The sequence below is a fragment of the Variovorax sp. VRV01 genome (assembly GCF_014852545.1).
Lineage (GTDB): Bacteria > Pseudomonadota > Gammaproteobacteria > Burkholderiales > Burkholderiaceae_C > Variovorax > Variovorax beijingensis_A.
On record NZ_JACVBS010000005.1, the window covers coordinates 55,375 to 404,371 of the forward strand.

At 68.7% G+C, this 348,997-nt stretch carries 314 protein-coding genes, 3 tRNA genes and 2 pseudogenes (1 of these 319 cut by a window edge); 174 read left to right on the forward strand and 145 right to left on the reverse strand.

Features of this window, described 5'->3' with window-relative positions; all coding sequences use genetic code 11:
• The 4 genes in view from IB278_RS10605 to IB278_RS10620 are tightly spaced (at most 35 nt apart) and all read right to left on the reverse strand, a layout consistent with a single transcriptional unit that may run on beyond the window.
• On the reverse strand, positions 1-526 hold the 5' end (the start) of the coding sequence (locus IB278_RS10605) for a DUF4034 domain-containing protein (protein ID WP_192323396.1). Its footprint begins 1,460 nt before the window's first position; the window shows 526 of its 1,986 coding nt (coding positions 1-526); it begins with the start codon at positions 524-526; the stop codon falls past the left edge of the window.
• A gap of 35 nt (positions 527-561) precedes the next feature.
• Positions 562-1,347: a DUF1266 domain-containing protein gene (locus IB278_RS10610; RefSeq protein WP_145742874.1), complete on the reverse strand. Its 786-nt coding sequence runs from the start codon at positions 1,345-1,347 to the stop codon at positions 562-564.
• Positions 1,341-2,585, reverse strand: coding sequence for a hypothetical protein (locus IB278_RS10615; RefSeq protein WP_192323397.1), 1,245 nt, complete (start codon positions 2,583-2,585; stop codon positions 1,341-1,343). Before IB278_RS10615 ends, IB278_RS10610 begins: the two co-directional genes overlap by 7 nt.
• A gap of 12 nt (positions 2,586-2,597) precedes the next feature.
• Complete coding sequence (locus IB278_RS10620) at positions 2,598-3,401, reverse strand: exodeoxyribonuclease III (protein WP_192323398.1); 804 nt, start codon at positions 3,399-3,401, stop codon at positions 2,598-2,600.
• A 12-nt stretch (positions 3,402-3,413) separates the two neighbouring features.
• Here IB278_RS10620 and pyrE point away from each other — a divergent pair, with 12 nt between their 5' ends.
• Positions 3,414-4,097 carry an orotate phosphoribosyltransferase gene (gene pyrE, locus IB278_RS10625; protein ID WP_124958378.1) on the forward strand — a complete coding sequence of 228 codons (684 nt, stop codon included), beginning with the start codon at positions 3,414-3,416 and terminating at the stop codon, positions 4,095-4,097.
• A gap of 16 nt (positions 4,098-4,113) precedes the next feature.
• Positions 4,114-4,791, forward strand: coding sequence for a DUF4124 domain-containing protein (locus IB278_RS10630; protein WP_225612855.1), 678 nt, complete (start codon positions 4,114-4,116; stop codon positions 4,789-4,791).
• Between the two features lie 9 nt (positions 4,792-4,800).
• On the opposite strand, the gene gatB is transcribed toward IB278_RS10630, so the two are convergent.
• From gatB to gatC, 3 genes are read right to left on the reverse strand one after another with little or no spacing between them, the layout of a single operon-like run.
• Positions 4,801-6,291, reverse strand: coding sequence for an Asp-tRNA(Asn)/Glu-tRNA(Gln) amidotransferase subunit GatB (gatB, locus tag IB278_RS10635; RefSeq protein WP_192323399.1), 1,491 nt, complete (start codon positions 6,289-6,291; stop codon positions 4,801-4,803).
• Position 6,292: 1 nt separating this feature from the next.
• Entirely contained in the window at positions 6,293-7,783 is a 1,491-nt protein-coding gene (gatA, locus tag IB278_RS10640; RefSeq protein WP_145742865.1) for an Asp-tRNA(Asn)/Glu-tRNA(Gln) amidotransferase subunit GatA, read from the reverse strand.
• The gene (gatC, locus tag IB278_RS10645; protein WP_145742864.1) at positions 7,780-8,079 is read right to left on the reverse strand and encodes an Asp-tRNA(Asn)/Glu-tRNA(Gln) amidotransferase subunit GatC; all 300 of its coding nucleotides are present in this window, start codon (positions 8,077-8,079) and stop codon (positions 7,780-7,782) included. Before gatC ends, gatA begins: the two co-directional genes overlap by 4 nt.
• Before the next feature lie 215 nt (positions 8,080-8,294).
• On the opposite strand from gatC, the gene IB278_RS10650 reads away from it, so the two are divergent.
• From IB278_RS10650 to mrdA, 4 genes are all read left to right on the forward strand, one after another.
• Positions 8,295-9,338 carry a rod shape-determining protein gene (locus IB278_RS10650; RefSeq protein WP_007833435.1) on the forward strand — a complete coding sequence of 348 codons (1,044 nt, stop codon included), beginning with the start codon at positions 8,295-8,297 and terminating at the stop codon, positions 9,336-9,338.
• An 85-nt stretch (positions 9,339-9,423) separates the two neighbouring features.
• Positions 9,424-10,395 carry a rod shape-determining protein MreC gene (gene mreC / locus IB278_RS10655; protein ID WP_145742862.1) on the forward strand — a complete coding sequence of 324 codons (972 nt, stop codon included), beginning with the start codon at positions 9,424-9,426 and terminating at the stop codon, positions 10,393-10,395.
• Positions 10,392-10,913 (forward strand): rod shape-determining protein MreD, encoded by a 522-nt coding sequence (mreD, locus tag IB278_RS10660; protein WP_145742860.1) that lies wholly within the window; start codon positions 10,392-10,394, stop codon positions 10,911-10,913. Before mreC ends, mreD begins: the two co-directional genes overlap by 4 nt.
• Before the next feature lie 77 nt (positions 10,914-10,990).
• Complete coding sequence (gene mrdA, locus IB278_RS10665) at positions 10,991-12,958, forward strand: penicillin-binding protein 2 (RefSeq protein WP_145742858.1); 1,968 nt, start codon at positions 10,991-10,993, stop codon at positions 12,956-12,958.
• Between the two features lie 8 nt (positions 12,959-12,966).
• On the opposite strand, the gene fahA is transcribed toward mrdA, so the two are convergent.
• The 6 genes from fahA to IB278_RS10695 form a co-directional block, all read right to left on the reverse strand.
• On the reverse strand, positions 12,967-14,241 hold the full coding sequence (gene fahA, locus IB278_RS10670) for a fumarylacetoacetase (protein ID WP_145742856.1): 1,275 nt from the start codon (positions 14,239-14,241) through the stop codon (positions 12,967-12,969).
• A 25-nt stretch (positions 14,242-14,266) separates the two neighbouring features.
• Complete coding sequence (locus tag IB278_RS10675) at positions 14,267-15,244, reverse strand: Bug family tripartite tricarboxylate transporter substrate binding protein (protein ID WP_192323400.1); 978 nt, start codon at positions 15,242-15,244, stop codon at positions 14,267-14,269.
• Positions 15,241-16,554, reverse strand: coding sequence for a homogentisate 1,2-dioxygenase (gene hmgA, locus IB278_RS10680; RefSeq protein ID WP_192323401.1), 1,314 nt, complete (start codon positions 16,552-16,554; stop codon positions 15,241-15,243). Before hmgA ends, IB278_RS10675 begins: the two co-directional genes overlap by 4 nt.
• Before the next feature lie 48 nt (positions 16,555-16,602).
• Complete coding sequence (locus IB278_RS10685; protein ID WP_192323402.1) at positions 16,603-16,803, reverse strand: DUF2783 domain-containing protein; 201 nt, start codon at positions 16,801-16,803, stop codon at positions 16,603-16,605.
• A gap of 8 nt (positions 16,804-16,811) precedes the next feature.
• Complete coding sequence (locus tag IB278_RS10690; RefSeq protein WP_192323403.1) at positions 16,812-18,449, reverse strand: FAD-dependent oxidoreductase; 1,638 nt, start codon at positions 18,447-18,449, stop codon at positions 16,812-16,814.
• A gap of 135 nt (positions 18,450-18,584) precedes the next feature.
• Positions 18,585-19,544, reverse strand: coding sequence for an MBL fold metallo-hydrolase (locus IB278_RS10695; protein WP_192323404.1), 960 nt, complete (start codon positions 19,542-19,544; stop codon positions 18,585-18,587).
• A 145-nt stretch (positions 19,545-19,689) separates the two neighbouring features.
• On the opposite strand from IB278_RS10695, the gene IB278_RS10700 reads away from it, so the two are divergent.
• Both IB278_RS10700 and IB278_RS10705 read left to right on the forward strand, forming a co-directional pair.
• A complete protein-coding gene (locus IB278_RS10700; protein WP_145742846.1) occupies positions 19,690-20,553 on the forward strand; it encodes an IclR family transcriptional regulator in 864 nt (287 codons plus the stop codon).
• Positions 20,550-21,296 (forward strand): SIR2 family NAD-dependent protein deacylase, encoded by a 747-nt coding sequence (locus IB278_RS10705; protein WP_145742844.1) that lies wholly within the window; start codon positions 20,550-20,552, stop codon positions 21,294-21,296. Before IB278_RS10700 ends, IB278_RS10705 begins: the two co-directional genes overlap by 4 nt.
• Here IB278_RS10705 and IB278_RS10710 read toward each other — a convergent pair.
• The 7 genes from IB278_RS10710 to IB278_RS10740 form a co-directional block, all read right to left on the reverse strand.
• Positions 21,293-21,805 (reverse strand): GFA family protein, encoded by a 513-nt coding sequence (locus IB278_RS10710; protein ID WP_145742842.1) that lies wholly within the window; start codon positions 21,803-21,805, stop codon positions 21,293-21,295. The genes IB278_RS10705 and IB278_RS10710 overlap by 4 nt on opposite strands.
• 20 nt (positions 21,806-21,825) lie before the next feature.
• On the reverse strand, positions 21,826-22,047 hold the full coding sequence (locus IB278_RS10715) for a hypothetical protein (RefSeq protein WP_012745458.1): 222 nt from the start codon (positions 22,045-22,047) through the stop codon (positions 21,826-21,828).
• A 51-nt stretch (positions 22,048-22,098) separates the two neighbouring features.
• On the reverse strand, positions 22,099-22,770 hold the full coding sequence (locus IB278_RS10720) for an ABC-type transport auxiliary lipoprotein family protein (protein WP_192323405.1): 672 nt from the start codon (positions 22,768-22,770) through the stop codon (positions 22,099-22,101).
• Between the two features lie 10 nt (positions 22,771-22,780).
• On the reverse strand, positions 22,781-23,752 hold the full coding sequence (locus tag IB278_RS10725; protein WP_145742838.1) for an MlaD family protein: 972 nt from the start codon (positions 23,750-23,752) through the stop codon (positions 22,781-22,783).
• Positions 23,753-23,766: 14 nt separating this feature from the next.
• Positions 23,767-24,585, reverse strand: coding sequence for an ABC transporter ATP-binding protein (locus IB278_RS10730; RefSeq protein ID WP_145742836.1), 819 nt, complete (start codon positions 24,583-24,585; stop codon positions 23,767-23,769).
• A gap of 55 nt (positions 24,586-24,640) precedes the next feature.
• Positions 24,641-25,807 carry an MlaE family ABC transporter permease gene (locus IB278_RS10735; RefSeq protein ID WP_192323406.1) on the reverse strand — a complete coding sequence of 389 codons (1,167 nt, stop codon included), beginning with the start codon at positions 25,805-25,807 and terminating at the stop codon, positions 24,641-24,643.
• 147 nt (positions 25,808-25,954) lie between these two features.
• Positions 25,955-26,860, reverse strand: coding sequence for a LysR family transcriptional regulator (locus tag IB278_RS10740; RefSeq protein WP_145742833.1), 906 nt, complete (start codon positions 26,858-26,860; stop codon positions 25,955-25,957).
• 138 nt (positions 26,861-26,998) lie between these two features.
• Between IB278_RS10740 and IB278_RS10745 the strand changes: the two genes are divergently transcribed.
• Complete coding sequence (locus IB278_RS10745; protein WP_192323407.1) at positions 26,999-28,627, forward strand: GMC family oxidoreductase; 1,629 nt, start codon at positions 26,999-27,001, stop codon at positions 28,625-28,627.
• 298 nt (positions 28,628-28,925) lie between these two features.
• Here the strand turns inward: IB278_RS10745 and IB278_RS10750 are convergent, their stop codons facing one another.
• The 7 genes from IB278_RS10750 to IB278_RS10780 are packed head-to-tail and all read right to left on the reverse strand — an operon-like array spanning position 28,926 to position 35,577.
• Positions 28,926-29,999: an ABC transporter substrate-binding protein gene (locus IB278_RS10750; protein ID WP_192323408.1), complete on the reverse strand. Its 1,074-nt coding sequence runs from the start codon at positions 29,997-29,999 to the stop codon at positions 28,926-28,928.
• Positions 30,000-30,011: 12 nt separating this feature from the next.
• Entirely contained in the window at positions 30,012-31,142 is a 1,131-nt protein-coding gene (locus tag IB278_RS10755; RefSeq protein ID WP_145742827.1) for an NAD(P)/FAD-dependent oxidoreductase, read from the reverse strand.
• Positions 31,139-32,554: an NAD(P)/FAD-dependent oxidoreductase gene (locus tag IB278_RS10760; protein WP_192323409.1), complete on the reverse strand. Its 1,416-nt coding sequence runs from the start codon at positions 32,552-32,554 to the stop codon at positions 31,139-31,141. The genes IB278_RS10755 and IB278_RS10760 overlap by 4 nt, the downstream gene beginning before the upstream one ends.
• Positions 32,551-32,859 (reverse strand): (2Fe-2S)-binding protein, encoded by a 309-nt coding sequence (locus tag IB278_RS10765; protein ID WP_145742825.1) that lies wholly within the window; start codon positions 32,857-32,859, stop codon positions 32,551-32,553. Before IB278_RS10765 ends, IB278_RS10760 begins: the two co-directional genes overlap by 4 nt.
• Positions 32,860-33,654 carry an ABC transporter permease gene (locus IB278_RS10770; protein WP_145742824.1) on the reverse strand — a complete coding sequence of 265 codons (795 nt, stop codon included), beginning with the start codon at positions 33,652-33,654 and terminating at the stop codon, positions 32,860-32,862.
• A gap of 4 nt (positions 33,655-33,658) precedes the next feature.
• The gene (locus IB278_RS10775; protein ID WP_192323410.1) at positions 33,659-34,510 is read right to left on the reverse strand and encodes an ABC transporter permease; all 852 of its coding nucleotides are present in this window, start codon (positions 34,508-34,510) and stop codon (positions 33,659-33,661) included.
• The gene (locus IB278_RS10780; protein ID WP_145742821.1) at positions 34,507-35,577 is read right to left on the reverse strand and encodes an ABC transporter ATP-binding protein; all 1,071 of its coding nucleotides are present in this window, start codon (positions 35,575-35,577) and stop codon (positions 34,507-34,509) included. The genes IB278_RS10775 and IB278_RS10780 overlap by 4 nt, the downstream gene beginning before the upstream one ends.
• A gap of 204 nt (positions 35,578-35,781) precedes the next feature.
• On the opposite strand from IB278_RS10780, the gene IB278_RS10785 reads away from it, so the two are divergent.
• The 5 genes from IB278_RS10785 to IB278_RS10805 all read left to right on the forward strand — a co-directional run bounded on the left by IB278_RS10785 (position 35,782) and on the right by IB278_RS10805 (position 42,406).
• Positions 35,782-36,642: an IclR family transcriptional regulator gene (locus IB278_RS10785; protein ID WP_018903905.1), complete on the forward strand. Its 861-nt coding sequence runs from the start codon at positions 35,782-35,784 to the stop codon at positions 36,640-36,642.
• A 169-nt stretch (positions 36,643-36,811) separates the two neighbouring features.
• Positions 36,812-38,350 (forward strand): aldehyde dehydrogenase family protein, encoded by a 1,539-nt coding sequence (locus IB278_RS10790; protein WP_192323411.1) that lies wholly within the window; start codon positions 36,812-36,814, stop codon positions 38,348-38,350.
• Between the two features lie 93 nt (positions 38,351-38,443).
• Entirely contained in the window at positions 38,444-39,349 is a 906-nt protein-coding gene (locus tag IB278_RS10795) for an amino acid ABC transporter substrate-binding protein (protein ID WP_192323412.1), read from the forward strand.
• Positions 39,346-40,575 carry a pyridoxal phosphate-dependent aminotransferase gene (locus IB278_RS10800; protein WP_192323413.1) on the forward strand — a complete coding sequence of 410 codons (1,230 nt, stop codon included), beginning with the start codon at positions 39,346-39,348 and terminating at the stop codon, positions 40,573-40,575. The genes IB278_RS10795 and IB278_RS10800 overlap by 4 nt, the downstream gene beginning before the upstream one ends.
• 157 nt (positions 40,576-40,732) lie before the next feature.
• Positions 40,733-42,406, forward strand: a complete 1,674-nt coding sequence (locus IB278_RS10805; protein WP_192323414.1) for a thiamine pyrophosphate-binding protein — start codon at positions 40,733-40,735, stop codon at positions 42,404-42,406.
• 5 nt (positions 42,407-42,411) lie between these two features.
• Here the strand turns inward: IB278_RS10805 and IB278_RS10810 are convergent, their stop codons facing one another.
• On the reverse strand, positions 42,412-42,711 hold the full coding sequence (locus IB278_RS10810) for a hypothetical protein (RefSeq protein ID WP_370878894.1): 300 nt from the start codon (positions 42,709-42,711) through the stop codon (positions 42,412-42,414).
• Between the two features lie 409 nt (positions 42,712-43,120).
• Here IB278_RS10810 and IB278_RS10815 point away from each other — a divergent pair, with 409 nt between their 5' ends.
• Together IB278_RS10815 and chrA are read left to right on the forward strand one after the other, a co-directional pair.
• Positions 43,121-43,879, forward strand: a complete 759-nt coding sequence (locus tag IB278_RS10815; RefSeq protein WP_145742810.1) for a TSUP family transporter — start codon at positions 43,121-43,123, stop codon at positions 43,877-43,879.
• A gap of 20 nt (positions 43,880-43,899) precedes the next feature.
• On the forward strand, positions 43,900-45,246 hold the full coding sequence (chrA, locus tag IB278_RS10820; protein ID WP_192323415.1) for a chromate efflux transporter: 1,347 nt from the start codon (positions 43,900-43,902) through the stop codon (positions 45,244-45,246).
• Between the two features lie 209 nt (positions 45,247-45,455).
• On the opposite strand, the gene IB278_RS10825 is transcribed toward chrA, so the two are convergent.
• From IB278_RS10825 to IB278_RS10845, 5 genes are all read right to left on the reverse strand, one after another.
• The gene (locus IB278_RS10825) at positions 45,456-46,967 is read right to left on the reverse strand and encodes a tripartite tricarboxylate transporter permease (protein WP_192323416.1); all 1,512 of its coding nucleotides are present in this window, start codon (positions 46,965-46,967) and stop codon (positions 45,456-45,458) included.
• A gap of 13 nt (positions 46,968-46,980) precedes the next feature.
• On the reverse strand, positions 46,981-47,469 hold the full coding sequence (locus IB278_RS10830; protein ID WP_145742804.1) for a tripartite tricarboxylate transporter TctB family protein: 489 nt from the start codon (positions 47,467-47,469) through the stop codon (positions 46,981-46,983).
• Between the two features lie 194 nt (positions 47,470-47,663).
• The gene (locus tag IB278_RS10835) at positions 47,664-48,074 is read right to left on the reverse strand and encodes an RNA recognition motif domain-containing protein (RefSeq protein ID WP_192323417.1); all 411 of its coding nucleotides are present in this window, start codon (positions 48,072-48,074) and stop codon (positions 47,664-47,666) included.
• A 180-nt stretch (positions 48,075-48,254) separates the two neighbouring features.
• Positions 48,255-48,488, reverse strand: coding sequence for a DUF3820 family protein (locus tag IB278_RS10840; protein ID WP_021005079.1), 234 nt, complete (start codon positions 48,486-48,488; stop codon positions 48,255-48,257).
• A gap of 6 nt (positions 48,489-48,494) precedes the next feature.
• Positions 48,495-48,869, reverse strand: a complete 375-nt coding sequence (locus IB278_RS10845; RefSeq protein WP_192323418.1) for a translation initiation factor Sui1 — start codon at positions 48,867-48,869, stop codon at positions 48,495-48,497.
• Positions 48,870-48,932: 63 nt separating this feature from the next.
• Between IB278_RS10845 and IB278_RS10850 the strand changes: the two genes are divergently transcribed.
• Positions 48,933-50,204, forward strand: a complete 1,272-nt coding sequence (locus IB278_RS10850; protein WP_145742798.1) for a DEAD/DEAH box helicase — start codon at positions 48,933-48,935, stop codon at positions 50,202-50,204.
• Between the two features lie 41 nt (positions 50,205-50,245).
• Here the strand turns inward: IB278_RS10850 and IB278_RS10855 are convergent, their stop codons facing one another.
• From IB278_RS10855 to argE, 6 genes are all read right to left on the reverse strand, one after another.
• The gene (locus IB278_RS10855; protein WP_412556325.1) at positions 50,246-50,971 is read right to left on the reverse strand and encodes a slipin family protein; all 726 of its coding nucleotides are present in this window, start codon (positions 50,969-50,971) and stop codon (positions 50,246-50,248) included.
• Between the two features lie 179 nt (positions 50,972-51,150).
• Positions 51,151-52,311: an acyl-CoA dehydrogenase family protein gene (locus IB278_RS10860; protein WP_192323420.1), complete on the reverse strand. Its 1,161-nt coding sequence runs from the start codon at positions 52,309-52,311 to the stop codon at positions 51,151-51,153.
• 158 nt (positions 52,312-52,469) lie between these two features.
• The gene (locus tag IB278_RS10865) at positions 52,470-53,243 is read right to left on the reverse strand and encodes an MHYT domain-containing protein (RefSeq protein ID WP_145742792.1); all 774 of its coding nucleotides are present in this window, start codon (positions 53,241-53,243) and stop codon (positions 52,470-52,472) included.
• Positions 53,244-53,349: 106 nt separating this feature from the next.
• The gene (locus IB278_RS10870) at positions 53,350-55,014 is read right to left on the reverse strand and encodes a hypothetical protein (RefSeq protein ID WP_192323421.1); all 1,665 of its coding nucleotides are present in this window, start codon (positions 55,012-55,014) and stop codon (positions 53,350-53,352) included.
• Between the two features lie 99 nt (positions 55,015-55,113).
• Complete coding sequence (locus tag IB278_RS10875) at positions 55,114-56,376, reverse strand: DUF445 domain-containing protein (RefSeq protein WP_225612846.1); 1,263 nt, start codon at positions 56,374-56,376, stop codon at positions 55,114-55,116.
• Entirely contained in the window at positions 56,369-57,535 is a 1,167-nt protein-coding gene (argE, locus tag IB278_RS10880) for an acetylornithine deacetylase (RefSeq protein ID WP_145742788.1), read from the reverse strand. Before argE ends, IB278_RS10875 begins: the two co-directional genes overlap by 8 nt.
• A gap of 100 nt (positions 57,536-57,635) precedes the next feature.
• Here argE and IB278_RS10885 point away from each other — a divergent pair, with 100 nt between their 5' ends.
• The 3 genes from IB278_RS10885 to IB278_RS10895 all read left to right on the forward strand — a co-directional run bounded on the left by IB278_RS10885 (position 57,636) and on the right by IB278_RS10895 (position 61,227).
• Complete coding sequence (locus tag IB278_RS10885; protein ID WP_192323422.1) at positions 57,636-58,823, forward strand: glycerophosphodiester phosphodiesterase; 1,188 nt, start codon at positions 57,636-57,638, stop codon at positions 58,821-58,823.
• Between the two features lie 110 nt (positions 58,824-58,933).
• Positions 58,934-60,136, forward strand: coding sequence for a M20 aminoacylase family protein (locus IB278_RS10890; RefSeq protein WP_192323423.1), 1,203 nt, complete (start codon positions 58,934-58,936; stop codon positions 60,134-60,136).
• Positions 60,133-61,227: a M14 family metallopeptidase gene (locus IB278_RS10895; RefSeq protein WP_145742782.1), complete on the forward strand. Its 1,095-nt coding sequence runs from the start codon at positions 60,133-60,135 to the stop codon at positions 61,225-61,227. Before IB278_RS10890 ends, IB278_RS10895 begins: the two co-directional genes overlap by 4 nt.
• Here the strand turns inward: IB278_RS10895 and IB278_RS10900 are convergent.
• Entirely contained in the window at positions 61,224-62,348 is a 1,125-nt protein-coding gene (locus tag IB278_RS10900; protein ID WP_192323424.1) for an ABC transporter substrate-binding protein, read from the reverse strand. The genes IB278_RS10895 and IB278_RS10900 overlap by 4 nt on opposite strands.
• A gap of 56 nt (positions 62,349-62,404) precedes the next feature.
• On the opposite strand from IB278_RS10900, the gene IB278_RS10905 reads away from it, so the two are divergent.
• The 3 genes from IB278_RS10905 to IB278_RS10915 are packed head-to-tail and all read left to right on the forward strand — an operon-like array spanning position 62,405 to position 65,917.
• Entirely contained in the window at positions 62,405-64,486 is a 2,082-nt protein-coding gene (locus IB278_RS10905; protein WP_192323425.1) for a molybdopterin-dependent oxidoreductase, read from the forward strand.
• A complete protein-coding gene (locus IB278_RS10910) occupies positions 64,483-65,613 on the forward strand; it encodes an aminopeptidase (protein ID WP_192323426.1) in 1,131 nt (376 codons plus the stop codon). The genes IB278_RS10905 and IB278_RS10910 overlap by 4 nt, the downstream gene beginning before the upstream one ends.
• Positions 65,606-65,917 carry a polyhydroxyalkanoic acid system family protein gene (locus IB278_RS10915; protein WP_145742775.1) on the forward strand — a complete coding sequence of 104 codons (312 nt, stop codon included), beginning with the start codon at positions 65,606-65,608 and terminating at the stop codon, positions 65,915-65,917. The genes IB278_RS10910 and IB278_RS10915 overlap by 8 nt, the downstream gene beginning before the upstream one ends.
• Before the next feature lie 11 nt (positions 65,918-65,928).
• Here the strand turns inward: IB278_RS10915 and IB278_RS10920 are convergent, their stop codons facing one another.
• From IB278_RS10920 to IB278_RS10950, 7 genes are all read right to left on the reverse strand, one after another.
• Positions 65,929-66,666: an SDR family oxidoreductase gene (locus tag IB278_RS10920; protein ID WP_192323427.1), complete on the reverse strand. Its 738-nt coding sequence runs from the start codon at positions 66,664-66,666 to the stop codon at positions 65,929-65,931.
• Between the two features lie 109 nt (positions 66,667-66,775).
• Entirely contained in the window at positions 66,776-68,302 is a 1,527-nt protein-coding gene (locus tag IB278_RS10925; RefSeq protein ID WP_192323428.1) for an FGGY-family carbohydrate kinase, read from the reverse strand.
• Entirely contained in the window at positions 68,299-69,435 is a 1,137-nt protein-coding gene (locus IB278_RS10930) for an alcohol dehydrogenase catalytic domain-containing protein (protein WP_192323429.1), read from the reverse strand. Before IB278_RS10930 ends, IB278_RS10925 begins: the two co-directional genes overlap by 4 nt.
• Before the next feature lie 70 nt (positions 69,436-69,505).
• A complete protein-coding gene (locus tag IB278_RS10935; protein ID WP_225612847.1) occupies positions 69,506-70,486 on the reverse strand; it encodes an ABC transporter permease in 981 nt (326 codons plus the stop codon).
• Positions 70,487-70,834: 348 nt separating this feature from the next.
• On the reverse strand, positions 70,835-72,355 hold the full coding sequence (locus IB278_RS10940; RefSeq protein ID WP_192323431.1) for a sugar ABC transporter ATP-binding protein: 1,521 nt from the start codon (positions 72,353-72,355) through the stop codon (positions 70,835-70,837).
• Between the two features lie 12 nt (positions 72,356-72,367).
• Complete coding sequence (locus tag IB278_RS10945) at positions 72,368-73,288, reverse strand: ABC transporter substrate-binding protein (RefSeq protein WP_192323432.1); 921 nt, start codon at positions 73,286-73,288, stop codon at positions 72,368-72,370.
• 110 nt (positions 73,289-73,398) lie between these two features.
• Positions 73,399-74,289, reverse strand: coding sequence for a helix-turn-helix domain-containing protein (locus IB278_RS10950; RefSeq protein ID WP_145742762.1), 891 nt, complete (start codon positions 74,287-74,289; stop codon positions 73,399-73,401).
• 275 nt (positions 74,290-74,564) lie between these two features.
• Here IB278_RS10950 and IB278_RS10955 point away from each other — a divergent pair, with 275 nt between their 5' ends.
• Positions 74,565-75,803 carry a CaiB/BaiF CoA transferase family protein gene (locus IB278_RS10955; protein ID WP_145742760.1) on the forward strand — a complete coding sequence of 413 codons (1,239 nt, stop codon included), beginning with the start codon at positions 74,565-74,567 and terminating at the stop codon, positions 75,801-75,803.
• Between the two features lie 10 nt (positions 75,804-75,813).
• Here IB278_RS10955 and IB278_RS10960 read toward each other — a convergent pair whose 3' ends face one another.
• From IB278_RS10960 to IB278_RS10985, 6 genes are all read right to left on the reverse strand, one after another.
• Positions 75,814-76,071, reverse strand: coding sequence for an acyl-CoA-binding protein (locus IB278_RS10960; RefSeq protein ID WP_145742758.1), 258 nt, complete (start codon positions 76,069-76,071; stop codon positions 75,814-75,816).
• Between the two features lie 71 nt (positions 76,072-76,142).
• A complete protein-coding gene (locus tag IB278_RS10965; RefSeq protein ID WP_186454152.1) occupies positions 76,143-76,982 on the reverse strand; it encodes a hypothetical protein in 840 nt (279 codons plus the stop codon).
• A 4-nt stretch (positions 76,983-76,986) separates the two neighbouring features.
• A complete protein-coding gene (locus IB278_RS10970) occupies positions 76,987-77,700 on the reverse strand; it encodes a TetR/AcrR family transcriptional regulator (RefSeq protein ID WP_192323433.1) in 714 nt (237 codons plus the stop codon).
• A 130-nt stretch (positions 77,701-77,830) separates the two neighbouring features.
• On the reverse strand, positions 77,831-78,337 hold the full coding sequence (locus IB278_RS10975) for a phasin family protein (protein WP_192323434.1): 507 nt from the start codon (positions 78,335-78,337) through the stop codon (positions 77,831-77,833).
• An 84-nt stretch (positions 78,338-78,421) separates the two neighbouring features.
• Positions 78,422-78,871 carry an acyl-CoA thioesterase gene (locus IB278_RS10980; protein WP_145742753.1) on the reverse strand — a complete coding sequence of 150 codons (450 nt, stop codon included), beginning with the start codon at positions 78,869-78,871 and terminating at the stop codon, positions 78,422-78,424.
• A 94-nt stretch (positions 78,872-78,965) separates the two neighbouring features.
• Positions 78,966-79,862, reverse strand: coding sequence for a LysR family transcriptional regulator (locus tag IB278_RS10985; RefSeq protein ID WP_192323435.1), 897 nt, complete (start codon positions 79,860-79,862; stop codon positions 78,966-78,968).
• A gap of 143 nt (positions 79,863-80,005) precedes the next feature.
• On the opposite strand from IB278_RS10985, the gene gtdA reads away from it, so the two are divergent.
• The 7 genes from gtdA (at position 80,006) to IB278_RS11020 (ending at position 87,588) form a co-directional block, all read left to right on the forward strand.
• Positions 80,006-81,091: a gentisate 1,2-dioxygenase gene (gene gtdA, locus IB278_RS10990; RefSeq protein WP_192323436.1), complete on the forward strand. Its 1,086-nt coding sequence runs from the start codon at positions 80,006-80,008 to the stop codon at positions 81,089-81,091.
• A gap of 69 nt (positions 81,092-81,160) precedes the next feature.
• On the forward strand, positions 81,161-81,865 hold the full coding sequence (locus tag IB278_RS10995) for a fumarylacetoacetate hydrolase family protein (protein WP_192323437.1): 705 nt from the start codon (positions 81,161-81,163) through the stop codon (positions 81,863-81,865).
• Between the two features lie 28 nt (positions 81,866-81,893).
• Positions 81,894-83,177, forward strand: a complete 1,284-nt coding sequence (locus IB278_RS11000; protein WP_192323438.1) for a 3-hydroxybenzoate 6-monooxygenase — start codon at positions 81,894-81,896, stop codon at positions 83,175-83,177.
• A 59-nt stretch (positions 83,178-83,236) separates the two neighbouring features.
• The gene (locus IB278_RS11005; RefSeq protein WP_192323439.1) at positions 83,237-84,226 is read left to right on the forward strand and encodes a Bug family tripartite tricarboxylate transporter substrate binding protein; all 990 of its coding nucleotides are present in this window, start codon (positions 83,237-83,239) and stop codon (positions 84,224-84,226) included.
• A gap of 47 nt (positions 84,227-84,273) precedes the next feature.
• The gene (locus IB278_RS11010) at positions 84,274-85,248 is read left to right on the forward strand and encodes a Bug family tripartite tricarboxylate transporter substrate binding protein (protein WP_192323440.1); all 975 of its coding nucleotides are present in this window, start codon (positions 84,274-84,276) and stop codon (positions 85,246-85,248) included.
• The gene (locus IB278_RS11015) at positions 85,248-86,612 is read left to right on the forward strand and encodes an FAD-dependent oxidoreductase (protein WP_192323441.1); all 1,365 of its coding nucleotides are present in this window, start codon (positions 85,248-85,250) and stop codon (positions 86,610-86,612) included. Before IB278_RS11010 ends, IB278_RS11015 begins: the two co-directional genes overlap by 1 nt.
• Before the next feature lie 97 nt (positions 86,613-86,709).
• Positions 86,710-87,588: an acyl-CoA thioesterase gene (locus tag IB278_RS11020; RefSeq protein ID WP_145742738.1), complete on the forward strand. Its 879-nt coding sequence runs from the start codon at positions 86,710-86,712 to the stop codon at positions 87,586-87,588.
• A gap of 14 nt (positions 87,589-87,602) precedes the next feature.
• On the opposite strand, the gene IB278_RS11025 is transcribed toward IB278_RS11020, so the two are convergent.
• Positions 87,603-88,319 carry a GntR family transcriptional regulator gene (locus IB278_RS11025; RefSeq protein ID WP_145742737.1) on the reverse strand — a complete coding sequence of 239 codons (717 nt, stop codon included), beginning with the start codon at positions 88,317-88,319 and terminating at the stop codon, positions 87,603-87,605.
• Positions 88,320-88,464: 145 nt separating this feature from the next.
• On the opposite strand from IB278_RS11025, the gene IB278_RS11030 reads away from it, so the two are divergent.
• The 12 genes and pseudogenes from IB278_RS11030 to IB278_RS34290 form a co-directional block, all read left to right on the forward strand.
• Positions 88,465-89,244, forward strand: coding sequence for an SDR family NAD(P)-dependent oxidoreductase (locus IB278_RS11030; protein WP_145742735.1), 780 nt, complete (start codon positions 88,465-88,467; stop codon positions 89,242-89,244).
• A 43-nt stretch (positions 89,245-89,287) separates the two neighbouring features.
• Positions 89,288-90,502 carry an ABC transporter substrate-binding protein gene (locus IB278_RS11035; protein WP_145742734.1) on the forward strand — a complete coding sequence of 405 codons (1,215 nt, stop codon included), beginning with the start codon at positions 89,288-89,290 and terminating at the stop codon, positions 90,500-90,502.
• A 16-nt stretch (positions 90,503-90,518) separates the two neighbouring features.
• Positions 90,519-91,421: a branched-chain amino acid ABC transporter permease gene (locus IB278_RS11040; RefSeq protein WP_192323442.1), complete on the forward strand. Its 903-nt coding sequence runs from the start codon at positions 90,519-90,521 to the stop codon at positions 91,419-91,421.
• Positions 91,418-92,401, forward strand: coding sequence for a branched-chain amino acid ABC transporter permease (locus IB278_RS11045; protein ID WP_192323443.1), 984 nt, complete (start codon positions 91,418-91,420; stop codon positions 92,399-92,401). The genes IB278_RS11040 and IB278_RS11045 overlap by 4 nt, the downstream gene beginning before the upstream one ends.
• Entirely contained in the window at positions 92,398-93,174 is a 777-nt protein-coding gene (locus IB278_RS11050) for an ABC transporter ATP-binding protein (RefSeq protein ID WP_192323444.1), read from the forward strand. The genes IB278_RS11045 and IB278_RS11050 overlap by 4 nt, the downstream gene beginning before the upstream one ends.
• Positions 93,167-93,886 (forward strand): ABC transporter ATP-binding protein, encoded by a 720-nt coding sequence (locus IB278_RS11055; RefSeq protein ID WP_192323445.1) that lies wholly within the window; start codon positions 93,167-93,169, stop codon positions 93,884-93,886. Before IB278_RS11050 ends, IB278_RS11055 begins: the two co-directional genes overlap by 8 nt.
• A gap of 26 nt (positions 93,887-93,912) precedes the next feature.
• Positions 93,913-94,662 carry an SDR family NAD(P)-dependent oxidoreductase gene (locus IB278_RS11060; RefSeq protein WP_192323446.1) on the forward strand — a complete coding sequence of 250 codons (750 nt, stop codon included), beginning with the start codon at positions 93,913-93,915 and terminating at the stop codon, positions 94,660-94,662.
• A gap of 24 nt (positions 94,663-94,686) precedes the next feature.
• Positions 94,687-95,430 carry an SDR family NAD(P)-dependent oxidoreductase gene (locus tag IB278_RS11065; protein ID WP_145742723.1) on the forward strand — a complete coding sequence of 248 codons (744 nt, stop codon included), beginning with the start codon at positions 94,687-94,689 and terminating at the stop codon, positions 95,428-95,430.
• The gene (locus IB278_RS11070) at positions 95,430-97,148 is read left to right on the forward strand and encodes an FAD-dependent oxidoreductase (protein WP_192323447.1); all 1,719 of its coding nucleotides are present in this window, start codon (positions 95,430-95,432) and stop codon (positions 97,146-97,148) included. Before IB278_RS11065 ends, IB278_RS11070 begins: the two co-directional genes overlap by 1 nt.
• A 27-nt stretch (positions 97,149-97,175) precedes the next feature.
• On the forward strand, positions 97,176-97,784 hold the full coding sequence (locus tag IB278_RS11075; RefSeq protein ID WP_192323448.1) for a glutathione S-transferase: 609 nt from the start codon (positions 97,176-97,178) through the stop codon (positions 97,782-97,784).
• A 147-nt stretch (positions 97,785-97,931) separates the two neighbouring features.
• The gene (locus IB278_RS11080) at positions 97,932-98,645 is read left to right on the forward strand and encodes an SDR family oxidoreductase (RefSeq protein WP_192323449.1); all 714 of its coding nucleotides are present in this window, start codon (positions 97,932-97,934) and stop codon (positions 98,643-98,645) included.
• A gap of 168 nt (positions 98,646-98,813) precedes the next feature.
• Positions 98,814-98,975 (forward strand): annotated as a pseudogene (locus IB278_RS34290) (SulP family inorganic anion transporter); the annotation flags it as partial.
• Positions 98,976-99,327: 352 nt separating this feature from the next.
• On the opposite strand, the gene IB278_RS11090 reads toward IB278_RS34290, so the two are convergent.
• On the reverse strand, positions 99,328-100,281 hold the full coding sequence (locus IB278_RS11090; RefSeq protein ID WP_145742717.1) for an AraC family transcriptional regulator: 954 nt from the start codon (positions 100,279-100,281) through the stop codon (positions 99,328-99,330).
• Between the two features lie 76 nt (positions 100,282-100,357).
• On the opposite strand from IB278_RS11090, the gene IB278_RS11095 reads away from it, so the two are divergent.
• The gene (locus IB278_RS11095) at positions 100,358-101,569 is read left to right on the forward strand and encodes a multidrug effflux MFS transporter (protein WP_192323450.1); all 1,212 of its coding nucleotides are present in this window, start codon (positions 100,358-100,360) and stop codon (positions 101,567-101,569) included.
• Here the strand turns inward: IB278_RS11095 and IB278_RS11100 are convergent.
• The 12 genes from IB278_RS11100 to IB278_RS11155 all read right to left on the reverse strand — a co-directional run bounded on the left by IB278_RS11100 (position 101,566) and on the right by IB278_RS11155 (position 117,164).
• Positions 101,566-102,285 (reverse strand): ABC transporter ATP-binding protein, encoded by a 720-nt coding sequence (locus IB278_RS11100; protein WP_145742713.1) that lies wholly within the window; start codon positions 102,283-102,285, stop codon positions 101,566-101,568. The genes IB278_RS11095 and IB278_RS11100 overlap by 4 nt on opposite strands.
• On the reverse strand, positions 102,282-103,037 hold the full coding sequence (locus tag IB278_RS11105) for an ABC transporter ATP-binding protein (RefSeq protein WP_145742711.1): 756 nt from the start codon (positions 103,035-103,037) through the stop codon (positions 102,282-102,284). The genes IB278_RS11100 and IB278_RS11105 overlap by 4 nt, the downstream gene beginning before the upstream one ends.
• Positions 103,034-104,014 carry a branched-chain amino acid ABC transporter permease gene (locus IB278_RS11110; protein WP_192323451.1) on the reverse strand — a complete coding sequence of 327 codons (981 nt, stop codon included), beginning with the start codon at positions 104,012-104,014 and terminating at the stop codon, positions 103,034-103,036. The genes IB278_RS11105 and IB278_RS11110 overlap by 4 nt, the downstream gene beginning before the upstream one ends.
• Positions 104,011-104,931, reverse strand: a complete 921-nt coding sequence (locus IB278_RS11115; RefSeq protein ID WP_145742707.1) for a branched-chain amino acid ABC transporter permease — start codon at positions 104,929-104,931, stop codon at positions 104,011-104,013. Before IB278_RS11115 ends, IB278_RS11110 begins: the two co-directional genes overlap by 4 nt.
• Before the next feature lie 127 nt (positions 104,932-105,058).
• Entirely contained in the window at positions 105,059-106,267 is a 1,209-nt protein-coding gene (locus IB278_RS11120) for an ABC transporter substrate-binding protein (protein ID WP_192323452.1), read from the reverse strand.
• 193 nt (positions 106,268-106,460) lie between these two features.
• Positions 106,461-106,700, reverse strand: coding sequence for a F0F1 ATP synthase subunit C (gene atpE, locus IB278_RS11125; RefSeq protein WP_012745530.1), 240 nt, complete (start codon positions 106,698-106,700; stop codon positions 106,461-106,463).
• Between the two features lie 139 nt (positions 106,701-106,839).
• Positions 106,840-111,549, reverse strand: coding sequence for an RICIN domain-containing protein (locus IB278_RS11130; protein ID WP_192323453.1), 4,710 nt, complete (start codon positions 111,547-111,549; stop codon positions 106,840-106,842).
• Between the two features lie 150 nt (positions 111,550-111,699).
• Positions 111,700-112,551 (reverse strand): class I fructose-bisphosphate aldolase, encoded by an 852-nt coding sequence (locus IB278_RS11135; protein WP_145742701.1) that lies wholly within the window; start codon positions 112,549-112,551, stop codon positions 111,700-111,702.
• 44 nt (positions 112,552-112,595) lie between these two features.
• Positions 112,596-113,582, reverse strand: a complete 987-nt coding sequence (locus IB278_RS11140; RefSeq protein ID WP_192323545.1) for an aldo/keto reductase — start codon at positions 113,580-113,582, stop codon at positions 112,596-112,598.
• Positions 113,583-113,587: 5 nt separating this feature from the next.
• Positions 113,588-114,604, reverse strand: a complete 1,017-nt coding sequence (locus IB278_RS11145) for an ABC transporter permease (RefSeq protein ID WP_192323454.1) — start codon at positions 114,602-114,604, stop codon at positions 113,588-113,590.
• A complete protein-coding gene (locus IB278_RS11150) occupies positions 114,601-116,127 on the reverse strand; it encodes a sugar ABC transporter ATP-binding protein (protein WP_261380270.1) in 1,527 nt (508 codons plus the stop codon). Before IB278_RS11150 ends, IB278_RS11145 begins: the two co-directional genes overlap by 4 nt.
• Positions 116,124-117,164, reverse strand: a complete 1,041-nt coding sequence (locus IB278_RS11155) for a substrate-binding domain-containing protein (protein WP_192323455.1) — start codon at positions 117,162-117,164, stop codon at positions 116,124-116,126. Before IB278_RS11155 ends, IB278_RS11150 begins: the two co-directional genes overlap by 4 nt.
• A 178-nt stretch (positions 117,165-117,342) precedes the next feature.
• Between IB278_RS11155 and IB278_RS11160 the strand changes: the two genes are divergently transcribed.
• The 3 genes from IB278_RS11160 to IB278_RS11170 are packed head-to-tail and all read left to right on the forward strand — an operon-like array spanning position 117,343 to position 121,348.
• Positions 117,343-118,830, forward strand: coding sequence for an FGGY family carbohydrate kinase (locus IB278_RS11160; RefSeq protein ID WP_192323456.1), 1,488 nt, complete (start codon positions 117,343-117,345; stop codon positions 118,828-118,830).
• Entirely contained in the window at positions 118,827-120,590 is a 1,764-nt protein-coding gene (locus IB278_RS11165; RefSeq protein ID WP_145742693.1) for a glycerol-3-phosphate dehydrogenase/oxidase, read from the forward strand. Before IB278_RS11160 ends, IB278_RS11165 begins: the two co-directional genes overlap by 4 nt.
• Positions 120,591-120,610: 20 nt before the next feature.
• Complete coding sequence (locus tag IB278_RS11170; RefSeq protein WP_225612860.1) at positions 120,611-121,348, forward strand: GntR family transcriptional regulator; 738 nt, start codon at positions 120,611-120,613, stop codon at positions 121,346-121,348.
• A 7-nt stretch (positions 121,349-121,355) separates the two neighbouring features.
• Here the strand turns inward: IB278_RS11170 and IB278_RS11175 are convergent.
• The 3 genes and pseudogenes from IB278_RS11175 to IB278_RS11185 form a co-directional block, all read right to left on the reverse strand.
• Positions 121,356-122,246 (reverse strand): annotated as a pseudogene (locus IB278_RS11175) (DMT family transporter).
• 50 nt (positions 122,247-122,296) lie between these two features.
• Complete coding sequence (gene uvrA / locus IB278_RS11180) at positions 122,297-125,413, reverse strand: excinuclease ABC subunit UvrA (protein WP_145742689.1); 3,117 nt, start codon at positions 125,411-125,413, stop codon at positions 122,297-122,299.
• Positions 125,414-125,431: 18 nt separating this feature from the next.
• The gene (locus IB278_RS11185) at positions 125,432-126,823 is read right to left on the reverse strand and encodes a chloride channel protein (RefSeq protein WP_192323457.1); all 1,392 of its coding nucleotides are present in this window, start codon (positions 126,821-126,823) and stop codon (positions 125,432-125,434) included.
• A gap of 108 nt (positions 126,824-126,931) precedes the next feature.
• Here IB278_RS11185 and ssb point away from each other — a divergent pair, with 108 nt between their 5' ends.
• On the forward strand, positions 126,932-127,474 hold the full coding sequence (gene ssb / locus IB278_RS11190) for a single-stranded DNA-binding protein (protein WP_145742684.1): 543 nt from the start codon (positions 126,932-126,934) through the stop codon (positions 127,472-127,474).
• 119 nt (positions 127,475-127,593) lie between these two features.
• Positions 127,594-129,570 carry a sensor histidine kinase gene (locus IB278_RS11195; protein WP_225612848.1) on the forward strand — a complete coding sequence of 659 codons (1,977 nt, stop codon included), beginning with the start codon at positions 127,594-127,596 and terminating at the stop codon, positions 129,568-129,570.
• A gap of 12 nt (positions 129,571-129,582) precedes the next feature.
• On the opposite strand, the gene IB278_RS11200 is transcribed toward IB278_RS11195, so the two are convergent.
• Positions 129,583-130,023, reverse strand: coding sequence for a GFA family protein (locus IB278_RS11200; protein WP_192323458.1), 441 nt, complete (start codon positions 130,021-130,023; stop codon positions 129,583-129,585).
• An 18-nt stretch (positions 130,024-130,041) separates the two neighbouring features.
• Positions 130,042-130,755 (reverse strand): YebC/PmpR family DNA-binding transcriptional regulator, encoded by a 714-nt coding sequence (locus tag IB278_RS11205; protein WP_145742681.1) that lies wholly within the window; start codon positions 130,753-130,755, stop codon positions 130,042-130,044.
• A 356-nt stretch (positions 130,756-131,111) separates the two neighbouring features.
• Between IB278_RS11205 and IB278_RS11210 the strand changes: the two genes are divergently transcribed.
• From IB278_RS11210 to mnmA, 4 genes are all read left to right on the forward strand, one after another.
• A complete protein-coding gene (locus IB278_RS11210) occupies positions 131,112-131,492 on the forward strand; it encodes a helicase SNF2 (RefSeq protein WP_145742679.1) in 381 nt (126 codons plus the stop codon).
• Positions 131,493-131,853: 361 nt separating this feature from the next.
• Positions 131,854-132,453, forward strand: a complete 600-nt coding sequence (locus IB278_RS11215) for a DUF6891 domain-containing protein (protein WP_145742677.1) — start codon at positions 131,854-131,856, stop codon at positions 132,451-132,453.
• Between the two features lie 79 nt (positions 132,454-132,532).
• Positions 132,533-133,519: an LLM class flavin-dependent oxidoreductase gene (locus IB278_RS11220; protein WP_145742675.1), complete on the forward strand. Its 987-nt coding sequence runs from the start codon at positions 132,533-132,535 to the stop codon at positions 133,517-133,519.
• A 50-nt stretch (positions 133,520-133,569) separates the two neighbouring features.
• On the forward strand, positions 133,570-134,679 hold the full coding sequence (gene mnmA / locus IB278_RS11225; RefSeq protein ID WP_145742674.1) for a tRNA 2-thiouridine(34) synthase MnmA: 1,110 nt from the start codon (positions 133,570-133,572) through the stop codon (positions 134,677-134,679).
• Between the two features lie 27 nt (positions 134,680-134,706).
• Here mnmA and IB278_RS11230 read toward each other — a convergent pair whose 3' ends face one another.
• From IB278_RS11230 to IB278_RS11240, 3 genes are all read right to left on the reverse strand, one after another.
• Positions 134,707-135,186: an NUDIX hydrolase gene (locus IB278_RS11230; RefSeq protein ID WP_145742672.1), complete on the reverse strand. Its 480-nt coding sequence runs from the start codon at positions 135,184-135,186 to the stop codon at positions 134,707-134,709.
• 17 nt (positions 135,187-135,203) lie between these two features.
• Positions 135,204-135,638 carry a DUF4019 domain-containing protein gene (locus IB278_RS11235; RefSeq protein WP_145742670.1) on the reverse strand — a complete coding sequence of 145 codons (435 nt, stop codon included), beginning with the start codon at positions 135,636-135,638 and terminating at the stop codon, positions 135,204-135,206.
• Positions 135,639-135,721: 83 nt separating this feature from the next.
• Complete coding sequence (locus IB278_RS11240) at positions 135,722-136,435, reverse strand: response regulator transcription factor (protein WP_192323459.1); 714 nt, start codon at positions 136,433-136,435, stop codon at positions 135,722-135,724.
• 418 nt (positions 136,436-136,853) lie between these two features.
• Here IB278_RS11240 and IB278_RS11245 point away from each other — a divergent pair, with 418 nt between their 5' ends.
• From IB278_RS11245 to IB278_RS11290, 10 genes are all read left to right on the forward strand, one after another.
• Complete coding sequence (locus IB278_RS11245; protein WP_192323460.1) at positions 136,854-137,984, forward strand: Re/Si-specific NAD(P)(+) transhydrogenase subunit alpha; 1,131 nt, start codon at positions 136,854-136,856, stop codon at positions 137,982-137,984.
• A gap of 24 nt (positions 137,985-138,008) precedes the next feature.
• On the forward strand, positions 138,009-138,338 hold the full coding sequence (locus tag IB278_RS11250; RefSeq protein WP_145742664.1) for an NAD(P) transhydrogenase subunit alpha: 330 nt from the start codon (positions 138,009-138,011) through the stop codon (positions 138,336-138,338).
• Positions 138,335-139,762, forward strand: coding sequence for an NAD(P)(+) transhydrogenase (Re/Si-specific) subunit beta (locus tag IB278_RS11255; RefSeq protein ID WP_145742662.1), 1,428 nt, complete (start codon positions 138,335-138,337; stop codon positions 139,760-139,762). The genes IB278_RS11250 and IB278_RS11255 overlap by 4 nt, the downstream gene beginning before the upstream one ends.
• Before the next feature lie 100 nt (positions 139,763-139,862).
• On the forward strand, positions 139,863-141,542 hold the full coding sequence (locus IB278_RS11260) for a long-chain-fatty-acid--CoA ligase (protein WP_145742660.1): 1,680 nt from the start codon (positions 139,863-139,865) through the stop codon (positions 141,540-141,542).
• 50 nt (positions 141,543-141,592) lie between these two features.
• Complete coding sequence (locus tag IB278_RS11265) at positions 141,593-142,597, forward strand: ABC transporter permease subunit (RefSeq protein ID WP_192323461.1); 1,005 nt, start codon at positions 141,593-141,595, stop codon at positions 142,595-142,597.
• A gap of 8 nt (positions 142,598-142,605) precedes the next feature.
• Positions 142,606-143,508: an ABC transporter permease subunit gene (locus tag IB278_RS11270; protein ID WP_145742656.1), complete on the forward strand. Its 903-nt coding sequence runs from the start codon at positions 142,606-142,608 to the stop codon at positions 143,506-143,508.
• A 118-nt stretch (positions 143,509-143,626) separates the two neighbouring features.
• Positions 143,627-144,661, forward strand: coding sequence for an ABC transporter ATP-binding protein (locus tag IB278_RS11275; RefSeq protein WP_192323462.1), 1,035 nt, complete (start codon positions 143,627-143,629; stop codon positions 144,659-144,661).
• Positions 144,658-145,704 (forward strand): peptide ABC transporter ATP-binding protein, encoded by a 1,047-nt coding sequence (locus IB278_RS11280; protein WP_192323463.1) that lies wholly within the window; start codon positions 144,658-144,660, stop codon positions 145,702-145,704. The genes IB278_RS11275 and IB278_RS11280 overlap by 4 nt, the downstream gene beginning before the upstream one ends.
• 29 nt (positions 145,705-145,733) lie before the next feature.
• On the forward strand, positions 145,734-147,374 hold the full coding sequence (locus tag IB278_RS11285; protein ID WP_192323464.1) for an ABC transporter substrate-binding protein: 1,641 nt from the start codon (positions 145,734-145,736) through the stop codon (positions 147,372-147,374).
• Positions 147,375-147,476: 102 nt separating this feature from the next.
• A complete protein-coding gene (locus IB278_RS11290; RefSeq protein WP_374710107.1) occupies positions 147,477-148,277 on the forward strand; it encodes a 5'-methylthioadenosine/adenosylhomocysteine nucleosidase in 801 nt (266 codons plus the stop codon).
• On the opposite strand, the gene corA is transcribed toward IB278_RS11290, so the two are convergent.
• Positions 148,270-149,256 (reverse strand): magnesium/cobalt transporter CorA, encoded by a 987-nt coding sequence (gene corA, locus IB278_RS11295; RefSeq protein ID WP_012745564.1) that lies wholly within the window; start codon positions 149,254-149,256, stop codon positions 148,270-148,272. The two genes, IB278_RS11290 and corA, sit on opposite strands and share 8 nt — an antisense overlap.
• A 229-nt stretch (positions 149,257-149,485) precedes the next feature.
• On the opposite strand from corA, the gene IB278_RS11300 reads away from it, so the two are divergent.
• From IB278_RS11300 to hprK, 4 genes are all read left to right on the forward strand, one after another.
• Positions 149,486-151,603 (forward strand): ATP-dependent helicase, encoded by a 2,118-nt coding sequence (locus IB278_RS11300; RefSeq protein WP_192323465.1) that lies wholly within the window; start codon positions 149,486-149,488, stop codon positions 151,601-151,603.
• 313 nt (positions 151,604-151,916) lie between these two features.
• The gene (hpf, locus tag IB278_RS11305) at positions 151,917-152,246 is read left to right on the forward strand and encodes a ribosome hibernation-promoting factor, HPF/YfiA family (protein ID WP_012745566.1); all 330 of its coding nucleotides are present in this window, start codon (positions 151,917-151,919) and stop codon (positions 152,244-152,246) included.
• Positions 152,247-152,430: 184 nt separating this feature from the next.
• A complete protein-coding gene (locus IB278_RS11310; RefSeq protein ID WP_012745567.1) occupies positions 152,431-152,898 on the forward strand; it encodes a PTS sugar transporter subunit IIA in 468 nt (155 codons plus the stop codon).
• A gap of 94 nt (positions 152,899-152,992) precedes the next feature.
• Positions 152,993-153,952 carry an HPr(Ser) kinase/phosphatase gene (gene hprK, locus IB278_RS11315; protein ID WP_012745568.1) on the forward strand — a complete coding sequence of 320 codons (960 nt, stop codon included), beginning with the start codon at positions 152,993-152,995 and terminating at the stop codon, positions 153,950-153,952.
• A gap of 119 nt (positions 153,953-154,071) precedes the next feature.
• On the opposite strand, the gene fur is transcribed toward hprK, so the two are convergent.
• Positions 154,072-154,491, reverse strand: coding sequence for a ferric iron uptake transcriptional regulator (gene fur, locus IB278_RS11320; protein ID WP_055800769.1), 420 nt, complete (start codon positions 154,489-154,491; stop codon positions 154,072-154,074).
• Positions 154,492-154,583: 92 nt separating this feature from the next.
• Between fur and IB278_RS11325 the strand changes: the two genes are divergently transcribed.
• From IB278_RS11325 to IB278_RS11340, 4 genes are all read left to right on the forward strand, one after another.
• Positions 154,584-155,144, forward strand: coding sequence for an outer membrane protein assembly factor BamE (locus tag IB278_RS11325; protein ID WP_145742647.1), 561 nt, complete (start codon positions 154,584-154,586; stop codon positions 155,142-155,144).
• 145 nt (positions 155,145-155,289) lie between these two features.
• Positions 155,290-156,090 (forward strand): 4-hydroxy-tetrahydrodipicolinate reductase, encoded by an 801-nt coding sequence (gene dapB / locus IB278_RS11330; protein WP_225612861.1) that lies wholly within the window; start codon positions 155,290-155,292, stop codon positions 156,088-156,090.
• Between the two features lie 7 nt (positions 156,091-156,097).
• Complete coding sequence (locus tag IB278_RS11335) at positions 156,098-156,805, forward strand: MotA/TolQ/ExbB proton channel family protein (RefSeq protein WP_192323467.1); 708 nt, start codon at positions 156,098-156,100, stop codon at positions 156,803-156,805.
• A 20-nt stretch (positions 156,806-156,825) separates the two neighbouring features.
• The gene (locus IB278_RS11340; RefSeq protein ID WP_192323468.1) at positions 156,826-157,305 is read left to right on the forward strand and encodes an ExbD/TolR family protein; all 480 of its coding nucleotides are present in this window, start codon (positions 156,826-156,828) and stop codon (positions 157,303-157,305) included.
• Positions 157,306-157,339: 34 nt separating this feature from the next.
• Here IB278_RS11340 and IB278_RS11345 read toward each other — a convergent pair whose 3' ends face one another.
• Positions 157,340-158,242, reverse strand: coding sequence for a DMT family transporter (locus IB278_RS11345; protein WP_145742640.1), 903 nt, complete (start codon positions 158,240-158,242; stop codon positions 157,340-157,342).
• Positions 158,243-158,373: 131 nt separating this feature from the next.
• Between IB278_RS11345 and IB278_RS11350 the strand changes: the two genes are divergently transcribed.
• Positions 158,374-158,817: an Lrp/AsnC family transcriptional regulator gene (locus IB278_RS11350; RefSeq protein WP_145742638.1), complete on the forward strand. Its 444-nt coding sequence runs from the start codon at positions 158,374-158,376 to the stop codon at positions 158,815-158,817.
• An 18-nt stretch (positions 158,818-158,835) separates the two neighbouring features.
• Here IB278_RS11350 and IB278_RS11355 read toward each other — a convergent pair whose 3' ends face one another.
• From IB278_RS11355 to IB278_RS11380, 6 genes are all read right to left on the reverse strand, one after another.
• Positions 158,836-161,319, reverse strand: coding sequence for a glycogen/starch/alpha-glucan phosphorylase (locus tag IB278_RS11355; RefSeq protein WP_192323469.1), 2,484 nt, complete (start codon positions 161,317-161,319; stop codon positions 158,836-158,838).
• 45 nt (positions 161,320-161,364) lie between these two features.
• Positions 161,365-162,852: a glycogen synthase GlgA gene (gene glgA / locus IB278_RS11360; RefSeq protein WP_192323470.1), complete on the reverse strand. Its 1,488-nt coding sequence runs from the start codon at positions 162,850-162,852 to the stop codon at positions 161,365-161,367.
• A gap of 18 nt (positions 162,853-162,870) precedes the next feature.
• The gene (glgC, locus tag IB278_RS11365) at positions 162,871-164,184 is read right to left on the reverse strand and encodes a glucose-1-phosphate adenylyltransferase (protein WP_145742632.1); all 1,314 of its coding nucleotides are present in this window, start codon (positions 164,182-164,184) and stop codon (positions 162,871-162,873) included.
• Positions 164,185-164,272: 88 nt separating this feature from the next.
• Complete coding sequence (glgX, locus tag IB278_RS11370; protein WP_192323471.1) at positions 164,273-166,354, reverse strand: glycogen debranching protein GlgX; 2,082 nt, start codon at positions 166,352-166,354, stop codon at positions 164,273-164,275.
• A 622-nt stretch (positions 166,355-166,976) separates the two neighbouring features.
• Positions 166,977-169,148, reverse strand: coding sequence for a 1,4-alpha-glucan branching protein GlgB (glgB, locus tag IB278_RS11375; protein WP_192323472.1), 2,172 nt, complete (start codon positions 169,146-169,148; stop codon positions 166,977-166,979).
• A gap of 8 nt (positions 169,149-169,156) precedes the next feature.
• Positions 169,157-170,830 carry an alpha-amylase family glycosyl hydrolase gene (locus IB278_RS11380; protein ID WP_192323473.1) on the reverse strand — a complete coding sequence of 558 codons (1,674 nt, stop codon included), beginning with the start codon at positions 170,828-170,830 and terminating at the stop codon, positions 169,157-169,159.
• 141 nt (positions 170,831-170,971) lie between these two features.
• On the opposite strand from IB278_RS11380, the gene IB278_RS11385 reads away from it, so the two are divergent.
• Genes IB278_RS11385 through IB278_RS11395 form a run of 3 tightly spaced genes read left to right on the forward strand, consistent with a single transcriptional unit; the run spans position 170,972 to position 173,599 of the window.
• Positions 170,972-172,447, forward strand: coding sequence for a flavin-containing monooxygenase (locus IB278_RS11385; protein WP_192323474.1), 1,476 nt, complete (start codon positions 170,972-170,974; stop codon positions 172,445-172,447).
• A 25-nt stretch (positions 172,448-172,472) separates the two neighbouring features.
• A complete protein-coding gene (locus tag IB278_RS11390; protein ID WP_192323475.1) occupies positions 172,473-172,994 on the forward strand; it encodes a CMD domain-containing protein in 522 nt (173 codons plus the stop codon).
• The gene (locus IB278_RS11395; RefSeq protein WP_145742620.1) at positions 172,991-173,599 is read left to right on the forward strand and encodes a peroxidase-related enzyme; all 609 of its coding nucleotides are present in this window, start codon (positions 172,991-172,993) and stop codon (positions 173,597-173,599) included. Before IB278_RS11390 ends, IB278_RS11395 begins: the two co-directional genes overlap by 4 nt.
• Here the strand turns inward: IB278_RS11395 and IB278_RS11400 are convergent.
• The gene (locus IB278_RS11400) at positions 173,594-174,670 is read right to left on the reverse strand and encodes an NAD/NADP octopine/nopaline dehydrogenase family protein (RefSeq protein ID WP_192323476.1); all 1,077 of its coding nucleotides are present in this window, start codon (positions 174,668-174,670) and stop codon (positions 173,594-173,596) included. The two genes, IB278_RS11395 and IB278_RS11400, sit on opposite strands and share 6 nt — an antisense overlap.
• A 117-nt stretch (positions 174,671-174,787) precedes the next feature.
• Positions 174,788-175,765: a Bug family tripartite tricarboxylate transporter substrate binding protein gene (locus tag IB278_RS11405; protein WP_192323477.1), complete on the reverse strand. Its 978-nt coding sequence runs from the start codon at positions 175,763-175,765 to the stop codon at positions 174,788-174,790.
• 160 nt (positions 175,766-175,925) lie between these two features.
• Here IB278_RS11405 and leuS point away from each other — a divergent pair, with 160 nt between their 5' ends.
• The 6 genes from leuS (at position 175,926) to IB278_RS11435 (ending at position 185,019) form a co-directional block, all read left to right on the forward strand.
• The gene (gene leuS / locus IB278_RS11410; protein WP_192323478.1) at positions 175,926-178,556 is read left to right on the forward strand and encodes a leucine--tRNA ligase; all 2,631 of its coding nucleotides are present in this window, start codon (positions 175,926-175,928) and stop codon (positions 178,554-178,556) included.
• A 20-nt stretch (positions 178,557-178,576) separates the two neighbouring features.
• Complete coding sequence (gene lptE / locus IB278_RS11415; RefSeq protein WP_145742613.1) at positions 178,577-179,098, forward strand: LPS assembly lipoprotein LptE; 522 nt, start codon at positions 178,577-178,579, stop codon at positions 179,096-179,098.
• 6 nt (positions 179,099-179,104) lie between these two features.
• Positions 179,105-180,178 (forward strand): DNA polymerase III subunit delta, encoded by a 1,074-nt coding sequence (gene holA, locus IB278_RS11420; RefSeq protein WP_192323479.1) that lies wholly within the window; start codon positions 179,105-179,107, stop codon positions 180,176-180,178.
• Positions 180,179-180,245: 67 nt separating this feature from the next.
• Entirely contained in the window at positions 180,246-181,541 is a 1,296-nt protein-coding gene (locus tag IB278_RS11425; RefSeq protein WP_145742609.1) for a glutamate-5-semialdehyde dehydrogenase, read from the forward strand.
• A gap of 121 nt (positions 181,542-181,662) precedes the next feature.
• The gene (gene gshA / locus IB278_RS11430; protein ID WP_145742607.1) at positions 181,663-182,973 is read left to right on the forward strand and encodes a glutamate--cysteine ligase; all 1,311 of its coding nucleotides are present in this window, start codon (positions 181,663-181,665) and stop codon (positions 182,971-182,973) included.
• 174 nt (positions 182,974-183,147) lie between these two features.
• Entirely contained in the window at positions 183,148-185,019 is a 1,872-nt protein-coding gene (locus IB278_RS11435) for a potassium transporter Kup (protein ID WP_145742605.1), read from the forward strand.
• Positions 185,020-185,058: 39 nt separating this feature from the next.
• Here the strand turns inward: IB278_RS11435 and IB278_RS11440 are convergent, their stop codons facing one another.
• The 3 genes from IB278_RS11440 to IB278_RS11450 form a co-directional block, all read right to left on the reverse strand.
• Positions 185,059-185,826, reverse strand: coding sequence for a GntR family transcriptional regulator (locus IB278_RS11440; RefSeq protein ID WP_192323480.1), 768 nt, complete (start codon positions 185,824-185,826; stop codon positions 185,059-185,061).
• A gap of 62 nt (positions 185,827-185,888) precedes the next feature.
• A complete protein-coding gene (locus tag IB278_RS11445; protein ID WP_145742601.1) occupies positions 185,889-186,812 on the reverse strand; it encodes a polysaccharide deacetylase family protein in 924 nt (307 codons plus the stop codon).
• A gap of 10 nt (positions 186,813-186,822) precedes the next feature.
• A complete protein-coding gene (locus IB278_RS11450; protein ID WP_192323481.1) occupies positions 186,823-187,263 on the reverse strand; it encodes a nuclear transport factor 2 family protein in 441 nt (146 codons plus the stop codon).
• A 172-nt stretch (positions 187,264-187,435) separates the two neighbouring features.
• Here IB278_RS11450 and IB278_RS11455 point away from each other — a divergent pair, with 172 nt between their 5' ends.
• On the forward strand, positions 187,436-188,701 hold the full coding sequence (locus IB278_RS11455; protein WP_192323482.1) for a benzoate/H(+) symporter BenE family transporter: 1,266 nt from the start codon (positions 187,436-187,438) through the stop codon (positions 188,699-188,701).
• Positions 188,698-189,654, forward strand: a complete 957-nt coding sequence (gene gshB / locus IB278_RS11460) for a glutathione synthase (protein ID WP_192323483.1) — start codon at positions 188,698-188,700, stop codon at positions 189,652-189,654. The genes IB278_RS11455 and gshB overlap by 4 nt, the downstream gene beginning before the upstream one ends.
• Here gshB and IB278_RS11465 read toward each other — a convergent pair.
• The 5 genes from IB278_RS11465 to IB278_RS11485 all read right to left on the reverse strand — a co-directional run bounded on the left by IB278_RS11465 (position 189,614) and on the right by IB278_RS11485 (position 196,831).
• The gene (locus IB278_RS11465; protein ID WP_145742593.1) at positions 189,614-190,912 is read right to left on the reverse strand and encodes a PepSY-associated TM helix domain-containing protein; all 1,299 of its coding nucleotides are present in this window, start codon (positions 190,910-190,912) and stop codon (positions 189,614-189,616) included. The two genes, gshB and IB278_RS11465, sit on opposite strands and share 41 nt — an antisense overlap.
• Entirely contained in the window at positions 190,912-193,179 is a 2,268-nt protein-coding gene (locus tag IB278_RS11470) for a TonB-dependent receptor (protein WP_192323484.1), read from the reverse strand. The genes IB278_RS11465 and IB278_RS11470 overlap by 1 nt, the downstream gene beginning before the upstream one ends.
• A gap of 137 nt (positions 193,180-193,316) precedes the next feature.
• The gene (locus IB278_RS11475) at positions 193,317-194,084 is read right to left on the reverse strand and encodes a class II glutamine amidotransferase (RefSeq protein WP_145742589.1); all 768 of its coding nucleotides are present in this window, start codon (positions 194,082-194,084) and stop codon (positions 193,317-193,319) included.
• Between the two features lie 50 nt (positions 194,085-194,134).
• Positions 194,135-195,274 (reverse strand): ABC transporter substrate-binding protein, encoded by a 1,140-nt coding sequence (locus IB278_RS11480; RefSeq protein ID WP_145742587.1) that lies wholly within the window; start codon positions 195,272-195,274, stop codon positions 194,135-194,137.
• A 72-nt stretch (positions 195,275-195,346) separates the two neighbouring features.
• A complete protein-coding gene (locus tag IB278_RS11485; RefSeq protein ID WP_145742585.1) occupies positions 195,347-196,831 on the reverse strand; it encodes a DHA2 family efflux MFS transporter permease subunit in 1,485 nt (494 codons plus the stop codon).
• Positions 196,832-196,962: 131 nt separating this feature from the next.
• Here IB278_RS11485 and IB278_RS11490 point away from each other — a divergent pair, with 131 nt between their 5' ends.
• Positions 196,963-198,270, forward strand: coding sequence for a putative zinc-binding metallopeptidase (locus IB278_RS11490; protein WP_192323485.1), 1,308 nt, complete (start codon positions 196,963-196,965; stop codon positions 198,268-198,270).
• Here the strand turns inward: IB278_RS11490 and IB278_RS11495 are convergent.
• The gene (locus IB278_RS11495; RefSeq protein ID WP_145742581.1) at positions 198,261-198,491 is read right to left on the reverse strand and encodes a cysteine-rich CWC family protein; all 231 of its coding nucleotides are present in this window, start codon (positions 198,489-198,491) and stop codon (positions 198,261-198,263) included. The genes IB278_RS11490 and IB278_RS11495 overlap by 10 nt on opposite strands.
• A 4-nt stretch (positions 198,492-198,495) precedes the next feature.
• Positions 198,496-199,761, reverse strand: coding sequence for a 6-phosphofructokinase (locus IB278_RS11500; RefSeq protein ID WP_192323486.1), 1,266 nt, complete (start codon positions 199,759-199,761; stop codon positions 198,496-198,498).
• A gap of 351 nt (positions 199,762-200,112) precedes the next feature.
• Between IB278_RS11500 and IB278_RS11505 the strand changes: the two genes are divergently transcribed.
• Together IB278_RS11505 and IB278_RS11510 are read left to right on the forward strand one after the other, a co-directional pair.
• Positions 200,113-200,616, forward strand: a complete 504-nt coding sequence (locus tag IB278_RS11505) for a pilin (protein WP_192323487.1) — start codon at positions 200,113-200,115, stop codon at positions 200,614-200,616.
• A 121-nt stretch (positions 200,617-200,737) separates the two neighbouring features.
• The gene (locus tag IB278_RS11510) at positions 200,738-201,226 is read left to right on the forward strand and encodes a tetratricopeptide repeat protein (RefSeq protein WP_225612849.1); all 489 of its coding nucleotides are present in this window, start codon (positions 200,738-200,740) and stop codon (positions 201,224-201,226) included.
• A 35-nt stretch (positions 201,227-201,261) separates the two neighbouring features.
• Here the strand turns inward: IB278_RS11510 and IB278_RS11515 are convergent, their stop codons facing one another.
• The 4 genes from IB278_RS11515 to IB278_RS11530 form a co-directional block, all read right to left on the reverse strand.
• Positions 201,262-202,419, reverse strand: coding sequence for an acyl-CoA dehydrogenase family protein (locus tag IB278_RS11515; RefSeq protein ID WP_192323488.1), 1,158 nt, complete (start codon positions 202,417-202,419; stop codon positions 201,262-201,264).
• Positions 202,420-202,423: 4 nt separating this feature from the next.
• Positions 202,424-203,230 (reverse strand): enoyl-CoA hydratase-related protein, encoded by an 807-nt coding sequence (locus tag IB278_RS11520; RefSeq protein WP_192323489.1) that lies wholly within the window; start codon positions 203,228-203,230, stop codon positions 202,424-202,426.
• On the reverse strand, positions 203,230-204,408 hold the full coding sequence (locus IB278_RS11525; protein WP_192323490.1) for an acetyl-CoA C-acetyltransferase: 1,179 nt from the start codon (positions 204,406-204,408) through the stop codon (positions 203,230-203,232). Before IB278_RS11525 ends, IB278_RS11520 begins: the two co-directional genes overlap by 1 nt.
• Positions 204,409-204,541: 133 nt before the next feature.
• Positions 204,542-204,862, reverse strand: a complete 321-nt coding sequence (locus tag IB278_RS11530) for a DUF2917 domain-containing protein (protein ID WP_145742571.1) — start codon at positions 204,860-204,862, stop codon at positions 204,542-204,544.
• Between the two features lie 82 nt (positions 204,863-204,944).
• On the opposite strand from IB278_RS11530, the gene IB278_RS11535 reads away from it, so the two are divergent.
• Positions 204,945-205,871, forward strand: a complete 927-nt coding sequence (locus IB278_RS11535) for a LysR substrate-binding domain-containing protein (RefSeq protein ID WP_145742569.1) — start codon at positions 204,945-204,947, stop codon at positions 205,869-205,871.
• A 296-nt stretch (positions 205,872-206,167) separates the two neighbouring features.
• Positions 206,168-206,386: a hypothetical protein gene (locus tag IB278_RS11540; RefSeq protein WP_145742567.1), complete on the forward strand. Its 219-nt coding sequence runs from the start codon at positions 206,168-206,170 to the stop codon at positions 206,384-206,386.
• 18 nt (positions 206,387-206,404) lie between these two features.
• Here the strand turns inward: IB278_RS11540 and IB278_RS11545 are convergent, their stop codons facing one another.
• From IB278_RS11545 to IB278_RS11560, 4 genes are all read right to left on the reverse strand, one after another.
• Positions 206,405-207,643: an MFS transporter gene (locus IB278_RS11545; RefSeq protein ID WP_192323491.1), complete on the reverse strand. Its 1,239-nt coding sequence runs from the start codon at positions 207,641-207,643 to the stop codon at positions 206,405-206,407.
• A gap of 110 nt (positions 207,644-207,753) precedes the next feature.
• Complete coding sequence (locus IB278_RS11550; RefSeq protein WP_192323492.1) at positions 207,754-209,928, reverse strand: malate synthase G; 2,175 nt, start codon at positions 209,926-209,928, stop codon at positions 207,754-207,756.
• A gap of 55 nt (positions 209,929-209,983) precedes the next feature.
• Entirely contained in the window at positions 209,984-210,661 is a 678-nt protein-coding gene (locus IB278_RS11555; protein WP_192323493.1) for a haloacid dehalogenase type II, read from the reverse strand.
• 110 nt (positions 210,662-210,771) lie between these two features.
• Positions 210,772-211,512 carry an IclR family transcriptional regulator gene (locus tag IB278_RS11560; RefSeq protein ID WP_192323494.1) on the reverse strand — a complete coding sequence of 247 codons (741 nt, stop codon included), beginning with the start codon at positions 211,510-211,512 and terminating at the stop codon, positions 210,772-210,774.
• Positions 211,513-211,629: 117 nt separating this feature from the next.
• Here IB278_RS11560 and IB278_RS11565 point away from each other — a divergent pair, with 117 nt between their 5' ends.
• The 5 genes from IB278_RS11565 to IB278_RS11585 all read left to right on the forward strand — a co-directional run bounded on the left by IB278_RS11565 (position 211,630) and on the right by IB278_RS11585 (position 217,323).
• Positions 211,630-212,568 carry a hydroxymethylglutaryl-CoA lyase gene (locus IB278_RS11565; protein WP_145742559.1) on the forward strand — a complete coding sequence of 313 codons (939 nt, stop codon included), beginning with the start codon at positions 211,630-211,632 and terminating at the stop codon, positions 212,566-212,568.
• Positions 212,561-213,751, forward strand: coding sequence for a CaiB/BaiF CoA transferase family protein (locus IB278_RS11570; RefSeq protein WP_192323495.1), 1,191 nt, complete (start codon positions 212,561-212,563; stop codon positions 213,749-213,751). Before IB278_RS11565 ends, IB278_RS11570 begins: the two co-directional genes overlap by 8 nt.
• Before the next feature lie 36 nt (positions 213,752-213,787).
• The gene (locus IB278_RS11575) at positions 213,788-214,759 is read left to right on the forward strand and encodes a LysR family transcriptional regulator (RefSeq protein ID WP_192323496.1); all 972 of its coding nucleotides are present in this window, start codon (positions 213,788-213,790) and stop codon (positions 214,757-214,759) included.
• A gap of 61 nt (positions 214,760-214,820) precedes the next feature.
• Complete coding sequence (locus tag IB278_RS11580; protein WP_145742554.1) at positions 214,821-215,273, forward strand: DUF2214 family protein; 453 nt, start codon at positions 214,821-214,823, stop codon at positions 215,271-215,273.
• Between the two features lie 4 nt (positions 215,274-215,277).
• Positions 215,278-217,323 (forward strand): spermidine synthase, encoded by a 2,046-nt coding sequence (locus tag IB278_RS11585; protein WP_192323497.1) that lies wholly within the window; start codon positions 215,278-215,280, stop codon positions 217,321-217,323.
• Positions 217,324-217,395: 72 nt separating this feature from the next.
• On the opposite strand, the gene IB278_RS11590 is transcribed toward IB278_RS11585, so the two are convergent.
• Complete coding sequence (locus IB278_RS11590; RefSeq protein ID WP_145742551.1) at positions 217,396-217,803, reverse strand: hypothetical protein; 408 nt, start codon at positions 217,801-217,803, stop codon at positions 217,396-217,398.
• A 130-nt stretch (positions 217,804-217,933) separates the two neighbouring features.
• On the opposite strand from IB278_RS11590, the gene argS reads away from it, so the two are divergent.
• From argS to IB278_RS11625, 7 genes are all read left to right on the forward strand, one after another.
• Positions 217,934-219,619: an arginine--tRNA ligase gene (gene argS / locus IB278_RS11595; RefSeq protein ID WP_192323498.1), complete on the forward strand. Its 1,686-nt coding sequence runs from the start codon at positions 217,934-217,936 to the stop codon at positions 219,617-219,619.
• An 8-nt stretch (positions 219,620-219,627) separates the two neighbouring features.
• Entirely contained in the window at positions 219,628-220,368 is a 741-nt protein-coding gene (locus tag IB278_RS11600) for an SPOR domain-containing protein (RefSeq protein ID WP_145742548.1), read from the forward strand.
• Between the two features lie 144 nt (positions 220,369-220,512).
• Positions 220,513-221,160 (forward strand): thiol:disulfide interchange protein DsbA/DsbL, encoded by a 648-nt coding sequence (locus IB278_RS11605; protein ID WP_145742546.1) that lies wholly within the window; start codon positions 220,513-220,515, stop codon positions 221,158-221,160.
• A 195-nt stretch (positions 221,161-221,355) separates the two neighbouring features.
• Entirely contained in the window at positions 221,356-222,087 is a 732-nt protein-coding gene (gene lptA, locus IB278_RS11610; protein WP_192323499.1) for a lipopolysaccharide transport periplasmic protein LptA, read from the forward strand.
• Complete coding sequence (gene lptB / locus IB278_RS11615) at positions 222,084-222,878, forward strand: LPS export ABC transporter ATP-binding protein (RefSeq protein ID WP_145742542.1); 795 nt, start codon at positions 222,084-222,086, stop codon at positions 222,876-222,878. The genes lptA and lptB overlap by 4 nt, the downstream gene beginning before the upstream one ends.
• 17 nt (positions 222,879-222,895) lie before the next feature.
• Complete coding sequence (locus IB278_RS11620; protein WP_145742540.1) at positions 222,896-224,488, forward strand: RNA polymerase factor sigma-54; 1,593 nt, start codon at positions 222,896-222,898, stop codon at positions 224,486-224,488.
• 10 nt (positions 224,489-224,498) lie between these two features.
• Positions 224,499-226,106, forward strand: a complete 1,608-nt coding sequence (locus IB278_RS11625) for a phospholipase D family protein (RefSeq protein WP_145742538.1) — start codon at positions 224,499-224,501, stop codon at positions 226,104-226,106.
• 10 nt (positions 226,107-226,116) lie between these two features.
• Here the strand turns inward: IB278_RS11625 and IB278_RS11630 are convergent, their stop codons facing one another.
• From IB278_RS11630 to IB278_RS11645, 4 genes are read right to left on the reverse strand one after another with little or no spacing between them, the layout of a single operon-like run.
• Positions 226,117-226,761, reverse strand: a complete 645-nt coding sequence (locus IB278_RS11630; protein ID WP_145742537.1) for a LysE family translocator — start codon at positions 226,759-226,761, stop codon at positions 226,117-226,119.
• A gap of 14 nt (positions 226,762-226,775) precedes the next feature.
• Positions 226,776-227,411: a YceI family protein gene (locus IB278_RS11635; protein WP_145742535.1), complete on the reverse strand. Its 636-nt coding sequence runs from the start codon at positions 227,409-227,411 to the stop codon at positions 226,776-226,778.
• Positions 227,412-227,452: 41 nt separating this feature from the next.
• The gene (locus tag IB278_RS11640; protein ID WP_145742534.1) at positions 227,453-228,031 is read right to left on the reverse strand and encodes a YceI family protein; all 579 of its coding nucleotides are present in this window, start codon (positions 228,029-228,031) and stop codon (positions 227,453-227,455) included.
• Positions 228,028-228,654, reverse strand: a complete 627-nt coding sequence (locus IB278_RS11645; protein ID WP_145742532.1) for a cytochrome b — start codon at positions 228,652-228,654, stop codon at positions 228,028-228,030. The genes IB278_RS11640 and IB278_RS11645 overlap by 4 nt, the downstream gene beginning before the upstream one ends.
• 184 nt (positions 228,655-228,838) lie before the next feature.
• Between IB278_RS11645 and IB278_RS11650 the strand changes: the two genes are divergently transcribed.
• From IB278_RS11650 to IB278_RS11670, 5 genes are all read left to right on the forward strand, one after another.
• The gene (locus IB278_RS11650) at positions 228,839-230,077 is read left to right on the forward strand and encodes a THUMP domain-containing class I SAM-dependent RNA methyltransferase (protein ID WP_145742530.1); all 1,239 of its coding nucleotides are present in this window, start codon (positions 228,839-228,841) and stop codon (positions 230,075-230,077) included.
• A 28-nt stretch (positions 230,078-230,105) separates the two neighbouring features.
• On the forward strand, positions 230,106-230,534 hold the full coding sequence (locus IB278_RS11655; RefSeq protein WP_192323500.1) for a putative toxin-antitoxin system toxin component, PIN family: 429 nt from the start codon (positions 230,106-230,108) through the stop codon (positions 230,532-230,534).
• 249 nt (positions 230,535-230,783) lie between these two features.
• Positions 230,784-231,029: a hypothetical protein gene (locus IB278_RS11660; RefSeq protein ID WP_192323501.1), complete on the forward strand. Its 246-nt coding sequence runs from the start codon at positions 230,784-230,786 to the stop codon at positions 231,027-231,029.
• Positions 231,030-231,064: 35 nt separating this feature from the next.
• Positions 231,065-231,331 (forward strand): hypothetical protein, encoded by a 267-nt coding sequence (locus IB278_RS11665; protein ID WP_192323502.1) that lies wholly within the window; start codon positions 231,065-231,067, stop codon positions 231,329-231,331.
• A 32-nt stretch (positions 231,332-231,363) separates the two neighbouring features.
• Entirely contained in the window at positions 231,364-231,618 is a 255-nt protein-coding gene (locus IB278_RS11670) for a hypothetical protein (RefSeq protein WP_192323503.1), read from the forward strand.
• A 9-nt stretch (positions 231,619-231,627) separates the two neighbouring features.
• Here the strand turns inward: IB278_RS11670 and IB278_RS11675 are convergent, their stop codons facing one another.
• Both IB278_RS11675 and IB278_RS11680 read right to left on the reverse strand, forming a co-directional pair.
• Entirely contained in the window at positions 231,628-232,548 is a 921-nt protein-coding gene (locus IB278_RS11675) for a hypothetical protein (protein WP_192323504.1), read from the reverse strand.
• Positions 232,545-234,272, reverse strand: a complete 1,728-nt coding sequence (locus tag IB278_RS11680) for an FMN-binding glutamate synthase family protein (RefSeq protein ID WP_192323505.1) — start codon at positions 234,270-234,272, stop codon at positions 232,545-232,547. The genes IB278_RS11675 and IB278_RS11680 overlap by 4 nt, the downstream gene beginning before the upstream one ends.
• 57 nt (positions 234,273-234,329) lie before the next feature.
• Between IB278_RS11680 and IB278_RS11685 the strand changes: the two genes are divergently transcribed.
• On the forward strand, positions 234,330-235,112 hold the full coding sequence (locus IB278_RS11685; RefSeq protein WP_145742519.1) for a UPF0149 family protein: 783 nt from the start codon (positions 234,330-234,332) through the stop codon (positions 235,110-235,112).
• 46 nt (positions 235,113-235,158) lie between these two features.
• Entirely contained in the window at positions 235,159-236,346 is a 1,188-nt protein-coding gene (locus IB278_RS11690; RefSeq protein ID WP_145742993.1) for an MFS transporter, read from the forward strand.
• Here the strand turns inward: IB278_RS11690 and IB278_RS11695 are convergent.
• The 4 genes from IB278_RS11695 to IB278_RS11710 are packed head-to-tail and all read right to left on the reverse strand — an operon-like array spanning position 236,336 to position 238,218.
• Positions 236,336-236,650 carry a GNAT family N-acetyltransferase gene (locus IB278_RS11695; RefSeq protein WP_145742518.1) on the reverse strand — a complete coding sequence of 105 codons (315 nt, stop codon included), beginning with the start codon at positions 236,648-236,650 and terminating at the stop codon, positions 236,336-236,338. The genes IB278_RS11690 and IB278_RS11695 overlap by 11 nt on opposite strands.
• The gene (locus IB278_RS11700; RefSeq protein ID WP_145742516.1) at positions 236,647-237,141 is read right to left on the reverse strand and encodes a nuclear transport factor 2 family protein; all 495 of its coding nucleotides are present in this window, start codon (positions 237,139-237,141) and stop codon (positions 236,647-236,649) included. Before IB278_RS11700 ends, IB278_RS11695 begins: the two co-directional genes overlap by 4 nt.
• A 1-nt stretch (position 237,142) precedes the next feature.
• Positions 237,143-237,697 carry a CinA family protein gene (locus IB278_RS11705; protein ID WP_145742514.1) on the reverse strand — a complete coding sequence of 185 codons (555 nt, stop codon included), beginning with the start codon at positions 237,695-237,697 and terminating at the stop codon, positions 237,143-237,145.
• The gene (locus IB278_RS11710; protein WP_192323506.1) at positions 237,691-238,218 is read right to left on the reverse strand and encodes a phosphatidylglycerophosphatase A; all 528 of its coding nucleotides are present in this window, start codon (positions 238,216-238,218) and stop codon (positions 237,691-237,693) included. The genes IB278_RS11705 and IB278_RS11710 overlap by 7 nt, the downstream gene beginning before the upstream one ends.
• Positions 238,219-238,384: 166 nt before the next feature.
• Here IB278_RS11710 and IB278_RS11715 point away from each other — a divergent pair, with 166 nt between their 5' ends.
• Both IB278_RS11715 and IB278_RS11720 read left to right on the forward strand, forming a co-directional pair.
• Positions 238,385-239,869 (forward strand): MFS transporter, encoded by a 1,485-nt coding sequence (locus tag IB278_RS11715; RefSeq protein ID WP_192323507.1) that lies wholly within the window; start codon positions 238,385-238,387, stop codon positions 239,867-239,869.
• 88 nt (positions 239,870-239,957) lie between these two features.
• Positions 239,958-240,668 carry a DUF3053 domain-containing protein gene (locus tag IB278_RS11720; protein WP_192323508.1) on the forward strand — a complete coding sequence of 237 codons (711 nt, stop codon included), beginning with the start codon at positions 239,958-239,960 and terminating at the stop codon, positions 240,666-240,668.
• On the opposite strand, the gene thiL is transcribed toward IB278_RS11720, so the two are convergent.
• Both thiL and IB278_RS11730 read right to left on the reverse strand, forming a co-directional pair.
• The gene (thiL, locus tag IB278_RS11725) at positions 240,669-241,628 is read right to left on the reverse strand and encodes a thiamine-phosphate kinase (protein ID WP_192323509.1); all 960 of its coding nucleotides are present in this window, start codon (positions 241,626-241,628) and stop codon (positions 240,669-240,671) included.
• A gap of 25 nt (positions 241,629-241,653) precedes the next feature.
• Positions 241,654-242,283: an isochorismatase family protein gene (locus tag IB278_RS11730; RefSeq protein WP_145742503.1), complete on the reverse strand. Its 630-nt coding sequence runs from the start codon at positions 242,281-242,283 to the stop codon at positions 241,654-241,656.
• A gap of 102 nt (positions 242,284-242,385) precedes the next feature.
• Here IB278_RS11730 and IB278_RS11735 point away from each other — a divergent pair, with 102 nt between their 5' ends.
• Complete coding sequence (locus IB278_RS11735; RefSeq protein ID WP_192323510.1) at positions 242,386-243,354, forward strand: GlxA family transcriptional regulator; 969 nt, start codon at positions 242,386-242,388, stop codon at positions 243,352-243,354.
• Here the strand turns inward: IB278_RS11735 and IB278_RS11740 are convergent.
• From IB278_RS11740 to apaG, 4 genes are all read right to left on the reverse strand, one after another.
• The gene (locus tag IB278_RS11740; RefSeq protein WP_145742499.1) at positions 243,351-244,550 is read right to left on the reverse strand and encodes a YbdK family carboxylate-amine ligase; all 1,200 of its coding nucleotides are present in this window, start codon (positions 244,548-244,550) and stop codon (positions 243,351-243,353) included. The two genes, IB278_RS11735 and IB278_RS11740, sit on opposite strands and share 4 nt — an antisense overlap.
• Positions 244,547-245,818, reverse strand: coding sequence for a cation:proton antiporter (locus IB278_RS11745; protein ID WP_124958569.1), 1,272 nt, complete (start codon positions 245,816-245,818; stop codon positions 244,547-244,549). Before IB278_RS11745 ends, IB278_RS11740 begins: the two co-directional genes overlap by 4 nt.
• Complete coding sequence (locus tag IB278_RS11750) at positions 245,815-247,788, reverse strand: site-specific recombinase (RefSeq protein ID WP_192323511.1); 1,974 nt, start codon at positions 247,786-247,788, stop codon at positions 245,815-245,817. Before IB278_RS11750 ends, IB278_RS11745 begins: the two co-directional genes overlap by 4 nt.
• A gap of 222 nt (positions 247,789-248,010) precedes the next feature.
• On the reverse strand, positions 248,011-248,406 hold the full coding sequence (gene apaG, locus IB278_RS11755; RefSeq protein ID WP_145742496.1) for a Co2+/Mg2+ efflux protein ApaG: 396 nt from the start codon (positions 248,404-248,406) through the stop codon (positions 248,011-248,013).
• A gap of 71 nt (positions 248,407-248,477) precedes the next feature.
• On the opposite strand from apaG, the gene rpe reads away from it, so the two are divergent.
• Positions 248,478-249,176 carry a ribulose-phosphate 3-epimerase gene (rpe, locus tag IB278_RS11760; RefSeq protein ID WP_145742494.1) on the forward strand — a complete coding sequence of 233 codons (699 nt, stop codon included), beginning with the start codon at positions 248,478-248,480 and terminating at the stop codon, positions 249,174-249,176.
• A 9-nt stretch (positions 249,177-249,185) separates the two neighbouring features.
• On the opposite strand, the gene IB278_RS11765 is transcribed toward rpe, so the two are convergent.
• A complete protein-coding gene (locus IB278_RS11765; protein WP_145742492.1) occupies positions 249,186-249,458 on the reverse strand; it encodes a hypothetical protein in 273 nt (90 codons plus the stop codon).
• Between the two features lie 198 nt (positions 249,459-249,656).
• Here IB278_RS11765 and IB278_RS11770 point away from each other — a divergent pair, with 198 nt between their 5' ends.
• The 3 genes from IB278_RS11770 (at position 249,657) to ligD (ending at position 252,785) form a co-directional block, all read left to right on the forward strand.
• On the forward strand, positions 249,657-250,652 hold the full coding sequence (locus IB278_RS11770; protein WP_145742491.1) for a succinylglutamate desuccinylase/aspartoacylase family protein: 996 nt from the start codon (positions 249,657-249,659) through the stop codon (positions 250,650-250,652).
• Positions 250,653-250,854: 202 nt separating this feature from the next.
• The gene (locus IB278_RS11775) at positions 250,855-251,880 is read left to right on the forward strand and encodes a Ku protein (protein ID WP_145742489.1); all 1,026 of its coding nucleotides are present in this window, start codon (positions 250,855-250,857) and stop codon (positions 251,878-251,880) included.
• 8 nt (positions 251,881-251,888) lie between these two features.
• Complete coding sequence (gene ligD / locus IB278_RS11780; RefSeq protein WP_374710123.1) at positions 251,889-252,785, forward strand: non-homologous end-joining DNA ligase; 897 nt, start codon at positions 251,889-251,891, stop codon at positions 252,783-252,785.
• A 14-nt stretch (positions 252,786-252,799) separates the two neighbouring features.
• Here the strand turns inward: ligD and IB278_RS11785 are convergent, their stop codons facing one another.
• Positions 252,800-253,618: a transglutaminase-like domain-containing protein gene (locus IB278_RS11785; RefSeq protein ID WP_192323512.1), complete on the reverse strand. Its 819-nt coding sequence runs from the start codon at positions 253,616-253,618 to the stop codon at positions 252,800-252,802.
• Positions 253,619-253,952: 334 nt separating this feature from the next.
• Between IB278_RS11785 and IB278_RS11790 the strand changes: the two genes are divergently transcribed.
• From IB278_RS11790 to IB278_RS11820, 7 genes are all read left to right on the forward strand, one after another.
• Positions 253,953-254,120 carry a hypothetical protein gene (locus IB278_RS11790; RefSeq protein ID WP_021005272.1) on the forward strand — a complete coding sequence of 56 codons (168 nt, stop codon included), beginning with the start codon at positions 253,953-253,955 and terminating at the stop codon, positions 254,118-254,120.
• The gene (locus tag IB278_RS11795; protein WP_192323513.1) at positions 254,117-256,303 is read left to right on the forward strand and encodes a catalase; all 2,187 of its coding nucleotides are present in this window, start codon (positions 254,117-254,119) and stop codon (positions 256,301-256,303) included. The genes IB278_RS11790 and IB278_RS11795 overlap by 4 nt, the downstream gene beginning before the upstream one ends.
• A 150-nt stretch (positions 256,304-256,453) precedes the next feature.
• Positions 256,454-258,604, forward strand: a complete 2,151-nt coding sequence (locus IB278_RS11800) for a CHAT domain-containing protein (protein ID WP_145742482.1) — start codon at positions 256,454-256,456, stop codon at positions 258,602-258,604.
• 19 nt (positions 258,605-258,623) lie between these two features.
• The gene (locus IB278_RS11805; RefSeq protein ID WP_145742991.1) at positions 258,624-260,336 is read left to right on the forward strand and encodes a ShlB/FhaC/HecB family hemolysin secretion/activation protein; all 1,713 of its coding nucleotides are present in this window, start codon (positions 258,624-258,626) and stop codon (positions 260,334-260,336) included.
• Between the two features lie 7 nt (positions 260,337-260,343).
• The gene (locus tag IB278_RS11810; RefSeq protein ID WP_192323514.1) at positions 260,344-265,881 is read left to right on the forward strand and encodes a filamentous hemagglutinin N-terminal domain-containing protein; all 5,538 of its coding nucleotides are present in this window, start codon (positions 260,344-260,346) and stop codon (positions 265,879-265,881) included.
• A gap of 14 nt (positions 265,882-265,895) precedes the next feature.
• Positions 265,896-266,993, forward strand: a complete 1,098-nt coding sequence (locus IB278_RS11815) for a radical SAM protein (RefSeq protein WP_192323515.1) — start codon at positions 265,896-265,898, stop codon at positions 266,991-266,993.
• A 1-nt stretch (position 266,994) separates the two neighbouring features.
• A complete protein-coding gene (locus IB278_RS11820; protein ID WP_145742477.1) occupies positions 266,995-267,774 on the forward strand; it encodes a glycosyltransferase family A protein in 780 nt (259 codons plus the stop codon).
• A gap of 18 nt (positions 267,775-267,792) precedes the next feature.
• On the opposite strand, the gene IB278_RS11825 is transcribed toward IB278_RS11820, so the two are convergent.
• The 4 genes from IB278_RS11825 to IB278_RS11840 form a co-directional block, all read right to left on the reverse strand.
• Positions 267,793-268,587, reverse strand: coding sequence for a hypothetical protein (locus tag IB278_RS11825; RefSeq protein WP_145742475.1), 795 nt, complete (start codon positions 268,585-268,587; stop codon positions 267,793-267,795).
• 35 nt (positions 268,588-268,622) lie between these two features.
• Positions 268,623-270,620 (reverse strand): hybrid sensor histidine kinase/response regulator, encoded by a 1,998-nt coding sequence (locus IB278_RS11830; RefSeq protein ID WP_192323516.1) that lies wholly within the window; start codon positions 270,618-270,620, stop codon positions 268,623-268,625.
• The gene (locus IB278_RS11835; RefSeq protein WP_261380268.1) at positions 270,617-271,612 is read right to left on the reverse strand and encodes an ABC transporter substrate binding protein; all 996 of its coding nucleotides are present in this window, start codon (positions 271,610-271,612) and stop codon (positions 270,617-270,619) included. The genes IB278_RS11830 and IB278_RS11835 overlap by 4 nt, the downstream gene beginning before the upstream one ends.
• A 223-nt stretch (positions 271,613-271,835) precedes the next feature.
• Positions 271,836-273,725 carry a hybrid sensor histidine kinase/response regulator gene (locus IB278_RS11840; RefSeq protein WP_192323517.1) on the reverse strand — a complete coding sequence of 630 codons (1,890 nt, stop codon included), beginning with the start codon at positions 273,723-273,725 and terminating at the stop codon, positions 271,836-271,838.
• A gap of 255 nt (positions 273,726-273,980) precedes the next feature.
• Between IB278_RS11840 and phnD the strand changes: the two genes are divergently transcribed.
• From phnD to IB278_RS12010, 34 genes are all read left to right on the forward strand, one after another.
• Positions 273,981-274,991 carry a phosphate/phosphite/phosphonate ABC transporter substrate-binding protein gene (gene phnD, locus IB278_RS11845; RefSeq protein ID WP_192323547.1) on the forward strand — a complete coding sequence of 337 codons (1,011 nt, stop codon included), beginning with the start codon at positions 273,981-273,983 and terminating at the stop codon, positions 274,989-274,991.
• 14 nt (positions 274,992-275,005) lie between these two features.
• On the forward strand, positions 275,006-276,049 hold the full coding sequence (locus IB278_RS11850; RefSeq protein WP_145742469.1) for a phosphate/phosphite/phosphonate ABC transporter substrate-binding protein: 1,044 nt from the start codon (positions 275,006-275,008) through the stop codon (positions 276,047-276,049).
• A gap of 217 nt (positions 276,050-276,266) precedes the next feature.
• A complete protein-coding gene (locus tag IB278_RS11855) occupies positions 276,267-276,575 on the forward strand; it encodes a hypothetical protein (protein WP_145742468.1) in 309 nt (102 codons plus the stop codon).
• Positions 276,576-276,734: 159 nt separating this feature from the next.
• Complete coding sequence (gene tssK, locus IB278_RS11860; RefSeq protein ID WP_145742466.1) at positions 276,735-278,066, forward strand: type VI secretion system baseplate subunit TssK; 1,332 nt, start codon at positions 276,735-276,737, stop codon at positions 278,064-278,066.
• A gap of 32 nt (positions 278,067-278,098) precedes the next feature.
• A complete protein-coding gene (locus IB278_RS11865; RefSeq protein ID WP_145742464.1) occupies positions 278,099-279,433 on the forward strand; it encodes a DotU family type VI secretion system protein in 1,335 nt (444 codons plus the stop codon).
• Positions 279,430-283,029 carry a type VI secretion system membrane subunit TssM gene (gene tssM / locus IB278_RS11870; protein ID WP_192323518.1) on the forward strand — a complete coding sequence of 1,200 codons (3,600 nt, stop codon included), beginning with the start codon at positions 279,430-279,432 and terminating at the stop codon, positions 283,027-283,029. Before IB278_RS11865 ends, tssM begins: the two co-directional genes overlap by 4 nt.
• Positions 283,026-283,637: a type VI secretion system-associated protein TagF gene (gene tagF, locus IB278_RS11875; protein WP_261380267.1), complete on the forward strand. Its 612-nt coding sequence runs from the start codon at positions 283,026-283,028 to the stop codon at positions 283,635-283,637. Before tssM ends, tagF begins: the two co-directional genes overlap by 4 nt.
• A gap of 631 nt (positions 283,638-284,268) precedes the next feature.
• Positions 284,269-286,194 (forward strand): serine/threonine-protein kinase, encoded by a 1,926-nt coding sequence (locus IB278_RS11880; RefSeq protein ID WP_192323519.1) that lies wholly within the window; start codon positions 284,269-284,271, stop codon positions 286,192-286,194.
• A gap of 54 nt (positions 286,195-286,248) precedes the next feature.
• Positions 286,249-287,844: a murein transglycosylase A gene (locus IB278_RS11885; RefSeq protein ID WP_192323520.1), complete on the forward strand. Its 1,596-nt coding sequence runs from the start codon at positions 286,249-286,251 to the stop codon at positions 287,842-287,844.
• Positions 287,845-287,985: 141 nt separating this feature from the next.
• Complete coding sequence (locus IB278_RS11890) at positions 287,986-288,735, forward strand: hypothetical protein (protein WP_145742456.1); 750 nt, start codon at positions 287,986-287,988, stop codon at positions 288,733-288,735.
• Between the two features lie 28 nt (positions 288,736-288,763).
• Positions 288,764-289,945 (forward strand): hypothetical protein, encoded by a 1,182-nt coding sequence (locus IB278_RS11895; protein ID WP_192323521.1) that lies wholly within the window; start codon positions 288,764-288,766, stop codon positions 289,943-289,945.
• A gap of 104 nt (positions 289,946-290,049) precedes the next feature.
• Positions 290,050-292,011 (forward strand): caspase family protein, encoded by a 1,962-nt coding sequence (locus IB278_RS11900; RefSeq protein ID WP_318646681.1) that lies wholly within the window; start codon positions 290,050-290,052, stop codon positions 292,009-292,011.
• Positions 292,012-292,045: 34 nt separating this feature from the next.
• Positions 292,046-292,603 (forward strand): type VI secretion system tube protein Hcp, encoded by a 558-nt coding sequence (locus IB278_RS11905; RefSeq protein WP_145742452.1) that lies wholly within the window; start codon positions 292,046-292,048, stop codon positions 292,601-292,603.
• A gap of 1 nt (position 292,604) precedes the next feature.
• Positions 292,605-293,405, forward strand: a complete 801-nt coding sequence (locus IB278_RS11910) for a type VI secretion system accessory protein TagJ (protein WP_192323522.1) — start codon at positions 292,605-292,607, stop codon at positions 293,403-293,405.
• Between the two features lie 2 nt (positions 293,406-293,407).
• Positions 293,408-293,923, forward strand: a complete 516-nt coding sequence (tssE, locus tag IB278_RS11915; protein WP_145742449.1) for a type VI secretion system baseplate subunit TssE — start codon at positions 293,408-293,410, stop codon at positions 293,921-293,923.
• Between the two features lie 7 nt (positions 293,924-293,930).
• Positions 293,931-295,823 carry a type VI secretion system baseplate subunit TssF gene (tssF, locus tag IB278_RS11920; RefSeq protein ID WP_145742447.1) on the forward strand — a complete coding sequence of 631 codons (1,893 nt, stop codon included), beginning with the start codon at positions 293,931-293,933 and terminating at the stop codon, positions 295,821-295,823.
• Positions 295,799-296,878: a type VI secretion system baseplate subunit TssG gene (gene tssG / locus IB278_RS11925; protein ID WP_261380265.1), complete on the forward strand. Its 1,080-nt coding sequence runs from the start codon at positions 295,799-295,801 to the stop codon at positions 296,876-296,878. Before tssF ends, tssG begins: the two co-directional genes overlap by 25 nt.
• Positions 296,875-298,209, forward strand: coding sequence for a methyltransferase domain-containing protein (locus IB278_RS11930; RefSeq protein ID WP_192323523.1), 1,335 nt, complete (start codon positions 296,875-296,877; stop codon positions 298,207-298,209). Before tssG ends, IB278_RS11930 begins: the two co-directional genes overlap by 4 nt.
• 69 nt (positions 298,210-298,278) lie before the next feature.
• Positions 298,279-301,008: a type VI secretion system ATPase TssH gene (tssH, locus tag IB278_RS11935; RefSeq protein ID WP_192323524.1), complete on the forward strand. Its 2,730-nt coding sequence runs from the start codon at positions 298,279-298,281 to the stop codon at positions 301,006-301,008.
• Between the two features lie 27 nt (positions 301,009-301,035).
• Entirely contained in the window at positions 301,036-303,852 is a 2,817-nt protein-coding gene (locus IB278_RS34210; protein ID WP_307697799.1) for a type VI secretion system Vgr family protein, read from the forward strand.
• 21 nt (positions 303,853-303,873) lie between these two features.
• Positions 303,874-306,471 carry a DUF2169 domain-containing protein gene (locus IB278_RS11945; RefSeq protein WP_145742440.1) on the forward strand — a complete coding sequence of 866 codons (2,598 nt, stop codon included), beginning with the start codon at positions 303,874-303,876 and terminating at the stop codon, positions 306,469-306,471.
• A gap of 82 nt (positions 306,472-306,553) precedes the next feature.
• The gene (locus IB278_RS11950; protein ID WP_145742982.1) at positions 306,554-307,606 is read left to right on the forward strand and encodes a pentapeptide repeat-containing protein; all 1,053 of its coding nucleotides are present in this window, start codon (positions 306,554-306,556) and stop codon (positions 307,604-307,606) included.
• 36 nt (positions 307,607-307,642) lie between these two features.
• On the forward strand, positions 307,643-308,296 hold the full coding sequence (locus IB278_RS11955; RefSeq protein WP_145742437.1) for a DUF3540 domain-containing protein: 654 nt from the start codon (positions 307,643-307,645) through the stop codon (positions 308,294-308,296).
• A 23-nt stretch (positions 308,297-308,319) separates the two neighbouring features.
• On the forward strand, positions 308,320-308,715 hold the full coding sequence (locus IB278_RS11960) for a DUF4150 domain-containing protein (RefSeq protein ID WP_145742435.1): 396 nt from the start codon (positions 308,320-308,322) through the stop codon (positions 308,713-308,715).
• 46 nt (positions 308,716-308,761) lie between these two features.
• Complete coding sequence (locus tag IB278_RS11965) at positions 308,762-311,140, forward strand: type VI secretion system Vgr family protein (protein WP_192323525.1); 2,379 nt, start codon at positions 308,762-308,764, stop codon at positions 311,138-311,140.
• 23 nt (positions 311,141-311,163) lie between these two features.
• Positions 311,164-311,646 (forward strand): DUF6484 domain-containing protein, encoded by a 483-nt coding sequence (locus IB278_RS11970; protein WP_145742431.1) that lies wholly within the window; start codon positions 311,164-311,166, stop codon positions 311,644-311,646.
• Between the two features lie 23 nt (positions 311,647-311,669).
• Complete coding sequence (locus tag IB278_RS11975; RefSeq protein ID WP_192323526.1) at positions 311,670-312,782, forward strand: DUF2169 domain-containing protein; 1,113 nt, start codon at positions 311,670-311,672, stop codon at positions 312,780-312,782.
• Positions 312,779-313,816 carry a hypothetical protein gene (locus IB278_RS11980; protein ID WP_145742427.1) on the forward strand — a complete coding sequence of 346 codons (1,038 nt, stop codon included), beginning with the start codon at positions 312,779-312,781 and terminating at the stop codon, positions 313,814-313,816. Before IB278_RS11975 ends, IB278_RS11980 begins: the two co-directional genes overlap by 4 nt.
• 2 nt (positions 313,817-313,818) lie before the next feature.
• Entirely contained in the window at positions 313,819-314,952 is a 1,134-nt protein-coding gene (locus IB278_RS11985; RefSeq protein ID WP_145742425.1) for a PAAR-like domain-containing protein, read from the forward strand.
• A 15-nt stretch (positions 314,953-314,967) separates the two neighbouring features.
• Positions 314,968-315,852, forward strand: coding sequence for a hypothetical protein (locus tag IB278_RS11990; RefSeq protein ID WP_225612851.1), 885 nt, complete (start codon positions 314,968-314,970; stop codon positions 315,850-315,852).
• Between the two features lie 16 nt (positions 315,853-315,868).
• On the forward strand, positions 315,869-317,158 hold the full coding sequence (locus IB278_RS11995; RefSeq protein WP_225612852.1) for a TIGR02270 family protein: 1,290 nt from the start codon (positions 315,869-315,871) through the stop codon (positions 317,156-317,158).
• 14 nt (positions 317,159-317,172) lie between these two features.
• Entirely contained in the window at positions 317,173-317,340 is a 168-nt protein-coding gene (locus IB278_RS12000; protein WP_186454151.1) for a hypothetical protein, read from the forward strand.
• 113 nt (positions 317,341-317,453) lie between these two features.
• The gene (gene tagH, locus IB278_RS12005; protein WP_192323527.1) at positions 317,454-319,115 is read left to right on the forward strand and encodes a type VI secretion system-associated FHA domain protein TagH; all 1,662 of its coding nucleotides are present in this window, start codon (positions 317,454-317,456) and stop codon (positions 319,113-319,115) included.
• 56 nt (positions 319,116-319,171) lie between these two features.
• On the forward strand, positions 319,172-320,011 hold the full coding sequence (locus IB278_RS12010; protein ID WP_145742421.1) for a PP2C family protein-serine/threonine phosphatase: 840 nt from the start codon (positions 319,172-319,174) through the stop codon (positions 320,009-320,011).
• Between the two features lie 26 nt (positions 320,012-320,037).
• Here IB278_RS12010 and IB278_RS12015 read toward each other — a convergent pair whose 3' ends face one another.
• The 6 genes from IB278_RS12015 to tssA all read right to left on the reverse strand — a co-directional run bounded on the left by IB278_RS12015 (position 320,038) and on the right by tssA (position 325,012).
• A complete protein-coding gene (locus tag IB278_RS12015) occupies positions 320,038-320,574 on the reverse strand; it encodes a peptidoglycan recognition family protein (RefSeq protein ID WP_192323528.1) in 537 nt (178 codons plus the stop codon).
• A gap of 27 nt (positions 320,575-320,601) precedes the next feature.
• Complete coding sequence (locus IB278_RS12020) at positions 320,602-321,162, reverse strand: hypothetical protein (protein WP_145742417.1); 561 nt, start codon at positions 321,160-321,162, stop codon at positions 320,602-320,604.
• Between the two features lie 67 nt (positions 321,163-321,229).
• Complete coding sequence (locus IB278_RS12025) at positions 321,230-321,712, reverse strand: Hcp family type VI secretion system effector (protein ID WP_018904085.1); 483 nt, start codon at positions 321,710-321,712, stop codon at positions 321,230-321,232.
• A 143-nt stretch (positions 321,713-321,855) separates the two neighbouring features.
• Positions 321,856-323,349, reverse strand: coding sequence for a type VI secretion system contractile sheath large subunit (gene tssC, locus IB278_RS12030; RefSeq protein ID WP_018904086.1), 1,494 nt, complete (start codon positions 323,347-323,349; stop codon positions 321,856-321,858).
• A 40-nt stretch (positions 323,350-323,389) separates the two neighbouring features.
• Positions 323,390-323,908, reverse strand: a complete 519-nt coding sequence (gene tssB / locus IB278_RS12035; RefSeq protein ID WP_145742414.1) for a type VI secretion system contractile sheath small subunit — start codon at positions 323,906-323,908, stop codon at positions 323,390-323,392.
• A 72-nt stretch (positions 323,909-323,980) separates the two neighbouring features.
• On the reverse strand, positions 323,981-325,012 hold the full coding sequence (tssA, locus tag IB278_RS12040) for a type VI secretion system protein TssA (RefSeq protein ID WP_145742412.1): 1,032 nt from the start codon (positions 325,010-325,012) through the stop codon (positions 323,981-323,983).
• Between the two features lie 71 nt (positions 325,013-325,083).
• Here tssA and tssJ point away from each other — a divergent pair, with 71 nt between their 5' ends.
• Positions 325,084-325,596 (forward strand): type VI secretion system lipoprotein TssJ, encoded by a 513-nt coding sequence (tssJ, locus tag IB278_RS12045; protein WP_192323529.1) that lies wholly within the window; start codon positions 325,084-325,086, stop codon positions 325,594-325,596.
• Between the two features lie 10 nt (positions 325,597-325,606).
• Here tssJ and IB278_RS12050 read toward each other — a convergent pair whose 3' ends face one another.
• Positions 325,607-326,725: a type VI secretion system protein gene (locus tag IB278_RS12050; protein ID WP_192323530.1), complete on the reverse strand. Its 1,119-nt coding sequence runs from the start codon at positions 326,723-326,725 to the stop codon at positions 325,607-325,609.
• A gap of 10 nt (positions 326,726-326,735) precedes the next feature.
• Complete coding sequence (locus IB278_RS12055) at positions 326,736-328,061, reverse strand: DotU family type IV/VI secretion system protein (RefSeq protein ID WP_192323531.1); 1,326 nt, start codon at positions 328,059-328,061, stop codon at positions 326,736-326,738.
• Positions 328,062-328,310: 249 nt separating this feature from the next.
• Here IB278_RS12055 and IB278_RS12060 point away from each other — a divergent pair, with 249 nt between their 5' ends.
• Entirely contained in the window at positions 328,311-328,994 is a 684-nt protein-coding gene (locus IB278_RS12060) for a response regulator (protein ID WP_145742404.1), read from the forward strand.
• An 8-nt stretch (positions 328,995-329,002) separates the two neighbouring features.
• Here the strand turns inward: IB278_RS12060 and IB278_RS12065 are convergent, their stop codons facing one another.
• The 7 genes from IB278_RS12065 to IB278_RS12095 form a co-directional block, all read right to left on the reverse strand.
• Positions 329,003-330,328, reverse strand: coding sequence for an MSMEG_0569 family flavin-dependent oxidoreductase (locus IB278_RS12065; protein WP_192323532.1), 1,326 nt, complete (start codon positions 330,326-330,328; stop codon positions 329,003-329,005).
• Between the two features lie 40 nt (positions 330,329-330,368).
• Positions 330,369-330,653, reverse strand: a complete 285-nt coding sequence (locus IB278_RS12070) for an MSMEG_0570 family nitrogen starvation response protein (RefSeq protein WP_192323533.1) — start codon at positions 330,651-330,653, stop codon at positions 330,369-330,371.
• Positions 330,644-331,642, reverse strand: coding sequence for a sll0787 family AIR synthase-like protein (locus tag IB278_RS12075; protein ID WP_192323534.1), 999 nt, complete (start codon positions 331,640-331,642; stop codon positions 330,644-330,646). Before IB278_RS12075 ends, IB278_RS12070 begins: the two co-directional genes overlap by 10 nt.
• Complete coding sequence (locus IB278_RS12080) at positions 331,639-332,199, reverse strand: MSMEG_0567/Sll0786 family nitrogen starvation N-acetyltransferase (protein WP_145742397.1); 561 nt, start codon at positions 332,197-332,199, stop codon at positions 331,639-331,641. Before IB278_RS12080 ends, IB278_RS12075 begins: the two co-directional genes overlap by 4 nt.
• 2 nt (positions 332,200-332,201) lie before the next feature.
• Positions 332,202-333,284: an MSMEG_0568 family radical SAM protein gene (locus IB278_RS12085; protein WP_192323550.1), complete on the reverse strand. Its 1,083-nt coding sequence runs from the start codon at positions 333,282-333,284 to the stop codon at positions 332,202-332,204.
• Complete coding sequence (locus IB278_RS12090) at positions 333,247-334,293, reverse strand: Nit6803 family nitrilase (RefSeq protein WP_192323535.1); 1,047 nt, start codon at positions 334,291-334,293, stop codon at positions 333,247-333,249. Before IB278_RS12090 ends, IB278_RS12085 begins: the two co-directional genes overlap by 38 nt.
• Positions 334,294-334,360: 67 nt before the next feature.
• Positions 334,361-334,843, reverse strand: a complete 483-nt coding sequence (locus IB278_RS12095) for an MSMEG_0572/Sll0783 family nitrogen starvation response protein (protein ID WP_018904096.1) — start codon at positions 334,841-334,843, stop codon at positions 334,361-334,363.
• 345 nt (positions 334,844-335,188) lie between these two features.
• On the opposite strand from IB278_RS12095, the gene IB278_RS12100 reads away from it, so the two are divergent.
• Positions 335,189-336,586, forward strand: a complete 1,398-nt coding sequence (locus IB278_RS12100; RefSeq protein ID WP_145742393.1) for a PLP-dependent aminotransferase family protein — start codon at positions 335,189-335,191, stop codon at positions 336,584-336,586.
• Positions 336,587-336,607: 21 nt separating this feature from the next.
• On the opposite strand, the gene IB278_RS12105 is transcribed toward IB278_RS12100, so the two are convergent.
• On the reverse strand, positions 336,608-337,057 hold the full coding sequence (locus IB278_RS12105; protein WP_145742391.1) for a beta/gamma crystallin domain-containing protein: 450 nt from the start codon (positions 337,055-337,057) through the stop codon (positions 336,608-336,610).
• 269 nt (positions 337,058-337,326) lie between these two features.
• Between IB278_RS12105 and IB278_RS12110 the strand changes: the two genes are divergently transcribed.
• Positions 337,327-337,692: a hypothetical protein gene (locus IB278_RS12110; protein WP_145742390.1), complete on the forward strand. Its 366-nt coding sequence runs from the start codon at positions 337,327-337,329 to the stop codon at positions 337,690-337,692.
• Between the two features lie 20 nt (positions 337,693-337,712).
• Positions 337,713-338,165: a hypothetical protein gene (locus tag IB278_RS12115; protein ID WP_192323536.1), complete on the forward strand. Its 453-nt coding sequence runs from the start codon at positions 337,713-337,715 to the stop codon at positions 338,163-338,165.
• A 17-nt stretch (positions 338,166-338,182) separates the two neighbouring features.
• Here IB278_RS12115 and IB278_RS12120 read toward each other — a convergent pair whose 3' ends face one another.
• Positions 338,183-338,410, reverse strand: a complete 228-nt coding sequence (locus IB278_RS12120) for a hypothetical protein (RefSeq protein ID WP_145742388.1) — start codon at positions 338,408-338,410, stop codon at positions 338,183-338,185.
• 291 nt (positions 338,411-338,701) lie between these two features.
• Between IB278_RS12120 and IB278_RS12125 the strand changes: the two genes are divergently transcribed.
• Both IB278_RS12125 and IB278_RS12130 read left to right on the forward strand, forming a co-directional pair.
• On the forward strand, positions 338,702-339,187 hold the full coding sequence (locus tag IB278_RS12125; protein ID WP_192323537.1) for a ferritin-like domain-containing protein: 486 nt from the start codon (positions 338,702-338,704) through the stop codon (positions 339,185-339,187).
• A gap of 137 nt (positions 339,188-339,324) precedes the next feature.
• Positions 339,325-339,969, forward strand: a complete 645-nt coding sequence (locus tag IB278_RS12130) for an HAD family hydrolase (protein WP_370878902.1) — start codon at positions 339,325-339,327, stop codon at positions 339,967-339,969.
• An 11-nt stretch (positions 339,970-339,980) separates the two neighbouring features.
• Here the strand turns inward: IB278_RS12130 and IB278_RS12135 are convergent, their stop codons facing one another.
• Positions 339,981-340,583: a chalcone isomerase family protein gene (locus tag IB278_RS12135; protein ID WP_145742382.1), complete on the reverse strand. Its 603-nt coding sequence runs from the start codon at positions 340,581-340,583 to the stop codon at positions 339,981-339,983.
• A gap of 326 nt (positions 340,584-340,909) precedes the next feature.
• Here IB278_RS12135 and trpE point away from each other — a divergent pair, with 326 nt between their 5' ends.
• The 12 genes from trpE to IB278_RS12195 all read left to right on the forward strand — a co-directional run.
• Positions 340,910-342,412 carry an anthranilate synthase component I gene (gene trpE, locus IB278_RS12140; protein ID WP_192323538.1) on the forward strand — a complete coding sequence of 501 codons (1,503 nt, stop codon included), beginning with the start codon at positions 340,910-340,912 and terminating at the stop codon, positions 342,410-342,412.
• Entirely contained in the window at positions 342,409-342,801 is a 393-nt protein-coding gene (locus IB278_RS12145) for a GxxExxY protein (protein WP_145742378.1), read from the forward strand. The genes trpE and IB278_RS12145 overlap by 4 nt, the downstream gene beginning before the upstream one ends.
• On the forward strand, positions 342,798-343,382 hold the full coding sequence (locus IB278_RS12150; protein WP_192323539.1) for an aminodeoxychorismate/anthranilate synthase component II: 585 nt from the start codon (positions 342,798-342,800) through the stop codon (positions 343,380-343,382). Before IB278_RS12145 ends, IB278_RS12150 begins: the two co-directional genes overlap by 4 nt.
• Positions 343,383-343,388: 6 nt before the next feature.
• The gene (gene ltaE / locus IB278_RS12155; RefSeq protein ID WP_145742375.1) at positions 343,389-344,447 is read left to right on the forward strand and encodes a low-specificity L-threonine aldolase; all 1,059 of its coding nucleotides are present in this window, start codon (positions 343,389-343,391) and stop codon (positions 344,445-344,447) included.
• Between the two features lie 18 nt (positions 344,448-344,465).
• On the forward strand, positions 344,466-345,125 hold the full coding sequence (locus IB278_RS12160; RefSeq protein ID WP_192323540.1) for a LysE family translocator: 660 nt from the start codon (positions 344,466-344,468) through the stop codon (positions 345,123-345,125).
• 20 nt (positions 345,126-345,145) lie between these two features.
• On the forward strand, positions 345,146-346,171 hold the full coding sequence (gene trpD / locus IB278_RS12165) for an anthranilate phosphoribosyltransferase (protein ID WP_192323541.1): 1,026 nt from the start codon (positions 345,146-345,148) through the stop codon (positions 346,169-346,171).
• Positions 346,172-346,200: 29 nt separating this feature from the next.
• Positions 346,201-347,001 carry an indole-3-glycerol phosphate synthase TrpC gene (gene trpC / locus IB278_RS12170; RefSeq protein ID WP_192323542.1) on the forward strand — a complete coding sequence of 267 codons (801 nt, stop codon included), beginning with the start codon at positions 346,201-346,203 and terminating at the stop codon, positions 346,999-347,001.
• Positions 346,998-347,717 carry a uracil-DNA glycosylase gene (locus tag IB278_RS12175; RefSeq protein WP_145742368.1) on the forward strand — a complete coding sequence of 240 codons (720 nt, stop codon included), beginning with the start codon at positions 346,998-347,000 and terminating at the stop codon, positions 347,715-347,717. The genes trpC and IB278_RS12175 overlap by 4 nt, the downstream gene beginning before the upstream one ends.
• A 91-nt stretch (positions 347,718-347,808) precedes the next feature.
• A tRNA-Tyr gene (locus IB278_RS12180) sits at positions 347,809-347,894 on the forward strand.
• 65 nt (positions 347,895-347,959) lie between these two features.
• A tRNA-Gly gene (locus IB278_RS12185) sits at positions 347,960-348,033 on the forward strand.
• 40 nt (positions 348,034-348,073) lie between these two features.
• A tRNA-Thr gene (locus tag IB278_RS12190) sits at positions 348,074-348,148 on the forward strand.
• A 74-nt stretch (positions 348,149-348,222) separates the two neighbouring features.
• Positions 348,223-348,997, forward strand: a 775-nt coding sequence (locus tag IB278_RS12195) for an elongation factor Tu (protein ID WP_192323543.1), incomplete at its 3' end; no start/stop codon positions are given.

Genomic DNA, 348,997 nt, shown 5'->3' on the forward strand with positions numbered 1-348,997 from the left:
CGTGCACGAGCGGGGCTTCGGGGCCGCGTCCGCTGCGCACGAGCTCCGTGAGCCAGTCCGGCTCATTGAAGGCCGACACGCTCTGCATCATCAGTGCGGTGGCGTTCCACAGGGTGGGCTCGCGCTCGAGCGCACGCATCGCCGACACGGCCGCATGCGTGGCGCAGGCGTGGGCGCAGGTCCATCCCAGGTCGGTCACCGAACCGGCCCAGCCCGAGCCGCGGTATTCGTAGGCCCAGTGGAACCAGTAGTGCGCCTCGCACAGCCATGCGTGGGCCGATTGCGGGCGCGCAGCCTGCCAGGCGCGCAGCCGCGCCAGGCCTTCGGCACCGGCCCCGGTGCAGCCCTGGAGGTCGGCGGGCAGCGCGGCGTGGTAGCGCTCTTCGGCGGCGCGGTCGTGAAAGCTCGCGGCCAGCGCTTCGTCGAACAGGCGGTCGAGCGCGGCGTGCTCGCCTGCGCGCAGCAGCGCATCGACGTCGCAGATCTTCCATGGCGAGGGAATGGACAGGATCGGGTTCGTGGTCATGGTGTGCAGCGAAAGATCAAGGGGCACCGGCCGTCTCAGGCTGGCAGCGTTTGCGGATCGAAGATGCGGTAGCGTTTCCAGGGCAGCATGAGCCAGCTGCCCTCGACGTTGTGCAGGTGCTCGCGCACCTCCATGGCGGCGCGCGTAGAGGCGGGGCCGTCCTGGGTGCTGATGCGCAGCCAGTGCTCGCGCGCCCGTGCGTAGGCCAGGCCGAAATCCTCCCAGCCGTCGAAGCTGTCCTGCGCGCGCTGGGCGTTGAGGAACAGCACGGGCCACGCCTGCGCCTCGGGCACCCAGCCGAGCAGTGCGATGCAGCGCACCAGGAAGGCGGTGCGCGCGCAGTCGAAGGCCAGCGCATCGCGCACACGGCCCTGGGCCGCAAGCTGCTCGTAGAAGCCATCGTGCGAACGGCCGAGGCCGCCGACCCAGCCGGTGAGCGCGGCCTGCATGCGCGCGGGAATGGCGGCGGCGGGCAGGTCGGCGGGGAAGTTCATTTCCCTCAGCACCTGGCGCGCGAGTTGCTCACTTTTTTCGGCAGGCAGTTCGAGCGCGAGCGTGTCGCCGTTGCACGGCAGGCCATTGCGAATCAGCAGGATGTCCGCGAGCGCAAGGGCCCAGCGGCGCCTGTTGGGCGCCGCGTTGTCGGCTGCGGCGCGGGCGGCGCGCAGTGCCGGGTCTTCCCTGGCGGGGGCGGCAGCGCCCTGGCTGCCGGGAGCGGTGGTTTCGCGGTCCTCGCGCATCAGGCCGGACAGCACGACGGCCACGCGCCACGCGAAGAACAGCAGGCCCAGCCCCACGAGCCACAGCAGCAGCTTCAGCATGGCAGCGCGCCCGGGACGATGGCCGTGAGCGGAATGCCTTCGATCTCGCAGGCGGCGGTCGGCAGGTCGCGCAGCATGGGTGGCAGGGATTTTTCGGGCAGGGTCAGGCGCGCGGCCGCGGCGACGGCCGGATCGACGTACCGCAGCCGGTCCAGTTCGTGGGGCGCAATGCGCAGCAGCAGCCATTGCAGTGCCGCCGGCGGGCGTTCGAAGTGTTCGATCAGGTGGAAGTTGGCACTCATCACGCTGAGCAGGAAGCCGGCGTCGGCCACGTCGGTCACGAATTTCCACTGGCCGGCCGCGGCGCCTCCGGCCGGCGCGGACGCATCGGGCTCGAACACCAGGCCCATGCCTTCGCAATCGGCATGGCGTTCGCCGCGCGGCGGCAGGGTGCGCAGGAACTGAAGCACGTCGTCGGCGTACTTGCGCATCGGGTGGCGGTTCTGCTTGCCCTTGATCTGGTCCACCCGCAGGCCGTCGGCGGCCACGCCGAAGCTGATCGTCACATGCGGCAGGTTGCCCGCGCTGCGCAAGGTGAAAAGACGCAGCCGGCCGTCCTGCGCGGCCTGCGCGTACTGCTCGCCATAGCCGCCGCTGAGCTTCTTCAGGCTCGCGAACTGTCCGAGGCAGTGCTGCATGTGGTAGGACTCGTAGGCCATCTCTTCGCGCAGCGCTGAATGGCTGCCATCGAACTCGAAGAAGGTGCCGTTGGGCGTGCGCAGCACTTCGCGCAGCGCGAGCCCGCTGCTGGGCACCCAGCCCTTGCTGCGCCGCGCCTGCATGCGCTGGTGCTCCCGCTCCCACATCGCCAGGGCCATGAAGCAGGTGATGCGCTGCAGCTTCTGCTCGAGCCGCGTGCCGCGCCGCGCGCGCAGGAACTCCACCAGCACGCGCTCGCGCTCGATCAGCAGCAGATGGTCGGGGTCGAGGTAGTGGCAGGCCGGGGGCTGCGCATCGGCGCGCGGCTGCAATCGCCTGGCCAGCCAGTCGGGCACCGGCTTTGCGGGGCCTGCGGCCGCGAGGTAATCGGCCATCGAGTGCACCGTCAGCACGTGCTCGAAGCTGCCGATGGCCCAGCGAAAGAAATGATTGCGCAGCCAGGCCGCCATGTCGGCGTCGTCGCCGCGCTCGCTGCTGCGGCGTGCGATGGCCGCCTTGACCTCGGGCGCGTTCACGACGTCGCGCGGCAGGTAGGCTGCCGGTGGCGCGGGATCGGCGACGGGCGTGGTCAGCGGCATCGGCCGGCGCGGCTACAGCGTGAAGTCGTAGTCCACCGTGATCGGCGCATGGTCGCTGAACTTGATGGTCTTGTAGATCTGCTCGCTGCGCGCCAGCGCGCCCAGGGCCGGCGTGGCCAGGTGGTAGTCCAGCCGCCATCCCACGTTGTTCGCGTAGGCCTGGCCGCGGTTGCTCCACCAGGTGTAGGCCTCGCCCGTGGTGTCGGGCTTGAGCAGGCGGTAGACGTCCACCAGGCCCGCGCCGTCGGCGCCGGCGTCCAGCAGCCGGGTCATCCAGGCGCGCTCCTCGGGCAGGAAGCCGCTGTTCTTCTGGTTGCCGCGCCAGTTCTTGAGGTCGATCTCCTTGTGGGCGATGTTGATGTCGCCGCAAAGGATGAATTCGCGCTCCTTCTTGAGCGCGATGAGGTGCGGGAAGAAGCCCTTCAGGAAGCGGAACTTGGCTTCCTGCCGCTCCTCGCCCGAACTGCCGCTCGGGAAGTAGCAGCTGATGATCGAGAGCTTGCGTTTGGGCGTGTCGAAGCGCAGTTCGAGGTAGCGGCCCTCGGCATCGAATTCGGCGTCTCCCCAGCCCACCACCACGGCGCTCGGCGCGTGCCTGGTGTAGATCGCGGTGCCGGCGTAGCCTTTTTTCTCGGCGAAGTGGAAATGGCCCTTGAGGCCGGCCATTTCCTCGAATCGGCCTTCGATGTCGCTCGCCTGCACCCGGATCTCCTGCATGCAAATACAATCCGGCGCAAGTTCGGCCACCCAGTCCGCCACCCCCTTCGTGGCGGCCGAACGCAGGCCATTGAGATTGAGGCTGGTCAGTTTGAACACAAGGAATTCCCGATGGCTGTAGATGGTGTGCAAGGCAGTGCGGTGGCGCAGGATTTCGTCCAGTTCGCGCTCGACGCAGGGGTGCTGCGCTTCGGCGAGTTCAAGACCAAGGCCGGTCGCATGAGTCCTTATTTCTTCAATTCGGGGCTCTTCGACGACGGCGCCAAGATCGCGCGGCTCGCCGGATTCTATGCAGACCGGCTGATCGAGAGCGGCGTCGAGTTCGACATGATCTTCGGCCCCGCCTACAAGGGCATTCCGCTGGGCGCCACGGTGGCGGCCGAACTGGCCCGGCGCGGGCGCAACCATCCCTTTGCCTACAACCGCAAGGAAGCCAAGGCGCACGGCGAGGGTGGCAACCTGGTCGGCGCGCCGCTCAAGGGCCGCGTGCTGATCGTCGACGACGTGATGTCGGCCGGCACCGCGGTGCGCGAATCCATTGCCGCCATCGAAGCCGCGGGCGCCACGCCGCACGCCGTGGCCATTGCGCTCGACCGGCAGGAAAAAGCCACCGAGAACGGCGTCGACGTGGACCACAGCGCCGTCCAGTACGTGCGCAACCAGCTGGGCCTGCAGGTGGTGGCCATTGCCACGCTCGACGACCTGCTGAACTATCTCTCGGGCAGCGCCGCCGCCGACCTCGGCGTGCATCGCGAGCGGGTGCTCGCCTACCGGGCGCGCTACGGCGCCAGCTGAGACCGACGCCGTGCCCATGCGCAAACTCGACCTGGCGGCCCGGCCGTTCGCAGCCCCGTGGGTGCTGCTGCTGATGGCACTGTGGGCCGGCGCGGCCCCGGCGCAGCCCGCACCGGCGCCGGCCGCGGGCATCTATTCGTGCACCGATGCACGCGGCCGCACCCTCACGGCCGACCGCCCGATTGCCGAATGCATCGACCGCGAGCAGCGCGAACTGAGCCCGAGCGGCACCACGCGCCGCCGCATCGAGCCCACGTACACCGCCCGAGAACTGGCCGAGCGCGAAGACCGCGCCCGCGAGGCCGCATTGCAGGCCGCGCGCCTGACCGACGAGCGCCGCCGCGAGCGCGCGCTGCTGGTGCGCTATCCCAACGCCGAGGTGCATGACCGCGAGCGCGCCGAGGCGCTGGTGCAGATCGATGCGGTGATCCAGGCCGCGAAGAAGCGCCTCGTCGAGCTGGCCGAAGACCGGAAGCGAATCGACGAGGAGCTGGAGTTCTACAAGCACGACGTGAGCAAGGCGCCCGGCGCCGTGCGCCGCAAGCTCGAGGACAACGCGCAGAGCGTGGCGGTGCAGAACCGCTTCATCGGCGAGCAGGAAGACGAGAAGAAGCGCGTCAACGCGCGCTTCGACGAGGAGCGCGCGCGCCTCAAGCAGCTCTGGTCTCCCCAGAACGGCGTCAGCAAACGCTGAGGGCCGGCGTCAGCCCAGCTTTGCCTTGAGCAGTTCGGTCACCTGGGCCGGGTTCGCCTTGCCGCCGCTGGCCTTCATCACCTGGCCCACGAGGCCGTTGAGGGCCTTTTCCTTGCCGCCGCGGTACTCCTCGACGTTCTTCGCGTTCTTTGCGATCACCTCGTCCAGGATCCTGTCGAGCGCGCCGGTGTCGCTCATGGGCTTCAGGTCCTTGGCCTCGATGATGGCGTCGACATCGCTGCCTTCGCCGGTCCAGAGCGCGTCGAACACCTGGCGCGCCGCATTGTTGGGCAGCGTGCCGTCGGCAATGCGCCCGACCAGCTGCGCCAGTTGCTGCGCCGTGACCGGCGCGGCGTCGATGCCGATCTCCTGCGCATTCAGGCGGCGCGCCATTTCGCCGGTGATCCAGTTGCTCGCGAGCTTGGGCGTGGCGCCGGCCTTCACCGCGTCGTCGAAATAGCGTGCGAGCGCCGGGCTCTGCGTGAGCTGCGCCGCGTCGTATTCGGACATGCCGTGGTCGCGCACGTAGCGCTCGGCCATGGCGCGCGGCAGCTCGGGCATGGCGGCGCGCACGCGCTCGATCCACTCGGGCTCGATGGCGAGCGGCGGCAGGTCGGGGTCGGGGAAGTAGCGGTAGTCGGCCGCGTCTTCCTTGGTGCGCATGGTGCGCGTCTCGCCGGTGTCGGGGTCGAACAGCACCGTGGCCTGCTCGATCTTGCGGCCGTCTTCCAGCTCGTTGATCTGCGAGTTGATCTCGTAGTCGATCGCCTGCTGCATGAACTTGAAGCTGTTCAGGTTCTTGATCTCGCGCCGCGTGCCGAGCTTCTCACCGGGCTTGCGCACCGACACGTTGGCGTCGCAGCGGAAGCTTCCTTCCTGCATGTTGCCGTCGCAGATGCCGATCCAGGTGACGATCTTGTGCAGCTCGCGCGCATAGGCCACGGCCTCGGCGGTGGAGCGCATGTCGGGCTCGGTCACGATCTCCAGGAGCGGCGTGCCCGCGCGGTTCAGGTCGATGCCGCTCTGGCCGATGAAGTTCTCGTGCAGCGACTTGCCCGCGTCTTCCTCGAGGTGGGCGCGCACCAGGCGCACGGTCTTCTTTTCCTGGCCGAGGAAGAACGAGACGGCGCCGCCCTGCACGACCGGGATCTCGTACTGGCTGATCTGGTAGCCCTTGGGCAGGTCGGGGTAGAAGTAGTTCTTGCGCGCGAACACGCTGCGCGGCGCAATGTGCGAGCCGAGCGCGAGGCCCAGCTTGATGGCGCGCTCGACCGCGCCCTTGTTCATCACGGGCAGCGTGCCGGGCAGCGCCAGGTCGACCGCGCAGGCCTGCGTGTTGGGCTCGGCGCCGAAGGCGGTGGAGGCGCGGCTGAAGATCTTGCTCGCGGTCGAGAGCTGGGCGTGCGTCTCGAAGCCGATGATGACTTCATAGCCGCGCACCAGCGGGCCGGTCGGGCGGCCTTCTTGCTGTGCTTCGAAAGTGTTCACGGGTTCGCTCATTTCAGAATCCCTCCGGCGTGCGCGTGTGCCAGTCGGTGGCCTGCTGGAAGCGGTGCGCCGCGTTCAGCAGCTTCGCTTCGCCGAAGTAGTTGCCGATCATTTGCAGGCCCACGGGCATGCCGTTTTCATCGAAGCCCGCGGGCACGCTCATGCCGGGCAGGCCGGCCAGCGAGGCGGGCAGCGTGAAGATGTCGGCCAGGTAGTCGGCCACCGGGTCGCCGCCGTGCTCGCCGATCTTCCAGGCGGTGGTCGGCGCGGCCGGTCCGGCGATCACGTCGCACTGCCTGAAGGCCTGCTGGAAGTCGTCGGCGATCATGCGGCGCACCTTCTGCGCCTGCAGGTAGTAGGCGTCGTAGTAGCCGTGGCTCAGCACGTAGGTGCCGATCATGATGCGGCGCTTCACCTCGTCGCCGAAGCCTTCGGCGCGCGTGCGCTCGTACATCTCGGCCAGGTCCTTGTACTGTTTCGCGCGGTGGCCGAACTTGACGCCGTCGAAGCGGCTCAGGTTGCTCGAGGCCTCGGCCGCGGCCAGGATGTAGTACACGGGTATCGAGAGCTCCGTGAGCGGCAGCGACACCTCGACGCGCTTCGCGCCGAGCTTCTCGTACTGCGCGAGCGCGGCATCGACGGCCGCGCGCACGCCGGGCGCCACGCCTGCGCCGAAGAATTCCTTGGGCACGCCGATGCGCAGGCCGTCGAGCGAGTCGCCGAGCGAGCGGCCGAAGTCTTCGGCGGGCTTGTCGAGCGAGGTCGAGTCGCGGTCGAGGTCGGGGCCGCAAAAGGCCGACAGCAGCAGCGCGCAGTCCTCGGCCGAACGGGCCATCGGGCCGGCCTGGTCGAGGCTGGACGCGAAGGCCACCATGCCGTAGCGCGAGGCGCGGCCGTAGGTCGGTTTGATGCCGGTGATGCCGCAGAACGAGGCCGGCTGGCGGATCGAGCCGCCGGTATCGGTGCCGGTGGCCGCGGGGGCCAGGCGCGCCGCGACTGCAGCCGCGCTGGCGCCGGACGAGCCGCCCGGAATGCGCTCGCGGTTCCACGGGTTCTGCACGGGCACGGCCCTGTCGTGGCCCACGGCGGGCACGGCGACATTCTCGTTGGCCGAGCCCATCGCGAACTCGTCGCAGCTGAGCTTGCCCAGCGTGACGGCGCCGGCCTCGGCCAGGCGCTTGACCACGGTGGCGTCGAAGGGCGAGCGGTAGCCCGCGAGCATCTTCGAGCCGGCGGTGGTGGCGAAGTCGGTGGTGGTGAAGATGTCCTTGTGCGCGATCGGCACGCCGGCCAGCGCGGGCGCATTGCCGGCCGCGATCAGCGCGTCGGCCGCGCGGGCCTGGGCCAGTGTGACCTCTTCGTTCACGTCGACGAAGGTGCCGAGCGATTCGTGGGCCTTCATGCGGCCAAGGAAGACCTGCGAGGCCTCGACGGCCGAAACCTTGCGCTCGGCCAGGGCCTTGGCAAGGGCGGCCACGCCCATCTGGTGCAGTTCGCCGCTCATTCGATCACCTTCGGCACGAGGAACAGGCCGGCTTCGACGGCCGGGGCGCTCTTCTGGTTGGCTTCGCGGTTGTCGGGTTCGCTCGCCACGTCGTCGCGCAGGCGCAGCGTGATGTCCTCGACGGCGGCCACCGGATGGGCCAGCGGCTCCACCCCGGTGGTGTCGACCGAACGCATGCGTTCGACCAGGTCAAAAAAGCCGTTGATCTGGCTGAGCATGCGCTCGCTTTCGTCGGAGGCAAGCTGCAGCCGCGCCAGGGAGGCGATGCGTGCAATATCTGAAGCGGAAAGTGACATGGGTCGGACCGGTCGAAAAAACCGGAAGTAATCGCACGCCGGAGAGGGTGCTAACACGGGATTCAGAGGGGATTCGGGTATTATCCCGCCTTTGCCGCAACCCCCGCGAACGCGCCGGCTTTTGCGCCAAAAACGATCAATTCACCCCGTCATACGACCCAAAAAACAGAGCGACGACCTGCCGACGCGCAGGCGTGCTCCAGAGGATTCCGCACATGTTTGGAGCTTTCCGTCGGTACTTTTCCACCGACCTGGCGATTGACCTCGGCACCGCCAACACCCTGATCTTCGCTCGCAACAAGGGCATCGTGCTGGACGAACCCTCGGTGGTCGCCATCCGCCACGAAGGCGGCCCCCACGGCAAGAAGGTGATCCAGGCAGTCGGCCGCGAGGCCAAGGCCATGCTGGGCAAGGTGCCAGGCAACATCGAGGCGATCCGCCCGATGAAGGACGGCGTGATTGCCGACTTCGTGATCACCGAGCAGATGATCAAGCAGTTCATCAAGATGGTGCACCCGCGCACGCTGCTCACGCCGAGCCCGCGCATCATCATCTGCGTGCCCTGCGGCTCCACCCAGGTCGAGCGCCGCGCCATCAAGGACGCGGCCGAGGCGGCGGGCGCCACGTCGGTCTACCTGATCGAGGAACCCATGGCCGCGGCCATCGGCGCGGGCCTGCCGGTCAGCGAGGCCTCGGGCTCGATGGTGGTCGACATCGGCGGCGGCACCACCGAAGTGGGCGTCATCAGCCTGGGCGGCATGGTCTACAAGGGCTCGGTCCGCGTGGGCGGCGACCGCTTCGACGAAGCCATCATCAACTACATCCGCCGCAACTACGGCATGCTGATCGGCGAGCCGACGGCCGAAGTCATCAAGAAGAACATCGGCTCGGCCTTCCCGGGCTCCGAGGTCAAGGAGATGGAAGTCAAGGGCCGCAACCTCTCCGAAGGCGTGCCGCGCAGCTTCACCATCAGCAGCAACGAAGTGCTGGAAGCCCTGACCGACCCGCTCAACAACATCGTCTCGGCCGTGAAGAACGCGCTGGAGCAGACGCCCCCCGAGCTGGGCGCCGACATCGCCGAACGCGGCATGATGCTGACCGGCGGCGGCGCGCTGCTGCGCGACCTGGACCGCCTGCTGGCCGAGGAAACCGGCCTGCCGGTGCTGGTGGCCGAAGACCCGCTGACCTGCGTGGTGCGCGGCTGCGGCATTGCGCTGGAACGCATGGACCGCCTGGGCAGCATTTTCACGAGCGAGTAAGAGGCGCAAGCCATCATCGGCCGGCCTCTGCTTGCGCAGGCCGGCTTTTTTGCCATCTGACGTTGCACACAGCCAGGTCCGAACCATGCCCTTGGGCACGCTCGATCGCACAGCCCCACCCCTGTTCAACCAGGGGCAGTCGGCGCTCAGCAAGCTGATCTTCTTCGGCGCGCTCTCGCTGTTCCTGATGGTGGCCGACGCGCGCTTCCACCTGGTGCAGCCGCTGCGCGCGGCCGTGGGCGCGGTGCTCTATCCGGTGCAGTGGCTGGCGCTCAAGCCGGTGCAGCTGGTGGTGGGCGGCGGCCGCTATTTCGAAGACCTGCAGGCGGCCCAGCGCAACGAGGACGAGGCGCGCAAGGCGCTCATGCTGCAGGCCGAGCGCGCGAGCCAGGCCGACACGCTCGCGCAGGACAACGCGCGGCTGCGCGCGCTGCTCGAGCTGCGCCAGACCACCCAGGCCCCGGGCCGCGCGGCCGAGGTGCTGTACGACGCGGCCGACCCCTACACGCGCAAGATCGTCATCGACCAGGGGCTCACCCAGGGCGTGGCCGCCGGCTCGCCCGTGATCGACGCGCACGGCGTGCTGGGACAGGTGACGCAGGTGCAGCCCTTCACGAGCGAGGTCACGCTGGTGATCGACCGCGATCTTTCCATTCCCGTGCAGAACACCCGCACCGGCGTGCGCAGCGTGGCCTTCGGCGACGCGTCGGCGCATGGCGGCGGACTGGAACTGCGCTTCATGGCCGCCAATGCCGACCTGCAGGAGGGCGACCTGCTGTCCACCAGCGGCGTCGACGGCGTCTACCCGCCCGGCCTGCCGGTGGCGAAGATCGAGCGCATCGAGCGCCGCGCCGATTCGGCCTTTGCGCGCATCTACTGCGTGCCGCTGGCCCGCGTGACGGCCGCGCGCTACGTGCTGGTGCTCGCGCCCACGGGGGCGCCGTCGGCGCCGCCGGCCCCGGCGCCCGCCGCCGCGGTGCGCAAGAAGCCCGAGGCCAAGCCGGCCGGCAAGACAACGGACAAGGCCGACAAGAAAGCCGCGGAGCGCGCCCGATGATCAAGCGTCCAGGACAACAGCAGCTCCTGCTGCCCGTGAGCCCGCTGTTCATGTGGGCGAGCCTGGTGGCGGCGCTGCTCATCAACATGATCCCGATCGGCCGCGCCGCCTGGATGCCCGACCTGCTCGCGCTGGCCATCGTGTTCTGGGGCGTGCACCAGCCGATGCGCGTGGGCATTGGCGCGGCCTTCGTCTTCGGGCTGTGCATGGACGTGCACCAGTCGTCGATGCTGGGCCAGCATGCGCTGTCCTACACCACGCTGGGCTTCTTCGCGATCACCATCCACCGGCGCCTGCTCTGGTACCCGGTGGCCTCGCAGGCGCTGCAGGTGCTGCCGCTCTTTGCGCTGTCGCAGCTGATCGAGGTGATCACGCGGATGGTCGGCGGCGGCGTGTTCCCGGGCTGGAGCGTGCTGATCTCGCCGGCGCTGGAGGCTGCGCTGTGGCCGCTGGCCACCGCCTTGCTGCTCGCGCCGCAGCTTCGCACGCCGGACCCCGACGAGAATCGTCCGCTGTAGCCATGGCGCACCCCGGTCTTTCATTCCCGGCATTTGCCATGGCCACGGCCGGCGCCTAAGCTCGCAGCTCCGCCGCCATGACCGAAATCCGCAACGTCGCCGCCGACCTCGCGCGCTTCAAGCGCCGCGTGGTCGTGATCGGCCTGGCCGTGCTGTTCGCCTTCAGCCTGCTGTGCGCGCGCCTGATCTACCTCCAGGTGGTGCGGCACGAAGACCTCGCGGAACAGGCCGAGAGCAACCGCACGGCCATCGTGCCGGTGGTGCCCAACCGCGGCCTGATCCTCGACCGCAACGGCATCGTGCTGGCGTCGAACTATTCGGCCTACACGCTGGAGATCACGCCGTCGAAGGTGGGCGACGTCGAGGAGACCATCGAGAGCCTCACCCAGGTGCTCGAGATCTCGCCGCGCGACCGCCGCCGCTTCAAGCGCCTGCGGGAAGACTCGCGCAGCTTCGACTCCATTCCGATCCGCACTCGCCTGAGCGACGAGGAAGTCGCGCGCTTCGCCGCGCAGCGCTACCGCTTTCCGGGCGTGGAGATCAAGGCCCGGCTGTTCCGCAACTATCCGCACGCCGAGCTGGCCTCGCACGTGCTCGGCTACATCGGCCGCATCAACCAGCGCGAGAAGACCGCGATGGAAGACTGGGCCGAGGAAGACCAGGCCAACTACAAGGGCACCGACTACATCGGCAAGCTCGGCATCGAGCAGAGCTACGAGAAGACGCTGCATGGCCAGACCGGCGTCGAGCAGATGGAAACCTCGGCCGGCGGCCGCGCGGTGCGCCGGCTCGCCAGCCACCCGGCCACGCCCGGCAACACCGTGATGTTGTCGCTCGACATCAAGCTGCAGAAGCTGGTGGAAGACATGTTCGGCGACCGCCGCGGCGCGCTGGTGGCCATCGACCCCAAGACCGGCGAGGTGCTGGCCTTCGTGAGCAAGCCCACCTTCGACCCGAACCTGTTCGTCGAAGGCATCGACACCGAGAGCTGGCAGGCGCTGACCGAATCGCTCGACAAGCCGCTCTTGAACCGCGCGCTGCGCGGCACCTATCCGCCCGGCTCCACCTACAAGCCCTTCATGGCGCTGGCGGCGCTGCAGACCGGCAAGCGCGGCCCCAACGTGGTGGTGAACGATCCCGGCTACTTCAACTTCGGCGGCCACCGCTTCGGCAGTCCCGAAGGCAACATCGGCGGTGTCGACATGCGCCGTTCGATCCAGCTGTCGAGCAACATCTACTACTACTCGCTGGCCAACGAAATGGGCGTGGACCTGATCCACGACTTCATGAAGCCGCTGGGCTTCGGCCAGATCACCGGCATCGACCTCGGCGGCGAGGTGCGCGGCGTGCTGCCGAGCACCGAATGGAAGCGCAACGCCTACAAGCGGCCCGAGCAGAAGAAGTGGTATGCGGGCGAGACCATTTCGCTGGGCATCGGGCAGGGCTACAACGCCTTCACGATGCTGCAGCTCGCGCAGGCCACGGCCATCGTGGCCGACGGTGGCCGCAAGCACAAGCCGCACCTCGTGCTGGCCACGCGCAACACCGTGAGCGGGCAGGTGGTGCCGCTGCCCCAGCCGCCGGCCGAGAACCTGGGCTACACCGCGGCCAACGTCGCGGTGGTCCGCGAGGGCCTGACCAGCGTGGTCACCAGCGGCACCGCGCGCGGCGTGTTCGCCGGTGCGGGCTACCAGGCGGCGGGCAAGACCGGGACCGCGCAGGCCGTGACGCAGGCGCAGAACACCAAGTACAACGCCAAGGCGCTCGAGGAGCACCAGCGCGACCACGCTCTCTTCATGGCCTTCGCGCCGGCCACCGATCCGAAGATCGCCCTGGCGGTGATCGTCGAGAACGCCGGCTGGGGCGCAGGCGCGGCGGCGCCCATTGCCCGCCGCGTGTTCGACTACTGGCTGATGGACCAGTACCCGAGCGAGGCCGACATGGCCGCCATCAAGGTCGGCAAGGCCACCGCGCCGATCGGCAAGCCGCGCGTGGCCAGCGAAGTGGCGTGGCCGGCGGCGGCCTCTGCCGCGACCGCGCCCTGAGTCTTGCCCTAAGCCACCACGGTCCCGCTGACCTCCCCCAGCCCGATGCGCACCGCGCCCGCGCGCTCGCACCAGCCGCGGATCACCAGCGTGTCGCCGTCCTCGAGGAAGGTGCGCTTCTCGCCGTTGGGCAGCGTGATCGGCTGCTTGCCGCCCTGCGTGAGCTCGATCAGCGAGCCGGCCTCGTCGGGCTTGGGGCCCGAGAGCGTGCCCGAGCCCAGCAGGTCGCCGGGTTGCAGGTTGCAGCCGTTCACCGTGTGGTGCGCGACCAGCTGCGCGGCGGTCCAGTAGGCGGCCTCGGTGGTGTTGCCGCGCGTGAGGCGCGCGGGCGCCAGGCCTTCGGCGCGCATCTTCGCGGTCTGCAGCAGCACCTCGAGCGTGATGTCGAGCGCGCCGCCTTCGCGGTTCGAGGGCGCGTCCAGATAGGGCAGCGGCTGCGGATCTCCCGCGGGCCGCTCGAAGCGGGCGCGGAACGGCGCCAGCGCCTCCATCGTCACGATCCACGGCGACAGCGCGCTTGCGAAATTCTTTGAAAGGAAAGGGCCCAGCGGCTGGTACTCCCAGGCCTGGATATCGCGCGCCGACCAGTCGTTGAGCAGCGCCACGCCGAACAGGTGGTCTTCGGCCTCGGCGATGGCAATCGGCTCGCCGAGCGCATTGCCGCGGCCGACGAAGAAACCCAGTTCCAGTTCGTAGTCGAGCCGCTTCGAAGGACCGAAGCCGGGCTCGGCCGCATCCGGCGCCTTGGTCTGCCCATGCGGGCGCTTGAAGATCTGCCCGCTCACGCCGATCGACGAGGCACGGCCGTGATAGCCGATCGGCACCCATTTGTAGTTGGGCATCAGCGGCTGGTCGGGGCGGAACAGCTTGCCGATGGTGGTGGCGTGGTGGATGCCGGTGTAGAAGTCGGTGTAGTCGCCGATGCGGCAGGGCACGGTCATTTCGGCGCTGGCCTGCGGCAGCAGCGCCTTGGACCATGCGGCCTGCTGGCTGCTGCCTTCGGCCAGGCCCGCAGAAATGGCCGTGCGCAGGGCCTGGCGCTCCCTCACGCTCGCGTTCATCAGCACGTTCATGTCGTCGGTATCGACCAGGCCGACAGCCTTCAGGTCGAGCACCTGGTCGCCGATGGCCACGCCGATGCGGAAAGCTTCACTGCTGCCGGCTGTGCGAAAGCGGCCGAAGGGCAGGTTCTGGATCGGGAAGTCGCAGCCGGCTTCGTTGGCGGAGGCGACCCAGCTGCGCAGCTTCGGGTCGTGGGTGGCGTTCAGTACGGTGGTGCTCATGGCATGTCTTTCTTTGAGATTCGGTTCAGTCGGCGGTCATGCCGGCTTTCCTGGCGACGTCGCCGAGGCGCTGGTATTCGGTTTGCGTGAGCGTGGCCAGCTCCTGCGCGGTCGAGCCGCGCGGCGAGAAGCCGGCCTGCTGCAGCCTGGCCTTCACCTCGGGCATCGCGAGCGCCTCGACGAAGGCTTCGTTCAGCGCCTTCACGATGGGCGCCGGCAGGTTCGCGGGACCGTACAAGCCGAACCATGGGTCCAGCGCATAGCCCTTGAGCCCGGCCTCGGCCATCGTCGGCACCTCGGGCAGCGAGGGCGAGCGCGCCGGCCCCGCCACCGCCAGCGCGCGCAGCTTGCCGGCCTGGATGTGCGGCAGCGACGCCGGCAGGTTGTCGAACATCAGGCCGATGTTGTTGCCCAGCATGTCGGTGATGGCCGGGCCGCTGCCCTTGTAGGCCACGTGCACGAGCTCGGTGCCGGTCATCTGCGCGAACATCACGCCCGCCAGGTTCATCGAGGTGCCGGCGCCAGCCGTGGCGTAGGGCAGGCCGGGGTTCTTCTTCGCGGCCGCGATCAGGTCGGACACCGACTTGATCGGCGAGCTCGCGGGGACTTCGAGCACGATGGTCGAGGTGCCCAGCAGGCTGATCGCGGTGAAGTCGCGGCGCGGATCGAAGGCCATGGCCTTGTAGATGTGCGGGTTGAGCGCATTGGTCGAGATGGCGCCGAAGCCGATGGTGTAGCCATCGGGCGCAGCCTTGGCCACGGCATCCATGCCGATGTTGCCGCCCGCACCGCCGCGGTTGTCGATCAGCACCGGCTGGCCCAGCTTCTGCGAGACCTGGTGGCCCACGGTGCGCGCCACCAGGTCGGTGGTGCCGCCGGGCGTGTAGGGCACGATGAAGCGGATGGGCTTCGACGGGAAGTCCGCCGCGTGCGCCGCGAGCAAGGGCACGGCGAGCAGGGCGATGGCGGCCATGCGGCGCGTGATGGCGAATGCGTTCTTCATGGCTTGAACTGGTCCTTGAGACCCGCCCAGCAGTCGGCGTAGTCGGTGTCGAGCGCGGGGCTCTTGAGCGCGAAGTTCGTCGGAACGAAGCGCAAGCGGCTCTCGAACATGAAGGCCAGCGTGTTGTCCAGCTTGTGCGGCCTGAGGTCGGCATGCGTGGCCTTGTCGAAGGCTTCCTCGTCGGGGCCGTGCGGCACCATGCAGTTGTGCAGGCTCGCGCCGCCGGGCTTGAAGCCGCCCGGCTTGGCGTCGTATTCGCCGAGCACCAGGCCCATGAATTCGCTCATGAGGTTGCGATGGAACCATGGCGGACGGAAGGTGTTCTCCATCACCATCCAGCGCGGCGGGAAGATCACGAAATCGCAGTTGGCGGTACCGGGCGTGTCGCTGGGCGAGGTCAGCACGGTGAAGATCGACGGATCGGGATGGTCGAAGCTGATGGAGCCGATCACCATGAAGTTGGCGGTGTCGTACTTCACCGGCGCCAGGTTGCCGTGCCAGGCGACCACGTTGAAAGGCGACTGCTTGGCCGGCGCCTTCCAGAAGCGGCCGCCGAATTTCTTCACCAGCTCGTAGGCGCCGCCGTCTTCCTCGAAGGCCGCCACGGGGGCCTGGAAGTCGCGCGCGTTGGCCAGGCCGTTGGAGCCGATCGGGCCGAGCTCGGGCAGGCGGAATTGCGCGCCGTAGTTCTCGCAGACGTAGCCGCGCGAGAGACCGTCGGGCAAGGCCACCTTGAACGCCATGCCGCGCGGCAGCAGCGCGATTTCGCCGGGCTTCACGTCGAGCACGCCGAGTTCGGTGGTGATGACGAGGCGGCCCTGCTGCGGCACGATGAGCATCTCGCCGTCCGCGTTGACGAAGGCGCGGCGCTCCATCGAGCGGCCCGCGAGGTACATGAGCGAGCCGATGCCGACCTGCGATTCGGCATCGCCGTTGGCGGCGACCGTGTGCATGCCGTCGATGAAGTCCGCCTCGGCCGCGCCGCCGTCGAGCGGCATCGGGTGCCAGCGCAGCGGCTCGGGCGGCAGCGCGATCTCGCGGTCGGCGCCGGTGGTCCAGTGTGCTTGCGCATACGGCTGGTAGCGGCCCGAGACCACCGAGGGTTGCCGGCGGTAGAGCCAGGTGCGGCGGTTCTCGTGGCGCGGCGCGGTGAAGGCGGTGCCCGAGAGCAGCTCGGTGTAGAGGTCGAAGGGCGCGCGCTGCGGGTTGTTGCGGCCCTGCGGCAGGGCACCGGCAACGGCTTCCGAGGCGTACTCGTTGCCGAAGCCGCTCTGGTAGCGCCGTTCGGTATCGTCGATGGGGTTCGTCATGGGGTTCTCTTTCGAAAAGCGCGATGAATGAGGTTGGAGTGCGCGGGTTCAGCTGCCGCGTGCGGCCTCGAAGGCTTCGCGCAGCACGGCCAGCGAGCCGATGTGGTTGGCCAGCACCAGCACGAGCCGCGCATTGAAGGCGTGGCTCTCCTCGGTGGAAAGCCCCTGGTGCGCCTCGATCAGCGCCTCGTAGAAATCGTCCGGGGCTTCGAGGTTCGGTGCGGTGATCAGTTGTCGTTGCTGTTGCATGGTGGTCCTCATGCCTTGGCCAGTGCGCTGCCGATGGCTGCGCGGATGTTTTCTGCCGTGGGTTGCCGCCAGCGCGCGCACACATGCTGGTCGGGCCGCAGCAGGTAGACGGTGCCGGGCTGCGCGTCGTAGCGCTGCACGGCGAGCTCGCCTGCGGGCGTTGCGCCTTGCACGCGCACGACGTGCAGCGGAAGGTCGCAAGCCTTCAGCGCCTGCAGGCTGCGCTCGACCGCCCCGCCGGTGCCGAACAGCAGCGCCGTGAACTGCGCCACGTGGCATTCGCGCAGCAGCCAGCCGCTGCCGCCGTCGGCGCGCACGATGGGCGCATCGGCCGCCGCGGCGCCGGGCACCATCGCACCCGCAAACACATCGGCATCGGGCGTGTTGAGCGGCGAGTCGCGCAGCACCGCAGGCACCGAGAGCCGCCCGCTGTTGACCAGCGTGCGCGCGAAGGCGTGGCGCTTGGTGAGCTCCAGCACCGCGTCGCGGAACAGCCGGCTCACCTCGCTCTTGGGCGTGATGAAGTCGGTGGCGCGCGTGGAGTTGCGGATGTTCTCGTCGGCCGCGTATTCGCGCTCGCTCGCATAGCTGTCGAGCAGCGCGTCGGGCGCCTCGCCCTGGAGCACGGCCGCGAGCTTCCAGCCCAGGTTGTCGGCGTCCTGCACGCCCGAGTTGGCGCCGCGCGCGCCGAAGGGCGACACGCCATGCGCCGAGTCGCCCGCGAACAGCACGCGGCCGTGGCGAAAGCGCTCCATGCGCTGGCACGCAAAGGTGTAGACGCTGGCCCAGCCGATCTGGAACTGCACGCCCTCGAAGCCGATGCTGTCGAGCAGCGCGCGCACGCGCGGCGTGATGTTCTCGGGCTTGCGCTCTTCCACCGGGTCGGCGTCCCAGCCGAGCTGGAAGTCCACGCGCCACATGGCATCGGCCTGCTTGTGCAGCAGCACGCTCTGGCCGGGATGGAACGGCGGGTCGAACCAGAAGCGCCGCTCCGTCGGCAGGTCCGCATCCATCGTGATGTCGGCGATCAGGAAGCGATCGCGGAAGGTGCGGCCCTTGGCTTCGAGGCCCATCAATTGCCGCAGGTTGGAGCGCGAGCCGTCGCAGGCGCCGACGTAATCGGCGGCCAGCCGGTAGCTGCCCTCGGGCGTTTCGATGGTGAGCAGCGCGCTGTCGCCGCGCTGCTCGATGCCCGTGACCTTGTGGTTCCAGCGCAGGTCGATCAGCGGCAGCGTGGCGGCGCGCTCGACGAGGTAGCCCTCGACGTAGTACTGCTGCAGGTTGATGAAGGCCGGGCGCTCGTGGCCGGGCTCGGGCAGCAGGTCGAAGCGGTAGACCTGCTCGTCGTGGAAGAACACCTTGCCCACGTGCCACGACACGCCCTTGTCGACCATGCGGTCGCCGCAGCCGAGGCGGTCGAAGATCTCGAGTGTGCGCTTGGCGAAGCAGATCGCGCGCGAGCCGCTGGAAAGAGTGTTGTCGTTGTCGAGCAGCACCACGGGAATCCCGCGCAGCGCCAGGTCGATGGCCAGCGCGAGGCCGACCGGGCCGGCGCCGACGACCACGACCGGGTGATGGGCGGGCGTGGAAGCGTCCTGATCGGCGTGGCGCCTGTAGTCGAAGCGCAGGCTTTGATAGTCGATCACGTGTTGTCTCCGTGTCTTTGTATTGCTCCTTCCCCCGCTGGGGAAAGGCTGGGATGGGGGCTGGCGGCGCTCGAAATTGGCGCTCTGCGTGCCCCCACCCCAGCCCTCCCCCGGAAGGGGAGGGAGCAGGACAGGTCAGCCTTCGAGCGCCTTCCACATCTCGACGTCCCGCTCGGCCGTCCACACGCGCGGATCGGCATGGCCCGAGGCCTCGTCGTACGCGCGGCTCACGTCGAAGGGCATGCAGTGGTCGAAGATCACCCACTGGCTGTACTTGGGCTTGAGCCTGGCGTAGGTGTCCTTGTAGACCGTGTTCAGGTCGCGCCCGGCCTTCACGCCTTCCTGCACGCTCGCGTACACGTCGGAGATGAAGTTGCGTGTGCCGGTCAGGCCCTCGGCCACTTCGGCCGGCGTGGTGAGCGCGGCGCCGCGGCCCGGCACCAGCGCGGCGGGCTTGAGCGCCGCGATGTTGTCCAGCGTCTGCGGCCAGTCCTTGAAGTAGGCGTCGCCCGCGTACGGCGTCGCGCCGAACTCGACCAGGTCGCCCGACAGCAGCGTGCGCTCCTCGGGCAACCAGACCACCGTGTCGCCCTTGGTGTGGCCGCGGCCCAGCTGGATCAGCTGCACCTCGAGCTTGCCGAGCCACAGCGTCATCTTGCCCGTGAAGGTCATGGTGGGCCAGGTCAGACCGGGCGGCACGGTCTCGACGTTCTGGAACAGGCGCGGGAAGCGGCCGATCTCGCTGGCCTTGTCCTGCTCGCCACGCTCCACGATCAGGTCGCGCGTGTCCTGGCTGGCCAGGATGTGCTCGGCACCGTAGCCGGCCGCGCCCAGCACGCGCACCGCGTGGTAGTGGGTGAGCACCACGTACTTGATGGGCTTGTCGGTCACTTCGCGGATGCGGCGCACCACGTCGGCCGCCATGGCGGGCGTGGCCTGGGTGTCGGCCACCAACACACAGTCGTCGCCGATCACGATGCCGGTGTTGGGATCGCCTTCGGCGGTGTAGGCCCAGGCGTGTTCCGAGATCTGGCTGAAGGTGATCTTCTTCTCTTCCATGTCGGCCTGGCTGGCGAATTTCCTGGCTTGGCTCATCGTGTGTCTCCGTCGGTTGGATCGAAATTTAGATTCGTCTAAAACAAATGAATTTGCGGTTAGCGAATTCCGAGAGTGTAAGCCCGAGATCAGTTCATGTCTAATCCCTTCTTCATGAACGAACAACCAGACGCCGAGGCGGGCCATGGCAGCCAGTGACACCGACCGCGCCGCCCAGCGCGGCATCCAGAGCATCGAAGTGGGTGGACAGCTGCTGCGTGCACTGGTGCACCACGGCCGGCCGATGGCGCTGAAAGACCTGGCGCGCGAAGCCGACATGACGGCCGCCAAGGCCCATCCCTACATGGTGAGCTTCGGGCGGCTGGGCCTGATCGAGCAGGACCGCGCCAGCGGCCACTATCTGCTCGGCCCGCTGGCCTTGCAACTGGGGCTCATCAGCCTGCAGCAGGCCGACCCGGTGCATATTGCGACGCCGCTGATCGCCGAGGTGGCGCAGCGCATCGGCCACACGGTGGCGCTCGCGGTCTGGGGGGCGCGCGGCGCCACCATCGTGCGCACGGCCGAATCGCCTTCGCCGGTGCATGTGAACATGCGGCACGGCACGGTGTTCTCGCTCACCAACACCGCTTCGGGCCGCGTCTTTGCCGCCTACCTGGAGGCCGATGCGGTCCGGCAGCTGCTCGACGCCGAGCGCCAGCGGCACAAGCTGCGCAAGGCCGGCGAAGAGCCGCCCGCGGCCGGCATGCCGCCGCAGCGGCCGCTGCCCTCGTGGAGCGAATTCGAGCGCCAGCTGCAGGAAGTGCGCGCGCACGGCATCAGCCGCTCCGAGGGCGAGGTGATCGAGGGCGTCAGCGCGATGGCGGCGCCGGTGTTCGACCACACCGGCGCCATCGTGCTGTCGGTCACGGCCATCGGCCCGGCCGCCATCTTCGACACCGCCTGGGACGGCGAAATCGCACGCGCGCTCAAGGCCTGCGCGGGCACGGTCTCCGCGCGGCTGGGCGCAACGTCTGCCGGAAGAAAGGCTTCCGCACCACTGGATCCATGAGCCTGGGCACCGCTTCTTCCCCCGCGTCTCCCGTCGAATCCGCCATCGCCCTGCTGGGTGCCGCCCGGCGCATCGCCGTGCTCTCCGGCGCGGGACTGTCCAGGGCTTCGGGCATTCCGACCTACCGCGACGCCGACGGCCTCTGGATGAACCAGAACGCACTGCAGTTCTCCCACGCCGAAGACCTGCAGCGCGATCCCAAGGGCTTCACCCGCTTCTGGGCCCGGCGGCTCGACACGGTCGAGGCCGCCCAGCCGAACCCCGGGCACGCGGCGCTCGCGCTGCTGCAGCGGCTGCGCCCCGCCACGCGCCTGATCACGCAGAACGTCGACGGCCTGCTCTCGATCGCGGGCGGGCTGGACGTGCTCGAACTGCACGGTTCGCTGCGCCGTTGGCGTTGCGACCACTGCGGCAACCGCCGCGGCCCCTGGCCCTTTCACCGCTGCATGCGCTGCGCCTCGCGCGCCCGGCCCGACGTCGTGATGTTCGGCGAGATGCTGAACCACGGCGTGCTGCACGACGCCCAGGTGGCCGCGCAGGAGTCGGACGTGTTCATGGTGGTCGGCAGCACCGCCGTGGTCTATCCGGCGGCCGAGTTGCCGCAGCTCGCGATGTCGCGCGGCGCCCGGCTGATCACGCTCAACATGGAGCCGCTGCCGCATCTGGACGAGGCAGCCTCGGTGGTCCTGCGCGGCGCGGCGGAGCTGCTGCTGCCGCAGCTGGTGGCGGGGATGGGCGGCTAGCTTTCGGAAGCCCTGGCCTCGCGCAGCGCACGCCAACGCGCGAGGCTTGCGGCAGGCCAGTATGCCTCGCGCTCGTAGTATTCGGTCACCGCGGGCGCGCCGGGCGGCAGCACCACCCAGGGCTGCTTCGACATCGTGAAAATGTGCAGGTCCGGCGGCAGCTGGTCGGGCGTATCGAGCGTGCCCACGCGGACGAAGCACACCGCATCGCCCGCACCGGCGTAGTGGCTCCAGAGTGCGACACGGCAATGGGGGCAGCGAACGTACTTCTGGCCGCGTCCGCTGGCCGAAGGCGTCAGCACCACATCGACGGTGCCTTGCAGCAGTTGCATGTGCGCGGGTTCGATCAAGGCGTTGAGCGCGAAGGACGAGCCCGTTTCGCGTTGGCACCAGCGGCAATGGCAGCAGTGCACGAACAGCGGCGCAGCCATCATGCGGTAGCGCACGGCGCCGCAAGTGCAGCCCCCGTCGAGGGGCACGAAGGCATTGCCGTCAACAGCGGCGGCCATGGCGCTTCCTGGAAGGGCGCTCAGCCCTTCTTGCCACCCAGCAGCACCAGCGCCCCGCCCACCACGATGGCGGCCACGCTGGCCCAGGCCGGGAAATTGACCTGCTGCTTCTCCTTCACCGAGAACTCCAGCGGCCCCAGCTTGGCCTGGTGCGTTTCCTTCGTGAAGCTGAAGCCGCCGAGCCCGAGGCCCGCGATGCCTGCGACGATGAGCAGGATGCCGATGATGCGTGTGGCGTTCATGGTGAGGTCTCCTCCGTGGATGAAAAAAGCGGGCCGGGGCCGAAGCCGAGCTTACTGCCGCGGCTGCTGGTCCACCCACTGCACGACCTCGGCCACCGCCGCATCGGTGGCCGCGGCCAGCGCCTTGACGCCGCCGGGCGCATCGGCGCTCGGGGCCGGGCGGCGCACGGTGAAGGTGCGCTGGCCCAGCACGCGGTCGCCGCCGGTGGTGCCGCGGATCAGCGTGGCGCGCAGGCGGACCAGCCCGACGCTGCTGCTGGCCGAATCGAAGTAGTGGCTGAACTCGTCGAGCGAGATGCGCAGCGTGTCGGGCACCTTGCCCTCGGCGCGCGCGATGGTCGCGCTTTCTTCCGGACCGAGCACGGTACGCCGCTCGGAGAGCGCGTCGCGCAGCCGCTGGCGCAGCAGTTGCGCCGGCGGCAGGCTCCAGCGCGACTGGCCGTAGGGGCGCAGCTCGTTGGCATCGGCATAGCCGAGCCGGTAGAGGATCTGCGTGCCGTCGAGCCGCGTGTTGCTCTCGATCTCGGCCAGCGCCAGCGTGGGCAATGCGGCCGCGGGCGGGTTGGCGGCGGCGGCCGAGGCGGCCAGGCCGGGTCCGAAGTCGTACAGCGTGGCGCGCGCGGGCTTGTCGGGCAGCGCGCCGCAGCCGGCGAGCAGCAGCAGCGCGAGGCCGGCACCGGCGCAGGCGGCGAGGCGCGGACGGGAGTGGGTGGTGTTCTTCATGGTCGTCACTTCAGGGGCGTCCGAGGGACGTGGTGGCGGGCGGCGCGGAGAACCCGGGCTCGCCGGGCCCGGCAGCGGTGCCGCCATTGCCGAACAGCAGCGACTGCGGGTTGTCGTTGATGCTGTCGGCCGCGCGGCCGAGCCGGCGCACCGCGCGCGAGGTGTCGTCGGCCACGCGGTTCACGCGCGGCAGCGTGGCGGCGTTGAACGAATCGACCGACTGCGCCAGCGCCTTGGTGCCGTCGCTCAGCCGCTCGATCGGGCCGTCGGGCGCGTTGAGCCGGCCCACGGTGGTGTTGAAGTTGTTGGCCACGCGCGAGACGTCGCCGGCGGCCGTCTTCACCGACGACAGCGTGTTCGGCAGCGCTGCGAGCGCCGGGTTCAGCCCGGTCTTCACCGTGTTGTCGAGCTGCTTGAGCAGCGTGTTGGCGCTGGCCGAGGCCGCCGCGATGTTCTCGAGCGCATCGGCCGCGCGCTTCTGGTTCTCGTCGCCCAGCAACTGGTTGGCGCGCTTGGTGGCCTCGTCGACCTGGTTGACGATGGCTTCGCCGCGGTCCTGCAGCTGCGCCAGCATCGAGGGCTTGAGCGGAATGCGCGGCGGATCGTCGTTGTTGGGCGCGAGCGCCACGTTCGATTCGCCCTTGTCGTCCAGCGCGATGAAGGCCAGGCCGGTCACGCCCTGGTAGCTCAGCGTGGCAAAGCTCGAGGTGGTGAGCGGCACGCGCTGGTCGACCGTGATGCGCACGCGCACGTTGCCCTTCGTCTTGGGGTCGAAGTCGATCGAGGTCACCTTGCCGACCGCGATGCCGCGGTAGCGCACCATGGCCTGCGGCTGCAGGCCGCTGACCGGGTCGCGCGTGGAGAGTTCGTAGATGTTGCGCACGGTGTTGTCGCGCGTGAACCAGACCACCAGCCCTACGAGCACGGCGATGAGGCCGAGCACGAAGGCGCCGGCGGCGATGGCATGGGCTTTGTTTTCCATGGTGTGGCTACCTTTCAGCGGGCCGCGCCGGCAGGGGCCGGCGGGGCTTTGGCGGGTTTGTCATGCAGGGCCTCCAGCGCGCGCTGGCCGCGCCCGCCCAGAAAATATTCGTGGATGAACGGATGCGGATACGCGATCACCTCGCGCGCCGAGCCGCTGACGATGACCTTGTGGTCGGCCAGCACGGCGATGCGGGTGCTCAGGTCGAACAGGGTGTCCAGGTCGTGCGTGACCATCACCACCGTCAGGCCCAGCTCGCGGTGCAGGCCGCGCAGCAGGTCGCAGAAGCTGTCGGAGGCCTCGGGGTCGAGGCCGGCCGTGGGCTCGTCCAGCAGCAGCAGCGGCGGGTCCATGATGAGCGCGCGCGCCAGCGCCACGCGCTTGATCATGCCGCCCGACAGGTCGGCCGGGCTCATGTTGGCATGCCGCGGTTCCAGGCCCACCATCTGCAGCTTGACCAGCGCCGCATTGCGGATCAGCTCGTCGGGCAGCAGCTTGAGCTCGCGCAGCGGAAAGGCAATGTTCTCGAGCACGCTGAAGGCCGAGAACAGCGCGCCGTGCTGGAACAGCATGCCCACGTTGGCCGCGCCCTTGGCGCTGAGCTCGCCCGGCGCCCGGCCCAGCACCTCGACCGTGCCCTTCGTCGGCTTCTCGAGCCCGAGGATCTGGCGCAGCAGCACCGTCTTGCCGGTGCCCGAGCCACCCACCAGCGACAGCACCTCGCCGCGCTCGATGCGCAGCTCGAGGTCGCGGTGCACCACGACCTCGCCGTCGGCGCTCTTGAACACCGTCCAGAGCTTGCGGATGTCGACGACGGTGTTTGAATCGCTCATTCGAATGCCTCCGCGCTACGCGCTGCGGTATTCGCCTTGGGAACGGCCCGGCGGCTCATGCCCGGAACCCCACGCCCTTGAACAGCACCGCGAACAGTGCGTCGACCAGGATCACCGCGGTGATCGAGGTCACCACCGACGAGGTGGTGCCGCGCCCCAGGCTCTCGGTGTTTGGCTTGACCTTCATGCCGAAGTAGCAGCCGATCAGCGCAATCAGGATGCCGAACACCGCCGATTTCGCCAGCGCGAGCCAGAGGTTCGAGATCGGCACCGCGCGCGGCAGCGCCGAGAGAAAGTAGGCCGGCGAAATGTCGAGCGCGGCGTCGGCCGCGAGCATGCCGCCCGCGAGCGCCGCCATCGAGGTCCAGAGGCTGATCAGCGGCATCGCGATGGCCAGCGCCATCACGCGCGGCATCACCAGCCTGAAGCCGTGCGGAATGCCCATCACGCGCATGGCGTCGAGTTCCTCGGTCACGCGCATCACGCCGATCTGCGCCGTGATGGCCGAGCCCGAGCGGCCCGCGATCAGCACCGCGGCCAGCACCGGTCCGAGCTCGCGGATCAGCGACAGCCCGAGGATGTTGACCACGAAGGCCTCGGCCCCGTACTGGCGCAGCTGCTGCGAGATCAGGTAGGCCAGCACCACGCCGATCAACAGGCCCACCAGCGCCGTGATGTGCAGCGCCGTCGCGCCGAACTGGTAGAGATGCCCCGAGAAATCGCGCCACGGCCCGCGGTGCGGCGCGCGCAGCAGCGTGAAGGCGTCGAGCGCGAGCTGGCCGATCAGCCCCACGAAATCGCGCACCACTTCCAGCCCGCGCGCGCCGGTGTGCGAGAAATGATGCAGCCGCTCGGCCAGCGTGGGCGGCGGTTCCTCGGGCGTGCCCACGGTGAACTGCGCGACCTGGTCGAGCACCGCCTTGTGCTGCGGCGACATCTCGAGCGTGGCGGGCCAGTCGTGGCGCCAGTGGTCCCACAGCAGCTGCGCGCCGATGTGGTCGAGCTGCTCGATCGGGCGCAGGTCCCAGGCGCGGCCGTCGGCCGGCGGCGCGCCTGCCAGGTCCCTGGAAAGCGCCTGCCACGCACTGCGCGACGACATGGCCAGCGTGGTCCAGCGGCCGCTGGCCACGGTCCAGCTGCGGCCGTCCTGCTCGCGCTCGTCGATGCGGGGCAACACGCTGTCGGCGGCGGGTGCGTCGGCAGGCGGGGTTGCTAGGGACATGATGCGGCGGTAGGGGGCGAAGTAAGAAGAAAGAGGCGGTCTGGAAGGGCGCATCGTAACCGGATGAGTCGGCTTTTCCGGTGCGCCGCGGCGCCGCTTTGCGTAGGGCGGAACGCCGTTTCGCGGGTCATTCGTGGCCGTTTGCGCTCAGTTCCAGGCCCGCGCGAGCGCGTTCCATGCGCTCGCGATCACCGGCTCGTTGCGCCGCGCCGCCAGCGACACGAAGCGCAGCGCGCAGTCCAGCTGCACGCGGTCGGCCATCACCAGGCCGTGCGACTGGCTCTCGCGGATGGCGATCGAGTCGCGCAAGAGGCTCAGGCCCACGCCCGATTTCAGCAGGTCGAGCATCGAGGCTTCCTGGTCCACCAGCGCCACGCGGCGCGGCGACAGCCCGAGCGGGCCGAACACTTTCTCCAGCAGCCGGTGGTGCGCCGACTCCGGCGGCGTGGCCAGCCAGGGCAGCGCGGCCAGCGCCTTCCAGTCGCGGCCCAGCACCTGCGGGCCCCAGCCCGCGGGCGCGACCACGCGGTAGGTGAAGCGCGTGAGCGTGCGCGCCGCGAGCGGCGCCGGCGCAGCGGCATCGCCCCCGTCCGCATCGAGGTGAAACCCCACGTCGAGTTCGCCGCGCAGCACCTGGGCCAGCACCGTGCCGCTCATGCCGTGGCGCAGTTCGGTCTCGATCTGCGGGGCCGACTCCACCAGCTCGCGCAGGAACACGCCGAGCCGGGTGAACTCCGGGTCGAGGATGGTGCCGATGCGCAGCGCCCCGCGCACCGTGCCCTGCAGGTTGCGCGCGGCCTGCTGCAGGTCGCCCACGGCTGCGAGCACGCGCTCGGCCTGCGGCAGCAGCGCGGCGCCGTCGGCCGTGAGCGCCAGCCCGTGCGGCGTGCGCGTGAACAGCTGCAGCCCGGTTTCTTCCGCCAGGCGCTTGAGCTGCAGACTCACCGCCGGCTGCGTGAGGTGCAGCCGCTCGGCGGCGCGCGACACATTGCCCTCGCGCGCCGCCAGCACGAAGGCACGCAGAATCTGGAGGTCCAAGGCGGCGGCAGTCATATAAGAACGATTTATATGTGAACTGCGCCGAAATCATTGGCTTTTTGCGCATGGCTTGAGAGAAACTGCCCGCCGAAGCCCTTTGCCGGGCCCATGAGCACAAGAAATACCGTTGACCCCCGGAGACAAGCCAGCGCCATGAGCGACAACACTTTCGACTACATCGTCATCGGCGGCGGCACGGCCGGCGCATTGATGTGCAACCGGCTGACCCGCCAATCGCAGCAGCGCACGCTGCTGATCGAGGCGGGCCGCAAGGACGACTACCACTGGATCCACATTCCGGTGGGCTACCTCTACTGCATCGGCAATCCGCGCACCGACTGGCTCTACAGCACCGAGCCCGACGCGGGCCTCAACGGCCGCGTGCTGCGCTATCCGCGCGGCAAGACGCTGGGCGGCTGCTCCAGCATCAACGGCATGATCTACATGCGCGGCCAGTCGCGCGACTACGACCAGTGGGCGCAGCTCACCGGCGACGACGCCTGGCGCTGGCAGAACGTGCTGCCCGACTTCAAGAAGCACGAGGACTACTACCTCGGCGCCGACGAGATGCACGGCGCCGGCGGCGAATGGCGCGTGGAGAAGCAGCGCCTGCGCTGGGACATCCTCGACGCCTTTGCCGAGGCCGCCGTGCAGGCCGGCGTGCCGCACAGCACCGACTTCAACCGCGGCAGCAACGAAGGCGTCGGCTACTTCCAGGTCAACCAGAAGAACGGCTGGCGCTGGAACACCGCCAAGGCCTTCCTGCGGCCGGTCTGCTATGGCCGGCCCAACTTCGAGATGTGGGTCAACGCGCATGTCACCAGGCTGATCGTCGAGACCCAGCCCGACGGCAGCCGGCGCTGCACCGGCGTGCAGGTGTGGGACGGCCACGAGATGGTCATCGCCCATGCCACGCGCGAGGTGGTGCTGTGCGCCGGCAGCATCGGCTCGCCGCAGATCCTGCAGCTCTCGGGCATCGGCCCGGCCGAGCTGCTGCGCCAGCACGGCATCGAGGTGGTGGTCGACGCGCCCGGCGTCGGCGCCAACCTGCAGGACCACCTGCAGATCCGCGCGGTCTACAAGATCAACGGCGCGCCCACGCTCAACGTGCTGGCCTCCTCGATGTACGGCAAGGCGAAGATCGGCCTCGAATACCTGATGAAGCGCAGCGGGCCCATGAGCATGGCGCCTTCGCAGCTCGGCGCCTTCACGCGCAGTTCGCCCGAACATGAGTGGCCCAACCTCGAATACCACGTGCAGCCGCTGTCGCTCGATGCCTTCGGCGAGCCGCTGCACAGCTTTCCGGCCTTTACCGCGAGCGTGTGCAACCTCAACCCTACGAGCCGCGGCAGCGTGCGCATCAAGAGCCCGCGCTTCCAGGATGCGCCCGCGATCGCGCCCAACTACCTGAGCACGGATGAAGACCGGAAGGTGGCGGCCGATTCGCTGCGCGTGACGCGCCGCATCGCCTCGCAGCCCGCGCTCGCCAAATACAAGCCGGAGGAATGGAAGCCCGGCGTTCAATACCAGAGCGACGAGGACCTGGCGCGCCTGGCCGGCGACATCGCGACCACCATCTTCCATCCGGTCGGCACGACCAAGATGGGTGCCGACGGCGACCCGATGGCGGTGCTCGATTCGAAGCTGCGCGTGCGCGGCGTGCAGGGGCTGCGCGTGGTCGATGCGGGCGCGATGCCGACCATCACGAGCGGCAACACCAACAGTCCGACCTTGATGATGGCCGAGAAGGCCGCGGGGTGGGTTCTGGAAGGGAATCGCTGAGGCGCATTGTTCAGGGCGCCTTTGCCTTTGTTCAGGGCGGGTGCACAGGCCACCGGGTACTCCCCTCCGCGAATGTCCCCCGCCTTCGGCTCCTCCTTTATTTCGCTGCGGGGAGCACCCGATGCCCTGTGCACCAGGGCACGCTGCCGGTGTACCGCCGATCAACGACCGCTTTTCCAACGATCGTGCTGATGGGGTGCCTTGCGCAGCGAAATTAAGGAGGAGGGCGAAGCCCGGGGGACATTCGCGGAGCAAGGTACCCCGTCGGCGCGATCGCTTCCCGAAAGACCCAGGCCAATTACTTCTCGATCGTTTTGTTCCACCGCGCATTCCACGCAGGACGGTTCGCATTGATGCTGTCCCAATCAATGGTGACCGCCGTCTTCATCCACTTGTTGATGTCGGCCACCTGCTGCACCCCGTCGCCCACGGCCGGAGCCTTGGGGTTGGTGGGGATCTGCGCGCCGTACTGCAGCACGTTGGCCTGGGCCAGCGGGCTCAGCAGGAACTCGGCGAGCTTCTGCGACAGCTCGGGTTCGCTGTTGTTCGCGATCACGCACTGGCCCACCATCAGCACCACCGCGCCTTCCTTCGGCGGCGCGTACTCCACCGGAATGCCCTTGGTCTTGAGTGCTGCCACGGCCGTGGGCGTGAGCGGGAAGATCGCGGCCTCGCCGGTCTGCACCATCTCCGAGAGCTTGGCCGAACTCGGGATGTACTCCAGCACGTTCGGGCCGATGGTGGTGGGCCAGGCCTTGAAGCCGGGCTCCACGTTCTTGTCGTTGCCGCCCTGGATGCGGTTGAACATCAAAAAGCCGTGCAGCCCGAAGGACGATGAGGACATCGACTGGAACACCACCTTGCCCTTGTACTTGGGATCGGCCAGGTCCATCCACGAGGTGGGCGGCGCCCAGCCCTTGTCCTTGAACATCTTCGCGTTGTAGGCCAGGCCCGTCATGCCCAGGCTCACGCCGCTGGCCATGTCGTCTTTGAAGCGCGCGGCCGGGTAGATATCGGCGAGCGACGGGTTGGGCCGCTGCTTCTGGCACAGGCCCATGCCGATGGCGCGCACCATGATGCCGTCGTCCAGGAACATCACGTGCATCTGCGGGCGGTCCTTGTTGGCCTGTGCCTTCGCGAGGATGTCGGACGAGGTGCCCGGCACCACCACCACCTTGGCGCCGTAGAGCTTCTCGAAGGCCGGGAACACGTACTGCGTGTACGCCTTCTCCATGGTGCCGCCGTTCATGCCGATGTAGAGCGTCTTGGTCTGCGCGCCGGCCGCGCCGCCGACCGCGAGCGCGGCCACCGCCGCCGCACCGGTCAGGGTCCGGCGGAGAGAGAAGAAGGAAATCTTCTGGAAACGGGACATGGTGTTTTCCTTTCAGGGTGGGGTGGGGGTGAAGCGTTCGATCGAGAAGCTCTCGATCGGCGTGCTGCTGCGGCCGTCGCGCACGAGTTCGGCCAGCACTTCGCCGGCGGCCGGGCCGATCTGGAAGCCCGCGCCCGAAAATCCGAAACCGTGGAACAGGCCGGGCGTGGTGCGGCTCGGGCCGAGCACCGGCTGGCGGTCGGGCAGGTAGCCTTCGGTGCCGCTCCAGGTGCGGATGAAATGCGCATGGCGCAGCGCGGGCAGCAGCTCGACGGCCTGGGCGGAGAGCGAGGCGATGGCGTCGCGGTCGGAGCGGGCGCGGTCGGCATCGAGCGCGATGCCCTTGCCGCCGCCGCCCAGCACGAGGTTGCCGCGCGCCACCTGGCGGCAGTAGATGCCGCCGCCCTCCACGCCGAGGCTCCAGTCCATGAAGAAGGGCAGCGGCTCTGTCACTGCCATTGCGGGATGGCCCGATTGCAGCGGCACCTCTTCGCCGAACTCCGTGGCGATCGGCCCGGCCCATGCGCCCGCGCAGTTGAGCAGCGCCGGCGCATGCACTTCGAGCGCATTGCCCGAGCGCAGCATGAAGGCCTGGCCGTCGTGCGCCACCTCGTCGACCTTGTGGCGCTCGAAGACCTGCGCGCCCGCGCGCTGCGCCGCGAGCGCGAAGGCCGGCGACACCAGCCGCGGATTGGCCTGCCCGTCTTCCGCGCACAGCGAGCCGCCGACGGCGCGCGTGCCGAGCCAGGGGCAGCGCTCGCGCAGGCGGGCATCGGAGATCAGCTCGAGGCCCAGGTCGAAGTCGCGGCTCTGCGCACGGTAGCGTTCCAGCGACGCCATGTCGGCCTCGCTGCGCGCGATCTTGAAGTGGCCCGAGCGCAGGTATTCGCCGTCGGTGCCGATGGTTTCGCGCAGGCGGCCCCAGATGCGGTGCGCGCGCTGTGCGAGCGGCAACTGGTCGATCGGACGGCCCTGGCGCCGCACGCCGCCGTAGTTCACGCCGCTCGACCGCGAGCCGCACAGGTCGCGCTCCAGCAGCACCACGCCGATGCCCATCTGCCGCAAGGCCAGCGCGGCAGACGCGCCGACGATGCCGCCGCCGACGATCGCGACGTCGGTGCGCAATGTCTTGCGCCCGCTCATTCGCCGGCTCCTTCGGCGGATGGCGCGGCGGCCAGGTGGATCGGAATCGGCTTGATCGGGGCCTGGCCGCGCAGCCGGCCCACCTGCTGCAGCGGCAGTCCCGTGGCATGTGCGAGGATCTCGGCCGCCGCCGCGCCGCACATGCGGCCCTGGCAGCGGCCCATGCCGACGCGCGACAGCGCCTTCAGGCGGTTCATCTCGTCGGCGCCGGCGGCGGCGACGGTCCGGCGCAAGGTGCCGGCCGTGATGTTCTCGCAGCGGCAGACCACGAGTTCGTCGCTGGCATGCGCGGCCCAGTCCTGCGGCACGGGGAAAGCGCGCTCCAGGCCGCGGCGGAATCCGCCGAGCTTGTGGAGCTTGCGTTCGAGTTCGGCGGCGTGCATCGCATCGACCGCCACGCCGTTGTCGGCCAGCAGCGCGAGCGCCGCGCGTTCGCCCGCCCACTCGGCCGCGTCGGCGCCCATGATGCCGGCGCCGTCGCCCGCAAGGTACACGCCCCGCACGCTGGAGCGGCCGGCCGCGTCGCGCACCGGCAGATGGGCGCGGTGCAGCGGCGCGAATTCGAAGCGGCAGCCGAGCAAGTCGGCCAACTGCGTTTCGGAGCGCAGCGCATGGCCGAAGCCGACGGCATCGCAGGCCAGCGTGCGTTCTTCGCGGCCGTCGTGCCACGCCACGCCGGCCACGCGGCTCTCCTGCGCATCGCCGAGCACGTGCAAGATCCGCACGCCGGTGTGCAGCGCCACGCCGTGCGCACGCAGCCAGGCCACGTAGTACACGCCCTTCGCGAAGACGGCGGGCTGCCGCAGCATCGCGGGCGTGGCGGCCAACTGGTCGGCGAGCCGCGCCGTGTCGAGCACCGCGGCCACCTTCGCGCCGGCCTTGGCGTACTGATACGCCACCAGATAGAGCAGCGGGCCGGTGCCCATGAACGCCACGCGCTCGCCGATGGCGCAGCCCTGGAACTTGAGCGCCACCTGCGCGCCGCCCAGCGTGTAGACGCCGGGCAGTGTCCAGCCCGGCACCGGCAGCACGCGGTCGGTGGCGCCGGTGGCGACGATCAGCTGGCCGTACGGAAGGCTGGACGTGCTGCGCGTCGGGCCGTGCAGCACGTCCAGCCGGCCGCCTTGCGCATTCCACACCAGGCTGTCGGGACGGTAGTCGATGCGTTCGCGCAGCGCGTCGAAAGCGGCATGCACCGCATCGGCGCGGCCGGCCTCGAAGCCATAGAGCGCCTGCGCGCTGCGCTGGGCCAGGCTCGCGGGCGGGCGCCGGTAGATCTGTCCGCCGGCGCGCGGAGCCTCGTCGATCACCACCGGCCGCAGGCCGTGCGCCACCAGCGCCTGCGCGGCGCGCACGCCGGCCGGCCCGGCGCCGACGATCACCGGCTGCACTGCGGCAGAAGAAGCCGTCATGCGCCGCTCCTTCCCGTGACCAGCGCCATGCCCGGCGCGATGAAGGTGGAGCAGGCGCGCAGGCGCTCGCCCTGCTCGGTGGCGATCCAGCAATCCTGGCAGGCGCCCATCATGCAGAAGCCTGCGCGCGGCGCACCGCTGAATTCATTGCGCCGCAACTGCGCGGCCTGCGTGAGCACGGCCGTCAGCACCGTGTCGCCGACGAGGGCGGAGGCGGGCTGGCCGTCGAGCGTGAAGGGCACCGCGGCGCGGCCGGTCTCGGCCACGCGATGCAGCAGCGGTTGGAGGGGCGGCAGGCTCGTCATCTACCTGCGCCCCACCAGCACGCGGTCCAGCCCGTAGACGCGGTCGAGCACCACCATCGCGACGGCCGTCACCGCCACCATCAGCGCCGACACCGCCGCCATCAGCGGATCGATCGACTCGGTGGCGTACATGTACATGCGCACCGGCAGCGTCACGGTGCTGGGCGAGGTGACGAAGATCGACATCGTCACTTCATCGAAGCTGTTGATGAAGGACAGCAGCCAGCCGCCCGTGACGCCCGGAAGGATCATCGGCAGCGTGATGCGCCGGAACACCGTGGCCTGGCTCGCGCCCAGCGAGAGCGCGGCCTGCTCGGCGCTGCGGTCGAAGCCCACCAGCGCGGCCACCACGAGCCGCAGCGTGTAGGGCGTGACGATCAGCGCATGCGCCATCACCAGCCAGCCGAAGCTGCCCGTGCCGCCCACCAGCGCGAACAGGCGCAGCAAGGCCACGCCCAGCACCAGGTGCGGAATGATCAGCGGCGAGAGGAACAGGCCGTTGAGGAAGTCGCGCCCCGGAAATTGGTAGCGCGTGATCGCCATGCCCGCCGGCACCGCGAGCAGCGTGGCGATGGTGGCCGAGCTCAGCGCGAGCCACAGGCTGTTCCAGAACGACTGCATGAAGTCAGGATGCGCGAACACCGCCTGGAACCAGCGCAGCGAGAAGTGCGTGGTCGGGATCGTCAGCGTGTTCTCGGGCGTGAACGCGACGATGCACACCACCACCAGCGGCGCCAGCATGAAGGCGATGACGAGTGCGTTGAACGCGAGGGCGAGGGGGCCGTTCTTGGTCATCGGATCACCCGAGCGCCTTCTTGTAGCGGCCTTCGACGAGGCGGTTGTAGCTCAGCATCACGACCAGGTTCGCAGCGAGCAGGGTGAGCGCGACGGCGGCGCCGAGCGGCCAGTTGAGTTCGCTCAGGTATTCGTCGTAGACGATGGTCGCGACCATCTTCAGGCGTCGTCCGCCCAAGAGCCCCGGAATCGCGAACGAACTCGCAGCCAGGCCGAACACGATCAGGCTGCCCGAGAGAATGCCCGGCATCACCTGCGGCAGCACGATGCGGCGCAGCGTGGTGAACGGCGAGGCCTTGAGCGAAAGCGCGGCGTTCTCCACGCCCGCATCGAGCTTCTGCAGCGAGGTCCAGACTGGAATCACCATGAAGGGCAGCATCACGTGCACCAGCGCGACGATCACCGCGGTCTCGGTGTAGAGCATCTTCACCGGCCCGATGCCCGCCAGCCGCAGCAGCCCGTTCACCGCGCCCTCGGGTCCGAGCAGCATGCTCCAGCCGAAGGCGCGCACCACCACCGACACCAGGAGCGGCGCCAGCACCACCAGCAGCAGCACCGAGCGCCACGGGTTGCGCATGCGGCTCAGCACATAGGCCTCGGGCGCGCCGACCAGCACGCAGATCAAGGTGACGAGGCCCGAGATCCAGAAGGTGCGCCAGAAGATGCCGTGGTAGTACGAGTCGGTGAACACCTGCGCGTAGTGCGCGAGCGTGAACTCGCCGGCCTTCGGCCCGGTGGCCGGGTCGTAGACGTTGAACGACAGCACCGCGGTGAGCGCGAGCGGCACCACCAGCAAGGCCGCGAACAGCAGCAGCGCGGGCCCCGACAGCCACCAGGGCGTGGCCTTGTTCTTCATGCCGCCACCGCCTCGCCGGCCGGCAACAGCCGCGTGCAATGCGCAGGCCAGTCGATGCCGGCGGCATGGCCCTCATCGAGCGCGTCGCGGCCGTCGTTGGGGCTCAGCACCATCAGGTCGCCGGCGGGCGTGCCCAGGCGATAGAGCCACTGGCTGCCGAGGAAGAAGCGCTCCAGCACCTGGCCGTCGAGGCGGCCGCGGCCGGCCTCCACCAGCTGCAGCTTTTCGGGGCGCACGCTCATCAGCACCGCATCGCCCGGCTTGTAGGCGGTGTCGTCGACCTCGACCGCGAGCGCGCCCACCGCCACATGGCAGCTGCGCGCGCCGCTGGCCGTGACGCGCCCGTCCAGCAGGTTGGCCTTGCCCACGAAGGTGGAGATGAAGCGCGTGCTCGGGTGCTCGTAGACGCGGTGCGGGTGGTCGATCTGCGTGGCGCAGCCGCCTTCCATCACCACCACGCGGTCGCTGATCGACATGGCCTCGCTCTGGTCGTGCGTGACCATCACCGTGGTGGTGCCGACCTTGCGCTGGATCTGGCGCAGCTCGAACTGCATCTCCTCGCGCAGCTTGGCGTCCAGGTTGGAGAGCGGCTCGTCCAGCAGCAGCACCGGCGGCTCGATCACGAGTGCGCGGGCCAGTGCCACGCGCTGGCGCTGGCCGCCCGAGAGCTCGCGCGGGTAGCGCGCGGCATGCGCTTCCAGGTGCACCAGCGCCAGCGCCTGCCTGACGCGCTCGGCGCGTTCGGACTTCGGCATCTTGCGCATCTCGAGGCCGAAGCTCACGTTGTCGGCCACCGTCATGTGCGGGAACAGCGCGTAGGTCTGGAACACGATGCCCAGGCCGCGCGTGTTGGCCTTGGCATGCGTGATGTCCTTGCCCGCGAGCTCGATGCGCCCGCTCGACACCGCCTCGAAGCCCGCGATCATCTGCAGCGTCGTGGTCTTGCCGCAGCCCGAGGGGCCGAGCAGCGAGACGAACTCGCCCTTTTCCACCGCGAGGTTCATGGCCGACACGGCGCGCGTGGCGCCGTAGAACTTGGTCAGGTCGGTGAGCCGTAGGAATGACATGGAAGGGCCTTTCTGCGGGGTCTTGATGGCGTGCAGCACCTTGGTGCACGCCGCGGACAAAGAGAGAACTTTCAATTCACTCTATTGCAACGATCACGCCAGATCGCCCCGGGTATTCCATTAATCAGAATCTTTTTCTAATTTATTCCAATCAATGGAATATCATGTGAAAAATCGAACGCAAGAATTCCACAGGAGCAAGCCATGGAAACCCCCTCGGCCGCCAGCGGCGGCGTGCCGCGTGTCTTTTCGGTGATCCGCGCGCTCGGCGCGGTGCAGGCCGAGGGCGGCCGCGTGACCCAGATCGCACGGTCCGTGGGCCTCACGCAGGCCACCACGCACCGCCTGCTGCAATCGCTCATGGCCGAGGGCATGGTCGAGCAGGACGAGCGCAGCAAGCTCTACCGGCTGAGCATCGATTTCTTCGCGCTCGCGGCCAGCGCCGGCAATCCGGGCGACCTGCGCTCCATCTGCCGCCCGGTGCTGCTGCGCCTGTGCGCGAGCCTGGGCGACAGCATCTTTCTGCTGGCGCGCAGCGGCTTCGACGCCATCTGCCTCGACCGCAGCGAAGGGCCGTTCCCGATCCGCTCGTTCACGGGCGACATCGGCGGGCGCATCGCGCTGGGGGTGGGGCAGGGCGCGCTCGCGATCCTGGCCTTCCTGCCCGAGGCGGAGCGCGAGGAGGTGATCCGCTTCAATCTTTCGCGCGTGCGCGAATACGGCGTGTACGACGAGGTCTACCTGCGCACCGAGATCGAGCGCGTGCGCCAGGCCGGCTACGCGGGGCGCAACACCGGCCTGCTCGAAGGCATGGCCGGCGTGGCGGTCCCCATCCTCGACCGCGAAGGCCGCGCGGTGGCTGCGCTCAGCGTGGGCACCATCGCCGACCGGCTCAATGCCGACCGCATGCCCACGGTGGTGGAACTGCTCAAGCGCGAGGCGGCGGCCATCGGGCCGAAGATCAATCCCTTCGATGCCACTTTGCGGCGGCCGGCGCAGAGCCTGGCGGGCTCGCCAGCGGGGCAGCGCATCAGCCTGCCCGAGCCGCCAGGGCCTGCCGCTTAGGTGCGAGCTGTGCGCTGAATGCACGAACGCTGTGGTAGTTCATTCATGGAACGCACCAAGTCCTTCCGTTTTTTCGCTATGCAAGCAGGCCCTGTTCGCAGATATTGAGCTGTTGCCGCACCCCCGCTGCCCTTCGTTCCTGTTCTCTTTTCTCCCTGCCGGAGCCTCCATGCCAGAAGCCCAAGCCCTCCTTCCTGTCGCCACCGAAATCGCGCAGCTGCTGCAGCGCCTCGGCGTTCCGGATGCCGCCCATGCCGGCGGCGAACTCACGGTGCGCTCGCCGGTCACCGGCGAGGTGGTCGCGCAAGTGCGGCAGACCACCGCCGCCGAAGCGGCCGCGACCATCGGCCAGGCGCACGAAGCCTTCAAGGCCTGGCGCAGCGTGCCCGCGCCGCGCCGCGGCGAGCTGGTGCGCCTGCTGGGCGAGGAACTGCGCGCGGCCAAGGCCGACCTCGGCCGCCTCGTCACGCTCGAGGCCGGCAAGATCCCGTCCGAAGGCGCGGGCGAGGTGCAGGAGATGATCGACATCTGCGACTTCGCGGTCGGCCTCTCGCGCCAGCTCTACGGCCTCACGCTCGCCACCGAGCGCGCCGAGCACCGCATGATGGAAACCTGGCATCCGCTGGGTGTGTGCGGCGTGATCTCGGCCTTCAACTTCCCGGTGGCCGTGTGGTCGTGGAATGCGGCGCTGGCGCTGGTGTGCGGCGACTCGGTGGTGTGGAAGCCGTCGGAAAAAACACCGCTCACGGCGCTGGCCGTGCATGCCATCGCGCAGCGCGCCCTCGCGCGTTTCGGCGATGCGCCCGAAGGCCTGCTCGGCCTGCTGCTGGGCCAGCGCGACATCGGCGAAGTGCTGGTCGACGACCACCGCGTGCCCATACTTTCCGCGACCGGCTCGACCGCGATGGGCCGGCAGGTGGGGCCCAAGCTGGCTGCACGCTTCGCGCGCGCCATCCTCGAACTCGGCGGCAACAACGCCGCCATCGTCACGCCCTCGGCCGACCTCGACCTCACGCTGCGCGCCATCGCGTTCTCGGCCATGGGCACGGCCGGCCAGCGCTGCACCACGCTGCGCCGGCTGTTCGTGCACGACAGCGTGTACGACGCGCTGGTGCCCAAGCTCGCCAGGGTTTACGGCAACGTGCAGGTGGGCGATCCGCGCGAGGCCGGCACGCTGGTTGGGCCGCTGATCGACCGCGCCGCCTTCGACGGCATGCAGAAGGCCTTGGGCGAAAGCCGCGAGATCGGCGCCACGGTGCATGGCGGCCAGCGCGTGGAGGGCATCGGCACCCATGACGCCTTCTACGTGCGCCCGGCGCTGGTCGAACTGAAGTCGCACGACGGCCCGGTGCTGCGCGAAACCTTCGCGCCCATCCTCTATGTGGTGCGCTACACCTCGCTGGACGACGCTATCGGATGGCACAACGCGGTGGGCGCGGGCCTGTCGTCGTCGATCTTCACGCTCAACGTACGCGAGGCCGAGCGCTTCCTGTCGAGCGCGGGCTCGGACTGCGGCATTGCCAACGTCAACATCGGCCCGAGCGGCGCCGAGATCGGCGGCGCCTTCGGCGGCGAGAAGGAAACCGGCGGCGGCCGCGAAGCCGGCTCCGACAGCTGGAAGGCGTACATGCGCCGCGCGACCAACACCATCAACTACTCGACCGCATTGCCGCTTGCCCAGGGCGTGACCTTCGAGATCAACGACTGACCGACTCCGGCCTTGTGTTCTTGCCGCGCGGCGTTTCGCTGCAGCGGCAGGGCGGCGGCCGTGCCCAAGAACAACAACCAGGAGACAGAGAACATGAAGATGCAATTGAAGACCATCACCACCGCTGCGGCGCTGCTCGCGCTCGCATTCGGCGCCGCCGCGCAGCAGGCCCCGGCCGGCGGCACGCTCGACAAGATCAGGAGCAGCGGCAAGGCCGTGCTCGGCGTGCGCGAAGCCTCGCCGCCCATGGCCTACATGCTGGGTGCGAACGACAAATACGTGGGCTACCACGTCGAGCTGTGCGAGCGCGTGCTCAAGGACATCGCGCCTTCGGCCCGGCTCGAATACATGGCCGTGACCGCGCAGAACACCATCCCGCTGGTGCAGAACGGCACGCTCGACATCGGCTGCGGCCCCACCACCAACAACACCGCGCGCCAGCAGCAGGTGGCGTTCGCGCTCACCACCTACGTGAGCGAGGTGCGCATGGCCACGCGCGTCGATTCGGGCATCAGCTCGCTCGACCAATTGGCGGGCCGCACCGTGTCGGCCTCCACCGGCACCACCGCCGTGCAGCTGCTGCGCAAGCGCGAGCGCGCGCAGAACACCACCATCACCACCATGCTCGGCAAGGACCACCTCGAAAGCTTCCTGCTGATGGAGTCGGGCCGCGCCGATGCCTTCGTGCTCGACGACAACCTGCTCGCGGGCATCATCGCGAACGCGAAGAACCCGTCGGCCTACCGCATCGTCGGCGATGCGCTGGGCTCCGAGCCCATCGCGCTGCTGTTCCGCAAGGACGACCCGGCCTTCAAGGCCGCGGTGGACGACGCGCTGCGCCGCCTCATGAAGAGCGGCGAGCTCGAGAAGATCTACACCAGGTGGTTCGTCGCGCCGATTCCGCCGAAGAACACCAGCCTGAACCTGCCGATGAGCGCGGCGCTGAAGCAGCTCATTGCCGAACCCAACGACAAGCCGCTGGAGGCCTACGCGAAGTGACATCCGCCGATTCAGCGCCTTGCGCATTCGAGCCCGCGCAGCGCGTGCGCGCCATCGGGGTTTCGGAAATCCTGCGCATCACCGACCATGCCAATGCGCTCAAGCGCGCCGGCCGGCCGGTGATCGTGCTGGGCGCGGGCGAGCCGGACTTCGACACGCCCGAGCCGATCCGCGCCGCCGCGGCCCGCGCCATGGAACGCGGCGACACGCGCTACACCGTGCTCGACGGCAGCCCGGCCATGAAGGCCGCGGTGCAGCTCAAGTTCAGGCGCGACAACGCGCTGGACTTCGCACTCGACGAGATCAGCGTGGGCGCGGGCGCCAAGCAGGTGATCTTCAACGCGCTGATGGCCAGCCTGAACCCGGGCGACGAGGTGATCCTGCCCGCACCGTACTGGACTTCGTATGCCGACATCGTGCAGATCTGCGGCGGCGTGCCGGTGAGCGTGCCCTGCGGCGAGGCCAACGGCTTCAGGCTCGATGCCGCGCAGCTCGAGGCGGCCATCACGCCGCGCACGCGCTGGCTGTTCCTGAATTCGCCTTCCAACCCGAGCGGCGCGGCCTACAGCGCGGCGCAGCTTGCGCCGCTGTGCGAGGTGCTGCTGCGGCATCCCAGGGTTTGGGTGCTGGCCGACGACATCTACGAGCACATCCTCTACGACGGCCACGCGTTCGCCACCCCGGCAGCGGTGGAACCGCGGCTGCGCGAGCGCACGCTCACCGTCAACGGCGTGTCCAAGGCCTATGCGATGACCGGCTGGCGCGTGGGCTACGGCGCCGGGCCGCGCGCGCTGATCGCGGCCATGGCGGTGGTGCAGAGCCAGTCGACCTCGTGCCCGTCGTCGGTGAGCCAGGCCGCCGCGATCGAGGCGCTCACGGGGCCGCAACACGTGGTGGCCGAGCGGCGCGGCGAGTTCCAGGCGCGGCGCGACTTCGTGGTGGCCGCCTTGAACCGCGCGCCGGGCCTGCATTGCCGCGTGCCCGAGGGCGCCTTCTATACCTTTGCGAGCTGCGCGGGCGTGCTCGGCCGGCGCACCCGCGGCGGCGCGCTGCTGCAGACCGACAGCGACTTCTGCGGCTACCTGCTGCAGGATTTCGAAGTGGCGGTGGTGCCGGGCAGCGTGTTCGGCCTCGCGCCGTACTTCCGAATTTCGTATGCCACGTCGATGGCGCAGCTGGAAGAGGCGTGTGCACGCATTGCCGCGGCATGCGAAGCTCTCGAATGACCCCGCTTTTCTCCCTCCCCTCCCGGGGGAGGGCGGGGGTGGGGGCTCGCGGCATGTCAATTGCTGCCGGCGTATCCAGCGCCGCCTGCCCCCATCCCAACCTTCCCCCGGAAGGGGAAGGCGCAAATACCAACACCTTCATTGCATTGGACTCAGCATGACCTCTCCCCGCACCGGCGGCCAGATCCTGGTCGACCAGCTCATCACCCACGGCGTCAGGCAGCTCTTCTGCGTGCCTGGCGAAAGCTTCCTGGCCGTGCTCGATGCGCTGCACGACGCTTCCATCGACGTGACCGTGTGCCGCCAGGAAGGCGGCGCCACGATGATGGCCGAGGCGCAGGGCAAGCTCACGGGCCGGCCCGGCGTCTGCTTCGTCACGCGCGGGCCGGGCGCCACCAACGCGGCGGCCGGCGTGCACATCGCGCACCAGGATTCGACGCCGCTGCTGCTGTTCGTGGGCCAGGTGGCGCGCGAGGCGCTGGGCCGCGAAGCCTTCCAGGAGCTGGACTACGGCGCGGTGTTCGGCACCATGGCCAAGTGGGTGGTGCAGATCGATGACCCCGCCCGCGTGCCCGAGCTGGTCTCGCGCGCCTTCCACGTCGCCACCTCGGGCCGGCCCGGGCCGGTGGTGATCGCGCTGCCCGAGGACATGCTGACCGAAGCCGCCGCCGTGGCCGACGCGCAGCCCTATGCAGTGGTCGAAACCCATCCGGGCGCAGCGCAGATCGCCGAGTTGCAGCAGCGCCTGTCGCGGGCCGAGCGGCCGGTCGCCATCCTGGGCGGCAGCCGCTGGTCCGAGGCCGCGACGCAGCAGTTCGCGGCTTTCGCCGAGGCGTTCTCGCTGCCGGTGTACTGCTCGTTCCGCCGCCAGATGCTGCTGTCGGCCGAGCATCCCTGCTACGCGGGCGACCTGGGCCTGGGCGCGAATCCGCGCATGCTCGAGCGCATCCGCCAGGCGGACCTGGTGCTGCTGGTGGGCGGGCGCCTGTCGGAAGTGCCCTCGCAGGGTTATGAACTGCTCGCCATTCCGCAGCCGAAGCAGGCGCTGGTGCATGTGCATGCCGACGCCGACGAGCTCGGCAAGCTCTACCGCCCGGCCCAGGGCATCCATGCCACGCCGCAGGCCTTTGCCGAGGCGGTGTCCGCGCTGCGCCCGGCCTCGCCGCCCGCCTGGCAGGCCGAGACGAAGACTGCGCGCGAAGACTTCCTGCGCTGGAGCGATCCGGCCCCGATCCGCATTCCGGGCCCGCTGCAGATGGGCGAGGTCATGCAGCACCTGCGCGAGGTGCTGCCGGCCGACACCATCTTCTGCAATGGCGCGGGCAATTTTGCGACCTGGGTGCACCGCTTCTGGCCATTCCGCGCGTTCGCGGGCCAGCTGGCGCCCACCAGCGGATCGATGGGCTACGGCCTGCCGGCCGGCGTGGGCGCCAAGCGGCTTTGGCCGCAGCGCGAGGTAGTGGTGTTCGCGGGCGACGGCGACTTCATGATGCACGGCCAGGAGTTCGCCACCGCGGTGCAGTACGGCCTGCCGATCCTCGTGGTGCTGCTCGACAACGCCATGTACGGCACCATCCGCATGCACCAGGAAAAGCACTACCCGGGCCGCGTGAGCGCCACGCAGCTGAAGAACCCCGACTTCCGCGGCTATGCCGAGGTGTTCGGCGGCCACGGCGAGCGCGTGGCCAGCACCGCGGAGTTCGGTCCCGCGCTGGCGCGGGCGCGTGCCAGCGGCAAGCCCGCGATCCTGCATTGCCTGCTCGACCCCGAAGCCATCACGCCGGCCAGCACGCTGCAGTCGATCCGCAAGGCCGCTCTCGCCGCGGGCTGAAGAAATCAGCCCAGCCCGTCCGCATAGCGCGGCAGCGGGTTCGGCAGATGGCCGTCGGGCGCGCGCGCCGCCAGCCGCGCGGCGCGCGCCAGCGGTTCCATCGCCTGCTCCAGCCGGGTGGCGAGCAGGTACAGGTCTTCGTCCTTGGTCTCGACCGCATGCGCGCGCGTCATGCGCACGATCTCCGCGGCGTATTCGGCATTGGTGGCCATCCATTCGGTGTCCGTCACGCGCCCGTGCTTTCGCCTGAGCGCCACGTGCAGGCGCGCGGCCAGCGCAATGCGTTCGCTTTCGGACATGGACATGACGGCCTCCATGGATGGATCAAGCACTTGCGTGCACAAGTCATGCCATACCGTTAACGGTCCGAAACACTTTGGTTTGCGAACCGCCCCACAGCGCTAAGGCAAAGCGGGTAATTCCCAATGCACTGGGCCGGTGCACCGCCTAAAGTCTGCCCACTCGCGAACGGGCCCAGCTCGTACTGCCGAGGGTCCGAGGAGACAAATTCGGTCTACAACAAAAATTCTTCAAGGCTTCCGCTCGAGAAGCCGTGCTGAACTTGAAAAGGCGTCGCTGGTCGGCGTCTTTTTTTTTGCCTGCCGCCACCCTCCCGCTGAGGCATTTGCTTCTCGCCGAAGAGCGCTCTCGCGCCCGTCCCACTTCTGGTTGAAGCTCCTTTTTTGATAGCAATCCGGGTGCGACAATCCCGCCATGGAAATGCTGGTGGTCACGGGCGCCTCGCTGCTCGCGGGTTTTGTCGATTCGATCGTGGGGGGCGGAGGGCTGATCCTCGTGCCGGCGCTCTTTGCCGTCTTTCCGGGCGCACCGCCGGCCACCTTGCTGGGCACCAACAAGAGCGCGTCCATTTGGGGCACGGCGGCCGCGGCGGCCCAGTTCAGCCAGCGCGTCCAGATGCGCTGGGGCGCCCTGTGGCCGGCCGCGCTGCTCGGTTTCGCGGGTTCGATGCTCGGCGCCTGGGGCGTCACGGTGTTCCCGGGCGACTTCCTGCGCCGCGCGCTGCCCATCGTGCTGCTGGGCGTACTGCTCTACACGCTGGCGCGCAAGGACCTGGGCCGCAACCATGCGCCGCGCTTCAGCGGACGGGCCGAAACCCTGGCGGCCTGCACCATCGGGCTCTCGATCGGCTTCTACGACGGCTTCTTCGGCCCCGGCGCGGGCAGCTTCCTGGTGTTCCTGTTCGTGCGCTGGATGGGCTACGACTTCCTGAACGCCTCGGCCTCGGCCAAGATCATCAACACGCTCACCAACGCCGCGGCCCTGCTGCTGCTCGCGCTCAAGGGGCACGTCTGGTGGCACTATGGGCTGGTGATGGCGGTGGCCAACGTGGCCGGCAGCCTGGCGGGCACGCGTGTTGCGCTGAAACACGGGGCCGGCTTCGTGCGGGTGGTGTTCATCGTCGTGGTGAGCGCGCTGATCCTGAAGACCGCCTACGACGCATTCCTGAAATAGCCAGACCCGAAAGTCCCTGCATGCCGCCGCCAGAGCCTCTCGAACCCCCCCCTCCCGTCAGCTTCTGGCAGGCCTTCGCCTACTGGCTCAAGCTCGGCTTCATCAGCTTCGGCGGGCCGGCCGGGCAGATCGCGCTGATGCACCAGGAACTGGTCGAGCGCCGGCGCTGGATCTCGGAGAAGCGCTTCCTGCATGCGCTGAACTACTGCATGGTGCTGCCCGGCCCCGAAGCCCAGCAGCTGGCCACCTACATCGGCTGGCTCATGCACCGCACCTGGGGCGGCCTCGCGGCGGGCGTGCTCTTCGTGCTGCCGTCGCTCTTCATCCTGATCGCGCTGTCGTGGGCCTACATGGCCTACGGCCACGTGCCGGCCGTGGCGGGCCTGCTCTACGGCGTGAAGCCCGCAGTGACGGCCATCGTGCTGTTCGCCGCCTGGCGCATCGGCTCGCGGGTGCTCAAGAACGCATGGCTCTGGGCGATTGCCGTGGCGGCCTTCGTGGCGATCTTCGCGCTGCGCCTGCCGTTCCCGCTGATCGTGCTGGCCGCCGGGGCCATCGGCTACTTCGGCAGCCGCTTCGCGCCGGCGTACTTTGCGGCGGGCGGCGGGCACGGCAGCGCCGCGTCGTCGGCCGGGCCGGCGCTGATCGACGACGGCACGCCGACGCCGCCGCACGCCCTTTTCGGCTGGGGCCGTTTCGTGCGCGTGCTGGCGGTGTTCCTTGCGCTGTGGCTCGGCGCCCTCGGCGCCCTCGCGGCGCTGTACGGCTGGAACGGCGCGCTCACGCAGATGGCCTGGTTCTTCACCAAGGCGGCGCTTTTGACCTTCGGCGGCGCGTATGCGGTGCTGCCCTATGTGTTCCAGGGCGCGGTCGACCACTACCACTGGCTCAGCGCCACGCAGATGATCGACGGACTGGCGCTCGGGGAAACCACGCCCGGCCCGCTGATCATGGTGGTCTCGTTCGTGGGCTTCGTGGGCGGCTGGGGCCAGGCGCTGTTCGGCCCGCAGGCGCTGTTCGCGGCGGGCGCGGCGGCGGCGGCGGTGGTGACCTTCTTCACCTTCCTGCCGTCGTTCCTGTTCATCTTGTTGGGCGGACCCTTCATCGAATCGACCCACGGCAACCTGAAATTCACGGCGCCGCTCACCGCCATCACCGCAGCCGTGGTCGGCGTGATCGTCAATCTGGCGGTCTTCTTCGCCTACCACGTGCTCTGGCCTGCGGGGTTGTCCGGGCCCTTCGAGGCCCCCTCCGCCGTGATCGGCGTCCTCGCGGCCATCGCGCTCTTCCGCTTCAAGGCCGGCGTGATCCCGGTGGTGCTCGCCTCCGCGCTCGCGGGCATGGCCTGGCAACTGCTTGCGCGCTGACCGCCGCAAGCGGAGTCGAGTCCAGGAACACCGCGGAACCGGCTTTGCCGGGCCGCCGGTGTTGCCCCCTTGAGGGGGAGGCGGCTACACGAAGTGAGCCGTTTCGGGGGTGGGCCAGGAACACCGCGGAACCGGCTTTGCCGGGCCGCCGGTGTTGCCCCCTTGAGGGGGAGTCGAGCTACACGAAGTGAGCGAGGGACGGGGGTGGGTTATTCCTCGACGAAGGCTTCTTCGCGCTTGGCCTTGATCGACGGCAGCAGCACGATGCCCAGCAGCAGCGCCGCCGCCACCAGCAGGCCGGCCGACAGCGGCCGCGTGATGAACACGCTCCACGCGCCGCGCGACAGCAGCAGCGCGCGCCGCAGGTTCTCTTCCATCATCGGCCCGAGGATGAAGCCCAGCAGCAACGGAGCCGGCTCGGTGCGCAGCTTCAGGAACAGGTAGCCGATGAAGCCGAAGATCGCGACCATCCACACGTCGAAGGTGTTGTTGTTGGTCGAGTACACGCCAATCGCGCAGAACAGCACGATCGCCGGGAACAGGAACTTGTAGGGCACCGTCAAGAGCTTGATCCACATGCCGATCAGCGGCAGGTTCAGGATGATCAGCATCGCGTTGCCGATCCACATCGAGGCGATCAGGCCCCAGAACAGCTCGGGGTTGCTGGTCATCACCTGCGGGCCGGGCTGGATGTTGTGGATGGTCATCGCACCCACCATCAGCGCCATCACCGCGTTGGGCGGAATGCCCAGCGTCAGGAGCGGGATGAAGGAGGTCTGCGCGCCGGCATTGTTGGCCGATTCGGGCGAGGCCACGCCGCGGATGTTGCCCTTGCCGAAGGCCACTTCGCCGGGGCGCATCTTGATCTTCTTCTCCAGCGCGTAGGCCGCAAAAGCCGCCAGCAGCGCGCCGCCGCCCGGCAGGATGCCGAGCGCCGAACCCAGCGCCGTGCCGCGCAGCACCGCGGGCGTCATGCGCTTGAAGTCTTCCTTGGTGGGCCACAGGCCCTTGACCTTGTGCGTGAACACCTCGCGCTCGTCGTCGGGCTGCGAGAGGTTGCCGATGATTTCGCCGTAGCCGAACACGCCCATGGCGATCACCACGAAGCCGATGCCGTCGGTGAGTTCCGGAATGTCGAAGCTGTAGCGCGCCACGCCGGAATTCACATCGGTGCCCACGATGCCGAGCAGGAGGCCCAGCACGATCATGGCCACCGCCTTGAGCAGCGAGCCCGAAGCCAGCACCACGGCGCCGATCAGGCCCAGCACCATCAGCGAGAAGTATTCGGCCGGACCGAACTTGAAGGCCAGCTCGGTCAGCGGCGGCGCAAAGGCTGCGAGGATCAGCGTGCCGACGCAGCCGGCAAAGAACGAGCCCAGGCCCGCCGCGGCCAGCGCCGGGCCCGCGCGGCCCTGCCTTGCCATCTGGTAGCCGTCGATGCAGGTGACCACCGAGGACGACTCCCCGGGCAGGTTCACCAGGATCGCGGTGGTCGAGCCGCCGTACTGCGCGCCGTAGTAGATGCCGGCCAGCATGATCAGCGCCGACACAGGCGGCAGTGCGTAGGTGGCGGGCAGCAGCATCGCGATGGTCGCGACCGGGCCGATGCCCGGCAGCACGCCGATCAAGGTGCCCAGGATGCAGCCGACCAGGCAGTACAGCAGGTTGGTGAAAGTGAAGGCGACGCCGAAGCCGGTCGCGAGGTTGTGGAACAGTTCCATGGCGGTGTGCTCCTCAACCCGAGATGAAAGTAGGCCAGACCTGGATCTGGAGCTTGAGCGCCCAGATGAAGGCCACATAGCTGCCGGCCGCCAGGATGGTGGACAGCACCAGCACGTCGCGCAGCTTGAAATGTTCACCGGCCATGCTCGAGATGATGGTGAGCGCGTAGATCGCGACGATCATCCCCATGGCGGGCACGCCGATGCTCGGCAGGCCGCCCAGCAGCACGCCGAACGCCAGGTTGGCGCCGAGCACGAAGGCCAGCGGCTTCCAGGCCCATTTGCCGATCTTGTCGCCGCCGGCGGTTTCGACCACCATCGCCTGGAACATGATGAACGCCCCGAGCACGGCCAGCAGGATGCCCAGCATGAGCGGGAAATAACCGGGTCCCATGCGGGCACCGTCGCCGATGTTGTAGGTGGTGGCGCCTATGGCGAAAGCGCCGCCCACGGCTGTGAACATGACTCCTGAAAAGAAGTCAGCCTGACTCTTTATACGCATTGTCTCGACCCTCTTGATTGGAGGAGTGAGGGTCGTCGCCCACGGCTGACCGCTGGCTGACCGGCCCGGTAGGGACAAATGCGTACAAGGGTTCTCCCGTGAGCCCGGCGCAAGCGGGCAAAGGAAGAAGGCGGAAACGAAAAAAGCTCCCGAAGGAGCTTTTTTACTTGAGAGCGAGGTCTCGGTGGGAGGGCTTAGTAGCCGCCGCGGCCACCGCCGCCGCCGCCGTAGCCGCCGCCACCACCGCTGCGGCCACCGCCGCCACCACCGTAGCCGCCGCCGCCACCACCACCGCCGTAACCACCACCGCCGCCGCCGCCGTAGCCGCCGCCACCACCGGTACGGGGGGGACGGGCTTCCATCGGACGTGCTTCGTTCACGGTCAGGGCACGGCCCTGGAGCGAATGGCCGTTCATGGCTTCAACGGCTGCCAGCGCTTCAGCGTCGGTGCCCATTTCCACGAAACCGAAGCCCTTGGAGCGGCCGGTGTCGCGTTCCATCATGACCTTGGCGCTGACGATCGAGCCGAACTCGCCGAAAGCCTGTTCCAGGTCGTTGTCACGCACGGAGTAGGCGAGGTTGCCTACGTAGAGTTTCTTGCCCATTGAGGGACTCCTAATTCAAACCAACAAGACAAAGCGATGGAGTCCCAGAATCACAACAAACAAATGCGCTGTGGCGCGAAACTGACCGATCACCGAATTACGTGCACGGGAGCAAGCTCACAGACACGTAGGCCGGATTATCAAGCCGTTCCGGAAAAAGCGTACCGAAATCAGCGCTTATTACGAAACATCACGTCCTGACGGGCGGTTTCGCAACGGTTGCAGCAGGCCGGAGAGGCCGTTGTGGTCTATTTCATGCATCAAATGGAGCAGCCGGCCAATTTCGCCCGCGGGAAAACCCTCGCGTGCGAACCAATTGAGGTAATTTCCGGGCAAATCGGCAATCAGCGTGCCCTTGTGCTTGCCGAAGGGCATTTCGAGCGTGACGAGGCGCTGCAGGTCTTCGGGTTTCATTGAAATTCAGCCTCCTGCGCGCCTGACGGTGTGGCCCTGCTTCGAGAGCGCGGCGATCACCAGTTCGCGGTGGTCCCCCTGGATCTCGATGATGCCGTCCTTCACCGTGCCGCCCGAGCCGCAGGCCGTCTTGAGCTGCTTGCCCAGCGCCGCGAGTGCCGCCGCATCGAGCGCGAGGCTCTTGACCACGGTCACGCCCTTGCCCTTGCGGCCCTTGGTCTCGTGGGATACACGCACAATGCCGTCGGTGGCCGGCGCGCGCGCCTTGATCTGCCTGCAGCGGCACTGCGCCGCCGGCGCGCCGCAGTCGGGGCACATGCGGCCGCCCGCCTCGGTGGAGTACACCAGGGCGCTGGCCTGACTGCTTTTCATCGTTGCCATTCGATCGATCTCTTCTTTTTCTTCACTTCTTCACTGTCCCCGGTTCATTCTCTGTCTGCTCACATGCCATTCGACTCACTGGGCCTGGCCCCCGCGCTCGTGCAGGCTGCCGCCGAAAGCGGCTACGCCGCGCCGACCGCCATCCAGGCTGCGGCCATTCCCGCCATTCTGCAAGGCCGCGACGTGCGGGGCTCGGCGCAGACCGGTTCCGGCAAGACCGCCGCATTTTCCCTCCCGCTGCTGCAGCGCCTGGCCGCCGAGCGTGCACAGGCGCCGCGGCGCGTGCGCGCGCTGGTGCTCGTGCCCACGCGCGAGCTCGCGGCCCAGGTCGGCGAAGCCATGCGCAGCCTTGCGCAGCACCTGCCCGAGCGGCTCAAGATCGCAATTGCCTTCGGCGGCGTGTCGATCAACCCGCAGATGATGAGCCTGCGCGGCGGCGCCGACATCGTGGTGGCCACGCCGGGCCGCCTGCTCGACCTGGTGGAGCACAACGCGCTGAAGCTCGGCGCCGTGTCCATGCTCGTGCTCGACGAGGCCGACCGCCTGTTCGACCTCGGCTTTGCCGAGGAGCTGGGCCGCATCCTCGCGCTGCTGCCGGCGCGGCGCCAGAACCTGCTGTTCTCGGCCACTTTCCCGCCCGCCATCCAGGCGCTGGCCGACGGCACGCTGCACGACCCCGCGGTGATCGACGTGCAGGGCGAGCCCGGCACCGAGCCCGCCATCGTGCAGCGCGTGATCGAGGTCGACGCGAACCGCCGCACGCAGCTGCTGCGCCATCTGCTGAAGGAAAACGACTGGGACCGCGTGCTGGTCTTCGTCGCCACGCAGCATGCGGCGCAGACCGTGGCCGAGAAGCTGTACAAGAACGGCGTGTATGCCGTGCCCTTCCACGGCGACATCGCGCAGGGCACGCGCACCGGCATCCTCGCGCAGTTCAAGGAGAGCCGCTGGGACGTGGTGATTGCCACCGACCTGGCCGCGCGCGGCATCGACATTGCACAGCTGCCCGTGGTGATCAACTACGACCTGCCGCGCTCGCCCACCGACTACATCCACCGCATCGGCCGCACGGGCCGCGCCGGCGAGAGCGGGCTGGCGATCAGCTTCGTGAGCGCGGCCACCGAGGCGCACTTCCGCCTGATCGAGAAGCGCCAGGGCCTGCACCTGCCGCGCGAGCGCATCGAGGGCTTCGAGCCGGCCGAGGCCGCCGTGCCGATGGCCGATGCCTCCGGCACCGGCGGCATCAAGGGCAAGCGGCCGAGCAAGAAGGACAAGCTGCGCGCGGCCGCCGCGCTCGCTGCCGCGCAGCATGATGCGGGTGAAAAGAGCGACTGACCGGCGCCGCTCGGTCCGGCGCGCAGTTCATCGGATGCGCGCTACGCGGGCTTGTGCAGGAAGCTCGCGAGCAGGTCCACCGGCAGCGGGAAGACGATGGTGGTGTTCTTGTCCGCGCCGATCACCGTCAGCGTTTCCAGGTAGCGCAGCTGGATCGCCTGCGGCTCCTGCGCCAGCACGCGCGCGGCCTGGAACAGCTTCTCGGAGGCCTGCAGCTCGCCTTCGGCATGGATCACCTTGGCACGCCGCTCACGCTCCGCCTCGGCCTGCCGCGCAATGGCGCGGACCATCGATTCGGTGAGGTCGATCTGCTTGATCTCCACGTTGGAGACCTTGATGCCCCACGAAGCCGTCTGCACGTCGAGCGACTCGCGCACATCCAGGTTGAGTTTTTCCCGCTCGGCCAGCATGTCGTCCAGCTGGTGCTTGCCCAGCACCGAGCGCAGCGTGGTCTGCGCCAGCTGGCTGGTCGCGTTGAAGAAATCCTTGACCTCGATGATGGCCTTTTCGGCGTCGACGATGCGGAAGTAGACGACCGCGCTGACCTTCACCGACACGTTGTCGCGCGAGATCACGTCCTGGGTCGGAACCTCGAGCACCACGGTGCGCAGATCGACCCGCACGACCTGCTGGATGGCGGGAAACACCATCACCAGTCCGGGCCCCGCGACTTTCGAGAATCGCCCCAGGGTGAACACGATGCCGCGCTCGTATTCGCGGAAGATCCAGATCGCGGAAAAGAGCAGCACCACCAGCAGGACGAACATGAGGGTGCCGATGCCGGAAGTGAAAGAGAACATGGCGGCCTCCTGCGACTCAGCGACAGCGCTGGACTGTTGGACCTTCGGTGCGCGCGGGCGTTCCGCGACGGGGCCGATACATGAAGCCCAGGCGCGGCGATCTTCTCGCCGCGCGGTCGGCCCGAGGTCCGGCGTCCACGTGCGCTTCAGCCGCGCGGCGGCCGCTTGGCGATGCCCATGGTCTTGGCGAGGATGCCGAGCATCACTTCGTCTGCGCCGCCGCCGATGGAGCCGAGCCGCCCGTCGCGGTACAGCCGCGAGACGCGGTTCTCGAGCGTGAAGCCCATGCCGCCCCAGAACTGCAGGCAGGTATCGGCCACCTGGCGCGTGAGCCGGCCGGTCTTGAGCTTGGCCATCGAGGCCAGTTCGAGCACGTCCCGGCCCTGCACATGCAGGTCGCAGGCGCGGTAGGCGAGGGCGCGCAGCGCCTCCACCTCGGTCTTGAGTTCGGCCAGCTTGAACTGCACCCACTGCTGGTCGGCCAGCGTGGCGCCAAACATCCGGCGCTGCTGCGCCCATTCGATGGTCTGCGCGATGCAGTCCTCCATCGGTTCGAGCGAACTCGCGGCGGCCCACAGGCGCTCTTCCTGGAACTGCTGCATCTGGTAGACGAATCCCTGGCCCTCTTCGCCGATGCGATAGCGCTGCGGCACGCGCACCTCGTCGAAATGGATCAGGCCCGTGTCGCTCGAATGCATGCCGATCTTGCGGAACTTCTTCGCCTTCTCGATGCCGGGGCTGTCCATCGGCACGATCACGAGCGACTTGTTGCGGTGCACCGGGCCCTCGCTGGTGTTGACCAGCATGCACATCCAGTCGGCCTGCAGGCTGTTGGTGATCCACATCTTCTGGCCGCTGATGAGGTAGTCGCCGCCGTCCTTGCGCGCATGGCTCCTGAGGCCCGCCACGTCGCTGCCCGCACCGGGCTCGCTCACGCCGATGCAGCCGACCGTCTCTCCCGCGATCGCAGGCGCGAGGAACTCGCGGCGCAGTTCGTCGCTGCCGAAGCGCGCGAGCGCAGGCGTGCACATGTCGGTCTGCACGCCGATGGCCATCGGCACGCCGCCGCAGCTGATGTGGCCCAAGGCCTCGGCCATCGCCATCGCATACGAATAGTCGAGCCCGGCGCCGCCGAAGGCCTCGGGCTTGTTGAGGCCCAGCATGCCCAGCCGGCCGAGCTTCCCGAAGACCTCGTGCGCGGGAAAGATCTCGGCCTCCTCCCATTCGTCGACATGCGGATTGATCTCGTCGTCGATGAAGCGGCGCAGCGTGTTCTGGATCTCGAGATGTTCGTGGGTGTACTGCATGCGGTTGTCTCCAATCGGTGGTTCGTCTCGCCGCCGTCCTGGAACACGCGTGGCGTCTGTGCAGGATGGAAGCCGTCGAAACACCGCAACGCCGCGCACGCACACCCGTGCGAGCTGCACCGACTCTAGGGCGCTGATGCGCGCCCGGCTTGCGCCAATTAGCTGGTGCGGACCCGCCGTGGCGCAGCGGGCGCGTCCATGCTGGTGCCCGTGATCACCCAGTAGATGAAGATCAGCACCGCACCGGCCGTGCCGAACACCGTCAGGCCCATGTAGTTGCCGCCGATGGCCAGCGCGTCGGTGGGGGCGGCCGCGATGCAGATCATGCTGGCCGCGCTCATGCCCACGTAGTGCATGGTGCAGACCGCCACGCCCATCACGGCCGCCGCGGCGATCTGGTGTGTCAGCCGGCGCAGGTTGAAGGCCAGCCAGAGGGCCGCGCCGGCGGCGGTGATGGCAATGGCCACGGACAGCGCCACGATGGTGGGGTCGAAATCCATCGAGGCGCGCATGTTCATCGCGAACATGCCCATGTAATGCATCACGCACACGCCCAGCCCCGCGAGCAGGCTTCCGGCCAGCCAGCCGGCCCGGCTGAACTTGCGCCGCCCGCCCGCCATGTACAGCGCAATGCCCGAGATCAGGATGGCCGCCACCAGCGAGACCACCGTGAGCGGCACGTTGTAGGAAATGCCCACCGGCAGGCGGTACGCCAGCATGCCGATGAAGTGCATCGACCAGATGCCGATACCGCCCAGCGCCACCGCAGCGCACGCGACGACCGCGAGATTGGGTTTGCCGTCGGCGCCGACCATGCGCCCCGCGCAGATCAGCGCCACCAGGGAGCCCGCGAACGAGATGAGGAACGAGAGCGCCACCAGCCCCGGCGAATACTCGGGCGACAGCAGTTGGCCAACGACGAGGGGAGTCATGTCTTTTCTTCTCCTAAAAAGGAACGCCCGCCGCCGCCGGCCACCCGGCCGAAGATGTAACGAGACGTCCGTTCAGGAGTTTGTAATAGTTGTTTTCAAAAGTAAATCACTTATTCATGGGACGGATGCGGTAGATCGCGTTGTTCCGGTCGGCCGCCATATAGATGCTCCCGTCGCTGTCCACCGCGACACCCGTGACCACGTAGGGCGGCGGCAGGCCCGGCCCCGCGGCCAGTCCGATCGGCAGGTTGTCCGCCACGGTGCGGCGTGAGCCGCTGGCCGGATCGATCTCCACCAGCCGGCGCGCCGCGCTCTCGGCCACGATGAAGCTGCCCCAGGGCGTCTCGGCCACGCCTTCGGGCAGCGCCAGGCCTTCGGCAATGGCGCGCAGCGGGGCGCTGGCATCGAGCGGAATGCGGGTCAGCTTGCCTGCGGCTTCGGTGACGTAGAGCGCGCCGTCGCGGCCGACGATCATCTGCACCGGGCCGCCCAGCCCGCTGGCGAGCACTTGCTTCTCGGCAAAATGAGGGCCGCTCGCGCGGGTGATGCTGCCGGTGGCGATCTCGGCATAGATCACGCTGCCGTCGGCCATGGGAATGGCATCGAACGGCGCCTTCAGTCCGTGGATGGTTTCGACGGTCCGAAGCGTCTGGCGGTCCACCAGCTGAACGGTGCCCGTGAACCATGAGGTCAGCGCGAAGCGCGTGCCCGACAGGCCGACGGCGAACGGATAGTCGAGTTCCGGATCGCGCTGCATGCGGAACACGTCGCGCACTTCGCCGGTGCGCACGTCCACCTGCCGGAAGCCGAACACATCGGCCACCCAGAGCGTTCGGCCTTCGATCTTGAGCCCCGCCGGCGCCGCGAGCTTGCCGCTGGTGAGCGTGCGCAGCACTCCGGTGGCAGGGTCGAAGGACTGCACTTCGTTGTTGGCCATGTTCGACACGTAGATCGTGCCGTCCGGGGCAATGGCCAGGTTGTCGAGCGACGGACGCAATTGCCTGGCGACGGTCTTGCGGCCCGTGGCAAGGTCCACCCTGACCAGTTCGCCGCTGCGCGCATCGACCACCCAGAGATTGCCCTTGCCGTCGAGGTTGGCGGCCGCGGGAATCTTGAAACCGTCGGCGATCACGGCCATGCTGCCGTTCGCCGGATCGATCTTCACCACCTGGCCCTTGAACCACAGCGGCCCGTAGAGCATGCCGTCGGGGCCGACCTCGAAGCCGTTGAAGCCGCCCATGTCCTTCTTGATGAGCCGCGGCGGCTTCTGGCCCGTGCGGTTGATCTCCCACAGCGCGTCGCCCAGGAACACCTGCGAGGCGTAGAGCTTGCCGCTGCTGCGGTCGAAGTCCAGCGAATTGAGGCCGGGCAGGTCCTTGGCGAGCACGCGCATCGGCGCGCCGTCGCTTTCGCGGTAGCGCAGCATGCCCATGAGGTAGTTGGTCCACGCCAGCTCGCCCCTGGGGCCGACCGCGATGTCGTCGGCCTGGCCTTCGGGCGCGTCGATCAGGACCTTGGCCGCGCCGGTGCCGCGGTCGACCTCCCACAGCGTGTTGCCGAGCACCGAGCCCGCGAGCAGGCGGCCCTTCTGGTCGATGGCCAGGCCGTGGACGCCCGCGAAGGAGGAGGGCGCGACCAGCACTTCGGGCTCGGACCACGCGGCGGGGCGGGTGGGTGATGGCGGCGGCGGCGGCGCGATGCTGCCGCAGCCGGCCAGCAGGGCGAAGATGGCGATGAGTGCGGCGGCACGGATGAACGGGCGGCAGGGCATGTCTTCTCTCCTTCTTTTGGATGCGCGCGAGCAGTCTAGAAGGAAGGAGGGGAGGCGGGGCAGTCTCTCCCGGGACATGCGGCCTTTCGTCCGCGCGGCTCACCCGCGCAGCAGCTGCGTCGCCGTGTGGATCGAGAGCCCCACCAGCCCGCCCACCAGCGTGCCGTTGATGCGGATGAATTGCAGGTCGCGTCCGATGTGGCGCTCCAGCTCGCTGGTCATCTCGCTGGCGTTCCAGTCGGCAACGCGCTCCTCGATGTAGCGGCGGATGTCCTCGCGGTAGCGCTCGATGGCCAGCGGCGCGGCCGCCTCGATCTGCTCGTTGATCCAGCGGCGGATCGCCTCGTCGGCCTGCAGCCGCGTGCCGAGCGCGCCCGCCATCGATGCGATGCGCTGGCGGATGGTGGAGTCGCCCCGGCCGAGGTCGTCGTGCAGCCAGGCCAGCAGCTCGCCCCAGATGCCGTGCAGGTAGTCGCCGAGTGCGGGATGCGCCATCAGCTCGGCGCGGATCTGCTCGCCGCGCTGCTGGAACTCGGGGTCGAGCTTGAGCCGCACCACGAAGTCGTCGACGAAGTGGTCGAAGCGCCGGCGCATCGGATGCCCGGGCTCGGCCGCCAGTTCGGCGATGGTGCGTGCCACGGCTGCCACGATCTTGCGCGTGGCGAGCTTGGCCGCCACCTGGTCCAGGCCCACGTAGCGCAGCGTCTTGATCTCGCGCGCAATGGCTTCGGTGATGTGCGCCTGCACCTCCTCGCCCTCGAGCAGGCCGGCCACCTGCTGCAGCACGTCGTCGAGCAGCGCCTGGTGGCGCCCGCCGGCCGTGAGTGCATCCAGCGCCTGGCCCATCAGCCGCGAGAGATCGATCTTCCGGAGGCCGGCCGCCGCGGCGCGTCCCATGAAGGCGCGCACGCGCTCGTCGTCGAATGCAGCGAGTCCGTAGCGGGCGGCCGCCATGCCCCATTCGCCGAGCTTTTGGCCGCTCGCGGGCCGCGCCAGCCAATCGGCGATGCGCCCGGCCGCGTCGAACTCGCGCAGCTTGGCGAGCACCTGCTCGGTGCCGAGGAAGTTGTTGCAGATGAAGCCGGCCAGCTTGGCGCCGATGCGGTCCTTGTTGCTCGGGATGATCGCGGTGTGCGGGATCGGCAGGCCCAGCGGATGGCGGAACAGCGCCACCACCGCAAACCAGTCGGCCATGGCGCCGACCATCGCGGCTTCGGCAAAGGCCGCCACGTAGCCCCAGGCCGGATGCTCGCCGTGCAGCGCGCTGGCCAGCGCATAGAGCAGCGCCGCGGCGCACAGCAGGCCGAGCGCGACCCGCTTCATGCGCCGCAGCGCGCCGCTGCCGTGGCTGTCTTCAGCCAATGGTCGGCGTGGCGGCAAGGCGTTCCATGAACAGTTCGCAGCGCGCCAGCTGCTCCAGGCTCACGAATTCGTCGGGCTGGTGCGCCTGCTCGATGCTGCCCGGGCCGCACACCACGGTGGGGATGCCGGCGTTCTTGAACAGGCCCGCTTCGGTGCCGAAGGCCACCAGCGTGGTGCGCTCCTCGCCCGCAAGGCGCTGCGCGAGCAGCGTGACCGGATCCGTGGCCGCACCGAGGAAGCTCGGAATCTCGCAGATGGTCTCGAAGCGGAAGCCCGCATCGGGCGCCACCTTCTTCATCGACGCCTCGAGGCTGCCGGCATAGGAGACGACCTCGTCCTGCATCTTCCTGGCGTCGGCGGTTGGCAGGTCGCGGAATTCATAGCGGAACTCGGCGTCGCGCGGCACCACGTTGTCGGCGATGCCGCCGTGGAACTGGCCCACGCTCGCGGTGCTGAAGGGCACGTCGAAGCCTTCGTAGCGCGGTTCGCTGCGCTCGAAGCCTTCGGCCATGTCGCGCACCTTGCCGACCACGCGCGCCGCCATCTCGATGGCATTGACCGACTGCGGCGTGAGCGACGAATGCGCCTCCTTGCCGCGCACGCAGCAGCGGTAGCGGTATACGCCCTTGTGGGCGATGGCCGGCACCATGCTGGTGGGCTCGCCCACGATGCAGGCGAGCGGCTTGATGCCGGCGTCGCGCATGTCGGCGATCAGTTCCTTCACGCCGAAGCAGCCGATCTCCTCTTCATAACTGAAGGCGAAGTGCACCGCGAAGGGCGAGTCGCTTTCCAAGAAGCGCTTGGCATTGGACAAGGCGATGGCAATGAAGCTCTTCATGTCGGCCGAGCCGCGCCCGTAGAGGCGCTCGTTGCGCAGCGTGGCGGAGAGCGGGTCGACGCTCCAGTCCTGCCCGTCCCACGGCACCGTGTCGGTGTGGCCCGAGATGATGACGCCGGCCGGCTTGCCCTCGCCGAGGGTGGCGAACAGGTTGGCCTTGGTGCGTTCGGCGTTGTAGGTGATGCGGCTCTTCACGCCCAGGGCGGCGAGGTGGCTCTGGGCCAGGTCGATCAGCTGGAGGTTGCTGTTCTCGCTGACGGTGTTCATGCGCACCAGCGACTGGGCCAGCGCGAGGCTTTGGGGGGAAAGCGTAGGGGACATGCAACACATTGTCCAAGAAGTCGGCGCCGAACGCCGACGAGCGCCCGGTCTGTCACGCGCAGCGGGTACCCTGCGCCTCTTTTGGATGGAGAAAAAGACGATGCGCACCGCTCACTTCGCCCTTGCCGCGACCGCCGTCCTTGGCCTGGCCGCCTGCAGCACCACCGGTCCCGCCAACAAGCTGCTCACGCTCGACGGCAACCCGCCGCTGGTCATCGCGCACCGCGGCGCCTCGGGCTACCTGCCCGAAGAGACGCTCGAAGCCTATGCGCGCGCCATCGAACTGGGCGCCGACGTGATCGAGATGGACCTGGTCTCCACCAAGGACGGCGTGCTCATCGCCCGCCACGACCCCAACCTGGCCATCAGCACCGACGTGGCGAAGCACCCGCGCTTCGTCTCGCGCAAGAAGACCATCAAGGTCGACGGCGAAACCCAGACCGGCTGGTTCAGCAACGACTTCACGCTGGCCGAGATCAAGACGCTGGGCGGCATCTCGACCGACCCCGAGCGCCCGCAGGAATTCAACGGCAAGTTCAAGGTCCCCACCTTCCAGGAGATCATCGACTTTGCCAAGGCCAAGTCGAAGGAAACCGGCCGCACCATCGCGATCTACCCCGAGACCAAGAACCCGACCTACTTCCGCGACCTCGGGCTGCCGCTGGAAGACAAGGTGATCGCCGCCATCAACGCCGCCGGCTGGAACAGCAAGACCGCGCCCATCTACGTGCAGTCCTTCGAGCCCGGGAGCCTCAAGTACATGAAGGCCAAGGGCCTGAACACCCGGCTCATCCAGCTGATCGACGGCGACAGCGTCGACCTGAAGACCGGCGCCGTGACCTTCGCCGTGCCGAGCGACCGCCCCTACGACTGGACCAAGGCCGGCGACAAGCGCAACTTCGACGCCATGGTCACGCCCGCGGGCCTGGCCGAAATCAAGACCTATGCCGACGGCATCGGCCCGTGGAAGCGCTACATCGTGAGCATCAAGGGCAGCATCGGCGCCGACGGCAAGCCGCTCGACGTCAACAAGGACGGCAAGATCAACGACGCCGACGCGACCTCGGTCTCGCCGAACACGCTGATTGCCGATGCGCACAAGGCCGGCCTCTTCGTGCACCCGTTTACGTTCCGCAACGAATCGCGCCGACTGGCGGCCGACTACAGCAAGGACGGCAGGAACGAGTACGCGGTCTACTACAAGCTGGGCGTGGACGGCGTGTTCACCGACTTCACCGACACGGCGCTGGCCGCTCGCGCCGACTACCTGAAGAGCCTCGGCCGCTGAGTTTCTGTTCGTGAAACACCGCGGAACCGGCTTTGCCGGGCCGCTGGTGTTGCCCCCGGTAGGGGGAAGGCGTAGCCTCGGGGGCGTGCTTATTGCATAGACTGTGCCCCATGAAACTCATCGATTCGCTCGTCACGCAGGCGGCCGGCATCGCCGCCGTGCGGCGTGACCTCCACGCCCATCCCGAACTCTGCTTCGAAGAAGTCCGCACCGCCGACGTGGTGGCAGGCAAGCTCACCGAATGGGGCATTCCCATCCACCGGGGCCTGGGCACCACCGGCGTGGTGGGCATCGTCAAGAACGGCACCAGCAACCGCGCCGTCGGCCTGCGCGCCGACATGGACGCGCTGCCCGTCACCGAGCTCAACACCTTCGCGCACGCCAGCCAGCACCACGGCAAGATGCACGCCTGCGGGCACGACGGCCACACCGCCATGCTGCTGGCCGCGGCGCAGCATCTCGCGAAGAACCGCAATTTCGACGGCACCGTCTACCTGATCTTCCAGCCGGCCGAAGAGGGCGGCGGCGGCGCGCGCGAGATGATCAAGGAAGGGCTGTTCGAGCAGTTCCCGATGGACGCCGTGTTCGGCATGCACAACTGGCCCGGCATGAAGGCCGGCCAGTTCGCGGTGAGCCCGGGGCCGGTGATGGCATCGGGCAACAAGTTCTACGTCAACGTGATCGGCAAGGGCGGCCATGCCGCGCTGCCGCAGACCGGCATCGACCCGGTGCCGATCGCCTGCGAGATCGTGCAGGCGTTCCAGACCATCCTCACGCGCAAGATGAAGCCGACCGACTCGGCCGTGATCTCGGTCACCACCATCCATGCGGGCGAGACCAACAACGTGATCCCCGACAACTGCGAGCTGACGGGCACGGTGCGCACCTTCTCGATCGAAGTGCTCGACATGATCGAATCGCGCATGCGCAAGATCGCCGAGCACATCTGCGCGGCGCACGATGCCACCTGCGACTTCCGCTTCGAGCGCTACTACCCGCCCACCATCAACACCGAGGCCGAGGCCAACTTCGCGCGCCGCGTGATGGGCGAGATCGTCGGCCCCGAGAACGTGCTGAAGCAGGAAGCCGCGATGACCTCGGAAGACTTCGCCTTCATGCTGCAGGCCAAGCCCGGCGCCTATGCCTTCATCGGCAACGGCGACGGCGCGCACCGCGACGTGCACCACGGCGAAGGGCCCTGCACGCTGCACAACGCGAGCTACGACTTCAACGACGAGCTCATTCCCCTGGGCGCCACCTGCTGGGTGCAACTGGCCGAGCAGTTCCTGAAGCCCGGGGGAGCCGCGCCTTGATCGGCGTCGGCGAGGCGTTTTCGCCGCGCTACGCCCAGGCACGCCAGAAGTTCCTGCAGGCCTGCGTGAGCGCGGGCCTCGCGGCCCTGCCGCATGCGCATCCGGGCAAGGGGCGGGATGGCGAGGAGCTTTCGATGGACGTGGCGCTCGACGGCGCCGCGGACGCCGAGCGCCTGCTGATCGTCTCCAGCGGCTGCCACGGCGTGGAGGGCCACTGCGGCAGCGGCGTGCAGGTGTTCGCCCTGCACGACGCCGAATGGCGCGAGAAGGCCAGGGCGCAGGGTGTCGCGGTGCTCTATGTGCATGCGCTCAATCCGCACGGCTTTTCGTACGGCCGGCGCGTCACGCAGGAGGGCGTCGACCTGAACCGCAACTTCGTCGATTTCTCGAAGCCGATGCCGGCCAACGATGCCTATGCCAAGCTGCATCCGCTGCTGGTGCCCGACACCTGGCCGCCCCCGCCCGAGACCGAGGCCGCCATCGAGAAGTGGATCGGCAAGCATGGCGCCGAGGCCTACCAGGCGGCCGTCACCGGCGGCCAGTACCAGTTCGAGGACGGCCTGTTCTTCGGCGGCAAGGCGCCGACCTGGAGCAACAAGACCTTGCGCGGCGTGTTGCGCCGGCATGCCGCCGGCGCGCGCCGGCTGGCCTGGATCGACCTGCACACGGGGCTCGGTCCGAACGGCCTCGGCGAGCGCATCTTTGCCTGCCGCGACGACAAGGCCGCCTACGCGCGCGCCAGCGCCTGGTGGGGCACGCCCGCGGCACCCGTCACCTCGATCTACGACGGTTCCTCGAGTTCGGCGCTGCTGCGCGGCCTGATGGGGGAGGCCGCCTACGAGGAGTGCCCGCAGGCCGAATACACCGGCATCGCGCTCGAATACGGCACGCTGCCCATGCTCGACGTGCTGGCCGCGCTGCGCGCCGACCACTGGCTGCACAAGCACCCCGAGGCGCCGGCCGACCTGGCCGCCGGCATCCGCGCGCGCATGCTCGAAGCCTTCTATACCGACACCGACGCCTGGCGCGGCCAGATCGTCAGCCAGGCGCGGCAGGCGATGTTCCAGGCCGTGGACGGCCTCTGCAGCTAGGTCCGGACGCGCCCGTCGCCCGTCAGCATCGACAGCTCGACGAACTTCGAGCCCACGTGGTTCTTGGCCGAGAAAGACACCTCGAAGCCGCCGAACTGCTGGCGGTCGATGCTTTCGAGCCCCGCGATGAGGCCGTCGCGCGAGGCCTTGCCCGGCGCGCGGCGCAGGCCCTCGGTCAACACCTTGGCGGCGATGTAGCCCTCCATGCTCGAGAAGTTGGCGCTCGTGCCGGCCCCGGCCTTCTTCACCGCCTCGCTGAATTCGCGCGTGATCGCATTGGCCGGGTTGTACGGCGAGGGCACCACCTGGGTCACCATCACGCCCGCGCCCTCCTTGCCGAGCTCGTCGGCCAGCGCCTGCGTGCCCACGAAGGACACGTTGAAGAAGGTGCCGCCGTAACCCGCCTTGCGCGCCTGGCGGATGAAGGCCGCGCAGGCCTTGTAGGCGCCCACCTGGACCACCGCGTCGGGCCGCGCCGCCGTGATGCTTTTCACCGCCGCGGCCACGTCGACCGAATTGCGCTCCACCGTGGCCAGCGCCACCGGCTTGAGCTCCTGCTGCGAGAGCGCCAGGGTCACACCGTCGAGCCCGGCCTTGCCGTAGGCGTCGTTCTGGTAGAAGACCGCGATCTTCTTCAGGCCCAGGTGCGTGAGCTGCTTCACGATCAGCGCGGTCTCGTCGTTGTACGAGGCGCGCAGGTGGAACACGTTCCTATGGAAGGGGTCGCGCAGCGACATCGCACCGGTGAAGGGCGCGACGAAAGGCACCTTCTCCTTCACCGCGAGCGGCAGCGCCGCCATGCTGGTGGGCGTGCCGATGTAGCCGAAGAGCGCGAACACGTCTTCTTCGATCAGCTTTTGCGTGTTGGCGGCGCAGCGGTCGGGCTCGTAGCCGTCGTCCAGGTTCTTGATGACCACGTTGCGCCGGCCGGCCTGGGCGTTGTACTGGTCCAGGAACAGCTTGGCGCCCTGGTGGAACTGGATGCCCAGCTGCGCGGCCGGGCCGGTGAAAGGCGCCGACTGGCCCAGCACCAGCGGCACATCGCCCTGCGCCCGGGCCAGCTGGAAGCCGCCGAGCGCCGCCGCGCCGGTCGCCAGCGAAAAATGTCTGCGATTGATCATGTGAAACCTCCTTTGCGCCTGCCGCGCCACTGCCTGGAAAACTTTAGACTTGCCGGATGGTCGATACCCCGGTCTCTGCAACTGTTGTCCCCCCCACCAACACTTCCACGGTCCTGGGCGTCTGTCCGCACGACTGTCCGGACACCTGCGCCCTGGTCACCACCGTCAGGGACGGCGTGGCCGTGAAGCTGCAGGGCAATCCGGCCCATTCGCACACCGCTGGCGTTCTCTGCACCAAGGTTTCGCGCTACATCGAACGCAACGACCACGCCGAAAGGCTCGTCCAGCCCCTGAAGCGGACCGGGCCCAAGGGCAGCGGCCAGTTCGAACCCGTGAGCTGGGAGGCCGCTCTTGACGACATCGCCACGCATCTCCGTGCATTGCAGACGGATCCGGAAACAATTGTGCCTTATAGTTACGCAGGCACGATGGGCCTGGTGCAGGGCGAGTCGATGGATCGACGTTTTTTCCACAAAATGGGCGCCACGCTGCTGGACCGCACGATCTGCTCCATGGCCGGCGGCGAGGCCATGGTCCATACCCTGGGTGCCAAGGCCGGCATGCGGATCGAATTCTTCGCCGAGGCGAAGCTGATCCTGATCTGGGGCAGCAACTCCATTGCCAGCAACCTGCACTTCTGGCGCAACGCCCAGGCCGCCCGGCGCGCTGGGGCGCGGCTGGTGTGCATCGACCCGCGCAAGACCGAAACCGCCGACAAGTGCGACGAGCACATCGCCCTGCTGCCCGGCACCGATGCCGCGCTCGCCCTGGCGCTGATGCACGAACTCATCGTCCACGGCTGGCTCGACCACGATTTCATCGCCAACCACACGCTCGGCTGGGAGCAGCTGAAAGAGCGCGCACTGCAATGGCCGCCTTCGCGCGCGGCCGCCGTGTGCGGCGTGCCCGAGGCGCAGATCGTGGCGCTGGCGCAGGCCTACGGCACCACCCGGCCGGCCGCGATCCGCCTGAACTACGGCATGCAGCGTGTGCGCGGCGGCGGCAACGCGGCGCGCGCCATCGCCTGCCTGCCCGCGCTGGTGGGGGCCTGGCGCGACCGCGCGGGCGGGCTTCTGTTGAGCAGCTCGGGCCACTTTCCGGTCGACCGCGCCGCGCTGCAGCGCCCCGACCTGCTCGCGGGCCGCCAGCCGCGCACCATCAACATGAGCACCATCGGCGACGCGCTGCTCGACCAGGCCAGGCCGGTGAAGGCCATCGTGGTCTACAACAGCAACCCGGTCGCGGTGGCGCCGGAGTCGGGCAAGGTGGTGGCGGGCTTCGCGCGCGAAGACCTCTTCACCGTGGTGCTCGAGCAGTTCCGCACCGACACCGCCGACTACGCCGACTACCTGTTGCCCGCCACCACCCAGCTCGAGCACTGGGACATCCACACCAGCTACGGCCACACCGACGTGCTGCTGAACCGGCCCGCGGTGACGCCGCGCGGCGAGGCGCGCAGCAATGCCTGGGTGTTCCGCGAGCTCGCGCGCCGCATGGGCTTTGACGAGCCCTGCTTCTCGGACGACGACGAGGCACTGTGCCGCAGCGCCTTTGCGCCAGGTGCCATCGACTACGCGCAGCTGCTGGAACAAGGCTTCACCAGCCTCAAGCTGCCCGAAGCGCCCTTTGCCGAAGGCCGCTTCCCGACGCCTTCGGGCCGCTGCGAATTCTTCAGCGCGCGACTGCAGGCGCAAGGCATGGACGGCCTGCCCGACCACGTGCCCAACTATGAAGCCGCCGGCAGCTCGACCGAGTTTCCGCTGGCCATGATCTCGCCGCCGGCGCGCAATTTCCTCAATTCGACCTTCGTCAACGTGACCAGCCTGCGCGCCATCGAGGGCGAGCCGCTGCTCGAGATCCACGAGGCCGATGCGGCCGCCCGCGGCATCGAGGACGGCGCCATCGTCCGCGTCTTCAACAAGCGCGGCGAGCACCGCTGCCGCGCCGAGGTGTCGCGCCGCGCGCGGCCGGGCGTGGTGCACGGCATGGGCATCTGGTGGCGCAAGCTCGGCCTGGACGGCACCAACGTCAACCAGCTCACCAGCCAGCGCCTGACCGACATCGGCCGCGGGCCGACCTTCTACGACTGCCTGGTCGAGGTCGAGCGCCTTGCTCCCTCTGGGAGAGGGTTGGGGTGAGGGCTGTCCCCGCATCCGCCCTGGCCGCCGCACTGCTGCTGCTCGGTGGCTGCGCCGACCTCGGCTACTACTGGCAGTCGGCCAGCGGGCACCTGAGCATCCTGCGGGTGGCCAAGCCGGTGCCCACATGGCTCGCGGACCCCGCCGTTTCCGCGCCGCTGAAGGCCAAGCTCGAACTCGCGCAGCGCATCCGCCGCTTCGCCGTGGCCGAACTGGCGCTGCCCGACAACGCCAGCTACACCGCGTATGCCGATCTGCACCGCCCCGCGGCGGTGTGGAACGTGGTGGCTGCGCCGCCGTATTCGCTCACGCTCAAGAGCTGGTGCTTTCCGGTGGCCGGCTGCGTGGGCTACCGCGGCTACTACGACGAGGCCGCCGCCAAGGCCGAGGCCGAGGCGCAGCGCGCCAAGGGCCTGGAAACGGCCGTGTACCCCGTGCCGGCGTATTCCACGCTGGGCTGGATGAACTGGGCTGGCGGCGATCCGCTGCTTTCCACCTTCATCGGCTACCCCGAAGGCGAACTGGCGCGCATCGTGTTCCACGAGCTTGCGCACCAGGTGCTCTACGTACCCGGCGACATCGTCTTCAACGAGTCGTATGCCACCGCGGTGGAACGCATCGGCGGCGCGATGTGGCTGCAGCGCGAGGCCAGCGAGGCGGCGCGCAGCGAGTACGCGCGCTTCGACGGGCAGCGCCAGCAGTTCCGCGCGCTGGCCCTCGAGACCCGCCGCGCGCTCAACCAGGTGTACGAATCCGCCCAGGCCAAGGCCGGCGACTGGAGCGCGGTCGATGCCATGAAGAAGGCCGCGATGGACACCTTTCGCGAGCGCTACGCGAGCCTGCGTGCGCAATGGCAGGGCCCGCGCCAGGGCGCCTACGACCTGTGGGTGGCGCGCGCCAACAATGCGACTTTCGGGGCCCAGGGCGCCTACGACGACCTGGTGCCGGGCTTCGAGGCCCTGTTCGCGCGCGAGAACCGCAACTGGCCGCGCTTCTACAAGGAAGTCCGCCGCATCGCCGCGCTGCCGACCATGGAAGAGCGGCGCAACGCATTGCAGACGGCCACGGGATTGCTGCAGACCAATTCCAGCCACGACGACAACAACAACGGAGGGCACGGTGCCTGACATCCATATCGAAAGAAACCACGCACTCGGCATTGCCGGCGCCCGCGAAGTCGCACGCCAGTGGATCGAGCAGGTGGGGCAGGACTACGGCCTGGAATGCACCTACACCGAAGGCGAGGCCTGCGACGTCGCGCAGTTCAGCCGCGCGGGCATCGACGGCACGGTGGAGGTCACGGCCGACACGCTGACGCTGGAGGCGACGCTGGGCTTCCTGTTCAGCAGCTTCAGCGAGCAGATCGAGCAGAAGATCGCGCGCAAGCTCGATGCCTTGCTGGAATCGCCCGGCGGTGCCCGCTTCGCCTGAGCGGCCGGCGATCAGGCGATGGTGTAGCCGCCGTCGACCGGCAGCGCCACGCCGCTGACCATCGATGCGCCATCGGAGAGCAGGAACAGGATCGGCGCCACCACCTCTTCGACCTGCGCGAACCTTCCGAGCGGAATGTTCCCGAGCGCCGCCGCGCTTTTGGCCGGATCGGCCCAGGCCCGCTCGGCCATCGGCGTGAGCGTGACGGTCGGGTTCACGCTGTTCACGCGAATGCCATGCGGCCCGAATTCGAGGCACAGCGAGCGTGTGACCGCATCCATCGCGGCCTTCGATGCGCAATAGCAGAGGTGCGCGTCGAGCGCGACCAGCGAGGCCTGGCTCGACACGTTGACGATGCTGCCGCGCACGCCGGCGGCGATCATCGCCCTGCCGCAGCGCGTGGCGACCAAGGCCGCGGCGCGCGCGTTGACGGCCATCACGGCGTCGAAGCTCTCGGCTTGCAGGTCGAGTGCCGATTCGAGCAGCGCGATGCCGGCGCAGTTCACTACCAGGTCGAAGGCTGGCAGCGTTGCGAACGTGCGTTCCAGTTCAACTGCGTTGCCCACGTCGACCATCAGTGGTGCGCAGCCGGCTTCTGCTTGCAGTGCGTCGAGCGCGGCGGCATTGCGGCCCACGGCCGTCACGGCTGAGCCCGATTGCGCGAGCCGCACGGCGACTGCGCGGCCGATACCGCTGCTTGCACCGGTGACCAGTGCGCGTCGTCCGGAAAAATCGAAAGTTGTCGTCATGGTGCTGCTGTCATGGATTGCGGCTTGTGTTCGGGGCGCGTGCCCAGGCCACCGGGTACTCCCCTCCGCGAATGTCCCCGGACGGCGGGAGCGCGCTGAATGAATGTGTTCATCTCAGCCGATGCATCGCATCGCGCAATGCCGGGTAAAGCAATTTGTAGATATCGAAGCGCTCGCGATAAACAGCCCGCGCCGCAGGCTCGGGCCGCGCGCGTTCCACCAGCGTGACCCAGCCGCGCTCGGCGGTCGCCGCATCGACCAGCCCGGCACCGAGCGCCGCGAGCATTGCCGCACCCAATGCCGCCTCGACCTCTTCCTCGATGGTGAACACCCGGTAGCCCGTAACGTCCGCCACGATCTGCATCCACAGGTCCGAGTGCGCCGCACCGCCGACCACGATCAGCCGATCGTCCAGCGGCTGGCCGCTTTGCCGCCCGGCCTCGATGTTGTGCTGCAGCGCAAAGCTCACGCCCTCGAGCACCGCGCGGTACAGATGAGCGCGGCTGTGCGCGAGCGAAAGGCCGATGAAGGCGCCCTTGGCCTGCGCATCCCAGATCGGGCTGCGCTCGCCCATCAGGTAGGGCAGGAAGACCAGGCCCTCGGCGCCGGGCGGCACCTCGATGGCCTGGCGTTCGATCAGCGCATGCGCGTCCTCGCCGGTGCGCGCGGCCTCGGCCATCTCGGCCTGGCAGAAGGCCTCGCGAAACCAGGTGACGGCCGCACCGGCCGTGATCGCGCCGCCGAACACATAGCTGCGGTCCGCGCCGCGGTAGACATGCGGCATCGTGATGAGCCGGTGGCGCGCATCCACCGTCGGGCTCACGAAGCCCCAGCACATGCTGGTGCCGATCATCGCGACGTGGTCGCCGCTGCCGGTGACGCCCGCACAGAAGGTGGCGACCGCCGCATCGACGCCGCCGGCCATCAGCGGCATGCCCTCGGCGAGGCCGAGCTTCGCGGCCCATTCGGCGTTCAGGCCGCCCACCACGTCGCTCGACTCGACCAGGCGCGGTGGCATCATGCGCGCCGGAATGCCCAGCATGCCGAGCGCCTCGTGGGACCAGCTGCGCTGCGCTGCGTCGTACACGCCGCCGATGTTGCCGGCCGAGCTGTGGTCCACCGCGAGTTCGCCGCTCAGGCGCCAGTTGACGTAGCTGTTGGGCGGCAGGAAGTAGCGCGTCTTCGCCCACACCTCGGGCAGGTGCTCGCGGATCCACAGCATCTTGGTGAAGCCGTAGTAGCTGTCGACGCCATTGCCGGTGATGGCCTGCAGGCGCGCGGCATCGATGTTCGCATTCACCGCATCGACCTCGGCGGTGGCCCGCCGGTCCATCCAGATCAGGCAGGGGTGCAGCGGCTGCATCGCCTCGTCGACCGGAATGCCCGCGCCGCCATAGAGGCTGCTCACGCACATCGCCGCAATGTCCGCTGCAGCGACGCCGCTCTTCGCGACGCAGGCGCGCACGCTCTCGCAGACCGCGCTGAACCACACATCGCAGTCCTGCTGCGCCCACAGCGGCTTCGGCGTGTCGGGCTGGTAGGCCACGCTCGCCTGCGCATGCACCTTGCCGTTGGTGGAGGCCAGCAGGCACTTGGTGCTCTGCGTGCCGATGTCGACGCCGATCACGTATTTCATGTTGCCGTGCGGGGCTGCGGCTTGAGCAGCACCTTGATGGAATCGAGCGAGTTGGCCAGTGTGAAGGCGCGCTCCCACTCGGTCAACGGAAAGTCGTGCGTCACGATGCCCTTCGAGGTGACGAGCCCGCGCGCCAGCAGGTCGATGGCAATCGGATAGCAGTAGGGCCCCAGGTGCGCGCCGCGCACGTCGAGCTCCTTGCGGTCGCCGATGATCGACCAGTCGGCGCTGGTTTCCGAGCCGAATACGCTGAACTCGACGAAGCGGCCGAGCTTGCGGATCATCTCCAGCCCCTGCGTCACGCCGATGGGCGCGCCGGTGGTCTCGATGTAGACGTCGCAGCCGTAGCCTTCGGTCAGGCCCTTGACGATGGCGTCGGCATTCTCGGTCTTGGGGTTGATCGTCACGTCGGCGCCGAACTGCTTGGCCAGTGCGAGGCGCTCGGGCACGAGGTCGATCACGATCAGCTTCTTCGGCGTCTTCAGCGCGGCCACCTGCACCATCATCAAGCCCAGCGGGCCGGCGCCGGCAATCACCACCACGTCGTCCAGCTGGATGTCGCCGCGGTTCACCGTGTGGATCGCGCAGGAGAGCGGCTCGATGATGGCCGCGTCTTCCAGCGAGATGCCGTCGGGGATCTTGTGCACGCGCGAGGTCGGCGGCAGCCGCATGTAGTCGGCCATGCCGCCGTCGGCCACGATGCGCTGGAAGCCGAAGATGTTGTGCACCTCGCACATCCAGTATTTGCCCGAGGTGCAGAAGCGACACTTGCCGCAGGGCACGATCTGTTCGGCGATCACGCGGTCGCCTTTCTCCACGCCGAAGTGCCCGGCCGCGCCTTCGCCGAGCGCCTCGACATAGCCGAAGAATTCATGGCCGGGGATGACCGGCGCCTTGACCCACGAAGGCTGGCCGTCGCCGCCCCAGAACATCTTCGCGCCCGAGTGGCACTTGCAGTCGGAGGCGCAGATGCCGCAGGCCGCGATGGAGATCAGCAGCTCGTTCGGGCCGATGGCCGGCATCGCGACGGTTTCGAGGCGGTAGTCCTTGGGGCCGTGGCAGACGACGGCCTGCATGGCGGCGAGTTGGCCGATGGCGCCCGATGCGCCGGGCTGGAGCTTTTGATAAGACATGGGTTCCTTGTGGTCAGAGGGCGTTGGAGATTTCTCCTTCCCCTGGGAGGGGAAGGAGCAAGACAAGGGGTCAGCGTTTGGCTTCCCGGCTGATGAAGATCGCGAGCAGCACGATCCCGCCCTTGATGATCAGTTGCAGATACGGCGACACGCCGATCATGTTGAGCCCGTTGTTCAGTACACCCAGCAGCAGCGCACCGACCAGCGTGCCCACGATCGCGCCGCGCCCGCCGGCAATCGACGTACCGCCCATCACCACCGCCGCGATTGCGTCGAGTTCGAAGCCCACGCCCACGCCGGGCTGGCCGCTGGTCACGCGCGCTGCCTGCACGATGCCGGCGACGGCGGCGGTGAAGCCGCTCAGCGCATACACCAGCAGCTTGTAGCGCGACACGCGCACGCCCGAGAGCCGCGTCGCTTCCTCGTTGCCGCCGATGGCATACACGTAGCGGCCGAAGGGTGCCATGTTGAGCAGCACGTACGCCACGAGGTAGGTGGCCAGCATGATCAGGATCGGCACCTTGATGCCCGCGAGCACGCCGCCGCCGAGGAAGGCGAACGAGTCGGGCAATCCATCGATCGGATAGCCGCCGGTATAGATCAGCGCAATGCCGCGCGCGATGCCCATGGTGGCCAGCGTCACGATGATCGGCGGCATGCGCAGGTAGGCCACGCAGTAGCCGTTGAAGAGGCCGATCACGACGCCGACGGCCAGCCCCAGCGGCACGGCGAGCATGGGCGGCAGTCCGAACTGAACCATCATCCCCGAGGCCAGCGTGCCGGAGAGCGCCACCACCGCGCCGACCGAGAGATCGATGCCGCCGGTGAGGATGGTGGCGGTCATGCCGACCGCGATGATCGCGTTGATCGAGGACTGCAGTGCGATGTTCTGCAGGTTGCCCCAGGAGAGAAAGTTGTCGGTTGCGACGATCATGAAGACCGAGATCGCTACCAGTCCTACCAATGGAAGAAAGGCTGTGGAGCGGCGCAGCTGGGTGAAGAGTCCTCCATCAAGCGCCGGTGGTGTCGGGTGGGTTGCGGTTGCATTCATTTCAGGTGCTCCATGGCGCATTGCTTGAAGATGGGCGCTGTTGTTCAGGGTGTGTGCACAGGCCACCGGGTACTCCCCTCCGCGAATGTCCCCCGCCTTCGGCTCCTCCTTTATTTCGCTGCGGGGAGCACCCGATGCCCTGCGCACGATGGGCGCGGCCGTTGTGCTGGCCGATCAACCGGTGCTCTGAACAACGAGCACGTCGATGGGGTGCCTTGCGCAGCGAAATCAAGGAGGAGGCCGAAGGCCGGAGGACATTCGCGGAGCAAGGTACCCCGTCGGCGGGAGCGCGCCCTGAACAGCGCACGTCAAACACAACGCGACACAAAGCAAAGCAAAGCCGCCCAGTCATTGCAAGCTCCCCGACGAAGTAGCGTGCCGCATGATGTCCCCCGAATTGATGGCGTCGCCCTCGAGCGTGGCCACGATGGCGCCGCCCGAGAACACCGCCACGCGGTCGCACATGCCCACGATCTCGGGCAGCTCGCTCGAGATCATGAGGATGGACTTGCCCTGGCGCGTGAGTTCGCGCATCAGGCCGTAGATCTCGGCCTTGGCGCCCACGTCGATGCCGCGCGTGGGCTCGTCGAAGATCAGCACTTCGCTCGCGTGGCCGAGCCAGCGCGCGATCACCACCTTCTGCTGGTTGCCGCCCGACAGCGTGGCCACGCGCGTCTCGATGCCGGGCGCCTTCACGCCCACGCGCTTCGAGAGTTCGGTGGCCGACTGTTTTTCCGACCTCTGGCTCACGAGCCCGCCGCGCCTGTGGCGGCCGAGGTTGTTCATCGAGATGTTGAAGCGGATCGTGAAGTCGGTGATCAGCCCCTCGACCTTGCGGCTCTCGGGCAGCAGGCCGATGCCGTTCTCCAGGGCCTCTGTCGGGTCGCTCAGCCGCACGGGCCGTCCGTTGCGCAGCACCGTCTTGCGGTGCACGCGGTCGGCGCCCATCATGCCCAGCGCGAGCTCGGTGCGGCCCGAACCGACCAGCCCCGCGAAGCCGAGGATCTCGCCTTCGTGCAGGTCGAAGCTGTTGACCGGCCCGCCCCTGGCGAGCTGGATCTCGGGCACTTCGAGCACCTTGCGTCCGCGCGGCGCGGGCTGCGGCTTGGGCGGAAAGCTGTGCTCGATGCGGCGGCCGACCATCATCTCGACCAGCGCATCCACATTCGTCGCGCCCACCTCCGCATGCCCTGCATTGGCGCCGTCGCGCAGCACGCTGATGCGGTCGCACACCTCGAAGATCTCCTCCAGGTGGTGCGAGATGAAGATCATCGCCACGCCCCTGGCACGCAGCTCGCGCATGATCTTGAAGAGATGCCCGGCCTCGTTCGGCGTGAGCGTGGCGGTGGGCTCGTCGAGCACCAGCAGCTTGGCGTCGAGCGACAGCGCCTTGCCGATCTCCACGAACTGCTGCTGCGCCACCGAGAGCCGGCAGATCGGCACGCCAAGGTCGATCTGCACGCCCAGCTCGTCGAAGAGCTGCCGCGCCGAACGCTTCATCGCGGCCTTGTCCATCAGTCCGAAGCGGTTTGTCAGGTAGCGGCCAAGAAAGATGTTCTCCACCGCGTTCAGGTACGGCACCAGGCTGAACTCCTGGAAGATGATGCCGATGCCCGCCGCGATCGCATCGTTGTAGCCCGCGAAATTGCGCTCCCTGCCCTCGATGAAGATGCGCCCCTCGTCGGCTTGGTGGATGCCGCCGAGGATCTTCATCAGCGTCGACTTGCCCGCGCCGTTCTCGCCGAGCAGCGCATGCACCTCGCCCTTGCGGATCGAGAGGTCGATGCCCGAGAGCGCCTTCACACCCGGAAAGCGCTTGGACACGCCTTCCAGCCGGAGCATCTCTTCTGGTGCGGAGGAGGAGGTCATGGCCCGCGCCGATTACCAGGTGAAGGTCTTCGCGCCCTCGGCGTCGATCAGCTTCACGTCCACCGGCACGGCGGCCGGCACGTTGGCGCCCCACTTCCTGGCAAGCGCGATGCCGATGGCCAGGCGGATCTGGTCGCGCGGGTACTGCGCGGTGGTGGCGATGAACTTCGAGCCCGGCTTCTGCATTGCCTTGATGGCTTCGGGCGCGCCGTCCACGCTCGCGAGCTTCACGTCCTTGCCGCTGGCCTCGATGGCCGCCAGCGCGCCCATCGAGCCGCCGTCATTCACGCTGAAGATGCCCTTCAGGTCCTTGTTGGCCTGCAGGATGTTCTCGGTGACGGTGAGCGCGGTGGCGCGCTCCTGCTTGCCGTTCTGCGTGCTGACCACCTTGATGCCGGGGTACTTGGCGAGCGCTTCGCGGCAGCCCTTCACGCGCTCCAGGATCGGCACCACCGGAATGCCGTCGAGGATCGCCGCGTCGCCTTTCTCGCCGATGCTCTTGGCAAGGTATTCGCAGGCGAGCCGGCCGGCGTCGGTGTTCTTCGAGCCGACGAAGGAGTCGACCGGTCCCTGCGCGTTGGCATCCACCGCCACCACGATCAGCCCCGCCTTCTTGGCCGAGCGCACGGCCGACTGCACACCGGTGGAGTCGGTCGGGTTCAGCAGCAGGATGTCGATCTTCTTCTGGATCATGTCCTCCACGTCGCCGATCTGCTTGGCCACGTCGTGCCGCGCGTCGGTGGTGACCACCGTCGCGCCGATGCTGGCCGCGGCTTCCTCGAGCGCCTGCTTCATCGTCACGAAGTAGGGGTTGTTGAGTTCCTGGAAGGTCATGCCGATGCGCAGCGGCTGCTTCGGTGCCTGCGCCTGGGCGGCGGAGGCGCCGCAGACCAGCGCGGCGGTGAGGGCGGTGGCTTTGAGGATGTTCTTCATGGTGGCTGTCTCCTTGAGGTTGTCTCTGTTTGAAAAACGCTGGCAAAGGGTCGCCCTGCGCGGCGCCTGTGCGCCGCGCCAGAAACGACGCGGGGGAACTCGGGGGCGCGCTAGGGCGGACTGGCCGCGCGCGATGCGGCGGCCTGCATGCGATGAAAACTGCGGAACTTGCTCGGCGGCATGCGCTTGTGCAGCAGGAACTGCCGGTTGAAGTTCGACACGTTGTTGAAGCCCACGTCCATGCAGACGTCGAGCACCGGCTTCTCGCTGCTGGTGAGCAGCTCGCAGGCCCGGCTGATGCGCAGCCGGTTCACGTAGCGCACGAACGACTGGCCCGTGTGCTTGCGGAAGGCACGCGAGAACGCGCTCGGGCTCTGGCCCACCAGCTCGGCCAGCATCGGCTCGCGCAGGTCGTCGCCGAGGTTGGCCGCGATGTGCGCCAGCACGTTGTTGATGGCGTGCGACATGAAGGCCTTGGGGTCGGGCTCGAACGCCGGGCTCGCAAGCCGCTGGCGGTCCTTGCTGTCCACCAGCAGTTCGAGCAGCGAGAGCAGCAGGATCACGCGGCGCAGACCGCGCGCTTCGAGCAGCGACTCCATGATCGGCTTGGCGGCAGCGGCGGTTTCGGCCGAGAACAGCAGGCCCGAGCCCGATTCGGCCAGCAGCAGCGCGATGCGCTCGAACTCGGGAAAGGTGGCCGCCATGTTCTTCGCCAGCTGCGCCGGAAACTGGATCACGATGCCGCGCCGCTCCACGCTCTGGCCCGTCGGCACGTCGCTGATCCAGTTGTGCGGCAGGTCGGGGCCCATGAGCACGAGGTTGCCGGGCTCGAAGTGGCCGACGTGGTCGCCCACGAAATACACGCCGCGGGTCTCGACGATCAGCTGGATTTCGTACTCGGGGTGGAAATGCCAGCGCACCGTGCGATACGGATAGCCGTGCGCCCAGGCGGTGAACGATTCGTCACCGCGGACTTCGACGATTTCCAGATCGGGTTGCATGGACGGTTCCTTTTCCTTGTCTCGGGGCGCACTGTACGAATCGCCCAGGGCGCCAACAACCAGAGATGGCGCCCGAAATTGATACTTTTTTGACCTTTGTGCAAGCCTGCCGGCCCAGGCATTGCATCGCAGCAAAGCCCTTTCTCCTCGGGAGAGAGGCCGTGCCGCGCGGCGATTGCTGCACTGCCGCAAGAGCGAACGGCGTGGCGTCAAGAATTCATAGGTGTTTTCCCGCCCCGCGAAGGCCCGGCGGCGGCACGGCACACTCTGGCGCCATGACGAACACCTCTTCTTCTCTCCCGGCCGCAGGCCCGCTGGCCGGCCTCAAGGTCGTCGAGCTCGGGCAGCTGATCGCCGGGCCTTTCGCGGCGCGCACGCTGGCCGACTTCGGCGCCGAGGTCATCAAGATCGAGCCGCCTGGCGCGGGCGATCCGCTGCGCAGCTGGCGGCTCCTGAAGGATGGCACCTCGGTGTGGTGGCAGGTGCAGTCGCGCAACAAGCGTTCGCTCGCGCTCGACCTGCGCCAGGCCGAGGCACAGGCCGTGGTGCGGCAGCTGGCGGCCGAGGCCGACGTGCTGGTCGAGAACTTCCGCCCCGGCGCGATGGAAGGCTGGGGCCTCGGCCCCGACGAACTGCTGGCCGCCAACCCCGCGCTCGTGATGCTGCGCATCAGCGGCTACGGCCAGACCGGCCCCTACCGCGACCGGCCGGGCTTCGGCGTGGTGGCCGAGGCCATGGGCGGGCTGCGCCACCTCACGGGCGAGCCCGGCCGCGTGCCGGTGCGCGTGGGCGTGTCGATCGGCGACACGCTGGCCTCGCTGCATGGCGTGATCGGCGTGCTGATGGCGATGCAGCACCGCCATGCCACCGTCAGCGCCGAGCATCCGAAGGGCCGCGGCCAGGTGGTCGACGTGGCGCTCTACGAGGCGGTCTTCAACTGCATGGAGAGCCTGCTGCCCGAGTACAGCGCGTTCGGCGCGGTGCGCGAGGCGGCCGGCAGCGCGCTGCCCGGCATCGCGCCGACCAACGCCTACCGCTGCGCCGATGGCGGCTACGCCATCGTCGCGGGCAATGGCGACAGCATCTTCCGCCGGCTGATGGAATGCATCGGCCGGCCCGACCTCGCGGCCGATCCGTCATTGGCCGGCAACACGGGCCGGGTGGCGCAGGTGGAAATGCTCGATGCCGCGATCGGCGACTGGACCGCGGGCCGCACGGTGGACGAGGTGCTGGCCGCACTCGATGCGGCGCAGGTGCCGGCCGGCCGCATCTACACCATTGCCGACATCGCGGCCGACCCGCACTACGCCGCGCGCGGCATGTTGCAGCAGGTGCGCATGCCCGACGGCAGCGCGCTCGCGGTGCCGGGCTTCGTGCCCAAGCTGTCGCTCACGCCGGCCAGCCACCGGCGCAATGCGCCGGCGCTGGGCGCGGACACCGACGCAGTCCTGAAGGAGATCGGCCTCAACGCCAAGCAGATCGCCGCGCTGCATGCGCGCGGGATCGTCGGCTGAGCGCTGCGGGTCAGGCGCGAAGCGACTCGATCAGGTCGATGTACTTCTGCTTCGCCTCGTCGGCGCTCAGGCCCTTTTGCGCGGTCCAGGCATCCCACTTGGCGCGCGCGACGATGTCGCTGAAGCTCGGCTTCTTGGCGGTGTTGTCGCCTTCGGTGGCCTGCTTGAAGAGGCCGTAGATCTTGAGCAGCGTCGGATTGTCGGGGCGCTCCGGCAGCAGCTTGGAGTTGGCCTGGGCGGCTTCGAAGAGGGCGTTGAGGTCGGACATGGCGGTCGGAGTGGAAAAGCGGGAAACCCGCATCTTAAAGTGCGCGGTACCCGTGGGTACCAACGCGCGGCTCAGTCCGTCAGGCCGGCGCGCGCCAGTTCCACGTCGAGCCGTTCCTTGGCATCCGCCGGCTTCAGCGCGGCGGCCTTCTCGTAGAGCTGCGTGGCCTCGCCCAGGCGCGCATCGCCGTGCAGCATGAGCAGCGCGCGGCCGTATTCCATGAGCGCGCTCGGCGAATGGGGATGCAGCTCCAGGCCGCGCTCGAACAGCTCGACCGACATTTCGGCGCGTACGCCGTAGGTCATGCGGCCGACCAGCGCGCCCACCTTGTCGATCACTTCGGCGTGGAAGGCGGCCAGCGCGATGTGCGCATCGGCATGCTGCGGCTGCAGCTCAATCACGCGCTCGAGTGCCTCCTTGAGCTTGCTGCCGAGGCCCTGCGCCAGCGCGCGCGCCACGCTGATGCCCTGGCTGTAGCGCCCGAGCGCATAGGCCTGCCAGTAGAGCGCGTGGCAGTTGTCGGGCTCGGCGCTGGCTTGTGCGGCGGCGCGTTCGATGACCTGCCGGAACATCGAGAGCCGGACTGATTCGCGCGGCTCCAGGTAGTTGGCATAAACGGCGGTGGCCTGGTTGGCCAGCACCAGGCCCTCCGGGCCGTGCGCCAGGCCGAGCGCGGCGGCGCGCTCGAACTCGCCGTTGTGATAGAGCGCCCAGCCATCGGCCAGCGGATGTCCGCTCGGCGGGGGCGGCAGGGCGTGGCCGGCGTGCAGCCGGGGCCAGTGCCGCAGCAGGCTGTGCGCGTCATAGCGCGGCAGGTCGGCGTAGGGCAGCGGTGTCCAGGATTGCGCAGCAGCCGCGGCAACCGGGCTGGCGGACATCAGCGAGAGCGGCTTGAAATCTGGATGGGACATGGCGTTAGCGGGCCTCGGCTGCCAAATCGGCGGCGGCCTCCGCAGGCCGCACGCTTGCGGGATCATCGCCGCTGTAGGCGTTGCTCAGTGTCAGCAAATGCCGCCGCTGCTCGCCTGCCAGGTACGGCGCGAGCAGGTGCAGCGTGTGCTGGCCGCCGCGCATCAGCGCGCCCTGGGCGTGGGCCGGTTCGAGCGCCTCGCGCGGATTGCGCACGTACTCGTAGCTGAGCCAGTAGGTCAGCACCACCACCATGCTCTGGGCGAGGGTGTCGACCTCGTGCACGTCGATGTCCAGGTGGCCGGCCCGGCTCAGCCCCGCGATCAGCATGCGGATGGCGCGCGTCTTGTTCTTGAGCACCAGCTGGAACTGCGTTTCCAGGTGTCGGTTCTTGCTCAGCAGGTCGTTCAGGTCGCGGTAGAGGAAGCGGTAGCGCCAGATCAGCTCGAACAGGCTGTGCATGAAAAACCAGGCGTCTTCCACATCGTGCACGCCTTCGCTGGCATGCAGCAGCTCGTTGAGCTCGGCCTCGTAGCCTTCGTAGAGCTTGTTGATCAGCTCTTCCTTGGCGGGGTAGTGGTAGTAGAGGTTGCCGGGGCTGATGTTGAGCTCGCCCGCCACCAGCGTGGTGGAGACGTTCGGCTCGCCGAAGCGGTTGAACAGCTCGAGTGCGGCTTCGAGGATGCGTTGCGCTGTGCGGCGTGGCGCCTTCTTGGCCATGTCAGTCCCCGTTTTTTATCTCTTGGGGACACTCTAGCCTATGTGCACTGCACCATGAATGCGCCAGCGCAATGTTTTGCGGCGGCGCGCGTTGTGCACCGCCGCAAAAATGGGCCCGGAGGGAGAGCTTTCAGCCCGCCTTGGGGCTGCGCCGCACGGTCTTCTTGGTGGCGGCCGCGGGTGCTGCGCTGCGGCCCGCCGTCTTGCGGGTGGTGGTGGTGCGCCCCGCAGCCGCGGTGGGCTTGCCCGGCCGGTGATGCAGCTCGGCCTCGAGCGCGGCCACGCGGGCCTGCAGCGCGGCGTGCTCGGCGGCCGAGGGAATGCCCAGCTTTTCGAGTGCGCGCGCCACGCGCTCCTCGAAGATGTTCTCGAGCTTGCCCCACTGGCCCGCGGCCTTGGTGCCGAATTCGCTCGCGAAGCCGGCCATGCGCGTCTGCGCCTGCGCCAGGGTTTCCTCGGCGGCCTGCTGGGTCTTCTTCTGCAGGCCGGCGCCGTCCTTCACCAGCGCCTCGAAGGCCTTGCTGCCTTCCTGCTGCATCTTGGCGAAGGCGCCAAGCCCCGCAAGCCAGATCTGCTGGGCCGAGTCCTTGATGCGGTCCGAGCCCTTGTTGCCGTGGTCGTCGTCCTGGGTAGCCATGATGCGAATGTTCCTGTGAAAACAACGAGCGACTCTAGCCGCTCGGCCCGCTCATCATTAGAGCTTTATGCCTATGGCTGCGGGCTAAGCCGTTGCTCCGGCAGCGCGGCTGGCGTCCAGATGCGCCTTGGCGCGCTCCGCAAGCGCCATTTCGCCCGGCGTGCCCGGCACGTAGGGCTGCACCGGCAGCGGCCGGCCGTGCGAATCGACCGAGACGAAGACGATCAGGCATTCGGTGGTCTTGTCCATGGTGCCGCCCTTCATGTCGCCGCTGCGCACCTCGACCGAGATGTTCATGCTGGTGGTGCCGGTGTAGGCGAGCCGGGCCTCGACCTCGACCAGGTCGCCGATCATGATCGGATGGTGAAAGCGGATGCTGCCGATGAAGGCCGTCACGCAGTAGCGCTTGGCCCAGCTGGTGGCGCAGGCGTAGCCGGCCTCGTCGATCCATTTCATGACGGTGCCGCCGTGGACCTTTCCGCCGAAGTTGACGGTGCTGGGCTCGGCCAGAAAGCGAAGGGTGATGGAGGACATGCGCCGCCTTTTTGTGTGAGCCGTGGGTGGGGTTCCGATTATGCGAGCGAGCGCCGGCCGCGGCGCGCGCCGCCGGTCGGCGCGGCGCGCACGCTCAGCCGCCGCCGAACAGCTCCGCCAGCGTGCGCCGCAGCCAGGCGTTGCCGGCGTCCGCGTGGAAGCGCTCGTGCCAGTGCTGCTTGACGGCGTAGGCCGGCAGCTCGAAGGGCGGCTCCAGCAGCTTCACCGGCTCCTGCGTGGCCAGCACCTTGCCGAGGATGGCGGGCACGATCACGATCAGCTCCGTGTGCGCCACGATGCGCGCCACGCTCAGGAAGCTCGACAGGCTGGCCACCACGTTGCGCCGTAGCCCCAGCCGCGCGATGGTCTTGTCGACGATGGCGTGGCCGGTGCCCGACGAGGCCACCACCGCATGCGCCTCGCTCTCGAAGCGCTTGCGCGTGAGCCGCTCGCCGATGCGCGGATGGTTGCGCGCGGCCAGGCAGACGAAGTTCTGCATGAAGAGCGTCTGCTGGTAGAAGCCCGCGTCCAGCTGCGGCATGAAGCCTACCGCCAGGTCCACCGCGCCGTCTTCGAGCCGACGCCCGCTCTCGGTGGAGATGATTTCGGTCTCGATGCGCACCCCGGGCGCCGTGCGCCGCAGGTGGTCGAGCAGGCCGGGCAGCAGCACCACCTCGCTGATGTCGGTCATGCAGATGCGAAAGCTGCGCGCCGCGGTGGCGGGGTCGAAGCTGGCGCGTCCGCCCTTGGCCCGGTTCAGCTGGTCGAGGATGCCGAGCACCAGCGGCTGGATCTGCCGCGCATAGGGCGTGGGCTCCATGCCGCGCGAGGTGCGCACGAACAGCTTGTCGCCGAAGTGCGTGCGCAGCCGGGCCAGTGCGGTGCTGGCCGCCGACTGCGACATGCCGAGCCGTTCGGCGGCGCTCGACACGTTGGCCGTCTTGTAGACCTCGTCGAACACCAGCAGCCATTCGAGATCGAGCTGGGCCATGGAACATCTCCTTTGCGGCAATCACTATCAAAAAAACAGATCGGGCCTATCGTCACGGACCCGTTGCGCCAATAGTAGTACCGGCGGAAGATCGCACTTCCCCGGAGACAACCGCCGCACGACGGCCGGAACTGCTGCAGCCCATGAACCCCACCGCCCAGAAACCCGCCGCCCCGGCGCCTGCCAATGCCGCGGAGCGCCGCAACTACTACGAGCGCATCCGCCCGCTCCACCTCACGCCGCTGTGGGAGTCGCTGCATGCGCTGGTGCCGCGCGAGCCCGCCACGCCCTGCGTGCCGGCGCTCTGGCGCTACGACGAGATCCGCCCGCTGCTGATGGAGTCGGCCGCGCTCATCACCGCCGAGGAAGCGGTGCGCCGCGTGCTCGTGCTCGAGAACCCGGCGCTGCCCGGCAGCTCGTCGATCACGCAGTCGATCTACGCCGGCCTGCAGCTCATCATGCCGGGCGAGGTGGCGCCCTCGCACCGCCACGTGCAGTCGGCGCTGCGCTTCATCGTCGACGGCAAGGGCGCCTACACCACGGTGGGCGGCGAGCGCACCACCATGTACCCGGGCGACTTCATCATCACGCCGTCCTGGGCCTGGCACGACCATGGCAACGAGGGCGTTGGCGGCACGGTGGAGCCGGTGGTCTGGCTCGACGGGCTCGACATTCCGATGCTGCGCTTCTTCGACGCCGGCTTTGCCGAGAACGACGACGCCAAGGTGCAGCACGTGGCGCGCCCCGAGGGCAACAGCCTCGCGCGCTTCGGCCACAACATGGTGCCGGTGCGCCACGACCACGTGTCGCCCACCTCGCCGATCTTCAACTACCCCTACGCGCGCAGCCGCGAGGCGCTGGCCCTGCTGCAGAAGCAGGAAGCGCCCGATGCCTGGCTGGGCCACAAGCTGCGCTATATCAACCCGCTGACGGGCGGCGCGCCGATGCCCACCATCGGCACCCAGCTGCAGCTGCTGCCCAAGGGCTTCGCGGGCAAGGCGCACCGGACCACCGACGGCACCGTCTACAGCGTGGTCGAAGGCCGCGGCATCGCGGACATTGCGGGCCGGCGCTTCGAGTTCGGGCCGCGCGATACCTTCGTGGTGCCTTCGTGGGCGCCGCTGCGCCTGTCGGCACCGGCCGACGACGTGGTGCTCTTCAGTTTTTCGGACCGTCCCGTGCAGCAGGCCATGGGCATCCTGCGCGAAGCCTTTCTCGAAGACGCCTGAAACCGTCCGCACCATTTTTCTTTCTTCTCTTGTCTTGACCCTGTGCCGCCGCGCGCGGCAGGAGCCCACATGTCCTTCGTCTTCACACCTCCTTCCATCGTCGGCCTGCCCATCGTGGGTTCGAGCGAGCTGTTCCCGGTGCGCCGGGTCTATTGCGTGGGCCGCAACTATGCGGCGCATGCGCGCGAGATGGGCTTCGACCCCGACCGCGAGCCGCCGTTCTTCTTCTGCAAGCCCAACGACGATGCCTCGGTGGTGCCCGTGGCCGAAGGCGAGACCGGCGCCATTCCCTACCCGCCGCTCACGAGCAACTACCACTACGAAGCCGAACTCGTGGTGGCCATCGGCAAGGGCGGCAAGGACATTGCAGTGGCAGAGGCCGCCGGCCACATCCACGGCTATGCCGTGGGCCTGGACATGACGCGGCGCGACCTGCAGATGAAGATGCGCGAAGCCGGCCGGCCATGGGAAATCGGCAAGGCCTTCGACTTCTCGGCGCCCATCGCGCCGCTGCGCACGCTGGCCGAGGTGGGCGAGATCAACGCCGGCGCCATCACGCTCGAGGTGGACGGCCAGGTGCGCCAGAACAGCGACATCACGCACCTGATCTGGTCCGTCAACGAGGTGATCGCCAATCTCTCGACGTTCTTCACGCTGCAGCCCGGCGACCTGATCTTCACGGGCACGCCCGAAGGCGTGGGCGCGGTGAAGCCCGGCCAGACCCTCAAGGTGAGCATCGACAGGCTGCCTTCGCTCACCGTGCGCATCGACTGAGCAAACGCAGCGCAGCAGAGGCCCCGCGATGAGCACATCTCCCCCGAAGAATCCCCCCACCGTGCTGCTCGTCGGCGGCGGCATCGGCGGCATGGCGGCCGCGCTGGCGCTCGCGCGCATCGGCGTTTCCATCGACCTGCTCGAGCAGAGCGCCACCATCGGCGAGATCGGCGCCGGCCTGCAGCTCGGCCCGAATGCCTTCGCGGCGCTCGATGCGCTCGGCGTGGGCGAGGCGGTGCGCCGCAACTCGGTCTTCACCGACCGGCTCGTGATGATGGATGCGGTCGACTGCGGCGAAGTGGCTTCCGTGCCCGTGGGCGAGGCCTTCCGCGCGCGCTTCAAAAACCCCTATGCCGTGAGCCACCGCGCCGACCTGCACGGCGCCATCCACGAAGCCGTGAAGCGGCATCCGCTGATCCGCTTCCACACGTCGGCGCAGGTCGAGTCCCTCGACATCGGCGCAGGCGGCGCGAAGGGCGTGGTTGCCACCACGCGCGACGGCCGGCGCTTCAAGGCCGATGCGATCGTAGGCTGCGACGGCGTGAAATCGGTGGTGCGCGCCCAACTGATCGGCGACGAGGCGCGCGTCTCGGGCCACGTGGTGTACCGCGCGGTGGTGCCGGTGGCCGACATGCCGGCCGACCTGCGCTGGAATGCGCCCGTGGTCTGGGCCGGGCCCAATTGCCACCTGGTGCACTATCCGCTGCGCCATGGCGAGCAATACAACCTGGTCGTCACCTTCCACAGCCGCGAGCAGGAAGAGTGGGGCGTTTCCGAAGGCAGCAAGGAAGAAGTGCTTTCCTACTTCGAGGGCGTGCATGCGCGCCCGCGCCAGTTGCTCGACCGGCCGAGCTCGTGGCGGCGCTGGAGCACGGCCGACCGCGATCCGGTGGCGCGCTGGAGCGACGGCCCGGCCACGCTGCTCGGCGACGCCGCGCATCCGATGATGCAGTACCTCGCGCAGGGCGCCTGCATGGCGCTGGAGGACGCCGTCACGCTGAGCGCCGCGGTGCGGGCCTGCGATTTCGACATGCCGGCCGCCTTCAAGCTCTACGAGGCCGCGCGCATTCCGCGCACCGCGCGCGTGGTGCTGTCGGTGCGCGAGATGGGACGGCTCTATCACGCCAGGGGCGTGGAGCGGCTGGTGCGCAACAGCCTCTGGGTGGGCCGCACGCCCGAACGCTTCTACGATGCGGTCGAGTGGCTCTATGCCTGGCGGCCCGAGCATTGCCTGGACGACGCGCCGCTGCCGCTGCAGCGCCCCGTCGCGGCGCCCGGCGCCGATGTGGCCGCGGTGCTTTCGCCACACTGAGCGAGCGGGTTTCTTTCATCATCACCATTCGAGGCCACAGGCCCAGGAGACAACAAGCCATGACCTTTCCATCACGCGCATTGCTGGCAGGCGTCCTTGCCCTGGCCGGCGCCGTCGCCAGCAGCGCTGCCCTGGCGCAGGCCGCCGACTACCCGAACAAGCCGGTCACGCTGGTCACGCCCTTCGCGGCCGGCAGCGGGCCCGACGCGGTGCTGCGGCTGGTCTCCGACAAGCTCTCGCGCCTGTGGAACCAGCGCGTGCTGATCGACAACCGGCCGGGCGGCGGCGGCTTCATCGCCATCGACCAGGCGCGGCGCGCGGCGCCCGACGGCTACACGCTGCTGCAGCTCGACAGCGAACACATCGCCGCGCTGCCGCACCTGTACAAGTCGCGCAACTTCGTGACGCTGCAGCATTTCGACCCGGTGGCCTCGCTGTTTCGCACGCCCTTCTTCGTGGCGGTGTCGAGCGAGTCGAAGTGGAAGAACATGGGCGACCTGATCGCGGCCGCCAAGGCCAATCCCGATGCCATCGTGTACGGTTCGTGGGGCGTGGGCAGCCCGGGCCACCTGGGCGCGCAGCAGCTCGAGGCGCTCACCGGCATCCGCATGCGGCATGCGCCGTTCCGCGAGGTATCGCAGCTGTTCTCCAACGTGGGTACGGGCGAAGTGCCATGGAGCTTTGCCAGCATTCCGTCGAGCCAGGGCATCTACAAGGCCGGCAAGCTGCGCTACCTGGCCATTGCCGCGCCCCGGCGCATTCCGCAGATGCCCGACGTGCCCACCATGGCCGAGGCCGGCGGGCCGGCCTCGCTCGAGGTCAACTCCTTCGTCTCGCTGCTCGCGCCCAAGGGCGTGCCGGCGGCCGTGAAGGCCAGGATCAATGCCGACGTCGCCAAGGTCATTGCCGACCCCGAGATCCGCGCGCGCTTCGACACCTTCGCCTTCGAGCCGCTGGCCTGGTCGCCCGAGGAGATCGAGCGCAACGCCGAGGCCAAGTCCAAGGTGTATGGCGAACTGGTCCGCCGCGGCAACATCAGCCTCGACTAGCGGCTCTCATTACCATTACGTTTTTTCACATTTCCTTTTCAGCTTCCATGCACGCCACCAAGAGAGCCCTCCTGATCGCCTGCGGCCTGGCCGCCGCCGCGCTGCCGCTGGCGGCCAGCGCACAGAACAATGCCTGGCCGACCAAGCCGATCCGCCTGCTCGTGGGTTTTCCGGGCGGCTCCACGCCCGACATTGCCGCGCGCACCATCGCCGAGCCACTGGCCAAGGCGCTGGGCCAGCCCGTGGTGGTCGACAACAAGCCTGGCGCCTCCGGCAACATCGCCGCCGACATGGTGGCCAAGGCCACCGACGACCACACGCTGGGCATCGTCATCAACGGCAATCTCACCTCGTCGAAGATGCTGTACCCGCGGCTGCCCTACGACCCGGCCAAGGATTTCACCTACCTCTCGCTGATTGCCACGGCCCCGCTGGTGCTGGTGGCGCAGAACAACCTGCCCTCGGGCACGGCCTTCTTCGACGCCGCGCGCAAGGGCGGCGACAAGTGGAACTACGGTTCGGTGGGCGTGGGCTCGGTCGGGCACCTGGGCATGGAATTGCTCAAGAGCCGCGTGGCCGGCTTCAACCCGGAGCACGTGCCCTACCAGGGCAACCCGCAGGTCGTGACCGCGATGCTCGGCGACCAGGTGCAGATGGGCCTCATCCCGCCGGGCGTGGCCATGCCGCAGGTTCGCGCCGGCAAGCTCAAGGCCATCGGCCTCACGGGCGGCCGCAGCGCGCTGGTGCCCGAGCTGCCGCCGCTCGCCGACGCCGGCGTGCGCGACTTCAACCTCGAGGTGTGGGTGGCGCTGCTCGGCCCCGCCAACCTCTCGAAGACCGCGCAGGCGCGCATCAGCCGCGAGGTCGAGGTCATCATGAAGCAGCCCGAAGTGCGCCAGAAGCTGTTCGAGCAGGGCTGGCAGGCCGTGGGCACCTCGCCCGACGGCATGCGCCTGCGCGTGAAGGAAGAGGCGGCGATCATGACGCGCATCATCTCGGCCCGCGGCATCAAGATCCAGTGATGACGGCCGTGCAGCACAGGAAGACCCTGTCCGAGCCGGCGCGCGAGCTGCCGGTGTTCGGCGAATATGACGTGGTGGTGGTCGGCGGCGGCCCCGCCGGCATTGCCGCCGCCGTGAGCGCGGCGCGCCACGGCGCGAACACGCTGCTGGTGGAGCGCTACGGCTTTCTCGGCGGCATGGGCACCGCGGGCGGCGTGACCAACTTCGCGGGCCTCTACGGCAAGCGCCACGGCGAGATGACGCTGCTGGTACGCGGCGTGGCCGACGACCTGCTGGCGCGCATCGATGCGCTGGGCGGCCTCAACACCCCGCAGGACGGCATGCAGGGCCGCATCCGCGTGCGCTCATACGACACCTCGGCCTACAAGATCGCGGCCGACCAGCTGCTGCTCGATGCCGGCGTCAAACTGCTGTTCCACGCCTGGGCCGCCGCGGTGGTGCGCGAGGGCGACCGCATCGCGGCGCTTGTCGTGGAAACCAAGTCGGGCCGGCAGGCGATCCGCGCCAATGCCTTCATCGATGCCAGCGGCGACGCCGACGTGGCGGCCTTTGCAGGCGTGCCCTTCGAAGTGGGCGACGGCCATGGCAGCGGCCTGTTTCCGACCACCATGTTCCGCGTCGGCCAGGTCGATGCGCAGCCCGCGCTCGCGGCCGTCGGCGAGTTCAAGGCCATCAACGAGCTGATGGCACGGGTGCAGGCGCAGAAGCCGGGCGCCTACAAGTTCCCGCGCGAAGGCGCGATCCTGCGGCCGAACATCGATCCGCGCGAATGGCGCGCCAACGTCACGCAGATCCGCAACGCGGCCGGCCGCGCGATGAACGGCGTCGACGCGCGCGAACTCACCGAAGGCGAGCTCGAAGGCCGGCGCCAGATCGCCGAGTACTTCAAGTTCATGAAGGCCGAGGTGCCGGGCTTCGCGCAATCGGCCATCGTCGAGATCGCGCCGCAGGTCGGCATCCGCGAAACGCGCCGCATCGAGGGCCTCTATGCGCTCACGGGCGAGGACATCCTGTCGTCGGCCAGCTTCGACGACAGCATCGGCATCAACGCCTGGCCCATGGAGATGCATGCCGACGGCCGCATCGAGTGGGCCTTTCCGCGCGACGAGAGCCGCACCTACAACCAGCTGCCGTGGCGCATGCTGGTGCCGCGCACCGTCGACAACCTGCTGGTGGCCGGCCGCTGCGCCGCCATGACGCACGAAGGCCAGTCGGCCGCACGTGCGAGCGGCGGCTGCTTCGTGATGGGGCAGGCGGCGGGCACGGCCGCGGCTTCGCTGGGTGCCAGCGCGAAGTTCGCGGACGTCGACGTGCCGGCGCTTCAGAAGAAGCTGGCGGCCGACGGCGCCGATCTCGATCGCTGAGCCCCTGGCGGCGCGCTGACCGCCCCGCGACAGCCCGCGGGCGCGGCCTTTGCTATGGTCGAGGGTTGCTTCCTTCGCATTGAACGTTCTTCCTCCGATGACCACCGATCCCGCCACCGCTGCCCGCCTTGTCGCCGAACTCGTTGCGCTCATGCAGCTCGAGCCGCTCGGGGGCGACCGCTTCCTGGCGCAGAGCGAAGACATCGGCACACCCGCCGTGTTCGGCGGCCAGGTGCTCGGCCAGTCGCTCGCCGCCGCCAGCCTCACGGTGGGCGCCGAGCGGCCGGTGCATTCGATGCATGCCTACTTCCTGCTGCCGGGCGAGCATGCGCCCATCGAATACAGCGTGGACCGCGTGCGCGACGGCCGCAGCTTCACCACACGGCACGTGGTGGCGCGCCAGCAGGAACGCATCATCTTCGAGATGTCGGCCTCCTTCCAGACGGTGGACGACGGCGTCGAGCACCAGTTCGCCATGCCGGCGGTCGAAGGTCCCGAGGGGCTCGCGAGCGAACTCGACCAGCGCATCGCGCTTGGCGACCGCCTGCCCGAGCGCTGGCGCGTCAAGGGCCTGGAGCCGCACGGCATCGAATACCGCGGCGTCGAGGCCGACGACCTGCTGGCGCCGGTGGTGCGCTCGTCCGACAGCGCTATCTGGATGCGCGCCATCGCGCCGCTGCCCGACGACCCGGTGGTGCACCGCGCGCTGCTCGCCTACGCCTCCGACCACGGCCTGCTGCGCGCCGCGATGCTGCCGCACGGCCTGAGCTTCATGAGCGGACAGGTCCGTCCCGCCAGCCTCGACCACGCGATGTGGTTCCACCGCGATTTCCGCATGGACGACTGGCTGCTCTACGTGCTGGATTCGCCGAGCGCCAGCGGCGCGCGCGGCCTGTGCCGAGGCAGCCTGTTCACGCGTGACGGGCGGCTGGTGGCGTCGACGGCGCAAGAGGGGATGCTGCGCGTGAGGCGCTGAAGGGCTGGTTGCCGCTATGGCGGCGTTTCGGTGGTCATCGGTCCCGAAGCGCCGTCGCGGCTGCGCTCGTCGAGCAGCCGCTGGTAGTTGTCGCGCAGCAGGATGCCCGCGTAATACACGTGCTCGCGCATCAATTGCTCCGCGCGTGCCGCATCGCCCGAGATCACCGCATGCACGATGCGGTGGTGGTCGTCGTGCGAACGCAGGATCACGCCGTGGTCGTTCCACAGCATGATCCGGTCCGATGCGAAGGGAACCGCTTGCGCCTGCGCGCCGAAGCGCATGACCCACGGATTGCGGGCACCCTGCATCAGCGCGTTGTGCAGCCGCACGTTCATCTGCTGGTAGGGCGCCAGGTCCTCGACCAGCAACTGTCCCTTGGCCAGGATCTCGTCGCCTTCTCGCAGGCAGTCGTGCAGCAGTGCTGCGGTTGATTCGTCCACGCCGAGCGCGGCAAAGCGTCGGCATGCCAGCCCCTCGAGCACGGAGCGCACCTCGTAGGCCGCCAGGATGTCCTCGAGCGCGAACGAGCGCACCAGGTAGCCCTTCTTCGGCTGGTGATCGATCAGCCCTTCCATCGCAAGCGCGGCCAGTGCGGTACGCACCGGCGTGCGCGACACCTTGAGGCTTTCCGCGATCGGCACTTCCTCCACGCGCGTGCCGGGCGCCAGCCGGCCGCGAAGGATCCAGGCGCGCAGCGTCTCGGTGACCTGTTGGGAGAGTGTGTCCATATCAGGTATACATGATGCCAGTAGAAATCGTGAAGATAGCGCGATACTAGGGAAAACGAGGGAGATTTGAGGCTGTCATGTATACACAATGCGACCCTTCGATCAATATTCACGCTGCATCGCGCAGCCGGAGACATCGCAGCCCATGGCGGAACATCATGCACAACCCCACGGCCGGCTGGCCCTCGTGACCGGCGGCGGCCGGGGCATCGGCGAGGCCGTGTGCCGCCGCCTCGCGGCCAGCGGCTTTCGTGTCGTGGTGGCCGACATCGACGGCGGCAACGCGCGCACCGTGGCGCGGTCGCTGGGCGAGGGCCACCACTTTCGCCAGTTCGACGTGAGCGAGGAAGCAGCGGTGGAAGCGGCGTTCGAGGACATCGAAGCCCATCTGGGCCCGGTCGCCGCACTGGTCTGCGTCGCCGGCGTGCTGCTGATGCCCGGCGGCGAGCGTTCGCCCATCAAGGACACCACGCTGGAGGACTGGGAGCGCACCTTCGCGGTCAACGCGCGCAGCGTGTTCCTCTGCGGGCGCGCCTACCTGCGCCGACGCGAGGCCAGGCCGGTCGCGCACGGCCGCATCGTCACCTTCGGCTCGGTGGCGGCGCAGCTTGGCGGCTACCGCTCGAGCGCGACCTACATCGGCGCCAAGTCGGCGGTGCTCGGCCTCACCAAGGCCATGGCGCGCGAATCGGCGCACCTGGGCGTGACCGTCAACGCGGTGGCGCCCGGCCTCATCGACACCGACATGCTGCGCGGCACCGTGCGCAGCAGCGGAGCGCTGGAGGCGGCGGCCGCCAACATCCCGCTCGGGCGCATCGGCACGGTGGACGACGTGGCGGGTGCGGTCGACTACCTCGCCTCGGAGCAGGCGGCCTACATCACGGGCAACGTGATCGATGTCAACGGCGGTTACCGCATGCAGTAGGGCCCACGCCCCGCCTTCCCTTTATTCCAACGGAGACAGCACCATGAAGAAGAATCTGCTTTCGGCCCTGGCCGCCAGCGCGGCACTGTGCGCGCTGGCGCCCGCCGCGTTCGCGCAGTCCGAACCCGGCCTTACCGACAAGACCATCAAGATCGGCATGTTCTCGCCGATGTCGGGCGCCTCGATGAACTACGGCTTCGACGTGATCAACGCCGCCAGGATGTATTACGACAAGGTCAACAAGGAAGGCGGCGTGAACGGCCGCAAGATCGAGCTTGTGGTGGAGGACGACCGCTGCAATGCCAACGACCTGCTGGCCGCGGTGAAGAAGCTCACCGAGCAGGACCAGGTGTTCCTGCTCAACGGCGGGTCCTGCTCGGCGGCCGTGGTGGGCGCGCGCGAGTATGTGGAGCGCGCAAAGATCCCGCTCGTGATGCTCAACGCCTCGGGCGACGGGGCGCTGTATCCGCCGTCGAAATACATCTACGGCGCGTTCTCCATCTCGCAGCATGCGGTGGGCGGCTCGATGGTGCAGTTCGCGAGCGAGCAGCTCAAGGCGAAGAAGATCGGCTACATCAACCACGACGACGCCTACGGCGGCTGGAACCTCGAGTCGGCCCAGGCGCAGGCGAAGGCGCTCGGCGGCGTCGACCTGCAAGTGCAGTCGGTCAACCCCAACATCACCGACGTCACGGCGCCCATGCTGAAGATCAAGGCCGCCAACCCCGACGTGCTGCTGCTCACCACCTACGCGCGGCCCGTGAGCCTGATCGTCAAGCGCGCCTTCGAGCTGGGTTTCAACAAGCCCATCGTGCTGGCCGTGAATTCCACCGCCGACCTGAAGCAGCTGGTGGAGAACGTGGGCAACAAGGACGCCTTCAAGAACGTCTACATCCAGGAAGTGCTGGCCGATCTTCCCGGAGGCCCCAAGCTCAAGTGGGTGTACGACATGTACAGGGCCGCCTACCCCGACCTGGCCTCGAAACCCGGCTATCCGCAGACCTACATGCCCTACGGCATTCCCTCGGCGATGGCGGTGGTCAACGCGCTGAAGGCCGCGGGCCCGAACCCCACGCGCGAGAAGGTGCTGGCGGCGCTCTCGACGATGAAGTTCGACTCCGGCGTGATGGCCGGCCCCATCGAGTTCGGCCCGGACGACCGCGCGGCGCAGGAGGCGGCGATCTACATCAAGTTCGACGGCAGCAGCATGGCGCTGGTGCCGGGCAGCTACAAGAGCGTATGGAAGTACAAGCCCTGAGGGCGGCGGGCATGACATGAGCCTTTCGGACATCTGGCTTTTCGTGCAGCAGGGCGTGCTGTCCGGCGTCGTCACGGGCAGCGTCTATGCGCTGCTCGCGGTGGCGATCGTGATGGTCTTCAAGACCACCGACGTGCCGAACTTCTCGCAGGGCGAGATCTTCATGGCCGGCGGCTACGCGGCGCTCTTTCCCATGGTGGTGTGGGGCTGGCCCTATTGGGGCGCAGTGCTTGCGAGCATCGCCGTCACCGCGCTGCTGGCCGCACTGTTCCAGCGCGTCGTGATGCAGCGCGTGACCGCCTCGCGCGGGGTGGGCGTGCAGTTGGTCATCGCCACGCTGGGCTTCGCCTACCTGCTCAAGGGCCTGGTGCGCAAGACGGGGCTGGGCGACACGCCGCGCTCGCTGCCTTCGCTGGTGCCGCAGGACCCGGTCATGATCGGGCAGGCCTCGCTCACGCTGCTCGACCTGGCCATCCTCGGTTCGGCCGTGGTCGTGATGGTGCTGCTCTACCTGATGTTCACGCGCACCCGCACCGGGCAGGCCATGCGCGCGGTGGGCATGAACCCGCGCGGCGCACAGATCGTGGGCGTGAAGCTCGGCACCATCCGCATGAAGATCTGGGCGCTCACGGGCGTCATCTCGGCCATCTCGGCGCTGCTCATCACCCCCAAGATCCTCATCACGCCCGACATCGGGCACATCGCGATCCTGGCCTATGCGGCCGCCATCGTCGGCGGCTTCACCAGCCTGCCGGGCGCGGTGGTCGGTGGCTTCATCATCGGCATCGTCGAGAACCTGGTGGGGCTGTTCATCTCGTCCAACGCCATCGTGGTCGCGCCCTTCGTGGCGATCATGGTGGTGCTGCTGGTGCGTCCGCAGGGGCTGCTCGGCGGCAAGCCGCAGGTGAAGAAGGTATGAGTACCTCTTCGATTTCTTCGCCCTGGTGGGATCGCACGGTGCTGCTCGCCATGGCGGTGGTGCTCGCAGTGCTGCCCTTCACCACCAGCGGCTATGTGCTGTACGTGGTCAACCTGCTGATGGTGTTCACCGTGCTCGCGCTCGGCATGCATCTGGTCATCGGCGAGACGGGGCAGTTCGCGCTGTCCCATGCGGCCTTCTTCGGCATCGGCATCTACACGGCCGGGCTCATCAACAACCAGTGGCAGCCGCCGTTCTTCGTGTCGATCCTCGCGGGTGCCGTGCTTTCGGCCGCACTGGGCTGGGTCATCGGCCTGCTGGCCCTGCGCATGCGCGACATCTACCTGGCGCTCGCGACCTTCGCCTTCGGCGAGGCGATGCAGTGGGTGTTCCTGAACTGGGAGCAGGTGACCAACGGTTCCAACGGCCTGCAGATGAAGCCGGCCTCCCTTGGCGGCTACCAGCTGATGAACGACCTGCAGGCCTACCCCTTCGTGGTGGCCATCGCGGCGCTGATGCTGTGGCTCACGGTGGCGCTGTCGCGCTCGCGGCTGGGCTCGTCGTTTCGCGCGGTGCGCGAGAGCGACGTGGCGGCCATTGCCATGGGCGTGAACACGCGCGCGGTCAAGGTCGCGGCTTTCGTGCTGTCGGCGGCCTTCGCGGGCGTGGCGGGCGGCATGTATACGCTGTTCACCTCATTCATCCATCCCGAGAGCCTGGGCTTCCAGACCACCATCCTGATCCTCACGATGGTGGTGGTGGGCGGCCTCGGATCGGTGCGCGGCGCGGTGGCTGGCGCCATGGTGTTCGGCCTGGTGTCGGAGCTGCTGCGGCAGGCCCCTTCGTACCAGGAAATCATCTACGGCGGCATCCTCATGCTCTTCATGATGTTCCTGCCCAAGGGCATGGCATCGCTCTTCGCGGCGCGCCGCAGTGAGCAGCGCACCGCATCGGTGGCCGTGATGGAGAAGCAGGCATGAGCGCCACCGCATTCCTCGACGTGCGCGACGTCAGCGTGGTGTTCGGCGGCCTCAAGGCGGTGAACGGGCTGTCGTTCCAGGTGGAGCAGGGGCGCATCCATGCGCTGATCGGGCCGAACGGCGCGGGCAAGTCGACCACCTTCAACTGCATCTCGCGCTTCTACACGCCCAGCAGCGGCAGCGTGGTCTTCGAAGGCCAGGAGCTCACGCGCGTGTCGCCGCACCGCATGGCGTCGCTCGGCATCGCGCGCACCTTCCAGAACCTGGAGCTGTTCGCCGAACTATCGGTTCTGGAGAACGTGCTGCTCGGTACCCACGCGCGCGGGGCGAACACGCTCGGGCGGCTGCTGCGCCGCCCCGACCGCGAGACCGAGGACTTCGCGCTGCACCTGCTGGAGCGCGTAGGCCTGGCCGGCGAGCGGCATCAGCCGGCGCGCGATCTGGACTTCGGCCGCCAGAAGCTGCTCGAACTCGCACGCGCGCTCGCCATCAGGCCCAAGCTGCTGCTGCTCGACGAGCCCGCGGCCGGCCTGCGCAACCGCGAGATCGAAAGCCTCGACCGCCTGCTGAAGGAGCTTGTCGCGCGCGACGGCATCACCGTACTGCTGGTCGAGCACGTGATGCAGCTCGTGATGTCGATCTCGGACCGCATCACCGTGATGGCTTTCGGAGAAAAGATCGCGGAAGGCACGCCTGCGGAGATCGGCCGCAACGCCCGCGTCATCGAAGCCTACCTGGGAAAAGGAAATGGGAAAGGGGCCGCACATGGCTGAAGCCCTGTTGTCGCTGCGTTCGATCTCGGCCGCGTATGGCCGCATCCAGGCGCTGTGCAACGTGTCGGTCGACGTGCCCGAAGGCGAGATCGTCGCGCTGCTCGGCAGCAACGGCGCGGGCAAGACGACCACGCTCAACTGCATCTCGAACATCGTCGAGTGCACGCATGGCGAGGTGCGACTGGCCGGCGAGCGCATCGACCGCCTCGGCTCCGACGCGCTCGTGAAGCGCGGCATCGTGCAGGTGCCCGAGGGTCGGCAGGTGTTCCGCGACATGAGCGTGCGCGAAAACCTCGACCTCGGTGCCTACCTGCGGCGCGACCGCGCGGGCATTCGAAGCGACCTCGACGCGGTGTACGAAATGTTCCCGCGCCTCAAGGAGAGACAGGGCCAGATGGCTGCCACGCTCTCGGGCGGCGAGCAGCAGATGCTGGCCATCGGCCGTGCCGTGATGGCACGTCCGCGCGTGATGCTGTTCGACGAGCCGTCGATGGGCCTGTCGCCGCTGCTGGTGGAGCAGATGTTCGGGATCATCGAGCAGCTGCACCGCGAACAGAAGATCACCATCCTGCTGGTCGAACAGAACGTGCAGCTCGCGCTGGCGGTGTCGAGCTACGGCTACATCCTGGAGAACGGCGAAATCTCGCTGCACGGGCCGGCCGACCGGCTTGCCAACGACGAGGCCGTGCGCCGCGCCTACCTCGGCGTCTGACGGCGCCTGCGCAAAAGGAAATCTCGATGCTTCTCGAAGACAAACTCGCACTCGTGACTGGCGCCGCGCGCGGCCTGGGCGAGGCCATCGCGCGCCGCATGGCTGCCGAGGGCGCGCATGTGCTGGTGGTGGACCGCGATCTCGAAATCGCGCAACGGGTGGCCGAATCGATCCGCGCGGCGGGCGGCCGCGCCGATGCCGACAGCGTCGACGTGAGCGACGCGGCGGCGGTCGATGCGCTGGCCGCGCGCATTGCGGCCTCTCGCGGGAACATCGACATCCTCGTGAACAACGCCGGCATCTCCGCGCGCTCGAAGTTCGACGAGCCCGGCGCGCGCGAGGCCTGGGACCGCGTGATGTCGGTCAATCTGCAGGGCGTGTTCAACGTGACGCAGGCCTTCGTGCCCGCGCTCAAGCGCACGCAGGGCAGCATCGTGAACCTCTCGTCCATCGTGGCCTTTGGCGCGGGCATCTCCTCTGCCGGCTACGTGGTGGCCAAGGGCGGGGTGCGATCGCTCACGCAGGTGCTGGCGCGCGACCTCGCGCCCTATGGCGTGCGCGTGAACGCGGTGGCACCGGGCCTGATGGTCACCGACATGACAGCCGGCCAGCGCGAGACCGAGCACGGCACCGACTGGTACCTGAGCCGCGTGCCCGTCAAGCGCCACGGCGAGGCCGACGAAATCGCCGGGCCGGTTGTCTTTCTGGCTTCCTCGATGGCGAGCTACGTCAATGGCGTGGTGCTGCCGGTCGACGGGGGCTACCTGGCGGTCTGAAGGCTGCATTCCAACGGAACAAGCATGAACAACAGCAGTGAAGACAAGCCGCTCATCCTCGTGACCGGCGGCGCCAGCGGCATGGGCCGCGCCATCGTCGAGCGCATGGCGCGCGACGGCTGGCGTGTGGTGATGGCCGACCACAACGGCGAGCTCGCCGAGCGCGAGACGCAGGCGCTGCGCGCCGCGGGCCTCGACGTGGAATGCCGCGCCATCGACCTCACCGACGAACCGGCGGTGCGCGCGATGGTGCAGGCGCTGCCGCCGCTCACCGCGCTGGTCAACAATGCGGGGATCTTCGACGAGCGCAAGTTCATGGACGTGAGCTCGGCCGACTTCCGCCGCATGTACGAAGTCAACCTGCTGGCCGTGGCCACGCTCACGCAGGAGGCCGCGCGCAAGATGGCGGACGGCGCGCGCATCGTCAACATCGCGTCGCGTGCCTACCTGGGTGCGAAGAATCATCCGCACTACGTGGCCTCGAAGGCCGCGCTGGTGGGTTACACGCGCGCCAGCGCGATGGAGCTGGCGCCGCGCGGCATCATGGTCAACGCCATCGCGCCGGGGCTCATCGACACGCCGCTGCTGCGCGCGCTCACGCCCGAGCGGCTGGCCGCGCAGCTCGCGCTGCAGCCCACGGGTGCCGCCGGCCGGCCCGAGGACATCGCCAACGCCGTGGCCTTCTTCGCATCGCCATCGACCGGCTTCGTGACGGGGCAGGTGCTTTTCGTCGATGGCGGCAAGTCGCTCGGCGGCTCGGGGGCCTGATGGCGCGGCAGCAGGATGAGAAGACCACGTGCGACGTCGTGGTGATCGGCAGCGGCGCGGGCGGACTCTCGGCCGCGCTCACCGCGAAGCTCGAAGGGCTCGACGTGCTTGTGGTCGAGAAGACCGACCGCATCGGCGGCTCGACCGCGATCTCCGGCGGTGCGGTGTGGGTGCCGCTCAACGACCAGGCGGAGGCGGCCGGCCACCCGGACACGCGCGAGAAGGCCCTGGCCTATCTGCAGAACACCGTCGGCAGCGCCGGCGACGAGGCGCTGCGCCATGCCTTCCTCGATGCCGGTCCGCGCGCGCTGCGCTACCTGCGCGAGCGCACCGACGTGCAGCTGGCCGCACGCACCTACTCGCCCGACTACTACCCCGACCGCGAGGGCGCAGCCATGGGCGGGCGTTCGCTCGATCCCGTCGAGTTCGACGGCCGGCTGCTGGGCCCGCACTTCAAGACCCTGCGCGACCCGCTGCCGGAGTTCTGCGTGCTCGGCGGGATGATGGTCAACATGACGGACGTGAAGCACCTGCTCGGCGTCTGGCGTTCGTTCACCTCATGGAAGCACGGCGTGAAGCTGGTGCTGCGGTACTTCGGCGACAGGTTGCGCGGCCATCACCGGGGCACGCGCGTGCTGCTGGGCAATGCGCTGGCGGCGCGGCTCTTCCACAGCGTCCTGAAGCAGGGCATTCCGTTCTGGACCGGCACGCCGGCGCTGGGCCTGGAGCAGGACGCCGGCGGCAAGGTCACCGGCGTGAAGCTGCGCCGCAATGGCAAGGAGATCACGGTCCATGCGCGTCGCGGCGTCGTCGTCGCCACCGGCGGCTTTCCGTGGAATGCCGCGATGCGCGGCAAGCACTATCCGGCGCCCACGGGGCCGTATTCGATGTCCCCGCAGGACAACGCGGGCGAGGGCATCGCGATGGCGCGCGAGGCCGGCGGCACGCTGGGTACCGGCCACGCGGGGCCGGCGCTGTGGGCGCCGGTGTCGCTGCTGACGCGGCCCGACGGCAGCGTGTTGCGCTATCCGCATCTGGTGTGGGACCGCGCCAAGCCCGGCCTCATCGCGGTCGATGCGCGCGGCGAGCGCTTCGTCAACGAATCCACCTCGTACCACGAGTTCGTGCGCGGCATGTACCGCGCGAACGATAAGGCACCCGCCATTCCCGCGCTGCTGGTGTGCGACAGCGACTTCATCGAGAAATGGGGCCTGGGCCTCGCCCTGCCCGGCGGGCGCCCGCGCGAGCACCTCGTGCGCGCGGGATATCTCTTTCGCGCCGACACGCTGGAAGCGCTGGCGAAGCTGGCGGGCGTGGACCCCGCCGGCCTCGCGCGCACGGTGGCCGCCTACAACCCGCCCGCCGCGCAGGGACAGGACCCGGCCTTCGGCAAGGGCGGCGACGCCTACAACCGCTATCTTGGCGACCCGGATCACCAGCCCAATGCCTGCCTCGCTCCGCTGCGGAAGGCGCCGTTCTACGCGGTGAAGGTGTACCCAGGCGACATCGGCACCGCGCTTGGCATCCGTGCTGACGGCAGCGCCCGCGTGCTCGACGCGCAGGGCGCGCCCATCGCCGGCCTCTACGTCGCCGGCAACGACATGCACTCGGTGATGGGCGGCGAGTACCCCGCGCCCGGCATCACCCTCGGCCCCGCGCTAACCTTCGGCTGGGTCGCCGGCATGCATCTGGCCCACGGCTCCGAGGCATGCGCCTGAACGAATACAACCCGCTTCCACCCCATCATGAAAATCTTCTTCTCCCCCGCTTCCCCCTTTGTGCGCAAGTGCATGGTCGTGGCGCACGAACTCGGCGTTGCCGACCGCATCGAGAAGCTGCCCAGCGCGGCCGGCCCGGTGAAGCGCGACACCACCATCATCCCGAAGAACCCGCTCGGCCAGGTGCCCACCTTCATCACCGACGACGGCCAGGTGCTGTTCGACAGCCGCGTGATCTGCGAATACCTGAACGCCACGCAGTCGGGCAGGCTCTTTCCCGCCGGCGGCAAGGAACGCTGGGCCCGCCTCACCGAACTCGCGCTCGCCGATGGCATGACCGGCGCCGCGCTGCTCGCGCGCTACGAGACCGTGCTGCGCCCCGAGGAACTGCGCTGGTCCGACTGGACCGATGGCCAGCTCGCCAAGGTGCACACCGGCCTCGAATGGCTGGAGACCGCCGCGCCTTCCTTCGGCGACCGCGTCGACATCGGCACCATCGCCTTCGGCTGCGCGCTGGGCTACATGGACTTCCGCTTCCCCTCGGTGGACTGGCGTGCCGAGGCGCCGAACAGCGCGAAGTGGTTCGAGGTGTTCAACCGGCGGGCTTCGATGCAGGCGACCCTGCCTGCTGCCTGATTTGCGTTCGATTCCGTGCGGGGCGCGATCACGCCGGCAGGGCACCATTCGCACACTCCCGAACGCAGGTGCAAATCCTCGCCTGGCAGGGGAAACAATTCCTTGGCTAAATGCGGGGTTCCGCATGAACGAACCAAGGAACCAAGCATGTCTTCCGAAGAAAACAAGAAAGTAGCCATCGTCACCGCCGGCGGCAGCGGCATGGGTGCCGCCGCGGCGCGTAAGCTTGCGGACGACGGTTTTCGCGTCGCCATCCTCTCGTCGTCGGGCAAGGGCGAGGCGCTCGCCGCCGAGCTCGGCGGCATCGGCGTGACCGGCTCCAACCAATCGAACGACGACCTCCAGCGGCTCGTCGACAAGGTGGCCGACACATGGGGCCGCGTCGACGTGCTGGTCAACAGCGCCGGCCATGGTCCGCGCGCGCCGATCCTCGACATCAGCGACGAAGAATGGCACCGCGGCATGGACGTCTACCTGCTGAGCGCGGTGCGCCCTGCGCGGCTGGTCGCGCCGCTCATGGTCAAGCAGGGCGGCGGCGCGATCATCAACATCTCGACCTTCGCCGCCTTCGAGCCCGACCCCGTGTTCCCGACCTCGGGCGTGTTCCGCGCCGGCCTCGCGGCGTTCACCAAGCTGTTCGCCGACACCTACGCCGCGCACAACGTGCGCATGAACAACGTGCTGCCCGGCTTCATCGACAGCCTGCCCGAGAAGGCCGAGTTCCGCTCGCGCATTCCGATGGGCCGCTACGGCAAGAGCAGCGAGATCGCGGCCGTGATCGGCTTTCTCGCGTCCGAGGGCGCGGGCTACATCACGGGGCAGAACCTGCGCGTGGACGGCGGCATCACGCGTTCGGTGTGAAGCCCTGAGCGCGGGGGAGGGCGGCTGCCGCTCCTTCCTGCAATCGAGACCCTCTGCCCGTGAGGCGCGGCGCGGCCCCTGTCGCCGCGCACGGGCTGTTCTCCATCCATGTCTTCCCCACACAGCCGCCTGCGCACCGAGTGGTGCCCGAGCATCCCGCGCGAGCTCATGGCCGTCGCCGTCGCCACCTTCGCGCTCATTCCCGATGTCATCGCCTTCTCCTTCGTGGCTGGCGTCGATCCGGTGGTCGGGTTGTTCGCGTCTTTCATCATCGGCATCGTCATTGCCTTCACGGGCGGCCGTCCGGCCATGGTGTCGGCCGCGGGCGGGTGTCGACGCTGTTCGCGGGCGCGTTCCTGCTGATCCCATGGTGCTGCTCAAGCCCTGGGTGTCGCAGGTGCCGGTGGCGGCGCTGGTGGCGATCATGGTGATGGTCTCGGCCTCGACCTTCGACTGGGGTTCGCTGCGCGCGCTGGTGCGCCATCCGCGCATGTCCAGCGCGGTGATGCTCAGCGGCGTGTTCTTCACCTTCAAGGTGGCGCGGCTGCTGCACGTGCATGCCGCACAGGACGCCGATAACGCGCGAATCTACCGCGTCACCGGCCAGGTGTTCTTCGCTTCCGCCGACATGCTGGGCGACGCCTTCGACGTGCGCGAGATCGACCGCAGCGGTGCACGTCGGTCAAGCGGGCGCCGTGCCTTCCCGCGCACGAGCTTGCGTGCGAAAGCGTCCGGGGCTTTCGCCCACCATGCGCCGGAAGGCAGCGCTGAACGCCGTCTCCGACTGGTAGCCGATGCGCTCGGCAATGCGCGCAATGGCCTCGTCACTGTTGCGCAGCGCATTGCGCGCCACCGTCATGCGCCAGCCGCCCAGGTAGTCGAGCGGCGTTGACCCCGTCAGCGTCTTGAAGCGCACCGCGAAGGCCGTGCGCGACATGCCCGCCGACTGCGCGAGGCGCTCCACGGTCCACGGTTGCGCGATGTCGCCGTGCATGCGCGACAAGGCCTCGCCGATGCGCGCATCGGCCATCGCGCCCAGCCAGCCTTCGGGCTGCGGCGCATTCGCCAGATGCACGCGCAGCGCCTGTACCAGCACCAGTGCGGCGAGATTCGTGCGCGCGATCGACGCACCCGGCCGCATCTCGGCCGTCTCCCAGCCCAGCAGGTCGAGCAGCCCCACGAGCGGCCGCGCGCCGGGGTCGCTCGCGCGCAGGTGGATCAGCGGCGGCAAGTGGCGCAGCAGCAGTTCGCCGGCCTCGCCGTCGAGCGTGAAGCGGCCGCTGGCCATGGTGACTGCCTCGGCATCGCCCGCACCCCGGCCGTCGTAGCGCAGCACGCCGTCGGGCCCGCGATGGTCGCGGCTGACCTGCATGCCGTCCTGTACCGGACCCGGCGGATCGCTGGAGGAAGTGAATGGCTGGCCGTTGGTCAGCAGATAGAAATCGCCGGCTTCCAGTGCAGCCGGCGCGCCCGTGTCTCCGATCTGCAGCAGCAGTCGGCCTGTGAGCACGCCGCCCAGCTTGATGTGCGAGTCGTAGTGCGGGTAGCGAAAGGCCCAGCGCCCGAACGCCTCGAAGCGCGAAGACAGCGTGCTGCTCACCGTGAGCATCGAAAGCACGTCGGACAAGGGGTCCATGGTTTCTGTACGGATGAATAGGAAACGCGGCCTGTTGATTATTCAATCATCCAGCCCCAAGCGCGACCATTGGCGCATGTCCTCATCGAACGCTCAACTTTCCCGCTACGCCGTCGTGCTGGGCCTGCTCACCGCGATCGGACCTTCCGCCATCGACATGTACCTGCCCGCGTTGCCGGCCATCGGGCACGCGCTGGGCGCCGACCCGCATGCGGTGCAGGCCAGCCTGATGGCCTTCTTCATTGCCAGCGGTGCGGGCCAGCTCGTGGCCGGCCCGCTGTCGGACATGTTCGGACGCAAGCGGCCGATGTACGCTGGCCTTGCCGTGTTCGTGGCCGCAAGCATCGGTTGCGCGCTCGCACCAAGCATCGGCGTACTGATCGCCTTCCGTTTCCTGCAGGGACTCGGCGCCTGCGCGAGCATGGTGACGCCGCGTGCCGTGGTGCGCGACCTGCATGCCGGCACCGAGGCGGCGCGTCTGATGTCGCTGCTGATCCTGGTCTACAGCGTGTCGCCGATCCTCGCGCCCCTGGTGGGCAGCTTCGTGGCGGAAATGGCCAGCTGGCGCGCGGTGTTCTGGGTGATTGGCGTACTGGCGGTGCTGGCCGCGGCGATGGTGGCGGTGCTGCTGCCCGAGACGAGGCCACCGGCCGCGCGGGCGCAGAGCAGCCTGCGCGCCGCCATGGCTGCCTACGGGGCGCTGTTGCGCGACAGGCATTTCCTGGCCGTGGCTTCCATGGCCTCGATCACGCTGTCGGGCTTCTTCGTCTACGTGGCGAACTCGTCGTTCGTAATGGGTACGCACTACGGAATCTCGCCGCGCACGTATGCCGTACTGTTCTCATTGAACGCGGTGTCGATGATCGCGGTCTCGCAGGCCAACGGCCGGCTCGCCGCGCGCTTCGGCATCCGCCGCGTGCTGCGCACGGCGGTCGTCGCGCATGCCGCCGTCGCGGGGCTGCTGCTCGCGCTGACCCTGTCGGGCGTCGATCGGCTCGGCGCGCTGGTCGGCCTGCTGATGGTTGTCTACGGACTCAACGGCGTGATCGTGCCGTCGGCCTTCGTGGTCGCAATGGAAGGGCACGCTGCGCGGGCCGGCACCGCCTCGGCGCTGCTCGGTACGCTGAACTTCGCCGGCGGCGCGGTGGTGGTCGCGCTGGTGTCGCCATTCGCCAACGGCACGCCGCTGCCGATGGTGGCGGGCATCGCGTGCTGCTCGGCCGTCGTGCTGGTACTGGCCCTGCGCACGCTGGGTCGGCCGCGCGCTGCCGCGATGGCGGGCGCCTAAACGCCCAGGTAGCGCGTCCAGAGCGACCGGTCGGCGTCGAGCGCGGCCGAATCGCCCTGCCACACCACGCGCCCGCGCTCGAGGATCACATGGCGGTCGGCCAGCGGCAGCAGGCGCTGCACGTACTTGTCGACCACCAGGATCGCTTCGCCCTCGGCCTTGAGCGTGGCGATGCAGTGCCAGATCTCCTCGCGGATCACGGGGGCCAGGCCCTCGGTGGCCTCGTCGAGGATCAGGAGGCGCGGATGCGTCGACAGCGCGCGCGCGATCGCCAGCATCTGCTGCTCACCGCCCGAGAGCTGGTTGCCCGCATTGGCCTTGCGCTCCGCGAGGCGCGGGAACAGGCCGTACAGCGCCTCGACCGTCCAGCGCGGCGCGCTGCCGGGGCGGGGCCGCGCGAAGGCGCGCAGGTGCTCGTCGACGCTGAGGTTCGGAAACACGTGCCGCCCCTCGGGCACGATGGCCACGCCGCGCCGCGCGATGGCATCGGGCTTGTGGCCGCCGATGGCGGCGCCGCCAAAATGCACGCTGCCGCGCATCGGCGACAGCGTGCCGGTCAGCACCTTCAGCAGCGTGCTCTTGCCCATGCCGTTGCGGCCCAGCAGCGCGAGCACTTCGCCCGCGCCGATCTTCAGGTCGATGCCGAACAGCACCTGGCTGGCGCCGTAGCCGGCCTCGACGGATTTCGCGTCGAGCAATGTGGTGGCCGCGTTCATGCGTGTCCCTCCGCTTCCGTACCGAGGTACACCGCCTGCACGTCGGGATGCCCGCGCACTTCGTCGGCCGTGCCGCTCATCAGCACGCGCCCCTGCACCAGCACCGTGAGCCGGTCGGCCAGGCGGAACACCGCGTCCATGTCGTGCTCGATCAAGAGGATGGCCATCGATTCGCGCAGCGATTCGATCAGCTCCACCATGCGCGCCGACTCATCCGGGCCCATGCCGGCCATCGGCTCGTCCAGCAGCAGCAGCTTGGGTTCGGCCGCAAGCGCCAGCGCCACGTCGAGCGCGCGCTGCGCGCCGTGCGGCAGCGTGCCCGCGATGCGGTGGCGTTCGCTGCCGAGGCCCACGCGGTCGGCCAGCGCCACGGCGCGTTCCACCAGGCCGCGTTCCGCCGCGCGCGGCGCCATGAAGCGCAGGCTGCTGCCGGCATGGGCCTGCGCCGCGAGCATGAGGTTGTCGTGCACCGTTTCCTTGGCGAACACGCGCGTCACCTGGAAGCAGCGCGACATGCCGGCCGCCACGCGCTGGTGGTCCTTGAAGCCGGTGATGTCCTTCTCGTCGAGCAGGATGCGCCCGGCATCGGCCTTGAGCAGCCCGGTGATCAGGTTCACGAGCGTGGTCTTGCCCGCGCCGTTCGGCCCGATCAGCGCATGCACTTCGCCGCGCTCCACCGTGAGGTTCACATGGTCGGTTGCGAGCAAGCCGCCGAAGCGCTTGACCAACCCTTCGATTCTGAAAAGGCTCATGCTTTGCTCCCTCGCCCCTCTGGGGAGAGGGTTGGGGTGAGGGGCAAGCGGCGCTTGTACAAAGCTGCGAGTCCTTTGGGCGCCCACAGTGCAACAGCAATCAACAACAACCCGAGCGGCATGTGCCAATGCTCGGTGTGCTGCTTCAAGGCCTCTTCGAGCACCAGCCAGACCACGGCGCCGACAGGCCCGCCCCAGCTGCGCCCGAGCCCGCCGATGACGACCATCACCAGCAGCGTGGCCGACTGCGTCCAGTGCATCGTCGCCGGGCTCACGAAGCCATTGCCGCCCGCGAGCAGCGCGCCCGCCAGTCCCGCGATGCCGCCGGCGATCGCAAAGGCCACGAGCTGCAGCTTGAACACCGGATAGCCCAGGGCCCGCATGCGCGTCTCGTTGTCGCGGATGCCCATCAGCGCATGGCCGAAACGCGATTGCGTTGCGCGCTGCAGCCACCAGAGCGCGAGCGCCACGATGGCCAGCACGACCCAGTAGAAGTTCGATTCGTTGCCGAGGTCGAGCCCCGGCAGCAGCGTGGGCCGGCTCATCAGCGTGTAGCCGTCGTCGCCGCCATAGCGCCGCAGCGACACCACCACGAAGTACAGCATCTGCGCAAAAGCCAGCGTGGTCATGATGAAGTACACGCCGCGCGTGTGCAGCGCCACCGTGCCGATCAGCGCCGCGACGAGGCCGGCGACGAGCACGGCCGCAGGCCACATCACCCAGGCCGACTCCACGCCCGCATCGCTGAGCGCCACCACCGTGTAGGCGCCCATGCCGATGAAGCCCGCATGCCCGAGCGCCACCATGCCGCCGAAGCCCAGGATGAAGTTGAGGCTGGCCGCGGCCAGCGCCACCACGAGCACGCGCCGCACGAAGCCGATGTAGAACTCGAGCCCGAACAGCGGCGCGACCAGTGGAAAAGCCGCGAGCAGCAAGAGGAGCAGCCCGAGGCCGAGAGAGCGTGGGGAAGGCTTCATGATCGGGCCGAGAAGAGACCCGAAGGCCGGAAGATCAGGACAACCACCATCAGCGCGTACATCGCGACTTCGGCGAACAGCGGTCCCAGGTCGGCGGCGGTGGCGGGCGGCAGCGTGGCGCGCAGCAGCATCGGCACGAAGGCGCGTCCGACCGTGTCGACCACGCCCACCATCAGTGCGGCCACGAAGGCGCCGCGCACCGAACCGATGCCGCCGATCACCAGCACCACCAGTGCCGGGATCAGGATGGCCTCGCCCATGCCCACCTGCACCGCGACGATCGGCCCCATCAGCGCGCCGGCCAGCGCGGCCAGCGCCGCGCCGAGCAGGAACACGCCGTTGAAGATGCGCCCCACGCGCACGCCCATCAGTTCGGCCATCGGCCGGTCGGAGGCGCCCGCCCGCACCCGCATGCCGATGCGCGTGTGGTTGACCAGGAGGTAGAGCGCGAGCGCCACCAGCAGGCCGCCGGCGAGGATCACGAGGCGGTAGGAGGGGTAGGGCAGGCCGTCCACCAGCTCGATCGGTCCCGACAGTGCGGCCGGCGTCGGTGCCATCACCGGCGACGGGCCCCAGGCCATCTTGACGATGTCGTCGGCCACCAGGATCACGCCGAAGGTGGCCAGCACCTGCGCGAGGTGGTCGCGCGTGTAGAGGCGGCGCATCAGCAGCACTTCGAGCAGCAGCGCCACCACCACCGTGACCGCCACCGCGATGACGATGGCCGCCGTGAACGAGCCGGTGCGCGTGTGCGCCTCGGCCGCCAGGTACGCGCCCGACATGAAGAGCGAGCCATGCGCGAGGTTCAGCACGTCCATGATGCCGAACACCAGCGTGAGCCCCGCTGCCAGCAGGAACAGCATCAGCCCGTAGCCGAGGCCGTTGAGCAGCTGCTCGAGAACAAGAATTCCACTCATAGGATCCAATGAATTGCCCGCATCTCATTCGGGAAACACCGAGGAACCGGCTCCGCCGGGCCCCTGGTGTTGCCCCCGGTAGGGGGAGGGAGGAGCGACACGAAGTGCGCGCAGCCTGGGGGCGAGCCTATTTCAGCGGGCACTTGTCTGCGTAGCTGTCGCCGTAGTTGGTCAGTACGGTATTGATCAGCTTGTTCGTGACCTTGCCCTGCGCATCCTTGCCGATCACGCGCAGGTAGAAGTTCTCGACCGGATAGTGGTTGTTCGCGTACTTGAAGCTGCCGCGCGTCGATGCGTAGTTGGCCCTCTTGAGCGCGGCCACCAAGGCCTCGCGGTTCTGCGCGTTGCCGCCCGCTTGCTTGACTGCGGCGTCCATCGCCAGGATCGCGTCATAGGCCTGCGCCGCATACACCGACGGATAGCGGCCGTTGTATTCCTTGCGGAACGCGGCCACGAAGGCCTTGTTGGCGGCGTTGTCGAGGTCGTGCGCCCAGTGCGAGGTATTGAACAGGCCGAGCATCGGCTCGCCCACTGCGCCGATCACGTCTTCGTCGGCCGAGAAGCCGCTGGTCACGAGCGTGATGTCCTTCGACAGGCCCGCGCCCACGAACTGCTTGATGAAGTTGATGCCCATCGCGCCGGGCAGGAAGAAGTAGATCGAGTCGGGCTTGGCAGCGCGCAGCTGCGCGAGTTCGGCCGCGTAGTCGATCTGGCCGAGCTTGGTGTAGAGCTCGTCGGCCACCTGGCCCTTGAACTGGCGCTTGAAGCCGCCCAGCGCGTCCTTGCCGGCCGGGTAGTTGGGGGCGATCAGCACGGTCTTCTTGAAGCCGCGGTCCTGCGCGAACTTGCCGGCGGCCTCGTGGAACTGGTCGTTCTGGTAGGCCGTGCCGAAGAAGTAGGCATTGCACTGGGCACCCGCGAACTGGCTCGGGCCGGCATTGGCCGAGAGGTACGGCACCTTGGCGTTGAACAGCGTCGGGCCCACGGCCAGCGCCACATTGGAGCCGATCGGGCCGCTGAAGAGGTCGATCTTGTCGCGCTGGATCATGCGGTCGACCAGCTGCTTGGCCTGGTCGGGGCTGCCCGCCATGTCGGCCTGCACGAACTCCACGTCCTGTCCGCCGAGCTTGCCGCCCAGCTGCTTGATGCCGAGCGCGAAACCGTCGCGCGCCTCGGCGCCCAAGGCCGCGAACGGGCCCGAGATGTCGAGCGCGAGGCCCACCTTCACGGGTGCGGCCATGGCCGATGCCGCGCCGCCAAGGGCTGCACCGCAGAGCAGCAGCGAAAGCAGGGTGCGCGGCAGCAGCGCGGGCGACTTCGGGGACGGGTGGCTCATGGATTCTCCGGCAGAGGAAGGGTGAAACGACGCCCCGGCGCTGCGCCATGCAGCACCGAAGACACCGAACCGTTGATAGCTAAATACTTTAACCATAAACAATTCGCTGTCAACGGTGCTAGCACGAATGGTGCCAATGGTCCGTGCCGCTTCCTGGTGCGCGGGCTCCGTTTTCCGGGGCCTTTCGCCGGCTTCAGCCGAAGGGATTGGCCGTTGCGAACCACAGGCCGATACCGGTGGCGATGATGAACGCGCCGTCGGTTACGCCCGCCACCAGGAAGAACTTGGTCTGCAGCGTGTCGACCAGTTCGGGCTGGCGCGCGGTGCTTTCGAGAAACTTCTGGCCGACCAGCCCGATGCCCAGGCAGGAGCCGAGCGCGGCCACGCCGATGAGCAGGGCGACTGCGAGGGGAAGGATGTTGAAGCCGGTCATGGTGTTTTCTCCTGTGGTTGATCGATGGAGGTACTTTCCCAGAGCGGGTGCGTGCGGTCCATGACGTGGGAGGTCATCGGCGGGACGAAAAAAAAGCCGGCCGCGGGAGGCGGCCGGCTTTCAGTGGAGCGCCGTTGCGTCAGGGCAATTGCGTCCAGTTCTGGTTGTTGCCGCCGTTGCAGGTCCACGTGATCAGCGCGGTGTCCTGCGCCGTCGAGCCGTTGGGCACGTCGAGGCACGAGCCCGAGGCGCGGTTGCGCAGCGTGCCGCCGACCAGGCTCCACTGCGCCGTGTTGCCCACCGTGCACGCCAGCTGCACCACCGGCGCATTGGTCGTCGCGGTGCCGTTCTGCGCCAGGCACAGGCCGCTGTGCTCGGCCACCAGCTGCACATAGCCGCCCGTGATCGAAGTCACCGTGAACCTCTCGTTGCTCGCAGTGCCGCAGGGCCACTGTACCGCCACCGTGCCGCTCGCGGTCGACCCGCCCTTGATGTTCACGCACATCGTCGGGTTGAGGTCCGAGCGCAGGCGCGTGACCACCGCCGGGGACGTGTCCTGCGAGCGCACGTATTCGCGCAGCGCCACGACGTCCGTTGACGGCAAGCTCGATGCGTTGCCATGGCCGCTGTTCAGCACGTCCTGCAAGGTGGCCGCCTGCCCGTTGTGGAAGAAGGCCGTCGTGTTCCAGGTGCCCGAGAGCGTCGGCGTGTCGAAGCCCACGCCCGCCAGCGGCTGGTTCATGCCCTTGCCCGACGAGAGCTGGATCGTGCCCACGTCGTGCCGCAGCCCGTCGCGGAAGGTGCCGCCGGTGTGGCAGGTGGCGCACTGCGCAGTGTTGAACACCGTCTGGCCGCGCGCCGCCTCCACACTCAGGCTGCCGTCGCTGGCACGCGCCGGGCTGCGCATGTACTTGTTCAGCGAACTCAGGTAGGCCGCGAGATCGTCGAGTTGCGCACTCTTGCCGGCCTTGGGCGCACCCAGGGGGTCGGCCGTGGCGGCGAAGTCGGCATTGGTGAGGAAGCCGGTGCCGCCGAACTCGTTGCGGATGTCGTTCTCGAAGTCCTGCACCTCGTCGAAGTTGGCGGTCCAGTGCATCTTGCCGTGGCCCGCGCCGCGCCGGCCCTGCAGGCTGATGGTGCGCCGCAGCCCCTCGCCGCGCTGCGTGAAGTCCCACACCATGCCGTCGTCGCCGCCGTCCGCATGGCAGCTCGCGCAGGAGATGTAGTTGTCCTTGCTCATGCGCCGGTCGGAGGCGTTGTAGAACACCTGCTTGCCGCGCAGGGCCGCGGCCGCCATCGGCTCCTGCGCCACCGTCGCCACGTTCTGCAGGAAGGTCGCCGCCGCCGATTCCGACGACAGCACCAGGGCCACGTCGTGCACCGACACCGAGCGCGCCAGGAAGTTGTTGACGAACAGCCGCTTGCGCGCCGCGTCCAGGTACAGGCCGTGGGGCGCGCTGCTCGCGTTGATCTCGCCGCGCACCGTTCGGCTGTACGGGTCGACGATGGCGACGCGGTTGCCTTCCATCTGCGCCACGAAGAGGTAGTCGCCGGGCGGAGAGAACAGCGCCGCGCGCGCCGGTGCGCGGTCGTCGAAGTCGATCTGCTCGTCGAACACTTCCGCGGCCGCCTGCAGGTCGACCTGCGAGAGGATGGAGCGCACGCTCTGGTCGTGCGTCAGGTCCACGCCGTCGCGGAAGCGGCCGCGCACGATGTTGTCCTTCTTCGAAGGCAGCACCGCGCGCCTGCCGTCGGGCGAGATCACCACCTGGCTCAGGTAGTTGGCCACGCCGCGCGCGCGGCTCTCGGTGTCTACCGTGGTGGTGTCCACCGGCAGCGCGATCGCGGGCATCGCGCTCATGCTCTGCAGGTTCACCTTGTGCAGCTGGCCTCCCGTCATCTTCGACTTGAAGCGCGTGACGTAGGCCACCTGCGCATCGGAGCTCACGGCGATGCCGCGCAGGTTGCCTTCGAGGGCGACCGCGCCGGTGGTGGCGCCGTTGCTCGGGTCGAAACTCATCAGCACCGACTTGCTCTCCAGCGTCAAGAGGCCCTTCGCGCCGTCAGGCGTGAAGGCCACGCCGTAGGGGCCGCTGCCGTAGGCCAGCGGCACGGCGGCCGAGAGGCTGCCATCGGCCGCGCTGAGCGCCACCAGCTTGTCCTCGCCCTGCACAGTGACCCAGATGCGCCCGTCGGGGCCCACGGCCAGCGTCTTCGGCTCGTCGCCCACGCGCACTTCCCAGCGCTTGGCCAGGGTCTGCGCGTCGATGGCGGCGACCGTGCCGCTGTCGGGGTTGAGTGAATAGACCGAATTCGCATCGCCCGCGATGTTGGTGGTGTGCGTGGGCGCCCGCGCGGTGACCGGCATGATCACCGTGAGGTTGTAGGTGTAGAAGGTCTCGCGGCCGCTCGCGTCCTTTACCGTCAGCGTCACCGTGTAGTGGCCGGGGCGGGTATAGGTGTATGTGTAGTTCGGCTGGGTCGAATAGGCGGTCTGCGTGCCGTCGCCGAAGTTCCAGCGGAACTGCGCGCCGCTGCTGCCGAGCGTGGCCGGGTTGAACACCAGCTGGCCGTTGACGATCTTCGGTCCGCCGCCGATGCCCGGGTCACCGATGATGGCCTGGCCGCGCAGCGTCGCCACCTCGCCGTCGGTGAGCACGCGGCTGTACACGCGCACTTCCGCCAGCGTGCCCTTGAACAGGTCGGCGTTGCCCTGGATCTGGCCCAGCACCTGGAACTTGTTCGCGAGGCCCTTGGTACCCGTGAGCCCGGTGGAAGTGGTCTTCACGCCGTCGACGTAGACCGCCTGCGCGCCGGAGGCCGCGTCGCGCGTCAACACCACGTGGTGCCAGTTGCCGTCGTTCACCGCCGCGCCGGAGGCGGTGCCGGCGTCATTGCCGACCGACAGCTTGATGCGCCCGTTGCCGTCGATCCAGCCCCAGAACACGTCGTCGGCGCCGCCGGCCTGGTCGCGCCCGAAGATGCCGGGCGCGGTCCATGAGTTCGCGCCGCCCGCCTGCGTGGTCTTCATGTAGAAGCTCAGCGACGCGGTGCCGCCGAGCACGGTGGCCACGGAGTCGTTCTTCAGCGGCACGCCGGCGGTGCGGTTCGCGAAGTTCATGCCGATGCTCTCGAACGCGTCGCCCGACACCGGCGTGCCGTTGTTGCTGCCGATGGAGTCCGAGAGGTTGCCCGCCAGCGTCCAGTAGTGCTGCAGGTTGATGTCGGTCGCATTGCCGGTGTTGAAGGTCGACTTGTAGTCCGCGCCGATGGCGTTGCCCGCATAGTCCTTGACGCCGTTGGCCGGCAGGAACACTTCATAGCTGGTGCCCGGCGACAGCGGCTGCTCGGGATGGAAGTTGATGATGCCCAGCTGCACGCTGTAGGTGCCCGCGAGCGTGTTGCCGCCCACCGGGCGCACGATGAAGGTGTTGGCGTTGACGCTCTCGGGCCGGATGTTGTCGGTCATGCCCAGGCCGATGCGCGAGGTCAGCGCCTGCTGCTTCGCGCCGTTGGCCGGCGAGACCTGTTTCACTTCGGGCCGGGTGGTGTCGGGGTCCACCGCATGCACGACGAAGCCGCTGCCCGAGCCGTGGTCGTTGCCCACGAAGACGAGGTTGCCGAACATCGCGACCTGGCCGTTGTCCGAATGCGAGAAGTTCGGATCGTCCTCACGCAGGATGCTGCCGCGGCCCACCTCCACGTGGTTGAGCGGATTGCTCACGTCGACCTTGTGGATGCGCGTTTGCGCGCCCTGGATCACGTAGTTGTCCTGCGTGGCGCAGTACAGCTGCTCGTCGATGACCAGCCGGTTGTCCTCGGCCACGAAGCGCGAGCGGTCGCCCAGGTCATAGCTGTACATTTTGGCGCCGCTGCCGCGCGTCGAGACGTGCAGGTTCCTGCCGTCGAAGCAGGTGGCGTAGTAGAACGGCGTGGTGCCCACGATGGAATCGAGCACCTTGGGGTTGAGCGGGTCGGAGATGTCCAGGCTCGCGAATCCGCCGTTGCTTTCCATCGCGGTCAGCACCATGTGGTTGCCCATGGTGAAGATCGGACCGATCCGGAAGTTGCCGAGTTCGCCCGTGGGCACCGGGTTGGGCTTGCCGGCGCCGCGGTTCGCAACCACGGCGTTCGCGGGGTCCCTGGCATCGACGATGAAGATGCCGCGGCCCGCCGAGGCCACGTACAGGTAGGGTGCCTGCCACCAGAGCTGCCAGGCGACGTTCTCGTAGTCGCCGGCGTTGACGCCGGGCAGCGCCAGCTTCTTCACCTGCTGGATGTCGTTGATGTCGGTGAAGTCCCAGAATTCGACCCCGTTGATGCTGGGCAGAACCACGTAGGTCTTGCCGCCGATCTTCGCGGTGCCGAAGGAGTGCGTCTCGCGGAACTCCTTGGTGCGGCCCTCGGGTTCGTAGATCTTCTTGACCAGCTGGATCTGGCGCGGGTTCGACACGTCGTACAGCAGGAAGCCGCCCGGGCCCAGGCCGCTGTCCGGCGCGAAGGAGGTCAGGAAGTAGCCGTTGATCATGATGCCCGCGTTCATGCCGTAGTCCTTGCGGCCCGGGTAGGTGGCGGGCACCTCGCGCGATTCGTAGGCGTCGCTGTGCGCCGGGTCGAGCGGATGCGCCGCGCTCGTGATCATCGACACCGGCTTGAACAGTTCCGCCGATGTGTATGTGAGGTTGCCCAGGCCCGGCCCCTGCAGCGGGAGCGGGTCGGCGACGGCTTCGGAAACCGCTGCCGCCATGTTGCCAAGGGTGGTCATCGGGCTGACCCCGGTGATGGCCGCATGCGTCAGCAATGTGACGAGCGGGGCCAGGAACGCCATCAGGAAATACCGGATCTTCATCGTCGCCTCCAGGTTGTTGGAAATTCGCAGGGCAACCCATTTGCTCGATCCCTCTCCAGTGCGCGCGCAGGACGCACCCCGGCTGGCGACGGGTGCATCGCCTGCCGTGCTGATTTCTTCTTGGTTCTGCGCCGGCGCTCGTTCTTTGTCTTACTTCGCGCCGCCCGATTCGTAGAGCGCCCAGGCCGCCTCGGCGCTCGCGCCGCGGTGGATCATGGCCATCAGCGCACTCACCACCGCGGAAGGGTTGGCGTGCTGGTAGACGTTGCGCCCATACACCATGCCGACGGCACCCTGGTCCAGCAGCACGCGAGAGCGCGCGAACACCTGCTGCAGGTCTTCGCGCCCGCCGCCGCGCACGAGCACGGGGCAGCGCGCGGCCTGCACCACGCGGTGAAAGTCTTTCGGGTCGCTGGTCGGGTCGGCCTTGACGATGTCGGCGCCCATCTCGCGCGCCAGGCGCACCAGCGTGACGATCTTCTCTGCGTCACCGTCGACCTGGTAGCGGCTGCCGGGCGTGGGCGACTGCATCACCAGCGGCTCGATCATCAGCGGCATGCCATAGCGGTCGCAGTCGGCGCGCACGCGCGCGATGTTCTGTACGCACTGGCGGAACAGGTCGGGCTCGTTGGGCAGCATGAAGAGGTTGACCACCACGCAGGCCGCGTCGCGCTGTACGGCGGGCAGCACCGGGTCGTGCTCGTTCTGGAGCTGGGCCCACATCACGCGATGCAGTGTGGCGTTGTAGGGATTGCCCATGTCGATGCGCATCACCAGCGCGGGCTTGTTGCGGCCCGGGCGGTCCTGCAGCAGGTCGGACTGGCCGTAGTTGAGCTGGATCGCATCGGGGCCGGCGGCCAGGAGCTTGTCCATGACCTGGGGCATGTCTTCCAGGCCATCGAGGAAGGAAGGTTCGTTGCACACGCCGTGGTCCAGCGCGATGTCCAGGCAGCGGCCGTTGGTGAGCAAGCGGTTGAGCCGCGCTGTCTTGTCTTTCGACATGGGAAAGAACTCCTTGTTGGGGATGGAAAAAGGGGAAGTGAAGCTCAGGCGAGCGCGCCCAGGTGGCGCTTGGCCGCGGCGTCGATCAGCCGCAGCGCGTCGTCGCCCAGTTCGACCGCGCCGGCGCCCGCGTTCTCGATGGCCTGCTGGCGCACGCGCGCGCCGCACAGCGCGACCGCCACGGTGCCGCGCGCGATGGTCCACGCGATCATCATCTGGCCGAACGAGCAGCCCAACTGTTCGCGCAGTGGATCGAGCGCCTCGAAGAAGGCTTTGAGCTTCGCGCGGTTGGCTTCGCTGAAGCGCGGGTTGCTCGCGCGCTGGTCGTCGCCCTTGAACTCGCGGGCCGGATCGATCGGCCCCGCGAGCAGCCCGAGCGCCAGCGACGAGTAGCCCAGCACCGCCACGCTGTGCTCGCTGCACAGGGGCGCGAGCGTCTGCTCGATCTCGCGGTCGATCAGGCTGTAGCGCTCCTGCGCCGCATCGACCGGGCCGTGGCGCAGGTATTCGGCCAGCGTCTCGGGGCTCACGTTGCTCACGCCGATGGCGCGGATCTTTCCCTGCTTCTTGAGCGCCAGCAGCGCGTCCATGGTCTCGGCCACGGGCGTGGTGCCGTCCTGCCAGTGCGTGATGTAGAGGTCGATGTAGTCGGTCTGCAGGCGCTTCAGGCTCTCTTCGCATTCATGGAAGATCGACTCGCGGCCGAGGTAGCGGTACACCGGATGCCCATCTTCCTCGAAGAAGTGCGTGCCCTTTTGCGTGTGCCACACCAGTCCGCACTTGGTCGCGATCACGGCCTCGTGGCGGCGGCCCTTGAGGGCGGTGCCCACGATGCTTTCGGAACGCCCCAGGCCGTAGGCCGGCGCGGTGTCGATCAGGTTCACGCCCGCATCCAGCGAGGCCTGGATCGCCACCACGGCCGCCGCGTTGTCGCCGCCGCCCCACATCCATCCGCCCATCGCCCAGGTGCCCAGGCCGATGGCCGAGCATTCGATGCCCGAGGGGCCCAGCGTCGTCTTCTTCATCGTCATCGTCTTCATCGCGTCGTCTTTCTCGTGTTCAGGAGGTGGTCGATGGTCACGGCGGCGAGCAGGATCAGGCCCTTGATCACGTCCTGCCAGTAGGGCGAGACGTCGAGCAGGATCAGCGAGCTGGTCACCACCGACAGCAGCGCGAGGCCCAGCACCGCGCCCAGCACGGTGCCGGAGCCGCCCTTGAGGCTCGCGCCGCCGATCACCGCGGCGGCAATCACGTTGAGCTCCATGCCCACGCCGAAGGTGGGCGTGGCGGCGCCGAAGCGGGCCGTGTAGATCACGCCGGCCAGGCCCGCCGATGCGGAGCACAGCACCGTGACCCAGAACTTCACCCGGCCCACGCGGATGCCCGAGTACAGCGCGGCCTTCTCGTTGCTGCCGGTGTAGAACACGCGCCGCAGCAAGGTCGAGCGGCGCAGCACGAAGTCGCTCACGACCACGATCGCCACGAAGATCAGGATCACGGCCGGAATGCCGAACAGCGTGCCCTGCCCGATGAACTTGAACTCGGCCGGCAGCGAGAACAGCGACTGCGGCGTGCCCTGCGTGAGCGCCAGGCACAGCCCGCGCACGATCACCATGAAGGCCAGCGAGGCGATGAAATGGTTCAGCCCGATGCGCGTGACGCAGCCGCCGATCATGGCGCCGACGAGCCCGCTCGCGCCGATGGCCACCAGGCTCGCGATCCAGGGGTCCACGCCTATCAGGAAAAGCTTGCCCGTGACCACCATCGCGAAGCACACCACCGAGCCCACCGACAGGTCGATGCCGCCGACGATCAGCAGGATCGTCATGCCCACCACCACGATGCCTTCGATCGAGAAGGACAGGAGCATGGCGCGCACGTTGTCCCAGGTGAGGAAGTAGGGCGACGCGAAGCTCATCGCCACGCACATCACCGCAATGATCAGCAGCAGGCCCATCTCGCGCATGCTCGTGAACTTGTTGGCGGGCTTCACGGGGCCGCCTCCCGATGGGCGCGGTGCCAGGCCCGCATCGAGTTGTGCCGGGTAGTTCATGCCATCTCCTGTTCGCAGAGTCCGGAGGCGAGCCGCAAGAGGGCCTCCTCCGTCATTTCGTTGGAATTCAATTCGCCGGCCAGCCGGCCGTCGCGGATCACCAGGGCCCGGTCGCACAGGCCGATGATCTCGGGCAGCTCCGAGGAGATCACGATCACGCCCACGCCCTGGTCCGCGAGCTCGCGCAGGATGTGGTGGATCTCCGACTTGGCGCCCACGTCCACGCCGCGCGTGGGCTCGTCCATCAGCAGCACCGACGGGTTGGTGGCCAGCAGCTTGGCAATCGCCACCTTCTGCTGGTTGCCGCCCGACAGGCTGGACACTTCGATGGCCACGCCGTCCGACTTGAGCTTGAGCCTGGCGCCCAGCTCGCGGGCCAGGCGGTGTTCGGCCGAGCGCTGCAAGAGGCCCCAGCCGGAGCTCACGCGCCGCAGCGCCATCGACGAGATGTTCTGTGCGATCGGCAGGTCGAGAAAAACACCCGCCGCCTTGCGGTCTTCGCTGAGGTAGGCAATGCCTTCGCGCAGCGCATCGCTGTACTTGCGGATGGAAAGCGTCTTGCCGCGCAGGCGCACCGTGCCTTGCGTGGCGGCGCGCAGGCCGCACAGCGTCTCGGCCAGTTCGCTGCGGCCGGCGCCCATGAGTCCGGCAATGCCGAGGATCTCGCCGCGCTGGAGCGCAAACGAGATGCCGTGCACGCGCTCGCCGTCGGCGATGCCAACCGCCTCGAGCACGGGCTCGGACGATTCCGTGGTCTCTTGCTTGGGCGGGTAGTAGTTGCCGAGCTCGCGCCCGACCATGCGGCGCACCAGCTCGTCCGCGCTCAGGCCGGCCAGCGGGCCGCTGTGCACGTTGCGCCCGTCGCGCAGCACGGTGACGCGGTCGCAGTGCGTGAATATTTCAGCCATGCGGTGGCTGATGTAGATGATGCCGATGCCCTGCGCCTTCAGGTCGTGCAGCACGCGAAAGAGCGCGGCCGACTCGTTGTCGGTCAGCGCGGCCGTGGGCTCGTCGAGGATCAGCACCTTGCAGTCGAGCGTGAGCGCCTTGGCAATCTCCACCAGCTGCTGGCTCGAAATGCTCAGCTCGCGCACGGGCGCGGCGGGATCGATGTCCTGCCCGAGCCGCGCCAGCACCCGGGCGGCGCGCGCGTTCAGGCTGGCGTAGTTCATCCAGGCCTGCCGGCCGGCGTTGATCTCCGGCATGAAGATGTTTTCGGCCACGGTGGCGTCGGCGCACAGCGCGATCTCCTGGTGCACCAGGCCGATGCCCAGGCGCATGGCGTGCGCCGGGCCGTCGATGACCACCTTCTCGCCGTTCAGCAGGATGTCGCCTTCGTCGGGGCGGTGGATGCCGTCGATGATGTTCATCAGCGTCGACTTGCCCGCGCCGTTCTCGCCGCACAGCGCGTGGATCTCGCCCGCCGAGAGCGAGAAATCCACGCCCGAGAGCGCGCGCGAAGCGCCGAAGCGCTTGCTGATGCCGCGCAATTCGAGCAATGAAGAAGAGCCCACAGCGCTCACTCGCCGATTCCCTTGGTGCCGCGGCGCGCGAGGTACTTGTCCCAGTAGAAGTCGTCGGCGTTGGCCTTGCTGACCACCGACAGGCCGTTGTCCAGGAACGGCACCGACATCGGATTGGTGCCGTTGCGCTTGGCGTCGTTCATCGGATCGATGAGCTGCGGGTTCCTGGCCAGGAACAGCATCATCATGCCCATGTAGCCCTGCATGCCCTGGTTGGGGTTGATGGCGCCGAACACGTCGCCGGCCTTGATCATGTCGAGGATCTTGGCGTTCACGTCGCAGCACATCACGCGGATGTTCTTCTTCGACTCGATCTTGGCCTGCGCGGCGCCCAGGGCCGAGTTGGCCTCGGGCATGAACAGCGCACCCAGGTTCGGGTTGGCCTGCGCGAGGCTCAGCACCGCCTGGTAGGCCTTGCTCGGGTCCTGGTTGCTGGCGGCGCGGCCGACCAGCTTCATGCCCGCATGCTTGGTCTTCATGCGGTTGACGAAGGCCGCGATGCGGCGGTCGTGGTTGTCCTGGCCGGGGTTCTCGAGCACCGCGTATTCGCCCTTGCCGCCCAGCGCCGCGGCAATCGCGTCGGCCGCCTGCGTGCCCTCGCGGTCGTTGTCCGAAGTGACGAAGGAGGCGCGCTTGGAGTTGGGCGAGTCGGCCGCAAAGGTCACGACCGGGATGCCCATGGCCACCGCGCGGTTGATCGGCTCGATGAACGGATCGGGGTTCATCGGGTGCAGCAGGATGCCCGCGGGCTTGCGCGCCAGCTCCTGCTCGAACGAGGCCAGCTGCTTGTTGACGTCGTACTCGGGCGTGCCGGTGTAGCGCGTGCGCACGCCCAGCGTGCGGCCGAGCTGCTTCATCATTTCGTAGACCGGAAACCAGTATTCGACGCCCGACACCATCACGTTCATCACGTAGACGTCGCTGGCGTTGCCGCGCAATCCGGTGGCGGCGGCCGTGGGGGTGGACTGCGCAAATGCGCTGGCGCCGGCCAGGCCGATACCGGCGGCCGCAGCGGACTTCAGGAAATTTCGCCTCATTCTTTGTCTCCTCGCGTTGACTGGCAGAGCTTGCGACCTGCTTTTGCGAGCAGATCTTCGGACCTCATTGTCACGACAGTTGTTATGACAGGTAGAATGTAATCGCGGGTTGTTTGCCGCGATAACTAGGGGAAACGCTACTGGCAAGTGGCTTTCAACTCGCCGAAGCTGTTATGACATGAAGCCAAATATACTGATCGGCGTCGACATGGGCTCGAGCAGCCTGAAGGCGCTGGCCCTCGAAGCCGCGAGCGGCCGCACCGTCGCCTTGTCCCGCATGTCCCTGCCGCACGACCGGCTGCCCGGCGGAGGCTGCGAGGTGGGCGCGCCAGCGATCCGCGCTGCGCTGACCCGCGTGCTGCAGGACGTGGCCCGCCAGCTCGGCCCGCGCGCGGCCGAGGTCCGTGCCATGGCCTGCACCGGCCACGGCGCCGGCCTCTATGCGCTCGATGCCGGCAACCAGCTCGTGGGTGGACGCGCCGTCGCCTCCACCGACCAGCGCGCCGATGCCCGGGCGCGCGCCCTGGCCGCAAGCCGCGGCGCGCAGTTGTTCGAGGACGTGGGCTGCAGCCCCTGGCCCGGGCAGCCCACGGTGATCGCGGCCGAGCTGCTGGGCGCGGATGCGGTGCAGCGCGGCGAACTGCACCGCCTGCTGTTCGCCAAGGACTACCTCGGCTTTCTGCTGACCGGCCAGATCGCCACCGACGCCAGCGATGCGAGCACCGCCGGCCTGGTGTCGCTTGCCACCGGCAGCTGGTCGCGCGCGGCTTTCGAGGCCTCGGGCATCGCGGAGCTCGGTGCGCGCGCCTTCGGCCCCATCGTGCCGAGCGGCACCATGATCGGAAAGCTCCTGCCCGCGGAGGCCGCGCTGTGCGGCCTGCCCGCGGGCATTCCGGTGGCAATGGGCGCCATCGACCTGCTGGCCTCGATGACGGCGATCCGCGCGGAAGGGCGCGGCCGCGCAGTGTCGGTATTCGGCACCTGGTGCGTGAATGCGGTCATCGGCCCGGTGATGGCGCCCAAGCCTGCCGTTGCAGCCATCGTGAATTTCGGCCGCAGCAACAAGCGGCTCTACATGGAGAACAGCCCGTCTTCGATGGCCAACATCGCCTGGCTGGCCGGCGCGCTCGCACTGCCCGATGCGCGCGCGGTGGTCGACCTGGCCATGGCGGTGCCGCTGGGCGCCAACGGCCTGCGCTTCCTGCCCTTCGTCAATGGCGGCGGCGGCGTGACGGCCGGCTTCGTGGGCCTCAAGAGCCACCACACGCGCGCCGACATGGCGCGCGCCGTGGTCGATGCCGTGGCGGCGCTGCATGCGCGGCACACGGCGCGCCTGGCCGCGGCCGGCCTCGCGGTGGGCCAGACGACGGTGCTCGGCGGCGGCGCGGGCGATGCCCGCCTCGTGCGGCTGCTGGCGGCCTTCCTGGGGCGGCCCGTCGAACGCTGCGCCGACGACGAGACCGGCGCACGCGGCGCCGCGATCTACGCCGCCATGTCGCAGGGGCTGGACGACGCGTCGCAGGGCAGCGCACTGCTCGCGCCCTGCGAAGTGATCGAGCCCGATGCGCGGCAGGCCCGCGCCCATGCGGATTTCAACGCCGGCTTCAACGAACTGATCGACAGCATGTCACCTGTATTCACCCACCTCGCGGGCGGTGCCGAATGAGCGCCTGGCAACTTCCCTTCGTGCGCCCGGCCTCGCTGGCAGGCCGCCATTTCTCCACCGTGATCGTGGGCGCCGGCATCAACGGCGTGGGCGTGTTCCGCGACCTTTCGCTGCAGCGCGTCGACTGCCTGATCGTCGACAAGGGCGACTTCGGCGCCGGCGCCAGCAGCGCGCCCTCGCGCATGATCCACGGCGGCCTGCGCTACCTGGAAAACGGCAGCTTCTCGCTGGTGGCCGAAGCCACGCGCGAGCGCAACCTGCTGCTGCGCAATGCGCCGCACCTGGTGCAGCCGCTCAAGACGGTGGTGCCGCTCGCGAGCTTCTTCGGCGGGCTGATGAGCAGCGCGCTCAAGTTCTTCGGCCGCACGCCGCCGCAGCGCACGCGCGGCCTGCTGGCCGTGGCGCTGGGCCTGCGGCTCTACGACCTTTTGGGACGCCGCCAGCGCGTGATGCCGGGGCATCGCATCAGCCGCGTGCCGCCGGCCGACCGCGGCCTGTTCCGCGCGGCCATCCGCTGGACCGCGACCTTCTTCGATGCCTGGATCAGCCATCCCGAATGGCTCATCCTCGAACTCATAGCCGATGCCTGCCGCGACCAGCCGCGCTCCGCGGCCGCCAACTACTGCCGTGTGATGGGCTGCGCGGGCAACATCCTCACCTTGCGCGACGAGATCACCGGCGCACTCGTGCGCGTGACCGCCGACAGCGTGGTGAATGCCACCGGCGCCTGGCTCGACCGCAGCGCGGCCGTGCTCGGCGGTGCCGGCCCGCGCGTGATGGGCACCAAGGGCTCGCACCTCGTGCTCGACCATCCCGCGCTGCGCGATGCGCTCGACGGCCGCATGGCCTACTTCGAGGCGGTCGACGGGCGCGTGTGCATCGTCTATCCCTTCCTCGACCGGGTGCTGGTGGGCTCCACCGACATCCCGGTCGAAGACCCGGACCAGATCGTCACCGAGCCGGCCGAGGTCGACTACCTGATCGACGTGCTGCGCGAGGTCTTCCCGAACATGGCCTTCGGGCGCGGCGACGTGGTCTACACCTATGTCGGCGTGCGGCCGCTCGCGCGCTCCGAGGCCGACAAGCCGGGGCAGATCTCGCGCGACCATTCGGTGGTGGTGGATCCGCCGAACGCGACGCGCGACATCGCCATCGTCGGCCTGGTCGGCGGCAAGTGGACCACTTTCCGCTCGCTGGCCGAGGAGGCCACCGACGAAGTGCTGCAGCTGCTCGGCCGCTCGCGCACCGCCTCGACCCAGCTGCTGCCCATTGGCGGCGGCGCGGAACTGCCGGCCGATGGGCCGGCGGCCGATCGCTTCGTCGAAAAGATGATGGCCGCCTGCGGCATCGGCCGCGCCCGCGCGCTGACCCTGCTCGGCCGCTATGGCTCGAAGGCGCTGCCGCTCGCGCAGCGCCTGGCGGCCTCGGGCGACCAGCCGCTGCTGCATGCGCCGGACTACTCGGCCGCCGAGCTTTCCTACCTGTGCCTCGAAACCGGCGTGGTGCACCTCGACGACCTCGTCATCCGACGCACGCTGCTGGCCATTCGCGGCCTCGTCACCGATGCCGCGCTCGCCCAGATCGCGGGCGTGGCGGCCGAGGCGCTGGGCTGGGACGCCATCCACGCCCACAACGAGCTGTGCGCCTGCGCCACCGCGCTGCGCGAGCGGCACAACGTGCGCCTGCATGCCGTGGCCGCCGGCGAGGCGCCTTCTTTCGATGCATCATTGATGGCCAGCTCAGTCCTCGGCCAAGCCTAAAAGTGAACAGTCCCAACGACATGTCGACCGTGCTCGACCGCAATTCCGAATCGCCGCTGTGGGCGCAGTTCCGCGACGCCATCCGCTTGCAGATCCTGCAGGGCGTGCTGCCCATCGGCGCCAAGCTGCCTTCGGAGGCGGAGCTCGGCGAGCAGTTCGGCATCTCGCGCATCGTGGTGCGCGAGGCCTTGGCCGACCTCGTGCGCAACAACCTCATCTACAAGATCAAGGGCCGCGGCGCCTTCGTGTCGGCGCGCGAGCGCGACGAGGATTTTGTTTCCACCGTGCTCGGCTTCTCCGACGAGATGGAGCGCAAGGGCCGCTCGGTGCGCACGCAGATCCTCGCGCAGGAACTGCGCGCACCCACCGAGCATGAAGCCGCATCGCTGGGCCTGGCCGACGACACCCAGGTGGTGGCCCTCAAGCGCCTGCGCAGCGTGGATGGCGAGCTGCGCCTCTTGGTCGAGACCGCGGTGCCGGCGGACCTGGCGCCCGGCCTGCACCGCGCGCGGCTGGAAGACCGCTCGCTCTATGACGTGCTGCGCCGGCAGTACGGGCTGCGCCTGGTGCGCGCCGAGCGCTGGATCGATGCGGTGCTGCCCGACGCCGAAACCTGCAGGCTGCTCGACCTGCCGCAGCCCGAGCCGCTGCTGCGCATCGAGTCGATCGCCTACGGCGCCAACGGCCGGCCGCTGGAGCACTACCGTGCGCTGCACCGCTGCAAGACCAGCCGCCTGCACGTGCAGACGACCACCTGATTTTTCCTCAGGCCTTGGCGGCGCTGCGCGAGGGCCAGAGCACCGAGGCAATGGCCACCACCATCAGCGCGACGGCGACCCAGTCCTGCCAGTGCACCACTTCGCCAAGCCACACCGCGCCGCTGAAAACGCCCAGCACGGGGATGAACATCACGCTCAGGGTCGAAGCCACCGGCGGCAGGCCGCGTGCCAGGTAGAACCAGGCCGCGTGCGCGAAGCCGAAGATCAGCACCGCGTTGTAGGCGATCGAGCCCCAGGTCACGGGGCCGGGCCAGCGCCATGGGCCGCGCTCGAACAGCAGCGACAGCACCGTCATCACCACGGCCGTCATGGCCGTCATCCAGAACGACAGCGTGAGCGTCGCCAGCCCGATGCGCGAGTGGCGCAGCAGCTGCGTGCCCAGCGCCCAGGTCGCGGCCGCCACCAGTGCGAGCGCCACGTAGCCGGGCCGGCCCGCGAGGTCGGTGAGCTAGTGCCACAGCAGGAGCCCCACGCCGATCGCGCAGGCGCCCACGCCGAGCCATGAGCGCCGCGTGAGCACGGCCGAGAACAGCAGCGCGCCGATCACCGCGGAGAACACCGGCATCGTGTAGCCCAGGATCGCGGCGCGTCCGCCCGACAGCGCCTTCACCGCCAGGATGATGCAGGCGTGCCAGATGAACATGTTGGTGGCGCCCAGCCGCACCAGTTCGGGCCAGGCGCTGCGCGGCACGCGGAACGGCACCTTCATCCACACCAGCGCGAGCCCCAGCACAGGCACGCCGAGCCAGATCGATATCGCGCGGAAGGTCAGCGGCGGATAGTCCGCCACGCCGAGCTTCATCACGGGCCAGTTGAGGCCCCAGGCAAGCGTGAGGAGAACGAGCAGGACGAACTGGCGCGGCGTGAAGGAAGGCATGGGCCGCGATTGTGGCGCGGCCCGCGCATCCGTGCCGGGAGCAGGCGCCGCTACAGCAGCCGCTTGAGGTAGCGCCCCGTGTGGCTCGCCTCGTTGGCCGCGATGTCTTCGGGTGTGCCTTCGCCCACCACCGTGCCGCCGCCGGCGCCGCCCTCGGGGCCCATGTCGATCAGCCAGTCGGCCGTCTTGATGACGTCCAGGTTGTGCTCGATCACCACGATGGTGTTGCCCGCGTCGCGCAGCTGGTGCAGCACCTTGAGCAGCAGCTCGATGTCGGCAAAGTGCAGGCCGGTGGTCGGCTCGTCGAGGATGTAGAGCGTGCGGCCGGTGTCGCGCTTGCTGAGCTCCAGCGCGAGCTTCACGCGCTGCGCCTCGCCGCCCGAGAGCGTGGTGGCCGACTGGCCGAGCTGGATGTAGGACAGGCCCACGTCCAGCAGCGTGCGCAGCTTGCGCTCGATGGTCGGCACGGCCTTCAGGAACTCGTGCGCGGTCTCCACCGTCATCTCGAGGATCTGCGCGATGTTCTTGCCCTTGTAGAGCACCTCGAGCGTCTCGCGGTTGTAGCGCTGGCCGTGGCAGACCTCGCAGGGCACGTACACGTCGGGCAGGAAGTGCATCTCGACCTTCACCACGCCGTCGCCCTGGCAGGCCTCGCAGCGCCCGCCCGCCACGTTGAAGCTGAAGCGGCCCGGGCCGTAGCCGCGTTCGCGCGCGGTGTTGGTCTCGGCCATCAGCTCGCGGATCGGCGTGAACAGGCCCGTGTAGGTGGCCGGGTTGCTGCGCGGCGTGCGGCCGATGGGACTCTGGTCGACGTTGATGACCTTGTCGAAATACTCGATGCCCTCGACCGACTCGTGCGCGGCCGGCTCTTCGTGCGCGCGGTAGAGCGTGCGCGCCACGGCCGTGTAGAGCGTGTCGTTCACGAGGGTGGACTTGCCCGAGCCCGAGACGCCAGTCACGCAGGTCAGGAGGCCGACCGGGAAGGCCACGCTCACGTTCTTCAGGTTGTTGCCGGTGGCGCCGACCACGCGGATTTCCTGCAGGTCGGTCTGCGAGGCCAGGTGCGCCGCTTCGCGCGCGGCACGCCGCTCGGCCGCGGGGCTCGGCGGAAAGCGCGAGGCCTTCCTGCCTTCGTTGAAGGCCGGCTTCTTCACGACCGGCAGCCAGGCGGTGCGGCGCTTGGGCACCTCGATCTTCTTCGTGCCCGAAAGGTATTGGCCGGTCAGCGAATCGGGGTTGGCCGCCACCTGGGCGTAGCTGCCCTGCGCCATCACGCGCCCGCCGTGCACGCCCGCGCCCGGGCCCATGTCGATCACGTGGTCGGCCGCGTGGATCATGTCCTCGTCATGCTCGACCACGATCACGCTGTTGCCGATGTCGCGCAGGTGCTTCAGCGTGCCGATGAGCCGGTCGTTGTCGCGCTGGTGCAGGCCGATGCTGGGCTCGTCGAGCACGTACATCACGCCCGTCAGGCCCGAACCGATCTGCGAGGCCAGCCGGATGCGCTGCGCCTCGCCGCCCGAAAGCGTCTCGGCGCTGCGGTCCAGGCTCAGGTAGTTGAGGCCCACGTCGTTCAGGAACTTCAGCCGCAGGCCGATCTCGCGCACCACCTTGTCGGCGATGTCGGCCTTGGCGCCGCGCAGCTTGAGCTTCTGGAACCAGGCGAGCGAATCGCGCAGCGTGAGGTGGCTCAGTTCGAAGATCGCCATGCGCGGCGGCTCGCCACCGTCCGCGGGGCGGGCCGATTCGTCCACCAGGAACACGTTGCGCGCCTCGGGCCGCAGCCGCGAGCCGCCGCAGTCGGGACACGGCTGCAGATTGCGAAAGCGCGCGAGGTCTTCGCGCACCATCACCGAATCGGTCTCGCGGTAGCGCCGCGCCATGTTCGGGATGATGCCTTCGAAGGGATGCTTCTTCGTGAGCTTCTTGCCCGCGAAGTTGCCCGACTCCATGGTGTAGTTGAACTTGATCTCCTCGGCCGCCGAGCCGTGCAGCAGCACCTGCTGCACCGAGGCCGGCAAGGATTCGAAGGGCGCGTCGACGTCGAACTTGTAGTGCTTCGCGACGCTCTCGATCATGCTGAAGTAGTAGCCGTTGCGGCGGTCCCAGCCCTTGATGGCGCCGCTTGCGAGCGAGAGTGAGGGAAAGGCCACCACGCGCGCCGGGTCGAACACCTCGCGGTGGCCGAGGCCGTCGCAGCTGGGGCAGGCACCCACCGGCGAGTTGAACGAAAAGAGGCGCGGCTCCAGCTCCGACAGCGAGTAGTGGCAGATCGGGCAGGCGAACTTGGCGTTGAACAGGTGCTCCTTGTCGGGCGCCCCCTCGGTGCCCAGCTCCAGCGCGATGGCGCGGCCTTCGGCCAGCCGCAGCGCGGCTTCGAAACTCTCGGCCAGGCGCTGCTGCATGTCGGGGCGCGCGCGCAGCCGGTCGATCACCACGTCGATGTCGTGCTTCTCGGTCTTCTTGAGCTTGGGCAGGTCGTTGTATTCGCAGGTTTGCCCGTCGACGCGGAAGCGCACGTAGCCCGCGGCCTGCATCTCGGCGAAGAGTTCGAGGAATTCGCCTTTCTTCTCTCTTGCCACCGGTGCGAGGATCATCAGCCGCGGCTCGTCGGGAATGGCCAGCGTGGCATCGACCATCTGCGAGACGGTCTGCGCCTGCAGCGGCAGGTGGTGGTCGGGGCAGTAGGGCGTGCCGGCGCGCGCATAGAGCAGGCGCAGGTAGTCGTGGATCTCGGTCACCGTGCCCACGGTGGAGCGCGGGTTGTGGCTGGTGGCCTTCTGCTCGATGCTGATGGCGGGCGACAGGCCCTCGATCACGTCGACGTCGGGCTTGTCCATGAGCTGCAGGAACTGCCGCGCATAGGCCGAGAGGCTTTCCACGTAGCGCCGCTGGCCTTCGGCGTACAGCGTGTCGAAGGCCAGGCTCGACTTGCCCGAGCCCGACAGGCCGGTGATCACCACCAGCTTGTTGCGCGGGATGTCGAGGTCGACGTTCTTCAGGTTGTGGGTGCGCGCACCGCGGATGCTGATGCGCTGCTGCGCGAGCACCGCGCCGAGGTAGGTGTCGCGTTCGAGTTCCGCGTCGCGTGCGCGCTGCGCGTCGTCGTCGGCGTATTCAATGGCTTTGGAATTCAAGGGGGCGATCGTCCGAGGGCAACCGGACATGATAGACCGCCGACGATTTCATGGCGAGGGAGAGGGAACCGGCGGTTCGGACTTCGGGGTCTCTGCCGGCGCCGGGTGCACCGCTTCGGTGCCGCCTCCGCTGCTGATCGCGCGGCCCACCATGTACTCGGCCAGCGTGTCGTACAGCGGACGGCTGATCATCCGGGAGACCAGGCTGGCCAGCATCGCGGCGGCCATCAGGCTCAGCACCATCGAATGGCCGTCGACCATTTCCATCACGATGATGAAGGCGGTGAGCGGCGCCTGTGTCACTGCGGCCAGGAAGCCCGCCATGCCCATGGCGATGAGCGCCGGGCCCAGGTCGCTGCTGGCGAGGCGGGCCACCGCGTCGCCGATGCCCGCACCGATCGACAGCGACGGCGCGAAGATGCCGCCCGGCACGCCGCACCAGGCGGTGAGCCAGGTGGCGACGAACTTGAGCACCGTGTAGAGCGGCGTCAGTTCGTCATGGCCCTGCAGCATCTGCTTGACCGCCTCCGAGCCCGCGCCGAAGGTGACGCCGCCCGTCGCCAGCCCGATGAGCGCCACGGCCAATCCGCCGGCGGCCGCGAAGCGCACCGGAAAACGTGCGCGCCAGCGGTTCAGGCGCCCGGGCGCGCCGGTCAGCGAAGCGGTCAGCAGCCGCGCGAACAGCCCGCCGGCCCCGCCGCTCAGCAAGGTGGCCAGCAGGCCCGGGCCGAGGGCATCCCAGCCGAGCCGGGGCACGCGGATCACGCCGAAATAGCTGGTATTGCCGAAGGCCGACACCGCCACCAGGCCCGCCAGCACGATGGCCGTGATGATGAGTCCGCTCGAACGTGCCTCCAGCCGGCCCGAGAGTTCCTCGATGGCGAAAACCACGCCTGCCAGCGGCGCATTGAAGGCCGCCGCGATGCCGGCGGCCCCGCCGGCCACCAGCAGCGCGCGCTCGTCGATGGCGGTGTTGGGCGAGAGCCAGCGCCGCGCGTGCTGCATCACGCCGGCCGCGACCTGCACCGAGGGCCCTTCGCGGCCGATCGACAGGCCGGCCGCGAAGCCCGCGGCGCCCAACCCGATCTTCGCCACCGTCAGCCGCAGCGATGCGAAGGCGAAGCGCCGCTCCTCGGGAAGCGCAGGATGCAGCGCCGCCTTGATCTGCGGAATGCCCGAGCCGCCCGCGCCGGGGAAGAAGCGCAGCGTGAACCACACGATGCCCGCCGTGACGAGCGGGGTCGCCAGCAGCACCGCCCAGGGATGGGCCGCATAGAGGCGATGGAAGCGGCCGAAGGCCCAGTCGCTCGCGTACGTGAAACCCACGACGAAGAGCCCTGCCGCAATCGCATAGCCGAGCACGATCGCCCGGTCGAGCCAGACGCGGCCGCCCCGCAGCTCGGTGCGCAGATGCTCGAAGAAGTCTGGTTCTCTGTTCATGCCGAAGACGCATTCTGGCATCGGCCGGGGCTGCGGCCGGCCGCCTTGGGGCACAATCGAGGGTTCCTTTCAACCTTCTCCTTCATCCACTTATCAGGGGCAGTGCATATGGCATCGGTCAACAAAGTCATCGTCGTCGGCAACCTGGGGCGCGACCCCGAAATGCGTACCTTCCCGAGCGGCGACCAGGTCGCAAATGTCACCGTGGCCACCACCGATCGCTGGAAAGACAAGCAAAGCGGCGAAATGCGCGAAGCCACTGAATGGCACCGCATCGTCTTCAACGGTCGCCTGGCCGAAATTGCCGGCCAGTACCTGCGCAAGGGCTCGCAGGTGTACGTCGAAGGCAGCCTGCGCACGCGCAAGTGGACCGACAAGGACGGCATCGAAAAATACACCACCGAAATCCGTGCCGACCAGATGCAGATGCTCGGCAGCCGCCAGGGCCAGGGCGGCCCCTCGGGCGGTCCCGAGGACGACGGCGGCTATTCGCAGGGCGGCGGTTACTCGCAAGGCGGCGGTGGTGGTGGCGGCGGCTACGCCCCCCGTGCACCAGCCGCGGCACCGCGCGCTCCGGCGCCGGCACCGCGCCAGGCTCCGGCCAAGTCGTCGTCGGGCTTCGACGACATGGACGACGACATTCCGTTCTGAGCTGAATCGCAGCACCGTGGCTGAAGCCGTTCCATCGCTGCTTCAGCCGCGCGGCTTGCCGGGAACGCACCTGTTCCCGGCTGTTTTTTCCTGAACCGGAGCGGGCAGGCCGCACGCCGATGAGCCTCGGATCTGCGCGGCGGCTGCTCGAGCACTTCGCCAGATACCGTCTTGCCTCGTTCTGGGCGAACGGGGTGCTCGTGGTTTCCATCGCACTGCTGGTCGCCATGGCCGCCTTTTTCGGCACGACCGGCGCCGCGCAGCCCAACGCGGCGCTGCACCTGACGCAGGCCGACTGGCAGGTGGAAGACGCACCCGGCTTCCGCGCACTGCCGCTTGCCGTGGACAGCGAGGCCCTGCCTCCCGCCTGGCAGCCGGTCGAGTTGCCGCTGGCGCTGCCCATCGCCTTGCTGCGCCAGGCCGATGGCAGCGCGTCGACGGATGCAACCCGCATCACCTGGCTGCGGCTTTCCACGCGCAATCTGCCCCTCACGACGGCGCCGCTCGCGCTCTATGGCGCGCGCATCAAGACCGACGGCACCATTGCGGTGTATGCCAATGGACGGCTGGTCCACCGCGCGCAGGTGCAGGGCCCGCTGTGGAACAGCACGCGCACGCCGCTGTGGGTGCTGCTGGGCAAGACGATCGACGGCGCGCCGTTGAACGAGATCCTGGTGCGGATGGAGCACACGCGCGGCGCGCAGGTGGCGGTTTCGTCGCTGTGGCTCGGGCCCGCCGAAGCGCTGGAGCCCCGCTACCGCATGCGGCAGTGGCTGCAGCAGGAGCTGCCGGCCATGCTCAGCGCGGCCTTCATGGCCGTGGGCGTGTTCGCGCTGTTCGTGTGGTTCAGGCGCAGCCACGAGACCGGCTACCTGCTCTTCTTCAACCTCGCGACCACCTCCTTCCTGCGCAGCCTGCACTTCTATGTCGGCGTCCCGGTCGCCAACGACTGGTTCGCCTGGCTCACGGTCAACTCGCTGTTCTGGCTGGTGGCGGTGGTGCACTTCGCGCTGCGCCAGCTGCACGGCCGTCCGCTCCGTTGGTTCACCGGCGCGGTGGTGGCGTGGACGGTGCTGACCGGCGTGTTGACGCTGCCGGGCCTGGCGATCCTGAGGAACACGCCGCAGGTCACGCCGCTGATCTACCTGGGCGCGGCGCTGATGGGGGTCGCCGTGGCGCTGGTGGGCGGCATCAGCGCCTGGCGCCGCTCCGGCGAGGGGCGGCTGGTGGCCGTGGGCATCGGCTTGTGCGTGCTGCTGGGCGTGTCCGACTGGCTGCTGCAGAACAACTTCGTGAGTCCCGAGGGCTGGTACCTGGGCGCCTACACCAATGCCGTCACGTTCAGCGTGTTCGGGGTGCTGCTGTACCGGCGCTACGTCAATGCCATTGCCGAGGTCGAGCGGGTCAACGCCAGCCTGGCCCAGCGCCTTGCGGCGCGCGAAGCCGAGCTCGAGCTCAGCCACCGGCGGCTGCGCGAGGTCGAGAAGAAGCAGACCATCAGCGACGAGCGCCAGCGCCTCATGCAGGACATGCACGACGGGCTGGGCTCCTCGCTGATCAGCGCCATCCGCTCCGTGGAAGGCGGCAGCATGAGCGACGACAAGGTCTCGCAAATGCTCCAGAGCTGCCTGGACGACCTCAAGCTCACCATCGATTCGATGGAGCCGCTCGAGGACGACCTGCTGCTGCTGCTCGCCACGCTGCGCTACCGGCTCGGGCCGCGGCTCGAGAGTTCGGGCGTGGCTCTGCAATGGCAGGTGCAGGAGCTTCCGGCGCTGGACTGGCTCGACCCGACCAGCGCGCTGCACATCCTGCGCATCGTGCAGGAGAGCATTGCCAACGTGCTGCGCCATACCCGCGCCACCGAGATCCGGGTGGCCACCGAGCCAGAAGCGTCGGGCGTGCGGGTGAGCATCGAGGACAACGGGCAGGGCTTCGACGTCGAGAAGGCCCTGGCCGGCGCCGGCGGCCGCGGCATGCAGAACCAGCAGCGGCGGGCGCAGGCGGTCGGCGGCGAGGTGTCGTGGCGCTCGGGGCCCGGGGGCACGCTGTTCACGCTCTGGCTGCCGCTCCAGCGCGGCGGACGGGCGGCGTAGCAAGGCCGAGGCTCAATCGGCGTCGGCGTGGCCCGCGTATTGGGGCAGGTCGTCGGTGATCGTGAACCAGGGCGCCTTCGAGCCCACGAAGATGTGCGCGCGCGGGCGGATCGACGGCTCGTCGGCCAGCGTGCCCAGGGTCACATGCACGAACAGGCCTTCGCGCACCACCGAGTAGAGCAGCGAGCCGCAATGGCGACAGTGCACGTCACCCGCGTCTTCCTTGCCGAAGACCAGGAGTTCGTCCTGGCCTTGTGCAATGGCCAGCTTGTGCCGCTCGATGCCGGCGAAGGGCTTGAAGGCCGATCCGGTCGCGCGCCGGCAGTCGGCGCAGTGGCAGTTCAGCGCATAGGCGAACGCGTCGGCCACGGTGTAGCGCACCGCGCCGCAGAGGCACTGGCCGGCGAGCGTGCGGGGGGCCGCATTCTCGGGGCGGGTCACCGGACTCTCCATCGGATGAGAGGCAGCGGCTCAGCCCGCCAGGCCCACGAACACGTTCTGCACGTCGTCGTTCGCGTCGATGGCCGCGAGGAACACTTCGACCTCTTCGAGGTGCTCCGCGCTGAGGCTGGCCGGATCGACCGGGTTCCTGGGCTTGTAGCCCAGCTTGGCCGACAGCACGGTGAAGCCCTGGGCCGGCAGCGCGCGGCTCACGAGGTCGAGATCGGTCGGGTCGGTCAGGAACACCGTGGCGCTGCCTTCGCCGGCCGCCTCGAAGTCCTGCGCGCCCGCTTCGATGGCGGCCACTTCGGCATCGGCATCGGCACGCGAGGGCTCGGCCTCGATCATGCCCACGTGGTCGAAGTCCCACGACACCGAGCCCGAGGTGCCGAGCTGGCCCTTGCGGAACAGCACGCGCATTTCAGGCGCGGTGCGGTTCACGTTGTCGGTCAGGCATTCGACCATCACAGGCACCTGGTGCGGCGCAAAGCCTTCGTAGATCACATGCTCGAAATGCACCGCCTCGCCGGTGAGCCCCGCGCCTTTCTTGATGGCGCGGTCCAGCGTGTCCTTGGGCATCGAGACCTTGCGGGCCTGCTCCACCACCAGCCGCAGGCGCGCATTCGAGGCCGGATCGGCGCCGCTGCGCGCGGCCACCATGATTTCCTTGGCCAGTTTTCCGAACAGGCGGCCCTTGGCATTGGCCGCCAGATCCTTGTGTTTTGCTTTCCACTGTGCGCCCATGGCTGATGTTCCTTGTGTTGTGTGTGGCTGGATGGGCCGTTTGGGGCGACTACTTTAGCCGCAGCGCTGGAGGGCGGCAGTTTTTTCCAATCTGCGAAGGCCGGTGTCTCCATGGCCCCGGTCTTTCGCTTTGGCGATGCGATTGTTTCCTTTCCGTGAACGCCGTGGTTCTTTTTGCTAAGGGTTTTTACGTAGAAGACGGCGCACAATTCATCTCACAGACCGGCCCCCAAGCCGATCTGGGTGAACAGGGCCCCGAGCGAGGTGGCCGCCCCCCAGAAGAGGGACGGTGACCCACCCAAGACCGGTTCGAAATCATCCAAAGCCAAAACTGAACTGAATTGAAGGAAATCAAAATGACCGCCTCGAAGATCCTCTCCGCCGTTGCTGTTGCCCTCATGGCCGTTGCCGGTGCCGCCCATGCCGAAACCTACGAAGGCGTGCATCAGCTGACCTCGGCCGCCAGCCGTGCCGACGTCGCCGGCCAGGCCGTGGTTGCCGCGCACAGCGCCAACCCGTACGCCACCGGCGCCAATGCAGGCCCGGCCCAGGTGTTCGTTTCGTCGACCAGCCGCGATGCGGTCCGTGCCGAAGCCGTGGCTGCCGCCCGCAGCGCCGATCCGTACGCCGAAGGCGCCTCGTCGGGCGTGGCCCCGATCGTCGCCAGCACGGTGGACCGCGCCACGGTGCGCGCCGCAGCCCGCGCTGCTGCCCGCGGCGACGCACTGCCGCTGTAAAAACGGCCTCGGCGCTCGGCGAGCGCCAACCCTCCCAAAAGCCGGCCATGCGAAAGCATGGGCCGGCTTTTTGCCGTGCTGGCCGCCCCGGACGCGAAGGCGCGGCCCGGGCGTGGTTGATTTGCCACGCAGGCAAATGCTTTCGCCTTACAAAACGGCCGCCGCCTTCGCGGGCGGACATCGAGCTTTGGCCGCAGCCCGGTACGATGGTGCCCGCCGCGGCGGGGCTGGCCGGCGCGGCTTCGATGGCCTCCCATCCGCGAGATTCCCACAACGTGAGCTGCACCCTGGTTCTGAAAGACGCCGCCGGCCGCTTCGAAGCCGATGCCTTCGCGTGCCTGGCAGGTTGAGCCGAGCACGCATGGCCCTCACGCTCGACCCCGAAGACACGCGCGCACGCATTCACGGCCTGGCGTGGTGCGGCTTCCATCCCGACGGCGACATCGAATGGATGATCACCGACGAGTACCTCGATCCCGACGAGCTCACGGCCGAAGACCGCGCCTGGGTCAGGGCCGAGGCGGCGCGCGCCTGCGCCGCCAAGCGCGCCGCCGAGGCTTCGTGGCCCGCGCAGACCGAATACGACCGGCTCGAAGCGGTGTTCGCCCAGCTGCGCAGCGAGAAGATCATTGCGCTGCACCGCGCCGGCAACACGCTGGCCGACGGCCACGACGACGTGCGCGAGCAGTGGCGCGCCGCAGGCCGGCTCGCTTCGGGCATTCGCGGCTGCTGCTTCTATCACGCGCAGGATCTCGACACTGCGGTGCGCACCGGCCGCCTCTACCTGGCGTTCAGCGGCGGCATGATTCCCGAGATCGACCAGCGCGAGGCCAACACCGTCGCGGTCGGCCGGCGCATCGTCGAGCTGCTGCGCGCGGCCGGCTTCGGCGCCCAGTGGAGCGGCAACATCAACGAACGCATCGAGGCCGACCTGGGCCAGTGGCGCAAGCGAAGCCCGTAGCCGGGCCGCGGCCAGCCCTAGCAGAGCGGGCAATGGCTTGCACGAGCAGGGATCGCCGGATCGCGCCATCATCCGGTCCATGATTCCGTTCTCGATCCTCGACCTTTCCCCCATCACCGAAGGCAGCGACGCCGCGCAGTCGTTCCGCAACTCGCTTTCGCTCGCGCAGCACGGGGAGAAGCTGGGCTACACGCGCTACTGGCTCGCGGAGCACCACGGCATGCCGGGTATCGCGAGCGCGGCCACGGCGGTGCTGCTGGCCTACATCGGCGCCGGCACCTCGACCATCCGCATCGGCGCCGGCGGCGTGATGCTGCCCAACCATTCGCCGCTGGTGATCGCCGAGCAGTTCGGCACGCTGGAGTCGCTGTATCCGGGGCGCATCGACCTGGGCCTGGGCCGCGCGCCCGGCTCCGACCAGCGCACGGCGCGCGCGCTGCGCCGCAACCTCGAATCCGATGCCGACCAGTTCCCGCAGGACGTGGTCGAGCTCATGGACTTCATGTCGAAGGCGCCGCAGCAGCCCGTGCGCGCGGTGCCGGGCGCGGGGCTCGAGGTGCCGGTGTGGATCCTCGGGTCGAGCACCTTCGGCGCCCAGCTGGCTGCGCACCTCGGCTTGCCCTATGCCTTTGCCTCGCACTTCGCGCCGCAGCAGCTGATGCAGGCGATCCAGATCTACCGCGAGACCTTCAAGCCCTCGGCGCAGCTGCAGAAGCCTTATGTGATGCTGGGCTTCAACGTGTTCGTAGCCGACACCGACGAAGAGGCCGAATTCCGCGCCACCTCGTGGCAGCAGGCCTTCGTGAACCTGCGCAGCGGCCGGCCGGGGCGCCTGCCGCCGCCGGTCGAGGGCTACCGGCAGAAGGTCGGCCCGGCCGAGAACGCGCTGCTCGACTCGGTGCTGTCGTGTTCGGCCGTGGGCTCGCCCGCCCGGGTGCGCGAAGGCGTGCAGGCCTTCATCGAGCGCACGGGCGCCGACGAGCTGATGATCACCTCGCAGGTGTTCGACCACGCGGCGCGGCTGCGTTCCTACGAGCTGCTGGCCGGCCTGCGCCGCCAGGGCTGATTCCCCCACGCCGGCCGCCCGGGCGCCGGGGCTGGGACAATGGCGGGCTTATGGCAAAGCAACGAATCGTGGTGGGACTGAGCGGCGGGGTCGATTCCGCGGTCACGGCGCACCTGCTCAAGCAGCAGGGGCACGAGGTGGTCGGCATCTTCATGAAGAACTGGGAAGACGACGACGACAGCGAATACTGCTCGTCGAACATCGACTTCGTGGACGCCGCCAGCGTGGCCGACGTGCTGGGCATCGAGATCGAGCACGTCAACTTCGCGGCCGACTACAAGGACCGCGTGTTCGCCGAGTTCCTGCGCGAATACAAGGCCGGCCGCACGCCCAATCCCGACGTGCTGTGCAATGCCGAGATCAAGTTCAAGGCCTTCCTCGACCATGCGATGCGCCTGGGCGCCGAGAAGATCGCCACCGGCCACTACGCGCGTGTGCGGCTGAACGAGGCCACGGGCCGGCACGAACTGCTCAAGGGGCTCGATCCCTCCAAGGACCAGAGCTACTTCCTGCACCGGCTGAACCAGGCGCAGCTGTCGAAGACGCTGTTCCCCGTGGGCGAGCTGCACAAGACCGAGGTGCGCCGCATTGCCGAAGAGATCGGCCTGCCCAACGCGAAGAAGAAGGATTCGACCGGCATCTGCTTCATCGGCGAGCGGCCGTTCCGCGAATTCCTCAACCGCTACATCTCCAAGGAATCAGGCCCCATCAGGGACGACCGTGGCCGCAGGCTCGGCGAGCACCAGGGCCTGAGCTTCTACACGCTGGGCCAGCGGCAGGGGCTGGGCATCGGCGGCGTCAAGGAAAAGGGCGCGCAGCGCGGCTCGGGCGACCACTCGCCGTGGTTCGTGGCACGCAAGGACGTCGAGAAGAACACGCTCTGGGTGGTGCAGGGCCATGACCATCCCTGGCTGCTGTCCTCGGCGCTGGCGGCCGGCGATGCGAGTTGGATCTCGGGCGAGGCGCCCGCGCCGGGCCGCTACGGGTCGAAGGCGCGCTACCGCCAGGCCGATGCGGCCTGCGAGCTGGAAGCAGGCGGCGGCGACCCCGCGGCGAGCTTCAGCCTGCGCTTCGGCGAGCCGCAATGGGCCGTCACGCCGGGGCAGTCGGCCGTGCTCTACGACGGCGAGCGCTGCCTTGGCGGCGGGGTCATCGTCTGAGCGCCTGAGGCCGGCGCGCGGCAGCCTTCAGCGCACTGATTCGTGGACGTGGATCAGGTCGAGCGGATACCGCTTGCCGGCCAGATGGTCCTCGACGCACTGCAGCAGCAGCGGGCTGCGGTGGCGCGGCACGCTGGCGCGGATTTCGTCGGCGCTCATCCAGACCGTGCGCACGATGCCTTCGTCGAGGGCTCGGCCCGCTTCCTGCGCGCCGAGCGTACCGGCAAAGGCAAAGCGCAGGTAGGTCACGTCTTCCTTGCTGCCCGTGCGGTGGCTCGAGCGCGCCATGTAGATGCCGACCAGCGCGGTGGGCGTGAAGGCATGGGCGGTCTCTTCGAGGGTTTCGCGGGCACAGCCTTCGATCGGCGATTCGCCCGGATCGAGGTGCCCCGCCGGGGTATTGAGCCTGAGTCCCTGGGCGGTGTGTTCTTCCACCAGCAGGAAGCGGCCGTCCTGCTCGATCACGGCGGCCACGGTGACATTGGGTTTCCAGCGCGGGGTCGTCATGGTCTTGGGCTCTTGGTTCAACGCAGCACGTAGCCGCTGAAGCGCCAGATGCGGTCGCGATCGAGATGGAAGCTCACGAGTTCGCGCAGGGTGCCATCCGGCTTGTTGCTGAAACGGGTCTCATACTCGATGCTGACATACTGGCCGGCCGTTTCGGCATCAGGGTCGGCCACGGCCCGGCGGTTGACCGCCACCCAGGTGCGCTGCAGCGGCGCCCCCAGCGGCGAGCGGCTGCTGGAAACCTTGGCGGCGAACTCGGTGCGCGCGATGCGCTTGCGGGTGGCGGCCGTGGCGCCGTCCCAGAGCTCGCCGATCCTGCCCTGGTCGATCATCCGGATGGCCTGCATGCCGCCTTGCACCATCTCGCTGGCTTCCACATCCTGAGCGGCGGCCGTGCCGAAGGCGCCCCAGCACAGTACGGCGGCCAGCAGCAGCCTCGTGAGAACTTTCATCGGCTTCATTCCTTGGGGCGGCCCACGGCAAGGGCCCGAAGCCGTTTGGAGCCCGTATCGGGGCGGAGATTCCCGGGCGGGCCTCAGCGCGCGAGGCTGTCCGGGTGTGTGCTGGCGTCGACCACTTCGAGCCGGTAGCCCAGCCCGTAGATGGCCAGCAGCAGGAAGCCGCTCGAGGGCCCGAGGCCCAGCTTGGTCCGCAGGCGGGAAACGTGGGTGTCCAGCGACCGCGACAGCGCCGCCGTGCCGGCGCCCCACACCGCCTCGTGCAGATGCTCGCGCGACAGCAGCCGGCCGAGGTTCTGGAACAGGAACAGCGCGAGCGCGTATTCGCGGTTCTTCAGCTCGACGGTCGCGCCATTCACCTTGAGGACCCGCGCGGGCGGGTAGAAGTGATAAGGGCCGAACACCAGCTCCGTCTCGTGCTGCGCGGGATAGGACCGGCGCAGCAGCGCATTGACCCGGGCCTCGAGCTCGGTGGCGCGAACCGGCGCGATCATGAAATCGTCGGCGCCCGCATTGAGCCCTTCGACCACGGCGGCCTCGTCGCGCGTCGTGGTCACGAAAAGAATGGGCGCGCGGCTTCGCAGCTCGTTGCGGGCGGTCTTCACGAGCTCGATGCCGTGCACGTCCGGCGGGCTCCATTCGAGGATCAGAAGATCGAAGGTTTGCCGGCGCAGCGCCTGGAGCAAAGGGCGCCCTTCGGTGTACGAGTGACATTCGTGGCCGAGCCCCGACATCGCCTGGGCGATCAGCTGAAGCTGATCGGGCTCGTGATCAAGTACTGCAATACGCATTCCATCCCCTTCTTCCTGCCAAATTTGCCTCTGCGGGCTTTCGAGTGAAAGAAGTGTATCTATCTGCGTCTTCGGAAAAAAGCCTTGGTGCAACTTATGCACGAAATGAAGGTATCTTTCTTGGAGTTGATAGCAATTGCAAACAAATACGTGCCAATTGACGACAAGGGTTGCCGGCCGCCGCTGCCTGGCAGCCGGGCGCATCCGCGCGCGGGGAGCGCGGTGCTGGGGAAACAACCGATGTACGGGCGTGGCGGCTTCGAGGTCGCCAGCTTCGCTACCATTTATATAGCTACACATGCAATGACTACGGTCATCAAGCGGCGAACAGGCGGTGGATTTTGGCGACAGCGCGGCCGTAATCTTGCTGTAAGCTCTGGCCGCGTTCCCGTATTGCCCTTGCCCTGAGGAGATCTCTATGCTGATAGGCGTGCCTGCCGAGACAATGGCCGGCGAAACCCGCGTGGCCGTAACGCCCGAGACGGTGAAGAAACTGGCCGCTTCCGGGCACACCGTGCGCGTGCAGTCCGGGGCCGGCATTGCGGCCAGCGTCACCGATGCCGCCTACCAGGCCGCCGGTGCCGAGATCGTCAACATGAACGCCGCCTTCGCGGCCGACATGGTGCTCAAGGTGCGCACGCCCAGCGATGCCGAAACCGCGCTCATGAAGCCCGGCACCGTGGTCATCGGCATGCTCAACCCCTTCGACGCGGCCGGCCTGCAGCGCCTGGCCACGGCCGGCCTCACGGCCTTCGCGCTCGAAGCCGCGCCGCGCACCACCCGCGCCCAGAGCATGGACGTGCTCTCGTCGCAGGCCAACATCGCGGGCTACAAGGCCGTGATCATCGCGGCCGACAAGTACCAGCGCTTCTTCCCGATGCTCATGACCGCCGCCGGCACCGTGAAGGCCGCGCGCGTGGTCATCCTGGGCGTGGGCGTGGCCGGCCTGCAGGCCATTGCCACCGCCAAGCGCCTGGGCGCCGTGATCGAGGCCTCCGACGTGCGTCCGAGCGTGAAGGAGCAGATCGAATCGCTCGGCGGCAAGTTCATCGAGGTGTCCTACGACACCGACGAAGAGAAGGAAGCCGCGGTCGGCGTCGGCGGCTACGCCAGGCCCATGCCCGCGAGCTGGCTCGCGCGCCAGCAGGTCGAGGTGGCCAAGCGCGTGGCGCTGGCCGACATCGTCATCAGCACCGCGCTCATTCCAGGCCGCGCGGCGCCCACGCTCATCACCGAGGACATGGTCAAGGCCATGAAGCCCGGCTCGGTGATCGTCGACATCGCGGCGGGCAAGGGACCGGACGGCGTGGGCGGCAACTGCCCGCTGTCGGAAGCCGACAGGACGGTGGTCAAGCATGGCGTGACCATCGTCGGCGAAACCAACCTGCCGGCGCTGGTGGCGGCCGATGCGTCGGCGCTCTATGCGCGCAACGTGCTCGACTTCCTCAAGCTCATCGTCACCAAGGAGGGCGGCCTGAAGATCGACCTCGAGGACGACATCGTCGCCGCCTGCCGCGTTGCGCAGGACGGCCAGGTCACGAAGAAATAAGCGGTCACGCGAGGAGAAGAAATCATGGATCCCGTTTCCCATACCGTCATCAACCTCATCATCTTCGTGCTGGCCATCTACGTGGGCTATCACGTGGTGTGGACCGTCACGCCTGCGCTGCACACGCCGCTGATGGCCGTGACCAACGCGATCTCGGCCATCGTGGTCGTGGGCGCCATGCTGGCGGCCGCGCTCACCGAAACCCCGCTGGGCAAGACCATGGGCGTGCTCGCGGTGGCGCTCGCGGCGGTGAACATCTTCGGCGGCTTCCTGGTCACGCGGCGCATGCTCGAGATGTTCAAGAAGAAGGACAAGAAGGCCGCACCCAAGGCCGAAGCGGGAGCCTCGCAATGAGCATGAACGTCGTCACGCTGCTGTACCTGGTTGCCAGCGTCTGCTTCATCCAGGCCTTGAAGGGGCTGTCCCATCCCACCACCTCGATCCGCGGCAACATCTTCGGCATGGCCGGCATGGCCATCGCGGTGGTCACCACCGGTGCGCTGATCTACAAGATCGCCGGCGGCCAGCTGACGGGCCTGGCCTGGGTGCTGCTCGGGCTGGTGGCCGGTGGCGGCTACGGCGCCTACCGCGCCAAGACGGTCGAGATGACCAAGATGCCCGAGCTGGTGGCCTTCTTCCACAGCATGATCGGCCTGGCGGCGGTGTTCATCGCGGTCGCGGCCGTGGTCGAACCCGCGGCCATGCTCGAAGGCATCGCCAAGGGCGCGCCCATTCCCGCGGGCAACCGGCTCGAGCTGTTCCTGGGGGCGGCCATCGGCGCCATCACCTTCAGCGGCTCGGTGATCGCCTTCGGCAAGCTCTCGGGCACCTACAAGTTCCGGCTGTTCCAGGGCGCGCCGGTGCAGTTCGCTGGCCAGCACATGCTGAACCTCGTGCTCGGCCTGGCCATGATCGGGCTGGGTCTGGTGTTCATGTTCACAGAGAGCTGGCCGGCCTTCTTCGCGATGCTGGCGCTGGCCTTCGTGATGGGGGTGCTCATCATCATCCCGATCGGCGGGGCCGACATGCCGGTGGTGGTGTCGATGCTCAACAGCTACTCGGGCTGGGCGGCCGCGGGCATCGGTTTCAGCCTGAACAACGCGATGCTGATCGTGGCCGGCTCGCTGGTGGGATCTTCGGGTGCCATCCTGAGCTACATCATGTGCAAGGCCATGAACCGCTCGTTCTTCAACGTGATCCTGGGCGGCTTCGGCGGCGAGGCGGTCAGCGCGGCCGGCGGCGCCAAGGAGCAGCGCCCGGTCAAGAGCGGCAGCGCGGACGATGCGGCCTTCGTGCTGGGCAATGCCGAGACGGTGGTGATCGTGCCGGGCTACGGCCTGGCGGTGGCGCGCGCGCAGCATGCGGTGAAGGAACTTGCCGAGAAGCTCACGCACAAGGGCATCACCGTCAAGTACGCGATCCACCCGGTGGCCGGGCGCATGCCGGGCCACATGAACGTGCTCCTGGCCGAGGCCGAGGTGCCCTACGACCAGGTGTTCGAGATGGAAGACATCAACGGCGAGTTCGGCCAGGCCGACGTGGCGATCATCCTGGGCGCCAACGACGTGGTGAATCCGGCGGCGCTGCAGAAGGGCAGCCCGATCTACGGCATGCCCATCCTGGAGGCCTACAAGGCCAAGACGGTGATCGTGAACAAGCGCTCCATGGCGGCGGGCTATGCGGGCCTGGACAATGAGCTCTTCTACATGGACAAGACCATGATGGTCTTTGGGGATGCGAAGAAAGTAGTGGAAGATATGGGCAAGGCCATCGAATAGGCCCAAGGTCCGCGCCCGCGCAGTGCGGGCAGATCATCACCGCGGCGCCACTTGTGCGCCGCTGTCGTTTCAAAACACGCGATTCCGAGGAGACACACCCATGACCGACCGCCCCTGGCTCAGCAGCTATCCGCAAGGCGTGCCCGCCGACATCGACGCTTCGCAGTATTCCTCGCTGGTCGGTCTCATGGAGGAGAGCTTTGCCAAGTACGCCGACCGCACGGCTTACAGCTTCATGGGCAAGGACGTGAGCTATGCGGAGACCGACAAGCTCAGCAAGGCCTTCGGCGCCTACCTGCAGGGGCTCGGCCTCGCCAAGGGAGACCGCGTCGCGGTCATGATGCCCAACTGCCCGCAGTACCCGATTGCGGTCGCGGCCATCCTGCGCGCCGGCCTGATCCTGGTGAACGTGAATCCGCTGTACACGCCGCGCGAGCTCGAGCACCAGCTCAAGGACTCGGGCGCCAAGGCGATCGTCATCATGGAGAACTTCGGCACCACGCTGCAGCAGTGCATCGCGGCCACGCCCATCAAGCACATCGTGCTCGCCGCCATGGGCGACCGGCTCGGCTTCCTCAAGGGCGCGCTCGTCAACTACGTCGTGCGCAACGTGAAGAAGCTGGTGCCGCACTACAGCCTGCCGGGCGCGGTGCGCTTCAACGATGCGCTCGACCAGGGCGCGAGCCGCACGCTGAAGGCGCCGGCCATCGGCCCCGACGACGTGGCCGTGCTGCAGTACACCGGCGGCACCACTGGCGTCTCCAAGGGCGCGGTGCTGCTGCACCGCAACGTCATTGCGAACGTGCTGCAGTCCGAAGCCTGGAACGAACCCGTGATGGCGCAGGTGCCGATGGGCGAGCAGCCCACGAGCGTCTGCGCGCTGCCGCTCTATCACATCTTCGCCTTCACCGTGGGCATGATGCTGAACATGCGCACGGGCGGCAAGCTGATCCTGATTCCGAATCCGCGCGACCTCGCGGGCGTGCTCAAGGAACTCTCCAAGCACACGATCCACAGCTTTCCCGCGGTCAACACGCTGTTCAACGGGCTGGCCAACCACCCCGACTTCAACACCGTCAACTGGAAGAACCTCAAGGTCTCGGTGGGCGGCGGCATGGCCGTGCAGGCGGCTGTTGCGAAGCTCTGGCTCGAGAAGACCGGCTGCCCGATCTGCGAGGGCTACGGCCTGTCCGAGACCTCACCCTCGGCCACCTGCAACCCGACCAACAGCAAGGCCTACACCGGCACCATCGGCCTGCCGCTGCCGAGCACCTGGCTCAAGCTGCTCGACGACGAGGGCCGCGAAGTGGCGCCGGGCCAGCCCGGCGAGATCGCGATCAAGGGCCCGCAGGTGATGGCCGGCTACTGGCAGCGCCCCGACGAGACCGCCAAGGTCATGACGCCCGACGGCTACTTCAAGAGCGGCGACATCGGCGTGGTCGACGAGCGCGGCTACTTCAAGGTGGTCGACCGCAAGAAGGACATGATCCTGGTGTCGGGCTTCAACGTGTACCCCAACGAGATCGAGGACGTGGTGGCGCAGATTCCGGGCGTGCTCGAATGCGCGGCGGTCGGCGTGGCCGACGAGAAGACCGGCGAGGCCGTCAAGCTGGTGATCGTCAAGAAGGACGAGTCGCTGACCGAAGCGCAGGTGCGCGAATACTGCAGAGCAAACCTTACGGGTTACAAGCAGCCGCGAATCGTGGAGTTTCGTACCGAGTTGCCGAAGACGCCGGTCGGAAAGATCCTGCGGCGCGAACTGCGCGACGTCAAGAAGTAAGGGTTCGGCCCGGGTAGGGCCACGGCATCGATCTTGCATATTGCGGGTCGATGCTTCGCTTCCTCCTCACGCGCGTGAGCCTGCTGGTGCCGACCTTCATCGGCATGACGCTGCTTGCCTTTTTCCTGATCCGGCTGGTGCCGGGCGATCCCATCGAAACCATGGCCGGCGAGCGCGGCATCGACCCCGAGCGCCACGCCCAGCTGCGCGCGGCCTATGGCTTCGACAAGCCGGTGATCGTGCAGTACGGCATCTACATCGGCCGCGTGCTGCATGGCGATCTCGGCAAGTCGCTCATCACGCAGGAGTCGGTGGCCAGCGAATTCCTCGCGCTGTTCCCCGCGACGGTCGAGCTTGCCGCGTGCGCGATCGTCTTTGCGCTGCTGCTGGGGCTTCCGGCGGGCATCCTGGCGGCGGTGCGGCGCAATTCCATCTTCGACCACGGCGTGATGGCCACCTCGCTCACCGGCTATTCGATGCCGATCTTCTGGTGGGGGCTGCTGCTGATCCTGTTCTTCTCGGTGCAATTGGGCTGGACGCCCGTGTCGGGCCGCATCTCGGTGCAGTACTTTGTCGAGCCCGAGACCGGCTTCCTGCTGATCGATGCATTGCGCGCCGGCGAGCCCGATGCCTTCTGGTCGGCACTGCATCACCTGATCCTGCCGGCCATCGTGCTCGGCACCGTGCCGCTGGCTGTCATTGCGCGCATGACGCGCTCGGCCATGCTCGAAGTGCTGGGCGAAGACTACATTCGCACCGCGCGCGCCAAGGGTCTCTCGCGCTTTCGCGTGGTCGGTCTGCATGCGCTGCGCAATGCGCTGATCCCGGTGGTCACGGTGATCGGCCTGCAGGTGGGTGTGCTCTTCACGGGCGCGATCCTCACCGAGACCATCTTCTCGTGGCCCGGCGTGGGCAAATGGCTCATCGAGGCCATCGGCCGGCGCGACTATCCGGTGCTGCAGGGCGGCATGCTGCTGCTGGGCGGCATCGTGATGCTGGTCAACCTGCTGGTCGACGTGACCTATGGCGTCATCAATCCGCGCATCCGGCACTGATTGATTCCATGGCAACGACGACAACACACGCAGTTTCGGGCAGCGCAGCGCCACCCGGTCCCTGGCGCGAGTTCTGGACCGCCTTCTCGGCCAACCGCGGCGCGGTGGCCGGCCTTGCCACCGTCGCGCTGCTGCTGCTGGTCGCGCTGTTCGCGCCCTGGATCGCGCCGCATGCGCCCAACCAGACCAACAGCGCCGTCTTCCTGCTGCCACCGGCCTGGCAGCAGGGCGGCTCCGCGAGCTATCTGCTGGGAACCGACGCCATCGGGCGCGACATCCTTTCGCGCCTCATGTACGGGGCGCGGCTGTCGCTGTCCATCGGCGTTGCGGTGGTGGCGCTGTCGGTGCTTGTCGGCGTGGTGCTCGGCCTGGTCGCGGGTTTCTTCCGCGGCGTGCTGGAGATCGCGATCATGCGGCTGATGGACATCGTGCTCACGATGCCGAGCCTGCTGATGGCCATCGTGATCGTCGCGATCCTCGGGCCGGGGCTGGTCAATGCCATGGTCGCGGTGGCCATCGTCGTGCTGCCGCACTACGTGCGCATCACGCGCGCCGCGGTCATTGCCGAGATCTCGCGCGACTACGTGACCGCCGCGCGCGTGAGCGGCGCCGGCACGCTGCGCCTGATGTTCCGCGAAGTGCTGCCCAACTGCGCGGCGCCGCTGATCGTGCAGGCCTCGCTCGGCATCTCCACCGCCATCCTCGATGCGGCGGCGCTGGGTTTCATCGGCCTCGGCGCGCAGCCGCCGTCGCCCGAATGGGGAACGATGCTGGCCGATGCGCGCGAGTTCGTGCTGCGCGCCTGGTGGGTCGTGACCTTTCCGGGCCTCGCGATCCTCGCGGCTGTGCTGGCCTTCAACCTGCTCGGCGACGGCCTGCGCGATGCGCTCGACCCCAAATTGAAACGATGAACAGTATTGACCGTCTCATTCCAGAGATACCGCGGAACCGGCTTTGCCGGGCCGCAGGTATCGCCCCCTGCAAGGGGGTTGGCGTAGCGACACGAAGTGCGCGAAGACTGGGGGTGAGATGAGTCTTCTGGACATCAAGGACCTGCACGTCGAGTTTCCGACGCAAGGCGGCGTGCTGCACGCGGTCGACGGCGTGAGCCTCACGCTGGAGGAGGGCGAGGTGCTCGGCATCGTCGGCGAGTCGGGTTCGGGCAAGAGCGTCACGATGATGGCGCTGATGGGCCTCGTGGGCTTTCCGGGCCGCGTGCGCGCGCAGCACATGCGCTTCGCGGGCAAGGAGCTGCTCGGCATCTCCGACAAGGCCCGCCGCGCGCTGGTCGGCAAGGAGGTCGCGATGATCTTCCAGGAGCCGACCACCAGCCTCAACCCCTGCTTCACCATCGGCTTCCAGCTGATGGAGACGCTGCGGCTGCACCTGCATCTGGACCGGCGCACGGCGAAGAAGCGCGCGACCGAACTGCTCGAGCAGGTCGGCATACCCGCCGCATCGTCGCGCCTGGGCAGCTATCCGCACCAGCTCTCGGGCGGCATGAACCAGCGCGTGATGATCGCGATGGCCATTGCCTGCAACCCGCGCCTGTTGATCGCCGACGAGCCGACCACCGCGCTCGATGTGACGATCCAGGCCCAGATCCTTGACCTGCTGCGCGAACTGCAGAAAGAGCGCGGCATGGCGCTGGTGCTCATCACGCACAACATGGGTGTGGTCAGCGAAATGGCGCAGCGCATCGCCGTGATGTATGCGGGCCAGGTGATGGAGCAGCAGCGCGTTGACCGGCTCTTCGCGGACCCGCAGCATCCCTACACCGAGGCCCTGCTGGCCGCGCTGCCCGAGCGCGCCGCGCCCGAGGGGCGGCTGGCCACCATCGCGGGCGTGGTGCCGGGCGTGCACGACCGGCCGGCCGGCTGCCTGTTCGCGCCGCGCTGCAGTTATGTGACCACGAAGGCCTGCAACGTGCGGCCGGCGCTGCGCGCGGTCGCCTCGCCGCCGGGTGCCGAGGTGCGCTGCCATTTCCCGCTCGGCGAGCCCGGGCGGATGGCGGCTATCGAGGCCGACCGGCCGCGGCCGCAGGCCCTGGAGGCGCTGCCATGAGTGGCGATCCCGTCGGCGATGTCGTCGTGGAGGCGCACAACCTGCAGCGCACCTATGCCGTGCGGCGCGGCATGTTCCGCGCGCCTGCGCAGTTGCGCGCGGTGGGCGACATTTCGTTTCGCATCGAGCGCGGCCGCACGCTCGCGGTGGTCGGCGAATCGGGCTGCGGCAAGTCCACGCTCGCGCGCATGGTCGCGCTGATCGAGAAGCCCACGGCCGGGCAGCTCACGCTGGTCGGCCACGATGCGGTGGAGCCGCCGCCCGCGTACCGGCGCGAGCTGCGCCAGGCCGTGCAGCTGGTGTTCCAGAACCCCTATGGTTCGCTCAATCCGCGCAAGAAGATCAGCGCCGTGCTCGAGGATCCGCTCGCCATCAACACCACGCTCGGCAAGCCCGAGCGGGCCGTCAAGGCGCGCGAGATGCTGGCGCGCGTGGGCCTGCGGCCCGAGCATGCGAACCGCTATCCGCACATGTTCTCCGGCGGCCAGCGCCAGCGCATTGCCATTGCGCGCGCGCTCATGCTGGAGCCGCGCCTGCTGGTGGCAGACGAGCCAGTGTCGGCGCTCGACGTGTCGATCCAGGCGCAGGTGCTGAACCTGCTGGCCGACCTGCAGGCCGAACTCGGCCTGGCCTATCTCTTCATCTCGCACGACCTGGGCGTGGTGCGGCACATCGCGCACGACGTGCTCGTGATGTACCTCGGCCATGCGGTGGAGCAGGGGCCCAAGGCACGCATCTTCGCGCGGCCGCTGCATCCCTACACGCAGGCGCTGCTGGCGTCCACGCCCGGGCTCAGCAGCCAGCGCATCGTGCTCAAGGGCGAGCTGCCGTCGCCGCTCGATCCGCCCGCGGGCTGCGTCTTCAACACGCGCTGCCCGCATGCGACGCAGCGCTGCCGCGAGGAGCGGCCGCTGCTGCGCGCGCTCGACGAGCGGCTGGTGGCCTGCCACTACGCAGAGAAATTCCTCGATGGCACGCCGCCGGTCAGCGCCGATGTGCCCTTGTCCCCGCCGTTCGCCGCGCCCCTGGCGGCGAACCCCTAGTTCACTTCAACCGTGCCCAAGGAGTTGCCATGAAGAAGACCACTCAGCCTCTCGTTTCGCGCCGCTCGCCCAGGCTTGTTGCGCTGCTCGCGCCAACGGCACTCGCCGTGCTCGCACTGGCCGCGGGCGCCGTGTCTGCCAAGACGCTGGTCTATTGCTCGGAGGGCAGTCCCGAGAACTTCTATCCGGGCGTGAACACCACCGGCACCTCGTTCGACGTGACCACGCAGGTCTACAACACCATTGTCGAGTTCGAGCGCGGCGGCACCAAGGTCGTGCCGGGCCTCGCGGAAAAATGGGACATCTCGGCCGACGGCACGGTCTACACCTTCCACCTGCGCAAGGGCGTGAAGTGGCACAGCACCAGCAAGAGCTTCAAGCCCACGCGCGACTTCAATGCCGACGACTTCATCTTCATGCTCGAGCGCCAATGGAAGGAAAGCGATCCCTTCTTCAAGGTCACGAGCCAGAACCACTCCTACTTCAACGACATGGGCATGCCCAAGCTGCTGAAGTCGGTGGACCGCATCGACGACCTGACCGTGAAGATCACCCTCAACCAGGCCGAGGCGCCGTTCCTTGCCAACCTTGCCATGCAGTATGCGGGCATCCAGTCGAAGGAATATGCCATTGCGATGCTGAAGGCCGGCACGCCCGAGAAGGTCGACCAGGACCCGATCGGCACCGGCCCGTTCTACCTCGTGCAATACCAGAAGGACGCAGTCATCCGCTTCAAGGCCTTCCCGCAGTACTGGGCCGGCAAGGCGAAGATCGACGACCTGGTGTTCGCGATCACGCCCGACGCCTCGGTGCGCTGGGCCAAGCTGCAGAAGGGCGAATGCCACGTCATGCCGTATCCGAACCCGGCCGATCTCGACGCGATCCGCAAGGACCCGAACGTGCAGGTGCTCGAGCAGCCCGGACTCAACGTCGGCTACCTTTCGTACAACACCACCAAGAAGCCCTTCGACGACGTGCGCGTGCGCAAGGCCCTCAACATGGCGATCAACAAGAAGGCGATCATCGACGGCGTGTACCTGTCGACCGGCGTGGCCGCGAAGAACCCGATCCCGCCGACCATGTGGTCCTACAACGACTCGGTCAAGGACGATCCCTACGACCCCGAAGCCGCGAAGAAGCTGCTGGCGCAGGCCGGATTCCCCGATGGCTTCGCTACCGACCTGTGGGCCATGCCGGTGCAGCGGCCCTACAACCCGAACGCCAAGCGCATTGCCGAGCTGATGCAGGCCGACCTTGCCAAGATCAACGTCAAGGCCGAGATCAAGAGCTTCGAGTGGGGCGAATACCGCAAACGCCTGCAGGCCGGCGAGCACCAGATGGGCATGCTGGGCTGGACCGGCGACAACGGCGACCCCGACAACTTCCTCTACACGCTGCTGGGCTGCGCCTCGGCCAAGTCGGCCAGCGGCAGCAACATCTCGAAGTTCTGCTACCAGCCCTACGAAGACCTCGTGCTGAAGGCCAAGAGCGCGACCAAGCAGGCCGACCGCGATGCGCTCTACAAGAAGGCGCAGCTCATCTTCAAGGAGCAGGCGCCGTGGTTCACCATCGCGCATGCGGTGCAGCTGAAGCCGGTGCGCAAGGAGGTGGTCGACTTCAAATTGAGTCCCTTCGGCCGCCACACTTTCTACGGCGTGGATATTAAGTAAACCCCCAGGCTTCGCGCACTTCGTGTCGCTACTCCCACCCCCTTGCAGGGGGCAACACCAGCGGTCCGGCAAAGCCGGTTCCGCGGTGTTCCTGGAAAGAGAATGATGAGTTCCTCGGTACATGCGCCCGTTGCCGTCGTCGCTGCAATGCACGAGGAGCTGAGCGCGCTCCTCGCGCAGATGCCCGACGAGCAGCGCGTGCGCGCCGCGGGACGCGACTTCTGGGTCGGCCACCTGCACGGCCAGCCGGTGGTGGCCGTGCTGTCGCGCATCGGCAAGGTCGCGGCGGCGGTGACGGCCACGGTGCTGCTCGAGCGCTTCGGCGTGCGCGCGATCGTGTTCACGGGCGTCGCGGGCGGGCTCGCGCCGGGCGTGGAAGTCGGCGATGTGGTGGTCGCGACGCAGCTGCTGCAGCACGACCTCGATGCCTCGCCGATCTTTCCGAAGTACGAGGTGCCGCTGATGGGCCTTTCGCGCTTTGCGGCCGATGCCGCAGTCAGCGATGCGCTGGCGGCCGCGGCCGAAGCCGCGCTGCGCGATCCGGTGGCGCTGGTGGGGCAGGCGGCCGTCGATGAATTCGGCCTCCGGTCTCCGAAGGTGCATCGAGGCTTGCTGGTGAGCGGCGACCGCTTCGTCTCGACCGCGGCCGAAAGCGATGCCTTGCGGCGCAGCCTCCCCGATGCGCTCGCAGTCGAGATGGAAGGCGCGGCGGTGGCGCAGGCATGCCACGACTACGGCGTGCCGTTTGCGGCCGTGCGGACCATCTCGGACCGGGCCGACGACGCCGCGCATGGCGACTTCGCGCGCTTCGTCGCCGAGGTGGCGAGCCGCTACAGCCTCGCGCTGGCGAGCGCGTGGCTGGCCACGCTGCCTTCTTGCCGCGAAACGCCCGCGGCTACTTGAGCCAGCCGCGCCGGCGGAAGTACCACATCGGCACCAGCGCGCTCGCCGCCATCAGCGCCAGCGCATACGGATAGCCCAGCGACCAGTCGAGTTCGGGCATGAGCTTGAAGTTCATGCCGTAGATGCTCGCGATCAGCGTGGGCGGCAGCAGCGCCACGCTGGCCACCGAGAAGATCTTGATGGTCTTGTTCTGGTTGATGTTGATGAAACCGACGGTCGCATCCATCAGGAAGTTGATCTTGTCGAACAGGAAGGCCGTGTGGTTGTCCAGCGATTCGATGTCGCGCAGGATCTGCCGCGCCTCCTCGAACTGCTCGGCGTTGAGCATGCGGCTGCGCATCATGAAGCTGACCGCGCGGCGCGTGTCCATCACGTTGCGGCGGATGCGGCCGTTCAGGTCTTCCTGGCGCGCGATGGCGCCCAGCACCTCGCCCGCCAGCTCGTCGCTCACGTTGCCCTCGAGCACCTTCTTGCCTGCGATCTCGAGCTCGTCGTAGATGTTCTCCAGCGTGTCGGCCGAGTATTCGGCGTCGGCATCGAACAGTTTGAGCAGCACTTCCTTCGCGTCTTCGATGAGGCCCGGTGCGCGGCGCGCACGCATGCGCAGCAGCCGGAACACGGGCACGTCCTCGTCGTGGATCGAGAACAGCACGCCGCGGCTGCGAAGCTCGGTGTTGTGCTGGTTCAGGATGAAGGCCACGCGCACCGAGCGCGGGTCTTCGTCGTCGTCGATCAGGAAGTCGGAGCGGATGTGCAGCTCGCCGTTGTCTTCTTCATAGAAGCGGGCCGATTCCTCGATGTCCTCGTCCATCGCGTCTTCGGGAATCGAGAGGCCGTAGTACTGCTTGATCCAGCGCTTTTCCTCGAGCGTAGGCGATTCGAGGTCGACCCAGATCGGCTGAAACTTGGAAAGCTCCTCGAGCGCCTCGATCTCTTCCTGGACAAGGCGGCCGTTGGCGAGCGTAAAGATATTGAGCATGGGCTCACTCCCGTGAAATGGCTGAGGCGATGGGGCGAGGGGAGGGGTGCTTTCAATCCCCGGGCCCTGATGTCAGCGATCGAGGCGCGTCAGGACGCGGGAGTTGAAAGCTGCCGAGACGGTGCGGTTTCCATGATGCGGTCTCCAGTTGCAGCGAGCGGCAATTATGTCATCGGCCATGTGACGGCAGGTCCATCGATCTGGATGGACATACAGTAAAGTTGCGGCCATGCAGACTGCTGCGCTCCCCGTTTCCCACACCTCCGGCGCCACCCAGGCCGAGCGCCTCGCCGCGGCGCTCTCCGCCCTCAACGACGAGCAGCGCGCTGCCGTCGAGCACGGCGTCGGCACGCTGACCGGGCGCGACGAGCGGCCGCTGCTGGTGATTGCCGGCGCGGGCTCGGGCAAGACCAGCACGCTGGCGCACCGCGTTGCGCACCTCATCGCCGGCGGCGTTGATCCGCAGCGCCTGCTGCTTTTGACCTTCTCGCGCCGAGCGGCGCAGGAAATGGAGCGCCGCGCCGGCCAGGTGCTGGCGCGCGTGCTCGGGCTCAAAACCGACAAGCCGCCCGCGCTGCCCTGGGCCGGCACGTTCCACGGCATCGGCGCGCGCCTGCTGCGCGAATACGCCGCGCACATCGGCCTGAACGACCACTTCACGATCCACGACCGTGGCGACGCCGAGGACCTGATGGGCCTCGTGCGGCACGAACTCGGCCTGTCGTCGAGCGTGAACCGATTTCCGCGCAAGGGCACCTGCCTGTCGATCTATTCGCGCTGCGTCAACACGCGCGCGCCGCTGGCCGATGTGCTGGCCGAGGCCTTTCCGTGGTGCGCCGAATGGGAGGCCGAGCTCAAGCGCCTGTTCGGCGCCTACGTCGAAGTCAAGCAGCAGCAGAACGTGCTCGACTACGACGACCTGCTGCTCTACTGGGCCGGCATGGTGGCCGAGCCCGCGCTGGCGGCGCTGGTCGGCGCGCGTTTCGACCACGTCCTGGTCGACGAGTACCAGGACACCAACCTGCTGCAGGCCTCGATCCTGCTGGCCCTCAAGCCCGATGGCCGCGGTGTGACGGTGGTGGGCGACGACGCGCAGTCGATCTACTCGTTTCGCGGTGCAACCGTGCGTAACATCCTCGACTTTCCGTCGCAGTTCTCGCAGGCTGCGCGCGTGGTCACGCTGGAGCGCAACTACCGCTCGACCCAGCCCATTCTCGACGTGTCGAACCGGGTCATCGCGCAGGCGGCCGAGCGGCACGCCAAGACGCTCTGGACCGACAAGCCCTCCGCGGGCCGGCCGCAGCTGGTGCTGGTGCCGGACGAGGCGCAGCAGGCCGTCTGGGTGGCCGACAAGGTGCTGGCGCACCGCGAGGGCGGCCTGGCGCTCAAGTCGCAGGCGGTGCTGTTCCGCGCTGCCACGCACAGCGCGCCGCTCGAACTCGAACTGGCGCGCCGCAACATCCCGTTCGTGAAGTACGGCGGCCTCAAGTTTCTCGAGGCCTCGCATGTGAAGGACCTGCTCGCGGTGCTGCGCTTCGCCGAGAACCCGCGCGGGCGCATGGCGGGATTCCGCGTCACGCAGCTCATTCCGGGCATCGGGCCGGCGACCGGCGCGCGGCTGCTCGATGCCATGGGCCAGGCCGCCGATCCGGTGGCGGCGGTGCGGGAGTTCGTGCCGCCATCCGCCGCCCGCGCGGAATGGGCGGTGTTCGCCGAAGCCTATGCCGCGCTGTGCGCGCCATCGCTGCCGTGGCCGGCCGACGTGGAACTGGCGGTGCGCTGGTATTTGCCGCACCTCGACCGGCTCTACGACGACCCCTCCGGCGTGCGCCGCGGCGACGTGGAGCAACTGGCGCGGCTGGCCTCGGGCTATGGCTCGCGCGAGCGCTTCCTGACCGAACTCACGCTCGATCCGCCCGAAGCCACCAGCGACAAGCCGGGTCCGCCCTCGCTCGACGAGGACTACCTGATTCTTTCGACCATCCACTCGGCCAAGGGGCAGGAGTGGAATTCGGTGCACGTGCTCAACGTGGTCGACGGCTGCCTGCCGGCCGACGTGGCGCAGAGCGCGCATGAACTCGAAGAAGAGCGGCGGCTGCTCTACGTGGCGATGACGCGGGCGCGCGACCACCTGCATCTTCTGGTGCCGCAGCGCTTCTACGTGACGCAGCAGGCCGTGCGCGGCGACCGGCACCTGTATGCCAACCGCACGCGCTTCATTTCCGAACGCGATCTTGCCGGCTTCGAGCAGCAGACCTGGCCACCGCCGCCCGAGCGTCCGCCCGCAGTGCCGCCGCCGGCTGCGGTGATCGACCTGCGCAACCGCATGCGCGCGGCCTGGAGCTGAGCCGGCAGGCCCTTCGCCTGGCAGGGTCACCGCTGGTGACGCACTGAAACACTTGCTGCCAAAGAGCCGCACCGGCGGGCCAGCATGCGCCGGCAGCTATGGAATCGCTAGCGTGAGTGGCGCATGGCCCATTGGCGTCCGCCACCCGGAGAAGTCAGCTATTGCAATACCGTGACAGCTTGGGCATAGTGAATCGACAGCTTCTTCTTTTCTCTTCTCCCTCTTCCCTCCCCAACCCACACCTGTTTCGCCGGCCACGCCCCATCCCGGAGCGGGGCCATTTTCCCAACCGTCAATTCTCAGGAGGTCATTCATGAATTTGACGATCAGCGGTCATCACCTCGACGTCACACCCGCCTTGCGCACCTACGTCACGAGCAAGCTGGACCGGATCACACGGCACTTCGACCAGGTGGTCGATGTGAAGGTGCTCCTTACGGTGGAAAAGCAGAAGGAAAAGGAACGCCGCCAAAGGGCGGAGTGCAACATTCACGTCAAGGGTAACGACATGTTCGCGGAGTCGAGCCACGCTGATCTCTATGCTGCGGTCGATGAACTGGTCGACAAGCTCGACCGCCAGGTGGTGCGCCATAAGGACCGCCTGCAAGACCACCATCACGCCGCCCCCAAGCGCGTGATGTAGGCCTCGGGCAAAGGGCTGCGGCCCCTGCCGATAAGCCGCCTCCGGGCGGCTTTTTGCTGCCTGCTCCTGTTACCGGCGCTGACAGGGACGCGAGGCCTCCGGGCAACATGTAGCCAAAAAGTAAGTAACGGGAGTGGGGGTTTTTACCAAGCGGGTGCATAATCGCCCCCGCCCTTCCCCCACCATGAATCGCCTCGCGTCCATCCTGCCGCCCGCTCAAGTGCTTGTGAGCGTTGACGCCACCAGCAAGAAGCGTGCTTTCGAAGAAGCCGGCTTGCTGTTCGAGAGCCTCCACGGCCTCGGCCGCGCGCTCATCACCGACAGCCTGTTCGCACGCGAACGCCTCGGCTCCACCGGGCTCGGACACGGGGTGGCCATTCCGCACGGCCGCATCAAGGGCCTGAAGGCCCCCATGGCCGCGGTCTTCCAGCTGGCAAACCCGATCGGCTTCGACGCGCCGGACGAGCAGCCCGTCGGGCTGCTGATCTTCCTTCTGGTGCCCGAGGCGGCCACCCAGAAGCACCTTGAAATCCTCTCCGAGATCGCCGAGCTGCTGAGCGACGCCAACCTGCGCGAGCAGATCAAGTCGAGCACCGACGCGGCCGAACTGCACGGACTCATTGCCGGCTGGCAGTCGACGCAAGTCGCCTGAAGTGCCTGCCCGCAGGCTCGCGCGGCCCCGCCGGGCCGGTTCCGCGGTATTCTGGCCGGCCTCCAACTAGGCGCGCAGCGCCATCTCCCTACGCATGAAGCCGACCGTCATCAGTGCCGACGCCATGTTCGAGGAATTCCGCGGGTCGCTCCGCTGGGAATGGCTCGCCGGGCTCGGGGCGTCAGAGCGCCAGTTCGACCCTGAAGTCATCAGCCGCGCCCAGTCGGCGGCCGATCTGGTCGGTTACCTCAATTACATCCATCCGTACCGCGTGCAGATCCTGGGCGCGCGCGAAGTGGCCTACCTGACGCGCGGCAGCCAGGAAGACTGCGCCCGGCGCATTGCCCGCATCGTCACGCTGGAGCCGCCCATGCTGGTGCTGGCCGACGGCCAGGCCGCGCCGGACGAGCTGCTATCGATCTGCGAGCGCGCGCAGCTGCCGCTGTTTGCCACCCGCGAGTCGTCGGCCTTCGTGATCGACCTGCTGCGCGCCTACCTGTCCAAGCATTTCGCGGAACGCACCTCGATGCACGGGGTGTTCATGGACATCCTGGGCATGGGCGTCATGATCACCGGCGAATCGGGGCTCGGCAAGAGCGAGCTCGGGCTGGAGCTGATCTCGCGCGGCAACGGCCTGGTGGCCGACGACGCGGTCGACCTGTTCCGCATCAACCAGAACACCATCGAGGGCCGCTGCCCCGACCTGCTGCTCAACCTGCTGGAGGTGCGCGGCATCGGCCTGCTGGACATCCGCGCGATCTTCGGCGAGACGGCGGTGCGGCGGAAGATGCGGCTCAAGCTCATCGTGCACCTGGTGCGGCGCGACAGCTTCGAGCGCGACTACGAGCGCATGCCCTCGGCGCCGCTCACGCAGGACGTGCTGGGCATCCCGGTGCGCAAGGTCATCATCCAGGTGGTGGCCGGGCGCAACATCGCCGTGCTGGTGGAAGCTGCCGTGCGCAACTCGATCCTGCAGCTGCGCGGCATCGACACCTATGCCGATTTCGTGGCGCGCCACCACAAGGCGATGGAAAGCGGGCGCGACGGCGACTGAACGGGCGCGCGGCGCTGCGGGACCGTGCGGCCGCCGCCGGGCCGCCCCAAGGCGGGCCGCGCCTCCCCCTCGGGGGGTGGAGTTACACGCAGCGAAGCGAAGTGAAAAGCCGGGGGGCCTTACCTCTTGCTGGCGCAGTCGCCGCACAGGCCGTAGAGCGACATCGCGTGGTCCTGCAGGATCCAGCCCTTGTCCTTGGAGATCATCTGCTGGCGGCGCTCGATCTCGGCGTCGTAGAACTCCTCGACCTTGCCGCACGAGGTGCAGATCAGGTGGTCGTGGTGCGTGCCCTCGTTCAGCTCGTAGACCGCCTTGCCGCTTTCGAAATGGCTGCGCTCGAGGATGCCGGCCTGCTCGAACTGCGTCAGCACGCGATAGACGGTGGCCAGGCCGATGTCGGAGTGCTCGTTCAGCAGCACGCGGAAAACGTCTTCGGCCGTCATGTGGCGCTGGCTGCCGGTCTGGAAGATCTCGAGGATCTTCAGGCGTGGCAGAGTGGCCTTGAGGCCGGTGTTCTTGAGTTCGTCGATGTTGGCCATGATGGTTCCTGCGCCCTGGGCTGCGGACGGGCCCCAAAAAGGGCCAGCCGCTACAATGGCCGATCATATCGCTACCCCCTTTTTTTCCTCCCATGCCTGCCATTCTCCAACGCCGTCCCTGGCTGCTGGCCGCGGCCGTCGCCGCGACGTTCAGCCTCGGTGCCTGCAGCGGCTTCAGCGATCGCACGCGTGGTGCGCTGACGGCCATCACGCCCTACAAGGTCGAAGTGGTCCAGGGCAATTTCGTGTCGAAGGAACAGGTCGAGGCGCTCAAGCCCGGCATGTCGCGCCAGCAGGTGCGTGAAATCCTCGGCACCTCGCTTTTGACCGACGTCTTCCACAAGGATCGCTGGGACTACGTCTTCACGATCAGGCGCCAGGGCGTCGATCCCCAGGAACGCCGACTGACGGTCTTCTTCAACGGCGAACTGCTCGAGCGCTTCGAGGGCGACCCGATGCCCAGCGAGGAAGAATTCGTCGCCGCGCTCGACACCCGCAAGAAGAGCGGCAAGGTGCCGCCGCTCGAGGCCTCGGAAGAAGAGCTCAAGAAATTCGCTCCCAAGGACGACGGCAAGAAGGCCGATGCCACCGCCACGGCAACCAGCCTGCCGCCGCTTCCCGCCGCATATCCCCCGCTCGAAGCCGCGCGCTGAGCACGCGCCAAACACAGGGCGAGGGCGGGCGCACCCGCCGGGTCAGGCGGGGCGTGCCGGTTTCCATGCCAATTTCGAAGGCTGAATCCGCGTGACTGAATCCATTTCCACTTCTTCGCTTCTTTCCGAGTCTTCCACGCCCCCGCTGCGGCGCATCGCGATCGCGGGCGCCTCGGGCCGCATGGGCCGCATGCTGGTCGAGGCGGTGCGCGAGGCGCCCGATTGCCGGCTGGCCGGCGCGCTCGACATGGCGGGCAGCAACGCCATCGGCGCCGATGCGGCCGCGTTCCTCGGCTTCACGAGCGGCGTGCCGATCGTGGCCGACCTGCGCACCGGCCTCAAGGACGCGCAGGTGCTCATCGACTTCACCCGCCCCGAAGGTACGCTCGCACACCTGGCAGCCTGCCGCGAGCTCGGCGTGCAGGCCGTGATCGGCACCACCGGCTTCAGCGATGCGCAGAAGGCCGAGATCGCCGAGATCGCCAAGGACATCGCGATCATGGTCTCGCCCAACATGAGCGTGGGCGTCAACGTCACCTTCAAGCTGCTCGAAATGGCGGCCAAGGCGCTCTCGACGGGCTACGACATCGAGATCATCGAGGCGCACCACCGCCACAAGGTCGATGCGCCCTCGGGCACCGCGCTCAAGATGGGCGAGGTGATCGCCGGGGCGCTGGGCCGCGACCTGAAGGAGTGCGCCGTGTACGCGCGCGAAGGCATCACCGGCGAGCGCGACCCGTCCACCATCGGCTTCTCCGCGATCCGCGGCGGCGACATCGTGGGCGACCACACCGTGCTGTTTGCGGGCACCGGCGAGCGCATCGAGATCACCCACAAGTCGGCGAGCCGCGTGACCTACGCGCAGGGCGCGCTGCGCGCCGTGCGCTTCCTGGCCGGCCAGAAGGCGGGCCTGTTCGACATGTTCGACGTGCTGGGTTTGCGCTGAAAGAACGATGAGCGTCCTCGAACTGCTCACCCACGGAGACAGTGTCAGCCGCTCGGTGGCGGCGCTGCTGCTCGCGATGTCGATAGCAAGCTGGGTGGTGATTCTCTGGAAGGGCTGGCTGCTGCGCGGCGGCACGCGCGATGTGTTGCGCAGCATCGCGGCATTCTGGCAGTCGGCCACGCTCGCCGATGCGCAGCAGCGGCTCCAGGCCTTCGACCGCGCCACGCTGGTGGGGCCGGCCGTGAGCGCCATCAGGAATGCGGCGGCAGCAGATGCAGGCGATTCCACGCTCGGCGCCACCACCGGCGACCGCAACCAGCGGCTCACGCGGGCGCTGCGCGGCGCGCTGCATGGTGCGCTGCGGCGCCTGCAGTCCGGCCAGATCCTGCTGGCCACGGTCGGCGCCACGGCGCCCTTCGTGGGCCTGCTCGGCACGGTGTGGGGCATCTACGGCGCGCTGTCGGGCATTGCCGGCCAGACCGGCGGCTTCACCATCGACAAGGTGGCCGGGCCGGTGGGCGAGGCGCTGGTGATGACGGCCTTCGGCCTGGCCGTGGCCATTCCGGCCGTGCTGGCCTACAACGTGTTCGGCCGCGTCATCGGCCGCATCGAAGCCGAGCTCGAGGGCTTTGCGCACGACCTGCTCGGCAGCTTCGGCAGTCCGCCGCCGCCGCCCGCGCCGCCGCCCGCGCGGCCCATGCCGGTGTCGGCCTAGCCGAACGGAGCACGCGCACCATGGCCTTCGGTCGCACCTCCCTGGGCAGCAGTGCCGCCGGCGGCGGGCGCGCGACCGGGGCGGGCGGCCAGCGGCCGCTGTCCGACATCAACGTCACGCCGCTGGTCGACGTGATGCTGGTGCTGCTGGTGATCTTCATCATCACCGCGCCGCTGATGGCGAGCTCGATCAAGCTCGACCTGCCGCAGACCGATGCCGGCCAGCCCAACGACACGCCCAAGTTCGTGAGCGTGTCGGTCGATGCCGCGGGCAAGACCTTCCTCAACGACCAGCCCGTGACCGACGAGGAACTGGCCGCCCGGCTGCAGAAGGCCGCCGCCGACAGCAAGGACACCGAGGTGCAGCTGCGCGCCGACCAGACCGTGCCTTACGGCAAGCTGGTGGCGCTGATGGGCATTGCGAACAAGGCGGGCCTGAACCGCATCGGCTTCGTGACCGAGGTGCCCGCGCCAGGCCAGCCGCCGCCCGCCCCGCGTTGACGCCCGGGACTCCCGGCCGACCTGTCCGATCAGCTCAATCGGGTGCCGATGGCGCGCGCTTCTTCAGGCCCGGCAGCGCCCAGCCGAGTGTCATGCCCGCGGCCGCCAGCAGGATCGCGGCGGCGCCCAGAAGCTGCGCGGGATGCAGCCGCTGGCCGAAAGCCAGGTAGTCCACGCCGATCGCCACCACCGGATAGATGAAGGACAGCGCGCCCGCCGTGTGCGTCGGCAGCTTCTGGATCGCGCCGTAGAGCAGCGTGAAGACCAGCCCCGTGTAGACCACGCCCATGGCCAGATGCGTGCCCCAGACGCCGGCGTCCTTCGGAAGCCCCGCCAGGTTGGCAAACGGCGCCAGCAGCACGCTGCCCACGCAGACCTGGACCAGCGCGATCAGATGGGGCGGCGTGCCGTCCAGCTGCTTCGCGACGATGGCTGCAATGGCGTAGAAGAACGCAGCTCCCAGTGCCATCAGAATGCCCAGCACATACGAGGCGCCATGGCTGCCGCCGCCCGGCTTGGCCTCGGCAATCAGCAGGACGCCCGCGAACGCGATGCCCAGCCAGGCCAGCTTGGCGGCCGTCAGCCGCTCCGAGAAGAACAGGGCGCCAAGGCCCACCAGCATGAACGGCTGGGTGTTGTAGACCGCCGTGGCGATGGAGATCGACGCATGCGAGAACGACGCGAAGATCAGCAGCCAGTTGAGCACCAGCGCGGCGCCACCCAGCGCCGCCAGCGCAACGACGCGCAGCGTCAGCAGCCGCCTGCGAAGCAGCCCGAGCGCGGCGCACACTGCAACGAGCGTGAGGGCGCCGAAGGCGCAGCGCCAGAACAGCAGGTCGGCCAGCGGCTGGCCGGAGCGGATGACGAACCAGCCGATGGTTCCCGAAATGACCATGGCCGCACTCATCTCGAGCGCGCCCCGCACTTGTCTTTGCATGATCCGGATTCTTGTGAAGCAAGCCTCAGGTTGCCATCGAAGCGCCGCCGGGCCTATGATTTTCCGAAGGGAAAAATCCATTCGAGGCTAAGAAAACAAGGCAAGGCCCCGTTGTCTCCAAAGGATCTGAAATGCTGGACGAGGTCGAACAAAAGATTCTCGAGGTGATGCTGCAGGACGCACGCATCTCGCTGAAAGACCTGGCCGCCCGCGTCGGCATGTCTTCGCCGAGCGTCTCGGAGCGCCTGCGGCGGCTCGAGGAGCGCCGCGTGATCCGCGGCTACACGGTCGAAATCGATCCCAAGGCGCTGGGCTACCAGCTGCAGGCGATCGTGCGCATCCGCCCGTTGCCCGGCCAGTTGCAGGTGGTGCAGAAGCTGATCGAGAACACGCCCGAGTTCGGCGAGTGCGACAAGGTCACGGGCGAAGACTGCTATATCGCGCGCCTGTTCGTGCGCTCCATCGAGCAGCTCGACCAGGTGCTGGACCGCATCGTCGACAAGGCCGAGACGCACACGGCCATCGTCAAGATGCAGCCGATACGCCGGCGCGCGCCGCCCTTGCGCATCGGCTAGCGCCGCATTGCAGCCGGCTCAGCCCAGCACCACCGGCTTCGTGTGCCAGATCTCGTGCGCGTACTGCGCAATGGTGCGGTCCGACGAGAACGCGCCCATGCCCGCCACGTTGAGGATGGCCATGCGCGTCCAGGCGTCGGGGTCGCGGTAGAGCGCATCGACCTCGGCCTGCTTCGCGACGTAGCTCGCGTAGTCGGCCAGCAGCAGGTAGTGGTCGCCCCAGTTCACCAGTGCGTCGTAGATGCCCTGGTAGCGCGAGGGCTCGCCGGCCGAGAAGGCGCCGTCGCGGATCGCATCGAGCACGCGCTTGAGCTCGGCGTTCTCTTCGTAGATGTCGCGCGGCTGGTAGCCGTGGGCGCGGATGTCGGCCACCTGCGGCGTGGTGTTGCCGAAGATGAAGATGTTCTCCGCGCCCACGTTGTCGCGCATCTCCACGTTGGCGCCGTCGAGCGTGCCGATGGTGAGCGCGCCGTTGAGCGCGAACTTCATGTTGCCTGTGCCCGAGGCCTCGGTGCCCGCGGTCGAGATCTGCTCCGACAGGTCGGCCGCGGGCATGATCACCTCGGCCAGGCTCACGCTGTAGTTGGGCAGGAACACCACTTTCAGCAGCTTGCCCACGCGGCTGTCGTTGTTGATGGTGTGGGCCACGTCGTTGACCAGCCGGATCACGAGCTTGGCCATCTGGTAGGCCGAGGCCGCCTTGCCGGCGAACACCACCACGCGCGGCACGATGTCGATCGGGCCGCCCGCGGCCTGCGCATCGAGGATGCGGTGGTAGCGCGTGACCACGTGCAGCACGTTGAGCAGCTGCCGCTTGTATTCGTGGATGCGCTTGACCTGCACGTCGAACATCGCGTCGGTGTCGAGCACGATGTCCATGTGCTGCTCGATCCAGTTGGCCAGCCGCAGCTTGTTCTCGCGCTTGGCATGGCGGAAGGCGCGCACGAAGGCCGGCTGCGCGGCCATGGGCCTGAGCGCCTCCAGCTGCGAGAGGTCGCGCCGCCAGCCCCTGCCGATGCGCTGGTCGAGCAGCGCCGCCAGCGGCGGATTGGCCTGCGCGAGCCAGCGCCGCGGCGTGACGCCGTTGGTCTTGTTGTTGAAGCGCTCGGGGAAGATCTTCGCGAAGTCGGCAAAGATCGATTGCTTCATGAGCTCCGAGTGCAGGCCCGACACGCCGTTGATCGAGTGGCTCGCGAGCACTGCCACGTAGGCCATGCGCACGCGGCGCTCGCCCGCCTCGTCGACCAGCGAGAGCCGGCGCAGCAGCTCGACGTCGTTGCCGGCCTTCTGCGTCACGGCCGCGAGGAACTTCGCGTTCATGTCGTAGATGATCTGCAGGTGCCGCGGCAGGATGCGCCCGAGCATCTCGACCGGCCAGGTCTCCAGCGCCTCGTGCATCAGCGTGTGGTTTGTGTAGCTGAACACCTTCTGCGTGTGGGCCCAGGCCGCGTCCCAGGCCAGGCCGTGCTCGTCGAGCAGGAGGCGCATGAGCTCGGGCACCGCGAGCACCGGGTGCGTGTCGTTCAGGTGGATGCTGACCTTGTCGGCCAGCTGGTCGAAGCTCTTGTGGTTGCGCAGGTAACGCCGCAGCAGGTCCTGCACGCTCGCGCTGCAGAAGAAATATTCCTGGTGCAGCCGCAGCTCGCGGCCCGAGGGCGTGGAGTCGTCGGGGTAGAGCACACGCGAGACGTTCTCGGAGTGGTTCTTGCTCTCCACCGCCGCCATGTAGTTGCCGCGGTTGAAGGCCAAGAGGTCGATCTCCTCGGTGGCGCGCGCCGACCACAGGCGCAGCGTGTTGGTGGCCTGCGTGCCGTAGCCCGGAATGATGGTGTCGTAGGCCACGGCCAGCACGTCGTGGGTGTCGACCCAGTCGGCCGCGCCATAGGGCGCGTTCTTTCCCTCGCGCTTTTGCACGCGGCCGCCGAAGCGCACGCGGTAGTTGACCTCGGGCCGCTGGAACTCCCAGGGGTTGCCGCGGGTGAGCCAGTAGTCGGGTGTCTCGACCTGCTGGCCGTCGACGATGCGCTGGCGGAACATGCCGTATTCGTAGCGGATGCCGTAGCCCATGCCCGGCACGCCGAGCGTGGCCATCGAGTCGAGGAAGCAGGCCGCGAGCCGGCCGAGGCCGCCGTTGCCAAGGGCCGCGTCGGGCTCGCGCTCGGCGAGCGCCGCCATGTCGACGCCGAAGTCGGCCAGCGCTTCGCGCACCGTGTCGTAGAGGTCGACCGCCAGCAGCGCATTGGTGAAGGTGCGCCCGATCAGGAACTCCATCGAGAGGTAGTAGACGCGCTTCAGGTCCTGCGCATAGTTGGCGCGCGTGGTCGCCATCCAGCGCTCGACCAGCTGGTCGCGCACGGCCAGCGCGGTGGCGTGCAGCCAGTCGTCCTGGCTGGCCGCGACGGGGTCCTTGCCGACCGCATAGATCAGCTTGTTGGCGACGGCGCGCTTGAACGCGGCCACGTCGCGGTCGGGATGGTCGTAGGCGAAGTCTTTGATGGTCATGGGCTTCGGTGAAGAGTGGTGGGGTGGTGCGCCGTGGCGCTTCATTCAGGTGCCGGCGGACTCGAGCGCCTGCCGGTAGACCTCGATGTACTGGCCGGCCGCAGTGGCCCAGTCGGCCGGGCGCCGCATGGCATTGCCGCGCACGCGGCGCCAGTCGGGCGCGCGCTGGTAGAGCGCAAAGGCCCGCCGCAGCGCGCGATGGTAGTCCGCGGCGTCGAAGCGGTCGAACACGAAGCCGGTGGCGTCGCCGCTGGCCATGTCCTCGAGCGTGCAGTCGACCACGGTGTCGGCCAGTCCGCCGACGCGGCGCACCAGCGGCAGGCTGCCGTACCTGAGGCCGTACATCTGCGTGAGTCCGCAGGGTTCGAACAGCGAGGGCACCAGCGTCACGTCGCCGCCGCCGAAGAGCTGGTGCGCCAGCGTTTCGTTGTAGCCGATGGTGACGCTGACCGAGCGCGGCGCGGCCGCCGCGCGCTCGCGGAAGGCGTCCTCGAGCCAGGCCTCGCCGCTGCCCAGCAGCGCGAGCTGGCCGCCTTCGGCCAGCAGGGTGTCGAGGCCGCCGAGCACGAGGTGCAGCCCCTTCTGCTCGGTGAGCCGGCTCACCACGATGAACAGCGGCGCGTCGGGGCGCTCGGCCAGGCCGAGCTGGTGCTGCAGCACCGTCTTGCAGCGCGCCTTGCCCGCCATGTGGCGGCCTTCGGGCGTGTGGTAGCCCTGCACCAGCGCGCTGTCGGCGGCCGGATTCCAGACCTGGTCGTCGACCGCGTTGAGGATGCCCGTGAGCACGCCCCCGCGCAGGCGCAGCAGGCCGTCGAGCCCGAAACCCTGCTCGGGCGTCTGGATCTCGCGGGCGTAGGTCGGGCTCACCGTGGTCAGGCGGTCGGCGAAGTAGAGGCCGCCCTTCATGAACGACACCTGCCCGTGGTATTCGAGCCCGTCCATGTGGAACGCGGGCCCGGGCAGGCCGAGGTCGGCAAAGTTCCACGGCGCCGAGATGCCCTGGTAGGCCAGGTTGTGCACCGTGAACACGCTGCCCGCGCGGGTGGCGCCGGCCTGCCGCGCGAAGTGCAGGTAGGCCGGCGCCAGCCCCGCATGCCAGTCGTGCGCATGCACGACCTCGGGCTGCCAGGTGGGATCGAGCCCCTGGGCCAGCTGCGCCGCGGCCCAGCCCAGCAGCGCGAAGCGCCGGTGGTTGTCGCCATAGGGCTGGCGCGTGGCGTCTTCATAGGGGTTGCCGGGCCGGTCGTAGAGCGCCGGCGCATCGATCACGTAGGCCGGGATCGGCGCGGCCGCGCCGTCGATCGCGATGCGGCCCGCGCGCAGGCCGAAGCGTTCCGGGCCCCAGGGCGCCGTGAACTCGGCCACCGGCGCGAGATCGCGCACGCCGGCCAGGATGGCCGGGAAGCCGGGCAGCAGCACCGGCGCGTCCTGCCCGGCAGCCATGAGTGCGAGCGGCAGCGCACCGGCCACGTCGGCGAGGCCACCGGTCTTGAGCAGGGGAAAGAGTTCGGCGCTGACCTGGAGGATTCGCATCGGGAAAGCGGTGCGGCTTCAGGCAGCCAGCAGGCGCTTGAGCATTTCGCGGGTGACCAGCACCACGCCGTTGTCGGTGCGCTCGAAGCGCGCGGCATCGGCCGCGGCGTCTTCGCCGATCACCATCTCGTCCGGAATGACGCAGCCGCGGTCGATCACCACGCGGTTGAGCCGGGCGCCGCGGCCCACCTCGACGTCGGGCAGCAGCACGGCCTCGTTGATGTCGCAGAACGAATGGATGCGCACGCCCGAGAACAGCACCGAGCTGCTGACCTTGGAACCCGAGACGATGCAGCCGCCCGAGACGATGGTGTTGACCGTCATGCCGTGCCGGCCCTCGCGGTCGAGCACGAACTTGGCCGGCGGCAGCTGCCGCTGGTAGGTCCAGATGGGCCAGTCCGTGTCATAGATGTCGAGTTCGGGCGTGATGGAGGCCAGGTCGAGGTTGGCTGCCCAGAATGCATCAATCGTGCCCACGTCGCGCCAGTAGGCCTTGGCGCCGGGCCCGCGCGAGGCACGCGTGACGCAGGACATGCCGAAGGGATGCGCGAGCGCGCGGCCCTGCGCCACCGCGCGCGGGATGATGTCCTTGCCGAAATCGTGGCTCGAATCGGGGTTGGCGGCGTCTTCCTCGAGCAGCTGGTAGAGGTACTCGGAATCGAACACGTAGATGCCCATGCTGGCCAGCGCCGTGTCGGGCCGCCCCGGCATGGCGGGCGGGTCGGCCGGCTTCTCGAGGAAGGCCGTGATCTGGCGCCCGTCGTCGATGGCCATCACGCCGAAGGCGGTGGCCTCCATGCGCGGCACCTCGATGCAGCCGACCGTGCAGCCCAGGCCGCGCTCGGCATGGTCCTTGACCATGATCGAGTAGTCCATCTTGTAGATGTGGTCGCCGGCCAGCACCACCACGTAGTCGTGCCTGGTGGAGCGGGTCTGGATGATGTCCAGGTTCTGGTAGACCGCGTCGGCCGTGCCGCGGTACCAGTGCTCGTCGCCCGTGCGCTGCTGCGCGGGCAGCACGTCGACCATCTCGTTGAGCTCGGCGCGCAGGAAGCTCCAGCCGCGCTGCAGGTGGCGCATCAGCGAATGCGACTTGTACTGCGTGACCACCGCCATGCGCCGGATGCCCGAGTTCAGGCAGTTCGACAGCGCGAAATCGATGATGCGGAACTTGCCGCCGAAGTACACCGCCGGCTTGGCGCGCCGGTCGGTCAGCTGCTTGAGGCGCGAGCCGCGGCCGCCGGCCAGCACCAGGGCGATGGTGCGGCGGACCAGTTGATGCGCCTGCAGAGGGGCCTGCGGCGCGCTGTTGCTGATGCTGTGGTTGTCCATCCTGTGTCTCCGTTCGTTCGTCGGTTTGTCGTCTTCTCTTCGTCAGCGTTTCTGCAGCCAGCCTAGCACCGTGCGGCGCGGCTGGCTTCTACCTTCTTGCAATCCGGATGCTCGAATGAGGGACCTCCACCGTGCCGGCATGGGGCTGCTGCAGCGCGGCGCCGGCATCGGGCGCCGGATCGTCAGTTGCGAGCCGCCACCGCCACGAGCCCGCCGGCAGCCTGAACGGCACGGCCGCCGGCCCCGCATTCACCAGCACCAGCCAGGCGCCTGCCTCCGCCGCCATGGCTTCGAAAAGGATTGCAAGGGCCGTGCCGCCATGCCAGTCGGCCTCTTGCATCGGCTCGCCGTCGGGCCGCAGCCAGCGGATGCCCGGCGCGCCCTCTGCCGGCAGCGCCGGCCACCAGCGCGTGCTGCGCAGCGCGGGCGCTTCGCGGCGCAGGGCAACGAGCCGGGCGACGAAGGCGCTCAGGCGCGCTGCTTCGCTCGCGGGATCGTGGGCGCCGATCCAGGCGAGCCAGGTGGTTTCGTTGTCCTGGCAGTAGGCGTTGTTGTTGCCTTGCTGGCTGTGGCCGAGCTCGTCGCCGGCCAGCAGCATGGGCGTGCCCTGCGACAGCAGCAGCGCGGCGAGCAGCGCGCGCTGCAGGCGGCCGCGTTCGGCCTGCACGGCCGGGTCGTCGCTCGGGCCTTCAACGCCGCAGTTGTTGCTCAGGTTGTGCGCGTGGCCGTCGCGGTTGTTCTCGCCGTTGGCCAGGTTGTGCCGCTCTTCGTAGCAGAGCAGGTCGCGCAGCGTGAAGCCGTCGTGCGCGGTGATGAAGTTGACGCTCGCGGTGGGCGCGCGGCCGTGGTGGGCGAACTGCGCGCTCGAGGCGGTGAAGCGGTGCGCGAAATCGCCGAGGCCCGCCGCGCCCTCGCGCCCCTGCCGCAGCCAGAAGCCGCGCTGCGTGTCGCGGTAGCGGTCGTTCCATTCGAGCCAGCCCGGCGGGAATTCGCCCAGGCGGTAGCCGCCCGGACCGATGTCCCAGGGCTCCGCGATCAGCAGCGTGCGCGAGAGCACCGGGTCTTGCGCGATGGCCGCGAAGAAGGGCGCGCGCGGGTCGAAATTGCCATCGGCGCCGCGCCCCAGCACCGGTGCGAGATCGAAGCGGAAGCCGTCGACGCCGAGCTCGCAGGCCCAGTGGCGCAGGCTGTCCATGACCAGCTGCAGCACGCGCGGCTCGGCCAGGTTGAGGCAATTGCCGCAGCCGGTCCAGTTGGCGTAGAGCGCGCGGTCGTCGGGGCGCAGGTGGTAGTACAGCGCGTTGTCGATGCCGCGCAGCGAGAGCGTGGGGCCGAACTCGTCGGTTTCGGCGCTGTGGTTGTAGACCACGTCGATCACCAGCTCCATGCCGCGCGCATGCACCGCGTCGGCCATGGCGCGGAATTCGCTGGCCGGCGTGGTGCCGGCGCGGCCGCTCCAGTAGCGCGCCTCGGGCACGAACCAGCCGATGGTGTTGTAGCCCCAGTAGTTGCTCAGGCCCATGGCGAGCAGCCGCTGCTCGTCGGCGCGGTGCTGCACCGGCATCAGGCTCAGCGTGGTGACGCCGAGGCCCTGGAGGTGGTCGAGCACCACGGGCTCGGCCAGGCCGGCATAGGTGCCGCGCAAGGCAGCGGGCACGCCCGGGTGCAGCCGGGTCTGTCCGCGCACATGCAGTTCGTAGAGCACGCGCTCGCCGGCCGGGATGCGGGCGTGGCCCGGCGCGTCCGGGCTGCTGCCGGCCGCCGCCACGCGGGCCTTGAGCGCGACGGCGCCGTTGTCGCGCGTGTTGCGCTGGTCCGGATTCGCGGGATCGTGCCCCGCGAACAGATCACTGCCGTCGTAGCGGCCGAGGATCTCGCGCGCATACGGGTCGAGCAGCAGCCTCGCGGGATTGAAGCGCTTTCCCTCGTGCGGCGCCCAGGGGCCATGCACGCGAAAGCCGTAGACCAGGCCGGCGCGCCCGCTCGGCAGCAGGCCGTGCCAGACGCCGTCGGTGAAGGCGGGCAGCCGCAGGCGCTGCTGCTCGTGCTGGCCTGTGCTGTCGAAGAGGCAGAGCTCGACCGATTCGGCGTTCGGGGCGGCGAGGGCGAAGTTCACGCCGTTCGGCGACAGCGTCGCGCCCAAGGGGGAGGGGTTGCCTGGGCTCAGCATGTTGCTGGCCTCTTTGAGGATTTGCTTTCCGGGGCCGGGATTCCGCCCGGCGGCGGCCTCACTTTCTTTTGCTTCGCCAAAAGAAAGTAAGCAAAGAAAAGGCGACCCCACTGTCTGCGACCCCTTCGCTGCGCTACGGGGCAACCTGCGGTGCTCGGGTTTCGCGGGGTCTCGCAGAACTCGCTTCGCTCAAACAGCTGCGAGCCCTGATCCGCGAAACCCTGCGCTCCTCGGCGCAGCCAGAGGGGAGGGCAAACCGAACGGGCCATTGCTGCGCTCGGCCACCAAGCCACCGCAGGCGCGCAGCGCCTGCGGTGGTTGGACTGTTGGTATTGGCTGTTGGAGTTGGGGCCGAGCGAAGCGAAGGCCACCCGCTCCCACCCCTTCTGTATGCGCCGAGGAGCGCAGATGGAGGCGGGATCAGGGCCGCAGCTGTTTGAGCGAAGCGAGTTCTGCGGACCCCCGCCGGAATCGAGCACCGCAGGTTGCCCGCAGCGAAGCGAAGGGACGCAGACAGCAGGGTCGCCTTTTCTTTGCTCACTTTCTTTTGGCGAAGCAAAAGAAAGTGAGTCGCCCGCCGGGGCGAGACCCGGTCCCGGGGAAAAAACCAAAGCCAAGAACCTCAAACCAGCACCCACATCACGGTAGCCAGCGGCGGCACGCTGATGACGATCGAATCGGCCCTCCCATGCCACGGCAATGGCGCGCTCTCGACCACGCCATTGCCGACCCCGCTGCCGCCGTACACCGCGCCGTCGGTGTTGATGGCCTCGCGGTACGCGCCCGCCGCAGGCACGCCGAGCCGGTAGCCGTGGCGCGGCAGCGGCGTGAAGTTGCACACCGCCACCACGAAGGAGCCGTCGCGGGCCCGGCGCACGAAGGCGAACACCGACTGCTCCCAGTCGTCGTGCACGATCCACTCGAAGCCGGCCCTTTCGGTGTCGAGCTCGTGCAGCGCGGGGAAGTGCCGGTACACGTTGTTGAGGTCGCGCACCAGCCGCCGGACTCCCTGGTGCGGCGCCTGCTCGAGCAGGTGCCAGTCGAGGCTGCGGTCGGCGTTCCATTCCGCCGCCTGGGCGAATTCATTGCCCATGAACAGCAGCTTCTTGCCCGGATAGGCCCAGAGGTACCCATAAAGATTGCGCAGCCCCGCGAACTTCTGCCACTCGTCGCCGGGCATGCGCCCGAACATCGACCCCTTGCCGTGCACCACCTCGTCGTGCGAGAGCGGCAGCACGAAGTTCTCGCTGTGCGCGTACATCAGGCCGAATGTGATCTGCTGGTGGTGATGCTTGCGGTGGACCGGGTCGATGCCCGCATAGGCGAGCGTGTCGTTCATCCAGCCCATGTTCCATTTGTAGTGGAAGCCGAGGCCACCGTCCTCGGGCGGCCGCGTCACGCCCGGAAAGCTCGTCGACTCCTCGGCCAGCGTGACGGCGCCCGGGCGCTCGACGCCCACCACCTGGTTCATGCGCCGCAGGAAGTCGATGGCCTCGAGGTTCTCGCGCCCGCCATGGATGTTGGGCACCCATTCGCCGGGCTTGCGGCTGTAGTCGCGGTAGAGCATGGAGGCCACGGCGTCGACGCGCAGCCCGTCCACGCCGTAGCGCTCCAGCCAGTACAGCGCATTGCCGACCAGGTAGTTGCGCACCTCGGTGCGGCCGTAGTTGAAGATGAAGGTCTTCCAGTCGTTGTGGAAGCCTTCGCGCGGATCGGCGTATTCGTAGAGTGCGGTGCCGTCGAAGCGGCCGAGGCCGTGCGTGTCGGTGGGAAAGTGTGCGGGCACCCAGTCGAGGATCACGCCCAGCCCCGCGGCATGCGCGGCTTCGACGAGATGGCGGAAGTCGCCGGGCGTGCCGAAGCGCGAGGTGGGCGCATACAGGCCGATCGGCTGGTAGCCCCAGGAGCCGTCGAACGGATGCTCGCTGACCGGCAGCAGCTCGATGTGCGTGAAGCCCATGTCGCGCGCGTACGGCACCAGCGTGTCGGCCAGTTCGCGGTAGTCCAGCCATTCATGGCCGTTCTTGCGGCGCCAGGAGCCCAGGTGCACCTCGTAGATGCTCATCGGCGCATGGCGGCCGTTGGCCGCGGCGCGCTCGGGCGGCATCGCCACCGGCGCGGGCAGCGGCGCGACCACGCAGGCGGTCTCGGGCCGCAGGCGCGAGGAGAAGGCGAAGGGGTCGGCCTTGCGCAGCACCTCGCCCTGGGCCGAGAGGATCTCGAATTCGTAGCTGTCGCCCGTGGCCACCTGCGGCGCGAAGATCTCCCACACGCCGCACTCGCGGCGCAGCCGCATCATGTGGCGCCGGCCGTCCCAGTTGTTGAAGTCGCCGACCACCGAGACGCGCCGCGCGTTGGGCGCCCAGACTGCGAAGGCCACGCCCTTGACGCCATCCATCTCGCACAGGTGCGCGCCCAGCCGCTCCCAGGGCCGCAGGTGCGTGCCTTCGGCCAGCAGCCACACGTCGGTGGCGCCCAATACGAACGCAAAGCGGTACGGGTCTTCGAGCCGCGAGCTGTGCGTGCCCCAGTCGACCTGGAACGAATAGCCCAGCAGCGCCTCCGCCGCGGGCACCAGGCCCGCGAAGAGATCGGAGCCTTCCTGCCGCGACAGCATGGCCAGCGGCCAGCCCGTGCGCGTGTGCACCACGGCCACGCTCTGCGCGCCCGGCAGCAGCGCGCGCACCAGCAGGCCGTCGCGCGTCTCGTGCGGGCCGAGCACCGCGAACGGATCGCCGTGCTCGGCGCGCATCAGCGCATGGACTTCGCGTTCGGGCAGCAGCAGGGAAGGCATGTTGTTCTTCACATCGGTTCTTCTTCGCCGGCGGGTCGGCCGAAAAAGACGCCGTACGGCGCCAGCTTCAGCATGCGCCTTTCGCCGCCGGCCTGCAGGGACGACGACGATGACAGCGGATGCCCCGCGAGCGGCTCGAGCGCCTCGCGCAGCGCGATGAACACCGACTCGCCTCCCAGGTTGAAGACGGCCTGCAGCGATTGGTTCCCCTCGCGCCGCTCGAACCACAGCACCGGCTCCGGCGCATCGATGAAGGCGATGCTGCCGGTGCGCAGCAGCGGCTGGGTGCGGCGCCAGCGCAGCAGCGCGCGGCTGAATGCGAGCATCGAGTCGGGATCGGTGGACTGGCGGTCGACCGCCAGCGGCAGGTGGCGGCCATAGACCGGCAGCCAGGGCCCGCCGGTGGTGAAGCCGGCGTGCAGTTCGTCGGCCTTCCAGGGCATGGGCGTGCGGCAGCCGTCGCGGCCCTTGAACTCGGGCCAGAAGGCGCGGCCGTACGGGTCTTGCAGCAGCTCGAACGGCACCTCGGCTTCGGGCAGGCCGAGCTCCTCGCCCTGGTAGATGCTGGCGCTGCCGCGCAGCGCGAGCAGCAGCGCGAGCCAGAGCCGGTCGCGCCGCGTGTCTTCCGGGCCGCCGCCGCTCCAGCGCGTGGCCACGCGCGGCACGTCGTGGTTGGACACGGCCCAGCAGCCCCAGCCGCCCGTCGGCGCGAGTGCGTGGTCCAGCGTCTCGACCTGGTGGCGCAGGTGCCTGGCGCTGTGCTCGGCCGTCAGCAGGCTGAAGCTGTAGGCCAGGTGCAGGCGCTTGCCAAGTTCGGTGTACTGCGCCATGACGGGCGGTGCGTTCTCGTCGCCGACCTCGCCGAGCGCGACCGCGCCGTAATCGTCGAGCAGCCCGCGCAGGCTTTCGAGAAAGAGCAGGTTCTCCATCTGGCTCTTGTCGTAGAGGTGCTGCTGCATGGCATAGGGGTTGTCGGCCCGCACCGTGCTCACCTCGTCCAGCGAGGCGGCGCTGGCCGGCGGGTTGTCGCGCAGCAGCGCGTCGTGGAACTGATGGTTGCAGGCATCGAAGCGGAAGCCGTCCACGCCGCGCTCGCACCAGAAGCGCACTTCGCCGAGCAGCGCCTGCTGCACCTCGGCGCAATGGAAGTTCAGGTCGGGCTGCTCCTTGAGGAAGCTGTGCAGGTAGTACTGGCGGCGGCGCGAATCCCATTGCCAGGCCGGCCCGCCGAACACCGACAGCCAGTTGGTGGGCGGCGTGCCATCGGGCCGCGCGTCGGCCCAGACGTACCAGTCGGCCTTGGGGTTGTCGCGGCTCGCGCGGCTTTCGGCGAACCAGGCGTGCTGGTCGGAGGTGTGCGAGAGCACCTGGTCGATGATGATCTTCAGGCCCAGCGCATGGGCGCGCGCCAGCATCTCGTCGAAATCGGCCAGCGTGCCGAAGATCGGATCGACCGCGCGGTAGTCGGCCACGTCGTAGCCGAAGTCCTTCATCGGCGAGCGGAAGAAGGGCGACACCCAGATCGCGTCGACCCCCAGGCTCGCCACGTGTTCGAGCCGCGAGGTGATGCCGGGCAGGTCGCCGATGCCATCGCCGTTGCTGTCCATGAAGCTGCGCGGATAGATCTGGTAGATCACCGCGCCGCGCCACCATTCGCCATTGCTGCTGTCGTTGCTGCGCATGCTGCCCCTGTGGTCTGAAAATCATTGTGGCATGCGAGATCCGGGCCCGGTCCGTGCATGGGCCTGTCCCGGTCCCGCCTGAAAAGCTTTCTACACTGGGCGGGGTTCCATGCGAACCCGCCTCCCGTTTCGTTTTGCAAGATGACCATCGACGCCGCTTCCCCCGCCCCATCCTCCCACCCGCAAGGCCTTGCCGCGCTCGAGCAGCGGCTCACCCGGGATCTCGAATGCCTCGGCTGGCCCGCGCGTGCGTGGATGCCGGTTCGCACGCACGGCGGCGAACCCGTGCTGGACGTGGCCATCATCGGTGCCGGCCAGGCCGGGCTGGCGGCCGCCGCCGCGCTGGCCCAGCAGGGCATCCGGGCCGTGGTGTTCGACCGCTCGCCCGCGGGCAGCGAAGGGCCGTGGGCCACCACAGCGCGCATGGAAACCCTGCGCTCGCCCAAGGAGCTGACCGGGCCCGCGCTGGGGCTGCCCGCGCTGACCTTCCGCGCCTGGTTCGAGGCCCAGTTCGGCACCGAGGCCTGGGAGTCGATGGACAAGATCCCGCGCCTGCAGTGGATGGACTACCTGCGCTGGTACCGCCGCGTGATGAACGTCGATGTGCGCAACGACACGGCCGTCACCGGCATCCAGCCGCTCGCCGATGCGGCGGCGGTGCGGCTCGCGCTGCGCACGCCGGCGGGTGCGCAGCAGGTGCTGGCGCGCCGCGTGGTGCTTGCCACGGGGCGCGACGGGCTCGGCGGCCCCGCGGTTCCGGCCTTCGTCAACGCACTGCCGCGCTCGCAATGGGCCCACTCGTCCGACGAGATGGACTACGGCAAGCTGGCCGGACTGCGCGTGGGCGTGGTCGGCGCGGGTTCGTCGGCCATGGACAGCGCCGCCACCGCACTGGAGGCCGGCGCGCACAGCGTCGAGCTGCTGATCCGCCGGCCCGACCTGCCGCGCGTCAACAAGGGCAAGGGCGCCGGCGTGCCGGGCCTGACGCAGGGCCACTACGACCTGCCCGATGCATTCAAGTGGCGCATCCGCCACTACATCAACGTGGCCAACGTGCCGCCGCCGCATGGCAGCACGCTGCGCGTGTCGCACCACCCGAACGCGTTCTTCAATTTCGGCTGTCCGGTGCTTGCGGTCGAGCCGCAGGGCGCGGCAATGCGCGTGGCCACGCCCAGGGGCGACTTCGTGTTCGACTTCCTCGTTGTTTCCACCGGTTTCAAGATCGACTGGCGCTGCCGTCCCGAGTTCGACACCATTGCATCGCATGTGCGAACGTGGAAGGATCGTTTCGTGCCCGCGCCCGGCGACGAAGACCAGGAGCTGGCCGATTCGCCCGATCTCGGGCCGGTGTTCGAATTCCGCGAGCGCGCAGCGGGCCAGTGCCCGGGCCTGGACCGCATCCATTGCTTCTGCTATCCGGCGGCCCTGTCGCACGGCACGGTGTCGGGCGACATTCCCGCGATCAGCGATGGCGCCAGGCGGCTTGCGAGCGGCATGGCCAGCCTGTTCTATCGCGAAGACTTCGAGCAGCACTTCGCCAACCTCGAGGCCTACAGCGAGCCCGAACTGTTCGGCGACGAATGGGTGCCCGCGCCGCCGCCGTCCGAACGCGGCTGAACTCCAGACTTCTTCATCGAAACGCATGACCACTCTTTCCGAATCTTCTCTTGCCCTCGACGTGATCGACGCCACGGTGCCGCTGGTGCCCGGCCACGCCACCCGCCTGCTGCGCCAGCAGCGCGACAAGGTCGTGGCGGCCACGCAGGGCAGCTACGACGCGATGTTCTCGTCCTCGGTCGAAGGCCTGTCGGTGGCCGAGCGCCTGCTGGTCGCGCTGCACGCCTGCAGCGTCTCCAAGGCCGCGACGCTCGCCGCGCACTACCGCGAGCGGCTGCTGGCCGAGGGCGTGGACCGCGAGCTGATCGCGGCCGTGGGCAGCGGCGCGCCGGTGGCCGATGCGCGGCTGCGCACGGTGCTGGCGTTCACCGCGAGCCTGATCGAGCGCCCCATCGAGGGCGACAGGGCCGCGGTGCAGTCGCTGGCCGACGCAGGGCTCTCGACGCCCGCCATCGTCGCGCTGGGCCAGCTGATTGCCTTTCTCTCCTACCAGGTCCGTGTGGTCGCGGGGCTGCAGGCGCTGGCCGCCGTGGAGGTCGCAGCATGAGCAGTACGAACGCGCCGATCCGCATCAAGGGCTTCACCAACGAGGTGCTGAGCTGGAAGCCCTGGCTCGACCCGGTCGACGTTGCCTCGGCCACGCCGGCCCAGCTGGCCGCGCTCGACGAGATGAGCCCGCAGGCGCGCAGCTCGCCGTATTTCCTGGTGCTCGCGCACCAGCCCGAGATGCTGCTGCAGCGCTCCATCGCCTTCAACGCGATCATGTTCGCGCCGGGCGGCATGCCGCGCGCGGAGCGCGAGCTGGGCGCCACGGTGGAGTCGCGCGTCAACGGCTGCGTGTACTGCGCCTCGGTGCATGCGCAGCGCTTCGAGCAGCTGGCCAAGCGCAGCGACGTGATCTCGCAGGTGTTCGAGGAGCCGGCCTCCGCGGGCACCACGGCGCGCGAGAAGGCCATCGTCGAATTCTCGATCCGGCTCGGCGCCGAGCCCGGCAAGGTGTCGGCCGACGATGTGCGAACGCTCAAGGAAGTGGGGCTCAGCGAACTCGAGATCCTCGACCTCGTCCACTCCGTGGCGCTCTTCGCCTGGGCCAACCGGCTGATGCTCAACCTCGGCGAGCCGGTCTTTCCGGCCGCTGCCGCCTCGTCATAGGCGGGCGAGCAGGCCGGCCACGGTTTCGCGGGCCAGGCCCAGCGGCGCCAGCAGGTCGTTGCGCTGCCGGAAGTCGATGCCGCTGACCAGCGAGGCAGCGTCCACGATGGTGCGCGTCGCGGGTGTCGCCACGCCGGCGATGGCGCCGAGCGCTTCGACGAAGGCCAGGCCGTAGGGCATGTCTTCGCTCAGGTAGCGCGTGTCGGTGCGCACGGGGCCGGGCGGCCCGCCGCGCTTGGCATGCAGCTCGGCCGCGATGTCCTCGAGCCGCGCCGATTCCGTGCCGAAGGAGCGCGCGAAATGCTCCTCGATCGGCCCGAGCGCGATGCCGAAGGCGCCGGCCACGGCGCGCCGCTCCCGGTCCAGCGCCTCGATCGCGCGGGCCACGCCGGGCGTCATGCAGTGGTACTGCGGCCAGTTCTCCGCGTGCTCGATGCGGGTCCAGTTGAAGACGGCCAGCGGTCCGTGCGACTGCGGGTTGACGTTCGCGAGCGCGCTGGCGAGCGTGTTGTCCTGCGCGAAGAAGCCGCCGCCGAACAGCGCGGTGCACAGTTCGATGGCGCGCTCGATTTCCGAGCTCGGCAGCGCGGAGACGCCGACCGCCTGGCGCCGCGTCATCACCCGGACCTGCGTGGCGGATTCGCGGCGGGCGGTCAGCACCGTGGTGCCGAAGCTGGCGACCGTCACTCGCTTGCCCGCGCGCCCTGCGCTTTCGTGCAGATAGAGCGAAGACAGCGAGGCCATCGAGCTGACGATCACGGTCTGCCCGTCGCGCAGGAAGGGCAGCAGCGCATCCATGACGCGCTTGTGGCCGTTGACCGGCAGGGCGATCAGCAGCACATCCGATGCGCCGCAAAGCTGCGCCGCATCGCCGGCCACTTCGACCGCCACGCGGCAGGGCTGCACGCCGACCGCTTCGAGCGGCTGCGTGCGCAGGGCCTCGGCACCCCGGCCGCCCGGCGACCAGAGCATGGCGCCGTGGCCCGCCTGACGCAGCCACGCCGCGCTGGCCAGGGCGATCGCCCCGGCCCCCGCGATGCCGACGCGATACAGCCCGTCAGCCTCCGTCACCCTGCGGGCCCCTTTCGCGAACACCGCGGAACCGGCTCTGCCGGGCCGCCGGTGTTGCCCCCGGTGAGGGGGAGGGAGAAGCGACACGAAGTGCGCGGAGCCTGGGGGAGAGCCACGTCAATCAACCTTGATCCCGCCTTGCTTGATGACCTTCGCCCAGCGCTGGCTGTCCTCCGCGATCACCTTGCCCAACGCCGCGCCGCCGCCGCAGGTGTTCACCGCGCCCAGCTGGGCGAAGCGCTGCCGGGTCTCGGGCAGGTTGCACACCTCGACCAGCGCCGCCGAGAGCTTCTCGATGCTGGCCGCCGGCATGCGCGCGGGCGCCATCACGCCCACCCACACCGGCACGTCCATGCCCGCGAGGCCCGCCGCCTCCGCGACCGTCGGCGGCGTGCCGAGGCTGGGCAGCGCCGCGCGCGAAAAGGTGCCGAGCACGCGGGCCTTGCCGCTCGCGACCATCGGCTCGATGGAAGCGGCGCTGGTCACGATCAGCGCCACCTGGCCGCCCAGCAGGTCGGTCAGCGCCGGCGCCGCGCCGCGGTAGGGCACATGCAGCAGGTTCACGCCGCTCGCCTGGGCCAACAGCGCGCCCGTGAGGTGCGACACCGTGCCGTTGCCGGTGGAGGCATAGGTCAGCTGGCCCGGCTTGGCCTTGGCGTCGCGCAGCACGTCGGCCAGGGTCTTGTAGGGGCTTTCGGCGCGCACGGCCAGGGTCATGGGCGTGTCGCCGACCAGGGCCACTGGCGCGAGGTCTGCCATGGGGTCGTAGGGCAGCTTGGCCTGCAGGTGGGGCGCGATGGTGATGGCGCCGCCGGTGGCCAGCAGCACGGTGGCGCCGTCGGTCGCCTTGGCCACCGCATCGGCCGCCACGATGCCGCCCGCGCCCGCCTTGTTGTCGACGATCACGCTGCCGCCGAGCTTGTCCGAGAGCTTGGCGCCCAGGTAGCGGGCGATCACGTCCTGCGCCCCGCCGGCGGCGAAGGGCACCACGATGCGCAGCGGCTTGTCGCCGGCCGGCTGCGCATGCAGCGGCATCACGGCCAGGCTGGCGGCGGCCGCGAGGCCCAGGGCGAGGTGTTTCAGGAACAATTTCATGGCATTCCAGGCGGTGCGAAAAATCTGCCGAAGGGTAGGCGTAACCCGTGCAATACGCAGGTTACGTGCCTCAAGTCTAGAGTCTGCCGGCCGGGCGGCCGGCCGGGCGCGATAATCCGCCTTCCCCGGCCGCTCCGAGCCGGGCTCCTGCCGAACCGTCATGAACCCCAGCTACAAACCCAGCGACGTCGAGTCCGCTGCCCAGGCGCAATGGAGCGCCGCCGATGCCTACCGCGTCACCGAGGACGCGAGCCGTAAAAAGTATTACGCCTGCTCGATGCTGCCGTACCCCAGCGGCAAGCTGCACATGGGCCACGTGCGCAACTACACCATCAACGACATGCTCACGCGCTACCTGCGCATGAGCGGCTACAACGTGCTGATGCCCATGGGCTGGGACGCCTTCGGCCTGCCGGCCGAGAACGCGGCGCTCAAGAACGGCGTGCCGCCGGCCAAGTGGACCTACGAGAACATCGATTACATGCGCGGCCAGCTCCAGGCCATGGGCCTGGCGATCGACTGGAGCCGCGAGATCGCCACCTGCGATCCCAGCTACTACAAGTGGAACCAGTGGCTGTTCCTGAAGATGCTCGAGAAGGGCATCGCCTACCGCAAGACGCAGGTCGTCAACTGGGACCCGGTCGACCAGACCGTGCTGGCCAACGAGCAGGTGATCGACGGCAAGGGCTGGCGCACCGGCGCCACGGTCGAGCGCCGCGAGATCCCCGGCTACTACCTGAAGATCAGCGACTACGCCGAGGAATTGCTCGAGCACACCCAGCACAAGCTGCCGGGCTGGCCCGAGCGCGTCAAGCTGATGCAGGAGAACTGGATCGGCAAGAGCGAGGGCGTGCGCTTCGCCTTCACGCACGACATCAAGGACGCGGGCGGCCGGCTGATCCAGGACGGCCGCATGTACGTGTTCACCACCCGCGCCGACACCATCATGGGCGTGACCTTCTGCGCCGTGGCGCCCGAGCACCCGCTGGCCGTGCACGCCGCCACGCTCGACCCCAAGGTCGCGGCCTTCATCGAGGAATGCAAGAGCGGCGGCACCACCGAGGCCGAGCTCGCCACGCAGGAAAAGAAGGGCGTGCCCACGGGCCTGACCGTCAAGCACCCGATCACCGAGGAGCAGGTGCCGGTGTGGGTCGGCAACTACGTGCTCATCAACTACGGCGACGGCGCCGTGATGGGCGTGCCGGCGCACGACGAGCGCGATTTCGCCTTCGCCAACAAGTACGGCATCGAGATCATCCAGGTGGTGCTGGTCGACGACGAGCCGCACTTCGACTATCACAAGTGGCAGGACTGGTACGCCGACAAGCAGCGCGGCGTGACCATCAACTCCGACAACTTCAGCGGCATGACCTACAAGGAGGCCGTGGCCGCCGTGGCGCATGCGCTCGCCCAGAAGGGCCTGGGCGAGATGCAGACCACCTGGCGCCTGCGCGACTGGGGCGTGAGCCGCCAGCGCTACTGGGGCACGCCGATCCCGATCATCCACTGCGACGAGCACGGCGCGGTGCCGGTCCCCGAGAAGGACCTGCCCGTGGTGCTGCCCACCGACTGCGTGCCCGACGGCTCGGGCAACCCGCTCGCCAGGCATGAAGGCTTCCACGCCGGCGTGGTCTGCCCCGTCTGCGGCAAGCCCGCGCGGCGCGAGACCGACACCATGGACACCTTCGTCGACAGCTCCTGGTACTTCATGCGCTATTGCGACCCGAAGAACGACCAGGCGATGGTCGCCGAGGGCGCCGACTACTGGATGCCGATGGACCAGTACATCGGCGGCATCGAGCATGCGATCCTTCACCTGCTGTACGCGCGCTTCTGGACCAAGGTGATGCGCGACCTGGGCCTGGTGAAGGTCGACGAGCCCTTCAGCAAGCTGCTCACGCAGGGCATGGTGCTCAACCACATCTACTACCACCGCGACGAGAAGGGCGGCAAGAACTACCACCCGCCGCTGGAAGTCACGCCCACGCTCGACGCGCAGGGCCGCATCGTCGGCGGCGTCGCCGCGGACGGCACCAAGGTCGAATACGGCGGCGTCGGCAAGATGGGCAAGAGCGAACGCAACGGCGTCGACCCGCAGGACCTGATCGAGAAGTACGGCGCCGACACCGCACGCCTCTACACCATGTTCACCGCGCCGCCCGAGGCCACGCTCGAGTGGAACGACGCGGCCGTCGAGGGCAGCTACCGCTTCCTGCGCCGGGTCTGGAACTTCGGCGTGGCGCAGGCCGACGTGGCCCCGGTGGCGTTCGGCGGCCAGGCCTTCGGCAAGGCCGCGCAGGCGCTGCGCCGCGAGGTGCACACCGTGCTGCGCCAGGTCGACTACGACTACCAGCGCATGCAATACAACACGGTGGTGTCGGGCGCGATGAAGCTGCTCAATGCGCTCGAGGGCTTCAAGCCCGATGGCAGCGCCGGCGATGCCGCCGCGCTGCGCGAAGGCCTCGGCATCCTGCTGCGCTGCCTGTATCCGGCCACGCCGCACATCGCCTGCCAGCTCTGGCAGCAGCTTGGCTACGACAAGGAGCTGGGCGGCCTGCTCGACGCGCCCTGGCCCGTGGTGGACGTGGGCGCGCTGGAGCAGGACGAGATCGAGCTCATGCTGCAGGTCAACGGCAAGCTGCGCGGCGCGCTGCGCGTGCCGGCCGGCGCCTCCAAGGCCGAGATCGAAGCGCTCGCGCTCTCGTGCGACGACTTCGTCAAGTTCGCCGAGGGCGCGCCGGCCAAGCGCGTCATCGTGGTTCCCGGCCGGCTGGTCAACGTGGTCATCTGAACGAAACGATCGATAGAAGCATGAACAATCGCAACGCCCCGCTGCCGCGCCGCGGCTTTCTCCTGGGCCTGGCCACGGCGGGCGCCAGCCTCGCGCTGGCCGGCTGCGGATTCGAACTGCGCAAGGCGCCGGTGTTCGCGTTCAAGACGCTGTCGGTGTCGGGCAATTCGGAGCTGATCAACCGGCTGCGGCGCGAAATGCGCGCCGCCGGCACCGTGACGCTGGTGCCACCCGAGCAGGCCCAGAGCGCCGACGCGATCCTCGAGATCCTGGGCGAGAACCGCGACCGCATCGTGATCTCGACCAATTCGGCCGGCCTGCTGCGCGAGCTGCAGCTGCAATTGCGCGTTCGCTTCAGCCTGCGCACGCCGGGCGGCAAGATGCTGCTCGCGCCCACCGAGGTGTCGCAGTCGCGCGACCTGAGCTTCAACGAAACCAACGCGCTCGCCAAGGAAGGCGAGGCCGAGCTGCTGTACCGCGACATGCAGGCCGACATCGCACAGCAGATGATGCGGCGCCTCGCGGCCGTCAAGGAACTCTAGGATTCCATGCAACTTGCCAGCGCCCAGCTGGGCTCCCATCTGCAGAAGGGTCTGAAGCCTCTCTACACGATCCATGGCGACGAGCCGCTGCTCGCGCAGGAAGCGGCCGATGCCATCCGCGCCGCGGCGCGCGTGGCGGGCTATACGGAGCGCAGTTCGTACACCGTGGCCGGCGCGCACTTCGACTGGAGCGCGGTGCTCGCGGCGGGCGGCTCGCTCTCGCTGTTTGCCGACAAGCAGATCGTCGAGATCCGCATTCCCTCGGGCAAGCCCGGCAAGGACGGCAGCACGGCGCTGCAGCAGCTGGCCGAGGCGGCGCAGGGCAACGACAGCACGCTCACGCTGGTGATGCTGCCGCGGCTGGACAAGGCCACGCGCACGGGCGCCTGGTTCTCGGCGCTCGAGAACAATGGCGTGAGCCTGCAGGTCGACCCGATCGAGCGCAGCGCGCTGCCGCAGTGGATCGCGCAGCGCCTGGGCCTGCAGGGCCAGCGCGTGATGCCCGGCGACGAAGGCCAGCGCACGCTGCAGTTCTTTGCCGACCGCGTCGAGGGCAACCTGCTCGCCGCGCACCAGGAAATCCAGAAGCTCGCCCTGCTGCATCCGGCGGGCGAACTGAGTTGGGAGCAGGTCGAAGGCGCGGTCAACAACGTGGCGCGCTACGACGTCTTCAAGCTCTCCGAGGCCGTGCTGGCCGGCAATCCGCAGCGCGTGGCGCGCATGCTCGACGGCCTGCAGGCCGAAGGCGAGGCCGAGGTGCTGGTGCACTACACGATCGCCGAGGACATCCGCGCCCTGAAGCGCGTGAAGGACGCCATGGCCGCGGGCCGGCCGCTGCCCATGGCGCTGCGCGAGAACCGCATCTGGGGCCCGCGCGAGCGCGCCTTCGAGCGCGTGCTGCCCCGGCTCGACGACCGCATGCTGGCGCGGCTGCTGCGCGCGGCCCATGTGGTCGACGGCATCTGCAAGGGACTGAAGCAGCCCGACTGGCCGGCCGGCGGCTGGCAGGCGCTGCAGCGGCTGGCGCTGATGCTGTGCCGCGCCTGCAGCAGCGCGCCGACTGCCGCGCGCCGCGCCTGATCCCTGACGAGCGCAGCCAAAAGGCCTGCGTCAGCCGTGCAGCAGGTCCGCGTGGGAAAATAGCTGCATGAACGCGTTCAACGTCAGCGAGCACATGCAGACCCTCGGCCTGCAGGCAAAAACCGCTGCATTCCTCATGGCCCGTGCGGATGCAGCTACCAAAAACAGAGCATTGAAGGCCCTGGCCAAGCGCCTGCGCGAAGCCGGCCCGGACCTCGCCGAGGCCAACCAGAAGGATCTGGCGCGCGCCACCGCCGCCGGCCTGTCGGCGCCGATGGTCGACCGCCTCAAGCTCACGCCCAAGGTCATCGAGACCGTGGCGCTGGGCTGCGAGCAGCTCGCCGGCATGGCCGACGTGATCGGCGAAATCATCGGCATGAAGCAGCAGCCCAGCGGCATCCGCGTGGGCCAGATGCGCGTGCCGATCGGCGTCTTCGGCATGATCTACGAGAGCCGGCCCAACGTGACCATCGAGGCCGCGAGCCTGGCCATCAAGAGCGGCAACGCGGCCATCCTGCGCGGCGGCTCGGAGGCGATCGAGTCGAACAAGGCGCTGGCGCTGCTGGTGTCCGGGGCGCTGGCCGAGGCCGGCCTGCCGGTGGATGCGGTGCAGCTGGTGCAGACCACCGACCGCGAAGCCGTGGGCCAGCTCATCGCGATGCCCGAGTTCGTCGACGTGATCATCCCGCGCGGCGGCAAGGGCCTGATCGAGCGCATCAGCCGCGATGCCAAGGTGCCGGTCATCAAGCACCTGGACGGCAACTGCCACGTCTACGTGGACGACACGGCCGAGTTCGAGATGGCGCTGCGCATCGTCGACAACGCCAAGACGCAGAAATACAGCCCCTGCAATGCGGCCGAAGGCCTGCTGGTGTCGGCCGCGGTGGCGGAAGACTTCCTGCCCCGGATCGCCGCCATCTTCGCGGCCAAGGGCGTTGAAATGCGCTGCGACCCGGTGGCTGCCCGGATCCTGCGCGCCGACGAGGCGCTGGCCGGCTCGGGCGCAAGAATCGTCGATGCGGCCCCGTCCGACTGGTCCGAGGAATACCTTGCCGCGGTGATCAGCATCAAGGTGGTCGAAGGGGTCGACGAGGCCATCGCGCACATCAACCGCTACTCGAGCCACCACACCGACGCCATCGTCACGCGCGACCACGTGCATGCACAGCGTTTCCTGCGCGAGGTCGATTCGGCCAGCGTCATGGTCAATGCGAGCACACGCTTCGCGGACGGTTTCGAGTTTGGCCTGGGGGCGGAAATCGGCATCAGCACCGACAAGTTCCACGCGCGCGGACCGGTCGGCATCGAAGGGCTGACCTCGCTCAAGTACGTGGTGCTCGGGCAGGGCGAAGTGCGCAGCTGATGCGCCGGAGGCGGGCGGACTGAACCAAGTCCGCTCTACGTAGTCTTGTCATTGGGGCGGCCATCCCCAAATCCTACAATTCCGCTCTACCTTTCAAGTACAAATCCAACAAGGCCGCCGCATGGTTCCGCATCTCGTCACCGCCCTGACCGGCCCGATCAACGAACTGGAACAGCGGGTACTCGATTCCACGCCCGCCATCGAGCGCTGGTTCCGGCTCGAATGGATGGAGCACACGCCGCCGTTCTACAGCGCGGTCGACATCCGCAACGCGGGCTTCAAGCTGGCGCCGGTCGACACCAATCTCTTTCCCGGCGGCTGGAACAATCTCACCAAGGAGATGCTGCCGCTGGCGGTGCAGGCCGCGCAGGCGGCCATCGAGAAGATCTGCCCGGAAGCGCGCAACCTGCTCGTCATTCCCGAGAACCACTCGAAGAACACCTTCTACCTCGCCAACGTCGCCCAGCTGGTGCGGATCTTCCACATGGCGGGACTCAACGTGCGCGTGGGCTCGATCGATCCGGCCATCAAGTCGCCCAAGAAGATCGAACTGCCCAACGGCGAAACCGTGTGCCTGGAGCCCGTGGTGCGCAGCAAGCGCCGCCTCGGGCTCAAGAACTTCGATCCCTGCACCATCCTGCTCAACAACGAGCTGTCGGCCGGCACGCCGGGCATCCTGGAAGACCTGCACGAGCAGTACCTGCTGCCGCCGCTGCACGCGGGCTGGTCGGTGCGGCGCAAGAGCAACCACCTGCACAGCTACGAAGAACTGTCCAAGCGCTTCGGCAAGCTGCTGGGCATCGACCCCTGGCTGATCAACCCGATCTATGCGCGCGCCGACGGCGTCGATTTTTCCGAAGGCCGCGGCATCGATGTGCTGACCAGCCACGTGGACGCGGTGCTGACCAAGGTGCGCCGCAAGTACAAGGAATACGGCATCAACGAGAAGCCCTTCGTCGTCGTCAAGGGCCATGTCGGCGGCGACGGGCCGGGCGTGGTCACCGTGCGCGACGCGAAGGAAGTCGAGGGCCTGGTCGGCAAGCCGCGCAGCGCCCCGGCAGGCAAGGCGGGCGCGGCCGCCAGGGAACTGCGCGAGCCCGGCGAGGTGATCGTGCAGGAAGGCGTGCTGACCAATGAGCGCGTGCACAACGGCGTGGCCGAGCCGGTGGTCTACATGATGGACCGCTACGTGGTGGGCGGCTTCTACCGCGTGCATGCCGAGCGCGCCCCCGACGAGAACCTCAAGCTGCCGGGCGCGAGCTTCGTGCCGCTGGCGTTCTCCGAAAGCGCGCATCTGCCGCAACCCGGCGCCAAGCCCGGCGCGAGCGCCCCCAACCGCTTCTACATGTATGGCGTGGTGGGCCGCCTGGCCATGGTGGCTGCGAGCTACGAAATGGAAGCCACCGATCCGGACGCCGAAATCTACGAATGATTTTCCCGGGCGGCTTGCGCAGGCCTCGGTCGGCGGCAAAATAGCGGCCCCACAGCAAAGGAAACAAGAGGGCGGAGGGGTGCGCGCGGCGGCTGGAAATTCCATCGCGGCAGCATCTCGGTGCGTGTGACGTCTGGTTACGCGCGAGCAACCTCCCTTTTTCCCATCGACTTCGTGTCACCTCCCAAATCCACTTCCGCCGCCGCCTTGATCATCGGCGCCATCGGTGTCGTCTATGGCGACATCGGCACCAGCGTGCTGTATGCAGTCAAGGAAGTGTTCGGCCACGGCCACCTGCCGTTCACTGTCGAAAACGTCTACGGCATCCTTTCGATGTTCTTCTGGACGCTCACCGTCATCGTGTCGATCAAGTACGTGGTGCTGGTGCTGCGCGCCGACAACGAAGGCGAGGGCGGCCTGGTCGCCATGCTGGCGCTGGCCTCGCGCGCGGTGGCCGACAAGCCCAAGCTGCGCCACGTGCTGCTGCTGGTGGGCATCTTCGGCACCTCGCTCTTCTATGGCGACGGCGTCATCACGCCGGCCATCTCGGTGCTTTCGGCGGTCGAAGGCCTCGAAGTGGTGTCGCCCCACTTCAAGCACTATGTGCTGCCGGTCACGCTGGTGGTGCTGTTCGGCCTCTTCGTGGTGCAAAAGCGCGGCACGGCGGGCATCGGCAAGTTCTTCGGGCCCATCACGCTCGCGTGGTTCCTGGCGATTGCGGTGCTCGGGGTGTCGCAGATCCTGCACCACCCTGAAATCCTCAAGTCGCTGAACCCCTGGTTCGCCCTGAAGTTCATGTGGGACAACCCGGGCACCAGCTTCATCCTGCTGGGCGCCACGGTGCTGTGCGTGACGGGCGCCGAGGCGCTCTACGCCGACCTGGGCCACTTCGGCAAGCGTCCGATCCGCGTGGCCTGGTTCACGGTCGTGATGCCGGCGCTCACGCTCAACTACTTCGGCCAGGGCGCGCTGCTGCTGGAGAACCCCGAGGCCGTGAAGAACCCGTTCTTCATGATGGCGCCCGAATGGGCGCTCGTTCCGCTGGTGCTCCTGGCCACGGCAGCCACGGTCATCGCGTCGCAGGCGCTCATCACGGGCGCCTTCAGCGTCACGCGCCAGGTCATCCAGCTGGGCTACCTGCCGCGCCTGAACATCGAGCACACGAGCGTGCGCACGGCGGGGCAGATCTACATTCCGCTGGTCAACTGGGGGCTGTTCGTGGCCATCGTGCTCGCGGTGGTCATGTTCCGCTCGTCGAGCAGTCTGGCCGCGGCCTACGGCATTGCCGTGACCACCGACATGCTGATCACCACGATCCTGACCTTCTTCGTGATCCGCTACGCCTGGAAGCTGCCGCTGGTGCTGTGCATTGCGTCGACCGCGGTGTTCTTCGTGGTCGACTTCCTGTTCTTCGCGTCGAATCTGCTCAAGCTGTTCGAGGGCGGCTGGTTCCCGCTGGTGATCGGCGGCGCCGTGTTCACCCTGATGATCACCTGGAAGGAAGGCCGCCGCCTGATGGGCGAGGTGCAGCGCGCCGATGCGATCGAACTGAAGGCCTTTCTCGATTCGGTGTTCGAGAGCCCGCCCGCGCGCGTGGACGGCACCGCGGTGTTCCTCACCGCGGAACCCGGCGTGGTGCCCAATGCGCTGCTGCACAACCTCAAGCACAACAAGGTGCTGCACGAGCAGAACATGTTCGTGACCGTGCGCAACCACGAAGTGCCCTGGATCCCGATGGACAAGCGCATCGAGATCGAGGCGCTCGGCCACCATTGCTGGCAGGTCATCGTGCACTACGGCTTCAAGAACGATGTCGACCTGCCGCGGGCGCTCGACAACGCGCGCATGCGCGGCTGCCAGCTCGAGCCGATGACGACGAGCTACTTCCTCTCGCGCGACGTCGTCATTCCCACGCTGGGCAGCGGCATGGCGCCGTGGCGCGAGAAGCTGTTCGCGCAGATGCACCACAACGCGAGCGGCGCTGCCGCGTTCCTGGGGTTGCCGAACAATGCGGTGGTGGAGCTGGGCTCGAAGATCGAGATCTGACCGGCGGCGGCCCGCGCAGCCGCCGGCCCCTGCCCCGCCTCAGGCCAGTCCCAGCATCTGCCCCAGGCTGCGCTGCGAAGCGGGCCTGTCGAGGGCGATGTTCTTCTCGAGCACCAGCAGGTGCTCTTCCATCAGGCGCACGGCCTCGTCCGAATTGCCGCGCGCAATGGCATCGACCACGTCCGCATGCTCGCCATGTTCGCACGATGCATTGCCGGGCGGTTCGTAGAGCGCCACGATCAGCGAGCAGCGCGACATGAGTTCGGTCAGGTAGCGTTCCAGGATCGGATTGCGCGCGAGCTTCGCCACGCGCAAATGAAAGGTGCTGGCCAGGCGCGCCCACTCGGGCTGCGCGTAGCGGTGCATCGCCGCATGCTCTTGCTTCAGGTGGCGCCGCAGTTCGGCGATTTCGGCGCGCGTGGCGTTGCGCACGGCCATGCGCACCAGCGCGGCCTCGAGCGCGCGGCGCGCCTCGAAGATCTGCCGCGTTTCCTCGGGCGAGGGCATGGCCACGATGGCACCGCGGTTCGGACGCAGTTCCACGATGTGGTCGTGTGCGAGCCGCTGGAGCACCTTGCGCACCAGCGCGCGGCTGACGCCGAACAGCTCGCACAGCGACGCCTCCGGCAGCTTGGTGCCGGGCGCGAGGCGCTGGTTGGTCACGCCTTCGAAGACCGAGCGGTAGATGCGTTCCTCGATGTCGCCGTGGTCGTCGTTCTTCGCCGCGGCACCGTCGGTGGGCGGCAGCTTGCGCCGGGCGGGGCGCGGCGCGATGGCGGGCTTGGATGGCGAGGATGAGCGGGGCATGGAGCAGGCGATGGGGGAACCCGCCCATTATCGAACGCGTGCGGCGTGCATCCGGCTGCTCATCAGATGAACTCCGCGGGCCGTTGCGCTGCAAGCTGCTGCACGTGCGATGCGATCCTGCCCGGCGTGGTGAGCCAGATGTCGCCGCGGTCGCGCCCGCGTGCCAGGTGCGTCAGCGCCGTGCGCAGGTGGCGCAGCCGATAGGGCTGCCCGACGATGTAGGGATGCAGCGCGAGGCCCATCACCAGCGGCTGCGCGCGCGACTGTTCGAGCATCTCGTCGAAGTTGTCGACCACCATCGCGCTGAAGTCCCTGGCGTCCATGAGGCGCCCCACGATCATCGGAATGTCGTTGAGCTCCTGCGGATACGGCACCGACCAGATCGAGCCGCCGCCGCGCGTGCGCATGAGCACCGGCTGGTCGTCGTGGCACCAGTTGAGCGTATAGCCGTAGCCGGTCTCGGCCAGCAGGTCGGGCGTCACGGCGCTTTCCGAGATCCACGGCGACAGCCATCCGGCCGGCGCCTGGCCGCTCTCGCGCCGCATGCGTTCGCGGCAGCCTGAGAGCAATGCGCGTTCGTGCGCCTCGTCCCATGCGCCCTGGCGCTCCGCGTTGCTGTGGCCGTGGCCGATCAACTCGTCGCCGCGCGCCACGCAGGCCTGCACCAGTTCCGGGCAATGGTCATAGAGCGCCGTATTGACGAGCGCGCCCGCCGGCAGCGCCAGCGCGTCGAACAGTTCGAGGCAGCGCCAGGCGCCCACGCGGTTGCCGTATTCGCGCCAGCCGTGGTTCAGCACGTCGGGCTGCGGCGAGGCCGGGCCGATGCAGGCGCCCAGGCCGTCGCCGAAGGCGAAATGCTCGATGTTGAAGCCGATGTACACGGCCAGCCGTGCGCCGTTCGGCCACGCGTAGTCGGGCCGGCGTGTGATGGGGCTGTAGTCGAAGCGGCCGTGCGTGGGCAGCCGCTCGGGCCAGCGTGCAGTCATGCGCCCGCCCTCACAGCACCGCCAGCCCGGCGCGCACCAGCAGCCATTCGGCGCTGTCGTTCCACACGTCCATCCGGCTGATGAGGCCGTGGCGCACCACGTAGCGGTCGACGTAGCGATTGCCCTCGAAGGCGGTTCCGTCGGGCCAGGCGCCGTACAGCGTGCCCAGGCTGTAGACCACCGTTTCATCGGGCGTGCCGCCGGCCACCACTTCGGTGCGTTCGATCTTCTTCTTCACCCAGGCGTAGCGCTTCGCATTGAAGGCCGAGGTGTCGCCGGGCGCCCGCATCTCGCGGTTGCCGGTGAAGCGGATGCGGATGTCGGGCGCGGTGAAGCGCGACGCCGATTGCGGGTCGGGAATCATCACGAGACGAAGGAATTCGTCGACCACTTCGGCGGGCGTGGAAGGGCCCGGCAATGGTGGCGCATCGGAGGAGGCAGGCGTGTTCATGGGTTCTCCAGCATGTGGGCCATGGCGGTGCATGGCGGGAAGCACGATGGCGTTGCAGCAATTCTCGTGCCGATTGTCGACGTTAATTTATGAAAATTGTCGACAATCAATGGGCGCGCCGGCGGACCCTGGAGGCTGGGCGGGCCCACGGCGTCCCCGGCACAATCGCCCGATGCGTTTCTTCAAGGATCTGAGCCTCTCGGCCTTCACCGCGGGCTTCGTCGCGGTGCTCGTGGGCTTCACGAGCTCGGTGGCCATCGTCTTCCAGGCCGCGCAGGCTTTCGGCGCCACGCCCGAAGTCTCGGCTTCGTGGATGTGGGCGCTGGGCATCGGCATGGGCCTGCCTTCCATCGTGCTGTCGCTGTGGTGGCGCAAGCCGGTGATGATCGCCTGGAGCACGCCGGGCGCCGCGGTGCTCGCCGTGGCGGCCGGCAGCTATGGCATGGGCGAGGCGGTCGGTGCCTTCATCGCCTGCGCCGCGCTGGTCGTGCTGGCGGGCGCGACGGGATGGTTCGAGCGCGTGATGAACCGGATCCCGATGGCCATCGCCGCCGCGCTGCTGGCCGGGGTGCTCGCGCGCTTCGGCCTCGACGCGTTCATCGCCGCGAGAACCGCGCTGCCGCTGGTGCTGCTGATGCTCGGCACCTACCTGGTGGCCAAGCGCCTGCTGCCGCGCTATGCGGTGCCGCTCACGCTGTTGGCCGCCATCGCCTTCGCGGCGGCGCGCGGCGAGATGAGCGTGTCTGCAGTGCAGTTCTCGCTCACCTGGCCGGTGTTCACCATGCCCGTCTTCAGCTGGCAGGCCATCGTGAGCCTGGCGCTGCCGCTCTTCATCGTCACCATGGCCTCGCAGAACCTGCCGGGCGTGGCCACCATCCGCGCCGCAGGCTACGGCGACCTGCCGATCAGCAAGCTCATCACGTTCACCGGGTTGACAACGCTGGTGCTCGCGCCCTTCGGCGCCTTTGCCTTGAACCTGGGCGCGATCACCGCCGCCATCTGCATGGGCCGCGAGGCGCACGAGGACCCGGCGCGCCGCTACACGGCCGCGGTGAGCTGCGGCGCCCTCTACGTGCTGATCGCCTTCTTCGGCGCGGCGGTCACCGGGCTGCTCACGGCCTTTCCGAAAGAACTGGTCGCCGCCATTGCCGGCCTGGCGCTGCTGGGCACCATCGGCAGCGGGCTGGCCGGCGCGGTGCGCGACGAGCCGCACCGCGAGGCCGCGGTCATCACCTTCCTGGTCACGCTCTCGGGCGTGGCCATCGCGGGCATCGGCTCGGCCTTCTGGGGCGTGGTGGCGGGCGCGCTCGCGCTCGCGGTGCAGCAGGCCGGGCGCGCAAAGGCCTGCGCCGGCAAGGGCATCGCCGCTTCCGGCAACATCGCGCCAGACAGCAGCAACATGGCGGCCACCTCTGGCGCCGGAAAGACTCCCAGATGAAAAACATCCTCTTCGTCGCCGATCCGCTCGATCACTTCAAGATCTACAAGGACACCACCTTCTCGATGATGCGCGAGGCCCAGCGCCGCGGACACCGCATCGCGGCCTGCCTGCCGGAAGACCTGCAGTGGGTGTCGGGCGGGCTGGTCACGGCCAACGTGCAGCAGATCACGCTCACCGGTGACAGCAAGGCCTGGTACCGCGAGGACATCCGCGAGTCGAAGGCGCTGAAGGACTTCGACGCGGTGCTCATGCGCAAGGACCCGCCCTTCGACGCCGAGTACATCTACGCCACCCACCTGCTCGAGCAGGCCGAGCGCGAAGGCGCGCGCGTGGTCAACAAGCCGCGCGCGCTGCGCGACCACCCCGAGAAGCTCGCGATCATGGAGTTTCCGCAGTTCACCACGCCCACGCTGGTCACGCGCAGCGCGCAGGCCGTGCGCGACTTCCATGCCGAGCACGGCGACATCATCCTCAAGCCGCTCGACGGCATGGGCGGCATGGGCATCTTCCGCGTCAGGCAGGACGCGCTGAACCTCGGTTCCATCGTCGAGACGCTCAACAAGAACGGCGCCGAGACCATCATGGTGCAGCGCTTCGTGCCCGACATCGTGCAGGGCGACAAGCGCATCCTGATCATCGCGGGCGAGCCGGCGCCTTTCGTGCTGGCGCGCATTCCGCAGGGCACCGAGGTGCGCGGCAATCTGGCGGCCGGCGGCAAGGGCGTGGCGCAGCCGCTCACGGCGCGCAATCGCGAGATCGCCGAGACCGTGGGACGCACGCTCGCGCCGCGCGGTCTGCTGCTGATCGGGCTCGACGTGATCGGCGACTCGGTCACCGAGATCAACGTGACCAGCCCGACCTGCTTTCAGGAGATCACCGAGCAGACCGGCTTCGATGTGCCGAAGATGTTCATCGATGCGCTTGAAGCGCATCTGGCCGCACTGCGCTGAGCTCCTTCGGTGCCAGCTCGCGCTGGCGGCGCACCTGCACCAGCCGCGCGCGCCGCTTGCGCCACCAGATCACGATGCCCGTGATCGAAAGGCCCGCCACCGCGAGCCCCATGAGCGACATCAGGATGCGCCCCGGCAGCCCGAGGATGCGGCCGCCATGCAGCGGCAGCTGCAGCTGCGCGAACACGTCGGCCGCGGTGCCGTGCCAGGGCCGGTTGCTGCTGATGACGCGGCCGTCGCGGCCGTCCAGGTAGAGGTTCGACAGGCCCATGCCGTCGCTGCTGTCGTGCGTGGCATGGTCGAAGAACGACACGTTGTAGAAGCCGCCGCGCTGGTTGTAGAACACTCCGCCGAGCGGCGTGGTCCAGCCGCGCCGCCGCGCCTCGGCCTCGGCGTCGGCAACGATCTGGCGAAATCCGATCGTGGGCTCGATGCGCGTGCCCAGCGGTGCGAGCGGCACCAGCGCCGACGGGCCCGGCGTGGTCTTCGAGACCAGCGACAGCATCGGATGGAAGATCTCCTTGTAGAGATTCAGCGAGAACGAGGTGAAGGCGATGACGATGATCAGCGCCCACATCCACAGCCCGCCCGCGCGGTGCAGGTCGAAGTTGAGCCGGTAGCCGCCGGCCGCCCAGCGCACGGCCCAGGCCGGCTTCCAGCGTTTCCACCATTCGCGCGGGCCGCGGTGCTCGGGGTGCGCGGCACGGCGCTGGCGGCGTGGTGTCGTGAGATACAGCGCAACGCAGCTGTCGAGCAGCCACACCAGCGCCACGCCGCCCATGATCCAGTAGCCCAGCCGGTCGGTGCCCCAGACGGCCGGCACGTGCAGCATGTAGTGCAGCTTGCGCAGGAAGGGCATCAGCGTCTCGGGCTTGAGCGAGATGGCGCTCGCGTCGCGGCGGCCGCGCACCTCGGCCGTCACCGGATCGACGAACACCTGGTTGTAGCCGAGCCGGAAGGGCTTGCCGGTGGCGGGGTCGGTGCGCGGCTGCACGAAGTAGCGGGCGGTGTGGCCCTCTTCGAAACCCAGCGGCAGGTACGCGACCCGCGCGCGCGGGTCGTGGGCCTCGACCGCGGCCACCAGGTCGAAGGGATCGCGGAACGGCCCGCGCGAGGCGGTGTCGTAGAGCTTGCGGTTGAGCCAGCCGTCGATCTCGTGGTCCCACGAGATGACGGCGCCCGTCAGCCCCGAGACGACGAGGAACAGGGCCACCGCCAGTCCCGCCCAGCGGTGCACGGCGGTCGCGAAGGCGCGCATCAGAATTCGAGCGTGGCCGACAGGTTGAACGTGCGCGGGGCGCCGAGCACCAGGTAGCCGGAGCCGGGATAGCCGCCGACCGAGGACCAGTAGTTGCGGTCGGCCAGGTTCTCGATGCGCGCGCGCAGGGTGAGCAGCTTGCCGCTCACTTCGGTCACGTAGCGTGCGCCGATGTCCATGCGGGTCCAGCCCGGCACGCGCAGCGTGTTGGCGGCATTGGCGTAGCTCGATCCGCTCGCCACCACGCGGCCGTCGAGCGAGAGGCCCGGCACGCCCGGCACGTCCCACTCGACGCCGATGCTGCCCTGCGCCCTGGGCACGCCGATCACGCGCTTGCCGTCCGTGACGCTGCTGCCCGTGTCCTTCTGCCTGGCGTCCAGCCAGGTCACGCCGCCCAGCAGCCGCAGGCCCTTGCTGACCTGGCCGAAGACGCTGAGCTCGGCGCCCTGGTGGCGGTCCTTGCCATTCGCGGAGAAGTAGTTGCCCTGCACGAAGGCGCGCGGCTTCTCGGTGGAGAAGAAGGCGAGCGTGCCGCCGACCTGGCCGGCGTCGTACTTGATGCCGACCTCCTTCTGCTTGGAGACGTAGGGGCGCAGCTGCTGGCCGGCATTGAGCACCGGCTGGCCGCCGGACTGCGCGGGCGCGGTTTCGCCCTGCGCCAGCCCTTCGATGTAGTTCGCATAGACCGACAGCCGGTCGTTGGCCTTGAACACGAGGCCCGCCAGCGGGCTGGTGCGGCTCTGGTCGTACGAGGTGACGGTGCCGCCGGCGGCGGTCTGGAGGCCGCTGCTCACGACGCGGTAGCTGATGTCGCTGGTCTCGATCGTCTGGTGGCGCGCGCCGAGCGTCAGGCGCAGGCGGTCGTCCATGAAGGACAGCGTGTCGCCGATCGCCAGGCTCTTGAGCGTGGTGGTGCCGTTGAGCGCGGGGTTGGCGAGGTCGTTGCCCAGGTAGGTCAGCGCCGGCGGGAAATAGCTGCGCGGATAGTAGATGCCGGTGTTGAGCGTGCCGCCGGCGCCCAGGCCCATGCCGTAGGCGTTCTTCTTCTCGAGATCGAAATAGGAATAGCCCAGCACCCATTCGTGGCCCACGCTGCCGGTGCGCAGCTTGCCGCGCACGCCGATCTCGGCCGTCTTGACCTTGTCCTCGCGCGTGTTGTCGAAGCGGGTCATCGTGGCCGCTCCCGTGACGCCGTTGGAGACCGTCGGGCCCGCGAGGGAATTGTTCTCGTAGCTGCTGCGCGCGCCGGCGGCGGCCCAGGCCGTGATGTCCGGCGTGATGTCGTACTCGCCGCGCACCGAGCCGAAGGTGTCGCGCTCGTAGGAATAGGTCCAGGGCTGCGCGAAGTTCGTGCTGTTGTCGGGCGCCCTGGGCACCACCGTGACGCCGCTGCCGAGCGTCACGTTGGGACGCGTGTTGCGCAGGCGGTGCTCCTGGTGGCCGATGTCGGCCGAGATGCGTGCGTCGCGGCTGCGCCAGTCCAGGCCCACCGAGAGCACGTCGAGCTTGACGCCTTCGCCGTCCACGCCGGTGCCGCCGTCGCGGTGCGCGGCGTTCAGGCGCACGCCCACGCTCTGGTCGGGGCCGAAGCGGCGCGCGATGTCGGTCGCGGCATAGGCCTGCGAGCCGCTGGCTGTGCCCAGCGTGATCTGCGTGAGCGCATCGTTCGGCGCGCGCTTGGGCAGCAGGTTGATGTTGCCGCCGATGCCGCCGCCCGAGGGCGTGGCGCCGTTCAGGAATGCGCTCGCACCGCGGAACACCTCCACGCGCTCGAACAGTTCGGACGAGATGTACTGCCGCGGCAGCAGGCCGTAGAGCCCGTTGTAGGCGATGTCGTCCGAATTGACGATGAAGCCGCGGATGAAATACGACTCCTGGAAGTTGCCGAAGCCGCGCGCCACGCGCACCGTCGGGTCGTTCTGCAGCACGTCGGCCACGCTCCTGGCCTGCTGGTTCTGGATCAGCTCGTGGGTGTAGCTGGTGCTGGAGAACGGCGTGCTCATCATGTCCTGGTTGCCCAGGATGCCGACGCGGCCGCCGCGCGCCACCTGGCCGCCCGCGTAGGGCTTGGTCAGGCCTTCGGCCGAGGCGTCGGCGCTGGCTTCGACGGTGACGGTGGCCAGCGTGCCGTTCGATGACGGCCAGGCTGCCGGCGCTGCGGACGCCGGCTGTGCCGGGGTGGTCTGTGCAAGGGCTGCCACGGCGTGAAGCGCGAGCAGCGAGGCGGCCACGGTCGGGCGAAGCCGGAGAAACGGAGCAGCGGACATGGAACGGTTCAATCTGTAATACAAATGAGAACCGTTATTATTCGATAACAAAACCCATGATTTCGAAACTTTCCCGCAATGTTGCGGAAAAGTGTCAGATAAAAGTTGTCAGGCGGGGCGGCTGAGCGGGGCCCGGTTCAGAACGCCGCCAGCTGCCCGTCCACGAACACGTGCAGCTCGCCCGGCGCGAAGGCCGTCCAGCTTTCGTTGGTGGTGAGCGGCGCGGTCACGACCACTGCCACACGGTCGTTTGGCGTGGTGTGCTGGGCGAAGTCGATCTCCAGGTCTTCGTCCGACAGCTGCGCCGTGACGAAAGGATGGCGCCGCTCCACGTACCAGAGATGCGTGGAGGCATGGGCCCAGAGCGCCTGGCCGTTCGACAGCATGAAGTTGAAGGTGCCGTGGCCCGCAAGCTGCGGCGCCAGTTCGCGTAGCGTGAGCGTGAGTTCCTCGATGCTCGGCACGCCCGCATGCGACTTGGCCAGCTCCTGCATGATCCAGCAGAAGGCGTGCTCGCTGTCGGTGTTGCCCACCGGGTGGAAGTTGCCGTGCAGGCGCGGTCGGAAATCCTTCAGGTCGCCGTTGTGGGCGAACACCCAATAGCGGCCCCACAGCTCGCGCACGAAGGGGTGGCAGTTCTGCAGGTTGACGGCGCCCTGCGTGGCCTTGCGGATGTGCGCAATGACGTTGCGGCTCTGGATCGGGTAGCGCCGGATCAGCTCGGCCACCGGCGACTCGCTCGCGGGCATGTGGTCGACGAAGTGGCGCAGCCCGCGGTCCTCGAAGAAGGCGATGCCCCAGCCGTCGGCATGGTGGTCGGTGCGGCCGCCGCGCTGCGCGAAGCCCGTAAAGCTGAAGGTCACGTCCGTGGGCGTGTTGCAGTTCATTCCAAGCAGTTGGCACATGGCGCTATTAGAGCGCGAGCGCCGCCCGCCCGGCGAACCCGTGCGCCCGTTCAGCGCACGAAGCGGCCTTCGGGCGTGACGCGCACCATCTCGATGAAGCGCGAGCCGGCATTGGCGCCGGTCGAGAAGTCGATATCCATGCCGGCCAGGCGCAGCCTGAGGGCGCGCAGCGTCGCATGCAGGCGGGCGCGCGTCAGGTCGCGGCCGGTGCGCTTGAGCGCCTCGATCATCACCAGCGCGTTCAGGTAGCCCTCGAAGCTGCCGTAGCCCACCGGCACCTGCGCGCGCTCGGCCAGGCGGCGGTAGTCGCGCGTGACGGATTCCACCTCGCCCCAGGGATAGGGCATGACCTGCGAGATGGCCAGGCCGCTGGCCTGCAGCTGCACCACCTTGGCCGTGACCTCGCCCGGCACGATCGACATGCCATAGAACATCGGCTTGCTGCCGGACCCGTAGGTCGCCTTGATCACCTCGCCGGCCACGGTGCCGGCCAGGTACATCAGCACCGCCTGGGACTGGCTGTCGGCCAGCGTCTTGCCGGCGGCGGCGGAGGTCGAGCCGTCGCCCTTCACCGACACCACCAGCGCGGGCGCCTGCTTGTGCGTGGCCATGGCCGCCTCGATCAGCTTCACCGCCTCGACGCCGCCGGGATTGTCCAGGTGGGCGATCGCGATCTTGTTCACGCCGATGGTCGACAGGTGCTCGACCAGCGCCTGCGCCTCGCGTGCATTGCTGGCGCGCACGAAGTAGGCCGAACCCGCCACGCGTTCGCGTGCGCTGTCGCCCACGCCGTAACCGCCGACGCTGGGCGCGCCGCTTTGCTGCAGCAGCTTGGCCGCGGCGGCCGTGGTGCCCGAGCCCACGCAGCCGAAGAAGGCGAACACGCGATGGTCGTTCAGCAGCTTGCCGTAGTTTTCGACCGCCTTCTCGGGCTTGAGCTCGTCGTCCAGCGCCACCAGCTTGATCTTGCGTCCGCCTACGCCGCCCTGTTCGTTGACGGCGTCGAAGGCCAGCGCGGCGCCGTTGTGCACGACCTTGATCTGCGAGCCGAGCGGACCGCTCAGCACGGCCGAGCTGCCGAGCACGATTTCGGTGTCGGTCACCCCGGCCTCGGCGGCCTGCGCGGAGGAGAGATGGGCCAGGCCCGCTGCGAAAACGGCCGTTCCGGCGACAAAACTTCTGCGTTGCATGAAACCCATCCCATCATTAGCTAACAAATGCTAACAATTAGAAACGATGGGTGCTTAAGTATTACTAAGTGCTTACCCTTGCGGGGCGGGCTGCCGAAGCTGCCAGGCCGCGCAGATGGCCAGCGCGCACAGCCCGGCCAGCATCAGGAAGACCTCGTCGAAGGCCGCCAGCCGCGCGGGGCTGCTGGCAGCATTGGCCAGCGAATCGCCATGCGCCGCCAGGCGCCACTCGAGCACGATGGCGCACAGGCTCACGCCGGCCGCGCCGCCCAGCATGCGCAGGAAGTTGATCGCGCTGGCGCCCTGCGGAATCAGCGGCTTGGCCAGCGGCCGCATCGATCCGAGGTTGAGCGACGGCAGGATGAAACCCAGCCCGATGCGCCCGATGACGGCAAACGCCACCAGCAGCCAGAGCGCGCTGTCGAGCCGCAGCACCACCATCAGCGCGAACGAAGCCGCCAGCAGCACCAGCCCGATGCTCACCAGCATCCAGGTCGGCTGCCGGTCGGCCAGCCGGCCCACGCCGGCAATGGTCAGGGCCAGCACGATGCCCGCCGGCAGCAGGATGGTGCCCACGTGCGATGCAGACAACTGCAGCCCGACCTGCATGTACACCGGCAGCAGGTAGGTCGAGCCGAACAGCGCCGTGCCGTAGATGAAGGCGACCACGCTGCCCATGGCGAACTGGCGGTACTGGAACAGCGCCAGGTTCATCAGCGGTTCGCCGCCGCCGGCTGCGTAGCGGCGCTGCCACCAGACGAAGGCGCCAAAGGCCAGCACCGCGGCCGCCAGCAGCAGGCCGGCCTGCGCCGGCGAATCGCCGCGCAGCTCGACCAGGCCGTTCAGCAGGCAGAGGGTGCCCACCGTGCCCAGCGCGAGGCCGCGCCAGTCGAGCCCGCTGCCGCGCGAGGCCGCCACGCCGCCGGGCGCCGTGGTGGGCACGAACCTGTAGGCCAGCCAGAGCGAGGCCAGGCAGAACGGCACCACCATGAAGAAGATCGAGCGCCAGCCGAACAGGTCGACCAGCACGCCGCCGATGCTCGGGCCGATGGCCGGCGCCAGCACCACGCCCATGCCGAAGATGCCGCTCGCCCGCCCCTGCTCGTGCGGCTCGAAGGCGCGCAGGATGATGATGGCCGGTATGGGCTGCACCACGCCTGCCGCCAGCCCTTCGGCCACGCGCGCCAGCAGCACCAGCGAGAAGTTGTTGGCCAGCCCGCCCGCAATGCCGCCCGCGAGCAGAAGCACCATGGTGCCCGCGTAGGTGCGGCGGTAGCCGTAGCGCGACAGCAGCCAGGGCGTGGTCAGCATCGAGACCGTCATGGCCACCATGAAGCCCGAGCTCACCCACTGCGCGCGCTCCTGGCCCAGCGAGAAATGATGGCTCATGCCCGGGATCGCGACGTTGACGATGGTCGAGGACATGATCGACGCCATCACCCCCACCATCACCGAGAGCAGCAGGTACCAGCGGTAGCGCGGGCCGTAGCGTTCGCGCAGGGTGCCGATGGAAGGCGGGGCCGGCGAAGCGGCTTCGGGCTTGGGAGTGGTGGTCATGGGCGGTGGCCCCGGCTTCTCTTGTTGCGGGTCCGTCGTCCTACAAGCATATCGGGCTTTGCGCGGCGGGTCCGGCGCCTGCGCGTCCCACAATGCACCGCTGCCCCGCACTGCCTTCCCAGAACAATGAAATGAATACGCCAACTGATCCCGCCGGCGCTCCCGAACCGGGCGCGGCCTCCCACCTTGCCTCCGAGCTCGCGGCACCGACGGTGAGCCGCGCCTACCGTTGCCAGTGCGGCCGGCCGGTGTTCCTGCGCAACAGCCAGTGCCTGGCCTGCCGCACGCCGCTCGGCTATGTGATCGAGCGCCTGGGCGTCGTGCCGCTGGCGCCCGTCGAGGCCGAGGACAAGGCCGGCGACAACGACGAGGCCGACGGCGCCGAGCCCGAGCTCTTCACCGTGTTCGGCAATCCGGACGGCAAGAGGTACCGCCGCTGCGCCAACCTCATGACCGCCGCCAGCTGCAACTGGATGGTGCCGGCCCCGCGCGAGGGGGACGAGCCCTCGTTCAACACCGACGGCCTCGCGCCCGGCTTCTGCCTGGCCTGCAGCGTCACCCGCACCATCCCCGATCTTTCGGTGGAAGGCAACGGCGAGCTCTGGCGCAAGCTCGAGCATGCGAAGCGCAGGCTCATCTCGCAGCTGCTGGCACTCGGGCTGCCGGTGGTCAGCCGCCATGCCGATCCGGTGCACGGGCTGGCTTTCGACTTTCTGGGCAACATGCCGGGCGGCCCGCATGTGATGACCGGGCATGAACAGGGCGTGATCACCCTCAACGCCGAAGAGGCCGAGGACGCGGTGCGCGAGCGCATCCGCGCCGAGATGCGCGAGCCCTACCGGACGCTGCTCGGGCATTTCCGCCATGAGGTCGGCCACTACTACTGGGACCTGCTCGTGCAGCCCACGCCCTGGCTCGACGAGTTCCGCGCGCTCTTCGGCGACGAGCGCGCCGACTATGCCGCGGCGCTCCAGCGGCACTACGACCAGGGCCCGCCGCCCGACTGGGCCAACCGCTTCGTGAGCAGCTACGCAAGCATGCACCCCTGGGAAGACTGGGCCGAGACCTGGGCGCACTACCTGCACATGGCCGACACCACCGACACCGCCATGAGCTTTGGCGTGGACGCCACCAACGTCGAACTCACCAGCGACCTGTTCACCACGGACGACCTGTGGCAGCCCGAGCATCCCGGCGCCGCCAGGTTCCTGGATTTCCTCAACGGCTGGGTGCTGCTCACCAACGTGCTCAACGAGCTTTCGCGCAGCATGGGCCAGCCCGACTACTACCCCTTCGTGCTGCCGCGCGTGGCCGTCGGCAAGCTGCAGTTCATCCATTGCGTGATCACGCAGCAGCGCGACCGCACGGGCGACGCAATGGCGCCGGCGCAGATACCGCCGCAGGCCCAGAGCCAGCAGCAGGACGCCACTCAGTCCTGAAGAGGCTCGGCGGGCACTCCCGCGGCGCAGCGGGCGCACATGCAGGCCTTGCCGCGCGATGCCGGGGGCAGGGCCGCAAACGGTGCCTTGCCGAAGTCGGCCGCCATGCACCAGCAGGGCGGTTGCGGCTGGCCGGTTGCGCGCGCGGTTTCCATCGCGCAGCGGTTCTGTTCGCCACACAGCGGACAGCGCGTGGTGTCGATGACGGTGGCTGTTTCCATCGCGTCAGGCGAGCTCGAAGGCCGGCAGCTTCCTGGGCACGGCCACGTTGCGCAAGGTGGCGTACACCGGCAGGCCGTTGCGGTAGGCGGGGTAGTCCTCGCCTTCGATCAGCGGCAGCAGGTAGCGCCTGCACTGGTCGGTGATGCCCCAGCCGTCGTCCGAGATGAAGTCGCGCGGCATCGGCTTTTCGACGTTCGCCACCGCATCGAGCGGCGCGCTGCCGATGCGGTAGGTGTAGGGCGCATCGGAAGTGCGCTCGATGGTCGGCATCACCGCGTTGCGGCCCTCGAGCGCGAGCTCGACCGCGCGCTGCCCCAGCTCATAGGCCTGCCGCACGTCGGTGGCCGAAGCAATGTGCCGCGCCGCGCGCTGCAGGTAGTCGGCCACCGCCCAGTGGAACTTGTGGCCCAGCGCTTCCTTGACCATCTGCGCCACCACCGGCGCCGCGCCGCCGAGCTGCGCATGGCCGAAGGCGTCGCGCGTGCCCTGCTCGGCGAGGAAGCTGCCGTCGGGATAGTGGCAGCCCTCGGACACCACCACCGAGCAGTAGCCGTGCTGCTTCACCAGTTCGTCCACGCGCGCGAGAAAGCGCGCCTTGTCGAACTCGATCTCGGGGAACAGCATCACCACCGGAATGCCATGGTCGGCCACCAGCCCGCCGGCCGCCGCGATCCAGCCCGCATGGCGCCCCATCACCTCGAGCACGAACACCTTGGTGGAGGTGGCCGCCATCGAGCGCACGTCGAACGAGGCTTCGAGCGTCGACACCGCCACGTACTTGGCCACCGAGCCGAAGCCCGGGCAGCAGTCGGTCAGCGGCAGGTCGTTGTCGATGGTCTTGGGCACGTGGATCGCCTGCAGCGGATAGCCCATCGACTGCGACAGCTGGCTCACCTTGAAGCAGGTGTCGGCCGAATCGCCGCCGCCGTTGTAGAAGAAGTAGCCGATGCCATGCGCCTTGAACACCTCGATGAGGCGCTCGTACTCGCGCCGGTTCTTCTCGAGCGACTTGAGCTTGTAGCGGCACGAGCCGAACGCGCCCGAGGGCGTGCTGCGCAGCGCCGCGATGGCTTCGGCCGGCTCGGCGCCGGTGTCGATCAGCTCCTCGGTCAGCGCGCCGATGATGCCGTTGCGCCCGGCGTAGACGTTGCCGATGCGGTCCGGGTGTTTTCGTGCCGTCTCGATCACGCCGCAGGCCGACGCATTGATGACCGAGGTGACGCCGCCCGACTGGGCGTAGAAGGCGTTGGTCAAGGTGGTGTTGCTCATGGGGTGGATTCCTCGGTCAGTGATGCCACAGCAGCGGCGCAGCGCGTGATGTCCAGGTCCGGTGAGGCAGGCATGACCCGATTCTGCGGCAGCGGCGAGTCGCAAGCCAAATCGAATCTAGCGCGTGAGTTGGCTCGGGGCGGCTTTTGCGTTTTGGCACATCTTGGATCTGGCCATGGCGCGGGCGCTTCGGTGACATGGCACACCTCATTGCACGCCAAAACGTTAAATAACCAGATTAAATGTTATTCAACGGTGAATTAGGCGCCGCCAGGGAACGGGTATGCGGGTTGCTGAATTGAAATGACCTTCGGGAGGTCCGGAGTTCAATTCACATCAAAGGTAATTCACATGAACCGTTCCATAACTCGCGCCGCGCAAAAGGGCTTCACTCTGATCGAATTGATGATCGTGGTCGCGATCATTGGTATCTTGGCCGCTATCGCGATTCCGCAATATCAAACCTACGTTGCCAAATCGCAGTTCACCCGTGCAATGGGTGAAGCTGGCAGCCTAAAGACGGCTGTTGACACCTGCCTGCTCGACGGCAAGACCGTTGTGGGCACGGCTGCCGCTGAATGCAACCCCGCTGCTAGCGCATCGACCATTCTCGTCGGCGCTGCTCAAGCTGGCGCTCCTGCTGTGACCGCGGGTGTCAATGGTTATCCGCAAGTCTCGCTCGGCGCTACTGCTGCTGCTGCCTCCACAGTGATCGCTACGCTGGGCAACTCTGCAGCTCAGCCGCTGAAGACGAAGACGATCACTTGGTCGCGCGCTGGTGACTCCGGCACCTGGACCTGCAGCACCAATGCTGACCAGAAGTACGTTCCGACGGGTTGCACGGTCGCACCGTAATTCTTCTGAAGCATCTAAAAAAGCCGCCTTTGTCGGCTTTTTTAGCTTTCCACACGCGCTCGGAGCCAATTGACTAGCTTTGCCGTGTTTTAAAATAATGAAAAAATCAGGGGGCGAATTTATGAATGGTGTGCCGATCAGCATTGCTGCATCGGTCGCCGTCACCGAGCGCAGCCGGCGCACGTGGTGGCGGCGAATTGCGGACGGGACGGTGACCCGTTTGGCCGATGACGCAAGAGGGCGGGCCATGCTCAGCCTCGAAAAAGTTGTCCCGTTCATTTGCGTCCCACTCGACAGGGCGGATCTCGAATTCCTCGTGCGGGCCGACGCGGGTGACGCCGATGCACAGAACGACATCGGACAGTTGTTTTCGAATGCCGGCAAGCCGAAGATTGCCCTGTACTGGCTCGAGCAGGCCGCGCATCAGGGCCATGCGGACGCCATGCAGTGGTTGGGCCGCTGCTACATCGGCGGCGAAGGCGTGCCAAAGAACAAGAACATCGGCTTGATGTGGATCGCCAAGGCAGCCGCGCACGGCCACGTCATCGCACAGGCGCAAATACAGGGGTCGTTTCGTATTTCGCCCGCGAACGGCCCGAAGCCGCGCTAGCCAAAGCTCAAGCCAGTGCGCAAAGGTGCGGCGCGTTATCTCAGGCCCATCGCCCGCGTGATCACCTCTTTCATGATCTCGTTCGTGCCGCCATAGATGCGCTGCACCCGCGCATCGGCATAGGCGCGCGTGACCGGGTACTCCCACATGTAGCCATAGCCGCCGTGCAGCTGCACGCAGGCGTCCATCACCTTGCACTGCAGGTCGGTGGTCCAGTACTTGGCCATGCTGGCGGTGGCGGTATCGAGCTTCTCGGCCATCAGCAGCTCGATGCACTTGTCGACGAACACCTGCGCCACCTGCACCTCGGTCTGCAGCTCGGCGAGCGTGTAGCGCGTGTTCTGGTAGCTGCCCACCGGCTGGCCGAACACCTTGCGCTCCTTCACATAGGCCACCGTCTGGTCGATGGCGGCCTGCGATGCGGCCACCGCGCTGATCGCGATCTGCAGCCGCTCCCACGGCAGCTGCTCCATCAGGCAGACAAAACCGCGGTTCAGCTGCGCCGCATCGCCGAGCAATGCGTTGGCCGGCAGCCGCACGTCGTTGAAGAACAGTTCGGAGGTGTCCTGCGCCTTCAGCCCGAGTTTCTTGAGCCGCTTGCCCTTCTCGAAGCCCGGCATGCCGCGCTCGACCAGGAACAGGCTGGTGCCCTTGGCGCCTGCGGCCGGGTCGGTCTTGGCCACCACGATCACGAGGTCGGCATGCCAGCCGTTGGTGATGAAGGTCTTGCTGCCGTTGAGCAGGTAGCTGCCGTCGGCCTGCTTCAGCGCGCTGGTCTTGACCGCCTGCAGGTCGCTGCCGGCGCCGGGCTCGCTCATCGCGATGGCGCCGACCATCTCGCCGCTCGCGAGCCTGGGGAGGTAGCGCTGCTTCTGCGCCTCGGTGCCGTAGCGCAGGATGTAGGGCGCCACGATCTCGCTGTGCAGCCCGAAGCCGATGCCCGTGAAGCCGCGCGCCCAGAGCTCCTCGAACTGGATCACCGAAAAGAGCAGGTCAGCGCCCGCGCCGCCGTAGGCCTCGGGCAGCGCCATGCAGAGAAAACCGTTCTCGCCGGCCTTGGACCAGACGGCGCGGTCCACGTAGCCCTGTTCTTCCCACGCCTCGTGGAAGGGCGCGATCTCCTTGTCCATGAAGCGGCGGAAGCTGTCGCGGAAGGCCTCGTGGTCGGCGCTGAAAAGCGTGCGTTCGATCATGGCCTCAGCGCCCGGGGAAGCTTGGAGGGCGCTTCTGCAGGAAGGCGCTCACGCCTTCGCGGAACGTGGGACGGTCGATCAGTTCGCGCTGGCGTTCGCTTTCGTAGTGCAGCTGCTCGGCCAGCGTGTGGCGCTCGGCGGCTTCGAAGGCTTCGCGCGCCTCGACCACCGCATGCGCCGGCAGGCGGGCGAGCCGCTGCGCGATCGCGCGTGCTTCTTCCAGCAGCTGTTCGTCGTCGGCGCAGGCCCAGATCAGGCCCCATTGCACGGCGCGAGCGGCACTCAGGCGCTCGTCGAGCAGCGCCATGCCCATCGCACGCGCCCTGCCGGCGCGCCTCGGAATGGCCCAGGTGCAGCCCAGGTCCGGCACGATGCCGAGCTTGGGCAGAAAAGGCAGGTAGAAGTAGGCGCTGCGCGCGGCAATCGTCACGTCGGCCGCCAGTGCCAGGCCCACGCCGGCACCGGCTGCGGCGCCGTTGACGGCTGCCACCACCGGCACGGGCAGCGTGCGCAGCGTCTCGATCAGCGGGTTGCTGAGCGACTGCATCCACTCCGCGGTTTGCGCGCCGAGCGACTTGCCTTCTTCGCCGGGTGCCATGGCGCTGAGGTCCGCGCCCACGCAAAAGGCCTTGCCGGCGCCGGTCAGGATCACGGCGCGCACCGCGCGGTCGCCGCGGATGCGCTCCAGCGTGTCGCGCAGTTCGACCTGCAGTTCGCGCGCAATCGGGTTCAGCTTGGCCGGCAGGTTCAGCGTGAGCGTGGCAATGCCGTCCGCCAGCTCGTAAAGCACATAGGGCTGCTGTGCGGTCATCAGAGCCTCTCCACGATGGTGACGTTGGCCATGCCGCCGCCTTCGCACATCGTCTGCAGGCCGTAGCGCTTGCCGCGCCTGCCCAGCGCGTGGACCAGCGTGGCCATGAGCTTGGTGCCCGAGGCGCCCAGCGGATGGCCGAGCGCAATGGCGCCGCCGTTCACGTTGAGCCGCGCCGGGTCGGCGTCCAGCGCCTCCAGCCAGGCGATAGGCACGGGCGCGAAGGCTTCGTTCACTTCATAGAGGTCGATGTCCTGGATGCGCATGCCGGCCTTCTTGAGCGCGCTCAGCGTGGCGGGCAGGGGGGCCTCCAGCATGATCACCGGGTCGTGCCCCATCACGCTCATGTGGTGGATGCGCGCGAGCGGCTTCACGCCCAGCGTCTTGAGGCCGCGCTCGTTCACCACCAGCACGCCGCTCGCGCCGTCGCAGATCTGGCTCGCGGTGGCGGCGGTGCAGCGCCCGCCCTCGGCAATCAGCTTGACGCCCGCGATGCCTTCGAGCGTGGCGTCGAAGCGGATGCCTTCGTCCACCGTGTGCTGCTCGCCCGTGCCGCTGCCGTCGGCCTGCAGGATCTCGATGGGCACGATCTCGTCGTCGAACGCGCCCGCGCGCGTGGCGGCCATGGCTCGGCGGTGGCTTTCGAGCGCATAGCGGTCGAGCGCATCCTTGTCGATGCCGTAGTTGGCCGCGATCATCTCGGCGCCGGCGAACTGGCTGAACTCCACGCCGGGGTAGCGCCTCTTCATGGCCGGGCTCATGTAGGTGCCCAGGCCCGCCTTGGCCGGCAGCGCGTTGGGCGTGAACATCGGCACGCGCGTCATGCTTTCGACGCCGCCCGCAATCACCGCATCCATGGCGCCCGACATCACGGCCTGCGCCGCGAAATGCAGCGCCTGCTGCGACGAGCCGCACTGCCGGTCGACCGAGGTGCCCGGCACCGATTCGGGCAGCTTCGACGCCAGCACCGCATTGCGCGCCACGTTGGTTGCCTGCTCGCCCACCTGGCTCACGCAGCCGAGGATCACGTCCTCCACCGCGGCCGGGTCGATGCCGCTCTTCGCCACCAATGCGTCGATCACCTGCGCCGCCAGGTCGGCCGGATGCCAGCCCGCGAGCTTGCCGCCGCGCCGGCCGCCGGCCGTGCGCGCGGCGGCGACGATGTATGCCTCTGCCATGGTCATGTCCCTCTAGAAAAGAAAACAGCGCGGACCATGCGGCGCCCAACGCAAAAAAGCCGCCCGTCACGGCGGCGGCGTTCGGTGCAGGGGAGGTCCATGGCATCGAGGTTCGATGCCGGGGCCGCTCAGGTCAAGCCGGGGACAACCCGAGCGGCAGCAGTCGCCAAGGCGACCGGCGCCGCGCCGGCGCGGGCAGCGGCATGGCCGCGGGCTGCGCGTCCGAGACCGTGATGCACGAGGCCTCCAGCGCCGAGACCAGCACGCGCCGGTGTTCGGTGCTCTCGAAGCGTTCGCCCGGCGCAAGCACGATGTCGCGCGGGTCGCGGTCGAGCGTCACCCAGACCGAGCCGCTGCGGCATTCGATGCCCACGCCGGCGCCATCGGGCACGGCAAAGATGGAACGGGTCGGCAGGCTGACTTGAAAGCGGGAAGAAAGAGGCTGGGTGCTCATGGCAAGCTCCATTGCATTCGTGATACGAATGAATATAGTGAGTTGACCCCGCTCTTACACACGGTCGTTTGGAACTCGTTGCATGCATCCAGAGAATGCGAAAGCCTCCGTGGGCGAACTGCCGCCGCTCGAGCTGCTGCGCAGTTTCGAGGCCGCGGCGCGCCGGCTGAGCTTCACGCTCGCGGCCGGCGAACTGCACCTGACCCAGTCGGCCGTGAGCCGCCAGATCCAGCAGCTCGAAGCCAGCCTGGGCGTGCTGCTGTTCGAGCGCCGGCACCGCGCGCTGGCGCTCACCGAGGCGGGCGGCGTGATGCAGCGGGCCGTGACCGACAGTCTGGAGCGCCTGCGCGACGCCACGGCCCGGGTGCGTGCCAGCTCTGCGCCGCGCCAGGTGGCGATCACCACCACGCCGGGTTTCGCGTCGCTCTGGCTCATTCCGAAGCTGGCGCGCTTCACCGGCAGCCATCCCCAGGTCGACGTGCGCGTGTCGGCCACGCTCGACGTGCTGGACCTGGAGAGCAGCCGGCTCGACCTGGCGGTGCGCTTTGCGCCGATCGGCCGTGGCGCCGGCCCGGCGCTGTTTGAGGAATCGGTGATCCCGCTGTGCTCGCCGCAGCTCGCGGCCTCCCTGCGCACGCCCTCGGATTTCGCGAACCTCACGCTGCTGACGGTGGAGTACCCGGACCACAGCGAGGCCCCCACAGCCGATTGGGAACCCTGGCTCAAGGTGATGGGGCTCGATGACCTGCGCATGAAGAGCACGCTGCGCTTCACCCAGTACGCCGATGCGGTGGCCGCCGCGGTGGCGGGGCAGGGCGTGGTGATCGGCCGGCTGCCGCTGCTGCGCGAGCTGGTGCGCGACGGCCGGCTGGTGGCGCCGCTGGGCGAGGGCGCGGCCTCGCATCGCGGCTATTTCATCGAGGCCTCGCGCCGTGCCGCGGGCAATCGCGACGCACAGGAATTCGCGCAATGGCTGCGCGACGAAGCCGAGGCGGCGCAGCGGAGCTGACGGATTTGCGCGAAGCGAGGCGTGGGCTCTGCGCCACAGGCGCACGCGCCGCGCTTGCACACAGCGTGCGTGCTCGCCAGAATCCGCCCTTCGTTTTTCAGCAACAGTTTTTTATCCGCGCCTGGCGACGACCAACCTCCCGGGCGACACAACCACTCAATGAACCGTTTCCTGAACACCTGACCCGCACACCGACCGCCCCGGCCGGATGTGCATCCACGCATCCGCCGAGGCCCATCGACAAAGGCCCCGCGCAGCCATTCGCCGGGGCTTTTGCATTTTTGGAGTGTGCGCACATGAGTGCTCAACGAAAGGCCCGCGACGACGACAAGCGTCTGGGCCGGTTCTATTTTTCGGTGCCGAACGCGGCACCTCGCAATCCCGTGGTGGCCGCCATCGCGCGAGGCGAATCGAACCAGAAGGCGGGGCGCCATCTGCGCACGCACCGCGCGGAGCGGCGCGCGCAGAAGGTCGCGTTGCAGAAGGCCGCGCGCGGCTTGGCGCGGGAGGGCTGACGATGCGCGAAGACATGCTCAGGGCCGCGCGGATGCGAGGCTCGTGCCTTCGTGTGCACGCGGCAGCAACAGGAACGCCAGCGTGCCCACCGCCAGCATGGCCGTGATCGTGAGGAACACCGCGCGGAACGGCTCCACGCCGTTCGACGCGGCCCACGATGCGGCCACGCCCGTGGTCCACTGCATCAGCGACACGCCGAGGAACATCGCCATGTTGAGCAGCGACAGCGCGCGTCCCGTCATGGCCGCCGGATAGGCGGCGCGCGTGTACGAATACTGCAGCACCGAATAGCCAGAGAGCAGGCCGTAGAGGATCGGCAGGCCGATGTCGACGGCGAGCGAATGCGTGAGTGCCATCAACGCGAACATCACCGCGGCCGCGAACGCGCAGCCCGTGAGCCAGCGGCCGCGCCGCGCGCCGCCCGGGTCGAGGCGGCCGAACATTGCGGGGCTGATCATGCCCGCGATGGTCATCACCAGCGCCACGTTGCCGCTGCTGACCAGCGACAGCCCGTGGCGGTCGTGCAGCACGGGGCCGAGCCAGAGGCCGCGCAGGGTGATGAACGCGGCATACGACACGCAGGCAAAGCACAGCAGGCCCAGCGTGTGCGGCATGGCAAAGAGCGGCAGCAGTTCGCGCACGGCCTTGGCGAGCGTCTGGCGTTCGTGCGGCGCCGCGCGCGGCGGCTCGTGCACGCGCCAGAACACGAAGCCCCACGACAGCACCGCGAAGCCCGCGAGCAAGGCGTAGCCCGCGCGCCAGCTCGCGGCTTCGATCAGCAGCGCGAGCGGCGTGCCGGTGAACAGGATGCCGAGCCCCGCCATGCTCATCACGAGGCCCGACATGGCCGTGAAGCGCGCGGCCTCGAAGTGCCGCGCGATGAACACGGTGCAGGCGAGAAAGGCCGGCGCGCAGCCGACGCCGATCATGGCCTGCCCGAGCAGCAGCGCATGGAAGCTGGGCGCCGATGCGCACAGCACCGCGCCCGCAATGGCAAGCGGAAAGGCCGTGAGCACCGTGCGCCGCACGCCGTAGATGTCGATCGACACACCCATCGCGAGCTGCGTCGCGCCGAACATGAAATGGAAGGTGCCGGCCCACAAGCCCAGCGCCTGGGCCGTGAGGCCGAAATGCTGTGCGAGCGGCGTGGCCATCATCGCGCCGACGGTGCGAAAGGCCTGGCTCAGCGCGAAAGCGGAGGCCAGCACGATCAGCATCGATGTGGCCGAACGTGCCGAAGCGGGGGAGAGGGTCATGGGAGAGGCGCAGCGCTGGAGACGGAGGCAGCACGGATCCTAACGGCATGCCAAAGAAAAAAACGGCGCCTCGGGCGCCGTCGTTTTCAAGAGCCGATGCACGGCCGCGGTCAGGCCTCGCCCTTCACCTTCAGCCGCCACGCATGCAGCAGCGGCTCGGTGTAGCCGCTGGGCTGCTCGATGCCCTTGAACACCAGGTCCTGCGCCGCCTTGTACGCGGCCGAGGTGTCGAAGTGGCCGGCCATCGGCTGGTACACCGGGTCGCCGGCGTTCTGTTCGTCGACCACCTTGGCCATGCGCTGGAAGGTCTGGTCGACCTGTTCCTTCGTGACCACGCCGTGCAGCAGCCAGTTGGCGATGTGCTGGCTCGAGATGCGCAGCGTGGCGCGGTCTTCCATCAGGCCCACGTTGTGGATGTCGGGCACCTTGGAGCAGCCCACGCCCTGGTCGATCCAGCGCACCACGTAGCCGAGGATGCCCTGCACGTTGTTGTCGATCTCCTGCTGCTTCTCGGCTTCGGTCCAGTTGGCCGCGGGCGCAATGGGCACCTGCAGCAGCGCGTTCAGGATGTTGTCGCGTTCCGCGTCGGCATCGATCTTCTCGAGCTCCTGCTGCACGGCCGTCACGTTCACCTGGTGGTAATGCAGCGCATGCAGCGTGGCGGCGGTGGGCGAGGGCACCCAGGCGGTGTTGGCGCCGGCCTTGGGGTGCGCGATCTTCTGCTCGAGCATGGCGGCCATCAGGTCGGGCATGGCCCACATGCCCTTGCCGATCTGCGCCTTGCCGCGCAGGCCGCACGAGAGGCCGACCAGCACGTTGTTCTTCTCGTAGGCGCCGATCCACGCGCTGGACTTCATGTCGCCCTTGCGGATCATCGGGCCGCCGTGCATGGCGGTGTGCATCTCGTCGCCGGTGCGGTCGAGAAAACCGGTGTTGATGAAGGCCACGCGCGCGGCGGCCTCGGCAATGCAGGCCTTGAGATTCACGCTGGTGCGGCGCTCCTCGTCCATGATGCCGAGCTTCACGGTGTTGGCGGGCAGCCCGAGCAGCTGCTCGACGCGGCCGAACAGCTCGCTCGCAAAGGCCACTTCGGCCGGGCCGTGCATCTTGGGCTTGACGATGTAGATGCTGCCGGTGCGCGAGTTGCCCTTGCGCTTCAGGTCGATCATCGCGATGGTGGTGGTGACCACCGCGTCGAGGATGCCTTCGGGAATTTCCTTGCCGCCCGCGTACAGCACGGCCGGGTTGGTCATCAGGTGGCCCACGTTGCGCAGGAACATCAGCGAGCGGCCGTGCAGCTTCACGGGCTTTCCGTCGGCGCCGATGTATTCGCGGTCGGGGTTGAGGCCGCGCGTGAAGGTCTTGCCGCCCTTGGCGACTTCTTCCGTCAGCGTGCCCTGCACGATGCCGAGCCAGTTCGAGTACGCGACCACCTTGTCGGCTGCGTCGACCACGGCCACCGAGTCCTCGAGGTCGAGGATGGTCGAGAGCGCGGCTTCGAGCACCAGGTCGCTCACGCCGGCCGCGTCGCTCTTGCCGATGGGCGTGCTGCGGTCGATGCGGATGTCGAGGTGGATGCCGTTGTGCCTGAGCAGCACCGACGACGGCGCAGCCGCATCGCCCTGGTAGCCGACGAACTGCGCGGGGTCGGCCAGGCCGGTGCTGCTGCTCTGCAGCGCGACGACGAGCTTGCCGTCCTTCACGCTGTAGCCGGTGGCCATCTTGTGCGAGCCGTTTTCCAGCGGTGCGGCCTGGTCGAGCACGTTGCGCGCGTATTCGATCACCTTGGTGCCGCGCACGGGGTTGTAGCCCTTGCCTTTTTCGGCGCCACCGGTTTCGGGAATGGCGTCGGTGCCGTAGAGCGCGTCGTACAGCGAACCCCAGCGTGCGTTGGCGGCGTTGAGCGCATAGCGGGCGTTCAGGATGGGCACCACCAGCTGCGGGCCGGCCTGCAGCGCGAGCTCGGAATCGACGTTCGCGGTGGTGGCCTTCACGCCCTGGGGCTGCGGCAGCAGGTAGCCGATCTTCTCGAGGAAGGCGCGGTAGGCCGGCATGTCGGTGATGGGACCAGGGTTCTTCTTGTGCCAGGCGTCGAGCTCGCTCTGCAGGCGGTCGCGCTCGGCCAGCAGTGCGATGTTCTTCGGCGCGAGGTCATGGACGATGGCGTCGAAGCCTTTCCAGAAAACCTCGCTGGCCACGCCGCTGGCGGGCAGGACCTTGTCCTCGATGAAGCGGTGAAGCTCGGTCGCAACCTGGAGGCCGTGGGTGGTGGTGCGGGCGGTCATGTTTTTCTCTCCTTGAGAACGGTGCAATGCTGAATGAATCGAGGGGCGGTGTCTGTCAGAAGAACCCGAGCACGTCGCGCAGGCTGGTGCCGATGCGTTCGGGCTGCGTGCCGAGTTCTTCGAACGGGAGCTGGTAGCGGTTGACCCAGAACGTGCGAAAGCCGAACCAGGTGGCGCCGAGCGCGTCCCAGCCGTTGCAGCTGACGAAGGCGATCCGCCCGGGCGGCAGGCCGGTGGCGGCGACGCCGAGCTGGTAGGCATCGGGATGCGTCTTGTACTTGCGGATGCCGTCGACGCTCAGCACGTGGTCGAGCAGGCCGTCGAGCCCGGCGCTGCGCACGGCGGCATCGAGCATGCCGGGGTCGCCGTTCGAGAGGATGCCGGTGGCCACGCCGCGGTTCTTGAGTGCCTGCAGCACTTCGCGGCATTCGGGAAAAGCCGCGAGCGTGCGGTACTGGTCCATGAGCTGCTGCTCGGCGGCTTCGGCCAGGCCGAGGCCCAGCCGCTTGCAGGTGTAGCGCAGCGCGGCGCGCGTGAGTTCGCCGAAGGGGCGGTAGTGCGCGCCGTGGTTGCTGGTGGTGACGAGGCGCGTGTATTCGATCTGCTTGTCGCGCCAGCCCGCGGCCAGCGCCTGCCCCTGGCCGGCGAACAGCCGCTCGGCCGCCTGCGCGACGCTGTAGACGTCGAACAGCGTGCCGTAGGCATCGAAGAGCACTGCGCCGGGTTGATCCATGGCTTGGACTTTATTCGATACTTTGCTGATCAGTAATAACCAGGATCGGGATTTATCAGTGACAAAAATGATGGTAATCGCAGTGCGGCTGCGTTTTTCCCCTTTGTTTGTCAGAGGATTCCGCTGAGCTCGCGGGCGGCGGTGCGCACCGGCTCGATGTGGCGCGCGTCGTAGCGGTGCGCCGGCATCGTCAGCGTGACGGCCGCGGCGAGGCTGCCGTCGGCATGGAACACCGGTGCCGAGATGCCGGCCAGCTCGGCCGTGCGGTCGCCCACCAGCGCGCAGTAGCCCTGGGCGCGGATCGCGTCGTACAGCTTGCGCTCTTTGGCGCCGCGGAGGCGCCCGGCTTCGGGGCCGAAGGCGATCAGCACGCGCGCGCCCGCGCCGCGGTCGTTGGGCAGCAGATCGCCCGCGCGCACGTGGTCGCGCACCACATGCGACGAATCGACGCGGAACTGGCACAGCCGCACCCAGCTGTCGCCCTGGTCCTGCCGCACGTGGTAGGCCGCGCTCTCGCCCGTGGTTGCCGCCAGCGAGCGCAGCACCGGCAGCACGATGCGGTCGAGCGACAGCGACGCCGCATAGAGGCCGTGCAGCCGCGCGATCTCCGCGCCCAGTGCATAGCGGCCATCGTCCTGCCGGCGGATCAGCCGTGCATGTTCGAGCGAGGCCAGGAGCCGCAGCACCGTGCTCTTGTAGAGCTGCGTGCGCTCGGCGAATTGCGCGAGCGTGAGCGCCTCGTCGCCGGGCCGGAACGCCGAGAGCAGGCTCAGGGCGCGGTCGACCGCGGCGGCCCCGCCGGGCGCGGCGTTGAGGTCTGGAACCGATTCGGTTCGGGCTTTGCGAGGCATGGGCGGGCTTGACAGTGAAAGTCGATCGGCAGTTTAATTCTGTTTAACAGAATTTAGTTCTGCAAGATAGAACTGTCAAGCGGTCGATGCCGCGACCGCTCAACGGAGATGAAGCCAATGACACCCCCCGATGTCCTCATCAGCGAGGTCGGCCCGCGCGACGGCCTGCAGTCGGTCAAGGCCACGATGCCGACCGCCGACAAGCTGCGCTGGATCGATGCGCTCCACGCGGCCGGCGTGCGCGAGATCGAGGTCGCCTCCTTCGTGCCCGCCAAATTGCTGCCGCAGATGGCCGACGCCGCCGAGGTGGTGCGCCATGCCGTCACCTTGCCCGGCCTCACCGTGATGGCGCTGGTGCCCAACCGCAAGGGCGCGCAGGCCGCGCTCGAAGCGGGCGTGCACAAGCTCACCATGCCGGTCTCGGCCAGCGTGGCGCACTCGCTCGCCAACGTGCGCAAGACGCCCACCGAAATGGTCGAGGAGGTGCGCGCCATCTCCGAGCTGCGCCGCGCGATCGCGCCGCATGTGAGGCTCGAGGCCGGCATCTCCACCGCCTTCGGCTGCACGCTGCAGGGGCTGGTGCCGGAGGACGACGTGATCCGCCTCGCCGCGCAGTGCATCGAGGCCGGCGCGGAAGAAGCGGGCCTCTCGGACACCGTCGGCTACGCCAACCCGGCGCAGGTGCGCCGGCTCTTCCGGCGCCTGCGCGCCGAGCTCGGCGCGCACGCCGGCGCCGCCCACATGCACAACACGCGCGGCCTCGGCATCGCGAACTGCCTCGCGGCGTGGGACGAGGGCGTGCGCACCTTCGACGCCTCGCTCGGCGGCCTCGGCGGCTGCCCCTATGCGCCCGGCGCCTCGGGCAATGCCGTCACCGAAGACCTCGTCTTCATGTTCGAGGCGATGGGCGTGCGCACCGGCATTGATATTCAAAAACTCATCGCGGCGCGCGCGCCGCTCATGGCCGGCCTGCCCGGAGAACCCGTCTACGGCATGACGCCCGAAGCCGGCCTGCCCAAGGGCTTCGTCCAACAGGAAACCACCCCACATGCCTGAATCCCACCCCCTGCCGTACGCCGGCGTCCGCGTCGTCGAGTTCACCCACATGGTGATGGGCCCCACCTGCGGCCTGCTGCTGGCCGACCTCGGCGCGGAGGTCATCAAGGTCGAGCCCATCGAGGGCGACAGCACGCGCCGCCTGCTCGGCTCGGGCTCGGGCTTCTTCCCGACCTTCAACCGCAACAAGAAGAGCATCGCGCTCGACCTCAAGACGCCCGAAGGCGTGGAGGCCGCGCTGCGCCTCGTCGCCACGGCCGACATCGTGAGCGAGAACTTCAAGCCCGGCACCATGAAGAAGCTGGGCCTGGACTACGACAGCCTGAAGCAGCTCAACCCGCGCCTCATCTACGTGAGTCACAAGGGCTTTCTGCCCGGCCCCTACGACCACCGCACCGCGCTCGACGAAGTGGTGCAGATGATGGGCGGCCTGGCCTACATGACCGGCCGGGCCGGCGACCCGCTGCGCGCGGGCACCAGCGTGAACGACATCATGGGCGGCATGTTCGGCGCCATCGGCGCGATGGCCGCGCTGCGCCAGCGCGAGCTCACCGGCAAGGGCTGCGAGGTGCAGTCCGCGCTGTTCGAGAACAACGTGTTCCTGGTCGCGCAGCACATGATGCAGTTCGCCGCCACCGGCCGTGCGGCCGACCCGATGCCCAGCCGCATCTCGGCCTGGGCCGTGTACGACGTGTTCACCGTGAAGGACGGCGAGCAGATCTTCCTCGCGGCGGTGAGCGACAAGCAGTGGGCGATCTTCTGCAAGGCCTTCGGCCTGGAAGAAATGCTGGCCGATCCGCGCCTCGCGACCAACAACGACCGCGTGCTCGCGCGCGACTGGATGATGCCGATCCTGCGCTCGCACCTGGCGGGCTACAGCGCCGCCGAACTCAGCGCGGTGTTCGAGCAGAACGAGCTGCCCTTCGCGCCCATCACCAAGCCGCAGGAGCTGTTCGACGACCCGCACCTGAACGCCACCGGCGGCCTCGCGCCCGTGCGCATGAACGACGGCCACATGGCCAAGGTGCCGCTGATGCCCTTCACGCTCGATGGCGAAAGGCCCGGCATCCGCCTGCAGCCGCCGCGCATTGGCGAGCACACGGGCGAGCTGCTGAGGGAAGTGGGCTACAGCGAGGAGGAGATCGCCGCCTTCGAGGCGCGTCAGGCCGGCATCACCGGATGAGCCCGGGCAAAACCCTGGCGATATAGTTCGGGCGCCATGGACCGCCTGAAGCAACTCGAATCCTTCGTCTCCGTGGCGACCCGCGGCGGCCTCACGGCCGCGGCCAAGGCCGAGGGCGTGGCGCCCGCGATCATGGGGCGGCGGCTCGATGCGCTCGAGGCGCGGCTGGGCGTCAAGCTCCTGGTGCGCACCACGCGGCGCATCACGCTGACGCACGAAGGCAGCGCCTTTCTCGAAGACTGCCAGCGCCTGCTGACCGAATTCGCCAATGCCGAGGCGAGCGTGAGCGCGGGCGGCGTCAAAGCCAGCGGCCATCTGCGCGTGACGGCACCGGCCGGCTTCGGCCGCCGTCACGTGGCGCCGCTGGTGCCGCGCTTCCATGCGCTGCACCCGGAGGTCACGATCTCGCTGAACCTCAGCGACCGCGTGGTCGACGTGCGCGGCGAGAGCTTCGACTGCGCGGTGCGCGTGGGCGACATGCCCGACTCGTCGCTGGTCAGCGTGCGGCTGGCCGACAACCGCCGCCGCTGCGTCGCCACGCCGGAGTTCGTGCGCCGCCATGGCATGCCGCGGCATCCGAACGAGCTGTCGCGCTTCGCCTGCCTCACGCTGTCGAGCGATGCCTCGCAGACGCGCGGCTGGGCATTCCGCGTTCCGCGCGCCGCTCAAAGCCAGGAACAGGAGCGCACCCCGGCCGGCGCCGGCGAGGAGGGCGGCGAAGAGCTGATCTACCTGCGGCCCGAGGGCCCGCTCGATTGCTCCGACGGCCAGGTGCTGCACGACTGGTGCCTGGCCGGCCACGGCATCGCGTGGCGCAGCACCTGGGAGGTGGAAGCCGAGATCGATGCCGGCCTGCTGGTGCCGCTGCTCGACGAATTCGCCGCGCCGCCCAATGGCATCTACGCGGTCTTCGCGGGCACCAAGCACCTGCCGCTGCGGGTGCGGCTGTGGCTTGATTTCCTCAAGGAGCAGTACGGACGGCCTGAATTCTGGGGCGGCAGGGGGTAAAGCGCGCGAGCGGCGGCACAATCTGCAAGCATTTGCAACTCATTGAAGAAGAAAGCCATCGATGACCCTCGAAGCCATCCTCGCCTACCTGCATCTGCTGGCCATCCTCACGATGGTCGTGTTCATCTCGAGCGAAGCGGCCCTGTGCCGCGTGCAGTGGATCAATGCCGCCGTGGTGGAACGGCTCGCCAAGGTCGACATGGTCTACGGCATGGCCGCCATCGCGGTGCTGGCCACCGGCATCGCGCGCACGGTGTGGGGCGTGAAGGGCACGGCGTGGTATTGGACCAACCCGCTGTTGCACGTGAAGCTCGGCTTGTTCATCATCGTCGGCGTGCTCTCGATCTTTCCGACGCTCACCTACTTCCGCTGGCGCAAGGCGCTGCGTGCCAACGGCACGCTGCCGGCGGAAGCCGACATCCGCAAGACGCGCAGGCTGGTGATGGTGCAGGCCCACCTGATCGCGCTGATTCCGCTGGTCGCCGTGTTCCTCGCGCGCGGCTTCGGCAAGTAGGCGCATGGAACGCGCCGGCATCCAGCTCCTGTTTGCCGGCACCATCTTCAGCAGCGCGTTCCTGCTGTTCCTGGTGCAGCCGCTGATCGCCAAGCAGATCCTGCCCTGGTTCGGCGGTTCGGCCGCCGTCTGGTCGACCTGCATGGTGTTCTTCCAGGCCGTGCTGCTCGCCGGCTATGCCTACTCCGACTGGGTCACGCGCCGCCTTCGCGTACGCGCGCAGGCCGCGCTGCACGTGGGGCTGCTGCTGGCGAGCCTGGCGTTCCTTCCGCTCGTGGTGGCTGCGCGCTGGAAGCCCACGGGCGCCGAAGACCCGGCGTGGCTGATCCTCGGGCTGCTGCTTGCGACCATCGGCCTTCCGTACTTTCTTCTGTCGACCACCGGCCCGCTGGTGCAGTCGTGGGTGGCGCGCACGCCCTGGAGCGCGCGGGTGTACCGCTATTTCTCGCTCTCCAACCTGGCATCGCTGCTGTCGCTGCTGAGCTATCCGGTGCTGATCGAGCCGCGCAGCTCGCTGCTGCAGCAGGCGACGGGATGGTCATGGGGCTACGGCCTGTTCGTGGGGCTTTGCGCCGGCACGACCTTGCTCGTGGCCTGCCGCTGGCCCGCGGCCGTGCCGGTTGCCGCGGCGCCCGGCCTGGGCGCGGCCGCCGACGGCAGCGACAAGCCGCCGCGCTGGTCCGATGGCCTGCTCTGGCTGGTGCTGCCGGCGCTGGCCTCGTGGCTGTTGCTGGCCGTGACCAACCACATCACCCAGAACGTCGCCGCGGTTCCGTTTCTCTGGATCGTGCCGCTGTCGCTGTACCTGTTCACCTTCGTCCTGTGCTTCGAAAGCGACCGCTGGTACCGGCGCGGCGTCTTCCTGCCGCTGGCGGCGGGCGTGCTGCTGCTGTGCGCCTTCGGGCTGCAGCACCACGTCGGCTCGGCCGTGCGCACGGGGCTGCCGATCTATGTCGGCGGCCTGTTCGTGCTGTGCATGTTCCTGCACGGTGAAACCGCCAGGCTGCGGCCGGCGCCGCGCTATCTCACGCGCTTCTACCTGATGCTCGCGCTCGGCGGCGCGCTGGGAGGCGCCACGGTCGGGCTGGTGGCGCCGCATGTGCTGCCGGCGTATTACGAGCTGGGCATCGGCCTGGTGCTGACGGCGCTCGCCGCAGCCGCCGTTCTGCGCCAGCGGATCTGGCTGCGGATTTCCGGCGTGGCATTGGCGGCCGGCTGCGCGTACTTCCTGATGGCGCAGATCGCGAGCGACAGGTCGGACGCGCGCCACCTGCTGCGCAATTTCCACGGCGCGCTGATCACCTTCGACGTGCGGCGCCTCCATCCCTCGGACAGCGTGCGGGTGCTGTCGCACGGCTCCATCAAGCATGGCGAGCAGTTCCTCGATCCCGCCCGCCGGCGCGAGCCCACCACCTACTACGGCGCCACCTCGGGCATCGGGCGTGCGATTGCCGCCGCGCCGGCCGGACCGCGCCGCGTGGGGCTGATCGGCCTGGGCGCCGGCACGCTCGCAAGCTACGGCCGCAGCGGCGACGCCTACCGCATCTACGAGATCAACCCGCAGGTGTTCGAGCTGGCGGACAGTGAATTCAGCTTCCTGCGCGACAGCCCCGCGCGCATCGAGCGCGTGCTCGGCGATGCGCGGCTGGCGCTGGAGCGCGAGCCGTCGCAGGGCTTCGACCTGCTCGCGGTGGACGCCTTCTCGGGCGATGCGGTGCCGGCCCACCTGCTCACGGCGCAGGCCATGGACGTCTACCTGCGGCACATGAAGCCCGATGGCATCGTGGCCTTCCATGTGACCAACCGTTTCCTCGAGCTGGCACCGGTGGTCGCGCGGATTGCCGGGCTGAAGGGCCTGCATGCCGTGCTCGTGAGCGACGACGCCGAAGCCTCGAGGTGGCTCAATCCGACCGACTGGGTGCTGGTGGCGCGCGATCCGGCCGTGCTGGCGCGCGATCCGGTGCGCGCCGCGGCCTCGCCGATCGTGCTGCGCGCGGGCGTCCGCCCCTGGACCGACGACTTCAACAACCTGCTGAGCGTGCTGAAGTAGCCGGCCTCGCGGCCATGAAAAAGGCCCGCACGCGGCGGGCCCTGTTTGCGCAAGCTGGAGCGCAGTGCTGCTTCAGGCCTTGGCGTCCTTTTCGCACTTCTTCATGAAGCTGCTCTTGGCGGCGCCGGCCAGCGGCTTGCCGTTCTTGTCGACGGCCTTGGCTGCGCAAGCAGGTGCTGCGGCGGCCTTGGCGTCTTTTTCGCACTTCTTGATGAAGCTGCCCTTGGCGGCGCCGGCCAGCGGCTTGCCGTTCTTGTCGATGGCCTTGGATTCGCAGCTTGCGCCGGCGGCGGGGGCTGCTGCGGTGGCGGGCGCCGCGGGGGTGGCCGCCGCAGGAGCGGCGGGGGTGGCAGGCGTAGCGGGCGTGGCCGCGGGAGCGGTGACGGGTGCCGGAGCCTTGGCCGGGGCCTTGTCTTGTGCCTGCGCGGCGCCGAAGGAGAGACAGGCGCCCAGGGCGACCAGGGAAAGGAACTTCTTCATGGTGATATGTCCTTGCAAGGTGGGTTGTGACAGGTGCCCCGCCCCGGGGCCGAGGCTTCTAACGGCCGAAGGCGGCAATCGGATGACGATGGTCAACGGCGCCCGGGTTTGCCCCCGGTAAAATTCGCAGATGCTATTGGTCAAACAGGAGCTGCTCGCGGCGCTCGCGAACACGCTCGAATCCCTCTCGCCCGGCGCTGGCTCCAAAGCCGCGTTCGAGTCGCCCAAGGTGGCTGCCCACGGCGATTTCGCCAGCACGGCCGCCATGCAACTCGCCAAGCCGCTCGGGCGCAAGCCGCGCGAACTGGCCGAGGAGCTCAGTGCCGCGCTGCTCGCCACCCCGGTTTTCGGCCAGTGGGTCGAAGCCATCGAGGTCGCCGGCCCCGGTTTCCTCAACATCCGCCTGAAGACCGCTGCCAAGCAGCAGATCGTGCGCGAAGTGCTGAATGCGGCCGATGCCTTCGGCCGGCAGCCCGCCACCGGCGAAAAGGTGCTGGTCGAGTTCGTCTCGGCCAACCCGACCGGGCCGCTGCACGTCGGCCACGGCCGCCAGGCCGCGCTCGGCGACGCCATCTGCAACCTGCGCGCCTCCCAGGGCGACACCGTCTGGCGCGAGTTCTACTACAACGATGCCGGCGTTCAGATCCAGACGCTGGCCCACAGCACCCAGCTGCGCGCCCGCGGCTTCAAGCCCGGCGACCCCGAATGGCCGAGCGGCGAGAAGGCGCCCGCCTACAACGGCGACTACATCGCCGACATCGCCGAAGACTTCAAGGCGAAGAAGACCGTCAGGTCGGACGACCGCGAATACACCGCCAGCGGCAATATCGACGACCTCGACTCCATCCGCGAATTCGCGGTCGCCTACCTGCGCCGCGAGCAGGACCTGGACCTGCAGGCCTTCCGCGTGCGCTTCGACAACTACTACCTCGAATCGAGCCTCTACACCAGCGGCCGTGTCGAGGCCGCGGTGCAAAAGCTCGTGGCCGCCGGCAAGACCTACGAGCAGGACGGCGCGCTGTGGCTCCGGTCGACCGACTACGGCGACGACAAGGACCGCGTGATGAAGAAGCAGGACGGCACGTACACCTACTTCGTGCCCGACGTCGCCTATCACATCGCCAAGTGGGAGCGCGGCTTCCACAAGGTGGTCAACATCCAGGGCACCGACCACCACGGCACCATTGCGCGCGTGCGCGCCGGCCTGCAGGCGGCGGGCGTCGGCATTCCCGAGGGCTACCCCGACTACGTGCTGCACACCATGGTGCGCGTGATGAAGGGCGGCGAAGAGGTCAAGATCAGCAAGCGCGCGGGCAGCTACGTCACGCTGCGCGACCTGATCGAGTGGACCAGCACCGACGCCGTGCGCTTCTTCCTGCTGAGCCGCAAGCCCGACACCGAATACACCTTCGACGTCGACCTGGCCGTGGCCAAGAACAACGACAACCCGGTGTACTACGTGCAGTACGCCCATGCGCGCATCTGCTCGGTGCTGGCGGGCTGGGGCGGCGACGCGGCCGCCCTCAAGGACGTGGATCTGTCGCCGCTCGAAAGCCCGGCCGCGCAGGCGCTCATGCTGCTGCTGGCCAAGTACCCCGCCATGCTCACGGCCGCGGCCAAGGATTTCGCGCCGCACGACGTCACCTTCTACCTGCGCGAACTGGCGGCCAGCTACCACAGCTACTACGACGCGGAGCGCATCCTGGTCGACGAGGAGCCGGTCAAGCTGGCGCGGCTCGCGCTCGTCGCGGCCACCGCGCAGGTGCTGCACAATGGCCTCGCGATTCTCGGCGTCAGTGCGCCGAGCAAGATGTGAACCTCACCATGAAGAAGACAACCAGACAACGCGGCAACATCGTCATCGGGCTCATCGTCGGCCTGGTGCTGGGGTTGGGTGTCGCGCTGGGCATCGCGGTCTACGTGACCAAGGTGCCGATCCCGTTCGTGACCAAGACCCAGCGCGGCGGCGCCGAGCAGGACGAAGCCGAAGCCCGCAAGAACCGCGACTGGGACCCCAACGCGCCGCTGGCAGGCAAGGCCGGCGCGCCCAAGCCACCGCCGGCCGCGGCCGGTCCGGTGGCGCCACCGGCCGGCGGCGACACCGCCGCCGTGGCGCCGGGTGCGGCGCCGCCGCCCGCCCCGCCGGTGCCGGTGGTGGTGGCTCCGAAGCCCGCGCGCCCGGCCCCGGTGCCGGCCGAGGCCAATTCCCTGCCGCCATCGAACGATCCGCTCGGCGACCTGGCCCGCGCGCGCGCCGGCGGCAACAGCGGCAGCACTGCCACGGCTTCCGCCGCGCCCGGCGGCAACAGCGCGGCGGCGGGTGCCGATCCGTTCATGTACTTCGTGCAGGCGGGCGCCTTCCGCACCACCGACGATGCCGAGGCCCAGCGCGCCAAGCTGTCGCTGATGGGCGTGGAGGCCCGGGTCACGGAGCGCGAGCAGGCAGGCCGCACCGTCTACCGGGTGCGCGCGGGCCCGTTCAACAAGAAGGACGAGGCCGATCGCCTGAAGGAGCGGCTCGACAGCGGCGGCCTCGAATCGGCGCTCGTGCGCGTGCAGCGTTGAGCTTGCCGGCAGCCGTCACGGATATTCTTTAAGCTTCGCCGCGCGGCATGGGCCGCCGCCAGGATCGTCCTGGGCATGCCGCTTGCGGGAACTCCGCGCGGCGCGCCGGCTCAGTCTGCCGTACCCCACAGGAGAACTCTTTCAATGAAACGTCGTGACTTTTCGCTGGCCGCCACCTCGCTGGGCCTGCTTTCGCTGGCTGGCAACACCGCGCACGCCCAGGCGCGTGCGCCCAAGGCCGGCACCGAGTACCTGGTGCTCGACAAGCGCGTGCCGGTCGACGCGCCGGCGGGCAAGGTCGAGGTGATCGAGTTCTTCTCGTACAACTGCCCGCACTGCAACGACTTCGAGCCGCAGCTGGAAGCCTGGCTCAAGACGGCCCCCAAGGAAGTGGCGTTCCGCCGCGTGCCCGTGCCTTTCGTGGGCAACGACGTCGAAGCCAAGCAGCGCCTGTACTACGCGCTCGAAGCCATGGGCAAGGTCGATGAATTCCAGCCGAAGGTCTTCGACGCCATCCACAAGCAGCGCCAGAACGTGAACGGCGACGCCAACATCATTGCCTGGGCGGGAGCCAACGGCCTGGACGGCGCCAAGTTCAAGGAAGTCTTCACCTCCTTCGGCGTGGCCAGCAAGGCCAAGCGCGCCGCGCAGCTGACCGACGCCTACAAGGTGGCTGGCGTGCCGGCGCTGGCCGTGAACGGGCGCTGGTACGTGGACGGCGAGCTGGCCGGCAACATGACCAAGGCGCTGCAGGTCACCAACTACCTGATCGGCGAAGCCAAGAAAGGCTGACCCCGGACTGCGCAGCACTTCGTGTCCGCTGCGCCCACACCCCCTTGCAGGGGGCGGCACCTGCGGCCCGGCAAAGCCGGTTCCGCGGTGTCTCCCGGATGGGATGTCAAGCCCGCATTTGGCGGGCTTTTTCATTTGCGGTTGAAGGCTTGGCGCCATCCGCCGCATACAATGCAGAGCAAGTTTCGTGCCTCTATGACATTGCACTCCTACTCCCACACCACCCCTCTTCTTCGCAGCACCGGCCGCCTGGCCCGTCTCGCTCGCGCGGCTATCGGTGCGCTGCTGCTGGCCGGCCTGGCGTCGGCCGCGCTGGCCGAGACTGCCGACCGCAGCAAGCCGATGAACATCGAATCCGATGCGATGCGCTACGACGACCTCAAGCAGACGAGCGTGTTCACGGGCAACGTGCTGGTCACCAAGGGCACGATCATCATCCGCGGCGCGCGCATCGACGTACGCCAGGATGCCGAGGGCTACCAGTACGGCGTGGTCACGGCGGCGCCCGGCAAGCGGGCCTACTACAAGCAGAAGCGCAATGCGCCCGACGAGTGGATCGAGGGCGAATCCGAGGTCATCGAGTACGACAGCCGCGCCGACAACGTCAAGTTCATCCGCAATGCCGTCATGCGCCGGCTGATCGGGGCCACGCCGAACGACGAGAGCCAGGGTGCGCTGATCGTCTACGACCAGAGCAACGACACCTACACCGTCAATGGTTCCACCGTGCCGCCGAACACCGCGGTGAACGCGCCGGCGGGCGGACGGGTGAAGACCATCCTGACGCCCAAGAGCGCCACCGCGCCGGCGCCCGGCGCCTCGGCCCCGGCCGGGGGACGGGCCGCACCGGCCGCGCCCCAGCCGGCGCCCGGCGCCGGCCTGCGCTCGACCACCACGCTGGGCGGCGAAGGGGAAGGGCGCAAGTGATCGAAACCGCTGGAACCCAGAACGCCGACGGCACGCCGGGCAGCCGCCTGGTGGTGCGCGGACTGCAGAAAAGCTACGGCAGCCGCAAGGTCGTGCGGGACGTCTCGCTCGACGTGCAAAAGGGCGAGGTTGTCGGGCTGCTCGGCCCCAACGGTGCGGGCAAGACCACGTCGTTCTACATGATCGTGGGCCTGGTGCGGGCCGACGCGGGCGACATCACCATCGACGGCGAGCCCATCGCCCACATGCCGATCCACCGGCGCGCCCGCATGGGCCTGAGCTACCTGCCGCAGGAAGCCTCCATCTTCCGCAAGCTCACGGTCGAGGAAAACGTGCGCGCCGTGCTCGAACTCCAGCGCGAACCCGACGCCAGCGGCAAGCCCGCGCCTTTGACGAAGCAGCGCATCGAGGAGCGGCTCTCGGGGCTGCTGGCCGACCTGCGGGTGGACCATCTTCGCGATTCGCCCGCGCTCGCGCTCTCGGGCGGCGAGCGGCGCCGGGTCGAGATCGCCCGCGCGCTGGCCACGCAGCCGCGCTTCATCCTGCTGGACGAGCCCTTCGCCGGCATCGACCCGATCGCGGTGATCGAGATCCAGCGGATCATCAGCTTCCTGAAGGAGCGCGGCATCGGCGTGCTCATCACCGACCACAACGTGCGTGAGACGCTGGGCATCTGCGATCACGCGTTCATCATCAGCGACGGGCATGTGCTGGCACAAGGCACACCCTCGGAGATCGTCGACAACGCCGAAGTACGCAGGGTGTACCTCGGCGAGCACTTCCGGATGTAAGGGAGGAGTCGGTCTCCATGAAGCAAGGGCTGTCCCTTCGCGTTTCGCAGCACCTGGCGCTCACGCCCCAGCTGCAGCAGTCGATCCGGCTGCTGCAGCTGTCCACGCTCGAACTGAGCCAGGAGGTGGAGCAGATGCTGGACGAGAACCCGTTCCTCGAACGCACCGCGGAAGAAGCGGCGCGCGAGGAGTTCGGGCTCGACGCCATCGACACGCCGGTGCCGCGCGACGAAGCCGGTGAAGCCGCCGAGGGCGAATTCGCCTCGGCCCCGGCCAGCAGCGCAACCACCACTTCGAGCGAAACCTCCTCGGCAGCCGAGGCCGACGTACCCGCCGCCGACGCCACCGAGCGCGAGCCCGACTGGGAAGGCGACGGCACCGTCGACATGGCGCCCGACGACAGCGAATGGGGCAGCGACGCCCCCGCGCGCCAGAACAACCTGGGCGACGACGAACGCGCCGACGCCACCGAGCTCGCGCGCAGCCAGGAGTCGCTGCAGTCCTTCCTGCACCGGCAGGCGCTGAGCCTGCGGCTCAACGAGAACGACAGCGCCGCGCTGCGCTTCCTGATCGAATCGCTCAACGACGACGGCTACCTCGAAGACTCCCTGCCGGCGCTGGCCTCGGGCCTCGCGGGCGACGACAACGACCAGTTCGACGAATTGGTGCACCACTTCCAGGTGGCGCTCGGCCTGCTGCAAAGCCTGGAGCCGGCCGGCGTCGGCGCGCGCGACCTGGGCGAATGCCTGTGCATCCAGCTGCGCGCGCTGGCCAGCGAAAGCGAGACCGAAGAGCAGGCCCTGGTGCGCAAGACCGCCATCGCGATCTGCAAGCAGCCGATGGAGCTGCTCGCGCGGCGCGATTTCAAGCGCCTGGCCACGCTCACGCGCACCAACGAAGAGGTGGTGCGCTCGGCGCTGCAGATCATCTCGCGTCTGGAGCCCAAGCCGGGCCGCCGCTTCGTCGACGTCGAGCGCAACATCGTGATTCCCGACGTGATCGTCACCAAGATCGGCCGCGGCACCAATGCCAAGTTCCGCGTCATGCTCAACCCCGAGGTGATGCCGCGGCTGCGCGTGCACGACATCTATGCCGGCGCGCTCAAGTCGCACAAGGGCGAGGGCAGCCAGGCGCTGTCGCAGCGGCTGCAGGAGGCGCGCTGGTTCATCAAGAACATCCAGCAGCGCTTCGACACCATCCTGCGCGTGAGCAACGCCATCGTCGAGCGGCAGAAGAGCTTCTTCGTGCACGGCGAGCTCGCAATGCGGCCCTTGGTGCTGCGCGAGATCGCCGACGAACTCGGCCTGCACGAATCGACCATCTCGCGCGTGACCACGGCCAAGTACATGGCCACGCCTTTCGGCACGGTCGAGCTCAAGTACTTCTTCGGCTCGGCGCTCGGCACCGAGACCGGCGGCAATGCGTCGAGCACCGCGGTGCGCGCGCTGATCAAGCAGTTCGTGAGCTCCGAGAGCATCAAGAAACCGCTGTCCGACAGCCAGATCTCCGAAATGCTCAAGGAGCAGGGCATCGAGTGCGCACGCCGCACCGTGGCCAAGTATCGCGAGGCCTTGCGCATCGCGCCCGCCAACCTTCGCAAGGCCCTGTAGAAAGCCGCCGATGGCCCGCCGCCTGCTGTCGCGCTGTGGGCTCGCGGTCTTTGCCATGCTGGCGGCGCTGCTCGTCGCCGGCTGCGCCACCCTGCCCGACGAGGCACCGCGCCCGCCCACCAAGGCCATGGCCGCGTCGGCCGACACCGCGCTCGGCAAGATCGCGCTGGCCTCGCAGCCCGACCCGGACCTGAGCGGCTTTCGCCTGATGCCGGGCGGCGACTTCGCCTTCGACACCCGCATCCAGCTCGCGCGGCGCGCCCAGCGCACGCTCGACGTGCAGTACTACCAGATCGAGAACGACGAGACCGGCCGCTACCTGCTGCGCACGCTGCGCGATGCGGCCCGGCGCGGCGTGCGCGTGCGGCTCCTGATGGACGATCTCTACACCTCGGGCGAGGACGAACTGCTGCTCGGCCTGGCCGCCACGCCGAATGTCGAGCTGCGCCTGTTCAACCCGTTTCCGGCCGGGCGCGGGAGCCTGCTCAGGCGCTTCACCGCTTCGCTGTTCGACTTCAGCCGCGTCAACCGGCGCATGCACAACAAGCTCTTCATCGCCGACGGCGCGATGGCGGTGGCGGGCGGGCGCAACATCGGCAACCAGTATTTCAGGCGCACGGCGGGCGAGAATTTCCTCGATCTCGACACCTTCGTGGCTGGTGCGCTGGTCCCGCGGCTGGGCGCGCTGTTCGACCAGTACTGGAACAGCGTCTATGTGCGGCCGGTCCAGTCGGTGGTGGCCAGCGAACTTCCGCAGGGCGAGCTGCAGAAGCGCTTCGAGACCGCCACCGGCCCCGACACCACGCCGCCGCCGCCCAGGCCCGCGCCCAACGACCTGCTCGGCTACAGCCCGATCGCCGAAGACCTGGCTGCCGGCAAACTCGACCTGATCTGGACCCTTGCCGAGGCCTACGCCGATTCGCCCGAGCGCGTGATCGGCAAGACCGCCTCGTACGGCGGCGTGCCGCTGCTCGATGTCGACAGCGTGCGCTACAACGTGGTCGAGCAGATGCGCCGCGCGCGCTCCGAGGTGACCATCGTCTCGCCCTACCTGATTCCAGGCAAGGCGGGGCTCGAAGTGATGCGCGAGATCCGACGGCGCAACGTCAAGATCAGCATCGTCACCAATTCCTTTGCCGCCACCGACGAGCCGCTGGTCCACACCGCCTACCGCCGCTACCGGCCCGAGATGCTCGAGCTCGGCGCCGAGCTCTACGAACTGAGCACCACGCGCACGCGGCGCAGCGTGCGGCTCGGCCTGTTCGGTACTTCGGTGGGGCGGCTGCATGCCAAGTCGGCGGTGATCGACCGGCAGATTCTTTTTGTCGGCTCGATGAACTTCGACCCGCGCTCCGAGACGCACAACACCGAGATCGGCCTGTTCATCCGCAGCCCCGAGATGGCGCAGCAGACGCTCAAGCTCATCGAGGTGCTGAAGCAGCAGGGCGCCTACCGGCTGCGCTTTGCGAAGGACAGCGGCAATTCGCGCATCGAGTGGATCAGCGAGGAGGAAGAAGCCGGCCGGACCACCGTGCTGAACGAGGAGCCCGACTCCGATTTCTGGGGCCGCACCATGCTCGAGATGCTGGCGCCGCTGACGCCCGAGAGCCTGCTGTAGCCCGGGCGGCTCAGCCGCTGCGCACGCCCGACAGCAGCTTGAGGCCCAGCAGCACCATCACGCCGCCGGCCGCGCGGTCGATCCAGGCCTTGTAGCGCAGGTAGGCCGAGCGCGGCGCCGCCGACGAGAGCGCCAGCGCGACGACCGCGTACCAGCCGGTCTCGATGCAGAAGATCACCGCCGGCACCGCGAGCGCCAGTGCCAGCGGCACCTCGCGCGGCAGGAAGGCCGCGAAGATGCTGGCGTAGACCACCGCGGTCTTCGGATTGCTGATCTGCGTGCCCATGCCCAGGAGAAACGCGCGCCGCGCATTGCTGCCCGAGCCCGCGGCCGCGCGTTCGTCCTGCACGGCGGACAGCGGCTCGCGCGCACCGCGCCAGATGCGGATGCCCAGATAGACGAGATAGGCGCCGCCGAGCAGCTTCACCGCCAGGTACAGCGCCGGAACCGCGAGGAACGCCGCCTGCAGCCCGACCAGCGCCGCAATCGCGAACACCACGCCGCCTGCGCCCATGCCCAGCGCCGCGGCCAGGCCATCGGCGCGCGACGACGACACGGCGGTGCGCGCCACCATGACGAAGCTCGGTCCGGGGCTCATGGCCCCGACGACCATAGCGCCCGCGATGCCCAGCAACGGAACCGTGATGCCGCTCATGGCTTTTCCCGGGACTACTGCTGCACGTTGACCGCTTCGACCTGCACCAGCAGCTTCACCTTGTTCTCGAAGCCGAAGTTCAGGCCCCAGGTGATGCCCCAGTCGCTGCGCTGCACGGTCGTCTCGAAGTCGCCGCCGCAGACCTGGCGGTTGATGAGCGGATTCAGGTAGCAGTTGAAGCGCACGGCCCTGAGCGTGACCGGCCTGGTCTGCCCCATCAGCGTGAGCGTGCCCGGCACGTCGACCACCTTGTCGCCATTGAACTCGATGCGGTCCGCCACGAAGCGGCCGGTCGGGAATTCGGCCACGTTGAAGAAATCCTTGCTCTGCACGTGGCGGTTGAGCAGGTCGACGCCGGTGTTGATGGAGCCGATGTCCATCGTGATGTCGACCTTGCCGCTGCTGCCGGTGCCGTCGATCTGCACCGAGCCGTCCTTGGTGCTGAAGCGGCCGCGGTTGGTGGTGGTGCCGTAATGCCCCATCTCGTACATCACGAAGGTGTGCGTGGGGTCGATCACGTAGCTGGCGTTCTTCACCGGGCCGCCCGCGGGCTTGGCGGCCACGGCCGGCGCGGTGTAGTCCTGTGCCAGGGCAGGGGTGGCAAGGGCCGCCGCGGCAGACAGCGCGGCAGCGAGGAGGAGCTTCTTCATGGCAATGGGCGTGCGTGGCGTGGGAACGAAACAGGAAAAATTCAAAGCGGACCGAAGCCCGCGAGCGTGAACTTGAAGCGAACCAGCACCTCGTTGGCGACCACCGAGGTGTCGGTCCACTCGCCGTCGCCCACCTTGTAGTCGAGCCGCTGGATCGTAAAGCTTCCGCTGGCCACCGCGTGGCCGTTGGCCGGCGCAATGCTCACCGGCACCGTGACCTGGCGCGAGATGTTCTTGATGGTGAGCTTGCCCGCCATCTCGAAGCGGCCGTCGCCCAGCGCCTTGATCGCGCTCGACTGGAAGCTGGCCTGCGGAAAATGCGCCGTGTCGAACCACGGCGCCTTGGGCAGTTCGGCATCGCTCATGGGCACGCCGAGCGATGCGCTGCCGGTGTCGATCTGCAATGCGACGCTGCCGCCTTCGGGCTTGCGCGGATCGAAAGCCACCTGGGCATCGAACTTCTTGAACGTGCCCTCCACGGGCACCCCCATCTGCTTGCTCACGAAGGCGATCTGGCTCTTGTCCGGCACCAGCCGGGTGGCCGCGGCCGGCTCGGCGAGCGCGGGCGCAAGAGTGGCCAACGCCAGGGCTGCGAGCAAGGGGCGGGCGGTGCGCTTCATCTGGCGGATTCCTTGCGTGGCGCGGGCCACATGCGTTTCAAGATGCCGTCGCGGTCGATCCAGTGGTGCTTGAGCACCGCCGCCACATGCAGCAGCGCCGCCGCGGCGAGGGTGAAGGCGCTGCCCTTGTGCAGCGGCTTGAGCACGACCTCGGCCCATTCCTTGTCGACCGGCACGAAGTCGGGCAGCGGCAGCAGGCCGAACCACACGACCGGAAAGCCGAGCGCCGAACTGTAGGCCCAGCCGAACAGCGGAACCGCCAGGAACAGCAGGTACATCAGCGCGTGGCTCGCGCGGTAGCCGCTGCGCTGCCAGCGCGGCATGGCCGCCGCCGCAGCGGCCGGCAGCGGCGGCGGCGGATGGCGCAGCCGCCACAGCAGGCGCACGGCCGACAGCAGCAGGATCGTCACGCCGGCCCATTTGTGCCAGTTGTAGAGCTTGATGCGCGCCGGCGACAGCGGCAGGCCGGTCATGTAGAGGCCGACGCCGAGCGAGCCGACGATCATGGCCGCCAGCAGCCAGTGCAGCGCGATCGCGACCGGGCCGTAGCGCAGTTCGCGCAGGCGTGGATCGGCGGGTGCATCGGCCATGGCGGCGGGGTGGGAAGGTGTGTCGATGGACATCGGAAGCAGGACCGGCGGCCTGTGCGCGGAGCATATATCGGAAGCGGCGGAGGCGCCGCGGCCCGATCGGCCGGAGCGACCATGGACGCAGTGGTGGAATTGCTCGTCCGGTCCCCTGTGTGGAGAAGCGGCCCGGCGCGGCGACAATGGCGTTCCCCTGCGGCCGAATGATGGCGAACCTCCTGTGAACGATCTCTCTCTCTTTTTGCCCTGCGCCGCCGGCGTCGAGGAATTCCTCGCGCAGGAAGTCCATGCGCTCACCGGCCGCGTCGGCCAGGACCTGCTCACGCTGCGCGGCGGCGTGCGGGTGCGCGCCGAATGGCGCGACGCGCTCAAGCTCAACCTGCACAGCCGGCTCGCGCAGCGCGTGCTGGTCGAACTGGCGCACGCGCCCTACCGCAGCGAGAACGACCTCTACGCCATCGCGAGCGGCGTGGCCTGGGAGATCTGGTTCACGCCCAGGCAGACCTTCAAGATCGAGACCACGGCGCAGCACAGCCCGCTGCAGAGCCTGAACTTCGCCACCCTGCGCATCAAGGACGCCATTGCCGACCGCTTCCGCGCCAAGGCCGGCGGCGTGCGCCCGAGCATCGAGACCCAGTGGCCCGACTGCCGCGTGTTCGCCCACCTGACCACCGAACACTGCACGCTCTACATCGACACCTCCGGCGAGCCGCTCTTCAAGCGCGGCTGGCGCCAGGACAAGGGCGATGCGCCGCTGAAGGAAACCCTGGCCGCCGCCATGCTGGCCGCCAGCGGCTGGTGGAACCCTGAAACCGGCGCCGTGGCCGCCGAGCCGCTGTACGACCCCTGCTGCGGCAGCGGCACCATCGCCATCGAGGCGGCGCAGATCGCGCGCGGCATTGCGGCCGGGTCGCTCAGGCGTTTCGGCTTCGAGAAGCTGCTGCCGTTCCAGGCCCATGTCTGGGACGCCATCAAGAAGGACGCCGCATCGTCGGCGGTGCCGCGCGATGTCGCCATCTTCGGCTCCGACGTCTCGCACCGCATGGTCGACTTTGCCGAGCGCAATGCGGAGCGCGCCGGTGTCGCCGATGCCATCGAGTTCCGCGGCGGCGACGCGCTGCAGCGCATGCCGCCGGCCGAGGGCGGGGTGATCATGCTGAATCCGCCGTACGGCGAGCGCATCGAGGTCGGCGGCGTGGCGCGCTTCGGCGCCCGTGAAGCCGCGCAGACTTCGGGCGACGCTGGCGGTGAAAGCGGCGGCGGCGGCGAGTTCTTTCCGCAGCTCGCCACCCACTGGAAGAAGAACTACGCCGGCTGGACCGCCTGGGTGCTCACGCCCGACCTGAAGCTGCCCAGGCAGATGCGGCTGAAGGAATCGCGCCGCGTGCCGATGTGGAACGGCCCCATCGAGTGCCGCCTGTTCCGCTTCGACATGGTCGCGGGTTCGGCCAGGAAGTAGCTTCGCGCCCCTGCGGGTGCACGCCACCATGACCGTTCCGGAATCCGGCCTCGTCGTCATCGACACCAACATCGCGCTCGACCTGCTGGTCTTCGAAGACCCCGCCTGGCTGCCGCTGATCGCCCTGCTGGCCGCGGGCGAACTGCGCTGGCTCGCAACGGCCGCGATGCGCGCCGAACTCGAGCGCGTGCTCGGCTACCCGCTGATTGCCCGGCGCATGGCGCAGCGCGGCCTGCAAGTGCCCGCCGTGCTGGCGGACTTCGATGCGCGGGTGCGCATGGTCGAAGGCGTTCCATCGCGCGCACCCTGCGTCTGCAGCGACCCCGACGACCAGGTCTTCATCGACCTTGCGGTGGCGCACCGCGCGCTGCTGCTCAGCAAGGACCGCGCGGTGCTGTCGATGAGGAAGCGGCTGGCGCTGCGCGGCGTGGTGGTGCAGGCGGCGCTCGGGGCCTGACTGCACCCACAGTCTCGGCCCGTTGCCGCTGCGCGCCGAGAAGCGCGAAATCCGGCGGCTCGACTACTTCCTTCTCATCGACACCTGCCAGGGGCGGTGTTAGCTTTCCGGCAAGGCGAGGATGGTTGCGGCGAACGGCATCGCAGTTCCTTGCCTTGTGCGGCCCTCATCCAGTGGCGCATTTCTTGGGAAGGGGTGCTCACCGACATGCGCCATGCGCAAGCCATATGGTTTTGGCCTGTTCTATGAATGAAAATCCTCATTCGACTGCTCTGCATTTTGGTCGGAGCGCTGATGCTCAGTTTTCTTGTTGCGAAAGTCGTGCTCGTCCCCATTGGGCAATGGTACGAAATGAGCAAGGCCCAGAGCTTCGATGATGTGTCCGACGCTTTCGTTCTCTCCCTTGCTGTGCAAGCGATTTGCGCCATCGCGGGTGGCTGGTTAGGCGACTGGGTATTTCGCAAATGGCGGCAGAAGCAACTTGATCGTCAATAGCCCGAGGCGTGGCTCTTGGGAGGGATGTCATCGAAATGGCCAGAAGTTTTAGCCGGTCCAATGAAAACCCGATTCGACTGCTTTGTATCTTGACCGGAGCAATTGCGCTCGGCCTTGTTTTCTACAAGCTCATTGGCCCTGTGGGCCATTGGTATGAGCTCAAATTTGCAAGGAACGACGGTGACTTGGGCCAGGCGTACATGGTCGCGCTCGCCGTTCAATTCCTCGCATTGATAGTGGGCGGCTGGCTCGGCGACTGGGCATTTCGAAAATGGCTGCAGAAGCGGCCGGATCGCCAGTAGCCCATGTGGCGACTGCCGATAGGTCGTGTCCCATGAAGATACTTATTCGACTGCTCTTCATTTTGGCCGGCGCACTTGCGCTCAGTTTTCTTGTTGCGAAAGCCGTGCTCGTTCCCATTGGACAGTGGTACGAAATGAACAGGGCCCAAAGCGAGAGCGATTTGTCGCGAGCCTTCGTCATTGCGCTTGCGGTACAGGCTCTTTGCATCGTTGTGGGCGGCTGGCTCGGCGACCGCGGATTCCGCAAATGGCGGCAGAAGCAGCTCAGCCGCCAACCGTGCATGTGACGACTGCGGCTAGTTCTGGAGCGCGGCGGGGTGTGCCAGGTGCCAGCGCCCCAGCAGCCGCGCCACCGCCCGCACCCGCTGCGTGTCGCGGCCCCACCGCCGGCTCGCGGGCAGCTTCTGCGCCCATTTCATGCGCCGCGCCGCCTCGGCGATGCGCTCGCGCACTTGCGCGTCCACCTCGGCCAGCGCGGCGTGCCAGTGCTGGCCGGCGGCTTCGGGCGCGGCGGCCTCCAGCATCATGGCCGTGGAGTGCAGGTAGCTGAGCCAGTCGCGCGCCTGGCACTCGGCCAGGGTCATGACCTCGGACGGGTCGTCCTCGAAGTCGATGTAGCCGATCACGCCGTCGGGGCACTGCACCAGGTTGCGGTCGAAGGCCTGGCTCAGGTGCTGGCCGCGCACATGCACCCTGGCGATCGCGGCCAGCCCTTCGCGCCAGACCGCGAGCAGCGCGGCCGGTCCGGCCGCGGCGGCCTGATCGAGCCGCTCCTGCAGCACGACAGTGCTGCGGCCGCTTTCGCCGAGGTCGGAAATCAGCAGGCCGTCGGGCTGCTGCGCCAGCACCGCCGGCACGCGCAGGCCCGCGGCCGCGAGCTGCCGCAGGCGCCGCGCCTCGGTGGCGATGGCGGCCTCGCCGCCCGGGTTGGGCACCGGCTTGATGATGTCCAGCCGGGCCATGCGCGCGACCGCCGCCATCACGCGGTAGCCCCACTTGCCATGGCGCGGGCCGGCCTTCTTGAGCCACACGCGCTCGCTGCCCAGGCGGTGGCTGGCCACGTTCTTCTGCTGCTTCGGCAGCATGAGTCGCAGGAACTCGGCGTAGTCGCCGGGCGCCGGCCCGACGGGCTGCGCGTCCAGCGGTGCAGGGGCGGAGGCCGCGCCCTTGGCGCTGTGCAGCCGCGCCGAAGAACCACCGCGTCGCAAGGGGTTCATGCGGCCAGCGGAAGGTTCGACACCAGGCCGTGCGGCCCCTGCGTCAGGGGCTGGAAGCTCTCGGCGCTGGCCAGCGGCCAGTAGGTGCGGAACACGTTGTGCTGCTTGTCGAGCGGGCCGAGCAGCGCACCCGGCTGCACCTGCATCACCAGGTTGCTCAACAGGCGCACCTCGGTGTCGGAGATGCGCCGCACGATGTGGTGCGCCGTGATCTGCTGCGGATGGTCGAGGCCGGCGGCCTGTACCAGCTCCTGCAGCGCATGCAGCGTGCTGCGATGGAAGTTGCGCACGCGCTCGGCCTTGGTCGGCACCACCAGCGCCTGCTGGCGCACCGGGTCCTGCGTGGTCACTCCCGTGGGGCAGTGGCCGGTGTGGCAGCTTTGCGCCTGGATGCAGCCCAGGGCCATCATGAAGCCGCGCGCCGCGTTGCACCAGTCGGCGCCCAGCGCCATCATGCGCGCCAGGTCGAAGGCCGTGATCACCTTGCCCGCGCAGCCCAGCTTGATGCGGTGGCGCAGGTTCACGCCGATGAGCGTGTTGTGCACCAGCAGCAGGCCTTCCTGCAGCGGCGCGCCCACGTGGTCGCTGAACTCGACCGGCGCCGCACCCGTGCCGCCCTCGGCGCCGTCGACCACGATGAAGTCGGGCGTGATGCCGGTGGCCTGCATGGCCTTGACGATCGCGAACCACTCCCACGGGTGGCCGAGGCAGAACTTGAAGCCGGTCGGCTTGCCGCCCGAAAGCTCGCGCAGCCTGGCGATGAAATGCATCATCTCGATGGGCGTGGTGAACGCGCTGTGCGATGAGGGCGAGACGCAGTCGATGCCGATCGGCACGCCGCGCGCGGCCGCGATCTCGGGCGTGACCTTGGGCGCGGGCAGCACGCCGCCGTGCCCGGGCTTGGCGCCCTGGCTCAGCTTGATCTCGATCATCTTGACCTGCGGGTCGCGCGCGTTGGCGCTGAAGCGCTCGGCGTTGAACGTGCCGTCCTCGTTGCGGCAGCCGAAGTAGCCCGAGCCGATCTCCCAGATCAGGTCGCCGCCATGCACGCGGTGGTGCTGCGAGATCGAGCCTTCGCCGGTGTCGTGCGCAAAGCCGCCGAGCCTGGCGCCCTGGTTGAGCGCGAGGATCGCGTTGGCCGACAGCGCGCCGAAGCTCATGGCCGAGATGTTGAACACGCTCGCGCTGTATGGCTGCGTGCAGGGATGGTGGGACGACGCCCCGGCCGCGCCCGATGGCGGCGGGTTTGCGTCGGCGGTATGCGGCGTGCCGCCGATCACGATGCGGAAATCGTGGTTCTCGAGCTTCGTGGGCTGCATCGAGTGGTTGATCCACTCGTAGCCCGCGATGGTCACGTCGAGCTGCGTGCCGAAGGGCCGGTTGTCGGGCTCGCCCTTGGCGCGCTGGTATGCCAGCGAGCGCTGCGCGCGCGAGAACGGGGCCGCTTCGGAATCGCTCTCGATGAAGTACTGCCGCATTTCCGGCCGGATGAATTCCAGCAGGAAGCGCAGGTGGCCGATGACGGGGTAGTTGCGCAGGATGGCGTGGCGCGCCTGCCGCAGGTCGTGCACGCCGGTGCCCGAAAGCACCGCGAAGACGGCCACGCCCACCCAGGCCAGCCACAGGTGGGGCGACACAAGCACCAGGGCGATGCAGGCCGCCAGGCCGACCACGCACAGGGCGAAGGCGCTGTAGCGCGTCGGAAACGGAATAATCGTGGGCATAGAAAATAGTGTCGACCGGAGGCCTGCTGCATCATAGAGGGCTGCCCCGAACTTGCCATGACCAACAACCACGACACCCCCCAGGCCGCAGCGGCCGCTTCCGCCCCCCTCGGCCCCGACGATTTCGATGCTCTCGACCAGGCGCTCGACGCCATGCGCGAGCACGATGAGGAAATCCCCCAGTGGGAGTTCTGCGAAGGCTTCATGGCCGCGCTGATCTGCACCCGCCGGCCCATCGAGCCCGCCGAATACTGGCCGGTGCTGCTGGGCGAGGGCTTCGTGCCGGCCCAGCACATGGAGTTCGTCTGGAACTGGAAGCGCCGCTGGCTCGAGATCGAAGAGGGCCTGGACGCCGACGTGCAGTCGCTCGACGACGAGCGCAGCTGGCAGCCCGAGGTGCTCGACACCCGCGGCGCCATCGCCTCGCTGCCCGAGGAAGAGCGCGCCGAGGTGGCGGGCGAGGAGATTCCCTCGTTCGCGCAGGTCTGGGCGCTCGGATTCATGTATGCGGTCGAGAACTGGCCCGAGGACTGGGCGACGCCGCGCGACAAGGAAGCCGCCCAGATGCTCGACGACGCGCTCGACAACATCGTTGCGCTGACCGAGGACGACAAGGCCAAGCCCACGCTCTCGATGTTCAGCGACGACGGCCCGCCCAGCGTGAGCCAGCAGCGGCTGGACGATTTCGGCGCCGCCATCTGGGCCGTGTACGACCTGCGCCAACTCTGGAAGAGCCTGGGCCCGAAGGTCGAGACCGTGCGCAAGGAAGCCACGCCCGGCCGCAACGATCCCTGCCCCTGCGGCAGCGGCAAGAAATACAAGAAGTGCCACGGTGCCTGACAGCGGCCCTGCCAGTGCACGGCTGACGCCACGCGCGGCGTGGGTCATGGTGCTGGCGCTGTGCGCCGGGGTGGCGCTGAGCCAGGCCTTCCGCACGGTGGGCGCCATCATGGCGAGCCCGCTGCAGGCCGACTTCAGGCTGTCGGCCCAGGCGCTGGGCATTTTCTCGGGCGCCTTTCATTTCGCCTTTGGCGCGATGCAGCTCTTCATGGGCATCGGCATCGACCTGCATGGCGTGCGGCGCACGGTGCTGGTGGCCTTTCCGGTCGCCATCGCGGGCGCGCTGCTGTCGGCGTTCGCGCCGAGCTACGCGGTGCTGGTGGCGGGGCAGGCGCTGATCGGCATCGGCTGCGCGCCGGCCTTCCTGGTGTGCACCGTGTTCATCGCGCGGCACTTTCCGGCCGCGCGCTTCGCCACCGTCTCCGGCCTGGTGCTGGCCATCGGCGGCCTCGGCATGCTGGCCACCGGCACGCCGCTCGCGTGGCTGGTGCAGGCCTATTCGTGGCGCGCGGGCTTCCTGGTGCTGGCCGTGGCCTCGGCACTGGCGTGGCTCGCGATCTGGCGCTGGGTGCGCGAGCCCGCCTCGGCCGTGCCGCAGGCGAACGAGTCCATTCCCGAGGCCATCCGCCAGTTCGGCGCGCTGCTCGCAATGCCGCACACGCTCGGCATCGTCGTGCTCGGGGCCGTGACCTATGCCGCCTTCATCTCGCTGCGCGGGCTCTGGCTCGGGCCGCTCATGATGGAGCGCCACGGCTACTCGCTGGTGCAGAGCGGCAATGTCGCGATCGCGGTGTCGGTGATCTCGCTGTTCGGTGCGCCGCTGTTCGGCCGCTTCGACCGCGACGGCGCCGCGCGCCGCCGCCGGATCGTGGTCTGCGCGCTCGGCTATGCGGCGCTGTTCGCGCTCATCGCCTTCACGCACTCGGCCTGGCTGGACATCGGTGGCATGGTGCTGATCGGCGTGCTCTCGGGCTTCATCGTCTGGCAGTACGCCGACGTGCGCGTGGCCTATCCGGCCACGCTCACGGGCCGCGCGATGGCGGTCTTCACGATGGCGATGTTCCTTGGCGTCGCGCTCATGCAATGGGGCACCGGCGTGGCGGCCTCGGTGGCCGCGGCGCATGGCGGCGATCCGCTCACGGCCGTGCTGGCCACCATCGCCGCGCTGCTGGTGCTGGGCATCGCGGCCTTCGCGTGGCTGCCCGCGCCGAAGGCGCAAGCCCTCAGATCTTGAAGGCGCGCTGGATGTCCGGCCGCACCAGGTCGGCGTACTCGCGGTGCTTGCGGATGTAGCCCGCGATGAACTGGCACACCGGAATCACGTGCAGCCCCCTGGCGCGCGCCTCGTCGAGCACATGCCGTGCGATGCCCGAGCCCACGCCCTTGCCCTCGTGCTCGGGCAGCACCTCGGTGTGGGTGAACATGATGGCGTCGGTCAGCAGGTTGTATTCGGCGTAGGCCGCGAGCTGGCCCTCGAGTGCGGCTTCGTAGCGGTGCTGGGCTTCGTTGTTGGTGATGACGAGGTTGCTGTTGCTCATGGTTGGCGTGCGAGATAAGTGGCGAGATTGGCGGCGGCGGTGGCGCGCACCTTGTTGCGCAGCATCGGCGTCCAGCCGAGCAGCAGGCCCGGCGCCCCCAGCGCCTGGCGCGACCAGGTCCAGAACGCAAAGCTGTCGCGGTGGGTGGCAATCAGCCCGTCGGGGGTGAAGCCGAAGCGCGCATCGACGCTGTTGTCGACCAGCCGGCCGGTGGCGCTGAAGCGGTAGTGCGCGTCCCAGTGGGCCTGGCCGCTGGTGTCGTCGGCGTGCACGTCGCGCCAGGTCAGCCGCCAGACGTCGGCCCCCTTGGCCTTGGTGGCATTGCAGAGCATGCGCCACATGCCGCCCACCTGTTGCCGGCCGCGCAGCGAGAAGGCCTCGTCGTCGAACGCCGCATCGCTGGCATAGCAGGCGGCCATGGCGGGGGCGTCGAGCCTGGAGAAAGCCTCGTAGAGGCGCTCGATGGTCTGGGCATTGGCTGCTGCTGTCATGTCATGGGGCCTTTGTTGTTGTGCCGGCGTACGGGCCGAGCAGGCCCACCAGCGTCTGCAGAGCGTAGTGCACCGTGGCCGCGCGCACCGCGGCGCGGTCGCCGTCGAAGCGGCGGCGCTCGGTGCGGACCTGCCCGTCGACCGACCAGCCGAACCACACGGTGCCGACCGGCTTCTCGGGGCTGCCGCCGCTGGGGCCGGCCACGCCGGTCACGGCCACTGCCGTGCGCGCTGCCGAGCGCGCGATGGCCCCCTCGGCCATGGCGCGCGCCACGGGCTCGCTGACCGCGCCATGGGCTTCGATCAGCGCGGCATCGACGCCCAGCAGTTCGGTCTTGGCCGCGTTGGAGTAGCTGACGAAGCCGCGCTCGAACCATGCGCTGGAGCCCGCGAGCTCGGTGCATGCGCCGGCGATGAGTCCGCCGGTGCAGCTTTCGGCGGTGGCCAGCATCCAGCCCTTTTCCAGCAGCAGTCCGGCCAGGGCCGCAACGAGCGCGGGTGTGTCCTGGTCGGCAAGAAAATTCGCCGGGGTCGAGGGTTCCATCAAGTTCACCATGCGCGCCAGAGAGCGATGACCAGGAGCGTGCAGAACGCCGCCACGAGGTCGTCGAGGATGATGCCGAAGCCGGCGCGCCACCAGCGCACCTGGACCGCGTCGCGCTGCTTGAACAGCGCATCGGCCCAGGCCACCGGCCCCGGCTTGGCGGCATCGAAGAAGCGGAACAGGCCGAACGCGATGGCCTGCGCGAAGAGGCCGGCCGGCGTGACGAGCCACAGCACGATCCAGAACGCGACCACCTCGTCCCACACGATGCTGCCCGGGTCGGCCACGCCCATGTCGCGCGCGGTAATGCTGCAGGCCCACCAGCCGACGGGCAGCGAGGCCAGGATGATCCAGCCGATGGCGGCGGGCGAGAGCCACAGCTGCATCACGGCAAAGGCGGCCCAGGCCCACAGGGTGCCGACGGTGCCGGGCGCCACGCGCGGCAGGCCGGAGCCGAAGCCCATGGCGATGAAATGCGCCGGGTGGGACAACAGGAAAGCGATCGAGGGACGGCGGGGCGTGGCTTGCGGCATGGGGCCTGCGGAGGAAGAAGCGGCTTGCATCAGGCCAGAGTGTCGCGCATTCGCGCGGCTGTCCAAGACCCTCTATTTATCAAAGCAATAGCTTGTTTAATTCCGGGGGCGGGCCTAGTATCCAGGCCTTGCCTTGCCACCTGTCGTCCGCCACGGACCGCGCCCTATGCCTGCTGCCTCATCCAACGCCCCTGCTTCGCTCCACCCCGCTTCGCCCGCCGCCGACTGGAGCGAACTGTTCAGCGGACGCAACGGCTGGCGTGCGCTGGCGCTCACGGGCGGCGTTGCGCTGCACGCGGTCAACGTGCACATCGTGACGACCGTGCTGCCGTCGGTGGTGAGCGAGATTGGCGGGCTCGACTGGTATGCCTGGAGCACCACGCTGTTCGTGGTCGGGTCGATCCTCGGCGCCACGCTGTCGGTGCGGCTGCTCGCGCGGCTGGGCCCGCGCGGTGCCTGCCTGGCGGCGCTGGCGGTGTTCGGCGCGGGCTCGATGGCCTGCGCACTCGCGCCGGCCATGCCCTGGCTGCTCGCGGGCCGCACGGTGCAGGGACTCGGCGGCGGACTGCTCGCGGCCCTGAGCTATGCGCTGATCCAGCGGGTGTTCGCGCCGCGGCTGTGGCCCCGCGCGGTGGCGCTGGTGTCGGGCATGTGGGGTGTGGCCACGCTCTGCGGGCCCGCGGTGGGCGGCCTGTTTGCGCAGGCGGGGCACTGGCGCTGGGCCTTCTGGTCGCTGCTGCCGCTGGCTGCGGTACAGGGGCTGCTGGTGGCGGTGCAGCTGCGGCCCGCGGCCGGCGTGCGGCACGAGCGGCCGGCGGCCATGCCGCGCATCGCGGCGCTGCAGATCGGCTTGCTGGCGGCGTCGGTGCTGGTGATCGCCGCCAGCGAATTCCTGTCGGCCATCGCCTGGCAGGCCGCCGGCGTGGCGCTGGGCCTGGGGCTCGGCGTGGCCGCCACGCGGATCGACCGGCGTTCCGCAGTGCGGCTGCTGCCCGCCGGCGCCTACGCGCTGCGCACGCCGATGGGTGCCATCTATGCGAGCGTGGTGCTGCTGCTGATCGGCACCACCACCGAGATCTTCGTGCCGTACTTCCTGCAGCTGCTGCATGGCCATTCGCCTTTGTCGGCCGGCTATCTCACGGCCGCGATGGCCGGCGGCTGGAGCGTGGGTTCGCTGCTGTCGTCGGGGCGCAGCGGCGCGGGCGCCGACCGCATGCTGCGCGCCGGGCCGGTGGCCTGCACGCTGGGGCTGGCCGCGCTCGCGCTGCTGCTGCCGGCGCCCGGGCGCTTCGCGCCGGCGCTCGAAATGCTGCTGGCCGCCATTGCGCTGGCGGCCGTGGGGCTGGGCGTGGGCATCGGGTGGCCGCACCTGGTCACGCGCCTGATGTCGCTCGCGCCGGCTGGGCAGGAAGGGCTGGCCTCGGCCTCGATCACCACCGTGCAGCTCTACGGCATGGCCGTGGGCGCGGCGCTGGCGGGGCTGGTGGCCAACGCGGCCGGCCTGGCCGAACCGGGCGGTGCAGAGGGCGCACGCTCGGCCGCCGCCTGGCTGTTCGCGAGCTTCGCATTCGCGCCGGCGCTGGCGGCATGGCTGGTGGCGCGCTTCGTTGCGGCGCGCGGTTCCGTCGACGTGCCCAGGCCATCGCGCTAGGCCTTGCTGCATGCCGTCCGACGTATTTGCCGGAGCTATCGGCCATCGTATGCTCGGCGGCCCATCCAAGCGCGAAAGCCTCTTCATCATGAAAAGAACCCTGGTCCGTTTCAACGCGTTGTGGCTGTGCCTCGCGTTCAGCTTGCTGCTCGCGGCCTGCGGCAACAAGGAGGCCGAGCAACGCACCGCCTTCATCGCCTTCCTGCAGGCCCGGGTGCTCGACAAGCCCGGCCTGCGCGTGCCCACGCCCAATGCCGAGGAGAAGGCCTCCTTCGGCGACTATGCGCAGCACTATGCGGTGATCGCCGACTTCAACGAGGGCATGAACAAGTCGGTCAGCCAGCCGATGGGCCAGGTCATGGCCAAGGGCGCGCTGCGCTCGATCGCCGACCTGGCGTCGCGCCGCGACGACCTCAAGGCCGCCAAGGACGGCCTGCGCGGCCTGCGCACCGCGCTCGACCAGGAGCTGGCCAAGGCCGATGCCGCGCATGCGAAGCTCAAGCAGCCCGACGACCTGAAGCAGGTCTACGACAAGGCCTACGAAAAAACCGTGTCGGCGCCGGCCGCCACTTTCAAGGAGGTGTTCCCGGCGCTCGACAAGGTGTTCGACGGCGCGCTCGCGGTGGGCGACTACCTCGAGCAGAACAAGTCGAAGGTCCAGGTCTCGGGCGCGTCCGTGACCGTGAGCGATCCGGCCGTGCAGGCGCAGCTCAACAAGATGCTGCAGGAACTCAATGGCCAGTCGAAGGACATCAACGCCGCCCAAGCCAGGATGCAGGCGATGGTCCGGGGGTCCTGATCAGACGAAGTGGTCGAAGGAGCCGAAGCGCTGCGATACCGGCGTGCCGCCGGCATCCACGATGCGCAGGCCGGCTTCGGCGTCGATGCGGCCGATGCGCGCCACGCGCGTGGCGCTTTCCTTGCCGGCCTGTTCGACCGCCGCGCGTGCGGCGGTCGGCGCGGTGAAGACCAGTTCGTAGTCGTCGCCGCCTGAAAGGGCGCAGGTGCGAAGGATCTCGGTGCCGAGGCCGGAGGCCGCGGCGGCGGCGATCAGGCCGGTGGCCGCGTCGGCATCGAGCGTGGCGCCCACCTTGCTCGACGCGAGGATGTGGCCCAGGTCGCCCACGAGGCCGTCGCTCACGTCCACCGCCGCGGAGGCCGTGCCGCGCAGCGCCTGGCCCAGCGCCACGCGCGGCGTGGGCTGCTCCATGCGCATGCGCGCCTGCGCGAACACGTCGGCAGGCAGCGCGAGCGTGCCGCGGAACGCTTCGAGCGCCAGCCGCGCATCGCCGAGCGTCCCGCTGACCCAGATGTCGTCGCCGGCGTGCGCGCCCGAGCGCAGCAGCGCCGCGCCGGCCGGCACTTCGCCGAACACGGTGATGCAGATGTTGAGCGGGCCGCGCGTGGTGTCGCCGCCCACCAGCTCGCAGCCGTGTTCGTCGGCCAGTGCGAACAGGCCGCGCGAAAAAGCTTCGAGCCAGGGCTCGTCGACACCGGGCAGCGCGAGCGCGAGCGTGAAGGCCAGCGGCTTCGCGCCGCAGGCCGCCAGGTCGCTGAGGTTCACCGCCAGCGCCTTGTGGCCGAGCCGCGAGGGATCGACGGTCGAGAGAAAGTGCCGGCCCTCGACCAGCATGTCGCAGGACACGGCAAGCTGCATGCCGGGCGCGGGTGCGAGCAAGGCGCAGTCGTCGCCCACGCCGAGCGGGGAGCGCGTGGCGGGGCGCTGGAAGTAGCGTGTGATCAGGTCGAATTCACCCATGGGGTGAGCATAAGCGCTGGAACGCTCAGCCCCGCGCGCGCCGGTTCGACATCACCACGTTGTCCTTCTCGATCGGCTGGCCGGCCTGCAGCGCCGCGATCCAGGCCTCGGTCGTCGTCACGGCCGCGAAGTTGCTGTGGAACACGACGCTGAAGACGCGGTGGATCTCTTCGGCGCTCACGCGGCCGGCCGCATTCTCATAGGGCAGCGCGCCGCTCGCGTCCGACAGGAACTCCACGTTGAGCCCGCGGTGCATGGCCTCGAACACGGTGGACGCATCGCAGTTGTGGGTCATGTAGCCCGCCACGCTGAGCGTGTCGATCTGGTGGCGCGCGATCCAGTCGGCGAAGTCGGTGCCGGTGAAGACGCTCGGGAAGGCCTTGGTCACGAGGTGGTCGTGCGGCCGCCTGGCAATTTCAGGATGCAGCTGGCCGTTGTGCGCATCGGCCTGGAACACCGGCGCGCCCTTGGGTGCGTGGTGCTGCACCACGACCACCGGCGTGCCGGCCGCGCGGGCAGCGTCCATGGCCTGCGCGATCTTCGGCAGCGAGCTTTCGACCGGCGGGTACTCGATGGGCAGTCCGCCGCCTTCGAAGTATTCGTTCTGCACGTCGATCACGACAAGGGCTCGGCGCGGTGCGGGATGGTTGCTCATGGTGGTGGCTCCGTGTTGCAAGTGGTTGGGATGGCGCAATTGTTCGCGCTGGAGCCCTTGGGAGAAAGTGGCCCGAAAGCCATTCATCGATAAAATCGGGCCATGGCCAGAAAAACCGCGGAAACCATCGCCGTCGTCGCCTTCGACGGCATCAGTCCCTTTCACCTGTCCGTGCCGTGCATGGTCTTCGGCGAGGACCGCACCGAGGCGGGCGACCTGCGTTTTCGACTGCAGGTGTGCGGCACCGAGCCGGGCCCGCTGCATACCAATGCGGGCTTCACGCTGGTGGTGCCGCACGGGCTCGAAGCCATCCGGCGCGCGCAGATCGTGATCGTGCCCTCCTGGTGCGACGACGGCCGGCCCGCACCGCCGGCGCTGATCCGCGCGCTGCAGGCGGCGCATCGGCGCGGCGCCATCGTGGTCGGGCTGTGCCTGGGCGCCTTCGTGCTGGCCGAGGCGGGCCTGCTGGACGGCCGGCCGGCCACCACGCACTGGAACCTGGCCGAAGCCTTTGCCAGGCAATATCCGAAGGTCAGGCTGCAGCCCGAGGTGCTGTATGTCGACGATGGCGACGTGCTCACCTCGGCCGGCACGGCCGCGGGCATCGACTGCTGCCTGCACCTGCTGCGCGTGCGCCATGGCGCCGAGGCGGCGAACCGTGCCGCGCGCCGCATGGTCGTGGCGCCGCACCGCCAGGGCGGGCAGGCCCAGTACATCCGCCAGCCGATGCCCGCCGCGGCCGACGGCGACCGGCTTGCGCCGCTGCTCGAATGGCTGGGCCGCCACCTCCAGAGCCCGCATGAGCTCGACAGCCTCGCGCGGCGCGCGCTCATGAGCCGGCGCACCTTCACACGGCGCTTTCGCGAGGCCACCGGCACCACGGTCGGCCAGTGGCTGCAGAACCAGCGCCTCGCGCTCGCGCAGCGGCTGCTGGAGACCACCGACCGCCCGATCGAACGCGTGGCCGGCGACGTGGGCTTCGGCTCGGCGGTGTCGCTGCGAAAGCACTTCGCGGCGGCGTTCAAGGTGTCGCCCACGGCCTATCGCAGGCAGTTCTCCCAGGGAGCCTAGGCCCCGCCGCGAAAGCGCAGCGCCGCCTGCCGCACCACCTCGGCCAGCAGGCGCTCCTTGCCCTGCTTCTCGCGCAGCCAGCGCGCGTCGTTGCGGTTGGCTTCCACGCTGGTGCGCAGTTCGCCGAGCGCCTGCGTAGCGTTGAGCGCCTCGCTGTGCCATTCGAGCTGCGTCATGGTCATGAGGATGTGGTCGCGCAGCGGCATGTGCTGGCCGCTGGCCGGGTCCACGTACACCGCATCGAGCCCGAAGCGGCAGGCCTGGAAGCGGTTGTAGGTGTAGACGAGGTAGTCGTCCTCGGTCGGCTCGAAGGGCTGCTCCTGCAGGAACCACGCGGCGAGCGACTGCACGTAGCCCGCGAGCGCGGCCGCGCGCTCGACGGTGAGCGGCGTGTCGAACACGCGGATCTCGATGGTGCCGAACTCGGGCTTGGGCCGGATGTCCCAATAAAAGTCTTTCATGCTGCGCACGACGCCTGTGCGGGTCATGCGCTCGAAGTAGGCTTCGAACTCCTTCCAGCTCAAGGTGAAGGGTGCGCGGCCCGAGAGCGGGAACGCGAACACCGAGTTCAGGCGCGCCGAGTCGAACTGCGTGTCCTGCCCCTGCACGAACGGCGACGAGGCCGACAGCGCAATGAAGTGCGGGATGTAGCGCGACATGCGGTGCAGCATCAGCAGCGCCGCATCGGCATCGGGGCAGCCGATGTGCACGTGCTGGCCGAAGATGGTGAACTGCTTGCTCAGGTAGCCGTACAGCTCGGACAGCTCGCGAAAGCGCGGCTTGTCGTAGATGCGCCGCTCGTGCCACTGCTGGAAGGCATGCGTGCCGCCGCCCACCACCGCGATGTTGAGCTTGTCGGCGTTCCTGATGAGCGCCTCGCGGATCGGCGAGAGCTGCGTGATCACGTCCTGCGCCGAATGGCAGATGTCGGTCGAGATCTCGATCATGCTCGAGGTCATCTCGGGCACCACGCTGCCGGGCAGCGGGGTCTGCGCCATCAGCCGCAGCATGTCTTCCGCATAGGGGGCCAGGTCGTAGTCGTGCGTGTTGACGAGCTGCAGCTCGAGCTCCACGCCGAGCGACAGCGCTTCGGAGCGGTTGAAAGGCTCGAGCTTGACCACGCGGCTCGCGGGGTCCGCGGGCAGGGCGGGCGAGCGGAAGTCGTCGCTGTCGGGAAAAGCCATGGCCGCGGTCATCGCTGCGTGTCCTCCGTGGTGCTGAAGGCCTGGGGCGTCCAGGGCACCGAGCTTTCGCCCACCGCGTGGATGGCCACGGTGGCGAGCACGGCGCCCATCACTTCCATCAGGAGAATCGAGGGCAGGGCCACCTGCGTGATCATGGTGCCGAGCAGCGGCGACGCGGTGGTGAAGTTCGAGGCGATGAGCAGCGCGATCGACGACAGCGGCGACATCGCGCAGCCGACCCAGAAGGCCTGGTTCCAGCTGGCGCCGCTGCCCGGGTTGGCAATGGCCACGCCGGCGATCTTGGCGAACAGGCGGATGCCGATCACCGCCAGCACCACGCTGGCCACGGGCAGGGTCCAGTCGGCCTGCGCCGCCACGATGGACACCAGCACGAACATCAGCATGGTGAGCAGCGACGAAGCCGTGCCGAGCTGCCGCTGCCAGGCCCAGGGCTTGGGATTCAGCGTCTTGAGCAGCACCCCGCCGATCAGCGCGGCCAGCGGCGCCGAACCGCCGACGTGGGCCGTGAGCGCGCTGGCGGCCGCAATCAGCGCGAGCAGCAGGATCGAGGTGTTCTCGCTCGTGGGGCTCATGAAGCGCAGCGCCGTGCGCAGCGCCAGCGCGAGGATGCCGCCGACCACGAACGACAGGCCCAGCACCACCGCCACCGGATAGAGCTTCTGCAGCAGCGTCTGCGGCGCCCGCTCGATCAGGCCGGCCTGCGCATAGCCGAGCGCCAGCGCATAGAAGGTGTTGAGCGTGGCCAATGTCATGGCGCGCTCGGTTACCGGGCCCGAGGCGCGGGTGTCGATGATCACGCGGCTCAGCACCGCGGGCGAGGCGACGATGGCCATCAGCGCGATCGGGTTGGCCACCGGATCGGGCAGGCCCAGCAGCTGCAGCATCCAGAACACGCCGAAGTAGGTGAGCGTGGCTTCGAGCAGGCTCTGCACCAGCACCATCGGGTTGTGGCGGAACCAGCGCAGCGGCAGCCGGCCGCCGGCCTCGAACAGCACCACGGCCGCGCCGAGCTCCAGCAGGAACAGGCTGATGCCGCGCAGCGGCCAGATCGCGCCCTCGAAGCCGGCCAGGCCGGCCACCGCGCCCACCATCGAATAGCCCACCACCTTGGGCAGGCCCAGGTAGCGCTGCACCAGATGGCCGGAGGCCGCGGCCGCGGCCAGCAGCAGCGACCACAGCACGGTGGGCAGGCCCGCCGAAGGGCGCAGCCACTCGGACCAGAAGCCCAGCAGATCGTTGATGAGATTCGTCAGGTTCATGCAGGTAGAAAAAAGCTGATGGGCCGGCTGCGCCAGCGCGCCCGGATGGCGCTGCGGATGCGTGCACGGTCACCCAGGCTGACGCTGTGCGCACGCAGCGCCAGCCTGAATGCGAAATAGAAACTCACGCTCACATTGAGCGCGCCGATCACCGGGATGGCCGCCACCGCCCACCACAGCGCAGGCTGCTGGAGTACCGCCGTGCCGATGGAGGCCGCGGCGGCCGCGATCTGCCCGGCCGACAGTGTCACGTGGCGCACGTCCAGCCCGAGCCCGAAGAAACCCGCGATTGCGGGCAGCAGGCCGAGCATGAGCCCGAGCGAAATGTTGGAGGCAAAGCCCGATATGTTCGTGCGCATGAAGGTGGCCCACCGGCGGGCGCGGGCGGCACCCAGGAAAGCGCCGATGCGAGGGTTGTAACGCATGGCGGAGTCCAGGCGATGCAGGACAAAGGCGTTTTCTGTCCAGCCCGCGACGATGCTCGCCGCGAACAGCAGCACGCCGGTCATGGCCGCGAAGAGCGCGGTGGGGCCCAGCAGCGAGAGCGATTGCAGCGTGGCCGCGGCGTGCGCCGCGTCCAGCAGCGGCCGGCCGAGCGCGAACTGCACCAAGAGGGCGAGCGCCAGCATCGCGGGCACCACCACCCCCACGTTGCCCAGCACGGCCGCCACCTGCGAGCGCACCAGGTTGGCCACTTCGTCGACGAAATCGGCCACCGCGGCATCGGTCTTGATGTCGCGCAGCCGCGCTGCCATGGCGGGCGCCGTCATCGCGGGCTGCTTGGTGGCCAGCGTCAGGTGCAGCAGCTGGATCGCGACGAAGCTCGCGGCATACATCAGGCCCGACCAGAGCCCGCTCCAGAAGGCCGACAGCGCGAGCGAATAGATGCCGAACTTGAGCAGCACCGTCAGCGCGGTGAGCGCGCCGCCGCCCGCCGCCTTGCGCACCATCTGCAGGTAGCTGGCGCGGTCGCGCGTGATGTAGTGCTCGCCGGTCTCGGCGCTGCGCTCGGTCACCTTGGCCGCCAGCATCGACGAGTTCGACGCGATCAGCGCGCGGATGCTGTTGCGTTCGCCGCCGGCCAGCACCAGGCGGCCCACCAGCCGTGCCACGCTGGGCGCGGGCGTGGCCGACACCAGGCAATCGAGCAGTTCGCGGATGCGCAGCACCCGCTCGCGCAGCTGGCGCAGCCGGAACACCAGGCCGACCGAGATGCCGTTGTCTTCCAGGTGCGCGTAGACCGAGGAGGCGCTGGCACGGCAGGCGTCGAGCCGGTCGCGGAAGGCCACGAACGCAGCCTGCAGCGCGTCTTCGTCGCGAGGGGCGCGGAACATATGCTCGCGCAGCGCGTCGAGGTCGGACATGAGCGCATGGAAGGCGCGGCTCTCGCTCGCGGCGCTCATGCGCAGCCGCAATTCGGGCGAGAAGCCGGCCGCCACCACCTGGCTGCTGCAGTAGGTGACGGCGTCCATCACGGTGTGGCGCCAGCGCGGCGCGCCGTCGATGTCGTCGAGCGCGGCGTCGGCCAGCAGATTGCCGATGCGCGCGAGCTGTGCGTCGTCCAGCAGCGCGATCCAGCCCGCATCGAACGCGCCGGGCAGCACCATGCGGAAAAGATCCGAGGCATCGGTGGTCTCGGGCGTGCCGGGCAGGATCTTGCGGCGCAGCCGTTCGGTGAGCTCGCTCACGAAGGCGGTGCGCGGCGCAAAGCCGTAGTCCGCGAGCAGCGCGGTCAGATCGACCGCCCGCGTGAAGGCGCGCCACCATGCGCGCAGGCGCTCGCGCAATTCGGGACGCGCCTCGACCGCGTCGAGCAGCAGCGACACGCGTCCCACCGCAGCCTGCGGCGAGGCGCGGTCGCCGCGCAGCCAGTCGAAGACGTCGATCAGCCAGATGTGGCGCTGCGCCACGTCCGCCGTCGGATCGAGCCGGGCCAGCAGCCCCTGCAGGTCAAGCGATGCAGCAGCCATTTGATAAAAGAACAAAAAATGTAATCAGGACCAGGAACACCGCGGAACCGGCTTTGCCGGGCCGCTGGTGTGCCCCCGGTAGGGGGTTGGCGAAGCGACACGAAGTGCGCGAAGACTGGGGGCGAGCCAAGTGCACCGCGGAACCGGCTTTGCCGGGCCGCTGGTGTTGCCCCCGGTAGGGGGTTGGTGCAGCGACACGGAGTGCGCGAAGCCTGGGGGGTGCTAGTGAAGCACCCGTGAAACGGGGGTTCCGCCGATGTCGGCCTCCAGAACGAACATCGGGATCGGCACGTCGAAGCGCTCGCCGTCCTCGGTCACCATGAAGTAGCTGCCGTGCATGGTGCCGCTGGGCGCCTGCAGGCGGCAGCCGCTGGTGTAGCGGAACGATTCGCCGGGCGCCAGCAGCGGCTGCTGGCCGATCACGCCCAGGCCCTTGACCTCCTGCGCATGGCCCGAGGCGTCGTTGATGAGCCAGTGGCGGGCGATGAGCTGGGCGCTGGTCTCGCCCTCGTTGGTCACGGTGACGGTATAGGCGAAGGTGTAGATCTTGTCCTTGGGCGAGGACTGGTCTGCGAGATAGCGCGGTTCGACCTGGATGCGGATGGGGCTGTGCGGCATGCGCGCGATGGTAACTGGAGCCTTCTCTTGCACTGCTTTCCGGGTTTTCCGCCGGCTGCGACAATCGGCGCATGAGCAGCACGCCGTTCCGCATCGCCCCCTCCATTCTCTCGGCCGATTTCGCCCACCTGGGCGACGAACTGACCAAGGTCATCGCCGCCGGCGCCGACTGGATCCATTTCGACGTGATGGACAACCATTACGTGCCGAACCTGACCTTCGGCCCGATGATCTGCAAGGCCCTCAAGCCCTACGCCAAAACGGCCGACGGCGAGGCGGTGCCGATCGACGTGCACCTGATGATCCAGCCGGTCGACGCGCTGGCCGCCTCCTTCGCCGAAGCGGGCGCAGACTACATCAGCTTCCACCCCGACGCCTCGCCGCACGTGAACCGCAGCATCCAGGCCATCAAGGCCGCGGGCTGCAAGGCGGGGCTGGTGTTCAACCCGGGGCTGGGCCTGGAGGCGCTCGACTGGGCGATCGACGACATCGACCTGATCCTGATCATGTCGGTGAACCCCGGCTTCGGCGGGCAGAGCTTCATCGATTCGGCGCTGCGCAAGATCGAACTCGCGCGCAAGCGCATCGAGCAGAGCGGGCGCGACATCCGCCTGGAGGTGGACGGCGGCATCAAGGCCGACAACATCGCGCGCGTGGCTTCCGCCGGCGCCGACACCTTCGTGGCGGGCAGCGCGATCTTCAACGCCAAGGACTACGCGGCGGTGATCTCGTCCATGCGCGACCAGCTCGCAGGCGTGGGCCGCAAGTAGGAACTTCGGTCAGCGCTTGACCTTGTCGTTGTAGACGCGGTCCGCCACCGGCCCGCGGTCGGTGTCCACGCTGCCGCGCTCGATGTCCTCGTGGCCCTTGCGGCCGACTTCGGGCGGCTGCCCGTCCTGCGCTTCCTGGCTGTCGGAAGACTGGTCGTGCTCGTGCGGCAGGCGCGGCGCCGAATCGCCGCCCTGTTCGATCTTGGTGTTGCCGCCGCCGGCGTCCCGCAGCGGGTCGCTCGGTTCGACCGGATCCTTGGTGCGGGGCTTGCTGCTGTTCATGGCCTTCTGTTCCTTCGCGGTGTCTGTCTGTCTGTCCTGCCTGCATCTGCCGCGAGCCTGCATGGCGCCACGGCCGCGGCCGGTAGGACAGGCCAGGCACGCCCTGTAGGCACGGCACGCCGGGCCGCGCTCGACGCGCCGCTATGAAAGGAGTAGCGGCTTTGCGCGCAGGGGAAGGCCTCCGCAATAATCGCCGGGATGTCCTCCGATTCCCTTGCCGCCGCCGCAACCACCGACAACCTGCGCATCCACACCTTCGCCGCGCTGGAGCCGGGCCCGCGGCTGCTCGTGCTCGGCGGCGTGCATGGCGACGAAACCTGCGGCACCGCGGGCATCGAGCGCGTGCTGGCCGAGCTCGACGGCGGCAGCTTCGGGCTGCGGCGCGGGCAGCTCACGCTGGTACCGGTCGCCAACCCGCTGGCGCGGCGGCGCCTGCAGCGCGAAGGCGAGCGCAACCTCAACCGCCTGTTCAAGCCGAGCGAGGCGCCCGCGGACTACGAAGACCGGGTCACCAACGTGCTGTGCCCCATCATCGCGCGGCACGACGTGCTGCTCGACCTGCATTCCTTCCAGAGCGAGGGCGAGGCCTTCGCGATGATCGGCCCGCGCGACAACACCGGCACGCTCGAGCCCTTTGCGCGCGCCAGCGAGGAAGGGCTGCTGGCGCTGCACCTGGGCACGCCGATCGTGGTGGAGGGCTGGCTCGACATCTACGCCGCCGGGCTCGCGCAGCGCTCCGCCGGCATCGCGGTCGGCGACGATGCGATCGACTTCGGCCGCGGCACCAACGAGTACATCCGCAATTGCGGCGGCTACGGCGTCACGCTCGAATGCGGCCAGCACCGCGACCCGAAGGCGCCCGAGGTGGCTTGGCGCGCCATCCGCCGCGCGCTCGCGCTGCTCGGCATGGCGGCATTGCCCCGGGGCCTGGCGGGCACGCCGCCCGCGCCGCCCCGGCTGCTGCGCCTGGCGAGCGTGACCGACCGGCTGCACGAGGACGACAGCTTCGTGCGCGACTGGGCCACCTTCGATGCGGTGCAGCGCGGCGAACCCATCGGCATGCGCCACGACGGCACGCTGGTGAGCGCGCCGGACGACGGATTCATCGTCTTTCCCAACGCGCTCGCGCTGCCCGGCGCCGAATGGTTCTACTTCGCGCGACCGAGCGAGCGGGTGCTCGGCTCTGTGGCCTGAAGCATCCGCTCCTTCCCCCTCTGGGGGAAGGCTGGGATGGGGGCGGCAGAGCGCCCGGTAGACACGCCGCTTGCCCCCACCCCAACCCTCCCCCGAAAGGGGAGGGAGAAAAATGCCGGTGAGCCCTACGGCAGGCGCCGCCGCGCTCCTACATCGCGCAGCGGCGCGCGGCGCAGAGTCTCGAGGCTGAAGGAGTGTGCCCATGGCAGTCTCGAAAAAAGCCCCCGCGCCGCGCGTCCTGTGGAAGGGCGCGATCAGCTTCGGCCTCGTCCACATCCCGGTGGCGCTGTACTCGGCCACCACCGACCACGGCATCGACTTCGACTGGCTCGACAAGCGCACGATGGACCCGGTCGGCTACAAGCGCATCAACAAGAAGACCGGCAAGGAGATCGCGCGCGAGAACATCGTCAAGGGCATCGAGTACGAAGATGGCGAATACGTAGTGCTGAGCGACAAGGAAATTGCCGACGCCTACCCCAAGACCACGCAGACCATCGAGATCGAGAGCTTCGTGCCCGCCAACGGCATTCCCTTCGTCTATCTCGAGCGCCCCTACTACGTGGCGCCCATCAACCGCGGCACCAAGGTGTACGCGCTGCTGCGCGAAACGCTGCAGCGCACCCAGCGCATCGGCGTGGCGCGCGTGGTGATCCAGACCAAGCAGCACCTGGCCGCGCTCGTGCCCGTGGGCCCGGGGCTGGTGCTGAACCTGCTGCGCTGGGGCGCCGACATCCGGCCCTGGACCGAGCTCCCGCTGCCGTCGGAAGACGCGAAGAAGGCGGGGCTGCGCGAGCACGAGATCAAGATGGCCGAGCAGCTGGTCGAGGACATGAGCGCAGAGTGGGACCCGGACGACTACAAGGACGAGTTCAAGGACGAGATCCTGCGGCTGGTCGACCGCAAGGTGGCGGCGGGCCAGACCGAGACCGTGACCCAGATCGAGCCCGAGGAGGGCCAGGCGCTCGAGAGCCGCGGCGCAAAGATCATCGACCTCACCGAGCTGCTGCAGCGCAGCCTGCGCAAGGGCGGTGGCGCCGGCAAGGCGGCTGCGGCCAGCGAAGACAGCGACGATGAAGAAGAGGCGCCAGCGGCCACCAGGGCCAAGCCCAGGCCCAAGGCCAAGCCCCGGGCTCATGGCAAGACCGCCGCAAAAGGCAGCAGCGGCAGCGCCGCACGCAAGCGCAGCGCGGCCAAGAGCGCCACCACCCGGCGCCGCGCGGCATGAGCGGGCGCATGGCCACGGCGCAGAAGGCGCCGCGCATCACCCACGCGGAGCGCGTGATCGACGCCGCCAGCGGCCTCACCAAGGGCGATCTCGCGGCCTACTACGCGCGTGTTGCGCCGCTGATGCTGCCGCACCTCGAGGGGCGCCCGGTGGCGCTGGTGCGCGCCCCCGACGGCGTGGGCGGCGAGCTGTTCTTCCAGAAGCATGCGCAGCACAGCGACATCGCGGGCATCAGGCTGCTCGATCCTGCGCTCGACCCGGGCCACGACCCGCTGCTGCAGATCGACACCGCCGAGGCGCTGGTCGGCGCGGCGCAGTTCAACACCGTCGAACTCCACACCTGGAACGCCACCTCGCGCGCCATCGGCAAGCCCGACCGCATGACCTTCGACCTCGACCCCGGCGAAGGCATCGACTGGCAGCAGATGCAGGAAGCCGCGCTGCTGGTGCGCGTGCTGCTCGACGAGCTCGGCCTGCCGTCGTTCCTCAAGACCAGCGGCGGCAAGGGGCTGCACGTGGTGGTGCCGCTGCGGCGCCAGTTCGGCTGGGACGAGGTGCGGGGTTTCTCGCGCGCCGTCGTCGAGCACCTGGCGCGCACGGTGCCCGAGCGCTTCGTGGCCAAGAGCGGGCCGCGCAACCGCGTGGGCCGGATCTTCGCGGACTATCTTCGCAACGGCTTCGGCGCCACCACCGTCAGCGCGTGGTCGGCGCGCGCGCGGCCGGGCATGGGCGTGTCGGTGCCGCTGGCGTGGGAGGAGCTGCCCGACCTGGACAGCGCCGCCCACTGGACGGTGGCGAACATCGGCCCGCGCCTGGCCACCGGCAACACGCCCTGGGACGCGATGGAGCGCAGCCGCACCGGCCTTCGCGCTGCCATGGAGATGCTTGGCTTCCTGCCCGCCTGAGCGAAGCCGCGGACCTACTGCGGCACTTCTTCGGTCGTCACTTCGAAGCGCTTGAGCGAGTTGGCGCCGAACACCATGGTGATCGGCACGTCGGCCGCGTCGCGTCCGCGCGCAATCACGATGCGGCCGATGCGCGGCACGTTGTGGCGCGCATCGAAGGTGTACCAGCGCTCGCCCAGGTACACCTCGAACCAGGCGCTGAAGTCCATCGGGGAGGGCACGGGCGGCACGCCGATGTCGCCCAGGTAGCCGGTGGCATAGCGCGCGGGAATGTTCATGCAGCGGCACAGCGTGATCGCCAGGTGGGCGAAGTCGCGGCACACGCCCGTGCGCTCGCGGAACCCCTCGAGCGCGGTGCGCGTGGCGCGCGCGCTCTGGTAGTCGAAGCGCAGGTGCTCGTGCACGAAGTCGCAGATGGACTGCACGCGGTGCCAGCCCGGTGCCACGCTGGAAAAGTTGCTCCAGGCGAACGCGAGCAGTTCGCTGTCGACCTCGCAGTAGCGGCTCGGCAGCAGGAAGGGCAGCGTGGAGACCGGCAGGTCCGCTGCCGTGTGCTCGACGGCGCTGAAATCCACCGGGTCGGCCCAGCCCGGATCGAACACCACCGCATGGTTGCGCAGCCGCACGCTTTGCACGCCCGCGGGAATCCGCACGCGCGCGCAATGGTTGTCGAAGCCGTCCATGTAGTAGTCGGTATGCAGCGGCGGCGTGAGGGTGACGTGCTCGCCGTCCTGCAGGTCCGCCGCGCGCGAGGGGTGGACATGCAGCATGTAGACCAGTGCGGTGGGGGCCGTGACGGCGAGTTCGATGTCGTAACCGATCTTGATCTGCATGTTCTTTCTTTCTTCCCTGAGTGAATGGCTTCGGTCCACGGATGCCCAAGCAGGCTTCGTGCCGCCTGCGTTCGATGGTACGGCTGCGCTTGCGGCGCGGATGCGGGCCGACACGCCGGCCCGCGTAGGCGGCAGCCAGCCGCTGTCGGTGCGCTCCTACCGCGTAGACGCCGCCTCTCCCACAAGCGCGGGCGAGGCGCCACTACGGGTAACAGTGTGAGAAAAACATAACCTTTGGATTCGCTCGCAACTGCCCCCGCGAACCCGCTTTCGTGGCTTCATGGAGGCCGCAGCGCAAGCATCGAGTGTTCAATCTGATCTGCTGGAGCGAATCATGGATCTGTCGTCGCTGTTCGATTCACTCACCGGTGCTTGGGGGGATGAAATCCTGTTCTGGGTGGTGGCCGCCGTGGCGGGCTTCATCTGCCTAATTGCGCTGGTGAACGTGCTGGACCTTTTTATCGACAACGAAGCTGACCCTCCCATGAAAGACCCTCGATGACGCCTCAGAACAAGGCCGCCGCCGGACGCCGCTCGAAGGCCACCGACGGCAGCAATGCCAAGCAGCAGCAGCTCGATGGATTCGCAACCGATCATGCGCCCAATCTGACGACCAACCAGGGTCTTCAGATCCCGGACAACCACAATTCGCTCAAGGCCGGGGTGCGCGGGCCCACGCTGCTCGAAGACTTCATCCTGCGCGAGAAGATCACGCACTTCGACCACGAGCGCATTCCCGAGCGCGCGGTGCATGCGCGCGGCTCGGCGGCGCATGGCTATTTCCAGGTCTACAAGTCGATGTCGCAGTTCACCTGCGCCGACTTCCTGCAGGACCCGGACGCGAAGACGCCCGTTTTCGTGCGCTTTTCCACCGTGGCCGGCTCGCGCGGCTCGGCCGACACGGTGCGCGACGTGCGCGGCTTTGCCGTCAAGTTCTACACCCGCGAGGGCAACTACGACCTCGTGGGCAACAACATCCCGGTGTTCTTCATCCAGGACGCGATGAAGTTCCCCGACCTGATCCACGCCGTGAAGCCCGAGCCGCACCACGAGATGCCGCAGGCCGCCAGCGCGCACGACACCTTCTGGGACTTCGTCTCGCTCATGCCCGAGAGCACCCACATGCTGATGTGGGCGATGAGCGACCGTGCCATTCCGCGCAGCCTGCGCATGATGGAAGGCTTCGGCGTGCACACCTTCCGCTTCGTGAACCTGCGCGGCGAGAGCCACTTCGTGAAGTTCCACTGGAAGCCCAAGCTCGGCATCCACGGCCTCGCATGGGACGAGGCGCAGAAGGTCGCGGGCAAGGACCCGGACTTCCACCGCCGCGACCTGTGGGAGGCGATCGAGCAGGGCGACTTTCCCGAGTGGGAGCTCGGCGTGCAGCTGGTGCCGCCCGACAAGGCCGATTCGCTCGGCTTCGACCTGCTCGACCCCACCAAGCTGATCCCCGAGGAGATGGTGCCGGTGCAGCGCATCGGCCGGCTGGTGCTCAACCGCAATCCCGAGAACTTCTTTGCCGAGACCGAGCAGGTGGCCTTCCATCCGGGGCACGTGGTGCCAGGCATCGACTTCAGCAACGATCCGCTGCTGCAGGGGCGCCTGTTCTCCTATACCGACACGCAGATCTCGCGCCTGGGCGGTGCCAATTTCCACGAGCTGCCCATCAACAAGAGCGTGTGCCCGTTCCACAACTTCCAGCGCGACGGCATGCACCGCCAGGCCATCGCGCGCGGCCAGGTGGCCTACGAGCCCAACTCGCTGGGCGACGGCAAGGAGTTCAGGGTCGACGGCGGCAGCGTCGGCTTCCAGCCGCATCCCGACGAACTCGAGTCGCCCAAGGTACGGCGGCGCAGCCCGAGCTTCGACGACCACTTCACGCAGGCGCGGCTGTTCTTCAACAGCCAGAGCGCGGCCGAGAAGGAGCACATCGTTGCGGCCTTCCGCTTCGAGCTCTCCAAGGTCGACGTGCCGGCCATCCGCCAGCGCATGGTCGACAACCTGGCGCACGTCGACGAGAAGCTTGCGCGCCGCGTGGCCGAGCCGCTGGGCATCGGCGCGCCGGACGCCAAGGCGGCCGCGGGCCGCGCGGGCTACCGCGAGCACCGCATGACCCTGCCCATCGAGGAGTCGCCCGCGCTCAGCATGGCCGACAGCGGCGACGGCTCGATCCGCACGCGAAAGATCGCGATCCTCGCGGCCGACGGCATCGACTCCGCCTCGCTCAAGCCGATCCGCGATGCGCTCGAGCAGGCCGGCGGCAAGTGCAAGGTGGTGGGCGCGCGCCTGGGCACCATCGCCAGCGCGTCGAAGCGGCAGATCGACGTCGACATGACCTTTGCCAACGGGCCATCGGTCGTGTTCGATGCCGTGCTGATCCCCGGCGGCGCCCAGGGCGTGGCGGCGCTGGCGGGCATGGGCGATGCGGTGCACTTCGTGCTCGAGGCGTACAAGCACTGCAAGGCGATCTGCACCGTGGGCGACGGCGTGCAGCTGCTCTCCACGCTCGGCATCGGTGCCAACGCGCAGCAGGGCGATGCACCGGCGGGCGTCATCGTCGCGGCCACGCCGGTCACCAACCTCGGCGACACCAGCGAGGCGACGCAGATCGCGCAGGCCTTCATTGCCGCGATTGCCAAGCACCGCCACTGGGACCGCGCCAACATCGATGCGATTCCTGCGTGAACAGGCCCTAGTCCGTTCGCGCTAGGCCTTCTTGCGAATAGGCGCGGCAGGGGGCCGCTCCTAGACTTTCCCCACGAGGCCTGAACGGCGCGCACTTCCGCGGCGTCGACCCCCGCAACCGCGGGCACACGGGCCGCGCGCGGGGGTCCAATGACGTGGTTTTCGAGAAGAACGGAACGGGAGCGCTCGGCACGTCGTGCAGGGGCCGCGGGTGCGCTGGGACTGGCAGCCATTCTTCTGCTGGGCCATGGGTCCCTGGCGTCGGCGCAGCAACAGCAGGCGCCGAATGCCGAGGCCGCGGCCGGCCGGGCGGAGCAGGCCCGGCTCGCCGACACCGACACCTTGCTCGCGTTGACCAGCGAGGGCGCGGTGCTCTACGGGCAGGATGCGGTCAAGCTGTCGGGCTACCAGTACTGCAGCCAGGCAGTGGCGCTGGCCGAGGCCGGCGAATTCCGCCAGAGCGTGCGCGCCGCCAGCAAGGCGCTGCACCTGGCCAATGCCACGCGCGATCCGAACCTGCTGGCCATGGCCAACCGCGACCTGGCCATCGTCTACAGCTATTCCGGCCAGCTCGAGAAGGCCGAGGAATTTGCGCGCGAGGCGCTCAAGCATCCGGCGCGCGACCCCAAGCTGGTGGTCGGCCCGGTGCAGAAGGTGATCGGCGATGTGCGCACGCGCCGCGGCGACTACGCGGGCGCCGTGATCAGCTATGACGAGGCGCTGGCCAACAGTTCGCCGCGCTACGCGCCGCTGGTGCAGGCCTCGCTCGTCAATGCGCTGATCGAAGCGGGCGACGCCACCAGGGCGCGCGAGGTGCTAGGGGGCATGGCGCCGCCCCGGGACGCGCCGCTCACGGCGCAGCTCGACCGCACCCGCGCGCGGCTGCTGCTGGCCGAGAACAAGCCGGCCGAGGCGCGCGACCTCTACCGCGCGCTCACCGCGCGGCAGGTCGGCACCGACACCGAGTACTACCGCCTCTGGGCCTGGGACGGCGTGGCGCGCAGCGAGCTCGCGCTCGGCCAGAAGCAGGCCGCGGCCGAGGCCGTGGCGCGCGCGCTGGGCGGCATCGACCAGGTGCGCGCCAGGTTCCGCAGCGAAGAATTCAAGATGGGCCTGTTCTCGGACCTGCAGTCGGTGTTCGAGCGCGGCGTTGCGATCTACAGCGACGCGGGCGATGCGCGGCAGGCCTTCGAGGTGAGCGAGCGCAGCCGTTCGCGCGCGCTGCTCGATGCGGTGCGCGGCCGCGCGAAGATCAACGAGCGCGCCGCGACCACCGTGGACCTGGCCGCGCTGCAGGGCATGCTGGCGCCCGACGAGCGCGTGGTGCAGTTCCATTCGCTGCCCGACCGGCTGCTGGTGTGGGTGGTCGGCCCGGCCGGCATCGAGGCCAGGACGGTGGCGGTGCGCCGCGAGGAGCTCACCGAGCTGGTCGAGGTGTTCCGCAACTCCATCGTGCGCGGCCGCCGCGCGGCCATCACCAATGCCGACAAGCTGGGCGCCGCGCTGCTCGGGCCGCTGGCCCTGGCGCCTGGGCAGCGGCTGATCGTGGTGCCGCACGGGCCGCTGCACTACCTGCCGTTCCAGGCGCTGCGGCTCGACGGACGCTACGTGATCGAGACGCATCCGGTGGCGGTGGCGCCTTCGATCAGCATCGCGGTGCAGCTCGCGCAGCGCTCGCCACGCGTGGGCGCATCGCTCACCGCCTTCGGCAATCCGCGCATCGAGGACAAGTACGACCTGCCCGGCGCCGAGGTCGAGGTGAAGCAGCTCGCGCAGCTGTTCCCGCGCAACGCGGTGTACATGGGCGCCGCGGCCACCAAGACGCAGTTCCGCGACGTGGCTGCGCGCTCGCCGCTGATGCACGTGGCGGCGCATGCCGAGGCCGATGCGGTCGATCCGCTGTACTCGCGCATCCTGCTGGCCAACGAGGGCGGCAAGCAGAATTTCCTGGAGGCGCACGAGATCCTCGGCCTGCCGATGGACGGCACCGCGCTGGTCACGCTGTCGGCCTGCGAGTCGGGGCTCGGGCGCATCGCGCAGGGCGACGAGGTGCTGGGCTTCACGCGCTCCTTTCTCTCGGCCGGCAGCTCGAGCCTGATCGCATCGCTGTGGCCGGTGTCGGACGACGCGACCGCGGTGCTCATGAGCACCCTCTATGGCGAGCTGGCCAAGGGCCGCGACATCCAGAAGGCGATGCAGGCCGGGCAGCTGGCGGTGCTGAAGGATCCCAAGATGTCCCACCCCTTCTTCTGGGCGCCGTTCAACCTGATCGGCAACTGGCGTCTCACGGTGGGGAGCTGACATGAAAAGAACAACCGGGATGCGCGCCATCCAACGCTCCACGCCGGTCGCCCTTGCCGCCACCGCCCTGGTGAGCGCCACGCTGCTTGTTGCCGTCCAGCGCGCACATGCAGCAGAACCCGATGCCAACGCGCTGCTGCCAACCAAGGACCCCTGCGGCAGCTGCGACCGCCCGCTCGCGCAGGCCACCGGCACCGTGGCACCGCAAAGCCTGCCCGCGCCGCCGCAAGCTCCCGCCGCCAAGTTCAAGCTCAACGACCTGCGGCTCAACGGTGTCAAGGCACTGAGCAACGAGGAACTGCAGAGCATCACCGCGCCCTACATCGGGCGCGACGTCACGCTCGGCGATCTCGAAAGCCTGGCGCAGGCCATCACCGCGCGCTACAAGGAGCGCGGCTACTTCCTCGCGCAGGCCGTGGTGCCCGTGCAGACCGTGCGCGACGGCATCGTCGAGATCAGCGTCATCGAAGGCCGGCTCGGCAAGGTCGAGGTGATCGTTGCACCCGATGCGCCCGTCGGCGAGGCGCGCGTGCGCGGATTCCTTGCGCCATTGCAGCCCGGGGAGGCCGTGAACGCGCCGGCCTACGAGCGCTCGATGCTGCTGCTGTCGGACCAGCCCGGCATCAAGGTCTCGTCCGCGCTGCAGGAAGGCACGCAACCGGGCACCACCGACCTGTCGGTGGAAGTGGCGGCGGCGCCGCGCTGGGCCTTCGCGGCCGAGGCCGACAACCACGGCACCAAGGAATCCGGCCGCTACCGCCTCGGCGGCACGATGCGCTGGGCGAGCCCCTTCGGCATCGGCGACAACCTGGACGTGCGCGCCATGGTCTCCAACGGCAATGCGCTGCAGTTCGGCCGCGTCGCCTACGAGGCGCCGATCGGCAGCAGCGGCCTGCGCGCCGGCGTCGGGCTGGCACGCGTCAACTACGAGCTGGGCGGCGAGTTTTCGGAGCTGGGCGCCCAGGGCAAGGCCGACGTGTTCGACGTCTCGCTGAGCTATCCGCTGATCCGCCAGCGCCAGCACAACCTCTTCCTGCGGCTGTCGGCCGACAGCAAGAAGCTCACCGACGAGTACACGGCGGTCGACTTCTCGGCGCGCAAGCGGGTGCGCGGCTTCGGCCTGGGCTGGACCTGGGAGCGCCGCGACGACTGGCTGGGCGGCGGCTACTGGGCGAGCACCGGCAATCTCTATCACGGCCGGCTCTCGATCCGCGATGCCGACAGCCTGCAGACCGACCAGGGCCCGGGCGGCCACCGCACCGAAGGCGGCTTCACCAAGGCCACCTTCCAGCTCTCGCGCCTGCAGGCGGTGCTGCCCCGGCACTCGCTGTACCTGGCGCTGGGCGGGCAGTGGGCCAGCAAGAACCTCGACGCCTCGGAAAAGCTCTCGCTGGGCGGCGCGCGTGCCGTGCGCGCCTACCCCTCGGGCGAACTGCTGGTGGACCAGGGCGTGATCGGCACCGTGGAATGGCGCTGGTCGTTCGACGCCGAGTTCACGCCCTTCGTGTTCTACGACGCGGCGCGCGGCCGCCCGACGAAGAACCCGACGATCTTCGATGCCGGCTCCCATTCGCGCAGCTTGCGCGGCGCGGGCATCGGCCTGAGCTGGACGCGGCCCGGCAACTTCACCATCAACGCCACGCTGGCCTGGCGCGCCGGCACCGACCCGGCGCGCACCGACGGCGGCGGGCGCAACCCGCGGCTGTACGTGCAGGCGCAAAAGACCTTCTGAGGGCAGCATGAGAAACCATGATCTTTCCGCGAAAGCCCTGCCGCGGCACTGGCGCGTGCGGCCGCTCGTGCTGTCGCTGGCCTGCATGGGCATGGTGCCGGCCTGGGCGCAGCTCAACCTGCCGACGGGCTTTCCGCAGAGCGGCAATGTGGTGTTCGGCAATGTGAGCGTCGCGCCCAATGGCACGGCGGCCATGCAGAGGCTCAACCAGAGCACGATGAACGCCATCGTCAACTGGAATGCGTTTTCGCTGGCCGGCGGCAAGACGCTGGACATCAACCAGCAGATGGGCGCCGCGAGCGTGATGCTCAACCGCGTGGTGGGCACCGGCGGAGTGATCGAGCAGTCGGTCATCAACGGCACGCTGTCGGCCAACGGGCACGTGTTCGTGGTCAATCCCTCGGGCGTTCTCTTCGGCAGCACCGCCCAGGTGAACGTCGGCGGGCTGGTGGCGTCCACGCTGGACATCAGCGACAGCCAGATCGCCAAGGAGGGCAGCGTGGTGGGCAAGGGCAGCCAACTGCTGTTCGGCGGCGGCCTCAACGATGCCAACAGCATTGCCCGCGTGACGGTCCAGCCCGGTGCGGTCATCAGCGTGGGCGAGGGCGGCACGCTCGGGCTGATCGGCGCGCTGGTGCGCAACGAAGGCGAGATCAACGTGGCGCGCGGCTCGGCGGGCCTCGTGTCGGGCGCCCGGGTGACGCTGGACTTCGAGGGCGACGGGCTGACGAAGTTCACGGTGCCGGTCGAAGGCGGGCTCATGAACACGTCGGTGGCCAGCGTTCAGGCGACCGATCCCACCACCAAGGCGCTGGTGATGAACACCGGCACCATCACGGCCGACGGCGGGCGCGTGGTGCTGGTGGGCGCCTCCGGGCTGGTGCAGCAGGTGGTCAACCAGAGCGGCACGGTGCGCGCGCGTTCGCTGGTCGAGCGCGGCGGCGAGATCGTGCTCGAGGCCATCGGCGCGCAGGTCGACAGCGGTGCGGGCCTCGAGGTGAGCGGCACGCTGGATGCGAGCGGCACTGCGGCCGGCGTGGCCGGCGGCAGCATCCGCACCACGGCCGGCAACCTGAGCGTGCTGGCGGGCGCGCAGATCGCCGCCGGCGGCAATGCAGGCGGCGGCAACGGCAGCTGGACGGCCGAGGCGGGACGCAATCTCTCGATCGTGGCCGATGCCGACGCCGGCAACATCGCGGCCAGCGTCATCGGCAAGGCGCTGAGCCAGGGCACCGACGTGACGCTGACCACGCGTTCGTCCAGCAAGGTGGCGCAGATCAACGACGCCGTCGTGTTCCAGCCCGGCGCCCAGGTGATCAAGGACGGCGGCGGCACGGCCACGCTGCGCGTGAATTCGGTGGGCAACATCGACATGCGCTGGGCGGCCGAGGGCCAAGGTGCAACGATCGCTTCCACCAGCGGCGCGCTGAACGTCGAGTTCAATGCCGACGCGCAGGGCCTGGCCGCCGCCGAGGCCGGCCAGGCCAACGGCATTGCGGCGGCCATCCGGCTGGACCGCGCGCGCATCGATGCCAACGGTGGGAACATCCGCTTCTTCGGGCAGGGTGACAGCGACAACGGGCGAGCGATCGGCGGGCAGGTCAAGGGCCCGGACGCCGATGGCGCCGGCGATATTCGCAGCGGCGTCTGGCTGGGCGGCAGCACCTTGAGCACGCTCGGGGCGGGGCGCATTTCGCTGCGCGGCGAAGGCGGCACCGCCGAGGTGGGCAGCGGCTTCCTGAGCGCCACCGATGGTGTGCGCATCGACGGCGACAGCACGCTCCGCACGCAGGCCGGCGGCATCACCCTGGCCGGCCGCGGCGCCGCGGGAGGCTCGGGCGTGCGGCTGAACGGCGACGACTATTCGGTCGCACTGTCTTCGGCGAGCGGCGACATCGCCCTGACCGGGACGGTGCGCGACTGGACCGGCGGCGGCCCGGTCGGCGAGCCCCCGGACGGCGCCGGCGTACGGATCACCGGCGCGAAGCTGGCCACCGGCGGCGATGTGCGCATCACGGGCCAGGGCGGCGACCTGTCGGGCATGGCCGCCGGCCTGCGCACGCAAGCTGTCGAATTCGGTTCCAGCTACACCGTGGGCGCTTCGAATGGCGTGATGATCGATGACACGCGGGTCGAGGCCGGCGCAGGCCGCAGCATCGCGATCACCGGCACGGCCGGCAGCGCGGGCTTCGGCTATGACGGCAACGGCGCGGCGCTGGGCTTCGCGCCGCTGGACGCGACGGTCACCCCCTTTGGTGTGCGGCTTTCGTCGTCCCAGCAGACCGACGGGCTGCATGCCGCGGGCGGCAGCATCCGGGTCGCGGCCGGCACGGGCGATGTGAGCCTGACAGCCGGCGCCTTCGAGGGCACGCTGCTCGATGCCGCCAGCGCCACCGGCATGGGCGGCAGCATCGGCGTGACGGGGCGCAACATCCTCGCGCAATCGACGGCGGACGCCAGCGGCCTCGCGGACGCCAGCGGTACGGGCGGCGGCGGCAGCATCGAGATCCGCGGCAGCACCGCGGCCGGCGCCGGCAACGAGAACACGGGCGTGGTTTCGGTGGGCCCGAACCTCACGCTGCTGGCCAACGCCCTGGGCAGCGGCAACGGCGGCAGCATCACCGTCGTGGGCGAGCGTTCGGTGCGCGCCTTTAGCGACCTGCAGGCCCGGGGCGGCAGCGCCGGCGGCAACGGCGGCACGATCGAAACCTCGGGCGGCTCGTTCGACGTGAGCGGCATCCGCGTCGACGCCTCGGCGCCGGCCGGCCTGGCGGGGCGGTGGATCGTCGATCCCTATGACGTCACCATCGTCCACGGCGCGGCAGGCGGCGGCAGCCTGCCGACCAACCCCTTCGACCCGGTGGCCACCTCGACCATCCAGGACGGCGACATCAACAGCGCGCTGAACACCGGCACGAGCGTGACCATCACCACGGGCACTGCGGGAACGGATGCGGGCGACATCCGCTTCGGCAGCGGCATGCTGATCGAGCGCACGGCGGGCAGCGCGCCGCTGGTGTTCGAACTGAATGCGGCGCATTCGATCGGCGACCGCGTGTTTTCCAGCTCGTATCTGGCGCCGATCATCCGTTCGACCACGGGGCCGATGGACGTGATCTTCAATGCCGGCTCGGGCGGTGCGCTCGACGGCTATGTCCATTACTTCGGCAATACGGGGGCCGACCAGGCCGTCATCTCCACCAACGGGGGCCGCGTGCTGGCGCACGCCACGGGCACGGGCTATGCCGAAGTGGTTTTCAATTCCGCCAGTATCGATACCGGCGGCGGCGAGCTGCGCCTGCAGACGGACGGGCCGAGCACCACCCAGTTCGTCGCGCTCAGTGGCGACGTGCACACGCGCGGCGGCAGCGTGACGCTGGACTCCGGCTTCGTCGGCGGCAGCCCCGCATTCAGCGACATCAACATCGACGTGGACGGCACCATCGACACGGGCGGCGGCGCGGTGTCCATCCATGCGCATGGCGTCGGCGGCATCTACGATTCGGTGACCAGCAGGTTCAACAACCAGATCATCACCAACGGCGGGGCGGTGTCGATCCTGAATGGGCAGACCGGCGCGCCCTCGGGTTTCGTGCTGCTCCAGGGCACCCGGATCGACACGCGCGTCGGCCAGTCCGATGTGGGCGCCGGCGGCGACGTGAGCATCGCCGGCGGCGGCGTGAGCCTCAACGGAGCGCGCATCGACAGCGCCACCGGCGACGTGGCCATCACCGGGACCGGCGGCACGGGCCAGAGCGGCAGCGCGGTGCAGCTGGATTCGCTGTTCCTGCGGGCCGTGGGGGTCCCGGTTCCCACCGCCATCTCGACCACCAGCGGCAACGTGCTGGTGCGGGGCGTGCAGGACTTCGACCGCGGCTCGAGCGCATTCAACGCGACGCACGGCGTGCTGGTGACCGGCGGCAGCAGCATCACCACGGGCAGCGGCAGCATCGCGCTGCAGGGCCTGTTTGCCAGCGCGGTGGTCGATGGCACCGACAGCGGCGTGCGGCTGGAAAACGGCGCGCGCCTGGCCACCACCGGCGGCGGCAGCATCGAGCTGACCGGCAGTTCCCTGCAGGGCACCCCCGGCGTGTCGATCCAGCCCGGCCTCTTGTCCACCGGCGCTCCGGGCGCGGCGCCGCAGGTGCAAAGCAGCGGCAACCTGGTGCTGCGCGCCAGCAACGACGGCAGCGCGCCGGCCCTGGCCATCGACGTGCCGGTGAGCGCCGCCGGCACCATCAACCTGCGGCCGGGCGGCATGGACGCGTCGCTCAATGCCTTCGACGCCACGGCCGCCGCCATCACCGTGGGCGGTGCGGCGGGGGGCGGGTTCACGCTGTCGGATGCGCTGATGTCGCGCCTGAATGCGCCCAGCGTGGTGGTGGGCAGCAACACGCACGCAGGCACCATCACCGTGGCCGGGCCGGTGGCGACCGGCGGCGCACTCACGCTGCAGAACGAAGGCGTGGGCGGCGGCGCCGGCGGCATCGTGCTGAACGGCGCCGTCACGGCGGACCGACTGGGCCTGCTCTCGGCCGGCGACATCACGCAGACGGTGAAAGCACCGATCACCGCCCAGCACCTGCTGGCGCGCTCCAGCCGCGGCAGCGTGCTGCTGGACCAGGCGGCCAACAACGTGAGCGAGAACACGCTGGGCGGCGGCGCCGCCGGCGCCTTCCGCTACCAGGACGTCGATGGCGTGCGCATCGGCGCGCTGTCGGTCACCGGCTTCGACGCCGGCACCAACCAGCCGCAGGTGGTGTCGGCCACCTCGATGGCGGCCGACACGGTGTTCGTGCGCACGCTCTCGGGCGACCTCACGCTGGACACCGCCGTCACCAGCACCTCGGGCACCGACCTGGTGGCCGCGGCGCGCTTCCAGAATGCGGGCGGCGGCAGCCTGGGCGGCGCGCCCTGGCGCATCTGGGCCGACACCTGGGTGGGCGAGTCGCGCGGCGGCCTCGCCGGCTCGGGCGCCACCCCCAACCTGTTCCACTGCGCCTACCTGGGGCTGTGCACCGTGAGCATCACGCCGGGCGACAACCATTTCATCTATGCCCAGCAGCCGCGGGCCACGGTGGTCATCGGCGACGCCAGCCGGCCCTTCGGCATGGCCAACCCGCCCTTCGGCTTCACCATCGGCGGGCTGATCCTGGGCGACGGCACGGCCGGCTTCATGGGCACGCCCACGAGCCTGGCCGGCATCTTCAGCCCCGCGGGGCGCTATGCGATCAACGGCAGCTTCACCTCGGCGGCCGGCTATGCGGTGGACGTGGTGCCCGGGACGCTGACCGTGACGGCCAACCTGCGCCGGCCGGACTTCCCGGGCTCGGACCTGGTGCGCGAGCTGCCCAACACCAACACCTACACCTTCGACCGCAACCTCGGCGCGCCGCCGATCTGCTTTGCCACCGGGCCGTTGGAGGGCGAACGTGCGCAGCAGGACGGCGACCTGCTGGCGCGCGAATGGTCGCGCGTGCGTTCGCGGCCCAACCTCACGAGCTGCGTGGCCACGGACCGCAAGAACGGCTGCGCGGATTTCTGAGAGCGGACCTGGCCGTGGAACTGCCGCCGCCCCTGTTCCTGTTCCTCCAGACCAACAAGCGCTGCAACCTGCGTTGCGAGCACTGCGACTTCTGGAAGCTCGACGACGCCGACCGCGCGCGCTACCTCGGCGCGGCGCGCCGGCGCGAGCTGCTGGCGGAGTTCGCCGGGATGAATCCCCGGGGCAGCGTGGTGATCTGCGGCGGCGAGAGCATGCTCGACCTGGAAGACTACTTCCACATCTCGCGCAGCTGCCGCGAACTGGGCCTGACCTGCCTGTCGGTCGTCAACGGCACCCGCGTGCGCGACGAGGCCATGGCCGAGCGCATGATCCGCGAGGGCCCGCATGGCATCTCGGTGTCGCTCAACAGCCATCGGCCGGCCCTGCACGACCGCACGCGCGGCGTGAAGGGCGCCTTCGGCAAGGCGGCCGATGCGCTGCGCCTGCTGCTGGCGGCGCGCTCGCGCGCGCCGGGCAGCGATACGAAGATCAACGTGATGGGCCTCATCTTCGACGAGAACTACCTCGAGCTGGAGGACTTCTACGCCTTCGTGCTGGACGAGCTGGGCGCCGACAAGCTGAAGCTGAACTTCCTGCAGCCCAGCTTCGGCCAGATGGCGCTGGTCGATCCGTTCTTCGCGGCCCACCGCGACGTCGATCCGGACCGGCTGGTCGAGGTGATCCGCCGCTGCGACCAGCGCTTCCGCCTGGGGCTGAACCCGCTCTGGCTGCATCAGGTCCACATGTACTTCTCCACGCTGCGCGCCTGCCCGGACGCGGCGCGCGGCTGGGGCTCGCACACGCGCACGCCGGAACACATCTGCAACACCTACGAGCGCAACATCATGGTGGACCACTATGGCGTGGCGCGCCTGTGCTTCTCGGGCAGCTTTCCGGGCATGCGGCTGGACAAGCCCGGCGACTTGCGCCTGTTCTGGCGCGAGGCGGAGTTCGTCCGCACGGCGATGCGCGGGTGCAACCAGTTCTGCGGCATCAGCCACAGCGTGCGACGGGAGACCAGCACCTGCGCCTCGCGCCGCCCGGCCGCGCTCTTTCCCGCGGCGCGGCCCGCGGCCCGCACCATCCCCGTACTGGCGGACCGCGGAAGCTGAGGTGAACGACGCGCCGCTCAGGGTGGCTGTGGTCACCCCCTATCACCGCGAGCCGCCAGCCGTGCTGCGCCGCTGCATGCAGAGCGTGCGCGCGCAGGGCCATCCGCAGGTGGTGCACTACATGGTGGCGGACGGTCTTCCGCAGCCCGGGCTGCTGGCCGAATGGCCGCAGGTGAGGCACATCCCGCTGCCGCACGGCAACGCCAACTTCGGCTGCACGCCGCGCGGCATCGGCGCGCTGTGCGCGCTGGCCGACGGCGCCGACATGGTGTGCTTCCTGGACGCGGACAACCTGTTCCTGCCCGGCCACGTTGCCTCGGTGGTGCAGGCCTACGCCGAGGCCCGGGAGCGGGGCCGGCCGGTCGATGCGGTGTTCTCTTCCCGGTACATGTTCCTGCCGGGCCACGAGCACCTGCGCATCGTTCCGCCGGACGAGGCGCCGGGCTCGGATTTCGTGGACACCAACTGCATCAGCCTGGCCCGCTCGGCCGGGTTTCTCTGGGGCGCCTGGTCGCAGCTGCCGCGTTCGCTGACCCCCGTGTGCGACCGGGCGATGTGCTGGCTCATGCAGCACCACGGGCTGCGGGTGCGCTGGACCCGGCAGAGCACCGTGCTGTACGAATCGCACTGGCGGGCCACCTATCTGCAGGCCGGCCTGCCGCCGCCCGAGGGGCTGCACGACGAGCTGCTGCGCTCGGCCGGAGTTGGCCTGACACCGGAGGAACTCTGGGGCCTGCTGCGGGTGCGGTGGACCTTCGATCCGCCGGCCCGGCGGGCATGACGGACCCGGCGCGCCGGCTCATCCCGGGAGGCCGTGGTCGCCCAGTGCGCCCAGCGCGCGCGGCAGGTCGCCGTGCCAGGTCTTCAGGCCCTGGTGCGACAGGCGCGACTGCAGGTCGACGAACACCTGGCCGCCCAGCTGCTGCCAGCGCCGGCAGAAGGCGAAGTCCTCGCTCAGGTAGCGGCCGGTGGCGGGCTCGAACTGGGTGTCGAAGAAGCGCCAGTGCGGCAGGTGCGCATTGGCGTGGTCGCCGGCCTCGGGGGTGTAGCGCAGCTCGGGCATGGCCGCGGCCATGCGTTCGAACACGCCGCGGGCGATCAGCATGAAGCCGGTGGGTGCGTCCAGCACCTCGACGAAGCCGTCGGCGTCGGCCTGCGTCGGCGTGTGGCGCAGGTTCAGCGGATAGCGCGCATGCAGTGCGTCGAAGTCGGCCTGCGTGGCGCCCGCCGGCAGCGGCCGCGCCAGGCCCTGGGCCGGCCAGCCATCGTGCTTGTGCGGGTAGACGCCGGCCACCACCTCGCGGCCGGACAGCAGCAGGCGCAGCGCCGCATCGGGCGCGAAGCCGACGTCGGCGTCGATCCAGAACAGGTGCGTCCACTGCGCATCGGCCATGAACTCGGCCACCAGCCGGTTGCGCGCGCGCGTGAGCAGGCTGTCGCCGTCGAGGAAGCGCGTCTGCATCGCGAAACCATGCGTCCACGCCGCATTGACCAGGCCCAGCAGGCTGCGCACGTAGAGGCTGGTCATGGCGCCGCTGTAGCTGGGCGTGGCGACGAAGGGGCGGATGTCCTTGAGGGCGGCGGTGTCGAGCATGGCGTCGTCGAAGGTGATGGAGGAGGGCGTGCCATTCAGGCCGCGTGCGCATGGCGCCGCGTGGTGAGCAGCGCGCGCAGCTTGGCCGGCGCGACCGGCTTGGTCAGCAGCATCACGCCGCCATGGCGCAGCCGCTGCAGCACCTCGGGCCCGGTGGCGCCCGAGACCAGCACCGCGAGCGCATCGGGCTGCAGGCGCCTGGCGGCGTCGATCACGTCCATGCCGTCGCCGTCGCCGGCCAGCTGGAGGTCGCACAGCACCGCGTCGAAATGCACATCGCCCGTGCCCAGCCGCGCGATGGCCTCGGCGCCCGTGGCCACGCATTCGACCTGGCAGCCCCACTGCTCCAGCAGCGCGCGGCTGCCGTCGAGGATGGCGGGGTCGTCGTCCACCACCATGCAGTGCAGGCCGGCCAGCGGCGTCAGCGCGAGCGGCACGGGCTCGGGCGCGGTGGCGTCGGCCGCATGGGCCGCGGGCAAGCTGAGTGCGAAGGTGCTGCCTGCCTGCAGCGCCGAGCGCAGCGTGATGCGGGTGCCCAGCAGCGCCGCGATGCGCGCGCAGATCGCCAGGCCCAGGCCGAAGCCGCGGCGCCGGTCGCGCTCGGTGTTGGCCACCTGGTAGAACTCCTCGAAGATGCGGCCCTGGTGGATGGGCGCGATGCCGATGCCGTTGTCGCGCACCTCGATGCGCACGCTGTCGCCGTTCTTTCCGCGGGCGCGGCGCGCGGCCACCAGCACGGTGCCGCCGGCCGGCGCATGGCGCAGCGCATTGGCCACCAGGTTGCCGACGATGCGCTGCAGCAGCGCGGCGTCGCTGCGCACCGCCAGGCCGCGGTCGCTCCAGCGCAGGCGCACATGCGTTTCGACCGCGGTGGCGGCATGCTGCGCATCGAGCTGGTCGAACAGCGCCGCGAGCGGCACCTTGGTGATCGCCGGCGTCAGCACCTGGGCATCGAGCCGCGAGATCTCCAGCAGGTCGTCGAGCAGCACGCCCATGAACTCGGTGCTCTCCTGCAGCCGCAGCATGGCGGGGCGCTGCGCGGGGCTGGCGCCCGGCAGCAGGCCGTCGATGAACAGGCCCATGGCATGCAGCGGCTGGCGCAGGTCGTGGCTGGCCGCGGCCAGGAAGCGGGCGCGCGAGAGCGCCGCCTGCTCGGCCTCGGCCATGCGCTGCAGCGCCACCGCGGTGGCCTCGCGCACGCGCTCCTCGCTGATCTGCCGGTTGCGCTGCAGGCGTTCGGCCAGGCGGTCGATGTCGTGCGCGAGCACCGTGAGCTCGTGCGCGCGGCCCCTGCCGGAATTGCCGGTGGACGCGCGGCTGTCGCCCTCGGCCACATCGCAGCGCGCCTCGAAGTGCCCGGCCTCGAGCGCGGCCACGGTGCGCGAGATGCGCCGCAGCGGCCGTGCCACCGTGCGCGCCATGTGGCGCACCGAGGCCCAGGCTGCGAGCAGCGCCACCAGCGCAATGCCGATGCTCGCGATCAGCGAGCGGCTGCGTTCGCGCGCATAGGCCGTGGTGTCGCGGAAGGTCTGCACCAGGCCGATGGGCGTGTCGCCGGCGGCGGTGGAGCCGGCCGGCGCGAAGGCGCTGGCACGCGAGGCTTCGCGCAGCGTGACCGGCGAGGTGAACATGCGCAGCTGCGCGAGCGACGAGGCCTTGGGACCGGCCGTCACGTAGACGCCGGCGCTGTTGCTGATTTCCACGCGCATCACCTGGCCGCCGCGCAGCGCGGCATTGGCCACGTTCTGCAGCGCGGGCAGGTCGCCGGCATAAAGGCTCAGGTCGGACATGGCCGCCACCTGGCGCGCCACCGCCTGGCCCTCGGCGTCGAAGGCGGCCTCGAGCGTCTGCAGCCGGCTGTGGGTGAACCAGCCCGTGAGCGCGAGCGCCACCGCGGCGCACGGCACCACGCCGAGCCGGAACAGGTCGCGCTGCAGGTTGCCGCGCACCAGCAGCGTGGGCGTCGGCGCGGTGGGGTGAAGCGGCGCCGATGCATCGGCGCGCCCGCCCGGGGAGGGCAGCGTCTCGCTCATCGGACGACCGTGAGCCGCTCGGTCAGTTCCCGTTCCTCGGGCAGGCGCAGGCCGAGTCCGCGCGCCACGGTGACGTTGACCCGCACGGTCGCGGGCGCAGCCGATTCGACCAGCGGGTTGGTGCTGCCGCCGGCGCCGCTCGCAAGCTTCTGCCCGAGCTGGCGCGCCTGCTGGGCCAGTTGCGCCGGCGTGGAGACGGCGGCGGCCAGGCCGCCCGAGCGCACCAGCCCTTCGCTGGCACCGAACACCGGCAGGCCCGCACCGGCGCCGGCGCGCAGCACCGAGAGCGTGGCGGCCTGGTTGTCGCCGATCAGGTCGGGCAGCACCAGCAGGGCATCGCTGCGCGGCAGCACCGAGTGCAGCGCGCCGGCCAGCGACCTGTTGTCGGGTGCGTACTCCACCTGGATGTCCCAGGGCGGATTGCCGTTCTGCGCGGCGCGCTGCAGCTCGCGCACCAGCGGTTCGGATTCGAGCGTGGCGACCACGCCGATGCGGTGCTTCTGCGGCAGCACCGCGCCGATCAGCGCGAGCTGGTCCGCCATGGCCGGATCTCGCAGCAGCACGCCCACACGCCGGTCGCCGCGCTTGAGCGCCGGGCTGCTGGCGCGAAGGCTCTCGTAGTCGAGCCGGCTCAGCATCGCGAGCACCAGCGGCTGCTGGCCCGGGCGCTCCAGCGCGGCGCGTGCAGCGGGCGCGCCCACCGCGAGGGTGAGCGCGGCGTTCGCGGGCGCGGTGCGCAGGCTGCGCGTGCGCACGCCGGCATTGGCGCCGCGTTCGGACTCGGGTTCGGCGCGGGCCGTTTCCACCGGCTGCGCGGCTTCGGCGCCGCCCGGGGCCAGCCGCACCAGTTCGAAGCGGCTGCCGGGCTCCTGGCTCGCGCGCAGGTGCTGCACGAACTCGGCATGCGCCGGGAGCTCGTCGCCCACCAGCACCGTGAGCTCGGCCGCCGCGGCACTGGCCGCGGGCTGCGCCATGCACACCAGGGCCAGCACGGCGCAGGCGCCTTGGCGTCGCCGTTTCCGGAGGAGCGAGATGAGAGGGTTCACGGCAACAAACTTGGGCTGCGGCTGCAGCAGGTGCAGCACCCAATGTACGGAAGCCGCCTGCTTCGCGCGATAAGGCAGAGGGCTTATGTCGGTGTCCGCAGCCCCGCGCCGCTGTGATGAAGATCACAGCGCGGCAGCCGCTTGGCCTATGTCCGACGCACTACCCTCGTCAGGCGTCGGCGTTCGACAGCACCGCCGCGCGCTGCGTCTGGATCGCCTGGCGCAGCACGCGCGGCGACACCGGCTTGTAGAGCACTGCGATGCCGGCGCTCGCCACTTCGCGCAGGCGGTCCGGCTTGGTCTCGCCCGTGACCAGCAGCCGTGCCGTGCCCGGCCCGATGCCGCGCGGGTGGCGCTCGAGCGCGGCGATCACGTCCAGGCCGTTGTCGCCGCCCTGCAGCAGCAGGTCGCTCACCACCACGTCCGGCGGCTGCTCCCAGGCGTCGGCCAGCGCCAGCGCTTCGGCGCGCGTCTGCGCGGCCAGCACTTCGGCGCCCCAGTTGGCGAGCACCACCGTCAGGCCCTCGAGGATGGTGCGCTCGTCGTCGATCACCAGGATGCGCAGGTTCTCCAGGCTCGCTTCTTCTTCGGCGGCGCCGGGGGCGGGCGCGGCGGCCGGCTGCGGCAGCGCGGCCGGCGCCGAGCGCACGAGCACGCGCACGCAGGTGCCCTTGTGCGGCCTGGACGTGAGGTCGACGCGCGTGTTGAGCAGCTCCGCCAGGCGCTGCACCGTGGCCAGCCCGAGGCCCATGCCGCGTGCGCCGCGCGGTGCCTGGCGGCCCGCGGTCTCCACCTGGTAGAACTCCTCGAACACGCGCGCCTGGTGCTGCGGCGCGATGCCCACACCGGTGTCGACCACGTCGATGCGAACCCCCTTGCCGCGCCGCCGCGCACCGATCAGCACGCCGCCCTCGAGGGTGTGGCGCAATGAGTTCGACACCAGGTTGTTGAGGATGCGCGAGAGCATCACGTAGTCGCAGCGCACCCAGAGTTCGGTCTTGCGCGCCACCAGGCGCAGCCCCTGCTGCTCGGCCACCGGCCGGAAGTTGCGGCTGATCTCGTCGAACAGCCGGTCCAGCGGAAAGTCGGCCCACTGCGGCTGCAGCACGCCGGCGTCGAGTTGCGAGAGATTGAGCAGCTCGGAGAACAACCGGTCGAGCGAGTCGACACACTCGCGGATGTGGCCGATGCGCTGCAGGCGCGCCGGATCGGTCTCGCCGTTGGCCAGCCCGTCCGAAAAGAGCGTGAGCGCATGCAGCGGCTGGCGCAGGTCGTGGCTGGCCGCGGCCAGGAGGCGCGTCTTGGCCTGGCTTGCCACTTCGAGCTGCTGGTTCTTGCGCGCGAGCTCGGCGGTGGCCTCGCTGATGCGGCTTTGCAGCAGGCGATGGCTCTCGGCCAGGGCGCGCGCCGCCTGGTTGAAGCCGTGCTGCAGGTGCCGGATCTCGGAGGTGCCTTCGATGGCCACGCTCGCGTCCTCGCCTGCGCCCAGCCGGTCCACGGCCTTGCCGAGCGCGCGGATCGGCTCGCTGATGCGCCGCGCCGCCCACCAGCCGGCGAGCCCCACGCCCACCAGGCTGATCGCCAGCACCAGCACCACGTTGAGCCAGACCGAGCGGCGCGCGTCCTGCACGGCGTCCAGGCTCATCTCCACCATCACCTTGCCGCTCTGGCGGCCCTCGTCGCTGACGATCGGCACCACCACCTGCAGGCCCTCGCCGCGCGCGCGGTCGACGGTCTCGGAATTGGCGACGATCTCGCCGTCCTCCGACCAGATCTGCACCTGCTGCACGTGCGGCTGGTAGGTGCCCGACTGGGCGGTGCGCTGCAGCATGCGGCGGTCCATGCGCAGCAGCGGCGTCTGCGCCGCGGTGGCCACCTGCATGGCCACCGTCTGCGCGTTGGCGCGCATCAGCTCGGTCAGGTTGCCCAGGTGCTGGCGCGTCAGCACGGCAATGGCCGCCAGCGTGGCCGCGGTGGCCGGCACCAGGGCGAGCAGGATCAGCTGCTGGGCGAAGGTGAGGCGCGCAAGCCCCCGGAGGACGTGGAAGTTCCAGTTCATGGGGGAATTGGGCGCATGAAGGTCGAGCTTAGAGGGACGGCCGTACGAGCGAAAGGTGGGAAAAACATCACGAAAATCACTTGTATTTGGTATCTAATTGCGACGCGTTGCCCATGTTAGACCCGCTGGTCCGCAGCGGCCCCATGTCTTCGTGTTCCAAAAATGCTGGCCTCCCCATGCCGCGTCCGGAAGGCTTCCGGCGCTTCCGATGCCTCCCGCCGTCCGAAGTCCGGGCGCGCCGCCGCCATGGTACGCATGGTGTGCCGCGGTGCTGCAACCGCCGCGCTGGCGCTGCTTGCCGGCCTGCCGCTGGCGGCCTCTGCCCAGCCCGCGCCGCAGCCCGATGCGCCGGTGCGCTTCGGCATCCTGCCGCTGGGCGGCGCCTTCGAGTCGCGCAGCGACTGGGATCCGCTGCTGGCCGAACTCAGCCGCGCCATCTCCAGGCCCGTGAGCGTGCTGTCGGTCAACTCGTACGAAGCGCTCGAGCAGGCCATCCAGCGCGGCGAAGTCGACATGGCCTTCCTGTCCGGCAAGATGGCGCTCGACGCCGTCACGCAGCGCCGCATGAAGGTGGTGGCCCAGGTGGTGCGGCACGACGGGCTGCCCGGCTACCGGGCGTTGCTGCTGGCGCGCAAGGCGCCTCCTTTCAACAGCATGAAGAGCCTGCTCGCGGAGCCGGAGCGCTGGCGCCTTGCGCGCGGCGAGCGGCAGTCGGTGTCGGGCTTCATCGTGCCGCAGCTGCAGCTGTTCCTGCCCAACCATATCGCGATGGAAACGCGCTTCCTGAGCGAGGTCGTCGGCACCCACCAGACCAACGCGCTGGCCGTGGCCAACAACGAGGCCGACGTGGCCACCAACAACACCGCCGATTTCGAGCGCTTCAAGCAGCGCTTTCCGGCCGAGGCCGAGCGGCTGCAGGTGCTGTGGGAGTCGGAGCTCATTCCGCATGCGCAGATCGTGGTGCGGCGCGAATATCCGCCCGAGCTGCGCAGCCGCGTGCAGGCCTTCCTGGTCGGCTACGGCCGCGCGAAGGGGCCCAAGGGCGACGCCGAGCGCGTGGTGCTCAAGTCGCTGCACGACCTGGCCGGCTTCGTGGCGGCGGACAACAGCTCGCTGCAGCCCGCCGCCAAGCTGGCCTACCAGCTGGCCCGGCAGAACGCCATGAGCGCGCAGTGGGTCAACGATGCCGCGCGGCAGGCGCGGCTCTCGCGCATCGAAAGCGGGTACGCGGAACAGACCGCCGTGCTGCGCGACCTGTCTCCCTGACGCGGGCCCCGTCCATGCTGCGTCTCCTGCGTTCGGTTGCCGCGGCGCTCGCGCTCCTGGCCGTTGCCGCCGCCTGCCTCGCACAGGGCCGCGCCGGCACGGCGGACAAGGCAGGTGCCGCGCCGGTCAAGTCGATCCGCTTCGGCGTGCTGCCGCTGGGCGGCGCCGTCGAATCGCGCGCCCTGTGGACGCCGCTTCTGGCCGACCTGAGCCAGGCCATGGGCGTGCCGGTGAGCGCCTACTCGGTGGCGTCGTACGAGGAGCTCGACCGCGCTATCAAGCGCGACGAGATCGACATGGCCTTTCTCTCGGCCAAGATGGCGCTCGATGCCGTGATGCAGCGGCGCATGAAGGTGGTGGCGCAGATCGCGCGCCGGCCCGGCATGCCGACGCACCGCGCCGTGCTGCTGACGCGCAAGACCGGCCTGCCCAGCACGCTGGAGGCCGTGCTCGCCGAGCCCGAGCGCTGGCGGCTGGCGCGCGGCGACAGCCGCTCCGTGACCGGCTTCCTCGTTCCGCAGAGCCAGCTTTTCCTGCCGCGCGGGATTGCGATGGAAACGCGCTTTCGCGGCGAGATCGTCGGCACCCACCAGGCCACCGCGCTCGCCGTGGCCAACGGCGATGCCGACGTGGCCACCAACAACACCACCGACTTCGAGCGCTTCAGGGAGCAGTTCCCCGTGGAGGCCGCGCGGCTGCACATCGTCTGGGAGTCCGAGCCGCCGCCCGGTGCGCAGATGGTGGTGCGGCGCAGCTATCCGCCCGAGTTCCAGGCGCGGCTGCAGGCCTTCCTGGTGGGCTACGGGCAGGGCAAGGGCCCGCGCGCGGATACCGAGCGCGAGGTGCTGAAGACCCTGCGCGCGGCCTACGGCTATGCCACCGCCGACGACAGCGCGCTGCTGGCCGAGGCCATGCTCGAATACCAGCTCGGCAAGCAGAGCGCCATGGCCGCCGCCTGGGTCAACGACGCGGCGCGCGAGAAGCGTCTGCAGCGCCTCGAGAAGAACTACCGTGAGCAGGTCGAGGCCTTGCGCGCCGGCGCTGGCACCGCACGCTGACCAATTGCGGCCAAGGCGCCAAGCCGGCCGAGCACTGAAGGGGACGGCCCCTGTCGAAGCGGTAGCGCATATCCGAGTCGATATCATGTGCCGGGCCCGCCAGGGCAGCGGGTCATCCAAGGGAGAACATGCCACGTCGACGAACGCGAATTCGGTTGCGCATGACGGGTTGGGAGAGCCCCATGCCGGCGCATTACTACAAGGGCGAGGCGATCCGATGAAAACGCGGTGGTGGTGGCTGCCGCTGAACATGCTGGCCTGGACCTTGGCAATGCCCTTGCTCAGTGTCGGCCTGCGCTTCCTGGACCAGCACCGGATCCTGGCGATGTCGGGGAGCGTCGTGGCGGCCGGAGCGCTTGCGCTTGTGCTGTGGGCCGTCTTGATCTACGCGAGATGCGTTCCGGCAGCGCCCGGACTCTCGCGCCGCATCGGGTACTTCGTGGCGTTCGTCGCCGCGATGCTTGCGCTGGGCGCAGGAGCCCTTTGGCTGACCTTCTGGGCGATCGTCGCGATCTACGGGCTGTAGCACCCGCCCGGAGGTGCCCGCTCCTTTTGCGGTGCATCTACTCCCTTCGCCGTAGCTCCAAAACCCCGCATCTAGGCCGTTAGGCGGATTTGCCCGCCGCGGCGCGCGCCGGAAACTTCGTGTTTCTTTCAGGCAGCCCTTGCCGTTGACGGAGTGCGGATGAGTTGGCGAACAAAAGTGGTCTGGAGCGAGGGGATGCTGCTGCAGCCCCAGCACCTGCAGCAAAGCGAGCGTCATGCCGACCATGCGAGGCATGTGCTGTTGCGTTCCACCACGCCCTATGCCTGGGGATTCGCGGAGATCGAGATCGATCAGGCCGCGCTCACGCTGGGCAAGCTCGCACTGGTGCGCGCGGTGGGCCTCTTCGGCGACGGCACGGTGTTCGACATGCCGGCGGTCGATCCGCTGCCCGAGCCCATCGACATTCCGCCCGCCATGCGCGACGAGGCCGTGGTGCTGGCGCTGCCGCTGCGCCGCGCCGGCGCCCGCGAGGCCGACGCCGAAGACTATGAAGAGCTGGTGCGCCATCGCGTGCTGGAATCCGAGGTGCCCGACTCCAACACCGCGGGCGAGCGCACCGCGGTGCTGCAGCTGGGCCAGCTCCATACGCGCCTGATGCGCGCCAGCGAAGCCACCGACGCCTGGACCACGCTGGGCGTGGCGCGCGTGCTGGAGCGCCGCGTCGACAACCAGGTGCAGCTCGACCGCGCGATGCTGCCGCCGCTCCTGGACGTGGCGGGCCATGCGGTGATCCGTTCCTGGCTCGACGAGCTGCTGGGCCTCCTGCGCCAGCGTGGCGAGGCGCTGGCCGGCCGCATGACGCAGGGCGGCACCGGTGGCGTGGCCGAGATCGCCGACTTCATGCTGCTGCAGACCGTCAACCGCAACGAGGCGGTCTTTGCGCACCTGGCCCGAAGCGCCATGCTGCACCCGCAGCATTTCTTCGAGCATGCGCTCGGGCTGGCCGGCGACCTCGCGAGCTTTCGCGATTCGCGCCGCGTCACGCGCTTCGGCCCCTACATCCACGACGACCTGGCGCTGAGCTTCCGCCCGCTGATGGACGACCTGCGGCGCAGCCTGTCGATGGTGCTGGAGCAGTCGGCCATCCGCATCGACCTGCACGACCGCAAGCACGGCGTGCGCGTGGCGGTGGTGACCGACGTGGAGCTGCAGCGCAAGGCGACCTTCGTGCTCGCGGTGAATGCCAACATGCCGAGCGAGGCGCTGCGCGCGCGCTTTCCCACGCAGGTCAAGATCGGCCCGGTCGAGCGCATCCGCGACCTCGTCAACCTGGCGCTGCCGGGCGTCACGCTCACGCCGATGCCGGTGGCACCGCGGCAGATTCCCTTTCACACCGGCGCCAACTACTTCGAGCTCGAAACGCGCAACAGCGACCTGTGGCGCCAGCTGGAGCAATCCGGCGGCATCGCGATGCACATCGCGGGCGACTTCCCCGGCCTCGACCTCGCGTTCTGGGCCATCCGTTCCTAGCCGCACCGGGCTGACGAAAACGGAACACCATCATGAGCACACCTCCGGATCCCTTCGCCGCCTTCGAGTCGGAGCGCACGGTCATCAAGCCGAAGCCGCGCACGCCGGCCGGCACGCCGCCGCCTGCCGCCGCGCCGGCGCCCTTCTTCGGCGGCGTTGATCCGACACCCGCCGCCGAGGTCGGCGAGATCGGCCTGCTCAATCCGCTGGTCTCGGCCGCGGGCAAGCTGCTGGTGCTGATCGGAAAGCTGCGCAACCTGGTGCAGCCGCCCAACGTGCCGGCGCTGCGCGCCTCCACCGCCGACGCGGTGAACCAGTTCGATGCCGCCGCGCGCCGCGCCGGCGCCAGCAACGAATCGGTATTGGCCGCGCGCTACGTGCTGTGCACCGCGCTCGACGAGGCCGTGGCCAACACGCCCTGGGGCGTGCAGGCCGGCTGGAACAAGCAGAGCCTGCTGGTGCAGTTCCACAACGAGACCTGGGGCGGCGAGAAGGTGTTCCAGCTGCTCGCCAAGCTCGCGCAGGACGTGCCCACGCACCGCCAGCTGCTGGAGCTGATCTACAGCGTGCTCGCGCTCGGCTTCGAAGGCCGCTACCGCGTGGTCGACAACGGCCGCGCCCAGCTCGATTCGGTGCGCCAGCGCCTGGCCGACCTGATCGCCAAGGACCGTCCGCCGCTCGAGGCCGAGCTGTCGCCGCACTGGCGCGGGCAGGGCGCGGGCACGGTGCGGCTGCGCGAATCGCTGCCGCTGTGGGTGTTCGCGGCCGGCTTCGCGCTGCTGCTCGCGCTGGCCTGGTTCGGCCTGCGGCTCACGCTCAACTACCGCTCCGACACCACGTATGCCGCGGTGTCGAGCCTGCGCGTGCCCAACATCCAGATCGCGCCGCCCGCCGCGCCGGCCAAGTCGCCGCGGCTTGCGCGCTTTCTCGAACCCGAGATCAAGCAGGGCCTGGTCACCGTGACCGACGAGGCCGACCGCAGCGTGGTGCGGCTGCGCGGCGACTCCTTCTTCGGCTCCGGCAGCGCCGAGCCCATGGCCGCATCGCTGCCGGTGCTGCGCCGCATCGGCCAGGCGCTGGCCGAGGTGAAGGGCGAGGTGCTGATCACCGGCCACTCCGACAACCAGCCGATCCGCTCGCTGCGCTATCCCTCCAACTGGCACCTGTCGGCCGCGCGCGCCGATGCGGTGAAGGGCGCGCTCACCACGCTGGTCGATCCGGCGCGCATGCGCTCCGACGGCAAGGCCGACGCCGAGCCCGTGGCCGCCAACGACACGCCGGCCAACCGTGCGCGCAACCGGCGCGTCGACATCGTGCTCTTGTCCGAGCCGGACCGCGTGGCTGCCGCGGCGGGAGTGACGAAATGATCAAGAAAATCTTCGGCTTCCTGTTCAGCCCGCTGCTGCTGACCCTGCTGGCGCTCGTCATCGTTGCGCTGCTGATCTGGTGGATCGGCCCGCTGGTGAAGATCGGCGCGTGGGTGCCGCTCGAAAGCGAGCTCGCACGCGCGCTGCTGATCGGCGCCATTGTGCTCATCGTGGTGCTGCGCGCGATCTACCGCAGGTGGCGCGCGCGCCGTGCGAGCCAGCACCTGACCGACGGCCTCATGAAGGCGCCCACCGTCAAGACCGATGCCCCCGTCAACGGCGAGCAGAAGATCCTCGACACGCGCTTCAGCGAAGCCGTGGCCACGCTCAAGCAGATGCGCCTGCATGCCGCGGGCAAGAAGCCCGGCTGGCGCGACTGGCTCTCCATTTCCGGCGGCAGCTACCTGTACGACCTGCCGTGGTACGTGTTCATCGGCGCGCCGGGCGCGGGCAAGACCACGGCGCTGGTCAACTCGGGCCTGTCGTTCCCGCTGGCCGAGAAGTTCGGCCCCGGCGCGATTCGCGGCGTGGGCGGCACGCGCAACTGCGACTGGTGGTTCACCGACGAGGCCGTGCTCATCGACACCGCCGGCCGCTACACCACACAGGACAGCCATCAGTCGGAAGACAAGAGCGCATGGGAAGGCTTCCTCGGACTGCTCAAGAAGGCGCGCCCGCGGCGGCCGCTCAACGGCGTGTTCCTGACCGTGAGCGTGGCCGACCTGCTGAGCCAGGGCCCCGAGCAGCGCACGCAGCTGGCCGCCTCCATCCGCGCGCGGCTGCTCGAGCTCGACGCCAAGCTCACCACGCGGCTGCCGGTGTACGTGCTCGTCACCAAGAGCGACCTGCTCTATGGCTTCACCGACTACTTCGACGATCTCGGCAAGGAGCAGCGCGCGCAGGTCTTCGGCTTCACGCTGGCGGCCGACGAGAACGTGCAGGCCGACGAGAAGGGGCTGTCCACCGCCTTCCACCGCGAGTTCGCGCTGCTGCACAACCGCGTCAACGACGGGCTCATCGCACGCATGCAGCGCGAGACCGACGGCACGCGGCGCGCGGCGATCTTCGGCTTTCCGGCGCAGTTCGGCTCCATCGGCTCGATGCTGTCCGACCTGCTCGACCAGGTCTTCACCGGCTCGCGCTTCGCGCAGCCGCCATGGGTGCGCGGCGTGTACTTCACCAGCGGCACGCAGGAAGGCAGCCCGATCGACCGCGTGATGGGCAGCCTTTCGCGCAGCTTCGGCATCGAGCGCGCGATGCTCGCGCCGCAGAAGTCGAGCGGCCGCAGCTACTTTCTCACCGCGCTGCTGCGCGAGGTGGTGTTCCCCGAGCAGCGCCTGGCCGGCGCCAACGTGAAGCTGGAGCGCAGGCGCCATGCGCTGCGCATGGCGGGCGTGGCGGCCATGACGCTGGTCACGCTCGCGCTGCTCGCGGGCTGGGGCTACAGCACGCTGCAGAACCTCAACTACCTGAAGTCGGTCGAGGCGCGCGTCGAGCCCGCGCGCCAGACCCTGGCGGCGCTGCCTTCGCGGGTGCAGAACCTGGTCGAGGTGGCGCCCGTGCTGCAGGGCCTGCGCGACATCTGGAAGACGCCCGACAACCGCCAGGGCGACGAGCCGCTGTCGATGACGCTCGGCCTCTATCAGGGCGACAAGCTCGACGCCGCCGCCATGCTCACGCACCAGCGCGCGCTCAACGACGCCTTCCTGCCGCAGATCGCCAAGCGCATCGAGGACCAGCTGCGCACCGCGCAGAAGGACAACCTCGAGTACACCTACGAGGCGCTCAAGAGCTACCTCATGCTCTACCAGCCCGAGCACTTCGATGCCGAGGCGCTCAAGGCCTGGATCACGCTCGACTGGGCGCGCAGCCTGGACCGCGGCATTCCCGAGGACCAGCGCCAGGCGCTCGAGGACCAGCTCGACGTGCTCATCGCGCAGGGCCCGCCGCGCTCGCCGCTCAAGATGGACGAGAACCTGGTGCGCAGCGTGCGCGCCGTGCTCGCGAGCTACCCGCTGGAGCAGCGCGTGTTCAGCCGCCTGAAGCGCCAGCGCGCCACCAAGGACATTCCGGCCTTCAGCATCGCCACCGCCGCCGGTCCCTCGGCGCCGCTGGTGTTCGAGCGCATCAGCGGCAAGCCGCTGACCGAAGGCGTGCCGGGCATGTTCACCTACGACGGCTACCACAAGCGCTTCCAGAACGAGGTCACGGTGCTCACCGGCCTGCTCGCGCAGGAAGACCCGTGGGTGCTCGGGCAGGATCGCAGCGCCACCGACCGCATGCGCGACGTGGCGGCGCTCGGCGCGCTGACCGACCGCGTGCGCCGGCTCTACCTCGCGGAATACGTCAAGGTCTGGGAGGCCCTGCTGGCCGACGTGCGGCTGATCCGCGCCAGCGGGCTCGAGAAGAACATCGAGGCCGCGCGCATTCTCTCGGGCGTGGGTTCGCCGCTGGCGAACTTCCTGCGCGCGGTGGTGAAGGAAACCACGCTCATTCCCGCCGACCAGCCCAAGGACGTGGTGAGCAAGGCCACCGCCACGGTCGCCAACACCCGCAAGGGCCTGGAAGACCTGTTCGGCGGCGATCCCAACAAGCCCGTGGCCAGCGGCAAGCGCATCGAGAGCATCGTGGACGACCGCTTCGAGCCGCTGCGCCGCCTCGTCACCGCCGCCGGGCCGAACCAGCCCGCGCCCATCGACGACGCGCTCAAGCTCTTCAACGAGGTGTACGTGTACCTCAACGCCGTCGACACGGCCGTGAAGGGCCGCACCTCGCCGCCCCCCGGCGACGTGGCCGGCAAGCTCAAGTCCGACGCGGGCCGGCTGCCCGAGCCGGTGCGCACGATGGTCGAGAACCTGAGCCAGTCGGGCGCGGCGCAGGCCCAGGTGGCCGAGCGCGGCAACCTGAGCCAGGATCTGAAGCCCGTGACCGATTTCTGCAACCGCGCCATCGCGGGCCGCTATCCCTTCGTGGGCAGCAGCAAGCGCGACGTGCTGCCCGAGGACTTCGGCCAGATGTTCGGCGCCGGCGGCCTGATGGACGACTTCTTCCAGAAGCGGCTGGCCGCGCTGGTCGACACCAGCACCAAGCCATGGCGCTACAAGCCCGTGGCCGAACGCGGCGCCGTTACCACGCAGGCGCTGGCGCAGTTCGAGCGCGCCGCGCGCATCAAGGACATCTTCTTCCGCGGCGGCGGCCGCGGGCCGTCGATGCGGCTCGACTTCAAGCCGGTGGAGATGGATGCGGGCATCACGCAATTCATCCTCGACGTGGACGGCCAGCTCGTGAAATACGCGCACGGCCCGGTGGTGCCCATGGCCGTGCAGTGGCCCGGGCCCAAGGGCAGCAACCAGGTGCGCATACAGGTGAGCCCGCCTTCGGCCACCGGCAGTTCGGGCGCCGCGGTCGACGGGCCGTGGGCGCTGTTCCGCGCGCTCGACGACGGCCAGCTCGAAGCCGGCGATGCGCCCGAGAAGTTCTTCATCACCTTCCAGATCGGCGCCCGCAAGACGCGCTTCGAGGTCACGACGAACAGCGTGCAGCATCCGATCCGTTTGAAGGAACTGCGCGAGTTCTCCTGTCCGGAGGGGCTGTGAGCGTAGCCACTGCCTTGCCCGGATGGTTCGGCAAGCTGCCGGGCATGGGCGACTTCGCGCACCGGCGCCTGCCCGAGTCGTTCCGCTCGGTGTGGGACCCGTGGCTGCAGCGCGGGTTGGCGCGGCTGCGCGATCGGCATGCCGACTGGACGTCGCATTACCTCGAGGCGCCGGTCTGGTGCTTTGCACTGGGGCCGCAGGTGGTGGGGGATGGCGGGTGGATCGGCGTGCTGATGCCGTCGGTCGATGGGGTGGGGCGGTACTTTCCGTTCACGCTGGCGGTGGAGCTCGATGCTTCCGCGGGCGGGGCGCTGCAGGGCGAGGCGCTGCAGCAGGCGCTGCGGTGGTGGGCGCAGGGGACGCGGGCTGCGCTCGAAGGGCTCGAGGGGGATCTGGATGCGCTGCGGTTTGATGCGGTGCTGCAGAGGCTCTTTGCTGCGGATGGCCTCGCACCGCGCGAGGGGGCTGTGGAGTCGCTGGCCTTGCCGGGAGTGGGGGAGTCTTTGTGGATGGGCGATCCGGGCGCTGGTGAAGGGGCTCGGATGCTCGTTGCCGGATTGCCTTTGGATGTTCGGTTTGAAGCCTTGTTTTTGGGGGGTGGGGAATGAGTTTCCTGCTTCCTTTTGTTGTCGGAGGCCGGGTCTCGCCCCGGCGGGCGACTCACTTTCTTTTGCTTCGCCAAAAGAAAGTAAGCAAAGAAAAGGCGACCCTACTGTCTGCGTCCCTTCGCTTCGCTACGGGCAACCTGCGGTGCTCGCGTTTCGCGGGGTCTCGCAGAACTCGCTTCGCTCAAACAGCTGCGAGCCCTGATCCGCGAAACGCTGCGCTCCTCGGCGCAGCCAGAAGGGATGGGGAGAAGACAGGCCATCGCTTCGCTCGGCCCCAATGTCAACTCCAGCAGCCAATACCAACCACCGCGGCGCTGCGCGCCGCGGTGGCTTGGTGGCCGAGCGAAGCAAAGGCCCGTTTGGTTTGCCCCCCCCTCTGTATGCGCCGAGGAGCGGAGCGTTTCGCGGATCAGGGCTCGCCCTTGTTTGAGCGAAGCGAGTTTGGGCGAGACCCCGCGAAACGCGAGCACCGCAGGTTGCCCCGTAGCGCAGCGAAGGGGTCGCAGACAGTGGGGTCGCCTTTCTTTTGCCTACGTTTCTTTGGCGAAGCAAAGAAAAGTAGGTCGCCCGCCGGGGCGAGTCCCGGCCCCGGAAAGCAAACACGCCAAGCAATACAAAAAGGAGCCAGTCAATGACCGAAGCTCCAGGAACCAGCATGCCCCCCGAAGACGACCGCACCCGCGTCATGTCGAGGCCCGCCCAGTCCGCGAGCAACGAGACCGAGACCGAGACCGACACCGCCGCCACCGTCATCACATCCGGCTCCACAAGCCTCTCCAATGCGCCTGCAGCCTCCGCTCCAGAAACCAGCGAAGCCGGCCTCCTCCCCGTGGGCAGCCGCCTCGCAGAATTCGAGATCACGCGCGTCGTCGGCCAGGGCGGCTTCGGCGTCGTCTACGAAGCCTGGGACCACACGCTCGAACGCGTGGTCGCCATCAAGGAATACCTGCCAACCTCCCTGTCGACAAGGCAACAGGACGGCACGGTGGTCCCGCTCTCCGAGCGCCACCGCGAAACCTTCGACCTCGGCATGCGCAGCTTCATCAACGAAGCCCGCCTGCTCGCGCAGTTCGACCATCCCTCGCTGCTCAAGGTCTACCGCTTCTGGCAGGAGCGCGGCACCACCTACATGGTGATGCCGTTCTACCGCGGCGACACGCTGCGCCAGGCGCTGGTCTCCATTCCCGCGGGCGTGGACGAGGCCTGGCTGATCCGCATCATGGACGGCGTGACGCAGGCGCTGGCGGTGATGCACGGCGCCAACTGCTACCACCGCGACATCGCGCCCGACAACATCATCCTGCTCGAAGGCTCCGGCCGGCCGGTGGTGCTCGACTTCGGCGCCGCGCGCCGCGTGATCACCGACAAGACGCAGGCGATCACCGTCATCCTCAAGCCGGGCTACGCGCCCATCGAGCAGTACGCCGAGATGCCCGACATGTCGCAGGGCGCGTGGACCGACGTCTACGCGCTCGCGGCGGTGATGCACGTGGCCGTCTGCGGACGCGCGCCGCCGCCCTCGGTGGCGCGGCTTTTGTCCGACAGCTACGTGCCGCTCGCGGGCAACGACATCCTGCGCCAGCGCTACAGCCTGCGTTTGCTGCAGGCGATCGACGCGGGCCTGGGCGTGCGGCCCGAGTCGCGGCCGCAGTCGATGGCCGAGTTCCGCGCCGCGCTCGACCTGGAGGTGGGCCACAGCATCGCGCCGCCGCCGCGCACCACGCCCGGCGGCTCCGGTGCGCGCGGCACCAGCAACGCCGACCTGCCGACGACGATCGGACGCGGCAAGGCATCACCCGCGCCGGCACCTGCTGCGGGCGTGGGCGCCGGCGGAAAGAACAACGGCAAGGCCCTGGCCGCGATCGCCTCGGTGGCCGTGCTGGCCGCCGCCGGTGGCGGCTGGTGGTGGTACCAGGGCCGCACCACCGCGGGCGCGGAAGGGGACAACAACAGCGGCAAGCAGGTCGCCGTCGCACCGCCGCCACCACCCGAACCGCGCGTGGTCCAGGCGCCGCCGCCGCCACCGCCTCCTCCCCCGCCGGCGCCCCGCACGCCGCTCGAATCGCTGCAGTCGCTCGCGGCCGGCGCCGCGCCGGGCTTCGACGTGACGGCCGCGCCAAAGAAGCCCGAGGTGTCGATCGGCAAGGACAAGCTGGCCTTCGAGGTCCGCAGCAAGCGCGAGGGTTTCGTCTACGTGTTCCTGCTGTCCAGCGGCGGCGAGATGTTCCTGCTGTTCCCGAACCTGCTCGACAAGTACAACAAGATCACCGCCGGCAGCCCGCTCTCGCTGCCGCGTGCCTCCTGGCCGATGGATGCGGGCGGCCCGGCCGGCACCAACCAGTTCGCGGTGCTCGTGAGCCAGCACGAGCGCGACTTCAGCGCCTCGGGCGTGCAGAACGACGGCGTGTTTCCGCAGTTTCCGCTGCCCGTGCTGGCGGCGCTCGAAGCCAGCCGCGGCACGGGTCCCTCGCCTTTGCTGGGCAAGCCGGTCTGCGCGCCCGGCACCCCGTGCAACGACGTCTACGGCGTCGCGAATTTCAAAATCGTCGAGAAGTAATCGTCTGCAGAGCGTTGGCCCGATGGGCCGTTCTTTTCGGACAAGGAGGCTTTCATGAACACACCACAGTCGCCGGTCTTCACTACCGCCCTGCGCTGGGCCGCTGCCGCTGCCGCCGTGCTTGCCGCGGGCTGCGCCGGCACGCCGCCGGCCGCGACCTCCGGCGCCGCCGCCGCAGACATGGCGGCCGGACCGTCGACAGCCGCAACGCCGCCACCACCACGACCGGCCGCCTCGAACACCGCCGGCCAGGCGCGCACCTTCTCGACCCAGCTGGCCACCTACACATCGGTCAGCTTCGATGCCGTGCCTGGCTGGGCGCGCGACGACTTCTCCGAAAGCTGGCCGGCCTTCCTCGGCAGCTGCAAGGTGCTCACCGGCCGCGGCGCCGAGTGGAAGGAGGTGTGCGCGCGCGCCCTGCGTGTCGACAGCAAGAACAACAGCGCGATCCGCGCCTTCTTCGAGCAGGAGTTCTCGGCCTACCAGATCCGCGACGACGACCGCAAGCCCGATGGCGTGGTCACCGGCTACTTCGAGCCCGAGATCCCGGGCAGCCGGCAGTACGCGGCGCCGTTCATCTACCCGGTCTACGGGCAGCCCGAGGACATGCTGTTTGCCGACGCGCGCAAGCTGCCGGCCGGCAACGGCACGGTGGCGGCGCGGGTCGAGGGCCGCAACGTGGTAGTGCAGACCGGCCTCAGCACGCGCGACATGGGCGCGCCGGGGCTCTATGCGCTCGACCTCTCCGGCATCACGCGCGACACGCTCGACCGCAAGGTCCGCCTGCGCATCGAAGGCAAGCAGCTGCTGCCCTACTACACGCGCGAAGAGATCGAGACCAAGGGCGCGCCCAATGCGCGCGTGCTGGCCTTCGTGAGCAGCGCCACCGCGCTCTACGAGATGCAGATCCAGGGCTCGGGCCGCATCAAGCTGGCCAACGGCGACATCATCCGCGTGGCCTATGCCGAGCAGAACGGCCAGCCCTTCCGTCCCACGCTGGCGCAGGCGGCCAACGGCAAGCCGCGCAGTCCGGTCAAGGTGCGCGGCTCGTCCATCGAACTGCAGCTCGATGACGGCGACGAGGACGACGACGTCGGCGACACCTCGACCAGCACCATCCGCACGCGCGGCTTCACGCTTGCGCGGCCCACCGCCAGCGGCGCGGTGCTGGTGCCAGGGCGGCGCACGGCCGGGCCGGTGATCGGCTCGGGCATCAAGGACCCGAGCTACGTGTTCTTCAAGGAGTCGCCCTCGCCCTCGGGCGGGCCGGTGGGCGCGTTCGGCGTGCCGCTGTCGGCGGGCCGCTCGATCGCGGTGGACCCGCGCAGCACGCCGCTCGGCTACCCGGTGTTCGTCTCCACGCGTGCACCCGGCACCGGTGCACCGATGCAGCGGCTGACCATTGCGCAGGACACCGGCGGCGCGATCCGCGGCGCGGTGCGGGCCGACTACTTCTTCGGCAACGGCCAGCAGGCCGCGAACAACGCGCGCCGCATGAAGGAGCGCGGCCAGCTCTGGATCTTGCTGCCGCGCGGCCTGGCCGTGGCCACGGCGGCGGTGTCCTCGGCCATCCGCACGCGCGGCGGCCCGGCGGGCGCCGGCCTGCCGCAGTGCCTGGTGCCGACCGAAGGCGTATGCGTGGACGACTGATCGACTCGGGTCTTCAACCATGGGCGCGACAGGGCTTGTTCGGGAAACACCGCGGAACCGGCTTTGCCGGGCCGCTGGTGTTGCCCCCTGCAAGGGGGTGGGCGAAGCGACACGAAGTGCGCGGAGCCTGGGGGTGAGCCAATGAATGAAACGCTGTCGTCCGCGGAAAGCACCGAGCTCGTGCGCCTCTGGCGTCGCCGGCAGACGCTGTCCCCCGACGACATGGGCACCATGTACCGCATCGTCGGCAATGCGCTCGTGGCCTGCAACCCGCCCGAGCTCCAGGTGCTGGGCGAGGGCCGGCAGGAGCTGGTGGCGCAGTTCATCTACGTGAAGGTGCTGCGGCTCGATGCCGATCCCGACGAGGCCGACGAGCGCGCGGGCCACAGCGCACCCTCCAGCGCCTTTGCGCTGTGCGCCTACTTCCGCCGCTACCTGATCGACTGCACGCGCGCCAGCGCGTTCCGGCGCAAGCTCTCGATCGGCGAGCAGGTCAGCGAGGCGCAGCTCGAAGAAGCACTGGGCGCCGGTGAAGACCTCGAGGGCTGCCTCGCTGAGCACGGCCTGAGCGCGAGCGCGGTGCAGCTGGCCGCGCGCGCCTTCATTGCCGGACTGCCCGAGCCCGAGCGCATCCTGCTGTGCGAGGGCTTCGGCAGGGAGGCCGAGGGCGGCCTCTCGGGCATTGCCTCGCGCCACGCCATCGCCTCCTACCACTACCGCGCGGGCCGGCTGGGCCTGGTGCACAAGCGCGAAGGCCTCACCGCCGACTACGCCAGGACCCGCCTGGGCGGCTGGATCCAGCAGACCCTGGGCATTGCGATCGAGCCCGGCAACATGGCGGCGATCCTGCAGGTTTTCAAAATCCTCGGTGCTGAAGCGTCTTATGCCTGAAGACATAGCCATTCAGGAACAGACCGCCATGAACACCGACCTCTGGCCCCCGCTCAGCGTGATCCGAAGCGCGCTCCAGGCCGCGGGCGCCGCGCCTGCAATACCTGGCATGTCCGGCGCACCCGGCCAGGAAGCCGCCGTGGCGGCCGTCGCGATGCCCGGTGCCGCACCCCATGCCGTGCCGCAGGGCACCGCGGCTGCGCCGCCGCGCGCGGTGCTCGATCTTGTGCTTCCGCTCACCGAATTGGCCCGGCGCCGCGAGGCTGTCGCCCAGCGCGCCTTCAGTGCGCGCTGGGCGCCGGGCCGCCTCGTGAGCGTGGTGCATGAAGGGCGGCTGCTCGGCGTGCTGCTCGACCGCTGCATCCACGGCAACCTGTGGCAGGGCTGGATGGCCGCGGGCGAGGCCGACTGGGCCGGGCCTTTCGACGTGCTGCTCGAGCCCGACGACGAGCCCTTCGAGCCGGCTTTCGGCCTGGTGCAGGCCTGGAACATGCTCACGCTCGAACCGAGTCCGCAGCTGTGCGCGCGCGTGCTCGGCGAAGTCTCGGCGACCCGGCTCGCCGCGATCCGCGCGGTGCATGACGAATGGGCCGCGCAGGCGCCGCTGGCCATCGCGCCCGAGCCCGGCCGCATCGCGCTGCGCACCGTGGGCGGCGTGTTCTCGGTGCTGTCCGGCACGCCGCTCGGTGCGCAGGACCCGCGCGCCGACTACCAGGCGCTGTACCGCGCGGCCGGCCTGCAGCTGAGCCCGGCGCGTGTGCCGTCCCCCGGCGCGACGCCGGCCACCGCACCGGCTTTCCCGCGCGCCCGGCCGCAGGAGCGGCCCGAGGGCGGCTGGTGGGGCAGCATCCGGCACTGGTTCGGTTCCGGCGGATGGCTGCGTCCCGCATTTGCGGTACTGGCGCTGTTTGCGGTGGTGCAGAACGCCGGCCTGCTCGGCAGCCGGGATGCGGAACAGGACGATGTGCGCTTTCGTGCCGTGCCCGCAGCGCCCGCTGCAACACAGGCCAACCTGGTGGTGCGCTGGAAAGACGGCGTGCGCGTCGACGAGGCCGACCGGCTCCTGCAGGCGGTGCAGGCCGAGGTGGTCGGCGGCCCGGGTGCGAACGGCGTCTGGCGGCTGCGCGCGGCCGATCCGGTCGGCGGCCTTGCGGTGCTCGCGGCATCGCCACTGGTCGAATCGGCCGGGCCCGCGACGGAACGGCCATGACGTTCACGCTGCGTCCGCTTTTCTCCCTCCCCCGCCGGGGGAGGGCAGGGGTGGGGGCAGGCGGCGCATCCATCGGGCGCTCTGCCTGCCCCCGATCGCGTTGCGTGCGGCTGCTGCCGGTGCTGGCGCTGATCGCGTTCGCCGGCAGCGCCTTCGCCGCCCAGCGCGCGCTGCTCGTCGGCGTCTCCGAGCTCGTCAACCAGCCGCAGTCGCTCTGGCTGCAGGCGCCGCGCAACGACGTGATGCTGATGCGCGATGCCTTGCTGAAGCAGGGCTTTGCGGCATCCGACATCACCGTGCTCGCCGACGGCGTGGGCGGCGCGGTGCTGCCCGAATCGCAGGCCATCCACGATGCGCTCGGCCGGCTGCTCGCGCAATCGAGAAGCGGCGACTTCGTGCTGCTCTACTTCTCGGGCCACGGCACCCGCCTGCGCGACAGCAGCAAGCTCTATCAGGAGCCCGACGGCCTTTCGGAAAACTTTCTCGCACGCGATGTGCGCGGCACGCTCGGCAGCGACGGCGCGCTCACGGGCGACCTGCGCGATGCCGATTTCGATGCCTGGATCCAGGCCTTCCTGGCGCGCAACGTGTTCGTCGCCTCCGTCTTCGATACCTGCTCGGCAAACTCGATGACCCGCAGCAGCACGGCCGAGAGCCCGCTCGTTGCCGAAGGGCCGGCCGACGACGAGGTGCGCTGGCGCGGGCTGCGCATCGGCCAGCTGATCGGCGCATCCGGTCCGGCCGCGCGCGCCGCCGTGGCGCGGCCTGCCGCGGCCGAGCCGGTGCCGCGCGCGCGCTATGTCGCGCTCTTTGCTTCCGAGAGCCACCAGATCACGCCCGAGCTGCGCCTGCCGCGCAAGAGCCGCAATGCACGCCCGCAGGGCCTCTTGACCTGGGCCGTGGTGGAGGCGCTCTCGCGCAGGCCCGCCACCTGGCGCGACCTGTTCGACGGCGTGCTCGCGAGCTATCCGCCGGTGATCGACGAACTCGCGCAGCGCTTTCCCACGCGCGAGCTGCCATCGCCGGTGGCCGAGGGCAACCTCGATGCGCCGATCTTCGCCAACCGCGCACAGCCGGTTTCGACGCGGCCGGTCTGGCGCGCGCAGCGCTCCGGCGACACACTGGTCCTGCAGGCCGGCCAGCTCGACGGCCTGGTGGCGCAGCAGCCGCTGCGCGTGCTGGCCACGATGGAAGACGGCACGGTGCGCAGCGCCGAGGGCCTGCTCCTGCAGGCCTACACCGACAAGGCGCGCATGGCCGTGCCGCCCGCGCTGCGCGAGCTGTCCGGCGCCGCGCTCTGGAACATCACGCCGCTCGGCGAGCCGGCTTCGGTCGCACTGCGCGTGCGCGCGGAGCAGGGCTTGCCGCCCGGGCTGAGTCTCGACTACCCCGCCTCGGTCGTCGCCGTGGCCGAGGCGGACGGCGCCGACGTGCACTGGAGCGCCACCCGGCTCGAAGTACTCTCGGCCGCGCTCGGTGCGGGCGCAAGGCCTTTGCCGACCGATTCCGCAGCCGCCCGCCGGCATCTCGAAATGCTGGCCCGGCTCAAGTGGCTCAACCAGCTCTACACCATTGCCAGGGATGCGCAGTTCGATGGCTTCGAGGCGCTGTTCGAAGTGTGGAACGGCGATCGCCTGGTGCGCAGCGGTCCGGCGCGGCAGGCCGGCGCCGGGCTGCTGCCGCTGCGCGGCGGCGAGCGCGCCGTGCTCAACGTGCGCAACACCACCGGGCGCTCGGTGGACCTTGTCGTCGTCGGCATCGATCCGCAGGGCGGCGCGCGCCAGGTCTATCCCGGCGACCCGGGCGAGACCAACCGCTTCAAGCGCGGCACGCGCGACGCGCCCGCCGTCAAGCGCTTCGAGCTGCCCTGGTTCAACGCCGAAGGCGGCCGGCTGCTGGTGCTGGCCGCGCCGGCAACGCCCTACAGCGCGCCGCGCCTGTTCGGCGCGGGCACGGCCGACGGAGTGGCCCAGGTGCGGGTGCGCGGCGCCCTGCAGCCGGACAGCGAACGGCAGAGCTTTGCCGCGATGGTGCATTGGGCGGGCGAAGCCTTGCCCGCCAGGTAACGACAGACAACCGGATTTTTTTCAGGAGATCGACATGAGCTGGACCTACGATGGAAAACTGGACCCCGACGAGGCCCTGCGCCTGCTCGACTACCTGTCGGGCGAATCGGGCAACGACTTCGCGATGATGATCGAGAGCAAGGGTTCGCCGATCGAAGGGGAGTCCAAGCGCACGTACGAGGATGGCAAGCAGCGCATGGACATCGGCGGCTATTCGTACAAGTCCGACGTCGTCGTGCCGCCCGGCTCCAGCAAGGGCAAGCTGCGCAACCATGCCTTCATCGTGATCCGCGACTGCGATGCGGCCACGGCCTCCATCGCGAGCCTGCTGAAGAGCCAGGACAGCGACCTGAAGGTGACCATCTCCGTTTTCAAGGCCGGCGGCGACAGCTCGAAAGACCTGCAGTCGCACCTCGAATTCGTGCTCGAGGGCGCGCGCGTGAACTGCCATGCCATCGTCACCGGCGGCACGCCCAAGCGGCCCTGCGACATCATCTTCTTCGACTACACGAAGCTGGAGATCCGTTCGGCGCCGCAGCAGCAGACGGGCGCGCGGGGAGCCGTGCGCACCTGCACCTTCGCGGGGAACTGACATGGCCACCTCCGCTGAACTCCTCAAGTCCGCCGACCCTGCCGCCGCGCTCAAGGCCCTGAGCGACGAGGTCCGCGCCAGGCCCGCCGACAGCAAGCACCGCGTCTTCATGGCGCAGCTGCTGTGCGTGCTGGGCCAGTGGGAACGCGCGCTCAACCAGCTCACCGTCGCGGCCGAGCTCGATGCGCTTGCCGTTCCCATGAAGCAGGTGTATGGCGACGCCGTGCGCTGCGAAGGCCTGCGCGCCGAGGTGTTTGCCGGCACGCGCACGCCGATGATCTTCGGCCAGCCCGACGAATGGCTGGCGCTGCTGATCGAATCGCTGCTGCGCCAGGGCCGTGGCGAGAACGAACTGGCCGAAGACCTTCGCCAGCGGGCCTTCGACGGCGCACCCGCCATCGCCGGCACCATCGACGGCGCGCCCTTCGAATGGCTGGCCGATGCCGACATGCGCCTGGGCCCCGTGCTCGAAGCCTTCGTCAACGGCAAGTACTACTGGATTCCCTACGCCCGGCTCGCGCACATCAAGATCGATCCGCCCGAGGACCTGCGCGACTGCGTCTGGATGCCCGCGCACCTGCAGTTCGAGAACGGCGGCGAGACGCTGGCGCTCATTCCCACCCGCTACGAAGGCACCGAGAAGAGCCAGGACGGCGAGCTGCTTCTCGCGCGCAAGACCGAGTGGCGCGAACTGCGCCCCGAGGTCTGGGCCGGCTGCGGCCAGCGCGTGCTCGGCAGCGATGCCGGCGAATACGCGCTCATGGATGTGCGCGAGATCCTCTTCGAAAGCCAGGGCGCATAGCCATGGCCGAACTCACCGCCCAGGAACGCCTGCAGCCGTCGCTGCTCGACCGACTGGTGGACGACGCGCCCACCGAGAAGCGCGAGAGCGACGACAAGCGCACGCTCACCAAGCAGGCGCTGCGCTCGGCCGTGCTGCGCGACCTGAGCTGGCTCTTCAACGCCACCGGCTTCGGGCTGGCCATGGACGACAGGCAATACCCGAACGCGGCGCGCTCGGTCATCAACTACGGATTGCCTATGCTGTCTGGCCAGTTCACCTCGTCGGTGCAGCGTGTCAGCATGGAACAGGCTTTGAAGAACGCAATCCTGCAGTTCGAGCCGCGCATTTTGTCCCGCACTCTCGAAGTTGAACTCGTCATGGAAGGCTCGGCACTCGACTCGCACAACAGCATCGGCCTGCAGATCCGCGGCATGCTGTGGGCGCAGCCCGTGCCGCTCGAGTTCCTGATGCGAAGCCGCGTAGACCTGGAAGAAGGACGCATCGAGATCGTGGACATGGCGCAAAACCCAAGGTGAGTCCGACATGGACCCTCGGCTGCTGAACCTGTATGAACAGGAACTGCGCTATTTCCGCGAGAGCTCCTCGGAGTTCGCGCGCGCCTTTCCGAAGATCGCGCACCGCCTGGGCATCGAAGGCCAGGAGGTCGCCGATCCGTACGTCGAGCGGCTGATCGAGGCCACGGCCTTCCTGTCGGCGCGCGTCAATCTCAAGCTCGACGCCGAATACCCGCGCTTCACGGGCCACCTGCTCGACATCGTCTATCCGAATTTCCTCGCGCCCACGCCGGCGATGGCGGTCGTCTCGTTCTCGCCCGATCTCGACGACGCCAACCTCGCGACCGGTCCGAAGCTGCCGCGCGGCGCCGGGCTGCGCGCGCGCCAGGCCGTGGGCCAGAACACGCATTGCGAGTTCCGCACGGCGAGCGCATTGCGCATCTGGCCGATCGAGGTGCGGCGTGCCCAGTACTTCACCTATGCGCCCGATCTGCCGCTCGCCACGCACCCCCAGTCCCGTGCCATCCGCGGCGGCCTGCGCATCACGCTGCATGCGACGGCGGGGCTCAACTTCAGCCAGATCGCGCTCGACGAGCTGGTGCTGCACCTGGGCGGCGCCGAAGACGTGGCCTGGCAGCTGCAGGAGTGCGCGTTGGGCCAGCCCATCGGCGTGATGGTGCGGCCGCTGTCGCCCACCGGCGCCTTGCAGGGCGCCGCGCAGAGCCTGCCGGCCACGGCGATCCAGCCGGTCGGCTTCGAGGACGACGAGGCGCTGCTGCCGGTCACGGCCACCGGCTTCTCGGGCTTTCGCCTGCTGCAGGAGTACTTCGCGTTTCCACAGCGCTTCCAGTTCCTGCGCATTGCCGGGCTGCAATCGGTGCTCTCGGCGATGCCGGTCGCCGAGGTCGAGCTCGTGCTGCTGTTCTCGCGCGGCGATGCGGCGCTCGAAAAACTGGTGAGCGCCGACAACGTGCAGCTGCACTGCGTGCCGGTGGTCAACCTGTTCAACAAGCGGCTCGACCGCGTGCCGCTGACCGAAGGCGTGAGCCAGTTCCACCTGGTGCCCGACCGCACGCGGCCGCAGGACTTCGAGGTGCACACCGTCACCGAGGTGATCGGCCATGGCGCGCCCGGTGCCGATGCCACGGCGGCCGAGCAGGTGTTCCGGCCGTTCTACTCGGCCTTCCACGGCACGCGGCACAGCCACCCGGCCTACTTCACGACCACGCGCGAGCCGCGCATGCTGTCGGTGCGCCAGCGCACCGAGGGCCATCGCAGCAGCCACATCGGCTCGGAGGTCTACATGCAGATCGTCGATCCGCAGCAGGCGCCGTACGCGGCCACGCTGCGGCAGCTCGCGGTGACGGCCATGTGCACCAACCGCGACCTGCCGCTGCTGATGCCGCTGGGCCGCGACAACGACTTCGATTGCGTCGATTCCTTCCCCGTGCAGCGCGTGCGCATGGTGCGCGGCCCGTCGCGGCCAGTGTCGCCGGTGGTGAGCCAGGGGCTGGGCTGGCGGGTGGTCGATCACCTGGCGCTCAACTACCTCTCGATCTCCGACAGCACGCCGGAACAGGGCGCCGCCGCCTTGCGCGAAACACTGATGCTCTATGCCACGCACGCCGACGAGATGCGCCAGGGCCAGGTGCGCGGGCTGCTCTCGGTGAAAGCCAAGCCCGTGGCGCGCCGCCTGCCGCTCAAGGGGCCGATCGCCTTCGGGCGCGGGCTCGAGGTGACGCTCGAGGTCGACAAGGACGCATTCCACGGCCACAGCGTGTTCCTGTTCGGCGCGGTGATGGCGCGCTTTCTCGCGCGCCACGTGGAGGTCAACCATTTCGTCGAGACCGTGCTGCGCGTGGCGGGCAAGGGCGAGACCATGCGATGGAGGCCGCTGTGCGGGACCCGGCAGATTCTGTAGCCGGGAGAGTCGACACCGCGCTGCGCGGGTGGTCGGCCGAGCCGTGGTCCTTCGACTACTTCGCGGTGCTGCGCCGGCTGGAGTCGGTGGCCGCGACCACGCCGCGCTGGGGCCGCGCATTGCTGCCGAGCGCGGAGCCGGTGCGCGTGGGGCAGGAGCCGTCACTGTCGTTCGCGCCGGCCAGCTTCAGCCGCTTTGAGCCGGCAAGCACGCATTCGCCGCCGCGCCTGCGCCAGCATTTCTTCAGCTATGTCGGGCCCAACGGTCCGCTGCCGGTTCATTTGAGCGACTTCATCCGCGAGCGCAGCCTGAACCATGGCGATCCGACCTGGCTGGCCTTTCTCGACAGCTTCCTGCACCGCTTCTCGCTGCACTTCTATCGCGCATGGGCGCAGGCGCGGCCCGCGGTGGCGCTCGACCGGCCGGGCGAGGACCGCTTCCGCCTGCAGGTCGGCGCCTTCGTGGGCATTGGCACGCCGGGGCGCATCGAGCGCGACGAGGTGCACGACGATGCGCGCCTGCATTTCTCGGGCTGGCTCGCGCGCCGCGTGCACAACGCAGAGAGCGTGGAATCCGTGCTGAGCAGCTATTTCGGCGTGCCGGTGAAGCTCGAGCGCTGGGTCGGCCACTGGATGAGCCTGCCCGCCGGCGAGCTCACGCGGCTGGGGCAGGGCGAGAGTTCGCGCTCGATGGGCATGGGCGCGATGCTCGGCAAGCGCGCGTGGGACCGGCAGCACCGCGTGCGCCTGCACATCGGCCCGCTCACGCTCGCGCAGTACCGCATGTTCCTGCCGATCGGCAATGCGCAGCCGGTGCTGCAGCGCTGGATGCAGCAGCTGCTCGGCGACGAACTCGAATGGGACGCCGAGCTGGCGCTCGAGAAGGCCGAGGTACCCGCCACGCGCCTCGGCCAGGCCAAAGGCAGCGCGCCGCGCCTGGGCTGGGTCTCGTGGCTCGGCCAGCGCACGCGCGCGAAGGACGCGGCGGACGTGCGCATCGGCAGCCGCCCGATGAGCGCCCGTACCGCCCGGGCCACCGCGGGAGCCGCCGCATGACGACGACGCCCGTGCACCCGGACACGATGACGCACGCGGCCGCGCTGGCGCAAGCCGCGGCCCTGGTCAAGGCGCAGCAGCTGGACGCGGCGGACGAATTGCTCGACCGCCTCCTGGAGGCCGCGCCGGCCGACCCCGACGCCCTGCACTACCGGGGCCTGCTGCGCCATGCGCAAGGCCGCAGCAACGAGAGCATCGCGCTGATCGGACGGTCGCTCACGCTGCAACCCGCGCAGAGCGGCGCCTGGAACAACCTGGGCAACCTCCTGGTCGAGGCCGGCCGCATCGACGATGCAATGCGCGCCTACGGCAACAGCGTCTCCTTCGCAAAAGGAGGCGACGAGGGCGCCGATGCGCTGAGCAACATCGCATCGCTCGAACGCCGCAAGGGCCACTGGCAAGCCGCCGAGCGTTTCAGCCGCCAGGCGATCGAACTGCGGCCGGAATTCAGCGAGGCCTGGTACAACCTGTCGATCGCGCTGATGGAACAGGGGCGCATCCATGAGAGCGTCATTGCCAACAGCCGTGCGGTGCTGCTGCAGCCGCGCAACCTGAGCGCCCGCTCGCAGGTCATTCGCGCGCTGGAACTGCTCGGCGAGCATGAGCAGGCCGTCGGCATGTACCGGGAATGGCTGGCCGAAGATCCAGGCAATCCCGTGGTCACGCACCTGCTGGCCGCCTGCGAGGGGCATGCGCCCGCGCGCGCCAGCGACGGCTATGTGGAGACCGTGTTCGACAGCTACGCCGGAAGCTTCGACGCCAGCCTGGAGAAGCTGCACTACCGCGCGCCCGAGCTGGTGGCGCAGGCGGTGCAGGAAATGCATGGCGCACCGGCCGCGAGTCTGGCGGTGGTCGATGCCGGCTGCGGCACCGGACTCTGCGCGCCGCTGCTGCGGCCCTGGGCCGCGCACCTGGCCGGTTGCGACCTGTCGGTCGGCATGCTGCAGCGCGCCGAGCAACGCGGCGGCTACGACGTGCTGCACAAGGCCGAGCTCACCCACTACCTGCAGACCCAACCCGGCCGCTTCGACCTGGTGGTGTCGGCTGACACGCTGTGCTACTTCGGCGACCTGCACGAGGTGCTGGCAGCCGCCGCGCGCGCGCTGCGCCCGGCAGGCGGGGTGGTGTTCACGGTCGAGGCCATGTCCGGGGGCCAGGACGACTTCAGGCTCGAAGGCAGCGGCCGCTACCGCCATGCGGCCGCGCATCTCGAGGCCTGCCTTGCGGCCGCCGGTTTCGGTGCCGTGCGCATCGAGCCGATCGTCCCGCGCCGCGAAGCGGGGCAGGACGTGCAGGGATGGCTGGCGAGCGCAAGGCTTTCTGCGCATTGACGCCGGATACGGATCGCCGAACTTCGAATTTACCGGCATGAATCGTCTTCAACAGATACGGAGTCTTCCATGAGTGAAATCAGTCGCACCGCCCTTTTCGGCAAGCTCAACTCGCTGGCCTACAAGGCCATCGAAGGCGCCACGGTGTTCTGCAAGATGCGGGGCAATCCGTACGTGGAACTGGAGCACTGGTTCGCCCAGCTGCTGCAGGCGCAGGACTCCGACCTGCACCGCGTGATCCAGCACTACGGCCTCGACGTGTCCGTGATCGCCAAGGACATGACGGCCGCGCTCGACCGCCTGCCGCGCGGCGCCACCGCGATCAGCGACTTCTCCCCGCACATCGAGAACGCCATCGAGCGCGCCTGGACCTATGCCACGCTGCAGTTCGGCGAGGCGCAGGTGCGCACCGGCTACCTCCTGGTGGGCATGCTGAAGACGCAGAGCCTGCGCAATCCGCTGTTCGGTTTGTCGAAGCAGTTCGAGAAGGTCAAGGTCGAGGACCTGGCCGACAACTTCGCGAGGATCTGCGACGCCTCGCCCGAATCGCAGATGCGCGCGCAGGACGGCACCGGCATGGGCAGCGGCGCGCCGGGCGAAGACTCGGGCGCCATGGCGCCCGCCGCCATGGGCAAGGGCGATGCGCTCAAGAAGTTCGCGGTCGACCTCACCGAGAAGGCGAAGAAAGGCGAGATGGACCCGATCACCGGGCGCGACGAGGAGATCCGCCAGATCGTCGACATCCTGATGCGCCGCCGCCAGAACAATCCGCTGCTCACAGGCGAGGCCGGCGTCGGCAAGACGGCCGTGGTCGAAGGCTTCGCGCAGCGCCTCGCACGCGGCGACGTGCCGCCGCAGCTGAAGGATGTGAAGCTGCTCACGCTCGACATCGGCCTGCTGCAGGCCGGCGCGAGCATGAAGGGCGAGTTCGAGCAGCGCCTGCGCCAGGTGATCGACGAGGTGCAGAGTTCGCCCACGCCCATCATTCTCTTCATCGACGAGATCCATACGCTCGTGGGCGCGGGCGGCGCGGCGGGCACCGGCGATGCGGCCAATCTGCTGAAGCCGGCGCTGGCGCGCGGCAACCTGCGCACCATCGGCGCCACCACCTGGGCCGAGTACAAGAAGTACATCGAGAAGGACCCGGCGCTGACGCGGCGCTTCCAGGTCGTGCAGGTGCCCGAGCCCGACGAGGTCAAGGCCATCCTGATGCTGCGCGGCGTGGCCAGCGTGCTCGAGAAGCACCACCGCGTGCAGCTGCTCGACGAGGCCATCGAGGCGGCCGTGAAGCTGAGCCACCGCTACATTCCCGCGCGCCAGTTGCCCGACAAGGCCGTGAGCCTGCTGGACACGGCCTGCGCGCGCGTGGCCGTGTCGCAGCATGCGACGCCGCCCGAGGTGGAGGACTGCATGCGCCGCATCGAGGGACTCACGGTCGAGCAGCAGATCATCGGCCGCGAGGAAGCCATCGGCATCGACGTGACCAAGCGCGCTGCGCAGGTGTCGGCGCTGCTGGCCGAGTCGAAGGTGCAGCTCGAGGCGCTCAATGCGCGCTGGCAGGAGGAGAAGGGCTTGGTCGACCGGCTGCTGGAATTGCGCAGCAAATTGCGCGCGGGGAGCAAGCCGGTGGACACTGCTTCCGCCGAGGGCGATGCGAAAGCCGATGTGCCCCCACCCCAGCCCTCCCCCGGCGGGGGAGGGAGCGAAGACCGGGCTGCGCTGCTTGAAGAACTGCATGCGCTGCAGGCAAAGATCCATGCGGTGCAGGGCGAATCGCCGCTGATCCTGCCCTCGGTCGACGAACAGGCCGTGGCCTCGGTGGTGGCGGACTGGACCGGCATTCCCGTCGGCCGCATGGTCAAGAACGAAGTCGAGGCGGTGCTCAAGCTCGCCGACACGCTGAACCAGCGCGTCATCGGCCAGAAGCACGGCCTGGAGATGATCGCGCGCCGCATTCAAACGTCTCGCGCGCGGCTGGACAACCCGCAAAAGCCCATCGGCGTGTTCATGCTCTGCGGCACCTCGGGCGTGGGCAAGACCGAGACCGCGCTGGCGCTGGCGGAGGCGCTCTACGGCGGTGAGCAGAACATCATCACCATCAACATGAGCGAGTTCCAGGAGGCGCACACGGTTTCCACGCTCAAGGGCGCGCCGCCGGGCTACGTGGGCTACGGCGAGGGCGGCATCCTGACCGAGGCCGTGCGCCGCCGGCCCTACAGCGTGGTGCTGCTCGACGAGGTGGAAAAAGCCCACCCCGACGTGCACGAGATCTTCTTCCAGGTGTTCGACAAGGGCTGGATGGAAGACGGCGAGGGCCGCATGATCGACTTCAAGAACACGATCATCCTGCTGACCACCAACGCCGGCAGCGAGCTCGTGATGAGCATGTGCCGCGACCCGGAGCTGCTGCCCGACTCCAACGCGCTGGCCGATGCACTCAAGGCGCCGCTGATGAAGGTGTTTCCGCCCGCGCTGCTGGGCCGCATCGTCACCATTCCCTACTACCCGCTGTCGCCCGAGATGATGAAGAAGATCGTGCGGCTGCAGCTGGGCCGCATCAAGAAGCGCGTGGAAACCAACCACGGCGTGCCCTTCGAGTACAGCGACGCGGTGGTCGACCAAGTGGTCGCGCGCTGCCAGGACCCGGAGTCGGGCGGGCGCGTGATCGACGCGATCCTGACGAACACCGTGCTGCCGACGATTTCGGTCGAGTACCTGCAGCGTCTGGCGTCGGGCGGCGAGATCCGCCGCGTCGCGCTGGACGTGAAGGATGCCGACTTCACCTACGCCTTCGACTGAGCCGCTTCCACCTTCAAGAGAAAAAGAATGGCCGACCACGAGTTCCGCATCGAGACAGATTCACCCGCCAAGGACGACCTGATGTTCTGGCGCATCGTGGGCCACGAGGCGCTGGCGCGTCCCTCGGCCTACGAGCTCACGGTGCTGTCGAAGAACAAGGCGCTCGATGCCAAGGACATTCTCGGCCGCGCCTTCGACGTGGTCATCCAGTTCCAGGACAAGGACGGCGGCATGCACGAGCGCCACTGCCAGGGCCACGCGGTGCGCTTCGTCCGGGCCGGGCATGTGGGCCGGCATTTCGAATACCGCATCACGCTGCGCTCCTGGTTCTGGCTGCTCACCAAGCGCACCAACTCGCGCATCCTGCAGGACAAGAAGGTGCTCGAGGTGCTCGACGCGGTCTTTGAAGACAGCCCGATCAAGCGCTTCAAGAAGACCAAGGCCGGCAACGTCATCGGACCGCACAACCCGCGGCGCTATTGCGTGCAGCACCAGGAGAGCGACTACCGCTTCCTCTCCCGTCTGCTGGAGGACGAGGGCATCTATTACTGGTTCGACGCGCACGACGCGCCGGGCACCATGCACCTGTCGGACGCGAGCGACCTGGCCCACGAGAAGCTGCCGGTGGAAGGCACCTTGCGCTACATGCCCAGCGACGCCAGCGAAGCGCGCCACAACGAGATTTCGCGCTGGGTGAGCTCGCGCCAGTTCGACACCGGCAAGCAGGCCTCGCGCGACAGCGATTTCAAGGCGATCAAGAAGAAGCTGGGCGCCGTCATCGATGCGAAGGACGATCACGAGCTCGCCGATTTCGAGGAGTTCGAGTTCCCGGGCGGCTACTTCACCGGCGATGACGGCGAGAACCGGACCAAGCTGCGCGGCGAGGAACTCAATGCGCGCCGCGACCGCCACTGGGCGCTGACCTCCTGGCCCGACGTGACGGCCGGCCGCAGCTTCAAGTTCGAAGGCGATCCCGATGGCACGCGCAACGGCGAGTACGTGATCGCGGCCTGCACCTTCATGGCAAGCCACCCCGGCTATGAAAGCGTGGGCGCCGGCGCGGCCGTTTCGCAGGATGTGCACTCGGCGCTGGCCGACGTGCTGCGCGACGATGCGGTGAACGCCGACACGCTGCAGGTGCTGGAAGACCTGATCGCCAGCACGCCGATGCTCAACACGTCGCAGCCGGGCACCAGCGCCTTCCTGATCACCGCGATCCCGATGGAGCGCGCCTACCGGCCGCCGCGCCTCACGCCGCGCGTGACCATGCCCGGTCCGCAGACCGCCATCGTGGTCGGCCCCGACGGCGACGAGCTGCACGTGGACGACCACGGCCGCGTGAAGGTGCACTTCCACTGGGACCGCTACGACGAGAGCAACGAGAAGTCGACCTGCTGGGTGCGCGTGTCGCAGCCCTGGGGCGGCAAGGGCTGGGGCGGGTACTTCATCCCGCGCATCGGCCAGGAGGTGATCGTCGACTTCATCAACGGCGACCCCGACCGTCCGATCATCGTCGGGCGGGTCTACAACGACGACCAGCCCATTCCCTACAAGTCGCCCACGCAGAGCGGCTTCAAGACCCGCTCCACGCCCGGCGGCGGTCCCGCGAACTACAACGAGATCATGTTCGAGGACAAGAAGGGCGAGGAGAACATCAACATCCATGCCGAGCTGGACATGAGCCGCAGCGTGGAGAGGGATGACTCGACCACGGTGGACCGCGACCAGACGGTGACGGTCAAGCGCGACCAGACGAACCACGTGGACCGCGACCGCAAGAGCACAGTGACGCGCAACGACACCAACATGGTGGTGGTCAACCAGAAGAACACGGTCAAGGGCAACCAGAACAACCAGGTGGTGGGCAACCGCGAGACCTTCGTCGACAGCAACGACACGTTGACGGTGGCCGGCACCCGCACCACCGACGTGACTGGTGCACGCAGCGACACCTCGCGTGCCGGCGAAACGCGCAATGTCATCGGCAACCAGACCATCAGCGTCACCGGCAATGTGACCTACAAGGCCGCGAAGATGAGCTTCGAGGCCGGCCACATTGACTGGCTGGTGACCGGCGCCAGCAGCAAGTACATCACCGTTCCCACCGGGCCGCTGGGGTTGATGGCCAACAAGATCAAGCTCATGAGCAACACCGGCATCGAGATGATGGCGGCGGGTAACATCGATGCGACCTCGGTCGGATCGAACACCACGGTGCTGGGGCCCAACACCAGCGGCTACATCGGCAACAACAGCGAAGCCAACATCGGCATGGCGCGATCGACCTTCATGGGACTGAGCATCGATAACGCGCTGGCGCTCGCCATCTCGAACTTTGCCGGCGTGGCGATCGAGAACACGCTCGGCATCAAGCTGGTGAACTGCGTCGCGCCCGAGATCGAATCGGTGGGGATGGACTTCAAGCAGGCGCCGCTGCACACCTTCACGCCAGGGGTAGGCGCGGGCGCCGCGGCTGGAGCAGCCGCGGCCGGCGTGCTGGGTGCGGTGGCGGGCGCTGCGACTGCCTTCAAGGACGTGAAAGCCACCCTCAAGCAGTATGCCGACGCGGCCAAGGCGCTCGACGAAGCCGCAGCCGAGGCACTCGACCAGAAGTTGCCGGGTCTCGCGGGCCGCCTGTCTTCGCTGGCGGGCGCGACGCGCAACCGGCGCATCGAAGGCATCATCGGCGCGATCCCGGTGGTGGGCACGGTGGCCGTCGCGGCGGCTGAAGGCATCATCGAACACGAGGGCATGAAGACCACGGCCGAGCAGACCGCAGACCTTGCCAAGACGCGAAACGCGGACGACACGGCAGCGCCTCCCCCACCGCCCGAAGACGACTGACCAGGCAGCGCGCACGCAACCATGCAAGTCCTCAAACCGCAGGCGCTGGGCCTGTCGACCCGCCCCATCGAGTTTCGCAAGCGTTTCGGCCTGAGCGTGAGCGCGTACCTGCACCTGCCCTTCGAGCAGGGCGCGCGCGGCACGCTGTGGGCCGAGCAGTCGATGTGGTCTTTCCTGGCCAAGGAAATGGCGCAACCGCTGATCGACGAAGGCGTGGCCAAGCTCACGCCCGAATACCTCGTGCATGGCAGGGCCTTTCCGCCGCCCGAGCGGCCCAACGGCTGCGCGGTGCGTGCCCGCTTCGGCTCGCTGGAAAAAACCCTGCTGGTGCTCGGCGAACGTCATTGGGACGGCACCCGCGCCAGCGAAGCGCAGCCCTTCGCCGAAATGGCCATCGATTGGACGCGCGCCTACGGCGGCACCGACTTCGCGGACAACACCGCGGGACGCGGTCGGCAGGCACAGGATGGCGTGACCTGGCTGCCCAACATCGAACTGCCGAACGATCGCCTCTTGCGACCCGATCAAGCCGTCGCGCCTGCCGGCTTCGGTGCGCTCGACGCCATGCATCCCCAGCGCGCCCGGTACCGCGGCACATACGACGCCGACTACCTGAAGCAGCACGCGCCGGGTTTCGCGCCCGACACCGATTGGCGCTACTTCAATCTCGCGCAACCCGACCAGTGGGTGGCCGGCGCCATTGCGGGCGACGAAGTTTTCTCGTTCGAGCACATGCACCCTGCCAAGGCGAAGATCGAAGGCCGGCTGCCCGGCATGCGCGCGCGCGTGTTCGCCGGCTACAGGATCGCGGGCAGCGACGAGCCCAAGATGCGCGAAGTGCCTCTGCGGCTGACCACCGTGTGGTTCTTCCCGCATGCGGAGCGCTGCATCGCGATCTTCCAGGGGCTGGCCGAAGTGGCTACCGACGACGGCTCCGACGTGGCCAGCCTGATGGGCGCGGTCGAGCGCTTCGGGGAGGAGAAGCCCGACGCACACTATCTCGAAGCGGTCGCAAAGCGGGCCGATCCGAAGATGGGACCGATCTACGCCATCGTCGACAGCGATCTCCTGCCCGAAGGAGTGAGCACCGCCGATCCCGACATCGAAGCCGCGAAGGAACCCTTCGGTTCCGACGGCCTCCAGGGCGAAGCGCAGTACCGCCGCGCAGCCATGGACGTGGTCTTCGCTCGCGACCGGGCCACCGCCATGGGCCAGGACCCCGACGCGCTCGGCCTGCGCGTTCCGCCGCGCGAGAAAGTGCCCACGGGCGATGCGTTGCCGGCCTACCTCGAAGAGAAGATCAAAGAGGCCGAGGCGCAGCAATGGGCCGCAGTGGAAGATGCGGTCGTGGTTCTGGAGCGTGCGCTGGCCGTGTCGGACACCTACGGTATCGACATCGCGAAGCTGCAGCACCGCGGCCCGCCGCTCTTCAACGCCGCAACGCAACTGGCCGCCATGCAGGCGCAAGCGGCCGCCAGCCCGAATCCGCCCGACCTGTCGCCGGTGTTCCGAAAGCTCTGCCAGATCGAGGAGACGCAACGCGCAGGCTACCTGCAGGCCGCGCACAAGCAGCCGCCCGCCGACGCGATGGCAAAGGAGGAGGCGGCCACGCTGCGCTCGGAGATGTCGCGCGCGATCGCGGCGGGAATCAAGTTCTTTGCAGGGGTCGATTTCACGGGCGCCGATTTTTCGGGGCTCGACCTGCGCGAGGCGAACTTCGAAGGCGCGTGGCTGGAGAGCGCGGACTTCTCCAACGCCAACCTGTCGGGCGCGAACTTCGCATCCGCCGTGCTCGCTCACGCGAGCCTGGAAGGCGTCGTCGCCATCGGCACGAACTTCGCCAAGGCCAATCTCGGCAACGCCCTGCTTGCGCGCGGCGTGTTCGATGACGCCGTTTTTTGCGAGGCCATGCTCATGGGCTGCGGCTTTGCCGGCACGCAGGCGCGGCGTGCGAAGTTCAGGCAGTCCAACCTGCTCGAAACCACCTGGGGCGAAGCCGACTGGACTGGCGCCGATCTCGCCGGCCAGACCTTCTACAAACTCGACCTGAAGGGAGTGCAGTGGCCCGAGGCCGACCTGTCGGCCTGCAACTTCATCGAGTGCGACCTGTCCGGTGCCCATATGGACGCGGCACTGCTGGTGAGCGCTACCTTTGCGTCGTGCAGGCTCGACGGCGCCAGGCTTCTGGCCGCGCAGTGCATGGGAGCGGTGGCGGTAAAGGGCTCGAGCCTGGCCGGGGCCGACATGAGCCAGGCCGACATGCGCAATTTCAACTTCGGCGCCAGCGACCTGCGCGACGCCAAGTTCGTCCGTGCGGTGTTGGACGGCGCGAACCTATGCGACACGCTGCTGACAGGCGCCGATCTGCGACTGGCCAGCGCCAAGGGCGCGTTGATGCGAAAGGCTGCCTGCGGCAACGCGCTGCTGTCGGGCGTGAACTTCGCCGATGCGGTCTTCCAGTCGGCCGACCTGCGCGGCGCCGACCTGCGGCGCAGCAACCTCTTCGGCGCTGACCTCAGCCGCGTGCGCCTTGACGGCTCGACCAGCTTCGACGGTGCCCTGCTGAAGCGCGCACGCACCTATCCGCGACTGACTGCCGAACAGCAGGCCTCGCCATGAATATCGCGCCCATCTGCCCCGAGCAAGTTTTTTTCCGCTTGATGGGAAGGCGCGCAACGCCGAGGGTGAACCCGTGAGCAGCATGAGCCCTGATCTGCTCGAGATCGCGGTGAGCATTGGCGAGACGCTGGAGAACCTCGACCTGTCGAAGGGCGCCTACGCCGGCCGGTCGCTTGGTGGCGGCGTGTTCTCCAGGGTGAATTTCGCGCAGGTCGACTTTCGTGGTGCAGACCTCCGCGAGACCGTGTTCGATCAGTGCGACCTGCGCGGTGCCATCGTCCCCAACGCCAACCTGCGCAGGGCCGTGTTCAACCGCTGCGTGCTCGATCACGCCGACCTGCGCGCTTCGAACCTGCATGGGGCCGTATTTTCCGAGTGCGATCTCGTGCACGCCCAATTGGCGCAATGCACGATGTCGATGGCAATCGTTGCAAAGTGCAAGCTCGACCATGCCGTGCTGCGCGGAGCGCAGCTGGATGCGGCGCTGTTCAGCCAGTCGGTGCTGCTTGACGTATGCGCAGACGACACCAGCTGGCAATACACTGCGTTGAACGAATGCGACGTGTCGCACCTCACCTGGACCGGTGCGCGCATGTTGCGCAACGTGTTCTTCAAGACCTCGTTGAGGGGCATGTCCTTCGCGGGGACGCAACTCGAGGGGTGCCAGTTCTCGTCGGCCGACCTGAGCGGCGCTGACTTCAGTGGCGTGTTACTGCAACAGTGCAACTTCCAGGGCGCACTGCTCGACGGCGCGTGCTTCGCGAAGGCTGTGGCACCGTCGACCATTTTCTGCGAAGCCGGCGGCAAGGACGTCGATTTCTCGCAAGCGCGGCTGAGGCAGGCGCTGTTCACGGGCGCGCGCTTCGCGGGTGGCAACTTTGCCGGCTGCGATCTCTATCAGACGCACTTCGCAGGCGCGAAGCTGCGGGGGGCGAACTTCGGCGGAGCCGAACTCACGTATGCAGATTTTCGCCATGCCGACCTGTCCCGCGCCGACCTGCGCGGCGCCACCATGATGCGCACCGTGCTGCACGGTAGCCTCACAGACGAGGCGCAGATGGGCGACCGCGCCGGCGCGATCGAAACCGATGCCGATCTCGCCGCGTCCGAACGCTGGCAACCGCTCGTGGCCTGAAACCGCGGGACAACTCACACACCAGGGAGCACTTCCATGAACGACACCATCGCACGCAGCGCACCGGCCAGGGGCCGCAAACAGCAACCTGCCGAGGCCATCGGTGGCACTTGGTGCGTGGGCATCCTGTCTTTCGACGAAACCGGGGCATGCAGCGTGTCGAGCGGCCCACTGCGCCTGCACGCCAAGCGTGCCGCCAGTTGCTTGCTTGAACCGGCGGCCGGCGACAGCGTGGCCTGCCTGCGCATCGCGCCCGACGAGGTTTGGATCATGGCGGTGCTGCAGCGCGAAGAAGGCACGGTGAACGTGCTGGGTTGCGGAGGCGACCTGACAATTGCGCCGGCGGGCGTACTCCAATTGCAAGCCGCACGAGTCGGCCTGAAAGCCGGCACGCTCGAAATCGCCACGCAGACGGCCACGCTGGCCACCGATACCGCCGACGTAGTGGGCCGCCGGTTGACGCTGGCCGGTACCACCGTCAAGGTGATCGGCTCCGTTCTGTCGACCGTGATGGACCGCGTGCAGCATTTCAGCCGCCACTACCTGCGCACTACCGAAGGCATCGACCGCGTGGCCGCAACGCACGTGGAGGTCGAGGCCAGGCAGCTGATGCGTCTCGAAGGCGAGCACGCGTTGGTCAATGGTCGTGAGCTCATCAAGGCGCGCGGCGCGCAGATCCATTTCGGCTGAGGCGCCAGAAAGGAGGTCACGCCATGTTTGCCAACTGCCAGCTCATGGGCACCGACATGGGTTTTCCCGATGTCTGCATCACGCCCGCCGCGCCGTCGCCGATCCCGGTGCCGTACCCGAACATCGCGATGGGTCCGATGGCCATACCCAACTGCCCGACGCTCCTGATCATGGGTGGACCGGCCCACAACCTGGGAACCACCATCCCGATGACCAACGGCGACAACCCCGGCGTGCTGCTGGGCGTGGCCTCGGGGACCGTCATGGGGCCGAGCCGGCACCTGACGGGCGCTTTCACCGTTCTCTGGAACGGCATGCCTGCGACGCGGCTCACCAGCATGTCGCTGCAGAACAGCACCAACTGTCCGGGCGTGCGCACGGTGCCGAGCCAGCCGCTCGTGGTGCTGCTGGCACCGTAGGACAACACAGGGCGCGTGGGCGCCGAGGAAGGGGAGAGGAGCCTGCATGGCCGATCACGAATTCCGCATCGAAAGCGATTCGCCCGCCAACGGCGAACTGATGTTCTGGCGCATCGTGGGCCACGAGGCGCTGGCGCGCGCGTCGAGCTACGAACTCACCGTGCTCTCGAAGAACCATGCGCTCGATGCCAAGGACATCCTCGGCCGCGCCTTCGACGTGGTCATCCAGTTCCAGGACAAGGACGGAGGCATGCACGAGCGCCACTGCCAGGGCCATGCGGTGCGCTTCGAGCGCACGGGCCACGTGGGGCGGCACTTCGAATACCGGATCGGCCTGCGCTCCTGGTTCTGGCTGCTCACCAAGCGCACCAACTCGCGCATCCTGCAGGACAAGAAGGTGCTCGAGGTGCTCGACGCGGTGTTCGAGGACAGTCCGATCAAGCGCTTCAAGAAGACCAAGGCCGGCAACGTGATCGGCGCTCACAATCCCCGGCGCTATTGCGTGCAGCACCAGGAAAGCGACTATCACTTCCTGTCGCGGCTGCTGGAAGACGAAGGCATCTACTACTGGTTCGACGCGCACGACGCGCCCGGCACCATGCACCTGTCGGACGCGAGCGACATCGCGCACGACAAGCTGCCCGTGGAGGGCACGCTGCGCCACGTGGCCACCGACACCACCGAGGCGCGCCACAACGAGATCTCGCGCTGGGTGAGCGCGCGCCAGTTCGACACGGGCACCTACGCCTCGCAGGACAGCAACTTCAAGTCCATCAAGAAGAAACTCGAGGCCGCAGGCGGCGAGCCCGACAAGCACGAGCTGGCCGAGTTCGAGGCCTTCGAGTTCGCGGGCGGCTACTTCACGGGCGGCGATGCGGACGACAAGGGCAAGCTGCGCGGCGAAGAGATCGTCGCGCGGCGCCAGCGCCATTGGGCCCTGACCACCTGGCCCGACGTGGCGGCCGGGCGCAGCTTCAGCTTCGAGGGCGACCCCGACGGCACGCGCGATGGCGACTACGTCATCGCCGCCTGCATCTTCGCGGCGAGCCACCCCGGCTACGAGAGCATTCCCCATGCCACGCCGAGGATGCCGATCGAGCAGGCGCTGCGCGAGGCGCTCGACGACGATGCCGTGAACGCCCGGGCGCGGCCCGCGCTGGAGGCGCTGATCGCCGATGCGCCCGCGCTGCGCACCGACCTGCAGGGCACCAGCGCCTTCCTGATCACCGCGCTGCCGATCGACGTGCCGTTCCGCCCGCCGCGCCTCACGCCGCGCGTGGTCATGCCCGGGCCGCAGTCGGCCATCGTGGTGGGGCCCGCGGGCGAGGAGATCCACGCCGACGACTTCGGCCGCGTCAAGGTGCACTTCCACTGGGACCGCTACGACAAGAGCGACGAGAAGTCCACCTGCTGGGTGCGCGTGTCGCAGCCGTGGGCCGGCAAGGGCTGGGGCGGGTATTTCATTCCGCGCATCGGGCAGGAGGTGATCGTCGACTTCCTGAACGGCGACCCCGACCGGCCGATCATCGTGGGCCGCGTCTACAACGACGACCAGCCGATCCCGTTCGGCTCGCACACGCAGAGCGGCTTCCGCACGCGCTCCACGCCCAAGGGCAGCGCCTCGAACTGCAACGAGTTCCGCTTCGAGGACAAGAAGGGTTCCGAGCAGGTGTACCTGCACGCCGAGAAGAACCAGGACATCGAGGTCGAGAACGACGAGACCCACTGGGTCGGCCACGACCGCACCAAGACCATCGACCACGACGAGACCACGCACGTCAGGCACGACCGCACCGAGACGGTGGACAACAACGAGACCATCACCGTGCACGGGCAGCGCACGGAAACGGTGGACAAGAACGAGACCATCACGATCCACCAGAACCGTACGGAGACGGTGGACCTGAACGAGACCATCTCCATCGGCCAGAACCGCACGATCACGGTGGGTGCGAGCGAGACCGCGACGGTGGCGCTGCAGCGCACGCATTCGGTGGGGATCAACGAGACCATCACCGTGGGTGCGGCGCAGGAGATCACGGTGGGGGCGATGCAGGCGGTGACGGTGGGGGCGAGCCAGACGATCAACGTGGGGGCGAACCAGTCGAGCAGCATCGGGGCGAACCGGTCGGTGGATGTGGGGGCGAACCTCTCCACCAATGTGGGCGCCGACGAATCGCGCACCGTGGGCGCAGGCCGCACGACCAGCGTGGGAAAGGACGACGCGCTCAACGTCGGAAAGAACCTCGTGATCGACGCGGGCGACTCCATCTCGATCACCACGGGCAGCGCGAGCATCACGATGAAAAAGGACGGGACCATCGTCATCAAGGGCAAGGACATCACGGTCGAGGGCTCCGGAAAGATCAACGTCAAGGCGAGCAGCGACATCGTGATGAAGGGCTCGAAGATCCTGCAGAACTGAACACCATCGACGGAGCACACACCATGAGCGGCAGAGACCTGATCGAGAGCGGAATGCAGCAAGCCCTGGCCACCCTGCCATGCGGCGGCGTGGTGACCGGCGAGCTCGTCGCCATCGCCGACGAGGGGCGCGCGCCCCTTGTCATGTTCCCGGGCCAGACGGGTACCGCGGCCGTGCGCGCGCGCAGCGTGGTCGACCTGCACGGCGCGCACATCGGAGCGGCGGTGGTGCTGATGTTCGAACAGGCCGATGCGGGCCGACCCATCGTGATGGGCGTGCTTCGCGGGAACGAGGGCTGGCCGCTTGCCGAGAGGCCCGCGCAGGTGGAGGTCGACGCCGACGGCGCGCGCATGGTGGTGAGCGCCCGCGAGCAGATGGTGCTGCGTTGCGGCAAGGCCAGCATCACGCTCACGCGCGCCGGCAAGGTGCTGATCCAGGGCAGCTACGTGCTGAGCCGGTCCACGGGCGTGAACCGGGTCAAGGGCGGGGCGGTGCAGATCAACTGAACAACCGATCGGACGGGCCCGCCATGGAGATCGTGAATGCCACCGGAATGACCGCCGGCTACACCATGGGCGTGGAGCCCTCCGGCCGCGAGCTGCTGGTCGTGGTGGTGAAGGGCACGTTCGCGATTCCCCAGGACGGCGGCACGGCGGAGCTTCTTGCAGTGCAGCGCCCGTTGATCACGGCCGACACCTTCACCGGCGCGCCGGGGTATTCGGCGCCCGCGGAAGAGGTCGACTTCGCGCCGCGCAAGCTGCGCTGCGACGTGCTGGTGTCGGGCAGCGCGCACGCGCCGCATGGCGAGCCCGCGCAGCGCATTGCGGTGGGCGTGCGGCTCGGGGGCTGGACGAAGGTGTTCGCCGTCGTCGGCGACCGGCACTGGGAAGCGGGGCTCTCCGGTTGCCGGGCGTCCGCGCCGCTGCCCTTCATGACGAAGGCCATCACCTATGACGTGGCGTTCGGCGGCGTGGACGAGCGCCACGAAGATCCGGCCCGGCACGCCGCCTACATGGCCAACCCGGTGGGTCGCGGCTGGCACCACAACCTGCAGGCCCGCTTCGTGGACGGTGCACCCTTGCCGAACACCGAGGAGCTCGGCCGCCCCGTCGACGCGCCCGACGGGGTCTTCGCACCGATGGCACTCGGCCCGCTCGGCAGGGGCTGGTCGGGCAGGCTGCCGCATGCGGGCACGTACGACCAGGACTGGATCGACAACACCTTCCCGTTCCTGCCGGCCGACTTCCGCGACGACTACTACCAGGCGGCGCCCGCCGACCAGCAGATCGCCTATCCGCTCGGCGGCGAGGAGATGGCCTTGGCCAACCTGACGCCCGAGGGGCACACGCGGTTCAGGCTGCCGTCGCGCGACGTGCCCGTCACCTTCTTTCACCGCAAGGGCGGGCATGAGGAAACGCGCGCGGTACTCGACACGATCGCCATCCATGCGGACCAGGGCTTCATGACGCTCGCCTGGCGCAGCACCGTGCCGCTTCGCAAGAACATGTTCGAGATCTCCAGCATCCTCGCGGGTACGAAGTCGCGCGGCTGGTGGCGCGCCCGCGCCCTCGGCAAGACCTACCACCCTTCGCTGGGCGACCTGGTGCGCGGCCGGCGCGAGGCGCCGCAGGAGGCGTCATGAGCGCGACCCCGATCGTGGTCAGCCGCACCGGCATGGTGACGGGCGTCGGGCTCGACGCGGCCACAAGTTGCGCCGCGATCCGCGGCGCCATCGACAATTTCCAGCAGACAGCGTTCAGAGACCGCAACGGCGAATGGGTCATGGGCTGCGAGGTCGCGCTACAGGCGCCATGGCGCGGCGAGAAGAAGCTGCTGGCGATGGCCGCGCGCGCGATCGGCGAATGCCTGGAAGGCTTCGGCCGGGCGGCCTGCGAGGCGACGCCGCTGTTGCTGTGCCTTGCCGAAGCCGATCGGCCGGGCCGCGCCGTGCGCGACGATGCGCGGTTTCTCGAAGCCTTGCAGCAGGAGATGGGCTTCGGCTTTCATCCGCAGTCTGCGGTCATCGCGCAGGGCCATGTCTCGGCCGCGGTGGCGCTGTACCGCGCGCGCCAGCTCATGGATGCGTCGGTCGCCTCGCAGGTCGTGGTGGCGGCGAGCGACAGCCTGCTCGACGGCGCGGCGCTCGCCGATTGCGAGGCGCGCGACCGGCTGCTGACGAGCGCGAACTCCGACGGCTTCATTCCCGGCGAGGGCGCGGCCGCGCTGCTCGTGGAGCCGCTGCGCGCGCAGCCGTGGGGGCAGCTGGTGTGCCGCGGCATCGGCTTCGCGGTCGAGAAGGCCCACATTGATTCCGAGGAGCCGTTGCGCGCCGACGGGCTGACCTCTGCCATCAAGCAATCGCTTCAGGAAGCGGGCTGCGGCGAGAGCATCCTCGACTTCAAGATCATTGATGCGTCCGGCGGACAGTACGTGTTCAAGGAGGCCACGCTCGCGTTCGGCCGCATCGACCGCACCAAGCGCATCGAGTTCGACGTGTGGCATCCGGCCGATTGCATCGGCGAAGTCGGCGCACCCGTGGGGCTCGCGATGATCGCCGTGCTCAAGGCGGCCTTCGAAAAAGCCTATGCCCGAGGAAACAACGTGCTGCTGCACCTGGGCAACGACGACGGCAAGCGCGCGTCGATGATCTTCTCCTGGCATTTCACGGGAGGCTGAGCATGGCCAACCAGGTCTTCGCGAACGGGCGGGAGGTGGCATGCAAGGCCGGCGCGGGCAAGACCATCTGCGCCACGCCCGACGTGTGCATGACGCCACCCGAGAACCCCGCGACGCCGCCGGGCGTGCCCGTGCCCTACCCGAACACGGGGCTCGCATCGGACACCACCGACGGCAGCCGCAGCGTGCAGATCTCCGGCCAGGAAATCATGTTGAAGAACAAGTCGTACTTCAAGACTTCGTCGGGCGACGAGGCGGGCAGTGCGGCCAAGAAGGGCGTGATCTCCAGCAAGAACAAGGGCAAGGTGTATTTCATCGACTGGTCGATGGACGTGAAGTTCGAGGGCGAGAACGCGGTGCGGCACCTGGACAAGACCACCAACAACCACGGCAGCCCGACGGCCAACGAATCCATCCCCTGGCCGTTCGTCGATTCGATGGCGGACGGCAATATCGACAAGACCGCGTGCGACGGCGACAAGGCGCGCGAGGAGCGCGCCTGCGCCGAGTACAAGCCGGCCAAAAAGGGCGGCAAGGACGTCTGCGCCGAGACCGGCCTTGGCGGCGATTTCGCCTCGATCAAGGGCGACCTGCCCGGTGCCGCGAAGCGCGCGAGCGAGAACGAGTGCGCTGCGGCGCGGCGCTGCCGCCTTGTGCCCTACCAGGCGTCGCCCAAGGTGGAGGACGGCATCAAGGGCTGCTGCCCCGCGCAGACCGGCGACCACATCGTTCCGAAGAGTTCGTTTTTCAAGGACAGCTATGGCGGCAGCCCCATGACGGGCTGGAAGAAATATCGCATGGAGGACGCACCCTGCATGTGCACCGAAGGCGGCAGTTGCTCCGGAACGCACGGGCTGCGGCACACGCACCACAAGACGACCTCGAGCGTGCCGAACGGGACGCACCGGCCGTTCGACGAGGAGGTGACGCACTGTGCCGCGGGCGCGAAGGCCGTGGCGCCGCACTGCGACCAGAAGTGCATCGAGGCCCAGCTCAAGGAAGGGCACAAGGGGCTGGGCGATACGAGCAAGGACGTGAAGCATTCATCGACCGGCAAGACGGACATCGAACACTACTCGTCGCTGCAGGACACCATCAACAAAACGGCCGGCTCGCTGGGCGCGCCGCTGCCATGAACACAAGGAGCCGCCGTGGCCGAAAAGGTTTCTATCAAGCGTGAGTTCGTGCGGGGCGCGGCGCGCCTGGCGGACCTGGTGTACGTCATCAGCCAGATGAAGACGCTGCTGGAGCAGGACATCGCGCACGTGAGCCTGGTGGGGCTCTACAAGGGCAACTGGGGCGACGCCTTCAACACCACCTGGAACGCGACCGCGATCGCCGTGGCGAAGCTGCCGTTGGAGAAAGTGGTGCTCATCGGCGAGGACGGCGACGTCGCCACCTACGTGGGCGGGCGGCGCGAGGACGAGACGATCGCCCCGCAGCCCGTGATGATCCGCAACGCCCGCGAGATCGGGGGGCACGTCCATGCGTGCGGCAGCAAGCGGCAGGTCTTCAAGCGCACCGGCGAGCGGCAGTGGATCGACATGAGTGCGCCGCGCGCTGCGCAGACTGAGGTGTTCGGCTTCGAGGCGATCGACGGCTATGCGGACAACGAGATCTACGCGGTCGGCTGGGCCGGCGAGATCTGGCGCCACGACGGCGCGGCGTGGACGCAGTGCGGCAGTCCGACCAACGTCATCCTCACGGCCGTTTGCTGCGCGGGCAATGGCCTCGTGTATGCGGCCGGACAGGGCGGCGTGCTGGTGAGCGGACGCGGCGATGCGTGGACGCCGGTGGACTGGGAAGACGAAGTCACGGCCGACCTGTGGGACCTGTGCTGGTTCCAGGACAGGCTGTACGTGGCGACCATGTCGGGCCTCTACACGCTGGACGCGAATCGCCTCGTGCCCGTGGACTACGGTGCGATGGGGCCGGTCACCGGCTACAGCCTCAGCACGGCGCAGGGCGTGCTCTGGTCGGTCGGAAAATCCGACGTGGCGTCGTTCGACGGCACGGCGTGGCGCAAGTACGACTGAGCGGGCGTCCCCTCGCATGACCACCGACACCATCGCACGCAGCGCGGCCGCGCCGATGCCGCTCGTCGTGCAGCGCCATGCGGAGGAATCCGCGCTGCTGTGCAACCAGCGATTCTTCCTCGCCGCTTCCGGGCACACCAGGTTGCATCACCTGCGGCGCCTCGACGACAGGCTGGCCGCGCACCTGGACGGCCTGGCGGTGGCGCGCGATGCGGGCAGCAGGGCATGCGACGAGGCGCTCGCCCGCGCCGGGCGCGGCGAGGTGTTCGCGGCCATCGTTCTGGCGCTGGAGAACCACGACCTGCCGCGGATCGAACGCCTGCTGGCCATTGCCGAGCTGTTGCCCGATGTGCGCGATGCGGTCGCGCTGGCCGGCGGCTGGGCGTCGGGCGAGTCGCTGCGCGGCATTGCGAAGGACATGCTCGATTCGCCTCACGCATTTCGCCGCGCTGTCGCCATCGCCGCTTGCGACTTCCACATGGTCGACCCCGGCGATGCGCTGCACGCCGCCGTCGCCGATGCCGACGTGGTATTGCGCGGGCAGGCGTTGCGCGCCGCGGGCGAGTGCGGCAGGCGCGATCTCGCGGCCGTGTGCATCGCCGCGCTGCAAGACGAAGATGCCGGCTGCCGCTTCTGGGCCGCGCGCTCGGCCGTGCTGCTCGGCGAGCGCCACAAGCCCGTCCACCCGCTGCACGACGCAACGCTGCTGCCCGGAACGCTCCACGGCCGGCTCGCGCTGTCGCTGCTGTTCAAGCTCGCGACGCCTGCGCAGGCTGCGCCGCTGCTGGCGGAGATGCTCGACAAGCCCGCCCACGTGCGCGACGCCGTGCGCTGCGCGGGCACGGTGGGCGACACGCGGCTGGTGCCATGGCTCATCGCACAGATGGAAGAGCCGGCGCTCGCGCGTCTCGCGGGCGAAGCGTTCAGCACCATCACCGGCCTGGACCTGGCCTGGCTCGACCTGGAGCGCAAGCCTCCCGAGGGCGTCGAATCCGGTCCCCGCGACGCGCCGGAAGACGACGACGTCGCCATGGACGAGGACGACGGACTGCCTTGGCCCGATCCCGCGCGGATCAGCAGCTGGTGGGCCGCCAACGGGCGCGGCTTTGTGCCGGGCGAGCGTTATTTCCTGGGCCAGGTGCCGTCGTGGGCGCATTGCGTGGGTGTGCTGAAGCACGGCTTCCAGCGCCAGCGCCTGGCGGCCGCGGAATACCTCTGCCTGCTGCGCCCCGGCAGCAAGCTCTTTCCGACGGGAGCGCCGGCATGGCGCCAGCAGCGCTGGCTCGACCAGTGGCCGGACGAATAAATGAAGGATCGCCGATGGCTGCGAAATACATCCTCGCCGCGCTGGCTGCGGCATTCCTGTTCGCGGCGGGGCTGCGCTGCGCGAGAGGCGGTTCGGTGCGCGACCCCGCCACCCGCACCTGGCTCCTCATCGCGTTGATCTTCACCGCCGTCGCCGCCTGGCTGCAATGGCATACCTCTTAAGGCGAGATTGCCAACCCGCTCCACGGAATGAATACTCCTTCTGAGTTTTTTCGCCCGTGCGTGCGCGGGCTGTGTTCGGGCGTAGAAGGGCATAGAGCCCCGGGGGCAGATTCATGATCCATATCGCTGTCATCACCCGGCAAGGCGCTCCGGCGGGGCAGCCCATCGCTGCCGATTTCGGGCCCAACGGGGGCACCATCGGACGCGCCGACACCAACACGCTGGTGCTCGTCGATCCCGACCGCACGGTCTCGCGCGTGCACGCCCAGGTGCTGTGCCGCGACGGCCAGTACTTCGTCATCGACCGCGGCAGCAATCCGATGCAGTGCAACGGCGTGCCGCTGGGCTCGGGCAAGGAGGCCCCGCTCACCGATGGCACGCGGCTGGTCGTCGGCAGCTTCGAACTCAGCGTGCGCATGACGGCCGCGGCGCCGCCGCCGTCGCTGGCGATTCCCAACACCATCATGTCGGCGCCGACCGGCGCCGCTGTGGCCGCGAGCACCAGCGACGATCCCTTTGCCGACCTGCTTGCGGGGCTCGGATCGCCGGCCGCGGCCGCGCCTGCCGCGGCCCGTGCGCCGGGTGCCAGGGCGGCCGCGCCAGCAAGCGCGGATCCGCTGCTCTTTCCCGACCCGATGGAAAGCGGCTCGCGCAACGCGCAGGCCGCACAGGTCGATCCGTTCGCCAACCTGCTCGGGCCCACGCCATCCTCCGCGCCGGCCGCGGGCCTCGGTGCGCTCGACGATTTCTCCGACCTCGGTGCGCCGCCCGCGCATGGCAAGGCCTCGGGCATCGACGAGCTCTTCGGCGGCATGGGCGGTGGCGGCGGCATCGGCGGCGATCCGCTCGCGCTGTCGCCGCTGGCCGACCCGCTGCTGCAGCCGAACACGGCTTCTTCCTCCGATCCGCTGGCCGCGTTGCAGAGCGCGGCGCCGGCCACGCCGACGCCCCGTTCCGACCACCTGCCGATCGACCAGTTCGGCTTCACGCCGCCGATGGCGATCACGCCGGCACCGGCCGCCGCGCCGGCGGAAGCGCCGCCGCGCTTCGACGACATCACGGGCCAGCCGATACGCATCAGCGGCCCCGAGGTCGCCAGCCGCCCATTCGAGCCGCCGCCACCACCGCCGCCGCCACCGCCACCCGTCCAGCGGGCACCCGCAGCGGCCCCGCGCACCGCCTCCGACGACGAACTGCTCGCCGCCTTCCTGCGCGGCCTCGCCAGCACGCACCAGCCGCCCGAGATGCTCACGCCGGGCCTCATGGAGCGCATCGGCTCCATCCTGCGCAGCGCCACCGAGGGCACGCTGCAGCTCCTGCTCACGCGCCAGGAATTCAAGCGCGAGGTGCGCGCCGAGGTCACGATGATCGCGGCGCAGGCCAACAACCCGCTCAAGTTCTCGCCGACCGTCGAGGTCGCGCTGGCCCACCTGCTGGGGCCCGGCGTGCGCGGCTTCATGCCGCCGGAGGCCGCGATGCGCGACGCCTTCAACGACCTGCGCGCGCACCAGTTCGGCGTGATGGTGGGCATGCGCGCGGCGCTGGCCCATGTCATTGCGCGCTTCGAGCCCGAGGAGCTCGAGAAGAAGATCAGCGCGAAGTCGGCGCTCGACACGCTCTTCAGCGCCAACCGCAAGGCCAAGCTCTGGGACCAGTTCGTCGCGCTCTACGGCGGCATCGCGAGCGAGGCGGAAGACGATTTCCACAACCTCTTCGGCAAGGCCTTCCTCGAGGCCTACGAAGAGCAGATGGCGCGCCTCAAGTCGGACACCTGAAGAACAGCTCCCTCAGGCACAAGTACAACAGCACCAGCAAACGCGAGGCACCCCGCTTGGAAATCGAAATCGTCACGCTGTCCCGGCAGGGCGGCCGCAACTACAACGAAGACGTCCATGGCCACTGGCACGACGAGCGCTACGTCGCCTGCCTGGTGGCCGACGGCGCGGGCGGCCATGGCGGCGGCGACGTGGCGGCGGCAACGGCGCGCAGCAGCGTGCTGGGCGGCTTCTCGGCGGCGCCGGGGCTGGACGAATTCACCTTGCGCACGCTGGTCGAGCAGGCCAACCGCGACGTGGTGGCGCGGCAGGCCGAAGGCGGCAAGCTCGCCGGCATGCGCTCCACGGTGGTCTTCGCGGCCATCGACCTGGAGAGCCAGGCGCTGGCCTGGGTGCACAGCGGCGACAGCCGCGCCTACCTGTTCCGCGGCGGCGCCATCGTGGCGCGCACCACCGACCACAGCCTGGTGCAGCAGATGGTGGCCGGCGGCATGCTCGACGAGGAAGGTGCGCGCCTGCATCCGCAGCGCAACATGCTGCTCTCGGCGCTCGGCTCGGTGGAGGAAGCGCCCGACATCACGGTGTCCGACCGCATGCGCCTGATGCCGGGCGACGTGCTGCTCCTGTGCAGCGACGGCGTGTGGGAGCCGCTGGGCGACGAGTGCCTGGTCGACACGCTGCACGCCTCGCGCACGCCCAGCCAGTGGACCGAGCAGCTCGACGCGCAGATCAAGGCGCGCGCCAAGCCGGGCCACGACAACTACACGGCGCTCACGCTGTGGGTGATTCCCGATGACGTCGACGACGCCACGCGCCTGATGCCGGCGGCCGAGGAAGAGACGATGCCGGCGTCGATCGAAGAACCTTCGGCGGCGCCCGGCAAACTGCCGGATTGACCAATTGGGGCCGGACCCGCGGGGACCTAGCCGTTCAATCCCACGGCGGCGTCCACGATGTCCTGCAACTGCGCGATGACCGGCTTGCCGGGGCAGGGCTTCGACTTGGTGAACATCGCGTGATACGAGAGGCCGCTGTCGTCCGGCGTGGTCGCGAGCTTCAGCGGTACGCCGTATTCCCCGTTGAGCCACGCGAGCAGGTAGCCGTTCATCCGGATCTGCATGTCGGTGAGCGTCTCGCCGTGCACCGCGACGTTCTCCACGCTGTACCAGAGGTTGTCCACCTTCCAGCCATCGACAGCCCAGGAGCGCTGCGACAACGGAATGTACTGCGCGATCGTGCCGCCCTTGTCTACCGCGAAGTGGGCCGAGGCCGCGCGGTTCTCCCAGGTGGTCTTAAGGGAGCTGAGCAGGCTGTTGCCGTCGGTGATGTGGACGATCAGCCCCTTGATTCCGGTCTTCTTCATCAGGCCGGCAGCCCCCGGGCCACCATAGTGCTTACTCAGCGGGTAGTACTCATCCGCATACGGGTGATAGTCATTGTCGTTCCACTTGCTGCTCATGCTCGAACTCCTGTTCGTTGGCAGGTGTCAAGGCTTCTTCGGCCGATAGGCCTTGAGTTTTCCGCTCACCGTCACGTCCACCGTGACCACCACGAGCGCCGACTCCGTCTTTCCGTTGTCCTGCCGCTTCATCGGCTTGCGGGTGGTGGTGGAGGTCGAGCTGCCCTTCCAGCGGATCGTGCTCGAGCGCACGGGCTCCTTGTTGCCCTTGTGGTTCTGCTCCAGCACCGTGATGGCGCCGGTGCCCGGGTTCTTGGAAAGGATCGAGGTGTGGTGCGGATGGCCGACGGTCACATAGGGGCTGTCGGTCCAGCCCGAGCCATCGGCAAAGGTGACGTCGGTGGTGGTGGTCGTCGTCATCTCGTAGTCGCGGTACTGGAGGATGTCGCCGGGCAGCGCATCCTTGAGCGCGACCTCGTCGCCCCAGATGTAATCGTCGTCGTCGCCCATCGGGCCGAAATCCGACGAGGTGCCGGCGCCGGCGTGGCCCAGGGCCGAGTTGGCCAGGTCCCAGCATTCGCCCGCGCCGATCTGCTTGCCCAGCTGTGCGCTGGCCCACTGAAGGACCGTGGTGTTGAGTGTGGCCATCGCGTCTCTCCGGCTGGAAGGTCAAGGGGCGGCCGCCGTCCACCGGGCGGCCGTGGCGCAAGGCGCCTCAGACCTTCTTGTTGGCGGCGATGTCCCAGCCGGTTTCCTTGGTGCCGTCGCCGGAACCATCGGCCTTCTGCGGCGTGTACTCGTACTTGAACTTCGAGAAGTTCAGCGTGATGGTCTCGGTCAGGCGGTCTTCGCCGCCGCTGCCGCCGGTGTGGATGTTGCTGACGATGATGTCTTCCATCGTGAGCTTGATGTACTCGAGCGGCGTGGCGCCGGCCTTGCGGACCACCAGCGTGCCCTTCTTGATGTGCTGGCCGTTGCAGCAGTCGAGCAGCAGCAGGTGCGAGGAGGCATCCACGTACTTGGTGACCGAGAGGTCCTGCACGCTCACCTTGCCTGCGCCCGAGCCGCCGCCGACGTGGCCGGTGCCGGACTGGCTGGCACCCCAGCTCCAGGAAAGAACGTCGATTTCCTTCTTGTGCGAATCGTCCTTGGATTCACCGTCGACGCCCTCGAGCTTCAAAAACATGTCTGCAGCCATGATGCTTACCTTTCAGTTGTGTGCGAGTCAGAGAAAAAAAGGGCTTCCGTGCGGTGCCTGGTCGGCGGTGGTGCCCGGGAGCTATGGAGAGAACGAGCAATGGGCCCCGTTTTCAAAGGCCCACCGACGGCATATGCCGCCCGCTACTTGCCGCCCTTGGCCGAGGGCAGCTTGGACACCAGCCGCAGCGACACCGTGAGGCCTTCGAGCTGGTAGTGCGGGCGCAGGAAGAACTTGGAGGTGTAGTAGCCGGGGTTGCCCTCGACCTCTTCCACCACCACCTCGGCCGCGGCCAGGGGCTTCCTGGCCTTGGTCTCTTCGGAGGAGTTGACGGGGTCGCCGTCCACGTAGTTCATGATCCATTTGTTGAGCCAGCGCTGCATGTCGTCGCGCTCCTTGAAGCTGCCGACCTTGTCGCGCACGATGCACTTCAGGTAGTGCGCGAAGCGGTTGCAGGCAAAGAGGTAGGGCAGGCGGGCCGCCAGGTTGGCGTTGGCCGTGGCATCCGGGTCGTCGTACTCGGCCGGCTTGTGCAGCGACTGCGCACCGATGAAGGCCGCGAAGTCGGAGTTCTTGCGGTGGATCAGCGAGAGCAGGCCGGCCTTCGACAGTTCCGCCTCGCGCCGGTCGCTGATGGCGATCTCGGTCGGGCACTTCTGGTCCACGCCGCCGTCATCGCTCGGGAAAGTGTGCAGCGGCAGGTTCTCCACCGCGCCGCCCGACTCGATGCCGCGGATGCGCGAACCCCAGCCGTAGAGTTTGTAGGAGCGGTTGATGTTGGTGGCCATCGCATAGGCTGCGTTGGCCCAGGCGTACTTGCTGTGGTCGGCACCGGCGGTGTCTTCCTCGAAGTCGAACTCCTCCACCGGATTGGTGTTGGCGCCATAGGGCGTGCGCGCCAGGAAGCGCGGCATGCACAGGCCCAGGTACTTGGCGTCGTCGGAGTCGCGCAGCGAGCGCCAGCCGGCGTACTCTGGCGTGAGAAAGATCTTGGTCAGGTCGCGCGGGTTGGCGAGCTCCTGCCACGATTCCATCTGCATGAGGTTGGGGCTCGCGCCGGTGATGAAGGGCGCATGCGCCGAGGCCGCGATCTTGGACATCTCGCCGAGCAGTTCGATGTCGGGCGGGCTCTGGTCGAAGTGGTAGTCGCCCACCAGCGCGCCGAAGGGCTCGCCGCCGAACTGGCCGTACTCCTGCTCGTAGATCTTCTTGAACATCGGGCTCTGGTCCCAGGCCGCGCCCTTGAACTTCTTGAGGCTCTTGGCGAGGTCGGTCTTCGAGATGTCCATCACCCGGATCTTCAGGTGCTCGTCGGTCTCGGTGTTGTTCACCATGTAGTGCAGGCCGCGCCACGCACTCTCGAGCTTCTGGTAGTCGGGGTGGTGGATGATCTTGTTGACCTGGTCGGTCAGCTTGGCGTCGATCGCGGCGATCATCGACTGGATCGACTTGGTCACGTCCTTGCCGATGACGGTGCTGTTGCTCAGCGCCTGCTGCGCGAGCGTGAGCACCGCGGCTTCGACGGCGCTCTTGGCCTCGTCGCTGCGCGGCTTGAATTCCTTCTGCAGGAGCGACGAAAAATCGCTGCCTGCATAGGCGACATCCTTGAGTGCGCTCTGCTCGAGTGCTTCGGCCATGGTGGTTCTCCTCGGGGTCCGGTGTGTCGGGTGGTGGGGATCAGGCGGCCGGCTTGGCCGCTTCGTCGTCGGGCTTGGCGGTGGCCGCCAGCGACTGCAGCAGGGCCGGGTCCTCGAGCACCTTGGCCAGCAGTTCCTCGGCGCCGTTCTTGCCGTCCATGTAGGTCACGAGGTTCGACAGCTGGGTGCGCGCCTCGAGCAGCTTGTTGAGCGCGCCGACCTTCCTGGCCACGGCGGCGGGCGAGAAATCTTCCATGTTCTCGAAGGTGAGCTCGACCTTGAGTTCGCCCTCGCCGGTCAGCGAGTTTTCCACCGCGAAGGCGGCGCGCGGCTTCATGGCCTTCATGCGCGAGTCGAAGTTGTCCACGTCGAACTCGAGGAACTTGCGGTCGGCCACGGGTGCGAGCGGATCGGCCGGCTTGCCCGACAGATCGGCCAGCACGCCCATCACGAAGGGCAGCTGGATCTTCTTCTCGGCGCCGTAGAGTTCCACGTCGTATTCGATCTGCACGCGTGGCGCCCGGTTGCGGGCGATGAATTTCTGACTGCTCTTGGCCATGGCGATGCTCCTTGCGGGGGTAGATGGGGCGGTTCGATCAACAGGAAAAAAAAAGGGGAACGGAAAGGGCGGCTACTCGGACGGGCGCTTGCCGGTCACGGTCTCGATCGTGTCCAGCGCGCCGGGTGCGAGGTTGGCCATGATTTCGAGGAAGCTCACGCCGATGAGCTTCTTGGCGCGCTCGATCAGGAGCGGCGCGGGATTGCCGGGCTCGGTCTGTTCGAGAAAGCGGATCACGCGGTCCAGCATCTGCAATGCGTCCTGCCGGCTCTGGATCTCGCCGCGCGCGGCAGCGGGCCGCGGCGTGCCGCCGGCCTGCGGCGCATCGCCTTGCGCTTCTTCAGCGGTGCCCGCATCTTCGGGCGCACCGATGGCAGCGCTGCAGGCCTTCTGCAGCATGCGGCCGATGGCGCGCAGTGGGGAAAGGTCGATCGCGTCCGAGCGGCCGGTGCGCTCCACCAGCAGGGCCTGCAGCTTCTCGACCCGCCCGGGCACGCCGATGGCGGCCTGGATCAGCTCGGGCCGCTCGGCATGGAGCGCTTCGAGGCCGCCCTGGATCTGTGCCGGCGAATAGGTGGCTTCGCCGCCCACCGCATTCAACGCGTTGTTGGCCACCGCGATGTCGCGCACGCGGATCGCGCCCACGCCCGGCGCCACGCCCACCTGCGCGTCGTACAGGTCGCGCAGCACCATCGTCTCGTCGCCGAGCGGCGCGAGCGCGTTCAGGCGCATGGTGGGATCGTTGTCGTCCTCGGCATCGAGCTTTGGATGTATGCCGTCCCAGAAGGTGTCGAGCAGGCGGGTGAGCAGTTCGAGCCCGGCAACGAAACCGGCAAGCCCCTGCAGCCGCGTGGAGGCGCGCAGCAGCAGCACGGCGGCGCGCACGTCCTTGCTGCGGCGCAGGATCGCGTCGGACTGTTCGGCCACCTCGCGCCACTCCGGCTCCACCGCCGGGATGACGGTGTCGCCGAACTGCTGCTCGGGCTTGCCCTGCGCTGCGGTGGTGAGCGCGGTGAAGGCCGCGTCGTACTCCAGATCGTCGCCGCATGGCGAGGCCTCGCCGATGGGCGTGAGCAGGGCTTCGACAAGTTCGTTGGTCAGCATGTTGCCTGTTCGAGTTGGCTGGTGATAATCAAAGATGCGTCCGAACCGGTCAATGCAACGAAGGGAATAGCATGCGCACGCTGGGTACACACCATTCGTCCTATGGACGCTCTTTTGCTGCGGTCTCGCGGCGCCTGGCATTGGCCTGCGGCCTTGCATTGACCGGCGCCCTGGTCGCGGGCTGCGCAAGCAAGCCCGTGGTCACGCCGGTGTCGATCACGCTCACGGCCGGTGCCGATGCCAACCCCGATGCGCGCGGCCGCGCTTCGCCGCTCACGGTGCGCATCTATGCGCTGAAGTCGCCCGGCCCCTTCGAAGGGGCCGACTTCTTCTCGCTGTTCGAAAAGGACCAGGCCACGCTCGGCGCCGAGCTGGTGCAGCGCGAAGAGATGCTGATGCGCCCGGGCGAAAGCAGGAAGCTCGACCTCACGCTGCCGGCCGATGCCAAGGCCATCGGCGTGATGGCCGCGTTCCGCGACCTCGACCGTGCACGCTGGCGCGAAGTGCGCGCGGTGGAAGCCGGCAAGCCGCAGACGCTCACCGTGACCTTCGGCGCGCGGCAAATCCGCATCGAGAGCAAATAGCCCGACCCTTTCAGGAACGCGCGGCGCTGGCGTTCGGCGCGCGGCCCGGCCGTGCGAGCGGCTGGTCGGCGGGCAGGAAGCGCTCGAACAGGTCGGCCACGAAGGCGCCGCCGGCTGCGCCCGATGCAGCGGCCGTCACATAGAGGCCGCGCCACCGCGGAACGCGCGAGCCGCGGCCATGGCCTTCGAACAAGGCCTCGGCCACCTCGCGCAATGCGGGCTGCAGCGCACGCAGCGCCTCGATGAATTCATGGATCGCGAGCCGGCCCGATGCACCCGGCTGCTCGCGCAGCAGCGCCATCCGCAGCGCATGCAGCTGACGCGCCATGGGATCGAACAGGGCGTCGAACCGTTCGGCCGCGCTCTCGCCGTGGGCGGCCGGTCCGGCCAGGCGATGGCCGATCACCTGTGCGAGCACCTCGGGCGGCAGCGCACCGCGCAGCGTGGCATAGCCGGCCAGCTGCTCCAGGCCGGTCACGACCAGGTAGACCGGCAGCTGCAGGCGCAAGGTGTCCGCGGCCTCGTCGAGCAGCCGGCGCATCCTGGTGGCCAGCGGCTTCATGCCTGCGCTGGCCGGGTGCAGCAGTTCGCTCGCTGCCACGCAGGCCACTACGCCGTTGATCGGCACGCGGTCGCGCCGCTCGGCCAGCGCGAGGAGCGCCTGGAGCCACAGCGCGCGCGTGTGCGGCGCCGCCGCCGCGTCGCTGACGGCGCTCGGGTGGAGCTCGATGGCCGTCAGCGAGCCGGTGAGCCACCAGCGCCAGTAGGGTTCGCCGAAGGGCTCGCTGCCTGAAGGTGCCAAGTGCTCGGCATGGGCCGCCGCCAGCAGCCCCGGCAGGTTGGCCGCCGCGTCGCCGAGAAAGAGAAACCAGGGCACCGGCGCGGCTTGCTGCCGCAGTGGCTGGCGCAGGAGCTGGCGTGCGTGCGACATGGCTTCCCTCATGGCTTCGATCGCGGCTTCGTCGGCTTCGGCCGCCGCCGGGCCGAGCGCAGCAATGCGCCGGCGCAGCGCCCGGCGGCGCGCACCGCGGCCCGCGTCGCGGACCGCGGCGTACAGCAGCACAAAGCCGGCCAGGCACAGCGCGAGCAGGAGCCAGAAAAAGTGGGCAGGCAACAACGCGGCGGGCATGCTGCGGCTCTCAACGTGCAGTGGTCTCGAAGAACTCGAAATCGGCAAGCAGCCGCTCATTGCCCTTGTTGGCAGCGAGCGCTTCGCGCAGCCGCAGCAGGTAGGCCGAAGCGAGTTCGTACGGCGGCCGGTCGGCGGCGCCGTCGAACGGCGTGGGCGACGAGAGCACGGTGACCAGCACGGTGCCGAAGGGCGGGGCCACAAGCCAGCTCGCCGGGATGTCGCGGCCCAGGTCCAGCTTCTCGCCGGCGCGCAGCCGCACCGGCTGGCCGGTGTTCAGGTGCATGACCGAACCCTCGGCGGTGTAGTAGTCCACCCACAGGTAGCTGTCGTGCCTGGGCGCGGCCACCTGCATGCGCACGTCGTCTCCTTCGCGCAGCCGGCCGTTGCGGGCCGTCACGGCCGTCACGCCCAGTCCGTGGGCCTTCTCGCGGTTGCGCAGCTGGTAGGGCTTCAGGATGGCGAACACCTCGCAGTGGGGCCACACGCGCAGCCTGACATCGAACGTGGGCGAGCCGGCATCGGGCAGCAGGCCGGCCACCTCGCGCTCCACCCGCTGCAGGTCGGCCGGCAGCGAGACGAAGCCGCTCACGTGCAGCCTGCCGCCCTTGTCGGCGGAAGCCGAGAGATCGGCGCAGGGATAGCTTTGAAGATGCTGCTCGATGCGCTGCGCCGGTCCCGGCTCGCCCGCGTGCAGCCCGGCCGGCCACTGCCACCACAGCAGATAGAAAAGCGGCAGCAGCAGCGCGAGCGCGCCGAGCGCGCGCAGCAGGCTGCGGTCGCGGCGGCGCAGGTCGTGCGGGCCCGGCGGATCCGCCACGCCATAGGGCTGCGGCGTGATGCGGTCCTGCACCAGGCTGCCGAGCGCCAGCGGCCTGAGCCGCAGCTGATGGCCGTGCAGCGCCTTCAGCTTGCCGAGCTCGCCGCGGTCGTCGCTCTCGAAGTAGTACTGCCCCTTGAAGCCGTGCACCAGCGCATGCCAGTAGACCTCGCGCAGTTCATCGTCTTCGGCGCCCAGCGCCGACAGGTGGTGAAAGAACTCGCTGTGCGCGTTGTTCGAGTTGAACAGCTGCACCTGCAGCGGCGCCGCACCTGCGGCCGCTCCAGGGTGGCGCGCCAGGATCTCGTCGATCCAGGCCACCATCGCAAAGACCGCCGACTCGACCTGCGCGGCGGGCTGGCCCGAAGCGCAGGCGCGCGCCGCGTCGAGCAGCCGGCGCGCCTGCTGCTGCGCGGCATCGTGCGAGGGCGGCGCGGCGCGGCCGGCCGCGATCGATGCGTCGAGGGCGAGGCCGAAGGAGACGAATGCGGAAAAACAGTCGAGCAGCCGGACCATGGATGACCGCGCCCGCTCACCGCGCCTGCGTTGCGGAGGATGCCTTGCACCGGCGTCTGCTGCGATGGCACATCCCCATGTCCCCGGTTCCTTCGAGTAAGGATTCCATCTTCCGAACGCCGGGCGGCGGGCGCCATATCGCTTGGGGACTATGCCATTCGTCGGGCAAACCGGCTTGCTGCGCGGGGCAATCGCCGGTATCTTCGGCATCCGCTGAGTTCAATGCACGCTGGGACACTGGGACATGCCATGAAAATTCTGATCGCCGACGACCACCGGCTCGTCATCGAGGCGGTCAAGGCCAAGCTGTCGGAGCTCGAGCCCGGCATCGAGTTCGTCCTGGCGATGAGCGTCGACGAATTGCTTGCCGGCGCCACCGACGAGCTCGACCTGGCCCTGATCGACCTCAACATGCCCGGCGCCGATGGCCAGGCGCACATCGACGAGATCCGCCGCCGCCATCCGGCCGTGCCGGTCATCGTGCTCTCGGGCTACGAAGACCCGGCCATCATGCGCAGCGCGCTGGAGCGCGGCGTGCTCGGTTTCATCCCCAAAGCCTACTCGCCCGAGGTCATGCTGTCGGCCGTGCGGCTGGTGCTGGCCGGCGGCGTCTACGTGCCGCCGATGATGCTCACGGCGCTGCCGCCCGGCATCGTGGCCGGCGTGGCGCCCACGCAGAACGGCGATGCGCGCCCTGCAGGCGCCTCCTCGCAGACGCTCGAGCACCTGCGCAGCGTGCTCACCGAGCGCCAGGTCGAGGTGCTGCAGCTGCTCTCGCAGGGCAAGCCCAACAAGCTCATCGGCCGCAGCCTCGGCATCAGCGAGGGCACGGTCAAGATCCACCTGGCGGCCATCTTCCGCGCGCTCAACGTGCGCAACCGCACCGAGGCGGTGGTGGCTGCGCAGGCGCTGACCGAGGCGCAGCAGGCCTGAGCCGTGCTCTAGGCCGCGCGCAGTTGGGCGCCGGCCGGCGCCTCTTGCGCATCGGCCCGGCCCGCCGCTGCCGCGTTCTTCCTCTCTTCGATCGGCGCGGCAAGAAACTCCGCATCGCGCGCCACGCCCGAGAAGCGGCCCGACCCCCAGGTGTGCAGCCAGGGCAGCCCCAGGAAGTAGAGCCCGGGCACGCCCGTCACGCCGCGCTGGTGCACCGGCGCGCCGCGGCCGTTGAACACTGGCGCATCCACCCATTCGAAGTCGGGCGAGAAGCCGATGCACCAGAGCACGCTCGTGATGCCTGCCTCGGCAAGGTCCAGGCGCGTGCGCTCCTCGGGCGGCTCCCACACCGGCGTGTAGACCGAGGGCGGCGGCGCCTCGATGCCCCGGGAGGCAATGAACTTGTCGATCGAGGCGTTGATGCGGTTGTAGGTGGCGTCGGCGCTGTCCAGGTGCTCGCGCAGGTTGGGCTGGAACTCCAGCGTGCCGTCGCTGCCCAGGCCGGTCAGCAGGCCGTACAGCTCCATGCCCTCGAGCGCGAAGCGGCGCAGGTCGATGTCGCGGCCGCCGTCGCGGCCGGTCACGTAGTGGTTGGTGTTGTCGCGCACGCCCTCGCGCAGCGGATGCTCGGTCACGGGCATGTCGTAGTACTTCATGTCGGCGAGCCAATCGACCACTTCGCGGCCGCGGTAGAAGCGAGCGCAGCGCGGCGCATCGCCGGTGGCAAGGTACACCTTGCGCCCGGCCAGGTGCAGGTCCTCGGCGATCTGCGCGCCCGACTGGCCGCAGCCCACCACCAGCACCGCGCCTTCGGGCAGCTGCGCCGGATTGCGGTACTGCGCCGAGTGGTACTGCACCACGTGCGGCGGCAGCCTCTCGGCCAGGCGCGGCACGATCGGGCGGTGGTAGCCGCCCGAGGCCACCACCACCTGGTCGGCGGTGTAGAGGCCGGCGTCGGTCTGCACCATGAAGCGGTCGCGCTCGCCTGTGCCGGGCACGCGCGCCACGCGCTCGACGGTCACGCCCTCGATGGCCGGCGCCTTCACCTGCGCGACGAAGCCGGCCAGCCATTCGTTGATCTGGTCCTTCACCATGAAGCCGTGCGGATCGTCGCCGCGGTAGGCCCAGCCCGGCAGCTGGCACTGCCAGTTGGGCGTGACGAGGCAGAACGAATCCCAGCGCTGTGTGCGCCAGCTGTGCATGAGGCTGCGCTTCTCGATCACGAGGTGGTCGATGCCGCGCTGCTGCAGGCAGTGGCTCAGCGACAGCCCGGCCTGGCCGCCGCCGACGATGACGACGCTGTAGTGGCTGCGTCCGCCGTAGGGATAGGACATGAGGTCTTCTTTCTTTGTTTCTCTATGGATGCAGGGCGCGTCAATCGAAGGCGACGACGGTGACTTCGGCATCGGCGGTGCCGGTGAAGCGGGTGGCGATGCGCTCGATCTCGGCGAGCTGGTCCATCGCCTGCGAGCACGCGAAGCCGTACCTGGCGCGAACGCGCTCGGAGGCGATGCCCAATGCCTCGCGCGAGCGCCGCAGGAAGTCTTCGAGCGCGTAGCGTTCGCCGGGCGCGAAGAAATCCTGCACCACGGACGAGGGCGAGTAGCAGCGCGTTTCGCTGGCATCGGGCCAGCGCACCTGGAAGTGCATCACGGGCATGCGAGCGCCTCCTTCGGTGGCTGGATGAAGGCATCGTGGCCGAAGTCCCACAACAGGGCCTCGTTGCCGCCCGCCTGCAGCCGCACCTGCCGCGTCGCATCGACCTCGCCGACCACCGCGCAGGCGATGTCGCGCGCGGCGAAGCGGCCGAGCACCGGCGCGAACTGCGAAGGCGGCACGCTGAGCACGAATCCGTAGCTCGGAAAAGAAGAAAGCCAGCGCAGCAGCGGCACGCCACCGGGCCTGGGCAATGCCTCGAGGTCGATGCGCGCGCCGACGCCCGAGCACTCCAGCAGCATCATCGCGGTGCCCACCGCGCCGGCCATGCTGATGTCCTTCGCGGCGCGGCACAGGCCGTCTTCCGCGATGGAGGGCAGCAGTTCGAGGTCCGCGCGCAGCCGCGCGGCCGGCGCCGTGGTCGATGCGTTCCAGTAGGGAAAGGGCTCCTCGTAGGCGCCGCGCAGGTCGGCCGCCATCACCAGCAGGTCGCCGGGCTTCGCATCGAAGCTCGTCAGCAGGCGCCGCGCATGGCCGAGGATCGCGACCGCGAGCTGCGGCCGTTCGCTGCGGTTGTTGCTGTGGCCGCCGACCACCGGCACGCCGTAGCGCACCGAGGCCTCGGCCATGCCGCGCAGCACCTCGTCGGCAGGGTCCATGCCCATGCTCCAGAGCGCATCCACCACCGCCGTCGGGCGGCCGCCCATCGCATAGATGTCGCTCACGTTGACCATCACGCCGCAGTAGCCCGCGAACCAGGGCATGCGCACGATGAAGTCTTCCACCAGCCCTTCGATCGCGAACAGCAGGTAGCCGCCGTGGCCGTCGGGGATGGCCGCGCAGTCGTCGCCGATGGGCACCGCCTGCGCGAGCGCGGCATGGCCGCCGGGCAGCGAGCGGCCGAGGGCCGACACCACGTCGCTGATATCGCGCTTGTGGGCGAAGCCGCGCGTGGCGCGCAGCGCTTCGGCAATGTCGTGGACGCTCGTCATGACAGCACCTTCGCGCGCGTGACGAAGCCGCTCACCGGGTCATGGCAGGGCGGATAGAAAGCGAGCCCCGCCTGCATGCGTGCATGCGGGCGGCCGTGGATGGCGCTCTCCTCGAGCAGCTGCCAGCCGAGCTTCTGGAACAGCGGCACGTTCTGCATCTGCACCTGCGCGAAGAATTCCTTGCAGCCCAGCGCATTGGCGCGCGACACCGCGAGCCGTATCAGCGTGGCGCCCAGGTGGCCCTGGCTGCGGAACGCGGGATGCACCGCGAGGCGCGAGCCCCACCATTCGCCAGCTGCCTCGCCGCGGTGGATACGCACGGTGCCCACCACCTGCTCGGGCATGCCGGCGTTGCACGACATGGCGACCAGCAGCCGCGCATGGCCGTCGGTGGCGTCGCGGTCGTCGCGCGCGAAGATGCCCTGCTCGATGCAGAACACCGCGCGGCGCAGCGCCATGGCTTCGTCGCGCTCCCACTGCTGCGCGGCTTCGCGCACCAGGTATTCGACCGGCGTGTAGTGCGGGTCGAGTTCGCTGAGGTCGTCGATGCACAGCATGTTCAGCCCTCGCTTTCCTTTTCGTAGACCGACAGCGACGAGCAGGCGCCGCACTTGCCGCAGCCGGCCTTGATGTCGGCCGAGCGCAGGCCGGCGGCCACCACGCGCTCGCCCAGCGGCGCGAGCAGCGACTTCATGAATTCCGGCGTGGGCGCGGGATGGTCCTCCAGCGGCGTGCCGCTGATCGGCACGAAGGGCACGACAAACGGGTAAACGCCGCGCGCGAGCAGTTGATCGCAGGCGTCGAGGATGGCCTCGCGCGTGTCGCCCAGCCCGGCCAGGATGTAGGTACTGACCTGGCCGCGCCCGAACACGCCCACCGCCGCCTCGAAGGCGCTCATGTAGCGCGAGACGGGCACGCTGGCCTTGCCCGGCATGATGCGTTCGCGCACCTCGGGCGTCACCACTTCGAGGTGCATGCCCAGCGTGTCGATGCCCGCGGCCTTCATGCGGTGGAACCACTGGTCGTCGTCGGGCGGCTCGCACTGGCCCTGGATCGGGATGTCGACCGCAGCCTTGATCGCGAACGCGCTCTCGCACAGGATGGCCGCGCCGCGGTCGGTGGCGTTGGGCGTGCCGGTGGTCATCACCATGTGCTTCACACCGTCGAGCAGCACGGCCGCGCGCGCCACTTCGGCCAGCTGTTCGGGCGTCTTGCGCGCGATGGTGCGGCCGGCCGCGAGCGACTGGCCGATCGCGCAGAACTTGCAGCTCTTCCTGCGGCTCTCGTAGCGGATGCAGGTCTGCAGCACGGTGGTGGCGAGCACGTCGCTGCCGTGCAGCGTGGCGATTTGCGAGTAGGGCACGCCGTCGAAGGTCTGCATCGCGTAGAAGCGCGGCTGCTTCGGAAAGCTGATGTTCGCGATGGGAATGCTGCCGCGCATCACGCGGCTCACGCCCGCTGCATCCGGCGCCTCGGCCGTGAACGGCGAGTGCCAGGCGCTGGAAGTGTGGACCGGCACCATGATCGTGTGGCCGTCCACTGTCACGGCCTTGTGGTCCGACGGGCCCGCGCCGCCGCGGCGGCTCGCCGCGCCGGCCGAAGGATCAACCAGCCGCAACCCGAAGGACTGGAGCTCGGTCATCAGCTGCCGGCTCTCCGGCGGGGTCGTGGTGGTGGTCATGGTCGGGGCTCCGTTGAACGAGGGGTTGCGTGAGATGCATCGGCATGGTGGTCTGCGCGGGCCGGTCGTTGATGGCGAGCGACAGCAGTTCGGGCCGCGCGTAGTGGCCGACCGAATCCATCATTCGCTTGCGCTTGGCGATCAGTGCCATGTCGAGGTCGGCCACCACCATGCCTTCGCCCTCGGTGAGCGGCGGCGCAAGGTGCTTGCCCTCGGGCGAGACGATGGCGGTGTGGCAGCCGCCGCGCAGCGCCTTCTGCAGGTTGGCGTCGGGTGTGACGCTGCGGATCTGCTCGTCGCTGAGCCAGCCGGTGGCGTTGACCACGAAGCAGCCCGACTCCAGTGCGTGGTGGCGGATCGTCACTTCCATCTGCTCCGCGAAGACCGGGCCCACCAGCGAGCCGGGAAACTGCGCGCAGTGGATCTCTTCGTGCTGCGCCATCAGCGCGTAGCGCGCGAGCGGGTTGTAGTGCTCCCAGCAGGCCAGCGCGCCGACGCGGCCGACGGCGGTGTCGACCACCTTGAGGCCGGCGCCGTCGCCCTGGCCCCAGACCATGCGCTCGTGGTAGGTGGGCGTGATCTTGCGGCGCTTGAGCGCCAGCGTGCCGTCGGCGTCGAACACCAGCTGCGTGTTGTAGAGGCTGCCGTGGTCGCGTTCGTTCACGCCCAGCACCACCACCATGCCGTGATGCCGCGCACGCTCGGCCACGGCCTGCGTGACCGGACCGGGCACGACCACCGCGCGCTCTGCCAGCCGCAGGTGCGGCGCGCCCTGCAGCACCGGCGGCAGCACGAAGCTGAAGTAGGGGTAGTAGGGCACGAAGGTCTCGGGGAATACGGCCAGCTGCGCGCCCTTGGCCGCGGCCTCGTCGATGGCGCCGCACACCCGCTCGAGCGTGCCGTCGGGCCGTTCGAAGTCGGGCGCGATCTGGATCGCCGCGGCACGCACGATGCGTGGGGAAGAGTTCATGGTCACCCCCTGTCCACAGCGGCAGGCGAAGCGACACGAAGTGCGCGAAGACTGGGGGTGGACATGTTCACAGCGTCCAGGTGTCGAGGATGACCGCGCCGGCCTTCTTGTGCAGCAGCACGAGGTCCAGCACGTCGAGCGGGTTGATCGGCGTGATGCCCTCGATCAGCGCGCCTTCGCCGTGGCCGTACAGCGCCTGCAGCGCGAAGCGGCACGCATACACCTTGCCGCCTTCTTCCATGAACTTGCTGATCTGCTTGTTGAAGTTCTGGTGGCCCGGAAAGGCCTCGTCGCCCAGCGTCGGAAAGCCGCGCTGCACGCCCAGCGTCACGCCGGGGCCGTACAGCAGGACCGAGGTCTCGTAGCCCTTGCGCCGCAGCCGCGTGGCCTGCAGCAGGTTCACGAAGCCGATCGAGCCCTCGAAGGCCACCGTGTGGAAGGTGACGAGCGCCTTCTCGCCGGGCTCGGCCTTGACGTCTTCGAACACCTTCTCTTCGTAGTCGACGAGGAACTCGCCTTTCTCGTTGCGGGGGCGGGTGACTTTGGGCATGGGGTACTCCGGTTGAAAGGGGGATGAACGCAGGTCTTGCGTGCCTTTCTCTTCGCAGGCGATGTGCCAGCGCCTGGCGCGGCGCGTGCGATCAATGCGCGATCAATCCGCCCGGGTGCGGCCTGGGCGCCCGAAAACTTTTTTCGGGTCCCGTGAAAAGTCGCTGCAGAGGCGGTCGGCGCGGCCCTTGCCGCACCGGAAAGACGCATCCGCCATGCGATCAATGCACCCGATCAATGGAGTTGATCGCACCTGATCGAGGCGCCCGGCCCCCTGGAGCGGGCGCGATTCCTGCGTGCCTGATCGGTGGCCCGATGCAATCAATGGATGCAATCAACTCCGCCGATGACCACGATCACCGCCCACTGGCGCAAGCAGCTGCGCAACACCACCAAGCCGGCCTACCTGCTGCTGGCCGAATTGATTGCCGACGACATCAAGACCGGCCGCCTCGCGGTGCGCGACCGGCTGCCTACCTTGCGCGAACTCGCGGCCGAGCTGGAGCTCAACTACACGACCGTGGCGCGCGGCTATGCCGAGGCGCGCAAGCGCGGCCTGATCGATTCGCGCGCCGGCACCGGCACCTTCATCCGCTCGGGCAGCCCCAGCCTGCGGCTGCGCGGCGGCAGCGGCGCCGAGATGACGATGAACATGCCGCCCGAGCCCGACGACCCGCACCTGATGGCGCGGCTGCACGACAGCGCCAGCCGCGCATTCGCAGAGGCCGACCTGCACGACCTGCTGCGCTACCAGGACTTCGGCGGCACCGCGCACGACCGCGAGGCCGCGATGCACTGGCTGCGGCCCTTCGTGCCCGATGCCGGCATCGACCGCATCCTCGTGTGCCCCGGCATCCACGGCGTGCTCACGGCGCTGTTCTCGCAGCTCGCGCGGCCGGGCGAGCTGATCTGCGTGGAGTCGCTCACCTATCCGGGCGTGAAGGCCATCGCGGCGCAGCTGGGCGTGCAGCTGCATGCACTGCAGCTCGATGACGACGGCCCCATCGCCGATGCCTTCGAGCACGCCTGCAGGACGCTCAAGCCCAAGGCGCTCTACTGCAACCCCACGCTGCTGAACCCGACCGCCGGCACCGTGTCGCGCGCACGGCGCGAGGCGCTGGCCGACGTGGCGCTGCGCTACGCGGTGCCGATCATCGAGGACGACGCCTACGGCATGCTGCCGCGCCAGACGCCGGCCGCGCTCGCCACGCTGGCGCCCGGGCTCACCTACTACGTGAGCGGATTCTCCAAGTGCTTTGGCGCGGGCCTGCGCAGCGCGTATGTGTGCTCGCCCACCGTGGTCCAGTCGCAGCGCCTGGCTGGCGCGATGCGCGCCACCACCGTGATGGCCTCACCCATCACCAACGCGTTGACCACGCTGTGGGTCGAGGACGGCACCGCCGAGGCCATGCTGCAGGCCGTGCGCGGGGAATCGATGGCGCGGCAGGCGCTGGCCGCGCGGCATCTCGGCGGCAGCGGGCTGCAGGCGCATCCCGAGGGCTTCCATGCCTGGCTGCCGCTCGCGCCGGGCTGGAGCCCGGTGGAGTTTGCCTCCTACCTGCGCACGCAGAACGTCGGCGTGGTGGCGAGCGCGGCCTTTTCCACCGATGGCGATCCGCCCGAGGCGGTGCGCATCTGCCTGGGCGGCCCGATGTCGCGCGAGCAATGCGACCAGGCGCTGCGGCTCATTGCCGACACGCTCGCGCATCCGCTGCATCCGCACGCCACGCTGCGCGGCGGCTGAGCGCAGCGGCCGTGGCCGTGTTCAGGAGCAGTCGAGCTTCATCGCCTCGATGCGGCCGCCGAAGCCCAGCTTGCGCATCAGGCCGCCCTCGCGGCTGTTCGCCGGGAAGTCGACCGTGCGGTCCCTGAACATCGCGTGCTCATACACCTTCAGCGTGGCGCGCGGGCCCACGCTCACGCTGTCGATGTCGCGCTTGAGCTGCCTTGCGGTGCCGCGGTCCATGCTCTGGACTTCGGCCGGCCCCACCAGCGTCAGCATGTCGCCCTGGAAGTTGCGGCCGGTATAGAACTGGGCCCAGCAGCCCGAGGCCAGCGCGGGGTCCTCGATGCGCACGGGCACGAGCAGGATCGTGGGATCGGGCTGGTTGGCCGCGGAGGCGGCGGGGCTGGCCGAGCGCGTGGGGCCGGACATCTGGGAGCAGGCGCCGAGCGCCACGGCGCCGGCAATCAGGAGATAGCGGAAATTCTTCATTGGATGGGATGGTGATTTGCTGTTGGTTGGGTTGCGGTTGGGAAGCGAGCCGCCCAGGCTACCGGCCACGGCTCCCCGCCGCGTAGGAGCAAGGCCCAAGCTCCCGTCCCCGCGACGCGACGGAGGCGTTTGTCGCGCGCAACGCCGGGCGCGAAATCTCCGCGAATGGCTGCGGCCCGGATGCGCCCATTTCCTACGCTGGCCGGTGCCGAGGATGCCCAGTCTGGCGATTCGCATCCATCCGATTTTTTTCATCATCGAAGGAAGCCATGGCCACGAGCAGCATCCTGGGAGGCGACCGCCCGCCGGAGGAGCCGAAGGGAAAGGACGTCGACAGCCTGGGGCCCAGCGACACGAGCGACAGCGGAAGCGACGTGTGCACCTCGCGCGAGCGCAGCGCCATTCCCGAAGACGCCGCGGAAGGCGCCATTCCCATTGCGCATGAAAGCAGCACCGATGCCGAGGGCACCGGCGAGCGTGCGTCGGCGGACGCGCCGCCCTCGGCGCCCGATGCGGACATCCTGCCGGACCGCACCGAGGACGCGGGCTCGGCCGCCGGGCTTGCCGGCACGGAGGAAGAAAACGACGACAACGACGACGATGAAGCGGAGGACGCCGGCAACAAGCCCGCCTGAGGCGAGTTCGGCGCAACGCCATGCACGGCCCACTTGACTGCGCGCTCCACGGGCTCCAGCAGCTGGCCTACGCACGGATCACGCGCGAATTCCACCGGGCCTGGCAGGCGAGGGCGGACTGTCCCGCGACGTGCGAAGCCGCGATCGGCGAGTCGCACCGCCGGGTGCAGCAGTGCGAGCAGGTGCTCGCGCAACTGCGCCTGCTGATCGACGATCCATGCCAGATCGCAGAAATCAAGATTGCGCGCGCGCTGTACCTGCGCCTGCTGCTGGAAAGCGCGCCCGTGCGCCTGCAGTCGTGGAGCGACAGCGAAAGCTTCGACGACATGCCCAGGTCCCACCTGTTCGAATGGATTTCCTACGACTTCGAACGGCTCGAGTTGGCCGAGCTCGAGGGCTCCATGACGCCCGAGGAAGCCGCTTCGTACGCGCAGGCCCTCGACGCGCGCGCCAGCAGCCTGCGCGAGGAGTGAGCGCGCGGGCAGGCCCCTCAGCCCCGGCCCAGCACGATCGCGCCTTCCTGGATGTAGCGGTCGAATTCGAGCTTGGGAATGGCCGCGGTCAGCGACTGGCCCTGGTCGGTCCAGGTGAGCACGACGCTGTCGTCGGCCATCATGATCTGGCAGTTGCCCTTCGGAATCTTCAACTGCGGGCCGTCGCCGGCGCGAAAGGCCACATCGCCCGCGATGCGGGCGTCGATCTGCGTGGTGGAAGTCATGGGACTGTAGATCCTTCGAAAAGCTGCAAGCCTCATTTCTCGCGCGCTCCTGGCTCGCACGTGTAGGCAAGAACACCATTCCCGCGCCGGCCGCAGGCCTGCGGAGATTCGCAGGCCGGGGCGTGCCCCGAAGAACGCTTACAGCGGACGTCAGGCCAAACCGACACCGGTCCTCGTTCGCTCGAACACCATTTCTCCTGGGACCAGCGCGATGAGGCTGCCTTCGGCACCGCCTTTGCTGGCAATTTTCAACCCGCCTCCCTATCGATGAGGCATACGAAGGAGTCAGACATGGCCAATTACACGAACACCGCGGACACCGCCACCACCGAAGACGTGGTCAAGGTGCTGAACGATCTTCTGGAGAACTCGCGCGACGGCGAATACGGTTTCCGCGCCTGCGCCGAGGAGGTGGATTCCCCGCAGCTCAAGCAGGTCTTCCAGAGCCGCTCGGCCGAGTGCGCCAAGGCCGCGGCAGAGCTGGTCCAGCTCATCCAGCGTTTCGGCGGCTCGCCCGACAAGGGCGGCACGGCGACCGGTGCCATGCACCGCGGCTGGGTGCACGTGAAGGGCTCGGTGGGCGCCAACAGCGCGCTCTCCATGCTCGAGGAATGCGAGCGCGGTGAAGACGCCGCGGTGGCGCGCTACCGCAAGGCGCTGAAGGAAGACCTGCCGGCCGACGTGCGCGCCGTGATCCAGCAGCAGGCCGATGGCGCCAAGCGCAACCACGACCAGGTCAAGCGGCTGCGCGACGAGATGCGCAGCAAGAGCAAGTAAGGGGCTGCGCCGCCCGGCGGGGCCGCACGGGGCAAAATGGACGGCGTCCTGCAACTCCGGCGGCCTTGCCCTTGACCTCCTCCATTCACCACGACCTCACGCGCTTCGATGCCGCCATCGTCGATCTCGACGGCACCATGGTCGACACCCTCGGCGATTTTGCGGTATCGCTCAACCACATGCTGGGCGACCTTTCGCTGCCGCCGGTGGCGCCGGCCGCCATCGAGAAGATGGTGGGCAAGGGATCGGAGCACCTGATTCTCTCGGCACTCGCGCATGCGATGCCGTCCGCCGGCGCGGCGTCCGAGAGGGCCGACGCGCGGGCGCTCTTCGACCGGGCCTGGGAGCGTTATCAGCACCACTACCTGGCCATCAACGGACAGCATTCGGCGGTGTACCCGGGCGTGGTCGAAGGGTTGAAGGCGCTGCGCTCGCGCGGCCTGCGCCTGGCCTGCCTCACCAACAAGCCGACCTCGTTCGCCAAGCCGCTGCTGGCGGCGAAGGGGCTCGACGGCTTCTTCGACTTCGCGTTCGGCGGGGATGCCTTTGCAACGAAGAAGCCCGACCCGCTGCCCCTCCTGAAGACCTGCGAAGCGCTGGGCACCGCGCCCGCGCGCACGCTGATGATCGGCGACTCGAGCAACGACGCCAAGGCCGCGCGCGCCGCGGGCTGCCCGGTGGTGCTGGTCACCTACGGCTACAACCACGGCGAACCGGTACGCGGCGTCGATGCCGACGGCTTCGTGGACTCGCTCGCCGACATCGACCGAAGCGTTTCCTGACGGCGCCGCGGCTACTTGCCGAGCAGCGCGTCCTTGAGCTTCCAGTCGGCCGGCGCCGGCCCGAGCCAGATGCGCAGCAGCGCGTTGAAGAATGCCGGCTCCTTCACCGGATCGGGCTGCGGCACGCCGCGCACCGTCACCAGCGTGCCCGTGCCGGGCAGCCAGTCGATGGTGAAGGTGTCGCCGGCCTTGAGCTGTTTCTGGTCGGAGAACATCTGGCCCATGCGCAGCAGCCCCGGAATGAGGTTGACCATTTCGCTCTTGGGCGAATTCTCTTCCACGCCCTTGGTGAAGAATCTGCCCAGCTCGTCGGCATCGATGTCGCGCAGCATGGTGATGGCCACGCGCTTGGGCCCGGGCGCGGCCAGCGCCTCCTCGGGCGTGGAGACCTTCTTGCCGACGTACAGCCCCGCCGCGTACACCTTGAAGACCGCCTTGTAGCGCACCCCCGCGCCGTTGAGCTGCAGGGTCGTGCCGCGCAGGTCGAGGGTGTCGTTCAGCTTGACGCCGGCCACATCGACCTGCGCGGCCGAGGCGCCGAGCGCGAACCAGGCGCAGGCCAGCACGGCCAGGCGGGAGAACGACAGGGTCGGGAGCGAAAGGGCAGCGGGCACGTGGCTTCCTTGATTTGCGAACGATCGTTCGAATGTATCTTTTCGTTTTACTCGCGGTCTTCGGGGGAACCCTGAAGGCGGCGGTTGCACCCGGCGGCGTTTTCGTGGGCTAAACTCCACGCTCCATGTTCGTTCATCACATCATTCAAACAGGTGAAGGCAGCCGGGGAGCCTGGCCCTGGCGTCGCCATACATCGCTGACTGTTTGACTGCACGGCGCACGCCGTGCGCCCGCGGCACCGGATCGCTTTTCTCGACTCCGGGCCACCAGTGAATGACCTTGCCGCCGGCCAAGAAGCGCCGGCAGGCAATTGGAGAACGAATCCGTGATCACCGAACTTGAATTCAAGAGCCTCAGCGCCCAGGGCTACAACCGCATTCCGCTGATGGCCGAGGCCTTTGCGGACCTCGAAACGCCTCTTTCCCTCTATCTGAAGCTCGCCCATTCGCAAGGCGGCGGCAAGCACAGCTTTTTGCTCGAATCGGTGGTGGGCGGCGAGCGCTTCGGGCGCTACAGCTTCATCGGACTGCCGGCGCGCACGCTGCTGCGCGCCAGCGGCTTCGGCGCCGAGGCCGTCACCGAGGTGGTGACCGACGGCCAGGTGGTCGAGACCGCCGCGGGCAATCCGCTGGACTTCATTGCCGAATACCAGAAGCGCTTCAAGGTGGCACTGCGGCCCGGCCTGCCGCGTTTCTGCGGCGGCCTCGCGGGCTACTTCGGCTACGACACCGTGCGCCACATCGAACGCAAGCTCGAAAAAAGCTGCCCGCCCGATGCGCTGGGCTGCCCCGACATCCTGCTGCTGCAGTGCGAGGAACTGGCGGTCATCGACAACCTGTCGGGCAAGCTCTACCTGATCGTCTATGCCGACCCGAAGCAGCCGGAGGCCTACGCCGCGGGCAAGCGCCGCCTGCGCGAGCTGAAGGAAAAGCTCAAGTATTCGGTGAGCGCGCCCGTCGTGAAGCCCACGCAGCCGCATCCGCCCGAGCGCAGCTTTGCCAAGGCCGACTACCTGGCGGCCGTGGAGCGCGCCAAGGACATGATCGCCGCCGGCGACTTCATGCAGGTGCAGGTGGGCCAGCGCATCAGCAAGCGCTACACCGAGTCGCCGCTGTCGCTGTACCGCGCGCTGCGTTCGCTCAATCCCTCGCCCTACATGTACTACTACCACCTGGGCGATTTCCACGTGGTGGGCGCTTCGCCCGAGATCCTGGTGCGCCAGGAGAACACCGGCGACGGCGAGCAGAAGATCACCATCCGCCCGCTGGCCGGCACACGCCCGCGCGGCGCCTCGCTCGAACTCGACAAGGCGGCAGAGGAAGAACTCATCAACGACCCCAAGGAGCGCGCCGAGCACGTGATGCTGATCGACCTCGCGCGCAACGACATCGGCCGCATCGCCAAGACCGGCACCGTCAAGGTGACCGAGGCCTTCGCGGTGGAGCGCTACAGCCATGTGATGCACATCGTGAGCAACGTCGAAGGCACGCTGAAGGACGGCATGACCGCCATCGACGTGCTCAAGGCCACCTTCCCCGCCGGCACGCTCACCGGCGCGCCCAAGGTGCATGCGATGGAACTCATCGACCAGCTCGAGCCCACCAAGCGCGGCCTCTACGGCGGCGCCTGCGGCTACATCAGCTACGCCGGCGACATGGACGTGGCCATCGCCATCCGCACCGGCATCGTGAAGGACCAGATGCTGCACGTGCAGGCCGCGGCCGGCGTGGTCGCCGATTCGGTGCCCGAGCTGGAGTGGAAAGAAACCGAGGCCAAGGCGCGCGCACTGCTGCGGGCGGCCGAACTGGTCGAGGAGGGGCTGGAATGAGCAACGTACCCGACATCCAGAACGACTTCTCGCACGAGATCATCGGCGCCGCCGTCGAAGTGCAGCGCGTGCTCGGCACGGGGCTGGGCGAAGAGGCCTACGCCGCCGCGCTGGCCATCGAACTCGCCGAGCGCGAGATCGGCTTCGCGCAGGGCGTGGCACTCTCGGCCAGCTACAAGGGCCGCTCGCTCGGCGAGGTGTACCGCGCGGGCTTCGTGGTCGAGCAGTCGGTCATCGTCGAGCTCAAGGCGGTCGACGTGCTGACCGACCTGCACCGCGCGCAGGTGCTCGCCGCGCTGCGCCTCTCGGGCCTCAAGCTGGGCCTTCTGATCAACTTCAACGTGTTCCCCGTCGTCAAGGGTGTGCACCGGATTGTGAGCAAGCCATGAAACTGCTGATGATCGACAACTACGATTCCTTCACCTACAACATCGTCCAGTACCTGGGCGAGCTGGGTGCGGATGTGCAGGTGCACCGCAACGACGAGATCACGGTGGCGCAGATCGGCGAGCTGATCGCCTCGGGCGTCACGCGGCTCGTGGTGTCGCCGGGGCCTTGCTCGCCGGCGGAAGCGGGCGTTTCGGTGCCGGCCATCACGGAGTTCGCGGGCAAGCTGCCGATCCTCGGCGTCTGCCTGGGCCACCAGGCCATCGGCGCGGCCTTCGGCGGCAGGATCGTGCGCGCGCAGCAGCTGATGCACGGCAAGACCAGCGAGATCACGACCACGCAGGAAGGCGTGTTCGCGGGGCTGCCCGAGAAGTTCATCGTCAACCGCTATCACTCGCTTTCCATCGAGCGCGAAAGCTGCCCGAAGGCGTTGGCGATCACCGCGTGGACCGACGACGGCGAGATCATGGGCGTGCGGCACACCGGCTTTGCGCATGACGTGCGCATCGAGGGCGTGCAGTTCCACCCCGAGTCGATCCTCACCGAGCATGGCCACGCCATGCTCAAGAACTTCCTGGACTGACCCGCCATGACAGACCGCTCCTGCCTCGTCGACCTGCGCAGCGACACCGTCACGCAACCCACCCCGGCGATGCGCGAGGCCATGATGGCGGCGCCGCTCGGCGACGACGTCTTCGGCACTGACCCGAGCGTCAACGCGCTGCAGGAGAAGATCGCCGCGCTGCTGGGCTTCGAGGCGGCGCTGTTCGTGCCCACGGGCACGCAGAGCAACCTGTGCGCGATCCTTTCGCACTGCGGCCGCGGCGACGAGTACATCGTGGGCCAGCAGGCGCACTGCTACCGCTGGGAAGGCGGCGGCGCCGCGGTGTTCGGCAGCGTGCAGCCGCAGCCGCTCGACCATGCACCCGACGGCACGCTGCCGCTCGCGCAGATCGAAGCCGCCATCAAGCCCGACGACGCGCACTTCGCGCGCACGCGGCTGCTGGCGCTGGAGAACACGCTGGGCGGCAAGCTGCTGCCGTTCGAGTACGTGCAGGCTGCGACCGATCTGGCGAAGGGCAAGGGACTGCAGCGGCACCTCGATGGCGCGCGGCTCTTCAATGCCGCGACCGCGCAGGCCGCACAGAACAAGCGCAGCGACATCCGCGCCGAAGCCCGCCGCATTGCGCAGTGCTTCGACAGCGTGTCGGTCTGCTTCAGCAAGGGCCTGGGCGCGCCCATCGGCTCGGCGCTGGCCGGTTCGCGCGAATTCATCGCGCGGGCGCACCGCATCCGCAAGATGGCGGGCGGCGGCATGCGCCAGGCGGGCCTGCTCGCCGCGGCGGCTTCGCATGCGCTCGATCACCACATCGATCGGCTCGCCGACGACCATGCACTCGCCCGGCGCCTGGCCGAGGGGCTCGAAGGCATCGAGGGACTGAAGGTCGAGACGCCGCACACGAACATCGTGTTCGTCGACCTCACGGGCGCGGCGCAGGCGCGTTCGGCCGAACTGCTCGCGAGCCTCAACGGGCAGGGCATCCTTGCCACCGGGCTCTATCGGCTGCGCTTCGTGACGCACCTCGATGTCGATGCGGCCGGCGTGGACCGCGCCGTGGCGGCGATCCGCGGTTTCTTCAACGCCTGAACCTCAAGGAGCTGTGCGATGCCCGATCTTCCGCATCTGCTCGCCTTCATCGCCGCCGGCTGGCTGCTGAACCTGACGCCGGGGCCCGATGTGCTCTACATCGTCGCCAACTCGCTGCGCTCCGGCGTGCGCGCGGGCATCGTCGGCGGCTTCGGCATCCTGACCGGCTGCTTCGTCCACATCTTCGCGGCGGCGGTCGGCGTCGGCACGCTGCTGGCCACCTCGGCGGCGGCCTTCGCGGTGCTCAAGTACGTCGGCGCGGCCTACCTGCTTTACCTGGGCGTGTGCATGGTGTTCTCACGCGCCAAGGCGCCGGCCGACCTGCAGCAGGCGGCTGCCGCACCGGGCGAGCGCGGGCTCAAGGCCATCTTCCTGGGCGGCTTCTGGACCAACGTGCTGAACCCCAAGGTCGCCTTGTTCTTCCTGGCCTTCGTGCCGCAGTTCATCGCGCCGGGCGCCGACAGCAAGGGCCTGTACTTCGTGCTGCTGGGCGTGCTGTTCAATCTCAATTCCATTCCCGTCATCGTGGGGTGGGCCGCGTTTGCCGGCTGGATGGCGCGCCGCAGCGCCGTGCAGAAGGGCATGCACTGGCTCGACCGCGCAGCCGGCGTGCTGTTCATCGGCTTCGGCCTCAAGCTTGCATTCACGGACGCGCCGGCCGGACGCGCCGGCCCCTGAAAACCCCGAGGAGACTCCCCATGATCACCCCCCAGGAAGCGCTCCAGCGCACCATCGAGCACCGCGAGGTGTTCCACGACGAGATGCTGCACATCGTGCGCCTCATCATGAGCGGCGAATGCTCGCCCGTGATGATGGCGGCGCTGATCACCGGCCTGCGCGTCAAGAAGGAAACCATCGGCGAGATCACCGCGGCCGCGCAGGTGATGCGCGAGGTGTCGACCAAGGTGCCCGTGAAGGACACCACGCACCTGGTCGACATCGTCGGCACCGGCGGCGACGGCTCGCACACCTTCAACATCTCTACCTGCTCGATGTTCGTCGCGGCCGCTGCAGGCGCCAAGGTCAGCAAGCACGGCGGGCGCAGCGTGTCGAGCAAGTCGGGCAGCGCCGACGTGCTGGAGTCGCTGGGGGTCAACATCAACCTGCAGCCCGAGCAGATCGCGCGCTCCATCGAGCAGGTGGGCATCGGCTTCATGTTCGCGCCCAACCACCATCCGGCCATGAAGAACGTCGCTCCCGTGCGCAAGGAACTCGGCATCAAGACCATCTTCAACATCCTCGGGCCGCTGACCAATCCGGCGGGCGCGCCGAACATCCTGATGGGCGTGTTCCACCCCGACCTCGTGGGCATCCAGGTGCGCGCATTGCAGCGCCTGGGCACCGAGCACGCGATGGTGGTGTATGGCCGCGACGGCATGGACGAGATCTCGCTCGGCGCCGCCACCATGGTGGGCGAGCTCAAGGACGGCGAGATCCGCGAATACGAACTGCACCCCGAGGATTTCGGCTTTGCGATGTCGAGCAACCGCGCGCTGCGCGTGGAAACGCCCGAGCAGTCGAAGGCCATGCTGCTCGGCGTGCTCGACAATCAGGCCGGCCCGGCACTTGACATCGTGCTGCTCAACGCCGGTGCGGCCCTGTACGCCGCCAACGTGGCCGATTCGATGGCCGCGGGCATCGAGCGTGCGCGCGAGGCCGTGGCATCGGGCGCGGCGCGCGCCAAGCTGACCGAACTGGTCAAGGCCTCGACGGCCGTCGCGTGAAGCAGGAAAACAGCCAGGAACGCAGAAAAATGTCCGACATCCTCGACAAGATCATTGCCGTCAAGCGGCAGGAAATTGCTGCAGCGCAGAAGAAAAGCCCCCTCGAAGCCGTGCGCTTCGACGCCGAAAGCCGCGTGCTGACGCGCGATTTCGAGGGCGCGCTGCGCGCCAAGATCGCTGCCGGCCATGCCGCGGTGATCGCCGAGGTCAAGAAGGCCAGCCCGAGCAAGGGCGTGCTGCGCGAAGACTTCATTCCGGCCGACATCGCGCAGAGCTATGCCGAGGGTGACGGCCAGGTCAGTGCGGCCTGCCTTTCGGTGCTGACCGACAGGCAGTTCTTCCAGGGCGGCGTCGACTACCTCAAGCAGGCCCGTGCCTCGTGCGACCTGCCCGTGCTGCGCAAGGACTTCATCGTCGACGCCTACCAGGTGTACGAATCGCGCGCGATGGGCGCCGACGCCGTGCTGTTGATCGCCGCCTGCCTCGACGACGCGCAGATGAAGGACTACGAAGCCATCGCACGCGGGCTCGGCATGGCGGTGCTGGTCGAAGTGCACGATGCGGGCGAACTCGAGCGCGCGCTCAAGCTCAGGACGCCGCTCATCGGCGTGAACAACCGCAACCTGCGCAACTTCGAGGTGTCGATCCAGGCCACCATCGACCTGCTGCCCAGGCTGCCGGCCGACCGGCTGGCCGTCACCGAATCAGGCATCGCCACGCGCGAGGACGTCGCAACCTTGCGTGCGGCCGGCGTTCACGCCTTCCTGGTCGGCGAGGCCTTCATGCGCGCCAAGGAACCCGGCGAGGCGCTCGCCGCATTGTTCAAATGAACCGGCCCGATCAGCTGGCGAGCAGCGATCCCGCCGACTGGCCCGTCGCGCCGGGCTGGCAGCCGCTGGTGGACGGCTTCTTTGCCGGCATCGTGGGCCAGAAGCTGCGCAGCTTCCTGCGCGAGCGCCTCGATGCCGGCGCGGTCATCTTTCCGCCGCAGCCGCTGCGGGCCCTGGAGCTGACACCGCCCGAAGACGTGCGCGTCGTCATCCTGGGGCAGGACCCGTACCACGGGCGCGGCCAGGCCGAAGGGCTCGCGTTCTCCGTGGCGCCCGGCGTGGCGCTGCCGCCGTCGCTGCGCAACATCTTCAAGGAGCTCCAGCGCGACCTGGGAACGCCACCGCCGCAGTTTCCGAACCCCGGTGGCAGCCTGGTGAAATGGGCCACCCACGGCGTGCTGCTGCTCAACACCTGCCTCACGGTCGAGGAAGGGCAGCCGGCCAGCCATTCCGGCCGCGGCTGGGAGGTGCTGACCGATGCGGTCATCCGCCATGTATCGGATGGCGAGAAACCTGTTGTTTTTATGCTCTGGGGCTCGCATGCCCAAAGTAAGCGTGCGTTGATCGATATTGGCCGCCATAAGGTGCTGATGTCGAATCATCCGTCGCCGCTTTCCGCGCTGCGCCCGCCCGTTCCGTTCATCGGCTGCGGCCACTTCGGCGAGGCGCGCGCCTGGCGGCTCGCGCACCAGCCGGGCGGCGAAATTCACGGATAATGCCGGCTGTTTCGCCTCGTGCAGTTCCCCGCATCTTCTTGGTGCTGAGTTCTGCGTAGTCACAAAACCGTGCTATATTTCGAGGTTCGCCGGAGAGGTGGCCGAGTGGTTAATGGCAGCAGACTGTAAATCTGCCCTCTAACGAGTACGCTGGTTCGAATCCAGCCCTCTCCACCAGCGATGAATTTGGTTTCTAAGAGCGATTGGATCTAGCGCTTTGGGTGCCTTGAAGTGCCCCCGATGCGGGAGTAGTTCAATGGTAGAACCCCAGCCTTCCAAGCTGATGACGCGGGTTCGATTCCCGTCTCCCGCTCCAGAGACCCGGTTCGGCGCCGGAAAGCGATTGGTTAGACAAAGCCCTTTTGGCTCAGTGGTAGAGCACTCCCTTGGTAAGGGAGAGGTCGCGGGTCCGATTCCCGCAAAGGGCACCAGTTTTTAGGGGGTTGCAACGGCAGGTTTGCAACCCATCTGCATACGTTGAAATCGTTTTTTTCGGAGTCGAAAAATGGCAAAAGGTAAATTCACCCGCACCAAGCCGCACGTGAACGTGGGCACGATCGGTCACGTTGACCACGGCAAGACCACGCTGACGGCGGCCATCGCCACGGTGCTGTCGGCCAAGTTCGGCGGCGAAGCCAAGGCCTACGACCAGATCGACGCGGCGCCCGAAGAAAAGGCCCGCGGCATCACCATCAACACCGCCCACGTCGAGTACGAGACGGCCAACCGCCACTACGCGCACGTTGACTGCCCCGGCCACGCCGACTACGTCAAGAACATGATCACCGGCGCTGCCCAGATGGACGGCGCCATCCTCGTGTGCTCGGCCGCCGACGGCCCCATGCCCCAGACCCGCGAGCACATCCTGCTGGCGCGCCAGGTGGGCGTGGGCTACATCATCGTGTTCCTGAACAAGTGCGACATGGTGGACGACGCCGAGCTGCTCGAACTCGTCGAAATGGAAGTGCGCGAACTCCTCGACAAGTACGAATTCCCGGGCGACGACACCCCCATCATCCACGGCTCGGCCAAGCTCGCCCTGGAAGGCGACAAGGGCAAGCTCGGTGAAGAAGCCATCATGAAGCTGGCCGACGCCCTCGACACCTACATCCCGACGCCCGAGCGCGCCGTGGACGGCACCTTCCTGATGCCTGTGGAAGACGTGTTCTCGATCTCCGGCCGCGGCACCGTGGTGACCGGCGCCGTCGAGCGCGGCGTGATCAAGGTCGGCGAGGAAATCGAGATCGTGGGTATCCGCCCGACCGTCAAGACCACCTGCA

What these genes read in the sequence shown, in the direction of transcription:
- IB278_RS10610 (WP_145742874.1), bottom strand. Translation starts at nt 1,347, where the DNA reads ATGCTGAAGCTGCTGCTGTGGCTCGTGGGGCTGGGCCTGCTGTTCTTC.
- IB278_RS10615 (WP_192323397.1), bottom strand. Translation starts at nt 2,585, where the DNA reads ATGCCGCTGACCACGCCCGTCGCCGATCCCGCGCCACCGGCAGCCTAC.
- pyrE (WP_124958378.1), top strand. Translation starts at nt 3,414, where the DNA reads ATGGCTGTAGATGGTGTGCAAGGCAGTGCGGTGGCGCAGGATTTCGTC.
- IB278_RS10630 (WP_225612855.1), top strand. Translation starts at nt 4,114, where the DNA reads ATGCGCAAACTCGACCTGGCGGCCCGGCCGTTCGCAGCCCCGTGGGTG.
- gatB (WP_192323399.1), bottom strand. Translation starts at nt 6,291, where the DNA reads ATGAGCGAACCCGTGAACACTTTCGAAGCACAGCAAGAAGGCCGCCCG.
- gatA (WP_145742865.1), bottom strand. Translation starts at nt 7,783, where the DNA reads ATGAGCGGCGAACTGCACCAGATGGGCGTGGCCGCCCTTGCCAAGGCC.
- gatC (WP_145742864.1), bottom strand. Translation starts at nt 8,079, where the DNA reads ATGTCACTTTCCGCTTCAGATATTGCACGCATCGCCTCCCTGGCGCGG.
- IB278_RS10650 (WP_007833435.1), top strand. Translation starts at nt 8,295, where the DNA reads ATGTTTGGAGCTTTCCGTCGGTACTTTTCCACCGACCTGGCGATTGAC.
- mreC (WP_145742862.1), top strand. Translation starts at nt 9,424, where the DNA reads ATGCCCTTGGGCACGCTCGATCGCACAGCCCCACCCCTGTTCAACCAG.
- mreD (WP_145742860.1), top strand. Translation starts at nt 10,392, where the DNA reads ATGATCAAGCGTCCAGGACAACAGCAGCTCCTGCTGCCCGTGAGCCCG.
- mrdA (WP_145742858.1), top strand. Translation starts at nt 10,991, where the DNA reads ATGACCGAAATCCGCAACGTCGCCGCCGACCTCGCGCGCTTCAAGCGC.
- fahA (WP_145742856.1), bottom strand. Translation starts at nt 14,241, where the DNA reads ATGAGCACCACCGTACTGAACGCCACCCACGACCCGAAGCTGCGCAGC.
- IB278_RS10675 (WP_192323400.1), bottom strand. Translation starts at nt 15,244, where the DNA reads ATGAAGAACGCATTCGCCATCACGCGCCGCATGGCCGCCATCGCCCTG.
- hmgA (WP_192323401.1), bottom strand. Translation starts at nt 16,554, where the DNA reads ATGACGAACCCCATCGACGATACCGAACGGCGCTACCAGAGCGGCTTC.
- IB278_RS10685 (WP_192323402.1), bottom strand. Translation starts at nt 16,803, where the DNA reads ATGCAACAGCAACGACAACTGATCACCGCACCGAACCTCGAAGCCCCG.
- IB278_RS10695 (WP_192323404.1), bottom strand. Translation starts at nt 19,544, where the DNA reads ATGAGCCAAGCCAGGAAATTCGCCAGCCAGGCCGACATGGAAGAGAAG.
- IB278_RS10700 (WP_145742846.1), top strand. Translation starts at nt 19,690, where the DNA reads ATGGCAGCCAGTGACACCGACCGCGCCGCCCAGCGCGGCATCCAGAGC.
- IB278_RS10705 (WP_145742844.1), top strand. Translation starts at nt 20,550, where the DNA reads ATGAGCCTGGGCACCGCTTCTTCCCCCGCGTCTCCCGTCGAATCCGCC.
- IB278_RS10710 (WP_145742842.1), bottom strand. Translation starts at nt 21,805, where the DNA reads ATGGCCGCCGCTGTTGACGGCAATGCCTTCGTGCCCCTCGACGGGGGC.
- IB278_RS10715 (WP_012745458.1), bottom strand. Translation starts at nt 22,047, where the DNA reads ATGAACGCCACACGCATCATCGGCATCCTGCTCATCGTCGCAGGCATC.
- IB278_RS10720 (WP_192323405.1), bottom strand. Translation starts at nt 22,770, where the DNA reads ATGAAGAACACCACCCACTCCCGTCCGCGCCTCGCCGCCTGCGCCGGT.
- IB278_RS10725 (WP_145742838.1), bottom strand. Translation starts at nt 23,752, where the DNA reads ATGGAAAACAAAGCCCATGCCATCGCCGCCGGCGCCTTCGTGCTCGGC.
- IB278_RS10730 (WP_145742836.1), bottom strand. Translation starts at nt 24,585, where the DNA reads ATGAGCGATTCAAACACCGTCGTCGACATCCGCAAGCTCTGGACGGTG.
- IB278_RS10735 (WP_192323406.1), bottom strand. Translation starts at nt 25,807, where the DNA reads ATGTCCCTAGCAACCCCGCCTGCCGACGCACCCGCCGCCGACAGCGTG.
- IB278_RS10740 (WP_145742833.1), bottom strand. Translation starts at nt 26,860, where the DNA reads ATGACTGCCGCCGCCTTGGACCTCCAGATTCTGCGTGCCTTCGTGCTG.
- IB278_RS10745 (WP_192323407.1), top strand. Translation starts at nt 26,999, where the DNA reads ATGAGCGACAACACTTTCGACTACATCGTCATCGGCGGCGGCACGGCC.
- IB278_RS10750 (WP_192323408.1), bottom strand. Translation starts at nt 29,999, where the DNA reads ATGTCCCGTTTCCAGAAGATTTCCTTCTTCTCTCTCCGCCGGACCCTG.
- IB278_RS10755 (WP_145742827.1), bottom strand. Translation starts at nt 31,142, where the DNA reads ATGAGCGGGCGCAAGACATTGCGCACCGACGTCGCGATCGTCGGCGGC.
- IB278_RS10760 (WP_192323409.1), bottom strand. Translation starts at nt 32,554, where the DNA reads ATGACGGCTTCTTCTGCCGCAGTGCAGCCGGTGATCGTCGGCGCCGGG.
- IB278_RS10765 (WP_145742825.1), bottom strand. Translation starts at nt 32,859, where the DNA reads ATGACGAGCCTGCCGCCCCTCCAACCGCTGCTGCATCGCGTGGCCGAG.
- IB278_RS10770 (WP_145742824.1), bottom strand. Translation starts at nt 33,654, where the DNA reads ATGACCAAGAACGGCCCCCTCGCCCTCGCGTTCAACGCACTCGTCATC.
- IB278_RS10775 (WP_192323410.1), bottom strand. Translation starts at nt 34,510, where the DNA reads ATGAAGAACAAGGCCACGCCCTGGTGGCTGTCGGGGCCCGCGCTGCTG.
- IB278_RS10780 (WP_145742821.1), bottom strand. Translation starts at nt 35,577, where the DNA reads ATGTCATTCCTACGGCTCACCGACCTGACCAAGTTCTACGGCGCCACG.
- IB278_RS10785 (WP_018903905.1), top strand. Translation starts at nt 35,782, where the DNA reads ATGGAAACCCCCTCGGCCGCCAGCGGCGGCGTGCCGCGTGTCTTTTCG.
- IB278_RS10790 (WP_192323411.1), top strand. Translation starts at nt 36,812, where the DNA reads ATGCCAGAAGCCCAAGCCCTCCTTCCTGTCGCCACCGAAATCGCGCAG.
- IB278_RS10795 (WP_192323412.1), top strand. Translation starts at nt 38,444, where the DNA reads ATGAAGATGCAATTGAAGACCATCACCACCGCTGCGGCGCTGCTCGCG.
- IB278_RS10805 (WP_192323414.1), top strand. Translation starts at nt 40,733, where the DNA reads ATGACCTCTCCCCGCACCGGCGGCCAGATCCTGGTCGACCAGCTCATC.
- IB278_RS10810 (WP_370878894.1), bottom strand. Translation starts at nt 42,711, where the DNA reads ATGTCCATGTCCGAAAGCGAACGCATTGCGCTGGCCGCGCGCCTGCAC.
- IB278_RS10815 (WP_145742810.1), top strand. Translation starts at nt 43,121, where the DNA reads ATGGAAATGCTGGTGGTCACGGGCGCCTCGCTGCTCGCGGGTTTTGTC.
- chrA (WP_192323415.1), top strand. Translation starts at nt 43,900, where the DNA reads ATGCCGCCGCCAGAGCCTCTCGAACCCCCCCCTCCCGTCAGCTTCTGG.
- IB278_RS10825 (WP_192323416.1), bottom strand. Translation starts at nt 46,967, where the DNA reads ATGGAACTGTTCCACAACCTCGCGACCGGCTTCGGCGTCGCCTTCACT.
- IB278_RS10830 (WP_145742804.1), bottom strand. Translation starts at nt 47,469, where the DNA reads ATGCGTATAAAGAGTCAGGCTGACTTCTTTTCAGGAGTCATGTTCACA.
- IB278_RS10835 (WP_192323417.1), bottom strand. Translation starts at nt 48,074, where the DNA reads ATGGGCAAGAAACTCTACGTAGGCAACCTCGCCTACTCCGTGCGTGAC.
- IB278_RS10840 (WP_021005079.1), bottom strand. Translation starts at nt 48,488, where the DNA reads ATGAAACCCGAAGACCTGCAGCGCCTCGTCACGCTCGAAATGCCCTTC.
- IB278_RS10845 (WP_192323418.1), bottom strand. Translation starts at nt 48,869, where the DNA reads ATGGCAACGATGAAAAGCAGTCAGGCCAGCGCCCTGGTGTACTCCACC.
- IB278_RS10850 (WP_145742798.1), top strand. Translation starts at nt 48,933, where the DNA reads ATGCCATTCGACTCACTGGGCCTGGCCCCCGCGCTCGTGCAGGCTGCC.
- IB278_RS10855 (WP_412556325.1), bottom strand. Translation starts at nt 50,971, where the DNA reads ATGTTCGTCCTGCTGGTGGTGCTGCTCTTTTCCGCGATCTGGATCTTC.
- IB278_RS10860 (WP_192323420.1), bottom strand. Translation starts at nt 52,311, where the DNA reads ATGCAGTACACCCACGAACATCTCGAGATCCAGAACACGCTGCGCCGC.
- IB278_RS10865 (WP_145742792.1), bottom strand. Translation starts at nt 53,243, where the DNA reads ATGACTCCCCTCGTCGTTGGCCAACTGCTGTCGCCCGAGTATTCGCCG.
- IB278_RS10870 (WP_192323421.1), bottom strand. Translation starts at nt 55,014, where the DNA reads ATGCCCTGCCGCCCGTTCATCCGTGCCGCCGCACTCATCGCCATCTTC.
- argE (WP_145742788.1), bottom strand. Translation starts at nt 57,535, where the DNA reads ATGTCCCCTACGCTTTCCCCCCAAAGCCTCGCGCTGGCCCAGTCGCTG.
- IB278_RS10885 (WP_192323422.1), top strand. Translation starts at nt 57,636, where the DNA reads ATGCGCACCGCTCACTTCGCCCTTGCCGCGACCGCCGTCCTTGGCCTG.
- IB278_RS10890 (WP_192323423.1), top strand. Translation starts at nt 58,934, where the DNA reads ATGAAACTCATCGATTCGCTCGTCACGCAGGCGGCCGGCATCGCCGCC.
- IB278_RS10900 (WP_192323424.1), bottom strand. Translation starts at nt 62,348, where the DNA reads ATGATCAATCGCAGACATTTTTCGCTGGCGACCGGCGCGGCGGCGCTC.
- IB278_RS10905 (WP_192323425.1), top strand. Translation starts at nt 62,405, where the DNA reads ATGGTCGATACCCCGGTCTCTGCAACTGTTGTCCCCCCCACCAACACT.
- IB278_RS10920 (WP_192323427.1), bottom strand. Translation starts at nt 66,666, where the DNA reads ATGACGACAACTTTCGATTTTTCCGGACGACGCGCACTGGTCACCGGT.
- IB278_RS10925 (WP_192323428.1), bottom strand. Translation starts at nt 68,302, where the DNA reads ATGAAATACGTGATCGGCGTCGACATCGGCACGCAGAGCACCAAGTGC.
- IB278_RS10930 (WP_192323429.1), bottom strand. Translation starts at nt 69,435, where the DNA reads ATGTCTTATCAAAAGCTCCAGCCCGGCGCATCGGGCGCCATCGGCCAA.
- IB278_RS10935 (WP_225612847.1), bottom strand. Translation starts at nt 70,486, where the DNA reads ATGAATGCAACCGCAACCCACCCGACACCACCGGCGCTTGATGGAGGA.
- IB278_RS10940 (WP_192323431.1), bottom strand. Translation starts at nt 72,355, where the DNA reads ATGACCTCCTCCTCCGCACCAGAAGAGATGCTCCGGCTGGAAGGCGTG.
- IB278_RS10945 (WP_192323432.1), bottom strand. Translation starts at nt 73,288, where the DNA reads ATGAAGAACATCCTCAAAGCCACCGCCCTCACCGCCGCGCTGGTCTGC.
- IB278_RS10950 (WP_145742762.1), bottom strand. Translation starts at nt 74,289, where the DNA reads ATGCAACCCGATCTGGAAATCGTCGAAGTCCGCGGTGACGAATCGTTC.
- IB278_RS10955 (WP_145742760.1), top strand. Translation starts at nt 74,565, where the DNA reads ATGACGAACACCTCTTCTTCTCTCCCGGCCGCAGGCCCGCTGGCCGGC.
- IB278_RS10960 (WP_145742758.1), bottom strand. Translation starts at nt 76,071, where the DNA reads ATGTCCGACCTCAACGCCCTCTTCGAAGCCGCCCAGGCCAACTCCAAG.
- IB278_RS10965 (WP_186454152.1), bottom strand. Translation starts at nt 76,982, where the DNA reads ATGTCCCATCCAGATTTCAAGCCGCTCTCGCTGATGTCCGCCAGCCCG.
- IB278_RS10970 (WP_192323433.1), bottom strand. Translation starts at nt 77,700, where the DNA reads ATGGCCAAGAAGGCGCCACGCCGCACAGCGCAACGCATCCTCGAAGCC.
- IB278_RS10975 (WP_192323434.1), bottom strand. Translation starts at nt 78,337, where the DNA reads ATGGCTACCCAGGACGACGACCACGGCAACAAGGGCTCGGACCGCATC.
- IB278_RS10980 (WP_145742753.1), bottom strand. Translation starts at nt 78,871, where the DNA reads ATGTCCTCCATCACCCTTCGCTTTCTGGCCGAGCCCAGCACCGTCAAC.
- IB278_RS10985 (WP_192323435.1), bottom strand. Translation starts at nt 79,862, where the DNA reads ATGGCCCAGCTCGATCTCGAATGGCTGCTGGTGTTCGACGAGGTCTAC.
- gtdA (WP_192323436.1), top strand. Translation starts at nt 80,006, where the DNA reads ATGAACCCCACCGCCCAGAAACCCGCCGCCCCGGCGCCTGCCAATGCC.
- IB278_RS10995 (WP_192323437.1), top strand. Translation starts at nt 81,161, where the DNA reads ATGTCCTTCGTCTTCACACCTCCTTCCATCGTCGGCCTGCCCATCGTG.
- IB278_RS11000 (WP_192323438.1), top strand. Translation starts at nt 81,894, where the DNA reads ATGAGCACATCTCCCCCGAAGAATCCCCCCACCGTGCTGCTCGTCGGC.
- IB278_RS11005 (WP_192323439.1), top strand. Translation starts at nt 83,237, where the DNA reads ATGACCTTTCCATCACGCGCATTGCTGGCAGGCGTCCTTGCCCTGGCC.
- IB278_RS11010 (WP_192323440.1), top strand. Translation starts at nt 84,274, where the DNA reads ATGCACGCCACCAAGAGAGCCCTCCTGATCGCCTGCGGCCTGGCCGCC.
- IB278_RS11015 (WP_192323441.1), top strand. Translation starts at nt 85,248, where the DNA reads ATGACGGCCGTGCAGCACAGGAAGACCCTGTCCGAGCCGGCGCGCGAG.
- IB278_RS11020 (WP_145742738.1), top strand. Translation starts at nt 86,710, where the DNA reads ATGACCACCGATCCCGCCACCGCTGCCCGCCTTGTCGCCGAACTCGTT.
- IB278_RS11025 (WP_145742737.1), bottom strand. Translation starts at nt 88,319, where the DNA reads ATGGACACACTCTCCCAACAGGTCACCGAGACGCTGCGCGCCTGGATC.
- IB278_RS11030 (WP_145742735.1), top strand. Translation starts at nt 88,465, where the DNA reads ATGGCGGAACATCATGCACAACCCCACGGCCGGCTGGCCCTCGTGACC.
- IB278_RS11035 (WP_145742734.1), top strand. Translation starts at nt 89,288, where the DNA reads ATGAAGAAGAATCTGCTTTCGGCCCTGGCCGCCAGCGCGGCACTGTGC.
- IB278_RS11040 (WP_192323442.1), top strand. Translation starts at nt 90,519, where the DNA reads ATGAGCCTTTCGGACATCTGGCTTTTCGTGCAGCAGGGCGTGCTGTCC.
- IB278_RS11045 (WP_192323443.1), top strand. Translation starts at nt 91,418, where the DNA reads ATGAGTACCTCTTCGATTTCTTCGCCCTGGTGGGATCGCACGGTGCTG.
- IB278_RS11050 (WP_192323444.1), top strand. Translation starts at nt 92,398, where the DNA reads ATGAGCGCCACCGCATTCCTCGACGTGCGCGACGTCAGCGTGGTGTTC.
- IB278_RS11055 (WP_192323445.1), top strand. Translation starts at nt 93,167, where the DNA reads ATGGCTGAAGCCCTGTTGTCGCTGCGTTCGATCTCGGCCGCGTATGGC.
- IB278_RS11060 (WP_192323446.1), top strand. Translation starts at nt 93,913, where the DNA reads ATGCTTCTCGAAGACAAACTCGCACTCGTGACTGGCGCCGCGCGCGGC.
- IB278_RS11065 (WP_145742723.1), top strand. Translation starts at nt 94,687, where the DNA reads ATGAACAACAGCAGTGAAGACAAGCCGCTCATCCTCGTGACCGGCGGC.
- IB278_RS11070 (WP_192323447.1), top strand. Translation starts at nt 95,430, where the DNA reads ATGGCGCGGCAGCAGGATGAGAAGACCACGTGCGACGTCGTGGTGATC.
- IB278_RS11075 (WP_192323448.1), top strand. Translation starts at nt 97,176, where the DNA reads ATGAAAATCTTCTTCTCCCCCGCTTCCCCCTTTGTGCGCAAGTGCATG.
- IB278_RS11080 (WP_192323449.1), top strand. Translation starts at nt 97,932, where the DNA reads ATGTCTTCCGAAGAAAACAAGAAAGTAGCCATCGTCACCGCCGGCGGC.
- IB278_RS11090 (WP_145742717.1), bottom strand. Translation starts at nt 100,281, where the DNA reads ATGGACCCCTTGTCCGACGTGCTTTCGATGCTCACGGTGAGCAGCACG.
- IB278_RS11095 (WP_192323450.1), top strand. Translation starts at nt 100,358, where the DNA reads ATGTCCTCATCGAACGCTCAACTTTCCCGCTACGCCGTCGTGCTGGGC.
- IB278_RS11100 (WP_145742713.1), bottom strand. Translation starts at nt 102,285, where the DNA reads ATGAACGCGGCCACCACATTGCTCGACGCGAAATCCGTCGAGGCCGGC.
- IB278_RS11105 (WP_145742711.1), bottom strand. Translation starts at nt 103,037, where the DNA reads ATGAGCCTTTTCAGAATCGAAGGGTTGGTCAAGCGCTTCGGCGGCTTG.
- IB278_RS11110 (WP_192323451.1), bottom strand. Translation starts at nt 104,014, where the DNA reads ATGAAGCCTTCCCCACGCTCTCTCGGCCTCGGGCTGCTCCTCTTGCTG.
- IB278_RS11115 (WP_145742707.1), bottom strand. Translation starts at nt 104,931, where the DNA reads ATGAGTGGAATTCTTGTTCTCGAGCAGCTGCTCAACGGCCTCGGCTAC.
- IB278_RS11120 (WP_192323452.1), bottom strand. Translation starts at nt 106,267, where the DNA reads ATGAGCCACCCGTCCCCGAAGTCGCCCGCGCTGCTGCCGCGCACCCTG.
- atpE (WP_012745530.1), bottom strand. Translation starts at nt 106,700, where the DNA reads ATGACCGGCTTCAACATCCTTCCCCTCGCAGTCGCCCTGCTCATCGGC.
- IB278_RS11130 (WP_192323453.1), bottom strand. Translation starts at nt 111,549, where the DNA reads ATGAAGATCCGGTATTTCCTGATGGCGTTCCTGGCCCCGCTCGTCACA.
- IB278_RS11135 (WP_145742701.1), bottom strand. Translation starts at nt 112,551, where the DNA reads ATGTCGAAAGACAAGACAGCGCGGCTCAACCGCTTGCTCACCAACGGC.
- IB278_RS11140 (WP_192323545.1), bottom strand. Translation starts at nt 113,582, where the DNA reads ATGACGATGAAGAAGACGACGCTGGGCCCCTCGGGCATCGAATGCTCG.
- IB278_RS11145 (WP_192323454.1), bottom strand. Translation starts at nt 114,604, where the DNA reads ATGAACTACCCGGCACAACTCGATGCGGGCCTGGCACCGCGCCCATCG.
- IB278_RS11155 (WP_192323455.1), bottom strand. Translation starts at nt 117,164, where the DNA reads ATGAGGCGAAATTTCCTGAAGTCCGCTGCGGCCGCCGGTATCGGCCTG.
- IB278_RS11160 (WP_192323456.1), top strand. Translation starts at nt 117,343, where the DNA reads ATGAAGCCAAATATACTGATCGGCGTCGACATGGGCTCGAGCAGCCTG.
- IB278_RS11165 (WP_145742693.1), top strand. Translation starts at nt 118,827, where the DNA reads ATGAGCGCCTGGCAACTTCCCTTCGTGCGCCCGGCCTCGCTGGCAGGC.
- IB278_RS11170 (WP_225612860.1), top strand. Translation starts at nt 120,611, where the DNA reads ATGTCGACCGTGCTCGACCGCAATTCCGAATCGCCGCTGTGGGCGCAG.
- uvrA (WP_145742689.1), bottom strand. Translation starts at nt 125,413, where the DNA reads ATGTCCGGTTGCCCTCGGACGATCGCCCCCTTGAATTCCAAAGCCATT.
- IB278_RS11185 (WP_192323457.1), bottom strand. Translation starts at nt 126,823, where the DNA reads ATGAACAGAGAACCAGACTTCTTCGAGCATCTGCGCACCGAGCTGCGG.
- ssb (WP_145742684.1), top strand. Translation starts at nt 126,932, where the DNA reads ATGGCATCGGTCAACAAAGTCATCGTCGTCGGCAACCTGGGGCGCGAC.
- IB278_RS11195 (WP_225612848.1), top strand. Translation starts at nt 127,594, where the DNA reads ATGAGCCTCGGATCTGCGCGGCGGCTGCTCGAGCACTTCGCCAGATAC.
- IB278_RS11200 (WP_192323458.1), bottom strand. Translation starts at nt 130,023, where the DNA reads ATGGAGAGTCCGGTGACCCGCCCCGAGAATGCGGCCCCCCGCACGCTC.
- IB278_RS11205 (WP_145742681.1), bottom strand. Translation starts at nt 130,755, where the DNA reads ATGGGCGCACAGTGGAAAGCAAAACACAAGGATCTGGCGGCCAATGCC.
- IB278_RS11210 (WP_145742679.1), top strand. Translation starts at nt 131,112, where the DNA reads ATGACCGCCTCGAAGATCCTCTCCGCCGTTGCTGTTGCCCTCATGGCC.
- IB278_RS11215 (WP_145742677.1), top strand. Translation starts at nt 131,854, where the DNA reads ATGGCCCTCACGCTCGACCCCGAAGACACGCGCGCACGCATTCACGGC.
- IB278_RS11220 (WP_145742675.1), top strand. Translation starts at nt 132,533, where the DNA reads ATGATTCCGTTCTCGATCCTCGACCTTTCCCCCATCACCGAAGGCAGC.
- mnmA (WP_145742674.1), top strand. Translation starts at nt 133,570, where the DNA reads ATGGCAAAGCAACGAATCGTGGTGGGACTGAGCGGCGGGGTCGATTCC.
- IB278_RS11230 (WP_145742672.1), bottom strand. Translation starts at nt 135,186, where the DNA reads ATGACGACCCCGCGCTGGAAACCCAATGTCACCGTGGCCGCCGTGATC.
- IB278_RS11235 (WP_145742670.1), bottom strand. Translation starts at nt 135,638, where the DNA reads ATGAAAGTTCTCACGAGGCTGCTGCTGGCCGCCGTACTGTGCTGGGGC.
- IB278_RS11240 (WP_192323459.1), bottom strand. Translation starts at nt 136,435, where the DNA reads ATGCGTATTGCAGTACTTGATCACGAGCCCGATCAGCTTCAGCTGATC.
- IB278_RS11245 (WP_192323460.1), top strand. Translation starts at nt 136,854, where the DNA reads ATGCTGATAGGCGTGCCTGCCGAGACAATGGCCGGCGAAACCCGCGTG.
- IB278_RS11250 (WP_145742664.1), top strand. Translation starts at nt 138,009, where the DNA reads ATGGATCCCGTTTCCCATACCGTCATCAACCTCATCATCTTCGTGCTG.
- IB278_RS11255 (WP_145742662.1), top strand. Translation starts at nt 138,335, where the DNA reads ATGAGCATGAACGTCGTCACGCTGCTGTACCTGGTTGCCAGCGTCTGC.
- IB278_RS11260 (WP_145742660.1), top strand. Translation starts at nt 139,863, where the DNA reads ATGACCGACCGCCCCTGGCTCAGCAGCTATCCGCAAGGCGTGCCCGCC.
- IB278_RS11265 (WP_192323461.1), top strand. Translation starts at nt 141,593, where the DNA reads ATGCTTCGCTTCCTCCTCACGCGCGTGAGCCTGCTGGTGCCGACCTTC.
- IB278_RS11270 (WP_145742656.1), top strand. Translation starts at nt 142,606, where the DNA reads ATGGCAACGACGACAACACACGCAGTTTCGGGCAGCGCAGCGCCACCC.
- IB278_RS11275 (WP_192323462.1), top strand. Translation starts at nt 143,627, where the DNA reads ATGAGTCTTCTGGACATCAAGGACCTGCACGTCGAGTTTCCGACGCAA.
- IB278_RS11280 (WP_192323463.1), top strand. Translation starts at nt 144,658, where the DNA reads ATGAGTGGCGATCCCGTCGGCGATGTCGTCGTGGAGGCGCACAACCTG.
- IB278_RS11285 (WP_192323464.1), top strand. Translation starts at nt 145,734, where the DNA reads ATGAAGAAGACCACTCAGCCTCTCGTTTCGCGCCGCTCGCCCAGGCTT.
- IB278_RS11290 (WP_374710107.1), top strand. Translation starts at nt 147,477, where the DNA reads ATGATGAGTTCCTCGGTACATGCGCCCGTTGCCGTCGTCGCTGCAATG.
- corA (WP_012745564.1), bottom strand. Translation starts at nt 149,256, where the DNA reads ATGCTCAATATCTTTACGCTCGCCAACGGCCGCCTTGTCCAGGAAGAG.
- IB278_RS11300 (WP_192323465.1), top strand. Translation starts at nt 149,486, where the DNA reads ATGCAGACTGCTGCGCTCCCCGTTTCCCACACCTCCGGCGCCACCCAG.
- hpf (WP_012745566.1), top strand. Translation starts at nt 151,917, where the DNA reads ATGAATTTGACGATCAGCGGTCATCACCTCGACGTCACACCCGCCTTG.
- IB278_RS11310 (WP_012745567.1), top strand. Translation starts at nt 152,431, where the DNA reads ATGAATCGCCTCGCGTCCATCCTGCCGCCCGCTCAAGTGCTTGTGAGC.
- hprK (WP_012745568.1), top strand. Translation starts at nt 152,993, where the DNA reads ATGAAGCCGACCGTCATCAGTGCCGACGCCATGTTCGAGGAATTCCGC.
- fur (WP_055800769.1), bottom strand. Translation starts at nt 154,491, where the DNA reads ATGGCCAACATCGACGAACTCAAGAACACCGGCCTCAAGGCCACTCTG.
- IB278_RS11325 (WP_145742647.1), top strand. Translation starts at nt 154,584, where the DNA reads ATGCCTGCCATTCTCCAACGCCGTCCCTGGCTGCTGGCCGCGGCCGTC.
- IB278_RS11335 (WP_192323467.1), top strand. Translation starts at nt 156,098, where the DNA reads ATGAGCGTCCTCGAACTGCTCACCCACGGAGACAGTGTCAGCCGCTCG.
- IB278_RS11340 (WP_192323468.1), top strand. Translation starts at nt 156,826, where the DNA reads ATGGCCTTCGGTCGCACCTCCCTGGGCAGCAGTGCCGCCGGCGGCGGG.
- IB278_RS11345 (WP_145742640.1), bottom strand. Translation starts at nt 158,242, where the DNA reads ATGCAAAGACAAGTGCGGGGCGCGCTCGAGATGAGTGCGGCCATGGTC.
- IB278_RS11350 (WP_145742638.1), top strand. Translation starts at nt 158,374, where the DNA reads ATGCTGGACGAGGTCGAACAAAAGATTCTCGAGGTGATGCTGCAGGAC.
- IB278_RS11355 (WP_192323469.1), bottom strand. Translation starts at nt 161,319, where the DNA reads ATGACCATCAAAGACTTCGCCTACGACCATCCCGACCGCGACGTGGCC.
- glgA (WP_192323470.1), bottom strand. Translation starts at nt 162,852, where the DNA reads ATGCGAATCCTCCAGGTCAGCGCCGAACTCTTTCCCCTGCTCAAGACC.
- glgC (WP_145742632.1), bottom strand. Translation starts at nt 164,184, where the DNA reads ATGGACAACCACAGCATCAGCAACAGCGCGCCGCAGGCCCCTCTGCAG.
- glgX (WP_192323471.1), bottom strand. Translation starts at nt 166,354, where the DNA reads ATGCTGAGCCCAGGCAACCCCTCCCCCTTGGGCGCGACGCTGTCGCCG.
- glgB (WP_192323472.1), bottom strand. Translation starts at nt 169,148, where the DNA reads ATGCCTTCCCTGCTGCTGCCCGAACGCGAAGTCCATGCGCTGATGCGC.
- IB278_RS11380 (WP_192323473.1), bottom strand. Translation starts at nt 170,830, where the DNA reads ATGCGCAGCAACGACAGCAGCAATGGCGAATGGTGGCGCGGCGCGGTG.
- IB278_RS11385 (WP_192323474.1), top strand. Translation starts at nt 170,972, where the DNA reads ATGACCATCGACGCCGCTTCCCCCGCCCCATCCTCCCACCCGCAAGGC.
- IB278_RS11390 (WP_192323475.1), top strand. Translation starts at nt 172,473, where the DNA reads ATGACCACTCTTTCCGAATCTTCTCTTGCCCTCGACGTGATCGACGCC.
- IB278_RS11395 (WP_145742620.1), top strand. Translation starts at nt 172,991, where the DNA reads ATGAGCAGTACGAACGCGCCGATCCGCATCAAGGGCTTCACCAACGAG.
- IB278_RS11405 (WP_192323477.1), bottom strand. Translation starts at nt 175,765, where the DNA reads ATGAAATTGTTCCTGAAACACCTCGCCCTGGGCCTCGCGGCCGCCGCC.
- leuS (WP_192323478.1), top strand. Translation starts at nt 175,926, where the DNA reads ATGAACCCCAGCTACAAACCCAGCGACGTCGAGTCCGCTGCCCAGGCG.
- lptE (WP_145742613.1), top strand. Translation starts at nt 178,577, where the DNA reads ATGAACAATCGCAACGCCCCGCTGCCGCGCCGCGGCTTTCTCCTGGGC.
- holA (WP_192323479.1), top strand. Translation starts at nt 179,105, where the DNA reads ATGCAACTTGCCAGCGCCCAGCTGGGCTCCCATCTGCAGAAGGGTCTG.
- IB278_RS11425 (WP_145742609.1), top strand. Translation starts at nt 180,246, where the DNA reads ATGAACGCGTTCAACGTCAGCGAGCACATGCAGACCCTCGGCCTGCAG.
- gshA (WP_145742607.1), top strand. Translation starts at nt 181,663, where the DNA reads ATGGTTCCGCATCTCGTCACCGCCCTGACCGGCCCGATCAACGAACTG.
- IB278_RS11440 (WP_192323480.1), bottom strand. Translation starts at nt 185,826, where the DNA reads ATGCCCCGCTCATCCTCGCCATCCAAGCCCGCCATCGCGCCGCGCCCC.
- IB278_RS11445 (WP_145742601.1), bottom strand. Translation starts at nt 186,812, where the DNA reads ATGACTGCACGCTGGCCCGAGCGGCTGCCCACGCACGGCCGCTTCGAC.
- IB278_RS11450 (WP_192323481.1), bottom strand. Translation starts at nt 187,263, where the DNA reads ATGAACACGCCTGCCTCCTCCGATGCGCCACCATTGCCGGGCCCTTCC.
- IB278_RS11455 (WP_192323482.1), top strand. Translation starts at nt 187,436, where the DNA reads ATGCGTTTCTTCAAGGATCTGAGCCTCTCGGCCTTCACCGCGGGCTTC.
- gshB (WP_192323483.1), top strand. Translation starts at nt 188,698, where the DNA reads ATGAAAAACATCCTCTTCGTCGCCGATCCGCTCGATCACTTCAAGATC.
- IB278_RS11465 (WP_145742593.1), bottom strand. Translation starts at nt 190,912, where the DNA reads ATGCGCGCCTTCGCGACCGCCGTGCACCGCTGGGCGGGACTGGCGGTG.
- IB278_RS11470 (WP_192323484.1), bottom strand. Translation starts at nt 193,179, where the DNA reads ATGTCCGCTGCTCCGTTTCTCCGGCTTCGCCCGACCGTGGCCGCCTCG.
- IB278_RS11475 (WP_145742589.1), bottom strand. Translation starts at nt 194,084, where the DNA reads ATGTGCCAACTGCTTGGAATGAACTGCAACACGCCCACGGACGTGACC.
- IB278_RS11480 (WP_145742587.1), bottom strand. Translation starts at nt 195,274, where the DNA reads ATGCAACGCAGAAGTTTTGTCGCCGGAACGGCCGTTTTCGCAGCGGGC.
- IB278_RS11485 (WP_145742585.1), bottom strand. Translation starts at nt 196,831, where the DNA reads ATGACCACCACTCCCAAGCCCGAAGCCGCTTCGCCGGCCCCGCCTTCC.
- IB278_RS11490 (WP_192323485.1), top strand. Translation starts at nt 196,963, where the DNA reads ATGAATACGCCAACTGATCCCGCCGGCGCTCCCGAACCGGGCGCGGCC.
- IB278_RS11495 (WP_145742581.1), bottom strand. Translation starts at nt 198,491, where the DNA reads ATGGAAACAGCCACCGTCATCGACACCACGCGCTGTCCGCTGTGTGGC.
- IB278_RS11500 (WP_192323486.1), bottom strand. Translation starts at nt 199,761, where the DNA reads ATGAGCAACACCACCTTGACCAACGCCTTCTACGCCCAGTCGGGCGGC.
- IB278_RS11505 (WP_192323487.1), top strand. Translation starts at nt 200,113, where the DNA reads ATGAACCGTTCCATAACTCGCGCCGCGCAAAAGGGCTTCACTCTGATC.
- IB278_RS11510 (WP_225612849.1), top strand. Translation starts at nt 200,738, where the DNA reads ATGAATGGTGTGCCGATCAGCATTGCTGCATCGGTCGCCGTCACCGAG.
- IB278_RS11515 (WP_192323488.1), bottom strand. Translation starts at nt 202,419, where the DNA reads ATGATCGAACGCACGCTTTTCAGCGCCGACCACGAGGCCTTCCGCGAC.
- IB278_RS11520 (WP_192323489.1), bottom strand. Translation starts at nt 203,230, where the DNA reads ATGACCGCACAGCAGCCCTATGTGCTTTACGAGCTGGCGGACGGCATT.
- IB278_RS11525 (WP_192323490.1), bottom strand. Translation starts at nt 204,408, where the DNA reads ATGGCAGAGGCATACATCGTCGCCGCCGCGCGCACGGCCGGCGGCCGG.
- IB278_RS11530 (WP_145742571.1), bottom strand. Translation starts at nt 204,862, where the DNA reads ATGAGCACCCAGCCTCTTTCTTCCCGCTTTCAAGTCAGCCTGCCGACC.
- IB278_RS11535 (WP_145742569.1), top strand. Translation starts at nt 204,945, where the DNA reads ATGCATCCAGAGAATGCGAAAGCCTCCGTGGGCGAACTGCCGCCGCTC.
- IB278_RS11540 (WP_145742567.1), top strand. Translation starts at nt 206,168, where the DNA reads ATGAGTGCTCAACGAAAGGCCCGCGACGACGACAAGCGTCTGGGCCGG.
- IB278_RS11545 (WP_192323491.1), bottom strand. Translation starts at nt 207,643, where the DNA reads ATGACCCTCTCCCCCGCTTCGGCACGTTCGGCCACATCGATGCTGATC.
- IB278_RS11550 (WP_192323492.1), bottom strand. Translation starts at nt 209,928, where the DNA reads ATGACCGCCCGCACCACCACCCACGGCCTCCAGGTTGCGACCGAGCTT.
- IB278_RS11555 (WP_192323493.1), bottom strand. Translation starts at nt 210,661, where the DNA reads ATGGATCAACCCGGCGCAGTGCTCTTCGATGCCTACGGCACGCTGTTC.
- IB278_RS11560 (WP_192323494.1), bottom strand. Translation starts at nt 211,512, where the DNA reads ATGCCTCGCAAAGCCCGAACCGAATCGGTTCCAGACCTCAACGCCGCG.
- IB278_RS11565 (WP_145742559.1), top strand. Translation starts at nt 211,630, where the DNA reads ATGACACCCCCCGATGTCCTCATCAGCGAGGTCGGCCCGCGCGACGGC.
- IB278_RS11570 (WP_192323495.1), top strand. Translation starts at nt 212,561, where the DNA reads ATGCCTGAATCCCACCCCCTGCCGTACGCCGGCGTCCGCGTCGTCGAG.
- IB278_RS11575 (WP_192323496.1), top strand. Translation starts at nt 213,788, where the DNA reads ATGGACCGCCTGAAGCAACTCGAATCCTTCGTCTCCGTGGCGACCCGC.
- IB278_RS11580 (WP_145742554.1), top strand. Translation starts at nt 214,821, where the DNA reads ATGACCCTCGAAGCCATCCTCGCCTACCTGCATCTGCTGGCCATCCTC.
- IB278_RS11585 (WP_192323497.1), top strand. Translation starts at nt 215,278, where the DNA reads ATGGAACGCGCCGGCATCCAGCTCCTGTTTGCCGGCACCATCTTCAGC.
- IB278_RS11590 (WP_145742551.1), bottom strand. Translation starts at nt 217,803, where the DNA reads ATGAAGAAGTTCCTTTCCCTGGTCGCCCTGGGCGCCTGTCTCTCCTTC.
- argS (WP_192323498.1), top strand. Translation starts at nt 217,934, where the DNA reads ATGCTATTGGTCAAACAGGAGCTGCTCGCGGCGCTCGCGAACACGCTC.
- IB278_RS11600 (WP_145742548.1), top strand. Translation starts at nt 219,628, where the DNA reads ATGAAGAAGACAACCAGACAACGCGGCAACATCGTCATCGGGCTCATC.
- IB278_RS11605 (WP_145742546.1), top strand. Translation starts at nt 220,513, where the DNA reads ATGAAACGTCGTGACTTTTCGCTGGCCGCCACCTCGCTGGGCCTGCTT.
- lptA (WP_192323499.1), top strand. Translation starts at nt 221,356, where the DNA reads ATGACATTGCACTCCTACTCCCACACCACCCCTCTTCTTCGCAGCACC.
- IB278_RS11620 (WP_145742540.1), top strand. Translation starts at nt 222,896, where the DNA reads ATGAAGCAAGGGCTGTCCCTTCGCGTTTCGCAGCACCTGGCGCTCACG.
- IB278_RS11625 (WP_145742538.1), top strand. Translation starts at nt 224,499, where the DNA reads ATGGCCCGCCGCCTGCTGTCGCGCTGTGGGCTCGCGGTCTTTGCCATG.
- IB278_RS11630 (WP_145742537.1), bottom strand. Translation starts at nt 226,761, where the DNA reads ATGAGCGGCATCACGGTTCCGTTGCTGGGCATCGCGGGCGCTATGGTC.
- IB278_RS11635 (WP_145742535.1), bottom strand. Translation starts at nt 227,411, where the DNA reads ATGAAGAAGCTCCTCCTCGCTGCCGCGCTGTCTGCCGCGGCGGCCCTT.
- IB278_RS11640 (WP_145742534.1), bottom strand. Translation starts at nt 228,031, where the DNA reads ATGAAGCGCACCGCCCGCCCCTTGCTCGCAGCCCTGGCGTTGGCCACT.
- IB278_RS11645 (WP_145742532.1), bottom strand. Translation starts at nt 228,654, where the DNA reads ATGTCCATCGACACACCTTCCCACCCCGCCGCCATGGCCGATGCACCC.
- IB278_RS11655 (WP_192323500.1), top strand. Translation starts at nt 230,106, where the DNA reads ATGACCGTTCCGGAATCCGGCCTCGTCGTCATCGACACCAACATCGCG.
- IB278_RS11660 (WP_192323501.1), top strand. Translation starts at nt 230,784, where the DNA reads ATGAAAATCCTCATTCGACTGCTCTGCATTTTGGTCGGAGCGCTGATG.
- IB278_RS11665 (WP_192323502.1), top strand. Translation starts at nt 231,065, where the DNA reads ATGGCCAGAAGTTTTAGCCGGTCCAATGAAAACCCGATTCGACTGCTT.
- IB278_RS11670 (WP_192323503.1), top strand. Translation starts at nt 231,364, where the DNA reads ATGAAGATACTTATTCGACTGCTCTTCATTTTGGCCGGCGCACTTGCG.
- IB278_RS11675 (WP_192323504.1), bottom strand. Translation starts at nt 232,548, where the DNA reads ATGAACCCCTTGCGACGCGGTGGTTCTTCGGCGCGGCTGCACAGCGCC.
- IB278_RS11680 (WP_192323505.1), bottom strand. Translation starts at nt 234,272, where the DNA reads ATGCCCACGATTATTCCGTTTCCGACGCGCTACAGCGCCTTCGCCCTG.
- IB278_RS11685 (WP_145742519.1), top strand. Translation starts at nt 234,330, where the DNA reads ATGACCAACAACCACGACACCCCCCAGGCCGCAGCGGCCGCTTCCGCC.
- IB278_RS11690 (WP_145742993.1), top strand. Translation starts at nt 235,159, where the DNA reads ATGGTGCTGGCGCTGTGCGCCGGGGTGGCGCTGAGCCAGGCCTTCCGC.
- IB278_RS11695 (WP_145742518.1), bottom strand. Translation starts at nt 236,650, where the DNA reads ATGAGCAACAGCAACCTCGTCATCACCAACAACGAAGCCCAGCACCGC.
- IB278_RS11700 (WP_145742516.1), bottom strand. Translation starts at nt 237,141, where the DNA reads ATGACAGCAGCAGCCAATGCCCAGACCATCGAGCGCCTCTACGAGGCT.
- IB278_RS11705 (WP_145742514.1), bottom strand. Translation starts at nt 237,697, where the DNA reads ATGGTGAACTTGATGGAACCCTCGACCCCGGCGAATTTTCTTGCCGAC.
- IB278_RS11710 (WP_192323506.1), bottom strand. Translation starts at nt 238,218, where the DNA reads ATGCCGCAAGCCACGCCCCGCCGTCCCTCGATCGCTTTCCTGTTGTCC.
- IB278_RS11715 (WP_192323507.1), top strand. Translation starts at nt 238,385, where the DNA reads ATGCCTGCTGCCTCATCCAACGCCCCTGCTTCGCTCCACCCCGCTTCG.
- IB278_RS11720 (WP_192323508.1), top strand. Translation starts at nt 239,958, where the DNA reads ATGAAAAGAACCCTGGTCCGTTTCAACGCGTTGTGGCTGTGCCTCGCG.
- thiL (WP_192323509.1), bottom strand. Translation starts at nt 241,628, where the DNA reads ATGGGTGAATTCGACCTGATCACACGCTACTTCCAGCGCCCCGCCACG.
- IB278_RS11730 (WP_145742503.1), bottom strand. Translation starts at nt 242,283, where the DNA reads ATGAGCAACCATCCCGCACCGCGCCGAGCCCTTGTCGTGATCGACGTG.
- IB278_RS11735 (WP_192323510.1), top strand. Translation starts at nt 242,386, where the DNA reads ATGGCCAGAAAAACCGCGGAAACCATCGCCGTCGTCGCCTTCGACGGC.
- IB278_RS11740 (WP_145742499.1), bottom strand. Translation starts at nt 244,550, where the DNA reads ATGACCGCGGCCATGGCTTTTCCCGACAGCGACGACTTCCGCTCGCCC.
- IB278_RS11745 (WP_124958569.1), bottom strand. Translation starts at nt 245,818, where the DNA reads ATGAACCTGACGAATCTCATCAACGATCTGCTGGGCTTCTGGTCCGAG.
- IB278_RS11750 (WP_192323511.1), bottom strand. Translation starts at nt 247,788, where the DNA reads ATGGCTGCTGCATCGCTTGACCTGCAGGGGCTGCTGGCCCGGCTCGAT.
- apaG (WP_145742496.1), bottom strand. Translation starts at nt 248,406, where the DNA reads ATGCCGCACAGCCCCATCCGCATCCAGGTCGAACCGCGCTATCTCGCA.
- rpe (WP_145742494.1), top strand. Translation starts at nt 248,478, where the DNA reads ATGAGCAGCACGCCGTTCCGCATCGCCCCCTCCATTCTCTCGGCCGAT.
- IB278_RS11765 (WP_145742492.1), bottom strand. Translation starts at nt 249,458, where the DNA reads ATGAACAGCAGCAAGCCCCGCACCAAGGATCCGGTCGAACCGAGCGAC.
- IB278_RS11770 (WP_145742491.1), top strand. Translation starts at nt 249,657, where the DNA reads ATGTCCTCCGATTCCCTTGCCGCCGCCGCAACCACCGACAACCTGCGC.
- IB278_RS11775 (WP_145742489.1), top strand. Translation starts at nt 250,855, where the DNA reads ATGGCAGTCTCGAAAAAAGCCCCCGCGCCGCGCGTCCTGTGGAAGGGC.
- ligD (WP_374710123.1), top strand. Translation starts at nt 251,889, where the DNA reads ATGGCCACGGCGCAGAAGGCGCCGCGCATCACCCACGCGGAGCGCGTG.
- IB278_RS11785 (WP_192323512.1), bottom strand. Translation starts at nt 253,618, where the DNA reads ATGCAGATCAAGATCGGTTACGACATCGAACTCGCCGTCACGGCCCCC.
- IB278_RS11790 (WP_021005272.1), top strand. Translation starts at nt 253,953, where the DNA reads ATGGATCTGTCGTCGCTGTTCGATTCACTCACCGGTGCTTGGGGGGAT.
- IB278_RS11795 (WP_192323513.1), top strand. Translation starts at nt 254,117, where the DNA reads ATGACGCCTCAGAACAAGGCCGCCGCCGGACGCCGCTCGAAGGCCACC.
- IB278_RS11800 (WP_145742482.1), top strand. Translation starts at nt 256,454, where the DNA reads ATGACGTGGTTTTCGAGAAGAACGGAACGGGAGCGCTCGGCACGTCGT.
- IB278_RS11805 (WP_145742991.1), top strand. Translation starts at nt 258,624, where the DNA reads ATGCGCGCCATCCAACGCTCCACGCCGGTCGCCCTTGCCGCCACCGCC.
- IB278_RS11810 (WP_192323514.1), top strand. Translation starts at nt 260,344, where the DNA reads ATGAGAAACCATGATCTTTCCGCGAAAGCCCTGCCGCGGCACTGGCGC.
- IB278_RS11825 (WP_145742475.1), bottom strand. Translation starts at nt 268,587, where the DNA reads ATGCTCGACACCGCCGCCCTCAAGGACATCCGCCCCTTCGTCGCCACG.
- IB278_RS11830 (WP_192323516.1), bottom strand. Translation starts at nt 270,620, where the DNA reads ATGAGCGAGACGCTGCCCTCCCCGGGCGGGCGCGCCGATGCATCGGCG.
- IB278_RS11840 (WP_192323517.1), bottom strand. Translation starts at nt 273,725, where the DNA reads ATGAACTGGAACTTCCACGTCCTCCGGGGGCTTGCGCGCCTCACCTTC.
- phnD (WP_192323547.1), top strand. Translation starts at nt 273,981, where the DNA reads ATGGTGTGCCGCGGTGCTGCAACCGCCGCGCTGGCGCTGCTTGCCGGC.
- IB278_RS11850 (WP_145742469.1), top strand. Translation starts at nt 275,006, where the DNA reads ATGCTGCGTCTCCTGCGTTCGGTTGCCGCGGCGCTCGCGCTCCTGGCC.
- IB278_RS11855 (WP_145742468.1), top strand. Translation starts at nt 276,267, where the DNA reads ATGAAAACGCGGTGGTGGTGGCTGCCGCTGAACATGCTGGCCTGGACC.
- tssK (WP_145742466.1), top strand. Translation starts at nt 276,735, where the DNA reads ATGAGTTGGCGAACAAAAGTGGTCTGGAGCGAGGGGATGCTGCTGCAG.
- IB278_RS11865 (WP_145742464.1), top strand. Translation starts at nt 278,099, where the DNA reads ATGAGCACACCTCCGGATCCCTTCGCCGCCTTCGAGTCGGAGCGCACG.
- tssM (WP_192323518.1), top strand. Translation starts at nt 279,430, where the DNA reads ATGATCAAGAAAATCTTCGGCTTCCTGTTCAGCCCGCTGCTGCTGACC.
- IB278_RS11880 (WP_192323519.1), top strand. Translation starts at nt 284,269, where the DNA reads ATGACCGAAGCTCCAGGAACCAGCATGCCCCCCGAAGACGACCGCACC.
- IB278_RS11885 (WP_192323520.1), top strand. Translation starts at nt 286,249, where the DNA reads ATGAACACACCACAGTCGCCGGTCTTCACTACCGCCCTGCGCTGGGCC.
- IB278_RS11890 (WP_145742456.1), top strand. Translation starts at nt 287,986, where the DNA reads ATGAATGAAACGCTGTCGTCCGCGGAAAGCACCGAGCTCGTGCGCCTC.
- IB278_RS11895 (WP_192323521.1), top strand. Translation starts at nt 288,764, where the DNA reads ATGAACACCGACCTCTGGCCCCCGCTCAGCGTGATCCGAAGCGCGCTC.
- IB278_RS11905 (WP_145742452.1), top strand. Translation starts at nt 292,046, where the DNA reads ATGAGCTGGACCTACGATGGAAAACTGGACCCCGACGAGGCCCTGCGC.
- IB278_RS11910 (WP_192323522.1), top strand. Translation starts at nt 292,605, where the DNA reads ATGGCCACCTCCGCTGAACTCCTCAAGTCCGCCGACCCTGCCGCCGCG.
- tssE (WP_145742449.1), top strand. Translation starts at nt 293,408, where the DNA reads ATGGCCGAACTCACCGCCCAGGAACGCCTGCAGCCGTCGCTGCTCGAC.
- tssF (WP_145742447.1), top strand. Translation starts at nt 293,931, where the DNA reads ATGGACCCTCGGCTGCTGAACCTGTATGAACAGGAACTGCGCTATTTC.
- IB278_RS11930 (WP_192323523.1), top strand. Translation starts at nt 296,875, where the DNA reads ATGACGACGACGCCCGTGCACCCGGACACGATGACGCACGCGGCCGCG.
- tssH (WP_192323524.1), top strand. Translation starts at nt 298,279, where the DNA reads ATGAGTGAAATCAGTCGCACCGCCCTTTTCGGCAAGCTCAACTCGCTG.
- IB278_RS34210 (WP_307697799.1), top strand. Translation starts at nt 301,036, where the DNA reads ATGGCCGACCACGAGTTCCGCATCGAGACAGATTCACCCGCCAAGGAC.
- IB278_RS11945 (WP_145742440.1), top strand. Translation starts at nt 303,874, where the DNA reads ATGCAAGTCCTCAAACCGCAGGCGCTGGGCCTGTCGACCCGCCCCATC.
- IB278_RS11950 (WP_145742982.1), top strand. Translation starts at nt 306,554, where the DNA reads ATGAGCCCTGATCTGCTCGAGATCGCGGTGAGCATTGGCGAGACGCTG.
- IB278_RS11955 (WP_145742437.1), top strand. Translation starts at nt 307,643, where the DNA reads ATGAACGACACCATCGCACGCAGCGCACCGGCCAGGGGCCGCAAACAG.
- IB278_RS11960 (WP_145742435.1), top strand. Translation starts at nt 308,320, where the DNA reads ATGTTTGCCAACTGCCAGCTCATGGGCACCGACATGGGTTTTCCCGAT.
- IB278_RS11965 (WP_192323525.1), top strand. Translation starts at nt 308,762, where the DNA reads ATGGCCGATCACGAATTCCGCATCGAAAGCGATTCGCCCGCCAACGGC.
- IB278_RS11970 (WP_145742431.1), top strand. Translation starts at nt 311,164, where the DNA reads ATGAGCGGCAGAGACCTGATCGAGAGCGGAATGCAGCAAGCCCTGGCC.
- IB278_RS11975 (WP_192323526.1), top strand. Translation starts at nt 311,670, where the DNA reads ATGGAGATCGTGAATGCCACCGGAATGACCGCCGGCTACACCATGGGC.
- IB278_RS11980 (WP_145742427.1), top strand. Translation starts at nt 312,779, where the DNA reads ATGAGCGCGACCCCGATCGTGGTCAGCCGCACCGGCATGGTGACGGGC.
- IB278_RS11985 (WP_145742425.1), top strand. Translation starts at nt 313,819, where the DNA reads ATGGCCAACCAGGTCTTCGCGAACGGGCGGGAGGTGGCATGCAAGGCC.
- IB278_RS11995 (WP_225612852.1), top strand. Translation starts at nt 315,869, where the DNA reads ATGACCACCGACACCATCGCACGCAGCGCGGCCGCGCCGATGCCGCTC.
- IB278_RS12000 (WP_186454151.1), top strand. Translation starts at nt 317,173, where the DNA reads ATGGCTGCGAAATACATCCTCGCCGCGCTGGCTGCGGCATTCCTGTTC.
- tagH (WP_192323527.1), top strand. Translation starts at nt 317,454, where the DNA reads ATGATCCATATCGCTGTCATCACCCGGCAAGGCGCTCCGGCGGGGCAG.
- IB278_RS12015 (WP_192323528.1), bottom strand. Translation starts at nt 320,574, where the DNA reads ATGAGCAGCAAGTGGAACGACAATGACTATCACCCGTATGCGGATGAG.
- IB278_RS12020 (WP_145742417.1), bottom strand. Translation starts at nt 321,162, where the DNA reads ATGGCCACACTCAACACCACGGTCCTTCAGTGGGCCAGCGCACAGCTG.
- IB278_RS12025 (WP_018904085.1), bottom strand. Translation starts at nt 321,712, where the DNA reads ATGGCTGCAGACATGTTTTTGAAGCTCGAGGGCGTCGACGGTGAATCC.
- tssC (WP_018904086.1), bottom strand. Translation starts at nt 323,349, where the DNA reads ATGGCCGAAGCACTCGAGCAGAGCGCACTCAAGGATGTCGCCTATGCA.
- tssB (WP_145742414.1), bottom strand. Translation starts at nt 323,908, where the DNA reads ATGGCCAAGAGCAGTCAGAAATTCATCGCCCGCAACCGGGCGCCACGC.
- tssA (WP_145742412.1), bottom strand. Translation starts at nt 325,012, where the DNA reads ATGCTGACCAACGAACTTGTCGAAGCCCTGCTCACGCCCATCGGCGAG.
- tssJ (WP_192323529.1), top strand. Translation starts at nt 325,084, where the DNA reads ATGCGCACGCTGGGTACACACCATTCGTCCTATGGACGCTCTTTTGCT.
- IB278_RS12050 (WP_192323530.1), bottom strand. Translation starts at nt 326,725, where the DNA reads ATGCCCGCCGCGTTGTTGCCTGCCCACTTTTTCTGGCTCCTGCTCGCG.
- IB278_RS12055 (WP_192323531.1), bottom strand. Translation starts at nt 328,061, where the DNA reads ATGGTCCGGCTGCTCGACTGTTTTTCCGCATTCGTCTCCTTCGGCCTC.
- IB278_RS12060 (WP_145742404.1), top strand. Translation starts at nt 328,311, where the DNA reads ATGAAAATTCTGATCGCCGACGACCACCGGCTCGTCATCGAGGCGGTC.
- IB278_RS12065 (WP_192323532.1), bottom strand. Translation starts at nt 330,328, where the DNA reads ATGTCCTATCCCTACGGCGGACGCAGCCACTACAGCGTCGTCATCGTC.
- IB278_RS12070 (WP_192323533.1), bottom strand. Translation starts at nt 330,653, where the DNA reads ATGCCCGTGATGCACTTCCAGGTGCGCTGGCCCGATGCCAGCGAAACG.
- IB278_RS12075 (WP_192323534.1), bottom strand. Translation starts at nt 331,642, where the DNA reads ATGACGAGCGTCCACGACATTGCCGAAGCGCTGCGCGCCACGCGCGGC.
- IB278_RS12080 (WP_145742397.1), bottom strand. Translation starts at nt 332,199, where the DNA reads ATGCTGTGCATCGACGACCTCAGCGAACTCGACCCGCACTACACGCCG.
- IB278_RS12085 (WP_192323550.1), bottom strand. Translation starts at nt 333,284, where the DNA reads ATGACCGAGCTCCAGTCCTTCGGGTTGCGGCTGGTTGATCCTTCGGCC.
- IB278_RS12090 (WP_192323535.1), bottom strand. Translation starts at nt 334,293, where the DNA reads ATGAACTCTTCCCCACGCATCGTGCGTGCCGCGGCGATCCAGATCGCG.
- IB278_RS12095 (WP_018904096.1), bottom strand. Translation starts at nt 334,843, where the DNA reads ATGCCCAAAGTCACCCGCCCCCGCAACGAGAAAGGCGAGTTCCTCGTC.
- IB278_RS12100 (WP_145742393.1), top strand. Translation starts at nt 335,189, where the DNA reads ATGACCACGATCACCGCCCACTGGCGCAAGCAGCTGCGCAACACCACC.
- IB278_RS12105 (WP_145742391.1), bottom strand. Translation starts at nt 337,057, where the DNA reads ATGAAGAATTTCCGCTATCTCCTGATTGCCGGCGCCGTGGCGCTCGGC.
- IB278_RS12110 (WP_145742390.1), top strand. Translation starts at nt 337,327, where the DNA reads ATGGCCACGAGCAGCATCCTGGGAGGCGACCGCCCGCCGGAGGAGCCG.
- IB278_RS12115 (WP_192323536.1), top strand. Translation starts at nt 337,713, where the DNA reads ATGCACGGCCCACTTGACTGCGCGCTCCACGGGCTCCAGCAGCTGGCC.
- IB278_RS12120 (WP_145742388.1), bottom strand. Translation starts at nt 338,410, where the DNA reads ATGACTTCCACCACGCAGATCGACGCCCGCATCGCGGGCGATGTGGCC.
- IB278_RS12125 (WP_192323537.1), top strand. Translation starts at nt 338,702, where the DNA reads ATGGCCAATTACACGAACACCGCGGACACCGCCACCACCGAAGACGTG.
- IB278_RS12130 (WP_370878902.1), top strand. Translation starts at nt 339,325, where the DNA reads ATGGTCGACACCCTCGGCGATTTTGCGGTATCGCTCAACCACATGCTG.
- IB278_RS12145 (WP_145742378.1), top strand. Translation starts at nt 342,409, where the DNA reads ATGAGCAACGTACCCGACATCCAGAACGACTTCTCGCACGAGATCATC.
- IB278_RS12150 (WP_192323539.1), top strand. Translation starts at nt 342,798, where the DNA reads ATGAAACTGCTGATGATCGACAACTACGATTCCTTCACCTACAACATC.
- ltaE (WP_145742375.1), top strand. Translation starts at nt 343,389, where the DNA reads ATGACAGACCGCTCCTGCCTCGTCGACCTGCGCAGCGACACCGTCACG.
- IB278_RS12160 (WP_192323540.1), top strand. Translation starts at nt 344,466, where the DNA reads ATGCCCGATCTTCCGCATCTGCTCGCCTTCATCGCCGCCGGCTGGCTG.
- trpD (WP_192323541.1), top strand. Translation starts at nt 345,146, where the DNA reads ATGATCACCCCCCAGGAAGCGCTCCAGCGCACCATCGAGCACCGCGAG.
- trpC (WP_192323542.1), top strand. Translation starts at nt 346,201, where the DNA reads ATGTCCGACATCCTCGACAAGATCATTGCCGTCAAGCGGCAGGAAATT.
- IB278_RS12175 (WP_145742368.1), top strand. Translation starts at nt 346,998, where the DNA reads ATGAACCGGCCCGATCAGCTGGCGAGCAGCGATCCCGCCGACTGGCCC.